Origin of the sequence: Brevibacillus humidisoli, assembly GCF_020923435.1 — a bacterium.
GTDB classification, from domain to species: Bacteria; Bacillota; Bacilli; order Brevibacillales; family Brevibacillaceae; genus Brevibacillus_E; species Brevibacillus_E humidisoli.
Genome location: NZ_CP087263.1, coordinates 1206711 through 1666839, shown reverse-complemented (window position 1 = coordinate 1666839; position 460129 = coordinate 1206711). Strand labels below are relative to the sequence as shown.

469 protein-coding genes, 1 tRNA gene, 4 pseudogenes and 2 riboswitches are annotated in these 460129 nt (G+C 52.7%); of the genes and pseudogenes, 64 read left to right on the top strand and 410 right to left on the bottom strand.

What is annotated here, in order from left to right; translation table 11 throughout:
• Nucleotides 1-80: 80 nt before the first annotated feature.
• The 9 genes from LOK74_RS08335 to LOK74_RS08295 all read right to left on the bottom strand — a co-directional run bounded on the left by LOK74_RS08335 (nt 81) and on the right by LOK74_RS08295 (nt 7900).
• Nucleotides 81-539 carry a GyrI-like domain-containing protein gene (locus tag LOK74_RS08335; RefSeq protein ID WP_230046176.1) on the bottom strand — a complete coding sequence of 153 codons (459 nt, stop codon included), beginning with the start codon at nt 537-539 and terminating at the stop codon, nt 81-83.
• Nucleotides 540-682: 143 nt separating this feature from the next.
• Entirely contained in the window at nt 683-1735 is a 1053-nt protein-coding gene (locus LOK74_RS08330; protein ID WP_230046175.1) for a hypothetical protein, read from the bottom strand.
• Nucleotides 1732-2928 carry an acyl-CoA dehydrogenase family protein gene (locus LOK74_RS08325; RefSeq protein WP_230046174.1) on the bottom strand — a complete coding sequence of 399 codons (1197 nt, stop codon included), beginning with the start codon at nt 2926-2928 and terminating at the stop codon, nt 1732-1734. Before LOK74_RS08325 ends, LOK74_RS08330 begins: the two co-directional genes overlap by 4 nt.
• The gene (locus LOK74_RS08320; protein ID WP_230046173.1) at nt 2925-3725 is read right to left on the bottom strand and encodes an acyl-CoA dehydrogenase family protein; all 801 of its coding nucleotides are present in this window, start codon (nt 3723-3725) and stop codon (nt 2925-2927) included. Before LOK74_RS08320 ends, LOK74_RS08325 begins: the two co-directional genes overlap by 4 nt.
• Nucleotides 3722-4318, bottom strand: a complete 597-nt coding sequence (locus tag LOK74_RS08315) for a hypothetical protein (protein WP_230046172.1) — start codon at nt 4316-4318, stop codon at nt 3722-3724. Before LOK74_RS08315 ends, LOK74_RS08320 begins: the two co-directional genes overlap by 4 nt.
• A 15-nt stretch (nt 4319-4333) precedes the next feature.
• Nucleotides 4334-5353 carry an ABC transporter ATP-binding protein gene (locus LOK74_RS08310; protein WP_230046171.1) on the bottom strand — a complete coding sequence of 340 codons (1020 nt, stop codon included), beginning with the start codon at nt 5351-5353 and terminating at the stop codon, nt 4334-4336.
• A gap of 13 nt (nt 5354-5366) precedes the next feature.
• On the bottom strand, nt 5367-6173 hold the full coding sequence (locus LOK74_RS08305) for an ABC transporter permease (protein ID WP_230046170.1): 807 nt from the start codon (nt 6171-6173) through the stop codon (nt 5367-5369).
• Nucleotide 6174: 1 nt separating this feature from the next.
• Nucleotides 6175-6969, bottom strand: coding sequence for an ABC transporter permease (locus LOK74_RS08300; RefSeq protein ID WP_230046169.1), 795 nt, complete (start codon nt 6967-6969; stop codon nt 6175-6177).
• A gap of 91 nt (nt 6970-7060) precedes the next feature.
• Nucleotides 7061-7900, bottom strand: a complete 840-nt coding sequence (locus LOK74_RS08295) for an amidohydrolase family protein (protein ID WP_230046168.1) — start codon at nt 7898-7900, stop codon at nt 7061-7063.
• Nucleotides 7901-8160: 260 nt separating this feature from the next.
• On the opposite strand from LOK74_RS08295, the gene LOK74_RS08290 reads away from it, so the two are divergent.
• On the top strand, nt 8161-8568 hold the full coding sequence (locus LOK74_RS08290; protein WP_230046167.1) for a RidA family protein: 408 nt from the start codon (nt 8161-8163) through the stop codon (nt 8566-8568).
• A 28-nt stretch (nt 8569-8596) separates the two neighbouring features.
• On the opposite strand, the gene LOK74_RS08285 is transcribed toward LOK74_RS08290, so the two are convergent.
• The 10 genes from LOK74_RS08285 to LOK74_RS08240 are packed head-to-tail and all read right to left on the bottom strand — an operon-like array spanning nt 8597 to nt 18038.
• Nucleotides 8597-9625 (bottom strand): TauD/TfdA family dioxygenase, encoded by a 1029-nt coding sequence (locus LOK74_RS08285; RefSeq protein ID WP_230046166.1) that lies wholly within the window; start codon nt 9623-9625, stop codon nt 8597-8599.
• 27 nt (nt 9626-9652) lie between these two features.
• Nucleotides 9653-10858 (bottom strand): argininosuccinate synthase, encoded by a 1206-nt coding sequence (argG, locus tag LOK74_RS08280; protein ID WP_230046165.1) that lies wholly within the window; start codon nt 10856-10858, stop codon nt 9653-9655.
• A 12-nt stretch (nt 10859-10870) separates the two neighbouring features.
• Nucleotides 10871-12127 (bottom strand): DUF6421 family protein, encoded by a 1257-nt coding sequence (locus LOK74_RS08275; protein WP_230046164.1) that lies wholly within the window; start codon nt 12125-12127, stop codon nt 10871-10873.
• 22 nt (nt 12128-12149) lie between these two features.
• Entirely contained in the window at nt 12150-12863 is a 714-nt protein-coding gene (locus tag LOK74_RS08270; protein WP_230046163.1) for an SDR family oxidoreductase, read from the bottom strand.
• Nucleotides 12860-14662, bottom strand: a complete 1803-nt coding sequence (locus LOK74_RS08265; protein ID WP_230046162.1) for a non-ribosomal peptide synthetase — start codon at nt 14660-14662, stop codon at nt 12860-12862. Before LOK74_RS08265 ends, LOK74_RS08270 begins: the two co-directional genes overlap by 4 nt.
• Nucleotides 14663-14704: 42 nt before the next feature.
• On the bottom strand, nt 14705-15106 hold the full coding sequence (locus tag LOK74_RS08260; protein WP_230046161.1) for a 6-pyruvoyl trahydropterin synthase family protein: 402 nt from the start codon (nt 15104-15106) through the stop codon (nt 14705-14707).
• Nucleotides 15107-16018, bottom strand: a complete 912-nt coding sequence (locus tag LOK74_RS08255) for a UTP--glucose-1-phosphate uridylyltransferase (RefSeq protein ID WP_230046160.1) — start codon at nt 16016-16018, stop codon at nt 15107-15109.
• Nucleotides 16019-16034: 16 nt separating this feature from the next.
• The gene (locus LOK74_RS08250) at nt 16035-16286 is read right to left on the bottom strand and encodes a phosphopantetheine-binding protein (RefSeq protein ID WP_230046159.1); all 252 of its coding nucleotides are present in this window, start codon (nt 16284-16286) and stop codon (nt 16035-16037) included.
• 13 nt (nt 16287-16299) lie between these two features.
• On the bottom strand, nt 16300-17331 hold the full coding sequence (locus tag LOK74_RS08245; protein WP_230046158.1) for a hypothetical protein: 1032 nt from the start codon (nt 17329-17331) through the stop codon (nt 16300-16302).
• Nucleotides 17328-18038 carry a helix-turn-helix transcriptional regulator gene (locus tag LOK74_RS08240; protein ID WP_230046157.1) on the bottom strand — a complete coding sequence of 237 codons (711 nt, stop codon included), beginning with the start codon at nt 18036-18038 and terminating at the stop codon, nt 17328-17330. Before LOK74_RS08240 ends, LOK74_RS08245 begins: the two co-directional genes overlap by 4 nt.
• A 245-nt stretch (nt 18039-18283) precedes the next feature.
• Here LOK74_RS08240 and LOK74_RS08235 point away from each other — a divergent pair, with 245 nt between their 5' ends.
• The 3 genes from LOK74_RS08235 to LOK74_RS08225 all read left to right on the top strand — a co-directional run bounded on the left by LOK74_RS08235 (nt 18284) and on the right by LOK74_RS08225 (nt 19700).
• Nucleotides 18284-18499, top strand: coding sequence for a hypothetical protein (locus LOK74_RS08235; protein WP_230046156.1), 216 nt, complete (start codon nt 18284-18286; stop codon nt 18497-18499).
• The gene (locus LOK74_RS08230) at nt 18480-18725 is read left to right on the top strand and encodes a hypothetical protein (protein ID WP_230046155.1); all 246 of its coding nucleotides are present in this window, start codon (nt 18480-18482) and stop codon (nt 18723-18725) included. The genes LOK74_RS08235 and LOK74_RS08230 overlap by 20 nt, the downstream gene beginning before the upstream one ends.
• 63 nt (nt 18726-18788) lie before the next feature.
• On the top strand, nt 18789-19700 hold the full coding sequence (locus LOK74_RS08225; RefSeq protein WP_230046154.1) for a hypothetical protein: 912 nt from the start codon (nt 18789-18791) through the stop codon (nt 19698-19700).
• A 47-nt stretch (nt 19701-19747) separates the two neighbouring features.
• Here the strand turns inward: LOK74_RS08225 and acpS are convergent, their stop codons facing one another.
• From acpS to LOK74_RS08040, 37 genes are all read right to left on the bottom strand, one after another.
• The gene (gene acpS, locus LOK74_RS08220; protein WP_230046153.1) at nt 19748-20146 is read right to left on the bottom strand and encodes a holo-ACP synthase; all 399 of its coding nucleotides are present in this window, start codon (nt 20144-20146) and stop codon (nt 19748-19750) included.
• Nucleotides 20143-21342: a glycosyltransferase gene (locus LOK74_RS08215; protein WP_230046152.1), complete on the bottom strand. Its 1200-nt coding sequence runs from the start codon at nt 21340-21342 to the stop codon at nt 20143-20145. Before LOK74_RS08215 ends, acpS begins: the two co-directional genes overlap by 4 nt.
• The gene (locus LOK74_RS08210) at nt 21339-22115 is read right to left on the bottom strand and encodes a glycosyltransferase family 2 protein (RefSeq protein ID WP_230046151.1); all 777 of its coding nucleotides are present in this window, start codon (nt 22113-22115) and stop codon (nt 21339-21341) included. The genes LOK74_RS08215 and LOK74_RS08210 overlap by 4 nt, the downstream gene beginning before the upstream one ends.
• Nucleotides 22112-22471, bottom strand: a complete 360-nt coding sequence (locus LOK74_RS08205; RefSeq protein WP_230046150.1) for a 5' nucleotidase, NT5C type — start codon at nt 22469-22471, stop codon at nt 22112-22114. Before LOK74_RS08205 ends, LOK74_RS08210 begins: the two co-directional genes overlap by 4 nt.
• A 16-nt stretch (nt 22472-22487) precedes the next feature.
• On the bottom strand, nt 22488-23438 hold the full coding sequence (locus tag LOK74_RS08200; RefSeq protein ID WP_230046149.1) for an aminoglycoside phosphotransferase family protein: 951 nt from the start codon (nt 23436-23438) through the stop codon (nt 22488-22490).
• Nucleotides 23435-25036 carry a M2 family metallopeptidase gene (locus tag LOK74_RS08195; protein WP_230046949.1) on the bottom strand — a complete coding sequence of 534 codons (1602 nt, stop codon included), beginning with the start codon at nt 25034-25036 and terminating at the stop codon, nt 23435-23437. Before LOK74_RS08195 ends, LOK74_RS08200 begins: the two co-directional genes overlap by 4 nt.
• Nucleotides 25037-25057: 21 nt before the next feature.
• The gene (locus tag LOK74_RS08190) at nt 25058-25876 is read right to left on the bottom strand and encodes a sugar phosphate isomerase/epimerase family protein (RefSeq protein ID WP_230046148.1); all 819 of its coding nucleotides are present in this window, start codon (nt 25874-25876) and stop codon (nt 25058-25060) included.
• The gene (locus tag LOK74_RS08185) at nt 25877-26701 is read right to left on the bottom strand and encodes a phytanoyl-CoA dioxygenase family protein (protein WP_230046147.1); all 825 of its coding nucleotides are present in this window, start codon (nt 26699-26701) and stop codon (nt 25877-25879) included.
• 138 nt (nt 26702-26839) lie between these two features.
• Nucleotides 26840-27556: a winged helix-turn-helix domain-containing protein gene (locus LOK74_RS08180; RefSeq protein WP_230046146.1), complete on the bottom strand. Its 717-nt coding sequence runs from the start codon at nt 27554-27556 to the stop codon at nt 26840-26842.
• A gap of 4 nt (nt 27557-27560) precedes the next feature.
• Complete coding sequence (locus LOK74_RS08175) at nt 27561-28613, bottom strand: beta-ketoacyl-[acyl-carrier-protein] synthase family protein (protein WP_230046145.1); 1053 nt, start codon at nt 28611-28613, stop codon at nt 27561-27563.
• Nucleotides 28592-29557: a 3-oxoacyl-[acyl-carrier-protein] synthase III C-terminal domain-containing protein gene (locus LOK74_RS08170; protein WP_230046144.1), complete on the bottom strand. Its 966-nt coding sequence runs from the start codon at nt 29555-29557 to the stop codon at nt 28592-28594. The genes LOK74_RS08175 and LOK74_RS08170 overlap by 22 nt, the downstream gene beginning before the upstream one ends.
• Entirely contained in the window at nt 29554-30363 is an 810-nt protein-coding gene (locus LOK74_RS08165) for an FAD binding domain-containing protein (protein WP_230046143.1), read from the bottom strand. Before LOK74_RS08165 ends, LOK74_RS08170 begins: the two co-directional genes overlap by 4 nt.
• On the bottom strand, nt 30360-32717 hold the full coding sequence (locus LOK74_RS08160; RefSeq protein WP_230046142.1) for a xanthine dehydrogenase family protein molybdopterin-binding subunit: 2358 nt from the start codon (nt 32715-32717) through the stop codon (nt 30360-30362). Before LOK74_RS08160 ends, LOK74_RS08165 begins: the two co-directional genes overlap by 4 nt.
• Nucleotides 32623-33753, bottom strand: coding sequence for an XdhC family protein (locus tag LOK74_RS08155; RefSeq protein ID WP_230046141.1), 1131 nt, complete (start codon nt 33751-33753; stop codon nt 32623-32625). The genes LOK74_RS08160 and LOK74_RS08155 overlap by 95 nt, the downstream gene beginning before the upstream one ends.
• Nucleotides 33750-34232 carry a (2Fe-2S)-binding protein gene (locus LOK74_RS08150; protein WP_230046140.1) on the bottom strand — a complete coding sequence of 161 codons (483 nt, stop codon included), beginning with the start codon at nt 34230-34232 and terminating at the stop codon, nt 33750-33752. Before LOK74_RS08150 ends, LOK74_RS08155 begins: the two co-directional genes overlap by 4 nt.
• Nucleotides 34210-34878 carry a nucleotidyltransferase family protein gene (locus LOK74_RS08145; RefSeq protein WP_230046139.1) on the bottom strand — a complete coding sequence of 223 codons (669 nt, stop codon included), beginning with the start codon at nt 34876-34878 and terminating at the stop codon, nt 34210-34212. Before LOK74_RS08145 ends, LOK74_RS08150 begins: the two co-directional genes overlap by 23 nt.
• Nucleotides 34853-35110 (bottom strand): acyl carrier protein, encoded by a 258-nt coding sequence (locus LOK74_RS08140; RefSeq protein ID WP_230046138.1) that lies wholly within the window; start codon nt 35108-35110, stop codon nt 34853-34855. The genes LOK74_RS08145 and LOK74_RS08140 overlap by 26 nt, the downstream gene beginning before the upstream one ends.
• Nucleotides 35111-35138: 28 nt before the next feature.
• On the bottom strand, nt 35139-36173 hold the full coding sequence (locus LOK74_RS08135) for an alcohol dehydrogenase catalytic domain-containing protein (RefSeq protein ID WP_230046137.1): 1035 nt from the start codon (nt 36171-36173) through the stop codon (nt 35139-35141).
• A gap of 130 nt (nt 36174-36303) precedes the next feature.
• A complete protein-coding gene (locus LOK74_RS08130; RefSeq protein ID WP_230046136.1) occupies nt 36304-38091 on the bottom strand; it encodes a beta-galactosidase trimerization domain-containing protein in 1788 nt (595 codons plus the stop codon).
• Between the two features lie 10 nt (nt 38092-38101).
• Entirely contained in the window at nt 38102-39241 is a 1140-nt protein-coding gene (locus LOK74_RS08125; RefSeq protein ID WP_230046135.1) for a DegT/DnrJ/EryC1/StrS family aminotransferase, read from the bottom strand.
• Nucleotides 39226-40020, bottom strand: a complete 795-nt coding sequence (locus LOK74_RS08120; RefSeq protein WP_230046134.1) for a nucleotidyltransferase family protein — start codon at nt 40018-40020, stop codon at nt 39226-39228. The genes LOK74_RS08125 and LOK74_RS08120 overlap by 16 nt, the downstream gene beginning before the upstream one ends.
• Nucleotides 40021-40033: 13 nt before the next feature.
• Complete coding sequence (locus tag LOK74_RS08115; protein WP_230046133.1) at nt 40034-41116, bottom strand: glycosyltransferase family 4 protein; 1083 nt, start codon at nt 41114-41116, stop codon at nt 40034-40036.
• Nucleotides 41113-42090, bottom strand: a complete 978-nt coding sequence (locus tag LOK74_RS08110) for an NAD-dependent epimerase/dehydratase family protein (protein ID WP_230046132.1) — start codon at nt 42088-42090, stop codon at nt 41113-41115. Before LOK74_RS08110 ends, LOK74_RS08115 begins: the two co-directional genes overlap by 4 nt.
• Nucleotides 42083-43417: a nucleotide sugar dehydrogenase gene (locus LOK74_RS08105; RefSeq protein WP_230046131.1), complete on the bottom strand. Its 1335-nt coding sequence runs from the start codon at nt 43415-43417 to the stop codon at nt 42083-42085. The genes LOK74_RS08110 and LOK74_RS08105 overlap by 8 nt, the downstream gene beginning before the upstream one ends.
• The gene (locus LOK74_RS08100) at nt 43404-44819 is read right to left on the bottom strand and encodes a class I adenylate-forming enzyme family protein (RefSeq protein WP_230046130.1); all 1416 of its coding nucleotides are present in this window, start codon (nt 44817-44819) and stop codon (nt 43404-43406) included. Before LOK74_RS08100 ends, LOK74_RS08105 begins: the two co-directional genes overlap by 14 nt.
• Before the next feature lie 32 nt (nt 44820-44851).
• Nucleotides 44852-46603, bottom strand: coding sequence for a CRTAC1 family protein (locus LOK74_RS08095; protein WP_420908744.1), 1752 nt, complete (start codon nt 46601-46603; stop codon nt 44852-44854).
• 23 nt (nt 46604-46626) lie between these two features.
• A complete protein-coding gene (locus LOK74_RS08090; RefSeq protein WP_230046128.1) occupies nt 46627-47604 on the bottom strand; it encodes a DUF1702 family protein in 978 nt (325 codons plus the stop codon).
• Nucleotides 47588-47833, bottom strand: a complete 246-nt coding sequence (locus tag LOK74_RS08085; RefSeq protein ID WP_230046127.1) for an acyl carrier protein — start codon at nt 47831-47833, stop codon at nt 47588-47590. Before LOK74_RS08085 ends, LOK74_RS08090 begins: the two co-directional genes overlap by 17 nt.
• Nucleotides 47834-47860: 27 nt before the next feature.
• Nucleotides 47861-48613, bottom strand: a complete 753-nt coding sequence (locus LOK74_RS08080) for a 3-oxoacyl-ACP reductase family protein (RefSeq protein ID WP_230046126.1) — start codon at nt 48611-48613, stop codon at nt 47861-47863.
• Nucleotides 48610-49890, bottom strand: a complete 1281-nt coding sequence (locus LOK74_RS08075) for a beta-ketoacyl synthase N-terminal-like domain-containing protein (RefSeq protein ID WP_230046125.1) — start codon at nt 49888-49890, stop codon at nt 48610-48612. The genes LOK74_RS08080 and LOK74_RS08075 overlap by 4 nt, the downstream gene beginning before the upstream one ends.
• Nucleotides 49877-50788 (bottom strand): beta-ketoacyl synthase N-terminal-like domain-containing protein, encoded by a 912-nt coding sequence (locus LOK74_RS08070; RefSeq protein ID WP_230046124.1) that lies wholly within the window; start codon nt 50786-50788, stop codon nt 49877-49879. Before LOK74_RS08070 ends, LOK74_RS08075 begins: the two co-directional genes overlap by 14 nt.
• Nucleotides 50789-50800: 12 nt before the next feature.
• Entirely contained in the window at nt 50801-51646 is an 846-nt protein-coding gene (locus LOK74_RS08065) for an RnfABCDGE type electron transport complex subunit D (protein ID WP_230046123.1), read from the bottom strand.
• Nucleotides 51647-51743: 97 nt separating this feature from the next.
• A complete protein-coding gene (locus tag LOK74_RS08060) occupies nt 51744-52589 on the bottom strand; it encodes an RnfABCDGE type electron transport complex subunit D (RefSeq protein ID WP_230046122.1) in 846 nt (281 codons plus the stop codon).
• 21 nt (nt 52590-52610) lie between these two features.
• Entirely contained in the window at nt 52611-53789 is a 1179-nt protein-coding gene (locus LOK74_RS08055) for a beta-ketoacyl-[acyl-carrier-protein] synthase family protein (RefSeq protein ID WP_230046121.1), read from the bottom strand.
• Between the two features lie 11 nt (nt 53790-53800).
• Nucleotides 53801-54751, bottom strand: coding sequence for a hypothetical protein (locus LOK74_RS08050; protein WP_230046120.1), 951 nt, complete (start codon nt 54749-54751; stop codon nt 53801-53803).
• Entirely contained in the window at nt 54748-55404 is a 657-nt protein-coding gene (locus LOK74_RS08045; protein ID WP_230046119.1) for a helix-turn-helix transcriptional regulator, read from the bottom strand. The genes LOK74_RS08050 and LOK74_RS08045 overlap by 4 nt, the downstream gene beginning before the upstream one ends.
• A gap of 262 nt (nt 55405-55666) precedes the next feature.
• The gene (locus LOK74_RS08040; protein ID WP_230046118.1) at nt 55667-55915 is read right to left on the bottom strand and encodes an acyl carrier protein; all 249 of its coding nucleotides are present in this window, start codon (nt 55913-55915) and stop codon (nt 55667-55669) included.
• Between the two features lie 256 nt (nt 55916-56171).
• On the opposite strand from LOK74_RS08040, the gene LOK74_RS08035 reads away from it, so the two are divergent.
• On the top strand, nt 56172-57104 hold the full coding sequence (locus LOK74_RS08035) for a 3-oxoacyl-[acyl-carrier-protein] synthase III C-terminal domain-containing protein (RefSeq protein ID WP_230046948.1): 933 nt from the start codon (nt 56172-56174) through the stop codon (nt 57102-57104).
• 14 nt (nt 57105-57118) lie between these two features.
• Complete coding sequence (locus LOK74_RS08030; protein ID WP_230046117.1) at nt 57119-58150, top strand: hypothetical protein; 1032 nt, start codon at nt 57119-57121, stop codon at nt 58148-58150.
• Nucleotides 58151-58207: 57 nt separating this feature from the next.
• Here LOK74_RS08030 and LOK74_RS08025 read toward each other — a convergent pair whose 3' ends face one another.
• The 21 genes from LOK74_RS08025 to LOK74_RS07925 form a co-directional block, all read right to left on the bottom strand.
• Complete coding sequence (locus LOK74_RS08025; RefSeq protein ID WP_230046116.1) at nt 58208-59215, bottom strand: cysteine peptidase family C39 domain-containing protein; 1008 nt, start codon at nt 59213-59215, stop codon at nt 58208-58210.
• Nucleotides 59216-59250: 35 nt separating this feature from the next.
• Nucleotides 59251-60498, bottom strand: a complete 1248-nt coding sequence (locus LOK74_RS08020; RefSeq protein WP_230046115.1) for an alanine racemase — start codon at nt 60496-60498, stop codon at nt 59251-59253.
• Nucleotides 60499-60575: 77 nt separating this feature from the next.
• Complete coding sequence (locus LOK74_RS08015; protein WP_230046114.1) at nt 60576-61943, bottom strand: preATP grasp domain-containing protein; 1368 nt, start codon at nt 61941-61943, stop codon at nt 60576-60578.
• Nucleotides 61930-62895, bottom strand: a complete 966-nt coding sequence (locus LOK74_RS08010; protein ID WP_230046113.1) for a hypothetical protein — start codon at nt 62893-62895, stop codon at nt 61930-61932. Before LOK74_RS08010 ends, LOK74_RS08015 begins: the two co-directional genes overlap by 14 nt.
• A complete protein-coding gene (locus LOK74_RS08005; protein ID WP_230046112.1) occupies nt 62834-63766 on the bottom strand; it encodes a 3-oxoacyl-[acyl-carrier-protein] synthase III C-terminal domain-containing protein in 933 nt (310 codons plus the stop codon). Before LOK74_RS08005 ends, LOK74_RS08010 begins: the two co-directional genes overlap by 62 nt.
• A 157-nt stretch (nt 63767-63923) precedes the next feature.
• Nucleotides 63924-64160, bottom strand: a complete 237-nt coding sequence (locus tag LOK74_RS08000; protein ID WP_230046111.1) for a phosphopantetheine-binding protein — start codon at nt 64158-64160, stop codon at nt 63924-63926.
• Between the two features lie 22 nt (nt 64161-64182).
• Entirely contained in the window at nt 64183-65334 is a 1152-nt protein-coding gene (locus LOK74_RS07995) for a glycosyltransferase (protein WP_230046110.1), read from the bottom strand.
• On the bottom strand, nt 65319-66452 hold the full coding sequence (locus LOK74_RS07990) for an aminopeptidase (protein ID WP_230046109.1): 1134 nt from the start codon (nt 66450-66452) through the stop codon (nt 65319-65321). Before LOK74_RS07990 ends, LOK74_RS07995 begins: the two co-directional genes overlap by 16 nt.
• A complete protein-coding gene (locus LOK74_RS07985; protein WP_230046108.1) occupies nt 66449-67432 on the bottom strand; it encodes a hypothetical protein in 984 nt (327 codons plus the stop codon). Before LOK74_RS07985 ends, LOK74_RS07990 begins: the two co-directional genes overlap by 4 nt.
• 15 nt (nt 67433-67447) lie before the next feature.
• Nucleotides 67448-68368, bottom strand: coding sequence for a BtrH N-terminal domain-containing protein (locus LOK74_RS07980; protein ID WP_230046107.1), 921 nt, complete (start codon nt 68366-68368; stop codon nt 67448-67450).
• Complete coding sequence (locus LOK74_RS07975; RefSeq protein ID WP_230046106.1) at nt 68362-69219, bottom strand: alpha/beta hydrolase; 858 nt, start codon at nt 69217-69219, stop codon at nt 68362-68364. The genes LOK74_RS07980 and LOK74_RS07975 overlap by 7 nt, the downstream gene beginning before the upstream one ends.
• Nucleotides 69220-69223: 4 nt before the next feature.
• A complete protein-coding gene (locus LOK74_RS07970; RefSeq protein WP_230046105.1) occupies nt 69224-70039 on the bottom strand; it encodes an alpha/beta hydrolase in 816 nt (271 codons plus the stop codon).
• Nucleotides 70021-70461 (bottom strand): 3-hydroxyacyl-ACP dehydratase FabZ family protein, encoded by a 441-nt coding sequence (locus LOK74_RS07965; RefSeq protein ID WP_230046104.1) that lies wholly within the window; start codon nt 70459-70461, stop codon nt 70021-70023. The genes LOK74_RS07970 and LOK74_RS07965 overlap by 19 nt, the downstream gene beginning before the upstream one ends.
• A gap of 1 nt (nt 70462) precedes the next feature.
• Nucleotides 70463-71539, bottom strand: coding sequence for a class I SAM-dependent methyltransferase (locus tag LOK74_RS07960; protein ID WP_230046103.1), 1077 nt, complete (start codon nt 71537-71539; stop codon nt 70463-70465).
• Nucleotides 71532-72017, bottom strand: a complete 486-nt coding sequence (locus tag LOK74_RS07955; protein WP_230046102.1) for a hotdog family protein — start codon at nt 72015-72017, stop codon at nt 71532-71534. The genes LOK74_RS07960 and LOK74_RS07955 overlap by 8 nt, the downstream gene beginning before the upstream one ends.
• Nucleotides 72014-72364 carry a cupin domain-containing protein gene (locus LOK74_RS07950; protein ID WP_230046101.1) on the bottom strand — a complete coding sequence of 117 codons (351 nt, stop codon included), beginning with the start codon at nt 72362-72364 and terminating at the stop codon, nt 72014-72016. Before LOK74_RS07950 ends, LOK74_RS07955 begins: the two co-directional genes overlap by 4 nt.
• On the bottom strand, nt 72361-73137 hold the full coding sequence (locus LOK74_RS07945) for a class I SAM-dependent methyltransferase (protein WP_230046100.1): 777 nt from the start codon (nt 73135-73137) through the stop codon (nt 72361-72363). Before LOK74_RS07945 ends, LOK74_RS07950 begins: the two co-directional genes overlap by 4 nt.
• Entirely contained in the window at nt 73134-74468 is a 1335-nt protein-coding gene (locus tag LOK74_RS07940; protein ID WP_230046099.1) for an aminotransferase family protein, read from the bottom strand. The genes LOK74_RS07945 and LOK74_RS07940 overlap by 4 nt, the downstream gene beginning before the upstream one ends.
• Before the next feature lie 39 nt (nt 74469-74507).
• The gene (locus LOK74_RS07935) at nt 74508-75917 is read right to left on the bottom strand and encodes a class I adenylate-forming enzyme family protein (protein ID WP_230046098.1); all 1410 of its coding nucleotides are present in this window, start codon (nt 75915-75917) and stop codon (nt 74508-74510) included.
• Nucleotides 75918-75932: 15 nt separating this feature from the next.
• A complete protein-coding gene (locus LOK74_RS07930) occupies nt 75933-76850 on the bottom strand; it encodes a glycosyltransferase family 2 protein (RefSeq protein WP_230046097.1) in 918 nt (305 codons plus the stop codon).
• Nucleotides 76843-77079 (bottom strand): acyl carrier protein, encoded by a 237-nt coding sequence (locus LOK74_RS07925; RefSeq protein WP_230046096.1) that lies wholly within the window; start codon nt 77077-77079, stop codon nt 76843-76845. Before LOK74_RS07925 ends, LOK74_RS07930 begins: the two co-directional genes overlap by 8 nt.
• A gap of 180 nt (nt 77080-77259) precedes the next feature.
• On the opposite strand from LOK74_RS07925, the gene LOK74_RS07920 reads away from it, so the two are divergent.
• The gene (locus tag LOK74_RS07920; RefSeq protein WP_230046095.1) at nt 77260-78135 is read left to right on the top strand and encodes a PDZ domain-containing protein; all 876 of its coding nucleotides are present in this window, start codon (nt 77260-77262) and stop codon (nt 78133-78135) included.
• Nucleotides 78136-78245: 110 nt separating this feature from the next.
• On the opposite strand, the gene LOK74_RS07915 is transcribed toward LOK74_RS07920, so the two are convergent.
• The 13 genes from LOK74_RS07915 to LOK74_RS07855 form a co-directional block, all read right to left on the bottom strand.
• A complete protein-coding gene (locus LOK74_RS07915) occupies nt 78246-79586 on the bottom strand; it encodes a purine-cytosine permease family protein (protein WP_230046094.1) in 1341 nt (446 codons plus the stop codon).
• 70 nt (nt 79587-79656) lie between these two features.
• Nucleotides 79657-79992 (bottom strand): cupin domain-containing protein, encoded by a 336-nt coding sequence (locus LOK74_RS07910; protein WP_230046093.1) that lies wholly within the window; start codon nt 79990-79992, stop codon nt 79657-79659.
• A 14-nt stretch (nt 79993-80006) separates the two neighbouring features.
• Nucleotides 80007-81749, bottom strand: coding sequence for a hydantoinase B/oxoprolinase family protein (locus tag LOK74_RS07905; protein WP_230046092.1), 1743 nt, complete (start codon nt 81747-81749; stop codon nt 80007-80009).
• A gap of 5 nt (nt 81750-81754) precedes the next feature.
• Nucleotides 81755-83797, bottom strand: a complete 2043-nt coding sequence (locus LOK74_RS07900; protein WP_230046091.1) for a hydantoinase/oxoprolinase family protein — start codon at nt 83795-83797, stop codon at nt 81755-81757.
• Between the two features lie 51 nt (nt 83798-83848).
• The gene (locus tag LOK74_RS07895) at nt 83849-84391 is read right to left on the bottom strand and encodes a helix-turn-helix domain-containing protein (RefSeq protein ID WP_230046090.1); all 543 of its coding nucleotides are present in this window, start codon (nt 84389-84391) and stop codon (nt 83849-83851) included.
• Nucleotides 84392-84612: 221 nt separating this feature from the next.
• Nucleotides 84613-85608 (bottom strand): Gfo/Idh/MocA family protein, encoded by a 996-nt coding sequence (locus LOK74_RS07890; RefSeq protein WP_230046089.1) that lies wholly within the window; start codon nt 85606-85608, stop codon nt 84613-84615.
• Complete coding sequence (locus tag LOK74_RS07885; protein ID WP_230046088.1) at nt 85595-86506, bottom strand: PDZ domain-containing protein; 912 nt, start codon at nt 86504-86506, stop codon at nt 85595-85597. Before LOK74_RS07885 ends, LOK74_RS07890 begins: the two co-directional genes overlap by 14 nt.
• Entirely contained in the window at nt 86503-87723 is a 1221-nt protein-coding gene (locus LOK74_RS07880) for an NAD(P)/FAD-dependent oxidoreductase (RefSeq protein ID WP_230046087.1), read from the bottom strand. The genes LOK74_RS07885 and LOK74_RS07880 overlap by 4 nt, the downstream gene beginning before the upstream one ends.
• Nucleotides 87724-87744: 21 nt before the next feature.
• A complete protein-coding gene (locus LOK74_RS07875; RefSeq protein ID WP_230046086.1) occupies nt 87745-88266 on the bottom strand; it encodes a hypothetical protein in 522 nt (173 codons plus the stop codon).
• Nucleotides 88267-88373: 107 nt separating this feature from the next.
• On the bottom strand, nt 88374-90854 hold the full coding sequence (locus LOK74_RS07870; RefSeq protein ID WP_230046085.1) for a non-ribosomal peptide synthetase: 2481 nt from the start codon (nt 90852-90854) through the stop codon (nt 88374-88376).
• Between the two features lie 307 nt (nt 90855-91161).
• A complete protein-coding gene (locus LOK74_RS07865) occupies nt 91162-92091 on the bottom strand; it encodes a C40 family peptidase (RefSeq protein WP_230046084.1) in 930 nt (309 codons plus the stop codon).
• Nucleotides 92092-92106: 15 nt separating this feature from the next.
• Nucleotides 92107-92934: a M55 family metallopeptidase gene (locus tag LOK74_RS07860; RefSeq protein WP_230046083.1), complete on the bottom strand. Its 828-nt coding sequence runs from the start codon at nt 92932-92934 to the stop codon at nt 92107-92109.
• Nucleotides 92935-93090: 156 nt separating this feature from the next.
• Complete coding sequence (locus tag LOK74_RS07855) at nt 93091-94737, bottom strand: peptide ABC transporter substrate-binding protein (RefSeq protein WP_230046082.1); 1647 nt, start codon at nt 94735-94737, stop codon at nt 93091-93093.
• A gap of 207 nt (nt 94738-94944) precedes the next feature.
• Between LOK74_RS07855 and LOK74_RS07850 the strand changes: the two genes are divergently transcribed.
• Nucleotides 94945-95751 (top strand): serine hydrolase, encoded by an 807-nt coding sequence (locus tag LOK74_RS07850; RefSeq protein ID WP_230046947.1) that lies wholly within the window; start codon nt 94945-94947, stop codon nt 95749-95751.
• Nucleotides 95752-95969: 218 nt separating this feature from the next.
• Here LOK74_RS07850 and LOK74_RS07845 read toward each other — a convergent pair whose 3' ends face one another.
• A complete protein-coding gene (locus tag LOK74_RS07845) occupies nt 95970-96734 on the bottom strand; it encodes an SDR family oxidoreductase (RefSeq protein ID WP_230046081.1) in 765 nt (254 codons plus the stop codon).
• Nucleotides 96735-97044: 310 nt separating this feature from the next.
• On the opposite strand from LOK74_RS07845, the gene LOK74_RS07840 reads away from it, so the two are divergent.
• Nucleotides 97045-97383, top strand: coding sequence for a hypothetical protein (locus LOK74_RS07840; RefSeq protein ID WP_230046080.1), 339 nt, complete (start codon nt 97045-97047; stop codon nt 97381-97383).
• A 159-nt stretch (nt 97384-97542) separates the two neighbouring features.
• Here the strand turns inward: LOK74_RS07840 and LOK74_RS07835 are convergent, their stop codons facing one another.
• Complete coding sequence (locus LOK74_RS07835) at nt 97543-97716, bottom strand: hypothetical protein (protein WP_230046079.1); 174 nt, start codon at nt 97714-97716, stop codon at nt 97543-97545.
• A 313-nt stretch (nt 97717-98029) separates the two neighbouring features.
• On the opposite strand from LOK74_RS07835, the gene LOK74_RS07830 reads away from it, so the two are divergent.
• On the top strand, nt 98030-98926 hold the full coding sequence (locus tag LOK74_RS07830; RefSeq protein ID WP_230046946.1) for an EamA family transporter: 897 nt from the start codon (nt 98030-98032) through the stop codon (nt 98924-98926).
• 57 nt (nt 98927-98983) lie between these two features.
• On the opposite strand, the gene LOK74_RS07825 is transcribed toward LOK74_RS07830, so the two are convergent.
• The 3 genes from LOK74_RS07825 to LOK74_RS07815 form a co-directional block, all read right to left on the bottom strand.
• Nucleotides 98984-100090, bottom strand: coding sequence for a PRK06851 family protein (locus LOK74_RS07825; protein ID WP_230046078.1), 1107 nt, complete (start codon nt 100088-100090; stop codon nt 98984-98986).
• A 236-nt stretch (nt 100091-100326) separates the two neighbouring features.
• Entirely contained in the window at nt 100327-101313 is a 987-nt protein-coding gene (gene trpS / locus LOK74_RS07820) for a tryptophan--tRNA ligase (RefSeq protein WP_230046077.1), read from the bottom strand.
• Between the two features lie 105 nt (nt 101314-101418).
• A complete protein-coding gene (locus LOK74_RS07815) occupies nt 101419-101655 on the bottom strand; it encodes a CDGSH iron-sulfur domain-containing protein (protein WP_230046076.1) in 237 nt (78 codons plus the stop codon).
• Between the two features lie 112 nt (nt 101656-101767).
• Here LOK74_RS07815 and LOK74_RS07810 point away from each other — a divergent pair, with 112 nt between their 5' ends.
• Nucleotides 101768-102178, top strand: coding sequence for a DUF2203 domain-containing protein (locus tag LOK74_RS07810; protein WP_230046075.1), 411 nt, complete (start codon nt 101768-101770; stop codon nt 102176-102178).
• A 122-nt stretch (nt 102179-102300) separates the two neighbouring features.
• On the top strand, nt 102301-103665 hold the full coding sequence (locus tag LOK74_RS07805) for a cytochrome P450 (RefSeq protein ID WP_230046074.1): 1365 nt from the start codon (nt 102301-102303) through the stop codon (nt 103663-103665).
• A 92-nt stretch (nt 103666-103757) separates the two neighbouring features.
• Here LOK74_RS07805 and LOK74_RS07800 read toward each other — a convergent pair whose 3' ends face one another.
• The 11 genes from LOK74_RS07800 to LOK74_RS07750 form a co-directional block, all read right to left on the bottom strand.
• Nucleotides 103758-104969 (bottom strand): M20 family metallopeptidase, encoded by a 1212-nt coding sequence (locus tag LOK74_RS07800; protein WP_420908740.1) that lies wholly within the window; start codon nt 104967-104969, stop codon nt 103758-103760.
• Nucleotides 104959-105954 (bottom strand): P1 family peptidase, encoded by a 996-nt coding sequence (locus LOK74_RS07795; RefSeq protein ID WP_230046073.1) that lies wholly within the window; start codon nt 105952-105954, stop codon nt 104959-104961. The genes LOK74_RS07800 and LOK74_RS07795 overlap by 11 nt, the downstream gene beginning before the upstream one ends.
• On the bottom strand, nt 105954-106508 hold the full coding sequence (locus LOK74_RS07790) for an ECF transporter S component (RefSeq protein ID WP_230046072.1): 555 nt from the start codon (nt 106506-106508) through the stop codon (nt 105954-105956). Before LOK74_RS07790 ends, LOK74_RS07795 begins: the two co-directional genes overlap by 1 nt.
• Nucleotides 106509-106568: 60 nt before the next feature.
• Complete coding sequence (locus tag LOK74_RS07785; protein WP_230046071.1) at nt 106569-107411, bottom strand: energy-coupling factor transporter transmembrane component T family protein; 843 nt, start codon at nt 107409-107411, stop codon at nt 106569-106571.
• A 5-nt stretch (nt 107412-107416) separates the two neighbouring features.
• A complete protein-coding gene (locus tag LOK74_RS07780) occupies nt 107417-108286 on the bottom strand; it encodes an energy-coupling factor transporter ATPase (protein ID WP_230046070.1) in 870 nt (289 codons plus the stop codon).
• The gene (locus LOK74_RS07775) at nt 108283-109152 is read right to left on the bottom strand and encodes an energy-coupling factor transporter ATPase (protein WP_230046069.1); all 870 of its coding nucleotides are present in this window, start codon (nt 109150-109152) and stop codon (nt 108283-108285) included. The genes LOK74_RS07780 and LOK74_RS07775 overlap by 4 nt, the downstream gene beginning before the upstream one ends.
• A gap of 97 nt (nt 109153-109249) precedes the next feature.
• The gene (locus LOK74_RS07770; protein ID WP_230046068.1) at nt 109250-110008 is read right to left on the bottom strand and encodes an SDR family NAD(P)-dependent oxidoreductase; all 759 of its coding nucleotides are present in this window, start codon (nt 110006-110008) and stop codon (nt 109250-109252) included.
• A gap of 13 nt (nt 110009-110021) precedes the next feature.
• Nucleotides 110022-111452 carry an aldehyde dehydrogenase family protein gene (locus LOK74_RS07765; protein ID WP_230046067.1) on the bottom strand — a complete coding sequence of 477 codons (1431 nt, stop codon included), beginning with the start codon at nt 111450-111452 and terminating at the stop codon, nt 110022-110024.
• Between the two features lie 16 nt (nt 111453-111468).
• Nucleotides 111469-112542, bottom strand: coding sequence for a tartrate dehydrogenase (locus LOK74_RS07760; protein WP_230046066.1), 1074 nt, complete (start codon nt 112540-112542; stop codon nt 111469-111471).
• A 160-nt stretch (nt 112543-112702) separates the two neighbouring features.
• On the bottom strand, nt 112703-114013 hold the full coding sequence (locus tag LOK74_RS07755) for a sigma-54 interaction domain-containing protein (protein ID WP_230046065.1): 1311 nt from the start codon (nt 114011-114013) through the stop codon (nt 112703-112705).
• Between the two features lie 36 nt (nt 114014-114049).
• The gene (locus tag LOK74_RS07750; RefSeq protein WP_230046064.1) at nt 114050-114385 is read right to left on the bottom strand and encodes a thioredoxin family protein; all 336 of its coding nucleotides are present in this window, start codon (nt 114383-114385) and stop codon (nt 114050-114052) included.
• Between the two features lie 58 nt (nt 114386-114443).
• Between LOK74_RS07750 and LOK74_RS07745 the strand changes: the two genes are divergently transcribed.
• Nucleotides 114444-115208, top strand: a complete 765-nt coding sequence (locus LOK74_RS07745) for a TatD family hydrolase (protein ID WP_230046063.1) — start codon at nt 114444-114446, stop codon at nt 115206-115208.
• 5 nt (nt 115209-115213) lie between these two features.
• On the opposite strand, the gene LOK74_RS07740 is transcribed toward LOK74_RS07745, so the two are convergent.
• The 4 genes from LOK74_RS07740 to LOK74_RS07725 form a co-directional block, all read right to left on the bottom strand.
• On the bottom strand, nt 115214-115561 hold the full coding sequence (locus LOK74_RS07740) for a hypothetical protein (protein ID WP_230046062.1): 348 nt from the start codon (nt 115559-115561) through the stop codon (nt 115214-115216).
• A gap of 38 nt (nt 115562-115599) precedes the next feature.
• Entirely contained in the window at nt 115600-115944 is a 345-nt protein-coding gene (locus LOK74_RS07735) for a hypothetical protein (protein ID WP_230046061.1), read from the bottom strand.
• Nucleotides 115945-116317: 373 nt separating this feature from the next.
• Nucleotides 116318-116713, bottom strand: a complete 396-nt coding sequence (locus LOK74_RS07730; protein ID WP_230046060.1) for a hypothetical protein — start codon at nt 116711-116713, stop codon at nt 116318-116320.
• 200 nt (nt 116714-116913) lie between these two features.
• Nucleotides 116914-117213, bottom strand: coding sequence for a hypothetical protein (locus LOK74_RS07725; RefSeq protein WP_230046059.1), 300 nt, complete (start codon nt 117211-117213; stop codon nt 116914-116916).
• A 217-nt stretch (nt 117214-117430) separates the two neighbouring features.
• Between LOK74_RS07725 and LOK74_RS07720 the strand changes: the two genes are divergently transcribed.
• Nucleotides 117431-118657, top strand: a complete 1227-nt coding sequence (locus LOK74_RS07720; protein ID WP_230046058.1) for an S-layer homology domain-containing protein — start codon at nt 117431-117433, stop codon at nt 118655-118657.
• Between the two features lie 82 nt (nt 118658-118739).
• Here the strand turns inward: LOK74_RS07720 and LOK74_RS07715 are convergent, their stop codons facing one another.
• From LOK74_RS07715 to LOK74_RS07645, 15 genes and pseudogenes are all read right to left on the bottom strand, one after another.
• Nucleotides 118740-119081 (bottom strand): hypothetical protein, encoded by a 342-nt coding sequence (locus LOK74_RS07715; RefSeq protein ID WP_230046057.1) that lies wholly within the window; start codon nt 119079-119081, stop codon nt 118740-118742.
• Nucleotides 119074-120042 (bottom strand): sugar-binding transcriptional regulator, encoded by a 969-nt coding sequence (locus LOK74_RS07710; protein WP_230046056.1) that lies wholly within the window; start codon nt 120040-120042, stop codon nt 119074-119076. Before LOK74_RS07710 ends, LOK74_RS07715 begins: the two co-directional genes overlap by 8 nt.
• 140 nt (nt 120043-120182) lie before the next feature.
• Nucleotides 120183-121472: an NAD(P)H-dependent oxidoreductase gene (locus LOK74_RS07705; protein ID WP_230046055.1), complete on the bottom strand. Its 1290-nt coding sequence runs from the start codon at nt 121470-121472 to the stop codon at nt 120183-120185.
• A gap of 54 nt (nt 121473-121526) precedes the next feature.
• Nucleotides 121527-121892, bottom strand: coding sequence for a PTS glucitol/sorbitol transporter subunit IIA (locus LOK74_RS07700; protein WP_230046054.1), 366 nt, complete (start codon nt 121890-121892; stop codon nt 121527-121529).
• Nucleotides 121893-121912: 20 nt separating this feature from the next.
• Entirely contained in the window at nt 121913-122938 is a 1026-nt protein-coding gene (gene srlE / locus LOK74_RS07695) for a PTS glucitol/sorbitol transporter subunit IIB (protein WP_230046053.1), read from the bottom strand.
• Between the two features lie 24 nt (nt 122939-122962).
• Nucleotides 122963-123493 (bottom strand): PTS glucitol/sorbitol transporter subunit IIC, encoded by a 531-nt coding sequence (gene srlA / locus LOK74_RS07690; RefSeq protein WP_230046052.1) that lies wholly within the window; start codon nt 123491-123493, stop codon nt 122963-122965.
• An 86-nt stretch (nt 123494-123579) separates the two neighbouring features.
• Entirely contained in the window at nt 123580-123963 is a 384-nt protein-coding gene (locus LOK74_RS07685; protein WP_230046051.1) for a transcriptional regulator GutM, read from the bottom strand.
• A 100-nt stretch (nt 123964-124063) separates the two neighbouring features.
• Entirely contained in the window at nt 124064-125296 is a 1233-nt protein-coding gene (locus LOK74_RS07680; RefSeq protein ID WP_230046050.1) for an MFS transporter, read from the bottom strand.
• Nucleotides 125297-125477: 181 nt separating this feature from the next.
• Complete coding sequence (lpdA, locus tag LOK74_RS07675) at nt 125478-126857, bottom strand: dihydrolipoyl dehydrogenase (RefSeq protein WP_230046049.1); 1380 nt, start codon at nt 126855-126857, stop codon at nt 125478-125480.
• A gap of 30 nt (nt 126858-126887) precedes the next feature.
• Nucleotides 126888-128261: a 2-oxo acid dehydrogenase subunit E2 gene (locus tag LOK74_RS07670; protein WP_230046048.1), complete on the bottom strand. Its 1374-nt coding sequence runs from the start codon at nt 128259-128261 to the stop codon at nt 126888-126890.
• A 27-nt stretch (nt 128262-128288) separates the two neighbouring features.
• Nucleotides 128289-129270 (bottom strand): annotated as a pseudogene (locus LOK74_RS07665) (alpha-ketoacid dehydrogenase subunit beta).
• A 29-nt stretch (nt 129271-129299) separates the two neighbouring features.
• Complete coding sequence (locus LOK74_RS07660) at nt 129300-130286, bottom strand: thiamine pyrophosphate-dependent dehydrogenase E1 component subunit alpha (protein WP_230046047.1); 987 nt, start codon at nt 130284-130286, stop codon at nt 129300-129302.
• 84 nt (nt 130287-130370) lie between these two features.
• Nucleotides 130371-130538, bottom strand: coding sequence for a hypothetical protein (locus LOK74_RS07655; protein WP_230046046.1), 168 nt, complete (start codon nt 130536-130538; stop codon nt 130371-130373).
• Nucleotides 130539-130653: 115 nt separating this feature from the next.
• Entirely contained in the window at nt 130654-130917 is a 264-nt protein-coding gene (locus LOK74_RS07650; RefSeq protein WP_230046045.1) for an HPr family phosphocarrier protein, read from the bottom strand.
• Nucleotides 130918-130942: 25 nt separating this feature from the next.
• A complete protein-coding gene (locus tag LOK74_RS07645; protein ID WP_230046044.1) occupies nt 130943-133846 on the bottom strand; it encodes a sigma 54-interacting transcriptional regulator in 2904 nt (967 codons plus the stop codon).
• A gap of 299 nt (nt 133847-134145) precedes the next feature.
• Between LOK74_RS07645 and ptsP the strand changes: the two genes are divergently transcribed.
• On the top strand, nt 134146-135807 hold the full coding sequence (ptsP, locus tag LOK74_RS07640; RefSeq protein WP_230046043.1) for a phosphoenolpyruvate--protein phosphotransferase: 1662 nt from the start codon (nt 134146-134148) through the stop codon (nt 135805-135807).
• 52 nt (nt 135808-135859) lie between these two features.
• On the opposite strand, the gene LOK74_RS07635 is transcribed toward ptsP, so the two are convergent.
• The 17 genes from LOK74_RS07635 to coxB all read right to left on the bottom strand — a co-directional run bounded on the left by LOK74_RS07635 (nt 135860) and on the right by coxB (nt 150281).
• The gene (locus LOK74_RS07635; RefSeq protein ID WP_230046042.1) at nt 135860-136513 is read right to left on the bottom strand and encodes an L-ribulose-5-phosphate 4-epimerase; all 654 of its coding nucleotides are present in this window, start codon (nt 136511-136513) and stop codon (nt 135860-135862) included.
• Between the two features lie 119 nt (nt 136514-136632).
• Nucleotides 136633-137940, bottom strand: coding sequence for a PTS galactitol transporter subunit IIC (locus LOK74_RS07630; protein WP_420908780.1), 1308 nt, complete (start codon nt 137938-137940; stop codon nt 136633-136635).
• A gap of 94 nt (nt 137941-138034) precedes the next feature.
• A complete protein-coding gene (locus LOK74_RS07625) occupies nt 138035-138316 on the bottom strand; it encodes a PTS sugar transporter subunit IIB (RefSeq protein WP_230046040.1) in 282 nt (93 codons plus the stop codon).
• A gap of 99 nt (nt 138317-138415) precedes the next feature.
• Complete coding sequence (locus LOK74_RS07620) at nt 138416-138892, bottom strand: PTS sugar transporter subunit IIA (protein ID WP_230046039.1); 477 nt, start codon at nt 138890-138892, stop codon at nt 138416-138418.
• A gap of 242 nt (nt 138893-139134) precedes the next feature.
• Nucleotides 139135-140172, bottom strand: coding sequence for a DNA polymerase IV (gene dinB, locus LOK74_RS07615; RefSeq protein WP_230046038.1), 1038 nt, complete (start codon nt 140170-140172; stop codon nt 139135-139137).
• A complete protein-coding gene (locus tag LOK74_RS07610) occupies nt 140169-140429 on the bottom strand; it encodes a hypothetical protein (RefSeq protein WP_230046037.1) in 261 nt (86 codons plus the stop codon). Before LOK74_RS07610 ends, dinB begins: the two co-directional genes overlap by 4 nt.
• A gap of 42 nt (nt 140430-140471) precedes the next feature.
• A complete protein-coding gene (locus LOK74_RS07605; RefSeq protein WP_230046036.1) occupies nt 140472-141647 on the bottom strand; it encodes a two-component system sensor histidine kinase NtrB in 1176 nt (391 codons plus the stop codon).
• Nucleotides 141648-141753: 106 nt separating this feature from the next.
• Nucleotides 141754-141924 carry a YycC family protein gene (locus LOK74_RS07600; protein WP_230046035.1) on the bottom strand — a complete coding sequence of 57 codons (171 nt, stop codon included), beginning with the start codon at nt 141922-141924 and terminating at the stop codon, nt 141754-141756.
• Nucleotides 141925-142387: 463 nt separating this feature from the next.
• A complete protein-coding gene (locus LOK74_RS07595) occupies nt 142388-143161 on the bottom strand; it encodes an ABC transporter substrate-binding protein (RefSeq protein WP_420908737.1) in 774 nt (257 codons plus the stop codon).
• Nucleotides 143162-143191: 30 nt separating this feature from the next.
• On the bottom strand, nt 143192-143914 hold the full coding sequence (locus LOK74_RS07590) for an amino acid ABC transporter ATP-binding protein (RefSeq protein ID WP_230046944.1): 723 nt from the start codon (nt 143912-143914) through the stop codon (nt 143192-143194).
• A gap of 5 nt (nt 143915-143919) precedes the next feature.
• Nucleotides 143920-144576, bottom strand: coding sequence for an amino acid ABC transporter permease (locus tag LOK74_RS07585; RefSeq protein ID WP_230046034.1), 657 nt, complete (start codon nt 144574-144576; stop codon nt 143920-143922).
• A gap of 327 nt (nt 144577-144903) precedes the next feature.
• Nucleotides 144904-145362 (bottom strand): DUF420 domain-containing protein, encoded by a 459-nt coding sequence (locus LOK74_RS07580; protein WP_230046033.1) that lies wholly within the window; start codon nt 145360-145362, stop codon nt 144904-144906.
• A 25-nt stretch (nt 145363-145387) separates the two neighbouring features.
• Nucleotides 145388-146305, bottom strand: coding sequence for a cytochrome c oxidase assembly protein (locus LOK74_RS07575; RefSeq protein ID WP_230046032.1), 918 nt, complete (start codon nt 146303-146305; stop codon nt 145388-145390).
• A gap of 101 nt (nt 146306-146406) precedes the next feature.
• A complete protein-coding gene (locus LOK74_RS07570) occupies nt 146407-146739 on the bottom strand; it encodes a cytochrome C oxidase subunit IV family protein (RefSeq protein WP_230046031.1) in 333 nt (110 codons plus the stop codon).
• Between the two features lie 2 nt (nt 146740-146741).
• Nucleotides 146742-147359 (bottom strand): cytochrome (ubi)quinol oxidase subunit III, encoded by a 618-nt coding sequence (locus LOK74_RS07565; protein WP_420908735.1) that lies wholly within the window; start codon nt 147357-147359, stop codon nt 146742-146744.
• Nucleotides 147359-149209, bottom strand: a complete 1851-nt coding sequence (gene ctaD / locus LOK74_RS07560; protein WP_230046030.1) for a cytochrome c oxidase subunit I — start codon at nt 149207-149209, stop codon at nt 147359-147361. Before ctaD ends, LOK74_RS07565 begins: the two co-directional genes overlap by 1 nt.
• A 52-nt stretch (nt 149210-149261) precedes the next feature.
• Nucleotides 149262-150281 carry a cytochrome c oxidase subunit II gene (coxB, locus tag LOK74_RS07555; protein ID WP_230046029.1) on the bottom strand — a complete coding sequence of 340 codons (1020 nt, stop codon included), beginning with the start codon at nt 150279-150281 and terminating at the stop codon, nt 149262-149264.
• Nucleotides 150282-150853: 572 nt separating this feature from the next.
• Between coxB and LOK74_RS07550 the strand changes: the two genes are divergently transcribed.
• Entirely contained in the window at nt 150854-152200 is a 1347-nt protein-coding gene (locus LOK74_RS07550) for an MFS transporter (RefSeq protein ID WP_230046028.1), read from the top strand.
• A gap of 31 nt (nt 152201-152231) precedes the next feature.
• Here LOK74_RS07550 and LOK74_RS07545 read toward each other — a convergent pair whose 3' ends face one another.
• On the bottom strand, nt 152232-152525 hold the full coding sequence (locus LOK74_RS07545) for a DUF962 domain-containing protein (RefSeq protein WP_230046027.1): 294 nt from the start codon (nt 152523-152525) through the stop codon (nt 152232-152234).
• Between the two features lie 181 nt (nt 152526-152706).
• On the opposite strand from LOK74_RS07545, the gene LOK74_RS24355 reads away from it, so the two are divergent.
• Entirely contained in the window at nt 152707-152790 is an 84-nt protein-coding gene (locus LOK74_RS24355; protein WP_420908779.1) for a putative holin-like toxin, read from the top strand.
• Between the two features lie 182 nt (nt 152791-152972).
• Here LOK74_RS24355 and LOK74_RS07540 read toward each other — a convergent pair whose 3' ends face one another.
• The 8 genes from LOK74_RS07540 to LOK74_RS07500 form a co-directional block, all read right to left on the bottom strand.
• Nucleotides 152973-153545 carry a TlpA family protein disulfide reductase gene (locus tag LOK74_RS07540; protein WP_230046026.1) on the bottom strand — a complete coding sequence of 191 codons (573 nt, stop codon included), beginning with the start codon at nt 153543-153545 and terminating at the stop codon, nt 152973-152975.
• Nucleotides 153546-153566: 21 nt separating this feature from the next.
• Entirely contained in the window at nt 153567-154277 is a 711-nt protein-coding gene (locus tag LOK74_RS07535; RefSeq protein WP_230046025.1) for a cytochrome c biogenesis CcdA family protein, read from the bottom strand.
• Nucleotides 154278-154820: 543 nt separating this feature from the next.
• Nucleotides 154821-156056, bottom strand: coding sequence for an MFS transporter (locus tag LOK74_RS07525; RefSeq protein ID WP_230046941.1), 1236 nt, complete (start codon nt 156054-156056; stop codon nt 154821-154823).
• Between the two features lie 54 nt (nt 156057-156110).
• A complete protein-coding gene (locus tag LOK74_RS07520; protein ID WP_230046024.1) occupies nt 156111-157877 on the bottom strand; it encodes an aromatic amino acid hydroxylase in 1767 nt (588 codons plus the stop codon).
• Between the two features lie 286 nt (nt 157878-158163).
• Entirely contained in the window at nt 158164-158550 is a 387-nt protein-coding gene (locus tag LOK74_RS07515; protein ID WP_230046023.1) for a hypothetical protein, read from the bottom strand.
• Nucleotides 158551-158727: 177 nt separating this feature from the next.
• Nucleotides 158728-160209, bottom strand: a complete 1482-nt coding sequence (locus tag LOK74_RS07510; RefSeq protein WP_230046022.1) for a sensor histidine kinase — start codon at nt 160207-160209, stop codon at nt 158728-158730.
• A complete protein-coding gene (locus LOK74_RS07505) occupies nt 160209-160904 on the bottom strand; it encodes a response regulator transcription factor (RefSeq protein WP_277613429.1) in 696 nt (231 codons plus the stop codon). The genes LOK74_RS07510 and LOK74_RS07505 overlap by 1 nt, the downstream gene beginning before the upstream one ends.
• Before the next feature lie 173 nt (nt 160905-161077).
• A complete protein-coding gene (locus LOK74_RS07500) occupies nt 161078-161974 on the bottom strand; it encodes an alpha/beta fold hydrolase (RefSeq protein WP_230046020.1) in 897 nt (298 codons plus the stop codon).
• Nucleotides 161975-162026: 52 nt separating this feature from the next.
• Between LOK74_RS07500 and LOK74_RS07495 the strand changes: the two genes are divergently transcribed.
• Nucleotides 162027-162527 (top strand): GNAT family N-acetyltransferase, encoded by a 501-nt coding sequence (locus tag LOK74_RS07495; RefSeq protein WP_230046019.1) that lies wholly within the window; start codon nt 162027-162029, stop codon nt 162525-162527.
• Between the two features lie 57 nt (nt 162528-162584).
• On the opposite strand, the gene LOK74_RS07490 is transcribed toward LOK74_RS07495, so the two are convergent.
• From LOK74_RS07490 to LOK74_RS07435, 12 genes are all read right to left on the bottom strand, one after another.
• Nucleotides 162585-163490, bottom strand: a complete 906-nt coding sequence (locus LOK74_RS07490; protein WP_230046018.1) for a hypothetical protein — start codon at nt 163488-163490, stop codon at nt 162585-162587.
• 214 nt (nt 163491-163704) lie between these two features.
• A complete protein-coding gene (locus tag LOK74_RS07485; RefSeq protein WP_230046017.1) occupies nt 163705-164748 on the bottom strand; it encodes an ABC transporter substrate-binding protein in 1044 nt (347 codons plus the stop codon).
• Between the two features lie 13 nt (nt 164749-164761).
• Nucleotides 164762-165541: an ABC transporter permease gene (locus LOK74_RS07480; RefSeq protein WP_230046016.1), complete on the bottom strand. Its 780-nt coding sequence runs from the start codon at nt 165539-165541 to the stop codon at nt 164762-164764.
• Nucleotides 165541-166329 (bottom strand): ABC transporter ATP-binding protein, encoded by a 789-nt coding sequence (locus LOK74_RS07475; protein ID WP_230046015.1) that lies wholly within the window; start codon nt 166327-166329, stop codon nt 165541-165543. The genes LOK74_RS07480 and LOK74_RS07475 overlap by 1 nt, the downstream gene beginning before the upstream one ends.
• On the bottom strand, nt 166317-166988 hold the full coding sequence (tenA, locus tag LOK74_RS07470) for a thiaminase II (protein WP_230046014.1): 672 nt from the start codon (nt 166986-166988) through the stop codon (nt 166317-166319). The genes LOK74_RS07475 and tenA overlap by 13 nt, the downstream gene beginning before the upstream one ends.
• On the bottom strand, nt 166985-168283 hold the full coding sequence (locus tag LOK74_RS07465) for an acetylornithine deacetylase (protein WP_230046013.1): 1299 nt from the start codon (nt 168281-168283) through the stop codon (nt 166985-166987). Before LOK74_RS07465 ends, tenA begins: the two co-directional genes overlap by 4 nt.
• Nucleotides 168273-168953 carry a thiamine phosphate synthase gene (gene thiE / locus LOK74_RS07460; RefSeq protein WP_230046012.1) on the bottom strand — a complete coding sequence of 227 codons (681 nt, stop codon included), beginning with the start codon at nt 168951-168953 and terminating at the stop codon, nt 168273-168275. The genes LOK74_RS07465 and thiE (LOK74_RS07460) overlap by 11 nt, the downstream gene beginning before the upstream one ends.
• A gap of 1 nt (nt 168954) precedes the next feature.
• Nucleotides 168955-169719, bottom strand: a complete 765-nt coding sequence (locus LOK74_RS07455; protein ID WP_230046011.1) for a thiazole synthase — start codon at nt 169717-169719, stop codon at nt 168955-168957.
• Between the two features lie 4 nt (nt 169720-169723).
• Nucleotides 169724-169924 carry a sulfur carrier protein ThiS gene (gene thiS / locus LOK74_RS07450; RefSeq protein ID WP_230046010.1) on the bottom strand — a complete coding sequence of 67 codons (201 nt, stop codon included), beginning with the start codon at nt 169922-169924 and terminating at the stop codon, nt 169724-169726.
• A gap of 46 nt (nt 169925-169970) precedes the next feature.
• Nucleotides 169971-170585, bottom strand: a complete 615-nt coding sequence (gene thiE / locus LOK74_RS07445; RefSeq protein ID WP_230046009.1) for a thiamine phosphate synthase — start codon at nt 170583-170585, stop codon at nt 169971-169973.
• 249 nt (nt 170586-170834) lie between these two features.
• A riboswitch (TPP riboswitch) is annotated at nt 170835-170945 on the bottom strand.
• Nucleotides 170946-171006: 61 nt separating this feature from the next.
• Nucleotides 171007-171354: a hypothetical protein gene (locus LOK74_RS07440; RefSeq protein WP_230046008.1), complete on the bottom strand. Its 348-nt coding sequence runs from the start codon at nt 171352-171354 to the stop codon at nt 171007-171009.
• A 336-nt stretch (nt 171355-171690) separates the two neighbouring features.
• Entirely contained in the window at nt 171691-172068 is a 378-nt protein-coding gene (locus tag LOK74_RS07435; protein ID WP_230046007.1) for a DUF3054 domain-containing protein, read from the bottom strand.
• A 242-nt stretch (nt 172069-172310) separates the two neighbouring features.
• Here LOK74_RS07435 and LOK74_RS07430 point away from each other — a divergent pair, with 242 nt between their 5' ends.
• Nucleotides 172311-172898, top strand: coding sequence for a GNAT family N-acetyltransferase (locus tag LOK74_RS07430; protein ID WP_230046006.1), 588 nt, complete (start codon nt 172311-172313; stop codon nt 172896-172898).
• Nucleotides 172899-173004: 106 nt separating this feature from the next.
• Here the strand turns inward: LOK74_RS07430 and LOK74_RS07425 are convergent, their stop codons facing one another.
• Nucleotides 173005-173445 carry a VanZ family protein gene (locus LOK74_RS07425; RefSeq protein WP_230046005.1) on the bottom strand — a complete coding sequence of 147 codons (441 nt, stop codon included), beginning with the start codon at nt 173443-173445 and terminating at the stop codon, nt 173005-173007.
• A gap of 278 nt (nt 173446-173723) precedes the next feature.
• Here LOK74_RS07425 and LOK74_RS07420 point away from each other — a divergent pair, with 278 nt between their 5' ends.
• The 3 genes from LOK74_RS07420 to LOK74_RS07410 all read left to right on the top strand — a co-directional run bounded on the left by LOK74_RS07420 (nt 173724) and on the right by LOK74_RS07410 (nt 177684).
• Complete coding sequence (locus LOK74_RS07420) at nt 173724-175484, top strand: UbiD family decarboxylase (RefSeq protein ID WP_230046004.1); 1761 nt, start codon at nt 173724-173726, stop codon at nt 175482-175484.
• A gap of 146 nt (nt 175485-175630) precedes the next feature.
• Nucleotides 175631-176032 (top strand): hypothetical protein, encoded by a 402-nt coding sequence (locus tag LOK74_RS07415; RefSeq protein WP_230046003.1) that lies wholly within the window; start codon nt 175631-175633, stop codon nt 176030-176032.
• Between the two features lie 161 nt (nt 176033-176193).
• On the top strand, nt 176194-177684 hold the full coding sequence (locus LOK74_RS07410) for an NCS1 family nucleobase:cation symporter-1 (protein ID WP_230046002.1): 1491 nt from the start codon (nt 176194-176196) through the stop codon (nt 177682-177684).
• A gap of 91 nt (nt 177685-177775) precedes the next feature.
• On the opposite strand, the gene LOK74_RS07405 is transcribed toward LOK74_RS07410, so the two are convergent.
• The 6 genes from LOK74_RS07405 to LOK74_RS07380 form a co-directional block, all read right to left on the bottom strand.
• Entirely contained in the window at nt 177776-178882 is a 1107-nt protein-coding gene (locus LOK74_RS07405; protein WP_230046001.1) for an HD-GYP domain-containing protein, read from the bottom strand.
• Nucleotides 178883-179011: 129 nt separating this feature from the next.
• Nucleotides 179012-179536, bottom strand: a complete 525-nt coding sequence (locus LOK74_RS07400; protein WP_230046000.1) for a hypothetical protein — start codon at nt 179534-179536, stop codon at nt 179012-179014.
• Nucleotides 179537-179630: 94 nt separating this feature from the next.
• On the bottom strand, nt 179631-180521 hold the full coding sequence (locus tag LOK74_RS07395; RefSeq protein ID WP_230045999.1) for a nitrilase-related carbon-nitrogen hydrolase: 891 nt from the start codon (nt 180519-180521) through the stop codon (nt 179631-179633).
• 23 nt (nt 180522-180544) lie between these two features.
• Complete coding sequence (gene hydA, locus LOK74_RS07390) at nt 180545-181930, bottom strand: dihydropyrimidinase (protein WP_230045998.1); 1386 nt, start codon at nt 181928-181930, stop codon at nt 180545-180547.
• 106 nt (nt 181931-182036) lie between these two features.
• A complete protein-coding gene (gene preA, locus LOK74_RS07385; RefSeq protein WP_230045997.1) occupies nt 182037-183317 on the bottom strand; it encodes an NAD-dependent dihydropyrimidine dehydrogenase subunit PreA in 1281 nt (426 codons plus the stop codon).
• Between the two features lie 68 nt (nt 183318-183385).
• Nucleotides 183386-184753, bottom strand: a complete 1368-nt coding sequence (locus tag LOK74_RS07380; protein ID WP_230045996.1) for an NAD(P)-dependent oxidoreductase — start codon at nt 184751-184753, stop codon at nt 183386-183388.
• Nucleotides 184754-184922: 169 nt separating this feature from the next.
• Here LOK74_RS07380 and LOK74_RS07375 point away from each other — a divergent pair, with 169 nt between their 5' ends.
• Nucleotides 184923-185486 carry a hypothetical protein gene (locus LOK74_RS07375; protein ID WP_230045995.1) on the top strand — a complete coding sequence of 188 codons (564 nt, stop codon included), beginning with the start codon at nt 184923-184925 and terminating at the stop codon, nt 185484-185486.
• Nucleotides 185483-185917 carry a hypothetical protein gene (locus LOK74_RS07370; RefSeq protein WP_230045994.1) on the top strand — a complete coding sequence of 145 codons (435 nt, stop codon included), beginning with the start codon at nt 185483-185485 and terminating at the stop codon, nt 185915-185917. The genes LOK74_RS07375 and LOK74_RS07370 overlap by 4 nt, the downstream gene beginning before the upstream one ends.
• 31 nt (nt 185918-185948) lie before the next feature.
• Here LOK74_RS07370 and LOK74_RS07365 read toward each other — a convergent pair whose 3' ends face one another.
• Both LOK74_RS07365 and LOK74_RS07360 read right to left on the bottom strand, forming a co-directional pair.
• Nucleotides 185949-187316 carry an aspartate aminotransferase family protein gene (locus tag LOK74_RS07365; protein ID WP_230045993.1) on the bottom strand — a complete coding sequence of 456 codons (1368 nt, stop codon included), beginning with the start codon at nt 187314-187316 and terminating at the stop codon, nt 185949-185951.
• 42 nt (nt 187317-187358) lie between these two features.
• Nucleotides 187359-188864 (bottom strand): CoA-acylating methylmalonate-semialdehyde dehydrogenase, encoded by a 1506-nt coding sequence (locus tag LOK74_RS07360; RefSeq protein WP_277613440.1) that lies wholly within the window; start codon nt 188862-188864, stop codon nt 187359-187361.
• A gap of 131 nt (nt 188865-188995) precedes the next feature.
• Between LOK74_RS07360 and LOK74_RS07355 the strand changes: the two genes are divergently transcribed.
• Nucleotides 188996-190627 (top strand): PucR family transcriptional regulator, encoded by a 1632-nt coding sequence (locus LOK74_RS07355; protein ID WP_230045992.1) that lies wholly within the window; start codon nt 188996-188998, stop codon nt 190625-190627.
• Nucleotides 190628-190648: 21 nt separating this feature from the next.
• On the opposite strand, the gene LOK74_RS07350 is transcribed toward LOK74_RS07355, so the two are convergent.
• The 7 genes from LOK74_RS07350 to LOK74_RS07320 all read right to left on the bottom strand — a co-directional run bounded on the left by LOK74_RS07350 (nt 190649) and on the right by LOK74_RS07320 (nt 199969).
• A complete protein-coding gene (locus LOK74_RS07350; protein WP_230045991.1) occupies nt 190649-193090 on the bottom strand; it encodes an AAA family ATPase in 2442 nt (813 codons plus the stop codon).
• A gap of 74 nt (nt 193091-193164) precedes the next feature.
• Nucleotides 193165-193695: a DUF6141 family protein gene (locus LOK74_RS07345; RefSeq protein WP_230045990.1), complete on the bottom strand. Its 531-nt coding sequence runs from the start codon at nt 193693-193695 to the stop codon at nt 193165-193167.
• 204 nt (nt 193696-193899) lie between these two features.
• Nucleotides 193900-194103 carry a hypothetical protein gene (locus LOK74_RS07340; RefSeq protein ID WP_230045989.1) on the bottom strand — a complete coding sequence of 68 codons (204 nt, stop codon included), beginning with the start codon at nt 194101-194103 and terminating at the stop codon, nt 193900-193902.
• Nucleotides 194104-194202: 99 nt separating this feature from the next.
• Nucleotides 194203-194532 (bottom strand): hypothetical protein, encoded by a 330-nt coding sequence (locus tag LOK74_RS07335; protein ID WP_230045988.1) that lies wholly within the window; start codon nt 194530-194532, stop codon nt 194203-194205.
• A gap of 6 nt (nt 194533-194538) precedes the next feature.
• The gene (gene parC, locus LOK74_RS07330; RefSeq protein WP_230045987.1) at nt 194539-197103 is read right to left on the bottom strand and encodes a DNA topoisomerase IV subunit A; all 2565 of its coding nucleotides are present in this window, start codon (nt 197101-197103) and stop codon (nt 194539-194541) included.
• A 2-nt stretch (nt 197104-197105) separates the two neighbouring features.
• Nucleotides 197106-199058, bottom strand: coding sequence for a DNA gyrase/topoisomerase IV subunit B (locus tag LOK74_RS07325; RefSeq protein WP_277613428.1), 1953 nt, complete (start codon nt 199056-199058; stop codon nt 197106-197108).
• Between the two features lie 164 nt (nt 199059-199222).
• A complete protein-coding gene (locus LOK74_RS07320) occupies nt 199223-199969 on the bottom strand; it encodes a YebC/PmpR family DNA-binding transcriptional regulator (protein WP_230045986.1) in 747 nt (248 codons plus the stop codon).
• A 196-nt stretch (nt 199970-200165) separates the two neighbouring features.
• Here LOK74_RS07320 and LOK74_RS07315 point away from each other — a divergent pair, with 196 nt between their 5' ends.
• Complete coding sequence (locus LOK74_RS07315; protein WP_230045985.1) at nt 200166-200543, top strand: YflT domain-containing protein; 378 nt, start codon at nt 200166-200168, stop codon at nt 200541-200543.
• A gap of 113 nt (nt 200544-200656) precedes the next feature.
• Here LOK74_RS07315 and LOK74_RS07310 read toward each other — a convergent pair whose 3' ends face one another.
• Together LOK74_RS07310 and pdxR are read right to left on the bottom strand one after the other, a co-directional pair.
• The gene (locus tag LOK74_RS07310; RefSeq protein ID WP_230045984.1) at nt 200657-200953 is read right to left on the bottom strand and encodes a DUF1292 domain-containing protein; all 297 of its coding nucleotides are present in this window, start codon (nt 200951-200953) and stop codon (nt 200657-200659) included.
• Between the two features lie 141 nt (nt 200954-201094).
• Nucleotides 201095-202516: a MocR-like pyridoxine biosynthesis transcription factor PdxR gene (gene pdxR / locus LOK74_RS07305; RefSeq protein ID WP_230045983.1), complete on the bottom strand. Its 1422-nt coding sequence runs from the start codon at nt 202514-202516 to the stop codon at nt 201095-201097.
• Nucleotides 202517-202623: 107 nt separating this feature from the next.
• On the opposite strand from pdxR, the gene LOK74_RS07300 reads away from it, so the two are divergent.
• Nucleotides 202624-203175, top strand: a complete 552-nt coding sequence (locus tag LOK74_RS07300) for a pyridoxamine 5'-phosphate oxidase family protein (RefSeq protein WP_230045982.1) — start codon at nt 202624-202626, stop codon at nt 203173-203175.
• A gap of 60 nt (nt 203176-203235) precedes the next feature.
• Here LOK74_RS07300 and LOK74_RS07295 read toward each other — a convergent pair whose 3' ends face one another.
• The 7 genes from LOK74_RS07295 to LOK74_RS07265 form a co-directional block, all read right to left on the bottom strand.
• Nucleotides 203236-203415 (bottom strand): hypothetical protein, encoded by a 180-nt coding sequence (locus LOK74_RS07295; protein ID WP_420908734.1) that lies wholly within the window; start codon nt 203413-203415, stop codon nt 203236-203238.
• A 47-nt stretch (nt 203416-203462) separates the two neighbouring features.
• On the bottom strand, nt 203463-204314 hold the full coding sequence (locus tag LOK74_RS07290; protein WP_230045981.1) for an ABC transporter permease: 852 nt from the start codon (nt 204312-204314) through the stop codon (nt 203463-203465).
• The gene (locus LOK74_RS07285; RefSeq protein WP_230045980.1) at nt 204314-205240 is read right to left on the bottom strand and encodes an ABC transporter ATP-binding protein; all 927 of its coding nucleotides are present in this window, start codon (nt 205238-205240) and stop codon (nt 204314-204316) included. The genes LOK74_RS07290 and LOK74_RS07285 overlap by 1 nt, the downstream gene beginning before the upstream one ends.
• A gap of 3 nt (nt 205241-205243) precedes the next feature.
• Entirely contained in the window at nt 205244-207496 is a 2253-nt protein-coding gene (locus LOK74_RS07280; RefSeq protein ID WP_230045979.1) for a hypothetical protein, read from the bottom strand.
• Between the two features lie 18 nt (nt 207497-207514).
• The gene (locus tag LOK74_RS07275) at nt 207515-208576 is read right to left on the bottom strand and encodes a TolB family protein (RefSeq protein ID WP_230045978.1); all 1062 of its coding nucleotides are present in this window, start codon (nt 208574-208576) and stop codon (nt 207515-207517) included.
• A complete protein-coding gene (locus tag LOK74_RS07270) occupies nt 208563-209135 on the bottom strand; it encodes an RNA polymerase sigma factor (protein WP_230046937.1) in 573 nt (190 codons plus the stop codon). Before LOK74_RS07270 ends, LOK74_RS07275 begins: the two co-directional genes overlap by 14 nt.
• Nucleotides 209136-209310: 175 nt before the next feature.
• Complete coding sequence (locus LOK74_RS07265; RefSeq protein WP_230045977.1) at nt 209311-210462, bottom strand: trans-sulfuration enzyme family protein; 1152 nt, start codon at nt 210460-210462, stop codon at nt 209311-209313.
• A gap of 255 nt (nt 210463-210717) precedes the next feature.
• Between LOK74_RS07265 and LOK74_RS07260 the strand changes: the two genes are divergently transcribed.
• From LOK74_RS07260 to LOK74_RS07225, 8 genes are all read left to right on the top strand, one after another.
• Nucleotides 210718-211443, top strand: a complete 726-nt coding sequence (locus LOK74_RS07260; RefSeq protein WP_230045976.1) for a peptidylprolyl isomerase — start codon at nt 210718-210720, stop codon at nt 211441-211443.
• A 128-nt stretch (nt 211444-211571) separates the two neighbouring features.
• Complete coding sequence (locus LOK74_RS07255) at nt 211572-212369, top strand: hypothetical protein (RefSeq protein ID WP_230045975.1); 798 nt, start codon at nt 211572-211574, stop codon at nt 212367-212369.
• A gap of 4 nt (nt 212370-212373) precedes the next feature.
• Nucleotides 212374-212934: a hypothetical protein gene (locus tag LOK74_RS07250; protein ID WP_230045974.1), complete on the top strand. Its 561-nt coding sequence runs from the start codon at nt 212374-212376 to the stop codon at nt 212932-212934.
• 130 nt (nt 212935-213064) lie between these two features.
• Nucleotides 213065-213724: a cell wall hydrolase gene (locus LOK74_RS07245; RefSeq protein WP_230046936.1), complete on the top strand. Its 660-nt coding sequence runs from the start codon at nt 213065-213067 to the stop codon at nt 213722-213724.
• 390 nt (nt 213725-214114) lie between these two features.
• Nucleotides 214115-214429 (top strand): DUF1811 family protein, encoded by a 315-nt coding sequence (locus LOK74_RS07240; protein WP_230045973.1) that lies wholly within the window; start codon nt 214115-214117, stop codon nt 214427-214429.
• A gap of 100 nt (nt 214430-214529) precedes the next feature.
• Complete coding sequence (locus LOK74_RS07235; protein WP_230045972.1) at nt 214530-214982, top strand: DUF441 domain-containing protein; 453 nt, start codon at nt 214530-214532, stop codon at nt 214980-214982.
• Nucleotides 214983-215163: 181 nt separating this feature from the next.
• The gene (locus LOK74_RS07230; RefSeq protein WP_230045971.1) at nt 215164-216210 is read left to right on the top strand and encodes a DUF2515 family protein; all 1047 of its coding nucleotides are present in this window, start codon (nt 215164-215166) and stop codon (nt 216208-216210) included.
• 177 nt (nt 216211-216387) lie between these two features.
• Complete coding sequence (locus LOK74_RS07225; protein WP_230045970.1) at nt 216388-217203, top strand: serine/threonine protein kinase; 816 nt, start codon at nt 216388-216390, stop codon at nt 217201-217203.
• Nucleotides 217204-217250: 47 nt separating this feature from the next.
• Here LOK74_RS07225 and LOK74_RS07220 read toward each other — a convergent pair whose 3' ends face one another.
• The 3 genes from LOK74_RS07220 to LOK74_RS07210 form a co-directional block, all read right to left on the bottom strand.
• Nucleotides 217251-217406, bottom strand: coding sequence for a hypothetical protein (locus LOK74_RS07220; RefSeq protein WP_230045969.1), 156 nt, complete (start codon nt 217404-217406; stop codon nt 217251-217253).
• 45 nt (nt 217407-217451) lie between these two features.
• Complete coding sequence (locus tag LOK74_RS07215; RefSeq protein WP_230045968.1) at nt 217452-217595, bottom strand: hypothetical protein; 144 nt, start codon at nt 217593-217595, stop codon at nt 217452-217454.
• 91 nt (nt 217596-217686) lie between these two features.
• Nucleotides 217687-218550: a HEPN domain-containing protein gene (locus LOK74_RS07210; RefSeq protein ID WP_230045967.1), complete on the bottom strand. Its 864-nt coding sequence runs from the start codon at nt 218548-218550 to the stop codon at nt 217687-217689.
• A 96-nt stretch (nt 218551-218646) separates the two neighbouring features.
• On the opposite strand from LOK74_RS07210, the gene LOK74_RS07205 reads away from it, so the two are divergent.
• A complete protein-coding gene (locus LOK74_RS07205; RefSeq protein ID WP_230045966.1) occupies nt 218647-218796 on the top strand; it encodes a small acid-soluble spore protein P in 150 nt (49 codons plus the stop codon).
• A 162-nt stretch (nt 218797-218958) separates the two neighbouring features.
• The gene (locus LOK74_RS07200; protein ID WP_230045965.1) at nt 218959-219711 is read left to right on the top strand and encodes a DUF5937 family protein; all 753 of its coding nucleotides are present in this window, start codon (nt 218959-218961) and stop codon (nt 219709-219711) included.
• A gap of 111 nt (nt 219712-219822) precedes the next feature.
• On the opposite strand, the gene LOK74_RS07195 is transcribed toward LOK74_RS07200, so the two are convergent.
• Nucleotides 219823-219975, bottom strand: coding sequence for an aspartyl-phosphate phosphatase Spo0E family protein (locus LOK74_RS07195; protein ID WP_230045964.1), 153 nt, complete (start codon nt 219973-219975; stop codon nt 219823-219825).
• 184 nt (nt 219976-220159) lie between these two features.
• On the opposite strand from LOK74_RS07195, the gene LOK74_RS07190 reads away from it, so the two are divergent.
• Complete coding sequence (locus LOK74_RS07190) at nt 220160-221068, top strand: acyl-ACP desaturase (RefSeq protein ID WP_230045963.1); 909 nt, start codon at nt 220160-220162, stop codon at nt 221066-221068.
• 94 nt (nt 221069-221162) lie between these two features.
• Here LOK74_RS07190 and lpdA (LOK74_RS07185) read toward each other — a convergent pair whose 3' ends face one another.
• From lpdA (LOK74_RS07185) to pdhA, 4 genes are all read right to left on the bottom strand, one after another.
• The gene (gene lpdA, locus LOK74_RS07185) at nt 221163-222575 is read right to left on the bottom strand and encodes a dihydrolipoyl dehydrogenase (protein WP_230045962.1); all 1413 of its coding nucleotides are present in this window, start codon (nt 222573-222575) and stop codon (nt 221163-221165) included.
• Nucleotide 222576: 1 nt separating this feature from the next.
• Nucleotides 222577-223965, bottom strand: coding sequence for a dihydrolipoamide acetyltransferase family protein (locus tag LOK74_RS07180; protein WP_230045961.1), 1389 nt, complete (start codon nt 223963-223965; stop codon nt 222577-222579).
• Between the two features lie 90 nt (nt 223966-224055).
• A complete protein-coding gene (locus tag LOK74_RS07175; protein ID WP_230045960.1) occupies nt 224056-225036 on the bottom strand; it encodes an alpha-ketoacid dehydrogenase subunit beta in 981 nt (326 codons plus the stop codon).
• Between the two features lie 3 nt (nt 225037-225039).
• Nucleotides 225040-226125 carry a pyruvate dehydrogenase (acetyl-transferring) E1 component subunit alpha gene (gene pdhA / locus LOK74_RS07170; protein WP_230045959.1) on the bottom strand — a complete coding sequence of 362 codons (1086 nt, stop codon included), beginning with the start codon at nt 226123-226125 and terminating at the stop codon, nt 225040-225042.
• Between the two features lie 271 nt (nt 226126-226396).
• Between pdhA and LOK74_RS07165 the strand changes: the two genes are divergently transcribed.
• Nucleotides 226397-227137, top strand: a complete 741-nt coding sequence (locus LOK74_RS07165) for an alpha/beta hydrolase (RefSeq protein ID WP_230045958.1) — start codon at nt 226397-226399, stop codon at nt 227135-227137.
• On the opposite strand, the gene LOK74_RS07160 is transcribed toward LOK74_RS07165, so the two are convergent.
• From LOK74_RS07160 to LOK74_RS07140, 5 genes are all read right to left on the bottom strand, one after another.
• Nucleotides 227134-227328: a hypothetical protein gene (locus LOK74_RS07160; protein WP_230045957.1), complete on the bottom strand. Its 195-nt coding sequence runs from the start codon at nt 227326-227328 to the stop codon at nt 227134-227136. The two genes, LOK74_RS07165 and LOK74_RS07160, sit on opposite strands and share 4 nt — an antisense overlap.
• A 142-nt stretch (nt 227329-227470) precedes the next feature.
• Nucleotides 227471-228433, bottom strand: coding sequence for a metal-dependent hydrolase (locus LOK74_RS07155; RefSeq protein WP_230045956.1), 963 nt, complete (start codon nt 228431-228433; stop codon nt 227471-227473).
• Nucleotides 228434-228691: 258 nt separating this feature from the next.
• Nucleotides 228692-229246, bottom strand: a complete 555-nt coding sequence (locus LOK74_RS07150; protein WP_230045955.1) for a DJ-1/PfpI family protein — start codon at nt 229244-229246, stop codon at nt 228692-228694.
• 135 nt (nt 229247-229381) lie between these two features.
• Nucleotides 229382-231151 (bottom strand): extracellular catalytic domain type 1 short-chain-length polyhydroxyalkanoate depolymerase, encoded by a 1770-nt coding sequence (locus LOK74_RS07145; RefSeq protein WP_230045954.1) that lies wholly within the window; start codon nt 231149-231151, stop codon nt 229382-229384.
• Between the two features lie 348 nt (nt 231152-231499).
• Nucleotides 231500-231592, bottom strand: a tRNA-Ser gene (locus LOK74_RS07140).
• 206 nt (nt 231593-231798) lie between these two features.
• On the opposite strand from LOK74_RS07140, the gene LOK74_RS07135 reads away from it, so the two are divergent.
• Entirely contained in the window at nt 231799-232101 is a 303-nt protein-coding gene (locus LOK74_RS07135) for an iron-sulfur cluster assembly accessory protein (protein WP_230045953.1), read from the top strand.
• A 68-nt stretch (nt 232102-232169) separates the two neighbouring features.
• Here LOK74_RS07135 and LOK74_RS07130 read toward each other — a convergent pair whose 3' ends face one another.
• The 4 genes from LOK74_RS07130 to yneA all read right to left on the bottom strand — a co-directional run bounded on the left by LOK74_RS07130 (nt 232170) and on the right by yneA (nt 235644).
• On the bottom strand, nt 232170-234419 hold the full coding sequence (locus tag LOK74_RS07130) for a HelD family protein (protein ID WP_230045952.1): 2250 nt from the start codon (nt 234417-234419) through the stop codon (nt 232170-232172).
• 49 nt (nt 234420-234468) lie between these two features.
• Nucleotides 234469-234834 (bottom strand): fluoride efflux transporter CrcB, encoded by a 366-nt coding sequence (crcB, locus tag LOK74_RS07125; protein WP_230045951.1) that lies wholly within the window; start codon nt 234832-234834, stop codon nt 234469-234471.
• Between the two features lie 160 nt (nt 234835-234994).
• Entirely contained in the window at nt 234995-235198 is a 204-nt protein-coding gene (locus LOK74_RS07120) for a DUF896 domain-containing protein (protein ID WP_230045950.1), read from the bottom strand.
• A gap of 101 nt (nt 235199-235299) precedes the next feature.
• Nucleotides 235300-235644 carry a cell division suppressor protein YneA gene (gene yneA / locus LOK74_RS07115; protein ID WP_230045949.1) on the bottom strand — a complete coding sequence of 115 codons (345 nt, stop codon included), beginning with the start codon at nt 235642-235644 and terminating at the stop codon, nt 235300-235302.
• Between the two features lie 179 nt (nt 235645-235823).
• Here yneA and lexA point away from each other — a divergent pair, with 179 nt between their 5' ends.
• Nucleotides 235824-236447: a transcriptional repressor LexA gene (gene lexA, locus LOK74_RS07110; protein WP_230045948.1), complete on the top strand. Its 624-nt coding sequence runs from the start codon at nt 235824-235826 to the stop codon at nt 236445-236447.
• 115 nt (nt 236448-236562) lie between these two features.
• Here the strand turns inward: lexA and LOK74_RS07105 are convergent, their stop codons facing one another.
• The 4 genes from LOK74_RS07105 to LOK74_RS07090 form a co-directional block, all read right to left on the bottom strand.
• Entirely contained in the window at nt 236563-237561 is a 999-nt protein-coding gene (locus tag LOK74_RS07105; protein ID WP_230045947.1) for an aromatic acid exporter family protein, read from the bottom strand.
• Between the two features lie 249 nt (nt 237562-237810).
• Nucleotides 237811-238296: a DUF456 domain-containing protein gene (locus LOK74_RS07100; RefSeq protein WP_230045946.1), complete on the bottom strand. Its 486-nt coding sequence runs from the start codon at nt 238294-238296 to the stop codon at nt 237811-237813.
• A 121-nt stretch (nt 238297-238417) separates the two neighbouring features.
• On the bottom strand, nt 238418-239647 hold the full coding sequence (locus LOK74_RS07095; RefSeq protein WP_230045945.1) for a multidrug effflux MFS transporter: 1230 nt from the start codon (nt 239645-239647) through the stop codon (nt 238418-238420).
• Between the two features lie 75 nt (nt 239648-239722).
• Nucleotides 239723-240172, bottom strand: a complete 450-nt coding sequence (locus LOK74_RS07090; RefSeq protein ID WP_230045944.1) for a MarR family winged helix-turn-helix transcriptional regulator — start codon at nt 240170-240172, stop codon at nt 239723-239725.
• 380 nt (nt 240173-240552) lie between these two features.
• On the opposite strand from LOK74_RS07090, the gene LOK74_RS07085 reads away from it, so the two are divergent.
• Nucleotides 240553-241074, top strand: coding sequence for a hypothetical protein (locus LOK74_RS07085; protein WP_230045943.1), 522 nt, complete (start codon nt 240553-240555; stop codon nt 241072-241074).
• A gap of 631 nt (nt 241075-241705) precedes the next feature.
• On the opposite strand, the gene glnA is transcribed toward LOK74_RS07085, so the two are convergent.
• From glnA to LOK74_RS07010, 15 genes are all read right to left on the bottom strand, one after another.
• Nucleotides 241706-243040: a type I glutamate--ammonia ligase gene (gene glnA, locus LOK74_RS07080; protein ID WP_230045942.1), complete on the bottom strand. Its 1335-nt coding sequence runs from the start codon at nt 243038-243040 to the stop codon at nt 241706-241708.
• Between the two features lie 30 nt (nt 243041-243070).
• Nucleotides 243071-243481, bottom strand: coding sequence for a MerR family transcriptional regulator (locus tag LOK74_RS07075; protein WP_230045941.1), 411 nt, complete (start codon nt 243479-243481; stop codon nt 243071-243073).
• A 340-nt stretch (nt 243482-243821) separates the two neighbouring features.
• Nucleotides 243822-244295, bottom strand: a complete 474-nt coding sequence (locus LOK74_RS07070; protein ID WP_230045940.1) for a dihydrofolate reductase — start codon at nt 244293-244295, stop codon at nt 243822-243824.
• Complete coding sequence (locus tag LOK74_RS07065) at nt 244292-245086, bottom strand: thymidylate synthase (RefSeq protein WP_230045939.1); 795 nt, start codon at nt 245084-245086, stop codon at nt 244292-244294. Before LOK74_RS07065 ends, LOK74_RS07070 begins: the two co-directional genes overlap by 4 nt.
• Before the next feature lie 39 nt (nt 245087-245125).
• Nucleotides 245126-246400, bottom strand: a complete 1275-nt coding sequence (locus LOK74_RS07060; protein WP_230045938.1) for a methionine gamma-lyase family protein — start codon at nt 246398-246400, stop codon at nt 245126-245128.
• A 160-nt stretch (nt 246401-246560) separates the two neighbouring features.
• Nucleotides 246561-247844 carry a GTPase HflX gene (hflX, locus tag LOK74_RS07055; protein ID WP_230046935.1) on the bottom strand — a complete coding sequence of 428 codons (1284 nt, stop codon included), beginning with the start codon at nt 247842-247844 and terminating at the stop codon, nt 246561-246563.
• Between the two features lie 152 nt (nt 247845-247996).
• Complete coding sequence (locus LOK74_RS07050; RefSeq protein ID WP_230046934.1) at nt 247997-248926, bottom strand: AAA family ATPase; 930 nt, start codon at nt 248924-248926, stop codon at nt 247997-247999.
• Between the two features lie 27 nt (nt 248927-248953).
• Entirely contained in the window at nt 248954-249115 is a 162-nt protein-coding gene (locus LOK74_RS07045; RefSeq protein WP_230045937.1) for a hypothetical protein, read from the bottom strand.
• Between the two features lie 11 nt (nt 249116-249126).
• Nucleotides 249127-250335 carry a M20 metallopeptidase family protein gene (locus LOK74_RS07040; protein WP_230045936.1) on the bottom strand — a complete coding sequence of 403 codons (1209 nt, stop codon included), beginning with the start codon at nt 250333-250335 and terminating at the stop codon, nt 249127-249129.
• An 84-nt stretch (nt 250336-250419) separates the two neighbouring features.
• Nucleotides 250420-251667 carry a cystathionine gamma-synthase family protein gene (locus tag LOK74_RS07035; RefSeq protein WP_420908731.1) on the bottom strand — a complete coding sequence of 416 codons (1248 nt, stop codon included), beginning with the start codon at nt 251665-251667 and terminating at the stop codon, nt 250420-250422.
• A 154-nt stretch (nt 251668-251821) separates the two neighbouring features.
• Nucleotides 251822-252802 (bottom strand): cyclodeaminase, encoded by a 981-nt coding sequence (locus LOK74_RS07030; RefSeq protein WP_230045935.1) that lies wholly within the window; start codon nt 252800-252802, stop codon nt 251822-251824.
• Between the two features lie 45 nt (nt 252803-252847).
• Nucleotides 252848-254017 (bottom strand): M24 family metallopeptidase, encoded by a 1170-nt coding sequence (locus tag LOK74_RS07025; protein WP_230045934.1) that lies wholly within the window; start codon nt 254015-254017, stop codon nt 252848-252850.
• Between the two features lie 53 nt (nt 254018-254070).
• Complete coding sequence (gene dctP / locus LOK74_RS07020) at nt 254071-254424, bottom strand: TRAP transporter substrate-binding protein DctP (protein ID WP_230046932.1); 354 nt, start codon at nt 254422-254424, stop codon at nt 254071-254073.
• Nucleotides 254425-254697: 273 nt separating this feature from the next.
• Nucleotides 254698-255153: a TRAP transporter large permease subunit gene (locus tag LOK74_RS07015; protein WP_230045933.1), complete on the bottom strand. Its 456-nt coding sequence runs from the start codon at nt 255151-255153 to the stop codon at nt 254698-254700.
• A gap of 168 nt (nt 255154-255321) precedes the next feature.
• Entirely contained in the window at nt 255322-255525 is a 204-nt protein-coding gene (locus LOK74_RS07010) for a TRAP transporter small permease subunit (RefSeq protein WP_230045932.1), read from the bottom strand.
• Between the two features lie 42 nt (nt 255526-255567).
• Here LOK74_RS07010 and eutB point away from each other — a divergent pair, with 42 nt between their 5' ends.
• Complete coding sequence (gene eutB / locus LOK74_RS07005; RefSeq protein WP_230045931.1) at nt 255568-256563, top strand: hydroxyectoine utilization dehydratase EutB; 996 nt, start codon at nt 255568-255570, stop codon at nt 256561-256563.
• Nucleotides 256564-256916: 353 nt separating this feature from the next.
• Here eutB and hfq read toward each other — a convergent pair whose 3' ends face one another.
• The 9 genes and pseudogenes from hfq to miaB all read right to left on the bottom strand — a co-directional run bounded on the left by hfq (nt 256917) and on the right by miaB (nt 267923).
• On the bottom strand, nt 256917-257159 hold the full coding sequence (hfq, locus tag LOK74_RS07000) for an RNA chaperone Hfq (protein WP_230045930.1): 243 nt from the start codon (nt 257157-257159) through the stop codon (nt 256917-256919).
• 29 nt (nt 257160-257188) lie between these two features.
• On the bottom strand, nt 257189-258142 hold the full coding sequence (miaA, locus tag LOK74_RS06995) for a tRNA (adenosine(37)-N6)-dimethylallyltransferase MiaA (RefSeq protein WP_230045929.1): 954 nt from the start codon (nt 258140-258142) through the stop codon (nt 257189-257191).
• A 1-nt stretch (nt 258143) separates the two neighbouring features.
• Nucleotides 258144-258929, bottom strand: a complete 786-nt coding sequence (locus LOK74_RS06990) for a class I SAM-dependent methyltransferase (RefSeq protein ID WP_230045928.1) — start codon at nt 258927-258929, stop codon at nt 258144-258146.
• A gap of 1 nt (nt 258930) precedes the next feature.
• Nucleotides 258931-260991 carry a DNA mismatch repair endonuclease MutL gene (gene mutL, locus LOK74_RS06985; RefSeq protein WP_230045927.1) on the bottom strand — a complete coding sequence of 687 codons (2061 nt, stop codon included), beginning with the start codon at nt 260989-260991 and terminating at the stop codon, nt 258931-258933.
• A gap of 34 nt (nt 260992-261025) precedes the next feature.
• A pseudogene (mutS, locus tag LOK74_RS06980) lies at nt 261026-263661 on the bottom strand (DNA mismatch repair protein MutS).
• Nucleotides 263662-263703: 42 nt separating this feature from the next.
• Nucleotides 263704-265071, bottom strand: a complete 1368-nt coding sequence (locus LOK74_RS06975) for a putative amidoligase domain-containing protein (protein WP_230045926.1) — start codon at nt 265069-265071, stop codon at nt 263704-263706.
• A gap of 163 nt (nt 265072-265234) precedes the next feature.
• The gene (gene cotE / locus LOK74_RS06970) at nt 265235-265792 is read right to left on the bottom strand and encodes an outer spore coat protein CotE (protein ID WP_230045925.1); all 558 of its coding nucleotides are present in this window, start codon (nt 265790-265792) and stop codon (nt 265235-265237) included.
• A 184-nt stretch (nt 265793-265976) separates the two neighbouring features.
• On the bottom strand, nt 265977-266411 hold the full coding sequence (locus tag LOK74_RS06965; RefSeq protein WP_230045924.1) for a YlbF/YmcA family competence regulator: 435 nt from the start codon (nt 266409-266411) through the stop codon (nt 265977-265979).
• 3 nt (nt 266412-266414) lie between these two features.
• Nucleotides 266415-267923, bottom strand: a complete 1509-nt coding sequence (gene miaB, locus LOK74_RS06960) for a tRNA (N6-isopentenyl adenosine(37)-C2)-methylthiotransferase MiaB (RefSeq protein ID WP_230045923.1) — start codon at nt 267921-267923, stop codon at nt 266415-266417.
• Nucleotides 267924-268271: 348 nt separating this feature from the next.
• Here miaB and LOK74_RS06955 point away from each other — a divergent pair, with 348 nt between their 5' ends.
• The 4 genes from LOK74_RS06955 to LOK74_RS06940 all read left to right on the top strand — a co-directional run bounded on the left by LOK74_RS06955 (nt 268272) and on the right by LOK74_RS06940 (nt 271152).
• A complete protein-coding gene (locus LOK74_RS06955; protein ID WP_230045922.1) occupies nt 268272-268634 on the top strand; it encodes a CidA/LrgA family protein in 363 nt (120 codons plus the stop codon).
• A complete protein-coding gene (locus LOK74_RS06950) occupies nt 268624-269310 on the top strand; it encodes an LrgB family protein (RefSeq protein ID WP_230045921.1) in 687 nt (228 codons plus the stop codon). The genes LOK74_RS06955 and LOK74_RS06950 overlap by 11 nt, the downstream gene beginning before the upstream one ends.
• Before the next feature lie 32 nt (nt 269311-269342).
• Entirely contained in the window at nt 269343-269612 is a 270-nt protein-coding gene (locus LOK74_RS06945) for an HPr family phosphocarrier protein (protein WP_230045920.1), read from the top strand.
• A 694-nt stretch (nt 269613-270306) separates the two neighbouring features.
• Entirely contained in the window at nt 270307-271152 is an 846-nt protein-coding gene (locus LOK74_RS06940; RefSeq protein ID WP_230045919.1) for a lipoate--protein ligase family protein, read from the top strand.
• A 90-nt stretch (nt 271153-271242) separates the two neighbouring features.
• Here LOK74_RS06940 and LOK74_RS06935 read toward each other — a convergent pair whose 3' ends face one another.
• Entirely contained in the window at nt 271243-271953 is a 711-nt protein-coding gene (locus LOK74_RS06935; protein WP_230045918.1) for a hypothetical protein, read from the bottom strand.
• A 300-nt stretch (nt 271954-272253) separates the two neighbouring features.
• Between LOK74_RS06935 and cbpB the strand changes: the two genes are divergently transcribed.
• The gene (gene cbpB / locus LOK74_RS06930) at nt 272254-272739 is read left to right on the top strand and encodes a cyclic-di-AMP-binding protein CbpB (RefSeq protein WP_230045917.1); all 486 of its coding nucleotides are present in this window, start codon (nt 272254-272256) and stop codon (nt 272737-272739) included.
• A gap of 85 nt (nt 272740-272824) precedes the next feature.
• Here the strand turns inward: cbpB and LOK74_RS06925 are convergent, their stop codons facing one another.
• Nucleotides 272825-273238: an Lrp/AsnC family transcriptional regulator gene (locus LOK74_RS06925; protein ID WP_230045916.1), complete on the bottom strand. Its 414-nt coding sequence runs from the start codon at nt 273236-273238 to the stop codon at nt 272825-272827.
• 118 nt (nt 273239-273356) lie between these two features.
• Between LOK74_RS06925 and LOK74_RS06920 the strand changes: the two genes are divergently transcribed.
• On the top strand, nt 273357-274106 hold the full coding sequence (locus LOK74_RS06920) for an MBL fold metallo-hydrolase (protein ID WP_230045915.1): 750 nt from the start codon (nt 273357-273359) through the stop codon (nt 274104-274106).
• 42 nt (nt 274107-274148) lie between these two features.
• Here LOK74_RS06920 and LOK74_RS06915 read toward each other — a convergent pair.
• The 4 genes and pseudogenes from LOK74_RS06915 to mnmM all read right to left on the bottom strand — a co-directional run bounded on the left by LOK74_RS06915 (nt 274149) and on the right by mnmM (nt 278615).
• Nucleotides 274149-275059: pseudogene (locus tag LOK74_RS06915) on the bottom strand (YheC/YheD family endospore coat-associated protein).
• A 556-nt stretch (nt 275060-275615) separates the two neighbouring features.
• The gene (locus tag LOK74_RS06910) at nt 275616-276791 is read right to left on the bottom strand and encodes a glycine C-acetyltransferase (protein WP_230045914.1); all 1176 of its coding nucleotides are present in this window, start codon (nt 276789-276791) and stop codon (nt 275616-275618) included.
• 50 nt (nt 276792-276841) lie between these two features.
• Nucleotides 276842-277927 carry an L-threonine 3-dehydrogenase gene (tdh, locus tag LOK74_RS06905; RefSeq protein ID WP_230045913.1) on the bottom strand — a complete coding sequence of 362 codons (1086 nt, stop codon included), beginning with the start codon at nt 277925-277927 and terminating at the stop codon, nt 276842-276844.
• Nucleotides 277928-278060: 133 nt separating this feature from the next.
• Complete coding sequence (gene mnmM, locus LOK74_RS06900; RefSeq protein WP_230045912.1) at nt 278061-278615, bottom strand: tRNA 5-(aminomethyl)-2-thiouridylate-methyltransferase MnmM; 555 nt, start codon at nt 278613-278615, stop codon at nt 278061-278063.
• Nucleotides 278616-278751: 136 nt separating this feature from the next.
• Between mnmM and LOK74_RS06895 the strand changes: the two genes are divergently transcribed.
• On the top strand, nt 278752-279804 hold the full coding sequence (locus LOK74_RS06895) for a YkvI family membrane protein (protein WP_230045911.1): 1053 nt from the start codon (nt 278752-278754) through the stop codon (nt 279802-279804).
• Nucleotides 279805-279850: 46 nt separating this feature from the next.
• Here the strand turns inward: LOK74_RS06895 and LOK74_RS06890 are convergent, their stop codons facing one another.
• The 119 genes and pseudogenes from LOK74_RS06890 to LOK74_RS06300 all read right to left on the bottom strand — a co-directional run bounded on the left by LOK74_RS06890 (nt 279851) and on the right by LOK74_RS06300 (nt 404092).
• Nucleotides 279851-280717, bottom strand: a complete 867-nt coding sequence (locus LOK74_RS06890) for a 2-oxoacid:ferredoxin oxidoreductase subunit beta (protein ID WP_230045910.1) — start codon at nt 280715-280717, stop codon at nt 279851-279853.
• Nucleotides 280689-282467, bottom strand: coding sequence for a 2-oxoacid:acceptor oxidoreductase subunit alpha (locus tag LOK74_RS06885; protein ID WP_230045909.1), 1779 nt, complete (start codon nt 282465-282467; stop codon nt 280689-280691). Before LOK74_RS06885 ends, LOK74_RS06890 begins: the two co-directional genes overlap by 29 nt.
• A 232-nt stretch (nt 282468-282699) precedes the next feature.
• On the bottom strand, nt 282700-283635 hold the full coding sequence (locus tag LOK74_RS06880; protein ID WP_230045908.1) for a dipeptidase: 936 nt from the start codon (nt 283633-283635) through the stop codon (nt 282700-282702).
• A 103-nt stretch (nt 283636-283738) separates the two neighbouring features.
• The gene (gene spoVS, locus LOK74_RS06875; protein ID WP_003385776.1) at nt 283739-283999 is read right to left on the bottom strand and encodes a stage V sporulation protein SpoVS; all 261 of its coding nucleotides are present in this window, start codon (nt 283997-283999) and stop codon (nt 283739-283741) included.
• A gap of 117 nt (nt 284000-284116) precedes the next feature.
• Complete coding sequence (locus LOK74_RS06870) at nt 284117-284911, bottom strand: TIGR00282 family metallophosphoesterase (protein ID WP_230046931.1); 795 nt, start codon at nt 284909-284911, stop codon at nt 284117-284119.
• Between the two features lie 151 nt (nt 284912-285062).
• On the bottom strand, nt 285063-286568 hold the full coding sequence (gene rny, locus LOK74_RS06865; protein WP_230046930.1) for a ribonuclease Y: 1506 nt from the start codon (nt 286566-286568) through the stop codon (nt 285063-285065).
• 401 nt (nt 286569-286969) lie between these two features.
• A complete protein-coding gene (locus tag LOK74_RS06860) occupies nt 286970-287629 on the bottom strand; it encodes a RecX family transcriptional regulator (protein ID WP_230045907.1) in 660 nt (219 codons plus the stop codon).
• 77 nt (nt 287630-287706) lie between these two features.
• Nucleotides 287707-288765: a recombinase RecA gene (recA, locus tag LOK74_RS06855; RefSeq protein ID WP_277613427.1), complete on the bottom strand. Its 1059-nt coding sequence runs from the start codon at nt 288763-288765 to the stop codon at nt 287707-287709.
• A gap of 147 nt (nt 288766-288912) precedes the next feature.
• On the bottom strand, nt 288913-290502 hold the full coding sequence (locus tag LOK74_RS06850; RefSeq protein WP_230045906.1) for a DEAD/DEAH box helicase: 1590 nt from the start codon (nt 290500-290502) through the stop codon (nt 288913-288915).
• 5 nt (nt 290503-290507) lie between these two features.
• On the bottom strand, nt 290508-291749 hold the full coding sequence (locus LOK74_RS06845; protein ID WP_230045905.1) for a competence/damage-inducible protein A: 1242 nt from the start codon (nt 291747-291749) through the stop codon (nt 290508-290510).
• Between the two features lie 86 nt (nt 291750-291835).
• Nucleotides 291836-292411 (bottom strand): CDP-diacylglycerol--glycerol-3-phosphate 3-phosphatidyltransferase, encoded by a 576-nt coding sequence (gene pgsA, locus LOK74_RS06840; RefSeq protein WP_230045904.1) that lies wholly within the window; start codon nt 292409-292411, stop codon nt 291836-291838.
• Complete coding sequence (gene rimO, locus LOK74_RS06835; RefSeq protein ID WP_230045903.1) at nt 292412-293755, bottom strand: 30S ribosomal protein S12 methylthiotransferase RimO; 1344 nt, start codon at nt 293753-293755, stop codon at nt 292412-292414.
• Nucleotides 293756-293861: 106 nt separating this feature from the next.
• Nucleotides 293862-294734: a helix-turn-helix domain-containing protein gene (locus LOK74_RS06830; protein WP_230045902.1), complete on the bottom strand. Its 873-nt coding sequence runs from the start codon at nt 294732-294734 to the stop codon at nt 293862-293864.
• Nucleotides 294735-294737: 3 nt separating this feature from the next.
• The gene (locus tag LOK74_RS06825) at nt 294738-295532 is read right to left on the bottom strand and encodes a DUF3388 domain-containing protein (RefSeq protein ID WP_230045901.1); all 795 of its coding nucleotides are present in this window, start codon (nt 295530-295532) and stop codon (nt 294738-294740) included.
• A 109-nt stretch (nt 295533-295641) separates the two neighbouring features.
• On the bottom strand, nt 295642-295905 hold the full coding sequence (locus LOK74_RS06820; RefSeq protein WP_230045900.1) for a DUF3243 domain-containing protein: 264 nt from the start codon (nt 295903-295905) through the stop codon (nt 295642-295644).
• A gap of 112 nt (nt 295906-296017) precedes the next feature.
• Complete coding sequence (ymfI, locus tag LOK74_RS06815) at nt 296018-296752, bottom strand: elongation factor P 5-aminopentanone reductase (protein WP_230045899.1); 735 nt, start codon at nt 296750-296752, stop codon at nt 296018-296020.
• A gap of 12 nt (nt 296753-296764) precedes the next feature.
• On the bottom strand, nt 296765-298054 hold the full coding sequence (gene yfmH, locus LOK74_RS06810) for an EF-P 5-aminopentanol modification-associated protein YfmH (RefSeq protein ID WP_230045898.1): 1290 nt from the start codon (nt 298052-298054) through the stop codon (nt 296765-296767).
• A gap of 2 nt (nt 298055-298056) precedes the next feature.
• Nucleotides 298057-299352 (bottom strand): EF-P 5-aminopentanol modification-associated protein YfmF, encoded by a 1296-nt coding sequence (yfmF, locus tag LOK74_RS06805; protein WP_230045897.1) that lies wholly within the window; start codon nt 299350-299352, stop codon nt 298057-298059.
• A 196-nt stretch (nt 299353-299548) separates the two neighbouring features.
• Nucleotides 299549-300259 (bottom strand): ABC transporter ATP-binding protein, encoded by a 711-nt coding sequence (locus tag LOK74_RS06800; RefSeq protein WP_230045896.1) that lies wholly within the window; start codon nt 300257-300259, stop codon nt 299549-299551.
• Entirely contained in the window at nt 300243-302027 is a 1785-nt protein-coding gene (locus LOK74_RS06795) for a branched-chain amino acid ABC transporter ATP-binding protein/permease (RefSeq protein WP_230045895.1), read from the bottom strand. The genes LOK74_RS06800 and LOK74_RS06795 overlap by 17 nt, the downstream gene beginning before the upstream one ends.
• A gap of 1 nt (nt 302028) precedes the next feature.
• Complete coding sequence (locus LOK74_RS06790; protein ID WP_230045894.1) at nt 302029-302913, bottom strand: branched-chain amino acid ABC transporter permease; 885 nt, start codon at nt 302911-302913, stop codon at nt 302029-302031.
• A gap of 93 nt (nt 302914-303006) precedes the next feature.
• Nucleotides 303007-304224 (bottom strand): ABC transporter substrate-binding protein, encoded by a 1218-nt coding sequence (locus LOK74_RS06785; protein WP_230045893.1) that lies wholly within the window; start codon nt 304222-304224, stop codon nt 303007-303009.
• A gap of 27 nt (nt 304225-304251) precedes the next feature.
• Nucleotides 304252-305043, bottom strand: coding sequence for a 3-hydroxybutyrate dehydrogenase (locus LOK74_RS06780; RefSeq protein ID WP_230045892.1), 792 nt, complete (start codon nt 305041-305043; stop codon nt 304252-304254).
• A 247-nt stretch (nt 305044-305290) separates the two neighbouring features.
• Nucleotides 305291-307024 (bottom strand): sigma 54-interacting transcriptional regulator, encoded by a 1734-nt coding sequence (locus LOK74_RS06775; RefSeq protein ID WP_230045891.1) that lies wholly within the window; start codon nt 307022-307024, stop codon nt 305291-305293.
• An 81-nt stretch (nt 307025-307105) separates the two neighbouring features.
• Complete coding sequence (locus LOK74_RS06770) at nt 307106-307264, bottom strand: hypothetical protein (RefSeq protein ID WP_230045890.1); 159 nt, start codon at nt 307262-307264, stop codon at nt 307106-307108.
• A 76-nt stretch (nt 307265-307340) separates the two neighbouring features.
• Nucleotides 307341-308660 carry a stalk domain-containing protein gene (locus tag LOK74_RS06765; protein ID WP_230045889.1) on the bottom strand — a complete coding sequence of 440 codons (1320 nt, stop codon included), beginning with the start codon at nt 308658-308660 and terminating at the stop codon, nt 307341-307343.
• Nucleotides 308661-308755: 95 nt separating this feature from the next.
• Entirely contained in the window at nt 308756-309712 is a 957-nt protein-coding gene (locus tag LOK74_RS06760; protein ID WP_230045888.1) for an ABC transporter permease, read from the bottom strand.
• A 3-nt stretch (nt 309713-309715) separates the two neighbouring features.
• The gene (locus LOK74_RS06755) at nt 309716-310786 is read right to left on the bottom strand and encodes an ABC transporter permease (protein ID WP_230045887.1); all 1071 of its coding nucleotides are present in this window, start codon (nt 310784-310786) and stop codon (nt 309716-309718) included.
• Nucleotides 310779-312320 (bottom strand): ABC transporter ATP-binding protein, encoded by a 1542-nt coding sequence (locus LOK74_RS06750; protein WP_277613426.1) that lies wholly within the window; start codon nt 312318-312320, stop codon nt 310779-310781. The genes LOK74_RS06755 and LOK74_RS06750 overlap by 8 nt, the downstream gene beginning before the upstream one ends.
• Before the next feature lie 90 nt (nt 312321-312410).
• The gene (locus LOK74_RS06745) at nt 312411-313487 is read right to left on the bottom strand and encodes a BMP family lipoprotein (protein WP_230045885.1); all 1077 of its coding nucleotides are present in this window, start codon (nt 313485-313487) and stop codon (nt 312411-312413) included.
• A 185-nt stretch (nt 313488-313672) separates the two neighbouring features.
• Nucleotides 313673-316075, bottom strand: coding sequence for an FtsK/SpoIIIE family DNA translocase (locus LOK74_RS06740; protein ID WP_230045884.1), 2403 nt, complete (start codon nt 316073-316075; stop codon nt 313673-313675).
• 107 nt (nt 316076-316182) lie between these two features.
• Entirely contained in the window at nt 316183-316413 is a 231-nt protein-coding gene (locus LOK74_RS06735; RefSeq protein ID WP_230045883.1) for a YlzJ-like family protein, read from the bottom strand.
• Nucleotides 316410-317255 (bottom strand): ClpP family protease, encoded by an 846-nt coding sequence (locus LOK74_RS06730; RefSeq protein ID WP_230045882.1) that lies wholly within the window; start codon nt 317253-317255, stop codon nt 316410-316412. The genes LOK74_RS06735 and LOK74_RS06730 overlap by 4 nt, the downstream gene beginning before the upstream one ends.
• A 104-nt stretch (nt 317256-317359) precedes the next feature.
• Entirely contained in the window at nt 317360-319036 is a 1677-nt protein-coding gene (locus tag LOK74_RS06725; RefSeq protein ID WP_230045881.1) for a ribonuclease J, read from the bottom strand.
• A gap of 265 nt (nt 319037-319301) precedes the next feature.
• Nucleotides 319302-320168, bottom strand: coding sequence for a 4-hydroxy-tetrahydrodipicolinate synthase (gene dapA, locus LOK74_RS06720; protein WP_230045880.1), 867 nt, complete (start codon nt 320166-320168; stop codon nt 319302-319304).
• Nucleotides 320169-320259: 91 nt separating this feature from the next.
• A complete protein-coding gene (gene dapG, locus LOK74_RS06715) occupies nt 320260-321486 on the bottom strand; it encodes an aspartate kinase (RefSeq protein ID WP_230045879.1) in 1227 nt (408 codons plus the stop codon).
• A 12-nt stretch (nt 321487-321498) separates the two neighbouring features.
• Nucleotides 321499-322539 carry an aspartate-semialdehyde dehydrogenase gene (locus LOK74_RS06710; RefSeq protein ID WP_230045878.1) on the bottom strand — a complete coding sequence of 347 codons (1041 nt, stop codon included), beginning with the start codon at nt 322537-322539 and terminating at the stop codon, nt 321499-321501.
• 36 nt (nt 322540-322575) lie between these two features.
• Nucleotides 322576-323172: a dipicolinate synthase subunit B gene (locus tag LOK74_RS06705; protein ID WP_230045877.1), complete on the bottom strand. Its 597-nt coding sequence runs from the start codon at nt 323170-323172 to the stop codon at nt 322576-322578.
• Between the two features lie 2 nt (nt 323173-323174).
• Nucleotides 323175-324068 (bottom strand): dipicolinate synthase subunit DpsA, encoded by an 894-nt coding sequence (gene dpsA / locus LOK74_RS06700; protein WP_230045876.1) that lies wholly within the window; start codon nt 324066-324068, stop codon nt 323175-323177.
• 136 nt (nt 324069-324204) lie between these two features.
• Complete coding sequence (locus LOK74_RS06695) at nt 324205-324462, bottom strand: YlmC/YmxH family sporulation protein (protein WP_230045875.1); 258 nt, start codon at nt 324460-324462, stop codon at nt 324205-324207.
• 157 nt (nt 324463-324619) lie between these two features.
• Nucleotides 324620-325081: a dUTP diphosphatase gene (dut, locus tag LOK74_RS06690; RefSeq protein ID WP_230045874.1), complete on the bottom strand. Its 462-nt coding sequence runs from the start codon at nt 325079-325081 to the stop codon at nt 324620-324622.
• 12 nt (nt 325082-325093) lie between these two features.
• On the bottom strand, nt 325094-326350 hold the full coding sequence (locus tag LOK74_RS06685) for a M16 family metallopeptidase (RefSeq protein WP_230045873.1): 1257 nt from the start codon (nt 326348-326350) through the stop codon (nt 325094-325096).
• 128 nt (nt 326351-326478) lie between these two features.
• Nucleotides 326479-327096 (bottom strand): polysaccharide deacetylase family protein, encoded by a 618-nt coding sequence (locus LOK74_RS06680; RefSeq protein WP_230045872.1) that lies wholly within the window; start codon nt 327094-327096, stop codon nt 326479-326481.
• A 1-nt stretch (nt 327097) separates the two neighbouring features.
• Nucleotides 327098-327457 carry a VanW family protein gene (locus tag LOK74_RS06675; protein ID WP_230045871.1) on the bottom strand — a complete coding sequence of 120 codons (360 nt, stop codon included), beginning with the start codon at nt 327455-327457 and terminating at the stop codon, nt 327098-327100.
• Between the two features lie 152 nt (nt 327458-327609).
• Nucleotides 327610-329736 (bottom strand): polyribonucleotide nucleotidyltransferase, encoded by a 2127-nt coding sequence (locus LOK74_RS06670; RefSeq protein ID WP_230045870.1) that lies wholly within the window; start codon nt 329734-329736, stop codon nt 327610-327612.
• 145 nt (nt 329737-329881) lie between these two features.
• Nucleotides 329882-330151, bottom strand: coding sequence for a 30S ribosomal protein S15 (gene rpsO / locus LOK74_RS06665; RefSeq protein WP_230045869.1), 270 nt, complete (start codon nt 330149-330151; stop codon nt 329882-329884).
• A 142-nt stretch (nt 330152-330293) separates the two neighbouring features.
• On the bottom strand, nt 330294-331235 hold the full coding sequence (locus LOK74_RS06660; RefSeq protein WP_230045868.1) for a bifunctional riboflavin kinase/FAD synthetase: 942 nt from the start codon (nt 331233-331235) through the stop codon (nt 330294-330296).
• A gap of 10 nt (nt 331236-331245) precedes the next feature.
• Nucleotides 331246-332163 carry a tRNA pseudouridine(55) synthase TruB gene (truB, locus tag LOK74_RS06655; RefSeq protein ID WP_230045867.1) on the bottom strand — a complete coding sequence of 306 codons (918 nt, stop codon included), beginning with the start codon at nt 332161-332163 and terminating at the stop codon, nt 331246-331248.
• Nucleotides 332156-333151, bottom strand: a complete 996-nt coding sequence (locus LOK74_RS06650; RefSeq protein ID WP_230045866.1) for a DHH family phosphoesterase — start codon at nt 333149-333151, stop codon at nt 332156-332158. The genes truB and LOK74_RS06650 overlap by 8 nt, the downstream gene beginning before the upstream one ends.
• A complete protein-coding gene (rbfA, locus tag LOK74_RS06645; protein WP_230045865.1) occupies nt 333144-333509 on the bottom strand; it encodes a 30S ribosome-binding factor RbfA in 366 nt (121 codons plus the stop codon). The genes LOK74_RS06650 and rbfA overlap by 8 nt, the downstream gene beginning before the upstream one ends.
• 27 nt (nt 333510-333536) lie before the next feature.
• The gene (locus LOK74_RS06640; protein WP_230045864.1) at nt 333537-333818 is read right to left on the bottom strand and encodes a DUF503 domain-containing protein; all 282 of its coding nucleotides are present in this window, start codon (nt 333816-333818) and stop codon (nt 333537-333539) included.
• Nucleotides 333818-336229 (bottom strand): translation initiation factor IF-2, encoded by a 2412-nt coding sequence (infB, locus tag LOK74_RS06635; protein ID WP_230045863.1) that lies wholly within the window; start codon nt 336227-336229, stop codon nt 333818-333820. Before infB ends, LOK74_RS06640 begins: the two co-directional genes overlap by 1 nt.
• An 11-nt stretch (nt 336230-336240) precedes the next feature.
• Nucleotides 336241-336528: a YlxQ family RNA-binding protein gene (locus LOK74_RS06630; protein WP_338148663.1), complete on the bottom strand. Its 288-nt coding sequence runs from the start codon at nt 336526-336528 to the stop codon at nt 336241-336243.
• 17 nt (nt 336529-336545) lie between these two features.
• Nucleotides 336546-336836, bottom strand: a complete 291-nt coding sequence (rnpM, locus tag LOK74_RS06625) for an RNase P modulator RnpM (protein WP_230045861.1) — start codon at nt 336834-336836, stop codon at nt 336546-336548.
• Nucleotides 336833-337930 (bottom strand): transcription termination factor NusA, encoded by a 1098-nt coding sequence (nusA, locus tag LOK74_RS06620; protein WP_230045860.1) that lies wholly within the window; start codon nt 337928-337930, stop codon nt 336833-336835. The genes rnpM and nusA overlap by 4 nt, the downstream gene beginning before the upstream one ends.
• Nucleotides 337931-337954: 24 nt before the next feature.
• The gene (gene rimP, locus LOK74_RS06615; protein ID WP_230045859.1) at nt 337955-338413 is read right to left on the bottom strand and encodes a ribosome maturation factor RimP; all 459 of its coding nucleotides are present in this window, start codon (nt 338411-338413) and stop codon (nt 337955-337957) included.
• A gap of 169 nt (nt 338414-338582) precedes the next feature.
• Entirely contained in the window at nt 338583-342896 is a 4314-nt protein-coding gene (locus LOK74_RS06610) for a PolC-type DNA polymerase III (RefSeq protein WP_230045858.1), read from the bottom strand.
• Nucleotides 342897-343155: 259 nt separating this feature from the next.
• Entirely contained in the window at nt 343156-344910 is a 1755-nt protein-coding gene (locus tag LOK74_RS06605; protein WP_230045857.1) for a proline--tRNA ligase, read from the bottom strand.
• Between the two features lie 66 nt (nt 344911-344976).
• Nucleotides 344977-346032 carry a flavodoxin-dependent (E)-4-hydroxy-3-methylbut-2-enyl-diphosphate synthase gene (gene ispG, locus LOK74_RS06600; RefSeq protein WP_230045856.1) on the bottom strand — a complete coding sequence of 352 codons (1056 nt, stop codon included), beginning with the start codon at nt 346030-346032 and terminating at the stop codon, nt 344977-344979.
• 36 nt (nt 346033-346068) lie between these two features.
• A complete protein-coding gene (gene rseP, locus LOK74_RS06595; protein WP_230045855.1) occupies nt 346069-347340 on the bottom strand; it encodes an RIP metalloprotease RseP in 1272 nt (423 codons plus the stop codon).
• Between the two features lie 42 nt (nt 347341-347382).
• On the bottom strand, nt 347383-348525 hold the full coding sequence (locus LOK74_RS06590; protein ID WP_230045854.1) for a 1-deoxy-D-xylulose-5-phosphate reductoisomerase: 1143 nt from the start codon (nt 348523-348525) through the stop codon (nt 347383-347385).
• Nucleotides 348526-348641: 116 nt separating this feature from the next.
• Nucleotides 348642-349427: a phosphatidate cytidylyltransferase gene (locus LOK74_RS06585; RefSeq protein WP_230045853.1), complete on the bottom strand. Its 786-nt coding sequence runs from the start codon at nt 349425-349427 to the stop codon at nt 348642-348644.
• Nucleotides 349428-349446: 19 nt separating this feature from the next.
• Nucleotides 349447-350220 (bottom strand): undecaprenyl pyrophosphate synthase, encoded by a 774-nt coding sequence (locus LOK74_RS06580; protein WP_420908730.1) that lies wholly within the window; start codon nt 350218-350220, stop codon nt 349447-349449.
• A gap of 81 nt (nt 350221-350301) precedes the next feature.
• Nucleotides 350302-350859: a ribosome recycling factor gene (gene frr / locus LOK74_RS06575; protein ID WP_230045852.1), complete on the bottom strand. Its 558-nt coding sequence runs from the start codon at nt 350857-350859 to the stop codon at nt 350302-350304.
• A complete protein-coding gene (gene pyrH / locus LOK74_RS06570; RefSeq protein WP_230045851.1) occupies nt 350860-351585 on the bottom strand; it encodes a UMP kinase in 726 nt (241 codons plus the stop codon).
• A gap of 161 nt (nt 351586-351746) precedes the next feature.
• Nucleotides 351747-352634, bottom strand: a complete 888-nt coding sequence (gene tsf / locus LOK74_RS06565; RefSeq protein WP_230045850.1) for a translation elongation factor Ts — start codon at nt 352632-352634, stop codon at nt 351747-351749.
• A gap of 203 nt (nt 352635-352837) precedes the next feature.
• On the bottom strand, nt 352838-353551 hold the full coding sequence (rpsB, locus tag LOK74_RS06560; protein WP_230045849.1) for a 30S ribosomal protein S2: 714 nt from the start codon (nt 353549-353551) through the stop codon (nt 352838-352840).
• 184 nt (nt 353552-353735) lie between these two features.
• Nucleotides 353736-354398: a hypothetical protein gene (locus LOK74_RS06555; RefSeq protein ID WP_230045848.1), complete on the bottom strand. Its 663-nt coding sequence runs from the start codon at nt 354396-354398 to the stop codon at nt 353736-353738.
• Nucleotides 354395-354907: a DUF6115 domain-containing protein gene (locus LOK74_RS06550; protein ID WP_230045847.1), complete on the bottom strand. Its 513-nt coding sequence runs from the start codon at nt 354905-354907 to the stop codon at nt 354395-354397. Before LOK74_RS06550 ends, LOK74_RS06555 begins: the two co-directional genes overlap by 4 nt.
• Nucleotides 354908-354929: 22 nt before the next feature.
• Nucleotides 354930-355259 carry a hypothetical protein gene (locus tag LOK74_RS06545; RefSeq protein WP_230045846.1) on the bottom strand — a complete coding sequence of 110 codons (330 nt, stop codon included), beginning with the start codon at nt 355257-355259 and terminating at the stop codon, nt 354930-354932.
• Between the two features lie 69 nt (nt 355260-355328).
• Nucleotides 355329-356683, bottom strand: a pseudogene (locus LOK74_RS06540) (DUF342 domain-containing protein).
• Nucleotides 356684-356771: 88 nt separating this feature from the next.
• Nucleotides 356772-357560 carry a FliA/WhiG family RNA polymerase sigma factor gene (locus tag LOK74_RS06535; RefSeq protein WP_230045845.1) on the bottom strand — a complete coding sequence of 263 codons (789 nt, stop codon included), beginning with the start codon at nt 357558-357560 and terminating at the stop codon, nt 356772-356774.
• A 16-nt stretch (nt 357561-357576) separates the two neighbouring features.
• A complete protein-coding gene (locus LOK74_RS06530; RefSeq protein ID WP_230045844.1) occupies nt 357577-357966 on the bottom strand; it encodes an MntP/YtaF family protein in 390 nt (129 codons plus the stop codon).
• 3 nt (nt 357967-357969) lie between these two features.
• Nucleotides 357970-358455, bottom strand: a complete 486-nt coding sequence (locus LOK74_RS06525) for a chemotaxis protein CheD (protein ID WP_230045843.1) — start codon at nt 358453-358455, stop codon at nt 357970-357972.
• Complete coding sequence (locus LOK74_RS06520) at nt 358442-359077, bottom strand: chemotaxis protein CheC (RefSeq protein WP_230045842.1); 636 nt, start codon at nt 359075-359077, stop codon at nt 358442-358444. Before LOK74_RS06520 ends, LOK74_RS06525 begins: the two co-directional genes overlap by 14 nt.
• Before the next feature lie 4 nt (nt 359078-359081).
• Complete coding sequence (locus LOK74_RS06515) at nt 359082-359558, bottom strand: chemotaxis protein CheW (protein ID WP_230045841.1); 477 nt, start codon at nt 359556-359558, stop codon at nt 359082-359084.
• A 13-nt stretch (nt 359559-359571) separates the two neighbouring features.
• The gene (locus LOK74_RS06510; protein WP_230045840.1) at nt 359572-361632 is read right to left on the bottom strand and encodes a chemotaxis protein CheA; all 2061 of its coding nucleotides are present in this window, start codon (nt 361630-361632) and stop codon (nt 359572-359574) included.
• Between the two features lie 17 nt (nt 361633-361649).
• Nucleotides 361650-362753 carry a protein-glutamate methylesterase/protein-glutamine glutaminase gene (locus LOK74_RS06505; protein ID WP_230045839.1) on the bottom strand — a complete coding sequence of 368 codons (1104 nt, stop codon included), beginning with the start codon at nt 362751-362753 and terminating at the stop codon, nt 361650-361652.
• Nucleotides 362754-362787: 34 nt separating this feature from the next.
• The gene (locus tag LOK74_RS06500; RefSeq protein WP_230045838.1) at nt 362788-363657 is read right to left on the bottom strand and encodes a MinD/ParA family protein; all 870 of its coding nucleotides are present in this window, start codon (nt 363655-363657) and stop codon (nt 362788-362790) included.
• Nucleotides 363650-365038: a flagellar biosynthesis GTPase FlhF gene (gene flhF / locus LOK74_RS06495; RefSeq protein WP_230045837.1), complete on the bottom strand. Its 1389-nt coding sequence runs from the start codon at nt 365036-365038 to the stop codon at nt 363650-363652. Before flhF ends, LOK74_RS06500 begins: the two co-directional genes overlap by 8 nt.
• Nucleotides 365035-367077: a flagellar biosynthesis protein FlhA gene (gene flhA, locus LOK74_RS06490; protein ID WP_230046927.1), complete on the bottom strand. Its 2043-nt coding sequence runs from the start codon at nt 367075-367077 to the stop codon at nt 365035-365037. The genes flhF and flhA overlap by 4 nt, the downstream gene beginning before the upstream one ends.
• A gap of 31 nt (nt 367078-367108) precedes the next feature.
• Nucleotides 367109-368245, bottom strand: coding sequence for a flagellar biosynthesis protein FlhB (flhB, locus tag LOK74_RS06485; RefSeq protein ID WP_230045836.1), 1137 nt, complete (start codon nt 368243-368245; stop codon nt 367109-367111).
• The gene (gene fliR / locus LOK74_RS06480; protein ID WP_230045835.1) at nt 368242-369027 is read right to left on the bottom strand and encodes a flagellar biosynthetic protein FliR; all 786 of its coding nucleotides are present in this window, start codon (nt 369025-369027) and stop codon (nt 368242-368244) included. Before fliR ends, flhB begins: the two co-directional genes overlap by 4 nt.
• A gap of 3 nt (nt 369028-369030) precedes the next feature.
• Nucleotides 369031-369300, bottom strand: a complete 270-nt coding sequence (fliQ, locus tag LOK74_RS06475; RefSeq protein WP_230045834.1) for a flagellar biosynthesis protein FliQ — start codon at nt 369298-369300, stop codon at nt 369031-369033.
• Nucleotides 369301-369311: 11 nt separating this feature from the next.
• A complete protein-coding gene (gene fliP, locus LOK74_RS06470; RefSeq protein WP_420908728.1) occupies nt 369312-370076 on the bottom strand; it encodes a flagellar type III secretion system pore protein FliP in 765 nt (254 codons plus the stop codon).
• Complete coding sequence (locus LOK74_RS06465; RefSeq protein ID WP_230045833.1) at nt 370073-370732, bottom strand: flagellar biosynthetic protein FliO; 660 nt, start codon at nt 370730-370732, stop codon at nt 370073-370075. Before LOK74_RS06465 ends, fliP begins: the two co-directional genes overlap by 4 nt.
• Before the next feature lie 34 nt (nt 370733-370766).
• Complete coding sequence (locus tag LOK74_RS06460; protein WP_230045832.1) at nt 370767-371129, bottom strand: chemotaxis protein CheY; 363 nt, start codon at nt 371127-371129, stop codon at nt 370767-370769.
• Between the two features lie 29 nt (nt 371130-371158).
• Nucleotides 371159-372457, bottom strand: coding sequence for a flagellar motor switch phosphatase FliY (gene fliY / locus LOK74_RS06455; RefSeq protein ID WP_230045831.1), 1299 nt, complete (start codon nt 372455-372457; stop codon nt 371159-371161).
• Nucleotides 372450-373445 (bottom strand): flagellar motor switch protein FliM, encoded by a 996-nt coding sequence (gene fliM / locus LOK74_RS06450; protein ID WP_230045830.1) that lies wholly within the window; start codon nt 373443-373445, stop codon nt 372450-372452. Before fliM ends, fliY begins: the two co-directional genes overlap by 8 nt.
• Before the next feature lie 43 nt (nt 373446-373488).
• Nucleotides 373489-373932 carry a flagellar basal body-associated FliL family protein gene (locus LOK74_RS06445; protein ID WP_230045829.1) on the bottom strand — a complete coding sequence of 148 codons (444 nt, stop codon included), beginning with the start codon at nt 373930-373932 and terminating at the stop codon, nt 373489-373491.
• A gap of 12 nt (nt 373933-373944) precedes the next feature.
• Nucleotides 373945-374166: a flagellar FlbD family protein gene (locus LOK74_RS06440; protein WP_230045828.1), complete on the bottom strand. Its 222-nt coding sequence runs from the start codon at nt 374164-374166 to the stop codon at nt 373945-373947.
• An 84-nt stretch (nt 374167-374250) separates the two neighbouring features.
• Nucleotides 374251-375063, bottom strand: a complete 813-nt coding sequence (gene flgF, locus LOK74_RS06435) for a flagellar basal-body rod protein FlgF (protein WP_230045827.1) — start codon at nt 375061-375063, stop codon at nt 374251-374253.
• Nucleotides 375064-375152: 89 nt separating this feature from the next.
• A complete protein-coding gene (locus LOK74_RS06430; RefSeq protein WP_230045826.1) occupies nt 375153-375554 on the bottom strand; it encodes a TIGR02530 family flagellar biosynthesis protein in 402 nt (133 codons plus the stop codon).
• 59 nt (nt 375555-375613) lie between these two features.
• The gene (locus tag LOK74_RS06425) at nt 375614-376954 is read right to left on the bottom strand and encodes a flagellar hook-length control protein FliK (RefSeq protein WP_230045825.1); all 1341 of its coding nucleotides are present in this window, start codon (nt 376952-376954) and stop codon (nt 375614-375616) included.
• 61 nt (nt 376955-377015) lie between these two features.
• Nucleotides 377016-377894: a MotE family protein gene (locus LOK74_RS06420; RefSeq protein WP_230045824.1), complete on the bottom strand. Its 879-nt coding sequence runs from the start codon at nt 377892-377894 to the stop codon at nt 377016-377018.
• Nucleotides 377895-377937: 43 nt separating this feature from the next.
• Nucleotides 377938-378432 carry a flagellar export protein FliJ gene (fliJ, locus tag LOK74_RS06415; protein ID WP_230045823.1) on the bottom strand — a complete coding sequence of 165 codons (495 nt, stop codon included), beginning with the start codon at nt 378430-378432 and terminating at the stop codon, nt 377938-377940.
• Nucleotides 378429-379754 carry a flagellar protein export ATPase FliI gene (gene fliI / locus LOK74_RS06410; RefSeq protein ID WP_230045822.1) on the bottom strand — a complete coding sequence of 442 codons (1326 nt, stop codon included), beginning with the start codon at nt 379752-379754 and terminating at the stop codon, nt 378429-378431. The genes fliJ and fliI overlap by 4 nt, the downstream gene beginning before the upstream one ends.
• On the bottom strand, nt 379741-380583 hold the full coding sequence (locus LOK74_RS06405; protein WP_230045821.1) for a FliH/SctL family protein: 843 nt from the start codon (nt 380581-380583) through the stop codon (nt 379741-379743). Before LOK74_RS06405 ends, fliI begins: the two co-directional genes overlap by 14 nt.
• Entirely contained in the window at nt 380567-381580 is a 1014-nt protein-coding gene (gene fliG, locus LOK74_RS06400; protein WP_230045820.1) for a flagellar motor switch protein FliG, read from the bottom strand. The genes LOK74_RS06405 and fliG overlap by 17 nt, the downstream gene beginning before the upstream one ends.
• A gap of 13 nt (nt 381581-381593) precedes the next feature.
• Nucleotides 381594-383177 (bottom strand): flagellar basal-body MS-ring/collar protein FliF, encoded by a 1584-nt coding sequence (gene fliF / locus LOK74_RS06395; RefSeq protein WP_230045819.1) that lies wholly within the window; start codon nt 383175-383177, stop codon nt 381594-381596.
• Nucleotides 383178-383211: 34 nt separating this feature from the next.
• Nucleotides 383212-383508: a flagellar hook-basal body complex protein FliE gene (gene fliE / locus LOK74_RS06390; RefSeq protein WP_230045818.1), complete on the bottom strand. Its 297-nt coding sequence runs from the start codon at nt 383506-383508 to the stop codon at nt 383212-383214.
• Between the two features lie 15 nt (nt 383509-383523).
• Nucleotides 383524-383988, bottom strand: a complete 465-nt coding sequence (gene flgC / locus LOK74_RS06385) for a flagellar basal body rod protein FlgC (RefSeq protein ID WP_230045817.1) — start codon at nt 383986-383988, stop codon at nt 383524-383526.
• Nucleotides 383989-383994: 6 nt separating this feature from the next.
• Nucleotides 383995-384402, bottom strand: a complete 408-nt coding sequence (gene flgB / locus LOK74_RS06380) for a flagellar basal body rod protein FlgB (protein WP_230045816.1) — start codon at nt 384400-384402, stop codon at nt 383995-383997.
• Nucleotides 384403-384833: 431 nt separating this feature from the next.
• Nucleotides 384834-385613: a GTP-sensing pleiotropic transcriptional regulator CodY gene (gene codY / locus LOK74_RS06375; RefSeq protein ID WP_230045815.1), complete on the bottom strand. Its 780-nt coding sequence runs from the start codon at nt 385611-385613 to the stop codon at nt 384834-384836.
• A gap of 33 nt (nt 385614-385646) precedes the next feature.
• Nucleotides 385647-387047 (bottom strand): ATP-dependent protease ATPase subunit HslU, encoded by a 1401-nt coding sequence (gene hslU, locus LOK74_RS06370; protein ID WP_230045814.1) that lies wholly within the window; start codon nt 387045-387047, stop codon nt 385647-385649.
• A gap of 12 nt (nt 387048-387059) precedes the next feature.
• Nucleotides 387060-387608: an ATP-dependent protease subunit HslV gene (gene hslV, locus LOK74_RS06365; RefSeq protein WP_230045813.1), complete on the bottom strand. Its 549-nt coding sequence runs from the start codon at nt 387606-387608 to the stop codon at nt 387060-387062.
• Nucleotides 387608-388534: a tyrosine recombinase XerC gene (xerC, locus tag LOK74_RS06360; RefSeq protein WP_230045812.1), complete on the bottom strand. Its 927-nt coding sequence runs from the start codon at nt 388532-388534 to the stop codon at nt 387608-387610. Before xerC ends, hslV begins: the two co-directional genes overlap by 1 nt.
• Nucleotides 388535-388589: 55 nt before the next feature.
• On the bottom strand, nt 388590-389909 hold the full coding sequence (gene trmFO, locus LOK74_RS06355) for an FADH(2)-oxidizing methylenetetrahydrofolate--tRNA-(uracil(54)-C(5))-methyltransferase TrmFO (protein WP_230045811.1): 1320 nt from the start codon (nt 389907-389909) through the stop codon (nt 388590-388592).
• A gap of 33 nt (nt 389910-389942) precedes the next feature.
• Entirely contained in the window at nt 389943-392021 is a 2079-nt protein-coding gene (gene topA / locus LOK74_RS06350; protein WP_230045810.1) for a type I DNA topoisomerase, read from the bottom strand.
• A gap of 78 nt (nt 392022-392099) precedes the next feature.
• On the bottom strand, nt 392100-393221 hold the full coding sequence (dprA, locus tag LOK74_RS06345; protein WP_230045809.1) for a DNA-processing protein DprA: 1122 nt from the start codon (nt 393219-393221) through the stop codon (nt 392100-392102).
• A gap of 143 nt (nt 393222-393364) precedes the next feature.
• Complete coding sequence (gene sucD / locus LOK74_RS06340; protein WP_230045808.1) at nt 393365-394264, bottom strand: succinate--CoA ligase subunit alpha; 900 nt, start codon at nt 394262-394264, stop codon at nt 393365-393367.
• 43 nt (nt 394265-394307) lie between these two features.
• Nucleotides 394308-395468, bottom strand: coding sequence for an ADP-forming succinate--CoA ligase subunit beta (gene sucC / locus LOK74_RS06335; protein ID WP_230045807.1), 1161 nt, complete (start codon nt 395466-395468; stop codon nt 394308-394310).
• 298 nt (nt 395469-395766) lie between these two features.
• Nucleotides 395767-396843, bottom strand: a complete 1077-nt coding sequence (locus tag LOK74_RS06330; protein ID WP_230045806.1) for a hypothetical protein — start codon at nt 396841-396843, stop codon at nt 395767-395769.
• Between the two features lie 490 nt (nt 396844-397333).
• On the bottom strand, nt 397334-397825 hold the full coding sequence (gene mobB, locus LOK74_RS06325; protein WP_230045805.1) for a molybdopterin-guanine dinucleotide biosynthesis protein B: 492 nt from the start codon (nt 397823-397825) through the stop codon (nt 397334-397336).
• A gap of 27 nt (nt 397826-397852) precedes the next feature.
• A complete protein-coding gene (locus LOK74_RS06320; protein WP_230045804.1) occupies nt 397853-399109 on the bottom strand; it encodes a molybdopterin molybdotransferase MoeA in 1257 nt (418 codons plus the stop codon).
• The gene (locus LOK74_RS06315) at nt 399093-399716 is read right to left on the bottom strand and encodes a molybdenum cofactor guanylyltransferase (RefSeq protein WP_230045803.1); all 624 of its coding nucleotides are present in this window, start codon (nt 399714-399716) and stop codon (nt 399093-399095) included. Before LOK74_RS06315 ends, LOK74_RS06320 begins: the two co-directional genes overlap by 17 nt.
• Before the next feature lie 34 nt (nt 399717-399750).
• A complete protein-coding gene (locus tag LOK74_RS06310) occupies nt 399751-402102 on the bottom strand; it encodes an FdhF/YdeP family oxidoreductase (protein ID WP_230045802.1) in 2352 nt (783 codons plus the stop codon).
• A 249-nt stretch (nt 402103-402351) separates the two neighbouring features.
• On the bottom strand, nt 402352-402723 hold the full coding sequence (locus LOK74_RS06305) for a Na-translocating system protein MpsC family protein (protein WP_230045801.1): 372 nt from the start codon (nt 402721-402723) through the stop codon (nt 402352-402354).
• Between the two features lie 103 nt (nt 402724-402826).
• A complete protein-coding gene (locus tag LOK74_RS06300; RefSeq protein ID WP_230045800.1) occupies nt 402827-404092 on the bottom strand; it encodes an L-lactate MFS transporter in 1266 nt (421 codons plus the stop codon).
• A 361-nt stretch (nt 404093-404453) separates the two neighbouring features.
• Between LOK74_RS06300 and fdhD the strand changes: the two genes are divergently transcribed.
• A complete protein-coding gene (gene fdhD / locus LOK74_RS06295) occupies nt 404454-405260 on the top strand; it encodes a formate dehydrogenase accessory sulfurtransferase FdhD (RefSeq protein ID WP_230045799.1) in 807 nt (268 codons plus the stop codon).
• A 20-nt stretch (nt 405261-405280) separates the two neighbouring features.
• Here the strand turns inward: fdhD and LOK74_RS06290 are convergent, their stop codons facing one another.
• The 3 genes from LOK74_RS06290 to LOK74_RS06280 all read right to left on the bottom strand — a co-directional run bounded on the left by LOK74_RS06290 (nt 405281) and on the right by LOK74_RS06280 (nt 407338).
• Entirely contained in the window at nt 405281-406591 is a 1311-nt protein-coding gene (locus LOK74_RS06290) for a polysaccharide deacetylase family protein (RefSeq protein WP_230045798.1), read from the bottom strand.
• Nucleotides 406592-406727: 136 nt separating this feature from the next.
• Entirely contained in the window at nt 406728-407150 is a 423-nt protein-coding gene (locus LOK74_RS06285) for a DUF1284 domain-containing protein (protein WP_230045782.1), read from the bottom strand.
• Nucleotides 407147-407338: a hypothetical protein gene (locus LOK74_RS06280; protein ID WP_230045780.1), complete on the bottom strand. Its 192-nt coding sequence runs from the start codon at nt 407336-407338 to the stop codon at nt 407147-407149. Before LOK74_RS06280 ends, LOK74_RS06285 begins: the two co-directional genes overlap by 4 nt.
• A 298-nt stretch (nt 407339-407636) precedes the next feature.
• Between LOK74_RS06280 and LOK74_RS06275 the strand changes: the two genes are divergently transcribed.
• Both LOK74_RS06275 and pdaA read left to right on the top strand, forming a co-directional pair.
• Complete coding sequence (locus tag LOK74_RS06275) at nt 407637-407792, top strand: hypothetical protein (protein ID WP_230045779.1); 156 nt, start codon at nt 407637-407639, stop codon at nt 407790-407792.
• A 105-nt stretch (nt 407793-407897) separates the two neighbouring features.
• The gene (gene pdaA, locus LOK74_RS06270) at nt 407898-408701 is read left to right on the top strand and encodes a delta-lactam-biosynthetic de-N-acetylase (protein WP_230045778.1); all 804 of its coding nucleotides are present in this window, start codon (nt 407898-407900) and stop codon (nt 408699-408701) included.
• Nucleotides 408702-408772: 71 nt separating this feature from the next.
• Here pdaA and LOK74_RS06265 read toward each other — a convergent pair whose 3' ends face one another.
• From LOK74_RS06265 to LOK74_RS06105, 33 genes are all read right to left on the bottom strand, one after another.
• Nucleotides 408773-409486: a stalk domain-containing protein gene (locus LOK74_RS06265; RefSeq protein ID WP_230045777.1), complete on the bottom strand. Its 714-nt coding sequence runs from the start codon at nt 409484-409486 to the stop codon at nt 408773-408775.
• A gap of 377 nt (nt 409487-409863) precedes the next feature.
• Complete coding sequence (locus LOK74_RS06260) at nt 409864-410691, bottom strand: prohibitin family protein (protein ID WP_230045776.1); 828 nt, start codon at nt 410689-410691, stop codon at nt 409864-409866.
• Nucleotides 410692-411116: 425 nt separating this feature from the next.
• Complete coding sequence (locus LOK74_RS06255) at nt 411117-412676, bottom strand: YifB family Mg chelatase-like AAA ATPase (protein ID WP_230045769.1); 1560 nt, start codon at nt 412674-412676, stop codon at nt 411117-411119.
• A gap of 226 nt (nt 412677-412902) precedes the next feature.
• Complete coding sequence (gene coaA / locus LOK74_RS06250; protein ID WP_230046925.1) at nt 412903-413865, bottom strand: type I pantothenate kinase; 963 nt, start codon at nt 413863-413865, stop codon at nt 412903-412905.
• A gap of 146 nt (nt 413866-414011) precedes the next feature.
• Nucleotides 414012-414713: a purine-nucleoside phosphorylase gene (deoD, locus tag LOK74_RS06245; protein ID WP_230045767.1), complete on the bottom strand. Its 702-nt coding sequence runs from the start codon at nt 414711-414713 to the stop codon at nt 414012-414014.
• Nucleotides 414714-414836: 123 nt separating this feature from the next.
• Nucleotides 414837-415478 carry a 4'-phosphopantetheinyl transferase family protein gene (locus LOK74_RS06240; RefSeq protein WP_230046924.1) on the bottom strand — a complete coding sequence of 214 codons (642 nt, stop codon included), beginning with the start codon at nt 415476-415478 and terminating at the stop codon, nt 414837-414839.
• 398 nt (nt 415479-415876) lie between these two features.
• Nucleotides 415877-416242, bottom strand: coding sequence for a YraN family protein (locus LOK74_RS06235; protein WP_230045765.1), 366 nt, complete (start codon nt 416240-416242; stop codon nt 415877-415879).
• Nucleotides 416235-416531 (bottom strand): EscU/YscU/HrcU family type III secretion system export apparatus switch protein, encoded by a 297-nt coding sequence (locus tag LOK74_RS06230; protein ID WP_230045760.1) that lies wholly within the window; start codon nt 416529-416531, stop codon nt 416235-416237. The genes LOK74_RS06235 and LOK74_RS06230 overlap by 8 nt, the downstream gene beginning before the upstream one ends.
• On the bottom strand, nt 416528-418609 hold the full coding sequence (locus LOK74_RS06225) for a hypothetical protein (RefSeq protein WP_230045746.1): 2082 nt from the start codon (nt 418607-418609) through the stop codon (nt 416528-416530). The genes LOK74_RS06230 and LOK74_RS06225 overlap by 4 nt, the downstream gene beginning before the upstream one ends.
• Before the next feature lie 52 nt (nt 418610-418661).
• Complete coding sequence (locus tag LOK74_RS06220; RefSeq protein WP_230045744.1) at nt 418662-419459, bottom strand: ribonuclease HII; 798 nt, start codon at nt 419457-419459, stop codon at nt 418662-418664.
• A gap of 95 nt (nt 419460-419554) precedes the next feature.
• Nucleotides 419555-420466, bottom strand: a complete 912-nt coding sequence (gene ylqF / locus LOK74_RS06215) for a ribosome biogenesis GTPase YlqF (RefSeq protein WP_230045742.1) — start codon at nt 420464-420466, stop codon at nt 419555-419557.
• A 10-nt stretch (nt 420467-420476) separates the two neighbouring features.
• Entirely contained in the window at nt 420477-421040 is a 564-nt protein-coding gene (gene lepB / locus LOK74_RS06210) for a signal peptidase I (RefSeq protein ID WP_230045736.1), read from the bottom strand.
• 228 nt (nt 421041-421268) lie between these two features.
• Complete coding sequence (rplS, locus tag LOK74_RS06205) at nt 421269-421616, bottom strand: 50S ribosomal protein L19 (RefSeq protein ID WP_230045734.1); 348 nt, start codon at nt 421614-421616, stop codon at nt 421269-421271.
• Between the two features lie 143 nt (nt 421617-421759).
• Nucleotides 421760-422512 (bottom strand): tRNA (guanosine(37)-N1)-methyltransferase TrmD, encoded by a 753-nt coding sequence (trmD, locus tag LOK74_RS06200; protein ID WP_230045730.1) that lies wholly within the window; start codon nt 422510-422512, stop codon nt 421760-421762.
• A gap of 20 nt (nt 422513-422532) precedes the next feature.
• Nucleotides 422533-423042 (bottom strand): ribosome maturation factor RimM, encoded by a 510-nt coding sequence (rimM, locus tag LOK74_RS06195; protein ID WP_230046923.1) that lies wholly within the window; start codon nt 423040-423042, stop codon nt 422533-422535.
• 1 nt (nt 423043) lies between these two features.
• Nucleotides 423044-423463, bottom strand: a complete 420-nt coding sequence (locus LOK74_RS06190; protein ID WP_230045728.1) for a YlqD family protein — start codon at nt 423461-423463, stop codon at nt 423044-423046.
• Nucleotides 423464-423512: 49 nt separating this feature from the next.
• Nucleotides 423513-423740 (bottom strand): KH domain-containing protein, encoded by a 228-nt coding sequence (locus tag LOK74_RS06185; RefSeq protein WP_230045726.1) that lies wholly within the window; start codon nt 423738-423740, stop codon nt 423513-423515.
• 24 nt (nt 423741-423764) lie between these two features.
• The gene (rpsP, locus tag LOK74_RS06180; protein ID WP_230045708.1) at nt 423765-424037 is read right to left on the bottom strand and encodes a 30S ribosomal protein S16; all 273 of its coding nucleotides are present in this window, start codon (nt 424035-424037) and stop codon (nt 423765-423767) included.
• 118 nt (nt 424038-424155) lie between these two features.
• Nucleotides 424156-425589, bottom strand: coding sequence for a signal recognition particle protein (gene ffh / locus LOK74_RS06175; RefSeq protein WP_230045706.1), 1434 nt, complete (start codon nt 425587-425589; stop codon nt 424156-424158).
• Between the two features lie 12 nt (nt 425590-425601).
• The gene (locus LOK74_RS06170; RefSeq protein ID WP_230045705.1) at nt 425602-425940 is read right to left on the bottom strand and encodes a putative DNA-binding protein; all 339 of its coding nucleotides are present in this window, start codon (nt 425938-425940) and stop codon (nt 425602-425604) included.
• Between the two features lie 127 nt (nt 425941-426067).
• Nucleotides 426068-426688 (bottom strand): YIP1 family protein, encoded by a 621-nt coding sequence (locus LOK74_RS06165; protein ID WP_230045704.1) that lies wholly within the window; start codon nt 426686-426688, stop codon nt 426068-426070.
• Between the two features lie 19 nt (nt 426689-426707).
• On the bottom strand, nt 426708-427715 hold the full coding sequence (gene ftsY, locus LOK74_RS06160; RefSeq protein ID WP_230045703.1) for a signal recognition particle-docking protein FtsY: 1008 nt from the start codon (nt 427713-427715) through the stop codon (nt 426708-426710).
• A gap of 30 nt (nt 427716-427745) precedes the next feature.
• Nucleotides 427746-431318 carry a chromosome segregation protein SMC gene (gene smc, locus LOK74_RS06155; RefSeq protein WP_230045702.1) on the bottom strand — a complete coding sequence of 1191 codons (3573 nt, stop codon included), beginning with the start codon at nt 431316-431318 and terminating at the stop codon, nt 427746-427748.
• A 173-nt stretch (nt 431319-431491) separates the two neighbouring features.
• The gene (gene rnc / locus LOK74_RS06150) at nt 431492-432178 is read right to left on the bottom strand and encodes a ribonuclease III (RefSeq protein ID WP_230045701.1); all 687 of its coding nucleotides are present in this window, start codon (nt 432176-432178) and stop codon (nt 431492-431494) included.
• 58 nt (nt 432179-432236) lie between these two features.
• Nucleotides 432237-433478, bottom strand: a complete 1242-nt coding sequence (gene fabF, locus LOK74_RS06145; RefSeq protein WP_230045700.1) for a beta-ketoacyl-ACP synthase II — start codon at nt 433476-433478, stop codon at nt 432237-432239.
• A 161-nt stretch (nt 433479-433639) separates the two neighbouring features.
• The gene (gene acpP, locus LOK74_RS06140; RefSeq protein WP_230045699.1) at nt 433640-433873 is read right to left on the bottom strand and encodes an acyl carrier protein; all 234 of its coding nucleotides are present in this window, start codon (nt 433871-433873) and stop codon (nt 433640-433642) included.
• A 66-nt stretch (nt 433874-433939) separates the two neighbouring features.
• Entirely contained in the window at nt 433940-434680 is a 741-nt protein-coding gene (gene fabG / locus LOK74_RS06135; RefSeq protein ID WP_230045698.1) for a 3-oxoacyl-[acyl-carrier-protein] reductase, read from the bottom strand.
• Nucleotides 434674-435624, bottom strand: coding sequence for an ACP S-malonyltransferase (fabD, locus tag LOK74_RS06130; protein ID WP_230045697.1), 951 nt, complete (start codon nt 435622-435624; stop codon nt 434674-434676). The genes fabG and fabD overlap by 7 nt, the downstream gene beginning before the upstream one ends.
• A gap of 15 nt (nt 435625-435639) precedes the next feature.
• Nucleotides 435640-436644 (bottom strand): beta-ketoacyl-ACP synthase III, encoded by a 1005-nt coding sequence (locus LOK74_RS06125; RefSeq protein WP_230045696.1) that lies wholly within the window; start codon nt 436642-436644, stop codon nt 435640-435642.
• A gap of 5 nt (nt 436645-436649) precedes the next feature.
• Nucleotides 436650-437660, bottom strand: coding sequence for a phosphate acyltransferase PlsX (gene plsX, locus LOK74_RS06120; RefSeq protein WP_230045695.1), 1011 nt, complete (start codon nt 437658-437660; stop codon nt 436650-436652).
• Nucleotides 437661-437712: 52 nt separating this feature from the next.
• Nucleotides 437713-438276 (bottom strand): transcription factor FapR, encoded by a 564-nt coding sequence (fapR, locus tag LOK74_RS06115; RefSeq protein ID WP_230045694.1) that lies wholly within the window; start codon nt 438274-438276, stop codon nt 437713-437715.
• Nucleotides 438277-438764: 488 nt separating this feature from the next.
• Nucleotides 438765-438935 carry a 50S ribosomal protein L32 gene (gene rpmF / locus LOK74_RS06110; RefSeq protein ID WP_230045693.1) on the bottom strand — a complete coding sequence of 57 codons (171 nt, stop codon included), beginning with the start codon at nt 438933-438935 and terminating at the stop codon, nt 438765-438767.
• Nucleotides 438936-439123: 188 nt separating this feature from the next.
• Nucleotides 439124-439639 carry a YceD family protein gene (locus LOK74_RS06105; protein ID WP_230045692.1) on the bottom strand — a complete coding sequence of 172 codons (516 nt, stop codon included), beginning with the start codon at nt 439637-439639 and terminating at the stop codon, nt 439124-439126.
• A 257-nt stretch (nt 439640-439896) separates the two neighbouring features.
• Between LOK74_RS06105 and LOK74_RS06100 the strand changes: the two genes are divergently transcribed.
• Nucleotides 439897-441153: a nucleotidyltransferase gene (locus tag LOK74_RS06100; RefSeq protein WP_230045691.1), complete on the top strand. Its 1257-nt coding sequence runs from the start codon at nt 439897-439899 to the stop codon at nt 441151-441153.
• Here LOK74_RS06100 and LOK74_RS06095 read toward each other — a convergent pair.
• Both LOK74_RS06095 and LOK74_RS06090 read right to left on the bottom strand, forming a co-directional pair.
• Nucleotides 441122-442195 carry a SepM family pheromone-processing serine protease gene (locus tag LOK74_RS06095; RefSeq protein ID WP_230045690.1) on the bottom strand — a complete coding sequence of 358 codons (1074 nt, stop codon included), beginning with the start codon at nt 442193-442195 and terminating at the stop codon, nt 441122-441124. The two genes, LOK74_RS06100 and LOK74_RS06095, sit on opposite strands and share 32 nt — an antisense overlap.
• Nucleotides 442164-442985, bottom strand: coding sequence for a patatin-like phospholipase family protein (locus tag LOK74_RS06090; protein ID WP_230045689.1), 822 nt, complete (start codon nt 442983-442985; stop codon nt 442164-442166). The genes LOK74_RS06095 and LOK74_RS06090 overlap by 32 nt, the downstream gene beginning before the upstream one ends.
• A 127-nt stretch (nt 442986-443112) precedes the next feature.
• On the opposite strand from LOK74_RS06090, the gene ylbJ reads away from it, so the two are divergent.
• On the top strand, nt 443113-444345 hold the full coding sequence (gene ylbJ, locus LOK74_RS06085) for a sporulation integral membrane protein YlbJ (RefSeq protein ID WP_230045688.1): 1233 nt from the start codon (nt 443113-443115) through the stop codon (nt 444343-444345).
• 45 nt (nt 444346-444390) lie between these two features.
• Here ylbJ and coaD read toward each other — a convergent pair whose 3' ends face one another.
• Together coaD and rsmD are read right to left on the bottom strand one after the other, a co-directional pair.
• Entirely contained in the window at nt 444391-444870 is a 480-nt protein-coding gene (coaD, locus tag LOK74_RS06080; RefSeq protein WP_230045687.1) for a pantetheine-phosphate adenylyltransferase, read from the bottom strand.
• Between the two features lie 73 nt (nt 444871-444943).
• On the bottom strand, nt 444944-445528 hold the full coding sequence (gene rsmD, locus LOK74_RS06075) for a 16S rRNA (guanine(966)-N(2))-methyltransferase RsmD (protein ID WP_230045686.1): 585 nt from the start codon (nt 445526-445528) through the stop codon (nt 444944-444946).
• 421 nt (nt 445529-445949) lie between these two features.
• Between rsmD and LOK74_RS06070 the strand changes: the two genes are divergently transcribed.
• The 5 genes from LOK74_RS06070 to lgt all read left to right on the top strand — a co-directional run bounded on the left by LOK74_RS06070 (nt 445950) and on the right by lgt (nt 449917).
• Complete coding sequence (locus tag LOK74_RS06070; protein ID WP_230045685.1) at nt 445950-446093, top strand: hypothetical protein; 144 nt, start codon at nt 445950-445952, stop codon at nt 446091-446093.
• A gap of 129 nt (nt 446094-446222) precedes the next feature.
• Nucleotides 446223-447152, top strand: coding sequence for a non-homologous end joining protein Ku (ku, locus tag LOK74_RS06065; RefSeq protein ID WP_230045684.1), 930 nt, complete (start codon nt 446223-446225; stop codon nt 447150-447152).
• A gap of 14 nt (nt 447153-447166) precedes the next feature.
• On the top strand, nt 447167-448120 hold the full coding sequence (ligD, locus tag LOK74_RS06060; RefSeq protein WP_230045683.1) for a non-homologous end-joining DNA ligase: 954 nt from the start codon (nt 447167-447169) through the stop codon (nt 448118-448120).
• A 16-nt stretch (nt 448121-448136) separates the two neighbouring features.
• Nucleotides 448137-449039, top strand: a complete 903-nt coding sequence (gene ligD / locus LOK74_RS06055) for a non-homologous end-joining DNA ligase (RefSeq protein ID WP_230045682.1) — start codon at nt 448137-448139, stop codon at nt 449037-449039.
• An 86-nt stretch (nt 449040-449125) separates the two neighbouring features.
• The gene (gene lgt / locus LOK74_RS06050) at nt 449126-449917 is read left to right on the top strand and encodes a prolipoprotein diacylglyceryl transferase (protein WP_230045681.1); all 792 of its coding nucleotides are present in this window, start codon (nt 449126-449128) and stop codon (nt 449915-449917) included.
• A 131-nt stretch (nt 449918-450048) separates the two neighbouring features.
• Here lgt and LOK74_RS06045 read toward each other — a convergent pair whose 3' ends face one another.
• Nucleotides 450049-451071 (bottom strand): inorganic phosphate transporter, encoded by a 1023-nt coding sequence (locus LOK74_RS06045; RefSeq protein ID WP_230045680.1) that lies wholly within the window; start codon nt 451069-451071, stop codon nt 450049-450051.
• Nucleotides 451064-451681: a DUF47 domain-containing protein gene (locus LOK74_RS06040; RefSeq protein ID WP_230045679.1), complete on the bottom strand. Its 618-nt coding sequence runs from the start codon at nt 451679-451681 to the stop codon at nt 451064-451066. Before LOK74_RS06040 ends, LOK74_RS06045 begins: the two co-directional genes overlap by 8 nt.
• 475 nt (nt 451682-452156) lie before the next feature.
• Nucleotides 452157-452245: riboswitch (cyclic di-GMP riboswitch) on the top strand.
• Between the two features lie 121 nt (nt 452246-452366).
• Here LOK74_RS06040 and LOK74_RS06035 point away from each other — a divergent pair.
• Nucleotides 452367-452699 carry a hypothetical protein gene (locus LOK74_RS06035; protein WP_230045678.1) on the top strand — a complete coding sequence of 111 codons (333 nt, stop codon included), beginning with the start codon at nt 452367-452369 and terminating at the stop codon, nt 452697-452699.
• Nucleotides 452700-452783: 84 nt separating this feature from the next.
• On the opposite strand, the gene LOK74_RS06030 is transcribed toward LOK74_RS06035, so the two are convergent.
• From LOK74_RS06030 to LOK74_RS06000, 7 genes are all read right to left on the bottom strand, one after another.
• Nucleotides 452784-453131, bottom strand: a complete 348-nt coding sequence (locus LOK74_RS06030; protein WP_230045677.1) for a spore coat protein — start codon at nt 453129-453131, stop codon at nt 452784-452786.
• A gap of 29 nt (nt 453132-453160) precedes the next feature.
• Entirely contained in the window at nt 453161-453448 is a 288-nt protein-coding gene (locus tag LOK74_RS06025) for a hypothetical protein (RefSeq protein WP_230045676.1), read from the bottom strand.
• 189 nt (nt 453449-453637) lie between these two features.
• On the bottom strand, nt 453638-454027 hold the full coding sequence (locus LOK74_RS06020) for a VOC family protein (protein ID WP_230045675.1): 390 nt from the start codon (nt 454025-454027) through the stop codon (nt 453638-453640).
• A 296-nt stretch (nt 454028-454323) separates the two neighbouring features.
• On the bottom strand, nt 454324-455136 hold the full coding sequence (locus tag LOK74_RS06015) for an undecaprenyl-diphosphate phosphatase (RefSeq protein WP_230045674.1): 813 nt from the start codon (nt 455134-455136) through the stop codon (nt 454324-454326).
• Nucleotides 455137-455168: 32 nt separating this feature from the next.
• Nucleotides 455169-455333 carry a YtzI protein gene (ytzI, locus tag LOK74_RS06010; protein ID WP_230046922.1) on the bottom strand — a complete coding sequence of 55 codons (165 nt, stop codon included), beginning with the start codon at nt 455331-455333 and terminating at the stop codon, nt 455169-455171.
• 82 nt (nt 455334-455415) lie between these two features.
• Complete coding sequence (locus LOK74_RS06005) at nt 455416-456738, bottom strand: alkaline phosphatase family protein (protein WP_230045673.1); 1323 nt, start codon at nt 456736-456738, stop codon at nt 455416-455418.
• Nucleotides 456739-456837: 99 nt separating this feature from the next.
• Nucleotides 456838-457014: a hypothetical protein gene (locus tag LOK74_RS06000; protein WP_230045672.1), complete on the bottom strand. Its 177-nt coding sequence runs from the start codon at nt 457012-457014 to the stop codon at nt 456838-456840.
• A gap of 114 nt (nt 457015-457128) precedes the next feature.
• Between LOK74_RS06000 and LOK74_RS05995 the strand changes: the two genes are divergently transcribed.
• Together LOK74_RS05995 and LOK74_RS05990 are read left to right on the top strand one after the other, a co-directional pair.
• Nucleotides 457129-457266 (top strand): DUF4023 domain-containing protein, encoded by a 138-nt coding sequence (locus LOK74_RS05995; RefSeq protein ID WP_230045671.1) that lies wholly within the window; start codon nt 457129-457131, stop codon nt 457264-457266.
• 28 nt (nt 457267-457294) lie between these two features.
• A complete protein-coding gene (locus LOK74_RS05990; protein WP_230047132.1) occupies nt 457295-457456 on the top strand; it encodes a hypothetical protein in 162 nt (53 codons plus the stop codon).
• A gap of 258 nt (nt 457457-457714) precedes the next feature.
• Here the strand turns inward: LOK74_RS05990 and LOK74_RS05985 are convergent, their stop codons facing one another.
• The 3 genes from LOK74_RS05985 to LOK74_RS05975 form a co-directional block, all read right to left on the bottom strand.
• Nucleotides 457715-458029: a hypothetical protein gene (locus LOK74_RS05985; protein ID WP_230045670.1), complete on the bottom strand. Its 315-nt coding sequence runs from the start codon at nt 458027-458029 to the stop codon at nt 457715-457717.
• A 43-nt stretch (nt 458030-458072) separates the two neighbouring features.
• A complete protein-coding gene (locus LOK74_RS05980; RefSeq protein WP_230045669.1) occupies nt 458073-458288 on the bottom strand; it encodes a WYL domain-containing protein in 216 nt (71 codons plus the stop codon).
• 102 nt (nt 458289-458390) lie between these two features.
• Nucleotides 458391-459458 carry an HD-GYP domain-containing protein gene (locus LOK74_RS05975; RefSeq protein WP_230045668.1) on the bottom strand — a complete coding sequence of 356 codons (1068 nt, stop codon included), beginning with the start codon at nt 459456-459458 and terminating at the stop codon, nt 458391-458393.
• A gap of 218 nt (nt 459459-459676) precedes the next feature.
• Here LOK74_RS05975 and LOK74_RS05970 point away from each other — a divergent pair, with 218 nt between their 5' ends.
• Nucleotides 459677-460057, top strand: coding sequence for a DUF3221 domain-containing protein (locus tag LOK74_RS05970; protein WP_230045667.1), 381 nt, complete (start codon nt 459677-459679; stop codon nt 460055-460057).
• Nucleotides 460058-460129 lie beyond the last annotated feature (72 nt).

Here is a 460129-nt window from a genome sequence, read left to right as displayed (position 1 = left end):
TAACAGGGTCCACCTTCTGTTGAAAGTGGACCCTTCGTACAGCAACGTAGGCGTAAAGCAAACCTGTAGGCTTCGCAGCATTATTTTATGGGTATGTAAAGATCTAGTTCCGATCCTTCACTATTGTCGGGGAGAAACCGTTCATCGTACAGTTCAAAGAAGGGAGCATCCCCATCGCGCTGGTACCCTGATTGGGGGAGCCATTCCTCATAAATTTTCTTGTACGTCTCGCCTAGCTGAGACAAATCTCCGCGGTGGGTAAACACCAGATACTTCTGCTCCGGAATGCGGCGGGAGGTCATTCCCTCTGGAATACGTGCAGTACTGGAGACTTCAGCACCCACGATATAGGTGAACTCATGCGGATCGTCAAAACAGACGCCCAGCTCCGCTTTTTCATTTACCCGATCAGACAGCTCACCCATCCTCTGAATGAAGTCATCCCATAACTTCGGCAGTTGATCCATCGTAGAGTACGGACCGCTGTGTTCCAATCCAACGATCACGAACTCGCCTTTTGTAACAGGTTTGAAATTCACAAGTGGATCCTCCTTACACATTTGTGCTCGTTCCGAATCAACCTCATATCTTATCATTAGTGTTGCATAGTTTAACTATTACCTCTATTACTATAAAATGTCAACAAGGAGACTCAAAATGTTCCAAAAAAAAGACCGGAGAATTAGGTCGTCCGATTGTTCCATCTGTTGCAGTAGAGAGACTGCTCGATCGCATAATGAACTTCAATCTCGGTGAACAATAAATCCTTGCATATTTTCATGATTTTGGCAATTATTTTTCCAGTCTCTTCCTGTCTCAGCTGCGCTTTTGTCAGAGCGTACGAGATTTGCTTCATCTTCCGGGCCGATTGCAAGAGCAAGGCTGCCAATTCGTCAGCCGCTCTGCGGGGGAGAAAATCAGCGTGGTGACGGAGGTAATGGGCCATCCCTTCGCGCTCGTTCGTCATGAAGATGTTGATCCGGCGGCTTAACAACCCGAGGGCTTCTTCTCTCGTCTGATGTTGGCGGAAAAAGGAAGAGAAGATCAACGGTAGTTCCTTGTGAAAGCGGATCAGCGACTGCAGCCCGTAATCGTGATGTACTCCATCGATGAGCACACTTCCTTTCAGGTACGCCTCCAGTTTTTGATAAAACAACCTGTTCAACCACTCCATGTCTGGTGTCTCGTCCCCCTCATCGCACAGCTCCAGGGTGAGCACCTCTCCGATCCCACTGATAGCGGGAGAAAAGACGGCCTGCTCCAACAGCTCGTAAGGAAGCATGCCTTTGAAACCAAAGTATTGATCGAGTACGCAGACCTCCTCCTCCACAACCCCACATACTACCAGGTAGTGATAATCGTGGTCGGGTGGAAACACCGGATGGCGGGAATGCAGGATATAGGGATCTACCCTGAGCAATCGCGGCCGATCGGGGCGGTCAATAGCGAGACGAAGCGAAGCGGGATCATACTGTTCGCGTCTCCAGGTAAAGAGGGGTTCGAGTCGAGTCGACTGTTCTTCTTTCAGTTTTTCCAGTCTGTTCAAAAAATCTGAGTCCAGGTTGGGACCTCCGTACAGTGGTCCGATATCCAGGTACGGCAGGGCATACCTTTCGCCGTTGCAGTAACGAAGCAGCAGCGAAGCGTTGGACCACAGGCAGTTGTGCCCCATCTTGCTGCGGAAGTGCGCATCCCTATAGAACCGTTGCAGCTTCGTATTGGTCTCTCCGTTCATGAGCGGTTCCCTCCTGTCCACACGGTTGTCGGAAGTTGTCCATTGGCCAGCAGACCGGAGTGTACATCCAATGTGAGGATATTGCTTGTCCCCTCCATGTATTCAATCATCCAGGAGTCGCGCTGCAGCTTCTCCAAAAACGGATGGTCCGAGCGAAGATCGGAACCGAACATGGCGCTGCAATTCCGAGTCGTTTCCGCGACGAGCCGATTCATAAAACACTTGGCCATGGAGGCGTAATATCGCGCCTTCCCTGCCCCTTGATCACATAGATTGGCCGCGTGCATGGCCAGCAGCCTGCCCCGCTTTACTTCCCACTTCAGCCGGGAGAGTACGATTTCCTCGTGCGGCGTTAGGCGTTTCGACGCTTCCGTGTACTCAATCGCTGCCCGCGCGATGCCGACCGCCATCGCCGCTGTCGCAGGCCGCATCAACTGAAATGTGGCGATAGCCCCCGTGAAGCCGCGATTGAGCGGCTTTTTATCGTATCCCAATACGTGCTCTGGAGTGAGACGCAGATTTTGAAAACCGATACGCCCCAAGCGTGCAGCCCGCAAGCCGACAGTGCGGTCATAGGAGCGGATCAAACCTGTGGTGCACTCGTCAGCGCGAAACAAAAAGGATTCAATCGTTAGAACAGAGGCTGACCGTTTGGAATGGCTGGGGCGCGTCTGGGCAAACACCACATACCAATCGGCAGACATTCCGTTCCCAATGTATCTTTTGGCCCCGTTTAGCAGATACGAACCATCCGGCTGCGGCATCGCCGTCGTAGCGATCGCAGCTGCATCCGAGCCGGCATCCGGTTCTGTTAAAGCAAATGCCGACCAGGCTGTCTTGTGCAAAAAGTGTTGGAAAAAAGCATCCTTTTGTTCGGGAGTCCCCAGCTTGTCTACGACGGTTCCTGCTAGATTAGGTCCCGGCAGTGCCAGGTAGAGACCGGGATCACCGTAGGCCAGCTCTTCTGCAATGCAGACGTTTTCCACAGATGATGTGCCGTACAGTGTCGTCCCATCACGCAATCTGATGCCTTCCCAGTACTTGGCTGGCGTCTTGAGGCGGTGCAGCGGCGCAAAAAACGGGTCGCGGAAAAGAACTTCCAGCTGTCCGCCACCCGTATCGCCGACAAGGGCTAGTTCACGCAACCCGTTTGCATAGGGGCGCAACCACTCCTGCAACAACTCGACGTTCAAGCATCGTCCCCCCTTTTCCACTCCCGGTTCGCTTCGCCCGGCAGCGCAACCTCAGACAGATTTACCATGCGGCGAACCAGTCCCGCCCACCTGTGCAGCTGCTCACGGTACCCGCTCAACGGCGACTCTTCGGTCACACCTAGCGCTCCATGTACTGGCGCCAATCGGTCGATTGTCTCCACTTGTGACCAAGCGATCTGCCTCACTTCTTCCATTGACTGGCAGGCATCGGCATGTCCCAGATCGACTCGTTCGGCAAGGTCATATAACAGCAAGCTGTTGGCCGTATACTCGCCAGCGGCTTCCACAAGCGTACGTTGGATCAGGTGGTGTCGGTTCAGCACAACACCGAATGCTTTACGACTGCGGCTGTAAGCCGCTACCACCTCTGCGGCGGAACGCAGGGCATCGATCATCACCCCAGCCAACAATAGATAACGCAGGTTGTGGTGATGCGTCATGGCCGCATCAGCGGAAAGACGAGTCACATGTACGGCCTCTCCCGCTTCCAGCCATACACAGCTGCCAAATGCTGTCTTTGTCACTTCTCGGATCGTCTTGATCGGCATCTGACAGCGAACACTGCCGCTGACGTACCACTGTTCATCCGATAGACTACCGTTGACCGGCAGCAACGAGACGAAATGTCCAGGTCGATCCGTCCCGTACAGATAGAGCGGAGGTTCCGCAACTGTGGCCATACGAGCCAGCTCCTGCTGCAGCTGCAAATGGAGAGCGGCAGGGGACTGATCAAGCTGCAGCAACTGCTCGGCCAAGGAGAGAGCCGGGATCGTCATCGGTCGATCCAGCGGCTGGCCAGGTAAGTCAACAGAGCCGCTTTCACATTTGCTTTCGCTCTAATCGTTTCGCTTGCTTCTTTTAATGCATACCAGATGTCGTTGGCCTGCCCGATGCGGACTTCCAACGCGGCCAGTTCCGCTTCTACGGCAGCAAGCTGCTCCCGCTCAGCGATACTCGCGCGGAACCTGTAGGCATCCCGAGCCTTGTCATTTGTCACGTACAACTTTTCTCCCTCTACGATGACATGCGCTTCCTTGCCTTCGCCGCGGATCGCCAGGATCGCCTCTGCTTCCTTCCGCTGGATCTGTACCTCTAGCTGGATCCTCCGCCTGATCAGATCGCGTTTTTCGGCGTGAGCCTCCTCTCTGCTGCGGCCCGCCTTGATCAAGTCTTGCGTCGCTTTATCCAGATCGCGAATCGTCTCTGACAGAAGAGTGGGTGTGATCATATCCAGATAGTCGTAAGACGGTTTTCTACCCATCAGTTTAGCCGTTGTTTGGACTACCGCCTCTCTTCCGAAATCATCGGCAAGTTCCTGAATGCGTTCCCGCAAAACGGCATTTTTGTCGCTGTATAGCTGGTAGGCCACCTTTATTCCTCCTCCTCACTGCTCGGATCGTACAGCCTGCTCGGTTTGCTGATGCTGCGCATTGTATTGTTTGGTCAGATACAATTGCTGCAGCACCTTTTCAATCTGTGCATCCTTGATTTCCACCTTTAGAATCGTGTAGGAATTGGACAAGGCGGAGAGCATCGGCAGCACTTCGGAATCATCGCGGAATTCAAAGAAGAGGCGATTCTCCTCCACCTTGGCCGGTTTGAATGGCGACGTTTGCCCCATCTGCTCGACAGGAACATCGACAACCAGCAGCTTGCTTTCCTGGATGAGACGTCTCAGGCTGTCCTGGGTGCCGTCAAACATGACCCGCCCATTGTCGATCAGGATCACCCGCTTGCACAGCTTTTCGGTGTCGTCCATGTTGTGGGATGTCAGGATGATGGTCGTCTTCTCTTCCCGATTGATCATGCGCAAGAACTCCTGTATGTAATTCTTGGAGACGATGTCAAGGCCGATCGTTGGCTCGTCTAGGAAGACAATCGGTGGCGCGTGCAGCAATGCGGCCACGATCTCCCCTTTCATCCGTTCACCCAGCGAGAGCTGGCGGACAGGCCGCTTTAAGGTATCCCCCATATGGAGTGCTTCGGCAAACCGGTTTAACCGTCGTTTGTAGTCGCGATCGGGGATTCTGTAGATGGCCTTTAGCAGTTCAAACGATTCGGTCAAGGGCAGGTCCCACCAGAGCTGGCTGCGCTGTCCGTAGAGCACGCCAATGTTTTGGGCGTGTTTCTTGCGATCTTTCACCGGGTCGAGTCCCAGCGCACGGATTTCTCCCGACGTGGGGGTCAGCACGCCCGACAGCATCTTGATCGTGGTAGACTTTCCCGCACCATTGGGTCCTAAATAGCCGACAAACTCGCCCTCTGCTATCTCCATTGTGAGATTGTCGACAACCCGCTTCCTCTCCCCTTTCATCCCGAACATCCGGGTGAAGTAGTTGCGAAAGGATGTTCCTCCGTAATAGATCACATAATCCCTGCACAAGTTCTTTGTCGTAATGATCATCCCTTTTCCCTCCTCATGATCCAGCGCCCGCATAGGATCGGATCGCCCGGCTCCAGGCGTAGTAGCTCAACAACGCAAAACAAACGGTTGCCACCAGGCAGGCGAGCAAAACGGAATTGCCAAACATACTCTGGTCGCTGCGCCCAATCAGATACACAGCAGGATAAAACCCCATAAAACCTTGTGGCAGAACAAAAGTGAGGAACGCCTGAAACCACTTCGGAAAGAAGGTGATCGGGAAATCGGAGACATTGTCGTAAATCGCCTCACGCAGTTCAAACAATCCCCCGCTCTGCAAAAATCGAAAGGCCACAGATGCGATTAACAGCAGGATGGACGTACAGACGACTGTGCCGCAAAACAGTAACAAAACAGTCAGCAGGATCGATAGCAAATCCCAATCTCGCAAGTGATAGCCGGAGTATATCAGCGTCCCCGTAGCAAAAGCGGTAGGACCGACGCTATTCACATTAATCCGTTTGCAGATAAACTGAAACAGCGGATTGAGCGGTCGTACGAGGATGCGGTCAAACTCTGCAAAGCGAATGTAATAATCTATCTCCTGCAGCTGAATAAAGAAGATAAAGCTGACCGAGTAGGAGATCATGCTCATCGAGGCGATAAAGACCACTTCATAAAACGACCAACCGGCCAGTACCGGTATCTTTCGGGTTAGGACGTACAAGAAAGCAATCGAAAACGCTCCACTGCCGGTGACGGCAAAAATGCCAAAAAAGAAGTTAAACGGGTACATCAGACGGGAACGCAGATTGGCGTGCTGCATCCTCACATAGAGCGAAAGGTATCCCAGAAATCCCATGTTACCCCCCCGAGATTAACAGTTTGTTTTCAAAGTAGCGACTAACGCCTTTGGTGAGCAGCAGCAGGGCGATCGCCCATCCTGCCTGCAGCGAGAGCAGCCCCAGATACTGATCAGGTGTTGCCGTCCCTGTATAGATTTGGATCGGAATGTCGTACAAACAACGAAACGGCAAGATGTAAATCAGATCGCGAAGCAGGTCCGGGAAGATCCAGACCGGCAGGACCCGTCCGGAGAAGATCGCAATCGCTGAACTAAGCATAATCTCGAACGACCAGACCTCTACAAACGGAAAAGCAAGCAAGCCGATAAAAAACTGCATCGTAAACTGAACGATGATCCCCAGCATGACACTGGTCAAAAAGAATACCCATACACTCCACGTCTCCGGAAGATTAACGGGAAATAAGATGGCCGTCACTGCGATGACCGGCAACATGACGGTTACCATCCCCGCCCCCATCATGCCCAGCAGCCGAGACAGCATCGCGATCTGGTACTCCCACGGCCGCTGGAAATCGATCGCAATCATCCCGTTCTGGATTCTCTGACTGATCTCAAACACGATCGTCGGTCCGTACAGCGCCTGCAGGATCATCGACACCGTGGCGTAGGTGAGCATAACATCCAGGGTGACACCGATCCTCTCGATATAACCCGTGTTTTGCAGCAGGGCGATCCAAACCCAGCGAATCGCAAAAACAGAAAACAAGGTAGCCACGATGCGGGTCAGAATCTCAAAGCGGTAAATGGTGCTGCTCCGCATTACTTTTCCTGACAGCAGCAAATACTTCAAGCAGACTCCTCCTTCGTTCATCAATCAAGCACACCACTTCGGCACAGGAACAACTGAGGTTATCCCCTCACTAGCGGGAGACTGTTCCCCATCAGGGCAGGTTGAGCAAGTGTTTGGCGTTGCCGTACAAGATCTTGTCCCACACGCCCTCAGATATCCCGCCTGTGGAGACCCGCACCCTCTGTCGAAGCTCCTTGATCCGTGCCAATCCCTCAGCAAACCCGCACATCGGATAATCCGTGCCAAACAACAGCTTGCCTTCTACACCGGCTGCTGCTGCTTTGCTGAAGATCTCTACGACCTGTTCAATCGGCTGGTATCGGGAAACGATGGAAAGGTCCGCATAGGTATTGGGGTAACGGGCCATCAGCTCGATTGTCTCACTGATCCAGGGCCACCCCATATGGGCGATTACCAGCTTCAGGGAGGGATACCTGCTCAACACCGGTTCGAGCAGTCCCGGATGGCAGTGGCGGAGCGACACCCGCTTAATCGGAGAAAACCCCATGTGAACCAATACCGGCAAGTCATGTTCTAGCGCATCTTCATACAGCGGCCACCAGTCGGGTTCATCCGGCGCCATTGCCAGATAACCGTAGGCCAGCTTGTAGCCGCTCAACCGATAACGCTTCCTGTCAAGGACTAATTCACGCTTTCGTAACGAGTCACGACCATCGTAGGAAGCCAGCCCGAGAAACCGCTGGGGCACTTGACTGCACCATTTCCCCACCAGCTCGTTGGTGACGTGTACCCCTAGCGTACGTCTAGCGTTAAAAGCCAAAAGTACAGCCCGCTCCACTCCTGCCCGATCCATCTCGGCGAGTAGGGACTCAGGTTCGACAGTTAACTCCTCTGCCTGTTTGCCGCATGCCCTCATCATCTCGTCAGCGAATTCTACCGTGTATTCCTGACGCAGCCGACCGACGTGCACATGAAAGTCTATAACGATGCTATCCTCCTCCTTTCCCGCTCTCCCTGCATCCCCCGGTGATCCATTCTTTGGGTTCCTGTGAGTTGTACACTAGTTCGAAGATACAATGTCCGGCACAGCATGTATATCAATGCTGGGTTAGACCTCTGTTAGCCTGTAGACTAACGATTGTTTTACGCGCAAAAGATAGAAACGGATGAACCAGGCGGGATACAGTGTGGATGAAGGCAGAACATGCCCGAATAGAAGGAGGAAGGATTATGTCTTCTCAAAACAGTAGATCGAGAACAACGGTCTCTTCCGGCTCACCGTTGGAAGAGCGACTTGGTTCCTCGCGAGGAGTACGAGTGGGCCGCTACCTGGCGATTGCCGGCACAGCCCCGCTTCTGCCTGATGGCTCCACCGCCTGCCCGGGTGATATGTACGGACAGACCAGGCGTTGCTTGGAAATCATGAAACAAGCGATTGAAGACGCAGGCGGACAACTGGGTGACACAGTGCGAACCCGAATCATGCTGACCGATATGACGCGATGGGAGGAGGCAGCGAAAGCGCACCACGAGTTTTTCTCCGGCACGCGTCCGGTTTGCACGTTCGTCGAAGTAAAAGGATTTATCCGCGGCGACTGGCTGGTGGAAACGGAAGCAGACTGTATCATGGAAGAGTAAAAAGAGCTAGGTCTTCGCCAAGCTCTTTTTACATGGAGTGATGTCGTTTAGTAAGGGTAAATAGTGGAGAGCAGACGTACCCGTCGCGCCAGCGGCCGTCTGCAGAGCGACGTATATCATTGGTGACAAACAACCGCTGAAGCCAGCGATCAAAACCGTCATAACGAGGCTCAAACGAGGTTCGCGCATGGGCGGCCTTGCGATTATCCACAATCAGCAAATCGCCGGGCCGCAAGGAAAACTCCTGTACACTGGACGTAAGCGCCTCTTTGAGCACATCTAGCGCCCATTGGGCTGCCGGGTGAGTACCTCGCATCAGAAAAAAGTCGATGCACATGTCCGGGTCTGTCAGACTGCCGCTTAGCACGGGGATGGTCCGACTGCATTCAGGCAGCTTATCTCCCGCGTAACCTCCATAGCCAAACGAGGAAGCAGGAGAAATGCGGAAGTGCGGCTCCCGCAAAAGGGAGACGGCTGTTGCAGGAATCTTTTGGATCGCCATCCTGATCGACGAGGTAATCGTTTTCGCCACCCCCTCGTGATCGGGGCGCAGGCAAAACAGGCCGATGAAGTCCGGTTTGTACGGATGAAAGCCATCTTCGGTATGAAACTCCAGATAGGTGCTCCCCGTATTCTCCTGCAGCTCTTCACATCCCTGTACCGGGCAGACGTTTTGAATCAGCAGTCCTTCCTTCTCGTCCTCGTACGCAATCGGGTCACCAAGAAACTGCAGCAACAGAAGCAAGTTGTACTCGCTGATCGTTGACTTTTTTGCTTCAGCCAGACGACCGTCGCTGGGCGTTGCAGGCAGGACATCATCTACCGGCAGATTTCGCAGTAAGAGCGTTCCTTCGCTATTGGAATGCTTGCGGAAGCGGATCAGGGCATCAGCAATTCTGACAGGAACGCGGCGTCCAAGCAGTTCTGTCTCGGTCAGCCTCTCATCGTTGACATTCCTGATATCAAGCGGCGGAAGCCCCCGCACGATGGACTCCATCGCCATACGTTCATGCTGTGTCAGTTCCAGTACATGCAAGTTGCGATCTTCTCGCTGCAAGTCAACTCATCTCCCGCGTCTAAAATCTCACAAATGAACCCGCTGCTTGCGTGCCAGCTGCTGGTAAAATGTCCCCAATGAATAGGGAAACAGTTCGCCTGGGAAGCTGTCGGAAGCGGCTGAATAGAGCGCATGTACCGATTCCCTGGCGATGGGCATGATCTGACCATTCGTGACCCGCCAGCGAATCTGACCGGTAATATCCTGATTGAGTGCCGCAATCGCGGCGTCAAGCGCCCGTTTTAACGGGCTGTACCAGCCTCCGGCCACAACCAATCGTGTCCATTCGCGGTCAAGCATTTTCTTGATTCGCAACTCCTCACTGGACAGAATCATCTCTTCCAACAGCAGATGGGATTTATGAATCATCTCTGCTGCAGGAGCTTCCCGCACCTCGGGATTCTTCAGACCAAACGCGCCATCCTCCAATCCGCTGTACCGGCCTACACCGTATCGTCCCAAAGAGGTATTCAAAGAAGCGATCATCTCTGCCAAGGACATGCTGCTGCCGTCCAGTTGGACCGGTAGGCCCTTTTCAAAAGAGAGGGTGACCGTGATTGGCTCTTCCCCGCAGTGTTCGGGATCAGTCGTCCAGGTAAACACGCCTTTTGCCGGCAGATCGATCCACGGCTGTTCCAGCGTTCCATTCTCGATCACCCTCGCCCACAGATTCTCATCGATGGAGTAGAGCCGCTTTTCAGCGTCCAAAGGAATTCCGGCACGACGCAGTTGGGCTATCTTCTCTTCGCGCGACACATACTGCCCGACAGCCGGACAGTAAACATGCATTTCCTTGGCCAAGGCCAGGATGGAGAGATTGAAACGGGACGTAGAGTTCTGATACGGTGTCGCACTGTGCACAATCAGTTCTGCTCCAATCGACTCTGCATAAGCAACGGCTTGGGCGGCGATCAAGGGACGAGTGTAACTGGAGGAGATCGGAAACACGTCGTTGTACAAAGCATTTGACTGTATCCCCTTGGAGAGGTATTCGTCGCAGAGTGTCGTTTTGCCGTCGACGATGATCAATTGAACACCTAGCGCTGCGCACGCTTCCTCCAGATTCTCCGGTCTCTCCTGGCCTACGTCCACGTAGAGGGCATGGACATCGTACCCTCTCTGCGCCATGCCAAGCGCCGTGTACATACTGTCAAGTCCCCCCGAGTACAGTTGGACGACCGCAGTACCGGTATATCCGGCCAACTCCTGTTCTTCAAACCAGATCCTTCCCATGGGGATTCCTCCTCACGCGTACTTGCGCAGACTATGTGCAGACCAACGGATCGTTCGCGGGATGCCTCGCTTCTCCCCTTGTCCAATCAACCAGTCGGCAAACACTGTTCGCTCCAACAGACCGGGGCCGGACATCACCACGTATTGGCTGAGCCAGCCGGCAATGATCTCGTCAAAGCAGTCGGCAGGGGAATGAAGCAGTTTGTTCTCCAGCTGTCCCAGCTCTCGCGCCAGACGGGACAAGCTCTGTCTGACCGCCTGATGATCGTAAGCCAATTGTTTGTTCTCAAAGCGAGCCCCGCCATGGGCTAGCAAGTAAGCGAGGAAAAAGTAGTTGGTCAAACAGTCAAAACTGTCTGTCGGCTCGTCGGTATAGCTGTAGCGATAGATGCGATCCAGCAGAAACAACTCCGCCGCCAGTCGACACGGCTCTTCCTCGCGAGCGGACAAAGTGAGATAGGTAAGCGTATCGACGCGGATCTCTTCAAAACAACTGCCTAACGTACTGCTCTTTTCCTGCCAAAACTCATCAAACGGCAGCGTACCGCTGTAATGATACAGATCGTGCAGATAGGAGTAGATCGTGCGCGCGTCATAGATCTGATCAGGTGAAGCTTGCCAGACCGCCAGCGGATCGCTGACCAGGAACGCTCCTAATGGTTTGGTGATCTCGTAGAAGATCTCCAGATACTTGTTGTGGAAGAACAGGGCAAACTGCTGCTGGTCCGCCATCATGTCCACAGAGATCGCCTCAGGAAACAGATTTAAGACGTTGTTGTCTGTTAAACCGTCGGTTGCCAGCAGCAGCTCAACTGCTTGATAACTTTGGTCGCGATATTGACGGCGCATCTGTTCAAGCAGCGGAAGCTCGTTCCGATAATAGACGAATGCTTCCAAGCGGATCGATTCTGTCTGCTGGGTCAAATCCTTGATCGGAAACAAGGCAAACCCAAAAGAGTGGTTCTCCGCCCGTTTAAACGCGCGCAGCGAATGATCGAACAGAGGACGCGTCGAGAGTCCCTGTCTCATCCAGGCATGCAGGTCATCCCTTACTGCGTCCAAATAGGGAGACGGAAAGGTCTCAGCTAGCTGCTGCAGTGCGTTGCTCACGTTTGTAAGCTCTTCTGACGCTGCGATCGTATCGTCAGGGGAAAAACCGCCATGTTCCAGCTGTTTCGCTCTGAGTTGGTTGCAGAGCTCTACGATTGTACGTACCGGTTCATACCAAGGCTGTGCCTCAAGCATATGACCCTTGCCGATCAATGGCATCTCCTCGTTGCACCTCCTGTCGTCACCATTTGTACACGGGTAGATTCACCCCGTTTAACGGCAGATGCTGATTGAGCACAAGCTCTTTGATCATGCGGGCGATCTCTTCCGGCTGCATCAGCCGCTCCTTGAGATGCGGCGCCATCCGCTGACGCAATCGAGTATCGACTGCTCCTGGCGAGAGGCAGAGGGAGCGAATCTGGTAACTCTTGCCTTCGTATGCGATCTGTTCACTCAATCCGGCTGCAGCGTACTTGGAGGCTGTATAGGCAGCAAAACCGGGGAACTTTTCCATCCCTGGAATAGAAGCCAACGATCCAATCTGCAGGATCAAACCTCCTGTTTGACGTCGCTTCATCGAGGCAAACGCCCACTGTGCCAGCCGAAACGACGACGTCAGATTGACCTGCAGCAAATCGTCCCATTCCGCGAGACTAACCTCCTCAAAAGCTGTCAACCGCCCCGTGCCGGCATTATTAATCAGCGCATCGACCGGGACACGATCCAAAGACTGAACAATCCAGCGTTCAATCTGCTCTCGCGAGGAGAGGTCACAGGCTGCAACGACCAACCGCTCTCGTTCGGTAACCGACAAATCCGCCAGCAGCGGGTCAATGTCTTTTTCCCGGCGTACGTTGCCGTACACGTGACAGCCAGCACGAACCAGTTCATATGCGGTCTGGCGTCCAATTCCTTGAGAGATTCCGGTGATGACCACGTGCTTCGCGGGTGTCATGCAGCGTACCAGCCCTTCCGTTTCAGAAAATAAATGATCCGCTCAATGCTGGCAAAGTGCTCAGGTGTGATCTCCTCTTCTCCAATCTCTACACCCAGCCGCTCTTCCAGATAGACGGCAATCCCGACGAGCCCAAGCGAATCAATCACCCCGTTTTCGATCAGATGATAGTCGTCCGGCAGTGATTCCACACTCTCGCCCGGGAGGAAACGGGTTACCATGTACTGCTTCAGTTCCGTTTTGCCGATGGAAAAGGCAGGGGCTGCGGACAACTCTTCTCGAATCGCTGCCCGATCAACTTTGCCGGTGCTCGTCTTCGGCAGCGGCTCGAAACGGATCAAATATCGCGAGGGAATCGACTGTTTGGGCAGATGTTCAGCACAGTAGGCGCGCAGGGCGATTCCGGACAAGGTGTCCCTGTCCTGCTGATCGGTGACCAGTACGGCGACGAGCAGTTGACGCTCCCCCTGTCTCCGTACCACAACCGCTGCCTCCCGCACAGCCGGGTGGCTTATCAAGACGCGCTCCACTTGACCGAGGTCGACGCGCAGTCCGTTTAGCTTTACCATATTGTCTTTGCGGCCGACGTAGTGATACAAGCCATTCTCCACCTTCACCAGATCACGCGTGGGATAATACCAGCCGTCGTACCCCTGAACGCTGATAAACGTCTCGCTCGGCTCAATCCCGACGTAGCTGCTCATCGATGTGGCTGAGCAGATGTACAGTTCCCCTGCCTCTCCCTCTGCACACGGCTGCTGCTGTTGATCGAGGACGAGTGCCGTCACATGCGGAAATGGCCTGCCAATCGGCACCGGCTGACTGCTGTCGTGATCTGGTGGCACTTCGTAGAGAAAAGCGTCGTTCGTCTCCGTACTGCCGTAGATGTTGACAATCCGTGCACCCGGCAGCAGACGGCGGATTCCCGGCAGCAGCTTGGACGGCAGCGGTTCACCGGAGAAGATCACGGCCCGTACGCTGTCTACCTGAATCTCAGTGTCGCAAGACTGCAGGATCAGATTCATCGCAGACGGAACCAGATGCAGGATGTTCACCTTGTTCTGCTTGATCATGCGCAGCAGGTAGGCCGGATTTGTGCGACTCTGAGGGGACGGCAGTACGCAGACTGATCCCCCGGCAACCGAGACAAAGAGAGCGAACAAGGACATATCGAAGTGCATGGAAGCGTGACAGAAAAACACATCGTGAGGGCCGGTACGAAACTCCTCCCTCCCCCACTGCATAAAGATGAGTACGCTTTGCTGGGGAATCATCACGCCTTTTGGCCGCCCAGTGGAACCAGATGTGTAAAAGATGATTGCAGGTTCAACTTCACTAAGCTGGCCAACATCGGGAAGCAAAGCTGCATCCGCCTCACTGCCGCTCTGGCCGTGTACCTGTTCCGCTTCTTCTTCCCAAGCAGGACATAAAATAGGCTTGTCTGCAGGCACCACCGAACGCAGTGCAGCCAGCTTATTTGCCGAGACAAAATAACCGGCAGCGTCACAATCCGCAGCCACCTCGATCACACGGGAAACAGGTGCTTGGGCGTCAATCGGCACACAGACGGCACCGATTTGAAAACAGGCGGCATACCCGACTACGATCATAAGCGGATCATCGCTGTAGAAAACCAACCTGCTGCCTGGCGTGATGCCGAGCTTTAGCAGCACCTCCGCCTGTCGGGCAGCCCGCTCCAACCATTCCCCATAGGACAACTGGCGCTGATCATCGCGGTAGGCGATATGGTCCCGATACTGATCTGCCAGACGGTGAAGCTGTGAAAAGAGCGGAGTCACGACTGTTCTGCCCCCTTTCCACTCCAGATGCTCACGTGCAACCTACCCGCTGTAGCTGGCATACGTATAGTCGGTCTCATACAAGATCACTTCCTTCAACAACCCTTGCCCAAACCGCTTCTCCAGTTCCTCCCAGATCCAGACCACAAGGTTTTCTACAGTGGGCACCACCCCTGCCAATTCGGGTACCTGGTTCAAGTGTTGATGATCCAGTTTGTCCACGATTACATGCTGAACCGTCTCTTTTACCTGGCTGAGATTAAGCAGCATGCCACTCTGCTTGTCTACCTCTCCTTCGAGACAAACGACCAGCCGGTAGTTGTGCCCATGATCCACCGTACACTTTCCGTAACAGCGATCGTTCTCTTGCGGACTCATCGTTGGCTGGTAGAGCCGATGGGCAGCGCTAAACTCCACCGTCTTGCAGATGCGTACCATCGGCATCTATTGGTCACCCCCTGCCCATCGCGGCGGCACTTGCCGTTCCACCATTCTCGTCAGATAAGCCAAAAGATCGTCGGCGCTATCTCCCGCTAATGCAAACGCGATGTTCGCTTTCACAAAACCTAGTTTGTCACCTGCATCGTACGGTTCCCCGGCGATCTGATAAGCCTGTACCTCTTGCTGTGCTGCCAGTTGGTTGATCGCATCCGTCAACTGGATCTCCTCATGAAGACCAGGTGCCTGCTGCTCCAAGAGCGGCAAGGTCTCCGGCGGGAGGATGTAACGGCCGACAATGGCCAAGTCGGATGGAGCTGCACCCGGTTCCGGTTTTTCTACGAACCGACGAACGGCATAGGTTTGTTCAGCAACCCGCTGTCCGGCCAAGATCCCGTACTTTTGTACATCTTCATAAGGGACACGGCTCACCCCGATCAACGGCAGCGGCACCTCTGCAAATCGCTCGAGCAGTTGACGCAAGCAAGGTGTTTCCGCCGCTACTACCATGTCCCCGAGCAGCACCGCAAACGGCTCACCATCGAGAAACGGTCCGGCACACCAGACGGCGTGTCCAAGCCCTTTCGGCTGCTCCTGCACGGCGTAATCAATCGTCACCCGACCTGCCAACTGATCCAAGTCCGCCAACTGCTTCTGCCCTCTGCTCGTCTGTGACAGGCCCGACCTCTGTCCTTTGCCGTCGAAATGTTGTTGTATGGACGGCTTGTCCGGTGCCGTGACGATGACGATATGCTCAATCCCGGAGGCCACCGCTTCCTCGACCACATACTGGATCACCGGCTTGTCCACGATGGGCAGCATCTCTTTGGGAAGCGTCTTGGTTGCCGGGAGGAAGCGCGTCCCGAGACCCGCTGCCGGTATCACTGCTTTGCGTACGTTTCGCGCTTTCTCAGCCATCGACCCCTCCACCTCCCTACTGTGCCTGCTTTGCATACCGGTTGAGCAGTTGGTCAATTCGTGCAGGCGTACTGAAGTGCGCCAGCAGCACATCGTCATCGGCGATGCGAATCGACAAGCGCTCCTCCAGCAAAACGATCAAGCGCACGAAGTTGATCGAATCAAGGCCAAGATCAAGCAGATCAGTGTCCACCTCAAGCGCTACTTCCCGGCCAAGCGTATCCAGAAGCGAGGCGGCAATCTCTCTGCCGTATTTCAACTCCTCCATGAACTGTATCACCTCACAATTGCTTTAACTGCCGATCCACCAAGTACTCCATTAAGAGCGGAGACGCCCGCTTTTCCAGTTCGTAGACCTCACGCATCTCCTCGCCGATTTCTTGCAGCAGGGACGTGCCCCCGCCCTGCTGATAACGCAGGGACTTGCCCATGATCGACACCAGATGTTTTCTCGCCTGCTCGTAAAATGAGCGGGTACGCTGCAGAAAGGGAGAGCTGCCTCCCGCCGCGAGGAAATCAAGCCGCTTCACCATCACCTTTTTGTGCTGAATCATCTTGTTCAACACAATGTTCCACAGCACATGTTCAGACGGATGCAGATAGCGCCCTTGGGCCAGCTGGTTGAAGAACTCCGCCAGATAGGCATAGATGTGAAAGCCCATCGCAAACACCTCTGTCTCATGAGGCGAGGCTTTTACCCTGGCGCGATCCAGTGCGAAGTAGAGCCGTTTCAGGTTTACCTCTGTTGGTCCTGTCTGTTTGACCGAGATGCGCTGGACTGGAAACCCGTAATACGCAAACCATTTCTGCGAGCGCATGTCTTCGGCGACCAGACGCTCCAATTCCTGGCGACAGTCGTCATAAGAGATGCGAGTCACTCCATACACGCTGCCTTCCACATCGTAAGCAAGCAGTTCAAATGTCTCTGTCTCGTCGTCAAATGCGTACAGCAGAGCTTCATGATGAATGTCTTTCTGCTGGTAGTAATCTGAGCTTTTGATGTGCTTCCAGTTAAAGTAGAGCAGGATGTATTCTCCGGCAGACACCGCTTGACGAATGACGTCAACCCAATCGTCAGCCTCAATGACGGCCCGTTCCTCCAGCACTTCGCTGTAGATGTCAAGATGATCCTCAAAGCGAACAAACGGAAACTGATCGTCGCGGCTGGCCTGCAGGATCAGATTGCAGAACTGGCCGTAGTACCACGGCATCAGGTTCGGATGGGCCAGCACGATACTAAGCCGAAAGTTGTGATAACATTCGGTAAAGAAACCGGTTCTTGCCGTGACGGGAAGCTTGTGCGCTTGTTTCACTTACTCACCCCCTTGGTAGAGTCAATCCGATGCTGGCGCTTGTAGTCACTCGGCGTCATCCCTACCTTTTTGCGAAAGATCCGGATGAAATGGGCCAGGTCTCCGTAGCCGACCGCATAGCAAACATCTGTAACAGATTGGTTGGAACGAAGCATCTGCTTGGCTCGTTCGAGTCGCGCACTGATCAGGTACTCGCGAAAGGTAATCCCGAACTGTTGTTTAAACAGTTTGGAAAAGTGCCACTTGCAAACGTAGTTCTGACTGGCTACTTCCTCCAATGACAAATCGTTGCGGGTCATGTTGCTGTGGATGTAGCGGATCGATTGTCGCCAGTCGATGCTTCCGCCTCCTCCGTCGGAGACAGGCGGCGGAAGCTCCCCCAGATGGTTGGCCGCATGACCGGCATCAGCGCGTGTACTGAGATAAAACAGCAAGTAATGGAGAATCAGCTTTTCTGCGACCCCTACATTGACAAACACGTAGATCGGCACCTGCCCGATCAGCCGGGTTAGATCGTATCGCTCGGGCAGTTTTTCTTGCTCACAAATGATAATCAGTGCCTCACACGGCGCAGCCTCCATTGCCTGTATCATGGCTTGGTACGAGTCCACACTGACAACTGGCACGGCGGGATCGACCGATTCGGCGAGAGGGGCTTGGTCAGATGCTCTTCCTGCAGTCTCTCTGTACTCCCACAAGACGATCAACCTTGGCTTCACTTCCTTTTGTGCGGCAGTCTGTTCGACGCTCGTTGATACGGTTATTCTAAGCGCTTGAGAGAGGCCGCTTCTCGGCTTTTTGTAGCAGATCCGGCTCCATTGTTGCCCCCTTGTCCAACCGTCTCAATATCGGGCATTATCCCCTGTGTGATCCGCAAAAAAGGATGAGTTTCCCGATCGTTTGCTCTGATAAGGTAGCAGCAGACCAACACGATGAAAGGAGGCAGCAGCCCTTGAGTCATCTGGGAAATCTGACTATTGAGCAATTGGAGCAGCAGTACCGGGTACTAGAGCAGCGATGGCGTTCCCTCGATGCGCAATTGCGGCCGCTGATGCGGGAACTAGCGCGTGTGGAGGCGCTGACAGAGGAGATCAAATGGGAATTGATCAGGCAAAAGGATCGTCAAGTGGGAGAAGGGGGCGATGCGCATGACCGGACAACTGCCTGATATGCCAGAGTACGCAAGGCGTACGGAACCCGGGCGGGCCAAACAAACGGCCGCTCTCTCGCTGCAGCAGGATCAGGATCAGATGCTGAATGACCGCCTGCGGCTGCTGTTAAAAGGAGTGATTGACGAGCTGCTGGTGATCCATCAAGAGATGAGAGCGTACGAATACAGCGAGAACCTGGAAGCGATCGAAGAGGCATTGCGGATCTTGCCAAGAAGAGGTTGACCCTGTGATGTCGCTGCGCTACAGTCTAATTGTTGCGAATATTCCAGTAAATGGAGGGGTGTTATGAGTTACAGCGTACAGGTGATCTGGTCACCTGCCATTGAGTTGGTACAAAGTCTGTCTGCCTATCTCAACAAGTCGACCCACTCCCTCTTGCACCTGGGGAATCGTTGGGTGGAAACGACAAGGCAAGAGCTCACTGATGGATTTGCCGACAAACTGGAGAGCAAGCCGCCAAAGCTGTGGGACCCGCTCTACCTGCTGATCTGGCAGCAACTGTTGAAAGAACAGGTCACAGCAGACGCCTATCTGGACTGGCTGGAATCACAGGATGCGGATCAAATCACAACACAGCTGTCGCCTTACGTGAAGAAGTTTCCCAAACAGTTGCGCCAGACCCTTGGCCAACAGATTGAACTGCTACGTCTATGGAATGATCAGTATTTCTCCAGAATGGACCGAACTGTGCTGACCCAGTTGGAAGAGCACAGGCAAAAGGCGGAGGCACTGCTGGCGACGATGCCGGGGCCTGAACTGATCGAACAGGTCACCAACGGACTTCGCTTCGAACCGGTAGATGGACTGACACAGGTCATCCTCTGCCCGCAGTACCACTACCAACCGATAAGTGTTTACTGCTGTTTCCAAGGGGTTACCTTCTGTATGTACGCAGCAGGACGTACGGGCCAGCCAGGAACCTTGGGCGATCAGACAACTGAAGCAGCATTGTCGGACAGTTTGCGTGACACGACCTGTCTCAAGATCCTGCGGGTCCTTGACGGGCAGACAAAGCCTTGCAGTTTTACCCAGCTTAGCAAGACGATGCAGTTGGACAAGGATACGACGTTTGATGCTGTTTTCAAACTGCGTCTAGCCGGCCTGATCCGAACTCACGTTCATACCGAACGACTTTTCCTGTACAGTGTGCGAAGAGAGGCACCTGCCTATCAGCAGTACCTGCAACTGTCATCGTAACCGAAAGCGGGGGCCCAACAGCCCCCGCTAAGCACAGATGCCAATCTTCACGAACTTCTTTCCGACTGCTCCCCGATGGTTACGAGCACTTGAGCCATGGCGTACTCTCCGGAGTGCGAGAGACTGACATGCGTCTGCAGTCCTAGCCGGTCACAGTGGGCAAGAGCGTTTCCATGAAGGACGATGTAGGGTTGGCCGCTTGCATGGTTTCTCGTCTCCACCTCGCGAAACAGAAAACCTTGTCCGATCCCCGCCCCCAGCGCCTTAAAGAAAGCCTCTTTGGCCGCCCACCTGGCCGCCAGGTGTTGATGGGTGCGAGGATACCGCTGACAGTATGCGACCTCTTCCTCTGTAAATATTTTTACCAGAAAAGCAGATCCGTGCTTCTCGATCGCTTCGCCGATCTGACCGATATGCTGCAGATCAACGCCGATACCGTAGATCATGTTCGTCTCCCCTTACTGTTTGCGGCTGCCGCCAAGGCACTGGTCAGCACATACGCTTCTCGCGCACCACCATACTGCTGTCCTGCGATTTCTTTCCGCAAAGCCTTTGCCTTGTCGCGATAGTGATCTTCAATGATGAAAGCGGCCAGCCTGGCCAGATGGTCTGCGGTAAACGAATGGGGCAGCATGTACTCCCCTGCCTCCAGTTGACTGATCTTGCGCGCGTTGTACTCCCGTTCTGTATTGGTCGGTATGATCAACGACGGAACTCCCTGCTCGATTGCCGACAGACAGCTCCCATGACCACCGTGATGGATAAATAACGCACAGTGAGAAAGCAGCTTCTCAGAGAAGTTCGGGATAAACGAGATATTGTCGGGAAGATCATCCATCCCTGTCGGTGGTCTCTCTCCCGCGGCGATCAGCACCTGGTACGCCGTATCGGCAAATCCACTGATCACGGACTGGACCAGCGACAATCCGAGTGAGCTGGTTAAATCATACAGCCTGCCGGGATAGACCAGTATGTATGGATCATCCGGCAGCGGTTGGTCCTCATCGTCTGCCAGCGTGTGATGCAGCGGACCGACGTAGCGCACCAGTTTGTCATCAATCGGGTCAAATGCGGGAAAGCTTGGCACGATATCGAGCTGTCCGGAGTGCAGTTCTTCCATTTTGTGTATCGGCGGCAGGTCAAACCGCTCCAGCACTTTATTGATAATCGGCGTCACCCTAGGCAGGTTGCGCGGCTGATCGGCCCAATGGCTCACCCGTTGCCCGTTCGGATGGTAGCAGGACTGGACGATGGCCGCATGCGGGATGTTGAGGAAACGAGCCGCGATGATCGTATGTGGGCTAAAATCGGCAATAATCAGATCAGGTCGGTATTCCTGAATCATCTCGATCCGGTGAGCAACCCAACTGTGCAAGAAGTGCTCGTCAAGCAGCCCGGCCATCGCATAGTAATGATCCATGTTGTAAAACACGGAATGCGGGGGAATCGTCTTCTTTGGATCGGGCATCGTCGGATCGTCATCGATCAACTGAGAGTATCCCCGTTGTTCCAAATACTGCTGGCTCTCCCTACCGTAAATACTGAAACAGACCTCGCCCCCCGCCTGCCGAAACTGCTCGGCAATCGACAGGCATCTCATCACTGGCCCCAGTCCGCCGCTCAGTCCAAAGAAAACTTTCATCTTTTCCGCCACCCCCTTCGCTCATCCTTGCCACTTCCTCTCTGTTGAGTTGAGAGCGCAGCGGCGTATGGCAGGAATGCCTCTAGCTGCTCTGGAGTACCAAGCGGATAGCAACAATCCGCTTGGTCGATCACAAAATGCTTGCCTTGGGCAATCAGATCGTTGTAAAGCGGTGCGACATAATACTCTTCAGCCGTTCTCTCACCTTGGGCAATCGCTGTTTCCGCCGCCTCCCAGAAGAACCGCGCCCGTGAAAAGTGATACAGCCCCGTCGAGGCGTAAGATGAGACCACTTCTTTCTCGGTGGTGCGGGTAACCGTCCCCGTATCGTCAACCTCCACGTAACTGAAACAGTCCTCCTGAGAAGGAAAGACGGAGATAACTCCGTCGACAAGCCCAGAGAGCCGAGCAAGCGTTTGGCCGATCCGCGATTCCAGATAGGTGTCACAATTGTAAATCATCAAAGGTTGATCGAGCGGTACATGGGGCGCGGCAGCCAAGACCGTCTCCGCTTGTCCTCGTGTCGGATGATCCAAGGCGATAATTCTGGCATCTCTACTGTAGCGGCGAATCGTCTGTTCCAGGGGAAACCGATCCAGATGCTGTTTCAGGCAGACAAAGATCACATGATCCACATCCACCTGCCCCTGTAAACTGTCAAGTGCCCAATGGAGCATCGGTCTGCCGGCGATCTGGCGCAGCATCTTAGGCGTAACATCCCCCTCCTGCTGCAGCCGGCGGCCCAGTCCAGCCATCGGAAGAACCACTCTCATCGCTCGTTCGTCCATTCTGCGAGCTGTGCCATCGTCTCCTGCCAGTCGCAAAAACGAATGGCCAGATCGTCAATGTACACATCGCCATATGGCTTGCCAAAAACCACTTCATCGTAGGGAACCCCATGGCGGTCCAGCCAATCCAGGGTAACCTGTCCCACGCTGGCAATCACGTCGGTCACCTTGCCACGCTGTGTCTTCATGTTGCGTGCCGTGTGGATCACGATCTCATGCCCTGCCTGTTTCAGTCTTTTTACCGCCTCAACCGCGCCGGGTACGGGAGCCAGTGTCTCGTACGTATCTCCGGCGCCTTTCAGTTGACAAATCGTCCCGTCCAAGTCGATTACAATCCGCATCCCCTTCTCCTTTCGATCAGTCATATAGACAGCTGCACAGAAGCAGTGTTCCCAAGGCGTACATCGCCATCTGCCTGTCCGGTCGGTCACTGTGCAGCGGCAGCATGGAGAGAAACAGCAGCGACTCGATCAGCCGCACCTCGGCCAGCCTTTTATCCAAACAGCGATCCCACATCTGTCGCAGGGCCCGCTGCGCCAGATTGTCGGCAAGCGACAGAGCGATGCTCTGCCCGGAAAGACTTACTGTAAATCGGTCGCGCACAATGTTGTCAAAACCACTCAGACTGTGCCGGATCTTGGCCAGATCGTAACGAACGTCGCCGAACAATCCTGGAGCGCCAAAACTGCCGCGCGGGTCGATCAGCTTGATCGAACGGCTGTCGTGATCGTATAAAATATTGGGAAAACAGTAATCGCCGTGAATGATCTGAAACCTCCCCTCGTACAGCAAGCGGTCGATGGCAGCTCTCTCCCGCTCCAGGACGAGGCTGGGACACGGCAGACGACGACCGTTTATCTCCTGAAATCCCCTCTCCAACATCGCCGAGGCCCACTCACTGGAACGGATGAACTGACCCAAACGTTGGTGTGTCTTGGTCATGTACATTGTTTCATAGGAAGTGATATCCGGTTCACGGGAATAGGCTGTAAACTGGCGCACGACCTCGCGCAGATCCTCAAACACCTTTTCCCATTCCAGCAGTTGGCTGCTCCCTTCCACCGTCAGGTAGCTGTCAGTCAACGTGGGCCACGGGATGTATTCCATCGTGACAAAAACATTACCCGGTTCTAGCGAGTAGTCGTAGATAGCTGGAATCAACGATTTGCAGCGGGAAGGAAGATCGAGATACCAGCAGATTTCATCGGTCAGCTTCCGTTCATCAGTGCTCCGCTTTGTCACGCTACGTTCTCCCTCGTCATAGACGAGTTGGTTGAAGTAGCGGGCGTGCATCTCGGGCATCGTCATGCCAATCTGTCCCTCGCGGAAAGATTGTGCCCATCTGCCACCTGCGCGATCAACGGGGCGACCGTGACCGGTTCGCCACAGAATAACGGGAGAAGCTGATCCCATCGCTTGGAGGCACCGGGAGAAAAAAGCGTTGCTTGCAGCCGATGGAACGCCTCCCTGCTGGGCCATCCCTCTCCGACTTGTTGAAAGGCAGAGAGGAGTTGAGCAGCAGCAATCTCCCCAAGCAGGTAGTTCTGATAGTAAACCGGCAGTGTGCTGAGATGCGCCTTGGCTGCCCAATGCGGGAGATCCCACTCGTCGGGCCGGCGGACTCCTTGTACCTCTTCGACCAAGTCCCACCAGCATTGATTCAACTGCTGTCCGGGATTTGTATACAACTCCCGCTCAAACAACACGACCGTCATCGTCCAGTACAGTTTGATCAACCGGTTTCGCCGACTCCATTTGTCGAGACGCTCCTGATCCGGCAGCCGTTTACAGCCAAGTCGCCTCAGCCACTCTCTATCGCAAGCTAACCGCTCAAACAACAGCGCCACTGCTTCACTTAGAAATGTATGGCCAGGTTGCCGCAGGGCATAGGGCAGATCTGAATCGATGCCGATTTCATAGGCGGCATGCCCCAGCTCATGCAACAGCAGCGGCAATCCATCTCCCCCCTGTTCCAGATGGCAGGAGAGACGGACATCCCCTGCCCGATCGAGGTGAAGGGAGAAGCTGGCCGGGCTTTTGTCGGGGCGACTGTATACATCGGAGCGCTTGAGCAGTGGTCCGATCGCGAGACCATAGCCTGCAAACAGGTCGGTTAGCCGTTCTTCAAACGAATCTCCAACTGACAGCTCTGGCAACACGACATCCATCGCCTGCTGCTGGAAAAACGGATGCTGATAATGCCAGGGCTTGATCTGGCTGACGGCGATCTGAAACTGCTGCGCTACCTCCGCATCCACTTCCGCCTTCACCTGTCGATACAGGGGATCCAACTCGTCTCGAAGTGTACGGATCATCTGGGACAGCTGCCGCCAGTCCAGCTCTTGGGTGGCCAGTTTTACGTCGTGATAGTTGTCGTAACCGGCATGTTGTGCCATCTCGTTACGCAGTTGGACTAAGGTGAGCAGCTCCGGCGCAACCTCTTCTCCCATGCGCATCCATGCTTTCCAGACCTCTTTCCGCTGTGCCTGGTCTCGCTCCCCTGCCAGCACAGACAATACCTGCTGTTCGGTCAGCGAGCGATCGCCGATTGTGGCCCGACAGGTGCTGATCGTGTAAACGAGCTGACTCCAACATGCGGCAATCTGGCGGCGAAGCTGAGATGGTCCCTGCTGCTCCATCATCTCAAGCCAGAGACATTGCAGGACGCGCTGCTCAAGCTCGGAGAGTCCGGACTGCCTGTGCTGTGCTGTGCCGCATACCCGCTGACGCAAAGCGTCTGATGCGAGATACTCCTGGTAGGCTAGTTCGTCCGCTTCGTACTGTTCCGCCCACTCTGCCTGCCCTGTGGTTAGCAGCTCCCACAGGGAGGTAATCATTCGTCGATAAAGCTTGCTTAACCGCAGTTGTTCTGACTGACAAACCATCCCTGCTCCTCTCACGCCCATCACCCCGTTTTTCCTGCTGGTTCAATCGGTCTGACCAAGCTGCCGAAGGTAGCGGAGATTGTGAGCCGCACTCTCATAAGGCGAAACACGAGGTTTCTCGGTCTCAACCGTCAACCATCCCGCATAACGATATGCCCTCAGTGCCTGAAACAATTCTCGCAGATCAAGTTCGCCATCGCCCAGATCACAAGGTTCCGTTTGCAAGCGGCGGCTGTCGCCACCACTTGCCGTCCTAGCGTCCCGCAGGTGGATGCAGGAGATCCGTGATGCGTAATCGGCCACCAGTGTTGTCACTTCTACACCAGCTTCGGCACAGTGCCAGAGATCGGGCACGAGGCTGATCTCTTCCGGACCGTACTGCATCACGTAATCAATCTCTTCACGGGTAAAGATGCTTGTCCCGATATGCGGATGAATACCCACCTGGATTCCCCGCTCCCCATAACGGCGGGTCACCTGCATCACCATCTCCGTCATCTGCCGCAGGTCATCCACGGTCGGTCCAGATCGCTTGCGGAGCGTTCCCGAGCTTAAGACCACCAGTTGGATACCTACTCGCTCCATCAACCGTGCAAGCTGATCGTGATGGATGAGCACCTCCCGACGGCGGGTCCGGTTTTCAAAATGGCCAAACTCAAACACCGCCGAAACCGTCAGAGCGTGCTGTGCCAAAAGCTCCTGCCACTTGTCTGGTTCCTCTTTATAGTGGAACAGCGTCCTGCTGCCAAGTTCACACGCCGTAAACCCAAGTGCCGAGATCTCGTCCATCCCTTTGACGAACTGCTCACCCCACGCAGCCAGGTGGCAGGATACAGAACGACTCTGTACCGTCCGCACCACCTAGTGGATCTTTCCTTTCTCCGGAAAGTAAATCTTGCGCCATGTTGTAATGTCTCCCTGCGTCGCCACTGCCTTGGGAGTGGGATTGAGCCGCCTGCGCACGCGCTCTCCTTTGCTGTTGACCAGCATATTGTGATTTAAGGTAATCCGCTCGACGCTGCTGGCCGCATAGTGCGTCACAAAAGACTGACGAAAGCTGTGGCGGGTCTGATTCTTATGGGAACCGTGATAGGTGTTGCCGGTGAAGTAAACGACATCGCCGGGCTCTGTTTCCAAACTGATCGTCTTGTACCCGTCCGGGATCGAGATGGTGTGGGGAAAGTGGTACTCATCACCCTCAATCGGCACCGGCACAGCCAGTTCAAAGCGATGGGAACCGGGCACCAGGAACAGCCCTCCGTTTTCCTTCGTGGAGTGCTCCAGACTGACCCATGCCGTGTACGTGGTGCCGGGAGTCACGCCGATATCGTAGTTGTCTTGGTGCAAAGGAAGCCCTCTGCCTCCAGGCGCCTTGAAGTAGTAGACGGTTTGAATCACCAGTGCCTCTTCTCCGATCAACTGCTCCACCACCCCGCGGGTCCGCTCGTCCAGCATGTAGCGAGCGGCAACGTCATTCACGCGGTGGTGGTTGCTGAGACGAGGATACAAGCTTTCCACCGGTCTCGCCTTGTCTTGGGCGATTTCACCCTCCGCCACCATCTCTAGCCACAGTTTTCGATACTCTTCCTTGATCTCATCAATCTCTTGTTGAGAAAATAGCCCTTTTACGATCAAGTATCCTTCCTGTTCAAAAAATGCCTTCTGTTCTGAACTGATCTGCGGCATGTGCTCACCTCTTCATTTGCATTTCGTCATGATACTTTGATTGTACGAAGGGAATCATCCGATTTTCTCGGCTTTCCTTGACACTCGGCCGTCCAGACTGTGCGCATCAACGATCTGCGGACGGCCCGGCGTTCGCCATCAGTAGTTGACCAGAAAGCGGGTATCCTCCTGCAAAAGCGTGTAGCCGATTCCTTTGCGATGGATGATCAGATTGCAGTCGGTCTGTTTCGAATACAGCTTGCGCCGCAGTTTAAAGATATACTGGCGGGCATTTTCCGGAGAGGTATACTCGTCCCAGACAGACAGCAAGATATCTTTGATCGTCACAAACCGCCCCCGGTTCTTCAAGAAGTACTGAAGCAGTTCAAACTCCTTGCCAGGCAGCGAGTAGATTTGACCATGGTTGTCCAGGTACTTGAGGTCGAGATTGAGGATAATTCCTGGCATGAGTACGATTTCATTGTCCGTCACGGGGTGACATGCTTTGACCGGCCTGTCCGCTGCCACCAGAAACCGGCGGATCGCATCCACCTGTGCGTCCTCCTGCCCAGAACGGTGCAGCACTTCTACTTTTTGGGCCAACCTGTCTGCCAGCGGATGTTCTCGTATATCCTCCGTGATTAGCATCAGGCGCAGGCCGGGATAATCGTTGATCAGTCGTTCACAGAATAAAATCTGATCATGGCCCAAGGCAGGAACAAACCAGACGATACTGTGAAAGGAGAAGCCTTCTTTCAACAGGCAGACCAATGAGGAAAGATCGCCCAGGTGGAGCACATCTGCCCCTGTTGCACGTAAAGATTCCCTTACCAGAAAGGGAAGGGTTAGATCAGCACTAACGGCAGCTACTCTCATCCTATCAACCTCCATTCTCCTCAAGCACCGCTGACGATGCTTGTTCCGTTTTCCGCAGCAGGACGGCACCCAATCCGTGATCGATGCTGGCCCAGAGCATAACAATCCATTGGCCATCCCACACCTCCCCAAGCTCTTCCATCTGCCGCAGGGTAACAATGGGATCACTTCCGAGCAAGTTTACCTGCTCCCATCCCTGACGCAGCTTAACCGTTATGTTGAAGGAGTCAGCCATCTGACACAAGGCAGCGGTAAACGCTGCAGAGACCGACTGAACCACCAGCCAATCAGGCCGCGGTGTACCGCCTGTCAGCTCGTCGATCAGCGCTGCTGCCAACTGAATCAGCTGCTGCTCCGCTTCTTCGTAATCGGACACATCCCACTGCTGGACTGGTTTCGGAAGGCAGTGTGGCATGATCCGATACCCAGCCACCTGATAATCGCCACAGCCGCTGGCAAGCAGGATGCCAGCGGCACTGTCCCCTTTGGGATAACCGCTATGTACGGAGCGGGGAAACGGTGGCACGATGCAATCAACCGTCACCAAAAGCAGTCTTCTGACTGACTCCACCCTGATAAAAGCATCCGCAATCTCCATGGCTGACAAACTGGCCAAACTGCCTTGAAATCCAAGCGAAAAGGGGAGACAACGCCTCATTCCCAGAATATTTCTAATCTTCAAAGCAGGAAGCACACTATCGCTCGCCTCCACTGACTCGTGAGCATACAGAAACAGATCAATCTCCGGCAGCGGCAGCTGATCCCGCTTGCTGTCAAGCAGCTCCAACGCTAAATCAGAATGACTGCCGCCGCTGTAAACCGGGATTCGCTCACCTAGATTTGTCCCCTGTATCGATTGGACTTCGCGGGATGTACGCCCGCTTTGCCGGTTATCTTCATACAGCCAGTGAAGCGGGTTGTTATGCCGATCATCACTAGGGTGTGTTCGCGGCGATGAACCCTCGTGTGTCGAGGGAACATGCATCCCTACGATGGACAGGAACAATCGCTCCGGTCGGTTCCACCCCTTGATGCCTAGCAGCGATGCAGCGCACAACCGTACATCCCCCCCAACCCAATCGAGATCGTCACGTAGAAATCGCTGCGACGGATCAGCCCGTCACGTCCGGCACTCATCAGATTGTACAGAAGATCAGAACCGTACAGGTGCCCAACTTCCGGGATCGTCTGCGTATAGAAACGCTCGATCGGCAGATTGAGCATTTCCGCCATTCGTTCCCAGGTTCGTTGGTTGACGTTGCCCCCGATCAGCAAACGGATGTCCTCCAGTTGCAGATCCGTCTCTTTTAACAGTCGCAGCAGCATTTGCCGAATCGCAAAGTAATAGGTTGTATTGAACCAGTCTACATCGTCCGGATCAGCCTTTGGATCAACCAGATTGAGCACGTGCAGCAATTGATGCTCCGAACATCCACGCTCCAGGTAACAGGCACTGGCACAATCTCCAAGCAGGGAATCAGGGATCCTTCTGAGCGAAGGATGAAACGCCTTGTCGGCGGCAACCAACAGAATCCCCTGCAAATCCGGTTGACTGGAAAACAAGTTTTGACAGACACGCAGCGCGAGGTGAAAAGAAGCGCAGTTGTGCTGTGACACGGAAAGCACATGAGTCTGCTGCAGGCCGTAGTCGTGAATCAGCTTGCGAAACAGGTTGCGATCATGCCAATAGAGTTGGGACGTGCGCAAAAAAACCAGTTTGTCAACCCGCTTCTGTTTCTGCTGGAGGCGCGAGAGAAGCGGTGCACATGCTTCCACAATCATCTCTTCCAAACATCGCTCCCGTTCGATCGGCACGCTGTGGAATCGATAAGCATCTCTGAACCGGTTGAGATCTTCTTCCGAGAACGAATAGCCGCTTTCTCGGATCATCTCGGCTACCCGGTCCAGTGTCACCCTCTCTTCGGGTATATAAATGGAGAAATCGGCGATCCCGCATACTCCCTGAAAACCCGATTCACTTTGATGGGCCGTCGTTCTCATCTCGCTTCCTCCGCCAGATGCTCATCCAGTAAGCGCTGAGCGAGCCGCTGGGCGATATGTTTTTTATAAGGCGTCGCCGACGGTTCCCGAACCGATGCGATCACCTGCTCGACACGTTTGCTCTCCTGTCTGCGCAAAACGGTTCCGGCTCTAGGCGAGAACGTCACCACCAGAGGCAGCGCGGTGATGCCGCTGACTGCCAGCCGAAGCTCGCCGTTTTCCAATTGGGCCAAGGCGGCGCAAACGGTTTCGCCCATCCTGATCGGTTGCTTGTAAAACCGACTGCGGCGGCTTTTGTTTACCACTACCCACTTTATGATCTCGCCGCTTCGCAAGTTGGTACGGTACCGCCCGGAAAGCCAGTCTCGAACAGGCACGTCCCTCTCCCCCTCTCGGGAAACGAGTTGGATGAAACCGTCTGCCGCGTACAGGACGGGCCAGTAGTCACCCCAGGAATCTCCGTAAGCAGCCGTCCCTCCGACTGTCGCCCGGTTTCGCACCTGCAGATCAGCGATGATGGTGGCCGCTTCTGTCAACGCAGGCAAGCAATGTCTGACAGCTGTGCTGGCCGACAGTTGGGCATGGGTGACACACGCTCCAATCCACAGCTGATCGGCGCTTTCTTTGAGCCGAGCGAGTTCCGCAATCCGCCCTAAGTCAATCAAACTTGTCGGCACAATCTCCATTCTGCTCAGCTGATTGATCACCACCTGACCGCCAGAGAGCAAAACCGCATCTGGATGAAAGGACAGAAGCTCTGTTGCTTCCGCCAGCGAACAGGGAGCCGCGTACTTCATCTGATTCATCTCTGTTCCCTCCCTGTCTGGCATAGCTGCCACAACTTTTCCGGCGAAGCCGGTATATCGACATGCTCGACACCATAGTTGGAGAGCGCGTCAACAATCGCGTTGATCACGGCGGGATGGGCGGCTATCGTTCCCGACTCTCCGACACCCTTTACTCCGAGCGGATTGACGGGCGTCGGCGTAGACACGTGTTCTGTGCTGATCGGCGGAACATCCGCCGCTTTTGGCAGGTGATAGGAGCGAAAGGAATCGGTGATGAGCTGACCCGTCTGCTCGTCCTGTACGATTTGTTCATACAGGGCGGCTCCGATTCCCTGCACGATGCCTCCGACGATCTGTCCGGCGGCGATCTGCTCATGCAGCACCCGCCCGCAGTCATCTACAGCCGTATACTGCAGGATCGTTGGCTGGCCGGTGTCTGTATCCACTTCAACGATGCAGATGTGAGTACCGGACGGATACGTGTAAGAGGTTGGCTCGTAAAAGACCGTCGCTTCCAGGCCAGGTTCCATGCCGGCGGGCAGATCGTGAGCGAGATAGAGACGCTGTGCCACTTCCATCAGACTAATCTTGTGAATTCCGCAGTGATAACTGCCTCCGCTAAAGGAAATCTGACTGCCGTCCTGCTGCCAGAGGTGCGCCAAGTATCGTCGCCCCTTGGCGATCAACCGTTCACAGGCTTGGTAGATCGCACTTCCAGCAACCGCCGCGCTCCGGCTGCCAAACGTGCCCCCGCCCCAGGGAGCATGCACAGTGGTCCCGGTCACCACCATCACGTGCTCGCGGGAAACACCCAGCGTACGTTCTACCAGCATCGACCAGACCGTATGGTGTCCCTGCCCGGACGGACAGGAACCGGAGATGACGGTGACCGCTCCTGTCGGATGAACCCGGATGACAGCCGTATCAAATCCACCCGTCATCAAACCGAGTGCAGCATGATGCGGGGACGGGCTGTTCCCGCAAAACTCCACATAGCTGGAGATGCCGATCCCGATCTGATGCCTGTCGCCTCGCCCGCGCCTGGCCCGCTGTACGTCACGCCAGTGCTTCAGACGGCTCTTTTGGACCGCTGTTTTCAGCGCCTGACGGTAATCGCCGGAGTCGTATCGCAGGCCGGTGACGACCTGATAGGGGAACTCCTTTTTGCTGATAAAGTTGCGCAACCGGACCGCGAGAGGGTCTTTTCCGCACTTTCGCGCAACCATATCGACGATCCGCTCAACCAGATAAACGGCTTCCGGACGACCTGCCCCCCGGTAGGCGTCGGTGTAGGCCTGATTCGTGTAATACCCTTGTACCCGTACCTTTATATAGGGAATCCGGTAGCAGCCCGACAACATCTGAGCCGTAAACAGCGGCATGCCGGGTGTGGCTGCCTGCAGATAGGCGCCCATATTGGCATGCAATGTCACGTCCAGCCCAAGCAGCCTGCCGCGGCGGGTATGGTAGACGCGAACGTCCTGGATCTGGTCGCGACCGTGCGTCATGGCCATGAAGTTTTCGGTACGGGTTTCCTGATAGCGAAGCGTGATGCCAAGCCGTTTGGCGAAGTAGGCGACCAGCAGTTCTTCACGGTAGACGTTCATTTTTCCGCCGAAAGCGCCGCCCACATCGGGACTGGTCACAGCGATCCGCGACTCCGGGTGGGGCAGGACAGCAGCCAACGAAAGGCGCAGGACGTGCGGAAACTGAGTGGACGACCAGACGTGCAGGAAATCGTCTTCCCGGTCATAACGGGCCACTACTCCTCTAGGTTCGAGCGGCAGTGGCGCCACCCGGGGAACGATCAACCGCTGCGAAAACGAAGCGTCGGCACTCTCAATCGCCTGTCGGTCTCCGTATTCCCGCTCCCAGCGAAAGGCGATATTGTCATCTATCCCCGGATGGACCTGCACTTCCTTTCCCTGATCGCTGATCGCCTGCAGCAGACTTGCCACTGCCGGCAACGGGCGGTAGCTGACTTGTACCCGCTTTGCGGCTAGACGGGCTGTTTTCTCTGAATCAGCGATCACCATCGCGATCGGCTCGCCGGGAAAGCGGACTTTCTCTGTTGCCAGCAGAGGATGTCCGGGATTTTGCAATCCTTCAATCGGCCAGACCATCGGCACCTGCCCCAGTGACGGCTCAAGGTCGGTCCCGCTGTAGACTCCGATCACCCCAGGCAGTCGAGCGGCTTCTGTGGAGATCTCAACAATCTGGGCATGGGCCTCGCTGCTTCGCACAAAGGCGACGTGGTAGGCATCAGGGAACGACAGGTCAGCCAAGTATCGTCCCTTTCCGCTGAGAAACCGGCTGTCCTCGCTCCGCAGGATTGGTTTGTCTTTGTATGGTTTGCTCTGCTTCGCTTCCATCGCCCTGCCTCCTTCCCGGCCTGTTTTGAAAAGAAAGCACCTGACTCACAATACTTAAGGCAATCTCCTCCGGCGTCTCGGCTCCAATCGGCAGTCCGACCGGACAGTGGATCCTCTCCGCTTGTTCGGGTAGGATGTCGGCTGCGAACAAACGCAAGCGGGATTTGTTCCCTAGCACGCCAATGTAGCGAAGCCCCCGCTGCAGGGCCGCTTCTACGCTCAGCCGGTCGTACTCTAGATGGTGGCTCATCGCCACGAATGGTGTATGAGGAGAAAAGCGGGCCAGCAATCCGTCCCAATCATTCCGATTGCGTCCGATCTGATGCAGCACTACATCTGCAGCAGCAAACCGATTCGGCTCCAGATAGGCCGAGCGGAAGTCACACAGATGGACTTGATATCCGATCGCCGTGGCAAAGCGAACGACTGGGATCGTATCATTTCCCGCTCCTGCCAGCAGCAGTTTGCGGATTGGCGGCACTTGCTGCCGGTAGTAGACAGCACCTGTTTTTTCATCGGTTGACAACCCTGATAGACCAGATGCAGGCAATGACTGTATGAACCACTCGCTTCCCCGGTCGGTATGGATCGGACATCCATCGATGAAGAAGGCCCGGACGCCAACGAGTTCGGCAGGACCGTCAAGTACAATCAGATGGGAGATCGCCAACTCCTGCTCCAGTGCCCGCTCCAGCTCACTCCGGTACGGCTGCAGCCAGTCTGTGCGCGTCAGCAAAATGCGCATGTCACCGTTGCAGCCGGACTGATCATCGGCAAACGGATCGAGAGTGGAGTATCGAAGGTACTCAACGAGTTGAAACGGCTTCTCCGTATGTAATAGCTGCAAACAACGCTCGACGATGTCCTGCTCCAAACAGCCGCCGCTAAGCTGTCCCCAACAGTTGCCGGAACGATCGACGATCATCTCCGCCCCCACTTTGCGATACGTCGATCCACATGTCTGCACAACGGAGGCCAGGATCACCTCGTTACCTGCCTCCCACGCCGCCAGCAGTTGTCGATACACGTGCATCATCGCTGCTCACCATCGAGACGATGGAGTACCTGCTCAATCGCATTCAGAATTGGCTGATAGCCGGTACAGCGGCAGTAGTTTCCCGTCAATTGTTCAGCGATTTGCTTCCTGTCCATCGGCTTGCCTGCTCTGATCAACTCGGCTGACGTGAGCAGAAAACCGGGCGTACAAAACCCGCATTGGATCGCAAAGCATTCCTGGAAGGCTTGCCGCAGCATGGGGAAATCGTCATCACGCAATCCCTCGACTGTCAGCACCTCACGTTGGTCGCACTGAACGGCCAGTACGCTGCATGATTTCACCGCTCTACCGTCCAGCAGCACAGTGCATGCCCCGCAGGAAACCGTATCGCAGCCAATGTGGGTCCCGGTTAATCCCCTCTGCTGTCGGAGAAAGTCGACCAATGTCTGATCAGCTTCTACCGTACACGGCACTCGGCTGCCATTTAGCACCATCTCAATCGGCACGTAGCTTTGCATGCTTTCTCCTCCCGTATACACTCCTCAACAAGGCATAGTCACGCTGTGTATCTACGTCAAACACGGCCCACCTGTCAGCAACGGACAGTGTAACCACTTCAGGACTCTTCTCAAGCAGTTCGCCCAACCCTCGATCTCCGCTGATGGCAAACGCCTGTGCACGTACCTTTGGCGAGAGCAGCACCGGGTGTGCCGGCTGCCCGCGATACTGCAGCCGTACGGTTTTCCCCCCCGTAAGGCAGTACGTGGTGAGCAGGGCTTTCAACAGTTCATCCGTAACCAGCGGCTGGTCAGCCAGCATGATGTAGCAGGGATGACGAATCGGAACAGAGGAAAGACCTACTTTGAGTGAGGTAGACAGACCGAGGTGGAACAGCGGATTGTACACCGTCCGTACCCTCAACATCAGATCGGGGGGCAGGGAAGACCGCAGTTCCTCCGCCGCATGACCCAGAACCAGCACGACGGGTCGGCATCCATGTGCGACAGCGATTTCCACCACATGCTGCAGCATCGTCTTTTCCCCCAGTGGCAGCAATGATTTCGGCAGTCCCATCCGGCTGGCCATGCCAGCCGCAAGAATCACTGCCGCTGGCCGCTCCCCCCGCCGATCGACCCGGTTATCCTCTCTGCTTGGTTTGTTCATACAGGTAATCGATCAAGCTGCCCAAAGTACGCTTGTCATCGGACACAGCGCTTGTGTAGTCAATCTCCAGTTGAAACGTATTCTCCAGATCGACAAACACTTTCATAAACTGGACGGAATTGAGCTGCAGTTCCGGCGAACCAAAAACGGATCGGGTCGTTGCGCGAGAAACATCGACGCCATTTGCCGCTAGGATCGCTCGTACGTTTTGCTCTACCTGTTCCCGGTTCATCGCGTTCTCCTCCTGATTTGATCGTGCGCTACGGTGTCAGTACCACTTTTACCGCCTGCTGCGATGCAAACAGCCGATAGGCGTGCTCCACTTCTTCAAGCGACAGACGGTGGCTAATGATCTTCGCCGGAGTGAGTTGCCCCTGCTCGATCAGTTGCAGTAACCGTTCGGCGTAGGCGATCGGGTTTCCGACAACAAAGTGAAGCGACAATTCTCTGGCAAAGGCGTCCTCCGTGTCAAACGGCATCTGTCTGGAATGGTGAGCTCCGGCGCACACAACCGTTCCCGCAGGACGAACCAGCCTGAGAGCAAGTGTCAGTGCCTCATCTGAGCCCACTGCTTCCATCACCACATCGGCGCCGCGCTGCTCCGTTGCCTCCTTGATCTGCTGGAGCTGATCGGGATGAAGCGGTTGAGCGCCGATTTCACGGGCTATGGCATGACGACGGAGGTTGGGCTCAACTACGTAAACGGCCGACGGTTGATACAGCTGCGCGCACATCGCAGCCATCAGACCGACCGGTCCACCTCCCACGACGACCACTGTGTCGCCTGCTTTGATGGACGCTTTTTCCGTGCTGGCATATCCTGTGCTCAAAATGTCACCGACAAACAGCGCCTCTTCATCTGCTATCGCTTCCGGTATCTTGAACAAGGTGGTATCAGCGTACGGTACACGCACCAGTTCGCTCTGGCCTCCAGGTGTATAGCTCCCCACCACCTCCCCGTAGCCAAACAGGGAAGCAGAGGGACAATGGTAAGACAGGTTCCGTTGGCAGTACCAGCAGGAGCCGCAGGCGATCAAATCGGAGGCCACCACACGATCCCCCACCTTGACACGGCTGACTGCCTCACCGATGGCAACGACCTCCCCGGTAAACTCATGTCCCATCACGGTTCCAGTCGGAAAGCCGGGGAGATGACCACGATACGGGTGCAGATCAGTGCCGCAAATCGCTGTTAGCGTCACTTTGACCAAAGCGTCTGATGCTGACTCGATTTGCGGTGCAGCCACTTCCTTGAGCAGGACCTTCTCTGGTCCCATCCAGACTGCCGCTTTCATCTCCATCCCCCTATTCACGCATTTCTGCTCGGTTGTCTGATGATTCCACACTGTCGACTTATATTCCAGACCTGCCCTTGATTGCCAATTCAATTCTTCCATACCAGTACCATACAACGCTTGACACCTGTCACACTCTTCTTTTGTTGACACATATCAGGCCCTTTTTTGCAATCGTTACCACTTGGTCTTCCTTCCCAGCAGTAACAAGCGTACCGGTTACGTCCCGATCCGTATGGTTGATCAGGAAATACCGCTCCCCATCTCCTGTGCGAAATCGATGGAGTTCCACATCGGGAGAGGTAAAGAAGACCGATGGCAGCGCCTTGGCATCCTTTAACAGTTCCAGATACAGATACCGGTACGGCTCATCTCCCCCGCTTTCCGCGTCGTCGAGCATCATCTCAATCGGCGCATTCACGTAGTACGCATTTCCTTTGCCCAAATGGTATTTCGTCAGCGCGGGGTGCAGAGAGTGCCGATAGCGCGACAACATCTCGGCTGAGCCCGTCTGGATAATCGGAATCTGATCAAAACCTGCTTGCCGCCAATCGATCGGGTAGCTGCGACCGCGCCAGCTAAACTGTTCCTGCTGTGATATGTCGCGGGTAAAGTCTCGCAGTCTTATCCCAAACAGTTCCTCTCCGCCAAACCCGTACAAATAGCTGCCAGGGGTGTAAATCAGCGTGCCGCCGTTCTCAACAAAAGCAGACAGACGATCAATATCGGACTGGGTAATCTGCTGCAAACAGGGGACAATCACCGCCTTGTATCGATCAAGCTGGTCTGTGACAAACGACATGGGCACGTGCAGTCTGGTCAGCAGCAGGAAGGCATGGAACAACGGTTCCAGGTACGATTTGCCCGCCCCTGACGCCGACAAGCGCCCTGTCCGAAACCATTGGGGCAGATAGATGGCGGCAGCAGGTGGAACGGGTATGCCTTCTGCGGCCAACCGGGCAGTCTTGCGGCACTCCTGCAGCGCAGCGGCGCTTGGCTTTGCTGTCCCGTCAGCGGCATAAAAGCCAACATCTTTTTCTCCTGGCCGCCAGACGTACGGTTTGTCCCGTGTGACGAAATCCTGCCAACACCAGGCGACAAGCCCTTCTGCACCGTGGAGCAGCGCACTGGTGCCGCTCGTGCGAACATAATCAGCGCGAATCGCTTCGCTGGCCCCGTACAAGCCGTATTCATCGATCAGTGGCCTGCTGTAAGCCGCAGCCAGCTTGGTCAAAAACGGCACATAGAGCGAAGCCCTATATGAACTGTTGGCGGAAAGGGCAAATGGCGCCCAAAGCGGAAAACCGTGAATCGCCAACAGATCGCACTGCCCAGCGATCAGTTCAGCAGTGAAGACATGTTCGCCATTTAGCGCGGAATGATCGTTGGCCATGATCACCCTAGCTGCAGGATCGCCACGTTTGATCGCTGCGACCATCCTCTCCAACCAGCGGGCTGCCGCCGACCGTTCCAGTTTCACAGCTGAAGGCAGGTCAACATAAGGCAGCTCATCACCAATGTCGTAGGCGAACACGTTGTTGCAAGCGGCCAGAGTGGCGGCTACCTTCTGCAGATATCGCTCCGCCCGCTCCGTCATCTCTGGGTCACTCCACAGACAGCGGCCGTTGCGCCAGTCCAGGTCAAATAGTTGTCCATTCATCCAGATCGTCATTAGCGAGGGGATACAGTGCAGTTGGTACGAGGCAGCCGTCTGGACAAACCGATGCAGCAGCTCAAATGCCTGCTGGTTATACTGCCCTGGCTCCGGCTCGAAATCGCGCCAAAATAAAAAGAAGCGGACCAAATCGCAACCTTCCTTCGCCATCTGGGCCAGATCGCGCTCGATTTCGGAGAAGTCCCTGATCGTCCAGTACGCGCAGCCCTGTCGAGAAGGATGATAATTGTAACCGATCAGCATGACCAAACACCTACTTTACCAGGTTTTGCAGCAGATGATCACAGACGTAGTCAACCTGTGCCGCGGTCAAGTCAGGATGCAGGGGAAGTGACAACTGCCGTTCTGCGATTTCCTCCGCCACCGGACAATCCCCCGGTTTTGTTTCCAAACACTCCTGATAGAAGCGAAACAGATGACAGGGCAGATAATGAACACTGGTTTGAATGCCTGCTTCTTTTAACTGCTGCATCAAGCGGACGCGGTCTGCCGTTTGCGGCAGAAGGATCGGCATGATATGATGACTGCCCGTTTCCGGGTCAGCCTGGCGATACGGCAGATGTACAGGTTCCGACAACCGTTCCCGATAGCGGTGGGCTAGTGAAACCCGTACCGCTTGTCCAGCAGCATGCTTATTTAGCTGCACGCGGCCAATCGCTGCTGCCAGATCGCTGATCCGATAGTTGAGGCCAAGCCCTTCGATGTCATAAAAGCTGGATCGGCCGGCATGTTTGGACCATGAACTGGCAGCCATGTAGTGCGAACGAAACAATCGCGCTTTTTGCACAAGCCGGGGATTGTCGCTGTACACCATTCCCCCTTCGCCAGTCGTCACATTCTTGGTGGAAAAGAAACTGTAGCAGCCGATGTCGCCTATGGTGCCGATCCCGCCCCAAGGCGTATGGACGAAGGGACCGTGCGCGGCATCTTCGATCACCCGCAGTTGGTGGCGACGGGCGATCCGCATGATCTCCCCCATGTCCGCGCTGTAACCGCCGTAATGCACGGCGATCACCGCTTTCGTGCGGGGGGTAATCTTCCGTTCCACATCCTGTGGGTCCAGACTGAAATCATCAAGACTTTTACTATCGACAAAGACTGGCTTGGCCCCGTTCAGCAAGACAACGGCTGCACAGGCGACAAAGGTGAGCGAGGGAACCAAAACTTCGTCCCCGGGACCAATCTCCAGTGCGTGCAGAGCAGTATGCAGCGCAGCGGTGCCGCTGCTCACGGCAACAGCTTCGCCTGCTCCTCCGAGCATCTGTACGAATTCCGCTTCAAACGCTTCCGTCTGCTCTCCCATGCTGAGCCATCTTCTGCGCAGCACATCTGTGACGGCTGTTATTTCTTCCTCGCCGATTGACAGACCATACAAGGTTACTTTCCAGTCCATTCGCTGTCCTCTCCACTTCTTGGCAGATCAGCCGCTTCCGCAGCCGTGTTGCTTTGTTCGCTTGCATCAATCCTCTCATCCGGCAGCAGCAGTCGGCGGTTTTGTTCAAAGAACCGGGCGGCCTGCTGAAACTGGCTGATCGTCCCGATATCCATCCAGATGCCGCGGTGGACCTGACTTGAGACCGTCTGTCGGTTTTTTAGCAGGACCTGTATCAAGTCCGGTACATCCATCCTGTCCTCTGTCAGGTAAGCGACCGCCTTCCGACTCAACATGTAGATGCCAGAGGAGATCAGCTGGCGCTCAGTTGGCTTCTCCCGGTAAGCGAGCAGCCGCCCCTGACTGTCCGTCTCAACCACGCCAAACGATGAGGAGTGGTCTCGTTCGTACAGCAGTGCGGTCAGAATCGCCCCAGAGTCGAGATGAGTTTGCTGTAGCCGGTAAAAGTTGAGATCTGTCAGCACATCAGCGTTCATCAGCAAAAAATGTTCGTCCAGATCGTCGATCAGCCGCAGTGCACCCGCAGTACCAAGCGGCCGCTCCTCTTGGATATAATCGATCGCTAGGCCCCATTCGCTACCATTGCCAAAGTAATTACGAATCAGCCTCGCCGCATAGTGAAGCGTCACCGTCACCCGCGTATAGCCAGACGAGGCTAATTGCCGCAATATGATTTCCAATATCGGAGTGCCGTCTAGCGGCAGTAGTGGCTTGGGCAACACATTGGTATAAGGCAGCAGGCGTACGCCCCTGCCTCCGGCCATGATGACAGCCCGCATCCGATCCCCTCCTTTACCGCTGACCGCCGACTACCTGTTTGTAGATAGCAGCCACTTGCTGACTGACGTTTTCCCACGAGTGACAGCGTGCCACCCGTTCTTTTCCGTTCTCTCCCATGCGGCGCCGCAGCGACTTGTCGCGCAGCAGCGTCACCACTCCCTCTGCCACCGCAGCTTGATTGGCATCGACGATCAACCCGTCAATCCCTTGCCGAACCACATCCTCCGCCCCGGCCATGCGGGAAGCGATCACCGGTTTTCCATAAGCCCACGCCTCCAAAAAAACGAGCGGAAAGACATCGGCAAGCGACGGCAGACAGAGCAGATCGCAGGCGGCCAAAGCTGCGCCCTTCTCCGCTTCCGATACCTGCGGCAGCGCTAGAACGCGCCGCTCATCCCGGTACTGGGCAAGAAACGCTTGCGACTCCGCCGTATCTGATCCGATCAGCGCAAAGCGGACCCGAGGATCGTGCCTCCAGATGCTGGCCGACGCCTGCAGGATCAGTTGGTAGCCTTTGCTGGGCAGCTTTCGCCCCAGAAAGAGCACCAGTGGCGCATCATCAGGTACCCCATGCCGTTGGCGAAAGTCATCTGTTGTCTTCTCAGGCAGAAACGGAGCATTAGGCAGCAACGTGAGGCGAACAGGTGGTACTGCTGCAAGCTGAAGAATCTGCTCTCGCTCCGCCTCGGTCAGCACAAAGAGGTGATCAGCCATCCGGCAAGCGCTGATCGCAGAAAGCTCGCACTCCCAAAACGACCGATCTGTAGCCGGTGTCAGCACCAGCGGCAGTCCGCTTTCCTGCTTCAACTGGATCGCCCAGCGCAAAAAGGAACGATCGGAAAAGTCGAACAAATGGATGATCTGAAAGCGATTCTCCACCAGAGGCAGCCGCCAATCCGTCTCATTATCCGGGAGAGTGATCGTATGCAACCCTCCGTCCCTCGCTTCCTTTATCTCCGATACGCTTTGGCTCACGTAGACAAGTGTGATCGATACACCATGGTTGCGCATCAGCCAACGGGCCGTTTGCCAGGCCATGTTGTCCGCTCCTGCTACAGAAGGGTGCTGGCTGTGAATCAGCATAAGCACGTTCATTGCTCTCTATCACCCAAGTACTGTTCATACCAGGCATATGTACGCGCCAATCCGTCTGTCAAAGGCACGAACGTTAGAGGGCCAAGCAGGCTCGACAGGAGGGTGATATCCGGGCAGCGCCGATCAGGCGATCCTAAGGGGGCTTTCCGGTAGTCAAATGGAGCCTGATAGCCTGCGACCGCAAACAAACGTCTGCACAGTTGTTCCATGTTGATCTCTTCCTCTGGATTGCCTACGTTGACGATGTGATGTCCACCTCCGGGGAGTGTGCCGATCCGATAGGTGGCCGAGACGGCATCGGATACGTAACAGAAAGCACGCGTCTGGTTTGGGCCGTAGACGCGGAACGGATTCTCTCTGCCCAGAATCCGGCTGATCCACTGGGGAATGACATGATCAAACCCCATCCGGGGTCCGTACACATTGTGGTAACGGACGATCCGCGCTGCAAAGTTGTACTGTTTGGCATAGTTGAGCGTAATCAGTTCGCCGACAATCTTGGACCCGGCGTAAGAATAGCGCGGAATGTCAGGATCGGCGATCACCAGCGGCACCTCTTCTCGCGTCGGAATCGGCAGATGGCCCCATTGCGCGGCACCGTGATACGTTTCGCTGGACGATGCGAACAGCACCGTTTCCGGCTGTCGCTCGGCACACCAGTCCAACACCTGCACCGTACTTAACAGATTGGTCCTCAATACCTTGTGCGGCATGTTGTTGGCATACGCAACACCGTTGATCGCAGCCAGATGGTAGACGTACCGGTATTCCTGATCCAGCGGCAACTGGGTCAAAGGCTGGGTGAGATCCGCCTGTACGAAGCGAATCTCTTTTTCCAGCTTGGCAAACTCTAGGTCCCGTTTGCTGCGAAACAGATTGTCTACGACCGTTACCTCATAGCCTTGCTCCAGGAGATGGGCTGCGAGGTGAAAACCTATAAAACCAACTCCGCCTGTGACGAGCACTCTATCCACCAAATCCCACCCCCATGTAGTGAATGCCATTATGCTGCGATCCCTTCAGATGTTCTATCCGCTGCTTGTAGACACCCCACAGATCGTACAGCAGCAGTTGATGTTCTCCGCTCAACGCTTCTTCCAATGCGAACATGCCGTAATCACGATGATCGTTGAGAATCAGAACCAAGTCAGACGTTTCGATCGCTTGCGCTAATGTAACCGGCGTGAGCCCGTGCGCTCCGATTACGGCATCATCGAGGACGAAATCGTGCCCTTGCAGATGCTGTACACCGCGGGCTTTCAGTGGGGGGAGGAGTTCCCACAGTATGCTGCCGCGCAGATCATCCGTTTCCGGCTTCCCTTTATAAGCAAGTCCGGACAACGTCACTTTCAGCTCAGACCAGCTGCGCTGTTGCTGCAGCAGCACGTGCTCTACCTGCTGCAGGATCATCTCCGGAATCGACTCGTTCACGGCCCGCGCTGCCGCGATCAATCGAGGCTGATAACCAGACAGCTCAGCTGTATACAGCAAATGGTAGGGGTCCTTGGTCAAACAAGATCCCCCGACAAAGCCGGGGCGCGCAATCGGTGGACGTGGGTAATGATGGTTGGCCGCTTCGATGATTTCGTGAGCATCCAGTCCTACGGCGGCGGCAACCCCGGCCACTTCGTTGGCGAAACTGTAGCGAACATCGGTATGTGCATTGCATGCCAGCTTAACCAGTTCGGCAGCTTCGTAGGAGGAGACACGAATCACTTCGGTACCCAACCGGGAGAAGAGCGCCTCCGCCCGCGCGAAACTGGCCGCATCGTCTGCGCCGATCACTTGCGGAAGAGAGAGCAGTTCTTCCAATGCTTTGCCTTGTATCGTACGCTCCGGTGCGACGACCAACTGCGGGCTGCGGTTGTGTCGTCGCAAGATCGGCAAAACAACGGAGCGCGTCGTACCGACCGGTACTGTGCTTCTGATCACGACCAGACTCTCGTCGGTTATTCGTTGTGCAACCTGCTCCACTGCCAGCTTGAGTGCCACGAGGTTGGGCCGGCTCTGCACGCGATCATACGGGGTGCCTACGCAGATCACGGCTGTCTTGATCTGAGTCGGCCATTCATCGGAAACCTGAAAGCGGCTGTCTTCGGAATCACTTACGCACTGATGGATAATCTCGTCCACCCCTGGTTCCAGCAGATGAATCTGCCCTCTCTGCAGTTGACGCCGAACGCTTTCCTGGGCTTCTATTCCGTAAACCCAAGCTCCTTTTGCCAGAAAAGCGGCTGCCAGGGTTAATCCAACATACCCCATTCCAACGATACAGACTGCATCCGGGCTACGAGTCGACATGTGCTTCCCTCCCCTCCTCGTCGTCGGTGGCTACAGACGTCTTCCATCCGCGATGAAGTCCCTCTGCGTAGTGGAACTCTTGCGGAATCTTGTAAGAGGCCAGATGCTGCGATAAATAGTGACGCAGCTCCGTCAGATCAAGCTGCCGACGCGTCTCAAGATAAGCGATAAGCTTTTCTCCCGCGAGTGGATCGGCCGCGCCAATAACTTGTGCTTCCCGTACGTCGCTGTGTCTGAGCAGAACCTCACGAACTTCCTCCAGATTCACCTTGCGCCCGGCCAGGTTCACGAACTGACTGACTCTACCGACTAGATAGACGCGCCGTTCCTGGACCGCTCCGATGTCACCTGTTACAAAGTAACGGGTTCGCCTATGGCAATCCTTCTCACCTACATAACCGGCGAACAGTGTATCACTTGCCACAGCCAGCCTACCCTCATCGGTCACCGCCACATCCACCCCCGGCAAGAGAAAACCAGTTGCACCAGTCCCGTCCATCACTAGTGGATGCTGTGCGGCGATTGCCCCCGTCTCCGTACTGCCGTACAACGGCAGGATACGCCTTCCATATTTCGCCTGAAAAGCTTTCGCTGTCTCTTCCTTTAGTGGACCTCCGGAACAGATGGGAAGCGACAGGGAGTCCAACTGTTCCGCCTTGATCATCTGGGACTGCGATAACCACTCGTACTGCTGCGGCACAGCGAACAAGACGGTACAGCGATTGCGCATGACTTCCTCCGCGATCTGGCGTGGGGAGGGATGTCGGCAGACGTACAGGGTTCCACCTGCGGCAAGCGAGCCCAGCAAAGCGCCGATCAAACCGAAGCTGTGGAAAAAAGGGACGGCTGAGAGGATACGATCGTGACGAGTCAGGTGAAACCACCGTTGGTACTTCCCCGCTCCTCGCCAAAGAGAGGAATAGGGAATTCTCGCCGCCTTCATCGGACCGCTTGAACCGGAGGTCAACAGCAGCAGATGGTTGCTGAACCGAGCCTGTCTGAGCGTACCGGGAAGTGTATCAAAAATCTGACTGTAACAGAGTGAACGCTGTTTTGAGGCCTCGGCAGACTGCTGTTCGTCAGCTGACGCGTCTGGGGTGATCCAGAGATCAACTCCCGCGAGCCGACCCACCCGCAGCCGTTCACTTGGTGTCAGCGAGGGATCGAGAGGAAGCAGCGGTGCGCGCAGTTCCAGCAGGCTCAACAGAAGGATGATCGATGATACCGATTGATCGACGACCAGGCCGATCGTACGAGCATCCTCCATTCCTGCACCGATCAAACTTTTCCTGCAGCTGGCTACCCTCTTTGCCAGCTGATCGTATGGTAACGCGTCGATCCCATCGTTCAGCGCTGCTTGGTGTGGATCTGCTTCTGCGAGCCGTTTGGCGATCCAACTCACGTGCTCCCCTCCCGTCTGTGCTCCTTTGTCAGTTATGATTGATTCGACTCGATTGGCCCTGCTTTCTCCTTGATCGTCAGAACCTGATTGGCTGGTACGTCATGGAACTCCTCGACACGGCCGCTTGGCCATCTCACGGTCAGCTTGTCCACTTTTTGTGCGGAACCCAGTCCGAAGTGCAGGCGCGGATCGCTCTGAGCTCCGTGACTGTTCCCTCCGTCCCGCTCCATAATGGTCTGCACACCATTTACTTCAAAGATTACACGGGTGCCGACAGCGTCCCGGTTGCTCGGTGCGGTCCCCTCCAGATCCAGCTTGATCCAGTTGTTCTGTACCTTCGGTTGATTCTTATAGATACGGGCTGGTCCGCCCTGGTTGGCGAAGACCAGATCGAGTACCCCTCGGTTAAACAGGTCGACAGCTGCCACGCCGCGACTGTCTTCCACAAAGGTAATGCCTACATCCGCAGCAATGTCTTGGAACGATTCTCCATCGTTGTAATACAAGTGTTTCTGTTCGTAACCGGACAAGCTTTTATCACCAAACGTCGGCCAGTTCCGGGCATCTTCAATGATGTTGCCGGGCGTCGTCGCCAATGTTCCCAGGTCAAACCAGTAATCCCGCTCCTTGCTGGCCGAGATGAAACCGTTGGTCACCATCAGACTGAAGTTCCCGCTGTTGTCAGCGTCAAAGAATCGAGCACCCCAGCTAAAGCCAGCCACATTGATGCCCAACTCCTCTGCACGGTCGACGTACTCTCCCTTGTCGTTTCGATGCCAGAGCTGGTTGCCTTCCAGGATGTAGCGACGTTTGCTCACGTTGCTGATGTAGAACGCTAGGTTGCCATCGTGGAACAGGTCGGCAAAGTCAACATTCATCCCCTTGAACGTGTCATCGCCGATCCCGGCGTGCTGCACCACTTTGCGGAACCCTTTGCCCTCCTGATTCAGGTAAAGCACATCAGGACCGAAATCGTTGGCATTGTAGATGTCCGGCCAGCCGTCGTTGTCAATATCGGCGGAGCCGGTCGCCAACGTCCAGCCAGTGTCGCCCACCTGCATCTCCTCAGACACATCGGTAAAGGTGCCGTCTCCGTTATTGCGGTACAAGACGTTGGGACTGCCGTTGCGGGCGCGTTCAAAGTCGTTGTGCATGATCTTGGTGGTAGTCAGATTCCACAGGTCGTTTCGTTCGTGAAAGTAGTTCCCCAGGTAGAGGTCCAGATGGCCGTCGCGATTGTAGTCCAGAGTGATTGCCTTGGCGACGTAGCCTTTGTAACCGACTCCGGCCTGGTCCGTAATATCGGTAAAGGTGCCGTCTCCGTTGTTTTGAAACAGCTTGCTCTTGCCCCACGCGCCGACAAACAAGTCGGGATCGCCGGAATTGTTGAAATCGAACCAGACAGCCGTTTCCGATATACCGTCGTGATTGATGTCCGCTACTCCGGCCTGCTCGGCAACATCCGTAAAAGTGCCGTCCCCGTTGTTTTTGTACAGCGCGTTTTTGCTGCCTTTTCGCGAATTGACGTAATACAGATCCATCCAGCCGTCGCCGTTGTAGTCCCCTACTCCTACAGCTGCACCGGTAGAGACCAGCCAGGGCATGATGTTGTCCACTTTGCTGTCAAACGTGGCCTTTTCGTGAACAAAGGTAACCCCCGCCTCCTCGGCAATCTCCTCAAAAGTAAAAGCGTACTCTCGTTTCTCCTCTGCTTTCTGTCCAAGACAGCCAGTCGTACTTGCGACAAGCAGTAGTGTCAACAGCACGTACCCGAACGTTCTCACTCGCATATCTCCCCTCGCTCCTCCTATATCGTTAACAGCCTTCTCGTTTCATCGATCCAGCGGCTGTAGAACAGTTCGCTGGATGTGATCTCGCTTACCCGTTGGCGAGCCGTGTGCACCGCAGCGACCATTTGCTCGATCTGCTCCGGCAAACCGGCAGGATAGCCAGCAAGCATCTGCTGGTAATATGGGCGGTTTTGCAGCCGCCTCGTCTCCCAGCCAAAGGCGAGCCCTTGGTCAAAAGCAGGATGATAAACAGGTTCTACAAGCGAACGGGCATGTGCCGGCCAGTCCGGATAGTCAAAGGCGCTGTAGGCAATGGCAAGGCCGACTCCACTGTACACATCTGCACGCACAGAGGAGGGTAGTCTTCCGACCGCCTGTACGGTTTGTTCGCTATCAAACTGGTTGAGAAACCACAAGCTTCGTCCAAATCCCTGCCAACAGACTCGCTGCTCGTCTGGAGCAAAACGGGAAAAGCGATCGATCGCCATTGTGATATCCGCCTTGTGAAACAAACCGGTCTTAAACCCGACCCCGTCATAAATGATCAGCGCAAAGTGAGGATGCAGGACAGCCAGGCGCCGTCTGTACTTCTCCGATCGATATCGGTAGCGCGTGTGCAGCCACCAGCCGAGTCCTACGTAGTACTGATAGATGTAACCGGGATCAATCTGTCGGATGTCGTATTCAAAGGTGAGCCGCCCCTTGCGGATCACATCGCTTCTAGCGGCAAGTCCCATCCCCAGCCCCTCATAGGCAAAGCCCCGATAGAAGGGATCAAAGCGCTGATCGAGCTCGGTGCGAATCTCCCTCACTGAGAGCTCGGTGCGCAAACCACTGTTGTACCCGGTAAAAAACGCCTGCAGAACGATTGCAAATCGCTCATTGTAAAAGGAACGTCCATCAGGGCGGAGGAACTGTCGTTCGTAGCGGGAAGGGTCTTGATGCAGCAGGCGGAAAAACAGGCTGGCCACCATGCGTTTAGCTCGCTCGCTCATCGATAACCTGCAGGATGTCGCGCAGATTTTTCATTTGCGCCAGCTCCTCTTCGCTCAGACGCACACCGTACTCGCGCTCCAGATGGACAGCCAACTGCAGTGCCATCAGCGAGTCGACGCCGAGTGCGGCAAATGGCTCATCAAGAGCGGCCTCATCCAGCTCCGTCTCCGTCAGCTCGCCAACTACCTCGAGAAGACTTTCTTTTACCTGTTCGATGTCTACATTCATCGGTTGACACTCCTTTGTTCGTCAGATTTACAGCAGCCCGCCATCTGCGACCAACACCTGACCTGTGATGTAAGATGCTTCGTCTGACAGCAGAAACAGCACTGCGCAGGCAATCTCATCCGGCTGCCCGATTCGCCTCAACGAGATCCCGTTCTTTAGCGAACGGCGTCTCTGTTCCGGTATCGACGCCATCATATCTGTATCCACGTATCCGGGTGCCACGGCATTAACCCGGACACCGAGCGGCCCCACTTCCCTTGCCAATGCACGAGTAAGCCCGATCACACCTGCTTTGGAAGCAACGTAGTTCACCTGACCTGGCGTACCGGCGATACCCGCCACAGAGGCAATGTTGACAATCGTTCCGTTCACCAGAGAGAGGGGACGGATCAACCGGCGCGTGACAGCAAACAGGGCATGAAGATTAACCTGCATCACTTCGTCCCACTCCTCTAGGTCCATCCGGTACGCTGGCGCATCCCGCAGCAGACCGGCATTGTTGACCAAAGCGTCAAAAGCATGCCGCCTAAGCAGTTGCTCCACCTGTGATCCCACCTCCTCCGGGAGGCGGAAATCAACCCTGACTGCTTCTGCGCTTCCAGGCAGTGAGGCGCTCTCCCGGACCAACGAATCGGCTGCCTCCCGATTGTTGGCATATGTGAATACTACGTCGGCACCAGCTTCCACCAGCTGTCGGACACAAGCGCGTCCGATCCCCCGCGAACCCCCGGTGACCAGCACTTTCTTTCCAGTGAAGTCTCTCTGTGCGATAGTCGTCACTCTCCTTGCACAAGCTGTTCAAATACGGCTGCGGCGTGAAAGCCACCATATGCGGAAACAGTTTTCATCACCGAACGCAGTTTACGCTCCACCCCTTTCGTGACCACCGGCAAACGGATCTTGGGATCCTCCTCCGCGTAATCTTGAAGCGGCGGAATCACGTTGTTCACCAAACAGTGAACGGCCAGCGCTGATTCCAGCAAGCTGCAAGCTCCCAGGGTATGCCCGACAGCTGATTTGAAGCCAGTGACAGGCGGTACTTCGCAGGACAACCCGGCAAATGCGCGATGAATCTCCACCGCTTCGTAATGATCCCATAACGGACTGCCCGTACCGTGGGGAATCAGCAGATCGGGCGGCTGATAATCCGCCACCTGTGTAATCGCATCGACCATCGCCCGCGAATAGGAATGGGCAGCAACGTCCGGAAGGGTGATGTGCCAGTTGTCCTGGCGAAGACGACTCCCCTTGTAGGCGCAGATGGGTCGCACCTGCCGCTTGGCGGCATGACTGGGTGACTCTAGGACGAAAGCGGCAGCAGCATCCCCCAGTACGGAACCATTTCTTCTGCGATCAAATGGCCGCAGTTCTTGCGTCGGCGAGATCAGTCCCTTTTGTCCGAGCCAAAGGTGTTCTGTCGCATGTGCATAATCGGAACAGACCACAACGGCGGCATCGGCTTGGCCCGACAAAACCAACTGCCTGCCATGCTCCAGTGCGTAAATGCCCGTAGCGCAAGCATTGTTGATGATGTAGGAGGGACCCGTTATCTGCAGTGCTTTTGCCAGGTAAAAGGGATAAGTGAACGTCTGGATTCGAAAGAACGCCTCCTGGTGCCGTCGAAAGGAGGCAAGCGCATCACCCCGCCCGTCCGCACCGCCATCTACATCGGGATCGGCCAGCAGTCGATCCATCAGCGGCACAACACCCGCGTTTTCATGGCCAATGACGAGGGCCACCGTCTGTTCCCCTGCAGCCGGTAGTCCCGCTTCCTGCATCGCCAGACGGGCCGCAACCACTAAAGAAACAAAGTCTGCATCCTGATCCAGTTGTTCCTCTTGCAGCCAGCGACAAGCAGAGGCCTGCAGCCAATCTCTCAGATCGAGCCTCTCCATTGGGTAGACCGGATAACACAGTGTCCGTCCGTCCCGCATCTCATAGGTTCGCTCTCCTCGCGTTTGCTTCTGCGACGAGACACCTTCCCAAACCGCTTCGTTGCCAACTCCCAGCGAGCAGAGCATGCTCGTGCCTGTGACCAGAGCGTCAGCGCTTCTCATCCAACTCAACTCCATTTCTCAAAGTGCCGACATCCGGCACAGGCCAGTTCGTGTGAAGATTCTCCCTTGCGGCTTCAAGGGTGATCAAGTAATCCCCCTCGGTACAGCAAGAGGAAAGCAGCCGGATGGTTGATTGGCTGCCCGACGTCAGTTCCCGCAGCGCGATCGCCGACGCCAGTACTGCGTGTTCGGCCGAAACCAGTTGTCCCCCGACAGAGCTGCCCGTCTCTGCTGCACGCTGGACATCCAGTTTTGCTAGACGTCTGCGGCGGCTTGACTCTTCCCCGCTTTCCAGCACAAGCACGACAACCGATTCAAAGGACGGCAGCGACGCCCGTACGGCTGTCTCAAACACATCGGGAGGCAGCAAGTTGACAATCGCCACCACTACGCGTGCCAGCTGCTCTTCTCTCAGCAGGGAACACGCGTAAGCGAGGCTTTTGATCCCCGTATCACGACCATTGGAAATCGTTACGTTTACCCCGGACAACCCGAAGTAGATGGCGGCATGGCCACCGATCACATTCAAGACAGTCTCAGGAAAGATCCCTGGATTCACCTTCCGAGGACCATAGGTTTGCGATTCATGGTACAGCTCAGCGATTGCGTCCAGATTGGAGTGATTGGACCCGACTAGGAAACCGGTTCGCGAATCAGCGCTTTTTCTGCCCCGCGACAGGTCTAACCCAACCTCCTGCAATGCCTGTCCAATCGCCAGGCAACTCAGACGAGAAGCCCGGGACAATCGTTTTAACCCCTTGTAGCCATATGCAGCTGGAGACAAGTCGGGGACCGTCGTCCCAGCCAGACTGGACAGGTTCTCAATGTCTGGCAGCTGGCTCGTGCCCAAGCCATGAGCGGTCAGTACCTCCACACCGGTCACGTACAGATCTTGCATGTGTATGCCTCCTCATCTCGCGTTCTGTCCAGTCGCCTGCTCACTTTTGCGCGCCACCCACCATCGATACGGAATCACCACGAGGATCGACACCAGGAAAACGGCGTAGAACTGCGGATTGGCGAATTGGTTGATCCGAAAGGCCGCATCGAACAGCGCGATGATCAGCGCATAGATGACTTGTCCTCCCCTGCTGCTGGGCGTTGTTTTGGGATCGGTAATCATGAAGAAGGTAAACAGCTGCAGCGAAGCACCCAGCAGTGGCCCCAAGGCTGCCAGCAGCGGCGCACCAAACACGTAGTGCCGGATCAGCGCCAACAGGGTAAAACCGGATAAAAAGGTCAGCGCAGCGTAATGCCGGTTTGCGAGATAACTGACAAACAAACCCAGACAGAGGATGAACAGCATCACCTCGTACGCGTTAGTCCACTGTTTGGGCGTACTGACCGCGTATTCCGGCAGAAAATAAAGAATCAGCACCAGCGCCACATTGTTGGGATTAAAGACGTGTCCACCCTTATAGCGAATCAGGTATTTGAACAGGATGGACAGAACCGCTGTCAGCGCATAAGGCCAGAGCAGATAGGAACTGACCAGCAGACTAACTCCGATCCCTGTGATAATCGCACTTAACGGGAACTGCCACTTTTTATGGAAGATCCGTCCCAGCAGAAGTTCCGTTGAGACCGTGCAGAGCAAGGAAACGATGATCGCATCCCACCGCTGGAAGAAGCCCAGATAGATTTGGCCGGCAATCGCAAAACTGGCCAGAAAAAGCAGCAAGAAATACCGCGGATCAACCTTGTAATCGCTCCATACCGTAATCGGCCGCTTGGCAGCGGACTTCAGATTGAACATGGAAACACCTCTTTGGCGTGATTCGTTTGCACCTACAATACGTACGCGCTGAAGCGGGCCAACCAGACGATTTGTTGGACAGTCGCTCCATCACCCATCATCCCGTCTGTTGTTCTGCCATCTGCGCGAACTTCCGCGACATCCACCAGCGATACGGGATGCCTACAAAAACAGCCAGCAAAAAGACCGCGTAAAACTGCTGGTTGTTGACATCAAACAGACGCAGGATGGCGTCAAACAGCGCGATCAGAATGGCAAACACGACGCGTGCGGGACGGCTGTTGGGTGTCGTCTTGGGATCGGTGATCATAAAGAAGGTAAACAGCTGCAAAGATGCCCCTAACAGCGGTCCCAGGGCAAACCACAGCGGTGTGTCGAAAAAGTAGTGTCGCCCCAGAGCGAACAAGGTAAATCCAGACAGAAAGGCAATCACCGTATCATGGCGATTTGCCAGATAGCTGACGATCATCCCCAGACAGAGAATAAAGATCATCACTTCGTACCCATTGGTCCACTGTTTCGGTGTACTGACAGCGAAGTCGGGCAGAAAGAAGAGGACCAGCACGAGCGACACGTTGTTGGGATTGAAGATGTGCGACCCTTTGTAACGAATCAGAAACTTCAAGACGATAGATAGCACGGACGCCAAGGCATAGGGCCACAGCAGGTAGGAGCTGAGCAGAAGGCTGACGCCAATCCCTGTAATCACGGCACTGAGTGGAAAGACCCACTTTTTGTGAAGCAGACGCACCAGCACCAGTTCCGTCCCCACTGTGCAGACGAGAGAGGTAAAGATTGCATCCCATCGCTGGAAGAAGCCCAGATAGACCTGACCGGCCACAGCAAAAGTAATCAGGAACAGCAGAAGCGGATATCGCGGGTCCAGCTTGTAATCCGACCATTTGGTGATTGGACCGCGATTGGTCGACTTAAGATTGAGCATCTACACACCTCTTCAGCATTGTTAGTCCGCCCGGCCAAGTACCAGCGAAGAGTTGATCCCGCCAAAAGCGTATGCGTTGGACAGCATGTATCTCACTTGTCTTGCCAGCGGCTTGTTGGCAATCACTTGAACGTTGCAGGCCGGGTCCTGCTGCTGCAGGTTGATCGTCGGCGGCAGCACTCCACTCTCCAGTGCTTTTACGCAGGCAACTGCCTCGATCGCACTGGCAGCTCCCAGCGTATGACCGATGTGTCCCTTGATCGAACTTACTGGCAACGCCTCGGCCGCCTCGCCAAAGACGGTACGCAGCGCCTCTGCTTCCATCCGGTCGTTGGCAGGGGTTCCGGTACCATGAGCACTGACATACCCGATTGCTTCCTTGCCAATTCCTGCCCGTTTTAGGGCCTCCTCCATCGCTCGCGCAGCTCCTTGGGCCGCTGGGTCTGGCTGCGTGATGTGGTGAGCGTCGCAGTTCATCGCATATCCTAGCAAACGGGCGCGGATTCGAGCTGACCGCTTCTCTGCGTGATCCGCCCGCTCCAGAATCATCAGCCCTGCCCCTTCACCCAGGATCAAACCTTGTCTGTTGATATCGAACGGCCGGCACAGCTCAGGGGTCATCGCGCGCAAACTGCTGAAACCGGTGAAGGCGGCCCAAGAGAAGGCGTCTACACCGCCGGCGATCATGATATCGGCCCGTCCACTGATCAGTTCGTCCATCGCTCTAGCTGTCGCCAGATTGCCCGCTGCACAAGCATTGGTAATCGTCCAAAGGGGACCGTTAATTCCGAATATTCGTACAATGTTCTCAACAATAACGTGCGGCCCACCTTCTCGCGCTGTTCCCTTTTGCATCATCGCTTCTTCCAGGGGTTCTATCTCACCCATCGTTGTACCGATCGACACCCCTGTTCGACAAGCAGCCAGATCCTCTGGGGACAATCCAGCATCTCCCAATGCTTCTTCCAGGGCCGGTAGCACGATTCTGGTAGCACGTCCCAATCCATCCAAATCGACCGGCAAGACAGTTGGTGGGATTCGCTCCATTTCACATCCATACTTGTTCTGGTGTTCATCTACGGAAAAACTGGTGATTTGTTTGGCACCGGACCGGCCGGTCAGCAAACCCTGCCAAACCTCTTCCGTGTTTTCGCCAATCGACGTGACTGTACCGACTCCGGTTACGACGATTTCACTCAAAGCTCATCTCCTCAACTCTCGTCAGCTTTCTGGTTCCAGATGATACTCAGATCCGTAATCTCTGGCGCCGGTGGTTGAAAACTGTCAATACCCCGGATTTGCTTTACCAGTTCCATCGCTTGTTCCTCGCCAGCATCAACTCGCTGTTTCAAGCCTTCCGCATCAGGATAATGACGGAGCCCGTCTTTCCATACAGCATAACCGGCTGACGTATCCCCACTCTTTACCAGTGCATCACCGTACGCTTCGTACAGCTGCGGCCAGAACGGGAACGATTGATCTCCAAGCTGCTTTAACGCTGCCAGACAGAACGACAAATCCTGTACAGCTTTGTCGATCCGCTGCAATCCGGACGGCCAATACAGATTGTTTAGACCACGTGCGTAGTGAGCAAGCCAATCATTTGGATTTTGCTCCAATATCTGGTTTAGTTCCCGGATCGACAGCGTGGAACGCTGCCCAAGCCATGCGGTCCCTACCCCTTTTTCCTGGAGCATGTCCACGTATACCAGGGCCGTCTGCAGCTTCACTTCCGGAACGTTTTGATCAAGTGCAGCAAAAAAATCGAGCGCCTCCTGATAACCGTTCTCCCGAGTCAACGCGATCCGGTAATCCGTACTGTAGACCAGATTGGTTGGGACAGCTTGTACAGCTGCTCCCAAGTACGCGAGTGCCTGCTCCCGATCTTCCTCCAGCAATGACAAGCCGTAGTAATAGGCGTATGGTGCCTGATCCGGCTCAAGGCGGTCCATCGATTGCGGCAGGCCGCGTTCCGCCTCCTGCTTGTCCATCTTGCGAGATGCCACCTCCTGTTCTTCTGCAAAGACCAGGTTTAGTTGTTCCTGCGTGATGGTCTCGGAAATCTCGGGCAGCGCATACGGAGTCTGCCAGTACCAATAGCCGCCGATTCCACCTGCGATGATAATTGCTGCGGTCAAACTGCCGATCCATCTTTTGTTCATTGTTTCCCTCCACTGTATGATACTTTCCGATTGGACAGACGGTAGGTAGACGGATTGACACCCACGAGTTTACGGAATACTCTGGAGAAATGTGTCAAATCGTTGTATCCTACGGAGTAGCATACTTCTGTCACAGGCTGTCCTTTTTTCAAGAGCAGTTTCGCTCGTTGAATTCGCTTGGTCATGATGTATTCCTTAAAGCCGGTACCCAGATACTTGTTGAACATGCGAGAATAATGACAACGACTGACATAGATAAACGACGCTACCTTGGTCAGCGACAAATCGTTCTCATGCAGGTTCTCCTCGATGTATTTAAGCGATTTGCGGAACAAGGGGTTGTCGATATCGGGGGTGTCGTTCTCTTCAAACGATTCGATGAATGACTGGATGGAAAACAGGTTGATGTTCTTGGCGTTGGTCAGGATAACGGTCGGACAGTCGACCTGCAGTTCCGTCATCTTCCAGGATTCCGGAAACGAGTCGCCATACGTCATTAAGATAACTACTCTGTACTTTTGTTTGGAGACGGCATCCTTTACCCCCCGGAAGTCCTCCAAGACCAAGACTTCTGCTTTTTCTGACAAGGAATGGATGAACTCGCACTGCAAATCTTCCGATTGCTTTTTTGATACAACAACCAGTGCATTCATGAATGATCATTCCTTTCTTCGATATTTGCACTTGTCGAAAAAATCACCTTGTATGCTTACTCCATATTTTACATAGATTACATATTTAGAAATCTGTTTATTTTGATTTAAATTCTAGTTTTTTTGACAATTGCGGGTAGTGGAAGAATTATGTCATTTTATATGCAGTTGTTTTACATTTATATCCATTTTATGTTCACCGACATTCCCATTATAGCAGAAAACACAAACATATGTTCGTGTTTTTTCTCCATTACTATGCTTACGTTGCTCTCTTGTGTGCATCGATACATGCGGACAGGCTTTTCACTGTCTCTAAATCTTCTGGTTCCAGCTCCTCCATGTCGAACTCGATCCCGCATGTGATCTCCAATTGCAGCAGCAAATCGATAATCTTCGTCGAGTCCAATCCCAAGCCGTCGTATAGTTGATCTTCTTCTGAAATCGAGTCGGGATTGATGTCAAGCAGAGCCGCCAATACTCCCACTACTTCTTGTACTGTTTCGTTCAATTCTTTCCTCTCCTCTGCATCAAACTGGTCTCCCCATGCAGACGCTTCGCGTGCGCCGCATGTCCTAACACCATGATACAAAACAGGGAAACTTTATACATATTTTGACTGTTAATCGGCTGTGGTTTTGTCGTATCATCCGACTAACCCACTCCTAACAGTGGCGCTATGTACGGATCCTGTCGATTGGCCGAGAATGAAGATACGTATGCGTTGTTGTACAGGGAAGAAGCGAAGGAAAGTAGAGGTGAATGGGATGACAGGGATTGAAGCGATTGGCAGCTATGTGCCCGAACAGCGCTGTCACCTGCGAGAACTGCAGAGTGAGGTAAGGATCAGCGCCACCCAAGTGGATCGTCTGCTGTACGATCACAAGCTGGCATTCATCGCGATTGAACCAAGGCAAACAGCAGCTTCCATGATGACCGCGGCTGCCGATTCGCTTCTAGCAAATCATGACGTGCAGCCAACCAACATCGGCCAGATTTTGTTTACGCATACGTTAAACCCCTTCGCGCCTTATCTATACGATCCACTTAGTGAATGGCGGCTGTCTCGACAACTGCATGAGGCGCAAACGATGTCAGCAGCCCAGATGAATTGTGCATCCATCAACCTGCTGTTCTTTCTCGCCAACCAATGGCTGCAACAAACCCCCTCATCGCCAGGTGTACTGCTGATGACAGCAGACAAAATGTTCATTCCGCAAGAGCGGTATCTGCTGGACAGCTCGATGGCAGGGGATGCAGCGGTCGCCGTTTACCTCACCCGCGATGCAAAGCGTAGTCGCTTGATCCGCACCTTCTTACATAGTGAAGCGACCATCTATGACGGTCCGGCATCTTCCCCAGCTGATTACGCCTTGTTTCAGCAGACCTTCACGTTCGGACTAATCAAGCTCCTGCGTACCGCACTGCGTGGATGCCGGCTTGATCCGGAACAGATCCGCTGTATCTTTCCCAGCAATCTGAATCAAACCACCTGGCTTCGGGTTGCCCGTGCACTTAACATGCCGCACGAGCTGTTCTATTACCCAACGCTGTCGGAGGTGGGTCACTGTCACAATGCCGATCCGATCCTCAATCTGGAACGGGGCCTAGCAGAGAATCTGCTTCGGCCAGGCGACTACTACCTGATCCTTACAGCTGGGATGGGCGGTACGTTTGGCTGCAGCGTGTTTCAGTATTGAGGGAGGTGTCCAGCATGGGTTCCAAACAGAGCTTGTATCTGTCTCGGATCAGTACGACGGTACCACAGCAGCAGCCATTGGAGGGACTGATCCGGGCGGACATGATCACGCAGCAAGACGGAAAAGATGAAGCTGATCATCTACATTCCGCACTTCATGCGCTCTACCATGAGTACGGGCTTCTTCTCGCCAATCGCTTGATGGAGAGTGACGCGAACCTGTACAGATCAGAACAGATACCGGTAGTCGTCGGCGAAACAACAGCAGTCGATCTCGCTGTTCAATGCGTGGAAGCCACGCTTGCCGGGCAGCAGCAGATGAGGACCGCCTACCTGCTCTATGCGCATGAGACGACTGTTCCCAGTTTAACGCTGACACCTGTGTTGAAGGTAAAAAAGCTGACCAGAAGAAAAGAGTCGATTTCCTTCTCAGTCAGTCATCAAGGATCCGCCTCATTTGCTACCGCAATCAACCTGCTCAGCCAGTTCTACGCCCAAAGCGATCAGGCGGAAGCAGCCCCTTCCATCATCGTTGCAGCTGACCAGATCTCTCCCCCTCAGCCCCGCCTTTTTTTCACCTCCTATCCAAAGGGGGATGCAGCCGTCTCTTGCCTGGTGCAGCCGGAGGCAGGCGACTGGAGAGTGATCGCCATCCAATCACATACCTGGGCATCCCCCCATGGAAACCCGTACGATTGGGGGCGACGAGAGTTTCTTGCTACGGAGCAAGTACTGCTGCACGCGCTTGAATCGATGCTGGACCGCTTCCTGGGAGCAAACGGAACCAGTCTCGACCAGATTGACTTGATCGTTCCGCAGCATCTCAGCGACTCGTTTTTCTCCGGCGTACAGCGTCTTGTCAGCGGCTGCTCTGCCGTCTACCGTCGCACCAATGCCAGCCGCTGCAATCTGCTGACAAGTGACTGCCTGATTTCACTTGCGGAAGCAGTGGTCGAAGACCGGATCAAGCGCGGCGAGTATGTCCTGCTCATCCAGGCCGGCCCGATCTCCTCCCTTGGCTTGGTACTGCTGCAGCGAGAAACATAAAACGACGGCCATCCACCGGTATGGCCGTCGTTTTCACTTCCCTCTTCTTCCCTGTTCCTAGAGTAACTCAAGTGCTTTCTCCAGATTGACGATGGCTTCTTCTTCCGCTTGCTTGGCCTTGGTCAGATTCTCCATCGACTCACGCAGATTCTCCTCCGTCAGCGTCCCCCCATGCGGGAACGGATAGCGTTGGCACAACTGCTCTAACTCCATGTGGACTCGTTCATAAGCCGCCGCTGCATTGTCCGTATATGGTTTCACAGCTTCCGACACGCTTGCTTCACGCAAGAACGTAACGGCATTTGCTCTCGCGTCAGCAAAAACGGCGATAACGTAGGCATTGACGTTTTTGTCGATCGTACCAGGTCCTTTCTCCAGGTGTTTGATCCACAAATCGTAAGCGGCCAATCCTGTGGTGTAGCAATCTGACGCATAGATATCACGCCCACGTGCATGATCGACGGCAAACTGCAGGGCTTGGCGCAGGGCTTCTGCCTGGTCAATCTTTACCGGTTCGTCCAGGGCTCCGACACACAAGATCAAGGAGTAGGTTTGGCCCAGTTTTTCATATGGAAACTCCCCGCCCTCTTCCTTGGCAGCATCCATTGCGTACAGCACCCGTTTTTCGTCATCATATCCGTAAATCACCCCGAATTCCGGCAGGAACAGGTCAAAAGCGATCACGGGTTTACCCGCGTCAATGTACGAACGAATCGCCTCGATTGCCTGACGGTTATCATCAACCAATGGAAAATGATCCGACACATGCGGCAGATAAGCATTCTCAAAGCGTCCGTAGTAGAAACTGGACTTGTAACCTAGTCGAAGCGCACTCTCAGTAAAGACACGCTGCCAATCGAAAACGACTGTGCTGCTGCTGCAGATCATCTCGTTTTGCATCTGCATCCGAAAGGCAAAACCGGTAATGCCCATCAGTTCGTGTGTAGGCCTGTTGTCACCCGCAACGTACAGTGGGGTGTATAAACTGTCTACCCAGGATGTCCATGTTCGCAGCGTTTCCTCCTGCTCCACATACTTTGGAATGTCTAGGATTTTCCTTGTCATGTGATTCGCCTCCTCGCAATCAATGGTTTCATGGATTAACTGACGATGCGTACACGGGGTACCATGTACTCGTCACGTTCTCGAATCATCCATTCACGCTCTCCGTCAAACAATACTTCCCGAGGCAGCCCGTGACTGAGAAACAAGACAGGACTGGCTGTCAGACCGTATGCCCCTGACCGCTGGATGCCGATCACGTCACCTGGCCGCAGTTTGGGCAGTTCAACATGCTTGCCGATCAGATCATTAGGCGTACAGAGTGGTCCGGACAGGTGATACTTCTCCATTTCCCGCTGCTCGCTGACAAACGCTCGGATCGGGAAGTTTTTTAAGAAGGCATTGCCCATACCGCCGGCAGCCATGTGGTGGTGGGTGCCTCCGTTGGTAATCGCAAAACGAATGTCTTGGGAGGTTTTGGTGTACAGCACGCTGACTAGGTAGGTTCCGGCTTCTGCAACGATGTAGCGTCCGGATTCCATCAGGATGCTTGTCCCTTTGTGGCTGGCCACAAATCTTTCGATAGGCTCGCGGGTCTGGCTGCCCAGGGCAGCGACATCCAATTGGCTTTCACCAGCGAAGTAGTGTACGCCGAGACCGCCACCTACACCTACATAATCAAGTGACAGCTGATACTGTTGGATCACTTGTGCAGCAAACGAGAGGATGTATTGTATGTTCTCGGCAATCACCTGAGCGGACAGAATCCGCGTACCGTGGTAGGTGTGGATACCGGAAAGCCGTAGATGATGCAGACGTTTGATCAGCGCCACCACATCGCCAAACTGTTTCTCATCGATTCCAAACTGCCGCGCGGTTCCGCCCATTTGCAGGCGTGCTCCTTTTACTGCCACTTCCGGATTGACGCGCACGCCGACCTTCACGACTTTGCCTGCCGCTTTTGCTATTTGATTAATCAATTCCAGTTCTTGCAATGACTCGGCTACGATGTAGCGAACACCGTAGTCGACAATCTGGCGAATCTCCTGATGCGTCTTGCCGGGACCAAGGTATAGGATGTGATCAGGGGAAGCCCCGGCGACTTGTGCCACCTTCAATTCGTACAGGGAACAGATTTCCAGGTTGGTTCCGGTTTCGTAGATTTTTCTGACCAGTGTAGTGTTGGGATTCGCCTTCAACGAGTAAAACAACTGAACAGCGGGGTGCATATGATCGACAATGGTCGCGATTTGCTCTCTTACCTTGTTCAGATCGTAGACGTAGAGCGGGGTCCCGTAACGCTCCGCCAACTCCATCATCTGGTTTGACACCGATGTGTCGCTCATCACTCAGCCCTCCTTGTAGCTGTTTGGGGATCCGGTTGCAGCCGGTGTGATTCCTTCTCCAATCACCTTTGCACGTATCACCCCTGCACGACCGTTCCCAGATCCCTAAGACATTTGACTAACTGGGCCTGCAGCCGCAGGCAATCGTCGCGGTTGCTGCCGATCACCATCGCGTACAACCTGCCCGTATAGACATGTCCTGGTTGGTGAAGGGCATTTACTGGCGCAAACGCATTGATGAGGATGCCTGATCCCCTTTTACGGGTGAAGACCAGCTGATCCAGCTTCTCCCGCAGGGTTCGGAAGGTGAGCGGAGATTGCCTCTTGATCGAATACGAACGGGCAATCACCGCGCTTTGCGGCGGAATCCATTCCTCAAATGCCTTGACATGGTAGGTAGACATGTTTAACCGTGCGTTAATCTCGATACAGGGATAGAGGGTCCCATCTTGGCCGAGCAGCGCATCGACGCCAACCATGCCGTAATATCCGTCGCCTGCCAACTCCTCTGCGGCGAGCGGCATGCTTTCCTCGATTTGTCGCACAACATACGCCGGAAGCTGATGGGGATGCAGGTGGCCGACGTGTTTCCCCTGGTCAACCAACGCTACCAATGTGTAGAGAGGAGTGTACGTACCATCACGTCCCAGCAGGAACTGATAGTTGATGTCTGTGCTTTTGGCTATCTTCTCCTCGATCACCATCTCCAGTTGTTCTGTTCCTTGTTTTTCGGCAGCTCGCCGCAACAGACGCAGGATCTGTTCAAAACGACTTTCATTATCGATCTGAACAATTCCCTTGCCCGAAACCCCAGTACCCTCTTTGAGCAGAAGCGGGGATGTGCGCAGCAAGCGTTTTACTTCTGCAAAGCCCTGCTGCAGCTCCGTCAAACTGCGGGCCGCTACCCCATGCGGCTGTCGGATTCCTGTTTGTTCGCACAACCTGCGGCTGTACAGCTTATTGTTGACCGATGCGCTTACCTGCTCCCCGGCTGCTGCCAACGGGATGTTGGTCGATCGGGTCAGCTTTTCCACCTGTCGGGAAACACCGTGCGGCAGCAGATAGGCGTCTCCTGCTTTGGCCCATGCGCGCAGCGCCTGTTTCGAACTCCGCTGCCGCAGATGCGCCTCTGCAAGCGGCAGTTCTGACGCTTCCGCCGTCACGATGATCGGCGCCTGCCACCCTACCTCCTCCAGATATTGCAGGTAATCCTCATCGGGCGGATGCTTTAGCAATACGAGGTCTTCTGGTTCGGCCAGCATCAGTGTGAGCTCGGATAGACTATCGTTGATGCGGTGTGACGGACTGCTGGTCACACTGGGCAAGGAGAGCAGCCCCTCCCTCTGCCAATCGTTTTCCACTTCAAAGTTTCCCAGCCACGCCACTCGCAGCTGCCCAACGCTTTCGGTCAGCGCACTCCGCAGTTGTTCTCTAAAGAAGCCCATCCTCTCCCCCTTTCTGCGGCGGCAGCATGCTCCGCAGCAGGAGCATTCCGACCGAGCCGCGCGGATCTGCTAGACTAAGCAGGACATATGGATTTGCTGCTGACGCTGTGCCACTGATCGCTTCCAAAGAGTAAAAACCATCCGCCGTTGCCAGATTGCGCCTGTCGCTGCGTCGATAGACATGGGGATAGCGCCTGGAAAAAGCCTGCTCGTATCTTTCACTGTAACCAGGTACCACGACCGTGACGTCCCTGATCGGGAGCTGCAGACGAACAAGCTCGGTATCGATCAATTGACAGGCGGCACGTGCAAGTGTTTTGTCATCGATTGACCCATCCTCTCCCCTGCCTGCTGGATCGACCAGCTGCTGTTCATAGCAAATCACCTGATACGCTCCCTGGCGAGTAGAAACGGATAGCATCGCCAAGGCATCGGCGCGTGGATATCGCCTTCCTTCCCAACTCTCAATCCGGTCGTACACCTGCTCCATGCAGACCATCAAAGCTTCGGAACGAGTTGCTCTCACCCACTCCAATGCCAACAGCGGAGCAAATACCCCCATGTCGGCAACCGAAAACGATTCGCTCCGATAAAATCCCAGCGCGTGCTGAATGTACAATGCGGGACTGATATAGTTGGTCAATTGATAGGAATCGTAGCAGCAGATCAAGTAGTCAGGTTCCCTGTCGGGTTTGCTGCGGATCAATGTGGCAGCAAGCCGACAAGGCTCGTCAGGGAAAAACAGCCGCTCTGTGTCCAACTCGGACGGAACCTGCTGTTCCCCAGCGGTGTAACGCTGCCGTAGCTGTTTGTAACATTCGTAGGCGATGCCGTCCAACTGGCGGTGGTCCGTGTACTCGCGACAAACGGCGGGATGGGAAAGAAACAGCTTATCCTTTTCTACATACGGCACATCCAATCGCTCCTCCGCTGCCAATACTGACAAATGCATACCGTTCTCCCGGCTGAAGACCGCCCCGATTGACAACCCAATCATAGTTGAGCAATAGATCACAATTGTTGGTATGGCCGTACGTGTACAACGATTTCGTAAAAAACCTCTCTGGAGAGAGCTTCATCACTTTAGCCAGATTTTCCCATGTCTCCGTGATCGTATTGGTGGGGATAAACAGCTTCACCTCTGTAAGCGATGTGTCTGCCTGCTGCAGGCAGCGACGTATCATCCTGCTCATGCTGATGAAGTAGGAATAGTCCTGCACGATTACCTGTCCCGCATGCGGGTCTCTGAGCGCAAAAGTGCGGATGTCCGTTACGTTATGAACGGATAGAATCTCATCACCAGGTCCCGTCCTGCCGATCACTGCTGCTGCTGCCGCATCTCCGACGACAAAATAGACGCCACCGTAACGCAGATCAGGCAGATAAGCCTTTTCACACGTGAGCAAAATGATCACATCATCTTCATCGTCCGAACGCTCCAACAGGGTGCCGCCCACTTTCAGCCCCATCAGCCAGTTGGAGCAGAGCAAGTCTCTCACCGAAAAAAAAGTGGCCCGGCTCAATCCATAGCGTTTGCGCAGTTCTCCCGACATGTCGTACTTGTATGGAAATGCATTGTACAGGTATGGCATGATGACGTACCTGACCTGCCTTGGGTGGATCTCAGACTGCGACAGCAGTTGATCCAGCACGGCGCCTATCAGATCAAGACTGGTATCCGCTTCATCTACGGGCACACTGGTATACCCACGCCGCTTCAACGCTTCTACATCTGTGGTTTCAATCCCGTCCAAATCGCGGATCTGCTCCAACGTCATCCTGCTTTGCGGCACGTTGACAGAGACATGCTTGAGATACAGCATCACCCGTTTCTCCCTTCCCCACCCAGCTGGTTCAAGACTAGTGTATCGGTCTTTCCCCTCGCTTCACTCTGCTTCTTTTGACGATCCGTTCGGCTCAATCGCCCATGAAGGGACTTGCAAACAAAAACCCCGTCACCAGACAGGGCCTTCACTTTTTCTATTGCTGTTCCAACAACCGGTTCATATACTCGTAGACGTCACAGACGCGGTTTAATTCATCCAGGTTTAATTGTTCATCCAACACATCAACATCAAATGTCATCTCCAGCTCGATCAACATCTCGATCAGCTTGACGGAATTCATGTCCAAATCAAGCAAATCGCTCTCAAAGTGAACATCATCCCGCCCACTGATATTCTTGACGATCTCGATTACGGTCTCTTGTAACGACATCCGCTATCCCTCCTCGATTGATCTACAAAACACCTAGTGAAGCAAGCTGCTGCTCTACCAGATCGGCGCTCTTGGAGTTGGGCGACTCACGGTTGATATCCAACGCGAGCTGCTTGGCCCGCATCCGGTACCCTTCATCCTGCAGCAACTGTCCGACCGCCTGGCGGAGTCGCTCCGCACTCATCTCACCTGGTTCCATCACAATGGCAATTCCCAATTCTTCACAGCGTGAAGCTAGGATGGGATGATCGGCCCCGAGCGGAACGATCACCATTGGCACACCGTATTTCATCGCCTTTTGCAAGGTACTGCAGCCACCGTGGGTAATGACCACATCCGCTCGCGGCATGAGCTCGTTATGCACCGGAAAACGGGTAATCCATTCCACGTTGCTTGGAAACGGTGTCGCACCACTGTATGGACGGCTGTCCGTCACCTGTAAGCGGTACGCCTTGCCGCCAAACGCTTGGACACTTGCTTCGAGATACCGATCCATCATGATGCGGAAATCGTCCCGTGGTAGAGAAGAAGTGCAGACCAGTATGACCGGGTCAGACCCTGGTGCAGGCTGCCCGCCTTCCTGCGAGTGTGGTTCTTCGTATGAACAGGGACCCACGTAGCGGATCGAATCGGGAAGCCCGGTCTCATCTCTCACCATGACCGGATAGACCATGGCCAAGTGAAGGCGTGGCGATAGTCCGGCGAAGTCACCCCGCGTGCGTACTTCATCAACAAGCGGCGCCATCCCGAAGACCGCTCTCACCTTGTTCAGTTTTTTCTTGTAAAAGTAGCGCATCCGCCGATGGGACGCATGGTCACCCGGGACGAGTTCATCGGGGAGCGGTACCGTGGTGTGAAAGCTGATCCAAGGTATGTGGCACAGTTCAGCCACATAGGACGGGGCACTTTGGGCGGAATCACAGATGATCAGATCAAAAGCGTTCTGCCTGACCAGATGCAGAATATCTTCCATCGTCTCTTGGATGAGATTGGTTGGTGCCTTATCCAACCGGATTGTCTGGAAGCGAAGCCCGGCGCCTTCCACCAGTGAGCGATACTTTTCCGTGCACAGAAACCACACCTCGTGGCCGCGCTTGGCCAGTTCAACGCCAGTCCCCAGTATAGGGACAACATGTCCGGAAAAGCCTTGACTGACGATCATGATTCGAGCCATATTCCATCCTCCATATGCCATTCGTCCAGTTCGCGCAGCTCGCGAAGCACAAAGCGGCCGTCTTTGCGAATCAACTGACCGTCGAACCATAGCTCGCCGCCACCGTACGCTGCCGACTGGCATAAAACCAAGTCCCAGTGTACCGCGGAACGATTTCCATTGTCGGCCATCTCATATGCATGTCCCAAAGCCAGATGAATGCTTCCGGCCATCTTTTCATCGAATAACAGGTTGTTCATTGGCCTGTCGATCACCGGGTTCAAGCCGATGCCAAACTCCCCCACTCTGGAAGATCCAGCATCGGTTTCCAGGATGCGCTGCAATCCTTCTCTGTCGTTGCCCTCTGCCTCTATCACCTTTCCCTTGGAAAAACGGAGCCGGACCTGCTCAAAAGGCATCCCGAGGTAAGATGTCGGGATGTTAAACGAAATCTGCCCTTCTACCGAATCAAGCAGCGGTGCCGTAAACAGCTCGCCATCCGGCAGATTATAGCGGCCATCACACAGAAAAGATGACATTCCTGCAATCGAGAATTGAAGATCGGTTTGCGGGCCGACAATACGCACCTTCTCCGTACGCTGCAGCAGATCGATCAGCGGTTTGGCCCGCTCCCGTAGTCTGCCGTAGGGCAGCGTGCACGACTGGAAGTATCGGGAGGTCAGCTCCGTGAAACTCAGTTTGGCCAACTGAGCCATGCCATAGGTTGGATAGCGGATGAGCAGCCACTTTTTCATACCGGCCATGGAGATGGTGAGCGGCTGCAGGTAATGTTGCCTATAGAGGTCATACTTCTCTTTTGGCACGTCGGCCAGCTCATAGATGTTCTCCTCTGCCTTGATGCTGAGATAGGCATCACATGCCTCCTGGCGCTCACACTCCCACTTGGCCCACTGGGCGAACAAGTTTTTGTCAGCCTGCGTGATCAGTGCGCGATTGAGACGCTGTGATTGGATTCTCACCTGGGCAACACCGCCTACCGCGGCAATCCGCTCCATCACGGCTTCAGCCAAGTCATCTGCGTCCCCTGTTAAATCGATCATCACCCGCTCGCCTCCGGTGATCTGCAGGGAATCGCAAACAATCTGATCCGCCAGTCTATCAAGCTGCTCTTGTTTCATCTGCTTCCCTCCTTTTGCAGCAGTTCAGCCATCGCCAGGAAGCAGGCACGTTCCGCCTCGTATGCTTGCCAGAGATAATCAGTCAGTTTGGCGCGGTAATCACGCGATGGCTGTCGCCGCCATTTCATCGCGACCCCCATCACCAGCGACCAGTTTTGGCAGGCGTCGGAGAGATGCTCCACCCATGTGCCTTGGGTTAGCTCAGCCGGAAAATGACCGCTGGCGACAGCCAGTTTCCACAGCTCACGCGCTTTGCGATAGTAGTTCAGGTCAAACTCCAATCGTTCCAAATCCTCAATCAATTCCGTCAGAGGCGCCGCTTCCACCGCCTGGATAAACCCGGCGAGATTGTTCAATCCTCCTCTGTCCACCATTTCTGACACCGTATCGACAAGCAGCTGCCGACAGTGTCCAGGCCATGTGGACTCCATCGGGACCGTTTCACGAACGAGGTAGGCGACGCCACCTTCAGCGTTTTGTCGCCAGCCATCGGCCAGCACCTCCCAAGGGACTTTGCCGACGTATCCTTGAAAGTAGACGGGACTGCCGGAATCATCGACGAGTGTCACCTGCTCATCGTCGCAATCGATCACAAGTGACCAATGCAGTACTTCGTAACGCCCGTAATAGGCAGAAAAGGGCATATGGTAAGCTTGTGTGTAAAGCAAGCAGTACCCGATACGCGAAAAGACGGAGCGAATCATCGAGCGCACCCCTTCGGGTGACAGCGAGGAATGGGTGGTCAGTCCCCATCCCAACATCAGTTTTGGTTCACTGCGGCGCAGCAGAAGACCAGAGTAAAAACAGTCAAACCGATTGAGAAAGACGCGGATCAACTTGTCATACCCTTTCCAGCGCAGCACCTCTTTGATGCTGGATTGGCGGCAGTCCAACACACGTTCACTCAATCCTTCCTGATCCGGGTAACGCCAGTCGACGCCTTCCGCGAGCAGTCGATCAGCCAGTGTCTGCCTGTCCACGCCAACACCCCCTTTTTAATGAAAGAAATCGTAATTGGCCTGCACCAACCGTCTTTCCTGTTCATGGATCCGGCGCAGCTTATCGGTGATCTCGGGGATGCAGCTGTGATCCATATAAATCTGGCGGATAAAGGTGTTGAACAGCACCTGCCAATCGTTTGCCAGAGCAACCGCCTCTTGTGTAAACCTGCCTTGGCCGTGGACCATCTCCGCATAGCGGGAAAAACCCCTGCGCAGATAAGGAATGGAGACCAGCTCACGGAGCAGAAGTTCCACCCGTTGGTTCCTCTTCTCGCAGTCGAGCCGATCCCAATCGACTATCTCGTCACGGCAGGAGAGCAAGCTGCTGCCTCCGACGCTTTCCGTTGACTCTGACAAATAGTCCCGGTAGAGGCGTTCCGACTGCTGCCGTAAAAAGTCCTGCCAGCCGGCCTCATCCGGTTTGGCAGTCTGCTGCAAATCAAATACAAATGCGTCCAGATCCCCCCATTGTGCCGCTTCTTCCCATATTTTGCCGTCCAGTCGATCGTAGAAGGAGAGCAGGTCATCGAACACGCGTGTTTTGCCCGTCGCCTCATCATGATCGTCGGCGATGATATAGTGATAGACATGGTGCTTCTGATAGTAGACCGTCATGTACGGCATATAGAAACTATTCACCCGGATGACGGGATATCGCTGCTCGCGGATGGCCTGATAGATCTCATCTACACTGCGTAGATGGACCAGTCGAATTCCGTACACCTGCTGCATCGCTTCATACAGACCGGTTTCAAACGAAACATCGTAGCTGCAGACAGCATTCCCTCTGCGGGTGAAGCGGAAATCCAGATAGCGCCCCAGCAGTTTGTACAGATCGTCAAATCCGAAGTGCTTCAGCAGACAAAGAGCCACAATCTCCCTACAGTTGCTTATCCCTCCTAAAAACGTCAACACGACTTCAAATCCTCCCTCACGATTGACTGGACGATCGCGATCAACTGGTCCATTGCTGCCGGATGCTGATGATAGTAGGTGACCCCTGACAGCAAGTGGAGATGAAAGACGCCCAACTGTTCCGCCAACTGAATGGTCAGCTCATCGTTCTCTCCGCATATTAACGGACAGATCCGTCCACTTTTACGGAACAGCTCGGCAGGATCAAGTTGATCCAATTGTTCGATCATCTTTTTGCCGACGCATTGACCGTGTAGATAGAGCAAGTGTGCGCCCAGCCTGGTAACGTACTCATACTGATCAGGTCGAAAGTCAGACAAGGTGTAATAGTCGTAACCGGGCACCAATTGCTGTGAGTCGATCTTGCCTTCCGCTGCAATTCTGGCCAAATCGTCAGCGGCAAATATCTCGGTTGAGTGCGGCAGCATCTGCAGCGGCGGAGAGATCAGGATCGGCAGACAGGGAATGTTCTTCTTCTCTTCCCACCATAGGGCAAGCTCCTGTGCAATGATCGCTCCCAGCGCGTTGCCGACCAGGTAGATCTTGCTGGGCTGCTCTACGGACGTCACCTGTTCCAGCACGTCGCGCGCGTCTTCCAGCATCGAAGTCAGCGAAGCATCGCCCAATTCACCATAGCTGTCTCCATATCCACGGTAGTCAAACTGGACAAACCACTGTCCGTATTCCGCCATCCGTTTGCGCATGTTGGAGAAGAGATAGTTTTTTTCGCTCATCGCTTGCCCCAAACCGGCAAAACTGATCACGAGCGGCTGCGGCCCGCTGCTCTGTTCCGCCTTTTCCACTACGCCATAGATCCCCTGATCGCCGCCAAACCTCACTTGTGTCCACATCGTTTCACTTCCCCTCCAGCGGCGCCAGACGGTTAAACGACTTCCTGAGCCAATGGGTCGATTCAGCCATTAACCGTTGTTCAAACGGCAGTGAGGTGAACAGATGACCCGCTCCAGGCACCACCACCAACTGGTTTTTTGCGGAATGGCGGTACAGACGATAATCACCAACCTGCATATGCGAAAACTCTTCTTCGATCAGTGGATCGTCATCCCCGTAGACGATCAGCGATTCACCACGGTATGTGCGCAGTTCGCGATCGATATCGATTCCCTTCAGATCCTGATAGAAGCCCATCCCCACCCACAGTCCGGCCCACGGCATGACCAGGAATTCCGGATAGAGCGGATGGCGGTTGAAGCGAGGCAGCTTGCGGTTGGGCATGTTACCGGCGTATTCATTGAACAAGGGGCTCCACAATACGACCCGGGAGACATCACTGCGATTGGCCGCCATCAGCGCGATCCGCGCTCCATCACTAAAGCCGAGGAAAGCAACCTGATCATGAAGGATCTGCGGCAATGTTTGCACATACCGATAGGCGGCAAGCACGTTGGACAGCTTGGTCGTCGTCGTCATGTGGTGATACTCGCCATCACTTAAACCCAGACCGTAGTAATCGAAGCGCAGAAACGCGATGCCGCGCGCCGTCAGTCGCCGGGCGTACTTGACGGCCAGGCGATGCACCTCGTAGCGCTCCCCGTTCTTGCCCGGACAGTAGATCACGATTGGACAAGGCTGCATCTCTGCTGGCGGCAAGTGTAGGACACCTGCCAGTTTCCCCTGGTCATACAGCTCGATCAGCTCTTCACGCGACAACTGCACCCCTCCTTTTCCATGGTGATGCGGGCCCGCACTACTTCGTCCTCCCCTACCGTCGCCTTGCAGGAAAATGATAGACACTCCTTCTCCTTTCCTGTTTGGTGGGTGACGGTATAGGTAACCGTATCCCCCGGTTCCAGCGGTTTGGCGAAGCGGGCGGTGAGCTGCAGCATCCGACGCGGTTTTTTGCCGCAGCAAGCGGAGCCCGACAGCTTGAACAACAGTTCGGTCGATTGCTTCAATCCTTCAATCACCAGCATGCCGGGGTAGATGCTGTATTGGGGAAAGTGGCCCTGCAGAAAGTAATCGCTGCTTGTGATTAGTTTTTGGGTTACAATCCGCTTCCCTGCGGAAATCTCTACAATGTTGTCAACCAGAATCCACGGTTTCCGGTACCTCAGTATTTGTTCTGCCTTCATCTCAGTGCAGCCCCTTTACAATTGCTGCTTTGCTCTTTTCACCTGGATTGACGTACACCTCAACCTGCCGAAATCCGGCATTGAGAAAGGCGGACCGCCAATCTTCAGTGGTGAAGAAGGCAAAACAGACAGATAGATCGGTTTCCGACTGGAACGGCCGTACGCCAGGAAGCAGTGAAAAGATAAACTCCTCATGCCGTTTGCCGCAATCATTTGGTCGAACCCATTGCGATAACAAGACCGCCCCTCCTGGCTTCACCAGCGAATGCAGTCGCTGGGCGGTTACAGTGAGATCACGTGTGCAGACCATCCCGTTGACGGCAAAAACGTGATCAAACCGCTCCGGCGCAACCCAATGCAATTGATTCAGATCCGCTAGTCGGGACTGAAACGAGATCGCTCCAAACCGATTCTGCAGCCTCTTCTGGGTCTGCTCGAGCAGGATCGGGTCGTTGTCCTCCAGCGTATAGCCGGTGATATCTACCCCACGCAGGGCGCACTCCGCCAGCAGCGCAAAGCTGGCCGATCCATAACCAACACCCACCTCGATCAAATGGGTACCTTCCAGGTCAACCCGTTCGGCAAACACTTCTGCCGCCCACTGGTTGTAGACTGCGTACAGATCGTGCCGATTGCTGTAGTACGCTTGCCATAACCGTTTCTGTTTGATCGTGGCCGCCAGCCACTGCGGGTCGATCCGACCAGCTACGAGATCAAGCCAATGACGCCCTGCGAATTGGATCAACTGAAGCGATGGTTGAACGATGACAGAGCCCGTCAGCTCGTGATCTTCCCTAAACTGGTAGGCAGCCGGGCCGCGGTACAGTTTGTCCCCGCTGAGCAACAGCATATTCTGCTGCAGCAGATAACCAATCGCCCAGCAAACCACCGGTTTCATCTGTTGAACACAGCCCAACCGGTTCAAGATCTGCAGGATCGTCACACCTTCAGGGTGGAAACGGACGCCGCCCCTTTCCAGACAGTGAAAGATGACGTGTGCCGTATAGTCGGACACATACTCATCGGCTCGTTGATACAGACTGTTGAATAGCGATGCCGCTCGTTCCACCTCATTCACATGGGTCCCCCGCTTCCCCTGAACGTACCTCCTGTTGAAGCATCTCACTGCTGGAGATCACTACGCCGATGATCGCCTTTGCCGCAAGATCGCCCGGTTCGCTTTGTCCCACCCGTCCATAGACCGCCCCTTCCAGAATCGCCCGCCGCTGCATCATGCGAATCGGCCGAATCTGGTAGGTTAACTGCTCATCCCACGCTACGGGCCTTACCAGTTCTGTTTCGATGCTGCCCAAAAGCGGCAGCTCCCCGGGACGGAGCGGTTCTGTTTCCAACTGAGTGAAGATCACCGTCGCCTGCGCCAGTCCCTCCATCAGGCAGGTGTCGGGGAAGAACGACTGACTGCCCAGACTGTCGTGCAATCGCTCAGGCAGAAAGACCGCCTCCAACCATTCCCCCGGCTGGTAGCAAATGATCTGATCCACAAAGCGAAACGGTACCTGCTGGGGCAAAAGCGACATCAGCTGCTGCAGGTTCAAGTGTCACCACCTGCAGCAGCGGTCACGTCCTCGTCGATGAACAGAAAGAACAGGCAGCCTGTCTCGGTGTAAACATCGTGCAGTTCACCCAGTCCGGCAGTCAGAAAGTCACCTGCTCTCATCCGATCTTCACCCAGACGCACCTCCCCTTCCAACAGCCAGGCGATCTCCCGCTGCGGGTGATCATGCATCGGAATCATGCTGCCGGGATGCATCTTTAGCAAAAACGCCCGCTTTCCCGTTTCTTCCTCATGCCATAAGTAGCACATTTCCGTGTTTTCATAGATTCCCGGCTCCCACGTCATCTCAGCTGCGGGTACGATTAAATGTTTCTGTTCCGATTTCAAGATGACACACCCCTCTCTTCTTGCTTTTGTGACCAGACAACCATTCTCGGACTGTTTACCGTAAGCGGTGAACGATCCAGACCTCCGTATACCGCCCGGACAGTCAGGCCAGCCGCTTCCGTCAATCTGACCAGTTCTGTTGCCGTATACAAGCGCAGATCAAGTACCGTCTCTCGCAGTTCCCCGCCGCCCATCCAAGTGATTCGCTCCCGCCACCTGCCGGTCACACTGTTAAACTGTCGATGCGACCAGACCGGCTGGCCGTTCATCTCCTCCCAGGTTCGCGGCTGCAGCCTGAGCAGTCGAAACTCTCTGTTCTCCGTATCCTGCAGAAACTGTCCGCCGGAGCGGAGAGCCCGCCAGATGCGCCGCAGGATCGCGGCATCTTCCCGCTCGTCATCCAGGTAGCCGAAAGCCGTCCCCAGATTGATCACGGCATCAAATGATCCCTCAAAGTCAAGCTGCCGCATATCCCCCTCGACGAACGTCACCTCTGTCCCTGCTGCGGCAGCATACTCTCTCGCTGCCTTTAGCAGTACCCCAGACCCGTCATATCCGGTCACCGTGTAACCCGCTTGGGCAAGCGGAACGGCAATACGCCCCTGGCCGCAGCCTAGATCCAGTATCCGGGCCCCTTGCGGAAGCTGCAGCCAATCGATCAACTGCTGGACTTCCAGCTTGGTTCGCTCCGGTGTCAGAATCGCCTGTGAGAATTGAAGGTACTCCTCTGTAAAAAACGTCTGCCACGCTTCTTTTGCTGCCAATGGATTCACTCCCCTGTTCGGCGCACTGCTTGCACTACGCCATTTACGACGAACTCTGCTTCTTTCTGGGACAGGGTCAGCGGCGGATACATCGCCAACGTGCTGTTGAAAAAGTTGCCCAAGATCCCTTCGGAACGCAGATGCTGAGTCAATGCCTGTCCCCATTGCGGATTGACCGGCTGGCGTGTCGCTTGATCATCGACAAACTCTATCGCCAGCATCATGCCCATCCCACGAACTTCGCCTACCTGTGGATGGTCGTCCAGCGCGTCACGCAGCTGTTCCAGCATCCGGTTGCCTACCCTCGCGGCATGTTCCACCAACTGCTGCTCTTCGATCACGTCGAGCACCGCTAAGGCAGCCGCGCACCCCACCGGGTGTCCGCACATCGTAGATCCATGCAAAAAGATTCCTCCGCCCGCGTAAAGCGTCTCCATCATGTGGTGTGAGATCAAGGTGGCGCCCATGGGGAAGTAGCCGCCGGTCAGTCCTTTGGAGACGATCAACAGATCAGGCTCCAACTGATAGCGATGACTGGCGAACCAGTGTCCAGTACGACCGATGCCCGTCCCGACCTCGTCGGCGATCATCAGAATATCGTACTGGCGAACCAGCTGTTGAAAACCGTGCCAGTACCTATCGGGGAACAGGACCACACCATTGACACCCTGGATCGGTTCAATCAACACGGCCGCAATGGTCTCTGCCCCTTCCTGCTCAATCAATGCTTCCAACTGCTCTAAGCAGTAATCAACGACTGCTTCCTCTCCCCCCTCGATCGGAGGATGGTACAGGTGAGGAGCCGGTGCGCTCAGACATCCCTCCAGAGCTGGACCGAACTGTTCCTGTATGCCCATATGAGTTACGGAGCCAGAGCCAAATGTCGTTCCGTGGTAGTTGCCGGAGAGGGAAACAAACTTGGTTCGATTCATCTGCCCTTTTTTCATCCAATACTGTCGTGCCAGCTTCATCGCGCTCTCCACCGCACCCGAACCGTCGTTAGCAAAAAAGACGGATGAATACGGACCATCAGCCAAGGACAGCAACCGTTCAGCCAGCGGCTGCACCAGTTCATGGCTCTGTGCGCAGGTAGAGGCAAAGCTGAGGGTTTTATACTGCTCTGAGATCTGTTCCACCACCCGCTCGTGGCCGAGACCCAGAGTAGGAACGGCAGTCGTCAGATACAGGTAGGAGTTGCCCTGATTGTCGAACACCCAGGACCCTTTTCCACCTTTCAGACAGACGTACTGTTCCTGTACCGCCTCCACGGTTAATTCCTGCATGTCTCCCATAAAGGTAAAGGGGTGAAGCACTCGATAGGCATTGCTTGTCGCTCTCACTTTGTCACCTACTTTCACAGCATTATGGGTATAAGGTCGTCAGGGGCGAATCAGTTTTCCTGACGCTGTTTTGGCCAGTTGGCTCTTGATCTGAATCACGTCAGGCCATAATCGCGGTTCGTCTGCAGCCGCCGCCAGGTGGGCAAACAGCTCCTTTTCACTGATTAGTTGATCTGCCACCACCCAGGCGTGAATCTTGTGTCCGTGGTTTCCCTCTGCCGTACCGAACACGAGTGCTTCCTTTACTCCCGGGTGGGAAAGCAGCAGTCCCTCGATCTCCTGTGGATAGATGTTCATCCCGGCGCGAACCAGCAGATGATCTGTTCGACCATGTATGTAAAGCAGCCCGTCCACCATACTGGCTCGGTCTGCGGTATGCAGCCAGCCGTCGATCAGCTTTTCCTCAGTCGCCCGGGGATCGTTATAATACCCCTTCATCAGGTTGGGACCGGCGACCAGCAGTTCGCCCTCTGTTCCATCGGGAAGCGGATGGCCGCAGCGGTCGACAATGCGTATGGAAACCTGCCTGAGTGGTCTTCCGACACAGCGATAGTTCTGCTCACTCAATGATTGAGTGAGGCAACTGACACGCGGCGAGGCTTCCGTCAGTCCGTAAGCATGCCATAACTCAGCTTGCGGAAAGGACTTTCGTATCCTACTGATCTGTACAGGCAGCGGAGATTCTCCGCTTGCGATCAGCCGACGCAGCGTGCTCATATCGTAACGGTCGGAAAAGTGTGCCAATCGGGCTGTTAGTGTAGGAGTCGCACCCAGCACGGAGATGCCCAGGCGGCTGATCAGCCGTAGCGATGAGAGCGGCGATGAGCCAGGTTCTTTCACGCAGATGCTGCTGCCTGCCAGCAGACCGGTTAGCAGTTCGCCCGTGATCGCGGAAGAGTGCGTGAGCGGTCGGACAATCAGCAGCCGGTCCGTCTCACGGAACTGGGAATACGCCTGGATATCGGCAACGTTGCTCCAGATGTTGTCGTACGACAGCATCACTCCTTTTGGACGGCCGCTGGTGCCTGAGGTGTAGAGGATCAACGCGATCTCCTCAAGGTCACTGCGGAAGCGGATGCTGAGGACAGGGATGCGGGAGAGCAGAATGCGACCTTCGCTGTCCACATTGGATCGGTCAAAGATGAGGGCCGGTTTTATCGCTTCAGCGATCTGCTTCGCTCGGACGCTGCTGCTCTGGTCTATCGGTACGATCGTCACCTGCTGGAGCAGCGCGGCGAGCAGTACCGGCACAAACCGCCAACCCAGGCCGATGTCTATTGCTACTGCCTGCTGCCCACTGTTCCCGGCCAATCCCAGCCGCCTAAGCGATGCGGCATTCTCTTCCGCCAGCCGGATGATCTGCTGGTAGGTACGCTCTCCGCTCATCGGGTCGATCAGGCAGAGACCATCGTACCGCTGTAGTGTCGAAAAAAAACGAGCCGTATCCACCCGCATGCTCCTCCATTAAAAGTTTGTAATCCGCACGTAGAGCGGTTCTCGTTCCACCACAAGCGGATCGTACGTCCCCTGCGCCGCCGACAGGTGGTCCTGCTCCTGCACGCATTGCACCAACTCTTGCAAACTGACCTGCCCCAACATGAAGTCGAGGAACTTCTCTACCACGAGATCGGGATGTTTCTGCAGAAAGTATTGATGACTGCGGCGAATCAACTCCTCGTATGGCGGACCGGATCGGCGATGGGCCAGATGGATGTTGGCGGCCTGTGGATGATAACGATACGGAACCCCTTGTTGATACGCACGATAGCCAAACTCGAAGTGTTCGAATCCCCACTCCCGAAAACCCTCATCAAATCCTCCCAAGGCAGCAAACCGTTCTTTGCGGATCGACATGTTTCCACTGAAAGCACTGATCCATGGAACAGTCGGACTGGCCCGTCCCCACTCGTCATACAGCCGGTATACTAGTCTGCAGTATTGGGGAATGCGCTGTTTCCGATGGTCTGCCCAGTAGGCTAGTACCCTCTCCCGCTCGGCGACGATGTCCGATACGTAGATTTCACGTACCTGCCCGATGACCAGGGCATCGTCGGACTGCAGATGTGTCTGGTGATGGGCTTGCAGGAATTGGGGGGCGGGGATCCGATCCGCATCACAAAAGACCACAATGCCTCCATCCGCTTCAGCTGCACCCTGATTGCGGGCAGCAGCTCTGCCGCATCGCTCCAGGCGTTTGTAGGTAAGATTCAGCTTGTCGGAAAAGGAGTGCACCACCGATCCGATCGGTTCGCTTGAACCATCATCCACCACAATAATGGGCGTACGTCGATACGGTTCCGGCTGCACCGTAAAACCGTGCAGTGTAAGCGCCAATGCGTCCGACTGATTGTACACCGGTATGACTACGGTGAGATCAGTCATGGCCGGACAAAACCGCCTTTACAATGTCTCGCACTGTCGTCTCTGCCGTAATCTCCAACATTTCATCTGGAATGCTGATCTCCAAGGTCTCCTCCAACAACACGACCAACTCCATGTAGCGCAGCGAGTCAAACCCCAGTTCATACATCCTGCTCTCTTCACGAATCTGTTCGCGTGGAAGCAGGCCGCAGCCCTCGTTGCTCATCAATTGCAGAATTCGTTCCTTCACCGCTTCATCTCCCTCCCGTTCGAAAGTAACGATGTATGGCTCGCGGCAAATCGTTGCCATCATTATAAAAGGCCGCACTTTCCCAATACTCGGCCTTTATTGCCGACGCCGAATACGGAAAGCCGAGTGATCGTGAAACGTTTGTCTGATAATGAAAGAAAAATGGGAGGAGACACGCAAATGCCCGATCACATGCAGAGGAATGTGGAACATTCGTCGCATCAGGCAAAAACAGTGATGTATATCGAAGCACCACTGGAAACCATCTGGTATTATCTGGCTACTCCAGCCGGTATGAACGCCTACTTGACCGATGTGGCAACCATAGAGAGTCGAGGCGAGGAATTGACCGTGGGAGATACCATCCGTATCGTGATTGGCGATCTGGTCAACGAAGCGCTGTGTGTGGCTTGCGAAAAACCGCGTCTGCTGACGCTGGAAGACCACTTTCAACCCGTGCTTCCGGATGGTACGGTTTGTGATTATCGCATCCGTACCAGCTTTTTGTTGGAAGCGTGTGAAAACATGACCAAAGTCTCCGTGATCGCTGAGGGGTATGACGGGGATGACTTTATGCAGTGGATCAGGGAATCGGGCGAAATGGGGTGGCGTCAGTCCCTGTTTAACATGAAAAACGTGATCGAGCTGGGACTGGACTTGCGCAACGAGATCTTCGGCTATCCGCGGTTGGGCGTGAGCAACTGTACCGCTACCGAGGAAAAAATCAGGCAGCTTGGACTGGACCCGTCTATCGTGAGAGGAAACTATCTGCTGGAGGTATACCCAAACAGTCCGGCAGCCAAGGCTGGGCTGCAAGCGGGCGATTTGGTTATGCAGATCGGCAAAACCAAGACAGCTACCTACCGTCAGTTTGTGCAGGCGCTCGGCGCTGCGTACGGTTCGCCTCAGGAGGTTAAGATCGTCTATTATCGTCAGGGAGAATGCTGTCAGACGACCGCCCGGCTCAGTTACGCCGCAGAGTATACCGGGCTGTTCGATCCGACGGAGATACCGCTGGAACAGGTAGCAAAGCAGCGGCAGAAGCAGGTGGAATAAGCTGTGTAGATAGGGGAGATGCTGGCCATCGGCAGAAAAAAAGGGGCTGTCGCCGCTCAGCGGGACAACCCCATCGCCTCTTTTGATCGGTGCAAGGAAGTCTTACAAGCTTATGATATGGGCTCCTGCTCCTGCCCCGCTCTCCATTTTGCTGGCGTAAAAACATCTGGCGCGATTTTTGCCTTGAGATACATCAGGATGTAGTAAGAGACGGCAGTCGCCAACAAGGACTGCACCGCAGGCAGACCAAACGGTTGTACATATTGGGTGTAATAACCCAACAGCGTTCCGATCACAACCGCGATGGTAGCCATCCAGTTCCAACCCGAACGGTCCTCCCACTGCTGGTCCCTGATCACAAAGAAATCCATGAACATGATCCCGGCGATTGCTGGATAGATCAGAGCCGTCAAGTAGAGAAAATCCATAAAATAATCCAATATTCCGGCAATTGCGATCATAATCCCGATCAAGGTACCGATAAAGGTGACAATCGCCCGCCCTCTTCCCGAATTGACATTTAACAGATTGGACAGAGCCAGACCCATACTGTAGTTATTGACCAACTGGCTCGTCCACGTGGCGAACCACAAGATCAAAAAACCCCACACCGGAAACCCAAGGTTGACCATCACCTGTACGATATCCGCATCGCCAACCCCTACCGACATGATCGCCCCTACGTAAAAGAGAGGAAATCCTACCAGGATAATGCCCAAGGGAATCAGGATGTTGTCTTTTACAATTGGCTTGGCGTACCGCGTGTAGTCGGATGCAATCACCCATTGTGATACGTTGACGCCAACGATTAAGCTGACCGCTCCCCAAAAGGTCATCGTCGGTTCAGGCGACCAGGCCGCAATCGTATCCCAGCCCGTATTCTTTAACGCGTAAAAAATACCGAAAATAATCAGAATCAATCCTGCCGGAACGGCTAAGTAATCGGTCCATTTCATCGACGAGTATCCAATGATCGAAGGAATCGCGAACAACAGCCCGCAGACCAGTGTGACGACGGAGCTGGCAAACCATTCTGTCTGGTAGTCAATCCCGATCATCACGGAAATGGCGTTGCTGGCTACGGCCGTTTGCAAAGCCCACCATCCTGTCGAGACGACGAAGATGGTTAGCGCCACGATCACTTTTGCCTGGGTGGAACCAAAGCTGGATCTGGTGATCACCGATGACGAACGGCCCGTTTTCGCTCCGATATAGCCCTGAACCGCATTCCCTGCCCATTGAAATCCGACTAACGCAACCAACAAGATCCAAAAAATGGAGGACATTCCGAAACTGGCCGTCAGCGTAGCGCCAATCATCAATACGGGGATCGTAAATTCGAGGCCGCCGAAAATCATCGCGGGGGTCATCCAGTGCTGCCTTCCCGACAATGGAATCGCAGCCAGCGCTTCGTCCTTGTCCCATGTACCGCTTGTTTTGACATCTTCCAAGTTGATCACCTCTTACGTTGTTTTGTTTCAAACAGACCCCTGCCCTATCGACAGGACAAGGGTCTCTTGATTACCGTCGGACGAGCACCCAGACGATCTCGCAGTTCTCCTCGCCGTCGTTGTAGGCCCAGTGTGCTTCCCCTGCGGGAATGAGCGACGCGTCACCTGCCGACAGGCGATATTCCATGTCGCCCACGCCAGCTATCATCGCCCCTTTGACGACGATCGAGTATTCATCTTCCTCATGTGCGCCTGTTCCGCTCAGCGGAATTCGCGTTTTAGGAGGGATCGTGACCACTCCAAAACGGGCATTGGCCCCTTCCAGATCCCTCTCCGAGAAAAGCGTTTTGAGGGAGACGTGCTGTTTTGCGTCAGGCATTACCTCGTCAATGTTAACTACGATCATGCTGTATCTCCTCTCTAGATAGCTTGGCGTTCCGGGGTAACACCTTCTACTTCCCATGTCTCTGGATTGACCACAACGCCATAGACCTGCTTGGCCTGCTCTAGCGTGACATAGCCATTTTTGACATCGCCGGCCACTTGCTCAGCCGGTCGCCGCAGCGGATCTCCATAGCCACCGCCGGTTGCCGTTATCAGGCGGACGACATCCCCTTTGTTCAGCGGATAACGGGCATACTTGCCAAAGGGTCCGGCTACACCGCCGTTGGCCTTGACGATTTCGAATTCATTGCGGGAACCGTCTCTTCCCCCGTTAAATCCCCAGGGAAGGTACTTGTGCCGGCCAAACGTCGCAGTTACGGTCTGGCCATCCGTCATGGCCCGATACGAACGGATGCATCCGGAACCTCCGCGGTATTCTCCCGCTCCTGCCCCGTCCGCCCGCAAGCTGTATTCATCCACCATGATTCCGTAGCGTGTCTCTGCCACTTCCACCGGGACATTGTACGTCTCCCCATCGCCGATGCAGAATTGTCCGGCCGCCCCGTCCAATCCTTCCCCGGCGCCCCATCCGCCGACAGACGGTTCGACAATCAGGAACGGCTCGTCCGTATCCTGATGAACACCGGAGAGCACCACACCGCAAACAGACAGCAAGTGGCCCGCGTTCAAACGGTGGGGGACAAATGGAGCCAGCGCTTTCCAGACGAGGTCTGCTCCGTAGAGCATCGTCTCCCAATAGGTAGACACCGCAGCCGGCCGTTCCGCCGAGAAGATCGAGCGCTGATCAGCGATCACTTCCAAGGGCCGGAACACGCCGTCATTGACGTCCTGAGACGGATTGGTCACAGCGAGAAAAATCGTCCGCACCGCCGATACAAGCGCTGTATACGAGCAGTTGACAGGCCCCAGCACCTGCGGGTGACTGCCCCGGAAATCGCAAATAAACTCCTCATCGGTAATGGTCACTTTTACCTGCACAGGAAACGGTCCATTGCCGATGCCGTCGTCATCGATAAAATCCTTCGCTTCAAAGGTGCCCTTGGGCAGTTTGGCTATTTCGTTCAGCGCCATCTGCTGGCCGTGCTGCAGCAAGTGATCGATCGATTCCAGCACAATATCCCTGTCGTATTTGTCACACAACTCACGGAACCGTTTCTCACCCGTCCGCAGTGCGGCGACCTGTGCCCACATATCTCCCAGTGACAGATCAGGGAAGCGGACGTTGGCGCCAATCAGATCGACGAGCGCTTGGTTTACCTTGCCCTCCTCAAACAACTTGACGCAAGGGAACTGCAGACCTTCCTGGAAGATTTCCGTAGAGTCCGTGGTCCAGGAACCTGGGTCCTTTCCGCCTACTTCGGTCCAGTGCGCCTTGTTGGCAGAGAAGGCAACCAATTCACCCTGGTAAAAAATCGGCATGACCAAACCGACATCGGACAGGTGGGAGCCGCCGCCACCGTATGGATCGTTGATAATGACGATGTCCCCCGGTTTCAGATCCCCCTCCTGGCCAAACTTCTCCAACGTTTGTTTCACCATAAAGGTGAGCATGCCGATAAAACCGGTGACGCCATTTCCCTGCGTCAACAACTGTCCTTTGGCGTCCGTCAATCCGCTGGCAAAGTCCAGCACTTCGTAGATGATCGGGCTCATCGATGTACGGGCCAGGGTGTGGAACATCTCATCACCGATGGCGATCAAGGAGTCTTTTACAATCTCAAGGGTAAACTGATCGCGGTTTCCTTTTCTCTCTGTCATGGCTTTTACACCCCCGTATCAATCACTAAGTTTCCGTACTCATCAACAACCAGACGCTGTCCCGGATAGATCACGGTAGAAGAGGATGGTTCCTCTACAATCGCCGGTCCCTCAATCGTGCTGCCGGCATGCAGCTGCTCCCGTGCATATACCCTCGTATCCAGCCAACCGGCCTCTTCGAACAAAACGGGGCGAATCTCTTTCAACGCTGCATCCGCATTGTCCCCAACATGTTCCAGACGGGCCAACTCCGGTTTTTGGATCACACCAAATGCGGTCAGGTGGAGGTTGACGATCTCCGTCGGGGACCCTTCCAACTTAAAGGTGTAATGCTGCTCGTGCAGGTCGTGGAAGCGGTCGTTCACCTCCTGGATCGTCTCATCAGAGATCGGGCCTCTCGGCACAGGCACTTTGACTGCGTGCTCTTGTCCCACATAGCGCATGTCGACATAACGGGCAAATACCACTTTTTCTTCGCCAATGCCCTCTAGTGCAAACTGTTGCTTGGCCGCCGCTTCCAACTTGTCCACTTCCCGATTCCATTCCGCCAGCTCTACCTGATTCATCCGCCGAATGTAGGTTTGGATGTAGTCATGGCGCAGGTCCGTCATCAGCATGCCCCAAGCGGAAAAGACGGAGGAGGCGATCGGGATGATCACTTTTTTGACACCCAACTCCTTGGCCAGGGCCAGTGCGTGCATTGGTCCGCCGCCGCCAAACGCGACCAGCGAGAAGTCTCGTGGATCGTATCCTTTGCGCACCGATATTAACTTGAGCGCATGCAGCATGTTGGAATTGGCGATCCGGATGATCCCAAGGGCCGCCTCATCGACCGAAATCTGGAAGTTCTCTCCCACTTTTTCTTGAATCGCTAGCTTGACGCGGTCCATGTTCACTTTATTTTGGAAATTGTCAGGCGATAAACGGCCGGTTACGAGATTGGCGTCTGTTGTTGTCGGATTTTCTCCCCCACGTCCATAGGCGACCGGTCCTGGCATCGCCCCTGCTGACTGCGGTCCCACTTTAAGCGAGCCAGCTCCGTCAATCCAAGCGATCGAACCTCCACCATTGCCGATCTCCACGATATCAACCACGGGAACTTTAATCGGATAACCGGCGTTGCGATCATCACACTCGATTTTGTAATCCGTCGTCACCTTTACTTCGCCACGGTCGATGAGCGAACATTTTGCCGTCGTCCCGCCGATGTCAAAGGCGATGATATTTTCTTCACCGAGGATCTTCCCCAGGATAGCGGCACCGAAAATCCCGGCTACCGGACCTGATTCGACCATGTGAATGGGCGTTTCCTTGGACTGCTCAAATGTGGTCGTCCCGGAATTGGACTGCATGATGTACTTGTTTCCGCGAACATCAATCTCCTGCAGATGCTTGTCCAGCTTATCGATATAAGAAGCGGCGATCGGCTTTACATAAGCGTTTAAGACAGCCGTGCTGGTCCGCTCGTACTCTCTCCACTCTTTTGTCACGGTATGAGAAGCCGTTACGGCAACCTCTGGCCACACTTGTTTGATCGCATCGACGGCCATTTGCTCGTGAATCGGATTGGCATACGCGTGCAAGAAAGAGATCGCAATCGCTGCTACTCCTTCTGCCTTTAACCGCAGCGCCGCCGCTTTCACCTCGTCTACAGCCAGTTCCTCAACCACTTCACCCTTGTAGTTCATTCGCTCCGCAACCTCCAGTCGCAGGTAGCGAGGAACGAACGGGGTAGGCTTTTGATAGCGGACATTGAACAAATCCGGCCGATTCCCCCTGGCGATTTCCAGCACATCGCGGAATCCCTTGGTCGTAATCAGCCCCGTCTTCACTCCCTTCCGCTCTGTTAAAGCATTGATGATCACCGTGGTCCCGTGGATAAAGGTCACAATCTCCCCACCGGAGATCCCGCTTTTCTTGATCACATCGATCACGCCCTGCTCAAAGTGAGGCGGGGTTGTGTCGCTCTTTGCAGTGCCGATGCGACCGCTTTCATCCAAATAGACGAGATCTGTAAAGGTTCCTCCGATGTCAGTAGCAACTCGCATGCTAAACCACCTTTCCTATGCGTTGGACTGAAATGTTTATGAAAGCCCCGGTTAAAAAATAACTGGGGTTACTACACACAACACTTTCGACGGTTGGTTGAGCGGATTGGACCAGTAGTGCGGCAGATTGGAAGGGTAGTGGATGGAATCCCCCGCTTTGACCAGATATTCCTGGCCATCTACGTTGAAGATGACCGCTCCCTCCAGGACGTAATAAAACTCTTCTCCCGGGTGGCTGAACACATTGTCCTGCACCATATTGGGCTCCAGCGTGACCAACAGCGGCTCCAGAGAGCGTCCATTAAAGGCTCCGCCAAGGCGGGTGTACTCTGCAGTCGATCCCTCGATGCGGAACGGCTTCTGGTGTTCAACCTTGACCACAAAGTTTTGATTGCTCTCGTTTTCAAAAAAACACGTGATCGGCACTTCAAATGCGTCAGCAATTTTTTTCAAGGAGGTAATCGTTAACGATGTGGTTCCCCGTTCCACCTGCGACAGGAAACTGACAGACAATCCAGTCTTCTCGCTTACATCTTTCAGAGTTAGGTTGTTTTGTTTACGCAAATCTTTTACTTTTTTGAAAATTTCCTCCATGTCTATCTCCTATCATTGTTCTCTAAGATTGTGTTTATTTTATATTGGAATAGTTATGATGGCAATATAAAAAATACGATTTATCGTAAAAATATCTATTATTTTTCTATAATACTGTAATATCTACAGATCCTCTTCCAACAAAAATCAAGCTCCCTAGCCCTTTCGGTCAGGAAGCTTATTCGCTGCTATCTTCTATAAAAAATGCCAGTTAAAAGCGATCAGAGTCCAGCGCCATTGACCGCAGCAAAGCATACGCGCATCGCGTGCAGTACCTGCTCCCCACTGCTCTCTGGCTGCTGTCCTGTCAAGATGCTGTCCATAAAATGAGCAATCACTCCGGATTGGATCATGCCGTCTGCGCGCAGCGGTAGAGGCACCTCTTCCTCATACCGCTCACCATCAAAGGTTTCCACGGTGATGCCGCAGATTGTTTCCCCGACCGTGAGCACACCCCGTTCCCCGTAGAGGACCGTCCGATGATCCTGCAGCGGGTTGTTCCAGCTCAGATGGGCCGTTCCTAGTGTGCCCTCCGTCATCCGCACAGCCAATACCGCTGCATCCTCTACATCCCGGTGCTGTGCAAACGTAGCGGGGTACGCAACGATCTCCTCTACTCGCTGATTCAGCAGCCACTGGATCAGATCGATTTTATGTACGCCAAGATCGGCGATTACCCCATGTCCGGCCTCGCTCCGTCTGGTAAACCAGCTTTTCGCCCCATCGATACTCCAGTCCTCCGGGCCGCCGTGGTGAAAGTTGGTTGAAAACTGACGAATCCGTCCCAGTCGCCCTGATTCAACAATCGCTTTCACCCTTCGATAGAGCGGGAGAAAACGCTGGTTCATCCCCACCATCAGCACCTTGTTCTGCTCTTGGGCAAGCCGCACCATCTCTTCGCACTGCTCAAGCGTCACGGCCATCGGTTTTTCTACCAGCACATGTTTTCCTGCCCGCAAAGCTTCCATGCTGATCTCGGCATGATACACATTGGGCGTGCAGACGGAGACAGCCTCAATGTCATCCGCCTCGATCACCTGCCGGTAATCGGCATACGCCCGAGGGATCCCGTGCTCCGCCGCAACGGCTCTGGCACGGTGTATATCAACGTCGCTGACAGCTGTGATCGCCACTTCTGCTTTTTCCTTGTATTCGGGGATGTGTCGTACCTGAGCGATTTTGCCGCATCCGATCACGCCGACCCTAAGCTTCGTCATCGGCTGCACGTCCTTCCTGCCTCTCCCACAGCGCCCCCGATGCGGAACGTTGGGCTGCCATCCGTCGGCGAATCGCTTGCAGTTCTTCAAATCCTAGGATGTCTGGATCGACTAGTCCGGTAAAACGGTCTTCAATCGACAGATTGGCTTCCGTCTCCCGGTACGCTCCCTCACGAACATAACCGATGCGTACCGGCGCACGCTTTCCGTAATAACGGGATATCGCCCTGACAAAGGACGCGTAGTCACCGATCGGCGTGTCATCGATGCGAACAATCACGTCTCCTCGCTCAAGGCCTGCTTCTGCCGCCGGGCTGTTCGGAAATACTTCCATCAGGTAGTTGCCCTTGCCTGCTTCCACGCCGGCCTGCAGCGCCTGCTCCTGTGTAACAGTACAGTTGGCAATTCCCATCCGCGGGTAGCTGAACATCTCCGCTCGCAGATCAAGCCCCAGCTCGAGCACGGATTTCAGGTTCATCAGTGATCGTCTCCAGCCCATCTCCAGACATTCACGCAGCCACTGTCCCATCAGATCATGGGAAAACCCGGCAACTTCAATTGTCAGCTTTACAAATGATCCTACTGGTTCCATTGAATAAGAGGTCTTCACCAAAAACGTTTGAATCGTCCCGTCCGGGGCCATCGATTGATAGGTGTCAGACAGAACAAACAGTCGATGCGGCTCACAAGCGACAACCGTCGCATAGTTGACGATATCGCCGTAATACAGGGTATACCTGTCGCCCACCTGCGGCTGATCGTACGCGCCGCTCGTCTCCACTTTATCGGTCAGATAGCTGTTGGAACCGGATGGAGTGGCGATGGACCACCATACCTGTTCCAACGGTGCTTCCAGATACGTGATGTTGATTGTTCGATCGGATGTGGTTTTGATCACTCGTCTCTCACCTCTTGTAAATGGGATAACACTTCATCTGAATGGATGGCCAATGCTTTTACCAGGCTGGGAAACGTGCAGAGCATCTGCAGTGACTGAAGGGACTCGCAGGAGAGATGCTGCCTGGTCCGGGCCAGTGTTCGCAAAGTGGCCTCATACTGCGGCACGATCCGCTCGTCGCGACGATGCTGGTACGCTTCCATCGCCTGCTGCCATGTCTTCTTGCCGGTCATGTAGTGGTCCAGTTCTTCCGCCAGGTACTGGGCGGAACAAACGGCGTTGTCAATCCCCACCCCGGCGATCGGATGCAGGTGCGCCCCTGCGTCACCGACCAATGCCCATCCACTGCCGTATGGTTTTCTAACGTAGCTGACAAGTTTTCGGACACCGCGAATCCGCCCTGCGATCTCTGCCCGTCTCAGTCGCGGGCGCAAGGTTTGTAGCCGGGAAATCCGTTCCAAGTAACGCTGTATCAGCGAATCCTTCCATCCGGAGAGAACCTCACTAGGCATCATTAATGCGATGCAGTGCAGCCCCTGATCAATCGGATTGCAGATCGTTACATCCTGGCCATGCCAGTACCATTCGACTGTCGGGAGCGGCAGAGGATCGACATTGGCCAGATACGCATAGACCACGTCGAGATGGTTTTCGTCTGTCGTCTGCATCATCTCTGCTCTAACTGCCCTGGCAACAAGCGAATCACGCCCGTCTGCACCAATCACTGCGCGGGCGTAAAACGTCAGGGAGCTGCCGTCGGTCTGCTGACAAGCAACACCGCATACCTGGTTGTGCTGAACCAGTAGATCGGTTGCGCGAGTCGTCAACAAGACTGTGACCGAGGAAAAATCGTACACCTTTTCCAACAGGATGGCATCGAACAGTTCCCGCCGCAGACTGATCGCGCGTGGCGTGGTGATCATATCCGACTCCATGACACTTCCTTCCAGGTCTACTCGCATCCGCTTCATCTGGGGAGCGCCAGCCGTCTCCATCTTCTCCCGTATACCAAGGAGATCGTAGACATCGATCTCTCCGATGATGTGGGTGGAGAGCGTCGGACCGGGAGATTCATACTTGTCGATCAACAGCACCTTGTAACCGGAGTGCCCGAGGAAGCAGGCCAGAGCTGCGCCCGCACACCTCGCTCCTACGATGATAAAGTCGTACATCGGATCGCCTACCCGCTCTGATATGGAATAGAAGGGAGAGACCAAGAGCGGCCTCTCCCGAGCAGCTTAGTTCGACTGCAGGCATCCATAGAGGGTGCCGACTTGAACATCTTCCTCGTTGTACAGCGCGATGGTACCTTGAGAAGTGAAGGTAGCATCTTTCGGAGGCAGAGAAGTCAGCGTACCCGTCATGTGGATCGGCTGCTTGTTGTGGAGCGTGCCTTCCGGCGTTTCCACTACCCAGTACAGCCAAGATTCCCCTTTTACACCGTCAGCGATTTGCTTGCCGAACGGGATTGTGGCAGAAGCCTTGATCGGCTCGCCTTGGCCATGTACGCCACCGCGAACACGGATGGTTTGACCCGGCCAGAGAACAGTGGAAGTAGCTTCCAGCTCAACGTTCATGATCTCCAGGTCAACCGAGATGCCCGATTTCAAGCTGAACTCGGAGTCGCTGACGGTGAATTGGGTAGGAGCTACTTGCTTGAAGTGCAGTTCCTCCGCACGTCCATCCAACAGTTCGAAGTAGGTTTTGCTGTTGGAGCTTTCCAGCGTCATGGTCACTTTCTTCTTCAACAAACTTTTCATTCCGATTCCTCCTGTCAATCTGTTTTGTCCCCGGGAACACCTTTATCATCTCATCTCTTGAAGCATGCCGCTCTGCTTTTGCTTGTCTCGCATTCGCCTTTTCTTGGTCATCCCCCGTTGGCGGAGACCTGTGCGATCAGCGCTTTGCGATCCAGCTTGCCATTGGGATTGAGCGGAAAGTCCTCGAGCAGGCGGATCGTGGATGGGATCATATAAGAAGGCAGACGCTGCTGCAAATAGCTCTGGATGGTTTTCGCCTCCAATGTAGGTGATGTTGCAACAAGAAAGGCAGCAAGCTGTGTCCGCTGATCCCGATCCTCGACAGGAACCACGACCGCTTGACGAACCTGGGGATGACGCGTCAAGACCGCTTCAATCTCTCCCGGTTCCACGCGATGGCCGCGTATCTTCAGTTGGAAGTCGATCCGACCGAGAAACTGAATGTTTCCGTCCGGGAGGTACCTGGCTCGATCCCCGGTCCGGTACATCAACGCATCAGGCTGTGGATCAAACGGGTCAGGCAAAAACCTTTCCGCCGTTAACGTCGGATTGTTCCAGTAGCCTGCCCCCAGTCCGTCCCCCGCGATGTACAGTTCACCTGGGATGCCAACCGGCACCGGATTGCGGTGGGCATCCAGCAGGTAAATGCGTGTGTTGGCGATGGGCCGCCCGATAGGAAAGTGGCGTTCTCCGCTCTTCGCACGATCAAACAGGTAGGTTGTACAATAGATCGTCGCTTCCGAAGGGCCGTAGATGTTGTAGATGGCTACACCAGGTATGTGGTCGGCAATTGCGGCCAGCGTGGGCTCCCAGATCGGTTCTACTCCTACCGCCAACCGCGTCAGAGAGAGAATTGAATCCGGTTTCGCAAGCCATTCGCTCATCTCCGTTAGCATAAAGGGAGGCACATAAGCGCTCTTGATCTGACGTTCACTCATCCATTGAAACAAACGGCTGCTGTCATAGCGGACCCGGTTGTCAGGAACGATGTGCAAGGTCCCGCCGGCACTAAGGGCGGACAATGTCTCAAAGATAGAGACGTCGAAGCTGAAACTGGTCCACAAGCTGCAGCCGTCACCGGCATTTAGCGGCATCCGTCTGTTTAGGTCAGCAAGCAGATTCACCACACCCACGTGTTTGCAGCAGGCGCCTTTCGGCCGTCCAGTAGAGCCGGAGGTGTACATCATATAAGCGAGGTCTTCCGCCGTCCCTTCTCCGCTCGGATTTTCTGCCGTACCCTGCTCGATACCGGGCCAGTCCCGATCAAGCAAGATGGCATGTGCCGTCGCATGCGGCATCCGTGCCAACAGGTTGCTCTCACTGATCAGCACCTGAATTCCAGCATGCTCTAACATGTAACCAAGCCTGTCCGTCGGATAGGAGGGATCAAGCGGAACATATACCCCGTTTGCCTTCCATACGCCCAGCATCGCCACGATCGCTCCAGTCGAACGGCTGACACATACCCCGACCGGCTGTCCGCGGCCCACCCCGCTCTTGCGCAAATGATGAGCAAGCTGATTGGCTTTCCGATTTAACTCACGGTAGCTAAGCCGCTCTCCCTCACTAACCACGGCTGTCAGGTCAGGGGTTTGCTCCACTTGATCCTCGATTAGCCGATGCAGCTGTTTCTCCCGCGGGTAATCTGCTGCCGTGTCATTCCAGTCGACGAGCAGCCGCTTCCGCTCCGCCGCCGTTATCAGCGGCAGCGCACTGATTACCTGATCGGGCCGCTGTACCACCGCTTCCAGCAGTGTCCGGTAATGGAGCAGCATCCGCACAATCGCATCCCGTTCGAATAACGCAGGATCATAGGAAATCTTGGCGGCTAAGCCTCCCTTCAATCTGGCAATATCCAGGCAGAGTTTTACTGAAGGGATGGCCGTATCCTCCTGATGGAAGGCCTCCTCTTCCAGCAGGCGAAACATGATCGGGCGTTGATGCTCATCCCCGCCTGCTGCTTGCTGTTCTATGGTGCACAACTGTTGTACAGTGATGTCCGCTCGTTCCCTGGCCGCTCCCGCCTGCTCCGCCACGGTAGACAAGTAATCGATAAAGGATGATCGCTCAGCATAATCAGAGCAGAGGTAGAAGTGCGGGGTGATGACCACCAGCCGATTCTGTTCTGTGTAACGGTGCAGCAACAGCGAGTAAACCGCCAACAAGACAGAAAAAAGCTGCTCCCGACTGCCTCCCGTCCAGTCGTCCACCTGTCGCTGCAGCTCCTCTGGAAGTGAAAGAACCTCTCGTCTATGAGCGTCTGAGTCAGCCGACAGGCCGGGCTGTTCGATCGGAAGCGGCGGAAAGGCAGGTACATCGGCGAGACGACTGCGCCAATAAGCAAGTCGCTTGCTTTCTACCAACCGGGCAAGCTGTGGAATCGTGCCCAGTCCCGCCCACTCCTCAGGCGTGATCGTTATTCCAAACTGCTCAGCGATGCGCTGACACAGGTCATCGGGAAACGGTCCCTCACCTGCTGTGTTCACCGTATGGGCTGATTGTGAATCGTTTCTCCCTGCCCTCTGATTGGTTTGACGATAAAGAGTAGCTACCCGGTTTTCAATCGTAGATATGCAGACCTCACTCATCCAAATCCTCCTTTACTTATGCAAAAACGACTCATGGAAAACTACCTTTACGATAGTAAAATCTGATGGTAGCCGGACATAGATTAAGAGTTATTCCTGTGTAAACGCCCTGGCAGGAGGAGACAAAAAAGCGCAACTGGGTTCGATGATCATGGTTTGCTATTCTCGTTAAACGACCGTTCAATCAATATAGTGGGGGTCAGCCCGTCACAACAAAAAACAGCCCGTGCGATCGGTTTGATCTGCACGGGCTGTCCGCTGCTGCATGACAACAAGTATGGGCTCACATATCAGCTTGCCAGTTGTATTATCGTGCTTGCCAATATCTCCTGGAGATGCAATGCTCCTTTTCATACTCATATCCGACAAGCGGAGTGATCTCGATCGATTTGCCCGTTTTCGGAGAGTGCAGCATCTTGCCATCTCCGGCATACATACCGACATGATGGACTCTCCCCTTGCCTTCCTCATAGGCAAAGAAAAGCAAATCACCTGGCTGCAACTGATCCGGCGGGACCAACTGACCGTCCATCGCCTGATTGGAAGCGTCGCGTGGGATGGTGATCCCGTAAAAACGATGGATCGAGTAGACAAAACCGGAACAGTCGTAACCGTAGGCGGACATGCCGCTCCACAAATACGGCAAATCGAGAAACATCTTGCCGGTTTCAACCAACTGCGCTCCCCCAACGGCGGGCAACTCACCGTCGACGATCAGTTTGATCTGATCACGCTTCAAAAACTGCTCACCGTGGGGAGTGGCCACTCTCACCCAATCTTCCTTCTCCTCAAGCACCGGCAGTTGGGTGCGAAAACTGATCTCTATTCCCTCATGGTGATCCTGATCGTACAGGCGGGCCGTTGGAACAGTTACGACAGCCGTCTTACCAGTGGACACCACTGTGCCAGCAGTTGGAGCTGGCGACAACTGTCTCTTGGGCAGCCAGCCGGGATACCCTCGTTCGTCCTTGATGGATGGCTGAGTGGGGATGGCCACTTTCACCCATTCCCCCTCTTCGTCAATCACCAGCACCCGCTCGCCGTACAAGAGCTGGGTTTGCACCAGATCGTCGTCGTGCAGCCCAAGCCGCTGTTCCAAGCTCATCGACTGCAGCCATTCCTTTATCTTGACAGGGTTATCCAAAAGCGGCGCATCGGTATCACGCGGGGACGCAGCGGAGGTCCAAACCTGGGCTACCGATACATGGACGATCATTTCTGTTGACGATTGCGTCATCTTTTTTCCCTCTCCTTAAAAGAATTCAGCCGTACCAGCCAGATTGAGCATTGCGCGCATGCCTCTGTAGAGATCGTGGGGATTGTCTGCGGTGAGCGATACGGCCGTCCGTTCCGCCTGATAGCGAGTAAAGGGAACGATAGCAGCCATCTCTGCCTGTCCGGCATGACTGAACTCTATCGTCAACTCCAATGGTGTCGCTGTGGTTAGCGGCGCTACCTGGTCCTTGTTTTGCAGCGCCAGCTTTACCTGCTGCTTCAGTACTTCCCTGCTCTCTGCCAGCGGCAGACAGAGTGCGGAGGTGCGAGTGACCGCCTTTTTAACCACGGCGGTCGTAATACCCGGTATCAGTTCACTCGCCTCTTCCGCGATCAGATCATCCCCAGACACCATACAGACAGGTACTCCCATCAAGCCGGCGTAAATCGCATTGAAGCCAAACTCACCGACAACGACATCATTGATGTACATGTTCTTGATGACCCCGGACATTGTATGGCTCAGTACGCCGGGCACGCCTTGTCGCGTGTGGTAGCCGATGAAGAAAGCTGCATCAAAACTGCCGTCGAGCCCCTGCATCATGGAGAAGTCACGCGGCGAACCGGCAATCAATTTTGCTTTGGGGTGAAGTTTTTCCAGCAAGATATTGGTCATGTGGTAGTGGCTGTCGGAGACCACAATCTCTTCTGCGCCGCATTGAAGGGCAGCCTCCACTACCGCATTGACGTCATCGGTCATCCATTGACGGCCGCGTTCGTAGTTTTTGCCGTTGTCTGGATTGATGTAGCTGGGGTCGACAATCCCGGAGATTCCTTCCATATCCGCTGAGATAAACAGCTTCACGGCAGAGCACATCCTTTCCTCACGTTCGAATTATGGCAATCGTATGCAAACGGCTGAGCCCAACAAAAAGAGCGCTGCACGCGCTCTTTTGTGGGATTGTTGATCATAGGCCCGCTTCTCTCTATCACGTTTATCACTCTGTCAGCCGATCTCTACTTACTTTGCATTGGAAGCGTACTTGAAGTCGATGAAGCCAAGTGCGTCGATGACGACATCCTTGACGCTGTCTTTCTTCACCCAGGCGTAGGTGTAGTAATAGATCGGCACGACCGGCAGTTCTTCCATCAGGATTTCATCTGCTTCGGCAAGCAGCTTGTCGCGCGCTGCCTTGTCAGACTCCTGTGCGGAATCCAGCAGCAGTTGCTTGAACCGTTCATTGTGCCATCTGGTATCATTGGTGCCGCCCACGTCACGGAAGACCTCCAGGAAGTTGACCGGATCGTTGAAGTCGCCAATCCAGCTGGCACGACCAATCATGTAGTTCCCGGCCTCCAATTCAGCGTTGCGCACTTTGTTCTCTACGTTTTTCAACTTTACTTCAATGCCAAATGCTTTTCTCCATTGGTCCTGAATCACAGTGGCGATCCGCTGATGCTCTTCACTCGTGTTGTAGAGAATTTCCAGCTCGGGCAGTTCAGAGATGCCCAGTTCCTGCATTCCTTCAGCCAGCAGTTTTTTCGCCGTTTCGACATCACCGTCTTTAAAGTGTCCGTCCGGCTTAAACCACATCGATGGCGGCAGAATGCCAAGAGCAACCTCGCCATTGTTCATCAGCACATTTTCTACGATCTCCTGGCGGTTGATTGCGTAGGCAAAGGCCTGGCGGATCTTCTTGTTGTTGAACGGAACTTTCTCCGTGTTAAAAACGTACCAATAGGTTCCGGCAGTCGCCTGCGTCTGCATCTTGCCCGATTCCTGCAGCGTAGGCAGTGCATCCAACGGCAGATCGCCAAGCGGTGAACCGGCCCAATCAAGCTGACCGCTCTCAAACATGCTCAACTCGGTATTGGCATCTTCAATCATGTGAAAGGTCATGGAGGAAAGATGCACGTTGTCCTTGTCCCAATAGTTCTCGTTCTTTTCAAAAACGATCTTCGATTTGTGCTCCCATTCCTTTACAACAAAAGGACCATTGACCACGTAAGTGTCCGCTTCATTTGCCCACTTCTCGTTTGCTTCCACTACTTTCTTGTTGACCGGGAAGTAGGTGACGGAAGCGACCAGCTGCGGGAAGAAAGGAGACGGGTTTTCCAGTGTCACGACCAAGGTCTTGTCGTCCACTGCTTTCACGCCCACCTCGTCCATCGGAACTTCTCCACTGTTTGCTTTGGCGCCGTTTTTCAAGTAGTACATCTGGTAAGCGTAACCGGAGCCGGTTGCCGGGTCCAGCACGCGCTTCCAAGCGTACTCGAAATCGTGTGCCGTGACCGGGTCGCCATTGCTCCACTTGGTGTCACGCAGATGGAATGTCCAGGTAAGTTGGTCCTCAGATACCTCATAGCTTTCTGCTACTGCTTCATGTAATTCACCATCGGTGCCAAGACGCAGCAAACCATCAAAAGCGGCTCTAGCCACGGCCATTGACGGGATGTCCTGCGCGATCCCCGGATCGATTGAGGTAGGCTCGGAACCCATGTTGATGTTCAAGGTTTGTTCAGCAGATGCCTCCTGCGAATCGGACGGCGTCTCTGACTGGGGTTTTTCCTCCGAAGCAGGCGGAGCCGCCTCCTGGGTCGAACACCCTGCAAAGACTACACTACAGATAAGAGCGATACACAAAGACTTCCAGCGAAACGTTTTCATATTGACCCCCTTGTTGTTTAGAATCGGGACAGGTTTTTTCATTGTATCGTGATCTGTCTCTCTTTTGCAAATGTTATGTATGTGACCACAGCTATGGAACCGTCCCGTTCCCCCCAACTCCTTGCCAAACAAGGTATAAGACCTATATTATTATATTAAGAATTTTTTGTATAGATTTCAATTGATGACAGGGTGTGTTTTTCTGTGATGACAGACGTGAGCCAAACAATCGTATCTTGCGTTGAACAGGCGGGAGGTACGTGGGGAATTGTTGTGGAAAAACTGGGAACCGGTGAGTGCTGGAAGTGGAACGCGGACCAACCGTTCTATGCCGCCAGTCTGATCAAAGTGCCGATCATGATCGCTGTCTTTGCCGATGTGTACGAGAAAAAGTATGCCTTTTCCGATCTGCTGTCCGTCCGCGCTGAAGATCTGGTGGGCGGAGCCGGTGTCCTGCAGCACATGACTCCAGGTCAGAAGTATACGATCTACGATCTGGTCGTGCTGATGATTATCCAAAGCGACAATACAGCCACCAACATCTTGATAGACCATGTCGGCCGGGAGCGCATTCGTGAGATAATGGAAAAGACAGGTATGCAAAACAGCTGTTTTTACAACAAATTGATGGTGATACCTGCCGAGTTGGAAGGGGTAAACCAGGTCACGGCGGCAGACATGGCGGAATTGTACCGTCGAATGGCCAGCGGTCGGATCATCTCTTACAACAGTTGCCTGCAAATGATTTCCATTTTGAAGCGGCAGCAGATCCGAGACAGTCTGCCTCTTCACCTGCCAGACCCGGATCCGGAGAACATCGGAGCACAACCGCTCTGGGAGTTGGCGCACAAGACGGGCAGCGTAACCAACATGAGACACGACACGGGCATTCTGTATGTGGGACAATCTGCCTGTATTCTCTCCGTACTTTCCAAAGACGTACCGGCCAAGGTCGCCCACGACACCATTGGCCGCATCGGTCAGGCGGTATACCAGTCTCTCGCAGGCAACTAGCGAATAACGAAGCGCAAGGCTCTGCTGCTCATTTGCCCCCCTAACCAACTGTGTGACGATCCAGCCACTTGTTGCCTTCTGTTTTGTTTTGTAAACAACAGACAGGCAATGCCTATCTTAATATGAGGGCGGCAACGAGGAAGATTTGCGTTTCCTTGTTGCCGCCACTTCTGTATACTATCCGAGCCTATATACGCTCCGATCTAGTAGAAAAGCGTCTACAGATGCGAGCCCCCACTAGCATCAATGAGCTGCCCAGTTATCCAGCGGCTGTCAGGAGAGGCAAGAAAAGCGGCAATGTCCGCGACGTCTTGCGGCTGTCCCCATCTGCCAAAAGCAGAAAAATCTGCGCCGAACTTCCTCATCTCCGGATCTTCCATCATAGCGGCATTCATGTCTGTCGCTATGAATCCCGGCAGGATCGCATTGATCGTAATTCCGCGAGATCCGATCTGCTTCGCTACAGTGAGCGTAAGAGTATTGACTGCTCCTTTGGTCATGCTGTATGCCGTCACGTCGGGGATGGCAATTCTCGTCGTACCGGAAGAGATATTGATAATCCGTCCCTCCTCTCTCAGACGCGGGAGAGCGTGTTGAATCAAAAAAAACGGCGCTTTTACATTGATTGCCATCACTTCGTCGAAAGCTGTTTCCGTCAACGTCTCCACGCTTCCATACAAACCGATTCCTGCATTGTTGACAAGAATGTCATAGCGCGTGTCACCGGTACGCTCTTGGAGCATCGTATCCAATGCTTGGCAAAGGGCCTCCACACCAGATAAGGAGCCAAGATCCGCTCCAATACTGAATGCTGCCCCTCCGCTCCTCTCAATCTGTCGAACCACCTCTTCCGCAGCGTCTCGGTTCTTGGCGTAATGAACGGCAACAAGTGCACTCTCTTGACCCAGGCGTTGCGCGATAGCACGACCAATCCCTCTGCTTGCCCCCGTTACCAAAGCAATCTTGCCTTCTAACTTCCCCACATCAACAACTCCTTTAATCGTTTTCCGATTTCGATTAAGAAAGCACTCGCTTGTTACCGTGCTTCCCAGTTCCGTTTTATCACAATCGGGATTTCCAATTGTTGCCTACTAATTCCTAATACCCTAACATCAAGGAAGAGTCCTGTCCTCTTGAATCTTCCTATTTGCCTTCCCGGACCTTTCTGTTTACCGAACCTTCCGCTCTTGTCAGGATTTCGACTGCCTGAAGCATGTTCTCGGCAGTGATTGGAAATACTGTGAAACGGTGAAACCTGCTCACCTGACACTACAACTATCAGGAGGCGATCTGATGAACCGTTATGCAGAATCCATTCCCGTCCACCACGATGATCATCACCACAGGGCGTTAGCACATCAACAGCAAGCAGACGTCCATCGACAGCACGCCGATTTTTATCACCGGCAGGCTCACTTTCATCATCAAAATGCAAACTACCATGATCAACAAGCTCATTATTTTCGCCAGCAGAGCATGATGCCGGGCTATGCCATTCTGCCGCCGTACGACACGCATCACACTGCTTCCCAGGGGTACGTGACGCCAGCTGCACTAGCAATCGACGGAGAGATTTCGCCGCAGGCTCTCGCCTCGCTCTCCCAATACTATCAATCCGTCGGCCCACGCTGAGGTTCGTCCACCCAGGCGGTAATGTCCACTCACTCTGCATATACTATAGAAAAAAGGCACCCTGTCACGCATAGGTGGACAGGGTGCCTTATCTATCAAAAAACAGGTTCAGGTCGGACTTCTTCCTTGCCCAAGCAGCCACAACATCATTGCCGCCAACTACACTGCCTCCGCAACCGCCACCACATCCGGAACCACAACTGCTTCCCTAAACAGTTCCTCTTCCAGCGCGGACATCTCGGCCGCTTGAAACCGTCTGAGCAACTCCGGACCAAGCGGTTGGCTGAAAAAGCCTCGATACACCCGTTTGCTGTAAGGTGTCATCTCGAACAACTGACAATACACCTAGTCAAACCAGGCTCTGTCGTTGGGAGCGGAAGCTTCCGTGAGGTAGGGTATACGGTGAATCATCCTGCCCACTCCTCTCCAAAAGCCGACTCCAGCCGGGCTGCCAATTCACGTAGAGGTACATCAGAACGAACCCCCAGCGCTGGAGGCTGTACGTTTTAGATAGAAAATGGTTTCCATCATGTCTCTCCTTTTTGCAGGGGATGGCGCTGTCTCACCGCACTATGTATAATGACAAAGGGTGTCACCCCGTGACGATGATGGCTTGCCACTACATAAAAAAGGCGTGAAGTAGATGATCCGTTACGTGCTGTTGGTCTTTCTGGGGGCGTGCAGCTATGGCGTGCTGTCCACGTTCGTCAAGTTGGCTTACCATTCTGGTTTTGTCGTCAACGAGGTAAGCGGCAGCCAGATGTTGCTGGGAGCGGTGATGTCATGGATCCCCGCACTTCTCTTGTCCAGAAAAAAAGCAACCCGCAAGCAATGGCTGCTTCTGCTTGGAGTTGGCCTAACGGTAGGTGCTACCGGCATCTTTTACTATGCCGCCCTGCAGTATGTGCCTGCCTCGATCGGCATCGTGCTTCTGTTTCAGTTTACCTGGATCGGGGTGCTGATCGAGGCTGTGACGGAGCGGAAACCGCCCGAAGCAGACAAAATCCTGGCATTGGTCTTGCTGATGGCAGGCACGATTCTGGCAGGCGGTATCCTTGGCAGTGAATGGCAGCATGTTACGCTGCTGGGAATCGTCCTCGGGTTTCTGGCCGCCATCTCCTACGCCCTGTTTATTTTGTTCAGCGGGAAGACTGCTGTTACTGTCGATCCCTGGAAGCGAAGCGCAATCATGGCTACCGGATCCGTGATGCTAACGTTTGTCGTTTTTCCACCAGAGTTTCTCATCAACGGGGCGCTGTTTGAGGGCCTGCTGATGTACGGGTTCCCTCTGGCCTTGTTCGGCGTGCTGATCCCGACCATCTTGTTCAATGTCGGAGTTCCCAAGGTGGGCGGCGGGTTGGCTACCATTCTCAGTGCCGCAGAGCTGCCAACCGCTGTCTTCATGTCCGCCTTCGTTCTGCAAGAACAGGTGAGCGGCCTGCAGTGGGTGGGAGTGGGGATTATCCTGTTGGGCATCTCCGTTCCTGAAATCTATCGCACGCGAACGTCTAGGCGAGTAGTCAAAATCGAACCAAGAACGTAACCGTCAAAGCGCTCACTCATCCCGACCGATCCTACCGGGAGTGGGCGTTCTCCCCCCCTATCCGGAGGCAGCTACCTGTGAGAGTCTTTCCATCTCTGCCTCAATCTGTTTTTTGTATTGATCTACGATGGAAAAATCAACGGTTGGCACATAGATCCGCTCCAACGTATCATGAAATGCCTTTGCCTCCGCAAGACAAGAGGTGGCTTCGTTCATCTTGGCGGTATAGCGCCTCTTGATCTCCGCTAGTTCGGACGCGAACGCCTCGTCTGTTCCTGGCGCCACCGCCCGTTCGTACATATCGATGATCTCGTCTCCCTCTCTCTGAGGAAAGTATTCGTGCGGTGCTGTACTGTCAAAGAGAGCCACCTGCAATTCCGGCAGAATAATCATGTCCAGACTATGGGGATCAAACCCACAGTGAAACACCAGGACATCATGCCCCCTCTCCTCCGCCTCCCTGGCAAGCTTTTTCAGCATCGTCGATTTGCCGGTGCCGGGGCGCCCCTTGATCAGATAACGTTTGGTGATCTGTTCAGTCAGATTGGGGATATAGTCAACGGGACCGCGCGAGGTAGCTGCCCCCAGGTACATGTGTTGGACCGTGGGCTTCTTGTTCAACCTCTCACCCGAGAAAAGACGCTTGAGCAGTTCCTCCGCCACGCTGTCTGCTTTTTGGTAATCCATCTGTTGGATATAAACCGCCTCCCACTCATCGTGAACGGCGAGAGCTGCGGCAAATGAATGGTATGCCTTTTGATAGGCAGCCATCACCTGTTCACGCAGACTCAGGATCTCCTCCCGATGCGGCACCAATGCGGCAGTGTCCAATGCTTCTCCCAGATTGACGTAGGTTTCAAGCGCCCCGACTGCCTTCGGCTCCACGACGTGGGGTTCCGACCCGTCGACGATACCTACCTTCAACTGCCTGACGATCACCCCGTCCAGAGAACCGACCTCGGAAGCGCTGTGCACGTATTCGATCTCGTACCCACGTTCGGCCCATTCTTCCCCGATCCGCTTCATCAGAGTTGATTTGCCGTTGCCCGGTCCCCCTTTCAGGATAAACACCCGATCCAGTCCTTGCAGGATAGAGTCATAAAAACCGTGAAATCCTCTTGCCGTATGCCCGCCGGCAAAGAAGTGCTTGATCGTTCCTGGCATCGCAAACACCCTTTCCTCTCAGTATTGGGTATGGGGTCTTGTGTCATCTCCCTCGACGACAATATATGTCGAGAGGAGCGGATGGGTGTTTGCCTACTCCTTTCCATATCGATTCTGCGATCCTTGCAAGAGCCATCCCTGTATGCAAAAAAAGAACATTCGCCATTTCGAACCAAGGGATCAGACCATAAATAAAGTCAGTCGGCATCGGAACCGACTGACTTTTCCTGTCTATCCTACGAGAAGCGAACCAGACCCATCGCATCTTTGACCCTGTTTATCGTTTGTTCTGCCAAGACTCGTGCTTTTTCCGCGCCGCTGGCGAGAATGCGATCCAACTCCGCCTGGTCATTCAACTCTTCATATCGGCGCTGAATCGCCCCCAGTTTCTCGCTCATGATCTCGACCAATTCTTTTTTCAGCGTCCCGTAGCCTTGTCCGGCATAACGTTCAACCAGCGATTGTATCGGTAGATCGGCAAAGATACTGTAAATCGTCAATAGATTAGAGATACCCGGTTTTTGCTCGAGGTCGAACCGGATCTCGTTGTCCGTATCAGTCACCGCACGCATAATCTTCTTTTTAAAGACATCAACCGGCTCCAGTATCGCGATCCGGCTCGCTTCGCTCTCAGCTGACTTGGACATCTTTTTGCTTGGATCGTCCAGCGCCATAATCCGTGCGCCAAACTCCTGTATCTGTGGTTCTGGAATTACAAATACCTCTCCATAGCGGCTGTTGAACCGCTCCGCGATGTCCCTGGTCAGTTCTATATGCTGTTTCTGATCCTCTCCCACCGGTACATGGGTTGTATCGTACAGCAGAATATCAGCTGCCATCAATACCGGATAGGTGTAGAGGCCAACATGAACGGCAGACTTTCCTTCAGATTTGTCTTTGTATTGGGTCATCCGGTTCAGTTCGCCCATGTAGGACGCGCACTGCAGCAGCCAGCCCAATTCAGCGTGTTCTTTTACATGCGACTGCAGGTAAATCGTCGCCTTCTGTGGATCTACGCCACAAGCCAGATAGAGCCGGGCTATCTCCCGTGAACGTTTGCGAAGATCGTCAGGATCCTGCGGAACGGTTAAGGCATGCAGATCGACCACGCAGTACAGAGCCTCTGCTTCATGCTGCAACTCGACAAACTGTTTGATCGCTCCCAGATAGTTGCCAATGGTCAGATTGCCTGATGGTTGTACACCTGAAAAAATACGCTTCACTTCTACGACTCTCCTTCTTCATCCACAAGCCCAAATCGGTGGCCGTTGTTTTGCCTTAACTGTACCATAACCCACGAGCCGTTGAAAACGGTGTTCGCTTACGCATCAGCGCGACTTGTGGGTGCCGTCGCAATACGGCAGCTTAGCCGACCTGCCGCAGCCGCAAATCGATACGATTCTCTCCGCTTCCACCTTGACCAGATAGGGACGTTTCCCTGTATGTTTGCCATTGTGCGAGCCGTCGCAATACGGGGCTTCTTCCGTCAATCCGCATGAACAATACGTCTGTAAGCCCGGTTCCTCATGCATCACATAAGGCTTGCCTTTGTCGTACATCGCCATCTGCTTCTCCTCCTTCTCCGCCAATCTGCTCCTGCTGTCGGCGCTTCCGTCGATGCTCTGTATGTTCACCTGTTTCGTAATCGAGTATAATGCAAAAGAGGAGGTGCAACATATGGAAAAGCGATATTTTACTGTGGAGGAAGCAAATAACCTTCTGCCTCTCCTGGAACAAGAATTGCTGCGCCTGCAAAAAATGAAAGAAGAATACCACACTCTCTATCAGGAACTCCTCTTGTTTAAGAAGCTGCACGACCATCTGAAAGAGACGAAGTACTATCAGGACACTGTGTTTACCCTGGAGTGCAGATTGGAGTTTCAAGAGATGGAAGCGCAGATGCTGATCAAGTCACTCTCTCAACAGGGCATTCAGATAAAAGATATCGACATCGGCCTAGTCGACTTTCCGGCCATTCTCGAAGGGGAAGAAGTGCTGCTCTGCTGGAAGCTGGGCGAGGAACGCGTCACCCACTATCATGGCATCCACGAAGGATTTGCCGGAAGGAAGCAGATTGACACGGAGTAGTTTGATCATGAGCATGGGAAGGGCAACCAGATTCCTCCCTCCCTATCCATCAACGTACATAATCAAGTCCACCCCTTGGGAAGCTATGTGAGGAAAATGCAGACAAGGTGGTGGCTTAAAAAATGGGTACTGTCCAGATTGGCCCGCGTGGTTTGCCAATTACGGGAAATCTATACTGGTTTCGCAAGGATCCGCTTTCGTTCTTGCAAAGGATGGCGGATGAATACGGAGAGATGGTTCACTTCCGGTTTGGGCCTCGCCATTTTTATCTACTGAACAACCCGGAACATATCAAGGAAGTGCTTGTCACCAAACAGGCGCATTTTAAAAAAGCGAAAGGGCTGCAGACAGCGAAAGCCGTCATCGGAGAAGGCATTTTAACCAGTGAAGGCGAGACGCATATGCGGCAGCGCCGTTTGATGCAGCCATCATTTCAACCGCGCCAGATCCGCACGTACGCCGACACGATGGTAGCGAAGGCGAAAAAACTGATCCAAGACTGGCAGGATGGAGATGTACGTCCGATCAGCGACGACATGATGAGTTTGACGCTGGCGATTATCGTGGAAACGATGTTTAGTCTGGACATGGAGCAAGACGTCAAGGCTGGCGTCCATAAGATCGGCCACGCCATTGACATTGGCATGAAACACGTGACCCGAAAAGCAAGCTCGTTCCTCGACCTGCCGGACAAGCTGCCGACCAAAGGAAATAAAGAGCTGCAGCAGGCCCGCAGCGTACTGGACGAAGTGATCTACACGATCATCAACGAACGACGAGAGCGGGCGGATGCGGGTGAAAGAAACGATCTGTTGGGCTTGCTGCTGGCAGCCAGAGATGAACAGGACGGTACGGGCATGACCGATCAGCAAGTGCGCGACGAGGTCATGACGATCTTCCTGGCAGGGCACGAAACCACCGCCAACACCCTCTCCTGGACCTGGTACCTGCTGTCCCAGCATCCGGAGGCGGAACGAGCCATGCAGGAAGAGCTGGACACCGTCTTGTCAGGCAGAGATCCCTCTTTTGAAGATCTGCAGCAGCTCCCCTATCTGCACAATGTGATCTGGGAATCGATGCGGCTCTACCCGGCTGTCTGGGCGATCAACCGAGAAGTAGTCTCCGAAGTGGAGATCGGCGGACACACATTTACCCCTGGCGATACCCTGATGATGAGCCAGTACGTGATGCATCGCAATCCCCGCTACTACGCCAATCCGGACCAGTTTCGCCCGGAACGGTTTTCGGGTGACCTGCTGAAACGCAATCCCCCATACGCCTTTTTTCCGTTCGGCGGAGGGCCGCGTATCTGTATCGGCAATCACTTTGCCTTGATGGAAGCGGCACTGATACTTGCCACCATCGGACAAACCTACCAACTGCGACTGGTTGACAACCACCCTCCTGTTCAACCGGAACCACTGATTACGCTCCGACCAAATCCTGGCTTGCGAATGGTAGTCAGCAAACGGACACAGACATCATGAGCTCGTTCGTCACCGCTCGCACCACTCGCTCAGTCCTTTTTTGCGTAGTTTGAATAGAAAAAGATCCCTGCTGTCAGTCAGGAGGGGCCTTATCAGGCCCCCAAAAAAGCAACGGCGGAACGTGCATACAATCGCGTGGTCTCAACCAACTGATCCAGATCGACATACTCGTCGGCATGGTGCGGGATGTGACGGTCGCCGGCTCCCGTTGTGATGATAGGGATGCCCGCTTGATGGAGAAACGTTCCGTCGGTAGCACCGGGTACACCGTTGTAGACCGGGTTGCGCCCGGTAATCGCTTGGTATGAATCGGCCACCGCCTGTACAATCGGATCGTCCTTGGCCGTTAGTGTCCAAGGGCGATCTTCTATTACGTCCAGAGTAGCCCGAAAATCACGATCTTCCTGTGCCAACTGGTCCAAGATGGCTTCCATCTTCTGTCGCAACTCCTGGTGATCCTGTCCGGGTACGGTGCGGATATCAAGCATCGTCATACACTGATCCGGCATCACGTTGAGCTGCGCCTCTCCTTTTACCGGCGCCTGTACGACTGTTGGTGTAATACTGGGCCAGCCCAGCATCGGATGCTGGCCAATACGCTCTTTTTCTGCCTGCTCCAGTTGTTCGAGCGCTACGATCAGCCGCGCCATCCGCGTATTGGGATTGATCCCGGTCAACGGCATCGCTCCGTGCGCCATCTTGCCGTAGGTTTTCACAATCGCCCGCATCGCTCCTTTCTGGGTGATGCAAAGCTGATTTTCTTCTGGTTCGCAAATAATCGCACCATCTACTCCATCGGCCCAGCCACGCCCAATAAAGTGTTTGATCCCGATCATCATCCCTTCCTCATCGCAGGGGATGCATAATAAGATTCGGCCGCAAAAAGGGCTTTGTGCCCGTTGAATGGCCTTCACCGCGCAAATCGCTGCGGCGAGATTCCCCTTGGTGTCACAGGCGCCTCGACCATACAGGCGGCCGTTGGCGATTGCCGCGCCAAACGGATCGTAACTCCACTGGTCTGTGTCACCCTCTGTGACTACGTCGGTATGACCTTCAAACAGCAGTGTTTTGCCCGGTCTGCCGGAATCGTAAAAGGCGATCACATTGGGACGGCCAGGCACAACCTCCTCATAGTAAACAGTCAGGCCCATGTCGCGCAGAAGCGCTTCCACGTAGCGGGCGACACGTTCTTCATTGCCGCCGGCAACACCGGGACGATATACGCTGGGGATGCGGATCAACTGCTGCGTCAGTCTGACCACTTCCTCTTCCTCCACAAATGATCCGACACGGTCAAGTGACATCTCCATCCCATCCTTTCGGCTCGTCAAGTAGATCACGGCACGCCGGCAGGCCTCCGGCAGCCACTGCCGCCCAGATCGCACGCACCACCGCTTCTGCAAGCACATCTGCCGAGAACGATCCGACCAGATCGACGCTGGCGTCAACCCCACCGGTGGCGAGAGCGAAGATCGTGTCTCCGTCGTACATCGTGTGTACAGGATGAATGGTTCGGGCCAGGCCGTCATGCGCCATCTGCGCCACTTTGTTGGCCTGTGCCTTGTTCAGATTGGCATTGCTGGCCACGACAGCTATCGTCGTGTTGGTTCCAGGTGGAATCGGCATGGAAATCTGTTCCAGCATCCACGCTCGGCTTTCCTTGATCTTACCATCGTCATCCCGTGCTCCAGCCAGCAGTTGATTGGTCATTGGGTCCCGTATTTCCCCGACCGCATTGACAGCGACGATTGCCCCTACGATTAGTCCATTGGGCAGGGCGATCGAACTGGAACCGATGCCGCTTTTCATCGCCCGTTCAAAACCGGCCAGCTTGCCGACAGAAGCCCCGGTTCCAGCCCCTACATTCCCTTCTGCAACCGGATCGCAGTTAGCCGCTGCTGCAGCCTGATAGCCCATCTGCCGATCAGGCCGCACAGACGCATCACCGACCGGCAGGTCAAACAGGACTGCCCCCGAGACGATTGGCACACGGGCCACGCCCACATCGAGACCAATCGCTTGCTCCTCGAGATACTGCATCACACCGCTACAGGCATCCAGGCCAAATGCGCTTCCCCCGCAGAGACAAATGGCATGTACCTGCTCAACCAGGTTCTCTGGTCTCAGCAAGTCGGTCTCACGCGTTCCCGGAGCGGAGCCACGCACATCGACTCCTGCTGTCGCGCCCTCCCCCGCCAGGACCACCGTACAGCCAGTCAGCACCTGTTCGTTTTGGGCATGCCCTACTTTGATTCCTGGCACGTCGACAATCGTTCGCTTCTGCTTCATTACAACTCACCCGATATTTTCGATTTCTGTCTACCTGCTCCAATCTTCATCCAGGCTGCCACCACGGCTGACGTTACAATCACAGAGACGATTGCTTCTGGCAGACCGCTGGTGACTGCCACCGTCACGGCGACGCTTGGGGCCATATAGCCGCGAATGACCGCCATCAACAAGACAAGCACAGTGTTGGTGATAGAGCCGACAAATCCGGCGACGCCGATCGCCAGATACTGGTTGACCTGTTTCAAACCGACATAGGTGAAATAGGCGGCAACCCCGATGAACAAGCGGGGCAAAATAGCTACCAGCGGATCTTTAAACAGGGGAATGGTCGCGTTGAGAAACGATGAGACACCAAAGATAAGACCAATGATCAGACCGACGCCCCATCCCTCCATAATCCCTCCGATGACAGCCGGGATGTGCAGAATCGTGGCATTACCAGCCGCAGTGGGCACCGGGATAAACCCAAGCCGGGTCACGCCAAGCAGAATCGCCACTGCGCCCAGTACGCCCGCAATCACAATTTTTCGAACGGTGAGCCCTCTTTCCATCTGTATTCCTCCTTTATTTATGCTAGACAGAAATAGCAGCAGATTACTTTCGGTTGCTGGCTAAGCCGGGTAGGGCACGGCCAGCAGGATCAGCGCGATGATCACACCGGACACGAGCACCAGGTAATCGATCCGCTGTGCCTTGTAGTGGGTGTAGATGCTGCGCTCCCCTCCCGGAGTGTAACAGCGAGCTTCCATGGCCAGGATCAAATCCTCCGCTCGAGACAGGGCCACATTAAACAGTGGGATGATCAGCGGGAACATGTCTTTGGTCCGTTTGACGATCCGCCACCACTCCCCCGTCCCAAACTCCGCTCCGCGCGAGGCCTGCGCTTTCATCATTTTTTCCATCTCCATCGCAAAGGTTGGCACAAAGCGAATGGCGATCGTAATCACCAGCGAAAAGGAGTGTACCGGGAACCGTACTTTTTCCAACGGGCGCAGCAAACTCTCCATTCCGTGGGTCAGCTGAGTAGTAGAGGTGCTCAGCGTCAGGACACTGGAGATAAAGATGACTTCCACAAACCGCATCGCGGAGACGACCACCAGTCTGATGCTGTCGCTGGTGATTTTGACAATCCCGTATTCAAAATAGACGGTTCCACCTGATGCAATCTCCCCGTAAAACAGCAGCTGCAGCACAGCCAGGATGATGATAAATGGGATAGCAGGCTTAATCCCGGAAATACCGTACGACAGCGGAATCTTGGCCAGATGGAACAACCAGATGCAAAAGCAAAGCGCTACCAGGTTTCCCAGATAGGTGCTGCAGATCGCGATTGCAATCACCAAGATCGTAAATACGGCCAGTTTGAATCGCGGGTCCAGACGATGAATGAGAGAACCGGTCGGCAGGTACTGGCCAATCGTTATGTTGCGGGTCAATTCAAACTCGGACGACATGGTGCTCACCTCCTGCCGGTTGGTAGGAGCTGCAGGATTTCATAGGCCGCCTCCTCCACCTCAAACGCTCCGGTATTGACTGGATACCCGCGGCTATGCAGGGCGTGCAGAATCTCCACTGTCTCCGGGGTTCCGATCTGGTGTCCGGTCAAAAGTGCCTGGTTGCTGAAAACTTCCTGCGGTGTGCCGTGATATACATCTCTGCCCCCTGCCATCACATAGACCCGGTCGGCCAGCAGCGCCACCTCCTCCATGTTGTGCGTGACGAAGATCACAGTCAGTTGTTCCTCTCTGTTCAAGCGTTGGATTCGCACCAGCAGATCTTTACGCGACCTCGGGTCCAGTCCAGCTGTCGGTTCATCCAATACCAGAATAGTGGGCTTCAGTGCCAACACGCCAGCCAAGGCTACTTTCCGCTTTTGCCCGCCGCTTAAAGCAAAGGTTGCCCGATCTTTCATCTCGTCAAACGAGAGACCGACCAGTTCCATGGCCCAGCGGACTCGCTGTGCCGCCTCTTTTAGCGAAAGTCCCATCTTCAACGGTCCATAGGCGACGTCGTCTCCGACCAGTTTCTCAAAGATCTGATCTTCAGGGTTTTGAAACACAAGCCCTACCTTCTGCCGCAGTTCTTTTACCCGCAGGTTGGGTTGGGACAGGTCGACACCATCCACGATCACCTGTCCGGACTGAGGGAGTGAGAGCCCGTTAAAATGTTGGATCAGCGTCGATTTGCCCGAACCGGTATGCCCAATGATGGCGACGCATTCCCCTCGATTCACTGCCATGTTTACCCCTGTGAGCGCCTGATGTTCGAGCGGGGTTCCTTTCATGTAGGTGTGATGCAGATCTGTCACTTGCAGGATCGATTGACTCATCTTCCGCTCACCTCCACCTGCCGCAGTTTGTGCCGTTCAACCTCCTCGATGATTTCCTGATTCTGTATCAGATCACGTTGGAACGCCGGGTACAGTTCGTGTATGCGCAGGGCAAGCTGGCTTGCCTGCGGCACATCAAGATGCAACTCCTGCAGTTTCTGATGCTGGCGGAATACCTCGCGTGGAGTTCCCTCCAGGACGATCTCTCCTTCTTCCAACACGATCACTCGATCCGCCTCAGCCACTTCCGACATATGGTGAGTGACCGTCACAATGGTCATCCCTTCCCGACGCATCTTGCCGACTACGGCGAGAATCTCCTTTCGTCCATAGGAATCCAACATGCTCGTTGCTTCGTCAAGGACGATACAGCTAGGCTTCATGGCTAGTATTCCAGCTATCGCAACACGTTGTTTCTGTCCACCTGACAGATGGTGCGGCGGACGGTCACGGAAGCTGCTCATCCCCACCGCCTGCAGGGCCTCGTCTACCCTCAGCTTCATCTCGTCCGGCGGGACACCGATATTCTCCAATCCGAAAGCGATATCGTCTTCGACAATCGTGGCTACGATCTGGTTGTCCGGATGTTGAAACACCATGCCTACACACTGTCGAATCTGTCGATGAAGTGCTTTCTCCCTGGTGTTCATTCCACTCACCCAGACATCACCCGTCTCCGGCACTAGAATACCGTTTAACATTTTGGAGAGGGTTGATTTACCAGAGCCATTGTGGCCGATAATCGCCACATACTCGCCCGACATCACCGAAAACGAAACGTTGCGCAGCACGGGAATGCTGGTGGACTGGTTGATTCGGTAGGCAAAGGAGACGTTGTCTACGCGAATTAGCGGTTCTTGTGTCATCCACTCCCTCCTTTCTCTCGTATTGCAATTGGATGGATGTGACCGCTCGCTGCATGTACACACGCACACGGGTTTTATTTGTTTCGATCCTGTGAGCCTAGATTCCTCTCCCTCCGTCCACATTCAGCACTTCGCCTGTCACCATCGATGCGAGATCGCTCGCCAGGTACAGGCATGCTTCCGCGATGTTTTCCGGTTCCACCAGGCGACCGAGCGGAACGCTGTTAAGGAAGATTTCTTTGGTTTGCCGTTCTACTTGCTCTGCATCGCCGCTGAGAAACTTGCCAAGCATCGGTGTGTCGGCTGGACCAGGATTTACCGCATTTACCCTGATCTGGTGAGGTGCCAGCTCCAATGCCAGCGCCCTGGTCAACATGATCGCAGCCCCTTTGGAGGCACAGTAGGCGTTTAGTCCGGGTCTGGCGCGAATACCGGCGATGGAAGCGATGTTGATGATGGCGCCGCTTCCTCGCTGCTTCATCCAGGGCACCACATGTTTGCAGGTGAGGTAGATCGATTTTACGTTGACATTCATGATCCGAACCCATTGTGAATCAGTCACGTCCTCGATGGGTGTAAACGCCATTGGTACACCAGCGCTATTGACGAGGATGTCGATCTGTCCATACCTGGAAGCGGCTTGTTCCACCATTTGCTGCACCTGTTGATAATCCGCCACATCTACCGCGACCGGGGATGCCTCCCCGTTCAGCTCGGACGCTGTTTGTTCCGCTGCTGCCGCATCGATATCGGCAATCACCAGATGTGCCCCCTGTTCACGAAATCGCCTGGCGATCGCTTTGCCCATCCCTGACCCACTCCCGGTCACAATCGCCACCTTACCGCTCAACAGCATTGTTCTTTCCTCCTCATCCGTTCAGGTTTAGCACCACCATGCGCAGATCCGTCATCTCTTCGATCGCATAGCGCGGTCCTTCCTTGCCAAGTCCGCTGTTTTTCACACCCCCATAGGGCATCACATCGTTGCGATAGGTGGAGACGTCATTGACGATCACCCCACCGTATTCCAGTTTCCTCGCCGCACGCATTGCCAGATCCAGGTCACGGGTAAAAATCCCTGCCTGCAAGCCGTATGCGGAATCGTTGGCGATCGCAAACGCCTGCTCGATCGTCTGGTAGGACTGAATCGTCACCACCGGCGCAAATACTTCCAAACCGTTTACTTTCATCTCCGGACGAGTGTCTGCCAGCACGGTCGGGTACAGCAGCGCCCCTTCCCGCTTGCCGCCGTACAGCAGACGCGCTCCCTCTGCCAGTGCTTCTCTGACCCACGCTTCCGCACGAACAGCTTCCTTTTCGCTGATCATCGGCCCAATATCGGTCGCGGGATCTTCCGGATCACCGACCCGCAGTTGCCTGACGCAACCTAGGTATGCTTCGGTAAAGTCCTCGCTCACTTCTTCCTGGACGAGGATGCGCTGCACGGCGATGCAGGCTTGCCCGGCATTGTGAAAGCTGCGCTGTGCAATGATCGCCGCCGCCTGCTGCAGATCGGCATCGCGATGAACGATATTGGGCGAATTGTTGCCCAACTCCAGCGTCACCGGACGGAGACCGCTCCGCTGTTTGATCTGTTTGCCTACTTCGCCTGATCCCGTAAAGGTGTACATCGCGATCCGCTCATCAGCCAGCAGCCAATCACCCACCTCGCTGCCTGCTCCCGTCACAATGTTTACGTGCCCTTTGGGCAACCCTGCCTGTTCGAGGATTTCTACCAATTGGTAAGAGGCAAGCGGCGTAGTGGAAGCCGGTTTGAGTACTACCGTGTTGCCGGCGGCAATCGCAGGAGCTACTTTGTGCGTAGAGAGCAGCAGTGGATAGTTGAACGGCGTGATCGCGGCAATCACTCCACGCGGCACGCGAATGGCGAATCCGATCCGATTTTCCGCACCCGGTGTGGCGTGCAGCGGGACCATCTCGCCTGCGATCCGCGTTGCTTCCTCTGCTGACAGCCGGAGTGTATTGATGACGCGATCCAATTCACCGGCAGCGTCTTTTCGCGTCTTCCCCACTTCTCTCGCTAGTGAAAGCTCCAGTTCATCTCTGCGTTCCGTCGCAATCTCTGCAGCTTTTTGCAGGATTTGTGACCGCTGAAACGGCGTCAGTTCACTTTGCTCAAAGTTCCGCCTGGCTGCCGTTACAGCCTGGCGGACATGCTCTTGCTCAGCTCTGGCAACTCGAGCGAGCAGTTGACCATTGTACTTGTGATAGACCGGGAACGTTTCCTGTGTGGCCATCCACTCCCCGTTGATGTACAGAGCATAAATCGGTTCTCCCATTTTCTTTTCCCCTCCATTACGCATCGGTCAGCAGCTGCCGAACAACGGCTTCGCCCATCTCTTGGGTTGTGGCTGTGCCCCCGATATCGGGCGTTCTCACCTGGCCCTGCAGCAGGACGGCCTCGATACTGTCCAGCAGGTATCGACCCAGTTCGCGATGCCCGAGGTGATCCAGCATCATGCTGATGCTCCAGATCTGCCCGATGGGATTGGCGATCCCTATACCTGCGATATCGGGCGCCGAGCCGTGAATCGGCTCAAACATCGAGGGATACCGCTTCTCTGGATTGATGTTGCCAGATGGAGCCAACCCCAACCCGCCGACGACAGCAGCACCGAGATCGGTCAAAATGTCGCCAAACAAGTTGCTTGCCACAACCACATCAAACTGTTCCGGACGATTGACAAAATAGGCGGCCATAGCGTCGATGTGAAACAGACTGGTCTCGATCTGCGGATAATCTCGGCTCAGTTCGTGTACCACCTCATCCCAGAAGGGCATCGAGTGGTTGATGCCGTTCGATTTGGTTGCGGCTGCCAGCCGCCGTTTGCCGGTTGTTGCTGCCAGCGAGTAAGCGTAGCGAACGACGCGTTCAATGCCATAGCGGGTAAATACACTGTTCTGAATGGCCAGTTCATACGGCGTTCCGCTGTGCAGCCTTCCTCCCATATCGGCGTATTCTCCTTCGGTATTTTCCCGTACCACAACAAAATCCAACTGATCATGTCCCTTTTCGCGAAGCGGGCTGACAAGGCCACGCAGCAGCTTGATCGGGCGAAGATTGACGTACTGCTGAAACGTCCGGCGGATCGGCAGGATCAACTCCCAGACCGAGATGTGATCAGGAACATCAGGCGACCCGATTGCTCCGAGCAGAATCGCGTCAAAGCCCTGCAGGATTTCTAATCCGTCTTTTGGCATCATCACGCCATGGCGCTGGTAGTGAAGACAATTCCAGTCAAATGCAGATGTCTCAAACCGAATTCCACCGTGCAGCTGTTCGATCGTACGAAGCACACGCAGTCCTTCCCTCATCACCTCCGGACCGATTCCATCTCCGGCAATCACGGCAATGGCATAATGATTCATGTCTCACGGCTCCCCTTTGTGAAAGAGTCACCCCCTCACAAAAGCAAGCTTTATGCCAAATCAGAATATTACGACAACAACAGGGGTATGGCTCCATCAATCCGACTGACGTGAAGCATTTTTGTTGCAAACTGCAACATTCCGCTTGCAACACGCAACGCTACGGTTGATATTTTTTCAGTTTGCGCCAAAGGGTTGTTCGATCCATGCCCAGCCGTTTGGCCGCTTCTCCCTTGTTGCCATTGGTCTGGCGCAAAGTAGAGAGGATCAGCGAGCGCTCTGTCTCTTCCCACGATTCCATCACAGCGGCAGTTACCCTATGCTGGTTAAGCTTTTTGCGAAAAAAAGCAACATCCCCGCTTCCCAGATACCGATCCTGCGCAAGCAGCACCATTCGCTCTACGACATTGCGCAATTCCCGTACATTGCCCGGCCATTCGTATTGCTGAAACACCTGATAGATGGTCGGATCCACACCGCAGATCTGCTTGTCAATCCGTTGACTTACCTCCTCTATGATCGAGCAGGTTAACGCCGGTATATCTTCCAAGCGATCACGGAGTGGAGGCAGCTCCAGTGTCAGCACGTTGATCCGGTAGTAGAGATCGGAGCGAAACTGATGTTGTCGGATTAACTGTTCCAAATCCAGATTGGTTGCCGCGACAATCCGGACATCGACCGGGATCAGCTTTTCACCGCCGATTCTGCGCACCTTCTTTTCCTGCAGAACGCGCAGCAGCATGGTTTGAATCGGCAAGGACATCTCGCCGATCTCGTCGAGAAACAGGGTCCCTCCATGTGCCAATTCAAATAATCCAGACTTGCCTCCTTTTTTCGCCCCCGTAAACGCCCCTTCCTCGTAGCCGAATAATTCACTCTCCAGCAAGTTTCCCGGCAAAGCCGCGCAGTTGACCGCCACAAATGGGCCGGAGGAACGACCGCTGATCAGGTGAATCCCTTGGGCAAACAGCTCTTTTCCGGTACCGGACTCTCCCAGGATCAGTACCGTTGCATCTGTTTTGCCGAACTGTTCGGCAAGCTGCCTGATCTCTGTGATTGCCTTGGATCGTCCGACGATTTGTTCCAACCGGTACTTCGCTTCCAGGCCACTCTCCGTAAACTTCTTGCGAATCCGCAATTCCATCTTCTGAATATCGGTGATCTCTTTAAAAGTGGAGACCGCCCCGACGATCTGGTCGTGGAGAATAATAGGCAGTCGATTAATGATAATCTGCCGGTTCAGGATCGTTGCGATGTCGCCAAGCTCCTTCTTGCCGCTAGCCAGGATCCGCAGCATGTCAGAATTGGGAATATAGGTCGTAATCTTCTCCCCAACAATCCCCTCGGGCAGCCCAAGGATCTCGATCGCGTTTCTGTTCACCAATGTGATCACAGCATCTTTGTCTATGGCAATAATCCCGTCGTGGGAGGCATCAAGAATCGCCTGCATATAGGTCTGGATTCCATTCATCTCGCCATTCACCGCCCCGTTCATCCGTACGGTTTTCTATTTGTCCATGAGCAGGCCAAGCTGCCGACATAGATGATCAACTGAACGCATCGCATACTCTTTGCTCACGATTTCTCCCTGCCGGACGATCATCAGGCACGGTACACTTTCAATTCTCAACGCTTGAGCGAGCGCAGGCATCAGGTTAAGATTGGCAGTATAGGGGGAGACAGGGGAGCAGATCTTGGCGGCAACGGCCACCATTCGCTTGGCCAATTGACAGGTACCGCACAGCGGCGTATATAAAAACAGGGCAAAGGATTCCCCATGCTCCAGCGCCCGTTCAATCTGACCTTGATCCCATTCGGGTATGCCTGCTTCAAGCTCTTCCAAGAAAGGTACCCCCTTTTCCTGTCGAAGATGACGATGATGAAAGTGAGAGGATGAGACTGTGATTGATGCCCATATCCATCTGGAACAGTATCCAGACGAACATATCGAATCGCTGATCGAACAGTGGCGAGCAGCCGGGGTGGAGTATGTAATCGCTGTCTCCACCAATCTTCCTTCCTCTTACCGAACACTGGAGCTGCAAACGAGGTTTCCCGATTTCGTCCGTGCAGCGATCGGTTTCCATCCGGAGCAACTTCCTCCAGACGAGACGGAACTGGATGAACTGCTCAGCCTCATACGCCAGGAGCGGCATCGGCTAGCCGCGATTGGAGAGGTAGGACTGCCGCACTACGAACTGTCCCACCTCCCGTCTTCGGCGCTTTTGCATCAGCAGGAACTGCTTGATCGCTATGCGGCGCTTGGCCGTGAACTGTGCCTTCCCTTGCTGCTGCATGCCGTCCATGACAAAGCTGCCCTTGCTCTTGACTGCCTCCAGCGACACCCCGGCATAAAGGCCCACTTTCACTGGTTAAAGGCACCGAAAGCGGTGGTCGCTGAGATTGTGGCTGCAGGCTTTTACCTCTCCCTGACACCAGAGGTTTGCTACCGCGAACGCGATCAGAGGCTGGCCCGACAAATCCCGCTTGAGCAGCTGATGCTGGAGACGGACGGGCCATGGCCCTTTTCCGGACCATTCACCGGGCAAGCGACCAGTCCGATGATGCTATTTGCGGCAGCGAAGACGACCGCATTTCTTAAAGGGGTACCGCCAGAGCAATTGATCAGGCAGTGCACAGAAAATACGCGTCGATTGCTGTCCTGAAGGTGCTACTCTCGCTGTCCATCCTCAAATCGCCATGCTTCTTCGTACTTGATAATCGAGCTTTGGTTGTCCGCTCGATACCAGGCGGTTTTCGTCCCATCAACCGTGCGATAGACAACCTTGTAGATCGTGTTCCCTTTGCCGCTCTCACGAAACGGGCTTTGAGCCGGACTAACCACGTCCACCTGTACCAACTGTCCGCCAAGCGCAGCTATGTTACGCTCGATCTCCTGCTGGTGTACGGCTCTTATGTCTCGTCCTCCAAAAAAGGCGGATACACCGATGACGATGGCAAAAACAAGAAAGGCTAGCACGACGATTTTTGACTTTTTAGCTGGGTCCACTTTTCTCATCCTCTACTTCCTGGTCGTCCATCCCATGGAGAGCGGCATTATGAAGCCGTCGACCTGATCCATTCGCTCATCTCTTTTAGTGCTTCCGCCTGCCAACGATACTCGTCACCGGTTGATTCCGTCTTCCAAGCATAGTATTTTTCCGCTTCTTTTTGAAACTGAACCGCGCGGCGATCCAATTCCGCAATAACCGTCTCCGCTGTGAGGTGAGCATCGCGTTTGTGCGACAGATCTAACCACATCTCCATCTCCGAATAAGCGGATCGCCGACAGTAACACTCCGTCTCTTTTTTCTCCTCCAGCTTGATGATCCACTCATGGGCCTTGGCCAATTCTGCATCCTGTCTGCGCTGCAGTTCCACCTCAATCACTTGAATATCCACGTCTCTGTCCTTCCTTTCGTTGAAAAAGTACAGCCAGCTCTGCGGCTGCCCCAGTCTATGCACGAGCGCCCCTACTGTCTTTTGAGCAGAGGGACAGTCGGATTGTTCTCATTTTACCAATATTTTGGCATGCCTTCATGTCTGGTACATAGCTTCTCTCTCCCACGTGCACGAATATTGGCAGGAAATCGTCATTTTCCTTGTACTTTCATTCGATCCGAGAAGGTTGAAATCCTTATGAAACCAAGGGAAGTTTAAAGTTCAGCTAACAAAATATATTTCAGAATTATTTGCAAATTGTGGTGTAGATATTTTATGCAACGCTAGTGACTCTGTACTAAGCCTAAATTGTACTTGCACGCAAATGAACTTCTTATGAAACGGGATGTAGGATGATGAACTCTTCCTTTTCGTTCCATTTTATTTTGAGTCCAATCGTTTGATTTCCGTCTGTCATCATGCAACCAGAGCACCTTGATTCTTTGATAATCTGCTTTGTTTTCTTATCTAACTCTTCGGTTCCGGACATCTGACCACTTAAATCCGAAGCTTGATACTCCACTTCGCTTATGGACTCTGAACCAATATATTTTAGGGTAAGTTTTTTGTTTTCACTTTTTTGATTTTGTTGACTTATAATGATGGTTGCTTCCCAATTCTTGCTTTTACCTGCAAATGACATGTAATTGACTTTAACGATATTATCCATGATGAAAAATATACCTATGACAAGCGCTATTCCTAACAGCAGCCAAACCAATCTTTTCATATGCTCATCTCCCGCTCGCTGGTCAATAAAGTAGATGAACCATAAGTGTGGTCACCACCTATGGTTCAGTATACACCAAAAATTCCGCTAAATTATTTGCCAATTTTGTATTATGTTGACTATTATCAATCCCCACGAATCTGTTCCGCGTTGAACTGTGACAGTTGACGTAACACCATTTTGAGACGGCGGAACATCAGCTATAGGTTCCCAACTGGCAAATCGGAACCTTCTTCATCCAATTCACTGAAGGGAACGCTAGCAAATACGGTTGTCGCATATCCTTCCGTCTTGTTCCCCTTTGTTTCAGTAACTCTTAATAATTGGGTCGTAGAAATCGTTCCTGCTTCACTTACTTTATCTTTTGATGCTCTGAGTGTTGCGGAAATAGTTCCATCATTTTGTAAATCGGTTATCCCTTTTTTTGCACGTTCAAATAATTGGTTTTTGGGATTTACCAGCTTGGATTCTGACGTCGTTTCTTGTACCGATTCGGCCACCAATTACGAGCTGTACGCCAGGAAACATCATCTTCACGTCAATGTACGTCAAACCGTTGTCGTCCAGACAAACATCTTGTCAATTCCTGCGCTTTCCCGGGAAAGCGGCCCCATGCCTGAAGTAGGATTTTTGCTCAATCCTCCATTGAACGTGCAACCTTCCTCTAATATGCAGCGTCATATAGAGCGAAATCACATCAGAAACAAGGAGGCCGATATGAAAAGAGTACTTTCCGTTTTGCTCTGCACGCTACTGATACTCACCATGATTCCCGTCGCTTCCGCCAAGACCACCTTCCGCGATGTGCCTCGAAATCATTGGGCGTACGAAGCGATTATGGAAATGGCGGACAAAGGGATTATCACTGGCTACAATGACAGAACGTTTAGGCCCAACAATCACATTACTCGCGCTGAGTTTGCGAAAATCATGATCGCTGCAGCCGGGATTGACATCACGTCCGTTAACAAAGTGAAGCAAACCTTTGAGGACGTGGATCGTCGTCACTGGGCGTTCTATTACGTCGAGTTGGCCAAACCGTACCTGACCGGTTACAAGGTCGGCTCTACCTATCTGTACAAACCAAACGAGAAAGCCTTACGGGAGGATATCGCCGTAGCGTTGGTCCGTTTGAAGGGCTACGACCGGACAACCGACCCGGATCTGTCCAAGATCAACCGCTTCCGCGATGATCAGAGAATTTCGGAAAACTTGCGCCCGTTCATTGCCATCGCAGTAGAGACAGGATTGATCAAAGGCTTTGAAGACAACACATTCCGTCCGCTCCACCCGATCACTCGGGCTGAGGCAGCTTCGCTGATCTACCGTGCAAAGCTGGACGAAACCAAAGTGGTCTTCCCGGACGAACCGAAACCTCAGGAGCCGGAACTGCCGAAGAGTGTCAGTGATTCGTTCTCCAAAGACGATCTGGACCACTGGGACGAGCGGGAAGCAACTGCCACTTGGAAAGTGATTAACAATCGTGTCACTGCTTATTCCAGCGACTCCGATCTGGACCACTACTTTCTACCGCTGATCTGGGATGAAAAGAGCAAGCCGAAAAAGTACGAGATCAAGGTTGACGTGATCGCAGACAGGTCAGATGGGCACGGCGGGCTATTCTTCAACGGTAAGGACGGCAAAGCGATTGCGGTCTCCGTCGAGGAAGATAAGCTGCTGGTGGAGAAGGTGGAAGATCCCGAGGAAGACGATACAACCACCATCGCTAGTGTCGATTACGATCTAAAGACGACCAATCAACTGCGAATTGTCGTCGACGGCAATGCCTACGGAATCTATCTGAACGACAAGTTTATGTTTGGTCTGCAGAACCAATCGATTGACAACACCTCGCTGGGACTGTATCTGAAAAAAGAAGCAACGGAAGATCTGCCCCGCGAAATCACCTATTTCGACAACTTCTCGTTCAGAGTATTGAACTAATGACAAAAGACCGTTTTCCGCTACAGATCGGGAAACGGTCTTTTCATGTACCTTCTGATCAGGATGCTGCGATGTCCCCTCGTCACTTTTCTTTTCGGGCCGACTGCTTATGCACGTAGCGAAAGATCCCGCGCAGTTCGTTGTAGGTGCGATACGGTTTGCTCAACAGTCGAAACGGCAGGGAAGAGAGAAAGTGGCTCAGATCCTCGCGAAACTCCTTGGTGATTCGCTTCGGCTTGGAGAGAATCCGGTCCACGTAGCGAACGTAGATTTCTTTCGGCAGGTCTGGTTTGATCACGTGTTCCTTGCCGCAGCTCTCGCACGTTACTTTGTACAGCACGTCGTTGACATAGACGACGGTATGAAGCGACTGTCCCAAACAATCGATGCAGTACAGTTCTGTCTCAAACTTGTTCTCAATCATGGCAGGCACCTCCGTGATCAGCATGGATCAGTTCTTTAGCCGTCTGTTCATCAACCACCAGCTTATGAAAATACCCACCATTTAGAACGCCGCGGATCGCTTCCGCCTTGTTGATCCCGGAGACGACCCCGATCACGGTAGGGATTCGCCGCAAGTCGGCCAAATCAATCCCAATGACCCGTTTGTTAAGCGGAAAATCGATCTCCTCACCACGGTAATCGATAAATCGGGAGCTGATATCACCGATTGCCCCGAATCGCTTCAAATCTTCAATCTCCGCTTTCTTTAGATACCCCATCTCTACCATCGTAGACTCGTACGGAACGCCCACCCCGACTACGGCCAAATCTACTCTGCTTGCTTCATCCAGCAAAGCGTGTATCTCACTCGATTCCAGCAGCTGCTGCTTTAGTTCGACCGTCTCGGCGATGGCCGGTGCATACAGGAATTCACAGGTTCCGCCCAGCTTCTTTGACAGCTCATAAGCCAACTGATTAGCATGGATCTCAATCCGGTTCCGGCCAATACCACCAACCAGTGGCAGCACTTTCACATCAGTGTCCCGATGGTAGGGAAACTCTTGTACGAGGTGATACAGCGTTGTTCCCCATGAGATGCCAACCCTTTTTACATCGCGGATCAGTTTGGATAGATGTAGAGCAGCAGTCTTGGCCACCACCTGTTTTACCAGCTCCGGGCCATCCCCTTCCGCGACTGGCACGACTATGGCTTCATCCAGCGAGTACCGGCTCTCCAACTGTTGTTCCAATTCAACCATACTTACCGTCTCATCCTTGATGATGATCTCCACGATTCCCATTTCTTTTGCCCGCTGCAGCAGCTTGGAGATAATCGGACGGGACACCCCGATCTTCTTAGCGATATCGGCCTGTGTCAATCCCTTCATGTAATACAGTTTGGCTACTCGCACCAGTTCCCTTTTTTCTGTCCAGCTATCCATTCCGATCCCTCTTCACCATGTATTTCTCCATCTATTATAGCAAATAAATGGCAGGCCAGGGCAGATATAACCGCTTGGGCGGCGTCAATCCATACAAGAAGCAAAAGGAAGACAGCAGCTGTCTTCCTCCATTAAGCGTGTTACATCCCACGGTCGAGCAGTTCGCGAAGAGTCACGATAAACGGCTGATCGGTAAACTCGATGTCATCGTAGGTAATGATCGCTCCCTGTTCTACTGACCGTTTGAGTCGCACATGCGGGCCAATCAGGCCGATCGGCAAAGCATTTTGCTTCTGTTTCTCCTCGGCGCTGACGATCCGTCCGTAGGCGGTAAAGCCGCCAATGCCGTCTAATGCTTCCCCAGCAGCGAGAGATTGCTTGGCTACCGCCACTGTTTCAGCAGTCAAGCCATGGTACGGAGCAATGGTTGGCTGTCGGTCAAAAAATGCTCGGGCGATGGTCAGCGGCGTTTCCAAGCTGGTCAGATGGTAAGGGCGATACAGCACATAGTGTGGACCGTTCCCCATCTTCAGATACTTCATCTCGGCGTGTACTTCCGGTTTGTCGGTGGTAATGATCGCAAATACACCGGGAGCTACACCATCCACATAATCGACAATCTGCTTCTGCTTTAGTAGCCCGCCATGCTCCTGCAAGGAAAACAGTGTTGGGAGTTCAGCCAGCTTGGCTTTTGGACCGTGCATCCCGGGAACATCAGGGAGGAAACCGGTCGCATTAGCCACAGCAGTCATCTCAACCATCGTTTTCGTTCCATCCTGGAATGAAGCCAGCATTTTCGGGCTTGCTCCCTTTAGCTGCGCTTCCTCTCGAGCAGAGTCGGGATTGGCCGCCAGATTGAGCGGATTGTTTTTCCCCTTGCCGAGGGCAACAACCTCAAATCCCAGCGCATCTGCAAAGTCGTACAATTCCATCACCGCACCTGGTTCATCTCCCGCAGAGCCGGTATAGACCACTCCAGCAGATGATGCCAGTTTGTGCAGGAGGGGGCCCACCGTCACATCGGCCTCTACATTTAGCATAACAATATGTTTTTTGCTCATAATCGCCTGCCAAGCGATTTGCGCCCCCACATCGGGAATCCCGGTCGCATCGACGATCACATCCACCTGGTCCAGATGGGCGATCATCTCCGCTTGATCGGTAACGATTACCTGCCCCGCAGCAATGGCCTTGTCAGCCTGCTCGCGATCCCCTGTCTCTTTGACCAGCGAAGGGGAAACTCCCGCCTTGGCGTACGCCTGCTTCGCATTTTCCGGAAAAATATCTGCCGTAGCCACTACTTTCATACCGGACATACCTTCAATCTGGGATATCAGCCCTCGGCCCATCTGTCCCGCCCCGATCAATCCGACGCGAATCAAACCTCCTTCTGCAGCAAGGGCCTTTAATCGTCTATTTAATCCCAACATGCTCTCCACTCCCTCTTTTTCTCACAGTATGGTGTTGACACAAACGACCTGTACTTACTTCCTCACAAACGCCAACTCAGTATCGATCGCCAATGGCGGAATCTCTTTCTCCTCCACATGGAGCGTTCCCGGCAGATCCGGAGTGGTCGCTCCATCGAACTTGATCGTACAATGACCGATACTGATCAGCGTTTCATTAGCTTTTTCCCCGACGCTCGTTACCCGATAAGAGTCACCCTCGACAATCAGATAATCGCCGGCAGACACTTCCTTCGTGGTAGGTGATTTCGTATGCAGGACCGCCATGTCGTGCAGTTCGTCCGGTACGTCATCGTTAAAAATGATCAATGTCTTCTCGCGCAAAAAATCTGCCACGAGATCCCCGATTTTTGTCACTTTTGTCTGCAGTAAAACCTCCATCGCTTACCCTCCTGAAGTGTTTATTCTCCACTGTACAAGCCGAAACTCATCAGATAGGCGATCACAACGGCCACCGGTCCGGTGATCAAACGGGACATCAGCACGGCGGGGACACCTACCTCGATCGTTTCCGGCTTTGCTTCTCCCAGCGTCAATCCAACCGGCACAAAGTCACAGCCAACCTGCGGGTTGATCGCAAACAGCGCCGGCAGCGCCAACTGTGGCGGGATATTGCCGCGACCGATCTCCACACCGACGAGAACTCCGACAACTTGTGCGATCACCGCACCCGGTCCCAATAACGGCGACAGGAACGGCAGGGCTGCTACAACAGATATGATCAGCAAACCGATCAGGTTGCCCGCAAGCGGTGAGATCACGTGGGCAAGAAAATCCCCGACACCCGTATAAAGAATGATCCCGATCAGTGTGCTCACAAAAGCCATAAACGGCAGGATATTGCGGATGACCTGATCGACCGTATCGCGGCCAGCCTGGTAGAAGATATTGACCACATTCCCCATGCCGCGGCCGATTCTCTCGATGAAGTTTGGCTTTTTCTGCGGCTTGTTCGCCTGCAGTTCAGCCACCTTCGCCCGTGCTTCATCCTTTAGTTCTTTGGCCGTTTTCGGTTGTGCAGCCGATTCGTCTGTCGGCAAGGCGGCAGCTGTCTCATCGGAAGCATGGATCTGGTCCGCTTTTACTCCTGAGACGAAGTTGTCCTCTTTGATAAAACTGGCCAGCGGCCCTGATGGCGATGCAGCCGTCACGTCTACAGTCAGCACACCCAGTTTGGGATAGACGCCGCAGCGTGCCGTTCCGCCGCAGTCGATCACAACGCAGGCCATTTCTTCCGGCTCCACTTTGCTGCTAAACCCGTCAACCGCAACCCCTCCGGTCAAATCAGCAATTTTTTGCGCAACGGGATGAATCCCTCCACCGGTTACGGATGCGATATACTTTTTTTGATCGGTAGGTCGAATCACCAGTGGCCCGCCCCAACCGCCAGGTCCTTTTGTCACTTGTACGCTACGATAGTTACCCATGTTGTTTTCCTCCTCCCGTGTCGCTTAGGCTGCCTGCGCTTCCCGTTTTTTCATCATCGCCTTGGTAATGTACTCCGTGACGATGCCGCGAATCAGAATCACGATCAGACCGACGAGGAAGAAGCGAATCGCCAACGGCCCCAACGACAGACCAAGCTGTGTAATTCCGGTCGCAATCCCCATATAGACGAATAATTCTGCCGGATTGGCATGCGGGAAAAGACCGGTGATGGGGTGGCAGAAAGAGACGGCCGAATCGTAGAACGCGGGTTTTTGGTGCTCCGGCAGGAACTTGCCAAACGTGTAGGCCATCGGATTGGTCAAGAAAAACATTGACAACACCGGGAACACGGTGTATCGAAGGATGATATTCCCGGTACATTTCTGGGCAAAGCGGCTGATCCGCTCTTCGCCAACGAACTTGATGAAAGCGTTTACGGCAGTGATCAAACAAATAAGCGTGGGAATGATGCCTGTAACCAAACCAACGAATGTTTCACCGCCTTTTTGGAACATCCCGATAAAGCCTTCTGCAATGTGAACAAACATATCCATGCGCTGACCCTCCCTAGATAAAGTAAAAACCAGATGGTCTGCTCCATCTGGCCCGCGGCCCTTATAATCTGATTTGTACGTTGTTTTTACTCCAGATGCTTGCGCCGTTGCTCTTCCACTTTCTCAATCGCCATGTTGAGCGCAATCTCATCTGCTGCCCGTGGGTGCTCAATCCTGCATACCTCAATCGGCTTGCCCACCAGCTCACGCCGTTCGCGAAAGCGGGCAAAAACGGTCAGGCCAGACATCTGCTTGCATCTGGTGACGATGCCGTCCTGGTCGGTCGTGATCATGACAACGGCTCCACGCCCGAAGCGTCGCTTGCTGACGCCAACGCCCATGTAACCGTTTGCCTGTTGCTGCATCTCATAGAAGTGCTGCTGATAGTGTTTCGACTGACGCAAGGTAAAGTAGACCTGCAGCAGCCACATGCCGACGAAGACAAGGATGAAGATGCCCCACGAAGCCAACCCGTCCCCTCCTTCTTTTCAAATGTTCCTTACAGTTACAATTGTAAAACAAGTCTGCTTGCAAGTCAAGAGAGTCGTTCCTTTTTTCAGAATCGTCTGGTCATGGCATCTTCCATAAAGGCAAACGAGTAAACAAGACGAACAGCAGGAAGTTGAGCAGTGCTGATCCCAGAAACACATACGTCGCACCAAACCACTCCGTCACGTAACCGGCGCTGTAGATCGCAAACGGCAGCGCCAGCTTGAACATAGAGCCGGTCAGTCCGGCCACTCTGCCGATCAGGTGAGCAGGGGTCGACTCTTGACGGAAGGCGAGGATGCAAATCACGTACACCGTACTGAACAGCCCTTCCAGAAATAAAGAAAGCGCCATGATCCAGACGTTGGTGGCGAAGCACATCAGCAAGAAAGATAGGCTGACCAATAACATCATCGTTCCCATCAGATGGCCTGTCCGATACATTTTCCGCCACTTGTCCACGACCAAACTGGCAACCAACCCGCCCAAACCGGACGAACAGAGGACCAGGCCAAGCGTGGAGCTCTCCAGCTCCATCGTTTCTTTGCCAAAATAGACAATCATGGAGCTGTACATTCCTTCGGCAGCACTGGTGCAGGCGACAATCAGGGTCAACGACCACAGCAAGCGGTTGTTCCGCAGCTGCTGCCAGCCCTCTTTAAAATCCTGCCAGAACGTTGTTTTCCCTGTCACCGCATCTGGCTCTAACCCCTCCAGCTGGCTAGATGCGATCCACCCCATCAACAAGGCAATCGACGTGATCAGCAGGCCGCTTTTCAAGTCTGAGAGCATCAGGATGAAACCGGAAAAAGCAGGCCCCATCACGCTGACCAGCGTAGTGATCAGGGCGAACTTAGCATTGGCCGAAGTGAGCAGCGTGTTCGGAACGACGTGTTTGACAATCGTAGTCTTAGCATTTTCATAACTGTAGTTGCAGGTCATCAGCACAAACCCGACCAGATAAAAGATCCAGATGTAGATCGTTCCCGTATACAACATCGCATACAAACCTGCCAGCAATACAACCTGAATCAAGATCGCAGAAAGCATCAACCGTTTTTTGTTTACCCGATCGGCAATCACTCCGATAAACAACGCCAGCAGCAGGTTGGGCAAATATTCGATTGCCCGCATTGTTCCCATCACAACGGACGACTGGGTCAAATCGTACAGAATCAAGGGCAGTGCCAGCGCGTAGATTTTGTTTCCCACTCCGATGATCATCGCTGTTATGAAAACAACCAAAAAATTGCGGTATCGCCAGACGGAGAGCGCCTGTTCCGATTGCGGAACGCCAGTTTCTGTGCTCGCCAAGCGTGGACACCTCCAGATTGGTGGGGAAACGATGAAACCAACATATTCTTTATTTTGCTCGAATTAGATTTTTTTGTCAATTATGGTTATGTTGAGCTTCGGGGACCTGTCAATGGAAGAGCGGCTCGACTGGGAGTGTATTCCCAGTCAAACCGCTGTCACACAGGAAAAAGGCATACCGTTACGAGTGAATCCCGCGCCCCAGCCACTTGGCCGCTGCTTCCATCAGGGTCTCTGAAACAGTTGGATGGGGGTAGATCATGGCGGCCATTTCCTCGACAGTTCCCTCCAAATGAATAAAGGCGGACGGGGTGGCAATCATCTCTGTGACATGCGGACCAACCATCACGGCACCGAGGATTTCGCCGTACGTTTCTTCCGCGATCAGCTTGACGAAACCCTCTGTCTGGCCCAATGACAGAGCCTTTCCGTTGCCGGCATGCTGATAGACGGAGGTTTTAACCTGATACCCACGCTTTCTGGCCTCTTGCTCTGTGAGGCCAACGCTGGCAATCTCAGGATGGGTGTAAATGCAACGAGGCACGATGCGATCATCCATCTCCACCTGCTCCCCTGCCGCGTTCCGGGCGGCAACACTTCCTTCCGCACTGGCGGCATGGGCCAACTGCCATCCCCCGATCAGATCCCCTACCGCATAGACACCATCCATACTTGTCTCCAACTGCCGGTTCACTTGTACAAACGGTCCATCCATCTCCAAACCTAGTTGGCCGACACCGGATAGGTTCGGCTTGCGGCCGACTGCCACCAAAAGTTCTTCTGAATGAAGCTCTTCTCGCTCCCCTGAGGAATGGGTCAGCGACAGGATTTGCTGACCATCTCTGACTGCCGCTGCCTCCACTCTCGTGTTGGTCATGATCGTGATCTGTTTTTTCTGTAAAGCTTTCGTCAGTGCTGCTGCCACATCGGCATCCTCTGACGGTACGATCCGCTCTGCCATCTCCACGATTGTCACCTTGGCGCCCAGTGATTGGAAGATGCAGGCGAACTCGACGCCGATGACACCGCCGCCGATGATGGTCAAGGAAGTCGGAATGCTGGTCACTCCGAAGATCGTATCACTTGTATGGTACCGGACCTGATCCAGCCCGCTGATCGGGGGAACAAACGGAACGGAGCCAGTAGCGAGAATCACCTTGTCAGCCCGGATTGATTCGTCCGTTTCACCGGCGATCGCGATGGTCCGATCAGGCTGCACCGTGCCGAGCCCGCGGTAGACATCAATCTTGCCTGCTTTGAGCAGCGCGGCGATTCCCGTCCGCAGCCGTTGGATCACCTGGTCTTTGCGAGCCATCATCTTGTCCAGTGAAAGGACCAGTTCGCCGGTCTCGATGCCCCATGCTTTTGCCTGCTTGATCTCATCAATCAGTTCTGCGTGGCGCAGCAGTGTTTTGGACGGGATGCAGCCGCGATTGAGACAGGTGCCGCCCAATTCACCCGCTTCGATCAATGCAGTACGCTTTCCTCGTTTCGCCGCGACGATCGCCGCCACATAGCCGCCGGGACCGCCTCCCACTACGGCGATATCGTAGCTTTTCATCTTTGGTTCCTCCTCTCACTTCCCCTTCGTTTAGACGATTAGTTGATAGGGTTTCTCCAGCAACTCCTTGACGTCCTGTAAAAAGTGAGCGGCTGGCGCACCGTCAATGACGCGATGGTCAAAAGAGAGACTCAACGTCATCATCGGACGCAGCACGATGTTCCCGTCCGTTCCGACTGGTTTTTCCTGAATCCGTCCCACTCCGAGAATCGCTGATTCTGGCTGGTTGATGATCGGCGTAAATGCGTCGATGGCGTACATGCCGAGATTGCTGATCGTAAACGTGCCGCCGCTCATGTCATCGGGCAGGAGTTTGTTCTCTCTGGCTCGCATGGCCAGGTCCTTACACTCCGCTGTCAGTTGGGCAAGTCCTTTTTGATCGGCGTTTTTGACCACTGGCACGACCAAGCCGTCCGGGATAGAGACGGCCAACCCGATGTTGACGTATTCATGGAACAGAATCGTGTCGCCCTGCAGAGAAGCGTTAACCGATGGATGAGATGCGAGTGCAGCAGCTACCGCCTTCATCAGGATTTCCGTATACGACAGGCGCTGCCTCACTTTTTGCTCGACCACTGGCAGCAGTTCCTGACGCATCGCCACGGATGCGCTCATATCCACCTCCGTCGTCAACGTGACATGTGGAGCGGAGAATGCACTCTCTGCCATTCGCTGGGCGACGATCTTGCGGATTCCTGCCAGTTTGATTCTCTTTTTGACTGCTCCATTTTCTGTCGCTGATTGCGTCGATTGGTTCAGTCGCGCAGCTTGCACATCCTGTTTGCGAATCTTGCCGCTCACGCCGCTGCCTGTAACAGTCGACAAGTCAACCCCTTCCGCTTGAGCTACCTTTTGAGCCAACGGAGTCGCTTTTACAACTTCTGGTGGACGACCTGCGCCGGCTTTAGCGGCATACGCTTCAACGTCAGCTCTGTGTATGCGTCCGTTTGCTCCTGAGCCGTTTACCTGATGGAGGTCCACCCCATGCTGCCTCGCCGCCTTGCGTGCCGCAGGCGTTGCCCGCACTTTTTCGGAAGCACCCGAATCTTCCTCCTGATCAGCAGCTTTCGTCACTTGATCATCGATGGAGGGAGAGTCCCCCTGCTGCTCCGCTTCCCTGTTTTCGGCATGATCGACAGGCGGCGGCGTATCAGGAACCTGTTCATCAGGTGATCCGATGTAGCCGATAATCTGATTGACTGGAACCACCTCGTCCGCACCGTAATATACCTTGATCAAGGTACCGGAAGCGTACGACTCCACTTCGATGTTGATCTTGTCCGTCATCACTTCCAACAAGAGGTCGCCTTCCTTGACTTCCTCCCCCTCCTGCTTGAACCACTGCAGAATCGTCCCTTCTTCCATCGTCATGCTCAGCTTCGGCATGAAAACTCCCGTTGCCATCCTCTCACTCCTTTCCCTATCGAGTCATCAGGCGCGGTTTATCGTCTCTCGCACGGCCTGTATAATATCTTCCTCCTGGGGGATGGCCGCCTTTTCCAGGATCGGATTATACGGTATCGGGATGGCCCCCCCCCAGTCGTTTGATCGGCGCATCCAAGTAGTCAAATGCTTCACTCTCGGCGATCATGCTGGCGATCTCGCCGCCAAATCCACCCCGCTTCACTGCTTCGTGCACGACCACCAACCGGCCTGTTTTCTTTACGGACGCGATGATGGTCTCCTCATCCAGCGGCACCAGGGTTCGCGGATCAACAACCTCCACACTGATCCCTTCTTTTTCCAACTCACTGGCGGCTGCCAGCGCTTTGTGTACCATGATTGCTGTCGCCACAATGGTGACATCGCTGCCTTCTCGCTTGATATCCGCCTTGCCGATCGGGATGGTGTAAGACTCTTCCGGTACGTGTCCCTTGGTGCGGTAGCAAAGTTTATGCTCGTAAAAGATCACCGGGTTGTCATCCGCAATGGCCGCCTTCAGCAGTCCTTTGGCGTCGTATGCGGTGGACGGCTGGATCACTTTCAGACCAGGCACGTGTGCCATCCAGGCTTCCAGACTTTGCGAGTGTTGCGCGGCTGCCCCCGTGCCAGATCCGGCCGGAGTGCGAACCACCATCGGCACTTTTCCCTTCCCGCCAAACATGTAGCGGTTCTTAGCTGCCTGATTGACCAGCTGATCCATCGCAATCGTCATAAAATCAGAGAATTGCAGTTCAATAATCGGGCGCATGCCAGTCATCGCGGAGCCGACGGCCGCACCAGCGATCGCTGCTTCGGAGATGGGAGTATTCCGTATCCTCTCAGGTCCAAACTCCTCGATCATGCCCCGCGTCACGCCAAAGGCGCCTCCGTAGACGCCAATGTCCTCTCCCATCAGGTACACATCTGGATTAGCTCTCATCTCCTGGCTCATCGCTTCCCGCACTGCTTCCAGATAAGTGATCTCTCTCATTGCGTTTTTCTCCCCTCTCTCTAGCGAACTCACGCGTACACGTCTTCTTCCAGCGTATCCAGCGACGGCATCGGGCTCTCTTCGGCAAACTTGACCGCTTGTTCGATCGCTTCTTTCGCCTGCCGCTCGATTTCGTTCGCCTGCTCTTCGGTGAGGATGTTTTCTTTGAACAATACTTGTTTCATCCGTTCTATTGGGTCGCGATTGGTTCTCCAGTCCATCTCTTCTTCGCGCGTGCGGTACTTCTTGGCGTCGCTCTTGGAGTGTCCTTTCCAGCGGTAGGTTTTTGCCTCGATCAGAGTCGGACCGTCGCCACGACGGGCACGCTCCACTGCCTCTGCAACCGCATTCATGACTGCGAAAATGTCATTTCCGTCCACGATCACACCCGGTATCCCATACGAACCGGCGCGGTCAGCGATGTTTTCGATGTTGACCATCTCTTTCACCGGACCAGACATCCCGTACTGGTTGTTTTCACAGATGAAGACGGCGGGCAGTTTCCAGATGGACGCCATGTTGAGCGATTCGTGGAAGCTGCCCTCGTTGCTGGCTCCATCGCCGAAAAAAGAAAGTGTCACATAGCCGAGCTGTTTCATTTTTGACGTCAGGGCCGATCCAACTGCTATCGGGATACCTCCGCCAACGATACCGTTTGCCCCCAGATTCCCTTTATCCACATCGGCGATATGCATCGAGCCGCCTTTTCCTTTGCAATATCCCGTCACCCGGCCAAACAGTTCCGCCATCATCCGGTTCACGTCCGCTCCTTTGGCGATGCAGTGGCCGTGGCCGCGGTGGGTACTGGTGATTTTGTCCTCCTCCCGCAGGACAGCACAGGCCCCGGCAGCAGATGCCTCTTGTCCGACACAGAGGTGGGTCGTCCCGTGGATCAAGCCTTTGGCAAAAAATTGGTCCACTTTTTCATCAAAGAAGCGGATCAGCCACATCTGATGAAGCAGGTCGGAAAGCTTTTCCCGACTAACCATTGCTGGCAGGCTAAGTGTAGTAGTCATGGCGATTCCTCCTTTATGGTCATGGTCACAAAAAAAGTCAGATGGGGAACACCCCACCTGACCCGCGGTCCAAGTGTCGGAGAACTACAGCCGGGAAGCGAACTCTTCCTTCTGCTTCCGCTGGTATTCTTCCTTTGATACCTTCTCGATCGAGATGATAAACACGTCTTCTTTTCCTTCACAAACCCATCTGTCAGAGTCAAACAGCTTATACACTTTCGTTCCGGGAGTTACTTTTTCCAGCGGCTTCACCCTGCGTCACCTCCGGACCTTTACATTTGTTCTCGCTTGTTACACTTGTAACCACATTATAAAAATGATCCGACTATTATGTCAAGTGCTGTACGCGACTCTGTCAGATGAGCGCTTACTCTTCGCCAAACTTGCTCTCGATTAACTGTACCAACGTATCGATGGCTTCACGCTCATCGGTGCCTTCGGCTCGGATGGTCAGTACTGTGCCTTTTGCCGCTGCCAGGGACATCACGCCGATCACACTCTTGGCATTAATCTCTTTACCGTCTTTTATCAGAGTAATCTCTGCCTGAAACTTGGATGCTGTTTTGACAAACTCTGCAGCCGGACGGGCATGAAGTCCTGTCTTGTTCTGAATCGTCACTTGTTTTTCCATGTTGATTCCTCCACTTTCCTAATGATTAGTATTGATGCTGCAAAATACGGGCGAGCACATCCGCAGGCGAAAGGGGATCTTGAGCATCCGTGACCGACAGAGCAGTGATGCGCTCGAACAATTCTTCAATTGCCGGCTGACAGCGTTCATTGACCGCCAGCATGAACACGCAGCGGATCATCACCCCAGGCTCCCACTCAATCGGGGCTGGCAGCGTGGCAATCGCTACTGCCGGCCTGATTGTCTGTGTCGATTCGGCATGGGGGATCGCTGCATATCCCGCAATATGCGTATGGCCCAACGCCTCTCGCTCCCATACTTTTGCTGCAAACTGCTCTTTTACGTAACCGTTTGCAAGCAGAGCATGGGTTAGCTGCTCGATCACTTCCTGCTTACTCGTTGCTGCCAGCGATTCAAACAGCAATTCCGGCTTCACCAGATCGTGCAGGTAAACCGGCTTGGTAGAATCGACCCGCCACTCTGCTCCGTCGCGCACCGTCAACAGTCGTTTTAAAAAGCCCAATCCTCGTTCATCGAGAATCTCCTCCATCGAGACAAATGGGACCCCTTCCAGCATGGGATTGACCGTACCCACAACAGCTAGAATCTCATACTGCTGCTGCCATGTCATCACTTTTTTACGGATGGACAGCGAACTTCCATTGAGAAAGTGAATCTGCCCGGCTCTTGGCCCGAGACGCTCTTGTAAAAGTGAACTGAGGCGTCGTGCCGCGCCATCCCCGGTCAGGCAGACAGAGACGATCGCTTTTTCCTTTTTTGTCTCAGGTTCGGAAAGCGCGGGCTGCGGTACTCCGATCCCAGGAGAAAGGTCATCGGCCAGTTGCCGCAGGGTTAGCTCGCTGTACATGCACTTGCGAAGCACTTCCACAACCAGTGAAGTGGTGACGGGAGCGATCACTCGGGTCGGCACGCCGAATGTATCCTGCCATTCTGCTTCTTTCAGAAATAGTGTGCCCATATCGGCCAACAGGATGACTCCCGACCCCTGATCTGCCTGCCGGATGGCCTGGCCGATCCGCTCCACGGCCTGTTGGATATCGTCGTCCCAGTACAGCTCGACTGCGATCGCATACCGCTTCTCGAACAGCCGATGAGCCACTTCTACCATACTTTTGGCCACCTGCCCATAAGAGGCTACCACGACACCGATCATCGGCTTGGCCGAGACTCGCCTGTCGCTTTGGCTGAGATACATGGCGAGAAAGGAAAGCTCGCGATCAGGCAGCTCGATTCCCCACATCGTATGCACAACTTTACTCATTTCTCTGGCGACGTGAAAAGCGAGCGAATCGGTCTCCACCGCCTCATCGTCGTCGGCAGCCGGAAGCGCACTTGCCCGAAAACGATCCAATACACCTTTGAGGTGGATGGCAAGTACGTAGAGCAGACGGTGGTAATCGAATACAAGATGTTTTTCCGCAATCCACAGCATCTGCTCCACGGTCTGTACAACCCGTTCGCCGACCAGCTTGGAGAGCTGAAGCAGCCGCTCTTCCACTCTCTCCTTGCCATCCCCTGCAGACTCATCCAGTCTCGACTTCAATTCCCGGCTGACGATCAGGTTGATCAGATCCTTGTTCTGTCCTTGCGCCCGGAGATTCTCGTAGCGCTCCCGGATCCATTCGTACAGCTTGGTGATTCCTTCATCCGGCTCTTCCGTCTCAACTGGCAGCGACTGCTGCCCCGGGACAAACAAGTAGCGCTCTTTCTTCAACATGGGAAGATCAGCTCTGCTGCCTGCCATACTGGCTGCAACCTGTGGTGGCAGATCAAGCTGCCGGACCTGCACGATCTCCTCCTCCCCGCTGATGCTGTTCAGAAAGGCACGGGCCATCAAGACGCGGATATCGCTGTGGAGCTGACCTGCATTTCCGGGACAGTCATACGAAAGCAGCGCTTCCATCACCTCTTTCTCCACGGCTGCCTTTTTGCCGATGCGATCCACTTCTTCGTTGAAAAAGTGGAAGATTAAGGCCAATCGCTCCTTAACAGACCACTCTGCCAAAGATGGAAGCTCTACCGTCATCGGAATACGCCGCCTCAGCGTCAACAGCAGACTAGATTCCGGACTCTCCGTAGTGGCACCGAGAATCAACAGGGCCGCCCTGCGCTGAAAATCCACCTCGCCCAATCGCCTGTATACCCCCTTATCGATCAGGTAAAACAGGTTTTCCTGTCCCTCTGGAGGCAGACGATGGATCTCATCAAGAAACAGGATGCCGCCGTTTGCTTTGTCAACCAGTCCCTCTTTCTCCTGATCGGCACCGGTGAACGCCCCTTTTACGTATCCAAACAACTGGGACATCAGAAGCTGTGGGTTTTTCGCGTAATCAGCGCAGTTAAACAAAACAAACGGGGCATTTTTCTTGAGCACACCTTGTTCGATCGCATACTGGTACATCGCTTCTGCCAACCTGCTTTTCCCTACACCGGTAGCGCCGAACAACAACGTGTGCAAGCCGTTCGGCGGATACAGAACGGCTGCCTGGACCTGCTGAATCGCCGCCTTGAGACTCCCTTTCGCTCCGATGATGGCAGAGAAAGTGGCAGCAGCACCGGCTGCCTGCTGTTTTCGGCGGAAACGTCCCTTCTCCGGGTGTACGCCCGTTGAGAGCGCTCCCCATTCTTTCCTCATGTTAAGGACCGTAAACCGGGAGACCTCGAATCCTTTTTGCTTTAGCTGATTGGTAAGTTCGCGGTTGGAAATATCGGGATAGCGTGACAGCAGAGCCTCCATTTCCTTCTGCAGTACAGGCATTCGCCGCTTGCGCGAATCGTCTATGCCCAATTCATGCCTGAGAACCGTTACCTCGTCTCGCCTGATGTTCAGCTTTCGGGCGATCTGCTCGTCTGTCAGTGGATTCCGTTTATCTTCTTCCGCGATAATCTGTTTGAGGCGCTCCCTCACCGCGACCCCTCCTGTTCAAAAACTAGCAATTTTTGTGCCAATCTTCTGTAAAGCCTTCTCTTTCGCTGTCTCTGTTTTGGCCGCTGAGATGATCACTCCTTTCCACAAAAACTACCATTTCTATCATTGTGGCATAACTTGTGAGAAAACAAAACACAAAATATGCAATTGAATTGACTGCTGCTGATGGAGAATAGTAAGATAAAAAAGATATCTGCCCGAGATCACGGGTCAGGGACGCTCCCTGACTCTCTTTTCATAGTAGTCAGCCAGTCCATATCCATAAGGGGGAATTACATATGACAAAAGGAATCGCAGCCTCACCCGGTTACGCAGCTGGTCCTGTTTTTCTCTTGCAGGAAGCAGACCTTACGATTTCAACCGAATCGATTGCCAATGATGCCGCCGACCAGGAATGGTCCTCCTTGGTCCATGCTCTGGAGCAGACCAAAGAGGATTTGAGAGAGACGAAACAAAAAGTGGCCGAAAAAATCGGCGAGGAAGAAAGTGCCATCTTTGAATCCCATTTGATGATTTTGGACGACCCTGCCCTGACCGGCGACATCCAGAGCGAGATTGAGAACGAGCGGAAGAACGCCGCTTGGGCCGTACATGATGTTTTCTCCAAACATGCGGAGATGTTCGCCTCGCTGGATGATCCCTACATGAAGGAGCGGGCCAGTGATTTTCGCGATCTGGAGAAGCGTGTACTGAAGCATCTGTTGGGGGTTGTCGACGCCTCGCTGGAGTCGATTCAAGAACCGGTGATCCTCGTCGCCTACGATCTGACACCATCTGATACGGCACGCCTTGATCCCCAGACGATCAAAGGGATCATCACCGAGATCGGCGGTTCGACCAGCCACTCCGCCATCCTGGCTCGTAATCTGCAAATCCCGGCTGTAGTCGGTTGCCCAAATATCACAAAGCAGCTCGCCGCTGGCGATATGGCTGCTCTAGACGGCAGCAGCGGTGAAGTGATTCTCCATCCAACCGCTGACCTCATCAAGCAGTACCAGGAGAAGCAAGAAGAATTCCGGACCAACCAACAGCGCTGGAAAGCATCCGCTCAAGAACTGGCTGTTACCGCAGATGGGCGGCGTGTCGAGGTGGCAGCCAACATCGGGAACCCGTCTGACGTGAAAGCAGTCCTTGACAACGGCGGCGAAGCGATCGGACTGTTCCGCTCCGAGTTTCTCTTCCTGGACCGGGACACCCTGCCCGATGAAGAAGAACAGTTTCAAGCCTACCGGCAGGTGGCTGAAGAGATGGCTGGCCGCCCCGTCATTATCCGTACGCTCGACATCGGCGGCGACAAACAGGTACCCGCTCTCCCGATGGACGAAGAGCTCAATCCGTTCCTCGGATTCCGGGCGATTCGCCTCTGTCTGGACCGCAAAGAGCTGTTCATGACCCAACTGCGGGCGATCCTGAGAGCCAGTCACTACGGGAAGCTGCGGATCATGTTCCCGATGATTGCGATCGAAGCGGAATTGAAGCAGGCGCTGGAAGTGCTGGAAGAGGCAAAAGCAGCACTGAAGCGAGAAACAGTGCCGTTTGACGAGCAGATCGAGACCGGGATCATGATTGAAGTCCCGTCTGCGGCGATCATCGCCGACCAGTTGGCCAAGCATGTGGACTTTTTCAGCATCGGCTCCAACGACCTGATCCAATACACATTTGCTGCCGACCGCATGAATCAAAAAGTTGGCTATTTGTACGATCCGGGCCACACGGCGATCCTGCGCCTGATCAAACAGGTGGTCGAACACGCAGATGCGAACGGCATCTGGGTCGGAGTCTGCGGCGAGATGGCCGGGGTGCCAGAGTTCGCCAAAGCGCTGATTGGCATCGGCGTAAAAGAGTTAAGCATGACCGCCAGCCTGATCCCGCAGATCAAGTACGAAATCTCGCAGAGTTCCTACGCTGAACTGGAAAAGCAGGTTCGCGAAAAATTGTGATTCCAGCCGCTGCTCTTGTGAGACCCGTGTAAAAAGCTGCCGAGCGATTCGCTCAGCAGCTTTGTTTTTGTCCGTACATCGTTTGATAGTACCGATGAGCCCGCTCCACCTCTTGTTCAGGAATCTCGATCGGCATTCCTCTCAGCATAGCCAAGTGAATCGTTTTTGCCACGTCTTCCAGTACCACTGCCGCTTTCAGTGCAAGCTGCGGTGTCGGTCCAACCGTAAAAACACCGTGATTTTGCATCAGGATGGCTGGAGAATGACCGATATGTTCCACCACCGCGCGGCCGATCTGCTCCCCGCCAACTGCCGCATACGGTGCGACTGGCACCGGTCCTCCAAAGATGTCAGCAACAGACGTCAAAACAGGCGGTATGCCCTGCCCCAGCACGGCAAAGCTGGTGGCGTAAGGCGAATGGGTGTGGACCACTCCATTGATGTCATCGCGCTCCCGGTAAATGTACAGGTGGGTCTCGGCATCAACAGACGGCCGCTGATTCCCCTCTATTACCTGTCCATCCAGGTTAACCACCACCATGTCTGCGGGCGAGAGTTGCTCATACGGTACCCCGCTCGGTTTCACCACCACGTAGCCGGACTCTCGGTCCCGCGCACTTACATTGCCGCTGGTCATCGTAACCAACTGGTTTTTTGGCAGTTCCAGATGCAACTCGCAGACCAATGATTTCAAACTTTCTAGCATGCTCTTCCTCCCCCGATCTCCTTTGACATGTCGCTTGGGCAGGATGTTGTCCTGTACGGAGCACACCCGCTTGCCCAACAGCGGACAAACAGGCGGCTCCCTGTGTTGGACGGTTTTTGCTACGACGTCAGCTGCGTCCCTTCCTGAGCCTGCTGCTTATCTTTTTTCCGCTGATAAAAGGCAACTCCCAGTGTGATCAAGCCAATCGCAATCAACCCGGCATAGCCTAGTTTGGCAGCAAACATAAAGATGGCCGTGGTCGGTACGGCGCCGTCCACCAAGGAGGAGATGGCGGTTGCTCCTTCCGGAAAGGGAAAGCCTACATTTTTGGCTGCTTCCGTGAAATACGGTGAAGCGTACGTGGCAATCAACAGTCCAAACCCGATGGATATGGTACCGGCGATCACCGTGCGTACGACGTTGCCGCGGAAGATCGGCACCATCAGGCAGATCATAAATGGGATGGTGGCCAAATCACCAAAAGGCAGCACCTTGTTTCCCGGTATCAGAACAGCTAAGCCCAACGCCACGGGAATCAGGATCAGCGATGAGGCGATGACGGCTGGATGGCCGACAGCCAGTGCCGAGTCCATCCCGATATACAGCTCTCTGTCTGGGAAGCGTTTCTTGACGAACTCGCCCGCTGCCTCCGAAATCGGCATCAAACCTTCCATCAGGATCGCAACGACACGCGGCAGGAGCAGCATCACCGCTGCTGTTTTCACACCAAGCTGCAGGATCGCCTGTAAATCCCACCCGGCGAGAATCCCGATCATAATCCCCAGGATCAGACCAAGGACAATCGATTCGCCGAATACACCGAGCCGTCTCTGGATCGCATCAGGATCTGCTTTCCAGTCCTTGAGACCAGGTATCACATTAAACAGCTTTTCCAGCGGCAGGGCAAACAGGTAGTACGGGGTTGACGTGCCATGTGGAAAAGCTACATTGGGATAGCCGTAGTACTTCTCCACATGTTTGGCGGTCAGATCCGACAATACCAGGATCACCAGCGTATGCACGATAGAAGTGAGTACGCCTAATGCGAAGCTGTCCGTCATGATGCTGACCAGAGCTCCGGTAAATGCGACATGCCACAGATTCCACAGATCGACGTTTAAAGTCTTGGTTAATCCGAATACCAGCAAGGCGAGATTGACAGCCAAACCGATCGGTATCGCCAGTGCCCCAACGGTAGAACCAAAGGAGACGGCAGCTGTCGCCGGCCAGCCGACATCGATTACGCTGAGTTGAATCCCGAGCCGATTGACCATATCTTTTGCCGCCGGCCCCAAGCTGTCCATCAACAGACCAATGACGAGATTGATCCCGATAAAGCCAATCCCTGCCGTTAGACCAGCCCGGAAAGCAGCACTCGGTTTGGACTTAAGAATAAGACCAAAGATAAAGATAATAATCGGCAACATCACGGAAGGCCCGAGATCAATCAGATATTGAATCACTTGCACGACACATTCCTCCTCCTCGTTGTGATAGCCTGCTGCCAAAATAACACTGCCGCTACTCTTTTAATGCCGCCTCCAATTCCTCAAAGAATTTCTCCTTGCCAACACCAGTCAGCACGGGGACTGCATTTAGTACTTTTGCAGAGATCGAAGACGGGACCGCTGTGGTGGAAATGATCAAATCGTAGTCGGCAGCCCGATTCATCACATCAGACACCTTCGACTGGGTTAGATTTACGTTCAGTCCCTTCTCTTGTAAAAACGCTTTCAACTTCCCCATCACCACAGTTGACGTGCAAACGCCCGTTCCACAAATGACGACCACTTTTTTGCTCATATGCTCTGCCACCTTTCTGTTCGCGTTGCGTAAAACGCTTACATTTTGTTGTACGTCAGGATTTTTCCGATCGGCTCATCTCCAAAAGAAAGCATACTCTTACTGTTCTTCCAGCACCAAGTATTCCACAAATCTGGTGTACAGTTCCCCTTCATCTGCCGCCTCCAGCAAACTCTTCAGCCGTTTGGGATCCTGCACGAAATCCATCGTCTTTTCCAAAGCCTGCAGCTGCATCTCACTTCTTTGCGTAGCTAACAGGATCACCAGATGGACCGCAATCTCTTTTTCCGGCTCCGCCATACTGCGAAAAGGGACGCCCCGTTTGGCGACTCCCAAGGCGATTGCCGGTGATTTGACCGCTGCAGAATCAGCATGGGGGATGGCCACGTGAATCTCTCCGAGCTCCAGTCCAGTCGGAAACTCCGCCTCCCGTGCCAATACGGCATCAATGTAGGCCTGCTCAACCACTCCGCAGTTGGTCAAAAGCATTCCCAACCGATTGATGATCTCTTCTCTCTCGCACGGCTCATGAAATATGCAGAGGTAATCCGGCTTGACAATATCCAACAAGTTCATCCGCGTTTGCTCTCCCTCCCTTCGATTATCACTCACATGTTTTGAATAGCAATTTGTATGCCAACGAGGGCGATATCGGCCGAACCTACAGGACGAATCCCGGTAGTATCAGCTTCAAGAACATGATGCCGAACACAAATTATTCAGAAATTTCATGTTTTGATTCGTGGCAGAAAATGTTGCTCGGACGGGTGAAAAAAAGCGAGCCTGATCGACTCAGGCTCCGAAGACTGACTACGCTTCTAGAAAAAACGCAATTGTTCGTAGCGTGGTGAAGCTTCGTCCGGGCGCACAAAGTTGGACACAGATACACCCACCAGACGTACCCCCGGAGTATAGTCAAACGCTTCGGCCAGTTGCTCCAGGACAGCTGCCCACTCCTCATGCTCTACCTTTTTCTGTTTGCTTCGCTGCTTGAAATCGGTGTACTTGACCTTCAGGGCAAGCGTTTGCGGCTGCACACCTTCTGCCTCTACCTCTTGCCACAGCTCGGCAAACAATTCACGTGCAATCCTGATTACATCATCTCGCTCAAAGAGATCCACCGCCAGTGTTGTTTCTCTGCTGATCGACTTGATCGGCCTGTTCATCTGAATCTGTCGGTGATCGATTCCTCTGGCTCGCAGGTAATAGCCGCGGCCAGCTTTTCCAAACAGTTCAACCAGTTCTGCCTCGCTCAACGTCCAAAACTCTTCGATTGTATGAATTCCGCACTTCGCTAGCAGTTCCTGTGATTTGCGGCCAATCCCATGCAGTGCCCCAACCGGCAAACTTCGCAATACCTCAAGGGCTTGTTCCTCTCGTATCACGACAAACGCGTCGGGTTTGCGCAGATCGCTGGCAATCTTGGCCAGAGACATGTTGTACGAGAGGCCGATACTGCAGGTGAGTCCGGTCTCCTTGTGAATTCGTTCTTTGATTTCACGCGCCGGTGGAATCGCGTTGTCATAGTGGGACATATCAAGATACGCTTCGTCCAAACCGACAGACTGGTACAGATCGGTGTATTGCGTATAGATCGCCCTCACTTCCGCCGACTTCTCTTGGTAACGACTATAGCGGACAGGAAGGAAAATCCCCTCGGGACATTTTTTTCTGGCCAGGGCGGCTGGCATGGCGGAGCGGACGCCATAGGCTCGCGCCTCATAGCTGCAGGTGGCCACAACGCCACGATTCCTCGTCCCACCGACGATAACCGGCTTTCCGCGCAGCGATGGGTTATCAAGCTGCTCGACACTGGCAAAGAAGGCGTCGAGGTCGAGATGAAGGAACTTCTTCATCGCTGGGAGCCGGACATTTGGCGTCGCAACGCGTCCAAATGGCGGATCGATTTCAGGTAGCGAATCTCATCCATTCTTTCTCGCTCGTACAGCCACTGGATGTAGTTGCGCAGGGACAACAAATCGACCCACGCTTGTTTGGATTGGGGATTACCGTCCGGGACTTCTCCGGTCACCTCTCCGTCGTAGATGGCGCGGGAGAGTTCCTTCGGATGCATCCCGACACGATTGGCGATCTGATAGATGGCTACTTTCATGCTGTTTCCCTCCTCTCAATCCGACAAGGATCTTCTTGTTCCCTAGTCTGAGATAGGCAGTTCGACGATGACCCGCGTTCCATGACCGGGCTGCGAATCGACTTGAATCGTACCAGCCATTTCCAAGACCAGCTGCCGACAAATGGCCAATCCCAGCCCGGTTCCTCGCTCTTTGGTCGTATAAAACGGCTCAAAGATACGCTCTAATTGCTCACGCCTCATCCCTGGACCATCATCAGCAAAGCAGATCTGTACCATCCGCTTCTGTGGATCGATCTCCGTTTCAACAACCACTTGTCCGCCCACAGCGACTGCGTCCACCGCATTTTTGACGATGTTCAGCCCGATTTGCTCGATGTACGAGGAGACGCCGCGGATCTGTACAGAGCTGTCTATCCGATCAAACAGAAGCGTTACATCCTTCTCCAAGGCAAAATGGCGTGCCACATCATGAACACGCTGTAGGATCGGTTTGAGTGGCAGCACCTCCACATCCTTTTTGGAACCCTGCCGCTTGCGGGCCATAACCAAAAAGCTGGATAGCAAATCCTGCAGCGCTTTCAATTCCTCCCGACATATTCGAATGTAGGCCAAAAAAGTCGTCGATTCCATACGGCCCTGTTTAATGCTTTCTTCCATCAATTGCAAAAAGCCCTGAAACGAGGTAAGCGGGTTGCGAAGTTCATGTGCCATACCCGCTGCCATATGGCCAATAACAGAAATCTTCTGTTCGTGCAGGTGATCGATCTGTTCTTCTTTAAGGGACAGGTATCTGGTGAAATAATGCTGGAATAACAGCTCCATGATTTCGTTTAATCGTCGGAATATCTCGTAAGCATATGGAGTAGATATGAATGAACCTGCCTCTTGTAAAATATCTGTCATCTCATTAAAGAAATGAACGCGCATCTTGGTACTTAACTCCAGGACCACATCGTAGGGGATTTCGCTCCATGCCGATTGAAAAGCACGTTCGACGATTTGTTCGAAGTACTCCCGTTTCTTGCAGTCATACTCCTCTTCCGTGGCAAACAGCAGATCAATCGCTGACTCCAACGCGTGACTGGTCAGCTCTCTGATCGCTTCCCCATACTCCTGGACATATCTGGCATAATCTCCGCCCAACGCTACTAGATCCCGGCAGCTCTTTTCAAACATGCCTAGGATTCGTTCTATCAACGTTAGCAGCAGGATTTTTTTGGCGTATTCTCGCTCCACGTTCATACAACTCCTAGAGACAGATGAGTAAACCGAACGATCCAGGATACCTTCCGTTTCTCATCGGTCAAGTCCACTCTCGCCCTTGTCAACGAAGATGAGTCTGCTACTCTGTGCAGTCTCGTTGTTCATTGCTCTCTTTTTGTTCTTTCGCATGCAACTCGGCAAGTTTTTGCAGCAATATATGCTGGGGCATATGCATCAATTGCTCAATCGGAATGTCCAAGGCCTTTGCCAGTTTCTGTGCGGTCTCACCAGAAATCTGCATCGGTCTCATTGGCTTCCCTCCTCTTTGACGATACTTGAAAAGAGCAGTACAAGTTTACCATCACTATACTATATCATAGGATGCCCCGTTTCCATATGGTCGTGTTTTTTCTACCGTTTACACTGGCTCCATAAGTCCAGGTGAGCAATAATCGTTCCTCTGAATAGAAGACACACAGGAGCGGCTTCAGCACACCCCTATTATTTACGTAATAATTATTATGTAAATTAAAAACAAACGAGCAAAGCAGTTGAGATGTAGATAGTTGGATAGCGAATACAACTCTAAAAGATCGTGGTTGATCGCTTTACACCTGTTGATCCTACTCATTGTCCGCTGTGTAAGTATTTCCCATACATCTAGTATAACAAATGACCGTATATTTTCTATCGTGATCTGTCTTGATATAAAAAAAGAAATCCACCTCATCCTGCTTTTTCTCCAATGGGTGGATTCTTCATCTGCTTTGCCGTTATTTCGTTATATTTTCTCCAAAGTATTTCTGACTGATCTTCTCATACGTGCCATCCGCTTTGATCTCCTCCAGAGCCTTGTTCAGCTTCTCCAACAGTTCTGTATTCCCCTTCTTTACTGGAATCGCCATCTGATCGAGGAACAGCGGTTCGCCTACCGGCTTGATCGCCAAATCGTTTTGCGTGATGGCGTACTTGCCGACCAGTTCATCGGTTATGACAGCATCGAGCCTTCCTTCTACCAACAGTTCCTGCAGAGCCGTTACGTCGCTATCATAGGTCTCTACCTGATCGGTGTATTCCTTGGCAATCTTTTCAAATGTACTGGAAACGACCACTCCGATTCGCTTTCCTTTCAAATCATCCGCTGAGGCGATCTGCTGATTTTCTTTGTTGACAAAGATCTGTGCCCCCGACTCGTAGTAAGGAATAGAAAAGTCAACCTCTTTTTTGCGCTCATCCGTGATCGCCATGCTGCCGATAATCGCATCAAACTTGTCCGCTTTTAGCGCTGCAAGGATCGTCTGCCACGGATTCGTCACCGGTTTTGGGGTCATTCCCATTTTCTCGGCCAACGCATAGCCGATTTCCACGTCGAAACCAACCAGTTCCCCATTCTCCTGGTAATTAAACGGTGGGTACAAGCCGCTCATGGCAAAGACAAACTCCTGCGTTTCTGAGCCGCTGCTCTCCGTATTCGTACCACATCCATACAAACCGATCAACAACAATGCCATACAAATCAGTAAGCTGCCCAGTCTGTTCCATTTCATCTCTCTGTTCCCCCTTATTTGTTGTCTGCTCTACAAAATACTCTGCAGAAATTGTTTTGCCTTGGGATGCTGCGGATTGGTGAAAAGAGCATCCGGGCTGCCTTGTTCTACTATCATTCCATCAGCCATAAAGACGATCCGGTCGGCCACTTCTCGGGCGAAACCCATCTCATGCGTCACCACGATCATGGTCATGCCCTCCCGAGCCAGTTCTTTCATCACCTGCAGCACCTCCCCGACCAACTCTGGATCAAGAGCTGACGTCGGTTCATCGAACAGCATGATTTTCGGCTTCATGGCCAGTGCCCTGGCAATAGCTACCCGCTGCTTCTGCCCTCCAGACAGTTTGTCTGGGTACACGTCTGCCTTCTCCCTCAGCCCCACCTTTTGCAGTAAAGCGAGCGCATGTTCAGTTGCATCCTGCTTTTCTCTGCGCTGTACATGAACTGGAGCCTCGATGACGTTTTCCAGCACCGTCATGTGGGGAAACAGGTTAAAATGCTGGAATACCATGCCGACCTGTTCCCTGATTTTGTTCAGCTTGACCCGATCCGGTTCGATGGTCTGCTCCATCAACCTGATTTCTCCGCTATCTTTCATCTCCAAAAAATTAAGACATCTCAATAGCGTACTTTTCCCCGACCCGCTTGCTCCGATGAGGACGACCACCTCTTGTTCCTGGATCTCGAGATCAATCCCTTTTAAAACGTGCAGTTCCCCAAAGTATTTGTGCAAATTTTTAATCGAGATCAACTTCTTCACCTACTTCCTGTGTCCAAGTGTCTTTCGATACGCCGCAGCAAGAGTGTAAACAAGACGACAAGCAGGAGGTAATACAGGCCGGCAATCGTATAGTACTCCAATTGTTTGAATGTTGCGGCAGCTCCACTCATCGATAATTGAAAGATCTCACTAACACCGATAAAGGCCACCAATGATGAGTCTTTCAAACCGATGATAAACTGGTTGCCCAACGGCGGGATAGCCCGTTTAAAGGCCTGTGGCAGGATGATTCGACGCATGGCCAACGGATAGCTCATCCCCAGAGATTGAGCTGCTTCCATCTGTCCTCTGTCAATCGATTGAATGGCACCTCGGAAAATCTCGGCGATATAGGCACCACTATGGATGGCGAGCGCCAATACCCCTGCCCAAAACTTGGAGAGAACCAAAAAGTGGGTAATACCGAAGTAGAGCCACATAATCTGGACAATCAAGGGTGTTCCCCGAATCAATCCGATATAGCCGTCAGCCAACAGACGAACCGTACGACGGGGTGACAGCTTCATAAAAGCAAACATCAGGCCGATCAGCGAGGCCAGCAATAAGGAAGCGACGGTGATCCTCAGGGTCATCCAAGTGGCCTCAGCAAAACCTGCGATACTGGTTACAAAGATCTCGACAAATGCGTTCATCTTGGTTTGCTCCTTCTCCCTTCTTGTCGGACGGCTGGGGAATCTATAGCATGGAACTGATTTTAGCAGAATATTTCAACCATTACCCTATACAGAAACGATAAAAATATCTCTATACTGTTATACATGTTGTATACCTTGCCCCATCAAAAACCTAGACTTGTGGCCGTCGCGCCAGTGTAAAGCAGCGTTGCTTGCGGCATCACCGTTTATCACGAGAAAGAGCGTTAGCAATCGATACATATAAAAAAACCTTGTCCACAGGAGAGCAAGCTCCTGTGGACAAGGTTTTCGTTCTTGTGTTTTCGTTTCCGTTTTCATTGCATCCTATTGTGAAAGCAAATCGGTCACGCTCTTTGTCTCACCACTCGGGTAAATGACGTACAACAGCAAATAGACCATCACCCCGGTCGCCGCGGAACAAAACCAGATGACAGAAGCCCACGGACCGATCCGCTTGTGTTTTTGGAACTGCTTTTTGTACGCGTATACCAGCGTGATAATCCCCATCGCTCCGGCAGCCGTTGCCAGTATGATGTGAAAGACGAGGAAAATCAAGTAGGCAATTTTAACGTCAGCCGGACCGCCAAATTGGGTCGAGCCGACGATAAATGTTTTGGACACATAGAGAATAAAGAATACCGTAGCAAAAAGAGAGGCAGCAACCATCAGTTTTTGATGCTGCTCTATCTTCCTCCGCCGGATGAAGTACCAGCCAACCGCTGTCAAAACGGCACTGGTAACGATGAAGCTGGTCAGCAGCAGCGCGATGAGTTGAGGCGACATACCGTCTACTCCTTCCACTCCTAATCTACTTGCTCAGTCCAGCCTGCCCCGCTGAGAGAGAAGAGGCAGGGACGCTCAGCGCCAAATCGCGCGGTGGCAAGGCCAGGTCAAGTTTATCTTTCTCTTTTTCCTTCCGGTACCACTCAGAGAATGCGAACCAGAGAGCGATTCCATACGATATTTCCTGTATCAGTTTCATCAGTACTCCACCCAGTTGCTGATCATCCAACAGCGTCAAAAACGGGATGATCTGTGGAGCGTCGCGATACACCTCATACAACGGCGTACCGGCAAAGATGATCAGCGCACAGGCTGGCAGGAGCGCAGCCCCGTCGATGAAGATGTAGGCGATCTTTTTGAGTGGCGAAAGACGCTTCAATTCCGGCACCGGACAAGCGACGGGCCACCACATCATCAGCGCCGTCACCTGCAGCAGCAGATGGTATGTCGTATGCATCGTATGGCTGGCCGAGACTGTATCAAAGACCTTGGGGATATGGTACATCGAGAACAAAAAGTTAAACAGAATAATCGCGACCAACGGTTGGGTCAGAAGACCAACCAGCTTTCTTAGCCAACCCCGCTGAAAGGCGTTGCGAACCAGCCATGGAGGGATCGCCCCCAGTAAAAACGGCGGCATGACAAAGAAAAGCAGCGACATTTGCAGCATGTGCGCACTAAACAAATAGTGCATCCCATAGAAATGAAGCGGGCTGGCCTTAGCCACAAAGAAGATCGACAGCGCAGTGAAAAACATGCCCATCTGTCGACGCGTCAGCGGCTCCGAATTCGCGAAACGGTTTCTCAGAGGTCCGAACAGCGTCAAGTAAGCAGCCGCCACTGCAACTGTCAACAGGATATAGTTCACATCCCACGCACTCCAAAAGCCGGGAATATCAGCAAGCTGGTGACTTTCATGACCGTGATGACCGTGTTGCCCCATCTGACGTTCACCTCCGCTACAGAATCATCGATTCGCAAAAACAAAGAGCAGTCATCTGAAAAAAGGAGGGGTGATCCAAGACCCCCCTCCTCACCATCGTCCTACCACCATACCCAAAGGACGAAAGCAATAATCGTAACCAACGCTACACCTGCACCGCTGTACATGCCCAATGCGGCGAATCCATGCCCTTTTTGATCCATGTGCATCCAGACATAAAGCTGAAACAGCGCTTGAACAAAGGCCAGGATCAAGAGTAGCGGAACCAGTGTGTTCCGATCAACACTCTCGCTTGCCACTGCAATAAAGGCAATCGCAGTGAGGATGATCGAGACTGCAAAGGTAATGAGGTGATTCTTCACTCCTGTATGACGATGAACCCTCTTTGGTTGAGATGTGGACGCATTCGCTTCACCATGCATATGATTTTCCATCCTTATTCCACCATCCCCATCAAGTAAACTACCGTAAAGATGAACACCCATACAAGGTCGACAAAGTGCCAGTACAAACTGGCCACATAAAACTTAGGTGCCGTGACCACCGTCAACCGTTTTTTGTACGATTGGGCGATCAGCAGGCTAATCCAGAGAACGCCGAACAATACGTGACCGCCGTGGAAACCAACCAATGTGTAGAACGCAGAGCCAAACGCGCTGCTGGTCAGCATGTGACCATGGTGGTAGTATTCCACAAACTCGTAAATCTCTAGACCGAGGAAGCCAGCACCCAGCAGTACCGTCACGATGAACCAAGCCTGCATCTGGGCAAGTTTGTTCCGGTGCATCGCGAGGATACCGAGAACACTGGTTAAGCTACTGGTCAACAGGATAAAGGTGGCAAGCGCAACGATCGGCATCTGGAACAGCTCAGACGCGGTCGGGCCACCATTCGTCTGGTCTCTTAGCGCTACAAAGGTGGCAAACAAACTACCGAACAAGACACACTCTCCACCGAGGAAGAGCCAAAAGCCCAGTACCTTGTTGCGACCTTCCAGGGTGGCTCTTTCCGGCTCAGGTGGCAGGGTTCCGTTTACTGCGTGTTGTGCACTCACTATGCCTTAACCCCCTCTTCTTCATCTTGCAGTTCCTTCGGTTTCACATGATAGCCATGGTCATCGATAAGCGAACGGATAATCATGCAGATGAAGGTAATCACCATACCGCCGATGATGACCGGGATATTGTGATACATGAAACCAAAACCGGCGATGAACAGACCGATCGACATGATGATCGGCAGAACGGAAGGCGACGGCATGTGAATCTCACCCAATGGTTCGGCAGGAAGCATTTTGCCGTTTCCAGAAACCTTCTCTGTCCAGAGTGCATCCAGTCCGCGAACCAGCGGAGTCTGGGCAAAGTTGTATTCAGGTGCCGGCGAAGGAATGGCCCACTCCAGTGTACGTGCATCCCATGGGTCGGCGGATGCCGGCTTTCCACTCTTTAGGGAAACGATGATATTGATCAAAAGGGCAATCGTACCCAAGCCCATTCCGAACGCACCGATCGTACTGATAAAGTTGCCCAGGTCAAGTCCCACACCTTCTTGATAGGTGTAGACGCGGCGCGGCATCCCCATCAATCCCAGGAAGTGCTGCGGGAAGAAGGTCAGGTGGAAGCCGATAAAGAACAGCCAGAAGTTCCATTTGCCAAGTGGTTCGTTCAGCATTTTCCCGAACATTTTCGGCCACCAGTAGTAAAGACCGGCAAACAGACCGAAGACCAATCCACCCACGATGACGTAATGGAAGTGGGCAACGACAAAGTAACTGTCATGGTACTGGTAGTCAGCAGGCGGCACACTCAACATAACCCCGGTGGTACCACCCATGACGAAGGTCGGGATAAACCCAACTGCAAACAGGTTGGCCGTAGTAAAGCGGATCTGCCCGCCCCACATGGTGAACAGCCAGTTGAAAATCTTGATCCCCGTCGGTACGGCAATCAACATCGTTGCCACCCCAAACAGCGCGTTGGCAACCGGCCCCATCCCTACAGTGAACATGTGGTGCGCCCATACCATGAAGCCGAGGAACCCGATCAACACGGTTGCAAACACCATCGCGCTGTAACCGAACAGACGCTTTTTGGAGAAGGTGGCGATAACCTCGGAAATAATCCCGAACGCCGGCAAAATCAAGATGTACACTTCCGGGTGTCCAAATATCCAGAACAAGTGCTGCCAGATCACGACGTTACCACCTGCGTTGATGTCGAAGAAGTTAGCACCAAACAGGCGATCAAACATCAACAGCACCAAGCTGACCGTAATCGCCGGAAAAGCGAACAAAATCAATAACGAAGTAACGAACGTAGCCCAGGTAAACAGCGGCATCCGCATAAAGGTCATCCCGGGTGCACGCATATTGATAATCGTGGCCAGGAAGTTGATCCCCCCGATCCAGGTACCAATACCGGCGATCTGCAGACCGAGGACGTAAAAGTCAACACCTTGGTCGCTAAAATCGTGACCGGATGAGAGCGGCGGATACGCGGTCCAACCAGCATCAGGCGCTCCCCCGAGGAACCAGCTCAGGTTGAGCAGCAGTCCACCGAAGAAGAACAGCCAAAAACCGAGCGCGTTGATGAACGGATAGGCGACGTCGCGCGCCCCGATCTGCAGCGGTACGACCGCGTTCATCAAGGCAAAGATGACCGGCATCGCTGCCAGGAAGATCATCGTTGTACCGTGCATCGTAATTAATTCGTTAAACGTGGAACCACTAACAAACTCAAAATTTGGATACATCAATTGGATACGCATCAAGATGGCTTCGAGACCACCGAGCAGGAAGAAAAAGCCGCCGGCTATCAGATAGAGAATGCCGATCTTCTTGTGGTCCACCGTGGTAAGCCAATCCCATAAGCCTTTTCGTCCTGCGTATGTGACTTGACCAGACACGTTCTTACCCCCTTAGGCAACTATTTCGCTAGAACTTTTGTAACTGCAACTGTTACCTGATCTTCAGACCGGACAGATATTCAGCCAATGCGTCAATCTGTTCCTCATTCAATTGTTCGCCAAACGCAGGCATCCTGTTGCCTTCCTTGAATTGGTTCGGATTGGCAATCCATTGTTTCAACAGTTCCGGATTGTTTTCCAGAATCCCGGCAAGCTTTTCACGATCCCCAAACGCTGTCAAGTTGGGGCCTAGTTTGCCGCCCTGATTGCCAACCGCGTGGCAGCCGATACAGCTTTGCTGGAACACTTGCTGTCCCTCTTTAGCCGTTGCGGTGGCAGGTTCTGCCGGACCCGCTTTCATCTTTTCAACCCAACTGTCAAACTCTTGGGGAGAGACAGCTACCACCTTGAAATCCATCAGTGCGTGAGAGGCGCCACACAACTCCGCGCACTTGCCCTGATAAACTCCCTCTTTGTCGGCTTGCAGCCACATTTTGTTAACCAATCCCGGTACGTTATCCGTTTTACCGCCTAGCGAGGGCACCCAGAAGGAGTGCACCACGTCTTTGGAAGTCAGTTGGAACATTACCCTTTTGCCAGTCGGAATGTAGAGGTCTTGTGCTGTAGCAACACCCAGATCAGGATATTCAAACTCCCACCAGAACTGGTGAGCCGTCACCTTGACATTGACGACACCCTCCTCATCGGAGTAATCCTTGGCCAATGTGAAGGTAGTCATGACCGTCGGCACTGCTAGAATGAACAAGAGAATGATCGGAATTACGGTCCAGATGATTTCTAGTTTCGTGTTTCCTTCTACTTGTTCCGGGATGCCGGTTTGACCAGGTTTTTTGCGGTAGCGAATGATGACGTATGCAAAAATCAGCATAACGACAACAATTACGCCAACCATGATGAACAAACTCAGTTTAATCAGCGTTAATTGTTCCTCTGCCACCGGTCCTGATGGAATGAGGGCAGACAGTGTTGGGTCACCGCACCCTGTGAGCATGAGTGCCGTCACAATGGACAGGGCCAGCAGACGCCATACATGTTGCCAACGATTTAACATTACATCCAACCCCACTTTCTCTGACGTGTTAATAGTACATTCGCTGGAACTAAGAAACTTGGTTCGCCCTTTTTCTGACTGGCACAGGCATTGGTCTCCGTTCTTAGTTAACAAAAAAAAGAAAAGACCTACAAACCATTTTTTTATTTACTCGCATAGTTTATACAAAACCATGCAAATAAAAACATATGGGGATTTGGCTGTGAAGCCGAATACATAAGGATTACAAGTTCGTTTCAGCGCGACGGACCCATCTATCACTTTACCATTATGAGAACGTGCCCACGGATTGTCAATAACGTTGTCTTGACAGTCCGTAGATTTTCTCACGCAGCCGCACGCAATATGTCGTGGTGCCCATATCATTCAATGACATTTTACCATTTTTCAAGCGGAAAAATCGTGAAACTTTCGTGTCAAAATTGACACAAACAAATAGATGGAGCTTGTCCACACCCCTACTAGTCGCTTTCTGCTCTCCTTACTGCCGTTCGGAGTTGAGAGGATTTTTAGGCAGAATGTCAAAAAAGTAAGGATGATTCTGTCCTTTTTGCCAGAAAGGAGTGTGTTCGATGCTGCCAACCGAGACGTCCCCTTCTGTACCGGGACCACGCAAAGGAACGGCGCTGTACCTCTCCCTGCCGGTATTTTCCTGGGCGCTTTACGATTTCGCCAACACCATTTTTTCGTCCAATGTGATCACCATTTTCTTTCCGTTTTACATGCAGCAAGTAATTGGCGGCAGCGCTGTACTGGATCAAATCGCCAGTACCTTTGTGAGCTATACCAATGCCGCAGCCAGCTTGTTCCTCGTTTTATTCTCCCCTCTGTTCGGCGTATTGATCGACCGCACGGGCAAAGCAAAATTTTATCTCACCCCGCTTGCCCTGGGAGCAATCGCCTGCACCATCGGGATGGGCTTGTTCGCTCTCTGGGAGACGAACCAGACCGTAGCCGGTCTACCCCTCTCAGTCGTCTGTGTGCTGCTGTTGTTCATGATCGCCAAGTTTTGCTACCAATCGAGTCTGATCTTCTACGATACCCTACTCTCCCGCTTAGGCAATCGCCAGGAACTCCCCTTGATCTCCGGATTTGGTGTAGCAGTTGGATATGCCGGGACATTGGTCGGCTTATCCGTCTACCCATTGGCTGGTGATGGCAACTACGGACTGGTGTTTCTGGCAAGTGGAGTCCTCTTTCTGGTATTCTCTCTTCCGATGTTTTTTCTTTTTAAAGAAAACAATGCAGGGACGTCCGTAGAGGGGCAGGAACAGACGAAGAAGTCGTTTTTCAGTGGATATAAGGAAGTGATTGCAACGGTCCGGGACATGCGCCGCTTCCGACCGATCTTTCTGTTTATGCTGGCCTACTTTTTCTTTAATGACGCCATTGCGACTGCGATCGCGATGATGGCTGTCTATGCAAAGGCAGTAGTCGGCTTTTCGAGCGGACAGTTTATCATCCTCTATCTGGTCGCTACTGTTTTTAGCATCGTTGGCTCTCTGTTGTTCGGCCACATCACCCGCATCCTTGGCTCCAAGCAAGCCGTAACCTGCGTGGCGCTGCTGCTGCTGGTGGCGATTGCGCTCGGTGCACTGGCGATTGACGAAACGATGTTCTGGGTTGCCGGCAGCTTGTACGGGATCGCTATGGGCTCCACCTGGGTTACTTCACGCACGTTGATCGTAGAGCTTACTCCACCAGAAAAGCGAGGACAGTTTTTCGGTCTGTTTGCCTTTTCCGGAAAAGTCTCTTCGTTGGTCGGTCCGCTGCTGTATGGGACGATCGTCCTCTTGTTAAGTCAGCACGGCGTGTTGGCCAGTCGAGCTGCCATGGGCTCTCTGGCCGTATTGGTATTGATCGGGCTTGCTATCCACCTCCGTATCCCGGTCGGTGAAGATAGCAGCCATACCCGGTAGGCGACAGCATGTATGCTCACAAAGAACAGACTCAAGAAAACCGTTTTCCCGTCAGAAACGCCCAAAATCGCTTCACAATCCACCACGGACCAATCAACAAGAAGATCGGGTTCTTTAAAAAAGATGGCGGATTGCCTTCCACAAAGTGACCGACGAACTGAAAAATCCAGCCGACGACAAACAAGGTTATGGCCCACCGCCAATCCCAAAACACCAGCGGCAATGAGATCACAATGAGCGGAATGCCGATCGCATGGGTCAGCTTGTTGACAGGATGTTGGTGATCTTGTTTGTACCGTTCCATAAAGGACAGATTATCCTCCATACCCGCAACCTCCTTCTCCGTTTCCCTTATTATACGATCTCGTCAGCAAGAAGGAAACGCTTACCATGCACAATGTCCCTAGGCGAGCGTACGTTCTTTATGGTATAATATGGTACGTACAATAGTATGCGGCTCCTCAAGGGTGATCAGCTCATCCCCTTCAGAAAGGGGCTGATGCTTGATGACAGTATACGAAGCCATCTCCCTGATGCTAACGTTTGGGTTACTGGTGATTGCGTTGCTGTCCTTCCATAAAAAGAAGTAGATCACCCTTGAGTCTGACAACCCAGTGATCTACTTCCATCCGTTGAGCCGATCCCCTTGGGGAACGAGCTATTGTACCTGCCGCCGGTGCTGCAACACCAGCGGCTTTTTTTATGCCGTGTTTTTGCTACGAGTCTATTGTATCACATCTTCGTGAAGAAGCAACCGTGATCAATTCATCAACTATCTGCTGATCAGCGCCTGCACTTCTCGCTCAAAATGCTCCTCCCCCGGCATGCCCATCATCACATTGCGAATCATGCCTGATTCGTCTATGAAAAACGTAGTGGGGATCCCCTGAATCAGGTAGTCTTTGCCTGCTGCCCCCTTGGTGTCCAGAAGGATCGGGAAAGGCAGCTTGAACCCTTCCACAAAAGCCTTCGCATTTTCCAACTTGTCATCCGTTGTCAGATTGATGGCGTACAGATCCAGTTTGTCCTGGTACTTTTCATAAATCCGCTTCAGCACGGGGGCCTCCTCCTGGCAAGGACCGCACCAGGAAGCCCAAAAGTTGAGGAGCAGCGGCTTGTTCCGAGGAGCGCCCAGCTTGTAGGTTTTTCCGTCCAGAGCTGAGAGTGAAAAAGCAGGGGCTAGATACCCGATGGCCGGTCTCCGCTCCCTCTGTTCGATTTGACTGGAATCAGTGGTTGCATCCGTTTTTCCGTTCGTTTGGGCCGTATTTGTCTCCTGGATGTTGCTAAAGATCGCGAGGGAAACCAAACCAATCACAAATGCGATCAAAGAGAATCGTTTCATATCTTCCCTCTTGCCACCTCCTCAAAAACCGGTAAACCCTCCGTACAGCTCAATCAGGTAGGTGGTGATGTCAGTCATTTTGTCGGTGTAGAGCAAAATACCGAACAAGATCATGAGCGATCCTCCCACCTTCATCAGCTTCTCCGAATACCTCATTAACCAGCTTACCTTGCTGATAAAGAAGGTCATCACAAAGAATGGAATCGCAAACCCGAGCGTATAGGCCAGTGTATAGGACAGGGCACGCGACGGGTCCGTCACTCCCATGATGACGATACCGGATAGGATGGGACCGACGCACGGAGTCCAACCGGCGGCGTACGTGACACCGACCAGTATGGAACCAGTATACCCAATCGGACGGCTTTTTAAATCAACCTTCCAGCTCTTCATCATCCATTCCATACGCAGCAGGCCGATCATCACCAGTCCGATCACAACCAACAAGATGCCGCCCAATTGACGTATCAGATCTTTTTGCGAAGCAAAGAAGTGTCCCAGCCAGGACGTGGACAGCCCCAGTGCGAGAAAAACGATAGAAAAACCGATGATAAAAAACAAGGTATGCAGAAATGCCTGGCGTCGAAAAACGGTCTTCCCCTTTTTTACCTCATCGACAGTGACTCCCGTTATATAGGATAAGAACGATGGATACAGAGGCAGGCAACACGGCGAGATAAACGACAAAAAACCGGCCCCGAAGGCGAGCAATAGGGTCACATTCGGTTCCAAAGTCTCTCCCCCCTCTCATCGACACACGGTAAAGGTCCGAGCTCAGTCTCGTCTTGATTATACAACGAGAAGAGCGGAGAGCAAACGGCGGGAATTGTCGAACTGGTGTCAAGTTACATATACATGCTTTGAAACCGATCTTGCATCCATATGGAGAAAGGGATGTGATGGTGAGACGATGAGCAAGCGAAAACTGACAAAAGCAGGTAGGATGAAGTTCTCTTTTTGCTTCCACGGCAATTGGTGTGGTCCTGGCTGCAGTGGTCCGGAGGCGCCGATTGACGACGTGGATGCCTGCTGCCGGGCACATGATCTGTGCTACAGACGCCATGGGTACTTCTCTTGCAGATGCAACAAACAGTTTCTGAAATGCCTCCGGCGCAAACGAGACATGTGGATCAAAAAAGGAAGAAAAGCGGCCATGATGTACTCCTACATCAAAAGGAGCTGGTGTTGGTAGGGGATATGCTCCCTCATATGTCCCGCTTGTCCTGTCTGACAAGGCTTAACGATAGTGGGATGTATGGAGGGACGTATGCTTCGTCAAACCGACATGTCAGAACTTGGTTTTCTTGCAACTCTTGATAACCAGAAGAGACCGCAGAGCAGAGAGACGCCTCCTATCAACAGACCCGTATAGGCGATGCCGATGTGCTCAAATGCTGTACCGGTCAAAATAAAAGAGAGCTGCATAAAACCGCCATAGGTTGCTCCGTGCAGCGAAAAGATTCTCCCGCGTTTCTCTGGATCGACAGCCACCTGCAGCAGATAGCTGTCAAGCGGTATGATCACTCCAGAGCTGATTCGCATCAACAAGAGCATGAACATGCCGAAGAAAAACACCGCAGACTGAGTCAGCAAGCCAAAGAAAAGGGCCTGTGTCACATAGGCTCCACCGTACCAGATCATCGCCCGGCGGTGGTCGCTTCCCACTAGTCGGTGAACCAGAACAGAACCGATCAAGACCCCCAGCCCGTCAACCGCGTACAGCAGCCCGATGCCCAGTGCTCCCATCGCATATATATCCTGCCCGAGGATGGGAAGCAAGATGTAATATCCTCCACCTGCCAATCCCCAACTGATCCCGATCAGCATGATCGCACGGGCAACCTGATTGTGAAACGCTTCCTGAAACCCTGCTTTCAACGAACGGATGTACGAGATTGGTTGCGAATTCTTCTTAGGCACCTCCAGCCAATGGCAGCGTTGAATGCATACTGCCGACCATAAATAAGAGAATGCATTGATCACAAAGCAGGTAATTGGACTGACAATCAGAGCGACAAATCCCCCACACCCCGCACCGATGATTTGCAACATACCGCCCATGCCAGATTCCAGGGCATTGGCTTTGGTCAGGTCGTTCCGATCCACCACAAGCGGTATTACGGCGCTGCGGGCTGGTGCAAACAGGACGCCTGCTATGCCCAGAAACAAGGAACAGACGTATAATATCCAGTGAGCCTCAAAGATGATCGCACCTGAATAACCGAGCGAAAATACTGCACGCAGCAAATCAGAATAAAACAGCAGTGGTTTTTTGGAGAATCGGTCCACATAGGGCCCAAGCAGTGGCCCCAACACCACTCCTGGCAACGAACCACATAGCAAGACAAGGCCCATAGCCACAGCGGAGTCAGTCAGCAGGAGAGTAATCTGAGCCAAGGCTACTTGGTTAAACCAGTCACCAAACTGACTGCCCACTTTTGCATACCACAGGTTTCGATAATTCCTGTTCCTTTTGAGCAGATCGACTCCGTCTATCTCCGGCACCTCCATCACTTCAAAAGGACTCCTCTGGGCGGGAGTCCTCTTCATTCCGTCTATCTGCTGTTATGATACCACAAGCAGGGCGAGCCCGTTATCGATCAACGGCTTGGCTTCCTCGTCTCCCTCCGCGATTTGCTGAAGCTGATGACGGATCTTGGCTTGAACAGCTGACAGCAATCGGTGTTCCGTCAGGATCTCCAGGATCTCCAGCCGCAGCAGCCAGTCGGATGGGTAGTCCTGTTCCAGAACCGAAAGCACCTGCAGCAGGCCTTCCACGCTTTTTTGCTCTTCAAACGGGGCTTCCCGGATATCGCGTACCGTCTGATAGAGCTGATGCTGCCGCTTCTGTTCTTCTGTATAGACGGGCGGCTTGATCTGAACTGCAGATGGCTGATGCGTACCCGTCTCAAACGCTTCCCGATCGGCAGCGCCGGCAAAGACGGAGATAATTTTTTCCCCAACAGCCATGTCAAAAGTGCCCCACTCCGCCTGAAACAGCGTCTTCTCGCCATAACGAACGGTACATTCGTCAAAGCCGATCAGCACGATTTTCCCCTGTTCCCGTTGAATGTAGCTCACCTTTCCACGAACCTCAACCCCAGAAGCAAACGGAAGTGTCACCGTATGGTCGAGGATGATTCCCTTTTCCGCCAATTGTTCATCACTAAACAGTTCCAACGGAGTTGCTTCGTTAGCCAAGCGGCCAATCGGTGATCCGAACCCTTCCTGATGATACTCTTTTCCGTGGCCGGGAAGTTGTTTGCCCTCTACTGCAAGCGCCGTAGGACCCGACATCTTCAGATAAACCGCCTCACCCTGCATATCGAACTCCAATTCGCTCAGCACACCGCTTACCTGCAGGCCTGAACTGTACACGCTCGTAGAAGTCTGTCCCATCTGCTGTGCCTTGATCAAGCTTTCCGTACCTCCTACAGAGACGGCCATCGTCTTGGAGAATTCCCGGATCGCTTCGATCAACTCGTCAAAATCTTTACAGACAAACAACTGCGGCTGCGGCTTGGTAATGTCAAAGTCTGTCTCAATGCAAGCTTTGAGAGAAAACGGCAGTTTCTTGACGTCGTCCTTCATGCAGCTGATACTCTCCCCTACAGAGGAAAGCAGTCCAGCTCCATAGATCTGAGGGTGATCCAGATCGCCGATCAGGCCGTACTCCACCGTCCACCAGTAAAGGCGAGAAACCTGTGCCGCTTCCGAGACGCCTGTCACCGCAGCCACCTTCTGTTCCAGATCCGCTTCTGCTTGGGCCACTTCCTCCGGCGTAGCGCTGGGATCTTCTTTGACCACTGATAAGCGTCGGATTGCCTCATATACCTCATAATCCTCCCGTGAGGACAACGCTTTGGAGCCGATCTCGCCAAAAATTTTCAGGAATGTTCGATATTTTTCGTCTTTGATAATGGGTGCATGACCCGCCGCTTCGTGAATGATGTCTGGAGCCGGTGTATAGGCAATATGGTCGTACGTTCGGATATCACAAGCGATCGGCAGGATGCCGTGTGCCTGGAAATCAAAAAAAGCGACAGCCGGAATAAATCCGTTAATGGTGACCGCTCCCCAACCAATCTGCGCCAATGACTCGTTCATCTCTGCAATGTTAGGAATGCGCTCAATGCCAATACCGGATGTGCGCAAGCCTTCCAGGTAGGCGCTGTGAGCCCGTTGGCCGAGATAGTTGCGATTCTGCCGCATCACGTAGCGCCAGACCGCATGATCAATCGGCGTATAACGGTCATAGTTCTGCTCCACAACGAACTGCTTTAAATGGACAGGTACGCGAACGAGCGTACGCTCAGGTTCAGCGTGTTTCATCCTTCCCAGCCTCCTTGTTTGGTTTGATCCCTAATGCAAGCGCTTTCTGCTGTCATTTTACCACAATTGAATGGTGAAAAGTGCAAAAAATGTTTATCATTCAACTGTTTAACGCGAGGCCGATGCAACGCTTTTCAGCACTATACCAACTTTTTTGATAATCCGTGTCTCCCCACAGAAGACATTTGCTCCAAAAAGAAAAAAGGGCGCTGCTGCGCGCCCTTGTGATTACCAGAGGGGAAGTATCATACTGTTCAGGGACTTTTACAAGCCAGCTGCGAAGAGATTACTTCTCGCTGCTGTCGTCAGCTGTTGTACCACTGCTGCTGTCACTTGCTGCATCCGTACTGCCATCAGCACTGTCGCTACTGTCTGTACCCGTCTCTCCGCTCAGCGAAGAATCAGTTTCCGCATCTGACGAGTCATCCGTAGATGAGCTGTCGGTATCGGATGTATCCGTAGTTGACTCACTATCTGTGCCTGCTTCATCCGTCACCGAGGAATCAGTGGACGTATCGGAGTCGCTTTCCAGACCCGAGCTCGTTGCCGGTTCTGTTACGTTACCTCCGCTCTCGGTTGCAGGTTCCGGTGTATCGCCGCTATTGGAGCAGGCAACCAGACTGCCTGCCAGCATTAAAGCGACAGCGCTGAGAAGAAACCATTTTTTATTCAAGGTTATCTCTCCTTTCCGCGTTCTCAGCATTGCTTGTGAGCGTCTTTGCTGCACACTTATACTGTAACCCGCAGAAATAACCATTCTATGAGGAGAAAGGGAGAAATCCTTGAAAAAAATATGAAAAAACTATGACCCTCTCAAGCTGTGGTGTTTTCATCGTCACCGCCCGGAACCCTACGACCCGTTGCTTCCTCGCTGTTTGTATCGCTCCACGGTGGGCAATCTCAGGGTAAAGTCAGTACCTTTCTCCGGTTCACTCTCTACCGTGATGGTACCTTCGTGCAGTTCAACCAATTCTCTGACGATGGCCAGCCCAAGGCCGGTACCCGCGTTTTTCTTGGAACGTCCCCGATCCACTTTAAAAAAACGCTCCCAGATACGGTTCAGATCGTCCTGCGAGATGCCAATCCCGGTGTCTGCAACAGTGATCACGACCCATTCTCCATCTGGCTCAGCTGCAAGCCGGATTGTTCCCTGTTCGGTAAACTTCACCGCGTTTTTCACCAGGTTGTTGAGAATCTGCTCCAGCCTATCTTTATCAGCATAGATTTTGGGCAAGTTCTCTGCCGCTTCAACTTCGATCGATGTTCCTTTGTCTGCTGCTTCCGGTTGGAACGTAAAGGCGATTTTGTTCATCAGTTCCGCCGGATCGACCGGGAATCTGGAAAGTGTAATCTCATTGTTCTCCAGCTTCATCAAGTCCAACAGATCATCTACCAATCGGTTGAGGTGCATCGTTTCGTTATAGAGTACCTTATAGTATTTTTGGCGAGCTGCTTCCTCCTCAACCAATCCGTCCTGCAGGGCTTCGAGAAATCCCTGCATGCCGGTAAGCGGCGTGCGCAGTTCATGCGATACGTTGGCCAAAAAGTCGTTTCGCACCTGTTCAAGGTTGCGCCGCTCCTGCTCCACTCTCTCCAGCTTTTCAGCGAGGGTATTGATCGTGTTGGCCAAATCAGCAATCTCGTCGGTGGTGCTGACGTGGACCCGCTCGTTGTAATTTCCTCTGCCGATCTCAGACGCCGTCCGCTCAATCCTTTTCAGCGGACGGGATATCGACCAGGAGAGGTAGGAAACCATCGCCGTCGACAGAACCAGTCCAAACAACGTTGCCCAGAGAATCGTCTCCCTCATCTGGTCTATCGTCCGTTCGATTCCCTCGATCGGGGCATGCAGGACAATCCCTCCATACACTTCATCTTTTTTTCCCCATGGTACGGCTACAGAAAGCATTGGATCGTCCAATCCTTCAAACTGCAGTTCGGTAATCACATCCTGCCCCTGGATCACCTTCTTCACGATGGAGTTGGCAACCGATTTCCCAATGAACACCTCTTCTTGCATCGAAGTGGCGATAATCTCGCCACTCCGTTTAAAGACCCAGATACGGGTATCAAACGTCTCATCAAAAAAAACCAGGTCATCCAGCGTATCCTCGTCAATACCCTCGACGAGCCCGTTATCCATGTCAGCATCATCCTGAATCGCGACGTTTACCTTTTTGGCCTTGCGCAGCAGTTCGTCCTGCTTCGCCTCGTAAAAGTATTCCTTGGCAAAAAAAGACATAAGGACACCGGCTACGCCGATGCCCACCAGTACCGTTATCAGGTAGCTAAACAGCAGACGGCGGAAAATGCTTTTTGACATTCCCAGCATCATGCATCTACTCCAAACTTGTAGCCGACGCCCCAAACTGTGTGGATGCACTCGTAGGGCAAATGACTCAACCGCTGCCTGATTTTTTTAATATGGACATCTACGGTACGGATGTCTCCAAAGTAATCGTAACCCCAAATCTGCTCAAGCAGTTGTTCACGCGTAAAGACGCTCCCAGGCGACCTGGCCATGTGCACCAGCAGGTCGAATTCCTTGGGTCGGAACGGCAGCTTTTCACCGCAGACAACCACTTCCCGCTTGGCGATGTCTATCGTGAGTTGATCAAACTGCAGGGTTTGCGCTGCGCCCTCCTCTTTCTGCTCACGCGGCTGGAGCCGTCGTTGAATGGCTTTGATGCGTGCGACCAGCTCACGTGGGCTGAACGGTTTGGTAACGTAGTCGTCCGCTCCCAGTTCAAGTCCCAGGACACGGTCTATCTCTTCATCTTTTGCCGTCAACATAATAATCGGTGTATCCCATTTTTTCCGAATCTCCCGACATGCTTCCAGCCCATCCATCTGTGGCATCATCACATCGAGAATAATCACATCCGGCTCCTCTTTTTCGATCAGCTCCAGTGCCGTGCTGCCGTCACCTGCAACCACCAATTCCATCTGCTGTTTGCTGAAGTAGAGGCGGATAATCTCGCATACGTTTGGATCGTCATCAGCGACCAATACCTTTGTTTGGTTCAAGCCAATAACCTCCTTTCCCATGAAGCGGAAATCCTGGCGCAAATCTACTGTTGTACGAGGAGCAGCCAAGGATTCACGACTCTCCTATCGTATCATATAAACGGAAAGCGGACTAGCAGACTTACAGAATTTGGTTCTCGCTTCCTGTGATAAGGGAACTAGAACATGTCCCCTCAATCCCCGCAACTAAACGAATAGTGTTCGGAAAGGAATTGTTTGATATCGTCGTTCATTTTCTGCAAGTAGGCATCAGAAGGGAAATGACCCATTGGATAAGTGGTTGCCGCCACCAAGTTGGGGATGATGGCTTCTGCCCTCGCCACCACCTGATCGCCCGGAAAGAAAATATCCTCTGTCCCTGCCAAGACCATGGTGGGCGAGGTGTATTGCGCCAGTTCCTTCTTTTCGGTCCGTTTCGGCATTTCATGAGACAAGTCAACATGTGTAAAGATATCTTCAATAATCTGTCGATCTATCTCTTTCATGCTGTTCAGCGACATCGCATCAGCAATCTTTTGCAGTCCCCTTTTATCTGAAAACAGTTGAAACCGTATCAGCGGGAGCAAGATTTTCTGGACCATTTTCAACTTGGAGCCCATCTGCAATCCAGATGGCGCCATCAATACGGAGCAGGCGATTTTCTCCGGCATGTATGCTGCCGTTCGCAGAATGATGCCTGCTCCATAAGACGGGCCAATGCAAGCACTTTTTTCAATACCAAAATGGTTCATAAGGTCAGCAACCCATAATGCATAGCTATCATCTTTTGCCGAGACCCTGGTTTCTGCACTGTAACCGGGATTTCCAATCGTGTCTGGAGCATAAATGCGATACTCCTCAAACAAGGAAGAAAACCAGGAGAGTGTCATGGGATTGATGCAATTGCCCCCCTGAAAGATAAAGAGAGGCTTCCCCTCAACAGGACCCGCCACCAATGTATGAGTTATACCAAACCGCGTATCGACATACACTCTTTCAAATTCTACTTTAATCAATGGCAGGTATGCTTCATAATAGTTGAGGATTCTTCTCTTTCCTTCCTCACTTGTATAAATTGTCTGTACGCTCATGCAACCACCTCGATGTGAACAGGCGATCCCACTCAGAAAAGGAGGATTCTCGATGCTTCAGATCCGACATGCGATGCCGAGCGATCTACCTGCCATGCTGGAAATCTACAATGAAGCTGTTCGCAGCCTAACGGCTACGTTTGATTTGGAAGAGCAGACTCTGGAGGAACGTAAGCATTGGTTTGAAAAGTACGGTGGAAAATACCCACTCATCGTCGCTGAACTCAATGGTGAAGTGGTAGGGTACAGCTGTTTAAGCAAGTTTAGGGACAAACCTGCTTACGCCCACACAACAGAGTTGTCAGTGTATATCTCATCCAGATGCCGAGGTCGGGGCGTTGGGAGCGCCCTGATGCGAGAGATTCTGCAACTGGCGGCCACTCACGGCTATCACACGGTTATCGCAGGTGTTACGGGTGGCAATCAAGCAAGTGTGAAACTGCATGAGAAGTTTGGTTTTGCGTATATCGGGTGTTTCAAAGAGGTTGGCTTCAAGTTCGGCGAGTGGCAGGACGTCCACTTTTATCAGCTGATGGTAACACAGCAATCATGAAAGAAAGAAGAACTGTTCGGGCAGACGTGACCTCTGTGGACTGCCTCCTCACGCCGCTCACTCTCTCCGTCGCTTTTGCTGTTGTTCCAGTGTTATGTCCAGCAGCAGCAAGTCCTGCAGTTTTTCGCGGGGATCTGTTGTCAACAAGGCAGAGACGGCGGCAATCGCGGCACGGACGGTATGATAGGAGTAAAACGCGTCCCGCTCCTCCGCTGTAGAGGAAGAAAGATCTGAGACCTCCTGCACTGGATAGGGAAAGTCGCTCTCCAATCCGGCACGATCCAGCACAATCAACGCCTGCTTGATAGCCAACAGCGCGGCACTGACGCTGATGTCAAACTCCTGGCGCAGTTCATCCCACACCTGAAAGGCGGAACGTTCGACACGCTCCCCGTTTGGTTTGGTGATAAAGCCTTTTTTCCGCCCCTCGTGCAGCAGCCAGTCCACCAGAATATCGGAGCGAGGCGGGAAGGCGTACACTTGCAGCCTCAGTTCCAGATCAGTCGGAAAATCTTTGGCAAAGCGAGCGTGAGCCAGCGACATCTCATAGCGGCGGGACGGGTGACCAGGTACTTTGACAAACACCGTTTCCTGACGGATCGCCGTGATCTCCAGCTTGGTCCGTGCTGGGATGCGCGCCTGCGGCGCCTTTTCACGGCGGATGTTGCCCGGGATCAGCTCCGTCCCGAACTGATGGTATTCAAGCGGCGAATCGATCCAGGGAATCACTTCCCGGGAGAGGACCTCATACAGGCCGGAAAAGGTAATCCACTCGCTGGGACGGCGTTGAAAGCGAACGAGGATCGCATGACGTTCCTCTTCTGGCGGTATGTCAACCGATTCGGAGCCCTGTGGTTCCAGCCACTTGTGCTCCACCAACAGACAATCGGTCAATTGCAGACGCTGCAGGAGTTCCCGTTTGCTCACACGATCATAGCCGATTTTGTACAGATGGTGTTTCATCCGTCTCCCTCCTTTCCAACAGGATCTATAGGGTGTATCATTCTCTCGTTGCCCCGGCAAGGAAACGACGCCCGCGGTTGGGCGTCGTTCTCATCTTATACGATTATGCGGCAGATGGCTGCAGATTTCAATGGAGGATTGCAGTTGTTTCGGGAGCATCATTTCCCATCATGCTTCGCTTGTTGTGACTCCCCTTGCTCTTTGCAGATCCCCTCTACTCTGAGAGGTTCACCATCACATCATTGACCTGAACCTCTTTTTTGATCAACTGCTGCGTATGCATCCATTCGATCAGCTGCTGCCAGCTCTCGGCTTGTTGACTGCCGAACGGCTCGCTGCCAGCATCCATCAACGGCAGCAGGATCTCCAGGCTTTTCGTCTCAATATCCTCTTCCAAGGGGAATTCGCTGGCCTGTTTGGAGAGCAGCAGCTCAAGCGCCTCCTCTTTGTGGGCAGACACGTACGCCTGCCCTTTGGCAGCAGCGCGCAGGAATGCGGCCAGCGTCTCTTTTTTCTCGGACAAGGTATCATCACTGGTGGCCAGCACCAATTCGTAGTAATCGGGTACACCGTATTCGCTAGTCACAAACGTGCGTACCGGGATACCGTTTTTCTCCAGAATCAGCTTTTCGTGATTGATGTATCCTCCGACGACGGCATCCACTTTTTTACCGGTCAGTGCCGGGACGATGTCAAAGCCGATATCGGTGAAGCTGAGCCCGCTGTCATCTCCGCCGTCCGCCTTTACTACCGTACGGACGATCGACTCATCCAGCGGAATCGATGGATAGCCGATGTTTTTCCCGGCGAGATCACGCGGCTGGATGATGTCGCTGTCTTCTCGCACCATGATCACATTAAGCGGATGGCGAACCAGTGCAGCGATCGAGACGACAGGAAGCTCTTCGGAGCGGGCCTGTACGATTTGCGGCTGATAGCTGATCGCCGCATCGACCTGACCTGCTGCAACCAGTTTCAGCGGATCGTTGGCGTCCGAAGGCATCTGTAGATTCACCCGCAGGTTCTCTTCTGCGAAATACCCCTGCTCCTCCGCTGCATACAAGAAGCTGTGAACAGCATTGGGGTACCAGTCGAGAGCGATGGTCAGTTCAGCAGGCTGGGCCGTACCGGAAGACTCCTGCTGAATCGTGCCGCCGTCTGATTGTGGTGGTGTGGAGCAGGCCGCCACAACGACTAGCGACAATAGCGTCAGTGAGACCATGCTCCAACGTCTAAAAAATGACTTTGTTCGAATCATATGTTGATAACTCCTATCCCTGTTTAGTTTGTTTAATCTTTCTGCTCTTTTGCAAGACACGCCGTTCGACGGAAGCGGTCAATCGGAAGAGCAAAATCCCGATGGCGGAAAGCAGCAAAACGGAGGCAAACAGTGCTGGTGCCTGAAAGTTGCCGGAAGCCCGTCTGCCAAAGTAACCCAATCCTTCGCTTGCCCCCAGCCACTCCCCAATCGTCGCTCCCGCCACACTGTATGTCGCTGCCACTTTCAACCCGCTAAAGAAAGAGGGAAGGGCTGAGGGAATCTGCAGTTTGTAAAAGATCTGCCAGCGGTTGGCCCCCATCGTCCTCAACAGGTCGATCATCTCCCGGTCAGCCGTACGCAACCCGTCGTATGCACCCACCACGATCGGAAAAAAGGTAAAAAGTACAGTGATCGCGATTTTTCCAGACAAGCTGTAGCCAAACCACAAGATGAAGATGGGCGAGAGCGCAATGATCGGTATCGTCTGGGAGATGACAATGTACGGGTAGACGATCCGCTCCACCGGGCGCCAGAAATTCATCGCCAGAGCGAGTGTCATACCGAATAGGATCGAGGCGGTCAAGCCGAGCATCACTTCACGCAGTGTCGTCCACAAATGATGACCGAACAGCAAATCTCTCAGTTCCCACAAGGTCAAAGCCACAGCACTCGGCGGCGGCAGAATAAACGGCGGAATCGCCAACAGCCGACAAATCGCTTCCCAGCCGAGAACCAGGATGCTTACCGAAATGGCAAACCAGACTGCCGTCATCCGTCCCGATTCTCCCATCAGGCGAACCTCCCTTGTACCCTCGCCAGCTGTTTTTGGCTTTGCAGCAATTCCCATATCTCCTGCCTGACAGCGCCAATCTGCGGATCATGTCGCCGCGCCAGCCGCTCTCGCTCTCGCGGCAGTGGCGGATTCACTTCCACGATCTCCCGGATTGGTTTTTCCCGCAGCAGGATAACCCTATCCGACAGCACCAAGGCCTCTTCAATATCGTGCGTAATCATCACGATCGTCAGCGACAGCTCCTGCCACATCGTCAAAAGCCACTCCTGCATTTCCATCCGCGTGATTCCGTCCAATGCGCTAAATGGTTCGTCCAGCAACAACAGGTCTGCTCCCGTAAGCGTGGCACGCAACAAGGAGACGCGCTGTCTCATGCCGCCGGAGAGTTGATCGGGATAAGCATCGGCGTAGCCGGACAAACCGAACAACGGCAGCTGTTCCTCCACCTTCGCCCGAGCCACTCCCTTTGGCACGGAGCGGAGTTCCAGTGGCAGCATCGCGTTCTCGGTGATCGTCCGCCAGGGCATCAACAAGTCTTTTTGCGGCATATACCCCACCTGGCCGAGCCGTGTGAGTCGCTGCTCGCCATCCAGCAGAATCGTCCCAGCTGTCGGCTCAACCAACCCGCTAGCCAGCCGAAACAGTGTACTTTTGCCTACGCCGCTCGGACCAATCAGGCTGACAAACTCTCCCTGCTCCACCGAAAAACTGAGCCGTTCCACGATCGGCTCAGCCCCGTAGGTGAAGCTGACCTCGTGAAATGACAACTTGTTCAGCAAGGCCATAGTTCCTTTCGGTAGGCCATCTCCCAGAACTGATACTCCATCCGCGAAGTGGTCAGAAAATGCTGTTCCAGACGGGACAGCACCTGTTCGCTGCTTCCTTCAGTCAGTTCATCCAACAGCTCGATCAACCATTCGGACAATTCGCCAAACTCCGGAGAGCTGTACATCTTGATCCACTCTCCGTATAGCGGATGGTCGGCGGCACCAGGCTTGGCTGCCAACCGCTTGCCGATCTCCGCGTAGCTCCACATGCATGGCAGCAGCGCGCTGATCAGTTCAGCAAGCGATCCTTGATAGGCCACTTTCAACATGTAACTGGTGTAGGCCAGCATGACGAACGAGGGTTCTGTCGATTCCAATGCCTCCCGGCTGATCCCCAGCCTTTCGGCATACCCCCGGTGCAACGCCATCTCTTCGTTTAGCGTCGCCTCCTGCAGCGCGGCAAAGCGGGCACCGGTGGTCAGATCATACGCCTTGGCGCTGGCGATCCCAAACAGCTTGGCGTAGTCAATCAGAAAGACGTAATCCTGTTTCATGTAAAAGATGAACGAATCTTTTGGCAGAGTGCCATCGCCAAGACCTGTGACGAACGGGTGCTGATGCGTCCGCTCCCAGATCGGCTGCACCTTTTGGTACAATCGTTCGGAAAATCTGTTCATTCTGTTCGCTCCTTCTTTGGGGTGTTGCACCAGTCAGCGAGAAAGCGGGCCATAATCTGGGCGAAAGCGATCAGTTCCTGCGGATCGACCGATTCGTCGACAGCATGGGCATGGGCCAATTCTCCCGGCCCGAAGATAACGGCGGGAATGCCCATATGCCCAAACCAACCGGCATCTGTCACCGAAGGCGACATCTCCACTACTGGCTGCATGCCGCACTGCCGCTCATAGGCACTGGTTAACCGCTGCATTGCCGGATGATCGGGATCAATCGCGAGAGCGGGAAAAATCTCACCTCTCTCCTCAATCATCGAACGTCCGCCCCAGCGAAAGGACGGCGGATGATCCTTCAGCCACGGATCAGCCTTGGCGACCGCCAGAACATGCTGCTCAATCTCCCTTGTCACCTGTTCATAGTTCTCATCGGGATAAAAATGGACGGTGATCCAGAGAGCGCACTTGTCAGCGATAAAAGCGGCATGACGCCCGCCTTCGATGACAGCGGGATTGATCGTGTTGATGCCGGGTGGAAACCCGGGGTACTGCTTCATCACTGCCCAATGGCGTTCCAGTTCCTGCAGCGACGTGATGATTTTTGCCATCTTCTCAATGGCGCTGGCACCGTGTACGCGGCCTCCGGCGTGAATGATCCGTGAGCGCATCCCATCGTGCAGGGTGGTAGGGCTTTCCACCGTGATCCAGCCAGTGATCACGCCTCCCTGTCCCTGCAGACGCAGCTGACTGGTGTCGGCGACGACGGCAAAATCAGCGGTATAGCCTCGCTCCAGTGCTGAGAGGGTACCCGCTTCACCCGCTTCTTCTCCAATCACGGATTGGAAGATCAGATCTCCTTTTAGTTCCAGCCCGACTTCCCGCAGCAGGCGAATCGCAAACAAGCTGGCAACCAGGCCGCCCTTCATATCGGCGGTCCCTCGCCCATACCAGCGACCGTCCCCAGCCTCGGTCAGCGAGAACGGGGAGTACCGCCAACCGGAATCATCGCCTACCTCAGCAACGTCCATATGACCATTCACGATTACACTGTTGTACTTGTCGGGATCAGCCCCTCGAAGCAAGCCGACTACGTTGTCATCACCGGGGTAAACGGACCAGCGATCAATGGAAAAGCCACATTCCTGCAGACGGCTGGCAAGCCAGGATTGGGCAGGATCCGTATTGCGTGCCGGAGGGCTGACAGTGGGAAAAGAGATTGCTTCTGCCAGCAGAGCAAACAGTTCTTCGCTCCGTTCTGCGATCGATTGGACCACCCGCTCCACTTTGTTATCATGGGTCATGATGGTACAACCTCCTTAGGCTGGTCGCTGCATCGCGGGGGGAGTCTGCACCTGTGATCGCAGAGATCAGGGCCAATCCGTCCGCTCCTGCTTCGAGCACAGCCGCTGCATTGGCCAGCTGAATGCCACCGATCCCGACAATCATGCAGTCATCGCCGACAGCCGCGCGAATCTCAGCAAGTCCCTCGGGCCCGATCGGTTCTCCGGCATCCACTTTAGAACCGGTATGATACATCGCTCCCACCCCGATGTAGTCCGCCCCTCCTTGTTTGGCTGCCAGTGCCTCCTCAGGGGTACCGGCTGAAACGCCTACGATCATCCCGACTGGGACCAGTTGGCGCACTTCGGCAAGCGTCATGTCATCCTGTCCGACATGGACACCGTCCGATCGAAGCTGAATGGCCAGGGAAACATCGTCATTGATGAAAAACAGGGCACCATGCTCGCGGCAAAGCATCTGGAGCCGGCCAGCCAGAGCCAACTGTTCGGCACGTGTCAGACGGCTGTTCTTGTCCCGAAACTGGACCGCACGCACGCCCCCAGCAAGCGCATCCCCGACGATCTGGACCACCCGCTCTGCCGAGTATCCGCAATCCTGACTGCCGATCACCAGGTAGACCCGCAGACAATCCTTCAGCTTTTCGCTTGCTGTGCGACTGGCTGCTGCCATCTCACTCAATCATCCCTTCTGCCGGACTGGATGCAGAAGCATAACGCTTTTTGGGAATTCGGCCAGCAAGAAATCCTTTACGCCCTGCTTCCACAGCCAGTTTCATCGCTTCCGCCATCAGCACCGGATCGTCTGCCAACGCTACTGCCGTATTTAGCAGCACGCCATCGGCACCTAACTCCATCGCTTTAGCTGCATCGGCAGGCGAACCAATACCAGCGTCGATGATCACGGGAACTTTCGCTTCCTCAATGATGAAGCGTAGGTTGTTTTCATTGATGATGCCTTGCCCAGAGCCAATCGGGGAGGCGCCAGGCATTACAGCGTGCACTCCTACTTCCTGCAGACGTTTGGCCAGAATGGGATCATCATTTGTGTAGGTTAAAACGACAAAACCTTCTTCCACCAAAATACGCGACGCTTCCAGTGTGCCGAACGGGTCCGGCAGCAGAGTACGGGAATCGCCCAAGACCTCTACCTTGATCATGTCGCAAAGACCGGATGCTTTGGACAGACGGGCAATCCGCACCGCTTCTTCCACCGTGTAGGCCCCGGCTGTATTGGGCAGCAGCGCATATTTCTTCAAGTCCAATTGTTCCAAAAAGTTAGGCTGATCTGCGTTGTTCAGATTCAGCCGACGTACGGCGAAGGTAAGAATCTCCGCTTCTGACGCATCAACTGCCTTGCTCTGAGTCTCCAAATCGGAAAACTTCCCCGTCCCCAACAGCAGCCGGGAACGAAATGAATACGGTCCGATTTTTAACATACTGTCATCCCCCTCCGACGAAATGTACGATTTCGATATTATCGCCGTCCTTAATCGGCGTCTGTTCATAGGCGGAGCGATCCACGATTTGACCGTTCCGTTCCACAACCAGGATCTTCTGCTCTAGGCTGTAATGAGCAAGCAGACCACTGACGGTGGTGATCTTCTCCAGTTGGACGATTTCACCATTTAGCCTGATGTGCATCGACTCTCCTCCTCCCTCTAGCGTCTCCGGCTTCCTCCGCTCGTGCTCATGTGAGCGGACTGTCCAACGCCTGGCGGTATGTACGGGCCGCCGCTTCCGGATCGTCAGCCGTGGTGATTCCGGATAGTACGGCTATCCCGCCACACCCAGCCGCCAGCAACTCAGGTACATGTTTTGGTGTAATCCCGCCAATCGCAATCAGCGGAATCTGCAGTCTCGCGGCGATCTGCCGAAGCTCCTCCGTACCACGAGGTGCCAGGCCAGGCTTTGATCCACTTTCATACACGTGTCCATACAGGACGTACGATACACCCCCCCGCTCCGCCTGTTCTGCCTCAGACAGCGAATGAACCGATTGGCCGAGCAGACAATCGGCGGGAAGAAGCGGTCGGGCCAACTGAGGCGGCAGACTATGATAGGCGAGATGCGCCCCCCCGCAGGATGACGCCATGGCAACGTCTATCCGGTCGTTGACGATCAACTGCTCCCGTCGAAATACCCGACTGAGCTGCTCTACCCATTCCAGAAGTTCACGCGCCGTACGGTGTTTTTCCCGTATGTGCAAGTAGTCAACTCCTCCTCTGGCGGCTGCCTCTGCCACCCGCAGTGTTTCCTCCAGTGTTTGCTGCCCGCTGGTTATCAAATGAAGTGATCGTTCCATCGCTCCCCCCTCACCGAGAAATCAAAAAAGCCTCGTTTGCGAACCTGGCACACAGGCCGATTCGTCAAAAGAGGCTTTCTCCCTAAAACAGCAACTAGCACTCCGCCCATCCGGCATTGCCATCCATTGCGGATGGTGCTTGCAACAGCAAAAAACCATCCGCCAATCGGATGGTTGCACGTTGACAGCGCAAGTTGACACGAGATCAGAATAGGCAAACAGTCTGATCTGCCGCTTCAACTCCTAAGCAGTCGCAATCGTACCTCTTCCTCCGCTGGCATGACCCAGGTCAGGTTCCACGGTTAGTAACGCCGGTGTTACACTCTCAGCCGACCTTGCTCGGCTCCCGTTTGGTAGATCTATGAAATTTTCTTTTCGCTTACTACATTACCATGCAGCCGCCGGGATGTAAATACTTGCGCTATACCTCCACGGGAGTCAAGACGCGTAGACATTCTTCCAGCAACTCTCTGGAACCCGCGGGTTGATCTGTATTCTGCTGCATCTGTCGGTAGATGGCGTCCACGTGTTTCTGCAGGAAGTACATCTGCGGCATCGTCAACTGGATGGAGACTCGTGCCGGAGGTGCCTTTAGTTCCTGCAGGCCGCTGACAACGGGCAGAAGCGATCCGGCAATCGATTCAACCAGCCACTCCAAATCCTCGTTTTCCTTCCACTGGTCGTAGCACGAATCGAACAGTCGACAAAGGATCAGAAAGGCTTGTGTTGACATCACAATCTGCTTTGGCTGCTGTGGGTGTTGTGACAACGGCAGCTCCTCCATTTCCGGATGTGTCCCCGCCAGTATAGCACGATTGCGCAAAAAGCGGAATGCCTCATGTCGTCGGAACGGTTGTCAACGCGGTTCTATTTGTTTCTTATTTGCCAAAATGCTCCCCGTTGCCATTGCGGATGTTCCGGTTTTGATCGTTCTTGTCGAGGGTTTTCCCGCGATGTTTCCCCAAATCCTTGCTGTTGTTTTTTTGCTGGACACTCCGTTCACCTCCTGTTTTTTTGTAGCGTTGCCGGGGCTTGCAAGGAGTATGCAGCAGATCGAGGTCACAGCATGTGACAAGGAAAAAGGTAACCCGCCGCAAGGGATCGATTACCGTGAACGATGCACCGCCCAGGCAAAGACTGTGCGCCAAACCAACAGGAAGATGGCAATGGTAACCATGGTGATCACCATAAACGGCCAATCGGGGATATGCAGCAGCAGAATCGAACGCAGAGCCAATCCGGCAATACCGGCAAACAGCCAGACCATCAGCGTTTTTTTAGCTGCGATCGCTACCGATTGGTAGGCTGCCGGCTGAAACACCTTCAACAGCCAGCCGACAAACAGCCAGGATAGAAAGAAGGGTGCGGCTGTCTCCACGATGCCGAGCAGGGTGATCTGATGAGCGTGTGAAGCTTTGCCGATGTAGGCAAATAGCAGAAAGGCTAGCAAATCGCCCAGAATGACAACGATTGTTTTTCCCATCCATGTCCCTCCACATTAGAGCGTATTCGCAGCCGCATTTACAGGCGGATGCTTTCTCATTTGGTGTGTTGACGTTTCGTTATCTACTTCTGAGTGCTCCGCCCCAAATCCTCCCCGAGGGATGCTTGTTCACGAATCCTCTACATTTACCCTTGACTTGATACTCCGTTCATTATTAGATAGAGTCAACTTCGTTGATCCGACCCTGATAATAACCTTGGTAAAGAAATGAGGAGATCATCATGTTAACCATCCAACCCGTCACGCTGATAGGGAGTCATGTCCGATTGGAACCACTTGGTCTGCATCATGCTGATGATTTGTTGGAGGCCGCTTTGGATGAGCGGATCTGGACTTACATGTCAACCCGCATAGAGTCACGGAGCGATCTGGACCGATACCTATCCGCCGCACTTGCGGCAGTGGAAAAAGGAACGGAATTGCCGTTTGCGATAATCGATTTGCAATCGGGTAAAGCCATCGGCAGCACACGCTTTGGCAATATCGCTCACAAGGATAGAGGCCTTGAGATCGGCTGGACCTGGCTTACTCCCGCTTATTGGAAAACCTCGATCAATACCGAATGCAAGTGGCTGCTGCTGCGGCATTGTTTTGAAGAATTAGGCTGTGTCCGGGTGTCGCTGAAGACTGATGCCCGCAATCTGAACTCGCAGCGGGCCATCGCTCGGATCGGTGGTGTCCGGGAAGGTGTTCTGCGCAAGCACATCATTCTGCCCGACGGATACGTGAGAGATACGGTATACTTTAGTGTCATTGACACGGAGTGGCCTGAGGTTGACCGCAAACTGCGTGACATGTTGGCCAGATAAGCAGAGCCGCATACTGCTGCCTTAGCGCAAGCAACGGATCTTGCATGCTATCATAACCACCGTTCCAAAACCGGTTTGGCAACGCCGGTTTTTTTTCTTACTCCGCTTACCCAGCCACCCGCGCCAGCAGCTTCCGAACAGACCTGCGCTTCCTTCCCCACGTTGCCAACAACCGATAAAAGACGTATCCCATGGCGGTTCCTATGGTGTTGAAGATCACATCATCTACATCTGCACTCCTGCTAAACGTAAACAGGTACTGAGACAGTTCGATCCCTAGTGAACAGAGAAAGCCATCTGCCGTTACACGCAGGAAAGTCCGTCTGTCCGGCAAAAGCAGCGGTATCAAAAAACCGAATGGCACAAACAGCAGCACATTGCCCCCAAGATAAAACAGTGCCAGATGAAAGTTGCGTCTGATCTGTGCCGTTATCTCGTCAAACGGCAGCAAACTGACCGAACTGGCATGAGATCCAGGCAGCACAAAATGAAATGGCTCGAACACCAGATAAATGACAGCCAGCAAATAAAAAAGGAATAGACTCATCCCGATTTCTCTTATTAAGCGAAACGATCTGCCGGTTTTTCGCTGTCTTCGCCTTCTGTCCAACACGAACAAAACAAGGACAACGGAACAAATGAGAGCAAAGGGTATCGTAACCACTCAATCATCCTTTCAACAATTTTTATAACAGCTCCTATGTAAAAGGACGAAGTTACAACGGATCAGGTTACCTTTCTCTTATTCTGTCCTGCAAAGACTGGTACGAGAGACTGGCTTAGTGTAGAGTAAGGAAGAACAGATCGTGATGAGGTGACACGTTGATGCATATGAACTTACGCTCTTTCCTGGACCAACTGAGACGCGAAGGAGAACTGGTGGAAGTATCCGCCCCGGTTGATCCCTATCTAGAGTTAGCCGAGATCCACCGCCGTGTGATTGACGAACAGGGACCCGCCCTGCTTTTTACCAATGTGAAAGGCAAATCGTATCCCGTTGTGACCAATATGTTCGGCACCCCTCGCCGGGTAGACATGGCCTTTGGGCCAAAGCCGGAACTGATTATTGAGCAGCTGGTTCACAGTTTGGACAAGCTGCTGCCGCCACGCATCGGTGCCCTATGGCAGCTTCGGGACCCGCTGCTCGGTGTGCTGAAAACAGGAACACGAAAAGTAAGCGCCAACCGAGCACCAGTCCTGCAAATCGCTACTACGGATGTAGATCTCGAGCAGCTCCCTGCCCTGACCAGTTGGCATCTGGACGGGGGGCCATTTGTCACTCTCCCGCTCGTCTACACGGAGCATCCGGAAACAAAAGAACACAACCTGGGCATGTACCGGATCCAGATCTATGACAAGCGCACAACGGGTATGCACTGGCAGATTCACAAAGGCGGCGGATTTCATCACTACGAGGCGGAGCAGCGGAATCAGCCGCTGCCGGTTACCCTGACGATTGGTGGACCGCCCGCATTGATTGTCTCGGCGATTGCCCCGCTGCCGGAAATGGTGCCGGAACTGATTTTTGCTTCCCTGTTGATGGGGGAAAAGCTGCCGATGGTCGATGTACCCAACCATCCCCACTCGCTAGTCGCAGAGGCAGAGTTCATCTTTGGCGGGATCGTGCCGCCTCATGTACGGCGCCCAGAAGGGCCATTCGGCGACCACTTCGGTTACTACTCCCTGGAGCATGACTTTCCGGTGTTTGAAGTAAAGCAGATGTGGCACCGCAAAGATGCCATCTACCCGGCGACAGTCGTCGGCAAACCGCGCCAGGAGGACTACTTTATCGGTGAGTATCTGCAGCGTCTGCTCTCCCCGCTTTTTCCCGTGGTAATGCCAGGGGTCAAGGCGCTCTGGACGTACGGCGAAACTGGTTTTCATGCGCTTGCCGGGGCGATCGTGCGGGAGAGTTATTACAAAGAAGCGATGGCTCACGCCTTCCGGATCATGGGCGAAGGGCAATTGACATTGACAAAATTTTTGATCGTGACAGATGTTTCATGCGATCTTGCTGATTTTCGATCATTTCTGGAGATCGTACTGGCCCGCTTTCAGCCGGAACGCGACCTGTTGATTGTCAACGACACGTCCAATGATACGCTGGATTACACCGGGAGAAAGTTCAACCACGGCAGCAAGGGTATCATGCTTGGCATCGGTGAACCGGTCCGGGAGCTTCCCTCTCTCTACCATGGCGGGGAGATCCCTCAGATACGACAAATCGAGCCGTTCTGTGCCGGCTGCTTGGTTGTTTCAGGACCCACGTTTGAAGAGGAGCCGGAGTTGGCCGATCGCCTGCTAGCGTATGCCAATGAGTACCTGCAGGAATGGCCGTTGATCTGTCTCGTGGACGACGCATCCATCGCAGCTTCTCCAAGCAGCTTTCTGTGGACCGTCTTTACCCGCTTCGATCCGGCACATGATTTGTACGCAAAGGGAAGTGTCGTCCGCAACAAGATTCGCTACGAAGGCCCGTTGATCATCGATGCCCGGATGAAACCGTTTTATCCGGCTGAAGTGGAAACGCGTGACGATATTGCCGCTTTGGTGAGCAACAGATGGAAAGAATACTTTCCGGGCTAGACATTCTTCCAAAAGACGCGGATACGAAAGCTCTCGTGCATATGCATGAGAGCTTATTTGCATGTTATCTTTGGATAACCGCCGTTTCCCTTTGCCACTCAGAACATACGTTGTGATTGACCGCAAATGCGAAAGGAGGTAGACACATGCCGGAAACGCTCACCACTGGTCCTTTTGTCGTCCCTGCCGTCACGCCAGGAACAAACGAGCCTCCAATCACGCTGCTGGTGGTTCTGTCCAACCCAACCAGCCAGTGGAAATCGGTCACTGTCTACGCAAATACCTGCCCCAGTTCAAGAGGCGTACCCGCATGCGAAGCTCCTCTGCCCAACTCCCCGCTCGCGATCACCATTCCGCCGGGTACGTGCAATCTGCTCAACTTCAGCGGATATGAAGCAGGGGATACCCTCCGTGTGACGATCGAGGGCGACATTGCCAAAGAAGCAGGCGAAGTGGAAGTGAGCATTGTTGGCCGGACATCATCTGGCGTCCATGAGCCGACGATGCATTTCTCCCATCAGCACTTCCTGTCGATCCCCGCTCATTAAGTGCTTGAAACCACTGCTCGCGCCGACTGACCCCGAGGCTCTGTTCAGCCCGGGGTTTTTTTGCGTCCAAAAATGAAGGTATGAATGTCCGAAAATTCAATATAATGTACCAATTTGGTTCCGAGACAAACGCCCGTGTCTCGGAAAGAGGAGGGGTAGATATGAAGTCACAGACAGAAGAGGGCGGTATTGTCACCTTGACCCGCGCAGGCGAACAGCAGATTCAAAACAGTCCTTTATACAATGAGGGACTGCGTCCAACTACCAGGGAGGAGCACAATTGGACCGCGTACAACTTCGCCAGCCTGTGGGTAGGGATGTCGATTTGTCTGCCGACATTCTCACTTGCCGCAGGATTGATCACACTGGGCATGAATTGGTGGCAGGCGATCTTTACGATTGTTTTAGGGAATTGTATCGTTCTCATCCCCATTCTCCTCAATTCTCACGCCGGTACCAAGTTCGGCATCCCTTATCCTGTATTCGCCCGACTCTGGTTCGGTTCCAAAGGAGCCCATATCCCCTCGATTGCCAGGGGGATCATCGGTGCAGGCTGGTTCGGGATCAACTGTTGGTTTGGCGGTGCTGCCATCGACACGTTGTTGGTAGCGATGAGCGGTTGGGAACATATTCCCGGACACCTAGCCATCGCCTTTTTGCTGTTCTGGGCGTTGAACGTCTGGGTCGCGTACCGCGGACCGGAGGCGATTCGTCGGTTGGAGTTCTGGGCGGCCCCGACACTAGTTGTAATGGGGCTGGCGCTGCTCGCCTGGTCCCTCTCAGCTGCGGGCGGCTGGGGGCCGATGTTGTCGGCACCATCGAAGTTTACCTCGACTAGTGAGTTTTTGCAGGTGTTCTTTCCTGCTCTGACCGGGGCGATCGCTTTCTGGTCCACCCTGGCACTAAACATCCCCGATTTTTGCCGCTATGCACGCAGTCACAAAGCGCAGATCGTCGGACAATCGATTGCGCTGCCGGCAGCGATGGGCTTCTTTTCTTTCGTTGGGGTCGCTACCGCCTCTGCTACTCTGGTCATCTATGGCGAAGCGATTTGGGATCCCGCTGTACTGTTAGCCAAGTTTTCCCCTTTTGTGATCTTCCTCGGTACGCTCGGCATCATTCTCGCTACCCTCACCACCAACGTCGCAGCCAACGTCGTAGCTCCTGCACGTACGGTAGAAAATATCATGCCTCGCCGAATCACCTACGGCATGGGTGCGATTATCACCGGTCTGGTCGCCCTGGTGATGCAGCCATGGTACCTGTTGGAAAACTTCGGAAACTACATCTTCGGCTGGTTGGGTACGTACGGAGCGTTGCTGGGGCCGATTGAAGGGATCGCCATCGCCGACTACTGGCTGGTGCGCAAACGGCGAATTCATTTGACAGAACTGTATAAACCGGATGGCCGGTACAGCTACTCCGGCGGATTTAATCAAAAAGCAATTGCAGCCTTGCTGATCGGGATCGTTGTACCCACTGCATGCAAGTTTATCCCGGGACTCTCGTTTGTCTGGGACAACGCCTGGACGTTTGGCCTGTTTCTTTCACTAGCCCTCTACACCTGGTTGATGCGGGTTGATTCCAGTACGCTCAGCGAGTCAGAGTATAGGGCCGTAACTAATTCCGGGCAGAAGAAGAAAGCTTCGTAAGGTCACATACGTCAACCCCCTCCGCATTACCTGTGATCGGTTTCGATCATACAGGCAAATACGGAGGGGGTTTTCATTCAGTCCATATGGTCTAGGGCGAATCGTTTTGCTCAGACCCAACGGCTCCAGGGTGAGGTGCAGGCGTTTCTGCTTGGGCTGCGGCCATCTGTTCCCGACAATAGGCTAGAAATTCGGGATAACATTGGGTAAACACGTTGACAATCAGTGGGTCAAACTGTTTTCCAGAGCAATTGACAATCTCCTCATACGCCCATTGAGGAGGTTTGGGCTTTTTATAAGTCCGGGCAGTCGTAATCGCATCAAATGTGTCGGCAACTGCGATGATCCGGGCAATCAGCGGAATTTCTTCTCCTATTAGCCGGTGTGGATACCCCTTCCCATCCCAACGTTCGTGGTGATAGCGTACTCCAGACAGCAGCAGCGGAGAGAGTCCAAAGGTTTCCAAAAAATGATATCCGTCATCACAATGCTTTTTGATTATTTCGAACTCCTCTGCTGTCAGTTTCCCTTCCTTGGTCAAGATGTGATCAGGGGTTCTGATCTTGCCGATATCGTGCACGTATCCGCAGAGCTTCGCCTCTTCCTCCGTTACCTCCTGATCCCGCAGGTATCTGGCCAAAATCGCCGCATACTTGGCGACACGAATCGAATGTCCGTTGGTGTAGGGATCCTTGGCTTCCACGGCAAGCGAGAACGCTTTGATCCCTTCCCACGTTTTGGTTTTTTTCGAGGAGGTGTCAAAGATGTGTTCTGCTAGTACGCTCAGCATCAACGCTTCAATAAAGAGCAAAGTGACTTGCATCACATATTCTGCCCCGTCCCCATCATGGGATAGCAGATGACCGGCAAATGAAGCAGCCAATCCAAAGAAAAAATGCTTTCTTTCACTGGTCATCAAAGAAATCACTGCCGGAAAAATGAACAAGCTGTACAAGTCATACGGAAGCAGATAATGGTAGGTAATGGTGACGACCAGCATGGCATTGCCGATTACCACATACGGTACGTACTTCCGCGAAAGAAACTGAAAAGCAAACAGACTAGGCAGGTATCCTCCCAACATAGTCCAGAACAGTGGCCAGAAAGAAGGAAATGTTTGAAACTGATTGAGAATGATCCAAATCACCAATCCCAAATGAGAACTCAGTTGGAAAACAAAGATGTGTTTTCTCTCCACCCGGGATTTCCTCCAACCTTTTTCCTATTTTGAACTTGCGTTTCCTACATATCTACCCACTTGCAGCAGAGTTGAAACCTGAAACCAGGAAAAAAGACTGACTTTTTGATTTCTTCAGCACAAAATCCGTCATCGTGAACACGGTACATCGAACAGGGCCAGCAGGGAAATATCGTAAATCTGTTGATCTTGGTGATAGCAGACGTAGTAGGTGAACGAGTCATGGACACGGTAGGCGATCCCGTCAAAACCTCGCTCCAGCAAATATTCACGTATTTGTTCCCCCGTCCACTTCAACCAATCATCGGGTTCCATAATGGCACGCACCGTCTCCATCTCTTGGCAGGTGTATTTCCAGTACAACGCTTCCTTACGCAGTTCGTTTTCATCATACTGCTCATGCAGGTACATGGGATGGTTGAGGTGTATCCACTGTTTCAAGACAGCCGCCTTGTCCCAAGCAGCCTCTGCATGACAAAACGCATACTCTGCCGCAACCTGAGGATCGCTGACCAGATACACGCCGGAGCCAAACACCGCCTTTGCCTGTACACCTGACGGGAAAGATCGCCGCTCCTCTCGCGTGTATCGCTGTCGGTCGATCACAGCAAGTGCTTCCTGATACTCGACTCCACGATAGGCTACAACTTGCATGCTGCATAATGCTCCTTTCTGAAAAAAATGAAAAAATAGGCAGCTGCCAAGCGCTGCCTTTTTCTCTACTATGGACTACACGCTTCCTGCCCCTCTACGGCAGCAGACGAACCATGTTTTCATACGTCTCCGGACGCCTGTCGCGGAAAAACTGCCATTGGTCGCGAACTTCTCTGATCCGTTTTTTATCCATCTCGGCCACCAACACCTCATCTTGATCACGGCTGGCGATGGCGACGATCTGCCCCCGTGGATCGACCAGATAGGACTGTCCGTAAAACTCGCCCATGTTCCATGGGGCCTCCATCCCAACCCGGTTGATTGCGGCTACGTAGTAGCCGTTTGCCACCGCATGGGCGGGCTGCTCCAGTTTCCACAGGTATTCCGACAATCCAGCGACCGTCGCCGAGGGGTTGAAGACGATCTCTGCTCCGTTCAGTGCCAACAGGCGGGCTCCTTCTGGAAAATGCCGGTCGTAGCAGATGTAGACCCCCACCTTGGCAAACGCCGTATCAAACACGGGGTAGCCGAGATTGCCTGGTTTAAAATAGTACTTTTCCCAGAAGCCGCATCCTGGTCCGCCTGCCGCCACATGGGGAATGTGATGTTTTCGGTATTTCCCCAGATACGTGCCGTCGGCATCGATAACGGCAGCCGTATTGTAGTAGATGCCGACCCCGGCCTGTTCATACACTGGCAGCACAATCACTGTCCCCAGTTCTTTGGCCAGATCCTGAAACATCCGCGTGGTAGCACCATTGGGCACTTCTTCTGCCGATTCGTACCATTTGGTAGTCTGCTCGGTGCAGAAATAGGGGCCATAGAAGATTTCCTGCAGACAGATGATTTGCGCCCCCTTTTCCGCTGCTTCCCTCACCATCCGCACATGCTTCTCAATCGCTTTCTCCTTGTGGACGTGAACCGGCTCATTCCCGTGCACATCGTGCGTTGCCTGGATCAGGCCGATCTTTACCTTGTCTGCCATCAGACATTCCTCCCCCTGTCTCCCTATGGACGTTGAAACGGTTCGCGCTTCAGATACTTCCCGGCACCAGGATGGCCGACGAACTGCTTGTCACGGACCACATATTCCCCCCGCGACAGGACGCTGACTACTTCTCCTTGTACTTCCATTCCCTCAAACGGATTGTAGTCCACATTCATGTGATGTGTCTCAGCGGAAATCGTCCGTCGTATGCCGGGATCAAAGATGACAATGTCGGCATCGGAACCGACGGCAATCGTGCCTTTCCGCGGGAACAGTCCGAATAGCTTGGCTGCTTTGGTTGAGACGACGTCGACGAATTGATTCAGACTGATGCGCCCGGCATGGACACCTTCGGAGTAGAGAAGGCCAAAGCGGTCCTCAATCACAGGGCCGCCGTTCGGTATCTTGGTGAAATCGCCCCGGCCCAAATCTTTTTGACCCCGGAAGTTAAAAGAGCATTGGTCAGAACCGACCGTTTGCAGGATACCGCTCTTCAAAGCGTTCCAGAGCACCTCCTGATGGAACTTATCCCGCAACGGAGGCGACCAGACGTACTTGGCTCCTTCGAAGTCGGGCTTCTCCAAACATGAGATGTCCAAAGTAAGATACTGCGGACAGGTTTCTCCGTATACCTTCCAGCCTCTCTCCCGTGCCTGGGCGATCTGCTGGACCGCTTCCGCACACGTGACATGAACGACGTAGAGCTGGGAGTCAGCCAGAGCTGCCAGTGCGGCCGCCCGTCCTGTCGCCTCCCCCTCGGCCTCTGGCGGACGGGTCCGCGCATGGTAGATCGGATCGGTGTTGCCTGCAGCCAACGCTTGTCTGGTGAGATAGTCGATCACGTCTCCATTTTCGGCATGCACCTGTACGAGAGCACCCAATTCCCTGGCTCGAACCAATGTCTTAAACAATGTCTCATCATCCGCTTGAAACACATTTTTGTAGGCCATAAATACCTTCAGCGAAGTGATCCCTTCCGTCTGCACCACGTCTTGAAGCTCCTCCAATACCTGGTCATTCGCTTCGGCGACCATCAGGTGAAATCCGTAGTCGATGACCGCCTTGTTGGCCGCTTTTTGATGCCAGGCAGCGATCGCCTGACGCAGTGGCTCTCCTTTCGTACTGAGACAAAAATCGATGATCGTCGTTGTGCCGCCAAACGCCGCAGCCCGTGTACCTGTCTCAAAATCGTCCGCAGTCACCGTGCCGCCAAACGGCATATCGAGATGCGTATGGGGGTCCACACCTCCCGGAAAAACGTAACAACCAGCAGCATCAATCACCTCTGCTCCAGAGACGTCGAGCCCCTCACCGATTGCGGCGATTTTCTCCCCTTCCAGCAGCACATCGGCTTGGTACGTATCGGCAGCGGTGACCATTGTTCCTCCTCTGATGATCTTTGCCATTTTCTCATCTCCCGCTCGATTTGTATCAGCAGTATCTGTACAGACACTCCGTTTGTACAAGGCTATGCCTCACTATCTCGGTGTATGAAGAAAAACGCAGTACCCTTTAGCCCGTTTCTCTGTCCTCATTGGCGGCAAGTGCGGCCTGCCGCTGATTCCAACTGAGCGGAGGCAAACTGGTCGGGACTTCCACCATCTCTATCGTTCCCTCAACCGGACAAACGATGGCGCAGAGATTGCAGCCCACACAATCTTCTTCACGAACAACCAGCGTTTCCCGACCGGTCTGTTCGTTATGGACGATATCAATACACTGGTGAGAAGCGTCCTCACAGGCAATGTGACATTTGTTGCAATGGATGCAGGTCTCCTCGTGAATCCGGGCCACCACTTTGTAATTGAGATTCAAGTTGTTCCAATCGGAATAGGTGTGAACGGCCTTGCCGACGATCTCCATCACCGAAGCAATGCCGCGCTGATCCAGATAGTTGTTTAACCCGTCGATCATGTCTTCAACGATTCGAAAACCATGATGCATCGCAGCGGTACAGATCTGCACCCCAGACGCTCCCATCAGCAGGAATTCGACCGCATCCCGCCAGGTGCCGATCCCGCCGATGCCGGAGATCGGAATGCCCACCTGTGGATCACGGGCACACTCCGCTACCATGTTAAGCGCGATCGGTTTCACTGCCGGGCCACAGTACCCGCCGTGCGCTCCTTTGCCATCTACATGGGGGATCGGCAGCCAGCGATCCAGGTCAACACCCATCAAACTGTTGATCGTGTTGATCATGCTGACGGCGTCTGCTCCACCTTGGCTTGCAGCGCGAGCGGTGTAGCGGATATCGGTGATGTTCGGTGTCAGTTTGACGATCACGGGTGTCTCGGCTACTTCCTTTACCCACTCCGTCTGCTGTCTGACCAGATCCGGCTGCTGACCCACTGCCGAGCCCATGCCCCGCTCAGCCATCCCGTGCGGACAGCCGAAGTTTAACTCCAATCCATCGACGCCAACCGCTTCCACCGCTTTGACGATCTCGTGCCACTTTTCTCGTCTCGGCTCCACCATCAGAGAAGCAATGATCGCATGTTTGGGAAAGCGCTTCTTCGTTTCCGAGATTTCTTTCAGATTTTCCTCCAGCGGTCGATCCGTGATGAGTTCGATGTTGTTAAACCCGACCACACGTCGGCTGCCTAGGTGGAGGGCCGCAAAGCGGGAAGTGGTGTTGATGATCGGATCCCCCAACGTCTTCCACACCGCTCCGCCCCAACCCGCTTCAAACGCCCGCTGCACCTGATAACCGGAGTTGGTGGGTGGAGCAGATGCCAGCCAAAACGGGTTGGGCGATTCAATTCCACCCAGATTGATCCGCAAATCAGCCATCGTTTCGCCTCCTATTGTTCGTTCCTGATCTGTCCGCCTTACCTGTCTGCCGCCGGTCGGCGAGTCAGCTAAACCGCTTGTCGCGCCTCTTCCAGCACGGCATGAATGGATTGTGCCGCCCGCTTCCCCTGCTGAGCAGCATCGACGACCATGGCATCCGTGTGACCGCCTCCGAAGATGCAGTCGCCTGCCGCAAAAACCTTCGGGTTGGAGGTTTGGTACGCCTCCGCATCAACCGAAACTACGCCATGGTGATGCTTCAGTCCAAAGGACTCGATCACGGACAGTTGCTTTTCCTGACCGATCGCGCGAATCACATAGTCCACATCGATCGTAAACTGGCTGCCCTCCACAGGCAGCGGACGACAGCGCCCCTTTTCGTCCGGGTCGCCCAATTGCATGCGAATCAGCTCCAGTCCTGACACCTTGCCTGCCTCACCAAGAATCCGTCTGGGAGCGACCAACCAGCGGAACTCCACGCCGTCCTGCTTGGCGAACTCATACTCAAATGCATAGGCGGTCATCTCCTTCTCTGTCCGCCGGTAGAGAATCTGCACGGTCTCGGCTCCCAAACGCTTGGAACAGGTAGCGGCATCAATCGCCGTATTGCCAGCGCCGATAACGACCACTCGTTTTCCTTTAAAGCGGGTGGGCAACGGTTTGGTTTTCGTCTCTTCCACCAGTTCAATTGCGTCCAGTACCCCCACCAGGTCTTCTCCCTCGATCTGCAGCATCGGTACGCAGCCCAGTCCGATTGCCAGCAGCACAGCATCGTAGCTCTTGACCAATTCCTCCGTCTCCACATCAACACCAACCCGCACACCGTAAACAATCTGAACACCGAGTGACTCAATCTGCTCTACTTCCCAGAGCGGAATCTCCTGCGGCAGCCGGAAGGAAACAATGCCATAGGTGTTGAGCCCGCCTCCTTTCTCACGTGCTTCGTAAACGGTCACCTCATAGCCCCAGCGGGCCAACTCACGTGCAGCCGACAGCCCGGCCGGTCCCGCTCCGACGATCGCCACCTTATGTCCGTTCTTCCTGGCTGCTGAGAATAGGGGCTTTTTCTGTTTGATTGCCCAATCCGTGGCATGTCGCTGCAGCAAGCCGATCAGGATCGGCTTGGAGGAACCGTTCAGCACACAGGCTCCCTCACATAGTTCGGAGGTAGGGCAGACACGGGCACAACTGGCTCCCACCGGGTTGGCTTCCATGATTGTGCGTGCCGAACCCAGCAGGTTGCCGCTTGCAATCTTTTTGATAAACGCGGGAATGTCGATGCCTGTGGGACACGCCTTGATACAGGGGGCGTCGTAGCAGTACAAACATCGGTTGGCTTCCTCGATCGCCTCCATCGGTTGCAATGCGGGCACCACTTCCGTAAAATTCTGCTGAAGCTCCGCTTCCAGAATGTGCCCCGCTTGATGAGATGTCATCGCAGCCCCTCCCTTATCTTCAGAAAATTCAGCTTATACTATATAAAAATGTCTTTCTCGCTTGTTTTATGATTTTTGATTGCGGCAGAGGGGTATTTTTTGCGGAATCAATTCGCCGCTTACACTCATGTTTGATTCCGCCAGCTCATATGGTTGGAGTGAGATGGAGATGGAAAGAGGGTTGTGGGAGATGGAGGATTTGCAGACGAGGATCGTCGAGCTGCAAAAACGGATCCGGCGTGACACCGTTCACTTAGCCAGACTGAAGCAGTCACAGAAGGAATACGAGCAGCAGTTGGCTGCACGAGCCCAATACCTCTCGTCAAAAGAGATACTTGCCCTCATACGAGAGCATTGCGGTCAATCATGCAGCATGACAACGATTAAACGGTGGGCGGACGAAGGATTTCTGGGAGAAGTTTTGGAGGAACGAAAGTTGTTTCCCGGCTTGGGCGGCAAAAGAGGCAACAAACGATTTCTCTATCACAAACCAGCAGTCTATCGTTTTCTTTATCAAAAAGGACTGCTTCAGCCTCGCTATGAAGTGCTGGATCGGGTACGGATTGACTCTTCTGCCTATGTTCCGGACGCAGAAGGACAAACGGCTGTCGTCATCGCCGCTGATCTGTCCGCTGAGCTCTTTTTTGTCTACACCGTACAGGTGGAGATGAGCAGCAAGATCGTGCGGGAGATTCCCGAGCATCATCTGTCAGCCGCCAGGGAAAAGCGATGACCCCTATCGTTACACTGACGCTCCCCAACACACTGGAGCATCAGCATCTCTGCCGGGAAATCCGTGACTACCACAAACGACACGAGCGCCCCCTCAGCATTAGCTTTGACGAAGCGATGAGCCAGATTCGGTTGCAAGCCGACTGTATCTACCTGCCGGACAAAAGGGTGTTGAAGCGGGAAGCGGTAATCGACGGTATCGTAAAAAAGAGAACAGCTCACTATGAAATCCTTCCTCGCAGCAAGGGAAAGACGATCAATCTGCACCTTGACTCCGAATTGGCTGCCGAACTGGAGCAGATCCGAAACCACGTATCCAGCAAGACTCAGCACGAGGTGATTCTCGATTTGTTTGTACGCGGCCTCCGATCTTTTCAAGAGGAAAAGCTGACGCAGCAGGCTGCTGACAAAGCCGATGAAAAGCAGGGGTGATCCCATCCGTAACGGGAATCACCCCGCTTTGTTACTTGATTGTCTCGAACGCCTCCTGCAGGACCCGAACGATAAAGTCCAAATCTTCGTCGGCCGTCGCAAATGGCGGTGAGAGGGTGAGAATATTGTTGAAACCCGGTACGGTATCTCCGTTGCGGCCAACGATCAGGCCTCTTTTTTTACATTCGGCGATGATCCGGGTTACCTTGTCTGGAACAGCCGGTTCCTTGGTTGTGCGGTTCTCCACCATCTCGATCCCGCAGAGGAACCCAAAGCTGCGGATGTCTCCTACATGGGGGTGATCTTCCAGCACCGCCAGCTTCTGACGAAGTTCCGTGCCAAGCTGCTCAGCCCGTTGGATCAACTGCTCCTCTTCCAGCAGTTCCAGATTGCGAAGCGCCAGCGCACAAGCAGCGGGATTGCCTCCAAAGGTATTGACATGGCGGAAGTGTTGGTCCAGGCCTTGATCGAGAAACTTGTCGGCAACCTCCTTGCGTACTGCTGTTGCGGAGAGCGGCAGATAAGCACTGGTGATCCCTTTAGCCATCGTCACAATGTCCGGTTTGATCCCGAAGTTCTGATGGCCGAACTTTTGGCCAGAGCGGCCAAACCCACAGATCACCTCATCGATGATCAGCAACACGCCGTACTTGTCACAGATCTGTCTCACTTTGCTCAGATACTCCTGCGGCGGTACGATCACCCCACCGCCGGTAATTGTCGGTTCCATGATGACGGCGGCAACGGTCTGCGCCCCCTCCCAGTTGATCACCTCGTCAAACACCTCGGCGCATTCCAGGCTGCAACTGCCGTAGGTCTTGCCGAACGGACAGCGGTAGCAATAAGGAGGAGAGACATGGAGGAAGCCTGGCGCCAGTGGTTCATACTTGTACTTGCGCACGGCCTGACCGGTGGCGGCCAGCGCGCCCATCGTATTGCCATGGTAAGCACGGTGACGGGAGATAAACTTGAAGCGGCCCGATTCACCGTTTTGGTGATGATACTGGCGGGCCATCTTGAAAGCCACCTCGTTCGCCTCTGAACCACTGTTGGAGAAGAAAACGCGGTACTCGCCCCCGAGCCACTCACTCACCTTCTCCGCCAGTCGGATCGCCGGCACATGGCTCTGTGTCAGCGGAAAATACGCCAACTGCTTCAACTGCTCGTAGGCCGCCTCGGCCAACTCCTGACGGCCATATCCGATATTGACGCACCATAATCCGCTCATCCCGTCAAGAAAACGGTTGCCATCGATATCAGTCACCCAAGCCCCGCTTGCTTCCGTCACGATCATCGGATTGGGATTGTAGGGTGACATATGGTGCCACATGTGGACACGATCTTTCGCCAATAGCGCATCCTTGCTGAGCGATTCGGACACGACTTGATCCTTGCTCATTCCCGTTCCCCCTTCCACCACGTATCCCAAACATGGTACAGTTTATTTGACAAACGTCTGCTGCGAACCGATGGAGACCTCACCGTCATCGAACCAGCGGGTCGTGACTGTTTTTTTCTTGGTATAAAAAGCGATCCCGTCCTTGCCATTGGCATGCAGATCACCGTAGAACGATTGTTTCCAGCCGGAAAACGGAAAGAATCCCATCGGTGCCGGCACACCTACATTAACGCCAACCATACCCGCTTCGACCCGCTGTACAAACTCTCGCCCCAGCCTGCCGCTGTTGGTGTAGATGCAGGCACCGTTGCCATAGCGGGATTTGCTGATCACTTTCAGCCCCTCTTCAAAGTCTTTAACACGTACGACACTGAGCACAGGGGCAAATATCTCGTCGCGAACGATCACCATTTCCGGGTTTGCCTGATCGACAACCGTGGGTCCGAGATAGTACCCATTCTCATACGCGAGCGCATCCTGTCGGCCATCACGGACGAGAGACGCTCCTTCCTCTATACCGCGCTCAATGTAACGGTGGACCCGCTCCAGATGGGACTGCCGAATCAACGGACCCAGGTCGACGCCTTCATCCAGCCCATTGCCCATCTTAAGCCCATCCGACTCTTCGATCAGGTATTGAACCAGTTGATCGGCGACAGAGTCTACAACGACGGCCACACTTGCCGCCATGCATCGCTCACCGGCGCAGCCAAACGCAGAGCTGACAATCGTCTTCGCCGCCCTACTGAGGTCGGTGTCGGGCATGACCAGATGATGGTTTTTGGCACCGCCCAGGGCCTGCACCCGCTTGCCGTAGGCTGCCGCCGTCTTGTAGACGTACTCGGCAACCGGCTGAGAACCGACGAACGAGATCGCTTTTACTTCTGGATGCTCCAAAAGTCCGTTGACCACGTCTCGGCCGCCATTGACGACATTGAAGACTCCAGCAGGCAGACCCGCTTCCTCCAACAGTTCGCTGATGCGGATACAAGAGAGCGGGGTGCGCTCCGAGGGCTTCAGGACAAATGTGTTGCCGGCGGTAATCGCCAGCGGGTACATCCACATCGGTACCATTACCGGGAAGTTGAATGGCGTAATCCCAGCCACTACGCCAAGCGGCATGCGGATGGTCTCGGAGTCAATCCCTTTTGCGATCGACGGGAGCGTCTCTCCCATCATCAGCGTGGGCATGCCACAGGCAAACTCCACCATCTCAATGGCGCGCAGCAACTCCGCCTGGGCTTCCGGCAGATTTTTACCGTTTTCCAACGTAATCATTCGCGCCAGTTCGTCCTGATGCTGTACGAGCAGGTGCTGAAAGCGGAACATCACCCGTGCTCGCTCCACAACCGGTGTTTCACTCCAGATCGGAAAGGCGGCACGTGCCGCTTGTACCGCGTCGTCTACCTCCTGCTTCGTCGAGAGCGGCACACGTGACAGCAGTTCACCAGTGGCCGGATTGGGGATCTCTTCATAGTGCTCCGTGTGCGAATCGATCCACTTTCCGTTGATATAGTTCTGTAAGACCTGTCCGGTAGTCATCTTCATCATCGTCACTCCTTTATGAAGAGGTGTACGACTGTATTTTATCAGAATATTCCCACTCGAACATCTGACGACCTGTCAGCTTCCCGCCGGGAATGTTTTGACAAACTGTCAAACGAAAAGGAAGAATGCTCATGAATTCAGATTGGAGACTTACCGTGGCCGAGGCTTTGAAGCGTCCGCTATTCCGCCACGCTGTAGTGATCGCCGGCAGGGGCGGACTGCACCGTTCGGTTCGTTGGGTGCACATCCTGGAAACGCCCGAGAATCACGTGTTTCTAAACGGCGGCGAACTGATCCTCTCAACCGGAGTCGGCTTCGGCAGCGATTCGGAGAAGCGGCTTGCCTATCTGCAGGGCGTGATGGAGCGTGGCGCAGTCGGCGTGTGCATCGAGCTGGGACAGTACATCCGGCAGATCCCTACTGACATGTGCGAGTTTGCCGATTATCACCAGTTCCCGTTGATAGCGTTTCAGCAGCCGGTGCGGTTTGTCGACATCACGCTTGACCTGCATGAACGGATCGTCAATCGCCATACCGAGGTGCTGCGTAGGCTGGAAGCCTATACACGGGATCTGCAGCAGCTAAGCCTGCAGCCAAATGGACTAACCCGTATCCTGCAGCGCCTGCAGGCAACCGTTCAGATGCAAACCGTGTACTATCCGCTTGAGGGCGCCCCCCTGTTTGTCCCCGCCATGCCGCAGTCCGTGCAAACGGAGTTGGTGGAACTGCTGCAGCAGTCAGCATCAGCAGGCCGTCTGTCGCAAAGAAACGACGGTCTCCTTGCCATATCTGATAAAAAAACGATTATCTACCAACCGATTACGGCGATGGGGCATGTCTTGGCGTACGTGGGGATCATCCTGTATGAACGGACTGCCGACGAGTTCCTGTTGCTAACACTCGATTACACAGCATCTGCCATTGCCCAGATCCTGCTGCGGAAGATGGTCGCGGAGGAACGAACGCGCGACAAGCAAGACGCGCTGCTCGATCAACTGCTGCAAGGAGGTTCGCTGTCAGAAGAGCAGCTGCGCCTGCTGCTCGGCATCGACTCATGGGAAAACCCGCCCCTCTATCTGGCAGCGATAATGGAGATTGGGCAGGAACGACCAGCCGTATTGGCGGACGGCAGCCCATTGTTTACGGATCTGCTCAGTCTCTTTCGAGTGCTGCTCAAAAGATGTGGCTTTCGCCCCCTGCTGCGCAGTCGGGGGCAGCGGCTCTATTTGCTGCTGCTGGTGGAGAGGGCCGACAACCTGAGGGAGAAGATGGAGAAGGCGATCGGTGAAGTAAACGAGATCATACGGAAGGGACTGGGAGGGGATCAAACGATCTTTTGGGGAATTAGTCGCGTCTCCAACCGCTATGAAACAGCGTCTCGTCATTTTCATGAGGCGGAACAAGCTATCTTCAGCCATAATTGGGCAAGCAGTCCATTTTACAGTGATCTGGGGGTGTTCCGGCTGCTGCTGTCTCCACAGGACCGCTACACGCAGCGGTCGTTTGTCGACGATTACCTCGGGCCATTAATTCGCTACGACAAGCAGCATAACAGTCAATTGGTGACCACACTTCGCCTATTCCTCGACCACCATGCAAATAAACAGGAAGCGGCGGAAAAGCTGTTTATCCGCCGCCAGACGCTCTATCATCGATTGGAGAAGATTAAGGAGCTGCTCGGCGATTCCTATCTGCTACCGGAGCACCGGCTTTGTCTGGAAATGGCGCTCCGCATTCACGAACAACTGGGGGGAGATGGGTAACAAAAAGCTCCGGCAGCAGCGTTAGCCAGAGCTTTCTTCATCTACTCCATCCACTGCTGGAAAGAGCGGAGCAAAATCCTCCCAGCGCAGTTCCTGCAAGATCTCGGCAGACTGTTCACTCAAGGGGCGGTTGACCAATCTCACCGCCTGATGCTGTATCGCTTCCTGCAGCAGATTGTGAACAAAGCGGGCATTGCCGTGAAGCTGCTGTTCCTGCTCCAGTTTTTGCAGGTGGGCCAAGATGGCGCTGCCTGTATCCTCCGTCAACAGATACCCTTTTGCGGCTGCTGCCCGAAGCAGGATTTGATGCAGTTCACCAGCCGTATAGTCGGCAAACAGATAGTACTTCTTAAACCGGGAAGAGAGACCGGGATTGCTCGCCAGCAGCCGTTCCATCTGCGCCGGATAGCCTGCCAGCACAACAACCAGATTCTCTTCATGCTTGGTCATCTCGTCGACGAGCGTATCGACCGCCTCGCTGCCAAAGTCGTTCTCACTCGACGCGAACAGGCTGTACGCCTCATCGATAAACAGCACTCCTCCCAGTGCATCGCGAACCTTCTGTTTCGTCCTGATCGCCGTCTGTCCCACATAGCCCGCCACCAGGTCAGCACGGCTCGCGGCTACCAAATGGCCTCGTTTCAGGTAGCCCACCTGACGCAAGATGCGGGCGTACAGACGAGCAGCCGTGGTTTTGCCGGTTCCCGGGTTTCCACTAAATACAGCGTGCAGCTCTACCGGCAGCACGGGAAGCCCACGCTGCTGCCGCTCCTGCTGGACCGTTAAAAAAGCGGCCAGCTTGCACATCTCCGCCTTCCATTCGACCAATCCTACCATGCCTTCCAGTTGTTCATCGATGGTGCGGGCAATTGAGTCTTCTCGATCAGTCGAGAGGTCACAGGGATCAGCGGCGACATCTTCGGGATACAACACGGTGAAATCGTCAATGCCTAAGTGTCCTTCCGTTTCCGCCAACTGTCTTCCTTTGGCAAAAATCGCGTCGAGCACCAGGTTTCGCGCGGTGCGTGCGTTGCCGAACGATGCGTCCACCCGTTCTCGTTCAATTCGCCGGAGAAACACCCGCTTGGCCTCCTCCGTCAGGCTATAGTCGTTTCGCTGTGCCATATCTTCGGCAATCGCCAGCAGTTCTTCATCGCTGTAATCCGGTAACAGAAAATGGCCTGTCTCCGGAAAACGACTGCGCAATCCCGGATTGGCCGACAAGAATTGGCGCATTTCCTCCGGATAGCCTGCCAGAATGACCACAAACTTGCCAGCCAGTTCCCCACTGGTCATGGCAGCGACCAGCGTATCGATCGCCACCTGCCCGTAGTCGCTGCCATGACTGTCGGCACGTTTTAAACTGTACGCTTCATCGATGAAAAGTACACCGCCAACAGCCCGCTTGATCGCCTCCATCGTCCGCTGCTCCGTCTGCCCGACATAAGCGCCGATGAGATGGGAGCGATCCACTTCGATTACCTCATCCCGCTCCAGCAGCCCCAGTTCGTGATACAGCCGGGCCAGCAGGCGGGCCAATGTGGTTTTGCCGGTTCCAGGATTTCCCATCAAGACCAGGTGCAGATCGGGCGAATCACGCAGAGTCCACCCCTTTTTGCTCCGCAGCTGCCGATACTGTAGAAACTGGGCCAACTGTCTGACCCGGTGTTTGATCACTTCCATACCGATCAATTGATCAATCTGTTCCAATGCGGATGGTGCGTGTTCGATACTCCCCACGTCCGATTCTTCTCGCTCAGCCAACAGCTGGTCCCATGTGGCCCGCTTTTCGCCTAGTTCCCGGACAGCCTTTTGCAATTGCTGCAGCGATTCGGATGAATAAAACATGCCCTCCAGCGATTTGGCGTAGGTTCGGGCTTGCTCAGCGACTGAGAGCAGTCCGGACTCCAGTTCAGTCAGCAGCACGGCCAATTGGGTATACAGGTCGCTTGCTGCCTCCTCTCCCGCCGTCAACGCTGCTGCTTTTCCCCGCTCCAGATGTGTCCGCCACAATCTTGCCTGCCGGATCTGTTCGTCCACTGCCACCCGCAGCGCTTCCGTCTGCCGTTTCCGTGCCGCCGGATTGTCCGTCTCGCGAATGACAGGCAGATCTTGAAACGGACTCTGCTCGCGAAGCATCTGCAGGAACAGGCAACACTGCAGCACCGCTGCCGGAGCGTACGCCGGATCGAGCTGACGGGCTCTGTCCAGCCACTCTTCTGCCAATGCCAGTCCGTCCGGTCGCGACATTCTCGCTTCTGCCAAACGTGTCAAAACGACCGCTTCCGCCCTGTCCAATTCTTCCAGAGGTGTCCCGTTTCCCCCCCCTCCTGCCTCTGCCCTGGCCTCTTCCAGGCGACGCAGTAGTTGATACGCCTCCCCTTCAGAAAAATGGGTACGGTCGTTGCTGTTTTCTCTCCAGGCCTCTATCTTCATCAACCAGTCTTTCTGTTGGTTCAGCATCTCTTAAACCCCTCTATCTGATTTCTCACCAGTTGTACCACGTTTTCGACAAAAAGAAAAGGCAGGCATCGGCATCAAACGTTCCGATTATCTGCCCGATCTATTGCTTTTTTAATCGATTCAGCCAATGTTTGTGGATGCTGGGAGCCTATCAGCAATTTCTTGCCATCTGACAAGGTCAGCTGTACTCCTTTTTTTCCACGCATCGTATAGGCCCAACCGTTTCGCGGCGACCAGCGAAGTCCGTATCCCCCATGTTTCAGCAAGGGACGGGTGGTGCATACGTCCATCTGTTCGATCTTATTCAACGGAATAGACCGAGAGGAAAACGGCGAAAGCGACACAAAGATCTCGGTCTCCCTCACCTCGGTACGAAGGCGGATCGAAAAAAAGAACAAGGGAAATGCGATGCCAAAAATGAGAACAAGGATGATCAGACCTGTATCGGATGCCGGTTTGTCCCCAAACGGTATGCCCCGCACGATTTGTTGCACAAATCCATACCACATGATCCCGGCGACTGCTAGAATCGATATCCATGTGATAATAGAAGAAAAACGCTGCACTTCTTGGTACACAACACGTTTCCCGCGATTGTTTCGCACCGGCTGTTTCTCCCTTCTATTCGGTATTACCTTTCTCTACGTTTCAACCGGTGAGTCCGTTTCATTCAAAATTCGATCTCAGGGGTGATGAATATTCCGACAACAGTGATACAACCTACCGATAAAGAAATAACGGACTTCCCCGTCCTGTCCGGTCGGCGAAGTCCGTCTTTTTATCACTCTCAAAGGGGCAGCTTTTGCTGGTCACATCTTCAGATTCCCCAATTCAATATCGGCCTCAACAAGCGCTTGCGCTTCCGTAAATACGTCGCTTTCTTGTGTTGCTGCTACTTTGTACTCCGTTATCAGCTTGTCGCCATCTTTTATCTGCACATGGTATTGAGAATCTCCGTCGTACGTAGTGGCAACCAGTAATGGACGACCATTTATGGCTATCGTTCTTTCCATCTTCTCCCTCCTCCATCGCTAGCAACTAGTTTATCACTGTTCTTTCTTTTTTATGCGGAGGGATTATGCCGACTTGCTTTCCCTTGGTTCACAAGTGGGTTATACAGGGGAAAAGTCGGTCAGCTTGGTAGGCTGACGGACCGTTTTAGCCGATGGCAGTGTGATAACCAATTCACCTGTCTGTTCCGTTTCGTTCGTCCAGTTGAACGAAAACCCAAAACGTCTGGCGGCAAACGGTTGTGACTCGTCAAGCTCGCCAAGCAGCATGCGCAAGCTGTCTGCCAACAAGGGAACAGCGATCCTTTCCTGCTCCAGGTCAGGAATCAAGAGCAGCTTTGGTGCCTCTTCAAAATAGAGGACCGTATCGAGCAGCAACGAAACCTGCTGCCAGTTCAAATCGGAGTGAAAGGGTTCAAACGGCTTCGTCATCGCTGCTCACTCCTTTTCACCTGATGAGTCGGATTGAAACAGACTGAACTGCTCCACACCAGGTTCGTCGTTTGGTGAAACAGCCGCAGATGGATCGGTCGAGCCGGGTGAGTTTTCCTCTTTTCCTTCCGACGTTTCAATGGCTGCTTCATACATCCAGTCAATCAGCGGGCCATCCACGACAATCCTGCCAATCCCGCCCTGCTCGTTGGTCGGCAGGTGGTCTGACTCAACCAGTTGCCATTGTCCTGAGTCGCTCTGTGCATACAGTTTGTCTGCAGCAGGATCTTCCACCTGGCAGGTGAGCAAGACATGGGGGGATGTTTTTCGTTTGCGAATCAGCACCAGTCCCTTGCCGGCCCGTCCCTGCACCGGTAAGTCGGCTAGTCGCGTCCGCTTGACCAGCCCTTCCTGAGTCAGCGCCCGCAGGATACGGTTGTCTTCCGTGGGCACAGTAAGTGCGGTGATCACTTCGTCCGTTTTGGCCAGGTTGATTGCCTTCACCCCGCTAGACGCTCTGCCGGTCGCCGATACTTCTGTTTCCGGAAAGCGGATCACCATTCCGTCCCGGGTAACGATCAGATGCGTACCACTCTCATCGGTTAGTTGGACATCGATGTACTCATCCGTCTCGCTCTTCAGTTTGGCTGCCACCAATGCTCCTGAGCGGTTGGTAGCGTACTCGGACAGCGCTGTCTTCTTGATCAGGCCGGAGCGGGTAACGTGACAAACGTACAGCGGCTGGTCGAAGTTTTCTACGATATGACAAGCGATCACTCGCTGCTGCTTTTCCAGCGGAATCACGTTGACTAGCGCTGTTCCGACGTCTTTCCACTTGGCGTCGGGAATGCTGTTCACCAGCAGGGAGAAATACTTGCCATCCTGCGTAAAGAACAGGGCGGTATGGGAGGTGTTGGTCTCCACAAAGGTACGGACACGATCTCCCTCCTTTACCCCGCAGGTTTCGATCGTCCCGCCCATCGACTTGAACGAGCGCGGACTGGTCCGCTTGATATACCCGTCATTGCTCAAGGTAACGATACAGTCCTCGGCATTGATCTGCATCGCGATATCCAGTTTGATCTCCTCAATCTCGCCCTGGATCTCGCTCAGCCGCGGTTCTGCGTATTTTTTGCGGATCTCAAGCAGCTCCCCCTGGATCACCTGGATCAGTTTTTTCTCGCTGCCCAATATCGCCTCCAGTTCCTTGATCTCCTTGGCCAGCGTACTTAGTTCTTTTTCCAGCTTGACAATGTCAATTCTGGTCAAGGAAGCCAGCTGGATGCTGAGAATCGCATCGGCCTGCACGTCTGTAAAACCGTACTTGTCGATAATGTTCTGCTTGGCATCTGCCCGATTCTCGGAGGCCATGATCGTGTCGACGATCTCGCGCAAGATTGATTTCGCCCGGATCAAGCCTTGTACGACGTGCTCCCGATGCTGTTTGCGATTCAGGTCGTAGCGGGAACGATTGGTCACTACTTCCTTTTGATGAGAGATGTAGGCATCCAACAGCTCTTTGAGCCCCATCTGGCGGATGGTTCCCTCGTGAATCGCGTTCATGTTGTAGTTGTAGTAGGTTTGCAAATCGGTATTTTTATACAAATAGTTGAGAATCGCCTCAGCATCCGCTTCCTTGCGTATGTCGATCACGACCCGCACTTTCTTCTGTTCCGCTTCCTTGCGGCCAGTCTCATCGCGGACGGCTAACGCCCCTTCGATCTTGCGTTCCAGCACCAACTCGTCAATCTGCGTGACCAGTTTGGACTTGACCACTTCATACGGCAGCTCGCTGATCACGATCTTTTTCCCTTTGCTGCCCTTCGGTTCCTCGATATGGGTCCGGGCGCGAATCACAAACTGGCCGCGACCTGTCTCAAATGCTTTGCGGATGCCGGAGACACCCTGCACGATACCGCCAGTCGGAAAATCGGGCCCTTTCACATACTGCATCAACTCGTCCAGACTGATGTCTGGCTGCTTCATCTGGGCTATCGTCGCATCGATCACTTCCCCCAGGTTGTGTGTGGGGATATCGGTGGCAAAGCCGACGGCAATCCCTGATGCGCCGTTGACCAGCAAGTTGGGAAAGCGGGACGGCAGGACGGCTGGCTGCTTGGTCGAGTTATCGTAGTTCGGGATAAAAGGAACGGTCTCTTTATCGATATCGCGCAGCATCTCATTGGCCAACGCGGACAGACGCGACTCCGTATAACGCATGGCGGCCGGCGGGTCTGCATCGAGACTCCCAAAGTTGCCATGACCCTGGATCAGCACGTGTCGCATCTTCCACCATTGGGCCATCCGCACCATCGTCTCGTAAATCGCGCTGTCACCATGCGGATGGAATGTCCCCATCACGTACCCCACCGTCTTAGCCGATTTGCGGTACGATTTGTCGTGCGTGTTGCCTTCCTGGTACATCGCGTAGAGGATTCTCCGCTGTACCGGCTTTAGTCCATCCCGGGCATCCGGAATGGCCCGTGACAAAATCACCAGGTTGGCGTAGTCGGAAAAACGCTTGCCCATAATCTCGGCAAAGCTTTGCTCGATCACTTTGTTGGACAGCATGGCTATTCATCCTCCCCCACTTCAAAGGTGACGTGATTCTCGATCCATTCGCGGCGAGGGGGTACCTTGTCGCCCATCAAGACCGTAACCAACTTCTCACAGTGAGCCAGATCTTCCAGCGATACCTGAATCAGCTTGCGGTTGGCCGGGTCCATCGTCGTCTCCCAGAGCTGATCGGCATTCATTTCCCCAAGACCTTTGTATCGCTGGATCTCGGCGTTGCGACCGAGCCGTTTCAAGGCCTGCTCCAAATCAGCATCGTCCCAGCAGTAGACTGACTCTGGTTTTTTCCCCTCCTTCGTCACCTTGTACAGCGGCGGCTGGGCAATGTACAGCTTGCCTGCGGCGATCAGCGGCTGCATGTAGCGGAAGAAGAACGTAAGCAAAAGCGCCTGGATATGGGAGCCGTCCACATCGGCGTCAGACATGATGATGATCTTGTCAAACGCACAGTTTTCGATGGAAAATTCCTGACCAATATCTGTTTCCAGCACTTCCAGAATCGTGCGGAACTCCTCATTGGACAGTACATCGGATAGCTTTGCCTTCTCTGTGTTAAGCGGCTTCCCCTTCAATCCGAAAATGGCTTGAAACTCGGAGTTGCGAGCCTGTTTCGCCGAGCCGCCAGCAGAGTCTCCCTCTACCAGAAACAACTCATTGCGCTTTGGATCGCGATACTGAGGGGGGGCGAACTTCTCGGAGATCGACTTCCGCTTCTTGGCCCCTTTGCCTTTTTTGTCGCCGCGCAGAGCTTCCCGCTGCTTGCGAAGCTCTTCCCGAATCTCTGCCGAACGGATCGCCTTTTCGATCAGGAGCTTGGCAATCTCAGGATTCTCCTCCAGGAAAAAGCCCAACTTTTCCGAGATGATCTGCTCGACGATGGTGCGGGCTTCTTCGTTGCCCAGCTTGTCCTTTGTTTGCGATTCAAACTGAACGTCAGACATCTGCAGAGAGAGTACGCCCAGGAATCCCTCGCGCAAATCGCTGCCGCTCAGGTTGGCATCTTTTTCTTTCAAAAAACCTTTGCGTCGGGCGAACTCGTTAAACACACGGGTTGTCCCGTTGCGAAATCCTGTAACGTGCGTTCCGCCATCATGGGTCGGGACGGAGTTGACGTAGGAGACCAGTGTTTCCGCGTATCCGTCGTTATACTGAAAAGCCAACTCGACGTAGATATCTTCTTTCTCGCCTTCGAAGTAGATGATTGGATGAAGGGTCTGTTTCCCGTCGTTCAGGTACTCTACATAAGCCTGCAATCCGTTTTCATAGTAGAATTCCTCCCGCTTCTCTTCCGGTCCGCGCTTGTCAATCAACACCATGCGCAGCCCTTTTAACAAAAAGGCGGTCTCGCGGAAACGATCGCGAATCAGCTCATAGTCGAAGCGCGTAGTCGAAAAGACGGTATCATCCGGCATGAAGGTAACCGTCGTGCCCGTCCGCTTGGTGTTCCCTACCACCATCAGATCGGTTACCGGTTTGCCTACATGTTCCACGCCGTTCTCAACAACGTATTCGAACCGTTGTTTATGTATTTTGCCGTCACGGTAGATCTCCACTTCCAGCCACTTCGACAGCGCCACCACGACGCTGGAACCAACGCCGTGCAGACCTCCGCTCTTTTTGTATCCGCCGCCTCCGAACTTGCCGCCGGCGTGCAACGTCGTAAAAATCACTTCCGGTACGGGGCGTCCTGACTTATGCATCCCCGTCGGAATCCCTCTTCCGTGATCCTCTATGCTGACACTCCCATCGCGGTGCAGGGTGACGATGATCGTATCGTTAACCCCAGCAAGGGTTTCATCCTTTGCATTGTCGACAATCTCCCACAACAGGTGATGCAGTCCGCGACTGCCGGTCGAGCCGATATACATCCCGGGCCTGCGCCTGACCGCTATCAAGCCCTCCAGTACTTGAATATCTTCCTCGGTATAGCTTTGCTTTTGGGCGTCAATCATTCACTTCTCTCCTCTGTGAAAAACCTTCTTTCTGCTGCTTCATGAGAAATAGGCGAACACTTAATCGCTATTTTATACCATTTCCGCCGAAGAAAAAACAGCTTGATCGAAAAATACAGCCATCCTATGTCTGCAATAGGATGGCTTCCGGCATCAAAAATCCCTCATTTGTTCAGCATTTCCATTTCCTCGTCGTCAATCTCAAAGTTGGCATAGACGTTTTGGACGTCGTCGTTTTCTTCAAACGCATCCATCATTTTTAACACGTTAGCCGCATCCTCGCCCGTAATCTTGACGGTATTCTGGGGGATCCACTGCAGGGAAGCATTGGCGAAATGATACCCCTCGGCCTCCAGGCCGCTTTTGACGGAGTCCAGTTCGTAAGGATGGGTGAGCACCTGGTAAGAATCTTCCTCCACTACGATGTCCTCTGCACCTGCCTCCAATGCCTGCATCATGATCGTGTCTTCGTCTACGTCAAACTCTTCGCGGTCGATGACGATGACCCCTTTATGATCAAACATGAAGCTGACCGATCCCGTCTCGCCGAGATTTCCGCCGCGTTTGTTGAAAATGGCGCGCACATCAGCTGCTGTGCGATTGCGGTTGTCAGACAGACACTCGACGATGATCGCAACACCGCCAGGGCCGTAACCCTCGTAGCGTATCTCTTCATAGTTATCCGCATTACCGGCATCAGTGGCCTTTTTGATCGCTCGCTCAATGTTGTCCATCGGCATGTTGATCGCCCGCGCATTGGCGATGATCGCCTTTAGTTTTAAGTTGGCATTGGGATCGGGACCGCCTTTTTTGGCCTCCACGTAGATTTGCCGGGCAAACTTGACGAACTGGTTGTTTTTCTTCTGATCGGCAATTCCTTTTTTGTTTGCAAATAGTTTAAACTTTGGCATATCCCAAACTCTCCTCGTTTTCCTGTAATCCCATCCTCTAGTGTAGCATCAGGCAAAAACCCTGGTCAAAAAGAAAATCGCTGCTGCCGTGCATGACGGCTCCCTTGTGCATCAACTCTTATTCCACCTTCGGTTAAACGATGGACCAATCGGGCAGTCTAAGCGTATTGACATTCCCTAGGGAGGAGGCTGTGAGATGTCGATCGGTACCATAAAACCATTTGTAAAATTGCACAAGTACGATCAGAATCTTGTCGCCGATATCCAGGCGCTCAATTCTTCCGGGTACAAACGCGAAGATATTTACGTGCTGAAATGGAACCCGGATAAAAACCATTCCAATCAGCGCGACAACTACTACAAATACAGCAAGCACTTTGAAGATGCCATAGGCGATATCGACAGCAAAGCCCAGTTTTTTGACAACGGGGGAAAAGAACTGCGCAGCAAACTGGAGCACCTCGGATTGAACAAAGATGAGGCAGCCGCTCTGCTGCGGGAACTGGAAGAAACGGACAACACCTGCATCCTTTATGTACGTGAATTAAGGGACCATATCATTGAGATGAAGTAGACGATCGGAAAAAGATCGCCGCCGGTTTGACGCTGGCGGCGATTTTTTAGCCCCACGGTATGCACAAAAAAGACAAGCGCTACGCTTGTCTTTGGCAGAACTATTCGTGACGGCTACTCGCTAACGTGCGCATCTTCGAGCAGCTCGTCCAGTTTGGCAAATGCTTCTTCTTCTTCTTCTTCGTCCAGTGCGGTCAGTTCATTATTCTCCAAACCGAGGATAAAGACATCCAGCTCCTCTTCATCATTTGCTGGTTCTTCCTCGAGAGCAGGAGTTAGCGCAACGTACTGCCGACCGTTCAACTCAAACAGCGCGATTACTTCGAAATCCCCTACCACCTCGCCGTTTTCGTCATCCAGGCTGATGACATCTCCGACTTCCAGCGCTTTGTTTTCGACTTCACTGCTCAACAGCTTCACGTCCTTTTCCAGGGTTTATCAGCTTTCTTCCCAATCTTACTGTTTTTTAAAGCCCGTTGCAAAAAATTTTGGGATTCACATTTGGCACCTCTACTCTTAGCATCAATGCGCCAAGCGGAGAAGTGGTCACGTCTAGTGCATCCTGCCAAACCAGGCTTTCGCCAACGTGGCGATCCCTTCTCCAATCTCTTTCTCTGATAAACCGCCAAAACCCAGGATAAGCAACCCATCGGGACATTGTGCCGGGTCGATCCAGTAGCGCTCCGGGGAATCAACGTTAACCCCCCACGCTCTCGCCTTCCTGATCAGTTCCTGTCTAGTCATTCCCTGTACCTTGAGCAGAATATGCAGCCCGGCCCGCGAACCAATTACTTCCACTTTCTCTCCCATATGCGTATCAATGGCTGACAACAGCGTTTGATGTTTTCGCTGGTAGATTGTTCGCATCTTGCGAACGTGCCGTTCAAAATCTCCATATTTCATAAACCTGGCAAGTGCTGACTGGATGATGGGTGAGCACGGCTGGCTGTATACGGGAAAGCTTTGGTAAAAACGCTCGATTAACCATGAAGGCAGCACCAGGTAGCTAATCCGTACAGCTGGCAGAAACGACTTGGAGAAGGTACCCATGTAAATCACCCGCTCACGAGTGTCCAATCCTTTCAGTGACGGGATAGGATGTCCCTGGTAACGATATTCGCTGTCGTAATCATCTTCAATGACCAGACTTTCGTGTCGTTCCGCCCAGGCAAGCAGGCGTAATCGCTTCTGGATGGGCAGCACCATGCCAAGCGGCAGCTGATGAGACGGGGTGATGTAGGCCAGCTTTGCCCCGCTTCGCTCCAGTTTATCCAGATCGATCCCATCCTCCTCCAAAGGTATGGGGAGGATATCGCATCCACTCCTGGCGAAGACAGCCCGCACTCCATCATATCCCGGATTCTCTACTGCAACCCCTAGTCGATCGGCCCCGAGAAGCTGACAGATCAAACTGATTGCCTGCTGGGCACCGGCACACATGATAATTTGTTCCGGACAACAAGTTACATCACGTGCCTGGAATAGGTACGAAGCAATCTGTTCACGCAAATCACGCTCCCCCTGGGGATCACCGTACAGAAAGATGTCCTGCGATTGATAATCGAGCACTTCGTTGATCCGTTTTCGCCAAGCCTTTAAGGGAAATCGATCCAGTTCAATATGTCCATAGTGAAAGTCATACCGCCATGTATCTATTTGCTTCTTGACCGAAATGTTCAAGCTCAGCAATGGTTTTTGCTGTGGCCGGGACAGCTGACCCCATTCTGTTTCCAGAGGTGCCACCAGAAGGCCGCTTTTCGGCTTGCTGGTCACATAGCCCTCCGCGATCAACTGCTGATAGGCCGCCTCCACCGTATTACGGCTTATTGCCAGTTGCTGAGCCAGCAGACGAATGGAAGGGAGACCGTCCCCCGCTGTAATCATGCCCGTTTCCATCTGCTCTTTTATGTACCGGTAGAGCTGAACATAGAGTGGCTGTTCACCTGTTCGCTGCAAGTAAGGATGCAGTTCCATTCAATCCCCCCAACTGTCCCTATCAAACTCTCTATTCCTGTCCCTTTTAAAGGGGACAATCGGTACCTATAATTCAGTATAGCAAATCGCGAAAGGAGTTGGTCATTGTGTACGAGATCAGGTACAAGAAGCGAGCCTGTGATGATCAGGACAGGATCGTGCAATTTCTGAACAGGGCAAAAACCGGCTATCTGGGGTTGGCTGACGGCTCCCTCCCCTACGTGATCCCCTTAAACTTCGTCTGGCTTCAGAACAGCATTTACTTTCACGGAGCCGCGTCAGGAAGAAAGACCGAAATCATGGCTGCCAATCCCAACGCCTGCTTCACCGTCAGTGAAGAAGACGGCACGATTGCCAATCCTGTACCAGCCAAAACCGACACGGGGTACTTCAGCGTGATCATATTCGGTAAAGTGGAGCCTGTCTCCGATCTTGCGAAAGCCACGTCCGTCATGCAAGCCCTGCTGGATAAATACGTGCCAGGGTATTTCGACAAGCGGCTGTCCCAAAACCACGTGGAAAAATATCGTTCTTCGTTGGGAAGCCGGACAGCGGTTTACGAACTAAAGGCCATATCCCTAACCGCAAAAGAAAACCCATTGGATGAGAATAGGAGGTTTTATCCAGGGCGGACGAAACAGCAAGATTTGCAGGGCTGATCGTGCAGCCATAACGAAACGGCATGCCGTTGACAGCATGCCGTTTCCCGTTTCGGATCATCACTCGGAGACGACTTCGATTAACCCTTTTTCCATCAGGAAAGCCTCTTCCGCCTGTAAAATTGTAATAATCTCGTCGCGTCCTACCTTCATACCCGCGTTTGCCAGACGCCGCTCGATATACGTGAGCAGCTCTTCAAAGTCAACGACCTGCACCTCTTGCCGGTCCTGTTTCTCCACAATGTCTACCCCCTCTGTTTGATCGATTCTCTTATTGTACACAATTGTTACGATTTTCTCCAACCAAACCAGGAACGACGAATCGGGCGAAGCAGGTATCCGCTCCACGCTACCAGCAGGGCGCTAAGCAGACAGCAAACAATGACGAAAAACTGCCATGGTTCCATAAACAAGCGCAGTTTTGGTCCAAAATCTTCTCCCAGAATATTGGACATGATAATCACAGGATTCAGAGAGCTAAGAACCTGCATACCGACGTAATCCATCGGATCTACGGGTTGTACCGAATCAGACATTTCTGCGATCAGTGGACCGAGAAACATGACGAGCAGCCCCGTGCCCACAACGAAAAAGAAAGCCAATCCATAAGCGAGTATCGTACTCACACCGGTACGCTTCACCCAGGTAGAACAAAACAGGCCAAGAGAGCCAAAAAGAATGATATTGACCGCAAAAAAGACGACCAGTGTAAGCAGCTGGCTAGGCGAAATCCCACCGTATAGAAACATCAAGCTATAGAGGGGGATGGAGGCCACCACCAGTAAAAAGATAAAGGCAAGCGAGGTTAAGAGCTTGCTCAGCACGATCTTCAGCGGAGAGAGTTGAGTCGTCAACAGTATGTTCAGCGTCTGCCTCTCCCGTTCTCCGCTTACCGTGCCGGCCGACAGAGCCGGAGCGATAAAGCAGATCATGCCATACTGGATAACGGCCATGACGATAAACGCCTCTCGATTTTCACCTGGCGCTGAGAGCGAGTTCATCTGTTCCAGGTAGACAAAACCGAGCAGGATCGCACCCAGTATGAGCAGGTAGAGAGCGAGAATCCAGATGCTTTTTTTGACTCGAAATCGCTCCCGCAGCTCTTTGACGATCAATGGATTGGTAAAAAAGCCGCCCATCAGTTGCCCACCCCTTCCGTAATCGCGAGGAAAACATCTTCCAGGTTTTCTTTTGAATCGCCAAAGTGAACGACAGGAATCCCCGCTGCAGTCAGCCGCTGAAGCAGCTCAGCCTTATCCGCCTCTGTACCGGTGAAGTGAAAGCGGAAATGACTGCTCTTGTTGTCCAACCGCCTGACAAAGGGCGACTCTGTCAATATCGTCTCCGCCTGTTTATGCCTGTCAAGCACTTTTAGCTGCATCACGGAGATACCGCGTGTTCCTACGCTTACTTCATCTACATCACCGCAGGCAATCAGCCGCCCTTTCTCGATGACACCGATCTGATCGCACAATTCGGCCAACTCCGGCAGAATGTGTGAGCTGATCAGGATCGTTTTGCCCATCGAACGGAGCTGCTTCAAAATCTCCCGCATTTCAATCCTTGCCCGCGGATCAAGTCCCGAAGCAGGTTCATCGAGGATCAGTACCTCCGGACTGTGAACGAGACACCGGGCCAAGCCAAGCCGCTGCTTCATGCCGCGCGACAGTGAATCAACGTAGGCGTCTGCCTTGTTGGACAGATTGACCAGTTCCAGCAAATCTGCGATCAACGACGTACGTTTGGCGGTCGGAATGCCGTAGGCTCCCGCATAAAAATCAAGGTATTCGGTCGCCTTCAGGTTGTCATAGACGCCAAAGAAGTCCGGCATGTACCCCAGCGATTGGCGCACCGCCTTTGGCTCCTTTGCCACATCGTAGCCAGCCACGTAGGCTTTCCCCGAAGTCGGCGCAAGCAGCGTGGAGAGGATCATCATCGTCGTCGATTTTCCGGCTCCGTTTGGACCAATAAAACCAAACACGTGACCTTTTTCGATTTGCAGATTGAGGTCAATCAATGCCTCTAGTTTTCCGTAACGTTTGCCTAAGTGTTCCGTTTGAATCATCGTTTATCTCTCCTCCCCTTCCACCTGGAACAAGGGCTCCGGCAGCGTTAGGGGCTGCGATGTCGGATTGCGGAAGCGGATCAGCAGATTCCCGTCTCGATTGAGGTATTCCGGCAGCTGTTCCTCCAGAACAACTCGTTCTTCCCGTCCAAGCGGCTTCCAGGTATTGCTCTTCGCATGATAGATCTCTTTGACAAAGGGGCGGTACGGATTGAGGTCAAGCGGCACTTCCAACCGCTTTACGTCGATGTCCGCTTCCCCTGCCGCCAGCGCAAAGGTTGCGCTGCCATCCGCCAATTCGTAGGCGTATGAGGACCGGGAGAAGAACTTACCTTCTTCATTCTCTAAACGAACAGGCAGTGTGCCGTAGGGGTAGACAATCCGACCGTCCTGATTGGGAGTGAGTTGGACTTCCTGGCTGACCATACTATAATGATGTGCCTCATGTTCTCCCTGCATCGTAAAGAGCTGCAGCGGTTGGGATGAGCTTCCGACCAGGCGAATCTTGTCGCGTCTATTCGTATCGAGAAAATCTTGGCGGATCATCTCCATCCTCTCTTCTCTGCTCGGCGGTTCGGGATAGTAGGCCTTATCATCGATCTCACCGATCACGTACTCTTCTATCTGTTTATCTACCCGCATCTCTTCCCCTTTTTCCAAAGGGCCAAGCGGAATCCGCTGCATGCCCAGATCGACGTACAATTGCTCTATGTCAAATGAAGTGTTGTTTTTCACCGTACCAAGGAGGCGTTTCCCTTCTACTGTCAAGGCCGTGGAGAATGCACCAACATCCTCCTTTAGACCAGCTGCAGCAATCTGCCTAATCGTCAGATAAGGGACCTGCTCCAACGTAATCCGGGTATTCTGCCCTTGTTGGCGGTAGATCGATGCTTTCACATCCGTTCTCTCATCTACGTATCTACCGTAGGGGTTGACGACAAAGTTTGGTTTCGCCTCGACCGTGTAAGTACCACCGGATATTTGCAGGAATGTACCAGTGGAGCTAACCTCAGCCGCCGTTTCATCGATAATCTCGATCCGTGAGACAGTGTAACTGGTGTTTTCGTCCACGACCAGGGTACGGCCAATGGTAAAGATGCCGATCGACAGCAGGATCGCCAAACCGGGTATGATTCCCCATGCCCACTCCCGTCTGTCGATCCGCTTCAACCAGATATACACGAGCGGTGCAACGACCAGTATATAAAGAAACCAAATGAAGAACAGCCAGCCGGCATCCGGTGTGCGAACACCAGGGATGATTCGGCTCAACTGGCTCCCGGTATGATCAAACAATCCTTTATGTTGGTTTATCCTCTCGATAGCGCCATGTTTGGTCAGAACATGCTGCCACCACTCGCGATTATGCTGCCACGATGCCAACGGTTCTGCCGTCACATCGTAATTGGCAAACAACAGCAAGCCCGCACCCAACTGCTTGGGCACAATGAGCGGAGAACCCTGGTGGTAGACGGGTAATGATGTAATAGGCAGCGGATCGTCCCCGGCCACTTCCTGCAACTCCCCCAGATCCTGCAGTTCTCCCGGCGAACCAGCCGGGACCGAGAGCAGGTCGGAGAATGGCTGTACGGTTTCATCCTGTCCCGGTCCTGCAGAGAGAAGCAAGACTCCCCCGCGATGGACCCACTCCTTGATCGCCGCAATCTGCTCCTCAGCAATCGTACTGGTGGAACCACCGATTGCCAGCATATCGACATTCTTCAGAACCCAGGACTGATCCGGAATCGCTGTTGGATCTACATTCTGCACCAAAAAGGATGTCTGATTGGTTGCCATTGACTTGTCTTTATTCATCAACAAAAAGTGAAAGGCATTGGGGTCATCGGAGACGACAGCAACAACCCGCTCATCCTTGGGGGAAGCGGAAGCTACCGGATAGCTGGCAACCTCCATCTCCCCATCCAACACTTTCACAACCAGCGATTGATTAAACATCTCTCCGGAGAGGTCGAAATCATATTGTTTGGTTTCCCCTGGAGTTAGTGAAACCTCCTGACGGATTCCCAGATCACGGTCTTCTTCCCTGTATCGTGAGCGATCCTGATAGATCGACACACTCCCCGAAAACGGCGCTCCATTATTCGTTAAGGTAACGTTGAGACGTGTCCATTGATCGTATTTGACGAGTCCATTCAGCGGTACGTGAACCGAAATGTCTATGCTGTCTGCCGCAGCGGCAGGTGGAGCTGCAATCCCTGACAGAGCAAGAACCAACGCCAGAATCCACTTCCACATCGTATTTCTCTCCTTTATCTAGTCTCGCTTGGCAATGGAAAAGACCATGCCCTGACTGGTTTCTACAGCTGTCAGCAGGTGATCGCCATCTCTTGACCAACTGGCCCGCTTCAACTGACCTTCTCTCTCGGGAGAAAATGGGATCATTTCGACGGTAAAGGGCTGTTCCGTAGTTTGGACAGAAGCCAACTGGCCGTCAGGAGTCGTATATGTCAACCAGTCTGTATCGGCCCAAGAGGGATAGGCTCCCTCGCCGAGTTGATAGGTGCGTTCATCTACAAGGCTCATCACCCATACCTTCTGCTGATTGACATAAGCCAGCAGAGTGCCGTCAGGCGACCAGACCGGATTGTGCCCTTCGGTCCATTTCGTTGTCTTTAAGGTATGGAGATCTGTTATCCAGATTTCGCTCTGTGTGCCGCGGGTGCGTGTAAACGCGATTCGACGGTCATCCGGCGACCAGTCGGGGCTGCTCAAAACGCCATTGGGCTCCTCCCAGACCAATTGACTTTTGGCCTGCGCCCCGCTGTCGCTCGCATCGATCACCCATAGTCGGGAACGCTCTCCTCCCTCTTCGGTAACGGCAAGCCGGGATGACCTTGCCCAAGACAGCGATCCATAGCGGCCGTCAGTCTTTGGAAGCTGGTAAGATCGCTCATGGGGTACCTCGTTGACAAACTGATGAATGTATAGCTTCTCGTCATCGGCGAGATAGGCAACCTGCTCATCAAATGGGGCGAGTGCTGTCCGTTCTGCCTCCTGTTGTACCGGGACAGCCAGCGTTTGCTCGCTGCCGAGACGAATCTCGTCATCCGGCCAAATCAACAGGACCATGGCCGCCACCACGATCAGGAAGGCACCTCCCCACCACCAGCCTCTTCGCGCCTGCTGCAGCTGCATTCCGGATGGCTCAGACTCGCTTTGCGCCAACTTTTTGATCTGTTCCTGCAGTTTCTGCTTCAGCTCTGCCTTCAACTGGTAGTTGATCGGGACCGCCTGACGCATCTCCTTTAAATGGGCCAAGAGCAGCTCTATCGTCGATTCCTCCTCTTGTGCTGCAAAGCGCTCATCTTTTTTCACGACGGTCTCCCTCCCTATACAGTTTTTGCAGCTGCTGCAAGCCGCGGTGCGAGAGCATTTTCACGCTGGACTCTGTCTTGCCGAGCACTTCCGCCACCTGACTGATTTTCAAATCGGCAAAGTAGCGAAGTGTCAGCACGTCACGCTGATCCGGAGACAGCAGCTCCAATCTTTCCTGCAGCAGATGGATCTCTTCGTTGCTGAGAGCCTGCCGCTCAGGCTGCCACGTCTCGTCCACTTCTTCAACCAGCAGCTGACTGTTGTCCACAGGGAGCTCCTTGTTTTTCCGCAGGTAATCGACAAACGTATTGTGCGCAATACGGAAAATCCAGGAGGCGAACGGACTGGTCCGACTGTACTGTTCAAACTTCTCCAACGCCTTTAAAAAGACCGTCGTGGTTAGATCGTCTGCATCCCAAGGGTTGTAGACCCGACAGCGCAGATATCGGTTGACCCGATCAAAATATTCATCATATAACTCCGTGAAATCTCTCGTTTCCAATTCTTTTGATTGTTCCGGCGGTGTAGAAGCTATCTCTCCCACCTTTTCCAGCGGCATCGCCATCACACTTCCTCCAACCTCTTGTTCTCTACCCCGTCTGACGGGAGGCAGACGAAAAAGGTCACGCGAGGCCAGATATTTTTTGTTTCCAAGCGAAAGCACTCGTCCCTCTTCTGAGCCGACAGTAGGCTTAATGGGGAACGAGTGCCAAAAGATCTGTGCTGTGCTGCTCTCACTCGCTCAACAGCGCAGACGTTAATTCAGCAATAATGTCTTGATAAGCTTCAATCCCAACTGATAAACGGACCAAACCGCTTGTGATGCCGGTCGTCTGCCGCTGCTCTTCGCTGAGAGCGCGATGGGAAGTCGTGACCGGATGGGAAACAGAGGTCTCGACACCAGCGAGCGAAGGAGCCAGCTTGATCCACTTGAGCGATCGATAAAACGCATACACGCGACTCTCATCTCGCAGCCTAAACGATATCATCGCTCCCTGCTTACGGCAGTGAAAAAAGGAGACATCCTCTTCTCCAGGATAATAGGTCTGCTCGACATCCGGATGACGTCTCAGAAAATCGGCTACTTGTTTTGCGTTGTCACACTGTCGCTCCATACGCAGTGCCAGCGTCTTGACACCGCGTGCCGCCAACCATGCTTCAAAAGGACTGAGGGAAGCGCCATAGTTGACGATCACCTCACGTGCCCGCTGGACCAGCCCAGCTCTGCCAACCAGAACGCCTGCTGTGACATCACTATGCCCGCCGATATACTTAGTGGCGCTGTGGACAACCAGATCAGCTCCAAAACGAATCGGCCGCACCAAATAAGGTGTAGCGAAGGTATTGTCAATCATCGTCACCAGACCGTGCTGCTTCGCCTCTGTTATCCAATGAGGCATGTCTACTACCGTGAGCAGCGGATTGGTGATCGTCTCAAACAACAGCATTTTTGTCTGGGGACGGATATGCCCGCTCAAGGAGCCTGCCCGCTTCAAATCGATCAAATCCATTTCGATCTGGAACCGCGACAGCTCTTTGGCCAGCAGTGCATAAGTACCGCCGTACAACTCGTCCGAGACCAGGATATGATCGCCTGGAGACAGCACTGCAAGCAGTCCTGCCATGATCGCAGCCATACCCGATGCTGCGCTGACTCCGTCTTCTGCTTCTTCGAGAGCGGCAATCGCCGCTGCTAGTTCGACCTGGTTGGGGTTGCCGTTGCGCGTATAGAGGTACCCCTGGTTCCCCTCGTAGTATTGCTCCACTTCCTCCAATCCGGAAAAGGCAAAGACGGAGGTCTGGTAAATCGGTGTCGTCTTGCTTACCCCTGGGCCGAGCGGGGAGTGGCTAATATGTACGGTTTTGGTCTCAAAACGTTCACTCATGTCGATTGCTCCTATCCGATTTTCTTTCTATCATAACACAAGTTCGCTATTGGCGGTCTGGCGCAAACTACCAGAGAAAAAAGCGCTCAAAACATACTTTAGAAATACTTTGCTTATAGTTTGGAAATACTTTTGTAGTATCTTTTTTACGTATCCAGTGAGGATGCAACTCGCGATCCGGGCAGCCCCGGTCGTGTCCACGAAAATGGTCTGCTTCTAAACCTATTATTAAATGCCGTAACAGGAGGGTATAAAATGAAGAAAAAGCACTTTTGGTGGTTGATGTGCTGCATCATAACCGCAAGTTTGTTGTTTGCTGGATGTACCGGCAACAACGGAAACGAAACAGCCACTTCTCCCGATACACCTGCCGAACAGGACAAGGCAAATCAGGGCGGTGAACAGAACAAGCAGCCAGCTGAGCCGCCGAAAAAAGTGGCCGAGAGAAAGTACGACAAGGCACCGGGCATGATGATCGATACAAACAAGCAATATCAGGCGGTCGTCTCCACCACTGCCGGTGATTTTACCATCACGCTGTTTGCCAAAGACGCGCCGAAAACAGTTAACAACTTTGTGTTTCTATCCAAGGAAAAATTTTATGATAACCTGACGTTTCATCGGCTGATCAAAGACTTCATGATCCAGACCGGAGACCCGCTCGGCAATGGAACCGGAGGTCCTGGCTATACGTTTGAAGACGAACTGGAGAATGGCCACAAATACGAAATTGGTGTGGTCGCCATGGCCAACAACGGTCCTGATACCAATGGAAGCCAGTTCTTTATCGGGACTGGCCCAGAGGTGACCGGTCTGAACAACATCCCCAACTATACGATTTTTGGCAAGGTGACAAAAGGGATGGATGTGGTGCAAAAAATCGCCAAAGGCCAGACAAAACCCAATCCGAAAGCTGGCGGTGAAAACAGTCTTCCGGTCGACCCGGTGACTATCAAGTCGATTACGATAGAGGAAAGTTGAGAAGCCATCAGGCACTCGTCCGACCCGGACGAGTGCCTTGCTGTTTTCACCGATCCCTGCGCTCCCCTTCTCTCTAGCTGGCATCTTTCCGGGAGGTCCCCTATACTGGGAAAGAAGGAGGAATCGGGATGAGAGTCAACAAATGGCTTGCCGCAGCAATATTCGGTTGGGTGTTGCTCTGGGTCGGCAGCCTTCTGCTGTACGATGCAAAGCAAGTGGCGAAACCGATCTTTTTTTCCCACTATTACGACGTTTACCCTGACGATAACCTATATACTTTTTCTCTCTATTACCTTACCAATGTGACTGACCAACGGCAGGTGACAGATATCGACCTCCCTGATCGAACTTATCCGGTCTTCGTAGATGATCGGCAGATCACTCACAGAACCAACTACCACCAGATCCGACAGCTGGATATCCGGATGGATCGTGAACCGGTCCGGCAAGATTCATGGGATGTGATCGAGGTCCGGTACTCGGATGGTACGTGGGATGAAGTAGACATCGGCGAGATCACGCTGCACAAGCAATATCCCCATCATGAATGGCTGGACTGGATTAGCGGTTCGAGCAGCTCCAACCATACCGGATCGGATACGTACCGTGCCAGGGAACATCTCCAAGTGACAGGGATACGATTTGATTCTCCTTGGCCTGCTGATTTTTTCCACATGCAAATAAACGGTCAATCGTTGAGTGACACCCAATTCCCGCTGACGCTTGGCAAAAACGAGACATTAACTGTTCAATACGCCTTTGACACCTCGGCAGATGTTGTCAGCGCCCTTCATTTCTACGATCTTGACGCGGACATACTGGTAGAGGATGGAGCTGGCAAAAGCGAAATCATTCCTTTACACATCGACTATCGTCCCAACCTGACCGATGAGCGGATCGGTCAGTTCGTAGAAGAAAGGAGATAGGAAGATGTACCAGTACGCATACAGACAACTGTTCTGGGGCAGCCTGATCGTGCTGCTCGATGTCCGTCTGCAGCATTTTGACATCCTGCCCGACTTTGTCGGTTATCTGATCGTGATTGCTTCCTTAAGAAAACTGTCCAGTCAAAGCAGCCGCTTTCGCAACGCAGTACCGTTCGCCGTCGTCAATCTGCCGTTCTTCCTCTTTGCCGTTGTCGAACTGCAGGCGGGGCTGGAAGAGTTTCCGCAATCGACATCTGATCTGCTGTGGATGTGGGGAGGACAGGCGTTTGTCATGCTTGATTTGTTTATGGTCTACTTCATCTGCAGCGGCATTGCCCTTGCAGCCAGAAACCAAGGCCATAGACGATTGGCGCGAACAGTTGATTCGCGGTGGAAGTTTTATCTGATCTGCCAACTGTTGATCCTGATCGGTTCGCCGCTGTATCCACACATTCCGTTCCAGTGGCGGATCATCTATGTAGCGCTGTTTGCGGCCAGCCTTGCAGCGGGGATCTCACTGCTGTTCCTATACAGAGAGTCGGCAAGAACATTTGGCAGATACTAAAAAATGGCATATCCGACAACAAAAGACTATTGAACCCAAACAATTGCTAAGATAGACTGGCACCTGATCGGTTCGCTGTTGCTTCGGTTTTTGCGATCAAAGCGAAAAGGAGTGCTTTTTTCCGGTGTTCATGAAACCATTGGCGCATTCGCGCTTTTTCTTTTGTATACAAACGCTGCTGGTCGTCCTGCTCTGTCTGTTCGTCCATTCGACAGAAGCAGCCGCTCCCAGTGAGATGTATCCTGGAAGTCGTGGGGAAGATGTATGGGATCTGCAGTATCGACTCTACCTGCTGGGACTGTACAACGGCAGGATCAACGGAATCGTCAGCGAAAAAACGGTTGCTGCCGTCCGGGCGTTTCAACGCCAGCAGAGTCTGCCGACGACAGGGGTCGTCGACCGTACGACAGAGAAGCGTCTGCAGCAAGTCAGCCTTTCTGGAAAAGAACTGAATCTGCTGGCCCGGCTGGTGTACGCGGAAGGACGAGGAGAGCCATATCAGGGCCAAGTGGCGATAGCTGCCGTCGTTCTGAACCGCATCCACGCAGAACGATTTCCCGACACAATGCGTGGGGTCGTGTTTGCTCCTGGTGCTTTTTCCTCTGTGAGAGACGGCCGATTGCCAAAGCAAACAAATCAGACCGCCCGTCGTGCCGTTTTGGATGCTCTGCGTGGCTCAGACCCTTCACAGGGATCGTTTTACTTCTTTAACCCTGAAACGGCTACCTCCACTTGGATCTGGAGCCGTCCACAGGCTGTGCATATTGGAAATCACATTTTTGCCCATTAACATTTTTTCCATTAAATCGATACAGTCATTTACCATTTTTTATTTTTGCTTTATCAGCGCTTTACTTTTATTTGTTATCCTGATTCCTGTAAGCGAACCACTCAACGTATAAAAACAACCGTGACGGTTACGATTTCTACCGATACCATGCTCAGGTCACTTGGTACACGACTTGGTCATGTTTATTGCGTGAGAACCTGCTGCGTCAGACAGTCGGGTGAGAGCGGCTGCCTGTCCATGGCAAACGACTGTTTTCGAAAAACCCCAATCCTTTGCATTCCCCATGTGGTGGAATGCTGTTTTTTTTTGCAAGCAAAGTGTACCCGGATTCTTTCCCTGCTACAATAAGAGCGTAATCCTAGTGATCGATCCTAAGGGAGGTTGTTTTCGATGAAACGATACAGCGAGATGACATTGGCTGAACTGCAAATGGAGATGGAGCACCTACGCAGAGAAGCAGAAGCACAGAAAGCGCGAGGTGATCAGGTCAGCCATGGGATCTTGGAGCAGAAGTTCTATCTGGCCAAATCGTACTATCTCGGAACCACACCGTTTACAGTCGGTAGAAGCTATCGTGTTTACGGACATGACCAACCATTCACGGTCGATTACTTCAACGGGGTTTTTGCCTGGGGGCGTTTTAGCGGCTCAGATGAGCAGGTTGGATTTCCCGTAGGGATGCTGGAAGAAGGGCCGGTCGCATAGAGACACGCCCTCTTCTTCTCGACAGCAGCAATGGCAATGTCAGAAATCGGGCATCGCTTTTTTGTTATAATAGGAAAAAACAGAGAAAGCAGGATTAGCTATGGACATCATCAACGTTATTCTTCTGGCACTACTCGCACTTGGGATTGTCGGCGGAAATCCAACCATTTCCATCGCCGTCTGCGTCCTGCTGCTGCTTCGTTTGGTAAACGCAGAGCGGGTCTTCCCCTATCTGGAGCAGTACGGGCTGCAGTTGGGGATTATCGTACTCACGATCAGTGTTTTATCCCCGATCGCCAGTGGCAAAATCAGTCCGGAGACGATGTATAAAACCTTGAACAACTGGCAATCCATCCTGGCCATTCTGATCGGTGCTGTCGTCGCTTACCTGGGCGGTCGCGGTGTAACGCTGATGTCAGAGAGCCCGCTAGTGGTCACCGGCTTGTTAGTAGGCACAATCATCGGTGTATCCTTGTTTCGCGGCGTTCCGGTTGGCCCGTTGATCGCAGCCGGGCTAATGGCCTTCATCCTGCAGTTTTTGCCAAAGACATAGGTAAACCAACAGAACCGTCATGCTCGTTCCCTTTCTCACTGGGCACGCTTCTATTCCACTCATTCACATGGGAGCCTGTTCCCGAACCATCCTGTTTGGCAGATCCATTCCCTTGCATATGGCAGCACGAAAGCGGAGAGGCTAGGAATCAATGCAACCGAATGGTGAGGAGAGTGCCGTTATGAGACGGGGAACAGTGATCCACGGCGTCGATCTGGTAGCAGAGATCCGCCATCAGACGGCTGTACACAACCGGAACAACCTGACACGAACAGAAGCATATCTCCGCTTCTATCTGCAATATCCCGAGGTGAACTGGGCCTTGCTCGCCCATCTGGTCTCACGCAATGGCGGCTGGAACATGACCGACCTACGCGGTGAATGGCTGCCCCGGCTGATGTCCGAAGAGGACATTCAGTCGTTTTTCGCCTTTCTGGAACGTTGCAACTGGTTGATCTTTCACGATGCATACCCCCAACTGCTGCTCTATGCGACCATGAAACGGGAAAGCGAGGATCTGACATCGCTTTTGCCTGATTTGGGCGTCTCCCGCTTCATGGTGCCGATCTGGCGGGACTTTTTACAGAGTGGCAACGGAGCACGTCTGTCACGTGCACTGATAATCAATGAACAACAATACATTGAGCAGCGGGTCGTTAAACACCCGTTTTATCGGGATCAGGTACTGGAAAGCTTCCCTTTCCTGGCCCAATCCATCCTGTCATTAAATCAGATCTTGTTTCCATATCGAGATCAGTCGGCTGCTAAACGTCCGCGATTGACAGGGGTCAGTGTAAAAAACTTCCCTTCCGTGGAGAGACGGATCAATGTCGGCAAAACATTGTACAAGCTGTTGTTTGACGATCCCAGACGGCATCAGGCGATCATCGATTGGGCCACTAGGGTGACGCATACTGGTTCACGTGCCGACTACTGGCCTGAGATCTTCTCGCCCATTCCCACCTCAAGGCTTGAGGTGCCGTATCAGGAGCGGTTAAAGGGGGCAGAACTGCTTCCAGGGCGGCCAAAGCTGTACAGCCCGCCCCTCCCAAGGGTATGGCCGGACACTGTACAGCCTGCAGCCGACGGCACCGACTGGTACCGAGATGAGAAATGGCTCCGCTTTCTGGAGGAAGACGACCTGATCCCAACCATTGACGAGAACGACTATGCAAGTGGTCTCAATATGGTCGAAGCCGGCTTGCAGATGGTTGCCCTGATCTCCTAAACGTATCGCCCGCAGCTGTATTCAGCCCCATTCGTGCGACCACCTTTTCCACAACAAGCCGCCTGCGAGGGCAAGTCGGGCGGCCCCCAACTCTTCAAAGCTTTCAAAAAACAGTGAAATCACGCATAATAGGCGGTAGGACAAAGAGAAGTGCAGAGATAAAAGGACGTGTTCATCTTGTGGGAGAAACTGCTTACGCTATATCGCACTCATTGGCTGGATAGACCGTATCGCCCTGGACAAACACTTGGCGGTTACACCATTCGTTCTGTACTCGGTGTGGGCAGTTATGGAATCGCATATCTCGCCTCCCCCCTTCACGCAGACACCCAGGTGGTTGTCAAGCAGACAAAACCAAGCCGCAGAGGACACCCGAAAGGCTTAGGGATGCAACTATACGAAAAGAAAATCCTGGAATCGCTGGATCACCCGCAAATCCCACAAGTAGTTGAACATTTTGTCCAAAACGATGTGGGCTTCTTGGTCATGTCCTATATCCCCGGCATAACCGTCGAAGAGTTGCTGTTTGACAAGGGCCAACAGTTTGGAGAGGCGGAAGCGGTACGCTTGATCTGCAAACTGGCCAGAATCGTCGATCACCTGCATCAGCATGATATCATCCACCGCGATGTACGTATACCCAACGTGGTGATGCAAAACGGCGAACCCTACCTGATCGACTTTGGTCTAGCCCGCTTCATCGGCGACTCTCCCACTTATACGGACGATCCGTTCGATCATTACCCCGCTGAAAAACAGTTGAAGCGGGCCGTTCATCCCTCCAGCGATTTGCTGGCGCTAGGCCACTTCCTGCTGTTCCTGCTTTATTCGACGTATGAGGCAGATGAATCAGAAGCGGAGCGCAGTTGGCAAGAGGAACTTTCCCTTTCACCGCCTCTTCGAACCATCCTGCAAAAACTGTTTCAAATAGACGGCAGCTATTCTACCGTGGCAGAGTTAATCGACGATCTGGATCACTTTCTACACATATAAATAATACAAATAGCAGTACCGCGAGCTACGCGATACTGCTTGCCGTCTCATTCTGCAATCTCCTGCTCTTTGGCCTGCTCCATTCTCTGGGTCAACTCGCCAACCTCTTCACGCAATGTCTGCCGTTCTTGTTTGGTCAGCACTTCACCGCCTACTGGTCCATTGACCAGCAGGCTTTCCTCCTCCATGCGATCTTTACGCATCCTAACGCCTCCTATTATGATCGGACTGAATCCAGAGTGGATTCATTACCGGTTGTTGCTGTCCAGACGAGTCTCTTTTCCCTCCATCTTGTCGTGTCGATCCTTCTCCGTCCGTTCGTTGAGGCTCCCGGGCGGATTGGTGCGATACGCTTCCACCTGATCCTGAAATTCTTCATCATGTCCCCGCACTGTGCATCACCCCCACAGTTTATTCTGCCCGATCCCCCCCAATCCATCCGCCTACATCATCAACCAGCGTTTGTGTCAGATCATTGCCGTATCATATGGAGAGCTGTCGGAAGTAGGCGGGGTGGTAAACCTCGCGATAACTCTCTCCCGACAAGATCAGCTCATCCAGCCGTGTTTTCAACTCCTGGGGCTTAATGTCCTCTCCATACATGTTAATCAGGGTGATGCGGACCAACTCGGCCAGTGTCTGCACTTCTTCGCTAACCCCTGTCTCTGGTGATTTACCACTGTGTACAATCTCAGAGCGATGATTGTAAGAGTGCTTGATAAAATCGGAGAGACGCTTGCGCTGTTCCCTTGTATCCGCAAAATAGTAAGCAGTCCGCATGCGAACCTTATACGTGATCTCTCCCTTTTTCCCGTCTGGTACAAACAGAGATTCCAAGGCAATCCACAGATCCAGCAATCGATCTTCCCAGTTCTCTCTTTCCAGAGAGAGCAGGTAACGGCGGAAGGGAACGGGAGGAAAGTGACCCTCTTGCCGCAAAAGCTGCTCGAATACCTGCCGTTTCTCCTCGTCAAACAGGTACGCAGGGCCATCTAAAGAACGTTTTAAATAGCTGATCCCATATTGATTCTGTTCAATCGTAAGCACGTATGGAATTGAGCAGACGCCATTCCCGCTGGCCATATTCAGCAGATTTTCGATCAGTTCGATGTAGCTGCGGTCCTCGGTCACTTTCATCTGTGGATAATCGGCGATCAGGAACATACTGTCGGCCGACACTTTTTCCTTAAAATAGAGCCGGTTTTCGTTCATCAGGTTGCGCAGATAACGATGACTCAGCTTGTACAACTTGTCGTTGCCAGACTCGAGCCGAAACCCGTTTTTCAGATTGATTTGGACTGGACCTGACGCAACAGAATTGAACACGGGAGCAAGCAATAGCGGCATCGTTTCACTCCTTCCACACCTTATCGGGATGCCAGGGTTTACAGTTCATGTTTTCTCCATTATCTCACATACTAGAGAGTGAAGGGAGTTGATCACATGTTGAAAGAAGAGAATCAACCGGCCAATCCGCATCAGATGTACAACAACGAGTACGATCCACGGGAGCAGGCTGGAGAGCCGCTGCCAGGATCAAAACAGGTGAAACAGGAGAACCACTCCCGCAACATCAAGACACGTGAAGGCTAGAGGAACACTCTCTGGCCTTTTTCTTTCTAACCGGGGAAAACTGGCGACTCTTCTTTTCTGTCATCCACGTCGGGTACCCCTCTCCGGATGAACTGGTTGGTGATTGAATTGTCCTAAAAACCTGCGTATGATGAAAGAAGCAAGGGTTAGGAGGCCGTAACGATGATAAAAATAGATTTGTCCAAGCTTTACAATCCCAACCCGCCTATCCGTTTTAGCGTCTCCCCACTATTTGAGATGGCGGCCAGTTTGCACACGCTTACCCAGGTGCTGCCTACGCTGCAGCACCACCAGTGGGTAAAAAAAAGCGTGGAGATCCTAAAAGGTGAGGGGCTTTATTCCGAATGGGTCTACTTTTCCCCCCTGTTTGCCTACTCTGTCCCTTCGTTATTCGCTGTGCATCGGACCGAATTACTTACGACAGAGGAGGAGCAATTCACCTACTTGGCCGAACTGCCCCTGGATCAGTTCATCCATTCGCTCAATGAAACACTCTGCAGCAGTATGGGCCGGAGTCAGCCGCATCTGTCTTCCCTACCAAACGATCTACAAGGTGAACCTGAACTGATTAGAGGCCGCTTCAACTTGTTTTTTGCCGCATACACCCATTACATTTTTCGAGAAAAGTGGGACGAGTTGCAACCGACTGTTGTGCGTGAGCGAACCCGGTTTGAAAACCTGCGTAGCACAAAAGCGATTTGTGATTACTTGCAGGAGATCGTCCCACTTCCGATTCAGCATGACTCGTCTGAGAGATTGATTTGCTTGCCGCTGACGACAAACCACCAGGACACGCAAGAGGTTGTGCGGATTGCCCTGCACCCAAGCTGGTTTTTGTCGCATCCGCCACGATACACGCAGTTTGGGGATACGCTGCATATCGCCTATAGTCTGATCAGCCAGCCGATTTCCTAAGAGGAAGAGGTCCAAGCAGTTCAGCGTTCTCTGCAAACAAAAAACGACCCCCGTGAATCTTGTGGTCGTTCCAGTTTCCATGAATGTCTGTTTGTCTAATCGCAGGTGCTTTTATCGATTGCCATGCACCATCTGCGCAACAATCAGCTGATCCAACTCCTGACTAATCTTGAGAATCTCAGGATTCAGCAAATCGTAATCAAGTCGTTGAACAGCTTTTTCCAGATATGCCCGCAATTCTTCAATGGCCTTTCTCGTATCCATCCAGATCCTCCCGCAAGCTGAAAAGGGATATTTTACATAAAAATGGAACAAATGAAAAGGTTTCTCTAACATTTTTCACATTTTTTTAAGAGATGCCAGCTTTTTTTTTAGCGTTCTGCCGTTGAGAATATGGTATGATGGGTACAATTACGAAAAGAAAACAGATCAAGAATGGAGCGAATGAATGGCAGAGCATTATGCGGTCAAGTTGCTTGACCATCGTTTGGAACCAACGCTAAAAGAGCTGTACGAAACCCACCGAAAACGAGCCGCACAGATTGATTGGAGCTACCACGAATTCCTTCCCTGGGACAAAGGCAGATGCTTTAAGCGCGAACCTTGGGACATCAGTCAACGCACCTTGTCAGATGAGGTGTACACGGCAATCGAGACGGCTTTGCTAACAGAGGTTAATTTACCATGGTTCACCACCTATCTCGCCGTTACCTTTAAGGGGTCGCTGGAGGTGCTGACGCAGTTCGTTCACACCTGGACCGCTGAGGAAGATCAGCACTCTTCTTTATTGGAGACCTACCTGCTGCTCACGCGCAACGCCGACCCTGACACCCTGCACCGCTTGCGAAAGCTGGTCGTCGAGCAGGGGTTCGAGCCCGACTTTGACTCGGCCTTGGAAACGATGGTTTACACCACGGTCCAGGAATTGGCGACCATGGTCTTTTACAATAATGTAGCGAAGGCCGCTACCCCGTACGATCCGGATCTTTCCCGCCTGTTGAGACGATTGGCCAAAGACGAGACGCTGCATTTTGCCTTTTACCGCGATGCCGTAAAAGCGTATCTGGCGATTGATCACAATTACGTCTACTACATCGAAAGGGTCATGACGGATTTCAAGATGCCGGGCAGCAGTATGCCTGATTTTGATCAACGGATGAATACCATCGCTACCCATGCCAATTATGGTCCGATCGCCTACTTTAACCAAGTATACGAATACCTGATTCACTATTGGGGAATCGACAGCCTGCAGCCGAGCAGGACGGAAGCGGTTGAGTCAAAGGTTCGCCTACTGAAGCATTACGAAAAGATGAAGCGAGTCACCGAGCGCCTTGCTGCACGTGGATTAAGCTGATACTCGTCCAATCCGCGATGACGATAGGACGAGCACACGAAACAAAGAAGCCTTGCTCTATTGCGGTAGAGCAAGGCTTCTCGTATCATCATGGTTATTTGTTCAGCACATGAATCGGGTGACCCAGCGCCAACTCGGCTGCTTCCATCATCATTTCTCCCAAGGTAGGATGCGCATGGATGGTCAACTCGATATCTTCCAGTGTAGCACCCATCTCAATGGCCAGGCCGATCTCAGCAATCAGGTTGGATGCTTCCGGACCGACGATTTGCGCTCCCAGTACAACACCCGTCTCCTTGTCAGCCACCAGTTTGACGAATCCTTCCCCGGCGTTGACGGAAAGCGCCCGGCCATTGGCCGCAAACGGGAACCGTCCGACAACGTAATCCAGTCCTTGCTCTTTTGCTTCCCGCTCACTGATGCCGACACTGGAGATTTCCGGATCGGAGAAAACAACGGCCGGAATCACTTTATAGTCGACGGCTGAGGGTTGACCGGCAATCGCTTCCGCAGCCACTTTTCCTTCGTAGGAGGCCTTATGGGCCAGCGCAGGTCCCTCTACGATGTCACCGATTGCATACACGTTGGGAATGCTGGTCTGTCCCTGCTTATCGACAATCACATACCCTTTTTCCGTCAGCTTCATGCCGATGTCGCTCAGGCCCAGTTCGTCGGTGTTGGGACGCCGCCCTACCGTAACCAGGACATAATCCGCCTCAAACTTCTTCTCTTCACCCTTCACTTCTGCCGTTACCACGACGCCGTTTTCGGTCTCTTCCATACCTTTGGCCATCGCTTTGGTGAAGACGTCCACCTTATTTTTCTTCAACTTACGCTCTACCAGGCGGGTCATCTCCGCTTCAAATCCGGGCAGAATCTGGTCGGATCCTTCCAGGATGGTTACCTTGCTGCCGAAGCGGGCATATACACTGCCCAGTTCGATGCCGATATAACCACCGCCGATCACGACCAAGTTTTTGGGAATTTCCGTCAGGTTGAGGGCCTCTGTAGAGGATAGCACCCGCTCGCCATACGGAAATGCCGGCAGTTCAATCGGTCGTGATCCGGTCGCAATAATGCAGTGGTTAAATTTGTATCGATTCACTTCGTATCCGTTGAACACGCGGACTTCGTTCTCGCTGACAAACAGCGCTTCGCCAGGCACGGTCTGGATCTTGTTCCCTTTGAACAGCGAACCGACACCACCCGTCAACTGCTTGACGACTTTGCTTTTCCATTCCTGCACTTTGCCGAAATCGACGGATACGTTCTCAACGGAAATCCCCATCTGATCGGCAGCTTTCATATGATCGTAGGTATGGGAGGCATGGATCAATGCCTTGGATGGAATGCAGCCTACATTCAGGCAGACTCCGCCTAGCTCACCTCGCTCGACGACCGTGACGCTTTTGCCCAGTTGGGCCGCTCGGATCGCCGCCACGTACCCGCCGGGACCTGCACCGATGACCAAAACATCTACTTCCGTGGTGAATTCTCCGACTACCATATTATCCCTCCATGACCAACAGTGTCGGGTTTTCCAACAGCTGTTTCACGTAGTTCACAAAGCGCTGCGCCGGTTCCCCGTCTACCAGGCGGTGGTCAAAGCTGAGTGAAAGCGCCAGTACGGAACCAACTACGATCTCTCCATTTTTGACAACCGGTTTTTCCGTGATCCGACCGACCCCGAGAATCGCTACTTCCGGATGGTTGATGATCGGGGTGAAGAACATGCCGCCAGCCGAACCAATATTGGTAATGCTAAAGGTAGATCCCCTCAGTTCGTCAGGTGCAGCTTTTCGTTCACGAGCCTTACCGGCCAGTTCGCTGATCTCGGCCGCAATCTCGAAAATCGACTTGCGGTCAGCCGCTTTTACGACCGGCACCAGCAGGCCTTCTTCGGTAGATGTGGCGATACCGATGTTGTAATACTTTTTATAGATAATCTCTTGTTTCTCATCATCGAGGGATGCGTTCAGTTCAGGGAACTTCTTCAAGGCTGCCACGACCGCCTTTACGATAAACGGCAAGTAGGTGAGCTTGATTCCCTTTTCCTCGGCGAGCGGTTTTCCCTCTTTGCGCAGGGCAATCAACTCGGTAACGTCTACTTCATCGAGAATGGTTACGTGCGGTGCCGTATAGGCAGACTTCACCATCGCCTTGCTGATTGCTTTGCGGATGCCTTTCAACGGTACCCGCTCTTCTACTTCGCCGGCTTGAGCAGCGTAGTGAGTCGTCGGCGCTGCTTGTGCTGCCTGCACCCCGGTCGGCTCTGCCGCCGCCTCCTGTACTGGCTGACCAGCTGCCGGTTGTGGAGCAGCCGCTCCGCCTGCGAGATAACCATCCACGTCTTGGCGAGTGATCCGTCCTTGTTTGCCTGTACCCGGTACGTATGAGAGGTCGACTCCTTTTTCCCGGGCGTATTTGCGGACAGATGGCGTAGCCAGGATGTACTTTCGCTCAACTGGCGCCCCCTGTGCCTGCCCGTTCGGTGCTGCCGCCGCTGGTGTATCGAGCGGCTGACTGGCGTTAGCATTTACCTGTGCCCCAATATCACAGCCTGGCTCCACCCCATCGGTCTGCTGCGCTTGCGCAGGTTCCGACTGAGGTTTGTCCGCCTCCGGAGCATGATGCTCAGGCTGGTCGGGAACCTCTCCCTCTACTTCAAAGACAACCAGCGTGTCGCCAACAACGGAAACGGTTCCTTCGTCTACCTTCAGTTCCGCCACTTTCCCTTTGACAGGAGACGGTATCTCTACGACAGCCTTGTCGTTTTGCACCTCAAGGATAACTTGATCTTCCTCTACCGTATCGCCTGGCTTTACGTGCCATTTGACGATTTCGCCTTCGTGAATACCCTCCCCGATGTCAGGGAGTTTGAATTCAAAACGACTCACGCATAATTCCCTCCTCTATCATTCCATAATCGCTTCGTGTGCCGGAAAAGACGGCGGAAAGCTGTCCTTTCCGCCGTTCACCTACAGATCTCAGAAATCGAGCACCTGAACAAGAGCGTCAACGACGCGTTTTACATCCGGCAGCCAGATATCTTCCGCCTGGGCAAACGGATAGACGGTATCAGGTGACGTTACCCGCAGCACTGGCGCCTCCAGATGGAGAATCGCTCTCTCGTTGATCTGAGCGATGATTTCCGCCGCTGCCCCGGCTGATTTTTGTGCTTCCTGGACGACAATCGCTCGATTGGTCTTTTTCACAGACTGGATCACGGTATCCATGTCAAGCGGATTGATCGTGCGCATATCGATCACTTCTACTTTGGTTCCCCGCATCTTTTCGATCTCTTCCGCTGCCTTCAGGCTGGTATGAACCATCGCGCCATACGTGATGATTGTCACATCGCTGCCTTCCCGTACCACATTGGCTTTGCCCAGCGGAATGGTATATTCACCCTCCGGCACCTCTGCACGGAACGAACGGTACAGTTTCATGTGCTCCAGGAAAATAACCGGATCGTTGTCGCGGATCGCAGAGATCAAAAGTCCTTTCGCGTCATACGGAGTGGACGGGATGACCACTTTGACTCCGGGGGTTTGCAAGAACAGACCTTCCAGCGAGTCAGCGTGCAGTTCCGGCGTTTTTACCCCGCCGCCAAAAGGCGAACGGAATGTGATCGGGCTGTGGAAGCGGCCGCCGGAACGATAGCGCATCCGAGCCGCCTGAGAGGCGATCGCGTCAAACGTCTCAAACACAAAGCCGAAGAACTGGATTTCCGCAACCGGTCGAAAACCGTTTACACCAAGACCGACGGCCAGTCCGCCGATCCCTGATTCGGCAAGCGGCGTGTCAAATACGCGGTGTTCGCCGAATTCCTTCTGCAATCCATCTGTGGCCCGGAATACACCACCGTTTACGCCTACGTCTTCCCCAAACACGAGTACCTTTTCGTCGCGTGCCAATTCCACACGCATCGCATCGGTAATGGCTTGAACCATCGTCATTTGCGCCATGGTTTACTTCGACTCCTTCTCCACATACTCTGCCTTTTGCTCTTCCAGTCCGCTCGGCAGGGTCTCATACATTACGTCAATCAGATCGCTTACCTTCATCTTCGGATATTCGTCAGCCTTCTTGATCGCATCAGCCACTGCTTGCTTCGCTTCCTCGATCACTGCTTCTTCATCCTTCTCGCTCCACAAATCCTTGCTTTCCAGGAACTTGCGGAAGCGAATGAGCGGATCTCGCTGCTCCCATTCACCCTGCTCTTCGTTGGTCCGGTAGCGCGTCGGGTCGTCACCAGCCATCGTGTGCGGGCCGTAACGGTAGGTGAGTGCTTCGATCAAGGTCGGACCCTCTCCGTCAATGCCACGCTGCTTCGCTTCCTGGGTCGCCTTGTATACAGCCAGTACATCCATGCCGTCTACCTGTATTCCGGTGATGCCTGCGGCAACCGCTTTGACCGCAATGCTTTGGGCCGCCGTTTGTTTTTCGAACGGAACGGAAATCGCGTATTGGTTGTTTTGGGAAATAAAGACTGCCGGAAGTTTGTAAACGCCAGCAAAGTTCAATCCTTCGTAGAAATCGCCCTGGGACGTGGCGCCGTCGCCAAAGTAGGTTATCGCAATCCGTTTCTCATTGCGCAGTTTGAAGCCCATGGCCACGCCGGTTGCTTGTGTACACTGGGCCGCAATGATAATCTGCGGCATTAAAACGTTTACATCCTTGGGGATTTGACCGCCGTGAATGTGTCCCCGCGAATAAAGGAACGCTTGATAGAGAGGCAGACCGTGCCAGACGATCTGGGGAATGTCACGGTAACTGGGCAGAATGAAATCCTCTTTGTTCAGCACGGATTGCGAGCCGATCATCGAGGCTTCCTGACCTGCGACTGGAGCGTAGAAACCGAGTCGTCCCTGACGATTCAAGCTGATCGCACGCTGATCCCAGACACGGGTAAAAACCATCTTGTGCATCAGCTCACGCAGTTGTTCATCAGATAGCTCCGGCATCAAATCAGGGTTGACGACAGTACCGTCTGGTGCCAGAATTTGCAGCGGTGTATTGTTACCGGTTTGCTCTACAGCAGTAGAAACGCTCATCAACACTTCACCTCTTTGTTTAAAATAGGGTCATGCCAGGCAGAAAGGGAATGCTTTTACGCAAACGCTTTCTTCTGCTGGACAGACACCTGTTATAGCTCAGTTCAATAAACTGTTTTAGTTGTTATAACCTCGCTATTACAGGGTTTATTTGCATGCTGTTATCATTTATCATAAAATCTGTATTAGTATTTTTCAAGGATAACTTTTAGCAAAAACTGCTTCTCAACCTGCAAAGGGTCCCAAAAATCCCGGAAAAGAGGTGTTCGCCATGTCTGAATATCTGAAACGCACGATCGTCAAAGAAGAGGTGCCCAGCCGCTTGCTCAACGCATTTCGTCCGGTGAAGGTGTACCTTCCCCCCGGGTACAACGAATTGTTGTCCTACCCTGTGGTCTACTGCCAGGACGGAAATGATTTTTTCACGATGGGGCGGATCGCCACCCTGACCAACCAACTGATCCTAAACGAAGGGATGGAGCCGATCATCATCGTCGGCGTCTCTGTCGAACGAAGCAAGCGAACCAGCGAATATTCCGCGATCGGAGAACGGAATGAAGCCTACAAGTGCTTTTTTGTCGAGGAGCTGCTGCCCTATATTGAGCAGCGCTATCCGGTTCGACAAGACCCCGCAGCGAGATTGTTGGCCGGCGACTCCTTAGGGGGTACCGTATCGCTGCACTTGGCTCTCGACTATCCTACCGTGTTTAGCCGTGTCCTTTCCTTGTCTGGTGCGTTCTTCCAACCTACTCTGGAACGGATTCAGCAAGAAACAGACCTCTCTTGGCTGCAATTGTGGATGGTTGTGGGACTGGATGAAACAGCAGTAGAGACCCATATCGGTACCTTTGATTTCGTTGACTGGAACCGCCGCATCAAACAGGTGCTTGTCGAGAAGCGTGCCGATCTGGCATATGTAGAGGATGCAGGCGATCATCTGTGGGGCTTTTGGCAACGAATGCTGCCGGACGGACTCCGCCACTTTTTTGCTGTCAACGATTACGGTTCCTAATATAGTCCATTGATCTCACGGATTTGGTCATAGCTGTACCGACGACCGTCGACAAGTTGAATACCGTCGCTGGTCGCCTGTTCAATCTCACCTGCCACCTGTTCTTCATCGATTAAAACGATGTTGACCAGTTTGCTCTCGTCGCTGCGCAGCTGTTTTAGCAGCATCTCTCTTTGCTTGGCCGAGATCATCAGACCCCTCCTGTCACTTTGGAATGGACTGGCTATGGTCTAGTATTTCTTTTCCACTACAGATTTAGTCCCGCCCGTTTTACCCTTTCTCCTGCATGAGTCAAAGAAAAAGCACCTGCCGTTGCAGGTGCTCATCAGTCGCTCATACGAACGGGGGGTCCCAGGCTTTTTTCCGCCAGCCTAGTCTGTCACGAACCACATTGAGATTCCGGTCGAGGACAATGTCTGCGCCAAACGGCAGTTTGCGGTCGTAACAAAAACGTACGTCGCTCCAGTACACTTCGTAGCCGTCCTGAATCTCTTTGCAGGTGACGTGAATGCGCTGCGCGAACCCGAGGAATGCCCGGACACCGTCGGTACCCATGGTAGCTTTGATCACCTCTGTTCGCTCTTCTTTTGGATAAATTTCTTCTCTCTTGATTTGGCCGTACACGATTTTGCCGGTGATAAAACAGGTTTCCGTCTCCACGACAAAGCTCCAGTGGAACCAATGAAAACTGGGCAAGACATGACATGCCTTCAGTTGGGAGAAGGAACGTTTTAGCTGCTGCACCAGCCGACTGTGCTGCCAGGCGCGTACGGCTACATAGAGAGCTGTCGCTCCATACACGCCAACGAAGATGAGACTGGGCTCCCATGTCGTGCCCAACCAGAGCAGGAGTCCTGTGATATGAAGCAGAAATAAGAACGGTTCAAAGATGGCAAGAATATCGAGATGGACCCATTTTTTGGATAAGGGAAGAAGAGACTGTACGCCGTAGCTGTTTAGCATGTCGAGCAGTACGTGCAGCACGACAGCCGCCAATGTCCAGAGGAAGAGTACATGCCCGTACTGGTACAGCTCACTGCCGAAGATCAGCGGCAGCGTAATCAGCACAGGCCAAATCACCAGTGCGGGAAGGGAATGGGTCATGCCGCGGTGGTAGCGCAGATAAGCCGGATACCCTCTCAGGCGAACAACCGCATCGAAATCGGGAGCGTTCGATCCGATCAACGTGCCGATCAGCACCGCCTCGGCTACGGCCGGATGCTCCGCAACCAACGGATCTACATGAGCCAATCCCGCCAAGGTTAATCCAAACAACACGTGGCTTCCAGTATCCAATGATATCCCTCCTGCTGGCAGCAAGTTTAGCGTGCAAGCTCAAGTACGCTTCTGTTTTATCGTAAACCAGCAAGGTGAGGCTATCGTTAACGCACCGTAAAGCGCGTTTTAAGAAAGGCGACGGGTTGTAAACACAGAGGTGCCCAGGAGTTAGCAAATACAGGGCAAACATAAGCTTGTCGGAGGACAAAAAGAAGCATGCCGTTTTGTCGGCATGCTTCCGTCAACTACAATCCTGAAACCATGTCAAACGTTGCTCTACTGGTTGAGCAGGCGGATGAACTCCCGCATAAAGCCGGGAAGATCGGGCCAGGCATGGCCGGATACCAGCTTGCCGTGGACGTGCAAGGTGTCTTCCTTGTAGATTCCACCACAAGTCTCCACATCCGGTCTGCAGGCTTGATAAGCCGTCATTTCTTTGTCCTGCAGATGTTCCTTGATCACTGTGAGCGCCTGCACTCCGTGGCAAATCACTGCCACCGGCTTATCCGCTTCAAAGAAGTGAGCAAGGATAGGCTTCAGCAGCGGGTTGAGCCTGATGTACTCGGGAGCCCGGCCGCCCGGAATGATCAGACCGTCAAACTCTTCCGGTTTCACTTCTGCAAACGACACGTGGGAATCCAACCGATACGCAGGTTTTTCGGTGTAGGTTTCGCTGTGCGGTTCAAAGTCGTGACACACGGTATTCAGCGTTTTTTTGGTTGGGGATGCGATCACTGCCTCTAGCCCTTCTTCCAGACAGCGATAGTAGGGATAAAAGATCTCCAGCGCTTCAACTGCATCACCTGTTACGATGAGCACCTTCTTTGGCATAAGATCCTGTTCACCTTCCTTCTGAATTTTTTGGTGGTTGCTTGCACCTATTCTCTTCGATAGCCCCGCCCGCTTCCCCTGCTCCAGGAAGAAAAACCGGGCTTACGATCCTGCAGCAAATCAGCAAAGGTCGGATTACTCCATCATTATGATCAGAACCGGTTTGTATGCATGGGACTCGCCGCCGTATATTTCCAACACATCGGAGGCAAAGTCGCTGTTTGTAGTGGCTGTTAGGCGAAGTTGAGTTTTTCCGCTCCTATTGAGATAGGCGAAGGAGCTAGGCGGCAGATCCACTTCCGCGTAGTCGTTATTAGCCGTGGGAACCGACAGGGTAGCGATATGCGCTGCGGAAGACGCTGCGGCGTAATCGGCCTGCTCTAAACTGCCATTCGCGCCAAACGTCCCGCTTTTGATCGCGACGGCAACACCGCCGACAGTTCCGGTCAAGGATTTTCGGTAGACCCTGAGCTTCGCCCCTGTTATGTTGGCTGTATCGGGCAGGGAACTGGTGTCGAAAGATAAAATCGTACGATAGGTATCCGTGTTGTACATCCCCTTATCGCCGACTTTATGGACAGTCGCGCTTGCTCCATCGGCTGGATATTGGCCGACATAGCCGTCTTCCGCAGCAATGGATGCAAATGTAAAAGGAGTGCCGTCCCCTTGTATGGTATACGTCTCCGTTTTTACAGACTCACTGTTCCCGCTCTCATCTTGGCTAAAGAACTTCAGCGTGGACGTTGTCTGGATGAGGATCGGATCGGTATACCTGGCAGAGTTCGTGGTAGGCGTGCTTCCGTCAAGCGTGTAGTAGGTAGCCGCTGGTTCATTCGTCTGCAATGTGACAGACACAGGATGGGCGAATGTACCGCTGGACGGATTTGCCGTTGTGATCGGCGGCGTCGTATCGATTTCGTCCGCTCCGTCCATCGGGTGATCTAGGAAAAAGTCCCAACTGAGCTGCGTAGCATTCGGCCCTTGCGGATCTGTATAGGAACCTGTGCTGCTCCCTCCGGACCAGGCATGCCCCATTCCGTCCACCAGGTATTTTTCCATGACAATGAAGCCGTTTTGATCCTCGTAAACATACTTGGTATAAGATCGGCCTCCAGGCACGGCACTGTGTATCGTTTGGTCCGCTGTGTCATCGATCTGGTTGTTGTCGACGCCATCAGCCGCCAGGTCGTTTGTTTGGGCCCACTGCGAGATCACTTGATCGGCATTGACGGGATATACTGTGTAATCAGATGTTCCGTGAAACACGATAACCGGGACGACTCTGCCTCTATTGCCCATCGCGGTATACGCTTTGTTGCCTTGCTGAACGGGATCAGGCCCGCCACTACGCATCGCTGTATAGGCAGATGTTACGCTCGTTGCCGCTTTGTATTCCAGACCTGCCCCGACCGAAATGGCCGCAAACACGTCAGGATACGCCGCTCCCATGATCACACTCATCGCTGCTCCTGCCGATAGTCCGCCTATGTAGACCCGGTTGTCGTCGATAGTGTATTGCGACTTGGTCTGGTTCACCATCCCGGCAATCAGCGCTGGCTCCCCACTGCCTCTGGATTGATGCGCAGGCTCAAACCAATTCCAACACTTGTTGATATTGGCCGATAAAGGCTGTTCAGGGTAGAGAACGAGAAAATTATGCGATTCAGCCAACACATTCATTTGCGTCCCTGCGGCAAACTGATCAGGGTCTTGCGTACAGCCATGCAGCATCACAACCAAGGGAACAGGGGTGTCGGCAGAATAACCACCCGGTACATACAGCTTGTAGTTTCGTCCGTTATACGTCTTGGTGACAAAACTGCCTGCAGCAGAAGCATCGGGCATCATCATAGCGAGGAAAGCGAAGAGCGAGAAGAGCGCGATCCCCTTTTTCCAGATTTTCATCCATTACCATCTCCCTTCCTGCAAATGGATCAAGAACCTACATTCCGTGTCTCTTGCAATTTCTGGACCAAACCTTTTGCACCGTTTTATAGGCCTGCAAACGGTCCGTATGTCGCAGATCGGCAAACGCTTGCTGCAATCAGCTGCGACATGTTGATTCTCTGAGACAGGAAGAGCAGTTTTCTCTGGTAGGGAATCATCAGGATGGAGAGGTGAGATAAAAAAAACAGTCTGCTTTGGCGGATTGATGGTAGGAGCTGCGAATCGCACATGGATCGTCAACAATCTGAACGGCAAAACCAAACGATGCAAAAAACACCTCTGTACAGAGGTGTTTTGTCTGAATGATGGCGGATGGGGTGGGATTTGAACCCACGAGACGAGTTATCCCCGTCTACACGATTTCCAATCGTGCTCCTTCGGCCTCTCGGACACCCATCCATCTATCTAATAGATTGCCAAAACAACAGAAGATAGTGTACTACGAACCGGCCTAAAAAGTCAACGTTCTATTATTGGTATCCCTTAGCCAGAAGCACATGTTGTTTTGCGAGATGCAAGAAGTGATTTGCGTCCCAAAATCTTTCTCTGGTATGATGGGAGCAAAGCGTTTTCACATCGTTAGCAAATAGTTAGGAGAATGCCAGATGAAATGCAAGATTACCCGCAACGCCGCCAAGAAGTTGGCTGAAGTGCTGGCAAAAGAAGAAGACAAGGAAATGAAGCTGCGCGTCTACGTGACGCATCGACACGGCAACCACGCCCACTATGGTTTGACGCTGGACAAGCCAACAGATGGTGATGTGGTCATCTCGACAGACAAAGAGATTGACGTGGTTCTGGAAGAAGGGGAGCCGCTTCTCGATGGAGTGGTGATTGATTATCTTTATCTTCCCCAGGAAGGATACGTGATTACCAATCCCAGCAAAGGAAACACGGGCGATCACTAAGAAATGCAGCGTGCGACAGATCGTTTGTCTCACGCTGCATTTTTACTGTCCTAGGTCCTAGCATTCTCTCAACCTGTCATCTCTTTCTTCTCTGCCCTATCTGTTGCCAGCAAAGAGGAGAGCTTCCCCTGCATATGGTAGATCACCAAATGGTGAACCGGACGTGTCATCGCCACGTACAGCAGTTTTGCCGCTTCCCGGTCCAACGGATACTGGTCCTCATCGACATCGAGCAGCAAGACCACATCGAACTGCAGTCCTTTGGTTAGATACGCCGGGAGAATCGTCACACCGCCTGGGTATGCGGTATCTTTGGCCGTGAGCAGCACCACCTGAGGCAGCAGGGGACGAACCGCTTTCGCGGCACGGCGGCTTGCATCCACCGTTTGGCCCACGATGGCTATCGAGGAGTAGCCTGCTTCGAGATACTCTCGGACCCGATTGGCCAAGTCCTGATACATCTCGGATGGTTTGCCGACGGGTACGATCAATGGTTCTTTCCCGTGCCGCAGGACCGGCTGTACCGGAGTAATCCCCGGCAGTTCAACAGCGCTCAATACCCGACTGGCCAGACGCATGATCTCCACCGTTGAACGATAACTTTGTTGGAGCGTGTAGAAGGCCGCACGGTCATCGGTGAACACGCCTTCAAGCAGTTCCCGCCAGTCTTCCAATCCTCTATACGAATGAATGGCCTGAGCCAGGTCGCCGACGACCGTAACCGATTGTCGTTTGGTCATCTGAGCGATCAGCAGGATTTCAAGCGCACTCAAGTCCTGTGCCTCATCAATCACCGCATGATCAAACGTAAGCTGCTTTTTTGAGCCATGCAGCAAATGCTTGAGGTAAAGCAGCGGAGCCACATCTTCCGCCTCGAGCCGTTCCTGTTCAAACAACAGACGGCAAGATTGACTCACATCACCGATCACCTCATCTTGAATATAATCTGGCACCAGTTTTCGAAGCTTCCGCGGGTCCGTAAGCAGTTCGCGGTAGGCTGCGAACACCTCAAAAGACGGCCAATCCTTAAAATAGGCATCGATCATCTGTTCCAACTTTGCTTCAAACCGGAGCAACGCCTGCTTGTCCAGATCCATTTTCAGTTCACGGATATGGGCGTAAAACTGTTTGGTCAACTGCTGCTTCAAATGTTTCCGGAGCATCACAACCCGCTCGGCCAGCGGCAGTGAACCGTATTGCTCTGTGAACAATTCACGAATATCCGCGCCGGAGACGGAAAACACCCGTTCTGTTTTTTTATACAAAAATCGTACGGGGCGAAAAGGAATTACTTCGTCAATCAAGTACCCCACATAACAATCAAGCGTGTCACGCATCGCCAAGGAGCCTTTGAAACGGAGACGGTTGCGGGTGATGTCCCTCTCTCGTTCCTGCTCTGCGCTGTGCTCAAAAAATAGCCGCAGTGTCCGCCCAGGATCGATCATGCGCCACCCTTTCGGCACTTCTGTCTTGATCTCCCGACTGGCCCACTCCAGAAATGTGGACTGCTGGACATCCTCTACTCCCAGTTCCGGCAACACTTCGGAAATGTAATTGAGGAACAAGCGGTTGGGAGCGAACACCATAAACTTTTTGGAAGAGAGCGTGTCCTGATAGTTGTAAATCAGATAGGATAAGCGGTGCAGCGCGATTGTCGTCTTCCCGCTGCCGGCCACACCCTGAACGATAACCGGACGATCTTTTTCTGCACGGATGATCTCGTTTTGCTCTGACTGAATCGTTGCAACGATGTCCTTCAGACGGCTATCGTTGGTCTGATTCAGACTGGATGCGAGAAACTCATCAATAAACCCCTCTCCCAGGAAGTCGTCAGGGCTGCCGATCTCTTTTTGGATCGTCTCCTTCAGCGCACCATCGTATATGCCGGTAATCACACCCTGTTCGATCGCAAAATTACGCTTTAAGGTCACCTCTCCACGAACAAGCTCCTTCGGTGTACGGTAACAAGCATCTGTACTCTCACCGCTATAGAACAAGCTGGCAATCGGAGCCCGCCAATCGATCACAACGGCATCCAGGCTGGTGCTATCTACAATTCCCCGTTTACCGATGTAAACCGTGTCGTGCTCTCCTGTCTCCGCCCGACTGAAGTCGACCCGCCCAAAGTACGGCTTTTCCCGAGCGGTCTCCAAATAGACCAGTTCTTTTGCTTTCTTTTGGTTGATGATCTGCTTGACATCGTCGTCTGTGGCTTCCCGGACATCTTCCCGCAGGAGCTTGATCTCCTGATCAACCACCTGAACCGTCCGCTCCAATCGCTTCTGTTCCTCCGGGTACGCGGGATGACGAATGGTCATATGGCCCTGACTCCTTTCCCGAACGATCTTGCTGGCGTACTTCCTACTTTTATAACAATTGACGTCCCAGCCACCAACCACACGAGACTGCCAATAAACCAGAACCTACGCTAGTCAGTATGTAGAGGCCCGCTCGCCAGGGCATCCCCTGCAAAAAGTACGATACCGTCTCCAGTGAAAAGGTAGAAAAGGTCGTGAACCCGCCCATCACACCGGTCGCAAGCAGCAGATACAGTTCTGGCGAGAGCCATCCTTTTTCCTTTCCCCATACGTAAACCAACCCAATCAGAAACGAACCGATCAGATTGGCCAGCCATGTTCCCAGCGGCCAACCTGGCTGATTGGCCCACAGTCCGATCAGGTAGCGCAGCACAGAACCAATCGCTCCCCCTACTGCCACCGCCAACAGAGCCATTTTCTCCACCCCTCTCGTATCATCGGTGCACCCGGCCGGTTAGCTCCTGCCGCGCTTACTGTCTTTTCCAGTCTACCGCAGCCAGGTCTCCGTTGCCAAGCACAGCGAAAAAACCCGCAAATCACTGCGGGCTTGATGATTGCTATTCTCTTTCTGCTGCTTAGTGTTTGCGCCGCTGGTCGCCCTCTTCCACATCTTCGACAAACCGGATGGAGTCCAGACTGGCCTTTAACGATGTGCGAACAGAATCGATGTACTTCCGGCGCAATGTTTGCTGTTCCTGCTTCTCCTCATCCGTCAATCCCTGCTGCTTTGATTTTTTAGCCAGTTCGTTAATTCGCCGGATTTCTGCGTCTGTAACCATTGTCTCCCCTCCCATCCCCAAGCATTGTCCCGTCATTATATCACAGAAACAGAATCGCATCGACCTGTAGATGGGAGAAGGCTAGCAGGCTAGCAACACCGTTACCTATCAAGCGGAATGATCAGATTCTGACCGGGATAGATAACAAACCCAGGCAAATCGTTGCTCGTCTTGATTGCGTCAATCAACTCATACAGATCGATACCCGCCTCTTCCTGATATTTTACGGCCAACTCCCACACGCTGTCACCCGGCTGAACGGTTACCAGCTTGTGCGAAGAATAGCCTTGTTCTTCCTCAGCGGCTGCAAAGACGAACCCTGTGAGCAAAGAAAAGAAAAGAGAACATGCTAGCAAAATCAACAGAGCCTGACCGCGCGTAATGCCGATTCTCCCCTTATGTCGGCCGCTTCTATATCTGGAGTGAACGTGATTCATACGTATCATACACCTCAACTTCTCCTAAAATGGACGAACATTCGTTTTCCAAACGTTTGTTCCTGTTGGTGTTATTGTACATGCGAACATATGTTCATGTCAACAAAAAAATCGAACTTATGTTTGTCGAACGCAAGATCCCATGGTATAATGTAGAAAAATATTGGATCGAGAGTAGAGGTGTAAGCATGACCAAGCTTTCCAGCCGGCAACAGGCAATCATGGATTTTATTCGGAAAGAGGTAAAGGACAAGGGCTACCCTCCGTCTGTACGAGAGATCGGTGAAGCCGTCGGATTAGCATCCAGCTCCACGGTTCACGGCCATCTGGCCAGATTGGAGAAAAAGGGCTTGATTCGTCGAGATCCCACCAAGCCGCGGGCAATCGAACTACTTTCCGAGGATAACCGCTATCAGCCCGATTTTGAAATGTCGGTCGTTCGCATTCCGGTAGTAGGAAAAGTTACCGCAGGACAGCCGATTACGGCCGTCGAACATGTGGAAGATTATTTTCCACTTCCAGAGAATCTCGTCTCGACAGATAATGTCTTTATGTTGCGGGTATCAGGGGACAGTATGATCGAAGCCGGCATCCTGGACGGCGATTATGTGATCGTTCGCCAGCAAAATGTGGCTAACAACGGGGACATTGTCGTAGCGATGACAGAGGAAGATGAAGCGACCGTGAAGCGGTTTTTCAAAGAAAAAACGCACGTTCGCCTTCAGCCGGAGAATGCTGCTTTGGAACCGATTATCCTGCAATCTGTCACCATCTTGGGAAAAGTGATTGGCGTCTATCGTCTGGTTCACTAGAGAAGCCCATCGGACAAGCTTCCCTTCCGCATTGAAAAAGTTGGACGCGTGACATATGTTCTACCTTTAATTGTATGAATGAAAAAACAAGCTGACACATCTGCATCCTGCAGTGTCAGCTTGTTTCTTTTTCCAGATTCCCTCCAGCACGATGGTGGTTGCCCGCTCTCTCTTCCCTGCCAAGTTCATGCTTGATGTGCAGATACTGTTCGATCTCCCGCAGCAGATAAAACAGAGAAGCTCGAGTTTCAAACTCTTCTCTCGTCTTGGGAAGCGGGGATTGCTGCAGTTCCTTGCGCATCTCGTTCAGCTTGTCCAAAAAGAGATAAGCGGTGTTTCCAGGGTGGATCGACTGGCTCAAGTGATCCAGAAAGTCAGCAATCTGCCCTCCCTGAGGCACCTGCTGATCGAGTGAAGAGACGATGGGCAGCATCCGCTCCAGCAACTCAAACTGTTTTGCCCGCATCGTGAAATACTGGTAGTATTCATCCTCCGGCTTGATCAGACGATTCTCCACGTCCTGTACCGACAAACGGATCGCCTGTTCCAGCAGCTGTACCGTTTCCAGCATCTCTCGACCATCCCAGTCGCTGCTGCCGTTGCGCAGATAATAGCAGAATTCCCGCAGCACGGTGGCAAAATTGCGCTCCACCTGTTGCTGCAGTCGCTGCAATTCCTTTTCTGCACTAGGCATGTGCAGGTTCATCAGCAGCGCTACGCCGATCCCGATTGAAAGCAGTGCCAATTCGTTGGCGATAATCGCTAGGTCGACCCGTTCCAACGAATAGATGTGCAGCAGCACGACGGCACTGGTGACAAAACCTTCGTTCACTTTCAGACGAACGATCAGCGGGATGAAGACAAGCAGCAAAAGTCCGAACGTATAAGGGTGATAGCCCAGCCCCTCAAAAAAGAGAACCCCGATCACCAATCCCAACAAACAGGCAAACAGACGGTGAATCGCCGTGACGATCGACTTTTTCCTTGTCACCTGCACACACAATATGGTGATAATTCCTGCGGCTGCGTAAAACGTCAATCCTGCTTGCTGAGCAATAAAAATGGACAATGCCGTCCCGACTGCCGTCTTGATCGTTCTGTATCCTATCTTCAACGAGCTTCCTTCCTTTTTGCGATGATCAGTTTACACCATGACGGTGTCGAGACACGCCGCTTGGCTCCACCTATTGTCATTTTCTCCGACTATCCACCAGGTTTCAAGCCTGAACTGATCCAGTCACATCGTCCCTCTTCTGCGATGTGAAGAAGCGGGTGACAACGGGCACCCTGCTATCTCAACTTGTTCGTCTGTGGCGTCAGAGACAGAATTGATCTTGATCGTCGGTCATCATCGGCCAAAACACTACAATGCCAGGAAAAACCAAGCGATCATCGCAAGCTGAATCGCGATTTTGACTACGGTACTGCCGAGAAAAGCAATCAGTGTCCCCACCGCCACTTTCAGCGCGCTGTCCAGTTTCTTTTTCTCCAGTCCGATCTCGACTGCCAGAACGAGCAAAAACGGCAGAATCAGCATCCCGAACGGCGGAAAAACGAGCAGACCAAGCAGCAGACCCACAACGGCGGCGAATGAAGACCACTTCGAACCACCGTACTTCTTTACAAAATACAGGTTGGTCAGCAGATCTGCGCCAAACAGCATGATACTTAGCACGACCATCCCCCACCAAAAGGAAGCAGGCAGGCCCATGCCTGGGTCGGCGACGAAAAAGTGATAAAGCAAAAACCCGGCCCACAAAAACACGGTGTCCGGCAGAACTGGCAGAAAGATACCGGCAATGCTAAGAACGAAGAGAGCGACGATTACGATCCACAAAAAAATCTCCATCTGGCTTCCTCCTCGGAAAAACATTCGATCCGTTACGTGTAAGTGTGGTACTCTCTTATCTTACGTAAACCAAGTGGGGAAAGTTTCATCCTACGAAGATTCTTCCCCCTGTCGCACGGGATCATCTTGTCGTTTTTCTGCGGCGAACCATCGTGATAAAGCACAAGACGGCACCAAGATCTGCGACAGCAATCACGACCCCCATCGGGATGGCCGTATCGCTTCCCCCTAGGCCCACTAGTGGAGCCGCGAGTCCACCAGCAATGAACGACATCAGCCCCAGCAGCGCCGATGCACTGCCTGCCGACTGCCCCTGATTCTGCATCGCCAGCGAAAACGTAGTGGTGCTGACAATCCCTACACTGGATACGACCAAAAACAGCGGCGGCAGAATCGTATACAGCCCACCTCCCGACAAAATCATGATCAGCAGCCCGGTAGCACCCAGCGCCGCAATGACAAGACCGCTGATGAGCAGTTTGGTCTCATCCACTCGACCCGCCAACCTACCCGTCAACTGGCTGGCGATAATGATGCCAAGTCCATTGATCGCAAAGAACAAACTATACAGTTGGGGCGATGCTCCGAAGAGATTTTGAATGACGAATGGCGAACCGGATATATAGGCAAACATCGCCGCGATGACCAGTCCCTGTGAGCACGCATACCCCATGAACACCCGGTCTCGCAGCAGGCTGCGGAAGGTGTTCAGCGTGTTCTTGATTCCCCCTTTTGAGCGTCGTTCGACTGGCAGAGTCTCCGGCAGACCGAACAGTACAGCCAGCAGCATCACCATCCCCCAGACGCTGAGAATCACGAACACGCCCGGCCAAGACGTTATCTGCATCAATTGCCCGCCTGCAATAGGAGCAAGAATGGGTGCAGCTCCATTGACCAGCATCAGTAATGAAAAAAACTTCGTCAACTCGGATCCGGAATACAAATCTCGCACGATGGCCCTAGAAATCACAATTCCTGCCGCCCCGGCAAGCCCCTGAACAAACCGTAGCGCAATCAATCCCCAGATAGAAGGACTAAATGCGCAAAGCAGCGAGACGGCAGCGTAAACCGCTAGTCCAATCAGCAGCGGGGTACGTCGTCCCCGCACATCGCTGATCGGTCCGACAAGCAGTTGACCCAGCGAGAGGCCCAGTAGGAAAAACGTCAGGCTGAGCTGTGTCAGCGATGTGCTTGTATGCAAATCTTTCGCAATAGTTGGTAAAGACGGCAAATACATATCGATCGACAAAGGGCCAAATGCCGCTAATGACCCCAAGATCACCGCCATCCACAAGCGACGCGAACGCGTCGACGACTGGACAGCCGTATCGATCCCCGCGAGGTTGCTCATGTCTCTTCATACCCTTCCTTTACAAGATGGTTTCTCCTAGTCCTTGCAGTTCGTGCGCTTCTGTCTGTATTCACGTTAACGCTGCTGCTCTCGCTTGAATTCTTCCAGGTTTCGGTACATCTGCTGCAGCAACCGCCGCAACAGTCGCTTCTCCTCCTCATCTACATGTTGAAGACAAGCAGATTCAATCACGGACAAGGCTTGGGTGACTGCTTCTGCGGCACGGCGGCCTTTGTCAGTGAGAAAAACACGAGATACCCTTTGATCGACAGGGTCCGGTTTTCGTAAGACCAGCCCGTTTTTTTCCATTCGGTTCACCATCACCGTCAGTGTAGCTGGCTTGATGCTCAATCGACTGGCCAGCTCTTTCTGAACCTGACCGTCCTTCTCTACTAGCCGCATCAGCAGCGGTGGCTGGCCAGGATATACATCATACGCTTGAATCAGAAAATCCACATTCTCCCGATGGAGCTTTAACACGTGCCCCATCAAGTGCGTCAAGGCATCCGAATAGTGAAATTCCAACTGTCTGCCTCCCGTTAGTTAGTCGACTAATCAAAAGCAACATTACCCGATTCTTCTTTATCTGTCAATCCCTTGGATCGATAAAAGTCCCTGCTCCGCTGCGGAAACGGGAGCAGAATAATTGGAAGTAAAGAGGAAAAGATGGTTCATTGTTGCTTAAATGGATGACATTTGCGCTATTTCAAAAATTACCGAGCCAACTAGGTACAACTCCATTCCAACTCAAGAGCCCTTCCATAATGTAACTATATCACAGGAGGTGATTATTCTGAGATGTCCTAAACGAAGAAGAGGCAAGGATAAAATTTTCAGAATAAGTTGTGGCGCACCAAAAACGAAGTCGTTTGTTTTTAAAGTTCGGAAGGGTGGAAGACACCGATATGGAAAGCCAGGGCCACGGGGGCCTCGAGGGCCTCGAGGAATACGGGGACCTAGGGGACCTCGAGGGCCTTGGGGAGAACAAGGCCCCCCAGGACCTCAGGGAATGCAAGGACCTGCTGGACCTCCAGGGATGCAAGGGCCTCCAGGGCCTGCTGGACCTCCGGGAATGCCGGGACCTCCAGGGCCGCCTGGACCTCCAGGATATGAGGGTGAGCCAGGACCTGCTGGACCTCCGGGACCTCAAGGTGAGCCAGGACCCGCTGGACCTCCGGGACCTCAGGGTGAGCCAGGACCCGCTGGACCTCCGGGACCTCAGGGTGAGCCAGGACCTGCCGGACCTCCGGGACCTCAGGGTGAGCCAGGACCTGCCGGACCTCCGGGACCTCAGGGTGAGCCAGGACCTGCAGGACCCCCCGGACCTCAAGGTGAACCAGGGCCCGCTGGACCTCCGGGACCTCAGGGCGACCCAGGGCCCCTTTTGGGCTTCGGATCGCTTTATTCTGGTTCAGGTACTGCTCTAGCTGACGATCTTATTGATTTTGTTACGAGCGGTCCTGCACTGAACACGATTCCCGATGTCGCAACCAATACCATAACCGTGCTCGATACTGGAGTATACCAAATCTCTGCAAACCTAAACCATGTTTCCGTTGCTGCAGATTTTCAGATATTTGTTGGGGACACTGGAATCGGTCCGATTTTCTCAACAATTCCCCCACAGACCGTTTCCATTACGATTCAACAAACCCTTGCTGCTGGCGATATCATCAGTCTTCGCGTTGTACAAACGGAGTTGAATCAACCTACGGAATATCAATCTCCATCTCTAGCTGTTCTGCAAATACAGTAACCTTCCTGAGATGCTGCATACCAGATGAGGCAACGTGTAGGATTCGGTGGTAAACGTGAGTTGACAATGCCCATGTTCAGAGGATTTGCGACGTGCGTATGGGGCGGCCGGTCTTGTGATTCTTCAGTCTGTTTGAGCGCGCAAATACACCGTCGCCCTGACTCCACCCAGCTAACTGTTGCTGAAGTCAGACGGTGAACTCTCTCTTTTCAGGCTTTCCGCCTCTCTTTTCTTGGAAAATGGAGAGCGAAAAGCAAAACACCCCCGCGCCAGCAGGCGCAAGGGGTGCGGCAATTATGCGATTAATAGGTACTCATGTACTGTTCGCGCTCCCAATCGTGGACGCGTGTGCGGAACATGTCCCATTCGATTTCTTTTGCTTCTACGAAATGAACCAGCGCGTGTTCACCAAGAGCTTCACAAATCACCGGATCAGCTTTCAGGCTTTCAATTGCTTCCTTCAGCGTAGAAGGCAGGCTCTCGATACCGCTAGCTTCCCGCTCATCTTCGGTCATCACGTAGATGTTGCGGTCAATCGCCGCAGGCAGTGCCAGCTTGTTCTTGATTCCGTCCAGTCCCGCTTTCAGCATGACAGCAAGTGCCAGGTACGGGTTGGAAGCCGGGTCAGGGTTGCGCACCTCAATCCGCGTACTCAGACCGCGGGACGCCGGAATCCGCACCAGAGGCGAACGGTTTTTCGCCGACCAAGCGACATAGCATGGCGCTTCATAGCCAGGCACCAGGCGCTTATAGGAGTTAACCAGCGGATTGGTGATGGCAGCAAACCCGCGAGCGTGTGCCAGAATACCTGCCAGATAGTGCTTGGCTGTCTCACTCAGGCCGAGCGGATCGGATTCATCGTAAAAAGCATTTTCGTTGCCACGGAACAGCGATTGGTGGCAGTGCATGCCGGATCCGTTTACCCCGAACAACGGCTTCGGCATAAAGGTGGCGTGCAGCCCATGCTGACGAGCAATCGTTTTAACTACCAGTTTAAAGGTTGCAATCTCGTCGGCCGATTGCACGGCATTGGCGTATTTAAAGTCGATTTCGTGCTGACCGGGAGCCACTTCGTGGTGAGAAGCTTCCACTTCAAAGCCCATTTTTTCCAGCGTAAGCACGATGTCACGACGGCAGTTCTCACCCAGATCTAGCGGCGCAAAGTCGAAGTAACCGCCTTGGTCGTTCAGCGTAAGCGTCGGATCCCCTTTTTCGTCCAGTCTGAACAGGAAGAACTCAGGTTCCGGTCCAACGTTGAAAGCAGTGAAGCCCAACTCTTCCGCTTCTTTCAGGGTGCGCTTCAGGATGTAGCGTGGATCCCCTTCAAACGGAGTGCCGTCCGGCATGTAGATATCACAGATGAGGCGGGCTACTTTGCCTTCTTCGGTTCCCCACGGAAAGACTACCCAAGTGTCCAGATCCGGATACAGGTACATATCCGACTCCTCGATGCGAACAAACCCTTCGATAGAAGAACCGTCAAACATCATCTTGTTGTCCAGTGCTTTGGGCAGCTGAGAAAGCGGGATCTCCACGTTCTTGATTACGCCCATCAGGTCAGTGAACTGCAAGCGGATGTACTTGACGTTTTCTTCCTTGGCCAAGCGCAGAATGTCTTCTCTGGTGTACTTGCTCATCGTTTTCTCCTCCTACCGTTTGCTGATGAATTAGTGAAAAAAGCGGGACAATTCCCCACGGATCAGGGCTGTGTCACCCATCCGCGAAGAACCGGGATGGAGCAGTTGCTGCTTCAGCAGTTGATGCAGCTGCTTGTCGGTCAGTTCTTTTCTCGCCTGCTCCGACTTATTGGTGATTTCTGTCCTCTCGGCAGGCTCACCCTTCATGCTGATCACCTGCTTGATCCCCGCTATGTTCAACCCTTGCTCGATGAGTGCCTTGATTTCCAGCAGCCGGTCCACATCGTTAAAAGAAAATAGACGCTGCTTTCCTTCCGTTCGGGCCGGATGAATCAATTCATGCTGCTCGTAATAGCGAATCTGGCGTGCTGTCAGATCCGTCAGTTTCATCACAATGCCCATGGGAAAGAGGGCCATGTTTCGGCGAATATTATCGCTCATCCCTGTAATCCTCCCTCCTGTCACACTCAGCTCTCCTTGAAACTGTCTTCATTATAACCACAGGAAGAAAAGCTGTCAATACACGTAATAAAAACTTACACAGAAATCTTAACATATTCCCGTCACTCGATACCTAACCCTACCAGAGAGAACCGAAGCAGACTCCTTTCTCATCCGCTTTTCTCTGACTTTACCCTTTTTTGATCCATCTTACCCACAAAAAAAGCCTTAAACGACATTCCTCTGGCAGGCATGCCATTTAAGGCAATCAAGCAGCTGTAACCGCGACAATGATTTGATATCAGATCCAGAAACCACACTGGGGACAAACGTGTTTGAGCTAGCGTCTACGCTCGTAGAGATAAAACGTATGCGGATAACGGTTCTTCTCATCCACTATGCCTTCCCGCTTCTCCACAAGCTCAAACGCATTGCGGTCCCACTCCGGAAAAAACGTATCGCCCTCCGTATCCAGATCAATCTCAGTGATATACAGCCTGTCGACAACATCCAAAAACTGCGCGTACAACTCAGCACCGCCAAAGATAAAGACATGGCCCAAGGCGAGCACCTCTTCTTTGCTATGTACCACATCCACTCCCGGGGCAGAGAAGTCACGGCTGCGGGTAAGGACGACGTTGCGCCGATTGGGCAGGGGACGACCGATCGACTCAAATGTTCTGCGTCCCATCACGATCGTCTGTCCAGTGGTTAGCTCTTTTACATGTCGGAGATCGGCTGGCAGATGCCAAGGCATTTGCCCATCCTTGGCGATCACCTGTCCATTGGCGTAAGCCACAATCATGCTGATCATACGGAAACGCTCCCTTTGATGTGCGGATGGGCCTGGTAGTTGACAAACTGGATGTCGTCATACGTAAAGTCCGTAATCGAGCGAACCTCGGGATTGAGCTTTAACGTCGGCAGCGGCAGCGGTTCCCGGGCGAGCTGTTCTTTTACCTGCTCCAGATGGTTGAGATAGAGATGAGCATCCCCGATCGTATGGACAAACTCGCCCGGTTTGAGCTCGGTCACATGAGCAACCATGCAGGTCAGCAAAGCATAGCTGGCGATGTTAAAGGGAATGCCCAAAAACGTATCGCCGCTTCGCTGATAGAGCTGACACGACAACCGCCCTTCCGCGACGTAGAATTGAAACAGGCAGTGACAGGGAGGCAAAGCCATCTGATCCAGTTCAGTCGGATTCCACGCACTCACCACGAGACGGCGGGAGTCGGGATTTCGTTTGATTTCCTCCACCACCCACTGAATCTGGTCCACTGTCTGGCCATTAGGCCCGCTAAACGAACGCCACTGTTTGCCATAGACTGGTCCTAAATCACCGTTTTCGTCTGCCCACTCATTCCAGATGCGGACATTATGCTCCTGCAGGTAGCGGATATTGGTGCTGCCCATCAAAAACCAGAGCAGTTCATGGACAATTGACTTGGTGTGCAGTTTTTTGGTCGTCAACAGCGGAAACCCCTCACTTAAGTCAAACCGCATCTGATGGCCGAAGACACTGATCGTTCCCGTACCTGTCCGGTCCTCTTTTTTCGTTCCTTCCTCCAGAATTCTACGGCAAAGGTCCAGGTATTGCTTCATCCGAATCGCTCCTTCCCATATCTTCATCTCAATCTCGTTTTACTGCTGTAGGTTGAGCAGATTTTTTTTCAACATCTCGTCCAGCGCGGTCAGAATCCCCACTTTAACGTGCGAGTAAGTCAATCCTCCCTGCACAAACCCGAGATAGGGCGGTCGGATTGGTCCGTCAGCGGAAAACTCGATGCTGGACCCCTGGATAAAGGTTCCCGCCGCCATGATCACCGGATCGGCATAGCCCGGCATCTCGCTCGGATAGGGAGTGACGTGGGCATCGACCGGGGCTGCTTTCTGAATCCCTTGGCAAAAAGCGATCAGGCGATCGGCCGAACCGAACTCAACTGACTGAATCAAATCGGTTCGTGGTTCGTGCCAGAGCGGGTTGGTGCGAAAACCGAGCCGCTCCAGTAGAGCGGAAGAAAAGACAGCTCCCTTCAACGCTTCACCGACGACATGGGGAGCGAGAAAAAAGCCTTGGTACATCTCATGCAGCGAATAGAGCGAGGCTCCACCCTCGGCTCCGATCCCGGGAGCAGCCATGCGATACGATGCCAACCGCACAAGATCGGCTCGGCCCACCACGTAGCCGCCTGTCTTGACAATCCCCCCGCCGGGATTTTTGATCAGTGACCCGGCCATGATGTCAGCTCCCACCTGCAGCGGTTCTTGCTGCTCCGTAAACTCGCCGTAGCAGTTGTCGACAAACACGACCAGTTCAGGGTTGATCTCCTTGACGAACCGGATCATCTCAGCCAGCTTGGCGATGGAAAAGGACGGGCGGTCAGCGTATCCTCTGGAGCGCTGAATGCCGATCACCTTGGTCGCCGGAGTGATCGCCTCCGCAACACCCCGCAGGTCCACCTCACCGTCTTCCCTCAATGCTACCGCCTGGTAGGAAATCCCGTACTCTTTGAGCGAGCCTTGCCCTTCGCCGCGTACACCGATCACTTCCTCCAACGTATCATACGGTTTGCCGGTGATGTACAACAGCTCATCCCCCGGCCGCAAAATACCAAACAGGCAGATTGCGATCGCGTGCGTTCCCGACACGATCTGCGGGCGGACCAACGCTGCCTCACCGCCAAATACATCAGCGTAGATCGATTCCAGTGTGGCCCGACCGACATCGTCGTATCCATATCCAGTAGAAGGAGCGAAGTGAAACTCGTTCACTTCATGCTTCTGGAACGAGCGCAGCACTTTCAATTGATTGTAATCGACCACTGCCGCAATCTCGCGATGACGGTCGGCGATTTGTTCCTCTACTTCTTTTACTATTGGTTCCAATTGCTGTCCATACGTAAACAAGTCAAACATGAACCAGACTCACCTTTCTGCCAAAACCTCATCAGTACCTTCTATAAGGATGCTTCCTGCAACTGATGGTGAGGGAGGCTGCCCCTTCGGCAACAGTCGAACAGTCACTGTCCCACTGTTGCCGGGGACTGCATGCTTCACACTCTTCCATTGTCATGTATCATGTAAGCTGTTGTTGATCCGTTTCCAAAAACGGGCACAGCCGCCCGTACACTGGACTCTGCTGGTTCAAGCGAACCTGTACCTGGTAGACGTCGTCCTCTTCCACGAACTGCTGTCGAACCTCGATCCCTTCCCGGTACAACAGCGACAGCAGGTCCCCCCTCTCGGCAGGGATGTGCAGAATCAGTTCCCTGTACGAGCCGCAGACCATCTCTTCGATAGTACAAAGCAGTCGATGCAGATCTTCGTCACGCAGTGCAGAGATCAAAATGGCGTGTTCTGCCTGCGGCAGGTACGTTCCTTCCTGGATCAGATCTGCCTTGTTGTAGACGACCAATCGGGAGATCCCGTCAGCCTGCAAATCGCGCAGCACCTTTTCCACTACTTCCATATGGATCTCGCAGTCGGGGTGATGACCATCTACCACATGCAAGATCAGATCTGCCTCCCGTACCCCTTCCAGCGTGGAGCGAAAAGCGGCCACTAGTGCCGTCGGCAGATCCTGTATGAATCCTACCGTATCGGTCAGCAGTACATCCGTGCCGTTCGGCAGCTTCAGCTGCCGCGTCGTCGGATCCAAGGTGGCAAACAGCTTGTCTTCTTCCAGCGTTCCGGCGGCTGTCAAGCGATTTAACAGTGTGGACTTGCCGGCATTGGTGTAACCGACCAGTGCGATCTGGTAGACGCTGTTCTTCTTCCGCCGCTCTCGGTGCAGCTGTCTCGTCCTGACGACATCCTCAAGCTGCTGCTTCAATTCACGAATCCGACGCCTGATATGACGTCGATCGCTTTCCAGCTTGGTTTCCCCCGGACCTCGCGTGCCAATCCCACCGCCCAGCCGGGAGAGCTGTTTCCCCTGCCCGGCCAGACGGGGAAGCAGGTAATTGTACTGGGCCAGCTCCACCTGCAGCTTTCCTTCCCGGGAATGGGCGCGGCCAGCAAAAATGTCGAGAATCAACTGTGTCCGATCGATTACTTTGCAGTCAAAGACCGTATCCAGATTGCGGTTCTGGGTCGGTGACAGTTCATCGTTAAAAATGACCAGGTCCGCATCTACATCATGGGCGTAATGGGCAATCTCCGTGATTTTGCCGCTACCGAGGTACCAGGCTGGGTCAATTCTGTCGCGGTTTTGGGTGAAGACGCCTGCTACCTCTACGCCAGCCGTCTTGGCCAATTCAGCCAGTTCCTCCAGAGACAGCCGCATCTGCTGCTCGTCACGCCCATCCAGCAGGCAGCCAACGAGCAAGGCCCGCTCTTGTCTCTGATTCAAGGGTTCCATCATATAGGCAATACGTCCTTTCCGCTTCACAAAGATCGGGAACTCCTCCCGCTCTGATGTAATCATACCGTACTCCCTGTTTGTGGACAACAAGCAGGGGATGCGATTCCAGCTCTCAGCCAGTCCCTGCAACGCTGAAAACACTTGCTCGTTCAACTTTGGATAAAAGTAAAATCCTCCGCCCGCAAGAGCAGCAGTTCTTCGCGAGACGGTTCTGTCAAATTGAGCAAGCGGACAGCCTGAGCACGAATCGCCTGTTCAATCTGATTGCGTACATACCGGGCATTGCTGAAGTTCACCTGATACGGGTCGTTGCGAAGCTTGATCAACTGATGCCTCATCTTCTCCTTAGCCTGTGACGATAGCACATACTCTTTGTCGGCAGCAAGCAAGTCGGCGATTTGCAACAGCTCCTCCACGCTGTAATCCTGGAAGTGAATCTGGATCGGAAAGCGGGAAGGCATACCGGGATTAAGCGACAAGAAGTCGTTCATCTCTTCTGTGTAGCCTGCGAGGATGCAGACAAACTCATCCCTTTGATCCTCCATTGCTTTTGTCAGGCAGTCGATCGCTTCTTTGCCAAAATCTTTTTCCCCGCCTCTGGCCAGCGAGTACGCCTCGTCAATAAAAAGAATGCCACCCAGCGCTTTCTTGATCAAATCTCTCGTCTTTTGCGCTGTGTGACCGATAAACTCTCCCACCAGGTCGGCCCGCTCCACTTCAATCATATGCCCTTTCGGCAGAATTCCCATTTCCTTGAAAATCTTGCCGACGATACGGGCTACGGTCGTTTTTCCCGTACCCGGATTGCCGGTAAACACCATGTGATATACCTGTTTTTCCTGCTTCAGCTTCTGCTTTTCCCGTTCCAGGTTGACTCGCAGCAGGGCATAGATCTCGTACATGACTCGTTTTGCTTCGGAAAGACCGATCATCCGCTCTAACTCGTCAAATACCTGTACGAGCTCGGCCCCCGCTGTGGTCCGCACCTTTTCGGCCAGCGTCTGGGGCTGCTTGGGGGCTGCAGGATGGTTGATGATGACCTGTATGCGGTGGGAAGGCTCCGCCTCTTTGCTCCTCATCGATGAGTTCGCCGGTTGCGTCACGTTTTACTCACCCGCTTTCAGCATCATATCACCAGTATACGCGGTGGGCGGGGAAACTTTTCCGTTTGGTTGGTGAATCGAACACTCTTCATGTCTGCTGCGACATCCATGTATTGACTTCGTGACGACCACACCAAACCCGATCAACGCCAATTTATGCGACATGTGAATCACCTTTACATTTGATAGACGCCTTCCAAGAACTTGCTCGCTGTATGTGCGAATATAGCTGCGCCCATTGACAAAACGCGTTCATCAATATCAAAAATCGGAGTATGCAAGTCGCGGACGACTCCATCGGGAGTGGCCGCACCGAGGAAAATCATCGCTCCCGGGACGGCTTGCGTCATCCAACCAAAATCTTCTCCGCCAAGTCCGAACGGCTTGGCGATCATCCTGCTTTCCGGATACAGCTCTGTGATCGTTTGCCGAATCCATCTGTTGACGCGAGGGTCATTTTTTAGGGCCGGTTCGCCGCGTACGACGTGGAGCGTATAGTTGCCGCCCAGGTTTTTGACGATACTGAACGCTTTTTCCAGTTCCGCAATCAGCAGCTCGCGAATCGCCGGATCATAGCTGCGGAGGGTCCCTTTTACTGTTGCCTCAGTGGGGATCACGTTAAAGGTAGAGCCAGCTTCTACGCATCCGATGCTGATCACAGCCGGCTCCAGCGGCGTGACACGCCGAGTCACGATGCCGTGCAGCGCTTGAAACACCGGGCCAAGCACCCAGATCGGATCTGTTCCGAGATGTGGATAAGCACAGTGACCGCCCGTCCCCATCACCGTTGCCTGAAACGTATCAACATTGGCCATGCTGTAACCGTCATGCACGAGCATCTCTCCGTACGGATTTCCCGGATTCATGTGCAAGGCGATGACGGCATCGACACCGTCCAGCGCACCTTCGCGGATCATGTAAGGAGCACCGGTCAATCCCAAGTCGTCGGCGTTTTCTTCCGCCGGTTGGAACAGGAACTTTACTGTCCCTTGCAGCGAGCCTTCTGCCATTCGTTCACTTAATAGTTTTGCCGCACCGAGCAGAATCGTCGTATGCGCATCGTGGCCGCAAGCGTGCATCACGCCATCATGTTTGGAGCAATAGGGCTGGTTCGCTTTTTCCACAATGGGCAACGCGTCCATATCGGCGCGAATCGCGATTGTCGGACCACTGCCACAAGAGAGTCTGCCGATGACACCCGTTTTGGCGATACCTGTTTGGATATGCACGCCTGGCATTTTGCTTAATTGATCCACTACAAATCGGGAAGTCTCCACTTCCTGAAAACTTAACTCAGGATATTGATGAAGATGTCTGCGCCATTGCTGCAGCAGAGGAAACATCGCTTCCGCTTCAGCAACCATGGAGTCATTCTTGACCTTCATCTGCCCCACCTCTGATTCTTGCTATATTCGTTTTTCATGTGATCCAGTCCGTAAAGATCTCTGGCAGCATCTCTCGGGCACGTATTACCTCGTTTGAAGCAGCTCCGGCATCTGGGCGGCAAGATAATCGAAGGCTTGCTGCAAGTCGTTGATCAAATCATCAGTGTCCTCAATCCCGACAGAGTAACGGATTAAGCTTTCCGGAATCCCCATCGCGGCGCGCTCTTCAGGTGTACATTCAACGTGGCTTGTTGTGCGTGCAGGACCGACGACGGTTTCCACTGCACCCAGGTTGGCGGCGAGGTGAGCATACTTTAGCTTCGGCAAAAAGTGACGAACGGCGTCGATATCCCCTCTGAGGCTGAAGCTTAGCATCCCGCCAAACATGTTCATTTGTTTCTTGGCGATATCGTGGTGTTCATGCGTCTCCAAACCTGGGTAAAACACCTTGTCAACGAGTGGTTGCGTTTGCAGGAAACGGGCGATCTTCATGGCGCTTTCACTTTGCTGCTTGATGCGCAGATGCAGGGTCTTCATCCCGCGCAGGAGCAGGTAGGCTGCCATCGGGTCAAGCGTCGCACCGTTGATTTCGCGGTAGTGATAGATTTTCTTGATCAGATCTGCGCGGCCAACTGCTACGCCGCCTAGCGCATCGGCATGACCACCCAGGAACTTGGTTGCACTATGGATCACGATGTCCGCACCCAGTGAGATCGGATTCTGGTTGATAGGGGTGGCGAACGTATTGTCTACGACACAGACAGCGCCAACCGCGTGACCTGCTCGGATCAAGCGCTCCAGATCCGTAACTTTTACGGTCGGGTTTGTAGGGCTCTCCAGGTAGACCACTTTCGCCCCTTTGGCAATCTCTGCTTCGATTTGTTCATGGTCTGTCGTATCGCAAAGTTGAACCTCTATGTTGAAGCGCGGCAAAAACTCGGTAAAGATCTTGTTTGTTCCGCCATAGGTGTCTTTGATGGTGACGACCCGATCTCCTGGGGACAAGAGCGTAAACAATGTTCCGCTGATGGCGGCCATACCGGTAGAGAAACTGGTTGCGGCTTCCCCTCCCTCGAGAATGCGAACTTTTTCCTCAAATGCACGGACAGTCGGGTTGGTGTTGCGGCTGTAGATGTGGCCCGGTTTCTTTTCCAGCGCCACTTCCAACCAGTAATCGATGTCGTCATAACCGAACGATACGCTGTGCACCACAGGGACTTGTGTCGCACCTTCGACCAAATATTCACCCTCACCTGCCCATACCGCACGCGTACCGATCGTTTCGTTGCGGTCAAAAATCTTGTTTACATTGTTCTGTGGGTTTACCCTCACGTCCAACACTCCTTCACTACATCATGTTTTTTATCTTTCTCCCGTACGCTCTCGCTGCGGAAATCTTACCGCACGGCACAGATGGATTTGTTTTCATAATTTGTTACTATATGGTTATTGGCTGGTAAGAAGAACAGAGGTGGGGCACCTCGTTCTATGAGATTTCCAATCCCAAACCGTTCTTGGTCAGCGTTTTGTAGGCATGAAGGGCGATTACGGTATCTTGTACCCCCGTACCAGTCAGATCGCAAACCGTGATCTGCTGCTCGTTTTCCCGACCGGTTCGTTTTCCGGACGTTATGTCACCCAGCTCAATCTTGGCATCTGTCAACTGCATAACACCTGCATCAATCGCGTGATGCAGTTCACCAAGACGAGCGACCTGCGGGACAGAATCACATACATACTGGTCCGCCTGTGCAAGCACGGCTGGCTCAAGCTCTTGTTTGTGTTCCGCATCAGAACCCATTGCGGTAATATGCAATCTCCGATGCAGCCATTCTGCTCGAATCACGGGTGAACTAGCCGGGGTTGTAGTCACGACTACATTGCTTTCTCTAACTACTTCTTCGGCGCTCTTGGCGACGATTACGTTGACACCGAGCTCTCGCTTCATCGATTGGACGAAGTCCGCGATCCGCTGCTCGCTGCGGGCATAGACGATAATATTGTGAAACCTTCGAACATTGCTAAGAGCCCTCATTTGCCACTTCGCTTGCGAACCGGCGCCAATCACCCCTGCTGTTTCGATCTTTTGCGGTGCCATATATTTTGCAGCAATCGCTCCGGCGGCTGCCGTGCGGACATCTGTTAAATACCCGTTGTCCAAGAGAACCGCTTTCGGTATACCCGTCTGACTATCGACTAGCAGCATCATGCCATTTCCGCTCGGCAATCCCCGTTTGTGATTATCAAAAAACCCTGACGAGATTTTGATGCAAAACATCTCAAGTCCCTTGATATACGCTGTTTTCACATCGACTTCACCATTGTGTTCGTATACGTCTACGCGCATAATCGGCGGCATGGTCGCCTCCTTGTTCGACAAGCTCGTGAAGCCCTGCTCAACAACTGCGATTGCTTGCGGATCGACATCGATGTGTTGGCGGATCTCTTGTTCACGGAAAATAAGCATCCAACACCCTCCTTTTCGCAACAGTTGCTACCAAACTATGCAACGCTATTCTTTTATGAAAAGCTGGCGCGGAAAGTTATACAGTGCCTCACATCCGTTTTCGGTGACGCGGAACGCTTCACTGATCTCGACGCCGTAGTTGTCTTTCCAGATCCCCGGGATCAGGTGAATCGTCATGTTCGGTTGCAGCACTGTTTTGTCTCCCTCACGCAAGCTAACGGTGTGCTCACCCCAATCGGGAGGGTAGTTTAAGCCCGTAGAGTACCCGATCCTTGAATCCTTCACAAAGCCGCGCTTGCTGATCGATTTTTTCCACGCTGCTTCCACTTCCTCCGCTGTCGTACCTGGTTTTACCACTGCTAGTGCTTCGGCAATCCCTTCCGTCACCGCCTCCGCCAGATCGAGCACCTCTTGCGAAGGTGTGCCGAGGGAGAGCGTGCGCGCCATCGGAGCATGATAGCGCTTGTGGCATCCTGCCAGCTCCAAAATAACGAGGTCGCCGTCCTTGTAACGACTGTCCGACCAGGTGATGTGTGGCGTACTTGTTTTTTCACCGGCTGGCAAAAGTGGCACAATAGCGGGATAATCTCCGCCGAATTCATCCGTACCGCTGATTTGCGCCTCATAGATCCTGGAGACAACCTCGCATTCACGAATACCTGGCTTGATCGACTCCAGACCCACTTTCATCGCTTTTTCAATAATCTTGCCGGCTCGCTTCATATACTCGATTTCCCGGTCAGATTTGATGATCCGCACCCAGTTCACCAGGGATGTGGCATCAACGAATGAGCTGTTTGGCAAACCTTTTTGCAAGCTTGCCGTACACTTTGCCGTAAAATAGTAGTTATCCATTTCTACGCCAATCGACTTGCCTGCTTTCCCTTTGCTCTTGATCACGTCACTCACAAAATCCATCGGATGTTTTACGGTAGATTGGACATAGTCATCGGCATAAGAGAGGATGTTTTCTTTGCTCAGCCATGTAGTATATTCGGCAGCTTTTGCATCTTGACCACGACCGATCCAAAGCGGCTGCTCCTCATCGTCAAACACGATGAGACATTGGTGCACGTAGAAAGACCACCCATCATAACCGGATAGATAGTTCATGTTGGCCGGGTCGCTCACGATCAGCACTTCAACTCCAGCTTGTTCCATACGCTGTTTCGTCTTTTGCAACCTTTCTTTATACTCTGAAATATCAAAATTCAACAGAGCATCTCCCACTAGATTTCCTCCTCTAGCAACAACTACAATCAAATGGTTCAACTGCCTATTGGAATCATAAAAAAATGCATATGTGCCTCTTGGTCTGATTTGATCACACGTACCGAGTTGACGAGTAATGTGGCATCGACCAATCTGCTGTTGGGCAAACCTTTTCGCGCATCGATCATGTACTTCTGTACTTCGAACAACTTGGAACTCTCAATAAAAAAGTTGGGATTTTCCTGACCGTCAATGGTGCCCAACTGCAATCCAGTGTAAACTTCAGAGAAGTCGAGAGGAGTCGGGTTTGCACCGAATACTTTATAGGACTTCACCATCAGCGGGGACGTTTGTGTCCTCATCTTGAATCCTTGTAGGTCATCGGGTGTCTTAATCGGCTTGTTGGCCATGATTCTGTCAAAATCTTCAGACCAGGAGTGCATCACTTTCATGTTGTGCTGTGTACTTCGTATTCGCAAGCGATGATTTCCGTGAATGCTTTGCCGTCCGTTTTTGCTTCGAGCAGCTCTTTAAACTTGTTTGCATAAACACCCTGCAAGTCTGTTTCTGCTTCTTCGTGAGCGAACTTGATTTCGATTTTTCCTCACTGCCACCAGCGTTTGCACTGGCTGTCGTGCTGCCTGCGGTCTCAGATCCTGAGGAACCTACCGCTCCAACGATAGCTAAGTGTTTAGGACCAGAATGATGACAAAAAGTTTCCTCAATTTTGACATATTCGTTTCCCCCCTACTTGTGTTCATGATTGCAGATGATTTGTTTCCCCGATTTCTTGCCCCTTTTCGATCCGCCTCCTTCCTCGCGATGGCTACGTCGAATGACTTCCTTGCAGAGCGAGATTTTGCGACCTGTGGATACTCATTCCTCGGGATCGCTGCCTCTGCTTCCTTGCAGAGCCAGTCTTTATGGCCGATGGGTGATGCTGATTCATCTGCCACTTTGATCGAGCGAAAGATGGAGAGTTCTAGAATCAAGGCGTACAAGACAGTGGCTGCGGAAGCCTCCACCGGACTTAAAACGCCTGAATAGATGCCGCCGAGAATCAGAACCGGAAATCCGAAGGGAAGAAGCACCTCTTTCGTCGCTTTCCCGCGTTCCGCCCATGTTGCTTTTTCTGTCACCGGAACGTTTTTCCGCTTCGCTTCGAAATAGCAGCAAATAGAGAAGAACAATACAATGGATTAGGATTGCCGTATCCGCCCCGTTGACAATGAGCGCCATAATGTCGTTGTCACGGTAGCCTGCCCTCAGCATTCGGCCGCGCATCGGTTTGCCAATTGCGGCAACCGTTAAGCCCCATCCTTCCTTGTCAGGTTGACGAGGGCGGTAGCGAAGAATTGTACACTCATCAACAGCAGCCCGATCGGTGCGCACAACATGAGCAAATACATCGGCACCCGCAGCGAGTTGCTGACACGACCGTTTTCAAACAAAAACAGCACGTATTGATAGCAATAGTAGGTGACGACAAGCAAAGCCAATGCCGTAATCAAACTGATGAAGGCACTGAGAATAATGTTAGGAGGATGGATTGGATGCCGGAACGCGCATTGCCCAAAACACTCTCAATCCGGGACATTTACGAGGCACGAGCCATGATCAGCGGTGTTGTAAGGAGAACTCCTCTGGTCCTTTCTCATGCGCTGTCAGAGGCTACAGGTGCGTCCATACACCTGAAGCTTGAACAACTTCAAGATATCGGCGCATTTAAAGTTCGTGGCGCAGCAAACAAATTGTTGCGACTACCTGCTTTGCAACAGCAGCAAGGAGTAACGACGTTTTCTACAGGAAATCACGGACTTGCCGTAGCATTCGTGGCCAACAAAATGGGGATTCCCGCCGTGATCTGCATTTCCAACAGGGTGCCAAAAGCAAAAGTGGACCGGATTCGTCGTTACCACGCCCAAGTGGTGATGATTGGACAAAGCCAGGATGAAGCTGGTGAACATTGTGAAAAGCTGCAGCAGGAACAAGGATTGACGATTATCGCCCCGTTTGATGATCCTTATGTGATTGCCGGACAAGGTACGATTGGATTGGAGCTGGTCGAAGATCTGCCACGACTGGATAAGGTGATCGTCCCGCTATCCGGCGGTGGACTGCTGAGCGGCATTGCACTCGCTGTGAAATCGATTGACCCGAGGATTCAGGTGATTGGTGTCTCGATGGAAAAATCAGCCGTTATGTATGAAAGCCTGAAAACGGGAAAACCACTTGTACTGCCAGAAGAACAGACATTGGCCGACAGCCTGCTTGGTGGGATTGGCCTGGAAAATCAGTACACGTTTCAAATGACAAAAGATTGGATGGATGATGTCTATCTCGTTTCGGAGGAGGAAATTGCCAGAGGAGTGGCCTATGTGTTGGAGCATCACCGCATGATCGTGGAGGGAGCAGCAGCAACCTGCATAGCCGCGATTCGCCAGCACCATATAGTACGCCCTGGCGAAAATGTGGTGTGCATCATGAGCGGTTGCAATGTTGATTTGTCAGTGGTTACAGCCATCGCCCAAAAATACGCAACAGGATAATGGGATCGAATTCGCCGCCGCCAGGCCTTGTCATATCGTGGGGTATCGGAGAAGCACATAGCGCGGACAAGACTCCTATCACGCCAGTTACCATGATCCCCGTATCGCACGGCAGCGTCAGTCAATCGGCGCGGGTCCGGAATCGCCGATGAACTACAGTACAGTAAGGGCGGGTCATTCAATAGTAGGCAGAAGCACAGCAAAAAGTGCCCTTCACAGAGTGGAGGGCACTTGTCGTTTGATTCGCCTCGCGTTGAAAGTCCTCAAAGGGGCGGATCATCAGTATTGCGGCTCACGGCCAGATCAGTCAAGTAGCAGAAAAGCCGGGAAATAGGTCCGGCTTTTATCGCTTCCTACTGCTGGTTGTTGTTCTCAGGTGGTACCAGCGAAACGGGGCGTTGCGGCGTAAAGGTAGAGATGGCATGCTTGTATACCAACTGCTGTTTTCCTTCGCTGTCAATCACAATCGTAAAGTTGTCAAATGCTTTAATATATCCCCGCAACTGAAATCCATTTACCAGGTAGATGGTGACGGCTACATTTTCTTTGCGCAGATGGTTTAAGAACGTATCTTGGATGTTGATCGACTGCTTCATGTTCATTACCCCCTAACAGGACTTGTAAGTTATATATTCGGTGTATGGTGAAACTTTCCTGCCAATGTACGATGAATTGTATTGACAATCGTCGGATAATTGGCAGGACTGCTCAAATCAAACCAATTGATCTCCGGCATCCTGCGAAACCACGAGAGCTGCCGCTTGGCGAAACGACGTGTTCGCTTTTTTATCTCGGCAATCGCCTGCTCCAGTGAACACTCCCCATAGAGATAAGGAACCAGTTCCTTGTAGCCAAGGCCCTGTAGGGAAACAAGCTTGGGATCATATCCCCGATCCAAGAGCTGCCGCACCTCTTCCACCAGCCCGGCAGCGATCATGTGATCTACCCGCTCATTAATCCGCTCATACAGCAATTCCCGATCCATGGTCAGACCAATCATGTACAAATCATATGGCGAATGCTCGGTACGGTGCTGATAGTCGGCCATTCTCTTCCCTGTCAACTGGTAAATCTCGATTGCCCTAATCACACGCTTCACATCATTGGGATGAAGCCGCTCCGCGGTAATCGGGTCTATGTCCGCCAGTCTGCGGTGGAGAGACTGAAGCCCTTCAACCTCTGCCATTCGTCTCAGTCTCTCCCGCAGTTCCGGGTCTTGCTCCGCTTCGGAAAATTGAAAGCGATGCGTCACCGATTCGATGTACAGGCCGGTACCTCCTACGATAAACGGCAGACGGTTGCGCAGATTAATCTCTCTGATCAGACGTGTCGCCATTTGCTGAAAGTGGGCAACAGAGTACTCTTCATCAGGGTCCACAATGTCAATCAAGTGGTGCGGCACGACAGCCATCTCAGCGGGAGATGCTTTGGCCGTACCGATGTCCATATATCGATATACCTGCATGGAGTCACCCGAGATGATTTCACCGTCCAGACGTTCTGCCAGCGATAGGCTGAGAGCAGTCTTGCCTACGGCAGTCGGACCTACAATTACCACCAGTCTTTCTTTCGGCTGCACGTCACTCCCCTCCGTCTGTCTCTTTATAACTATATGTAACCTGATCGCGACGATTGCGAAAAGGTGTAAATCCAAATCGCTCAAACAGCCTGCCTGCTTTTCCCTCTTTAAGCACCACCCGCCGTCTGGCCACACGCAGCGCTTCACAGATCGTCACTTCGTCAGGCAATCCCGCCTCTGCATACAATCGCAACGGTTGGATCCCGGAAGATGCGGAAACCTCCTGCTGAAACATCGGGTCAAAGTAGACGACATCAAACGAGCGATCCGGTTGTTTTTGCAAAAAGGGAAGGTGATGGGAGCACACAACCTCTACTCTATCCATTGCCTGCCGTAGTGCTTCTTCCTCCGCACGGTAGTGGCGGAGCCCATCCTTGACGATGAGAGCCACTTCCATTCGGGCTTCAACGCCAACTACCCGGCCGGATGCTGTCACCCCATGCGCAAAGACAAGCGCATCGGCCCCGAGCCCCATCGTAGCGTCCAGTACGTGATCGCCTGGCTGAATTTGGCAGACTGCAAGCATGGTATCAGTATCGCCTCGCTCCAGGCGCTTTATACGAAAAGAGGCAGTATTTGGATGAAAAAAGAACGGTTTTTCCCCTGCTGATTCAATCCGAGCCCCTTTGGCTGTGACCACCAGGATGCGGTCTGTCTGGTGGAGAGAGCGCAGTTCGTCAAGCGAACGTTCGCCGCGCTCAACCAACGGCAGACCAAAGGACGCGGCCAGCTGCTCAGCGTGTATTCGTGTGGACGAACTAGGCCCAAGTCCGGTGGTTACGATCAACTCACATCACTCGCTTAAACATTTTCTCCAGATCATAACTGGTAAAGTGGACCACAATGGGTCTCCCATGCGGACAGGTAAAAGGGCTGGTCGTCTCCCGCAGCCGTTGCAACAGTGCCTCCATCTCCGCCTGGGTCAGATAGCGATTTGCCTTGATCGCAGCCTTGCACGACATCATGATCGCCGCTTTTTCCCTAATATCACGAATGTCAATCGCTTCCTTATCCCCCGCCTCTAGGACAAGTTGGATCAATTCATCAATCACGTCCAGTTCACTTCCCGCGGGAAACCATTGCGGATGTGCCCTGACGAGAAAGGTGCGGCTGCCAAACCATTCGATCTCAAGGCCGCATGAGTGGAGCAGCGGCAATCGCTGCTTAAGCAGTGCCTCCTCGCCGGCCGTGCATTCTACCGTGTGAGGAAACAGCAGCAATTGGCTGGCCTTACTCTCGTGTAGCAGTTTTTCCATGAAAAGTTCGTAATAGATGCGCTCCTGAGCAGCGTGCTGATCGATCAGGTACATGCCCGTTTCATTTTGTGCCACAATGTACGTACCGTGAACCTGGCCGACCGGATATAACTCCGGCACTACTGACCGTTCCCTGTCTATTGGCTGTTCGTCAGCGAAAGTTTCCCTGAACGATCTCTTCTCTTCTGCAGCAGGGTATTTTTTCCCATTGCTCGTCTCTCTATCTGTGATGATCGTTTCAGACATTTGTTCCGCCTGTTCAACCACCATCTGACGACTGGCGACTAGCCCCTGCACATCCGCTTCCGCACCGGAATCAGTCGATTGACCAACTTCACCTGTTGTTCTCATGGGTGACGAGGACTGCTCCGCGGAAGATACCGTATGATGGATGTCCTCCTTCGAGATTGGCAGCATCGGTTCGGTGGATGATGGGCCCCAGTTCACTGCCGGCGGTTGGTAGCTTGTTTCACGAATCCTTGCCGCGGAAGTGGGCGCAGAGCGATCAAGCGAATAAGCAGGGGCAAACGAAAACTGGGATTGCACCACCCGTTCCCTCGGACGATTCCATTTGTTTTCTGCCTGCAGCGGCTGGACGATCGAGAGATTTTCTCGCAACGTGGTGCGGATCGACTGTTCGATTTGCTCACACAGTTCCTGTTCCTTGCTGAAGCGCACCTCCAGCTTGGCGGGATGCACGTTGACGTCGACCAAAGCCGGATCCATCTCTATCTGCAGGATGACGATCGGGTAGCGACCGGTCGGAAGCAGGGTGTGATAGCCGCGCATGACGGCATTGTTGAGATAGTGGCTTCGGATGTAGCGTCCATTGATCAACAGGGAAAGATAGGAGCGGCTAGCCCGCGTCACCTCTGTTCCGGACACAAAGCCGTTCCAACGGAAATCAAGTGACTCGCCGCTTACAGGTAACATCCGCTTGGCTACCTGCACACCGTAAATGGAAGCAATTGAGTGCAGCAGTTTACCGTCACCGTTTGTCTGCAGGATCGTCTTTCCATTGTGGACAAGCGAAAAGGCGATATCTGCCTTTGTCAGGGCCAGGCGATTCATAAAATCAGTGATGTGCCCAACTTCAGTAGAGATGGATTTCAAGTATTTTAACCGTGCAGGTGTATTGTAAAACAAGTCCCGCACCAGTATTTCCGTCCCTTTTACGCCAGCAACATCGGAAACGTCGGTTACTTGGCCGCCTTCCACGACCACTTTTGTCCCGATCTGACCACTGGATTCGCTGCTGCGCAGCTCTACCTTGGCTACTGAGGCGATGCTGGGCAGTGCCTCTCCGCGAAAGCCAAGTGTGCGTATGTGAAATAAGTCGCGGGTAGAGCTGATTTTGCTAGTCGCATGCCGTTCAAAAGCACAGACACAGTCGTCCCGATCCATCCCGCAGCCATCATCACTGATCCGGATCGATTGAATGCCGCCTTCCTCGATTTCTACGTCAACCCTGCGGGCTCCGGCATCAATCGCGTTTTCCACCAGTTCTTTCACAACCGAAGCCGGCCGCTCCACTACTTCACCGGCGGCAATCATGTTGCTTAACTGACTGTCCATCACGCGGATGCGTCCCATCGAACCCGCTCCTTTGTCTCCGGCCGGTGACCGGTTATTTCTTTAAACGTTGCTTCCAGTCGGAAAGTTTCACCAGAGCCTCAATCGGCGGGAGTCGGTCAAGGTCCGTCTCCAGCAGTTCCCGCAGGACCTCCTGATCAGCGTCGGCAATCGGAGGCACTACCGAATCAGGAACCTCAGACGGGAGGTGATGACTGGTAGATGCTTTCCGCTTCGACCCGGTCGTCATCGTCCCTGTCTCGGCAGCCGCCGTCTCGCCAAATAAATCCAAACTGATCTGCTCCACTTGGGTCTGATCACGTTTTGTCTCCAACTGATGTAGGATCTGACGAGCACGTGAAATCACCTCTGCGGGCAGCTCCGCTAGTTGCGCAACGTGAATCCCATAACTTTTGTCGGCACGTCCCGGTTCAATCTTGTGTAGAAACAGCAGCTGCCCATCCCGCTCTTCGCAGCGGGCGTTCACATTGACAAGCCGCGGCAGGCTCTCTTCCAATGAAGTCAATTCGTGATAATGGGTGGAAAACAGTGTCTTGGCGCCAATTCTCTCATGGATGTACTCGATCACCGCCTGGGCAAGCGCCATCCCGTCGTAGGTAGACGTACCGCGGCCGATCTCGTCCAAGAGGATTAAACTGCGGGAAGTTGCTTTCGAGAGTGCGTTTTTCGTCTCCAGCATCTCCACCATGAAGGTACTATGGCCGCCAACCAAGTCATCGGCAGCACCGATTCGTGTAAAGATCTGGTCCACAAGGGACAGACGGGCATAGCTGGCTGGCACAAAACACCAATCTGAGCCATCACAGCCATGAGCGCGATTTGCCGCATGTACGTGCTTTTCCCGGCCATATTCGGACCGGTGATCAAGAGAATCTGTCGGTCCTGATGATTTAATTCCACATCGTTGGAGACGTAGGTCTCCTTGTCCAGCACCGCCTCGACCACAGCATGACGGCCATCGCGGATCACGAATTCGCCATCGGCGGCCAGCTCGGGGCGCACAAATCGCCGTTCATCACTTACCGTTGCAAACGATTGCAGCACATCCACAGCAGCCACCTGCTCGGCTAGGGTCTGGATGCGCGGAATATGGGCAGCAACCTCGCTGCGAATCTGCACGAACAACTGGTATTCCAGTTCTACCATTTTCTCTTCCGCTTCCAGAATCAGCGCTTCTTTTTCTTTCAACTCTGGAGTGATAAATCGTTCAGCGTTAGCCAACGTCTGTTTTCGCTCGTAGCGTCCCTCCGGTATAGCGGACAGGTTGGCACGGGATACTTCCAGATAATAGCCAAATACTTTGTTGAAGCCTACTTTCAACGAGCGAATCCCGGTTGCCTCCCGTTCCGCTTGTTCCAACTGGGCGATCCAGTTCTTCCCTTCCCGGCTTGCCTCACGAAGTTTGTCCAGGTAGGCGTCATAGCCGCTGCGGATGAGCCCCCCTTCGCGTACGGAGACCGGGGGATCATCGACCAGTGACCGTCCCAGCAATTCAACCAGATCGCTGCATTCGTCCATCCCTTCCGTTAACCGGGAAAGCTCCGGCATCCCACTAGCCAGCAGCCGTTCTTTCAGCGCGGGGATCGCTTCCAGCGAATGGCGAAGCTGCACCAAATCCCGCCCGTTAGCGCTGCCGTATGCGATGCGCCCCGCCAATCGCTCCAGATCATACACCTGATGCAGCGCTTCCCGGATGTCGGTTCTAAGCAGCAGATCTTGCTTGATCTGCTCCACCACTTGCAACCGCTCATTAATCTGCGCTTCATCCAAGAGCGGACGTTCGATCCAGCGGCGCAGCATCCGTCCGCCCATCGCTGTCTCTGTCTTGTCTAACAGCCAGAGCAGCGAACCTTTTTTCTGCTTGTCCCGTATGGTCTCTGTTAACTCCAGATTGCGACGGGAAAAGGGATCCATCTGCAAAAACTGTCTGGCTTCGTATGGGAGCAGGCGGCGAAGATGACTGAGGCTGCGCTTCTGCGTCCTGATTATGTATAAAAGCAGGGCATTGACGGCAAGCAGCATCGCCTCATCGAGGCTCCCTGCCTCGGTAGAAAACTGCTGTTTGGCAGACGTGGGGTCCACCTCATCCCTTGTGATCAGCGTAACGGTTCGCCCGTTTGCATATGAGGCAGGAAGATCCCCACAGAGGATCAACTCGCTCGGTCGGTATTGGAGTGCCTCCTCTAGACCACCTTCACCCGAAGCCGACACGGAGGTGACGAGAATCTCACCCGTACTTACATCTGCGGCTGCTACTCCTTCCCTGCCGCCAACTGCGGCAATCGCCACCAGATAATTGTTTTCCTTGGCCGACAAGTACTTGTCTTCCATCATCGTGCCGGGAGTGATCACACGGGTGACTTCCCGGCGGACAACGCCTTTAGCCGTTTTCGGATCTTCCACCTGTTCGCAGATCGCCACTTTGTAGCCTTTTCTTACCAACTCGGCGATGTAGTTCTCGGCCGAATGATGAGGGACGCCGCACATCGGTATCCGTTCGGTTCCACCCCCGTCACGTCCGGTCAAGGTAATCTCCAGCTCACGGGAAGCTGTGATCGCATCGTCAAAGAACATCTCGTAAAAATCACCGAGGCGAAAAAACAAGAAGCTGTCCGGGTACTCTTTTTTAATCGCCAGATACTGTTGAATCATCGGCGTGTATTGTTCCATGATTATTGGCTCCTACTGGATCAAATCTCGTCCTTTATTATATCATGCCTTGCGACGCTTGTTGAGAGCTGAAGGCAAATCCCACGCAGAACGAAAATCTTTGTCCGCTGGCCAGACTGTCTCGGACCATAAGTAGTCAAACAGCGGATCGAGTGCCTGACGAAAGCGATCGTATTGCGGCAGCCAGACGAGTTCTCCCCATAGCTGTTCAACGATCGGCCGCAAACGTGCTGCATCTCCCGTGTAGTATGCTCGCTGTACTCGCGGATCGCCTAGCGGCTGCTGTCGCAACTGTCGGTAGTTGGCAGCGATCAGCTTTGCCAGCGAGAGCACTCCCCGTGTGACAATCGGCGTAACCAGCCAACTAGGCGGGGTGCGGTATTCAAACCCACCATACGGCTGCAGACGAAAGTCACCGAGAAACCCGTATCGGGGCCGCCGCTCGCGGCAGCCAGGATCCTCGACCAACGCAAGCGGCAGCGTTAAATAGGTATCTAACGCACGAACCAGCTGAAAACTGAAAGAAACGCCACTGAAATGGATGTGACCGCCAATCGGGTACTCCGGAAACGGCATACCTCCTGCGATCCACTCCAATGAACGGTCGGTAATCATGTTGGCCGCCTTGTGAAGCGCATGACGGATATGAGCAAACAGCACGTCAGGATCATCGGATGGGTCAGGTCGCAACTCCACCAGCGGGTGTTCGCGGGACAACGGGGCATCTCGCAGCCTGGCGGCGTCGCAACCGACCATGCCGCGCTTTGGCAAAAAGCGCGACGCAATCCCGATCTGTCCTGAAGGATCGCGCAACGCGTATTCGGGATCAGCCCCTAATACCACTTCGGGCCGGGTATGCTCTTCCTCTATTTGCTGCTGTCGATACCGTTCACATGCCTCACGGTAAAGTGGAAGAAGCAGATTCCTGTCTCCCAGTGGCGTTGGATGAACATCCAGCACACGTATGCGATTGGGGCTGTACGCGCCGAGGTAAACGGCGCCATAGTCAAGTCCCGCCGCATACAAACTGCGGACAGCCAACTGCTGCACCTGCTTTTGCTCAGGATCGTCCGGGAGGTGGATTGTCTGGGAAAAACGCAGGCTCTCCCGACTCTCTGCCTGACGATGCAGCCAGACACTTGGTGTCTCAGCCCTTAATAGGCAAAGCAGATGCTGCTGAAACAGGTGTACATAATATCGTCTTGCTGGTCCGGGTTTCCTCGATTCTCCTGGTCGCTGTCGAGAAATCGGAAGAACAGGGATACCATTCATACGTAAAACAGAAAGCAACGGCATATACTGTTTACAAAGATCGACTGCATGACGTCGATTCAGAGTCGTGTCATCCAAGACAATGCCGGACGCATCAGACACATTGTCGGAATTCGGACGCACCGTGGTTTCGACCATACCGTCCGCCCCTCTCCGCCAGTGATCACAGGCTATGCGTTAGCCTATGCCAGGGAAATAAGAGACGTGATGCGGTACACGACAGTATGACGGAAGTATGCTGCCGCTGTTGTTGCCGGACGACGTCAAGAAAAAAAGAGAGGAGTCTTTCGTCCCCTCTCTATCAGTCCAATTCATCAAACAAATCGGTTGATTCGAATTCGTCAAACTCGTCGCTTGTTTCATCAAAGCCGCCGTCATAATCCTTGTCATCGCAACCACCCGCGCATACGACGACACATACTTTGGTTTCACCAATCACTTCAACCGCAAACTCCTTCTCTACGCGAACGGTTACCGTACCGCCTCCGGAAATCTCTGCTTTGACGCACTTGGGCTGCTCGACGGCGTGTGCGATGATTTCCAAGTCACCCCGGCAGTGGCTGTCAAAGAAGGACAGGGGTACCAGTTCGGAATAGGAGACCGTTTCCTTCTTTACTTCTGTTTGCGTGTTGTCTTTGAATGAATACCACAGGTTGACGTCATACGTACCAGTAATTTCGATCGCATCTCCGACTTTTTCCGCCTGAAAACTGTTATTGGCAACCCAGCATCCAAGGATGGTCGAAGGTGTATGTGATGGCAAAATGGTATGTGTCGTTTGGGAAAATTTATGTCCTTTGCCACATACGGCTTTTGCGATGAGTTCCCGGCACTGCAGGTCTTTGTCTGTACCCGACATTTCGTTCCCTCCTCCATACAACGTTTCTGTACATTTGTATGCAGGTCATTCGTCTAGGGTGCAAGAAAAGCAGGTACCGTTTTGGGAAAAACTTGACGACCCTGAGCAGCTTCCAAAGTTATATATACGAAGAAACACCCCGGTGCTGTGCCTGTGCCGAGAGAGGGTAAGAAGAAGGGGCTGCCTAGCAGCAGCCACCCGTTTTCTTCTCTGGTCCGCCCCCTGTTTCACCGGTCAGCGGATTGCCGCCTGTGTCGAGAATGATCCTTTCCGAAACCGTGTTGGTGATCACATTGGTCACCATCTGCAGCAGGTCGTTGACATCTACTTGTGACTGTTTAAACTCGGCAACGATCGGAATGCTGTCCAGCTCGTCATGCAGTTGATTGTATTCCTGCTCTATTTTTTGGGCCAGATCCATTTTGTTCATCGATTCAAACATGACCATCTGCTTTTGCTTTTGTTTTAATTCGTCAATCATCTCTTGAACCCGTTCATTGTGCTTGATCTGCTGTTCGGCCCGTTTGTAAAAATCGACTTCCTTGGTCCTTGCGATCATGCCGGCCAATTCTCGTGCCTTCTCCAAGATTTCCTTGTGCGTAATCATTGTTTGGCTCATCCTCTACACCTCTACCTTGGTGACGATTTCCCCGCGCAGGGTCCACGTTTTCGCTTCTGTGACGCGAACATTGACGAATTGACCGATCAGCGATTTGTCGCCGGCAAAATGGACCAGTTTATTCGCCCGTGTCCGTCCAGAGAGCACATCAGGATTGTTCTTGCTTTCCCCTTCGACCAGCACCTCCAGCACCTGTCCTTCAAGAGCGAGATTTTTCTCCAAACTGATGCGGTTTTGCAGATCCATCAGGCGCTGCAGCCGTTCCTTTTTCACTTCCATCGGAACGTTGTCTTCCATACCGGCAGCAGGCGTCCCTTCACGCGGCGAATAGATGAAAGTATAAGCGGAATCGTACCCTACTTCCTCTACCAGGGACAGCGTCTCTTGGAACTGTTCCTCCGTTTCGCCGGGGAAGCCGACGATAATATCGGTAGAGAGCACTACGTTGGGAATCGCCTCTTTGATCTTGCGAACGAGTTCAAGGTAATGCTCGCGCGTGTACTTGCGAGCCATCTTTTTCAGTACCTCTGAACTACCCGACTGTACCGGCAGGTGGATGTGTTCAACCAGATTGCCCCCCTTCGCCAGTACTTCAATCAACCGATCGTCAAAGTCGCGCGGATGGCTGGTCGTAAAGCGCACCCGTGGAATATCGATCTTGTGAATATCATCCATCAAGTCGCCTAATCCGTAGGAGAGGCCCTCAATGTCTTTCCCGTAGGCGTTTACGTTTTGACCCAGCAGCGTAATCTCCTTGTAGCCTTGACGGGCCAATTCACGCACTTCGGCAATGACATCTTCCGGGCGTCGGCTGCGCTCTTTTCCACGGGTGTACGGTACGATGCAGTACGTGCAGAACTTGTCGCACCCGTACATAATGTTTACCCAGGCTTTGATGTTGCCTTCCCGCAGCTTGGGCATGTTCTCGATGATGTCGCCTTCCTTGGACCAAACCTCTACCACCATCTCCTTGCCAAACATGGCATCCCGCAGCAGCACCGGCAGGCGGTGAATGTTGTGCGTTCCGAAGATGAGATCGACGTGCTGGTACTTGGAAAGGATTTTGTTGACAACCGCTTCTTCTTGGGACATGCAGCCGCAAACCCCAAGAATCAGGTTGGGATTGTTTCGTTTGATCGACTTCATGTGTCCCAGTTCGCCAAACACTTTATCCTCGGCATTTTCGCGAATAGCACAGGTATTAAACAAGATGATGTCGGCTTCCAACTCATCGTTCGTTTGCGTAAAGCCCATTTGACGCAAAATGCCGGCCATCGTCTCACTATCGTGTTCATTCATCTGGCAGCCATAGGTATTGATCAGGAAATGTTTTCCATGACCAATCCCGGCCATCTCTTCCGGAATGGAAAAATTATAATGAACCTTCACTTCTTCCTTGCCCCGTTTTTTGGCATCCTTCAGGGAAGGCGGCTGGAAATACTGGCTGTAGTCTTTCGTCGTCTTTTTCGGGCTGACGGATTTTAAGTCCGCTCCCTCCGTTTTCACTGTCATTTCTATCACCTCAACATTTGTTGTATTTTCTTTTGCTACATCAAGTCATTATAACACAAGAAAGCCATCGATGATAAAAAATAAGCAGCGTTTTCCCAAAAGTTTGTGGATAGAGTGGAACTCGCAGGCCTCATGTGTCACTAATATGTAATATAAAATTACATAATGCGTGCATTTTTTCCTAATCATGCGATTCAGCGTGCTATTTATTGATGTAACCGTTTTATTTATGTTATTTTATCTTACATTTAACTTGCCGTTTTTTCTTTCCTCTTTTATAGTTACAAGTAAGATGAAGATCGAGGTGAAAAACGATTGGACTGCTGCCGCAACCAGGGGGAATGAGAAATGAAACTGCTCGTAGAAATCCTCTTGCTCAGTGTGCTTTATGGGGCCGCCGTCCTGCTCCACAAGGTGATCACGCTCCCTTTTCCACCCGTGCTGACCGGTATGGTTCTCATGCTGTTTCTGCTGTGGACTGGAGCTGTAAAACCGGAGCGCTGGGAGCTCTCCAGCCGGTTTTTCACCCGTCATATGATGCTGTTTCTTGTTCCACTAGTCGTCGGGATGATGAACTACTGGCCGGAACTTTCACAGGGCGGTTGGCGTCTCTTGGTCATTATCGTATTGAGCACAGCCATCGTTCTGATCTGCACGGCGTGGGCGGCCATGATGTTGAAAAGAGGGGAGAGACGAAACGATGAACAATGACCTCATGACTTGGTTAGTGATTTTGACATTGGGCGCTTATGTCGTTGGGTGTGTCCTGTTTCAGAAGATCGGCGGGATTTGGACCAGTCCGGTATTGATCAGTCCACTATTGATCATTGCCGTCCTGTGGATCACGCATATTGATTATGCCACCTACCAATCGGCCACCCGCTCCATCACCTTCTTTCTCGGGCCAGCTCAGATGGCTTTGGTCATTCCGCTGTACAAATACAGACATCTCCTGCAGCGATATTTCCGTTCTATTGTCGCAGGGGTGACGCTTGGATCAGGAGCTGGAATCGCTTGTGCGATATGGCTTGCTTATCTTCTTGGATTTGCTCACACCACGATTGCTTCTCTGGTACCCAAATCCGTCACCACCCCAATGGCGGTCTCCGTCTCTCAATTGCTAGGTGGACTCCCGGAATTGACCGCGTTGTTCGCCGTTCTGACCGGTCTCACCGGGATCTTGATCGGCCCCGCTCTTCTGCAGTTGGCCGGGGTAAACAGCAACATGGTCAAAGGATTGGCACTTGGCACGGCAGCCTCTCTTGTCGGCGTCTCTCGTGCCGCCCAATGGGGGGAAAAGGAAGGAGTAATGGGCAGTTTAGGGATGACGATCGCTGCTGCACTGGTTGCCGTGGTCTCACCAGAACTGTACACCTTCTGGTTTTGATGCACCTGCTAACCGCGTAGGAGGGTAAAATCATGAAAAAAGAGATCAGTATTACGATGACCCGCAGACTGCTGCCTGCACAAATCACGCAGTTGGTACGGGATGCAAACCGATTTGACAGTTATATCTTGATTGAGGCCAATAACCGGCAGATCAATGTGAAAAATCCGCTTAGCGCCATGAGCTTTTTTCCCTCCATCAAGGGGCTGACCATTGTGGTTCGGGCGACAGGCTCCGATGCGGATCAGGCGCTTGGATGCTTGTGCCCCTATTTCCGTGAAGAGCAGCAGGATGGTGTTTGAGGAAAGTTGCTGGACGAAAGCGAAATCCAGACTGTGATCGTCTGGACTTTTTTCGTTTCGGACTCTGCCGTCTATTTTTCCTCAAGGTGGGCAAGCGTCTTTCCCTGTCGTTCACCCCATACATAGACTATGATCAAAATGGCATACGAGGGGTGATAACAGCATGTATCCTTATTATGCCCGACCGGGTGAGAGCCTGTTCACCATTTCACGCAGGCTGCGTGTGCCACTGTCGTTATTGATCGCAAGCAATCCTCAAGTTCGCAGACCCTACCGCAGATTTCGCAGGCCACGCGTCGTCTTTATACCCATTTTCATACCTCCCTACGGGCCGATTCCACCTTACAGACCGTATTAGTAAGGATATGTTCACCTGGCAGCTTGCCCGCCATGCTGTCTCAGCCTACATTCCAACTCTTACGCAGTTTTGCTCCGAACTCCCTCTCCGCAATAAACAGAGGGAGTTTTCTCATGTCGAAACAGCGGTCTTCCCAACAACTGCCTCTTTCAACACTAAGGATTCCTGACTTGGTCAACGTTAGGAGCCCAGCATCATCTGATACATTTGGTTAAGATCACGCCCGCGGATCAAAAAGAAGGCAAGAGCTAGGCGACAGGACTCCTGATAGAAAAACGGAAGACTGGGGTGTATAATGGGAAACGGACTTTCGCAGCACAGGAAGGAGCTGTCACCATGCCAGAACCCCGTCTCTTTCATTGGATTGATTCTGGTACACACACGTCGCAGCCGATTGAACCGCTTGCCTTTGACGAGGCTATCGCCAACGGAATGGATCGGCCAGAGGCCGTCCCGATCATTCACTGCTGGATATATGACCGCGGGTTGTTTCTAGGGCGCCGCGATGCCAAACTGCCTCGGCTGCCGGAGGCCTTGCGCCATATCGCGCAGAGTGGATATGGTGTCGTGCTTCGCTCCTCGGGAGGTGCATGTGTCCCGCTGGACAGTGGTGTGTTAAATATAGCGTTTCACTTACCGAATACAGGTGTTCCGCTTGATACGTTTTTCCAGTTTGCAGCTGAGGCGATGCAGCTCGGGCTACAGCACTACGGACGGATTGTTGTGGGGCCAGTGATTGGCTCCTACTGCGTAGGTGATTACGATTTCTCCATCGATGGCAAAAAGATTGGTGGGATGGCCCAGCGCCGTACCAGGCAAGGAGCTATATTGCAATTATGCATCAATGTAGAGGGAAGCGGACGGGAACGGGGAGAGAGAATGGAATTCTTCTATCAGGAGGCCGGTTTGGCCGAGATGGAGCAAAAGAGTCGGCCGGTACCGTCGATCTACGCCTCCACGATTGGCAGCCTCAGCGAAGCAGCAGGGCGCCTCGTATCTGTAGATGAGGTAAAGCAAGTGATCTACGATGCATTTTCCGCCCATTGGCAGTGCGAGCGGATCCCGTTCTCCTTGCCGCTGGCAGCTGTGGTAAAAGCACGCGATCACCTGCAAAACAGGCTTGGCTTATTTTCGTACACGGCTGATGAGTTATTGCGGACTGACTGGCAGTTGCCGAAATAGACGATGGATGAGAACGATACAGGATGACGTGTCGTAAGAAAAATCAGTCACATCCCTATATGTGACTGATTTGCGGTTCTCCTTGCTGATTTACGGTATGTACTGATGCGTTTGTTCATCGTATGTAAGTGTCTCGCTCGAGCTGGTTTCCGTCTGCACTTCACCGGTTGGCGACCTTTTTTGTTGCAGCCGCAGGTACACCAGATCACCGGACATGCTCATCTGCACGTTGCCGTAAGTGACCTGAATCTCCTCAGGATAAGCGGTGTGAGCATATCCAATATCGCTCCACACTTCCCTGTATCCCTCCGGCGTGTATCGAAGGGCATGCAACTTGTTTTCCTGGATGCCGGTACCACCAAACCCGCTGGTAAACACCAAGGTCTCTCCGCCTCCGACAGAGAAGAGTTGAACGCCGTATACGGGCTCTTCCTTTACATAAACAGGCTGATAGCGTCCGTCCTGTTGGGCGTACAAAACAAACAAACCGTTGAGATGATCCAAGGTAACAAAGACAGCCAATTCCGGCTCCTGCCGCTGTCCAGTCTTTTCGTCATAGCGAAGATGAGTACGAACGACAGTAAGTGAAGAAGGCTGCAGCAATGCTTGAGCGTTCCCCGTCAAACGCGCCTTCACGTCTTCATATAACCAGTCTGGTACCGGATCAAGTTGGGCAGCCTCTGGCTCTATGTCGTCCTCTGCCTGAACCGGGTACAACTGAGGCTGTCCAGCATACCAGAGCGTGACGGCTGCCGCGATGATGAGAAAACAGAATAACAACAATGATTTTCTTCGAATCACATTCGTTCCTCCTGAGCCTCTATTCACATGCCTACTGCCTAGACGAACCATACAGACCAAACGTTGCGCCCGTATTTTCCTTCAACTTCCTAGTGTCAGGCCGAGCGGTTTGCTGCATAATACTGAAAAGGGAACGATGATTCCACACCTCGATTCATTTTTACCCGGTCTGTCAGGCCGGGTTTTCTTATGCCCCAACCGATATCGTTTTGATAACGATGGGATGGCACTGCACATGACCATGAATGGGTCGCCGGCTTCAGCGTCTATCGCTTTACAAACGTAAAGGAAAACCGTATCATGAACGATGTACGAGACGCTGGCAAAGGAGTGAAAGGCGTGAACGATCCTCAAACCCGACAACTTCTTGAAAATGAAATCAAAGAACTGATTATCCCCGCTTCACAGGTTGCACATGTACAATTGAACAATTCGCTGGAACACGCTTTACTGGTGTTGATTAAATCGGGGTATTCAGCGATCCCCGTCTTGGATAAAGAATACAAAATCTGCGGACAAATCAGCAAAACACTGATTCTAGAATCCATACTCGGCATGGAGCGGATCGAATACGAAACACTGCACGAACATCAGGTGGTAGAGGTCATGAACAGCAAAATCCCTCGCATGAAGGACAGCGATACTTTCTTGCGGGCACTTGAACTGTCGATCAATCATCCATTTGTCTGCATCGAAGATGATGCTGGCCGGTTTGTCGGCATCCTTACCCGGAAATCGATTCTCGCCATCGTTTATCGATACTTTCGAAATAAAAAGACAACATAACGTTCGGCCATCGCCTGGTTGGTTTCGTTGGCCTCGCTTCTGGTGCCTGACGCAGCAGAAGCGTTTTATTATACAGCTTCGCGGTTCAGCGAATTTTCTCAATGGACAGATTGAGCCGGTAGTTGCCGTACCGCAGCACATCGTCTAAAAAGTGGTTCAGTTCCTTTTGAGAGGAAGCGGACACTTTTAACCAGAAGCATCCCTCACCGCTGATGCGATAGGCCTCCTCCACCATCGGATGATCGGCAAGAAACTGCCATAAAGCGCGATGATTGGAAGACTTCATAAACACGGTGACCAAAGCGGTGATCGGGTGACCCAACTTGGCCTGATCCAGTTTCACTGTAAAACCTTCGATCACCCCCATCTCTTCCAATCTGCGGATACGTGCAGCCACTGCTTGTCCGGTCAGATGTACTTTCTCCCCAATCTCTTTCCACTGCATACGTGCATCCTGCTTCAGCCAGTGCAGGATTTCACGGTCGGTTCGATCAATCATCTCTGTTCTTTCCTTTCATCACGTAAGTAAACAAAGACAAACGGTTTCACCACGAGATCGCCTTTTTTTGCTGCTCTTGATACGATAGTCAACATAACCGAGTAGAGAGGTGATTTCCATGAAGCTTCAACTGGTTCGTCATGCCACACTCTTAGTCAGTATACGAGACAAAACGTTGCTGGTCGATCCCATGTTAAGCCCAAAAGGAGCTCTGCCGCCTATTGCCAACAGTCCCAATCCTGCAGCTAATCCACTTGTACCGCTGCCAGAGGCGGTATCTGTAGCAGGAGTAGATGCGATTCTGGTTACCCACACCCATCCAGACCACTTTGACGAGGCAGCAATGGAAATCCTGTCCAAACAGCTACCTGTATTTTGCCAACCAGAAGACGAGGCAAAGTTGCTGGAGTCAGGATTTCAGCAAGTCTCTCCGATCCACCACCGCTTGGAGTGGAAAGGGCTGACTTTCGATCGAACCGGCGGACAGCATGGTACCGGGGTCATCGGCGAGAAGATGGGACCAGTCTCCGGCTTTGTACTGCAGTCAGCAGAAGAACCCATTCTATACATCGCCGGAGATACGATTTGGTGCCCAGAAGTAAAAGAAGCACTAGATCGATACAGACCGCAAGTAGCAGTGGTGAATGCAGGAGGAGCCCGATTCCTGGAAGGCGATCCAATCACAATGACAGCCGAGGACGTTGAAGCGGTGTGTCGCCACGCACCTGAAACACGGGTCATTGCCGTTCACATGGAAGCGATCAACCACTGCCTGCTTACAAGAGAGGAATTGTCACGCAGTCTCAATCAGGCTGGTCTGCGGAAGCAAGTAGTCATCCCGGGAGACGGGGAAGTGCTCACTCTGTAGCAAGACAAAGCAGCAGCGTACAGAGACTTTCAGAGAAGGAAATCAATTAATGGAAGTGCTGGAAATCTGAGATCGATCTGGTCTGTTTCCAGTATCCGCTGCACCCTGCACAGGAGAGACGGACATGCTGGACTGGGCTGTCGAAGTGGTCGTGGAAGCCCTTGTTACCATCCCCTCCATTAGGCCCTTGGCGTACTCTAGGGGCAGGCGATAGGTGTTTTGAAACACGTCCCCTTCGCCTGCCGCCAGAAACGAATAGCGCTGATCGCGAACGTTGATCTCGATTAGATATGGATTGCCGCTGCGATCAATCCCGATATCCAGCCCAACATCAGCCAGGGACGGGAATTGATGTTCGTAATAGCTCGTTATCGCAATGCTTGCCTTGTGAATCTTATCTTTTACTTGTGTGACTTTGTCCGGTTCAAAAATTTCGGAGAGAACCTGATCGATCGGTACAGCTCGCCCTCCTTGGGCCAAATTACTCAGTTTGTTTTTCGGATTGGCGATCTTGGCTACCATGCCTGTCACGTTCCAAACACCCTGCCCGTTTTTTGCACGGATGCCCGTATATCAAAAGGGGCTCCTTGGTAGGTTTTTAGCGGAATCCCCCTTTGAATCAGGTATGGGCGACGCCCAATCCATTTGCCAACATTTCGCAGCAGCGTTTCTCGGGTCACCAAACGCCGCTGTTTGGAGGAGATCCACAGAAAACGACTTCCCTGACGCTCGATGCGAATAACACCAAACCCGACATAACCGATGACTCGCTTGATGTAGATCACTCGATATTTTTGCAAGAAGGTTATCAGTGCCTCACGGGTATATGGCTTTGTCTCCGGCAGGTAGACACGGAGCGACGGGTTCTTCCACAGGATCTGATGGACGTTCAGCTTATTTCGTTCAATAATGCCATTGTATACCTTGCTGTACCTGCCCAATAGGTGGATCATCTGGTTAATCTCTTTTCTTCGGGTTAACATCCTGTTGTGGACCACGGGGGGAATCTTCGTCCTGTAGGGGACGAGCTTGCCCCCCCCTTAATAAATATCCCTTGACGCTTCCTCTACGGAAGTTTACGTGCAGAGGGTGAAAAAAAACGGGCTGCAATCCCAGTTCTCGGCCGATTTTTTCGTAGTAGTTCAACCGTTCGTAGGTTCTCAATCCCTCGCATCCAAGTCGGATGATGTTCATGTCCAGGAGAATACCGATTTCTTTCACCTGTGATCCCCTCTTATGAAAGGTTTACTCATACAACCTATGAGGAGGACGGTTAAGCTGACTGCCTATTTTCTGCCCGTTTCACGTGCGCTGTCCCTTTTTGTCGCTTGTTGCGCTTTCCCAGGAAAGTAAAACACGCCAGGGGAAATAACACGCTGTCGGTTCTTTTGGCAACTCTTGCAACGTCGATTGTACTTCCCATGTGCTTTGAGTTCCTTCCCCAGATTACTTTGCATCCGTAAACAAAACCCGTCTGTCGCCTTTTACGGCACACAGACGGGTTTCCTATTAGATGATCTGCAGTTCTTTCCCTACCTTTTCAAAAGCAGCGAGGGCCGTCTCCAAGTCTTCGCGCGTATGTTGAGCGGTCACAATCGTCCGTACGCGGGCAGCATTCTCCGGTACGGTCGGAAAAGCAATGCCCTGTCCCATCACGCCCTCTTCCAACAGGCGATCGGACAGCTTCATCGCCAGTGATCCTTCTCCTACAATGACTGGCGTCACCGGGGATTCACTTCTCCCCGTATTGAAACCGAGCTGATGCAGACCTTCTTTAAAGAAGCGCGTATTCTCCCACAGCTTGTCGATCAGCTCCGGTTCTTCCAGCAAAACATCAATTGCTGCGATGCAAGCAGCAGTGACGGCAGGCGGGTGCGAAGTACTGAACAGGAACGGACGTCCGCGGTGGATCAGATAATCGCGTACGGTCTGTGTACTGGCGACATAGCCCCCCAATACACCGATTGCTTTGGACAAGGTGCCGACCTGTATATGGACGCGACCGTTCAAGTCGAAGTGGTCTACCGTTCCCCGTCCGTTGCGGCCGAACACCCCACTGGCATGTGCATCGTCTACCATCACAAGCGCGTTGTATCGTTCGGCAAGAGCAACCACATCAGGCAGCGGCGCTACATCTCCGTCCATCGAAAAAACACCATCCGTCACAACCAGGCGGGTACGATACGTTTGCGTCTCTTGCAACGCTTTTTCTAAATCGTCCATATCACAATGCTTGTAGATGCGTCTGGCTGCCTTGGTCAGTCGAATCCCATCAATGATCGAAGCATGGTTTAATTCATCGGAAATGACCACATCCTGATCGCCGAGAATCGAGCTTAATACCCCTACATTGGCAGTAAAGCCTGACTGAAACACAAGGGCTGCTTCCGTATGTTTAAAATCGGCCAGGCGACGTTCCAGCTCCTCATGCATGGTAAAGGTACCAACGATCGTACGGACCGATCCTGTACCTACCCCGAACCGTTTGACCGCTTGTTCGGCCGCTTCTTTCAAGCGAGGATGGGTCGTCAGGCCGAGATAATTGTTGGAAGATAGCTGGATCACTTCTCTTCCGTTGATCTTGACCCGCGCCCCTTGTTCACTCTCCACTTCTAAAAGCTGACGAAACGTCCCCTTTTCCCGCAGCTGATTTAGTTCCGCCTCCAAATGGGCAAACCCGCTCATGAGCCATCCCCCTCTGATCGTTCGTTCTGTAACATAATCTACTGCTTCCTTTAAGGAAGCAGTACAACCTTGCCACACTGTCCACTCGTCATCAGCTCAAATCCTTCCGCGAACCGCTCCAACGGCAGGGTATGGGTGATCAACGGTTGGACATCTACCTGACCCGAGTGGAGGAAGCCAGATGTTTGTCTCCAGGTCTCAAAGATGCGTCGCCCGGTAATCCCCTGCACCGTCACACCTTTGAACACCACCTGATTGGTCAGATCCACTTCCACTGGTCGTGAGGGAAGACTGAGGATCGACATTCTCCCGCCGTTGGTCAACATCTCCAATGCCTGCCGAATGGCTACCGGATGGCCCGACATCTCGCAAACTACTTCCACTCCCATGCCCCCCGTCACCTGCATCACCTTTTTTACAGGGTCCTCGTCAAGGGAATTGATCGTTACCGTCGCTCCAACTTTACGAGCCAAATCTAGTCGATAGGCATTGACGTCAAGGGCAACCACCTCCGTCGCTCCTGATGCTTTGGCAACGGCCACGGCCAATAGACCGATCGGACCGCAGCCGACGATGGCGACCGTTTTCCCCGCTATTGGGCCGGCCAGCACCGTATGAACAGCATTGCCCATCGGTTCCTGAACCGAAGCTACTTCATACGGCATATCCGCAGGGTTCTTCCATACGTTTTCTGCCGGAATCTTGACGTACTCGGCAAAGCAGCCCTGAAAATCAACACCCAGAATCCTGGTGTTTTGGCAGACGTGATATTGTCCGGTCAGACATTGCAGACACTGGTGACAGACGACATGTGTCTCCGCTGAGACGTAGTCTCCTACCTGCACGCCTGTCACCATGCTGCCTACTTCCACGACAACTCCTGCGAATTCATGTCCGAAAACCATCGGGGTTTTGATCCGGCTCTCTGCCCATGGATCCCAGGTATAGATATGGACGTCAGTACCGCAGATGGAAGCAGCCTTCACTTCAATCAGCACCTCATGCGGCGCGATCTGCGGTACAGGCACCTCCCGCAGTTCGGCTCCCGGTTCAGCCCTGTGTTTCATGATCGCCTTCATGGTGGCCTTCCCTGTATCCACTTGCAGCTTGTTCATTTCGTTGGCTATCGTTCCCATCGCGATCTACCCTTTCAGCCTTAAGATTGGCAGCGTTTACTTGTTACGGTAAGCATATCACAAGAAGGGTTTGACCGTCCATACCACAAAGACATTTTCAGTAAAATATAAACAAATGTACATATCAGGAGGATCATCTCTTTTCAATTGCAATCAAAAAGGGGGCTTGATTCCGCTGGTTCACGTATTGGTACTTCAGCACAAGATAGTTGCTTTGCGGCAGTTCTTCACAAAACGCTTCGACGGTCTCTTTTTCCATGATGCCCGCTGAGTGCCCCCAATAAACGACGATTGTCATGATTCCACCCGGTCTCAATGTGCCAAGTCCGGCTGTAATCGCCTTTTGGGTACTATTGGCCTGTGTAGTGATTTCCTTGTTGCCACCGGGGAGATACCCGAGGTTAAACATAACCGCAGATACAGGATCGGTGATCTTGCCCATCTCTTCGTGGCTAGCTAACTGCAGTTCTACTCGATCCAGCACGTTTTCTCTCTGCAGGCGCGATCGGGTATTTTCGAGGGCCTGTAACTGAATGTCAAAGGCGATAACCTTGCCGCGCTCCCCGACCAACTGGGCGAGAAACAGGGTGTCATTCCCATTTCCCATGGTGGCATCGACGACAACATCCCCTTCCTCTACTCGTTCACGGATCAAATTTCTCGCTACTTCCAACACATTAGGCAGCATGTTTCTTCCTCTCCTTTTTTCCGTTGTATCACCATCTACAATTGGTGAAGGGGCTGTACAAGTGAAAGGGGGACAAAGCGCATGATTCCAACCTTCCGCTCATAGGATGGGAGTAAGATGGGACAGGAGGTCGATGATGGTAAAGTCATGGAAACAAAGCCTGCAGATTGCCTTCACTTACATCGGCACGGTAGTCGGCGCCGGCTTCGCCTCCGGTCGGGAAATTATTGAATTCTTTGTGCAGTACGGCACGCAGGGATTGATCGGTATTTTCCTTGCCTCGCTATTGTTTATATGGGCCGGTGTGCGAGTGATGATTCTCGCCTATCGCCTGCAGGCCAGTTCGTATCAAGAGATTAACAACTACTTGTTTGGAAAAACGGCCGGTTCTTTGTTTAATCTGATATTGCTGGCTGTCCTGTTGGGTACGACCTCGGTGATGCTGGCCGCTACTGGTGCGTTGTTTGCGGGCAGTTTTCACCTGCCGGCTCAGGTCGGAATCTGGTTTAGTATGATCTGGATTTTTCTGGTGACGGCAAAAGGTCTGCAGGCCATTCACTCGGTAAACAGTCTGTTCGTTCCCGTGCTGATTGGCTTTACCGTACTCGTCTTTCTCTACAGCGAGCCATGGAATGCCGCGTCGACGAGCACAGCCGTTGTTGAGACCAACAAGCCTTGGATCTGGTTCACTTCTCCCTTTTACTACGTCGCATTAAACGTTTCATTAACGCAAGCAGTGCTGGTACCGATCGGCCGTGCAAGCAAAAGTGAACACCCCCTGATCCTGGGGGGTCTCTTAGGGGGGCTAGGTATTGGGCTCTTGCTGTTGCTTGCTTACAGTTCGATGTCGGCCCATATGCCGCAGATCGTAAGTATGGAGATGCCGATGATCTACATGCTGGCCGGTCTTGGTCAAGGCGCCGCACTCTTGTTTGCCCTGCTTGTTTATGCAGAGATCTTCTCAACATTGGTAGCCAATGTCTTTGGGATCGTTCAACAACTAAAACAGGTCGTTTCGCTGCCGCCGCCCCTCATCATACTCGTCATCCTATTGGCTTGTTATCTAGTCAGTTTTATCGGATTCATCCCGCTGCTCTCTCTATTGTATCCACTATTTGGACAGATTGTGGTATTGTTTTTGTTTATGCTTTGCTATCGCCAGATCGAGACGTTTGTTTGGAAAAAATAAAAACCCTCTCCGCAGCATGGAGAGGGTTGATTTACTAGATGCATCTTTACGCGAACTCTGCCACCAGTTTCTCAAAGTCTTCCGCAGAGAGGCTGATATCCTGATTGGCCAGTCCTTGTTCCTTAAACCCGGGCACCAGTTCCTCATAGGATTTTTGCTCGGTGTTTTGGTAAATCAAACCAACCAACAATCCGTCGTTGGCCATGGAATGGGACATTGCCTTGATCCGGTCATGCGGATCATAGCCCTCAATGGAGTCAACAGGCACCACATGTTCTTTGAACCAGTCGTAGGTGTTTACCTTGTTGTAGGTGACACACGGGCTAAATACGTTGATCAGCGAGAAGCCTTTGTGATTAATGCCTCGTTCAATCAGATCGGTAAGACCTTTCAAGTCACTGGAGAACGATTGAGCGACAAAGGTAGCTCCTGCCGATAGAGCCAACTCAACTGGAGAGATGGCTGATTCGATTGAGCCTTGCGGTGTCGATTTGGTGACGAAACCGGTCGCGGAGCGCGGCGATGTCTGTCCTTTGGTCAAGCCGTAAATCTGGTTATCCATCACGATATAGGTGATATCCAGATTGCGTCGGATTGCGTGTACGGTATGCCCCATACCAATCGCAAATCCATCACCGTCTCCACCGGAGGCGATTACCGTCAGTTCACGGTTTGCCATTTTCAAACCTTGTGCGATCGGCAGGGCACGACCGTGAATGCCGTGGAAACCGTAACAGTTGATGTAACCGGAAATACGGCCAGAACAGCCAATTCCGGAAACAACGGCCAGACTCTCCGGTTCAAGGCCCACGTTGGCAGCTGCCCGTTGAATCGCAGCCTGCACGGAGAAGTCGCCACACCCTGGACACCAGTTCGGCTTAACGTTATTGCGGAACTCTTTGAACGTCGCCATGCTTAATCAACCCCTTGACTTCGGTATAAATATCAGATGGTAGGAACGGGTTTCCGTCGTATTTCAATACGGATTGAATCTTCTCGGCTGATCCAACATTCAGCTTCAACAGGCCAGCAATCTGTGCAGTTGCGTTGTTTTCCACAACGATCACGTGCTTGGCTTTCTCCACGTAAGGCTTGATGGCCTCAGCCGGGAATGGATGCAGCAGGCGGATCTGTGCATGGTTGACTTTCAGTCCATCCTGCTCCAGTCTGCCTTTGGCTTCCGCGATCGTGCCATGCGTAGAGTTGATTCCGACAATCAGTACGTCAGGCTCGCTATGCGGGGCATCAAACAGTACAGGATTCGGAAACTTTTGAACCAGACCTTGCAGCTTCTTCAGGCGTTTTTCCATCTGGCTCTTGCGGTTTTCCGGGCTTTCCGACGGGCGTCCTGTTTCCGCGTGCTCTACCCCGGTCACGTGATGAATTCCGTACTTTTGACCCGGAACCGGACGAGGTGAGATACCGTCTTCCGTAACCTCGTAACGCTTAAACAGTTCGTTTTGCTCCACTTCAGGCAGATCTTGGCCAGCCAGCAGTTTGCCGCGGCGGATCTGTACACGGCTGAAATCAAATGGTTCAACGGTCTGTTTGCCCAGAGACAGAGCCATGTCCGTCAACAAGATGACCGGAATCTGGTACTCCTCGGCAATGTTGAACGCTTCAACCGCATCGTAGAAGCAATCTTCTACAGTGGACGGCGCCATCACAACCTTTGGAATTTCTCCGTGCGTGCCGTAAATCATCGCCATCACGTCGGATTGCTCCTGTTTGGTCGGCAAACCGGTAGACGGACCGCCGCGCTGTGTATCTACGATCACAACGGGTGTTTCCGTCATGCCGGCAAGACCGATCGCTTCCATCATCAGGGAGAGACCCGGACCAGCTGAAGCGGTCAGCGCGCGCACACCGCCGTAGTTGGCGCCGATGGCCATCGTGACGGCAGCGATTTCGTCTTCTGTCTGAATTACCGTGCCGCCAAACTTGGGCAGACGCTTAATCAGATATTCCATGATCTCCGAAGCAGGAGTAATCGGATATGCCGGCATGAAACGAACCCCGGCTGCAACACAGCCAAGTCCGATCGCGTCATTACCAATCATGAACAGACGCTTTTGACCGTCTGCTTTTTCCAATTGAAAATCAGGCAGTTGTCCGCCGGTCAACTCGTTGACGAACTCCGCACCACGCTTGATCGCTTCCATGTTCTTTTCGACTACTTTTTCTCCCTTGCGAAGGAACATGTCTTCCACGATGTTACGGTAGGATTCTGCCGGGATGCCGAGAATCGCGCTGGTCGCGCCGATCGACACCATGTTTTTCATCAGAGACGTGCCCAGTTCATCGGCAATCTGCGTAAGTGGAACGGCAAACAGGCGAACCGGTTTCAGTCCCTCAGGGAGTGTCGGATTAAACTTGGCGTCTGCGATAATAATGCCGCCTTCGCGCAATTCATGCGCATTGAGATCGATCGTCTCCTGGTCAAAAGCAACCAAGATATCCAGCACGTCGGAGATAGCGCGTGTTGGCTTCGTGCTTACACGAATCTTGTTGTTGGTGTGTCCCCCTTTGATACGGGACGAAAAATGACGATAACCATACAGATGGTAACCCATGCGGTTCATCGCCATAGAGAAGATTTCCCCGGTACTCTCGATACCTTCCCCTTGCTGTCCTCCAACTTTCCAAGAAAGTTGACTAATCATCTGTTTACACCCCTTCAATAACTGTGAAAAAAGATGTTCACCTGCATCCACCACTCATCTCTGCCGCTTCTTCCTACTGCAATACGGGACCGTGCTGAAATGAGTTGTGAACAAAATGTGTATGAGCTTTTCCAATTGTAGTCCGAGCCATACAAAAATGCAAGTGCTTTTACTAAAATTACTTTTGGAACCATTTGAATGATGTACCTAGTTCATTAATATCTTCTTGCTACTATTGTAACACGTTGCGGAAAACACGCAACCAGTTTTTCGACACAAATTTTTTCACTTCTTCTTCCTTATATCGTTTGAGTAGTTCTTCTACCAGCAACTGGTACTGACCGGCGTCCGTCAAATCGCCAAACGTTACACTGATCCCATCAAAGTCGGAGCCAAACGCTACGTGATCCACTCCCCCCAGCGAACAGACATGCTCCAAATGACGCAGCAGATCGTCAATGCATACGGTTCGCTTCTCACTGGTGAGAAAATAAGGGACAAAGGTAAGTCCAAGCACGCCTCCTTTTTCAATCAAACCTTTGATTTGCTTGTCCGACAAGTTGCGCGGGTGATCGTACCAGTGCCTGGTATTGGCGTGGGAAGCAATCACGGGCTGCTGACTATGCTCCAGTACATCCCAGTAACCAGGCTCCGCCAGATGGGATACGTCGATGATCATCCCTAAGCGATTCATTTCGGTAATCAGCTCTCTGCCAAACGAAGACAATCCCCCCGGTCGTGGTTCCAGGCAGCCATCCGCCACCTGGTTGCGGTAGTTCCAGGTGAGCCCGATCCCCCTGACTCCCAATCGATAGAGTACGCGAAGGTTGGCGAGGTTGTTCTCGATCGGCTGAGCACCTTCTATAAACAGAATTGCCCCCTTTTGTCCGGATAAAACCTTTTCATCCAAATCTGTACGGGAGAGAATCAAGGGCATATGCCGCGCCACCTGCTGTTGATACACATCAATCATTTCAAAAACCACTTCCAGTCGACGACCGTAAGGAAGCTCGGATGGCACCCAGATGGCAAGACCCTGAATCTGCACCTCCCCTCTCTGTAACCGAGGCAGGTTGGCTTCAAGCTGCTGGTGTTCCTCTCCAAATGAAAGCGAAGGATCTTGCCAAAGTTTTAACAGGACATCACAATGTGCATCGATCAGTTTCACAGATAACTCCTCCTACTTGGTTTTTCCTCTTTTCGAAATGAAAAAAACCTGTTTATTCTGTATAGAACAAACAGGTGTCAATCTATTCAGGTTATTCTCTCGATCATCTCGGTTCAACAATCAGCTTGATCGCCGTACGTTCTTCTCCATCAATCACGATGTCGGTAAAGGCTGGGATACAGATGAGGTCAACTCCACTGGGCGCTACGAACCCTCGTGCAATCGCTACGGCTTTAACAGCTTGATTAAGCGCCCCGGCGCCGATGGCTTGGATCTCGGCTGCTCCACGTTCACGGAGGACACCTGCAAGGGCACCAGCGACAGAATTGGGGTTGGATTTTGCTGAAACTTTTAATACTTCCATCCTTTTGAACCTCCCGTCTGATAGAAATCCTGTCATCATTAGAATGATATTCGCATAACCCCTAAAAATTCCTGCAACTTGCCTTGAAAAAATTCAAAAAATTCAAATCTAAGTGTATTATTCCATAAACGGACGGTCGGCGTCAATTCTGATTCTCTCTACCCGGCGGCACTGTCCGGTTGTGCTGTCTAGCGTAAACAAAACAGCGTTTATCTGGGTCACACCGCCAGCTACTTCAAAGCGTACGGGAAGCTGTGTGAGAAACTTTTTGATCACGGCTTCCCGTTCCATTCCAAGGATGCCGTTCATCGGGCCGCACATCCCGACATCGGTTATGTAGCCGGTACCACCTGGCAATATCCGTTCATCGCCTGTCTGTACATGGGTATGTGTCCCTACGACGGCGCTGACTCTACCGTCCAAATACCAAGCCATCGCCTGCTTTTCGGAGGTTGCTTCGGCGTGAAAGTCGACAAAGATGAGCCGCGTCCGCTTCTTCGCTTCATCAATCAAGAGATCTGCTGTCCGAAATGGACAATCCAACGGAGGCAGAAACGAGCGGCCCTGCAGATTGATGACGGCCAATTCACCTTGGGAACTTTTTATGTATGTCAGTCCGGTTCCCGGCGTCTCTTGCGGAAAGTTGGCTGGTCGAATCAACCGCTGCTCCCGGTCGATAAACTCGAAAATATCTCTGTTGTCCCACGTGTGATTCCCCAGCGTGATCGCTTGAACGCCTGCTTCGAACAGTTCACGGGCAATCTTTTCTGTGATCCCCCGTCCGTGCGCGGCATTTTCTCCATTGGCAATCACGAACGTCGGCTGGTATTTCCGTTTTAACAGGGGCAGATATTGGATCACCATCTCCCGGCCCGGTGCCCCGACGATATCACCCAAAAACAGAATTTGCATCATGCACACCTCCACTATCTAGTATATACAAAAAATGCTTCAGAATCTGCCAAATGAGCATTCGTGCAAACGAAAAGAGATAATGGGCAGGCGGGTCTTGGTATCCATAAAGGGAGATCGGTAAAAAAATAAAGCGGCGATAAACGCCACTTTATTTTGCGTATTCAACCGCCCGCGTTTCGCGGATCACGGTCACCTTAATGTGACCGGGGTAATCCAGTTCACTCTCAATCCGTTTGGTGATCTCACGGGCGAGCCGAACAGCTTCCGCATCATCGATCCGCTCTGGTTGTACGATGACACGAACTTCACGGCCTGCCTGAATCGCATACGACTTTTCCACTCCATCAAACGACTCGGAGATCGATTCCAGCTTCTCCAGTCGCTTGATGTAAGTCTCCAGCGTTTCCCGGCGGGCACCCGGTCGAGCAGCCGACAGAGCGTCAGCCGCACCGACAAGCATTGCTATGACAGATGTCGGTTCTGTATCGCCGTGGTGAGATGCAATACTGTTGATAACTACAGGGTGCTCATTGTATTTTTTCGCTAGTTCGACACCGATTTCGACGTGCGAGCCTTCCACTTCGTGATCGATTGCTTTCCCGATATCGTGTAACAGGCCAGCGCGCTTTGCCAACTTCACATCCTCGTTCATCTCGGCAGCCATCAGTCCGGCGAGATGAGCCACTTCCATGGAGTGCTTCAACACGTTTTGGCCATAGCTGGTTCTGTAACGCAGCCGTCCAAGGATCTTGATCAGATCCGGATGTAGACCATGCACATCGGTCTCGAAGGTGGCCTGCTCCCCGTATTCACGGACGCGTTCATCAACTTCGCGGCGCGCTTTCTCCACCATCTCTTCGATACGAGCCGGATGGATGCGCCCATCCGCCACCAGCTTATCGAGAGCAGCCTTGGCAATCTCTCTGCGAATGGGATCAAATCCCGAGAGGATAACGGCTTCCGGTGTATCATCAATAATCAAATCGATACCAGTCAGCGTCTCGAGTGCACGAATATTGCGGCCTTCACGACCGATAATCCGCCCCTTCATCTCGTCGTTGGGCAGCGTGACTACGGAAACGGTCGTTTCCGCCACATGATCTGCCGCACAACGCTGGATGGCGGTAGAGATGATCTCGCGCGCTTTCTTGTCGGCTTCTTCCTTCGCCTGAACTTCTATCTCTTTTATCATGATTGCCATGTCGTGACGGACTTCGTTCTCCACATTGGTCAGGATCAGCGTCTTCGCTTCCTCCTGCGTCAGACCGGAAATCCGTTCCAACTCTGCAATCTGATCTTTATAAAATTGCTCCGCTTTGGCCTGCAGTTCGGCTATCGACTTCTCGCGGTCAACCAGATCGCCCTCTTTGCGTTCCAGTTGCTCCAGCTTGCGGTCGAGCGACTCTTCCTTTTGCAGGATTCGTCTCTCTTGGCGCTGAATCTCGTTGCGGCGTTCCCGCAGTTCATGCTCAGCATCGGCACGCAGTTTGAATGCCTCGTCCTTCGCTTCCAGCACCTTCTCTTTCCTGAGCGCTTCAGCCTCTCGCTTTGCCTTTTCGACGATTTGTTTGGCCGCTTCCTCCGCGCTGGAAATCTTCGCTTCCGCAATTGCTCTGCGAACGAGAAAACCGATACCAAAGCCTACAGCCAGCATGAAGAGCAATAGGATTATCACGATAGGATCAGATAGAATAGCTTCTATGTTATTTCACCTCCTTGTGGTACGACATCTCCCCGCTTTCTTCAGATCATTTTTCTTTGTTGGGTCCCTACGGGCACATCGGGTACTGCTCTACCTTTAGTTGATTCCAGTCAACCGTATGCCGTTTTGTTTCCTGTTGCCGGTGCGGTAAAAAACAAGACCGAAGCTTGCTCGGTCCGCTGAATCCGCGCCGGCTGGGCACGGTTGTTCAGTTTTACCTTACGAATGAGCGAAAGAATTAGCGAAAAAAGCATGAAACACCACGTAAATACAAACCTATTGTATTATTTGCGCTCTAGGCTTGTCAAGAAGCAGGCAAACGATGTACCGGGGCGACGCTTGGAAGGATTCGGCTATTCATCCCCTTCCGGTATACATCCGCCTCGGGAGGACAACTCCTGTCTGATCGCATGCACTACAGCATGCGAAAACCCTTTTCTCATAAGAGCGAGCAGCAGCTTTTGCTCTTCCTGAGGCGTAAGGGGGGAAGGATTTCTGCGCAACCGTTTTTCCAGCCAACGCCGTGCTGCCATCAGTTCTTCTCGCTGGTCTAGGTCCGACAAAACGGATTCGACGATGTCATTGCCAATGCCCTTCTGCAGCAATTCCATCTTTAGCGCGTACTTGCCTCGCGGTCGGTTGCGCATTCGTTCGGCAACCCAACGGCGAGCATATTCCCAGTCGTCGATATATCCTTGTCGTTCACACGCTGTCCGCACCTCACGGGCAATCTCAGACGTATGCCCCTTCCTCGTCAGATGCTGCTCCAACTGCTGGGCCGTACGCGGTCGGATTCCCAGCAACCGCAGGGCAGACAGATAGGCTTTATGCCGTTCTTCCGCCTGCAGCACTTCGTCGTACAAGCCAGCATCAATCACTGTCCCTTTAAATAAGTTATACTTGATCAGAATGTCTTGATGCACGGAAAATGCCCAAGTGTCGTCAATATAGATGTGATAGCGATTTTTCTGTTTCTCGTCCCGCTGGACGGCGGAAATCAGACCGCTGTTCATCCCTTTCCCTCCGCCGTTGGTCTAGTTTAGTGAGAAAGCCTGTCATGAGCGACAGGCTTTCTCCACATACAACTGCATTATTCAAAGTCAAAGACCGGCTCCTCATCCTGTTCGGGATCATTCACCGCTTCCCCCGCGGGAACCGAATTCGAATTCAGGCTGTAATACTCACGGATCTTCTCTTCAATTTGTTTGGAGATTTCCGGATTTTCCTTCAGGAACATTTTGGCGTTCTCCCGTCCCTGACCGAGTCGTTCGTCGCTAAACGAATACCATGCGCCGCTTTTGACCACCACGTCAATCTCGGTCCCAATATCGAGAATGCTTCCTTCCTTGGAGATCCCTTCCCCGTACATAATATCCACTTCCGCTGTCTTGAACGGAGGAGCCACCTTGTTTTTCACTACTTTTACCTTGGTTTTGGTACCGACCACATCATTTCCCACCTTGATGCTCTCTGCCTTGCGAACATCAAGACGAACACTGGCGTAGAACTTCAGTGCACGCCCACCTGGGGTAGTCTCTGGATTTCCAAACATGACACCAACTTTTTCACGCAGTTGGTTGATGAAGATGGCAATCGTCTTCGACTTGTTGATAGCCCCTGACAGCTTGCGCAGCGCCTGCGACATCAAGCGAGCCTGCAGACCGACGTGAGAATCGCCCATCTCACCCTCAATCTCCGCCTTCGGCACCAACGCGGCCACCGAGTCGATGACGATAATGTCGACCGCTCCGGAGCGCACCAGCGCCTCCGCAATCTCCAGTGCCTGCTCTCCCGTATCAGGCTGGGACAGCAGCAACTCCTCAATATTGACGCCAAGCTTTGCAGCATATACTGGATCCAGTGCGTGCTCAGCGTCGATAAAGGCTGCTTGTCCTCCCTGCTTCTGGGCTTCGGCAATCGCATGCAAGGCAACTGTGGTCTTACCGGAAGACTCAGGTCCGTAGATCTCTATGATACGTCCACGAGGGAAACCGCCGACGCCAAGCGCGATATCAAGCGCCAGCGCACCGCTCGACACAGTTGAAACCTGCGTTGCAGCCATATCTCCAAGCTTCATGATGGAGCCTTTCCCGAATTGTTTTTCGATTTGTCGTAATGCGTTTTCTAAAGCAGCGCGACGATCGGACAAAACCGACACTCCCTTTCTCAACTAGTAACCTCTGAAACCATCATACATCGAGAAAGAAAGGTTTGCCAAGTATTTTTTGCGAACAAATATTCGCATACAAAAAGGCCATCGCCGTCCAGGGGGACGGAGACGACCTTTGTGCAAACCTTATCTTCTTGTTCGGGTGCGTGGTTTCGCCGGTTCGAGGTTGATCCGCTTGCCGTTGATCCTCGTCTGGCGCAGCCCTTCGTAGACAAAAGGCGCGACATCTTCCGGCACCTCGACAAAGGTGAAGTTTTCAAAGATGTCGATTCTGCCAACAGCTTTACCCGGAATGCCAACCGACTCGGAGATTTCCTTTACAAGGTCCTGCGGCTTTAGATTAGCATTGCGTCCAACATTGAGGAAGAAGCGCACCATGCCCTTGGAGGCCCCGGTTTCACCGAAGTTGTACAGTTCTCCTTCCTCATTGTCCCCCAGCTCGCTGTGGAAGGCCAGGTGCAGGGCAGCTGCCGCGATCTTCTCAGCCGGATAATCAGCCAACAGCGATTGTGCCACTTTGTCGTACATCTCTGCCACCGCATCGCCTTCCAACAGGTTGATCAGCTGCTCGCGAAGCTGTTCCTGTTTCCGCTCTGCCACTTCCTCCAGCGTCGGCACGTTGCGGGTAATGATTGCTGCTTTGGTCTGTTTTTGGATCACGACCATCTGCTTCATCTCACGTGGTGTAACCAGCGTCATCGCAATTCCATGACGTCCAGCCCGGCCAGTCCGGCCAATCCGGTGAACGTAGCTCTCCGGATCTTGTGGAATGTCGTAATTGATCACGTGTGACACGTTGCCCACGTCAATACCGCGCGCCGCCACATCGGTCGCGATCAGCAGTTCGATCGTCCCCTCCCGGAATGCTTTCATCACTTTGTCCCGCTGTGCCTGGGAGAGGTCTCCATGCAGTCCGTCGGCCAAATAGCCTCGTGTCTGCAGGGTTTCCGTCAGCTCATCCACGCCGCGCTTGGTGCGGCAGAAAATGATACCCAACTCCACATCTTCACTGTCCAGGATGCGGCACAAGCTCTCCAGTTTGTTGCGCTCAAACACCTTGTAGTAGACCTGCTCTATGCTCGGAGCCGTCACTTCCTCACGACTCACCGCAACGGTTTGCGGCTGCTTCATGTAGCGGGATGCCAGACGCTTGATCTCAGCCGGCATGGTTGCGGAGAAGAGCAAGGTTTGCCGGTCTTCGTTGATGTGGTTGATGATCGTCTCGATGTCATCGATAAAGCCCATGTCCAGCATTTCATCCGCCTCATCAAGCACCAGCATGCTGACATTATCCAGGCGCAGCGTCTTGCGACGGAGGTGGTCAAGTACACGTCCAGGCGTTCCGATCACTACCTGTACCCCTTGCCTCAGCGCACGGATTTGATGCATGATCGACTGACCGCCATAGATCGGCAGGGTACGGATTTTTTTGTACTTGGCAATCCGGCGCAGTTCACCTGCCACTTGTATGGCCAACTCCCGTGTCGGAGTCAGCACGACCGCCTGAATCCGATTGGCAGGCGTCATTTTCTCGATTAAAGGTATACCAAAGGCTGCCGTCTTCCCGGTACCGGTTTGTGCCTGACCGATCAGGTCGCCTCCTTCAAGGATTTTGGGAATACACGCGGCCTGAATCGGTGATGGCTCTTCAAACCCCATGTCGTGTACTGCTTGTAACACACTCTTATGTAGAGTGAAATCTGCAAAAATGGTCATCTCTGTCACCTTTCTTTTAAACGTTGCAACGCATAAAACATCGCGAATTTCGCTGTGCGTCCAATAATGGCTTGGCGGTGCCCCGCCAGCTTGAGCTCCTTCACAAGCACCGGCAATCCCTGCACGGAAACCCCAATATATACCAGCCCGACAGGTTTGTCTTCCAGCGGATCCGGTCCGGCCACACCTGTAATCGATATGCCAACGGTCGTATCGCAGGTACGCCGTACCTGTTCCGCCAATGCGGCGGCAACCGATTTACTGACTGCACCATCGCTTGCCAACAAGTCACCTGGAATGCCAAGAAGCTTCTGTTTCGTTTCGTTGCTGTAGCAAACGATTCCGCCGCGATAGGCAGCAGAACTGCCTGGTACGGAGGTGATCAACGCCGACAGCGCACCTCCCGTACAGCTCTCTGCACTGGAGATGGTCACCTGCTGTCGGATCAGTGCATCGACAAACACCTCATGCAGCGGTGTCTCACCCTCACCATAGATGTATTCACCCACACGGCTGCGGATCTGGGACTCAACCGGGGCGATCAACTGCTCCGCTGCCTCCACCGTATCGGCGCGGGCAGTGATTCGCAACGTGACTTCAAATTCTTTGGCATAGGGGGCAATCGTGGGGTTGGACTGCCGTTCGATCAAATCGAGCAAACGCTCCTCAAGGGCAGATTCGCCAATCCCAAAAAAACGGAGTACACGTGAGTGAAATACCTGTTTGGCAGGCAGTAAATGGTTCAGGTACGGGAGGACATACTTGTCAACCATCGGGTACAGCTCACTCGGCGGTCCGGGCAGAAGCACATATGTCGTATCAGCGTGTGTAACCGCCATTCCCGGTGCCATCCCGCGATCGTTGGGAAAGATGGTGCCTCCTTCGATGACAAGTGCTTGTTTCCGATTGTTTTCGGTCATCGTGATCCCGCGCTGTTCGTAAAAAGAGGCAATTCTGCCCATCGCCGTATCGTCGATGACGAGTGAAAGGCCCAAGTGGGCCGCCACTGTCTCCTTGGTCATGTCATCCTGGGTCGGACCCAGGCCACCGGTAAAAATGACCAGATCAGAACGGGCGGCCGCCTGACGGGTAACAAACAACAGACGTTCGTAATTATCTCCAACAACGGTATGAAAATAAACGTTAATCCCTAATTCCGCCAGTTTTTGGGACAAAAACTGTGCGTTCGTGTTTGCAATCTGTCCGAGCAGCAATTCTGTGCCAACCGCTACGATCTCCGCTCTCATCCCTATCCTTCCTATCCTCTCTATGTGTCAACGATTCCCTAATGGAAAAAGAGTCATACACAAAATAACAAAGAAGCCCACTCTACTCAGGAAAACTGAATCACATTGCGGTTTTTAACAAAATAGTCGTACCCAGAGTAGATGGTGATGACAACCATGGCCCAAGAGGCAATCGTCGCAAACGGAAACCCGAAGTTTTCGAATGGAAAGTTGCGAAGCATCAAGGCAACTATCGCTACGATCTGCACCCATGTTTTCAACTTGCCAAGCGCGCTGGCTGCAATCACATGCCCTTCAGCAGCGGCCACAAGGCGCAATCCGGTCACCACAAACTCCCTGCTGATGATGACGATCGCAATCCATGCCTCCAGACGCTGCATTTCAACCAGTGAAATAAGGGCCGCGGAGATAAGAAGTTTATCGGCCAACGGATCGAGAAATTTCCCCAGATTGGTAACGATTTTCCTCTTCCGTGCGATATAACCGTCCAATCCATCTGTGCTGGCCGCTAGGATGAACACGAGCGCTGCAATCAATTCATTGTAAGACATACTGATGCTGCCGATGGTAAAGTAGCCAAACTTGTAGTGAACCAACAAAAAAAACATGACGACAGGCACCAGGAAGATCCTAGCAAGCGTGATGCGGTTGGCGAGATTCACCTATACTACCTCCCCAGCCAAATCGTATTCGTACGAGTGGGTAATCCTCACTTTCACCATTTTTCCCAATTCGCCTTTATAGCCGGAGACAAACACTTCTCCGTCGATTTCCGGTGCATCGTACTGCGATCTGCCGACGTATACGTTGCCATGGCCTTCATACCGCTCGATCAGAACCGGAATCACCTTGTCCAAAAAGGCTTCATTCTTTTTCTTCGAAATCTCCCGTTGAATCTCCATGAGAATATTGGCCCGTCGCTCTTTGGTCTCCTCATCGACGTGATCAGGCAGACGGGTGGCAGGTGTGTCCTCTTCACTAGAGTAGGTAAAAACTCCCATGCGATCAAACTGAACGTCCCGTACAAACTGGCACAAATGCTGAAAATCTTCTTCCGTCTCGCCTGGGAAACCGACAATCAGTGAGGTGCGAAGGGCGACATCCGGAATATTCCCCCGGATTTTGGCAATCAATTCACGTGTGTCACGCTGTCGGCCGGGGCGGCGCATCCGCTTGAGGATCGCATCCTGTGAATGCTGCAGTGGCATGTCGATGTACTTGCACACTTTCGGATTGGTCGCAAACACCTCAATCAACTCATCCGTAAAGAACCCGGGATAGGCGTAGTGCAGACGGATCCACTCAATGCCCTGCACGTCGCTTACCTTGTTTAAGAGGGTTGGCAGCATATGCTTGCCGTACAAGTCGGTCCCGTAGTTGGTAGAATCCTGTGCGATCAGGCAGATTTCCACGATCCCCTGTGAAGCGAGGTGCTCCACTTCTTCCACAATCGACTCTATCGAACGACTGCGGAACCCGCCGCGCATCAGCGGGATGCTACAAAAGGTACAGGCGTTGTCACAACCTTCGGCGATCTTGACGTACGCCGTATAGGTACCTGCTTTTACCTTTCGCTTTACGACCTCTTCATACCGAAAAACAGGGTTGCCTACGCGAATCGGTCTTTGGCCGCGCAAAGACTCGTCGATGATTTCCGTAATCGACATAAAGTCACCTGTACCTACGATACCATCTACTTCCGGTATCTCGGCCAGGATATCTTCCTTATAGCGCTGCGTCAGGCAGCCTGCGACGACGAGAGACTTTACCTTTCCGTCTTCCTTCAGTTCGGCCATGTCCAAAATCTTGTTGACTGACTCTTCCTTAGCCGCATCGATAAAGCCGCATGTATTGACGATGACGACCGTCGCTTGCTTTGGATCGTCAACCAATTCATATCCCTTTTCGTCAACCAGGTGAGCCATCATATCGGAATCCACCATATTCTTCTCGCAACCCAATGTTACGATTGCAACTTTTTCACGCGTTGTTGCTTTTTGCGTCATTTACGTTCCTCCAATTAGCTGAACCTGCCCAGGTTACACCTATTCAGTATAATATATGGCCTATGGAGTGTCAAAAACAGAAAAGAGCAAGCTGACACTTGCTCTTCTACTGCTTCTTGAGGTTGATGCTCATAAAAGAAGGGGAAGCTACCAATTGGGACACATCCATTGGCACGCCATTCACTGTAATTTCAACGGCTGGTGGATGACCTACCTGCACATAGGCGGTATCGGAAAACGTGAATGTCTTTTCCTCCCCCTGTTTAAATGTCTTTCCGGGTTCCAGGGGCTTGCCGCCTTTCTTATCGTAGGCTACCAACCAGCATCTGCCCTTGCTCATCTTAAACGTGACCGTAATGCTGTCGGCTTTGGTCAGCGTATAATGGGTCGTCGTTCCTTCCTGCTTATCCATGGCCAGAGAAGGTTTGGCCGGCTCCTCCTCTACCGCACCACCTCCACCAGCATTATCGCCTGAATCATCCGTATCAGTTGGATCTACCGGCACGCCCGGAGCTTCTTCTTCGGGTGTTGTCACAAATTCTCCACCGGTGCCCTGCGTATCGCCGGGGATGGTCGGTATCTCCAGTCCGTTGCGATTCACCACTGCCGTGTAAATCACCCCGATCACCAGTACGACAAACAACACGAGCAATGTCTGGGTAACCCACTTTCCGGCCTGTAGGGGCTGCCTTGCAACGGCCGTTCGGCGTCTGCGAAGCCGTTCCATGTTTTCCTGGGGGGGCTGGGCGGGAAGATCAGCCTGGTAGTGGGACAAAATGTGATTGGGGTCAAGTCCGACCGCTTCGGCGTAACTTTTGATAAAGGCCCGCGCGTAAAAATGGCCGGGAAGAACGTGATAATGTCCCCGTTCAATTGCTTCCAAGTACCGCTTTTGAATCTTCGTGACTTTTTGGATGTCATCCAGCGTAATACCTTTTTCTTCACGAGCTTGTCGCAAGACTTGGCCGAGCTCGGACACAGCTTACCCTCCTAACGTCACATCAAAGTCATGAAATCCTTGTCTGTTCAGCATTTCATATGTAATCTCCTCATCGGGATGATGTCGCAGCTCAATGATATAGTGAAAATCGGAGAGCTCGTATTCCGATTCCCGAACAAAAATATCAGGGTGCTCAATCACCTTGGCTGCCGGGAAACTCATGATTTCCCGGAGAAGCGAATGGTGCCGCTCCGTAGATCGCATGGTCGACACAATTCCATCTATTAAATATACATGATCGGGGGTCATCTCATCAATGGCGAGCGAGCTTCTGACCGTCTGCCTGAGCAAGGTGGATGAGATAAAGGTCCAGCGCTTGTTTGCCGATACGCTGGCAGCGATCATCGACTCCGTTTTTCCAACTCGCGGCATGCCGCGTATGCCGATTAACTGGTGCCCTTCCTTTTTGAAGATCTCTGCCATAAAGTCAACTAACATGCCAAGCTCGTCGCGAATAAAGCGAAACGTCTTCTTATCTTCAATGTCCCGTTCGATGTAACGACCGTGGCGCACAGCCAAGCGGTCCAACAGCGTGGGAGGACGTAATCTCGTTATCGTTATGTTGTCCACTTTTTGTAAAATACTGCGAAGCACTTCTATCTTTTCGTCTTCCTCAACCATCAGCAGCAATCCGCGCCTGCCGTTTTGCACACCGTTGATTGTCACGATATTGATATTCAGCATCCCGAGCATCGACGCGACATCACCAAGGAGGCCAGGACGATTTTTCGATATCTCGTATTCCATGTACCACTCTTTTTTGTCTTTGACGTCCATTTCTGTCCTCCCTTACCGGGTATCTTCTTTTTTTACAAGTATAACATGATGCCTGGGATGGACAAAGAGGAGAAAAGAAAAATCCCCGTGTAGAGGGGATTTTTTGTAATTAGCGCTGTGCACCTGGCTCGTTCTGTACCATTTTTACCATCAACGAGGCGAGGGTACGCTGCTGTTCTTCGTCGCCGCTGTCCCACAGTTCCTTCAAGAGGCGTTCCTGCTCATTCTTCGGATCGACCTGGGAAGCGAGGTAGCCCCCAATCTGATAGGCAACGTTGTTTACGAGATCGCTCTCCATTCCAGCCTGTTCTGCCGCTTGGACACGATCTCCCAGAAAGTGCTTCCAATCTCGAAAGTTGTCAAGGACTGACATAGACGTTTTCCTCCCTACTCTTAGTTACGATCGGACAGTTTGCCCGTACAAGGTTAGAATTCCATCTGTTATCCCAAAATATGCATCGTCTCTTGACAACTGGAAACCTGTTTTACGTGTACCATCCACCGTTTGCACTGACCACCTGCCCGGTAATGTAACCTGCCTCCTCAGACAACAGGTAGGCAACTATCGAAGCGACCTCCTCCGGGCGCCCCAGCCTGCCTGCCGGTATCTCTTCGGCGATCGCCAGCTGTTCCTCTCTGCTGAAACGCGCCATCATGCCGCCTTCTATCGCTCCAGGAGCAACCGCATTGACGGTTACCCCACTCGGGGCCACTTCCTTGGCCAGTGCTTTGGAAAAAGAGACGATCGCTCCCTTAGTCAGCGAGTAGAGCACTTCACAAGCACCGCCGGTCAACCCCCAGATCGAAGACAGATTAATAATTCGTCCATACTGCTCCCGTATCATCTGCGGGAGAGCAGACTGGCACACAAAGAAAGCGGAGCGGATGTTGACGGCTACCAAATCGTCAAACTGGTCGGTCGTCACTTGATCGATGGTACCCACGTGGTCAATGGAGGCATTGTTTACCAGCAACAGCGGTTTTACCGGCATCTGGGAAAACAAACGGCTAACCTGCTCAGGGTCGCGCAGATCCGCCTGCAGTGCGTAGGCGGGTACCTCTCGCTCCTGGCAATAGGTTAAAAGCGGATCAAGCCGATCCTGTGAGCGAAAGTAGTGCAGATACAGCGGAATCCCCTGAGATGCAAGCCGCATCCCAATCGCTCTCCCGATTTCTCCCGACGCTCCCGTTATCAACGCCCATCGTTTCTCTCTCGTCATCGTTTCCGATTCCTACTCCTCAGAGGACGCAGAGCGAACGACAGAGACAGCAAGCTGCTGTGGTTGGCAGTGCTCTCTCAGCCGCTGATTGGCCTCGTCAAGTGTGATTGCCTCAAGTACAGGAAGAACCTGAAACAGATCGGTGCCGTTAAACTTGTAGCTGGTGAACTGGTTGGCGATGTATTCCACAGAGTTTAAGGCACGCAGATACTGACCCATTTTTTTACGCTTGCTCCGCTCAAAATCATCTGCAGGGATCCCTTTTTGTTGCAAGATGTTGATCTCCTTCGTGATCGTCTCTACCAATCGGTCTGGATCGGGTGTATCGCCGCCAAACAAGGAATAGGCGTAATCCGTCTCAGCAGAGTAGTCAAAATCAAAGGTCTCCGTAATCAGACCACTGTCGTACAGCTGCTGGTACAAGCGGGAACTGTCGCCAAGCAAAATCTCAAGCACCAGTTTTGTGGTCAATTCCAGCTTGAGCAGTTCATCACCCGTAAGTCCCAAACGAATCTCTTTGTACCCGATCAGACACTTTGGCAGACCAACGGACAGGTGGTGTTCGACCCGCTTCTGCCCCACCTCTTGTGGTTCATCCGGGAAGAATCGCTCAATGCGGGGTGTCGGCGGAAACTGCTTTCGCCCCTGGTTGTCTCGAATCAATTGCATGATCGGGTCTGGATCGATTGCCCCTACTACGAACAACAGCATGTTGCTCGGATGATAAAACGTCTCGTAACACTGGTACAGCGTCTCTTTGGTGATCCTCGAAATCGATTGGATCGTCCCGGCGATTTCGATCCGCAGCGGATGTTTCTGGTACATCGCTTTCAACAGATTCATATACACTTTCCAATCGGGATTGTCATCGTACATCTGGATCTCCTGCCCGATGATCCCCTTTTCTTTTTCCACACTTTGGTCAGAGAAGTACGGATCCTGCACAAAATCGAGCAAGATCTGCAGGTTTTCCGCTACATTTGTCGTGCTGGAAAAGAGATAGGCGGTCCGGTTAAAGCTGGTAAAGGCGTTGCTGGACGCGCCGTTCCGGGAAAAGTCCTGAAAGACGTCCCGATCTTTCTTTTCGAACATCTTGTGCTCCAGAAAGTGGGCAATTCCATCAGGCACATGAAGTTCTTCCGTACCAGCGCGAAAATGGCTGTCAATGGAACCGTAACGGGTGGTAAAAACCGCATAGGTTTTGCTGAAACCGAGCTTTGGCAGCAGATAAACGCTGAGTCCATTCGGCAGTTTTTCACTGTAGATCTGTTCCTGTACTTGTTCGTATCTGGTCGTCTGCACGGTTACGCTCCCCCTTTCCTGTCACGCAGCAGGTAGATCGTATCAATCTGCACTTTGTCGGCCACGCGCCGAATCTCTTCAATGCCGATCTGCCCGATCTCCTCCAGCAGTTCTGTCAAACCTCTCCGGCGACCGCTCAAAAGTCCGTTGTAGGTGAAGTCAATCATCAAGCGAGCGCTATCCATCAGTTCCCGGTACTGATTGGTCACGGTGGCCCTGGTCTGGTTCATCTCCATATCACTAATCTTGCCGTCCCTGACCATCTGCAGCTGCTCTTTCATGATTGATACGGCTTTTTCGTAGTTGGCTACATCGATACCGGACATCATCATCAGCACACCTTTGTGGCTTTCCAATCTTGATACAGCGTAATAGGCGAGACTTGCCTTCTCGCGGACGTTGATGAACAGCTTGGAGTGCGGGAATCCGCCTAATACGCCATTGGTCATCACCAGTGCCGGATAATCATCGTCACGATACGTGATTTGTGTCCGGCAGCCGATATTGAGTTTCCCCTGTGTCACGTCGAGGCGATCCACTACTTCGCGCACTTCACTCACTGTTTTCTGGACGGCAAGCGGCCCTAGCTGAGCCGGTTCCCCTCGCTCTATCTGCAGGTGACGCGCGAGATACTGTTCTATCTGGCCGCGGTCCACGTCGCCGACCACGAAGAGATGAATCGGATTGTGACTAAGCAGTTCACGATAATACGCATAGAGCCTATCAGCGGTGATCGTCGGCAGATCGGCTCTTTGTCCGTGCACCAGCAGGGAAAACGGTTCTCCCTTAAACATTTCCTCCGTGATCCGCTGATTGGCGTACTTCATCTTGTCATCGATGATACTTTCAATCCGTTTTCTGAGCGATTCTTTCTCCGCTTGTATGTACTTCTCTGCAAATACGCCGTCTTCCAGATAAGGCCGTGTGAGCACATCACCGAGGAACTGAACAGCTTGTTCAAGCAGCGTGGTCTCGTTGGACAGATACTGTTCGTTTGGCACTTCCAAATAGAGTTGAAGGATTTGCCGTTCCCCTTTTTTCGCTACGTCTACGTCGAAAATCGCGCCATACAGGAAATCCAGATGCTCACGCAGCTGTTTGCTGTCCGGCAAACGGGCCGTTGCCCGTTTCAGTACATGCGCGAGCAGCGCCGTCTTTGTCACATTTTCCGACGACAAGGCCTGCTCAATAAACACAACCATAGTAGTAGTCTTAAACTTGTCGGTCGTCAGGACATGCAGCCCAATCCCGTTAACCTGCGAGCTTTCAAAGGCAATATCTGTCACCGGGATGCTCATTGGCTCAAACTCCTTCCTCACTGTTTCTGTTTTCTCTATTGTAACCAAATCCAGCTCCGTTCAGCAAAACATAGAACAAGTGAAGTGTTGCAGCGGCGATCTTAGCCTTTTGTTCCCCTCGCCGTTTGTCATAGAAAACGCGAGGGGACAAAAAAGGAAAAAGGCAGGCGTATTCGCTTTGCCTTTTCCCTCATCCTTATGCACCGAGGTATGTTCGAATGACTTTTTCATCGTTTAGCAAGTCATGGGAGTTTCCGGTCAGCTCTACCATACCGGAAGAGAGTACGTAAGCACGATCGGAGATGGAGAGCGCAGCCGTTGCCAACTGTTCTACCAGCAGGATGGTTTTGCCCTCTCGTCTCAGTTGGACGATCGTATCCAGGATCAGCTTTACGTAGAGCGGCGAAAGGCCCATGGATGGTTCGTCCAAGACTAAACATTGCGGGTCCGACATCAACGCTCTAGCAAGCGCCAGCATCTGCTGTTCACCGCCAGAGAGTGTGCCCGCCTGCTGATGACGTCGTTCACGCAGCCGGGGAAAACGCTCATACTCCCGCTCCATCCACTCTTTCACCTGCTTGGGCTGCTTTTTGATCTTGGTATAGGCTCCGAGGATCAGGTTTTCTTCCACGGTTTGATCGCCAAACACTTGTCTTCCCTGGGGCACGTGACCAATTCCCTTTTTCATAATCGCATGAGCAGGGAGATGATCAATCCGTTCGTCGTAATACCGGATTTCCCCGTCACTGATCTCAACCAGTCCGGTAATCGCCTTGAGCAGTGTCGTTTTCCCCGCACCGTTGCGACCGATCAGCGCGACGATTTCTCCCTGCTTCACTTCTAGGTCTATCTCGCGCAGTGCCTCGGCGCGACCGTAATGGACAAACACGTTACTTACCGACAACAAGCTTGCTCACCTCCTCTCCTCCGAGATACGCTTCAATCACTTGGGGATGGTTCTGGATCTGTTCGGGGTCCCCTTCCGCAATCTTTTTGCCGAAGTCGAGCACTGTGATTTGATCACAGACATTCATCACGATCTCCATGTGATGTTCCACCAGAATGATCGAAATGCCAACTTGCTTCAGATTGCGAATCACCTTCATGATTTTCTCTACTTCGTAATGACTGGCACCGGCAGCCGGTTCATCCAGGATCAGCAGCTGCGGCTTGACAGCCATCGCCCTTGCGATCTCGATCAGGCGCTGCTCACCGTATGAGAGATTGGCTGCTGTCTCATCGGCTTTATCGGCCATGCCGACAAACGAGAGCAGACGAAGCGCTTCCTGTTCAAACTGCTTCTCTTCCCGTTTAAAGCCGGCTGTGTGCAGCAAGTTGGACCAAAAACCCGTCCGATAATGGATGTGAAACCCGACCAGCACATTCTGCAGTACCGTCATCTCGCCAAACAGCTGCAGGTTCTGAAACGTGCGCGTGATGCCTACTGCCGCCATTTGGTGCGGAGCATAAGACGTTACATCTGCTCCATTCCAGAGGATCTGTCCTGCTGTGGGGACGTAAACACCGGTCAATACATTAACCGTAGTACTTTTCCCGGAACCATTGGGACCAATCAAACCGCGCACTTCTGGTCCTTTCAACTCCAGGCTTACCTCATCGACAGCCCGGTAGCCGTCAAACTCCATGACTGCTTGCTCCATGGCAAGGACTGTTTCCCGCCGTTCTGAGGCCCAGTGTACGTGATCGGACGTTTCCTGCGCCGTGGTATGTTGAACAGCAGCACGTGGAACCTGTTGGATGCGACGTGACAACAAACGATTCAATCCACCGACGATCCCATCTGGCAGGACAATCAGACTGAACAACAGAATCCCGCCAAAGATCAACAGATGGTAATCGTACAAACTTTGCACCCATTGCGGCAAAAGGAAGATGATGACCGTACCCACTACCGGCCCGAGACGGGTCCCCGCACCACCGACGATCACGCCGACCAGAAACAGAATCGATTTGTCAAACGTAAACGAATCGCTGTTGAAGTAAGCATTCTGAAAAGCGAACAGAGCACCGCCGACACCGGCGATCAGGGCACTGATCGCAAAAGCAAGTACCTTCCAATTGCGCACGTTTACGCCCACTGTTGCCGCTGCTACCTCACTGTTGCCCATCGCCCGAAAAGTTCTGCCGAAGCGGGAGGTAAACAAGTTGTCAACGAGAACTGCGATAACCAGCGTCAGCAGCCCCATAAACCAGTAATACTCAACGACGCCCAGCGTGAGACCGAACAAGTTGGGCTCTTCCAGGTAGAGACCGGCTGGCCCTCCCGTAACGTCCACCCAACGATTGGCTACGATTTCGATCAGCAGGCCGAAAGCGATGGTCACCATCGCCAGATAAGGGCCCTTTGCCCGCAAGGAAAGCATCGCTACAACAGCGCCCGTCAGCGCACAAGCGGCCATTCCGACCAGCAGACTGATCACAAACGGTATCCCTGCCTGTGTGCACAATGCTGTCACATACGCCCCGATTGCGAAAAAACCGGCATGACCCAGTGACAACTGTCCTGATAGGCCAACCAGCAGGTTAAGTCCGACCACAACGATGTACGTGTAAAGAAATCCCTGCGCCAGATGGACGAGATACGAATTAGGAAAGATCCAAGGGAAGGCGTATAGGATAAGACCGATCAGTACATAGAGCAGCCATTTCTTCATGTCAGAACTTCTCCTTTACTTTTTTCCCCAACAGCCCCTGTGGCATGAAAATCAGCACGATCAGGATCAGCACAAATGCGCTGGCATCCTTGTAAGCGGAATTAAACAGGGAAAAAACCTGTTCAATCACACCCAGCAACAATCCACCGATCAGGATTCCGACCGGATTTTCCAGACCTCCGATGATCGCTGCCGCAAACGCCTTGAGGCCAAGCGTTGCCCCCATAAAGAAAGCTGTGTTCGTGATCGGACCGACCAGGATGCCGCCGATCCCAGCTAATGCCGAGGATAATGCGAAGGCGAGCACGGCCATCAGGCGCGGATTGATCCCCATCAGCGAAGCTGCTTCCGAATTGAAGGCGACAGCGGCCAACGCTTTGCCAAGCAGCGACTTGTTTAGGAAGAAGAACAGACAGACCATGATCAGGATGGCGCAAACAGCGACAAACAGCTCGTGCTGTGTGATCCCCACTCCGCCAATCCGATACACATCACTGCCAAAAGGAGAGGGGAACGGAATCACGTTTCTCCCCCAGATCAACATCGCAATATTGCGAAGCATAATCGAAACAGCAACCGTACTCAAAATCCAGCCGATGGATAAAAAGTGCTGAAGCGGGCGGATCGCCGTCCGCTCCAGCCCCCATCCCAATACACCCATCGCCGCTGCAACAACGATGATTGTAAGCAGGATGGCCAGATAAACATTCATTCCCGACGTCGTCATCGCTCCCAGTGAAGTAAGACCAAGCAACGCTCCGACCATGAGAAAATCTCCCTGCCCGAAGTTTAGCGTGCGGGTCGTGATGTACGTAATGTAGTACCCTTGGGCGATGATCGCATAGATGCTGCCCAAGATCAGTCCACTTACCACCGCCTGCAACAAATGATTTCCCTCCTTCTCACATACCCGATCAACTTGACGAAATCTTCCCACACTTTTTATCCTAATTTTTTCACTTGTGTAGACACCCGTCAGCTACGGTTTGACGATCACGCCATCTTTGTACGTCGCGAGAAACATATTTTCACTGGTCAACGCTTCATGATTCTCTTTGGTGAAGGGCTTCTCCTTGATCGCCGTCACTCCCTGAAACCCTTCCATATTCTCAATCGCATCGCGAATCGCCTTGGGATCGGTTCCGGCCTTTTTGACTGCTTCCAGGATCAGTTTGGCACAGTCATATCCTTGCGCTGAGGCGATCGGGAAAATGTCTTCCCCATACTTGGCAACTACCTTGTCATGGAACTTGCCGGCTGCTTCACTCTGATCAATGGTAAAGGACTGGACCATGTACACCTCATTGTTGACCAGATCGCCGACCAATTCCTTCACGGTAGGATCGCCCATCGCCCAGGATGCGACGGTCACCGGATAGTAGTTGAGCTTTTCACGCGATTTGAGATACTGCGCGGCCTCTGGAGCAAGTCCGTAGAAGATCACCGCTTCCACATTGGCCTCGCGCATCTTGATCAACTGCGCTTCCATGTTGGTATCATTCACCTGGAACGATTCGCTGGCGGCTAGTTCCAGATTGTATTTGTTTTTCAGTACATCCTCTACATCCTGCTTACCGCCCTGACCGTAGCCTGTCGTGTCGTGGAGCAAGCCGATCTTGCTGTATTTCTTTTCTTCTACCAGCCACTTCAGCATCGTCTCGACCTGACCGCGGTCATAGGGCGCAACCCGGAAGATATAGTTTTTCTCTTCATTTGCGTATGTCTCGATAATCGTCGTGCCGGTCGCTACCGGAATCACTTCCGGTATGCCTGACTCCTGGGCGTACTTGATATGTGCCTTGGCGTTGCCGCTGTTGGCCGGGCCGACAAAGGCAACGACTTTGTCCTGTTGGATCAACCGCTGCACGATCTCTACCGACTTCTCTGGTTTTGCCTCGTCATCGTAGACAACCAATTTTGCCTGCTGTCCATTGTATCCGCCTGCTTCGTTAAACTCTTCAATGGCCAGTTCCACTCCGCGCTTGGCCGCTTCTCCGTATTTGGCTGTGCCGCCGCTTAACGAGATGGCGAGACCGATGTTAAAAGATCCGCCACCACCGTCACCGCCTGACGATTCCCCGCTCGCCGTCTCTCCTGCTGAGCCGGAACTGGTCTGTTGATCCAACTGCGGGCCACAGCCAGCTAGACCGAGTGACAGCACCATCGCAACCAGAATCATCCATTTCCTTTTCTTCATCTCAAAACCCCCCGTATGTTTTCTCGCTTAATGCATCACATAGCCGCCCGATACATTGATCGCCTGTCCTGTGATGGCCGCTGCTTCATCGCTAGAGAGGAAGACTGCTGTGTCACCTATCTCGTCAGCCCCAATCAATCGGTTCTGAGGGACGTGTGGCAGAATCACTTCTTCAATGACACTGTCGGGAGAAACGTTGTAGCCCATACTGAGATCGGTCAACTGTTTGCGTACGAGCGGAGTATCCACAAATCCGGGACAGATCGCGTTGCACGTAACCCCCGAATCTCCGGCCTCTACTGCCGTCACACGGGTAAGTCCGATGATTCCGTGTTTGGCGGAACAGTAGCCAGCCTTGAACGGGGCGCCAATCTTTCCGTTTATCGAGGAAATGTTGATAATTCTTCCCCAACCGCGCTGCTTCATCCCGGCAAATACGGCCTGTGTCGCCACAAACGGCCCCACCAGCATCACATCGATCAGCTTTTGAAATACTTCCTTTGGGAAATTCTCAATCGGCGCTACGTGTTGAAAACCGGCATTGTTGACCAGAATGTCAATCCTGCCGAGCTTCTCCTCGCACCGTTCAGCCATGGCATAGACCGATTGATAGTCTGCCATGTCGACGCAGAGTGCCAGTTTTTGCTGGCCGTCTAGTTGTGGGATGGCCGTCAACGCTTCTTCCGCCTTGCCGAGATCAAGATCAGCAATGGCGATATGGCTTCCGGCTTGGTATAGCTTTTGTGCGATCGCAAGTCCGATGCCGCTCGCTCCCCCAGTAACGAGGGCAACTCGATTGATTAGCTGTTGTGTGCCCATAAGTCCTCCCTTCTCCTTTTGAAACCGTTTTCATCTCTCTTTAATTAGCAAGAGGCGTGCCAAACGGTCATCCAACCGTTACAACCCAGGTTTTGAGAAGGGAAGGACCCTGGAACACCAAACTATCAAGTACAGTATGTTGCTTTTTTGCGACACTTAACCGTCTCATCTATGCTACATGTCGCATCATATATCCATCTAGGGTGCTGATCTACAAGCCTAGCCTACAAACTTGATCTACCTTGATCTACAAACCATATTTTTCAATTTTCCGATATAAACTGGCACGATGGATCCCCAACAGCTGCGCGGCCCGTACCTTGTTCCCGCCGCAGTGCTGCAGCGCTAGTTCCAATACTTTCTGCTCGGTCTTAGCCAGTTCCGCTTCCAAATCGAGCGTCAACACATCTCCTTCACGAACTACTTGTTTATCCTGCAGGTAGGGTGGCAGATGCTCCAGCTGCAATTCGCCCTGTTCCGCCAGCTGTACCGCTCTCTCCAGCACATTTTGCAACTCGCGCACGTTGCCCGGCCAGCGATGTGAGAGAAACACCTCTTGCACGCGCCGGCTTACTCCTTCAACCGCGGTATACAGCTCCTTGTTCAGTTTGCTGATCAGGTGTTCCACCAGACGGAGGATCGACTCTCCCTGTACCCGAAGCGGCGGGATATTAACCGTAAACACATGAAGACGATAATACAAATCTTCGCGAAACTTGTTCTCCTTGATCAGCTGCTCCAGCGGTCGGTGCGTGGCTGCGATCACACGGATGTCTACCGGTATCGGCCGGGTCCCTCCAACCCGTTCCACCTCTTTTTCTTGCAAGACACGCAGCAGCTTCACCTGCATGTCCAACGACATATCGCCAATCTCGTCCAAAAACAGGGTGCCGCCGTGTGCCAATTCGATCTTGCCCGGTTTTCCACCTTTCTTGGCCCCGGTAAATGCACCTTCTTCGTAACCGAACAGCTCTGCTTCCATCAAATCTTTGGGGATAGCCGCACAGTTGACTCGGACAAACGCATTCTCCGAACGGGAACTGTACTCATGGATAGCATGGGCAAACAGTTCTTTGCCAGTGCCGCTTTCCCCCAAGATCAGTACGGAAGAACGGGTCCTTGACACCCGTTTGGCCAGCAGGATCGCGTCCTTCATCAGAGGATGGTCAGCATAGATATGTTCAAATGAATACTTCGCACCTTTCATCCGCTTTAATTCCTGACGATACAAGTCCAGCTTCCGCTCCATGATATTGTATCGTTCGACGATGCTTCGCAGTTCCCGCAGGTCGTTGAAAATCACTTTTCCCAAGCCGCCGACGATCTCGTCTCCTTCCCGCAGCGGCATCCGACTGACCAGCAGCTCCCGGTCCCCGATACGCATCAGTTCACCTAGTTCCGGTTTACCCGTCTCCAAGACGACATGCATTCGCGTATTCTCAATCACCTCGGTTACATGTTTACCCACTGCCTCTTCGATGGTTGTTCCGAGGAAGTCGCAGTAGGTCTGGTTGATCATGGTAATCGTTCCGCCGCGGTCTATCATGACAATCCCATCGTATAATTGATCAACCAATTCTTTAAACTGCCGCAGTTCCCTCTCCTGTTCCGATCGTTTTTGGGAAGCTTCTTCAAAATCGGTAATCTCCTGAAAAAGCGAGATACCACCTACGATTTGTCCGTTGACCACAAAAGGAGTTCGGTCAACGAGAAATGAGTAATCCCCAAAGCGGATTTGCCGCCGCAGACTAGGTTTTCCTTCACGAATCACCTGCAAGATATCGGTACCTGGAGCAATACTGGTGATCGAACGGGAGACGACCTCGGACCCTTTTAATCCGAGCATGTGACAGCCGCTTTTGTTTACGTATTGGATGATTCCCTCCCGATCGACAAGAATCACGCCATTGCAAATCGATTCTAAAAATTCAATCAATGATTCTGTCAGCATCTCCTCAAGCTGAAGTCTCTGTTTGGCCACCGTGCCACCTCCTTCTGTCTACCATGTTACAAAATTTTAACAGAAGAAAAAAGGAGCTTCTCAGAAGCTCCTTGTTCGTATTTAAAAATCGCTGTCATCCCATACGTCGATTTGTTCCTGCTCATCATCTACACGGGCATCAAACCGTCCACAATCAGGTGCAAGACAGAGTACACCGCTCAAATGTGCGTCATGAAACGGTTGTCCCTGGTTCCCGCCACAGTATGGGCACACCCACATCGGCACCCCTCCTGGCCATTTGTATGATACCGCTTAGCATGTCCGAGAGGGGTGAACCGTATGCGTCTTACTCTTTTTACCATACCTTCCGGCTCTCCCAGTACTTTAAGTAGTAAAAGGGATTGAACGTCTGATTGGTTGCTGCCTGGTACAATCCAAAGTGGAGATGAGTAGGAAACTTCCCTGACGTGCCTATCGTTCCATATCCGGTATTTCCGACAAAGCCGATCAGTTGGCCTGCCTCAACCCTGGTACCCACTGCGAGACCAGGAGCATAACCGGACATGTGAGCATAGTACAGGCGATATCGTCCGCTGGCGTCAGTGATGTTGATCCGCCAACCACCATATGGATTCCACCCGATCCGATTGATCACACCTGACGAAGCCGAATAGATTGGTGTGCCTTTCTCGGCCATGATGTCAATACCTTGATGGGTTCGTTCATCAGTGGTGTCGTCTACGTTCCACTGCCTTCCATCCCCATATGTATCGTAGAACGGCTCATAGCGGCTTAACGCGCCAAGGGGAAAGACATTTTCCTCTGCCAGCAGCTGCTTCTCTGACAGTTGTCTAGAGAGAGGATGACTGGAGCGGCTGGCTCCTGGCGGCAAATAGAGCACCTGCCCCACATAAAGGTTCGTATCGGTAAGGCGATTATGTGAAACAATCGCTTGGACCGTTGTACCGTGCCGCTTGGCCACCACCGCCAGCGTATCACCCTCCTGAACCAGGTAGCTGTTGCCGGTGCCGGAGGCAGGAATATACGGCTGACTGCCGCTTCTTGGTATCAGCAGCATCTGTCCGGTTCTGATCACGTCCCCATCCAGTAGGTTAAGCTGTTGAATCGCCTGGATCGGCACGTTGTGCAGGCGGCTGATCTGCCATAGCGATTCACCGTCACGGATGACGTATTTTTGCACGAACTCATCAGTCGAGACGCGGGCAATCTTGGATCGGCTGTCCCAGCTAACGTGATAACCGAGCACCTCGCTGACAAAGCGAATAGGTACGAGTGTACGGCCGCTTACGATGGTTGGCGCAGCATCCAGTTGAACTTTATTTCCATTCGCCCAAGCTTGGCGGCTGTTTACCGTAACCTGTATCTGCTGCTCTCCCTTTAAATGAACCGTTTTGCTGCTGGCATCAAACGATACAGCCAGATCTCCTTTTTCCGCGATCACTCGAATCGGCACCAACATTCGACCATTGCGAATGATCGGCTGCACGTCGGAAGCAACACCTTTTCCATCTATCATCAGCGGGATGACTGGTCCAGGTGAAGCACTTGCCGCCTCGACCGCATGCGGTACTGTGAACAGGAAGGCACAGCAGGCTAGCGCGCCTAACCACCTGCCCATCAGGCGAGGTCTTTTCCGCTTATAAACTTGTTCCATCTGTAGTCCCCCTTCGTCTCATGCAGGAACAGAGCAGGGTACGTAAAAATTATGGCATGAATCCGTAAGCAGGGACTAGGAACAATTTTTGTCAATTAACGTGAGCCAGTTTCATAGGGTTTCCCCAACGCCGCTGGAGATTTAGATCTGCCAACCACACCTGCCAGAACGAGAATCGTCAAGATGTACGGCAGCATGTATATAAACTCAATCGGAATGTAGGCAGTCAGTTCGTACACTTGGACCAGCCCTTTCAATGCCTGGGCGATCCCGAAAAACAGGGCTGCTGCCAGCGCACCTAGTGGATGCCACTTGCCGAAGATTAACGCTGCCAGCGCGATAAAGCCTTGTCCAGAGACCGTATTGTGCGAGAAATTGCTTGTCGTCGTCAGCGCGATCGTCGCACCACCCATCGCTGCCAGTGCACCGCTGATCAGTACTGCCGTATAGCGCACCCGCTTTACATTAATGCCGGCCGTATCGGCGGCCCGTGGGTGCTCCCCGACGGAACGCAGACGAAGTCCAAACGGCGTCTTGTACAGCACATACCAGGTGATGGCCACCAGCAAAAAGGCGATATAACTGGTTGGATACGCCTCAAACAAGGCATGCCCGAGATACGGGATATCTCCCAGCCCCAACAAGTTCCATTTGGAGAATACCGTTGACAGCGTAGTCGTTTGGCCTGCGCCGTCAAAGATGATTTTTGTCAAGTAGACCGTTAGTCCGGCAGCAAGAAAGTTGAGTGCTACACCACTCACCACCTGATCTGCCTTAAACGTAATGGATGCGGTCGCATGCGGCAGGGAAAACAGCGCACCAGCCAGTATTGCTGCCGCGAAACCGATCCACGGAGCAAGTACACCCATATCCTGGGCAAAAAAGGTAACAACCGCGCCTGTAAAGGCACCGGCAATCATCATGCCTTCCAAGGCAATATTGACCACACCGGAACGCTCGGAGTAAAGTCCCCCAAGAGCTGCAAAAATCAGTGCTGTAGAAAAGACGATGGTATCGTGAATCAGATTGCTAATGATTTGCAAGAAATCCATCCGCTACAGCACCTCTTTCTTCTTGGAAATCACAGGTTTCAGGATGTACTTCACGATCCCGTGAGCCGCGACGAAAAAGATGACAGAAGCAATCACGACCCGGATCAATTCTACGGGTACACCGGCACCAAAGTTCATACCAGACGCACCATAGGTAAGCACACCGAACAGAATCGCTCCCAGTACGACACCAACTGCGGTGTTGCCACCAATCAAGGCGACAGCGATTCCATCAAAGCCGTAACCCGGCATCGCGGAAAGGATCGCCTGATAATGGAAAACACCAAGTACTTCGCAAGCACCGCCCAATCCGGCAAACACACCGCCAATCAACATGGCGTTAATCACGTTTTTGTTCACATTCATCCCGGCGTATTCAGAGGCGTGCGGGTTAAACCCAACTGCACGCAGCTCAAAACCGGTTTTCGTCTTCCACAGCAGGATGTAAAAGACGACAGCGGCCACTAAAGCCAGCAAGGTGCCCCAGTGCAGACGTGCATTGTCAAACATCTCCGAGAGCCATTGAACGGAAATGTAGGCAGATTCCTTGATGTCCTCTGAGCGTTGCTCTCCTTTTGGCACCAGAAAAGCGTTTAAGATGTAATTGGAGAAGTACAGCGCCGTCCAGTTCAACATAATCGTCGTAATCACTTCGTGAACGCCGCGAAACGCTTTCAAATAACCTGCGATCGCTCCCCATAATCCTCCTGCCAGAGCACCAGCAAGCAGACAGAGCGGAGCGTGCAGATAAAAGGGCAAATCCACGGTAATCCCCACAAAGACGGACGCGATCATTCCCATGATAAATTGGCCTTCCGCGCCAATGTTGAACAACCCAGTCCGAAAGGCAAATGCGACAGAGAGGCCGGTAAAAATCAACGGGGTAATCTGTCGGATCGTCTCCCCGAAGTTGTAAAGGTTGCCAAATACTTTGTTCAACAGGGATTGATACGCAAGCAGTGGGTCAAATCCCCCGGCCAGCATGGCGATCGCGCCTGTCAACAATCCCAGGATTATCGCAACGACAGGAACCAGAAACGATTCCTTGATAAAAATCTGTCCCAGTTTATTCATCGCTGCGTCCTCCTTGCAATTGTTTTCCGCCGGCCATCATCAGTCCAAGCTCCTGTTCATTCGTCTCTTTCGGATCGACAAATCCAACGATTTTGCCCTCATAAATGACCGCAATCCGATCGGCCACGTTCATGATTTCGTCTAGTTCCAGCGACAGCAGCAGCACCGCTCTCCCTTTATCCCGCTGTTCTACGAGACGCCTGTGAATAAACTCAATCGCTCCTACGTCAAGACCGCGGGTCGGCTGTGCGGCAATCAGCAAGTCCGGGTCTTTATCCACCTCGCGGGCGATGATCGCTTTTTGCTGATTTCCGCCTGACAATGCCCTGGCTTGGGTATGTATACTGGGTGTGCGCACGTCGAACTCGGCGATCAGACGCTCTGCCTGTCTGTCAATCGCCTGGTAATCGAGGAACCCGTTTTTGTTGTATTGCGAATGATAGTATGTAGCCAGCACCATATTTTCACTCATCGTGAAGTCTAGCACCAGTCCCCGCTTGTGGCGATCCTCGGGTATATGGGAAATACCTGCTTCCGAAATCTCGCGAGGTGTCCGGTTGGTGATGTCGATTCCCTTCAGTTTGATCGTTCCCTGCTGCACCTTGCGCAGCCCGGTGAGCACTTCGATCAGTTCGCTTTGGCCGTTGCCGTCAACTCCGGCAATACCCAAGATTTCGCCTGCCCGTATGTCAAAAGAAATAGCGTTTAACGCATTTACACCGCGATTGCCGACGGCCATCACGTTGTCGACGGCCAAAATTACTTCTTTTGGAGCGGCCGGCTGCTTGTCCGCGCTAAAGCTTACCTCACGGCCGACCATCTTGGCAGCCAATTCGTCAGGATTGGTCTCAGCGACCGCAAGCGAGTCAACCACCTTTCCACGACGAATGATGGTGACCGTATCGCAAACAGCCATAATCTCTTTCAGCTTGTGGGTGATGAGAATAATCGTCTTCCCTTCAGCAACAAGATTTTTCATAATATCAATGAGTTCATGAATCTCCTGCGGTGTCAGCACCGCTGTCGGCTCGTCGAAGATCAGAATGTCGGCACCGCGATACAGAGTTTTTAAAATTTCTACGCGCTGCTGCATGCCGACGGAGATTTCCTCAATCTTGGCATACGGGTCCACTCTTAACCCGTAGCGCTCCGATATGGCTGCAACTTCTCTGGCCGCAGACTTCACGTCGATTTCCAACCCTTTGCGCGGCTCTTTGCCAAGGACGATGTTCTCTGTTACCGTAAAAGGCTCGACCAACATGAAATGCTGGTGCACCATCCCGATGCCCAAATCGTTTGCAACACTGGGATTGGTTATTTTGACAGGCTTTTCATTGATCAGGATTTCTCCCTCATCCGGTTGATACAGTCCGAACAAGATGTTCATCAGGGTTGACTTGCCTGCTCCGTTTTCGCCAAGCAGGGCATGAATCTCCCCTTTTTTTACCCGCAGATTCACCTGATCATTGGCGACAATCCCCGGGAAACGCTTGGTGATCCCTCTCATTTCCACTACTGTTTCTGCTCGACTCAATCGCATTCACCCCGTTTTTGGGATTTCAGTGGGAAGTAAGGAACAAGGCTAGTTGCTCCAACTAGCCTTGTGATGTGCAGCATTCTTCTATTATTCTGCGGGTTCTTCCGGTACGGTAATCTCACCGTCGATAATTTTTTGCTTGAATTCTTCCACTTTCTTCAGAACATCTTCCGGTACCGTGTCTTTGGAAGTCTCCGGCAGGCCTACGCCGTTTTCTTTCAGACCAAGTGCAACCGGCTTGCCGCCTTCAAACTTGCCTTCTGACAGATCCTTCGATACGCGGTATACGGCTTCGTCAACGCGCTTTACCATCGAGGTGAGCGTGATTTCTTTTCCGAAGGTGAGCGATTGATCCTTGTCAACCCCGATTACCCAAACATCTTCACCTTTCGATTTACGATCCTTCGCTTCGTTAAATACACCGTCGCCCGTTGCGCCGGCAGCGTGGAAGATGATATCTGCACCCCCACCGTAAATCGTCGATGCAGCCGATTTGCCTTCGTCCGGTTTGTCAAACGCACCGGTATAAATCGTGACGACTTCCATATCCGGTTTTACAGCCTTGACACCAGCTTTAAAGCCTGCCTCAAAGCGTTTGATAACCGGGATGTCCATGCCGCCGACAAATCCTACTTTGCCGGACTTGCTCATCGAAGCCGCTACCACACCTACGAGGAACGAACCTTCATGTTCTTTAAAAGTAATCGATTCCACGTTCGGTGCTTCCACTACAGCATCGATGATGGCCAGCTTGGCATCAGGGTTTTGCTCAGCTACCTGCTTGACGTGATCACCCATCAGGAAGCCGATCCCCCAGGTCAGGTCCCATCCGTTTTTCACAAACTCATTCAGGTTAGGGATGTATTGGTCATCTTTATTGCTCTGCAGATACTTCACTTCAATACCGGTATCCTGCTGCAGCTTTTGCAGCCCTTCCCATGCACTTTGGTTGAAGGAGTTGTCGTTAACGCCACCTACGTCCGTCACCATGCCTACTTTCAGATCGGATTTCGGCTGTTCGGCTTGGTCTCCTTCAGCCGGAGCGGGTTGTTCCGCATTGCCGCCGTTTTCTGCCGGCTGATTGTTGTTTGCCGTGCCGCATCCTGCGAGCAGCAGCGCCAAACTCAGGGTGGCAGCGGACAAAACTGAGAAAAACTTTTTCATACCTGTTGACCCCCATACATTTGTATTATGTCACCTAGGCGGAAACAAAAGGGAAAGCCACCAAAATCTACTATCCATGCGGCTTCCCAGTATTTCCTTTAGTACCTAAAAAATTTTACCCTATGCTGTGAGTTTGATGCAAGTCCAAAATTTTTTATAGAGCGAGGATTCTCCAGTCATCGTACTTAGGAGATGTTGCTTTCCTGTGACGGGCGAGGCACTTTCACCTCTCGAGGTTTGCTGCCTTCGTACGGCCCAACAACTCCTTGCGATTCCATCATATCGATCAACCTGGCTGCCCGGGTATAGCCGATGCGCAGTCGACGCTGCAGCAGGGAGGCAGATGCCGTCTGTGCTTCGACGACGATCTGGACCGCTTGATCGTACAGCTCGTCATCGATCACCGTCTGTGGTTCGTCACTTGCCTCTTCGGGAATCATCTCTTCCTGGTAACGCGCCTCCTGCTGCTCTTTGACGAAGCGGACCACCTCTTCCACTTCCTTGTCCGAGACGAAAGCCCCTTGTACGCGGATCGGTTTGGAGGCACCCATCGGCAAAAAGAGCATATCTCCTCTGCCCAGCAGCTTTTCTGCACCACCCATATCCAAAATTGTCCGTGAATCAGCCATCGAGGAGACGCCAAAAGCAATTCGCGATGGAATGTTGGCTTTGATCACACCGGTGATCACGTCTACGGAGGGGCGCTGCGTTGCAATGATCAGATGAATGCCGGCTGCTCTGGCCATCTGTGCCAACCGGCAGATCGCATCCTCCACTTCGCCTGGCGCCACCATCATCAGGTCGGCCAGCTCGTCCACAATGACGACGATGTAGGGGAGCGGGGCCTGTTTGTCATCTCCTCCTGCCTGGTCGCGGACTATCTGATTGTACATTTCAATATTGCGGCTGCCGTTTTGGGCGAATAGATTGTAGCGTCGTTCCATCTCCGCCACTACTTTCTTCAGCGCCACAGATGCCCGGCGCGGATCGGTTACAACCGGTGCCAAGAGATGGGGGATGCCGTTGTACACATTTAACTCCACCATCTTGGGATCGATCATCATCAGTTTTACTTCATGCGGTTTTGCCTTAAACAAGATACTCATGATCAGCCCGTTGATGCAGACGGACTTGCCGCTCCCGGTCGCCCCTGCAACCAAAAGGTGCGGCATTTTGGCCAAATCGGCGACGATGGGTTCACCAGAGATGTCCCGTCCCAGCGCCACTGTCAGTTTTGCTGACGCATCCTGGTAACGGCTCGATTCCAATACCTCGCGGAGTGTCACGACGGCCACTTCCGTATTGGGCACCTCAATCCCGATCGCCGATTTGCCCGGTATGGGCGCTTCGATTCGAATGTCTTTGGCTGCCAAAGCCAAGGCAAGGTCGTCGGTTAGACTGACGATCCGGCTCACCTTGACGCCTGTCGCCGGTTGTACCTCGTAGCGGGTTACCGCTGGACCGCGATGTACTTCAGAGACAATGGCATTTACACCGAAGCTTTTCAGCGTGTTTACCAGCTTGGCAGCATTGGTGGTATGGTCAACATCCTTGCCCAGCGGATGAGCTTTTGGTCTGGAGAGCATCTTCAAGCCGGGGATCTCGTACGGCAGGATCTGTTCGTCCATCTGCTGTGAGAGGGAGAAGCCGGCATCCTGATGCTCACTTTGTGCGGAAATCCGTGTCGCCTTACCGGATGCACCGCTCCTGGCTTGCTGTTCTTTTGACAGAATGGCCGCGGCCGGCATCTCTTCCCCTTCTTCGATCAGTCGTTCGGCAAAATCGCGAATCACTGGGTTGATCGACGGTTCCTCTTCAGGCTGCACGGGGGGCGAAATCTCTCCCTCAGCAGATCCGCTCTCATCCGAATACGGCCCGATTGCCGCGACGGGCGGCTGTTCGAGAGCAGCCGCCTCCTCCGCAGCTGGAGTCTCTTCCCCTTCTTTTTCTTTTTGGCTTTCATCATGCAGCAGTTGTACCGATTCCTTGACGGACTGCTTCAGTTTGTCGTATCCGCCGCGCACTTTGTTTTTTACGAAGACCAACACATCTACGTAAGACAGGTTAAAGACAAGCATGATACCGATCAGTCCAAACAAGCCGATCAGGAGCCCGGTGCCGACTCCTCCGACCAGTTGATAGCTGATGGCAAAGAGCAGCGCACCCAGCATCCCGCCAGCTACACTAGTCGTCGACACCTCCTGGCCCTGCTCTGCCCACAACCTGTCCCACGTAACCCGTACAATGCTTTGTTCAAACCGTCCTTCGGCAGTGATCATCTGATACAACAGCATGTGATCCCATATTAAAATAGACAATAGCAACAACAGGAAGCCTGCGATCCGCGGCGTCAGTTTTGGCGGACGGCGCGTGAACATCATATGTAGCGCCACACCGATCATCAACAACGGAATGGCAAAGTCCCACGAGCCCGCGATAAAGCGAAACAGAAAGGCCAACACCTGTTTGCCCAACCAACCGCTTTCCAGCAGTCCGATCAGAGCCAATGCAATAACCAGTAATCCCATGAGTTCTGTTTTCACAACCGAGGCCCATGATCGTTTGGACGACTTCTTTCTTCTGCTCATGGCATGCCTCCCGATTTAGAATGAAAAGGCAGCCGATTTTCTTTTCGGCTGCATGTCCTGTGCAAATCTAGTATACCACAGGAAAATATCAGAAATACAGGAGATGCTTACGAAATATCGGGACGAAAGGTGATTTTTTGACCTGGTGCAAACCGTGGATTGAGGTAATCCTGTGGGTTGGGACTGATCAGGCGGACAACGGTTCCCTCGTACTCGCCGTTCTCTTCGACCAGCATCTTCACTCCCTCACCCAGGGCAATCTCCCTCAGCTTCTGCTTCCCGTTTTGTTCGTAATTTTCAAATATCAACTCTAGCGGAACAACGGAATGAATGATCATTGTATCACCTGCTGTTGGCTGCGGACCTGCTCTATCAAGTCATTTAGTTTCTTGAGGGCGCTGCCCAGTCCGCCTACTTCGTCGATCAGACCGTATTTGACAGCATCGGCTCCGATCACATTGGTCCCGATATCGCGTGTCAACTGGCCTGTAGTCAACATCAAATCCCGAAACTGCTCTTCGGATATTTTGGAATTGCGGGAAACGAAACTCACCACACGATCCTGCATCTTGTCCAGATACTCAAAGGTTTGCGGGACTCCGATCACCAGACCGGTCAGCCGAATCGGATGAATCGTCATCGTCGCTGTTTCGGTGATGAACGAATAATCGCCGGCAACTGCGATCGGCACGCCGATACTGTGTCCGCCGCCCAGAACAAGGGTGACGATCGGCTTGGAGAGGGAAGCGATCATTTCCGCTATGGCTAGACCTGCCTCTACGTCCCCGCCTACTGTGTTGAGGATGCAGAGAATCCCTTCCACTTTGGGGTTTTGTTCTGCTGCGACCAACTGTGGAATGATATGTTCGTATTTGGTCGTCTTGTTTTGCGGCGGGAGCTGAATATGCCCTTCCACCTGGCCGATGATTGACAGGCAGTAGATGTTGCTCTCCAATTGGGGTACGTTGGTCTGACCCAACTGGCTGATCGTATCAAGAACGTTTTTCTTGGCATCCTCCCCGGTTGGCGGTTGTCCTGGTGTGATACCTGGCGGTTGGGTAGGCGACACACCTGGTGAAGGGGGGGGTGACACCTGTGGCGGAGTTGATGGTGTTTGCGGAGGTTGGTCGTTTCGTAGTGCTGTTCTCCGCAACAAATCGTTAACTGACGTGTTGGGCATGTCAATACCTCCTTAACTAACCATAGTATGGTTAGGTTGGGGAGAATTAATGCGTGAGAGCAAAGTAAAAAGGGCAGCGACCAGCGCTGCCCTTTTTCGCTTCCTTATACTTCCATGATGATCGGTAGGATCATCGGCCGTCTGCGAGTCTGATCGTACAGATAACGGCCCAGCGATTCTTTCACATTATTTTTCAAGGATGACCATTCATTGACGTTTTCTTCGACACATTTTTGAAGTGTTTGGGTCACGATGCGATTTGCCTCCTCCAGCAATTCTTCTGATTCCCGTACATAGACGAAGCCTCTGGAGATAATGTCTGGTCCGGACAAAATCGTACCGTTTTGCTTGCTAAGTGTAACGACAACTACCAGAATTCCATCTTGTGAAAGTAATTTTCGATCGCGGAGCACGATATTGCCAACATCACCGACACCAAGGCCGTCGATCAGGACATTGCCCACATGCACTTTCGGGCCATATCGAGCCTTCCCATCGGAAATCTCCACGCTGTCTCCGTTGTCCAGCAGGAAGATGTTCTCCGGCGGGACACCTACCTGTTCGGCCAGGATGCCGTGCATCCTGAGCATCCGGAACTCACCGTGAATCGGGATAAAAAACTTCGGCTTCATCAGGTTCAGCATCAAGCGAAGATCTTCCTGACTGCCGTGCCCTGACACGTGTACCGTGCCAGTTGGACCATGTCCACCGTAGATGACCTCTGCCCCTATCCGGTACAGTTGGTCGATTGTACGGGCTACGTATTTCTCGTTGCCTGGAATAGGTGTCGCCGCTATCACTACAGTATCTCCCGGCAGGATGTCCAGTTTCCGATGGGCGGATCGGGCCATACGGGTAAGCGCGGACATCGGCTCCCCTTGACTTCCTGTCGACAGGATGACTACTTTTTCTGCAGGGAGCTTGTTCACTTCATCCGGCTCCACGATGATGCCCTCGGGAGCGTTAAGATAGCCAAGTTCCATGCTGATCGTAATTACGTTCACCATGCTGCGTCCGACAATCGCTACTTTGCGATCGTATTCGTATGCGGCGTCAAATACTTGTTGGACGCGGTGAACATTGGACGCAAACGTCGAAACGATGATACGTCCGGTTGCTTTGCTAAATACGTCTTTGATTGCTTCCCCCACGGAACGTTCCGATCCGGTGAAGCCGGGTCGTTCGGAGTTGGTGCTGTCTGACAGCAGACAAAGCACGCCTTTGGCACCGATCTCTGCCATTTTGGCAATATCGGCTGTCTGATTGTTCACAGGTGTCTGATCGAACTTGAAATCACCTGTATGAACAATCGCCCCTTCCGGTGTATCTAAACAGACACCGACTGAATCGGGTATGCTGTGGTTCGTCCGAAAGAAACTCGCTTTCAGCTTGCCGAGCCGGATTTCCGAATCCCCGGTGATCAAATGCCGTTTCGTTTCCCCGAGCAGGCCACTTTCCTTTAGCTTGGCCTCGATTAAACCAAGCGTCAGTTTCGTTGCGTAGATCGGCACGTTAACGTGGCGCAGCACGTATGGGAGTCCGCCGATATGGTCTTCGTGACCATGCGTGATGATGATTCCGCGCACTTTATCACGGTTTTCCTCCAGGTACGTGATGTCGGGAATAACCATATCAATACCCAGCATTTCCTCTTCTGGGAATTTTAATCCAGCATCAATAACGACGATGTCGTCGTCGCATTGAATGACGTACATGTTCTTCCCAATTTCGCCTACTCCGCCCAGAGCGAAAATGAGAATCGAATGATTGGACTTGCCCAATATGTGTACCTCCTATATTTAGTTGTCTGCTACATACTTAGAAACAACCGCCCCAAAACACTTATCCACATTATACCCGATATGAAAAGAAGAAAACAACTGAGAAAAAGGTTATCCTGTGTCAGGTTGGTGTCGAAGGATTGCACAGTGGCAAGAGAACACTTGAACCGTAAGCGTTTCTCGAGAACGGAGGAAAAGAAGACTGAAAATAAGAAAAAGAGGGAAACGGAACCCGTTCCCCTCATAACGATGTTCTGATTGTTTGTCAGTCAAGCAGTGAGTAGATAAAGTCGCGCTCCTGCTCGTTCAGCTCAATCAGCGGCAGGCGGACGCCACCGACCGGCACGCCCTGCTTTTCCAGTCCTGCCTTGACCGGTGTCGGACTTGGAAAAGCGAACAGGCCTTCAAATACCGGCAGCAGTTTCCGATGCAATGAGGCTGCCTGAGAATGGTCCCCTTTTGTAAAAGCTTCAATCATATCCTTCATCTCGCTGCCAACTACATGGCTAGCAACACTCACCACGCCAACACCACCGATAGACAAAACGGGCAGCGTAATCGCGTCATCTCCACTATACAGTTCGAATCCTTCAGGAGCATGTTCTATAATTTTCGCCATTTGCGACAGGTTTCCTGAGGCTTCCTTGACACAAACGACATTGGGAATTTCCGCCAGGCGCAGTGTGGTCTCTGCCGTCATATTGACACTCGTCCGGCCGGGAACGTTGTAGAGCATAACCGGCAGCGATGTTGACTCCGCTACAGCCTTAAAGTGCTGATACAAACCTTCCTGAGAAGGACGATTGTAGTACGGTGTCACGAGCATAATCGCATCCGCGCCAACTTTCTCTGCTTCTTGCGTCAATTCAATGCTGCCCTTGGTCTGGTTGCTCCCCGTCCCGACGATCACCGGACAGCGGCCATTTGTATAGCGAACGACATGCTGCAACAGGGTTAGTTTTTCCTCTTGTGACAGCGTCGGTGACTCACCTGTCGTCCCGCTGACAACGAGCGCTGTTGTTCCCGTATGGAGGAGATGGTCAATCAGCCGCTCGGTCTTTTCCAAATCAATCTGCAAGGCATCGTCAAATGGGGTTACCATTGCCGTTACCAGTCGTCCAAAACGTGCCACTTTTCCTCTCAATCCTTTCCCCAGAACCCATCATGTGAGAGAAGGTTGTTGTCACACCCCACAAGAGAGGGTGAACAGGTTCTCGACATGATCAATGTTCACTCTTATGAAGTTGGAATTGCCGATGTAAGGCGCGAACAGCTTTCACCATGTCTGACTGATGAACTAGTACCCAGATGGTCGTATGGGAATCAGCAGACTGCAGAATGGGCACGTCATCGCAAGTCAAGGCCTCGACAATCTGCGCCATTACGCCCGGTACGCCTGCGATACCGGCACCGATTACAGAAACCTTGGCGCACTCTCTCAGTAATTGCGGTTCATATCCCATCTCTTTTAGAATGCCCGACGCACGCTCAGCCATCCGATCATGAACCGTGTAGGCGACACCGCGTGGATTCACATTGATAAAATCAACGCTGATTCCGTGATTGGCCATCGCCTTGAATACCTGCAGCTGTGTATCGTATTGTCCTTCCTTAGCCAAAACCTTTATCTGTGTGAGGTTCTCCACGTTGGCAATCCCGATCACAAGACGATCGTTAATCTGACCATGAATCCGTCCCGCCTGTTGGATCGATGTCACCAGGGTGCCGGGCTCATCCGAAAACGTGGAGCGAACCCGGATGGGAACGTTGGTCTGCATGGCAATCTCAACTGCCCGCGGATGAATCACTTTGGCTCCGAGATGAGCCATGTTGCAAATCTCTGTATAGGTAACAGAAGTAAGCGGCTGTGCTTCTTCCACGATGCGAGGGTCTGCGGTCATAATGCCGTTCACGTCGGTAAAGATGTCAACCATTTCAGCGCCAAGCGCAACGCCGAGAGCGGTTGCGGTCGTATCGCTTCCCCCTCTGCCAAGAGTTGTAATCTCCCAGTCTACTGTTCTTCCCTGAAAACCAGGGACGATCACCACGGATCCCCGCTCCAACTCCTGCTTGATGCGGTTGGGATCAATCGTGTAAATATGCGCGTTGGTATGGTCGTCAGAAGTGATGATATTCGCCTGACCACCTGTCAGAATGGTGGCTTTGATTCCACGAGCCTGCAGCATGCTGCACATCATGGCTGCCGAAATGATCTCGCCTGTATGGAGAAGCAAGTCGGCTTCACGTGGGGGGAGTTGATTTCCGTTTTCGCGGACCATCTGCAGCAGGGTGTCGGTTGCATAGGGATCGCCTTTTCTCCCCATCGCTGATACGACAACAACCAGCGCATATCCTTCGGCATGCGCCTTTTCAATATGGTGGATCGCTCGCTGGCGGCACTCTCCCGTGGTCAGGGAGGAGCCGCCGAACTTCTGGACGAGAATTCTCATTGAACCTCTCTCCTACTGTCTATCCTTGATCAGTTCCTCCGCGATTTGCACCGTATTCCATGCAGCTCCCTTTAGCAAGTTGTCCGAAACGACCCACATATGCAGTCCGCGTGGGTGAGTCAAATCACGACGGATGCGTCCGACAAACACTTCAAGCTTGCCTGCGCAGTCGAGAGCCAACGGGTAACGCTGTTCGGACGGGGAATCGACAAGCACCACTCCTGGTGCGCTGCCGAGCAGTGAGAATACTTCATCCAGATCGTACTCATCTTTTAATTCGATATAGACTGATTCACTGTGGCCTTTGACGATCGGAAGGCGGACGCAGGTAGCGGCCACTTTGACCTCTTCGTCGCCCAGGATTTTCTTCGTTTCGTTCACCATCTTCATTTCTTCAAAAGTGAAGCCGTTCTCTGTGAATACGTCAATCTGCGGAATCGCATTAAAAGCAATCGGGTAATGAACAGGAAGCTTTCCTACAGGCATGATGTTTGCCTTTGGTTCTTTGCCATCCAGAACGTCTCTCGTCTGGGTAATCAATTCGTCGATGGCGGACGCACCGGCACCGGATACCGCTTGGTACGTGGAAACGATAATGCGGTCAATGCCATAGCGGTCATACAACGGCTTTAGCGCACAAACCATCTGAATGGTGGAACAGTTGGGATTGGCAATAATCCCTTTATGCTGGCGGGCAGCATCCATGTTCACTTCCGGCACGACCAGCGGCACCTGCGGGTCCATCCGGTATGCGCTAGTGTTATCGATAACGACCGCGCCATGCTCAACCGCGTGGGGAGCCAGCTCTTTACTAACTGATCCTCCAGCACTGAACAAAGCGTAGTCCACACCGGCAAAGCTCTCCGGCTTTGCCTCTTCAATGGTCACGTCCTCTCCTCTGAAGCGAACGGTTTTCCCTGCCGAACGCCCAGAAGCCAGCAGTTTCAACTTGCCTACCGGAAAGTTGCGCTCCTCCAAAAGGGAAATCATTTGTTGTCCTACAGCACCTGTCGCTCCAACAACAGCTACAGTATAGTTTGTCTGGTTCTCCATCCGTTTCTCTCCTCCAATTGTGTAGTGTAATCTATTTTAATATTGAAATCGTTCAATCAGCAGGGGCTGCAGCTGTCGACCTTCCAGCGCTGCTTCGCACGTCTCCTTGATCAGATCCATCCGAGCTACCAGTGAATTCGGTTTTTTGTCTGGCGCGTCCTGTCCAAATGGAACAAAATAGATGTTCTTGGTCGCCAACAGCTTGGCAATATTCATACTGTTTAGACCCAGTCCATCATTGGTCGAGATGGCGATGACGACAGGCCGCAGATTGCGCAGCGTTGCTTTGGCTGCCATCAAGACAGGACTATCCGTTATCGCATTGGCCAGGCGGCTCGTCGAATTGCCAGTGCAGGGAGCAATGACCATCACATCAAGCAGTTTGGATGGTCCCAGCGGCTCCGCTTCCGGGATCGTGGAGATAATTTTCTCACCCGTGATCTCTGCCAACTGCTTCTGCCATCCCTCTGAGGTACCGAACCTGGTGTCGGTCGATAGGATCGTGTGCGTAATCACCGGTATGACTCTGGCGCCTGCATCAACCAACCGCTTGATTTGCGGCATCGTCTCCTCAAACGTACAGTGTGAACCGGTCAAACCAAAACCGATCGTTTTTCCACTCAAGTGGCTCATGCTTATTCCTCCCGGTCTCCGGATTGTTCCGCAATTAGCCGGGCCAATGTATTGGCAATAATCTGACCGGCCGTTTTCGGCGCAACGATTCCGGGCAACCCAGGTGCCAGGAGAGCTTTGATGCCGCGTCGTTCCGCATAGCGAAAATCGGTTCCCCCCGGTTTGGAGGCGAGATCGATAATCAGTGCGGTCTGCAGCATCTGAGCAATCACTTCTGCTGTTATGACTAGGTGAGGAATGGTATTGAAGAGAATGTCTACATTGGTAACTTGATGCTTCAGTTCACTAATGTGAAACGGGGTAAGTCCCATCTCATATATGCGTGCCATGTGTTCCGGACGTTTTGCCCCTACCCGTACCCGCGCTCCGAGTGCATGCAGACTGCGGGCCAGCGACATCCCTACCCGGCCAAGTCCGAGCACCATCACCTGAGAACCATGGATGGTGATGTCCGTATTCTGGATCGCCATCATGAGAGCGCCTTCTACGGTGGGAATGGAATTGTAGATCGCAATGTCATCCCTGTCCAAAAGCTCCACCAGCGTAATTTGCTGCCGGATGAGTAGGGTCCGCAAGTAAGGTTTGGCCATACCCGTATATACGACGCAATCCTTTTTTAGCGAAACAGCGTGCTCCTCTACCAATTGGAGTGGTTTTGAACAAAATACGCTCTCCACAAAACCTTGATCGTCAGTACCCACAATAGGCAGGATCAGGGCATCCACATCTTTCAACACATCGCATGTTAATGGTTTTTTTGTTGCCCCGCTGAAGGTGCTCTCCAGGTTGTCAAAACCGATCAGCGTGACGCTGGCATCAAGCTGGATGCATTTCTTGATCACTTCCAGCTGTCGGGCGTCACCCCCGATAAAGGCAACGTGAATTCCCGTTAGCATGCTGCGTTCCCCTTTCCGTACATTTTACTGCAAGAAAACCCAGAAACGCAAAGGTTTTTCCGTTGGTAAAAAGGTACCCGGAAATCGTTGCGGTCTACCCCATCTTATTCGTTCGCAAATCGTCCCGTTACAACACTTACCGTCGAGAGACCTGTCTGGTACTGCCGATATCGACAATAATCATCTCAGGCCCGATTTTCAAGATCGACTTCCAGGGTATCACCACATCTTCTCGACGCTTCCCAAAGCCAAAAAACGAACCGCCCGGCAAAATAATCGAAGTGATTTCGCCGGTACGGTCGTCTATTTCCAAATCGGAATGGCCGATTATCCCCATCCGTTCTCCATTGTCAAAGTCAATAATCTCTTTCCCGGAAAACTCGCTTAGCCGCATCACGGTATCCCCCTCTATTGATCTCGCTTCTCTGCAGTGTGTCCGCCTGCTTTTAGTGCAGCGGCTGGCGGTCGCCGAATTGCAAACAAGATCTCGTCTTCACTGAGCTTATACTTTCTTATACGACGAAAAAATCCGAGCTATGCCCGGATTTTTGCTAGATCGTGCCGGTGGAACCAAAGCCGCCGGCGCCCCGTTTCGTTTCGGTCAACTCATCAACAACCGTCAACTGAGCTTGAAAGACGGGGACAAATACAAGCTGTGCGATCCGATCGCCCCGCTTTACGACAAATGGCTGTTCACTGTCCAAGTTCTGCAGAATCACCTGTATTTCCCCTGTATAGTCACTGTCGATGACGCCGACGCAGTTCGTCAGGGATACGCCGTATTTCCAGGCGTTTCCGCTACGTGGGAAGACGAGTCCCACCACGCCAGCATCTGGCATTTGAAAGGCAAGCCCGGTCGGCACCTTTGCCCGCTGTCCCGGCTCGATGACGATTTCCTGATCGATGCAGGCGGCCAAGTCAAGTCCTGCCGACCCCGGGGTGGCGTAACGGGGAAGCGGCAGTTCGCTTCCAATCAGCGGGGAAAGCGGCTTGATTTTTACGTGTAGAGTCATGATACGTCCTCCTTACGATACCAGTACATCGCTGCGTACATTGTTGGGGAAGTGTTCAAGTGGGCTAACCATCGCCAGTGCCAATGGCGAGCGGAACAACCGATTGGCGATTGCCGAGATCGAGTCGGTGCTGACACGGTCAATCTTGGCGATAATCTCATCCAGACTAAGGTGCCGCTCCAGCAACAACTCGTTTTTGCCCAGACGACTCATTCTGCTGCTTGTGCTCTCCAAGCTGAGCATCAAACTGCCTTTCAACTGCTCTTTCCCCTTGTTTAGTTCTTTGTCGCTAATGCCATTTTGACGGACGTCATCCAAGATACTGGTCGTTATCTCAAACACTTGTCCAACTTGTTCCGGTGCAGTGCCGGTGTAGATCGTAAACATCCCGGTATCGCTGTAGGCAGAGTGATATGAGTAGACCGAATAGGCTAAGCCACGCTCTTCCCGAATCTCTTGAAACAGTCGTGAACTCATGCTGCCACCCAACAGATTGTTCAGCAGAATGAGCGAATAGATATCATCATGTCCGACGGGCAACCCAGGAAAGGCGATACATAAGTGTGCCTGCTCCGTTGCCTTCGATTGAATGATAGACTTGGATGTAAACCGGGGAGACTCCACATGGCGAGAAACACCTGGCCGCCGGTAGAGAGAAAAGCGCTTTTTGATCTCCTCGATTAACTGGTCATCAAAGTTGCCCGCGACCGTAACCACCGTGTTGGCCGGGGTGTAATGCCCATCGGTATACGAGAGCAGATCTTGCTTGGCTAGGCCGCGCAGTACCTCTTCGGTACCGAGGATGGAATAACCGAGCGGATGATCACTGTAGCTCGCTTTGGCGATCAAGTCGTGGACGAGATCATCTGGCGTATCCTCGTACATGCCAATCTCTTCAATGACCACATTTTTTTCCTTTTCCAACTCTTCCTCATCAAAGACGGAATGAAAGTACATGTCAGACAGAATATCAAGTGCCATCACCGCATGCTGGTCCAAGATGCGGGCGTAATAGCAGGTGTACTCTTTAGAAGTGAAGGCGTTCACGTTGCCGCCGATTTCGTCGAAGCTCTCAGCGATTTCTTTTGCCGATCGGGTTTTGGTTCCCTTAAAAAACATGTGTTCCAAAAAATGCGAGATTCCATTGTTCCCTTCACTCTCAAACTTGGAGCCCGTCCGAACCCAGACTCCCAGTGCAACGGAGCGAACAGAGGGAATCTTCTCTGTTACGATCCGAAGACCGTTCTCACAAATATGTCGTTGAATCACGTGGATCCTCCTCTAATGTAACATGCAGAATACACCCCTGATGGAGAGGTTCTGTTCGTTCATTCTATGTATGGAACACGTCTAACTATAGCAAAATTATTACGGTCTCACAACAAAATCCGACAATGTTACCGCGGATCGATGCGCTTGCTGGACAACACTTCTGATACAGTTGTCGGCACGAAACCTTTGGCAATCGCCGCTTTGAGCAGCTGCTCCAGTCCCTTTTGCGATGCTTCGGTGGGGTGCATCAAGACCAGTACCCCATGCCCCAATTGTTTGTTCACCCGCTGCACCATTTCACTGACAGCCGGTTTGCGCCAATCGACCGTATCCGCTGTCCACAGAATGGTTTTCATCCCGAATTCACGGTGGGCGATCTCCACTACCTGCTGTGTGTAAGCGCCCGAGGGAGGCGCAAACAACATCGGTTTGATACCCAGCGTCTTCTCGATGACGGCTTGGGTTTTGCCTATTTCTTGCCGAATCCGATCCTGCCCGATGCGGCTCATGTCAGGGTGGGAATAAGCATGGTTTCCAATCTCATGGCCGTTATCGTAGATTTTTTTCGCCAAATCAGGGTACTTGGACACCCAGGAACCATCGAGAAAAAAAGTTGTTTTCACCTTGTATTTGGCAAATGTATCCAGCATTGCTGTCAGGTATTCATTGCCCCAAGCGACGTTCACCATGAATGAGACGGCCGGTTTTTGCGGGTTGCCCCGATAGATCGGCTGTGCTCCCAAATCATCGAGGGAAACGGCTGGGGGGGGTTTCTTTGTACACCAACTGCTCAGGCGCTACGAGGCCCGATTCTTTGATTCTGCGTATGGACGCTTCGACGTCTACATGGCGGCCGTTATATCCAGGAACCGCTTTCCAGATGCGATCCACTTTTGCATCCACAGGAGGCAGGTCATATTGCTTTTTCCATTCTTCTATCTGCCCTCGCAGATCATCTTCGCCTGCCGCCGGATAAGCGATCGGGATCTCTTCTTCTTTGACTACACTTACGTACTGGTCAACCGGACGAGTATTGACCAGCATCAACAGCAAGATGCCCCACACCACAGCAAACACTGCCATTCTGCTCGTGTGCAGCTTCATGATTCCATCCTCTCCCCTGCCCTTGAGGTACGTACTTTGTCCTCTCTGTCCAATGTATGAGCGGGTTGAGGGGGGTAGAAGTAAAAAAAGCTTGCCTACAGAAGAAGATCTTCTTGCAGCAAAGCTTTTCGGCTTAGTACTTTTCTACTTTTTTAGTCGGCTTTGACAGGGGCTTGCTGAGCGGCAGCTTGTTCCTTGAGTACCGCCTTGCGGGAAAGATTGACGCGTCCTTGCTCGTCGATCTCAACCACTTTGACCGGTATCTTGTCACCAACGGATACGACGTCTTCCGTCTTGGCCACGCGCTGTTCCGCCAATTGCGATATGTGACACAGACCCTCTTTGCCAGCGAAGAGTTCAATAAACGCCCCGTATTTCTCGACTCGTTTTACCGTCCCCAGGTATGTCTGTCCGACCTGCACTTCACGCACCAGATCCTCAATCATCTGCTTGGCACGTTGGTTGGCTTGATCGTCAGGGGAAGCAATAAAGATACGGCCGTCTTGTTCGATATCAATCTTCACATTGGTCTCTTCGATGATCTTGTTGATGATGCGTCCCTGCGGTCCAATCACATCGCGGATTTTTTCAGGATGAATCGCCATCGTGAGGATCTTCGGTGCATACGGTGAAAGCTCCTTGCTCGGTTCAGGAATCACTTCCAGCATCTTCTGCAGGATGAACATGCGCCCTTCTTTCGCCTGAGCCAACGCCTGTTCCAGGATCTCTCGGTTAATACCCTCGATTTTGATATCCATCTGCAAAGCAGTTACACCATTTGCCGTCCCGGCTACTTTGAAGTCCATGTCTCCCAGATGGTCTTCCATCCCCTGGATGTCCGTCAGGATGGAGAACTGTTTGCCGTCCTTGTCCATAATCAAACCCATCGCAATGCCGGCAACTGGTGCCTTGATCGGTACCCCTGCCTGCATCAGAGCCAGAACACTGGCACAGATCGATGCTTGCGAAGTCGAACCGTTCGACTCGAGGACTTCTGAAACCAGGCGAATCGTGTATGGGAACTCGGTTTCGGACGGGATAATCGGTTCGATCGCCCGTTCACCCAATGCTCCGTGCCCAATCTCACGACGTCCGGGAGCACGCAGAGGACGTGCTTCTCCCACACTGTACGGCGGGAAGTTGTAGTGGTGCATGAACCGCTTCGATTCCTCTAATCCCAGGCCATCGAGAATCTGCACATCGCCGAGGGCACCTAGTGTACATACGCTGAGTGCTTGTGTCTGCCCACGGGCAAATAGTCCGGAACCGTGTGTCCGCGGCAAGATCCCTACTTCACAGGAAATCGGGCGAATCTCGTCCAAGGCCCGTCCATCCGGCCGAACTTTTTCCTGGGTGATCAGCCGCCTTACTTCTTCTTTCACGATGTCATGCAGTACTTCGCTGATGACCGCTTCCTGTTCCGGATACGTTTCGGCAAAATGCTCTTTCGTCTCCAGATTGATCGCATCGATCGCATCAGCACGTGCCTGCTTTTCTTCGATGCGGATCGCTTCCTTCAAGCGAGCTTCCGCATAGCTGCGGACGTCTGCATCGATTTGGCTGTCCACTGCGTGCAGCACGACCTCCATGCGTGGTTTGCCGATCTCTTGGACGATCTTGTTCTGGAACTCGACCAGCTTCTGAATCTCGGCGTGGCCGTGCATGATCGCCTCCAACATCACTTCTTCCGGAACCTCGTCAGCGCCTGCCTCTACCATGTTGATCGCATCACCGGTGCCGGCAACCGTCAGGTGAACGTCACTCTTCTCCATCTGGTCCACAGTCGGGTTGATCACCAGTTCGCCGTCAATACGTCCCACGATGACGCCTGCGATCGGACCGTTAAACGGAATGCCCGACGTGCACAAGGCAGCCGAGGTTCCGATCATCGCGGCAATCTCGGGTGAACAGTCCTGATCGACGGACAGCACGGTATTGACAACCTGCACCTCATTGCGGAAGCCATCTGGGAAAAGCGGACGGATCGGCCGGTCGATCAGACGGCTGGCCAGCACCGCTTTTTCACTGGGACGCCCTTCCCGCTTGATAAAGCCCCCCGGGATTTTACCCACGGCGTACAAACGCTCTTCATAGTTGACGGTAAGCGGAAAAAAATCGAGCTGCTTCGGTTCCTTGGAAACCGTGACAGCAGACAGTACTGCTGTTTCTCCATAACGAACCAGGACCGAACCAGTCGCTTGTTTGGCCAGCTTGCCAAACTCGAGCGTCAGCTTTCGGCCTGCGAGATCGTATTCGTATATACGATATTGTTGCTCCATGCGGTTAGCAATCCTCCTTTGAGACGGATAAATATCTGACATGATACATTTCTAGCTGTATGTATTATTTCCTGCTCCTCAGCAAATAAAAGGGGAATAGAAAAAGCGGGATTCCCCGCTTTTTCTGTCGTGACCAAACGATCCGTTACCGGCGCAGACCAAGCTTGTCAATCAGCACACGATAACGAGCCACATCTTTGTTTTTCAGGTAGTTCAGCAGATTACGGCGCTGACCAACCATCTTCAACAGACCACGACGGCTGTGGTGGTCTTTTTTGTGAGTGCGCAAATGATCGTTGAGATTGTTGATGTTCTCAGTCAGGATCGCGATTTGTACCTCCGGCGAACCGGTATCGCTCTCATGGGTACGGAATTCGCTGATCAGTTGGTTCTTGCGTTCTTGTGAGATAGCCATGGTGTCTCACCTCCCTGTCTTTTTCCCCGTCAGCCGAGTCTGCCGTCGGTGAGCAATCGGCCAGCCAAGCTGCGGTATATCAAAACAACAATCGAATTATAGCATAGATTGACTGGCAAAGTAAAGAATACGGCGGACGGGCTCAGAATTGTTTTGCGGCAAAGGACGCTTTTGCCTTCTGGACATCTTTTTCAATCTGGGCGATTAACGCCTCTACCCCGGCAAACTTCTGCTCATCGCGCAGGAAAAAGAGAAACTCTACCTGCATTTCTTTGCCGTAGATCTCTCCATCGAAGTCAAATAAGTGCACCTCTAACGATTTCTCTTTTTTCTCCAAAGCAAATGTTGGCTTGATGCCGATATTCATCACACCGTAATAGATCTGCCCGTCCAGAGTGACTCGCACTCCGTATACTCCGTTTTTCCCAATCAAATAGGGTCCGCTTAGTTCCAGATTGGCTGTCGGGAATCCGATAGTCCGACCTCGTTTGTCGCCGTGAACGACAGTTCCGACAATTTTGTACGGGCGCCCCAGGAGATGACGCGCCTGCTCGACGACACCATGGTGGATATACTCACGGATTACCGTGCTGCTCACTTTTTCTCCCAGCCGATTAACTGGTTCTACAATATCAAGGGTATACCGCCCCTCGCTCTTCTCTGAAAGCGTAAATGCCGTTCCCTTTCCGCGATAGCCAAAGGTGTAGTCAAATCCGACAACGATATGTTTGGCTTGCAGCGGCACCAATACTTCGCTGATAAACTCCTCTGGGTAGACGGAAGAAAACGGAATGTCAAACGTCATCAAATATACGATGTCAACACCCATTTTTTCCATCTGTTCCAGTTTGTCTTCAAGAGGCGTCAAATAGCGCGTATATCCGGACTGCCCCAGTACTTCGCGGGGGTGCGGATCAAACGTCATGACGGCGCTGGTCAGCCCTCTCGCTTTGGCCACATCGATTCCTTTCTGAATGACGCGTCGATGACCCAGATGAACACCGTCAAAATAACCGATGGCAAGCGAGCATGGTATGGCCTCTGTCTGTTGCGACAATGGGTATGACAATCGGATCGTCTTCAACCTTCCCACCTCAAAAGTGAAAAACTTTTTCCGGTTTGGCAAACGGCCCCTTTGGACCATAGCACACACGATGAACCCCCAACAGTTGATCCTCTGAAAAGAGTCGAATCAAGCTTCCCTCTTTCACCTGTATCCCTGGAAGCGCCGTCGAGAGTCCGTTTAGCACTGCTGTTTTGCGTTCCGGGGAAACCTCTACACGCGGCAAAAAGACAAGTGCGTCTTCAATCGGAACGAGATATCTGGAGAGGTCCTGTCCTAGATGATGCCGTTCTTCCAACTGCTCGAGCGAAATTGTCTGTTCCAATCGGAAGGAGCCGCTTTCCACCCGGGTCAGTTGGGTCATATGGGCAGGATACCCTAATGCTGCCCCCAGGTCAACACATAAGGTTCGGATGTAGGTCCCTTTTGAGCAGCGACAGTAGAAACGGACCTCCACATGCGGGGAGTATGAAATGGTATGTAGGCGTAATTCATGGATGAAAACGGACCGTGCTTGCCGTTCGATCACCTCACCTTTGCGTGCCAGTTCGTACAATCGTTTTCCGTTTACCTTGATGGCTGAGTACATGGGAGGGATCTGACTGATTTCACCCAGCAAATCACGGAATGCGGCATGGACACGCTCCTCTGTGATAGCCGCAGCATCGACGCTCTTTGCTTCAACTACCTCACCGGTAGCGTCTTCCGTCGTGGTTGACGTACCGAGACGCATCACCACTTCATATGCTTTGGGCAAATCCTGCAGGTATTCGATGATCCGAGTGGCATGTCCTAGACAAATCGGCAGGACACCCGTTACTTCCGGATCAAGTGTTCCGGCATGTCCCACTTTACGGGTTTGAAGCAGCCGGCGGACTCGGGCAACACAGTCATGGGATGTGAGTCCGGCCGGCTTGTTCAAAACCAGTACGCCATGCACCTTACTCATCGCGGTTCACTCCAAGTACCTCGCTGAGACTGGAAAACAGTTCCTGCTCTGCATCCGCTATGCTGCCGACATAGCTGTATCCGGCTGCCCGTGCATGTCCTCCTCCGCCAAAGTGCTTGGCGATTTGCGACACGTCCACCTCTCGGCGAGAGCGCAAGTTCACCTTGATGAACCCTGGCTGCATCTCCGTGAACAGCACGCCAACCTCAACACCCTCGATGTTTCTCCCGTAATTGACCAAACCGCTCAAATCGTCAGAAGAAGCCTCTGTTTCCACGAGATCGCGATGGGTTACCCGCAGGGAGGCCACCAATCGGCGATGAGTCAGTTGGAGTGTCTGCAAAGCCCGCTGCAGCAAGCGTACATGACCCAGTGTGATCGCTTCCAAGCAGCGCTCGGCGACCTCGCCAGGCTTGACGCCGTACGGAAGCAATTTGGCGGCAATCTCCATCACGTTGGCACTGGTGTTGGAGTAGCGGAATCCACCTGTGTCCGTAACCAGACCGGTATAGATGCAAGTAGCAATCTCCGGATCTGTGCGAAACGCTCCCGCCTCCAGCAGGTCAAACATGATCTCTACGGTGGCGGCAGCATCCGTTCGAATCACGTTGACGGTCCCGAAGTAATCGTTGGTCGGATGATGGTCAATGTTGAGCAGCTCTACATCCTCCAAAAACAGATGGGAAACCTCTCCCATCCGTTTGGAGTCTGCCGCATCCACCGCGATCACGTGCGAAAACCTCTCCTCTATCGGCTGCTCAGAAAGGTTTACAATCTGTGCAAATCCCGGTAAATAATCAAACTTTGCCGGTGTCGCCCCTTCATTCACAATCACATAGCTTTTGCCGAGCTGATCAAGCATTTGTGCCGTCACGAGCGCGGCACTGGTCGTGTCACCGTCCGGGCTCACATGGGAGATAATCAAAAACCGGTCGTGTTCCCGCATGAACCGCACCGCTTCCTGGAGTGCAGCGGCGTAATCACTCATGGTTTCTCTTCCCTTCATCCGTGGAAATCTCACGCAGAATCGAGTCGATTTTGTTCCCGTAATCAATGGACTGATCCAGCTTAAAGACGAGGTCAGGGGTATGCCGCAGCTTGATCCGCCTGCCGATCTCCGTGCGCAGATAGCCTTTGGCCTTGTGCAGGCCTTCCAAGCTCACTTTCCTCTGCTCTGCACTGCCAAAAATGCTGACGTATACTCTAGCCATCTGCAAGTCACTGGTTACCTCCACATCGGTAACGGTGACAAAACCGATTCGCGGATCTTTCAATTCCCGCTGCAAGAGAATGCTTAGCTTTTTTTTGATCTCTTCTCCCACACGGTTCAACCGCATCTTGTTCATCGGGTTGTTTCACCTCCGGTAGACGCCTTACTCGTAGTATTCCGTAACGTGATCGATCAACTCTGCATTGGGAACCATTTCTACCATTTGGATAACTTGTGTCAGTTCCCGCTGCAAAAAGGAGATCTCATTGGCAACGGCAGCGATAACCAGTTCGGTACGCTGCCATTGCTCTAAATAGGCGACTTCCGCCACGGATACATTAAACTTGTTGCGCAAGCGGGCAATGACGCTTTTCACGATCGACCGCTTTTCTTTCAGCGATTGGCAGGCGGGCAGATGCAGTTCCACTCGCGCTACCCCAACCATCAGGCCTTCACTTCCTCCATGACAAAGGCTTCGATGATATCTCCTTCTTTGATGTCATTGTAGCGTTCCAAAGTGATCCCGCATTCATATCCGGACGCTACCTCTTTGACATCATCCTTATACCGCTTCAGGGTATCCAGTTTGCCCTCGTAGATAACCACTCCATCGCGGATGACGCGGGCACCGGCATCCCGGGTGATTTTTCCTTCCGTTACATAGCAGCCGGCGATGTTGCCCACTTTGGAAACTTTGAACACCTGGCGAACTTCCGCCTGACCGATAATCGCTTCTTTAAACACAGGATCAAGCATCCCTTTGAGAGCCGACTCGATCTCTTCGATCACGTTGTAAATCACGCGATGCAGACGGATATCGATTTTTTCCTGTTCCGCCATGCTGCGGGCGTTTGGCTCTGGGCGTACGTTAAAGCCAATCACAATCGCATTAGATGCATTAGCCAAGGTAATGTCAGATTCTGTGATCGCTCCAACGCCAGTGTGGATGATCTTGATACGTGTCCCGTTTACTTCAATTTTTTCCAGAGACCCACGGAGAGCTTCAACCGATCCTTGTACGTCCGCTTTGACGATCAGGTTCAGTTCTTTGATATCGCCTTCCTGGATCTGCTGGAACAGGTCGTCGAGCGAGACGCGCGAATTAGCCCGTCGCTCCGATTCCCGCAGTTTGGCACCGCGTGCTTCGCCAATGGCACGTGCCTTTTTCTCATCTTCGAAGACCATGAACTGGTCTCCTGCTTGCGGCACATCATGCAGCCCGGTGATCTCCACAGGGGTAGACGGACCAGCTTCCTTCAGACGGCGTCCCTTGTCGTTTACCATCGCGCGTACACGACCGTAGGTATGACCGACCACGATCGGATCACCCACTTTGAGCGTGCCATGCTGGACGAGGATGGTAGCCACCGGACCACGTCCTTTGTCTAACTCTGCTTCCACCACAGTGCCGCGTGCGCGTTTGTTCGGATTTGCCTTGTACTCCTGAACCTCCGCTACCAGCAAGATGTATTCCAGCAGTTCTTCCAGGCCGCTCCGTTCCTTGGCGGAAATCGGGCAAAAGATCGTGTCTCCGCCCCACTCTTCCGCGACCAGCTCATATTCGGTCAGTTCCTGTTTCACCCGATCCGGGTTGGCTTCCGGCTTATCGACTTTATTGACGGCCACGATAATCGGCACATTCGCCGCTTTGGCGTGACTGATCGCCTCCACTGTCTGTGGCTTCACTCCATCGTCTGCCGCGACTACCAAGATCGTAATATCGGTGATTTGCGCTCCGCGCGCCCGCATGGTGGTAAAAGCGGCGTGTCCCGGAGTATCGAGGAAGGTAATCTTCTTCCCTTTTACTTCGACCTGATAGGCGCCGATATGCTGGGTGATTCCGCCAGCTTCGCCAGCGACTACATTAGCAGAGCGAATAGCATCAAGCAGAGTCGTTTTCCCATGGTCGACGTGACCCATGATCGTGACCACGGGGGGACGTTCCACCAGTTCTTCCGGTGCATCCACTTCTTCGATGGTCTCGAAGTTGGTCTCATCAATCACGATTTTTTCTTCTACTTCTACGTTGTATTCCGCGCAAACCAACTCGATCGTGTCTCTGTCCAGATCTTGATTGATCGTGGCCATCACACCAAGTATAAACAGCTTTTTAATGATCTCCGCCGGTTCTTTGCGCAGTTTTTTGGCCAGCTCGGCTACTGTCAGCGATTCGGTAAAAGTGATTTTGGCTGGTGGTTCCATTACAGGCCTGTGTTCACGGTGCCCACCGCGGCGGTTGTCGTTACGGCGGCTGTTTTTGTTAAAGGGGGGATTCTTCCGCGACTCTTCGTAGGTCTTCTTGCCGGTTGGTCCTTTTTTGATCTTCTCCCGCTTTTCCATCCCAACTTTTGGAGGGATTTTTACCTTGTCTTCAAATTCCTCGGCAGGCTTGGCATTCTGAGCGGCTGCCTGCTTCGGCTGATTGGCCTGTTTGCTGCGGTCTGTCTGTTTTCCCGTTTGGTTTCTCATATCGTTGGCTCTTCGCTCCTGATTCTTCCCCTGGTTTTGCCTGTGACGTTCCGGACGATTTCCTTTTGGTCTGTCACCGCTGCGATTTTGCTCTCTTTTCTCACCCGATTGAACGTGCTTGCCAGTGTCATGCGCCGGTTTTGTCTCTCCTGTTTGCTGCCCCTGTTTTGGTCTCTGCCCGTTAGCCGTTCCCCCTGTCCTATTGTCGGTCGGGCGGGGCGCCGATGCGCGCAGCTTGGCCAGATGCTGCTCCACCTTGTTAATCATCTCTTGATCCATCACACTCATATGATTGGCCACTTCTATATTCAAGCGTTTTAACAGTGTAATGATTTCCTTGCTACTCATATTGTGTTTTTTTGCGTATTCGTACACGCGTGTCTTCATACAATCACCCCTTATGGATTCGGTGTGAGAAGGCGCCGGATGCGATCCGCCAGATTGTCGTCCGTAACAGCCAAGACGACCCGCGCCTCCTTGCCGATCGCCCGTCCCAGTTGGTACCGGTCGGAGGCGGTATGACAGGGCACCTCATAGTAACGGCACTTGTCCGTTACTTTCTTCGCCGTATTGGCCGAGGCATCCGAGGCGAGCAACACCAGCCTCGCCTTGCCGCTGCGGACGGCATCTATGACGGAATCTTCCCCACTGATCAGTTTGCGTGCCCGCATCGTAAGCCCCAGCATCTGCAGCAGCTTCTCGCTCACTTGCCGATCATCTCCTGCCAGTTCTGGCGAAACTGATCGTACTGCTCTTGCGTAATACTCATGTTAAGGGCTCGCTCCAGCACTTTCTTCCATTTGCCGGATGCAAAGGTATCCGGCGTCCGACAGGTTTCGCTGCGGCACACGTACGTCCCTCTGCCCGCCGCCTTGCCAGTTAGATCGATCACAATCTCCTCCTGCGGTGTACGCACGATGCGCAGCAGTTCCTTTTTGGGAAACATCTCCTGACAGACGATGCATTTTCTCAGCGGGACTTTCTTCACTCTCATTGGACTTCCACATCCTCCGATAGCTCGGTATCAGGATCTTTTGGATAGAGAATGCCTTCCTCTTCCGCCTGGCTCTCACTCTTGATATCAATTTTCCAACCGGTTAGCTTTGCAGCCAGCCGGGCGTTTTGCCCTCGCTTGCCAATCGCCAGGGATAGCTGGTAGTCTGGCACAATCACGCGGGTCATTTTATCTGCGGCGTTTACTTCTACGTGGAGTACTTTGGAGGGACTAAGCGCGTTGGCTACATACTCCGCCGGGTCTTCCGACCAGCGAACAATATCGATCTTCTCCCCTTTCAACTCGCTGACGATCGCTTGCACCCGCATTCCTTTGGGACCGACACAGGCGCCAACCGGATCGACATCGGGGTTGACCGAATGAACCGCGATCTTGGAACGGTCGCCCGCCTCTCGCGCCACCGATTTGATCTCGACCACACCGTCGTAAATTTCCGGGACTTCCAGCTCGAATAACCGCTTTAACAAACCGGGATGAGTGCGGGAGACCACGATTTGTGGTCCTTTTGTCGTTTTTTCCACTTTAATGATATAGGCCTTGATGCGATCTTGCGGCTTGAAGTCATCGGTGGGCATTTTTTCCGTCAGCGGCATCACCGCTTCCGTCTTGCCAAGGTCGATGTAATAGTTGCGGGCATCTTGTCGCTGGACCACTCCGGTGATGATATCTTCTTCTCTCTCGACAAACTCGCTGTAGATAAGTCCTCGCTCTGCTTCGCGGATGCGCTGGGTCACCACTTGTTTCGCTGTCTGGGCGGCGATCCGGCCAAAATCGCGTGGCGTTACTTCCAATTCTACGATGTCATCCAGGTGGTAGTTGGGGTCAATCTCCTGGGCTGCTTCCAAAGAGATTTCCAGCCGCGAGTCAAGAACGTCTTCCACCACGGTTTTACGGGCAAACACGCGCACTTGTCCGGTGTGCCGATTAACGTCGACGCGCACGTTTTGTGCGGAGTTGAAGTTTCGTTTGTATCCTGAGATCAAGGCAGCCTCGATCGCTTCAATCAAGACATCTTTAGAGATTCCTTTCTCTCGTTCAATTTCGTGCAGTGCATCCATAAAATCGGCATTCATGTTTTTCTTGGCTCCTCCTTTCAACTAAAAGACGATCGCCGTTCGCGCCTCGCTGATCTGATCCAAGGGAATCACGAACGACTGCTTCGCCTCTTTCACCGTAAGCTGATCGCCGTCATACGAGACGAGTTCACCTTCGAAGACAGTATGGCCTTCGAGCGGTTGCTTTGTGGTGATATGTACGTGTTTGCCAACCGCCTTGCGAAAGTCTTTCTCCTGCCGCAGCGGACGCTCGGCTCCGGGGGACGATACCTCCAGGAAGTAGGCGTTGGGAATCGGATCTATCTCGTCCAGGCGTTGGCTCAACCGTTCGCTGACAACACCGCACTCGTCGATGTCAATGCTGCCGGTCTCATTATCGATGTAGACCCGGAGAAACCAGTTGCCCCCCTCCTTGACGTACTCGATCTCTACCAGTTCCAGCTTCAATTCGTCGAGAATCGGTTGAACCAGATCTGCCACGATTTCCGTTACCTTACTCAAAAAAGTACCTCCCTTGTTGTACGTTTTTGTTAAGCCAGAAAGAAAGAGTGGGTTTCCCCACTCTCCATCAGCGATATCACCAGTATTTCCAAAAAAATTATAGCATAACATTGTGCAACTGACAACCTAGGCAAAAGGAGGGGTTTCTCTCGTCCCGTCGGCGCATTCCTCAGAACAGAGATAACTGATTGGACTCAGGCAGATCGGCAAGTGCTCCCTGTTCGTCGAGGTACTCCAGAATCGTTTTGGAGATACGAGAGCGCGTCAGCAAGTCCTCTTTTGACAAAAACTCCCCTTCTCCCCTTGCCTTGACAATGCTGATCGCCGCATTGGTACCGAGACCGGGCAGCGCGTTGAACGGGGCGAGCAAACTGTCGCCCTCAATCAAGAACTTGCTCGCATCGGAGCGATAGAGATTTACATTTTGGAAGCGGAAGCCGCGTTCTACCATCTCCAGTGCCATCTCCAGTACGGTCAGCAGTGATTTTTCCTTCGGTTGGGCATCGTGTCCTTTTGCCTCAATCTCCTCAATCTTTTGCCGGATGGCTGATGCCCCCTTGGTCATCAGCGGAATGTCAAAGTCATCGGCGCGAACCGTAAAGTATGTGGCGTAGAACTCTAGCGGATAATGCACCTTGAAATAAGCAATTCGCACCGCCATCATCACGTATGCCGTTGCGTGCGCTTTTGGAAACATATACTTGATCTTTTGACACGAATCGATGTACCAGTCTGGGACGTCATTGCGGCGCATCTCTTCCTGATCCTCTTCGCTAACCCCTTTCCCTTTACGGACGGACTCCATGATCTTGAACGCACGGGAGGGCTCTAAACCTTTATAGATGAGATACACCATGATGTCGTCCCGACAGCCGATCACGTCGGACAATTTACAGACGTTGTTGCGGATCAGTTCCTGTGCGTTGTTCAGCCAAACATCGGTGCCGTGGGACAGGCCGGAGATCTGCACCAGTTCGGCAAAGGTTGTCGGTTTCGTATCTTCCAGCATCTGACGGACAAACTTGGTACCAAACTCAGGAATGCCAAGTGTGCCAAGGTTAGTCCGGATTTGCTCAGGAGTAACACCCAGGGCTTCCGTCGAGCTGAAGATCGACATCGTCTTGGGATCGTCGAGCGGAATCGTCTTGGGATCGATCCCTGTCAAGTCCTGCAGCATCCGAATCACCGTGGGATCGTCGTGTCCCAGAATGTCCAGCTTTAGCAGATTGTCGTGGATGGAGTGGAAGTCGAAATGCGTTGTCCGCCACTCTGATCCGCTGTCATCTGCCGGGAATTGAATCGGGCAGAAATCTTCAATCTCCATGTAGTCTGGTACGACGATGATTCCTCCCGGGTGCTGACCGGTCGTCCGTTTAACGCCGGTACAACCGTTAACCATTCGCGCGATTTCGGCGTTGCGCAGCACAAGTCCGCGCTCTTCGGCAAATTTGCGAACGTACCCGTAGGCCGTCTTCTCTGCAACAGTGCCGATTGTGCCTGCGCGGTACACATTGTCTACCCCGAACAACTCCTGTGTATACTTGTGGGCCCTCGGTTGGTAATCACCGGAAAAGTTGAGATCGATATCAGGCACCTTGTCCCCCTTGAAGCCGAGAAACGTCTCAAACGGAATGTCCTGTCCATCTTTGTGATAGCGTGATCCGCACTGCGGACAATCTTTCTCCGGCAGGTCGAATCCAGAACCAATCGATCCGTCCGTGATAAACTCGCTGTGTTTGCAATCGGGGCAGCGATAATGCGGCGGAAGCGGGTTTACCTCTGTAATCTCCGACATGGTAGCTACAAAGGAGGAGCCGACCGAACCTCGCGAACCGACCAGATACCCGTCCTGCAGCGACTTGGTCACCAGACGCTGTGAGATCAGATAGATCACGCTAAACCCGTGTTTAATAATGCTGGACAGCTCTTTTTCCAACCGCTGCTCCACTATCTCAGGCAGTGGCTCGCCATACAGCTGCCGGGCCTTGTCGTAACACATCTGGCGAAGTTCATCATCAGCGCCATCGATAACAGGCGTGTACAGTTTGTCCGGGATCGGGCAAACATCCTCGATCATCTCGGCAATCTGGTTGGTTGCGGTCACAACGATCTGCTCGGCCATCTCTTCACCCAGGTAGCTAAACGCTTCCAGCATCTCATCGGTGGTCATCAGAAAGAGCGGTGGTTGATTCTGAGCATCCGGGTCGCCTTGTGACAGCAAAAACACCTCGCGGAATACCGCATCCTGCGGGTTGAGATAATGAACATCGCCGGTAGCTGCGACCGGTTTGTTCAGCTTCTGGGCCACTTCAATCAGCTTTTGATGATAATCCTTGATCGCATCCAACGATGGGATCGTCTCGTTGCGCAGCAGCGGCTGGTAGTGCCTCGGCGGCTGCAGCTCGATAAAGTCGTAAAATGCAGCAATTTCCGCCAGCTCATCAACGTTTTTACCGCGCAGCAGTGCCTGAAACAGTTCTCCTTCTTTGCAAGCTGTGCCGATCAACAATCCTTCGCGGAACTTATGCAATTGACTGCGTTGAATCCGCGGCACCCGGTAGAACGTCTCTACATGGGAGCGGCTGACCAGCTTGTACAAGTTTTTCAGGCCGGCCTGGTTTTGCACCAGGATCGTAGCGTGAAAAGGGCGGGAACTTTTATAATCCGCCGTCGCGTTGCTCCGTTCGTTCAGGGCTGCCAGACTGGTGATGCCTGCTTCCCGGAGGTCTTTCAGCATTTGCTGAAAGACACGTGCCAACGCAACCGTGTCATCCAATGCGCGGTGGGCGTTAATCAGCTCCACATTAAACTTTTTGGCTAGTGTACCTAGACGGTAGTTGCGCATACCGCTGTAAAGCATTCGAGCCAACGGCAAAGTGTCCAAGAAGGGATTGTTCCATGGTTCCATGCCGATACGCTGGGCGCAGGCGTTGATAAAGCCCTGGTCAAACTTGGCATTATGCGCCACCAGTACTGCATCCCCCGTGTACTCCTTAAACTTGCGCAAAACGACATCGATCGTCTCTTTTCCGGCCAGCATTTCATTGGTGATCCCGGTAATCTCCGTGGTCTTTGCCCCAATCGGTATCTGCGGATCGATCAGTTCCGACCACTCGTCGATGATCTCACCCCCCCGCATTTTCACGGCGGCGATTTCAATGATCGTATGTTCGGTAGGATTGAGACCGGTTGTCTCCGTATCAAATACCACATAGGTCGTCTCATCGTTGATTGGCCGGTCATTGCTGCCCGACGGATCCAGATTGTACACCACGTCAATCCCATCTTCTACCACATAGGCTTCCATCCCGAGGATGCACTTGATGTTATTCTTTTTGGCCAGACTGTACGCTTCCGGATAAGCTTGCACAACGCCATGGTCCGTAACGGCAATAGCCGAATGGCCCCACTTGGCTGCTGTTCCAATCAAGGCTTTGAGCGAAGCCACTCCGTCCAAGGCGCTCATCGGGGTATGACAATGCAGTTCCACCCGTTTTCGCTCTGCGGTATCGCGACGGCCGAGCTGCTCAATCTGGTTGATGTCATTGGCGGTCATCACCAATTCGCGCATGTATGTATCGTGCTGGACATTGCCGCGAACTTTCAGCCACATGCCGTCTTTTAGCGCTGCCAGCAGCTTGACATCTTCTTTGTCGCGGGAAAAGATCTTTACCGCAATGGAATCGGTATAATCGGTCACGTTAAACGTCAGCAAGTGGCGTCCACTTTTCAATTCTCTCAGCTCTGATTGAAACACCGTCCCTTGGATAACGATCCGCCGTTCTTCCTCTTGGATCTGCTTGATCGGAACCGGATCGTCCTTGATCTCGTAGCCAATCATCAGTGTTGTGATCGCTTCCGGCTGTGCGTCGTTTTGCGCTTCTTTTTCTGCCTGGGCGCTGATCACCTCTTGGACCAGGGCCCGCTCTTCCTCCATTCGCTGTTCCAGGAAGGCGCGATAGGTGTCGTCACTTTCATCAGTGGCGAAGAGAAACTGCGGTGCCAGTTGGGAAACCCGCAGAAAGGCTGCCTGCAGGACCTGATCCGCCTGCTTTCGCTTAGCCAGTTCCACAGCCATCTCGGTTGGCAACATGATTTTTACAGCTTGCCCCTGTATCTGCCAGCGGCTCGCTTTCAGCGGCCCAGCGAGGGAGTTCAAATCCTGCTCAGCATGACCGATGATGAGATCCCAATATTCCTGCATCAATACGTCAAGAACCGGTGTTTCCTGGTAGCGTATCAACGCCTCCGCATTGGCGATATGGGAAAAAGTTTGCTTCAAACGCATCTGAAACGCCTGGTAGACGTCTGCAGGGAGCAGGCGCTCCAATGTAAGCGTGAATAACCATCTTTTGTTTTGTTTGTACAGTTCCAGCTTATCGATCCGACCTTGCCGAAAATAGGCATCGATCCAATTCTCCGGTATTTCCAATTGTTTCAGCAGGAGAGCAAACCGCTGCAGTTGTTCCTCTGTTGCTGCCATCAAAACCACCTCACTTACCTCGAAAAATCCCTTGTTTTGATATGCTGGCCCTCGCGAATTCTCGTGGTTGGCCATACATACATATCTCCGCTCGTTCACAGGACGAATGAACAGCTGACGATTGAAGGGCTGTTGATGCACGATTACGCGCACGGTTACAGACAGCCCGAAAAATCTCAGTGTGATCAGTCAGCGCGATCAAGAAAAAGAGGCACTCCTGTATAAGGAGCACCTCCTACCCTTTCGACAGAATCCTGCACTATTCCTGCCTGGAACGTGCGAATGTTGTCGCCGACTCGCCCAGTTTGGCCAGATGTTCCTGGACAAATGCCGCTAGTTTTTCGATTTCTACTTCATGTGTCTCGCCGGTGCAGCGAACCCGTACTTCGACCAAACCTTCCTGGGCTTTGTCCGAGACCGTTATCCTGAGCGGCAGTCCGATCAAGTCAGCGTCCTTGAACTTCACCCCAGCCCTTTCCGGACGATCGTCGTAAAGCACTTCCACTCCTGCAGCCGTCAGTGCATCGGTAATCCGTTCACTGGTGAGGCGTTGCTCGTCCACCTTGGCATTGATCGGAATCACATGTACATGGAACGGCGCAATCGAAACCGGCCAGATGATGCCGTTTTCGTCGTGATATTGTTCGATCACGGCTGCTGCGATCCGGGAAATCCCGATCCCATAGCAGCCCATCACCATCTCCTGGGATCGTCCGTTTTCATCGAGGAAGGTAACACCCAGCGGCTTCGAATACTTGGTTCCCAGTTTGAATACATGGCCTACCTCGATCCCGCGGGCAAAAGCGATCTTGCCGCCGCCGCGCGGACAGTCATCTCCCTCCTTGATGTTGCGCAGATCAGCGTAACGGGCAACGGTAAAATCGCGGCCCGGCACCACATGTTGATAGTGGTAATCTGCTTCATTCGCTCCGGCTACCCCGTCTGTCACATCTTGCACATAGTTGTCGGCTACAATCTCCACTTTCTGGGGATCCAGACCAAATGGACCGACGAAACCAGCGGGAGCGCCTGTCAAGCTGCGAATCTCTTCGTCACTGGCCAGTCGGATATCAACCGCATCGAACAAGTTTTTCAACTTCACTTCGTTCAGTTCGTGATCGCCTCGTACTAATGCCATCACCAGTTTGTCATCGACACGATAGAGCAGGCTTTTGACGATCTGAGCGGAATCTGTGCCAAGCGAGGCTTGCAACTGCTCAATAGTGCGGACACTGGGTGTGTGAATCTTTTCCATCGCGGGCACATCTTGTTTTGGCTTGTCCGATGGCTTGTAAACCACCTCTGCCTTTTCCAAGTTGGCCGCATATGTTCCCTCGGTGGAATAGGCAATCGTATCTTCACCGATATCGCACAAAGCCATGAACTCATAGGTGCCGGTCCCACCGATGGAGCCTGCATCCGCCTCTACAGCACGGAAATTGAGGCCAATACGGGTAAAAATCCGCGTATAGGCGTCAAACATCGCCTCGAAGCTCTTGTTCAGCCCTTCCCAGCTGGTATCGAAGGAGTATGCGTCTTTCATGATGAATTCGCGGCAGCGAATCAAACCGAAGCGCGGCCTCACCTCATCGCGGAACTTGGTCTGAATCTGGTACAGGTTGATCGGCAGTTTTTTATATGAGTTGACATCATCCCGAACCAGGCTGCTGATCACCTCTTCATGGGTAGGACCAAGGGCGAAACGCCGCTCATGGCGATCTTTCAACCGCACCAATTCCGGTCCATACGCCTCCCATCTGCCGCTTTCCTCCCATAGCTCTGCGGGCTGCATCGCCGGCATCAAAATCTCCTGTGCCCCGGCTCTGTTCATCTCCTCACGAACAATCGCCTGGATTTTTTGAATCACCCGCAGACCGAGCGGCAGGTACGAGTAGATCCCGGAAGCCAACTGGCGTGCCAAACCGGCGCGCAGCAGCAGCTTATGGCTGGCGATCTCAGCGTCCGACGGTACCTCCCGTAGGGTAGGAATAAGATATTGACTCTGCTTTAACACGTAATCGTTCCTCCTTCTCAAACCACAACCGACTTTCTGTCCTGTGGGCTGTATGACAAAGGTGTGCTACACCATCGTGTTAATCTCTTTCATCAACTCTTCAAACAATTCGTCTTCTTTTACTTTCCGAACAATCTCACCGTTGCGGAAAATCAATCCTTCACCGTTTCCACCGGCAACGCCGACGTCGGCCTCACGCGCTTCTCCCGGGCCGTTGACCGCGCAGCCCATTACCGCAATCTTCAGCGGTTTTTTGATGTTGGCTACGGCATCCTCCACTTTGGTTGCAAGCCCGATCAGGTCGATGGCGCAGCGACCGCAGGAAGGGCAGGCAATCACAATCGGATCGTTGTTGACGATGTCCAGACTGCGCAGAATCTGCTTCCCTACCTTGATCTCCTCGACCGGATCAGCTGTGAGTGAAACACGGATCGTATCACCAATGCCCATCGAGAGCACGGTACCGATGCCAACCGCCGACTTGATTCCCCCGGAAAACGGCGTGCCTGCCTCGGTTACTCCGACGTGCAGCGGATAAGGTCGCTTCTCGGCCATGAGCGAGTATGTTTCAATCATGGTCGGCACATCGGACGACTTGAGTGAGATCACAATCTTGTCGTAATTTAGTTCTTCCAAAATCTCCACGTGGTTCATCGCACTTTCCACGATCGCCTCCGGGCTGGGATAGCCGTACTTTTCCAACAGCCGTTTCTCGACAGAACCGGAGTTGACGCCGATGCGGATCGGCACGTTTCGATCGCGGCACGCTTCCACGACTGCTTTCGTTTTCTCCTTGGACCCGATATTACCAGGATTGATCCGGATTTTGTCAATCCCGCTCTCCAAAGCAAGCAGCGCCAATCGATGGTCGAAGTGAATGTCTGCAACCAGCGGAAGAGGGGAACGCTCCTTGATTGGTTTGATCGCACGTGCCGCGTCTTCGTTGACCACCGCCAGGCGCACCACCTGGCAGCCCGCCTGGTGCAGACGATTGATCTGCTCCAGCGTTCCTTCCACATCACGGGTATCCGTAGTCGTCATCGATTGAATCACGACACTTTTTTGACCACCGATCTGTACATCTCCCACAAATACCGGTTTCGTCTCCTCACGTTTGTACACGCCAGGCACCTTCCTTTTCGTAGTCTTTTCTGCTCTCTATCCTGTAAAGATAAACCGCTGCAAGTCGTTCCACGTGACAACGAGAATCAGCAACATTAAAAACGCGAAACCGAGGAAGTGCACCATCCCTTCCTTTTGTGGATCAACCGGACGACCTCGGAGCGCTTCTACACCCAGAAAAGCGAGTCGCCCGCCATCCAGTGCCGGAAGCGGCAGCAAGTTAAACAAACCGAGATTGATGCTTAACACAGCGGCCCACCTGATGAGAATCTCCAGGCCCTGTTGAGCAAACTCTCCCGTCATCTTGAAGATGCCGACTGGTCCGCTGAGATCCTCCAAGCCCACCGCACCGGTAAACAGCATCGCCAGATTGGTCAGAATCAGCGCGGTGTATTCATATGTGGCATACGCCCCGTACTTGACAGCAGCCCAAGGCGAATAGGTGATCGTACTGTAAACCATGATCTGCCCAATGTTGTCTTTACTGCCTACGGTAACCTCAAAACTCTTCTTCGTACCGTTCCGTTCCACCTCAAAGGTGAGAGTTTCGTTCGGAGACTGGCTGACGATCTCAACGATCTGCCGCCAACTCTTGACAGGGGTCCCTTCTATGGACAAAACCCGGTCTCCTTCCAACAATCCCGCCTGTGCCGCCGGGCCGCCGGGCTTCACCTCACCCAGTAGGGGTTTGCTGTTGGGCACACCGAAAATCAACCCCAAAGACGCCAAAAGAACAAAGGCAAGCAAAAAGTTGGCTGCCGGTCCGGCGAAGATCGCCCAGAATCTCTGCCCCACTGTTTTCCCGCGAAACTGGCGGTTATAGGGGGCGATCTGTACCTCCTGATCTGCAAACACCAAGTGAGCTTGGGGATGAACCGGGTAACTTGTCTGTCCTTCATCCGTCTCCAGCGTCAGGGTCAGCTTATGTTCAAGGTCGTAATGGACGATTGTACCACGGACATGGCGCTTTTCATTCCACTGCTTGGGATCGAGGAGCAGACGCGAGACACGCCCTTCTTGATCCAATTCTACGGCAATCTCCATCCTAGGTTTCAACACGTCTAGTTCGGGGTCTTCGCCAGCCATTCGGACAAGTCCGCCAATCGGCAGCGCTCGGACGGTGTACTCCGTCTCCCCCCGCTTGAACCGAAATATCTTTGGGCCCATCCCGAGAGCAAACTCCCGACAGAGGATGCCCGCACGTTTGGCCAGCAGGAAGTGGCCCAGCTCATGGACCAGCACCAGCAAGCTGAAGACCACGATGATTGCAAGAATCGATTCAAACGAATCCAAGCTAGGTAAAGGCAAAGGGGTAGCCACCTTTCGTTTTCGTAATGGTTCGAAGCCTGCTCAAGACTTGCGTGCTTCGCGGCGTGCCCAGGCATCTGCTGCAAAAATTTCTTCCAGAGCGGGATCGTATTGTACATGGTGGTCAGAACATACGCGCTCCACGATCTGTTCAATCGCCAAAAAAGAGATTTCCCCCTGCAAAAAGCGCTCGACAGCCACTTCATTCGCCGCATTCAGCACTGTAGGCAGCGTCCCGCCAGTACGTCCGCAGTCGTATGCAAGCCGCAGAAGCGGAAACCGCTCATAGTCCATCTCTGCGAAGTTCAGCTTTCCAAACTTGATGAGATCAAGCGGCTCTGTTACGAGTGGCATCCGCTCCGGATAGGAGAGCGCGTACTGGATGGGAACCTTCATATCCGGTGTTCCCAACTGGGCGATGACAGCCCTGTCTTTGTATTCTACCATAGAGTGAATCACACTTTCATAATGGAGCACACAGTCAATCTGTTCATAAGCAAGCCCAAACAGCCAATGGGCTTCTATCACTTCAAACCCTTTGTTCATCATTGTTGCCGAATCGACCGTGATTTTTGCACCCATGCTCCAATTGGGGTGTTTCAGTGTATCTTCAACCGTCACATGTGATAGCTCGCTGCGAGACAGGTGGCGAAATGATCCGCCGGATGCCGTCAGGATAATCTTGGCTACGTCCTCGGAACGCTCTCCCTGCAAGCATTGGAAAATCGCCGAGTGTTCACTGTCAACTGGTATGATGAGGGTATTGTTGCGTCTAGCGCTCTCCATCACGATGTGTCCGGCACTAATCAACGTTTCTTTGTTAGCCAACCCAATCGTTTTACCCGCTTCAATCGCGGCAAGTGTCGGCACCACACCAATGCTGCCGATAATCGCGGTCATGACGATATCGGCCGCGGGGTGGGTTGCCACCTGCACCATGCCTTCTTCCCCGCAGAGAATATCGCCGCGCCATGATCCGACCAACTGTCGAAGCTCATCTATCCGTTCCGGTTTGCCAACAGAGACGATCTCCGGTTGGAATTGGATAATCTGACGAGCCAGCAGTTCTATATTCGCGCCGGCAGCCAGCGCCACAACCTGAAAGGTGTCAGGATGCTGTGCCACCACTTCCAATGTATTTCTTCCAACTGAGCCGGTCGAACCAAGCAGTGCAATTTTTTTCACCGGTTTCACCTCTACCCACCATTACATTCTATTGCTTTCTGTTTGGCGAATCCCTTCTGCAAGATTGAACTCCCTCTGGAACTGATGCGAGGTCAACGCTAACCTTGCTCGGAAATCTAGAACAAACCGAGCAGATACAGTATGGGAAACACGATCAGCAAGCTGTCAAATCGATCGAGAACTCCCCCATGCCCGGGAATGATTTTGCCAGAGTCTTTCACGCCAAAGTGTCGCTTCATCGCCGATTCAACCAAATCACCTATCTGTGCGGCAATGCCGGTTACCAATGCAATCCCGAACGCTTGCCAAAACGGGAGCTTGTCAACCAAACCATTCAGGCCTATCACGACCACCAGTGACGTCAGCAATCCACCCAGCGAGCCTTCCACCGTTTTGTTGGGACTGATAGCAGGCAGCAACTTGCGTCTGCCATACGCTCTGCCGACAAAGTAAGCACCTGAGTCCGTTGACCAGATGCCGAGCAAAACCAGCAGTGTCAGCCAGAGCCCGTCATCCATTCCGCGGACGGCAGCCATATAGTGAAACCCGTATCCTATGTATAACGCCCCCAGTATCGTAAGGGCGACATGTTCAATGTGAAAACGGTTTTTTCGAAAAACCGAGTAAAACAGCAGCAACAACAGGACAGGCATGAGCGTGTCCGAAAAATCGATATGAAACCGCTGTGAATAAAACAGGTACGGCCACAAGGTACTGATCATCAGCACGTAGCCCAAAAGTCCGGCAAAGCCATACGGTTTCAGTCTGGCCATGCGCAAAAACTCGTACAAGCCGATGATGGCTAATAAAAAGACGAGCAGGGAATACCAGATCCCTCCTAAGAAAACGGGGACGAGGAAGATGATGCCACCTACCACCCCGGTTATGATCCGCTGCTTCAAAGTGTTCCACCTCTTGGGTTCAAACCGCGCCGTAGCGACGAGCTCGACCTTGGTATTCTGCGATTGCCTCAAAGAAATGCTCCTTGGTAAAATCGGGCCAAAGCACGTCCGTAAACCACAACTCCGTATACGCCATCTGCCACAGCATAAAATTGCTCAACCTGATTTCGCCGCTCGTCCGAATCAGCAAATCAGGGTCGGGAAGATCACGGGTGTACAAGTGCTGTGCAAGTAATGCTTCGTCTATCTCTTCCGGCTTCAGCTCTCCCGCTTGGACCTGTCTGGCCAATTCCGTGACCGCTTTGACGATTTCCGTTCGCCCACCGTAGTTGAGGGCAAAATTAAGCTGCAGTCCCGTATTTTGCCTTGTCCGTTCTTCTGCAATGTTCATCGCCTCAATCGTATGGGATGGAAGCCTATCGGAATTACCCAGCATGCGTACCCGAACATTCCGTTCGTTCAATTCTTCCAATTCTGTCGACAAAAACTCCTGCGGCAGCTTCATCAGGTAGTCAACCTCATCACGAGGCCGCTTCCAGTTTTCTGTAGAAAAGGCATACATCGTCATCGTCTTGACGCCGATGCCGTCGGCAGCCTTGACAATCTCCTTTACCGTTTGCATTCCGGAACGGTGGCCGACAATCCGCGCCAAATTGCGCTTCTTTGCCCAACGGCCATTCCCATCCATGATCACGGCAATATGCTGGGGGATGTCCCCCGCCTCGTCAAAGACCGGACGGTGCTCTTCTTGGTTGGCCTTGCGAACCAACATATGTCCGATTCGTTCCAGCATAAGTTTTCCCCCAGAAAGAGAGATATAGACATAACTCCCCCTCGTGAAGAGGGGGATGGATACGTCTTTAGAGGTAGCTGCTTACACTTCCATAATTTCTTTTTCTTTCTCTTTGACCAGTTTGTCAACTTCGCCAATGAACTTGTCGGTGGTTTTTTGGATGGTCTCTTGGTGCCTCCGGGACTCATCTTCGGAGATGTCACCTGCTTTTTCCAACTTCTTGATCTCCTCGTTGGCATCACGCCGGATGTTGCGAATCGCGACCTTCGCCTCTTCCCCATCCTTGCCCGCTACTTTTACCAGTTCGCGTCTGCGCTCCTCTGTAAGCGGGGGGATCGCGATGCGAATAATCGTCCCATCATTAGAGGGTGTAAGCCCCAAATCAGATTGCTGAATAGCCCGCTCAATCTCCTTGAGAGATGTTTTGTCCCAGGGTTGGATCTGCAACAGCCTAGGCTCAGGAGCACTGATGTTGGCCAGTTGGTTCACCGGTGTAAGCGTTCCATAGTAGTCGACGACCACTTTGTCCAACAGTGCCGGGTTGGCCCGTCCGGCACGCAGGGTAGCCAAATCTTTTTTTAATGTAGTAATCGCTTTTGACATCCGCTCTTCCATATCTTTAAGGACGGATTGTGGCATTTATGCTTCCCCCTTCACAATGGTTCCGATTTTTTCGCCCATAATGGCACGTCGAATATTTCCTTCTTCCGTAATCGAGAACACGATTAGCGGGATGTGGTTATCCATGCACAGACTGGATGCAGTGGAATCCATCACCCCTAAGCCTTTGTTCAAAACGTCAAGGAACGTAAGCTGTTCGTATTTGATCGCATCGGGATTGACCGACGGATCTGCAGAATAGACGCCATCCACCTTGTTCTTGGCCATCAGGATGACTTCCGCTTCGATTTCGGCAGCTCGCAGTGCTGCTGTGGTATCAGTGGAGAAGTACGGATTCCCCGTACCGGCAGCAAAAATGACCACTCTATTTTTTTCCAAGTGACGAATCGCGCGTCTGCGTATGTATGGCTCTGCCACTTGGCGCATCTCGATCGAAGTCTGCACTCGTGTCGGTACGTTGATTCTCTCCAGACCATCCTGCAGAGCAAGAGCATTCATGATCGTCGCCAGCATGCCCATGTAATCGGCTGTTGCGCGGTCCATGCCTTTGGAACTGCCGGAAAGCCCACGCCAAATATTCCCCCCGCCAACGACAATGGCCACCTGAACACCAAGTTCGACGATCTCCTTGATTTGGTTGGAAATGGAAAAGATCACTTTCGGATCGATACCGTATCCGACTTCACCCGCCAGTGCTTCCCCACTTAACTTTAACACAACACGCTTATATGCAGGAAGTGGCATATGGAAAGGCCCCCATTCATCTTAACATTCTCTGCCAGTGCGTCGTTTCCTCCCAGCGTGCGCAAGCGAGTAGAGGAGCTTGGAACCACTGAAATAACCGCTTCAACCGGTCTCCTCTTAAAAATAGGGAACACACTGGTGTTCCCTACTTTAGTCTTTCTTTACTGCTTATTCACTTGCGCCATCACTTCAGCGGCGAAGTCTTCTTGCTTCTTCTCGATTCCCTCGCCAACTTGGTAACGAACGAAAGATTTCAGGGTAGCACCTGCTTCTTTCAGCAGTGTAGATACTTTTTTATCTGGATCTTTTACAAACGGTTGCTCGACCAGACAGTACTCTTCAAAGTACTTGGAGAGACGGCCTTCCACCATTTTTTCTACGATATTGGCAGGTTTCCCTTCGGAGAGGGCCTGATTTTTCAGCACTTCACGTTCGCGTTCAATCTCGTCGGCAGAGACTTCGTCACGAGTAGCAAAACGCGGGTTTGCTGCAGCTGCGTGCATGGCGAGATCTTTTGCCAGGGTCTCGTCCGTTGTGCCATCCAGCACGGTGAGGACACCGATTTTTCCGCCCATGTGCAGATACGCCCCAAAGACGCCGTTGTCAGCTTTTTCAAGTACAGCGAAGCGGCGCAGAGTGATGTTTTCACCGATCGTTGCCACTTTTTCGCTGATCACTTGGGATAATTTCTCGCCGCTTCCTTTAAACGGTTGTTCCATAGCTTCCTCAACGGAGGCTGGTCGCTGTGTGACCACATGCTCGGCAACCTCTTGTACGAGTGACTGAAACTCCGGATTTTTGGCCACAAAGTCCGTCTCGCAGTTCACTTCGACGATTGCTGCCGCATTGCCGGAAACAGCCGTTGCAGTCAGACCTTCAGCAGCGACGCGTCCTGCTTTTTTTGCTGCTTTGGCAATCCCGCGCTCCCGCAGCAGGTCAATCGCCTTTTCCATATCTCCATTTGTTTCTTCCAATGCTTTTTTGCAATCCATCATCCCTGCGCCCGTTCTCTCGCGCAGTTCTTTTACCTGTTGTGCACTTACCGCCATGTAAAGTCCTCCTTATTAATAGTTTATGGTAGGTGGATGATACATATGTAACCACGTGATACGGACTGAACAAACCACCGTCATCATCGTACCGGCGGCGCAGCGCCTGCAATGCGCTGTGCTGATGCTGGCACGTGACGGGTTCGATCAGTCGTTAAAAAAGGGTGGACGGGGTTCTGAAACCCTCAGTCCACCCTCGTTCGTTACGCCGTGGTTTGTTCTCCCTCTCCGCCATGGCCTTGGCTGCCTTCCAGCAGCGCATCTGCCATTTTGGAGGTCAGCAGTTTTACGGCACGAATCGCATCATCGTTGCCGGGGATCACGTAGTCGATCTCATCTGGATCGCAGTTCGTGTCAACGATCGCCACGATCGGGATGCCCAGTTTGCGAGCTTCCGCAACAGCGATGCGTTCCTTTCGCGGATCAATGACAAACAATGCGTCGGGCAGTTTATCCATATTGGCGATCCCGCCAAGGAACTTCTCCAGACGTTCTTTCTCCTTGCGAAGGAGGATTACTTCTTTTTTCGGCAGTACGTCAAATGTACCATCTTCTTCCATCCGTTTCAGTTGAGCCAGACGGCCCGTACGCTTTTGGATGGTGCTGAAGTTGGTCAGCGTACCACCTAACCAACGTTGGTTAATGTAGTGATGTCCAGTGCGCTCCGCTTCATCTCTGACGGAGTCCTGTGCCTGCTTTTTGGTACCAACAAACAGCAGTTTGCCGCCGTTCGCAGCCAACTCACGCACAAAGTTGTAAGCCTCTTCTACTTTTTTGACCGTCTTTTGCAGGTCAATGATGTAAATACCGTTACGTTCGGTGAAGATATAGCGTTCCATTTTCGGGTTCCAGCGGCGAGTTTGGTGGCCGAAGTGAACACCAGCCTCAAGCAGCTGTTTCATGGAGATAACCGCCATATATTCACACCTCCTCTTAAAAAATGGTTTTTTTGTGTCTTCCCTCCGCCGCCCGCATCTCCCGTCAAAACTACCGAAGTAGCACCCTTGCCGGGATTGGACGACGTGCGTTTTCAACACCGTAGAACACTATATCACATGCCAACCGCAATTGCAAGAAACGGAACAGAAAACAAAAACCACCCTACCGTTCCGGCAAAGTGGTAATCAATCGGATGACCTCCTCTACACTGGTTCCATTTCGAAACGTGTATGTGCCCGCTCGAACCTCCCTGTGCTTGTTGGCACTCCACAGGCGTTCCAGAAAAGCGAGCTTATCGGATATAGCCCCGCTTTTTACCAGAAGGTCGGCAATCTGTGCACTGGTAAGACCCCCAGAGATGGTAACGACTACTCCTTCTTTTGTCTTTCGAAACGGCTTCTGCATGGGAGGGGGCGTCGCTGACTTCTTCTCTTCGTCAGCAGCCTGCTGCACGACAGTTGGCTGGTGCGCCGCTGCTGTTTGTGCATTCACAGCAGTGGATGCTTTCGTTGTTTCACTCAGGGACTGTTGCTTCTGTTGACCAGGCTGATCAGTGCTGATGGGAGGAGCTGGTGGAGAAGCGGTCTGATCATCAGGAGCAGATGCATCTTGTCGAGGGGAACCTTGTATTTGCTCCGCTTGTTCCAGTAGCTGTAGGTACTCTTCTTGGGTCAAGACGACCTTGTCCTGCTTACCTGCTGCCGCTTCTAACACCTCTGCGGTCAGGTCACTAGATTTTGCCTCATCCGTCGGATACACGTACAAGAAGGCTGCTGAAAAAAGCAGGCCAATCCCAAAGCCGATCACTGTCTGCCTGCTAATCATCGGCTCTTCCCCTGTCCTGAAGAGGCAAGCGACAAGATCAACTCAACTTCTCCACGACCGGCCCCCAAACGTTTGGCGATTTCTTCCGCTTTCAGTCCCTCGCCCTGCAGTTCAAAAACACGTTTGTAACGGTTGCGCAGGAGAAGCGAATCTTCTTCAGCCAATGGTCGTTCTTCCGCCTCCAGTTGCATTGCTGGCATCGCTTTCATCTGACCTGACACCACGGCTACCTGTTTTTCCAACTGATCGATGCGATCACGTAGCTGGTCCACTTCTTCCATGAGCTGCTCATTTTTTTGCCGAAAGCTGCTGATGATTCGTTGATTTTCCTGTTTGATTTCTGCTACAAACCGCTGTACCGTCTCTTCGACCTGAGGCTGTTCCAGCAGTCTTCCTGCATGCAATCTCTCTTCTGTCAGTGCGGAAGGGCGTGGCTTTCGTAACCAAATCATCGCCGCTATCACGATCAAGATCCCTGCGGCTGACAGGAGTAGTAATGGTTGCTCCATAGCATTCACCTGTTGTTTTCAATTATAACGAAATATCAATATGTCGACCACGCACCGGATCGCTCAACAGCAGTTGCTCCCGCTTTGCTTCGGATTGCTCCTCATCGCTCCGCTTTCGCTGCTTTTGACCCGCATCCCGCCGTTTTTCTCTCTCCTGTTTTTCCCTCACTTGTCCTTGTACCGTCTCGCTAACATCTGTTGGACGTTTTCTGGTCAATTCATCCAGTTCCTTGCGTGCCGCGATCTGCTCTTGCTGATCGTGCATCGATCGCTGCTGCTGCTGATCCTGGATCCGGGTTACCTCCTGGGTGCGAGGCAATGCGACTTGCAGTTCGACCGCTTTCAGACTCATGGGCGATCCACTCCCTTAAGCATGCCTGAGACAGACCAGCTTGCCGGTCTTTTATCAAGCAGGCTTTATTTAATACAGGGGTGAGCTGGTAATCTCCCCCTCAAGGACAAGAAAACGCGTTCGGGAAAACTCCTGCTTAATGTAACGAACCAGTTTGCCGAAGACAAGTTTGATTCCAGGGTACATCACAACCTGGGCAGTAACGACCGCAGGTGACTCTCCTTCCAGTTCTGCCTCTACTTCTTTTTTACGATTCTCTAACTGTTTTAGTTCTTTTTCCAGCATGATTCGTGTGTTGGTAAGTTTAATCTGCATCGCCTTTTTCTCTGGTGGCAGTTGGCCGTGTACCTGGACGATCTGATCCAGGACGGAAAGGGCTTGTTGCGTTTTCCGCAGATTTTCAAAGTGCGACTGCAGTTCTTGGCTGATCTGCTGCCACTCGTTGCGCAGTTCTGGTTTTGCCCCTACTTCCAGCACCGTAGGGGTAGAGCTTTGGTTGCCAATGATGCGAGCAGTTATCTTCTCACCCGCTTGAATCGTTCCTCCGATGATGATGCCCTTGGTCCGTGTACAGGTAACATTTTTTCCGGCACGCACATGAGAGAACATAATACTTTGGGAGATAACCACTTCGTTTCCAGCGATTACATTCGCGTTCTGAATGTAAGAGGCGATCACGTCGACACCGGCCTTAACGTATCCTTTGTCTTGAGCGGCGATGCCGTTCTTGATCTCGATTGAACCCCCGCATCCAGTTCTGCTCCCTCTACGCTGCCGTATACGCGAATATCGCCCGATGCCTTGACGCGGAAACCAGTCGGCACGTTGCCTCGGATCACAACCGTTCCGACAAAATCAATATTGCCGACGTTAAAGTCGACGTCGCCGTTCACCTCAAATACCGGGAATACATTGATTTTCTGGTTATCGGTGATCGAAACCTGTCCGTCAATCGTTGCATACAGCAATGTTTTGTCTTCATTCAACACGACGTTCTTACCCGGCTTGATCGCGACATCTTTGGCCGGGGGAGGAGTCACCCGCTCTCCCGTGACGGTGACACCTTCTTCACCAGGTGTGGCCGGGTGTTTGCGAGCCAGCAGTTGGCCGCGCCTCACGTTGGCTATTGAGGATACGTTGTAAAAGTCTACACGACCGTCTTCCAGTTCTTTTGGCTTTGCTTCCTCTGTTTTGGCTGTGTGGCATGTCTGTTCGATCCAGGCGTTTTTGCCTGGAGTCGGCTCTTTGCCGCGGGCGATGGTTAGTGGAACGTTGACGTACTTTCGTGGTGTCTGACACACTAGCTGCAGTAATGCACTGTCAACGCCAAAAACAACACCATGTTTAGCAAGTGCGTCTTTCAGCTCTTCCTGCTTCAGGACGAGCTCCGCTTCCTCCGTATGCAGAGTGAGCTCCGCGGACATTTTGTCCACCGCGACAGTCACTTCAATCGTATACGGTGGTTGCATCTGTCTCACCTCCTCCATTCACCCCGCGAACGTCGCTTCTGGTTTAAAATAGTTGAGATTTCCAGCGAGTCAATGCGGAGCGTAACCGAAAAATAGCTTTTGAGTGAAGCTGTGAGATACGCGAAGGCGAGAGCTTCATCACTTCTGCGATCTCTGACAAAGTCAGTTCCTCAAAGTAGAACAAGGAGACCACAATTCGCTCTTTTTCCGGCAGTTTGTCGATTGCGCGGGTCAGGACTTCTTTTAACCCTTTCGCCTCCGCCACGCTGTCCGGACGTTGCGCAATTTCATCGATAATATAGCTGTGGCGTGCCGTTTTTTGCTCATCTTCCTCACCGACCGTCTCGTCAATCGAAACCATGGAAGCGAGGGATGTATCATAAACGACCTGTCGCAGATCTTGCTCGCTGATTCCCAAATAATCGCACACCTCTTGGTCACTTGGAAAACGCAAGTACTTCTGCTCCAAAACCGTGTAAGCCTCTTCGATCTTTTTTGCCTTGTCCCGTATCGTTCGGGGAATCCAGTCGTTTTCCCGCAGGCCATCGATCATAGCTCCACGGATTCGCCACATGGCATACGTCTCAAACTTGAGGCCGCGCGTGTGGTCGAACTTGTTTATCGCGTCCAACAAGCCAAAACGGCCATAGCTGATTAGGTCGTCTTTATCTACATTGTTGGGTAGGCCGATTGCTACACGGTTGGCTACTTTATACACAAGTGGAATGAACTGCTCTATTAATTCGGTCTCAGCCTGTCGATTTCCTTCTTCTTTCCATGCAACCCATTTGTCAAATTCTTTTGTTTTTGCGCGATTGATTGCTTGAGCCATGGTTTACCACCAACCTTTATTGATCCGTTAACCGTCTTACGATGTTCGCTATATCTGCAGGTTCAACATCTTCCTTCTTATCTTTTTCCAGGCGTGGCGCCGAGAGTGGCGCGAACTCTTCAGACGGCTCGCTCTCCGGGGAAGCAGGCTGAGGCAGTTCATCATTGTCCGCAGCCACCAGGTCCACATGCTGACCTGCTCCTCCCTCCTGCTCCTCCGCCTCTGCTTGTCCAAACAGCTGTTGGTATGCCCAATGCACAGGAAAGCCGATCAAAAAAAACAAGATAAACGCGATGACAGCACGTATCAGTGAGACGAGCCACACGTTTGCCAACAACGCTGTGACAAACGTAATGAAAAAAGCGATACCACCTATCAACAAGTTAAACTTCAGTGTGTTAGCCATGGCTTAAACTTCCTTACTACCTTGATTTACTGTGCGGATGTGCAAGATCCCGGTTGCCGCATCCATCTCAATGGTCCGCCCGCAATTGCCTCCCGTTTCTTCCGCGATGATCGGGATCATAAACTGCGCTAAGGATGCCCGACAAGCCTCTACATTGCGGGGGCCAATACGCATCGAATCATTTCCAGACATAAACGAGAACATCTGGGCACCGCCAGCCAACTTAGCCGTCAAGCGATTTGCTTTGGCGCCTGCCTGCTCCATCTGCTTGATCAACTCCGGGATAGCCGTGTCGGCATACTTCCCGATCATCGTCTGGTTGCTTTTTCCCAATGATGAGTCTGGCAGCATTACATGCGCCATCCCAGCTATTTTGACAACTGCGTCATAGAGTACGACACCTACACATGAACCGAGCCCGGTCGTGCGGAGACGGTCGGGTGATTTGACCCATCCCAAGCCAGCCATCCCGATTTTAAGAATTTCCATCAAGTGGAACTCCTAACGAGGAAAATAACTTATGAAACGATTCCGGATCAGGGATGAGAAAGAAGTGGCCTTTTACTTCTTTACTGCCCTCAAAGAAGGCGGTATCGATTGTTAAGGCGAAATCACCCGCACGGCCAAGTTCAATCAGTCCGTAGCTGAGAATCGCACCTGCCATGTCGATCGCCAATGACGGAACGGACGGCTGCAGATTAAGTCCTGTAAAGTCAGCGAGTGACGAGAGATAAGAACCAACCAGTATGTTGCCGATCTCCAGCAGTGCCGACAGCTCCATCTCCGTAAGTTGTCCATGTTCCTCACTGTGCTTCATGCCAAGGAGTTGGGAGAGCAGATTATGGGCTGACGATTCGTCGATGATAAAAAACATATTGCCGGGGCAGTCTCCCTCTACCCGTAGAAAAACCGTAACGACCACCGTTTCTGCCCCACCGACAAAGTCGGCAATCTGATCAAAAGAGAGGACGTTTACCAGCGGTACCTTCATATCCACTTCTTTTTGCAGCATCTTGGCCAAGGCACTAGCGGCATGTCCGGCACCGATGTTGCCCACCTCACGCAGCACATCCAGTTGGAAATCACCAAACTTTTGATAAAAATCGGCCATGATGTTACCCTTCTATGGCATCAAGCTGTTTGAGCTCTTCTGGGGTGAGTACCTTGTCCAGATTAAGCAGGATCAGCAGACGCTTTTCCAGTTTAGCCACACCACGCAGGTAGGCTGCTTCCACTCCTCCAACCACTTCCGGAGGCGGTTCAATCGCATCGACAGGGATGTCGATCACGTCATTGGCCGCATCGACGATCAGCCCGACCTCCAACTCGCCGACGGCCACAATGATGACGCGCGTCGATTCTGTATTGTCGACTTCTTCCAAACCAAAGCGACTGCGCAAGTCGATAATGGGCGTAACGACACCGCGCAGGTTGATCACACCCTTGACAAAGCTGGGCGTGCGGGGTACACGGGTAATATGAGCCAAGCGTTCAATCGATTTCACCTGGCCGACCTCGACACCGTACTCCTCATCCTTGAGACGAAAAACGATCACTTTCACTTCGCCGACAACTTCTGTCTGTTCCAGCATCAAATACCCCTCCTTATTTAATCAGTGCATTGCAATCGATAATCAAGGCTACCTGCCCATCGCCAAGGATTGTCGCTCCAGAGATGGCGAAGACGTTCACCAGATACTTGCCAAGCGATTTCAATACGACCTCCTGCTGCCCGATGAAGGAGTCGACGACCAGACCAGCCATCTTGTCTCCCTTGCGAACGATCACAACCGCTACTTCATCGTCCTTTTCCTGCCCGTTGTCCGGGATTTGGAAAATTTCTTTGAGAGAGACGAGCGGTACGACGCGCCCCCTGAAGTCGATTACTTTCTGGCGATGCGCCATCATGATCTCGTCTTGGCGGAAAACAGCCGTTTCAATGATGGAGCTGAGCGGCACCGCATACTTCTCGTTTTCAACCTGCACCAGCATGGCCGATATAATCGACAGCGTCAGCGGCAGTTGGATGAGGAACGTCGTCCCTTCTCCCCACTTGGAGTCGACAGAGACAGAACCGCCGAGCGATTCGATCTTGGTTTTCACCACATCCAGACCAACACCGCGGCCGGAGATGTCTGAGATTACCTCTGCCGTACTAAACCCGGAAGAGAACAGCAGTTCAAATACTTGTTTCTCACTCAAGGTTTCTCCAGTAGAGGCATTGACGACGCCGCGTTCAATCGCTTTTTTCAGCACTTTCTCTCTGTTGATCCCCTGTCCGTCGTCACTCACTTCGATAAACACGTGGTTGCCGCTATGGTACGCTTTGAGCTGAATGGTACCTTCCTCGCTCTTGCCTCGCTGCTTTCGGTCTGCCGGGGATTCGACGCCGTGGTCAATCGAGTTGCGCAGCAGATGGACAAGGGGATCGCCAATCTCATCGATAACGGTACGGTCAAGCTCGGTTTCTGCACCAAAAATTTTCAGATTTACCTTCTTGTTTAATTCTTTGGCCAGATCCCGCACCATGCGAGGAAAGCGATTAAAGACCTGTTCTACCGGGACCATTCGCATTGTGAGGATGATACTTTGCAAATCACCACTGATCCGACTCATGTGCTCTACCGTCTCTTGGAGTTCGCTCTGTCCCGACTCCCGGGCCAACTGCTCCAGTCGTCCTCGGTCGATCACCAGTTCACTGAACAGGTTCATCAGCACATCCAGCCGCTCAATGTCCACGCGAATTGTCTTGCTGCCTGAGGCCTTTTTCCTGCTGCTGCCTCCTGCCTGCTCCGCCAGCGGCTTCCGCTCAACAGCTTGTTCGACAGCCGCGCTCGCTTCTTGCCGAGCGCCGAGGACCTCTTCATGGGACTGAGCGTCCAGATCGATCGTATCGATCGTTACTTCCTGGATCTCAGAGATGGACTCTATCGCTTGTTTAATCTCTGCTGCGCTGGCTGGACTGATGTAGACCACTTCAAAGCTTTTCTCAAAACGCTCGTTTTCAATGTCCTCAACGGATGGTGTTGCTTTGATTACTTCACCGTTCGCTTCCAGTTGATCAAATACCATGTATGCACGAGCGGCCTTTAAAACACAGTCATCGCGCAGCGCCACTTGCAGCCAGTACAGGTTGTTTCCGGATTCGGTTGATTGCTTCATCACGGTGAGCGCGTAATCATCCAGCTTATAATCACGTACGTTGGAGTTGGTCTCTTTTGCTGAAGAAGCAGCCACCTTCTCCTCAACAGCGGTACCGCTGTCAGCAGACTTGAGTGCGTTCAGATCTCCGGCAACGATGGCACGCAATTTTTTGACAGGTGCGGATACATCAGCGGAGCCATTTCCACCTTCGCTGATGTTGTACACCATCCCTTCAATCAAATCGACACTCTGAAAGATGACATCCATGATGTCACTGTTGATCCGCAGTTTGTCATTGCGGATCAGGTCAAGTACGTTTTCCGCTTCATGAGTGAGGCTTGCCATATCTTCAAACCCCATCGTCGCAGCCATTCCTTTTAAGGTGTGGGCGGAGCGAAAGATTTCATTGACGATCTGAATGTTGTCCGGGTCATTTTCCAACTGCAGGAGATTCTGATTGATGGCCTGCAGATGTTCTTTCGATTCCTCGATAAACATGTCCAAATATTGATTCATGTCCACGTTGATCCACCTCCCAATCAATTGACTAGCTGGACGAGGGTTTCCGCAATCTTCTGAAGAGGAACAACCTTATCCGCTAGACCTGCCTGGATTGCCGAGCGCGGCATTCCATACACCACACAACTTGACTCGTGCTCGATAATACTGGTTATCTGACCCATTTCCTTGATTTGTCTCAGCCCCCGCGTGCCGTCACTTCCCATCCCAGTCATGATCACAGCCCACTTGTCAACCTGCTCCAAACGACTGATCGACTCATACATCACATCTACAGAAGGGCGGTGGCCGCCGCGTGGTTCTGTTTGATTAAGGGAGATGCTAAGCTTTCCGCCACTGCGCTGAACTATCTCCATGTGATAGCCGCCCGGTGCAATGTAAGCTGTCCCTGCCTCTAGCGGCTGTCCGTCCTCAGCTTCCACCACACGGATCTGACAAAGCGTGTCCAATCGACGGGCTAGCGACTGTGTAAAGCCAGGCGGCATATGTTGTACGATTACCATTGCGGCGGGAAAATGGCTCGGCAGCGACGTCAGCACGGTTTGCAGTGCTTTTGGTCCACCTGTGGACGTCCCGATCGCAACCAACTTGGTTGCAGCCGTACCATGCTTTTGTTTGCTGCCATGCGCGATAGCGCCGCTTGGCGGCTGTTCAGGCTGAACGACGGTGTTTGTATGTAAAGGAGAAGTTGGAGCTGGCGTCGGTCGTTTAAAGAAGCGATGCTTTGCCGAACCGGCTGCTTTTACCTTCTCCACGATATCCGCGGCAATTTTTTGGATGTCCAGGGAAATCGGACCGGAGGTTTTTGCGATGAAGTCAATCGCCCCCAGCTCCAAAGCACGAATGGTGGCATCAGCCCCCTCACGCGTCAAGCTGCTCAACATGAGCACCGGCAAAGGATGCTCCTTCATCAGCAGTTCCAGTGCTTCCAACCCGCTCATCACCGGCATCTCGATGTCCATCGTAACAACGTCCGGGTCAAGTTCTTTTACTTTTGCGACGCACTCTTGTCCGTTTCTGGCGCGATCGATCACCTCGATCTGTGGATCACCTGTCAGGATGTCGGTTATCACTTTGCGCATGAAGGCGGAGTCGTCAACAACCAAAACACGAAGTTTCCGCATAAAAGTGTCGCTCCTTCCTTACTGCTGAGATCAGTTAACGGATCATGTCTCGTATCTTGGTTAAAAAGCTGCGCAATCCCCCAACTTCTGTCTGGCCGGGGTTCGTGTTGCCTAGGTGAGCACGAACCAAGGAGCGGATACTTTTGGCTGCCGGTGAATGGGGATAAGCAATCAGAAACGGTTGCTGTTGTTTTACCGCTTGTGAGACAGAAGGATCGTCGTCAACAAAACCCAATGTCTGTACATCCATCCCCAAAAACTGTTTGGTCACCATGGTCAACTTGTCCGCAGTATGCTTGCCTTCACGGTAAGAACCAGAACGGTTGATGATCAACTTGATCTGTGTATGTGGGTTTCGCGAATGAATCATCTTAATCACGGCATATGCATCGGTGATCGCCGTCGGCTCCGGCGTCGTGACAAGAAACACTTCATCAGAGCAGAGGATGAACTGCATCGATTCTTTGGAAATGCCTGCCCCGGTATCAAGCAGGACCGTATCGGCATATCCCTGCAAGAGGCTCAGTTGGTCAAGCAGTTTGCTTACCTTTCGATCGTCCAGCTGCAGAAACTGGGTAAAGCCTGATCCGCCAGCGATGAACTGCAGTCCCTTCGGACCTGTTTCCATGATGTCCCACAGTGAGATGTCCTGTTGGAGAATATCCAGCAAATGATGCCGTGTTGATATTCCCATGAGCACATCCAGATTGGCCAACCCGAGATCGACGTCAAAGATCACTACTTTTTGTCCTGTCTCAACCAGCCCAAGAGCAAAATTGAGGGTTACATTGGACTTGCCGACTCCGCCCTTGCCACTGGTCACCGTGATCAGCCGCGTCTGTCTGCGATTGTTGGAGGTTGATCGCCCGATTCTTTCTCTTAGCTGCTCTGCTTGATCACGCATCGGAATCCTCTCCCAAAATGAGATCGACAATCCATTCCGGAGTTGCCACCGTTAAGTCGTCAGGTACATTTTGTCCTGTGGTGACGAAAGACAGGGAGAGGTCGTAGTTATGTACGACGTTTACCATCGTTCCATATGCTTCTGTTTCGTCTGACTTGGTGAAAATGACCTTGGCGTACGGCAGGTCATGGAAACGCTCCACGATTGCCTGCATGTCCGCATAGCGGGACGTAAGACTGAGAACAAGGTAGTGCTCACTTGCCTCTCCTGTTCGCAAAAGTTCCTTCATCGCCTGCACATACTCGTCATTGCGGTAATTGCGGCCTGCTGTGTCAATCAAGATCAACTCGCAGTCACACAGCCTCTCCATCGCTTGTTCAATCTCCTTCGCTGAAAAGACCACTTCTAAAGGAGCATTCAGGATGTTGGCGTATGTTTTTAACTGCTCAACAGCAGCGATACGATAGGTATCAGAGGTAATGAAACCGACTTTGCGCTTTTCTTTGAGAATGCATTCTGCCGCAAGCTTAGCGATTGTGGTCGTCTTCCCCACTCCGGTGGGCCCGAAAAAGTAAGCGTACTTGACAGAACGCGGCACTGTTGGAGTGAGTGGCGCCTTCCGTTTGACGAGCTCAATCAGCAGTTGTCTGGCTGCAGCACGCACATCCTGCTCGTTCGCTTGCTCCGGCTGGTCCCAGCGCCTCAGCAAATCCTTGATCAGGGAACTGACAATCGCCGGATCTACCTCCTGTGCCAGCAGACGATCCCTAATAGGGACAAATGATTGTGGCAAGTTCTCTCGTCCATCGTCTTTGAGCAAGAGCTTGCTGAACATGTCACGAATGTCGCGCAGTTCCCCCGCCAGATACTCATCCTGATTCGAGGAAGGGGCATCAGTCCCCTCACGCCCACTTTTTTCTACGGTGGCCAACTCTCGTATCCGTGCAGAACGAGCGGGCAGTTCAGACGGTTGTTTCTGCCTGTGGTCTTGATCCGCAGGTGCTGACGATTCAGACAGCTTCACCGCCGTTGACGCCTTCTCTGGCTCCGCTGTGGTAACCATCGGTCCCGCTGCAGGAACTGAAATCTGATCGTTCGCATCGAGGCTTCCACCATTCTGCTTATACGCCTGCCTCGCAGCAAACGACGCGAGCGGAGACGGAGAACGGCGATCGGCAGGACGGTCTGCCTGCTCTCTACTGCTCCCCTGTTTCGCATCCACTGCAGCAATCACTTCAATCTGCTGCTTGCGAAACATCCCCAAAAAACCTCCTGTCCTCACCTGCTTGGTGTTTAGAATGATGGCATCCTTCCCGAGATCAAGCCTGATTTTTTCCAGCGCATCCGGCATGGAATCGACGAGATATCGCTTTACTCTCACGACAGGTTCACCATCCCTATACTTTGGACTTCAATGTGTGGTTCAAGTTCGTTGTAGGAAATGACAGGGATATCCGGCATCATTCGTTCCATCAACTGCCTCAGGTACATCCGGATCGCCGGGGATGCAAGCAAGATCGGCTGCTGACCAGCGTTGATCATGCGGCTCACCTGCTCCGACAGACTTTGGTAGATCCGCTGTGAGGTTTCCGGATCAATAGCCAGATAGCTGCCCTGCTCAGACTGTTCAATCCGCTCGGAGATCACCTTCTCCAGACTAGGCCCAGCCGTGATTACGCAGAGCGGCTGGCCCGGCTCCGTGTATTGGAGTGTGATCTGTCTGGCCAGTGCCTGCCGCACGTACTCGGTGAGAACGTCGGGATCTTTAGTGTATACAGCGTGATCAGCCAGCGCTTCCAGAATGATCGTCAGATTGCGGATCGATACTTTCTCACGAAGCAGCTTTTGCAGTACCTTCTGGACATCTCCGATGGAGAGAGCCCCTGGTACCAGCTCGTCGACCAGTACAGGAGTGGTCTCCCGCACGTTGTCCAGCAAGGCCCGAGTCTCCTGCCGACCCAACAGTTCATGGGCGTGGCGCTTGATTACTTCCGTCAGGTGAGTGGCAACCACGGATGGCGGATCGACGACCGTGTAGCCGGATAACTCAGCAGTCTCCTTATTCTCTTCTGTTACCCATAAAGCGGGAAGTCCAAACGCCGGTTCTGTCGTTGGAATACCGACAACGGCATCATCATCAAATCCCGGGCTCATCACCAAATAGTGGTCAAGCAAGATTTCCCCTTTTGCCACCTGGTTGCCCTTGATTTTGATGATGTATTCATTCGGCTTCAGTTGAATGTTATCCCGGATGCGAATGACTGGTACCACGATCCCCAACTCCAGTGCGCACTGGCGCCGAATCATGATCACGCGGTCCAGCAGATCGCCGCCTTGCTTGGCATCAGCCAACGGAATCAATCCATAACCAAATTCGAATTCGATCGGATCCACCTGCAGCAGATTGACGACACTTTCCGGACTTCTCACTTCTTCGATCTGCTGTTCTTCCTCTTGGACGGCATCCTCCTGCAGCATGGTTTGCTCCCGTTTGCCAAGCCGCCAGGCGCAATAGGCGAGGATAATCGCAATGGGAAATGTGGCAACAACCCCGATTGGCGTGAGCAATCCCAGAAAGGCGATCAAAGCGGCCACAATATAGAGCAGACGCGAATTGTTGAAAATCTGCGCCGTGATATCCTGTCCGAGACCTCCTTCTGACGCTGCCCGGGTGACGATAATCCCGGTCGCGGTCGAGATCAGCAGGGCCGGGATCTGGCTCACCAGTGCATCACCGACCGAGAGCTTGGTAAAATGAGAGGCTGAGTCTGTCAGGGTCATCCCCATCATCGCCATCCCGATGATTAGACCGCCGATGACGTTGATGATAAAAATGATGATACCGGCGATGGCGTCCCCTTTGACGAACTTGCTGGCACCGTCCATCGCCCCGTAAAAGTCGGCTTCCCGCTCAATCTTGAGACGACGGCTGCGTGCTTCCTGCTCATTGATCATCCCTGCATTTAGATCGGCGTCGATACTCATCTGCTTCCCTGGCATCGCATCCAGTGTAAAGCGTGCTGCTACTTCGGCAACGCGCTCCGAACCTTTGGTGATGACAATAAACTGGATGATGATCAAGATCAGGAAGACGACAAATCCAACGACTTCATTGCCGCCGACGACAAACTCCCCGAATGTTTCAATCACCTTTCCGCCGTTGCCTGTGGAAAGAATATTCCGAGTAGTGGATACATTCAAGGCAAGTCGGAACAACGTCGTGATCAACAGCAAGGTAGGGAAAATGGAAAATTGCAAAGGTTCTTTTGTGTTCATGGAGACGAGCAGGATCGTCAGTGCAAAAGCGAGGTTCATCACCAGCAGCAGGTCCAGCAATCCTGGTGGGAGCGGGATGACCATCGTGACGATAATACCGATAACGAATAAAATGATGCCAAACTCTTTCATTTTCAATCCCAGTTGGAGTCCCACAACGTCCCCTCCTTTCCTCCTATTTCACTTTCCCCTGCAGTTTGTATACGTATGCCAGTATCTCTGCCACCGCTTTAAACAGCTCTTCCGGAATCTGCTGCCCAACATCAACCTGACTATAGAGAGCCCTGGCAAGAGGCTTGTTTTCCATTGTAATGATGCGGTGCTTCTTGGCGATCTCCTTGATCTTTAAAGCAAGATAATCCTGTCCTTTGGCGATGACCGTAGGAGCAGACATGGTGTCGGCATCGTAGCGTATGGCGACCGCAAAGTGGATGGGGTTGGTGATAATCACGTCTGCATTTGGTATTTCCTGCATCATCCGCCGCATCGCCATCTGGCGCTGCCGCTCCTTGATTTTGCTTTTGATCAGGGGGTCACCTTCCATACGTTTAAACTCGTCCTTAATGTCCTGCTTGGACATGCGCAGGTTCTTCTCGTATTCGTAGCGCTGATAGATGTAGTCCAACACGGCGAGAATCACCAACAGGAGTCCGATGAACACACCCAGCTTCAACACTTCCCAAGCAGTAAACCCAAGGACCGCATCGATTGATTTAAGTGATAGCTGTATCAATTCATCCTTAGCGCTCCATAGGATCAGATAAGCGATATACAGACCGATGGAGATCTTAAAAATGGCCTTGCACAATTCAACGAGCGAGCGGAGCGATAAGATGCGTTTGGCCCCTTGGATCGGGTCTATCTTCTCCAACTTCATCTTCAATGGCTCTAGTGTAAAGAGAGGGCCTACCTGCAGATAATTTGCTCCCAGGCCTACAACCAGACTCACCAGCATGATCGGGCCAACCACTTTTACTGCTTCATACGTGACCTGATAGGTTAGGACACTCAAATTCTCTTCATTTATCTGCCATCTGCTGTAGGTGACGAGTGACTCCCTGATGATCTGAAGCAGTGAATCAAGCATCCAGGGACCACCTAACAGCAAGAACAAGAAGACCAAACTGATGTTTAAGGCAGGGGCAAACTCCGAACTTTTCGCCACCTGACCCTTTTTGCGGGCGTCCTTCTTTTTTTGCGGAGTTGCTTTCTCCGTCTTCTCTCCCGCGAAGAACTGCAAGTCAACTACAAACAGAAACGCTGGCTGAACATGTGTCTCTTTTTGCCCGGGTTCTTCCTTCAGCCGTATCATCTCTGCCCTCCCAGTATTGTCATCATCTCCGACATAGCCATGAACATTCGCTCGAACAGCTCACTTAGGACAACAAAGAATCCAGGCATGACAATTACGAGTATCAGGAAACTAGCGAAAATTTTTATCGGCAAACCGACGACAAAAATATTAAACTGTGGCACCGATTTGGCGATAATACCAAGAGAAAGGTCTACCAGGAAAAGTGCGACCGCAATAGGAGCTGCGATGAGAAACGCGCTCATAAACATGTAGGAAAAGCACTTCACGACCAGCATAAAAAGCGCCTCACTGCCTAAAGAGACCCAGCCCATGTCGATTGGAACCGCCTGATAACTGGTAATAATCCCGCGAATCAGAATGTGATGACCATCTATGCTCAAAAAATAAAGCGTGGCGAAGATGTTTTTAAAGTTGCCCGTAATCGGAACATACGCTCCCGTACGAGGGTCGATCACGTTGGCCAGTGCAAATCCATTCTGCATGTCAATCAGCCCGCCTGCCACTTGTACCGCATAAAAAATCATTTGCAGGATCAGACCGAGTACAATCCCGACCAGCGCCTCCTTGATGGCGTACAGCGCAAATGAGAGGTCGAGCGGTATCGGTGCTGTCTGCGGTACGTAAGCAAAACTCATAAAGGCAACCAGAAAGGACAAGCCTACCTTCGCCTGATTGGGGACGCCGCGCGCCGAGAGCACAGGCACCGTGACAAAAAACGCGGTCATTCGCACAAACACCAGGAGGAAGACAGGGAAGTACTGTAAAATCAGTTGCTGCATGGCCTACCTCGCGAAGCGGTGCAGGTTGTCGAAAATACTCATGGTGAACTCGACCATCAACTGCAGCATCCAGGGTCCAAAAATCATCAGTGCGACCAGAATGGCAACAATTTTTGGGATGAACGCGAGCGTCTGCTCCTGAATCTGTGTCGTCGCCTGAAAGATGCTGACAGCCAGCCCTACGAGCAGACCAATTCCCAATGTGGGTGCCAGGACGACCAAAATCGTGTATATGGCTCTTTGAGCGATTTGCAAAATGAGTTCGGGCGTCATGGAGGTCCTCCTCAAAAGCTTGCCAATAGTGATTTAACCACCAGGTACCATCCGTCAACCATGATGAACAGTAATATTTTAAATGGCAGCGAAATCATCACCGGCGGCAGCATCATCATCCCCATCCCCATCAAGACGCTGGAGACGATCATATCAATGACAAGAAAGGGAACAAAGATCATAAAACCAATCTGGAACGCCGTTTTTAATTCACTAATCGCGAAAGCCGGCACCAGTGCGGTTAACGGTATATCCTGAACCGTTGCTGGCCGCTCTGCCTGCATGTACTCCAGAAAGAGACGGAGGTCTTTTTCACGGGTATGCTTGGCCATAAATTCCTTGAGTGGGATCACGGCAGCATCTAACGCCTGCTGTTGATTGATCTCTCCCGCCAGGAAGGGCTGCAGTGCCGTTTCGTTTATAGACGCAAACGTCGGAGCCATCACGAAGAAAGTCATAAACATCGCTAGTGCGATCAGGACCTGATTCGGCGGCATCTGCTGCGTGGCAAGCGCATTGCGGACAAAAGAAAGTACCACTACGATCCGAGTAAAGCACGTCATCAGCAGCAAGATTGCCGGAGCCACTGATAGGACGGTGAGAAGCAACAGGATTTGGAGCGTCGTAGCTGTACCGTCGGGACTCTCCTCGCCCCCGCCGACCTGAATGTCAATCGTCGGTATCAACTCTTCGGCTGCCCAAACTGTATCTACGGGGATCAAAAGCACCCCCATTCCAACAAGCAGAAGCAAGATCGGCCACATCTTGTTGTTCATGATTTCTCCCCTCTGCTTTGCTCAACATCCTCCAGCCACTGCTCCCCTTGTCGTGTGGGGTGGTTCACTTCTGCCCACTGTTTCCGCAGCAGTTCCTCAAATGATCCTTCTGCGTCCTGTTGAAACCTCGCGTCCTCCTCGCGCCGTTGGCCTCGAAGCTGCGAGAGCCATTCACCAAACTTGTTTCCGACCGTCGTTTTCATTTCCGCTTCGGACAGAATCACATCCAGTTCGTCGCCTGGCGCGATGTGTCGCAATAAGTGGACATCTTGTCCGACGCCCAAAACATAGAGCGATTCGCCAATCATGACCAGATTGACTGTTTTGCCATTCCCCACTGAAAGCGTCCCCACCATCTTTAGCGGACCGCTCTGGTTTAGCCCTCCCAGCTGACGGTTGGCAAGGAATCGCACCAGGAGAAAAATCAACAGGATAACCAGGCCAAGCGAAAAGATTACCTGTAACAGCAGCATCCACATGCTTGGCGGCTCTTCACCGGGCAATGGGATTGGATCACCGACAGAATCCTGATTATCCCCGATCTCGGTTGCAGGATCATTTGACTGCAGCGCATCGGTAACGTTTTGCTCCTCGCCCGCTGCGTGACCTGCATAGGGCGCCGCGCTCACGAACAGCAGCAATGCGCACAGAACCAAACCAAGCTGTATTCCTCTGAGGTGGAACATCTGCTTATGCCAATGTCTTTTTGATCGCTTCGATCACGCGATCCGCCTGGAACGGCTTGACAATAAAATCTTTCGCTCCTGCCTGGATTGCGTCAATAACCATCGCTTGCTGCCCCATCGCAGAGCACATGATGATGCGTGCGTTTCCGTCGATTTTTTTAATCTCTTTCAAAGCGGTGATCCCATCCATCTCAGGCATGGTGATATCCATCGTGACCAGATCTGGTTCCAATTCCTTGTACTTCTCCACAGCTTGAGCCCCATCACTTGCCTCCCCGACCACCGTGAAGCCGTTTTTGGTCAGGATTTCCTTAATCATCATTCTCATGAAAGCTGCGTCATCTACGATCAATACTTTGTGAGACATGTTCGTATCCTCCCTTACTTATTGCGTAATTACTGCAACTTCTGAACGCGATCCCATTGGCTGATAATATCGGTGACACGCACGCCAAAGTTCTCGTCGATCACCACTACTTCACCCTTGGCAATCAATTTGTTGTTGACGAGAATATCGACCGGCTCGCCAGCCAGCTTGTCCAGCTGGATTATGGATCCGGCAGACAAATCGAGGATCTCTTTGATCAGTTTTCTGGTTCGCCCCAGTTCCACTGTTACCTGGAGAGGAATATCCAGCAGCAGGTTCAGGTTATGCTCATCGGGCAGCGAGACCGGACCTGAGCCAAACGGTGCGAATTCGGCCGGCTTTACGTTTGCCGAGGTACCACCTGCTGTACCGTATCCGCCGAAATGTTGCGGTGCTGGCGGCTGCTGATACTGCGGTGGGTAAGGATACGGCGGATATCCGGGAGGGGGACCCTGCATCTGCGCTTGCTGACTGTATGGGTCTGCTCCTGCCGACTGCGGCTGCAGCGGCTGTTGCGGTGCTGCAGCAGGTTGTGGCTGCGGAGGCGGAGTAGGTGCGGGAGCTGTATGGGCTGCAGGTGCTTCTTCCTCCGGTGAAGCCACCGCTGCTGCCACTGCATCTTGCCCACTCTCTTCCTCACTGCCGACCAGCATGCTGATCATCTGCTTGGCAAAGCTGACCGGCAAAAGCTGCATGATCGAAGAATCGATCAATTCACCGTGTTCGCCGATCTTTACGCGGAATGCCACTTTGACCAAGGTCTCCTCTTCCCAATTGTCATCTCCGGCTAGGTCTTTAGACAGGTCCATCACATCGATGCCTGGAGGTGAAATGTTAACCAGTTTGTTAAAAACAGTGGACATCGATGTAGCAGCAGAACCCATCATCTGGTTCATAGCTTCCTGGACGGCACTGATGTGCAAATCGGATAGTTCCGTCGATTCCGGCCTGCCCGACCCTCCCATCATCAAGTCCGCAATAATCGCTGCGTCTTCCACGCGAATCACCAGCAGGTTGATTCCTTTAAAACCGTCTGTATACTCCACATGGACAGCCACATGCGGTTGCGGAAACTCGCTGTCCAGATCATCGCGGTTGATCACGGTGACCGTAGGCGTGGTAATATCCACTTTTTGATTTAACAGGGTGGACAATGCTGTTGCCGCACTGCCGAAGGAAATGTTCCCTATTTCCCCAAGAGCGTCCTGTTCAAACGCCGTCAGATATTTCCCTACATCATTCTCGCTCGTGGCGTCGCCCTCGCTGTCCACATTGTTTGCCTTAAGCAAAGCGTCAATCTCTTCTTGCGACAGCATATCCCTACTCAAGCTCATCCTCCCCTTCCTCGACGACTTCGTCAATCAGGACCGCCAACCGGCCTTTTGCCGTTCCCGGCTGACCCCGGTACTTTACGTGTTCGCCCACCTTGATCTTTAGCTTGCTTTCAATTGATTGATCAAGCTGGATGACGTCTCCCTTTGCCAGGTTGAGGAACTCTCCAACCGTTATCGTTGCGTTGCCCAGTTCGGCAATCACCGGAACTTTGGCCGCCTTCAAGTTCTCTTCTAGCCGCAGACGCTCACTTTCATCCCGCACTTTTTTGTGGTTGGCAAACCAGTACTGCCCGGATAGTTTGGGCATAATCGGTTCGATGACCACATGGGGCAAACACAAGTTGATCATTCCCGTCGTATCGCCGATCTTGGTGCTAAATGAGATAACGGCGACGATCTCGTTGGGGGAGACAATTTGCATGAACTGCGGATTCATCTCCATTACTTCGAGAACGGGATCTAAGTCAATCACCTGTTTCCAGGCCTCGTGGAAACTTTCCAATGCTTTTGCGAATACCCGTTCCATCACAATCGATTCAATCTCTGTAAGGGCACCCATCTTAGAGGGGGTACTGCCCTGTCCGCCCAGCAGGCGATCCAACATGGCATAGGCGATATTGGGGTTAATCTCCAATACCATTCGTCCTTCCAAAGGAGGAGCCTCAAAAATGTTGAGAATGGTCATTTTCGGTATGGATCGGATAAATTCGTCATATGGCAACTGGTCGACAGAGGCGACATTGATTTGCACAAAGGTCCGAAGTTGAGCTGAAAAGTAGGTTGTTAGAAGTCGCGCATAGATTTCATGAATGCGGGTCAAACTGCGAATCTGATCTTTGGAAAAGCGTAAAGCACGTTTAAAATCGTACAGTTTTACTTTTCGTTCAGTTTCTTCTTTCTTCAGCTCATTTGCATCCATCTCTCCTGATGAGAGTGCAGCCAATAGTGCATCAATCTCATTCTGTGAGAGAACCTCGGCCATGATAGTCACCTCCTTTTGCTATGTACCGGCCCCTCGGACCCAATCAGGATAACACGTGCTTGGTGAGAATCACCTGAACGATCTTACCTTCCTGCATAACCTCACTAAGCTGGTTCATCAGTTTGGCTTCCAGCTTGTTTAAACCATCCGTTCCCTTGATATCGTCCGGTGTTAGGCCGGCCAAGGTCTTGATGATGATCTGGTTCACCTGAGGTTTGCGCTTTTCCAACTCTTCTTTCGCTTCCTTGCTGTCTGCTGTAATGCTAAAGCGAACGATAATAAAGTTGTTGCTGAGCAGGTTGGTTGTGATTTCTCCGGTATCGATTGTGTATTCTACCAATTCATCTGCTGTCAGCGCCCTCGCTTCCGCTACTGCCTCCTTGTCCGGTGACAGGTATGTCTGCCAGAGAACAAAGGCGACGACGCCCAGCAGCGTGATTGCGATGATGATAATCAGCGCCATGTTAAACAGCCTGTTTTGTAGCATAAGCGCCTCCCGTTATTCGATAGTTTCGTCCTTGGGACGCGGAATCGCAGCAGTCATCGAGATGTCTCGATAAAACAAGCGAACCTGTCTGGCTATTTCGTCAGCAGACTCTCTGACGATGTACTTCTTGCCGTTTGCCAACGTGATAACCGTGTCAGGAGTCGCTTCCACCAGTTCAATATGCGTCACATTGAGGTAGAATTGACTGCCGTTGAAACGTGTTAGCTGAATCATCGGTAGCTCCTTTCCAGCTGATGGGGGAAGGGAGCAGGCCGCCCCTTCCCGATTCATCTGCCGCCTAAGCGATCAATTACCCGATTATCGCTTGAGGTTGATTAACTCTTCCAGAATCGTGTCAGATGTCGTGATGATTCGGGAGTTTGCCTGGAAGCCGCGCTGTGCGACGATCATTTCTGTAAACTCTTCGCTCAAGTCAACATTGGACATCTCCAGAACACCGGATACGATCGCGGAGTTTGCCTCTGTCGGGGTGACGATTTCGTATTCACCATCCTCTATCGCGTTTACCGTCACTTCGTAGAGTGAGTTGCCAATTTTCTTCAGTCCACCTGGATTGCTCACTGTCACAACACCAATTGTCGCAATCTCTTCTGTTACGCCGTCAGCAGTGGTTCCAGTGATCACGCCGTTTTTGCCAATCGAATAGGAGACGTAATCCTCACGGGGAATGGTGATCGGCTCCCCTCCTGCATCCAGCACGAACATCCCCTGTGAGGTAACCAATTGTCCGAGGGCATCACGGGTAAAAGAACCGTTGCGAGTCAGGTAGTTGGTCTCCACGTCACCGCCCGGATTGACGACGAAAAATCCATCTCCTTCGATGGCCAAGTCAGAGGTTAGATAAGTCGTCATTGGGCTGCCCGCCGAGTGAACGACGTCAATCGAAGCAATGCTGCTGCCAAGGCCAATCTGCTTGGGATTAAGACCACCGACCTCTTCTTCGATCGGTCCAGTTGCCCCAGCCATGTTTTGGCTTAAAATGTCCTGGAACATAACGCGGCTTTTCTTAAAGCCTACCGTGTTCACGTTGGCGATATTGTTTCCGATCACATCCAGCTTGGTTTGAAAGCCGCGCATTCCAGAAACCCCTGAGTATAAAGAACGAAGCATGTAGATGTACCTCCCTGTCAAACGTTATGGTTTCCGATTGCCTCAGTCGTTCGGCAATCGCTGGGCCCCCTGTTCGGTCCAGCCCGCTATTACAGCAAAATCGCACTATCGATATTGGTAAAAACATTCTCTTTCATGCTCATGTCATCAACAGCTGTGATCACTTTTTGATTGACGACACTAACAACATAGGCAACGTTATCCATCAGAATCAATGACTCTTTTGCCCCTTTGGCAGCCGCCTTGTCGACCGCTCCTTCCAGTCTCTGCAAATCGGCTTTTGCAAGCGTAATTCCCCGTTCTTCCAAGCGGTTCAGTGCATGCTGACTAAAGGAGAGCTTGCTGGTCGCCGTCTGCTGCTCCGGTCGTTGCAGATTCTCCGTCAGCCATTGTTGAAACGGCTTTGAGGCAGTTGGCGAAGGCTGCTTGTTGTTGGCAGTTGCCGGTTTTGCAGGAAAGTAACTGTGTCCTACGCGAAATGAATGGTCCATCCAGTACTCCCCCTTCTTCACGCGTAAGCGGAATACTGTCGATTTCCAGCCAAGCGCGCCTAATCACGCAATGCGGCAAGCGAAGCCGATTCATCTGTTAGTGCTTCTATGGAGAACTCAACTTGCTCGTCCGTTGTTGTGGTGGATTCACCTGAGGGCTGCTGGTTTTGCTGCTGGCGTCCCTGTTCTTTCTGTTGTTGGAAATCAAATGCCTGCTGCTGAGATGACTGATGCGTCACTTCCAAACGATCTACCTGCAATCCCTGCTGAATCAATGCGCTGCGCAACTGTGACATCTGCGTGTCCAACATCTCTTTGCCGCTTGCTGTATCGGCTGTGAAATAAGCGGTAATCACTCCGTTGTGCGACGTGATCTTCACGTCCACCTGACCGAGTGAACGAGGGTGGAGCACCAGTTTTGCCTCCGTCACTCCATCCGCTTCCGTCAGCTTCATCTGTGTCAAAAACAAATGGCCAACCTGTTGTGTAAACTGTTGGGAGTTGACGTGATAGCTGCCGGTCTGTGGAGCTGCTTGCGTCTGCGCGAACCATTGGGGCTGGGTTATCTGCACGTTCTGCATCGCTTGCGCATTGGTCATGCTCCCTTTCTCCTCAACCATTGGTTGCGCGTGACCGAGGATCGGCACCGACTGCGCCTGGTTGCGTTGCTGGCGGTTGTAGACACCACTCTCTGCCTGATAACTCGCAATCGCCCGGTGGAGACGGAGCGGTTCCATGGTGACGTTGGCAGTGGAGACGTTCTCCCTGTTTACCCCTGTCTCGGCAAATCGCTTTGGTGCCTCAGCCCGAAACACCACTTCCTGACTAGTTCCGTTGGGCTGCACCACCTTCTGTGGTTGATCCGCTGAAGAAGCGTTCAACAGCTTGCTCAACCAATTGGCGGTTTGTTCGGCGCTTTGCCGAAGCGCAGTTTGTTGCGGCGATTTGTCTGAATGGGACCCATCGACAAGCAAGTTGGCCAGTGCTACTGCTTGTTCTTCCGCAAGCCCCTGCTGCATGAACGTAGCAACGAGTTGGCGGTGCCCCTGACCGGTTCCGATGGCAGGCAGCGTTATGCTGTCGTCTGTGCCGCCGTTAGCTGTTTGTGAAGCCTGTAGGGAAGATGTGAGTTGCTCGTGCTGTTCTGGTGTCAGCAAACCGTTGGCCAGCAACTGTTCCAGCATAGCGAGTAGTGAGTCGGATCTTTCTTCGGCCTCACCACTCTGCAGTTCCTCCACTCCTGTTGACAGCTGCGGTGTCTCCATCGTCTGCAACATGTTTCCCAACTGAAGAGCAAACAAGTTGTTCAAGGAAGGTGCCGCTGACTCGGCCAACTGCCTTGTACCAGATAGGATCGGCTCAGTGGTACCGCCAGTCGTCATGACATTGGCTACATTCATGTCTTCACCTCCATTCAAATAGATTTGTTGCTTTTATAGTAACGATAAGCGCTTGTTGCACTTACCGAAGCAACGCACTGGAAATCTTCGCCGCCATTGCCTGGTTTTGTGCAGAAATGGCCGCCAATACCTGGGCCCGTTTGTCGTTCGCCATCTCCGCTAAAATAGAGAGGGCATTCGATTGGTTGGTACCCATCATCGTTATCAGAATCGCAGCAGCATCATTGGGTGCCATTTGTGAGAATGAAGTAACCAGCGAGTCGAGTCGTACGGCGCTTTGCGGACGGGTCTCACTCAATGCTTTGGTCAGCGCATTAATGCGCTGTTGAAGCAGTGCGATATCGTCATCCTTGCTAATGACGGAATCCTTAAACAAAACGGAAATATCCGCCGCTTTTTTGGGATCCATCTTGGACAAAATATCGGCCCGGTCATCCGGTTTCATCTTGGACATGACAGCAACCGCCTCTTCCAGCGAAAGGTTGCCGATAATCGAAGCGGCATTCCTCGACGACATCGATGTGTACAGTTTGGCGAGATCCTGATACTGCTGCTGACGTTCTGCTTCGTCAGCCTGCTTGTCTTCCAGCATCTTCTCTAGCTCTGCTTCACGTTCCTCAATCGCTTTGATCGTTGCCTCTTTTTCTGCCAGATCTTTTTCCAACTGCACAATCTGCTCATCTTTTTGCTGCAGTTTGGCCTGAAGCTCCTCGACCGGATTGGTTTGAGGCTGCGCTTCCTCTGCTTCATTGCTACCTGGTATAATTTTTTCAATCACCGGTATGGAGTTGCCCTGCTCTTGGATCATGCCGACAACATCGTAGCCAGAGAAATTAAGCAATACTCCCCCCAGGATGCTGGCAAACAAGGCAGGGATCAGGAAGATGTAAAAGAATCGCTCCCACCAGCTATAAGGCCTCTCTTCTTGTACCTCTTCCATCGCAGTTACCTCCTTACCCCTCGGCTTAACTGGGCTTTATGTATTAGGAAAGCGGCGGTGCAGATACCTTTTCCGCTGCTTTACTCGTCCGGCTGGTCTGTTGCATGGTATATCGGCTGATGCCGATTTCGTCCAATTCTTTCTGCTCCATTTGTCTCTGGGCATGATCGAACCGTTCCTTCGCCTGCTCGCGCATCTTCTCCCACAGTTTGCTCTCCTGCATGCGAGAGGTAAGCTTTTGTTTTCGGTCTTCAACCTCCAGTTCACAGCCGTACAAGGTTTGCCGCTGCGTCTGAATAGCTCGCTCAACCGCCTGTTGATAGCGGTTCCCTTCTATCAACTGAGAGACGCTGCAAGGCTGATTCTGCATTTCATAAAGCGTATGGCTTACCTCTTCCCGGTGACGTGTTAAATTGATGAGCTTCGCTTCCTCTTCTGCCTTCTTTTGAAGAGATTTGCCAAAAGCCCATTCTGCCTGTTCCCGCTCCTTTTCCTTGAGATCAAGGATCTTTTGAAGATGAAAGGTGAACGTCTTCACGGGCTTGTCCCTCCAAAATGTGCAATCAGTGCATTAATGGTAGTGGAAAGCTCTGCGGGTTCATGAGTACCCTGCGATGTGAAATCACGGATCACATCTCGATAGCGGATCGCCGCATCGATCTCGCGATTGCTGCCGAGCTTGTACGCACCGATGTTGATCAGGTCCTCCGCTTCACGGTACGTCGATAAGTGTGTCTTTAGCTGACGAGCCGCTTCCAAGTGGTCTCCTGAACAAATCTCATTCATGACACGACTGACACTAGCCAGTACATCAATCGACGGGAAATGTCCTTTTTGCGCGATTTTCCGGTCAAGCACGATATGTCCGTCCAGGATGCCGCGCACAGCATCGGCGATCGGATCATTCATGTCGTCTGAATCGACCAGTACGGTATAAAAGGCAGTTATGCTCCCTTTGGCAGACGTCCCTGCCCTCTCCAGCAGCTTGGGCAAAAGGGCGAAAACAGATGGGGTGTACCCTCGTGTCGCTGGCGGCTCACCAATGGCCAAACCGATCTCCCGCTGCGCCATTGCAAAGCGTGTAACCGAGTCCATCATCAGCATCACGTTAAGCCCGCGATCACGGAAATACTCAGCAATCGAAGTGGCAATCATCGCACCTTTGATCCGGATCATCGCCGGCTGATCAGAGGTAGCTACAACCACTACGGATCTCTTCAGTCCTTCTTCCCCCAAATCGCGATGAATAAACTCCATCACCTCTCGACCGCGCTCTCCGATTAAGGCAATGACGTTGATATCGGCAGACGTGTTGCGGGCGATCATGCCCAGCAGTGTACTTTTGCCTACACCAGAACCCGCAAAGATACCCACCCGCTGTCCTTTCCCAATCGTCAGCAGCCCGTCTATCGCTCGTACACCCACACTCAATGGATCGACTATCCGGGGACGAGAGATCGGGTTGGGCGGCTGGTTGTTGGTCGGATATGAACTCAAGCCAAACGGCAGTGGACTGCCATCAAGCGGTCGTCCCAATCCATCCAGCACCCGCCCCAGGATTTCAGAACCCACTTTCACCAAAAGGGGCTGTCCGGTCGCAACCACATCACATCCTGGTCCGATGGCTGACAGTTCTCCTAACGGCATCAGCAGTACCTTGTTATCGCGAAACCCGACAACCTCTGCTGCGATCGGGTGTTGATCGTGCTGAGAAAAGATGTGACATAGTTCTCCCAACTTTGCCTCCGGCCCCTGTGATTCTACTGTGAGTCCTACCACCTGGGTCACCTTGCCGTTGACCCGCACCGGATCAAGCTGCTGCAGGGTCTGCCGGTATTTGCTCAGGTCAAGCGTCGTCATCCGTCTCACTTCCCTTGGCAATTGACAGCAAAGCTTCTTTGATCTCCTCGAGCTGTGTATCAATTCGTGCGTCGACACTTCCAAACGGCGTTCGGATCACACAACCATCATCCCGCACAGAGTAATCTGGAAGGACGATCAATTCGGCTTGTCCATCCAACAGAGAGAGAAACTGACTGCGATGTTCCTCCAGCCATTGATAATGTTTGTGATTGACACAGAGCGTGATCTGTCCGTGTACCCGTGAGCGACGCAGTACATCTTTTACCATCTCAGCAATTTTTTCCGGTGCTTGCTGTAGTTCTTCACCGATGATCTTTCTGGCAATCTCCACGCTTAACGCGACGAGAAAAGGCTCTGCCTCTGCAATGATCTGTTCCTTGTTTACATGTGCCCGTTCCAGCACTTCTTTTGCCTCAAGAACTCGCTGTTCTTCCTCCGCCCACACGGCAGCCATGCCGACTTCTCTTCCTTGAGCGAGTCCTTCCATATGAGCCTGCTCACGCACCTGATCGGCCAACTCCTGCAACTCCTGCTGTTTCTCCTGCCACCACTGCTTGATCTCCTCCTCGGCCTGCTGGCGCAGTTCCTCGGCATGCTGGGCGGCCTCTTCCAGCAGCTTTTGAGCCGTCTCTTCAGCATCTCGCAGGACGGCCTGTGCCTCTTCCTCGGCTTTTTCCAATTCCGGATGTATTTTTTCTTTTTTTTCCTGCAACCTTTCACTGATCTGTTCCGTCTGAGAAGGTGGAGGCAGTTTCACAGAGAGGACAACCTTCTCATCCGAAGCGGAGTAGCGGGAAGCTTTGAAGATTCTAGACAATGATGTCATCACCTCCGCCGCGGGCGATAATGATCTCACCAGCCTCCTCTAAGCGGCGAATGGTTGCGACAATACGCGATTGGGCTTCTTCCACATCACGCAGCCGAACCGGTCCCATAAACTCCATCTCTTCCTTGAATGTCTCGGCCATCCGTTTTGACATGTTGCGGAAGACCGTCTCGCGAACTTCTTCGCTGGCCACCTTGAGCGCCAATTGAAGATCGGCGTTTTCCACGTCCCGGATGACGCGCTGGATAGAACGATTGTCCAATGTCGCGATGTCTTCGAAAACGAACATGCGCTTCTTGATTTCTTCTGCCAACTCGGGGTCCTGAATCTCCAAGGAGTCAAGGATGGTACGTTCTGTGCTGCGGTCGACCCCATTGAGAATATTGACAATCGCTTCAATGCCGCCAGCTTGCGAATAATCCTGTGTAACCGTGGCAGACAGCTTCTGTTCCAGCACCTGCTCCACCTGTGCAATGACTTCGGGAGAGGTGCTGTCCATCAGGGCGACCCGCTTGGCTACATCGGCCTGGCGTTCCTGCGGCAATTCAGACAAAATCATCGCAGCCTGGTTGGCATCGAGATAGGAGAGGACGAGTGCAATGGTTTGCGAATGCTCATTTTGAATAAAGTTCAGGATTTGCCCTGGATCAGCTTTGCGGGCAAAATCGAACGGACGCACTTGCAGATTGGCAGTTAACCGATTGATAATGTCAATTGCTTTCGACTCTCCGAGTGCCTTTTCAAGGATTTCTTTGGCGTAGGTTATCCCGCCTTGTGAAATCACTTCCTGTGCGACGGCGATCTGGTGAAACTCTTGCAGTACTTTCTCTTTTTCGTCTCCTGCCACTTTTCTGACATTGGCAATCTCAAGCGTTAGCTGTTCGATTTCGTCTTCCCGTAAGTGCTTAAATACTTGCGCTGATACTTCCGGGCCAAGCGAAATCAGAAGAATCGCAGCCTTTTGTCTGCCTGACAATTCCTTGGCGGCGCGAACCATCTGTATTCACTCCCTACTCTTCAGCTAGCCAAGTGCGAAGCAGTGTAACGAATTCTTCCGGTTTGCTTCTGGCCAACTTCTCTAATTGCTTGCGAACCACTACGCCGTCACTGTCCTCGCTGTATTCAAGATCGGGTATTTCCGAGGGCTCAGGCGCAGGCAAATCCGGAAGCTCTTCTTCTTGGTTCGCTTGACGGCGTCGGCGGATGACGAGATAAGCAACAGCCGCAATGGCCAACAGCGCAAGCGCACCTACACCATACAGGATATACGGATTCAACGCGGACTGCTGCTCGATTGCAACTTTTCCGTCAAACTGGCGTTCGAATACGGAGATGCGTTGATCCAGTTCGGCCTGGGTTAGTTCCCGATTCCGGTCGCTAAGTGTAACAAAGACGACATTGCGCAGGATCTGCCTGATGTTCTCCACCGTTTGCGGGTCAAGTTGACCGCCTGCTGGCGGTTCAACACCGATGTTGATCGAGATATCTTCTACCTGATAAGGACTTTCGGTGATATTGCGGGTGATTCGGTTTACTTCCCGGTTTACCCGTTCGCTTAATTCTTCGTACTCGCTGGTGCTGCCCTGTTGATCTCCTCCTGGGTAACCGGGGACGCCGTTTTCGCCGGTACCGGCCACACCTCCGGGAGGTGCACCTTGTCCGCTAAAGGTCTTGGATAGTTGTTCAGCACTGATGATGATGCCTTCGTTGTTTTCCTGATCAACCGGTTCCACCAGGTTCTCCACCCGGTTCTCCTTGGCGAAATTCATCTTGACGGCAGCGTGGACAATCACCTTGTCACGCCCCATGATGGTGCCAAGCAGGTTGTACAAGTCTTGCTGTATTTTTCTCTCGTAATCTGACCTGATTTTTTCCTGCTGCTCATAGAGGGGCATCGAGCCGGAGCTTCCGTCGGTTTCATTTATCTCCAGCAGATTGGAGTACTGATCGGTAATGGTGATGTTTTCAATCGGGAGGTTCTCCACCGAGCGGGATACCAGATAGTGAAGAGCCTTGATCTGCCCTTGATTGAGCCGCGTACCCGGCTCCACATCGACGATCACAGAAGCGGTCGCCTCTTCCGGTGTCTCTGTAACAAACAGGTTTTCCTCCGGTAATGTAATCATGACCTGGGCCGTGCGAACACCATTGACGCGCTCCAGCATTTTCCTAAGCTCCTGCTGCAATGCATCTTTCTTGAGCACATCAAACTGTCGGTCCGTAATCCCAAAGCTGCCGGTGCTGGAGAATATTTCTGCGCTGATTCCCGCTTCACTGGGGATGCCCTGTGCGGCAAGATCAACAATGATATCCTGAGCCATTACCTGCGGAACCTCGATCCGTGTCCCGCCACCGGTAACCCGATACGGGATCTGGTTGCTGTCCAGTTCTTGCTTGATGATTCCGATTTCCTGTTCACTTAAGCGCTGATCGTAAAGCGACACGTATACTGGCTGAGATGCGAAAAATATGTATAAGGCCAGCGATATCAGAAGAAACAGGGCCGTAAAACCAATTAACCATTTTTGTCGGCTTCCTAGTTCGCTCCACTTTGCTTTTATTCGTTCTCTGTATAATGCTAGACGTTCGTTCATGTTTCACCCCACCGAGCGGTTACAGCAATGATCATTAGAGTGGCATCCGCATAATTTCCTGATAGGATTCGATCACCTTGTTGCGCACTTGCATGGTTAGCTGAAGCATAACGGATGCTTTCTGTCCGGCAATCATTACTTGGTGTATGTCATCCACTTGGCCGGCAGCGTATTGTTTCGTCAGTTCCTGAGCCCCCAGCTGAGCTTGATTCACTTGTCCCATTGCATTGGACAAATAATCGGAAAACGACTGAGCCACTTCCGCTGGTGTAGCCTTGCCTGCAACAGATGGCGGCTGTGTTGCTATTTTGCTGAGAGGATTGATTTGCATCAGCTATTTCGCTCCTTATCTCCCGTTAATTTCCAATGCCTTCATCATCATACTCTTCGAAGCATTTAATGCAGTTACATTCGCTTCATAGGAACGGGACGCCGAAATCATGTCCACCATTTCTTTCATGATGTCTACATTTGGCATCAGCACGTATCCTGCCTGATCAGCATCTGGATGCTCCGGATGGTACACCCGTTTAAACGGCGTGTTGTCCTCACGAATCGCCTGCACACGAACACCTTGCTCCGGCTTGGCACCCGAAACCATCCCGATTGCAGCCCCGAGCAAATGATCAAAGGTCTGGTTCGTCTTGGGAGCAATCTCAACGATCTTTCGCCGATACGGCTGCCATACTCCATCAACCAACTGGGCGCGAGTCGAATTGGCGTTGGCAATGTTGGCTGCGATCGTGTCCAGCCGCAAACGGTTAGCGGTAAGTGCCGATGCACTTGTATCCATCCCTCTAAACAAGCTCATCTACAATCACTTCCCTCCTCCGTTAATCACACTGCTCAACTTGGTGAAATAACCGCCTGTCAGTTGGACCAATCCGTTGTACCAGATTTGATTTTCGGCCATTCGGTTCATTTCATACTCCAGGTCAACATCGTTTTCATTATGCTGCACCATCGCATTCGGATTAGACGTAATGCGCGGCTCGGGAATGGAACCAATTGGGCCGAACGATAGATGACGTTGATCCGTCCGATACGCACGGAGTTGACTGGTTGTCTGCCCCATTTCTTGTCGAAGCATCTCTTCGAACGCGACTCGCTTGCTTTTGAAGTGCGGAGTGTCCACGTTGGCGATATTATTCGCGATAACGCGCTGCCTCAACGTGCTGACATCCAAAGAACGCTCCAGCAACCGCAGGTGGTCTGTTTGAATCAATCCGGCTCCCTCCCCTGTTTTTTACATAATTGGTTTACATTCTGTTTGAATACCCCATCCTTTTTTCTTTTAAACCTGTTTTACTTGCTAAATTTTGCAACATTCGACATTTTTTCTAGAATGTAGGCTATTTTCGTTATGGCACCTAACAACTTCTTCAAAACTCGCAATTATTCCTGCTAAATCGACATCAGAACACGTATAATCATAGCAAAATAATTTTTACGAAAAAAGACCTATCTTACAAACGGGACTTACGCTCTATCAAACGCCCTTATGCGTGCGCATCTACCGCAAGAGACTGTGCCTATGTTCCTATTGCAATAGAGGCGCCATAATACTCTCCCAAACGCATTTCGACATATATCCACAAAATAAAAAAGGCCGCCAATTGAACGGCAGCCTTTTCTCCTTTTTGGAGCCCTAGACGCTTAGGAGGTTTTCAACTTCTCCAATTCGGGCAGCAGTTTTTCATTCAGTACCTTGATAAATGTCCCTTTCATCCCCAAGGAACGGGATTCAATGACACCGGCGCTCTCCAGTTTGCGCAGTGCGTTGACGATCACAGAACGGGTGATGCCCACTCTGTCGGCAATCTTGGAGGCGACCAGCAACCCTTCTTTCCCGTCCAACTCTTCAAAAATGTGTTCGACCGCTTCCAATTCGCTATAAGAGAGGGAGCCAATCGCCATCTGTACAACCGCTTTGCTGCGTGCTTCTTCTTCAATCGCTTCAGAGCGTTCCCGCAGAATCTCCATTCCTACAACAGTGGCCCCTACCTCTGCAAGAATCAGGTCGTCATCGACAAAGTGATTGTTGACACGGGCAAGAATCAGCGTGCCCAGGCGGTCACCGCCTCCCATAATCGGAACAATCGTAGTCAACCCGGATGAAAACACTTCTTTCATTTCGACTGGAAAAGCCGTATACGGACTGTCGATGTCGAGGTTGGCCGAGGTCTCTTCCACTTTCAGCAGGTTTTGGCTATACTCCTCCGGAAAACGACGTTCTTCCAACATCTGTCGAATGCGTTCATTGTCAATCTCTTGTGCGATCGCATACCCCAGCATCTTACCCTTTCGACTGACGACAAAGATATTGGCGTCAATCACGTCACTCAATACCTCTGCCATTTCATTAAAGTTAACCGCATGCCCTGCCGATTTTTGCAGCATACGGTTAATTCTCCTGGTTTTCGATAACAAATCCATCTTCAATTCCTCCTGACGTTTTCTATCGTTCATCTACAAAATATACTGACTGAGATCGCGGTTCGAAACGATGCCGACCAGTTTCTCTCGTACATATTCTGGCGTGATGTTCACTGTTTCCAAATGAATGTCCGGAGCTTCAAAAGACAGGTCTTCCAACAGCTTCTCCAGCAATGTATGCAGTCGTCTCGCCCCGATATTGTCAGTCGACTGGTTCACTTCTGTTGCCAGCTTCGCAATTTCTCTAATAGCATCATCTGAAAATTCTATTCTAATACCTTCCGTCTCCAACAAAGCAACATACTGCTTGATTAATGCATTTTTTGGCTCAGTCAGAATACGGATAAAATCTTCTTCCTCCAAACTGGTCAGTTCCACGCGAATCGGGAAACGTCCCTGCAGTTCCGGAATCAGATCGGACGGCTTAGCGATGTGAAATGCGCCGGCAGCAATAAACAGGATATAATCTGTCTTGACTGGCCCGTATTTCGTCATCACCGTCGATCCTTCCACAATCGGCAGGATGTCGCGCTGTACACCTTCGCGCGACACATCGGGTCCACGACCATCCTTTCCAGCAATTTTATCAATCTCGTCGATAAAGATAATACCCTGTTGTTCCGCACGATAAACCGATTCCTGAATCACTTCATCCATATCGACCAATTTTTGTGCTTCCTGCTGTATCAAAACCTTGCGCGCATCGCTAATTTTCAGCTTCCGTTTTTTGGTTCGCTTAGGCAGCAGATTGCCCAACATGTCCTGCATCTGCATACCCATTTGCTCCGCGCCTGGGACCTGGAAAAGATCAAACATGGACGGAGCTTGATCTTCCACTTCGATTTCTATCACTTGATCTTCCAACTGACCGCTAGCCAACTGGAAGGCAACCTGTCTGCGCTGCTGCTGAATCGCTGCCTCCTCTGTATCCTGCTGAGGAGGCTGGCTTTGCTGCTGGTTGGAAAACAACATTTCGAACGGATTTTTAAATCCGTGCTGCTGCTGTTTGCGTGAAGGGACAAGGATATTGACGATCGCTTCGTCAGCCAGCTTTTCTGCCCTTTCTTTGACCGACTCCATTTTCTCACTCTTCACCATGCGAATCGCTGTTTCTACCAGGTCTCGCACCATCGATTCAACATCGCGGCCCACGTAGCCTACTTCCGTAAACTTAGTTGCCTCCACCTTGATAAAAGGAGCCCCTGTCAGCTTGGCGATCCTTCTCGCAATTTCTGTCTTTCCTACACCAGTAGGGCCGATCATCAAAATATTTTTCGGAACCACTTCCTCGATGATGCCCTCTGACAGCAGGCTGCGCCGATAGCGGTTGCGCAGCGCAATAGCGATCGCGCGCTTCGCCTGAGACTGCCCGACAATGTACTTGTCTAGATGGTCAACGATCTTCCTGGGAGTCAATTCCTCCAGTTTTAACAACGCGATTCCTCCCTATTCACGTTTCATCTCTTCAACGACAAGATTGGAGTTGGTAAACACACAGATTTCCGCTGCCGTTAGCAGCGCTGCTTCAGCGATCTCCCTCGCAGACAGATGAGAGGCGTGTTTCTTCAACGCTCTGCCCGCAGCCAACGCAAAGCTGCCCCCTGATCCGATGGCCAGAATGCCGTCATCTGGCTCGATCACCTCTCCGTTGCCGGAGAGAAGCAGCAGATGAATCCGATTCATCACAATCATCATCGCTTCAAGGCGGCGCAGTACTTTATCCGATCGCCATTCTTGGGTCAATTCTACCGCAGCTCGCTGCAGATTTCCGTGAAACTCTTCCAACTTTCCTTCAAACTTTTCAAACAGCGTAATCGCATCAGCTACCGAACCGGCGAATCCCGCAATCACTTCTCCACGGTAGAGGCGTCTCACTTTTTTGGCACCGTGCTTCATCACCATGCTGTTCCCAAACGTGACCTGACCGTCGCCCGCCATCGCAGCCTCCCCTTGATGGTGAACGGCAAAAATAGTGGTGGCATGGAACTGTTCCATCAGGATTTCCCTCCTCTTTCCGCTCGCGGATGGGCAGCATCGTATACGTGCCGCAGCCGTTCTTTCGTTACATGCGTGTAGATTTGCGTTGTCGAGATGTTGACATGACCGAGCAGTTCCTGTACTGTCCGCAAATCTGCCCCCGCATTTAACATATGGGTTGCGAACGTATGGCGGAACGTATGCGGAGAAACGTCAAGACGCACGGCGGCACCTTGTACGTATTTGTCCACAACGCGGCGGACACTTCGTGCTGACAGCGGCTCGCCTCGATAATTAAGCAGCAGCGTACCACTATCCGGCCTGCCAGCCAACAAGTGTGCTCTTCCCTGTTTTATGTATTGCCGAATTGCCTCCATTGCATAACTGCCAATGGGCACATAGCGTTCTTTTGCTCCCTTTCCCAATACGAGCACAATCCCGTTTGACAGATCAATCGCGTCAGTACGGATCGTCACCAATTCCGAGACGCGAACACCGCTTCCGTACAACAACTCAAAAATGACGCGATCTCGTTGTCCTAGGGGAGTCGTCGCGTCAAGCAGTTCAAAGAGCATCTGGATTTCCTGCGGATAGAGAAAGGTCGGCAATTTTTTTTCCAGCTTCGGTGTTGTCACCATCTGAAACGGGTTTTGTGCGATTCGCTCTTCCCGCATCAAATAGCGGTAAAAACTGCGAAGGCTGGAGAGTTTTCGGGCAATACTACGCCGAGACAGGCCCTTTTTGACGAGGTGGGCAAGAAAAGAGCGCCCTTGGAAATAAGAAACAGCATCCAACCCAGTGATTTGGTGCTGTTCCATAAAGGCGGCAAATTCCGTGATATCGGCAACATACTCTTTTACAGTGTGAGGAGACGCGTTCTTTTCCACCTTCAAATAGGTTGTAAAAGCGGTCAGTTCTGCAGAAACATCAGCTATTTTGTCCATCTCACAGCACTCTCCCCAAAGGCATCTATATCGTACCACAGGAAAAAAGTGAGGATCAACTGAAATTGTGTCTATTTTGTGTAAAATTCTGAATAGTGTCCAATGCCCGTTGAGCCAATTGTTCATTACGCTCTTTTTTGTTGCGAATCCTTTTGGGCAGAGGAGGCACCAGGCCAAAGTTGGCGTTCATCGGCTGGAAGTGAGCCGGATCCGTCGTCGTGATGTAATGTGCCATGCTCCCCAACATCGTCTCTGGCGGAAGCACCAATAGCTCTTCTCCTTTTGTGAGACGCGCCGCGTTTCGACCGGCTAGCAGTCCGGAAGCGGCTGACTCCACGTAGCCCTCTACTCCTGTCATCTGTCCAGCAAAAAAGAGGGTGTCTCGCTGCTTGTACTGATAGGTGGGATGCAGCAGTTTAGGGGAATTGATAAAGGTATTCCGGTGCATTACACCATAGCGGACGATCTCGCAGTTCTCCAGACCGGGGATCAGCGAGAAGACCCGTTTTTGTTCCGGCCACTTGAGATGAGTCTGAAACCCAACCATATTGTACAGCGTGGCAGCGCTGTTGTCCTGACGCAGTTGAACCACGGCAAATGGCTGCCTTCCTGTGCGCGGATCAACCAGTCCGACCGGTTTGAGCGGTCCGAACAGCATCGTTTGACGTCCCCGCTTGGCCATCACTTCGATCGGCATGCACCCCTCAAAGTATATCTCTTGCTCAAACTCCTTTAGCGGGGCTGCCTCTGCCGTGATCAGCGCTTCGTAAAAACGATAAAATTCTTCCTCGTTCATCGGACAGTTGAGATACGCCGCTTCCCCCTTGTCGTAGCGAGACGCGACAAACACTTTCTCCATATCGATGGAATCTTTCTCGATGATAGGAGCTGCAGCATCATAAAAGTAGAGATACTCTTCCCCGGTCAAGCGCTTCAACTGCTCTGAGAGGGCTGGAGAAGTAAGCGGACCGGTAGCGATCACCACAACCCCCTCCGGAATCTCGGTTATTTCCCCGGTCTGCACTTCAATCAGCGGGTGCTGGCGAACCGCTTGCGTAACGTGATCGGCAAACTCATGTCGATCGACAGCCAGCGCTCCTCCGGCAGGTACCGCACAATTGTCGGCAGCACGGATAATCACCGAATCCATTCGCCGCATCTCTTCTTTCAGCACGCCGACAGCATTGGTCAATGAATTGGCTCGCAGCGAGTTGCTGCAGACCAATTCGGCGAACTTGTCCGTATGGTGTGCCGGCGTTTGCTTGAGCGGCCGCATCTCGAACAGCTTCACTTGGATGCCGGCCTGAGCGATTTGCCAAGCCGCTTCACTGCCCGCAAGCCCGGCACCGACGACTGTCACGTATGGTTGAGACATGATGCAACCCTCCACTTTCCATTCCATCCACGTTTAGGCATCTGTTTCTTCTCGGTAGTCACACTGCGTACAAACAACTTGTACTCCCTGCTTTTTCCGCTTTTTTTCCACGAGCATGGCTGTGCACTTGGGGCAGTTGCGCGCAATCGGTTTATCCCAAGAGACAAACTCGCATTCAGGATAATTGCTGCATCCGTAAAAGAGTCGGCTCTTTTTGCTCTTTCGCTCAATAATCTCACCCGTCTTGCAGGTTGGGCAGGTGACCCCTGTCGATTTGATGATCGGTTTGGTATTGCGACATTCCGGAAATCCCGAGCACGCGAGGAACTTTCCAAACCTCCCGATCTTGTATACCATCTGACGTCCGCACAGATCGCAGACTTCATCAGATACTTCGTCTTTGATTTCCACTTCTTCCATCTGTTCTTCGGCAGCCTTCAGGCGAGGTTCGAAGTCTTCATAAAACTCGTCAATCACCTTGACCCAATCCGCCATGCCCTCCTCGATCTTGTCGAGGTCAGACTCCATCTGTGAGGTAAACTCGACATCGAGGATCTCAGGAAAGAATTCCTGCATCAGGGAGTGCACGATCTCCCCCAGCTCGGTCGGCACAAACCGCTTATCCTCCAACGCCACGTAGCCCCGTTTTTGTATCGTGTCCAGGGTAGGCGCATAGGTTGAAGGTCGGCCAATCCCGTTTTCCTCCAGGGTCTTTACCAGCCGCGCTTCTGTATATCGCGGAGGCGGCTGCGTAAAGTGTTGATTGGGTTCGATGTTTTGTTGTTGCAGCGTTTGTCCCTCTTCGAGAGGCGGCAGGAACGTGTTCTCCTCTTTTCCTCCGTCATCGGTCCCCTCCACATACACCTTCATGAAGCCCTGAAACTTCACTTTGGAGCCGCTAGCACGGAAAATCACGTCGTTGACCTCAATGTCTACCGACATCGTGTCCAGGACGGCCGCTGCCATCTGACTGGCCAGGAAACGCTCCCAAATGAGCCGATACAGCCGCAGCTGATCACGGGAAAGATGCGCTTTCATCTCATCAGGAGTCCGCAGAACCGAGGTGGGGCGAATGGCCTCATGGGCGTCCTGGGCCGTCTCACTCTTGCCATGCGTCCGCGCTTCCTTCAGCGCGTATTCAGAGCCAAACTTCTCCTCGATGTACGCTTTTGCTTCCGTCTGGGCTGTGGCCGAAACACGCGTCGAGTCGGTACGCATATAGGTGATTAAACCTACTGTGCCTTCCTTGCCAAGATCGATCCCTTCATAAAGCTGTTGGGCGATCATCATTGTTTTCGCTGTTCGGAAGTTTAGCTTACGGGCTGCTTCCTGCTGCAAGGAACTGGTGATGAAAGGCGGTGCCGGGTTTCTCCTCCGCTCCCGCTTGGTCACTTTCTTGACGACGAAGGGATGTCCCTCAATTCGCTTCAGGATCTCATCCACCTCATCCTTAGAGCGAATCTCCACCTTCTCTTCGCCAAAACCGTGAAAACGAGCCTCCACTGTCTGTCCTTCTGCGATGAGTTGTCCGGTAATCGTCCAGTACTCTTCCGGGACAAATTGCTTGATTTCGTTCTCCCGGTCGATAATCATCTTTACCGTAACCGATTGAACCCGTCCTGCGCTAAGTCCCTTGCGTACTTTTTTCCACAGCAGCGGGCTGATGTTGTAACCGACCAGTCGATCGAGAATCCTCCTCGCTTGCTGCGCGTTGACCAGATCCATGTTAATCCTGCGAGGGTGCTTAAACGCATCGCGGACCGCATCCTTGGTAATCTCGTTAAACACCACACGGATCGGCTGAGATGTATCTAATCCGAGGTACTGCGCAAGGTGCCAGGCAATAGCCTCCCCTTCGCGATCAGGGTCGGCGGCAAGGTATATCTTTTTCACTTTTTTCGCCGTGTCCTTCAGTGATTTCAGGACGTCACCCTTTCCGCGAATCGTTATGTATTTTGGCTCATAATTGTTCGTTACATCAACGGCCATCTGGCTCTTTGGGAGGTCTCTCACATGGCCCATAGACGCTTTTACAGTGTATTTGCTTCCCAAATATTTTCCGATTGTTTTTGCTTTCGCTGGAGACTCAACGATAACAAGCGTGTCAGCCAAACTATTTCCTCCCCCTTCGGGAACTGAATCTCCCCTATTATTCAATATGCCATTTCATTTGTCAAACGATTGCAGCGCTTATGCTTCCTTCTGTTTAACGTAATATCCACCAGGGAGCGCTGCGATGATTCCCTTACTCTCCAGGTGAAGCAGGGTGCAGTCCAGGGTGCTGCGAGCGGTGTGATCAAGCTGTTCGAACAGCTCTTCCCAGTGTATGGGGTCATATCCAACAAGCGACAACAATTGTCGTTCGCCGGCATCGAGAGCAGGTGTCGACGACGGAAGCACAGGCTCTGTACTGACATATGGGGAAAGCTCCTCAATGATGTCGTCGAGGTTTGTTATTAGCTTTGCTCCTTGTTTGATCAGGTTATGCGGACCCGTACTCACACTGGAAAAAATCGGACCTGGCACAGCAAACACTTCTTTCCCCTGTTCAAGTGCACAGTCGGCGGTAATCAGCGAGCCGCTGCGTTCCGCCGCCTCCACGATCAGCACCCCCATGCTGAAAGCGCTAATCAGCCTGTTTCGCTCCGGAAACAGACCAGGCTTCGGCAGCTCCATAGGGGCGTACTCCGACACCAATAAACCGGACTGGGCAATGTTCCTGTAGAGAGAACGGTTCTGCCGGGGGTATACCTGTTCAATCCCGCAGCCAAGCACCGCAACCGTGCCACCATTCGATTCTAGTGCAGCACGGTGGGCCTCTGTGTCAATTCCCTGGGCCAAGCCGGAGACGATGACAAATCCCGCTTGGACCAAGTCCGTTGTCAAATATCGACAAGCCGCTCTGCCGTACGGCGTCGGACGGCGAGTGCCAACAACCCCGATCATCGGACGGGACAACAAATCAAAGTTTCCCCGATAAAACAAAACCGCCGGCGGATCGGGAATCTCTTTCAACAGAGGAGGAAACTGCTCATCCAGAAAGCAGACAAAGGAGAAGTCACTGCCTGCCCGCTGTTGCTTATCGGCTAATACACGCTGGCGATTGATCGTCTGCACGATCGCTTTTTGTACCGCGTTCGACAAACGCATCGAGGAGAGCCGTTCCCCTGCACTCGATTCAAACAAGAAAAAATAGGAACCGAATCGTTGGTACAATTGATACAGCGTCTTTCGTCCCACTCCCTGGATCAGAGCTAGTGAGTACAAAATATCTCTGTCCTCCAAACGGGCTGTCCCTATATCTCTCATCATCACAACCCCTCCTCAACATAATCGGCTGTCCGTCATCGGTTGGCTGCCGATTCCTCCTTATTATAGGAAGAGACAGTGATCACGACAAAAAAAGAGAAGACAGTGATCTGCCTTCTCTTTCCGTTCTTTGCAAAGATTGATATTTAGCTCATAACCTTTTCCAGCATTCCTTTTTCTTTCAGCAATTCCACAAGAGTCTCGCCAATCACAGCAGGCGTCTTGGCCACACGGACACCGCACGCTTCCAGTTTGGCGATTTTTTCCGCTGCTGTCCCTTTACCGCCGGAGATAATCGCTCCAGCATGACCCATCCGTTTTCCAGGAGGTGCAGTCTGTCCGCCGATAAAGCCGACAACCGGCTTCTTCATGTTGGCAGCGATCCACTCGGCTGCCTCTTCTTCTGCGGTACCGCCGATCTCCCCGATCATGATGACAGCTTCCGTATCCGGGTCTTCATTAAACAGTTCCAGTACATCGATAAAGTTGGTGCCATTGACCGGGTCTCCACCGATACCAACTGCCGTCGACTGGCCGATGCCGCGGGTGGAAGTTTGGTGCACGGCTTCATAGGTCAAGGTGCCGGAGCGGGACACAATACCGACTTTACCTGGCTTGTGGATGTAGCCAGGCATGATGCCGATCTTGCACTCTCCCGGTGTGATCACGCCTGGGCAGTTCGGCCCAACCAAGCGGGTCTTTTTGCCTTCCATGTATCGCTTCACTTTTACCATGTCCAATACGGGAATACCCTCGGTAATGCAGATAACCAGATCCAACTCCGCATCCACTGCTTCCATGATCGAGTCTGCAGCAAAAGCCGGCGGTACATAAATAACAGAAGCATTTGCACCTGTTTTCTCGACTGCATCGATTACCGTGTTGAACACAGGAATTCCGTCGACCTCCGTTCCACCTTTTCCTGGTGTTACGCCGCCCACCATCTTGGTACCGTACTCCACCGCTTGACGGGTATGGAACAGACCGGTTGCCCCGGTAATTCCCTGGGTGATAACTTTTGTATCTTTATTGATCAAAATACTCATTGTGTATCATTCCCACCTTTATCTTCGTAGTTCTCAAGCGTACTTATTTCACCAGCGATACGATCTTTTGCGCACCGTCCGCCATCGACTCGGCAGCCACAATGTTTAGACCGGATTCATTGAGAATCTTCTTGCCCAGTTCTACGTTGGTTCCTTCGAGGCGCACCACCAGCGGACGATCCAGCTGCACTTGTTTGGCCGCCGCAACAACCCCGTTGGCGATGATGTCGCACTTCATAATTCCGCCGAAGATGTTGACAAAGATTCCCTTTACTTTATCATCGGACAAAATGATTTTAAAGGCTTCTGTTACCTTTTCCTCGGTCGCACCGCCGCCTACGTCCAGGAAGTTGGCTGGCTCGCCGCCGTAGTATTTCACGATGTCCATCGTAGCCATCGCCAATCCCGCACCGTTTACCATGCAGCCAATGTTGCCATCAAGAGCGATGTAGGAGAGGTCGTACTTGGAGGCTTCGATCTCTTTTTCATCTTCTTCGGAGAGGTCGCGCAACTCCTGGATTTCCGGATGACGGAACAATGCATTTGAGTCGAAGTTCAACTTGGCATCCAGCGCCATCACTTCACCGTCGCCAGTGACGACAAGCGGATTGATTTCGGCGATCGAGCAATCTTTGTCTACAAATGCTTTGTACAGTCCCAACATAAATTTAGCCGCTTTGTTGACCAGTTCGCTAGGTATGTTGATCGCAAACGCCAGCCTGCGAGCTTGGAACGGGGTAAGTCCTGTAACCGGATCGATCACTTCTTTAAAGATTTTTTCCGGAGTGTGGGCAGCTACTTCTTCAATCTCCGTTCCACCCTCTTCAGAAGCCATCATGGTTACGCACCCGGTAGCCCGGTCTACTACAATACCCACGTAATATTCTTTTTTAATATCGCAGCCTTGCTCAATCAACAGGCGCTTTACTTCTTTCCCTTCGGGTCCGGTTTGGTGAGTGACCAGCACTTTGCCCAGGATCTCATCGGCGTATGTACGCACTTCGTCCAGGTTTTTGGCGACTTTGACGCCGCCAGCCTTACCGCGTCCGCCAGCATGGATTTGCGCTTTGACGACGACCACTTGCGTACCCAGCTCTTTCGCCGCCTCCACCGCTTCATCCACAGTAAAGGCGACACGCCCTTCCGGCACTTTTACACCGTACTGCTTCAGTATCTCTTTGCCTTGATACTCGTGAATGTTCATTCTCCATCCTCCTATGAAAATGTAAGGTTGAAACATCGGCAGTCTCTTAGCCACTCATGAGTATTCTCTTCAATGGAGCGATTTCCTGCCTTAGCTTTGCAAACAAGACTATTTTACGACAAAATTTGCAACTGTGTCATACTATTTTTCTACTTGTTAGCCTCACCAACTTCTCTGTTTCTCATGAATGATCGAGTAAACTGGAGTTTATACCGAAAACGGAGATAACCCCCCGGGGACAGGCCATCATCGCATAAAAAAGTTTATCCCGTCTAGGCCGAGATAAACAAAGAATGGACTATTTTTGTGTTTTTTCCGTTTTAGTCGTTGCGATCGCCAAAATATGTCGAACATTGTCGATAATCATCCTGTGAGCATAGATGCTCCCCTTGTAAGTGAACCATTTGTCGTTCAAGTCGATACGCTCCTTGCTGTCTTGCAGTTGAAATTCCAGCGTGTACACCGGTTGTTTGGGCAGTTGAACCGGTTGGTTTGTCAGGGTGCCTTGTTTGAACAGTCTGACCAATTGATGAGCGCGTCCCTGTCCTTCGATTGATTCTGCAATCACCCAGGAAGCCTCTCCGTTCTTGTCGGACGCTGATATTTGAACCTTCGTCGCTTTAAACAAGGCATCAAACGTATCTGTCTCGATCGGATGAGGCGGAATCCACTCGGTAAGCTGCGAGAATAAGGCCCCTGGTACCCGGTAGTACAGCACCTCGTTGCCAAATCGAACAGACAGAAGACTTGGCGTCAATACAGTGGCATCTAGTACCCGATCCCCTACATCAAGTTTTAAACGATAGTAGGGATAGAGGGGGTACACCACCTGTTCCAGCTTTTCCTGGTACTTGGCTTCTTGGAGCGATTTCCAGACGAATGCCGATTCTTCCTGGCTTAACGGATGAGTACTTCCCTGATCATCAGCCGTCAACAGCATGGTGTAGGCTCCCTCATGTGTAAAGAGAGACTGGCCGATCATCCTGCGCGTCCATTGATAAAAGGCTTCCGCCCCCTCGCCACTGTACGCAAAATCTCCAAGTTGACTGGACTTGGTCCCCACCTCGATCACCAACGGTGCCAGGTCTGTCCGATAGACGATCAAAGTAAACTTGACGTCAGATGCAGCGAGGGGAGTTTCTGCCCGCTGAAGCGGTTTCCCTTGTTCTACAATCTTTGTTGAGAACTCCTGCAAATCGAGTGGGATCTCCGTACCGTCGGTGGACAGGACAGATACCTTCTCCACTGTTCCAAGCTGCTTGGAAATCTCATCTTTCTCCTTCGATCCTGCTCCATTCGGCTGATTGCTGCACGCAACCAGCAAGAAACAGACCAGCAGGGTGGGGAACCATTGTACAGGCCAACGCTTCGTCATTGAGCAACCTCCTTCTGTCCGTGTAGGCGTTTTATCTGCTTCCGATGACTGCGGAAGTCCCAAACGAAGGCGACTCTTCTTCTCAGGTCTGTAGTACAATGTATCATCAACGCGAGTCGGGTACTTGACCTGTCGCCGTCCTAAGAACTTGAACGAGCGGAGCAAGTGCTGAACCGTACTGTCAGGCGCATGCCCAGACTCAGCCGGCACATCCTTCCAGCCGAGTTTCCCCATCATTTTACCATTCTTTTCTCGATCCGGGTACAAAAACGACAAGAGTTTGTTGAGAGGTAAAAAAATCCATACAAAACCGACCTCCATTTACCGACATATATAGATAGACGTTCGTTTTCTTTCATCAGGGTCCGGTACATCTCCTAACCGGACCCCTTTTTTGTAAAACGCCCTCCTGATCCGAAAAAAAAACACGGGCAGAATAAGATTCCACCCATGCACGCCTATCTCCTTAGTTAGGAGAATCATATTGTCTTCAAAACAACGATTCAGCAAACGCCGCCACCTGCTGGGGCTGTTCAATCGAATAAACAGGAAGCCCCTGATCTTCTAAAGGAAACCAACTCACGATTCCCCGACAGTTGGTCAGACTGTCAAGCAGAGCCAGATGGGAGAGCTCCCGTATCAGCAGCAATTTTGGATATGACGCCGTTTTAAACCCTTCGACGATAATCAGTTGGGCCCCTGCCTGGTGCATTCGCTCAATCAACACAGGAAGCGAGAGCGGAGGCTGTTCAAACCATGCCATCTTTGTCGGCGATTGAATAGCCACCAATGGTGCCCCAGCATCTCGAAACTTTCTGGTATCCTTTCCTTCCTGGTCCCATTCGTGATCGTGCCCATCTCGCTTAATCACCCCGACCCGACGGCCGCTCTGCTGAAAGTGTTTGATCAGATAGGTGATCAAGGTCGTTTTGCCGGTATTGGAATAGCCGACGATTTGAATGATCGGCGGTACTGAGAACATCGGCGTCGCCTCTTTCGCATCCTTTTCCTAAAAGCAAAACTGTCCGTTTTTTGTGAGCGGAAATACACGAACCCGCTCCCCAGCTCGTCTCCCCCTGCCACCCGGCGGTATGATGATCAAGCAGTTGTTTTGATGAAGCGTAACCAATCTGCCCGCTTTGTCGTTCATGTCAGGATAGGCGTACAAGACAGCCTGTTCCACCTCGATGCTGCCACGTAGGTAGCGCGGATACGGACAGGGTTTCAGGTAGTCTTTGGCCAGGATCGCTTCTACTGTTGTTGGGATTGAGTTTGGTTTCCCCAACAGTTTGGCCAGCAGCGGCTTGACAAGCAATTCGCAGCCGATAAAACAGGCAGAGGGGTTGCCCGATAAAGCACAGATCAGCGTTCCTTGATAAACGACGGCCGTGGTAGGGCTGCCAGGCCTCATCGCCACCCGGTGAAACAGCAAGTTGAACTGCGGATCTTCAACGAGGGTGGTGATCAGGTCAAAATCACCGACGGACACACCTCCAGTGGTGACCAGAAAATCTACCTGTTTGCTCCAATCAGCTAGTTTCCGCTTGGCTGTTTCCGGCTCATCTGGCAAACACCCGAGCACAACAGGGGCTCCGCCAGCATCACAGATCATCCCGGCTATCATTGGTGCATTACTATTGCGGATTTTGCCCGGGGACAGCGGTTGATCCGGCTCAACCAACTCGCTGCCGGTGGAGACGATACCAATGCGCGGCCTGCGCCTCACCTGTACACAAGCAGCCCCAAATGTGGCCAGCAGCGCGAGAGCTCCTGCCCCAATCTGCTCCCCTGCCTGCAGCACGCAGTTGTCTTTGGCTACTTCTTCCCCTTGTCTGGCGATGTTTTCTCCCGGTTTCATCGCACGTTTTACGTTGACCTGGTTCAGCTTCTGCCCCGGATTCTCCGTCTGTTCAAACATCACAACCGCATCGGCGCCATCAGGCATCATCGCTCCTGTCATAATCCGGCAGGCCTGACCACTTGCCACCGGATGGCGAGGCACTTCCCCTGCCGCTACCGTCTCGATCACCTCAAGGGTGACGGGGGTGTCAGGAGTAGCCGAAGCAGTGTCTGCCGACCGTACAGCGTACCCATCCAGCGGTGAACGGTCAAACGGCGGCAAGTCGTAAGCTGCATACACCGGTTCAGCCAACACCCTGCCGTATGCTTCCGCTAGCGGAACCTCTTCGATGGCAAGCGGTGCGACCTGCTCCAGCAGCTTGGCAACCGCCTCCTCGACGCTAACCGTTTCACGATGAAAGCGCATCTCTTCTCTTCCTTTCCTGCAGCGCATGTCGATACTCTTCCGGAGTATTCATGTTAAACGTCGTCCAATAATCGAGGTATCCCTCAGGCAGCATGTTGACACGCAGTTTCTCCACTACTCGTGTGATACGTAGAGCACCGGAATGATGGGCTTCCTCCCACATGTCTTGTGTTCTTCTATGATAAAGCGCAAAAAGGGGCTGCATGCGCCCCTCTGTTTCTGGAACCACTGCGTCCCAGCAATTAAGCTGCTCCGTTTTCGCCAGCAGCAAATCGATTTGAGCCTGATCGACAAAGGGAAGATCACAAGAGAGAAAGAGCAGCACTTCCTCACGGCGAAGCCTGAACGCCGTGCAGAAACCGCTGATCGGACCACTGGAAAAAACGATATCTGCTGACAACTGAACACCCATCTCTTTGAAGGTGTCAACCGGCAGCCGTGCTTGCTGGTTGGCAATCACCAGACAGGGGATCTCCGCCGCCAGTACGCTCTTGACGAGATGGAGGATCAGCGGTTGTCCGCCCCAGTCCAGCATTTCTTTCGGAGTCCCCATGCGACGGCTGGCACCGCCGGCGAGAATGACACCGCACACTGATCGTTTGCTCATCCTCTGGTTCTCCCCTTTTTCTGCAGCTGACTAATCAACTGATCTCCATTTCCAGTTCCTCAATACGCTTCTCTACGTATTTTGTGTCTTTATGAGCGTGATAGGTTTCTGCCTTTTCGACAATCACCGTCGTGTTGTACTCCGGGATACCCGCATACTCCTCATACACACCTTTGGGAATCAATACATTCCCTTCCGGCCAATATACTTGCAGGTTGCCCTGTTTTGTATCGGCATACTTGGCACGTCCCTTAAACGTTCCATATTTATTGTACACCACGATCGGTTCGTTGTCGCGGATCTCCAGACTAGCCGCATCGGACGGATGGATCAGCACATCATAACGATCAGCCGCATTGAACGGATCTGTTTCGCTGTAAATCATCGAATTAAACTGTTTGCCCCGCCGAGTGGTCACATAGAACTGCCCTTCTGATTTGCGCAACTCCGGCAGTTCGATCGAGAGCAGGTTGCCGCGTCCGTCCGGCGTCGGACAAATCCCTCCTTCACACAGCCAAGCCCCCCCCCACTGAAACACGTCGCCACGCTTCTTCAAGTGCTGAATGCCGTCGTAGTTGGGGTTGGCAATGGCGATTTCTTCGCGGATCGCCTGCGCGTCGGCAAACGAAATCAGATGCTTCCGCTCGGGATCGACCCGGGAAGCCAAATCAATGTATATCTCCCATTCCGAACGAGCCTCTGCAATGCGTGGTCCTTCGATCTCTGGGCTGAAATACACCATCCGCTCGGTGCTCGTAGAGGTACCTCCACCTGGCTGCTCATAGCGCGTCATCGCTGGCAGGACGATCACTTCCTCCTTGGCATCTGCCAGCGTAGAGGTATTTAGAATGATATCCTGATGGACACGCAATTCCACGTTTTCCAGACACGATTTGACGAATACTGGGTCAGGCATGGTTTCCAGAAAGTTGCCGCCACTCGTATAAAACAGCCGGGTTTTTCGCTCATGATCATCTGGAAGCAAAGCATTTTCCAGGGAGACACCGACGATATCTCCCTGCCAACGCGGAATCGTAAACTGCCATACTTTTTCCATTCGTGCGATGTTCTCTTCGTCCAACGGCACACCTCCCGGCAGCGACATCGGTTCTGCTCCCATTTCACCTGTTCCCTGCACCCCGCTGTGACCGCGAATCGGCATCACACCGCAATGCTCCCGACCGATAAAGCCGCGCAGCATGGCGAGGTTGGCAACCTGTGATACGTTGTCCGTTCCGAAGCGATGCTGTGTCAAACCCATGCTCCAGACGAACACACCCGCCTTTGCTTCGGCCAACAGTTCAGCAAACTGGGCCATCCGCTGCCGAGAAAGACCAGACGAGTCCTCCAAAGTCTGCCAATCATACTTCAGCACATGAGCCCTCAGCTCCTCCAATCCGTTGGTATGCGCCTCGACGAAGCTCCGATCGATGGCTGACCCCGGCTGGCGCTCCTCCATCTCGAACCAGTGCTTCATCACCCCGTTCATAAAGGCGATGTCACCGCCGATGTTCACCTGGTAGACGTCATCGACAATCTTCGTCCCGAATAAGGCACTTTCCGCGATCGAAGGAATCCAATAGTTCTCCATCGCCGGTTCGCGATACGGATTAATCATGATAATCTTGGTGCCTGCTTTCTTGGCCGCATACATGTACTTGGTGGAAACTGGTTGATTGTTGGCCGCGACGGACCCCCAGAACACCAATACATCAGTGCCGATCCAGTCTTTGTAGTTGCAACTGGACGCTCCAATCCCCAGTGATCGCTTCAGTGCTGTCTTGCTGGGTGAATGGCAGATGCGGGAAGCGTTGTCGACATTGTTGGTCCCGAGAAAACGAGCCACTTTGGCGGCAACGTAATAAACTTCATTGGTTATGCCGCGGGAGGTGAGATAAAAGGCGAGCTGCTTGGGATCTATTGACTTGATCTTGCTTGCGATCCGATCGAGCGCTTCGTCCCAGGTAATCCGCCGAAATCCCTTCTCGCCCGGCTTGCGTGACAGTGGGTAGGGGATGCGCCCCAGTTTACGCAGTTGGGTACTGTCCAGTTTGCGCAACTCATCTACGTCTTCTAGCCATTTGGGATCGATCGCAGGCATTGTATTTAAGCGCAATACGTTCAACCGAGTGGTACAGAGATGAGGCCCTGTCAACGTCTGATCTCTCAACCCTGATACACCCAAGGCGCACCCGTCACACACTCCCTGCGTGAGAATTCGCCACGCGTACGACAGATTGTCCCGATTCTCGTATACCACTTTCATCGAATCGCGGATGTGATGCGGTTTCACTTTGCCCAGCCCCATCGGCATCAGACCGGCCCACAACGACGGTTTCCAAGAGGTATCCAGTTTGATTGGCCCTGTATGCTTTGTCTTTCCCATACAAACACTCCTCGTTTTGGTTGTTTTCTCTCTACGGCATTACGGAGGGATACGTTGTCGAGATGGAAGCAAACTGCACCCAACAATGAAAAAACCACCGCGAAATCGTCTTTTCTCCTGGCGGAAAAGAAGAGATCACGGTGGTTAATCTTTAGCAGGGTCGCTACCAAGTATCAACTTCGCGGCATTGTTGGTTTCTTCATGGCTGCCCTCAAGCAGGTGCGCTGCCGGGGAAGGGTCACGGGAAACCTATTTTCCTTTTTCTTGGCAAAACTTCTCTTCTATATTTTCATCGAAGACAAAGATCGACATGCCAAAATCGCGTTCGATATCAATGTCAACAAACAAGTCGATCAAGTTTGCCCCCAGAAACGCCTCCATTTCGACAGGACGATTCTTTTTATACATTTCTTTGACCATTTCCGTTCTCGCCGCTCGCAGCATCTGTTTGCCTTCATCTGCGCTGGCGATAAATTTTTCCACTGGCGAGAGATTTCCTTCCATCTCGCAGATGGCCCAGTGCTTGCAAAAGGTAGTGTTGATTTTGCTGGGTCCTTTGCCCATGTGGCGCTTGCGGAAGGCGCGGACGAGGTTGCTAAACTCCGCTTCGTATTTGTTCATTTCCGATACAATCCTTTAACCGCGAAATTCTCACATTGGTCGAAGTCGTACAAATATTGTATCACTGGCTGCAGCGTTTAGCAATGAGCCCGCTTCAGATCGATCAGCCAGCCAGATCCATCTGTCTCTGCTCGTTAATCGCCTGCAGCTTTCGGATATCCAATCGAATCAGCAGCGAGACGATCAAAGCGATCACGAACATCCCGGCAAAGATGTAGAGTGTTGCCGTATAGCTGTTCGTGGTCTCACGCACCCAACTAGCCAGGATCGGTCCGGCCAGTCCGGCAGCCGCCCAAGCCGTCAGGATATAACCGTGAATCGCCCCTAGCTGCTTGGTGCCAAACAGGTCGCCGATGTAGGCGGGAATGGAGGCAAAGCCGCCACCGTAGCAGGTCAGAATCAAGAAGACAATCAGTTGGAACAGCAGTGCTTGAGTGACAGTCGGCAGCAGGAAGAAAGCAATCACCTGAATAATGAAAAAGGCGGTATACGTATTTGGTCTGCCGATATAGTCGGACAGCGAGGCCCAACCGATTCGACCCAAACCGTTGAACAGCCCCATCAATCCAACCATGGTAGCGGCCGCCAGCGGTGTCATACCCGCAATCTCTTGGGCCATCGGGGAGGCAACGGAGATGACAGCAATCCCGCAAGTGACATTGATGAAGAGCATTAACCAGAGCCAGTAGAAACGCAGTGTCTTCACCGCTTCATTGGCAGTCAGCTGGGACAAGTCGGTTACCGGTTTTTTCTGGCCGGCATCCAGCTTGGCCTTGTAACCGGCAGGCAGCCATCCCTCGGCCGGTGGTGCGAGATACTGGGAAGAACCAAACATCAGCAGGAAATAGACCGCGCCCAGGATGTAAAAGGTGCCGGCGATCCCGACGCTATCGATCAATCGGGCCATGATCGGACTGCTGATCAACGAGGCGAAACCAAAGCCCATAATCGCAAGCCCGGTAGCCAGTCCGCGCCTGTCAGGAAACCATTTGACCAGTGTAGAAACAGGTGTGATGTACCCGACCCCAAGTCCGATGCCGCCCAGTACGCCGTAGAACAGATACAACAGATAAATAGATTCCAAACTGACGGCTAGACCTGAGCCCGCGATGCCCAACCCGAAAAAGATCGAAGCCAATGTTCCCGCTTTGCGAGGACCATGCCGCTCCACGTAGTGGCCCAAAAAGGCGGCAGAAAGGCCGAGAAACAAGATAGCGATGCTGAAGGTCAGGGATACTTCCTGCAACCCCCAGTTAAACTGATTCATCAGTGGCTTGGTAAATACGCTCCATGCGTACACCGAACCAATCGAGATGTGGATTCCCACTGCTGCTGCTGCGATGAGCCAGCGGTTTTTGTGTGTCTGCATCTCTGATTCATCCCCTTCTGTCGATTTTGTGTAAAAAAGAAAACTGCCGCAAATCTCCCAAGAAGGACATACATTTGTCCCATCATTGAGATATGCGGCAGTTAATCTTTAGCAGGATCGCTACCAAGCATCAACTACACAAGTCGGTATGCCGTGCAATGCCGTGACCGGGAACAGGAGCGCTATTCCGTGTCAAGGCCATTCGGCTAAATATGTAACAATATTGTGACACAAACCGTTCATGCAGTATACTATCATGAAAACGCATTCATCGCAACAAGTTTGCACAATTTTTGTGATGATTTGACAAGGTATGCTAAGATGGTGAGCAGTTAGCTGTGAACGTGAGGAGGATCGGGAGATGGCTGTACGATCAGCGACGACAACCCATTCCACTGCCAGATACCATGACGGTGTCTGGGTTTTGGAGGAAGATGAGATTGCGGTAGAGTATCCGTTGACGATTTTTGTCAACGACGAAGAATTTGCTACTGTCGTTTGTACCCCTGATGATCTGGAAGAGATGGTGATCGGTTTCTTGGCGTCGGAAGGAGTGATTAGCTCCTATCAGGACGTAAAGCAATTATTGATTGACACCAACAAGGGATTTGCCTATGCCGACCTCCAGTACGAGCTGAAGCTGGAGCAAAGTTTTTATGCAAAGCGAAGGATTACCTCCTGCTGTGGGAAAAGCCGGCAATCCTTTTATTTTTTCAGTGACGCCCGTACGGCAAAGCCAGTTGAGAGCAAGGCGCTCGTAACCGTTGACGCCTGCCAGCGGCTAATGGATGAACTGCAGCAGGGATCGCTGATTCACCAGAGTACAGGCGGTGTACACAATGCCGCTCTGTGCACCACTCAGGGCATCGTTGTCCGCTATTCCGACATTGGCCGCCACAACGCGCTGGATAAAATCTATGGCTACTGCCTGCAAAATCAAGTCGAAATGACCGATAAACTGCTGGTTTTCAGCGGCCGCATCTCATCAGAAGTCCTGCTGAAAGCAGCAAAAATCGGTGCCGGGATCTTGATCTCCAAGTCGGCACCGACTGATCTGGCCTTAACACTAGCCGAAGAATTGGGGATTACGGCAATTGGGTTTGTCCGCAATGGCAAAATGAATGTGTACACGGGAACGGAACGGGTTGTAACGGCGACAGACAAATGATCAGAACAGCAGCGGATCGTTCACTCGGGTCTTATCGGATCGAGGATCTGCTCACTATCGAACAGCGGCAGCAGGCGATCGCGCTGTGTTTTGAAGGCAAGACCATCGATATGACGCCGATCCATCATCAGCACTTCCGGCGTTTGCTTGCGATACGGAGCAGGGCCGACTGAACAAAGCACATCGAAACCAGCGTCGATCAGATAGCGATGCTTTTTGCTGCCGGTTTCCACCCGACTCCCGTAGGGATAGATGTAAACCGAAGTAGGACCAAGCAGCGGCTCTACTTCCCGCTTCCATCGTGCGGTATCGGCAACCAGCCGCTGATAGCTCACTTTATTGGCATCCAGGTGTCCATACCCATGGGAGGCAAAAGTCCAACCCGTTTCTTTTAGCCGCTGAATTACGCTCATCACTTCCTGCTTCACCTGCTGGTAATCGGGAGCATCAATCAGATTGGTACGATAGCCCAAGACCCCTTCATAGCCTGTCAGAGCGATAATCCCTTTTGCCCCTTGATGGGAAAAGTCAGGGTGTTCCTCTACAAATCGATCGAGGATCGGAATAATCTCGTTGTCATAAGCAATCTCCTCATGCCCCTCGGGAGTTCGGGAATAGGTCGCAATCTTGTTCTGGGCATCGAGGACCAGCTTGTATGCATTTCCGTTCTGCCGCATGTATTCGTAATAGTTGAGGTCATCGATGGAGAGAATCAGCGGTTTTTTCCCCTCTGGCAACATGAGTTGAGCCGCCTGGAGCACCTGCTTCCCTTCTACGGTCTGTCGTTCGTACAGAGAATGGATATCAATCAGGATGTAGTTCTTTTCATAGAGGGAGGCGATGACTTTCTCAAATTCACTTACTGTGACGAACCAATCGTCATACCCCTTGGACATGGCGTCTTGGTCAAAAGCAAGCTCAGGATAGGCAATCAACGGATGAAAGAAAATATGCTCTACCGGTCCCTCGTATGGGACCAACTCAACCGCTGGCGGCTCGGCTGTCTGCTCTGTGGTGACAGTTGCATGGTTAGCGCTGTGGCTCTCCTCGCCGGCAGATGGTTCCGTCTGCTGTTGTGCGCTCTGCCTCGCCGCTTCTGAACGTTCAGTGGCTCCAGACCATTCTGACGATGCTGCTGACGCAGTGGACGCAACTGACTCGGAGTCTCCCGCTATGGGCGAACTTCTCTGCTCGACATCCTTCTCCCCTGTTCCGCCTATCATCTCCTGGCCTTGTTCCATCTGTACGACAGGCAAGGAGCACCCGGCATTGATTACCATGACAAATAACACGATTACTTGAGCAAATCGAACCAGACTTTTGCGCATCATCCATCCTCCTCTACTCCACACCGTTTGACGACGGGTAAGCGGCTAACGTTTCCCCCTGTCTCAAACTTTGCAAAGGTGGTTGGAGGATGATTTGCAACTCCTCTCGTTTGCTCCGCTAAGTACAGTTCCTATCGCGTCAAGCCTCTTCTTTCAATCTGGCGATGCCGGTCTTGCAAACGCCGTAGGAGAGCCATGAACATCCGTCGCACAACCGTTCCAGATCATCAGGCTGGACACGCTCCCGGGTAAGCGCCACAAGCTGCGACTTTACGTAGGTACTGCCTTCGACCAAGCCTAGATGTTCGATCACGTTGCGGTCGAGCCTTTGTACATGTTCCTCCGACTCAGGTCCTGCCACACACTTTTCTTCGCCCTTATTAGGGCAAGCCATGCAGGTATCATCAAAGCCACGTACGACCCGAATCGGAAAATCCCGTTCCGGGTCGCGGATCTCTTGTACAATCGCCGCCATTTTTTCTATAAAGGCCGGGCTGTAGCCCATCCCCTGGAATCCATGCACACATAACAGATGGTGACCTCTTAGAACGACAGCTTTCATCTGTTCCCCTCCATTTGCTCCTCTCGATCGGCCTGCGGCACGGTTTCCCGTTTTTGCTGACAAGGGCGGCATTGGGCAAGCGGGTATATCATACGATAAAACCCGGTTTTAAACACGATTGGTGCTGTCTCTGCGGGAACCAACTGTTCGCAGTACATGCAGTAAGCATAACTGCTCGACGCCTGCATCTCCTTCAACCTCATTTCCCTTTTGGAATAGATCATCTGTTGGTTATTGTATGTGGTTGTCCATCGAATGAGAACGATTATTTTACAAAAACCGACAAATCCTGTCAGATTCCCCTGCGCCTTGATACGGCGAGGAGCAAGGCCCTCCCTCCTTATTGTAGCGGACAACCCTCTGCAAGGCAAAAATTGCAGCAGGCCGTAGTTTTTTCAGGTTGAAGCACTGCTCTTAAAGACATACTAACATGAACGGTATAAGTGTCTGTTCATTGACAAACAAGAGATGCAAGGGGTGAAGCTTATGCATGAGCAGCAACCAGAGGCAGTTGAAGGAGCGGCTGAATCGGAGAAGCTGATTGGCCTGATGGAGATGGTCAATGCAAAAGGAGATGTTGGGGAAATCAGGGACGTGTTCCACCGCACGGAGGAAACCGTAGAAGAGAAACAGGGCACATAACTTTTCCATCCCGTTGACACAATAACGCCTGAGGCTCGTGATTCGTACATCATGAGTCATCGCAAAATCTATCGCTTTCTTGGCTCAAGGAGTTGTCGTGTAACCATGTTGAAAAGATGTATCGCCATCCTCTCAACCATTGTGCTGCTAGTCTCCCTGTTGCCGCTGTATACCGCCGCTGCCGATCAGAACCAACCGTTCCACTTTGGATTCAAGAAAAGCAAAAACGGGCAGCTTCCCTCTATTGATCAGGAGGGATTCAAATCGATCCTGGAGAAACACGGCTCGATTTTTCTGGGGGACACAACCAAACGGGAGGTGTACCTCACGTTTGACAACGGGTATGAGAATGGCTACACCGCCGACATCCTGGATATCTTGCGGGTGAAAAAGGTGCCAGCCACGTTTTTTGTCACCGGACATTATGTGAAAGATCAACCTGAACTGCTGAAACGAATGGCAGCAGAAGGCCACGTGATCGGAAACCATTCCTGGAGTCATCCGGACATGACCCGGATTTCCAACGATGAGATCAAACAGGAGTTGGACAGAGTGAAGCAGGCTGTTGCTGAACTGACAGGACAAAAAGAGATGCACTACTTGCGTCCACCAAGAGGCATCTTTAGTGAACGGACTTTGGCTGTCAGCAAACAACTGGGCTATACCAACGTATTTTGGTCGCTGGCCTACAAAGATTGGGATACCAAAGTACAGAAGGGACGGGAGTACGCTTATCGGAACGTGATGGGCCAGCTGCATCCCGGAGCGGTGATCCTGCTCCATTCGGTATCCAGAGACAATGCGGAAGCTTTGGGAAACATCATCGATGACGCACGGAAACAGGGATATGAATTCAAAAGCCTGGACCACCTCTTGACAGGAGGGATGTCCGACGGATTCCTCCCCTGATCCATGGAAAAGAAAACTCCCTTGTTTGGAGCAAGGGAGTTTTCTGCATTGCATGGTTGTAACAGTCTTTCTTAATCAAGCTCGACGTCTTCATCGTCCGGGTCACCGCTGAATTCGTGCAACTCATCGTCGTCATCGGTGTCGTAGATCGTGCCCTCAATTTCTGCATCCTCGAACTCGTTCCAGATATCGTCACAAATATCTTCGACGAGCTCCTCTTTGTCTCCCTTGGAGAGATTTTCCCAATCATCCTGGTATTCACCCAGATCAATCTCAATCTCTACCTCAATGTTGTCTTCATCGCCGTCCAGTTTGATGTCCCACTCTAAACCTTCGTAATCGCCGTAATCATCGTTGAGATCATCTTCCAACTCGTCGATCTGATCCTGGACGTCGTCTTCATCGTCCCGCTGGTTCAGGCGGTCTTTCGCATCTTTCAGCTGCTTCTCCAGACTTTCGATTGTCGAATTTTTTCTGGCAATTTCCGCTTCCAAGGCAGCGATGCGGGTATCCGGAATATCGGTCACGTCGATCGTGTATGTAGTGCCGTTCCAGGCAATATTCTTGTTGAACAAGGTCGTCATCATCCGCAGCGGAACATAGGTGGTTCCATTGATGATAAACGGTTCAATCTGCGTCGGAACTACTACACCGTTATGTCTGATTTTGATGTCGTGGTAGATCGCTTGCACGTTTTTCGTCTCAACGGCAGCATTTGTGCTAGCCGGCAGCACTCCCGCCAACAGTAGCGAAGACATGGCTACGATTGTACTTTTTTTCCACATCTGAAAAAACCTCCTCAAGATCTAGTCGTTTCATACCGTGTTTGCAATAGAAGCTCGATTTCTTACCTCATCTCGGGGCTGCACGTATCTGTTTTCCGATATTTCCTCTAATCCAGGCTCCTAGCCGCTACAACTGCTGGAGGTACTGCCGCACAGGAAGCCAAGAGTGAAGAGCACGTACACCTCCTCAGAATTGGCGCTGGACATCCCTTTCTATTATCTTCCTTTCTGTGTTTTTTGTGAATAGTTAATTAGATATAATTCAGAAATAATCTTGTAAATGTGTCCAAAAACAAACAAAAATAACAGGCCGCCGACAATTTCGTTGCCAGCGGCTTTGTTGCATCATTTGCTCCATGTACCGGATGCATGCCGGTTTATTGATCCACATTAATAAACGGAGTAGCTCCTCCTGTTACGTTGGGCAGCTTGCCGTCCCATTTGCGGATCGCCTCCAACTGCGCCTCAATCTTGCGAAGTTGAATCAGTTCCGGTGTCACTTCCTGCTTCTGCAGCCTTAACGCTTCGGCTTGGGCTTGCGCCTTGGTGATTTCCTGTTCTTTTTCGATCTTGATTCGCTCCAGGTCCAGCTTCGATTTCAGCGCTTGCTGCTCGGCAACCTGCTTCGCTTCGATCGCACGGTTGTACTCTTCACTGAACATAAACTCGCGAATATTGATCTCATCCAAAATGATGTTGTATTCAGACAGCTTTTCTTTTAGTACATCTTTTACCTTGGCACTTACTTCCGATCGCTTGGAGATCAATTCTTCCGCCGTATATTGAGCAGTGACTGCTTTTAACGATTCGGCAATCGCCGGATCAACAATTCGGCTGCTGTACTCCATGCCTACCTGTTGATACAGTTTGTTTACGTTATTGGCGTCAAGGTGATGGTTTACCGCGATCGTGGTCGATACCGTTTGCAGATCGCGAGAAGCAGAGGTTTGGCTCGTTTCGGTTTTCTGTACCCTTACTTCCATTGGAATGACGGTCTGCATAAACGGAATTTTAAAATGAAGCCCCTCATCCAATACTTCTGGCTGAACCGCCCCTAGCTGCAGGACTACCCCGCGGTGACCGGCCTCTACGATCGTGACCGACTGGAAGACGAGTACAGCTGCCAATATGACGATGAGGATAGCAGTGACCGCTTTCCCGGCACCAAATTTGGGATTCATGTTTACCACGTTTTGTTTCTCCATGTTGACCTAATCTTCCCCTTTCGTTGCAAATGAAATGAAGAACAATATGTAATACGAATCAATCAAACCGTAGTTTCAGGCAAAATGTTCCCTATTTCCTGTCTTCGCCGTGAACGACCTCTACAAGAAGGCTGTCTGCTTTCATAAAAAGCGGCCAACCGGATTCCGTACCGGGCTGGCCTGTTGAAACGAATAATAAGCGCAGATGTTGTCTCCCTTATCTTTTTCGAAATGCCCTTCGCTCGGCATACGGTACACAGGCGGCGCATACTTTGACCGATCTTCCCTGATCGTCGCGGTAATCCCGGGAATCTTTTGTTCTCCTTCCGCAAACCGTACACTTCACCCCAAAAAGCCATGACAACATGGTTGTCCCTCCCTCATCTGAATATTGACAAAGCGTACATGTTCCTTTCAACCAGCGGCTAGGAAATGGTATGCGTCCGATCAAACGCACGGTAACGGATCGCCTCCGCGACATGTCCCGCCTCCACCTGTTCAGCGCACTCCAGGTCAGCGATGGTTCGGGCAACACGAAGGATGCGGTCATAGGCGCGGGCGCTTAAACCCATCGTCTCAAAAGCGAGTCGCAACAGTTCCTGTCCCTCCTGGTCCAATCGGGCATGAAGCCGGAGTTCTTCTCCGTTCATACCGCTGTTAAAGGGAAAGTGACTGCGCTGGGAATAGCGGACGTGCTGAACAGCTCGCGCCTGTTCTACCCGACTGCGGATCGCCTCGGAAGGTTCTTCGATCCGCCTCTCTCCCAACAATTCAACCGGCACCCGCGGCACCTCTAGGTGGATGTCGATCCGATCCAACAGAGGACCGGACAGACGCGACCGATACCGCTGGATTTGCTGCAGGGTACAGGTGCAGTCCTGCTGATTGCGCGTTCCGTAAAACCCGCACGGACAGGGGTTCATACTCCCGACGAGCAAAAACCGGGCCGGGTAGGTAAACACCTGCTTTGCTCTCGCAATCGTGACGCATCCTGACTCTAGCGGCTGACGCAGCACTTCCAGCACATGACGGGAAAACTCCGGCATTTCATCGAGAAACAAAATACCACAATGGGCCAGGCTGCATTCTCCTGGACGTGCCGTGTGCGCCCCTCCGCCAACCAGAGCGACTTGGGTGATGGTATGGTGCGGTGCCCGGAACGGCCGATCGGTGAGCAATCCGCCAGATTCGGGAAGCTGTCCGGCAATGCTGTATACTTTCGTCACGTCGAATGATTCGTCGATACTCATCTTGGGCATGATCGATGGCAGACAGTTGGCTAGCAGAGTCTTGCCGGAACCTGGCGGCCCGATCAAAAGCACGTTGTGAAAACCTGCTGCCGCCACTTCCAGACCTCGCTTGACGGCTGCCTGTCCGATCACATCGCGAAAGTCGTGCCCACTCTCCTGGTGCAGCGAATCGCGGGGTATGATTTGCCCCTTCCGTTCATTAATCTTCTCCATATGTGCCTCGATGGGACGGGAAGTTGTCCACTGCCCCACCGCTTCTCCCAGATCGGCGGCAGGGAGTACGGTTAGGTCTACCAACTCCGCTTCCGCCCGATTGCCCTCCGGCAAGATGACGTGGGTAAACCCCTCGCGCTTCGCGGTCAACAGTATCGGCAGCACTCCTGGCACCGCTCGCAACGAACCGTCCAAGGTGAGCTCTCCGAGAATTAACGCCGGTTGTTCCCGCTGTGGTATCTGACCGGAAGCGAGCAAAATCCCGAGCGCCATCGCCAAATCAAAAGCCGACCCTTCCTTGCGCAGATCTGCCGGAGCCAAATTGACGGTAATCCGCTGCAGCGGAAACTGAAATCCTCCGTTGCGCAGTGCTGCCCGCACCCGATTGCGCGCTTCCTTTATGGCAGACCCGCCCAGACCAACGACGTCAAACTGCGGCAATCCATTGGCCAGATCTACCTCCACTGCCACCATCATTCCCTCTATTCCGTGTACGGTTCCCGAGTAGATACGAGCGTACATACCCCTCCTCCTTTATATTCTAGACTAGTTAAAGACAGAGGGTTGTACAATTAATATTGTCAGGAGAGGAAAGAGAGGACCTGATACGTGCTGCCACGTACAGAAAAAGTCATCATCTCCCTTCCAACTAGTGCAAAATAACCAGGCAAGCTCAAATGCAGATAAGTCCAATAGGATGTATCCTGCCCTGCATCCCGTTGCCCCCCGGCGTTGTTCAGCTATGCGGCTACAACTTACGCATCATCACCCGCTGGACAGAGTGATCGGCCGCCTTTTCCAGGATCAGTTGGGCTCTGTCCTTGGTTGGCACTATGTTTTCTCTCAGATTGAGCAGATTGATTTCCCGCCAGATGCGTGTAGCGGTGGAAACCGCTTCTTCATCGGTCAGATTGGCATAGCGGTGAAAATACGATTCGGCCTTCTGAAACGCTGTATGACGCAGCATCTTGAACCGCTCGACATACCAGTTGGCGATATCCTGTTCGCGTGCATCCACATAGATGGAGAAGTCGAAGAAATCAGACACGAACACCTGCGGAGTATGCTTTTTCCGTGTTCCCTTCGCAATCTGCAAGACATTTAATCCTTCGACTATGACGATGTCTGGCTGTCTGACGATCTGGTACTCACCTGGCACAATGTCATACGCCAAGTGGGAGTAGACAGGCGCTTTCACCTCCGGATCCCCTGACTTCACGCGGGCCATGAATTCGATCAGCTTGCGGACGTCATAACTCTCCGGAAATCCTTTTCGCTTCATGATCCCTCGCTGCTCCAATATCCGGTTCGGATAAAGAAAACCGTCGGTGGTAACCAGCTCCACCTTCGGATGATTCGGCCAACGAGCCAACAATGCCTGCAGAATTCGCGCCGTGGTCGACTTCCCTACCGCCACACTCCCACCAATCCCGATGATGTAAGGCACCTTTTGTGTACGGTTATTAAGGAACGTGTACGTCGCGTTGTACAGTTCCTGTCTAGCCCCTACATGGAGATTGAGCAGACGTGAGAGTGGCAGGTAGATTTCGGCAACTTCCTCCAGTGAGATCTGTTCGTTCAAGCCCCGCAGTTTCATCAGATCGGCTTCGCGCAAAGAAAGCGGCGTCGCATCCCGTAAGCGCTTCCACTCTTCCCGGTTAAACGTGATATAGGGGGAATAGCTTTTTGTATCGAGTGAGTGTTGAGACATCTGGTTTACCCCTTTTCCTATTCTCTCTGACACTCCTGGTACGTGAATCATCAATGGAGCCTCCGTTAACTATATCAACCGATGGTTACAGGATCAATTGCAAAAGAGGACTGGATGCGCCGGACAGCCTCTTCTGCCGACTTGACTCAAACGGTCTCCAGCGCAATCTCGATCATCTCGTGGAAAGTGGTCTGCCGCTCCTCCGCTGTCGTTTCCTCACCTGTCAAAATGTGATCGCTAACAGTGAGTACGGACAGCGCATGCACGCCAAACTTGGCCGCGAGAGTATAAAGTGCCGCCGTCTCCATCTCTAGCGCAAGAATCTGATGATCAGCCCACTGCTTGACACTCTCCTGATCTTCGTTATAAAACGTGTCACTCGTCAGCACGCTGCCCACTTTTACCGACAGGTTGCGCTGATCTGCCCGTTGATAAGCCGCGTGCAGCAACCCGAAATCAGCTGTCGGAGCAAAGTCAATTTTCCCGTTGAAACGAAGCCGGTTGACCGCCGAATCGGTTGATGCACTCATCGCTAAGATCACATCGCGAACTTTTACATCCTGCTGAATGGCGCCACATGTTCCGACACGAATCAAATTCTTCACACCATAACTATTAATTAGTTCGTGGACATAAATCGAGATCGAGGGAATCCCCATCCCGGTTCCCTGGACGGATACACGTTTTCCCTTATAAGTTCCGGTATACCCCAGCATGCCGCGAACCGTATTGTAACAGACTGCACCTTCGAGAAATGTTTCTGCTATGTATTTGGCCCGCAACGGATCACCCGGCAGCAGGATCGATTCAGCAATCTCATGTTCTTTTGCTCCAATGTGAACACTCATCTTACACAGTCTCCTTCATCCATATTTTCCCTTTTGCTATAGTTCCTTAGCTCCTCCAAGTATAAACCAAAAAAGAGAACGATAAAACGAAAAAAAGCCTTCCCCATTGCGAGGAAGCTGCTGTTACGACAGTACGCACAATTGGGCGAAATCAAGGCGGCGCAGCTGACAGCGGGGAGGAGTGGAAAAATGGCTGCTGTCCACTGCAACGGAACAGAGAAAATCCGGCGGCAGTTTGTAAGTGTAAAACTGATAGCGATCGTCTCCCTCCTGTTCATCGCCACATGGCACGTAAAATGACTTCGGTGGTAGAGAGAACCCCAGGCCAGCCGCTTTCATCACGGCTTCCTTACGAGTCCAAATCAAATAAAAGGCTTCTCGTCTCGCCTCTAGGCTGGGTCGTTTCTGTACGTAGTCGATCTCCTCATCGACAAATACGGTTGACATCACTTCAAAGTGATCCTTCACCATTCGTTCCACGTCGATACCCGTCTGCTCCCATGGCGAAAGAACACAAACAATCATCCCCTTGGTGTGAGACAGGTTGAAGTACAGGCCTTCTGCCCGCATGGACGGATCGAGAAACAGCTTGCCGTACCCATTCTTGACAAACTGCACCTCCCTGGGCTTCACATTAAGCCGCTCCGCCAACCGTGTCTTAAGCAGAATACGTCCTGTAATGAATTCAACTTTTTTCCATTCAACACGATAGCGCTGGTAGGTCTCACGCTCCTCCCTGCTCAGCAGATCAAACTGCTGTTCCACTACGTCCAACGATACCTGATCGGGTACTGGTACCCAATAGATCTCCAGTCTCTCGATAGCAAGTGCCTCCTTTTTCCGTCAGTCTACTTTGTCCCTGCTCCAGATGAATTCCATCAAATGGTATCACACTTTTCGCAAAGGAGTCATGCCATAGATAAAAAAAGGCCTCTCCTAGGCGGAGAGGCAATGAAACGTTGAAGCTTGGAGGAGTTCATCGCGTCGAGTACACTATATCTTACGTTTGCCCTATTCAACCTGCTGTAGACATCTCCCCAGAAGGCATGCCCATTTCACTCATCATCCAGCCCAAATCCATCTTTTTCCCAGCTGTATGCAAGCGCTGAGTTGTGCGCAGATCGCAGCCGTTTTTGGTTATTTCAAGGTGGATGGAACATCTGCTAAAAAGCGTTGACGATATGTTCAACCACCGGCGTCCTGCTCCCATCGGGTGCGATCGTTACGCAGATCACGTCAAACCGAATCTGTCGCCCGCTTCCCTCTCGCTGCTGTAGATAACAGAGAGCTGCTTCCCGCAGTTTTTGCCGTTTCCGCCACGAAATCGATTCGGCCCCGGTACCCTGCCTGATTCCACTCCGTGTACGTACCTCCACAAAAACCAGCATGCCCCTGTCCACAGCGACAATATCTAGCTCAGCAGTACGAAAACGGATGTTGCGTCCCAGGATGCTGTAGCCCTGCTCCACCAGCCGCTGTGCCGCTACCTGTTCTCCGTAGCGGCCTAGCTGAATTCTCGCCTTACTCATGAAATGGCCCTTTCTTGTCCAACTGATAGACAAATGCCAAAATCTCAGCGACGACCTGGTACAACTCAGGTGGTATCTGTTGATCGAGATCCAGCTTGCCCAATACTTCCACCAGGGAAGGGTCTTCCTGAACAGGAATCCGGTGTTCTTTTGCCTGTTTTAAAATGTTTTCTGCAACAAATCCTTTCCCTTTGGCGACGACAGTCGGTGCCTCGTCCGCGCCAGCCTGGTACCGAAGCGCGACAGCCTGTTTCCGCTTCGTCTGCTCCGATGCAGTCGATCGGTTCATACGCGAATGTCAACTCCCCTGTACGAAGTGGGTAGGCGGGCTCCAGTAGAGGTTTTGACCTGCTGTCTCTCTTCCGGCAACGGCTGCACACGCAATCCGGACAATTGATAGCCAGCATCCCGCATCTGTTCGATGAACGGGCCTCTCAACTGATGAACCAGATCATCCAGCCACGGCTGGTCATTATAAATATTGACATTGATGATGCGATTGACAATGTTGACGTCAAGCATCGTAATTCCCAACCGATTCAGATCAAGATTAAAGAACAAGCGGCAATTCTCCGGGTCCAACTCTCCACTCTCTTTTTTCTTGGACTCAATCTGGATAAACGCAGTCTCTTCTCCGTGATCTGTGCGCAGGGGAAGCTGCAGCACCAGTTGGCTCAACGCCTGATGTTGGGGAGAGAGCAGCATCAGTTGCTGTCCTGTGACCTGTTGCAGTAGTGTCTCCGCAGCATCAACCATCCCTTTTGGCAAAGAGCTAGAATGGGATTGCGTCAGCTGGAGCAGCATCGACTTCACAGACTCGATGCGCTGTTCGGCGGCCGGGTGTCCTGCCTCATGAAAACGAAGGGAGGCAATCTGACGTTCATGCATCAGACCGACTTTTTGCAGAAAATCGCGAATGGGAAATGTTTTGTCATCCGATGCGGTAACGGACGATCTTGCTGCAGCCTCGGATAGGCTATTACCGGATTGGCTGGCACTTGTATTCCCTCGAGACAAAGCAAGTTCACCAGCCGCATCGTTCGCCGTGTTCCATCCCGCTAGGGGACTCCCTGCCGCTGCTGATGTCCGACCTGCGGATTGTGCATCTGCTCTCCCGTGTTGGTTGGCAGGCTGCTCAGCCCCATCATCAGGCAAACGGCCAGCAAATATCGATGCCGTCAGTTGGGCTTCCGAACGAGCAACCACAGAAGTGGCAGGAGCGCTCATTCCGTTGTTGTTGGGAGATTTCCCCCCTTCCGCTGAGACGGCCGACACTGTTCCCGTCGCCGCTGCTTGACTGCTCCCTCCGGCTGAGCGCTGTTGATCAGCAGGGGGAAGAGTGGGATCGAAACCAGCCGTACTCATATCTCCCTGAGGGTGGAACGCTGTGGGAGAGTGACTGACCTGCCCCAAGGGTTGTTGGACAGATGCTGATCCCGAAGGCAAAATGACAGCAATACTTCCCTGTGGGCTTCGTACCGCTCCCCCCCACTGTATGCCGCCATCACGGCCTCCAGCGGCTTGGTTAGGCACAATGGACTGTACCGACTGCTGCCCGGGAAGCGGGGGTTGGGTATGAAGCTGAGTGTTCCCTCCAATAGCCGTTTGAGCTGTTGTCCCTGTTCCGCTTGTTTGTCCTGAAGGAGCAGTTGACAAGGTGGGTGGCAGTGATCCTGTATCTGAGCTCAATTGCACCGGACTGGGAAGCGAGAGCGGCAGCGTAAGCAGTTGCTGCCGCAATGAGGTGACAAGTTGAACGAGTGGACCGTTCTGTCCCTGACGCTGAGAGGCAAAAGCATCCGCTTGATTGAGAAAGGCTTGGATGCTGTCAGATAGGGAAGCAGAGGAAAAGAAAGCCTTCAACGCCAGTACGACGTCCTTGCTGAGCGGGAGGCTGCGCTTCTGAGCGAATAAAAAGGCTTGCAGCAGTTGGTCGCTTCCTCCATGCGTCTTGGCCAGCTTGACATACGCATCGACCACCTCCCTGGTTACTGGCTGCCCCTCCCTGATCAGCGCTTGGACTACCTCTCTCGTCTCATTGCTGTCAGCCAGTCCGAGAGAGCGGATCAGCCCCTCTAGAGAGGCATCTTGGGTCTGATGTGAACCTTCGTGAGAAGCCAGTACTTTAAACGAGATCGGGTGGGATGTTGGCTGTACCTGCAGCCATGCTTTTTGCCCCGCTTCCAGATTGGTTTCCAGTCGCACATGTACCTGGGCCCCGCCAATCTGCACAAGGGCCATCTGGTCGGGATAAAGCTTTAACACGGTACCTTTCAGTACTTGTCCTGGGGAGAATTCTAGCTGTTTGGACCCACTTGGGGTGACCCGATTCATAAGCGTCGTCAGTAATTGTGCAGGTTGAAACAAAACAATCTCCCCTCCCAATGTTTACGGCTAAATCCCAAGCACGCTCATCCAGTCATGTCGATGATTGTGATTGGCCCACCTTTTCTTTTACTCCACCGAACGTACGCCGGTGGATGGGACACGGCCCGTGTATCTCCAATGCCCGCAGATGCTCCTCTGTAGCATACCCGGCGTGTTTGTCAAACCCATATTCGGGGTGAATCTTGGCATATTCAGCCATCAGTTGATCCCGTGTCACTTTTGCCACAATCGAAGCAGCAGCAATCGAGACGCTTTTCCCGTCTCCACCGACGATGGGTACTTGTTCACAGGGGAGATCGGGAATATGTAAAGCGTCAATCAGACAGACGTCAGGCTCTGCACCAGCATTTGCTACAGCCAGCCTCATCGCTTCACGTGTCGCTTCCAGGATGTTGATCTCATCAATACGCTCTGCCGGTACAGCACCAATCCCCACTCCCAGCGCATCCCGCAGGATCACCTCGTAATAGGCCTGACGCAATACGGGCGGCACTTTCTTGGAATCGTCCAATCCAGGCAGGTAAAAATCCTCTGGCAAAGCAACTGCACAAGCAACAACTGGACCCGCAAGCGGTCCTCTGCCTACCTCATCAATGCCGAACAGCAATCTTTTTCCCTGTTCCCGAAGTTGCCGCTCGTACGTGGTCATCTCGAGCCACCGCGCTTGTTCTCTCTCGCGGCGGGCAGCCTGGGCTGACAACTGCCGTCCGATAGCAGCAACCCCTTTTCGAGGGTCAGCGAGCAGCCTGTCGATCAGCTCTGACGGGATCTCGTCCAATTGACTTACGTGTTCTCTTATTTCCACTATCGACATATTTTCCAGGTTCATTAAACTGTTTCTCCTCAGTATGTAAAAATGAAAAAATACCGCCTACCGTTAATGGTAGACGGAGTTTATGGGTAGTGCAATTCTTTTTCCAAACCCTATCTTTCCAAATCGGCCTGCGAGAGCGAAAGCGGCCTGCCGATCGGTTCCGCCATCTGCCAGTCAATCGGCCGCTCCAACGAGATGGCGCCTAGTTTGGCGGAACGCAGTTCTCGCAAGAAGATTTCGGCTGCTTTGTCGTAGTCCACTTCCCCTCCGGCGACCAGGCAGCCCCGCTTTGCGGCTACCTGCTCCAGCATCGCTACTCGTTCCGCGGGCAGTTCGTCCAGCTTGAACCGCTCGGTCAGCCGCTCCGGATAGTAGTGCATCATGTATGCGATGGCGAACAAAGCTACTTCTGTAAAGTCGATTAGTTCATCTTTGATTGCGCCACTTGCGGCAAGACGCAGCCCGACCATCTGATCCTCAAACTTGGGCCACAATATCCCTGGGGTATCCAGCAGTTCCAACTGATCTCCCATCTTGACCCACTGCTGTGCTTTGGTGACGGCCGGGCGGTCTCCCGTCTTGGCGACTGCCCGTTTGGCCAGTCGATTGATCAGAGAAGACTTGCCTACATTGGGGATGCCGAGGATCATGATTCGAATCGCACGCGCCTGCATTCCTCGCTCCGCCCGTCTGCTCAGCATCTCCGCAGCCAGTTCCTGACAAATACCCGGCAGTCGGTTGACGCCTTTGCCGCTCAGCGCATCTATTGGCAGGGTACGCAGCCCGTGTGACGAGCGGAAATACTCTACCCACTGCTCCGTCACTTCTCGGTCTGCCAGATCCGCTTTGTTGAGCAGGATCAGACGAGGCTTGTCGGCAACGATCTCGTCGATCATCGGATTGCGGCTGGAAAGCGGAAGTCGGGCATCCAACAACTCGATCACCACATCGATCTGCTTCAACTTTTCTGTTACCTGGCGACGAGCTTTGGCCATGTGGCCAGGAAACCATTGGATCGTCACACCGGTTCACCTACCTCGTCCAGCGGATTTGATCGAGCGGCCAAAAAACAAACTCGGCCCGTCCAACGACTGTCCCGGTTCCGACAGAGCCAATCGCTCGGCTGTCGCGGCTGTTTTGCCGGTTGTCGCCCAAGACGAAAATCTGTCCCTCCGGAACGGTGACAGGGCCGAAGTCCTCCGTAAGCGGCTCGTCGTCTCCCCTTACTTTTTCCCTGTTTTCCGCCAGGTATGGCTCCGGGACGGCCTTTCCATTAACGTACAAGGTATCGTCACGCATCTCCACTGTGTCGCCGGCTACGCCGATCACACGCTTGATGTAATCGCGCTCCGCCTCAGCGTGGAACACGACAATATCGCCCCGCTGGGGCTCTTGCAGATAGTAGATCGCCTTGTTTACCACTAGTTTTTCATTGTTGTGCAGAGTCGTCTCCATCGATTCGCCTTCCACGATGAACGGCGCAAACAAGAAGGTTCGGATCAGGAAGGCGAGCGCGACCGCAACAGCCAGGGCCTTGATCCATTCCCACGCTTCTTTTTTGCCCTTGCCTTGGCTGGAGGTTTTCTCTTCGGTCATAGTGTGTCCTCCTGCTTCATATCGCTGACAGTCCGCAGCGCTTTTCGGGGTCAGAAAAACAAAGGGGGACTGGAACCCCAGACCCCCCTGTTCGAGAAAAACGACGAGCGCTTTTCGTCTTGATGCTTATGTTGATCCCCCCAAGTTTCAAATCCCGCATGTGCCATCCCCGGCAAACAGGGAAGGTGAGGGGCTGTGAGAAAGTGATAGGGGGAATATCCGCTCCGATTAACGGCGAATCTCCTTGATACGTGCTGCTTTCCCAACACGATCGCGCAGATAATACAGTTTTGCCCGGCGAACACGGCCATGACGCACAACCTCGATTTTGTCGATCTTCGGTGTGTGCAGCGGGAACGTACGCTCAACGCCTACGCCATACGAGATCTTGCGCACCGTAAAAGTCTCGCTGATGCCGGTACCGCGACGACGAATCACAACGCCTTCAAAAATCTGAATACGCTCGCGCTGACCCTCGACAACCTTTACGTGCACACGTACGGTGTCACCTGGCCGGAACGCAGGAAGATCCTGTTTCAATTGCTCTTTTTCCAGTTCACGGATCACTTGTTTCATTTGACTCCCTCCTTCCGATCAGACGTTCATACTCGCCTTCAGCAAGTCGGCCAACTGCCGACGTACGAGTAGCGGACCGCCTTAGTCAGCGGGCAAAATTGCCACAAGAAATATTTTAACACACCCAGGATGTGCCGACAAGTCTAATCCTTCGCTCGGCCACTGTTTTTTCGTTCCTCTTCCAGTTCGGCTAGCAGTGCTTTCATCTCAGGTGTGAGTTCAATCTGATCCAGCAGTTCCGGCCGCCGCTCCATCGTCCGTCTAAGCGACTCTTTCAGCCGCCAGTGCTCGATGTTGGCGTGATGGCCCGACAGGAGGATGTCTGGTACTTTCCAGCCGCGGAATTCAGGCGGACGGGTATAGTGGGGATGTTCCAGCAACCCGGTGGAGAACGAATCGGCCACGGCAGAACGCTCATTGCCCAACGCGCCTGGAAGCAAACGGACGACACTGTCTACAACCACCATTGCCGCTAATTCACCACCAGTCAGCACGTAATCGCCGATTGATACTTCGTCTGTGACGAGATGCTCGCGGATTCGCTCATCGTATCCCTCGTAATGACCACAGACCAGCACGAGATGTTGTTCCTGTGACAGTTCTTCAGCCAACTGCTGTCTGTACGGTTTGCCCTGTGGACACATCAGGATTACCCGCGGCTTCGCCTGCTCGCTGACCGCTTCGACGGCGTTGAACAGCGGTTCCGGTTTTAGCACCATGCCCCCTCCGCCGCCGTACGGCATATCGTCGACGGTACCGTGCTTGCTCTCGGAATAATCTCGAAAGTTGACGACACGATACTGTACGATTCCTTTTTCTGCTGCCTTGCCCAGAATGCTTGCCCCCAGTACGCCCTCAAACATTTCCGGAAACAAGGTAAGGATGTCGATCCGCATGAACGGCCTCCTTTTGCACGCTACACCAAGCCTTCCATCAGGTGACAGACGACGCGTTTGTTTTCCACGTCCACCTGCTTGATGCACTCATCGATATATGGGAGATAGATCTCGCCCCGCTCCCCGCGAACGACCCAGACGTCGTTTGCTCCGGGCTGCAGCACGTCGACTATCTTGCCGAGCACCTCTCCCTCGTCTGTCACTACTTCACAGCCAACCAACTGGTGGATGTAATACTCGTCTTCCTCCAGTTCCATCAGGTCGTCTTCTGATATCTTCAGTTCTCCACCCTTAAATTTTTCCACATCGTTGATCGAGTCATATCCGGCAAACTTGAGCAGTTCAAATCCTTTATGCTGACGCCATGATGCCACTGTCAACAGAAGCGGTTCTCGCAGCGTCGGATGAAACAGATAAAGTTGACTTCCCGTTTTAAAGCGTTCCTGCGGAAAGTCGGTTGTTGAGATCACTCTTACTTCGCCGCGCAGCCCCTGTGTATTGACCAGCTTTCCTACACCAAAGTAACGCATTTCACTCACTCTGCCCTCCTTGGCGAATCTCTGCAATAACCCCGTCTTTTAAAATGATTTCCGTCGCACCCATAATTTCATCCCATACATCGCCAACGTCAACCTGTACACTGCTTTCGACGGTGGTATAGTGGATCTCGCATCCTTCCGGAAGGTTCTCAACCTGCTTGATCTGAAACTGCAGCATCTCTACCTTTTCCTTGCGAGTCCGCTCTTCTCGGTCCACCCGATCCAGTGCCAGTTTGTACGCTTCACCAGACTTCTTCTGTGCTTCTGACAGCAGTTTTCTGCTCTGAAATCGCCATTGATCCCACTCGTGGAGCAGTTGTTTTTCTTTCTGTCTGTACTCGGACAAGAGGAGTTTGCGGGATGCTTCTGTGATAATCACCTTTACCTGTACTGGGCGGTGGATCGTAATCATTGCCATTCCTCCTACGCAAAAAAAGCCGGGATCACGCTCCCAGCCTTTTTTATACGATTTCTACCGTAACCCGCTTGTCCGTCTGCACAGCAGCAGCGGCAACTACGGTACGCAGGGCTTTGGCAATGCGGCCTTGCTTGCCGATGATCTTGCCCATGTCGTCAGGGTGGACGGACACTTCAAACATCAGCAGCCGCTCCTTTTCCACTGCGTGTACACGCACTTCTTCCGGATGATCAACCAGAGCTTTTGCGATCGTCTCGATCAACTCTTTCATCGCATGACCCCCCGCGAGAAGCGATTACTTGCCGTATTTTGCTTCGTGTACTTTTGCCAAAACGCCTGCTTTGGACAGCAGGTTGCGCACTGTGTCTGTCGGTGCAGCACCATTCAAAATCCACTTCACAGCCTTATCCTCATCGATGTTGACAACAGCCGGCTGAGCTACTGGATTGTAGTAACCGATTTCCTCGATAAAGCGGCCGTCACGAGGGGAGCGAGAGTCAGCCACCACTACGCGGTAGAATGGATTCTTTTTGGAACCCATGCGCTTCAGACGAATTTTAACTGCCATCGTGTTTCACCTCCTGTTATGATCAACGCCCAATCGCGTCGCCAGTCATTGCTATATCTGAACCATCACGGTCTCGGCTGATCGGCTGAGCCGTGAAGAGAGTTCACGCATTTCATCCTTACTTGAACGGTGGCTTGAAGTTGAATGGGAAGTTGAGTCCATCCTTCCCCTTGCCTCCGGTCGGAAACTGGGTTGCTCCACCGCTTCCAAACGGCAGTTTCAAGCCCTTTTTCTTGCCTTTCTTTTTCATCTTGTCAGCCGCGCCGCTGAACTGCTTCATCATCTTTTTCATGTCTTCAAACTGTTTGATGAACCGGTTCACTTCCTGCACGCTGGTACCACTGCCGGCAGCGATTCGCTTGCGGCGGCTGGCGTTTAGCAGATCCGGATCGGAGCGTTCGGCGAGCGTCATCGACTTGACAATCGCTTCCGTGCGGGCGAGCTGCTTCTCGTCTACTTTGAGGTCTTTCATCGCCTTGCGGTTCATCCCCGGCAACATGCCGAGCAAATCCTCCAGCGGCCCCATCTTGCGCATCTGCTCCATCGACTCAAGGAACATGTCAAAGGTAAACTCTCCTTGACGCATCTGCTGTTCCATCTGTTTAGCCTTGTCCGTGTCCACCGCGTCCTGCGCCTTCTCAATCAGGCTGAGTACATCACCCATACCCAATATTCGCGATGCCATCCGTTCCGGATAAAACGGCTCCAGGCTGTCCAGCTTTTCACCCATCCCGGCGAACTTGATCGGCTTGCCGGTCACCGCTTTGACCGACAGGGCGGCCCCACCGCGAGTATCGCCGTCCAGCTTGGTCAGAATCACGCCGCTCAACTCCAACTGACTGTTGAAGCTCTCCGCCACGTTTACCGCATCTTGACCGGTCATGGCATCGACGACGAGCAGGATTTCATCCGGGTTGACGGCTTCACGGATCTGCTGCAGCTCATCCATCAACGCTTCGTCAATGTGCAGGCGGCCAGCCGTATCGATCAACACGTAATCGAGATGCTGTTCCTTGGCCTGCTCAATCGCCTGGCGGGCGATCTCCACAGGACTTACCTGATCCCCCAGTGAAAAGACCGGTGCGCCAACTTGCTCACCCAGCACCTGCAGCTGCTTGATCGCAGCCGGACGATAGATGTCTCCCGCTACCAAGAACGGCTTGCGGTTCTGCTTCTGCAGATACTTGGCCAGCTTACCGGTAGTCGTGGTTTTCCCGGCACCTTGCAGTCCAACCATCATCACCACGGTTGGCGGTTTGGGCGCCGTCGCAATCTTGGCTACGTCACCGCCCATCAGTTGGGTCAGTTCGTCGTTGACGACCTTGATCACCATCTGCCCGGGAGTCAGGCTCTTCAGCACTTCCTGACCGACGGCCCGTTCTTTCACGCGAGCGACGAACTCTTTTACTACCTTGAAGTTAACATCGGCTTCCAGCAAGGCGAGGCGGACTTCGCGCATCGCTTCGTTAACCGCTGCCTCGTCAATCTTGCCTCTGCCGCGCAGTTTGTCAAATGCACTTTGCAACCGACTTGCCAAGCTTTCAAATGCCATGTGCGCTCCCTCCTAATCCATCTCTGAGAGTTGGTGGAGCAAAGAAAGCAGCTCATCTCTTGCATCGCCTGCCGGGAGTGATTCTACCAACTGGGTCATTCGGGAGCACATCGTCTTGCGCAGTTCGTGCCGCGACGCAAGCTGCAGCTTTTGTTCGTACTCGAACAACTGTTTCTCGGCCCGCTTGATGTGATCGTAAACGGCTTGACGGCTCACTTCGTACATCTCCGCGATCTCACTCAATGAGAGATCGTCCAGATAGTAGAGTTCCAGGTATTCACGCTGCTTCCCTTTTAACAGGGCGGCGTAAAAGTCGAACAAGAGATTCACTTGATTGGTCTTTTCCAACATGAAAACCAATCCTTTGCCAGAGATCCTCGGTTGCGAGGCTGTAAAGGAATTGCCTTTACAAAACCATTACTTATACTACCTAATTCCGCTCATGCTGTCAAGGATTTTTATTGACATGGATTTCACCCTAGAGAATCATCCAGGACAAGCCAATCATGGAGGCGAGCAGCAAAAGTGGAATCAGGCCAATCAACACTGCAACCACCGTGTTCCCTAGTGCTTTCCAGGCGGAAAACCGCTGTACCTCTCCCAGGCAATGGATAAAACAGATAAAAGCCCAGACCGTGCCAACCAACTCCATAAATAAGAAGGCGAGCAATGTCCACAACAGGAACGGATTGCTGTCAATCACTGGTGTTCTTGACGTAAACAATTCCTTTCCAAACAATAGGTATTCCGGGATCCACAACAGCAGCAGCCAAGCCAGCGGGATGTTGCCGCACGCAACGGCAGTACGAACCTCAGCCAGTGTCGCTGCCCCCTTCATCCATTTACCTGTCAGATGCAGCAGCCAACTGCCTAAGAAGAGGGTCAAAAGGCCGGACAGCGGCCCCACCAAAATGGCAAAACCAAAGATTTGCAGTGTGCTATGGGTGTCGCCCATGCTCTTCGTTGCTGCTCTGTTCAATACTTCTCCGATGCCTGACAGGATCATTACGGGGGCGATAAGCCACGATAGGCGGTAAAGCAGAACATCGCGCACGGTTTCCCGCGGTCTGGTCCAGATGGTCAGCCATGGTTGGAACACGGATATTCCCCTTCCCAGGTTACTGGTCTGTCTGTTCTGCTTCTGTCTCCTGCTCGATCAATCCGGCGAACAAGGCATGAACGAACTGCTCCGGATCAAATGGCTGCAGATCGTCCATCCCCTCTCCGAGTCCAACGTATTTTACCGGCAGGTTCAATTCGTTGCGAATGGCGATCACAATACCGCCCTTGGCTGTTCCGTCCAGTTTGGTCAGAACAATACCAGTCACACCGGCTGACTTGCCAAACGTCTTAGCCTGCGAGAGGGCATTCTGCCCGGTGGTCGCATCCAGCACCAGCAGCACTTCGTGCGGCCCATCAGGCACTTCCCGCTGCACCACGCGGTAGATTTTGTTCAGCTCTTCCATCAGGTTTACTTTGTTTTGCAGACGTCCTGCCGTATCACACAGCAGTACGTCTGCTCCCCGTGATTTGGCTGCCTGTACCGCGTCGAAAATAACGGCCGCCGGATCGGCCCCTTGGCTGTGCCTGATCACCTCGACCCCGACACGCTCTCCCCATACTTCCAACTGTTCAATGGCCGCCGCACGGAACGTATCGCCCGCCGCAAGCAGTACTTTCTTCCCCTGTTGTTTAAACATGTGGGCCATCTTGCCGATCGTTGTCGTTTTCCCTACCCCATTCACACCGACGAACAGAATCACATTGAGGCGACCTTCTTGAACCTCCAATGCGGTCTCCTGCTCATTCTCATTCTTCAGCAGCGCCACCAGACGCTCGGAGAGAATCGGCTGCAGCTCAATCGCACTTTCAATCTTTCGCTTTCGTACTTCCTCGCGCAATCCGTCAATCAATTCCATCACTGTGCCCACTCCGACATCTGCACCGATCAGGATCTCTTCCAGTTCTTCAAAAAAATCTTCGTCTATTTTCTTGTACCGGCGGACCAGGTCTTCCACTCGGCCGACAAGCACATCCCTCGTTTTGGTCAAGCCTTCTGTAAACTTTTGCGTGACCGCCTCCGATTTTTGCACGATTGCTTCACGCAGTTTCTTAAAAAAGCTCATGTCCCTCATCCTCCCTTCCAGTATCGCGCTCTAGGACGCGGTCTCAATCAGCTTCTTGGTATCTTCCAACCGTACCGAGACCAGTTTGGAAACACCGCCTTCCTGCATCGTAATGCCGTACAGCACGTCAGCGTTCTCCATCGTTCCTTTCCGGTGGGTGACACAGATAAACTGCGTCTGCTTGCTGAAACGGTGCATATACTCGGCAAAACGGCTGACATTGGCTTCATCGAGCGCCGCCTCTACTTCGTCCAGCACACAGAATGGGACCGGCTTCACCTTCAGAATCGAAAACAGCAGCGCCATTGCCGTAAAGGCCCGTTCTCCACCAGACAAGAGAGCCAGGTTCTGCAGCTTCTTGCCAGGAGGCTGCGCGACGATGTCAACTCCTGTCTCTAGGAGGTTATCCGGCTGGGACAGCACCAGATCAGCTCGACCTCCGCCAAACAGCTCGACGAATACCTCCTGAAACTTTTCCCGTATCTCCTCAAATGTCTCACGGAAACGACGGGACATCTCTTCGTCCATTTCAGCGATCACCTGGTACAACATAGCTTTTGCTTCATTCAGGTCAGCCTCCTGTGTGCGCAGAAAAACAAGCCGTTCTGACAGCCGTTCGTACTCTTCAATCGCCCCTAGGTTGACCGTCCCCAGACCGGCGATCTCTTTTTTCAGTCGGGCGACGATCTGCTGTTGTTCCTGGATGCTGACCTGAGACTGGTAGCGCTGGCTGGCCAATTCGTAACTTAGCTCGTATTCCTCCGACAACTTGGTCAGCAGGTGATCCAGTTCGACATCGTAGCGGTTGGTCTTTACTTCTTCCTGATGCAGCCGATCTTCTACTGCTTTTACCTGTTTTTGCCCCTCTTTTGCCTCCAGTTCCAACTGCTCCTGTTTGGCGAACTGAGCGGCCCGCTCGCCACGTCGTTCCTGAATCAAAACTGCTACACGATCTTTATCCTGACGCAGCACGCCAATCTTGCTGTCCAGTTCACGAAATGCCCCTTGGCTGTCCGCTTCCTGCTCATCCAGCAGCGTCATGCTCTCGCTCGCTTCTGCCCACTCTCGCTTCAGGGCGTCGAGCTGCTGTTCAAGCCGCTCTACCTGCTCGGTACGGGACTGATGTTCTTGCTTTACCTGAGCAACGGTCACTTTGAGACCGGTGATTCGTTCGTTCATCTCTTCCTTGTTGGAGAGATGTTCCTGCCGCTTCGTTTCAGCTGCGGCGATTTGTTCGGTCAACCGCTGTTCTTCTACGGCAAGCTCGTCCAAGCGCTGCTTCTGCTCAGTCAACTTGCGGTTGGTTTCTTCCATCTCCCGCTGGTAGCCTTCCAAGTCCTGATCGAGAACAAACAGCCGTTCCGCAATCGTTTTGCCTGCTGCTTCTGTCTGCTGGACAAGACCTTTCTGCTCCTGTTCCCTGACTCGCAGGGTTTCCCCTTGACTGCGCAGCTGCTCCTGCTGCTGTTCCATCTGTTTGATCTCGGCAGCCAATGCTACGAGGGCCGCTTGTTGTCCCTCAATCGCCTTGTCCAGTTCTTGGAGGGTTGCTTCCAGTTCTTCTGCCTGTCTGCCTCTACCCAGCAGGTTGGCCGTGTTTTTCTTTAGCGTACCACCTGTCATCGAACCGCCGGCATTGACGATATCGCCCTCCAATGTGACCACACGATAGCGATAGCCACAGGCTCGCGCCACCTGATTTGCCTGCTCAAGCGTCTCGGTGACGATCACATTTCCCAATAGTGATTCAACGATCGAACGGTACCGCTGTTCTGAGCTGACCAACTGACTGGCGATGCCGACCACGCCTGTCTGACGCTCAACTGTCCTCCGGTCACTATCCTGGATGGAACGAGGCCGAATCACATCGAGCGGCAAGAACGTCGCTCTCCCCAGGTTATGCTGTTTCAGATAGGCAATGGCTTTTCGCCCAGACGCCTCATCTTCGACCACGACGTTTTGCAATGCCCCACCGAGGGCCACTTCAATTGCCGTTTCTACTTTCTCCGGCACTTTGACCAGCTCCGCGACAGCGCCGTGGATTCCCTGAAACCCTTTTTCCCGCGCTTTGAGGATTTCCTTGACGCCGTGCTGGAATCCGGCAAACTCGCTTTGCATCTCTTTGAGCAGATCGAGCCGCGATTTGGCTGCTTCTTTTCTTTGTTCATACTGATGCAGTTCTTTGCGGGATTTCTCTGCTTGTGATTGCCGTTCGCGGATGCCTTCCATCAGATTCCGGTATAGCGTCAGTGTCTCCTCGATCGATCGCTCCAACTCGGTCAATTCCTGCTGATACGATTCCAGTTTGGTGAGGCGCTCCTGCTCTTCTGCTGCAAGCCGCTCCTTTTCCTGCAGCAGTCGTTCCACCCTTGCTTGATGGGTTTGCAGCAGTTGTTCCCCGTGACGAATGTCGTTTCGCAGATTAGCCATCTCGTTCAGTGTCTCAAAGTAGTCGCTCTTCAACGTTTCCACATCGTCATTGAGCGCTTGCACCATCTCTGCGTAAGATAGCTCCGCCTCAGCCAGCGACTGCTCTGATTCACGGAAGCGGGCTTCTGCTTCAGCCTGCCGCTGTCGCTCCTCTGCCAGCTGTTCTTCCGTCAATCGCTGCTTTTCGGTCAATCTATGCATTCTCTCCAGCGTCTGCTGACGATTCCCCGCCAGATTGCGCTGCCGCTCCTTTAACACTTCGCGCTGCCCTTCTGCCTTCTCTACTTCTTCACTAACCGCCAGCAATACCTGCTGCAGTTCTTCGATCGACTGATCGATCTGACCGACATGAAAGCGGGCTTGTTCCAGGTTGGCTTCGTGTGATGCTGCTTGGGCAGACAAACCAGCCAATTGTTCACGAAGTTGATTTACCCGTTCTGTCGACTCCTGCCATTTGGCATGGGCGACATCAATCTGCTGAACGTAGAGAGCGACTTCATGCTCCGTCAGCTGCTGCTGCAGGGACTTGTACGCTTTTGCTTTTTCCGCCTGTTCTTCCAGCGGCCCCACCTGCTCGTCAATCTCACTGACGATATCATGGATACGGACCAGGTTTTGTTCGGTCTCGTCCAGCTTTTTCTCTGCTTCCCGCTTCCTCGTCTTGTATTTGACGATGCCGGCGGCCTCTTCAAAGATTCCGCGTCTGTCTTCCGACTTGGTGCTGAGGATTTCCTCAATCCGTCCCTGCCCGATAATCGAATAGGCCTCTTTGCCCACACCTGTGTCCATAAACAGCTCCATGATGTCTTTTAACCGGCAAGAACGGTTGTTGATCGAGTATTCGCTCTCTCCCGAACGATAGACCCGCCTTGTCACGGTTACCTCCGAGTATTCAATACCGAGGGATTGATCCGTATTGTCCAAGGTGAGTGAGACTTCCGCAAAATTGACCGGTTTGCGCGTATCGCTGCCGGCAAAAATGATGTCCTCCATCTTGGCGCCGCGCAGTGATTTGGCGCTTTGCTCGCCCAATACCCAACGAATCGCATCTGAGACATTGCTCTTGCCGCTGCCGTTCGGTCCGACCACAGCCGTGACGCCTGGAACAAACTCCAGTTCTGTCCGGTCGGCAAACGATTTGAATCCGATCAACTCCAACCGCTTTAGATACATCTTCCATCCCCCTATAGAGCCCTGCAAAAACGGTTTGGTGCCTCTTGTCCGATAACTGTTTTATTTTATCACAGCCGCCCCATTTGTCGAAGCAGGAAAGTAAGCAACCCCCGTCCACAGAAAAAAACATCCCCATTCTTCAACCGGCGGAATGAAGAATCGGGATGTCGCTGTCAGTTGCTTCCCAACACCATCAATGCGCGGGCAGCAGCCCGCTGTTCTGCTTCTTTCTTGGACCGTCCTGTCCCGGTGCCCAGCGGTTTGTCGTTCAACAGTACCTCTGATACGAACTCCCGATTGTGGGCGGGTCCTTTCTCTTGTATGATCCGGTACTGGAGGTCGCCCATGTTTTCCTGCTGGACATATTCCTGTAGTTGACTTTTAAAGTCCGTTACCTGTGTAAACTCTCCCTTGTCGATTCGCGGGTAGACGTACTTTTCCATAAAGCGAAAGACGACTTCCAGCCCCTGATCCAGGTAAAGTGCGCCGATAAACGCTTCAAACACATCCGCCAACAGAGCCGGACGCTGTCTTCCGCCGGTCAACTCTTCTCCTTTTCCTAGCAAAACCAACTCACCAAACTGGAGAAGCTCCGCGAACTTGACAAGAGACGGTTCACACACGATGGCTGCCCGCAGTTTTGTCATCTCGCCTTCGCTCATGTTGGGAAACGACTTGTATAAAAACTGGGAAACGGTCAGCTCCAACACGGCATCGCCCAGGAATTCAAGGCGTTCGTTGTCACAGATCCGCCTCCCTTTCTGTTCATTTACATAGGAAGAATGGGTGAACGCCTGCCTCAAAACGCGTTCATCACGAAAGCGAACCCCAATCTTTTCCTGGAGCTGCGCAAAGTTCATCCGCCTCACCACCTTCCACACCTGTCCGGTTCATCTCCATCGATTGCGGTGAGATCCCCTACGGCGTGTACTTCTTCAGGACAATGGTGGCATTGTGTCCGCCAAATCCAAAGGTGTTGGACATCGCCACCTGCACATTCGCCCGTCGTGCCTCGTTCGGTACATAGTCGAGGTCACACTGGGGATCAGGGTGCTCCAGATTGATGGTAGGCGGCAGGATCTGATCTCGCAGAGCAAAGGTCGTCGCAATCGCTTCGATCGCTCCTGTCGCTCCCAACAAGTGTCCCGTCATCGATTTGGTGGAGCTGACAGCCAACCGGTACGCGTGTTCGCCAAACACGGCCTTGATCGCCATCGTTTCCGCGATGTCGCCCGGTTCGGTCGAGGTGCCGTGAGCATTAATATACCCGACCTCGCTAGGCTCGATTCCTGCATCGTCCAGGGCATCCTGCATGCAGCGAGCGGCCCCTTCTCCTCCCGGCGCCGGAGCCGTGATATGGTACGCATCCCCACTCATACCGTAACCGATCACTTCTGCGAGAATCTCTGCTCCCCGCTTCTGGGCGTGTTCCAGTTCTTCCAGCACGATCACGCCTGCTCCTTCTCCCATGACGAATCCATCGCGATCGCGGTCAAACGGTCTGCTCGCCTTTTCCGGTTCATCATTTCGCGTCGACATCGCTTTTGCAGAGCAGAAACCGGCCAGCGCCATCGGACGAATCGTCGCCTCAGCACCGCCTGTTACCATCGCATCGGCCTTGCCGTACTGGATCAGTTTGAATGCGTCGCCAATGGCGTTCGTCCCGGTAGCACAAGCAGTAATCGCGCTGGATGTCGGTCCTTTGGCCCCGAGCTCGATCGATACCTGACCGGTGGCCATGTTGGCGATCATCATCGGGATGAAGAAGGGGCTTACCCGACGCGGTCCTTTTTCCATCAATACCGTGTGCTGCTCTTCCCAAGTGGTCAATCCGCCAATGCCTGATCCAATATACACACCGACACGACGGGCATTCTGTTCCCCGATCTGCAAACCGGCATTTTGTACGGCCATCTTCGCTGCCGCAGTCGCAAACTGGACGAAACGGTCGGTCCGTCGGATCTCCTTCTTCTCCATGTACATCTCGGGATCGAAATCTTTTACTTCGCCTGCAATCTGCGTCGGATAATCCGAAACGTCAAACGACGAGATTCTGCTGATTCCAGACTTGCCCGCAAGCAGGCTGTTCCAAAACGTGGTTACGTCATTCCCCACTGGTGAAATCACACCGGCGCCGGTAATCACCACTCTTCGTTTCATTCCGTTCACCTCTGTATCTTGTATGACTGTCTGTTTGCTCTATGGATCAACGGATCGAATGCCGATCCGGTTTCATCATCTCAGAAATCCCTGTTTCAGCCAAATGGGGCCGCAAAGTGAAGGGAGGAGTCCCACATGACAGCGGGACTCCTGTCTACTCTTTACTTGTGGGAGTCTATGTACGCTACGACTTCACCCACAGTCGAGATTTTTTCAGCGTCTTCGTCGGAGATCTCCAAGTCAAACTCGTCCTCCAGTTCCATGACGAGTTCAACCACATCCAGGGAGTCAGCACCCAGATCTTCTTTAAAAGATGCCTCCAGCGTTACCTTGGACTCGTCTACATCCAGACGGTCGACGATGATCTTCTTTACACGTTCAAGTGTGTCTGCCATCTTGCTTCACCCCCTCTCCAGCATTATACAAGAAGAGATAATCAAAAACCATCTAGTCCCAATCCACTACATATACATGCCGCCATCGACATGGAGAGTCTGTCCGGTCATGTAGCCGGCGGCGTCAGATGCGAGGAAGCGAACCACCTGAGCGATGTCGTCCACCTGCCCGAACCGGGCCAGCGGGATTTGCCGGAGCATATCTGTTTTGAGCTCATCTCCCAGCTTGTCGGTCATATCCGTCTCGATGAAGCCCGGTGCCACAGCATTTACGGTGATGTTGCGAGAGGCAAGCTCACGGGCGGTCGTCTTGGTCAGGCCAATCACACCTGCTTTGGCCGCAACGTAGTTGGCCTGGCCCGGATTGCCCAGTACCCCTACCACAGACGTGATATTGATGATCCGCCCGGCACGCTGCTTCATCATCGGACGGGTCGCCGCCTTGATGCAGTTGAATACCCCTTTCAGGTTGGTCGCGATCACTTCATCCCATTCTTCTTCCTTCATCCGCATCAGCAGATTGTCCCGCGTAATACCGGCGTTGTTGACCAAGATATCGATCCGACCAAACTGATCAAGGGCTGTGCGAAACATCTCGTTTACTTCCTCTGCACTGGCCACGTTGGCTCTCACTTTGATGGATGAACGGCCTAACGACTTGATTTGATCCACCGTTTCTTGGGCGGCTGCTTCGCTGCCCGCGTAGTTTACCACCACGTCAGCTCCAGCCTCGGCCAGGCTGAGGGCAATCGCTCTACCAATTCCACGGGAAGCCCCAGTCACCAGGGCTACTTTCCCATTTAGCATATTACCCCTCCATTCACCAGTTGTTCAAGCGAGGACACGTCCTGGACGGAATGGACGACCGTCCCTTTCGGTGCAATTTTTTTGATGAGTCCGGCCAACACCTTGCCCGGGCCGATCTCGACAAAGGTGGTTACACCCTGATCGACCATGTACTGCACGGAGTCTTCCCACAACACCGGTGATGAAACCTGCTGGACGAGACTCTGCTTAATCTCTGCCGCTTGCTGAACAGAACGTGCCGATACATTGGCCACAACCGGCATCTCTGCATCTTCAATCGGCACTCCTTCCAGCACCGAAGCCAGTTTTTCAGCCGCCGGTGCCATCAAGGAAGAGTGAAATGGCCCGCTCACATTAAGCGGCATAACACGCTTCGCACCCGCTTCCCTCGCTTTCTCGGAAGCCTGGTTCACACCTTCGGCACTGCCGGAGATGACAATCTGTCCGGGACAATTGAGATTAGCCAGTTGAACTGGATTCCCGCCAGCACTCACTTCCTCACACACGGACTGCAGCTCGGCTCGTTCCAAGCCAAGTACGGCAGCCATCGCGCCTTGTCCGGCAGGAACCGCTTCCTCCATAAATTGCCCGCGTGAGCGCACCGTTCTGACCGCATCGGCAAACCGGATCGAGCCGGCCGCCACCAATGCGGAGTACTCACCCAGACTATGACCAGCTACAAAATGCGGCTGCACACCCGGCAGTTGCTCCTGCAGAACGGCCCAGACCGCCACGCTGGCCGTCAAGATGGCAGGCTGCGTGTTGGCCGTCAATCGCAGTTGCTCCTCCGGTCCTTCGAAACAGAGTGTGGAAAGCGAGAAGCCAAGCGCATTATCCGCTTCAGCAAATACCCGTTTGGCCGCATCTGACTTCTCGGCCAGTTCCGCCCCCATGCCAACATATTGCGAACCCTGCCCAGGAAAGACAAACGCGATTTTGCTCATCTTCAATCCTCTCCTTTACACACGTTGAAACGTCCATTTCAACAGGCTGGCTCCCCAAGTCAAACCACCGCCAAAACCGACTAGGACGACCGTGTCCCCCTCGCTGATCCGCCCCGCTTCCAGGGCTTCGTCCAGCGCGACCGGAATCGATGCCGATGACATGTTGCCGTACCGGTCGAGGTTGACGACCACCTTTTCTTCCGACAATCCAAATCGCTTGATCGCTGCGTCGATGATCCGCAGGTTGGCCTGATGCGGTACCAACAGGTCTACCTCTTCTTTGCTGACCCCCGCCTTTTCCAGGACAGCATCCGTCGCAGCGTTCATCACCCGAACGGCAAACTTGAACACTTCTCCACCGTTCATCGATATGTAGTGCAGCCGTTTTTCCACCGATTCGCTCGAAGCAGGTATCCGCGAACCACCCGCCGGCTGCTGCAGCAACGGACCGCCAGATCCGTCCGCTCCCAATTCGAAGGATTGAAAGCCGTATCCATCCGGAACCGGACCGAGTAGAGCCGCACCCGCCCCGTCGCCAAATAGGACACAGGTGTTGCGGTTCGTGTAGTCTGTAATCTTGGAAAGAGCCTCAACCCCGACGACCAGTACATAGCGGTAGAGTCCACTGGCGATAAACTGACTGGCGGTAGCGATTCCGTACAAAAAACCGGTACACGCTGCCGAAACGTCAAATGCAGCTGCTTTTTTGGCCCCCAGCCTATCCTGCAGCAGGCAGGCCGTCGAGGGAAACAGCATGTCAGGTGTGACCGTCGCAACGATAATCATATCGAGATCTTCAGCGGCTACATTTGCCCGCTGCAACGCTTTCACCGCTGCCTCATAGGCCAGATCGGACGAAGCCTGCTCGGGAGAACAGATCCGCCGCTCGCGAATTCCCGTCCGCGTCACAATCCATTCGTCAGAAGTATCTACCATTTGTTCCAAATCAGCGTTTGTCAGCACCCTCTCCGGCACGTAGGAGCCGGTAGACAAGATTCCAACCGGTTGCATTCCCCTCATCAGCTTCACTCGCTTTCTATCTGCGGATCTGTATCCAATTCCTTTTGAATCCAGCCATTTACATCCTGCGCGGCAAATCTGGCAGCTACCTGAACGGCGTTTTTGATCGCCCGCTCATCAGACGATCCATGTGCCTTGATCACTGGTCTGCGCAGGCCCAACAGTGGAGCGCCCCCGTACTCGGCGTAATCCATCCGGTCTTTGAACTGGCTAAGGCTGGGTTTCAAAATCGCCGCCGCTGCCTTGTTCAGGAGACTGGACGTCATCTCCTGCTTGAGCAGTGACAGGATCGTTGAAGCCGCCCCCTCCAGTGACTTCAGCGCAACGTTGCCGACAAACCCGTCACAAACCAGCACGTCGCAGGGGCCTCGCATCAGATCGCGAGCTTCTACGTTGCCGACAAACCGGATGTTGCTGGCCTGCCTGAGCATTCCATACGCTGCTTTGCTCAGTTCGTTACCTTTGGCCTCTTCCGTTCCGACATTGAGCAGCCCCACAGTGGGTCGCTCGTAGCCAAGCACTTTTTCTACATACAAGCTGCCCATAATGGCATACTGCAGCAGGTGCAATGGTTTGGCATCCATGTTGGCGCCCACATCCAGCAGCAGGGTCACTTTGCCTTGCGTGTTGGGAATGACTGCGGCCAGGGCCGGACGCTCAATCCCGCTCATGCGGCCGGTTATCAGCAATCCCGCCGCCATCAGGGCACCGGTATTGCCAGCAGAAATGGCTGCATCTACTTCCAGCTTGCGGGCCATCTCAACCGTGACGACAAGGGATGAATCCTTCTTCCGCCTTACGGCCCGAACCGGTTCGTCATCAGCCTCAATCACTTCTGTCGCATGGTGAATCTCAATACCTGACGGGATGCTGCCAGGCAACTGCTCCCGTATGGCCGTCTCATCTCCAATCAGTACAACCTGAAGCGTCGGGTTCTCCCGCACCGCTTCTACCGCTCCCCGGACGGTACTCAGCGGAGCGAGATCTCCCCCCATCGCATCCAAAGCAATTCTCAAGCTTATGTCCTCCTTGTGTGTAACCCGTGACTGTGTCGCGATGATCTGTCCCTCAGGAGATACAAACAACACGAAATGTAGCCGTAAACACTGTCTCTCCCTGTACTTTAGTCTCCACGCGGACCTTGCTCTCGCTTTCGCTGCGGCTGCGGACAACCGCTTTCGCCACCAGCTTCTCGCCCAGCTTCACCGGACGCACGAAGCGAATCCGTGCTGTCGCAGTCAGGGCCACCTCGGCATCGATCACCGCCACAGCCAGCGAATTGGCTTGGGCGAATATGTAGTGCCCTCTTGCAATTTGTGTTCGGGCAAAAATATGCTCCGGTTTGATCTCCAGTACAGAAAAAGCATGCGAGTCAAGCTGTATCTCGATCACTTCACCAATCACTTCTTCAATGTCGAGTGAGCGTACGGCGTCCAGGTTCTGTTCGGCTACTGATTTGATTCGTTCCCTTAACTCTGGAATGCCTAATTCCAGTCGATCCAGCCGAATGGTCTGGATGCTCACATCAAACATGTTGGCCAAATCTTCATCAGTTGCAAACGGATTTTCTTTTAATGTCTGAACCAGACGGGTCTGACGGTCTTTTTTTAACAGACGTGCGATGTCGAACACCCCCACCGAACAACCTGATACACTTGGCACTTGCATAGCCATCTACGGTGGCGATGCCGTTGCTGTGGCGTATCTTGGATGATAGGCACACTCTTACTAGTAGTTTATAATACCTGGTCCCAAATTAGTATAGGATAACCGCACTTGTTTGACAACCCTGCTTGGAAGCAGCTGTTATCACATGTCACTCTGTTGTGCCGATGGGCTCCTATTCTCCTCGGTCTTCTGCTCTAAAAGCAAGGCGATTATCCGCTCTTGTTGATCGATCTGTTGTTCCAGACGGGATTTAATGATGCGCAGCATATCGTAGATGAAGTAAAGTCCGCATGATACACCCTCCCTTTTCATGGGTGACTAGTCAAGGGCGATACAAGAGATTTCGGGATGCAGCTATTGGATTCCTTCCAGCTTTCTATGGAATCGGGACGAAAGGAAATCATACAGCCGGAACGAAAAAAAGCAAGGTGGCTTCACCCTGCTTTTTACCATTACTTCATAACTTTTTCCCCTTTATAGGTTCCGCAGCTCGGGCAAACGCGATGGGCCAGTTTGTACTCACCGCAGTTATCGCACTTGACCATGCCGGGGATTTCCAGTTTGAAGTGCGTACGACGCAGTCTTTTACGGGTTTTGGAAGTTCTCCGCTGAGGTACTGCCATTTTCCCTAACACCTCCTTCAGATGGCGTTGACATCATCAATCTGAGTGGAACACCTCCGTGCCGGACATTCCGCAAAAGAACGCCAGCGAACAGAGATCACCTATTATCAGGATGGTGACCCATCCGTTCAAAAATAAAGCCGCCGATCAAGGAGATCTTGGCTTCATCTTGAAAACGTGCCTACTAATTAATCGGCATCCTTGAAAAAATCAGCCAGTCCGGCCAAACGCGGGTCAATCCGCTCGTTTTTGCAGCTGCAGGCCTGTTCATTGCGATTCACACCGCAAGTGGGACAGAGCCCCTGGCATTCTTCCGTACAGATCGGAAATGCCGGCATCGCAAGCAAAAAATCTTCCTGCAGCACTGGGTCCAGTTCGATCTCTTCCTCTTCCAGCAGGTGGATCTCACTGTCCTCATCCAACTCAACCTCAGCATCGGCAGGAGCAAACGTCTCCGAGAACGGTACGGTCACCTGACTGCGGAACCGCTTGAGACAACGGGCACAGGCAAAATCGACCTCCGCCTTCATCTCGCCTTTGACGTAGTACATCTCGCCCAGCTTGGCCGCTTCACCAACGACCTCTACTGGTCCAAGAGCACGGATCTCCTGATGACGTTGGCTGAGCTCGGTCGGGTCGAGGGTGGTACGAAAAGGCAATGGCTCGCCTTTGCGATGCTCCAAATCAGTCAATTTTAGGTTCATATGTCTCACCTCGAACACAACAAAGATGATTATAGCTTCTCTCCGCAAGGTTTGTCAACCATTTTTCCTTGACAGGCTGTCCTGCCTTCCTCTGCGCCCACTGTCTTCATCATTTGTTAGATGAGCCGATGTCGGAGTATCCCGTTTGCCAAATCGAGATCGGTTCACTACACTAAAAAGTAGCCAACCATGCATGACAATGTGCATGGAAACTGGATACATATCGGTACTTTTTCCTGGAAAGCGAGGTTATTCCCATGCGGACGGTCGGCCTTGTGGTTGAATACAATCCACTGCACAACGGTCACCACTACCATCTGGAAGCAGCCAGGCAGGCCGCAGGTGCTGATGCCTGTGTCGCCGTGATGAGCGGCAACTTTTTACAGCGTGGTGAACCGGCACTGGTCTCCAAGTGGGCCAGGGCTGAGATGGCGTTGCGTGTCGGGATTGACTTGGTCATCGAGCTGCCTGTTCCCTACGCCACGGCCAACGCAGAAGTTTTTGCACACGGGGCGATTTCCCTGCTCGATCGAATCGGTGTGGTAGACGCCATCTGTTTCGGTAGTGAAAGCGGCGATATTGAATGGATGCGCATCTTGGCAAAAACGTTGGCAGTTGAACCGCCTGAGTTTTCACAGGCACTCAGGGAGGAATTGTCTCAGGGACTTTCCTACCCCCATGCTTACGCCCGTGCGGTTTCCCGCTATATGAGCAATCTCGGCTACGAGAATGTACCGATCGATCAGCCTAACAACATTCTCGGGCTTAACTACCTGCTCGCCCTGGAGAGAATCGGCAGTCCCATGAAGGCTTTGACGATCAGACGTCAAAAAGCTGGCTATCATCAGGAGACGATTACAGATCAGCAGATTGCCAGCGCTACCGCGCTGCGTAAGCTGCTATTCTCAGAAGGGGCTGTGTTGGATGAAGTAAGCCCCTTTGTTCCAGACACGACGTTCTCCATTCTGCAGAGAGAGTTTGCGACAGGAGCGGGGCCGATGAACTGGGAGCGATTTCGCCATCCGTTGTTTCATCGTCTGCTGCAGCTCTCACCTGATCAATTGGCTGCCTATCATGAAGTGGAAGAAGGTATCCAATATCGTTTAAAGCAGGCCGTCCAATCAAGCAGCACTGTCCAGGAACTGGTCAGCAAGGCAAAAACACGTCGTTTTACGTGGAACCGCCTGCAGCGTATCCTGCTCTCCATCCTGCTGGACCTAAAGAAAGGGCAGGTGGAACAGCTCCGATTGAAAGAAGGAGCCCCGTATGCCCGTATCCTCGGATTCAGCGAAAAAGGGCAGATGCTGCTCCATGAAGCCAAGCGAAAAGGGAGACTGCCGCTGATTAGCAATGCACGTGACGGTATCCATCCAATGCTCGACCTGGACATCGTCGCGAGCAGTCTGTATCGGCTGACCCTCCCATCTGACGAAGCAGGAACGTCCTCCTACACAGACGAGTATCGCGCCAGTCCGCTGCGAATCACTTCGGCTCAAGCGATTTCAAGTAGTTGATCGCATCTTCGACAGTCTTGACCGGGACGATTTGCATCGATGTTCCGATCCGTTTTGCTGTCGCCAAAGCTTCGTCATAGTTGGACAAACCACTTCCTTCATCATCAGGGGCGAAAAAGATCTCCGCTTCGGCGGTGTCAGCAGCAATTACTTTATGGTTGATGCCGCCGATTCGCCCTACCGCCCCGTCGGAAAAGATCTCCCCTGTTCCTGCGATCCGGTACCCACGTGTCGCGTTCCAACTGGTATCCAATTGATCGTAAATCTCCAGAGTCATCATAAGTCCTGCTGACGGCCCGCCGATGTTCCGGGAAGAGACGGTCACTTTTTTGGGTATTTCGATTGCTTGCTTGTTGCTGCCTCGCACACCGAGTCCCGCACGGCTCGTTTCTCCCTGCTCTTGCGCCAGTTCCGTCAGGGCAACGGTGGCTGCCTGCTGTTTTTCGCCCCGCTGATAGGTCACTTTCACCCTGTCGCCTGGCTGTTTGGTCGACAAATAGGCCAGCAACTCTTGCATCGTTCGAATCGGTGTGTCGTCTATTTGGGTGACGACATCGCCCGGCTTGAATAAACCATCAGATGGCGAACCCTCCACTGCCTGCACGATCGTTACCCCTTCATTTTCCACTTTCACCTCGTACCCAGCCAGCCTAAACGCCACTGCACTAGCCAAAAGTTGCGAGTTTTCCATCACGTACCGTTCCCGCTGGATAAACTCTTCGTTGGACTCACCGGGCAGCAGCACCCTGTTTATTTCAATCAATTCCGCATCAGGGGAGAATTTCGTGTACAGATACCAAAACGGTGTCGCCTGCCCCATCCGAACGGTTGTCAGCATAAAAGCGCCCTGCTCGTCTCGCTCTCCTCCCTCCACCTTGATGATCGGCCCTAGTTCAACAGCAGAACCCGGCCTTGTCACATAGTAAGGAAGGGGGTAGTTGACAGCGAAAAAGAAGAAAACAGCCACCATGAGTGCAAGCAGCCAGCGGATGCCGTAGCGGCGGTACCAGTTAGTTCTCATCGCTGCCGCTCTCTCCTTCATGGGACTCCCTCCATCTGTCCATCAGCTGCTTGATTTGTTCTACATGTTCGAGAGCCATACGTTCTCCCTCTGCGATGATTTCAGCAACACCGGAATAGGCGATACTGCTATAGTGTCCCACATTTGGCCGTATTACCATATCAGCGGACAGCATTCTGTGCCGCAGGATTTCCCGTTCCATCACATCGATTGTCTGGGCAATCACATCAAAAATCGAATTGACCTCTATCTTGACGTCAAACTGGGCAACGTCAACAGCGATCACAATATCCGCTCCCATCTCCCTCGCCACGGTTATCGGCACACGATCAATGACACCGCCATCTACCAGCAACCGATCCCCCACCCGCTCCGGAACGAAAATGCCGGGAATGGATATGCTGGCTCGCACAGCCTGGTCGATCGGCCCCTCACGAAATACCACCCGCTCCCCGGTCTCGATATCTGTGGCAACGACTGCCAGGGGAATCTTCAGTTCTTCGATTTTTTTGCCATGGGTCAACAGTTGGATCAATTGCTTCACTTTTTCCCCAGCCACAAAACCAAGATTGGGGACGGTAATATCCAACCAGTGCTTCCGTTTCAAATGAAGAGCAAGTTTTTCCATCATATGCGGCTGAATGCCATTGGCATACAAGGCTCCGATAAAACTGCCCATACTGCTGCCCGCCACAAAGTCAACGGGTACGTGACGATCCTCAAATGCTTTCAACACACCAATATGGGCCAGACCCCGCGCCCCACCGGCACCGAGGGCGAGACCTACTTTTGGTCTTTGCTTGGCTTCCACAGTTCATCCCCCCTACTAAACATATGTGGAATCACCCATTCCCACAGCGGGGAAAGCGAAGGGGAGTGCATAGTTTTTCAAGTACAAACGTAGACATGTACTATCTCTTACGTCCAGGAGGAATACGATGGCACACCGCTCTCCTATCCTTACCTTCCTACTCGCATTGTTCTCGGTCAGCCTGGTCGTGATACTGGCGACAAATCCGGAAACCTCCTTCCAAGCTGCCCTTCGCGGCATCCAGATCTGGTGGGAGGTCGTATTCCCAGCCACACTACCATTCATCGTCCTGTCCGAAATCTTGATGGGCTTTGGTGTGGTTCACTTTGTCGGCGTTCTATTGGAGCCTTTGATGCGCCCATTATTCAACGTACCCGGTACTGGTGGGTTCGTCTTTACGATGGGTTTTTCATCCGGCTACCCGGTCGCTGCCAAAATCACCACCCGTTTGCGTGAGCAAAACAACGTATCACGGGTCGAAGGGGAGCGGCTTGTTTCGCTTGCCACAACCAGTGACCCACTTTTTGTGATCGGCGCTGTGGCGATCGGTTTTTTCCATAGCGAACAGTTAGGGCTCACCTTAGCGATCACCCATTATGTATCCGCCTTGCTCTTGGGACTGCTGTTCCGTTTTCATGCCTGGACAGAACCACCCAGCAAGTCCCTGTACAAAAAAGAGGTTCCCTTGCTGCTGCGAGCACTGCAGGAAATGCATCGCGCTCGTCTGCGTGACGGCCGACCGCTGGGACGCCTGATGGGTGACGCGGTGGAGACGGCCCTGCATACCTTGTTTATGATTGGTGGGTTCATCATCGTCTTCTCCGTTGTCATGGAGCTGTTGATGAAGGTAAACCTGACCCAGACGCTAAGTACAGTCTTAACCGTCATCTTGGGACCGCTGGGCTTTCCGGAGGACTTTTCCAAATCTGTGGTGGTTGGACTGTTTGAGGTCACCTTGGGTGCCCAGGCGGCGAGCCAGGTCTCCGCATCGATCTCCCTGATGTGGAAAGCAGCGATTGCCAGTGCGATTCTCTCGTGGGGCGGATTGAGCGTGCATGCACAAGTGGCCAGCATCCTCAGCAAAACAGACATTCGGGTAGCTCCTTATTTGCTGGCACGGATCGTCCACGCCATCCTCGCAGCCCTGCTCACGATCATCGCTTGGCGACCGCTGCAGCTGTTGGTTCACGGCGAAAAGGCTGCAGTCCCTGTCTTTGTCGCTCCCCAGCCGACGACCGCCGTACCCCATCATTGGTGGCACCACTTGAGTCAATCATCGCTGATGGCACTCTCTCTGTTTGCTGTTCTGGCAGCCGGCAGCATACTGGTGCGGAAGACCGTTCTCAAGGGTAATCGCTGAACGCTTCCAACACGCTGATATTCTGCCTTGCAAAACAGAGGCCGTCTATTGTGAAAACTTGGCTCTGAGCGCTTTCTCTACAGGTGGTGGAACCAGATCGGAGACAGGCGCGTCGTAACGGGCTACTTCCTTGACAATACTGGAACTGAGATACGAATACTGATGGTTGGTCATCATAAAAAACGTCTCCACGTCGTCAGCCAGTTTCCGATTAATAGAGGCCATCTGCATCTCATACTCAAAATCGGAGACGGCACGCAATCCTTTGATCAACACTTTGGCTTGTTTTTGGCGCATGTAATCGATGAGCAGCCCCTCAAAAGAATCAACTTCTACGTTTTCCATCTCCGCTGTTACCTCATGCAGCAGCGCCAGCCGCTCTTCCACGGCAAACAGGGGCTGTTTTTTTGAATTGATCAGGACAGCGACGATCACTTTGTCAAAAATCTTGGCCCCTCGACTCACAATATCCAGATGTCCATAGGTTACGGGATCAAAACTTCCCGGACAAACGGCAATCCGCATCATACGACCTCCTTCTCAGATCCTGCTGATTTTCCAACAGCACCAAGGTTCATCAACAGCCATCTTTTCCATCTCAACGAGGATCTAACGGTACTGCAGGTATCTTTCCAGTAAAACGATATACGGAAACGCAAGTGTCTCCATATGACGCTCTGCGATCAACGACACAATCCACGATCTGCTCTGGCAAGCTCACCTCGGTATCATGCTCGGCAACGATCCAGGCATCGGAAGCAAGCAATCCGAACTGTTGAATGAGTGTCAGGTCACTCGCTATTTTTTGCTGTGCGTATGGCGGGTCCAAAAACACAAGGTCAAACCGAATCGCCCGTTTGGCTAGCGCTCGTACGGAACGCTCCGCATCGTTTCGATATACCTCCGCCCTCTCAGCGAGTCCTAGCGAGGCGAGATTGTTCTTGATCACGGCCACCGCCTTTGGATCGATGTCGATACAAATCGCCCCCTCCATCCCGCGGCTTAACGATTCTATCGCCAATCCCCCGGTTCCAGCATACAGGTCAAGTACCCATCCCCCGTCAAAGTACGGACCGATCATGTTAAAGATCGACTCTTTTACCTTGTCGGTAGTCGGTCGCGTTCCCTTTCCTGGAACGGCCGTCAACGAACGTCCTCGGTACTCTCCGGCAATTACCCGCATTAGGCTCCCCCTCACCGTGCAATGAATGTGAAAGAACTCCAAATCAAGAAGGGTTCGTGAAGGATGCACAGAACAAAAGAAATCCTTTCCATGCAACAAGATCATCCTATCACAACGGCGGTTGCTGGTAAAACAAGAGAAAAAAATGTACCCACAGATGTATAAAGGAAAACAGATCTGGCAAAGAATAGGACTAGCGACGCAACGGTGTCGCTGACAACCGCGGAGAAGACTTACGTTTCCCCATAAGCTCTTCCTCCGGTTTCTCCTCTCCCATAATTGAAATAGTGTTCTCTCCAAGATCTTGAACGTCTGATAGGAGCGTTCGATCGCGTTCCTGCGGGAACTGGATGAGACGCTGCCTCGCTGCTTGGCAGTGAGGTTTTTTTTTACCTATCTCCATCAAAAAGGAGGGCAACCCATGGCTGAAAAAAGGCCATCCGAGCAAAAACAGACGGCTGCAGCAGCTCAATCACTAGCCGACCGCACCGGCGTCGGAAAAGAACGTGCTCGCGAGCTGCAGTCGAAAGCGGATCAGTCAGATATCATCAAGCACGGTCAGTAACCAGCCGATCATTGAGGCTGGTTTTTTTCGCCCGCTGTCCTGCATGCCTGCACCAAATCTTGCTTGCCGGAATTCAACGCGTCCGGTGGATACTAAGCTCAAGAAACATCCACAGGAGGCGCTTTATACATGCATACCGTATGGAAAGGCTCGATCAGCTTCGGGTTGGTCAACATTCCGATCCGCATGTTTACCGCAACTGAACACCGGGATGTCCGGTTTCGCCAACTGCATAAAGAATGCAATACACCCATCCGTTACACCAAAACATGTCCCACCTGCGACCGGGAAGTAGACGCCAGTGAAATCGTACGCGGTTTTGAATACGAAAAAGATAACTTCGTCATTATACAGGACGAAGACTTGGACAGTATTACGCCGGAAACACGAAAAGTGATCGAAATCCTGGACTTCGTACAGTTGACAGAGATCGATCCGATTTACTTTGAAAAAAGCTACTTCCTCTCTCCCCAGGATACCGGAGAAAAAGCCTACACACTGCTGCGAGAAGCCATGCGGCGTACCGGCAGGATTGCGATCGCCCAGATTACGCTCAGAAACCGGCAAAGTCTGGCTGCGATTCGCATCTACGGACCTTCCATATTGCTGGAGACGATCTATTACCCGGATGAAGTGCGGGCGGTTTCCCAAGTACCTGCGTTACCGGAGGACGACGTACCATTGGCAGAGAATGAACTGTCAATGGCGGAACAATTGATCGAAAACATGAGCACCGCTTTTGATCCAGGCAAATACAGCGACCACTATCGTCAGGATCTGCATGAGCTGATCGAGAAGAAACTGGAAGGTCAGGAAGTTGCGGCTGCACCGGCTGCACCGAAAGCAAACGTAATCGATCTGATGCAAGCACTGAAAGAAAGTATCGCCGCTGCCGAGAACGAAGGTGTTGGCCGACCTGCCAAGCTGGAGACAGAGGCCAGTCCAGGCACCGCTGCGGCAGCGAAACCGGCGAAAAAAACGAAAGCGGAGCAGCAGCCTGCTGAGCCGAAGAAAACAACTACCAAAAAACTGAAGCGGAAAAAGACTGCTGAGACGTAGGGGCTGCACGAGAGATGGAACCGATACTGCCGATGGAACCGCTGCGAAGCGATACGATACCGGAAGGGCCGGAATGGATCGCGCAGGTAAAATGGGATGGAGTGCGTATTCTCACGTACTACGACGGCCGGAACGTCCGCCTCTACAACCGCAAGTTGTACGAACGAACCTCCCATTATCCGGAAGTGACCAACATCCACTCCTACTGCAAGGCTGAATCGATCATCCTAGATGGGGAAGTGATCGCACTTGGCGAGGACGGCAAACCTTCTTTTCACCAGGTGATGCGCAGAGATGGCATTCGCAGGCTGGAAAAAGTGGCGTACATGCAACAACAGGTACCAGTGACGTACATGATCTTCGACATTCTCTTCCACAACGGTGTATGGCTGCATCAACAACCTTTCCGGGAAAGAATGAATCGATTGGCCGAATCCATTCAACCATGCGAGCAACTGCAGCTGGTAACCTCTCACGCAAATGGTCATTCCTTGTATGAGGCAGTCAAACGGCAAGGCTTGGAAGGGATTGTAGCAAAACGGGTAGACTCACCGTACGTGATCGGCGAAAAAAAAGGGGTATGGTTGAAGATCAAAAACTACCGTGATTTGATCGCCGTGATCGGTGGATTTACGATTCGCAACGGTGTCATTAACGCTGTGCTGCTAGGCCTCTACGATCATCTTGGAAAGCTCTGGTACATCGGTCATACCGGGCCAGGAAAGATGACACAGACGGAATGGAAGGAAGTCAGCGAGGTGCTGCGGCTAAGTGCAGTTGATCAATCTCCTTTTTCTAATCGTCCGGGACGAAGGACAGCTGCCCATTGGGTGAAGCCAATGATTGCAGTAAAAGTCAAGTACATCGACTGGACAGAAGACCACTCGCTGCGTCAACCGTCGATCCAAGCTCTCGTCGACATACCGCCTGACGAGTGTAGATTTGAAGAAGAGTGGAGCAAAATGTAAGAAAGGAGGAACAGAGGTGGCGACCAAAACCCAGTCACACGTAATCGAGATCGAAGGCAAAGAGATTCCCATCAGCAATCCGGACAAACTACTGTGGCCGGAAGCCGGTGTCACCAAACTTGCCTACCTGCGGTACCTGATTGAGGTGGCTCCCCACCTGCTGCGCTACACCCGGAATCGCCTGCTGACCGTGATCCGCTATCCGCACGGGATTGACGACAAGCACTTTTTTCAAAAGAATTTGCCCGATTACGCCCCGGACTGGATTGCCACCGCCGTCTGGGAAAAGACCCGCTATCCGGTGCTGAATGATCTGCCCACACTCGTCTGGATGGCGAATCAAGCAGCATTGGAGTGGCATGTCTCGTTTCACGAGATCGACGATGAAATCCCGACCGAATTGGTGTTTGATCTGGACCCGTCTACGCCTGACTTTGACGACGCGATTGATGCTGCACTGAAACTAAAAGAGGTACTGGACGAATTAAACCTGCCGTCCTGGATCAAAACATCTGGCGCCAGCGGTCTGCAAGTGTATGTACCAATCGAGCGAAAGTATCGTTTCGAGCAGACGCGACAGGTGGGCGAGTTTATCGCTACTTATCTGGTCAAAAAAAATCCTCGCACACTAACGATCGAACGCTTGGTCAAAAACCGCGGGACCAAACTGTACATTGACTATCTGCAACACTGGCGGGGAAAAACGCTGGCTGCCGCGTACTCAACGCGCGCCAGGCCGCAAGCCACTGTCTCCGCTCCACTCCGTTGGGAGGAAGTACCGACGATTCATCCTACACAGTTTACCGTGCATACGATGCCGAAGCGGTTGCAAGAAACCGGAGATTTGTTTACCCCCCTGCTTTCTCCCGCTCGGAGGGTCTCACTGGAACCAATCCTCTCCTTTCTCACCACCCGCTAAGGACTTGTTCACTCTTTTGTAGGACGATCTTGGTGGATATTTATGCTATACTGTCCCAAGACTGTTTTTTTGAGGAGGAGATCTGCTTGATTGATCCCATCGCCTTTACCATCGGTCCATTGAAAGTGCATTGGTACGGCATTATTATGGGAACAGCATTCTTTATCGGCACCTATCTGGCTCGCTACCACGTCAAGCGCGCCGGTTACGACCCGGACCATATGCTGAACATGGTAGTCTGGATCATTCCCGCCGCGATTATTTGCGCGCGTGCCTACTACGTCATCTTTGAATGGGATTACTACAAGGAACATCTCGCCAGCGTGGTCGCGGTCTGGGAGGGCGGCCTGGCTATTCATGGGGGATTGATCGGTGGTTTGCTGGCCGGCACACTATACATCCGCAAACATAACCTGCCGTTCCTGCGAATCGGCGATGCCTTGATGCCCAGCGTGATTCTCGGTCAGGCCATCGGACGCTGGGGCAACTTTATCAACCAGGAAGCCCACGGTAGAGAGGTGTCTGCAGAATTTATGGAGTATTTTCCGGCATTTATCCGCGATCAAATGTACATAGATGGGCACTACTACCATCCCACTTTCCTATACGAATCGCTGTGGAACCTGCTCGTCTTCTTGATCTTGATGGCCATTCTATATCGCTTTAGGCGATTCGACGGCCAAGTGTTGTTCAGCTACCTGATCCTCTATTCTTTCGGGCGCTTCTTCATTGAGGGGATGCGGACCGACAGTCTGATGATTGGCGATACCATTCGTGTGGCTCAGTTGGTCAGCCTGCTGCTTATCGCTCTGGGTATCTTGCTGTATATACTGGTCTGGAGAAGAAGCAAACGAGGGAATGGAATCAACCTCCCTTAATAAGGGGCGACGATCGCGACACGATCTGTACTGTCATTAAAAAACAGCCTCCCGCTCACTTGCCTTGACGGCCAAGTGAGCGGGAGGCTGTTTTTTTGTTGAGCATGGAAACGTATGTAACGGCTCGTCCCCTAGAGGAACACATCGTAGACAATGTAGCTTGCAGCTGACAACAGTGCCGTAGCCGGGAGGGTGACGACCCACGTAAACACAATTCGCCCGGCCACTCCCCACTTCACCGCAGAAAACTTCTGCGAAGCCCCAACACCCATGATCGCAGATGAGATCACATGAGTCGTACTGACCGGCAGAGCAAGCGTGGTAAAGGTCATAATCACCACGGAGGAGGTCAGATCGGCAGAGAAACCGCTGATCGGTCTGATCTTCATGATCTTGCCGCCCATTGTCTTGATGATTCGCCATCCACCTACCGAAGTGCCCAAGGCCATCGCCACGGCAGCAGAAATTTTTACCCAAAGCGGAATCGTAATCTCGCCGTTTTCCGCTGCCAGCAACCCCCCGCTGATCATAGCCAAGGTGATGATCCCCATCGTCTTCTGGGCGTCGTTGGCACCGTGACTAAACGCCTGCCAGGAGGCGGAAAGAATTTGCAAGTAGCGGAAGCGCTGGTTGGTCTTGTGGTAGGGAGCGTTCGCCACCACGTACGAAATCACTTTAATGATGATAAATCCGATCAGAAAAGCAGCGATAGGAGAGATAATCAACGCCTGTATGATTTTCAGAAAGCCGCTCCACTCGATCTGGCCAAACCCGGCAGCGCCAATCACCGCACCGCTAATCCCTCCGATTAGGGCATGGGAAGAGGAACTGGGAATCCCGTACCACCAGGTGATCAGGTTCCACAAGATCGCACCGGTCAAGGCAGCAAGAACGACGACAAGTCCGTTTTCCAACTGAAAAGGGTCGGTAATTCCCTTACTGATGGTTTTTGCTACGCCTGTGTACGTCAAAGCACCTACCAGGTTTAAGACAGAGGCAATGATAATCGCCATTCTGGGACTCAGAGCGCGCGTGGACACTGATGTCGCGATTGCATTCGCCGTATCATGGAATCCGTTGATGAAGTCAAAGCTGAGCGCCATTACGACAACTAATGCAAACAGGATCAGGTCTGGCGTCATCCAGTCAAGCATTCTTCAGCACGATCCCTTCCACCAGGTTGGAAACATCCTCGGCGAAATCCGCACAGTCTTCCAGCTTATCATAGATCTCCTTCAACTTGATCGCTTCCAGTGGATCCGTATCTCGGGAATTGAGCAGCTCAGAGACCATTTTTCGATAGTTAGCGTCTGATTCTCGCTCTAACTCCTGGATTTCGCCAGCAATTTTCGTCACCTGCTGGTGATCCAACTTGCGCAACGTGCGAATCAGATCGATCAGCTTGGTCGAACATTTGACCAGCAGATTGGCCTGTGCCAATACACGCGGATCCGGCTGTTTCACCTGATAGAGGTAGAGCCGATCAGCCACTCCGTCGATATAATCGATCACATCGTCAAGCGTAAGCGCCAGTGCATGGATATCTTCTCTCTCTAGTGGCGTGATGAAAGTGGAGTTCAGTTCATTCATGATTTTACGGACGATCTCGTCTCCTTCTTTTTCGACCGCCTTGATTGCCTTTACTTTCTCTTCCACTTTCTGGTAGTTGCCTACCATTTCACAGAACAAATGGGTCCCCTTGTGGACGTTGCCAACCTGCTGCTCAAACAGGTCGAAAAAAATCTGGTTGCGTGATCTCAGCATAAAGTAACTTGTCACCCCTTCTATATGATGAACACCCCTACGATTATAGCTGACAAGCCACAAAAGGTAAATTTTTTTTGTTTTCTTATCGTTATGAAACCGAATGATACTAATTCAGGTAATTTCTTCCCCAATCCCGGCGACCGCCTAACATCTGCCACCTCGACCGCACGGAACAAACAACAGATGGTTCTTTTGAATCGTACTACTGTAGGTCTATGTTACTACTCTGATGCCAGCAGAGAAAGAAGATCGCAGGAAAAAGTGCAAAAGTCTGCTACTGGTATTGAGGTGTTTGCCAGCCTCGTTTTCAGCTTCGGTCAACGTCTGCTTCCACCTGTCTCACAAACCGCGCCATTCGACGTCCCTTGTTAGGTGCATGTTTCTGATTTTCCTTTTTAGGGTTGATCGTCCTAGTACTCATGAATTATAATGGACTGTACTCGTACAGCTTTTACTTTTTACTATCAAACCCACACGAAAAAGGCAAACCCATTGAAAGATGGTGGCGCAAAACTGCGGGTCTACGGTTCTTTTTAGAACTATGACAGCCGGGTTACCGTATGATGGCTAGGAGGTAATTCGGCTGCTCCCTCGAGGGAGCAGCTTCTTGTGTTGTTGAATCCCTCGCTGGTAGAACTCCATCCAGGCATGTACCGACAAAGCTAACCGTGAGGTGATCAGGATGAAGGAAACACGTGGAAATCCGGATGAAGGAAAGAAACAAATGGTCAAAGACCTGCAGACCTTTTTGAAGCAGGCAGCAGACGATGACAATCCCGCCAACATACGCCAATTTGTCGCTCTGTTGCACAACTTTCTGCGGATTAAGACCTTTACTCCTCCGATCATGGAGATTATGGCCCTGATCAAGCATGAAAAACCAAAACTGTACCATGCAACTCGGCTATCACTGACCACGACCAGCAATCTGAAGTTTTTGTTTCAGGTTGATATGGATCCAACCAAAGCCGCTAGTCGTTTAGAGGCATTTTTATCTTCTGGAAAAAAGAAGTGAAAACCTTGCCCTTATCTATCATCATCTCTTCGTCACGGAAAAGCCACCCTCGCTTCAAGCGGGGGTGGTTCTGCTTTCCAACAACTACTGAGAAACGTTGTTTTGATAAGGGAACTGGGTAGAGTACTGATTGAACTGTTGGAACGCCTGACTCAGTTTTTGCTGATCTTCCGCTTCCAGCGCGTACCAACCTTTTTGAAACATCATGTTAAAAATACTACGTTGACTTCTATGCGTCTCATTGAGAATGGTGATCATGTCGTGATGCAGTTGATCATGACTTGCTTCACGTGCAGCGACATTGAGACTATCCGTCAGGTACTTCTCGGTAGCCAGCACGTCATTGAGCCGGTCCCTGTCATTCATTTCCGGTCCTTTTACTTTTGGCTCGCCGGCTGGTTTTGGATTTTTGATCTGATTCATCTGCTGCATGGGCGGTCCTCCTTGTAGCGGATATAGGCCTATTGAGACATGGGCTGTGAGATACTGGCCATCCCTTGCACATTATTATTCTTGCAGTGTGAAAGCAGCATATTGTAGTGGCGCTGGTGCATCTGTCCCACCTGGTCGATTGCCTGCCTCACCTGAGAGTCTGTGCACTCCTGCGCGAAGTGAGCACATTTTTTCATCGCAACCAACATCCACGACATCGCATCTCTCAAATAGAGTAAATCTTTGGTAGTGACGACCGCCGGCGGCGTCATCATCACCTGCTGTTGCTGCGATTGACTGGTCATTTGCTGCAGCATGACTGCACTCCTTTCTGATGGTTTCCAACAAGCATCTTTAGGTTCACCAGACCGAACGTGTTTCATGTAAAGCGATCGGGAACTACGCCATATACTGTATGAGATGGAAACCACTCCAAATATAAAAAGGCCGCAATCGGCGGCCTGTGTATCCACAATAAATATGCGATGGCTTATCGATGCTGAGATCTAACGCGTCGTCTCAAAAAACTCGATCCATTCCCCATCCGGACCGTAGAAAAAGATGTAGCGTGAACCGTTGGGCAGCGTAGTGATCCCGTCATCGATAAACGTTACCTGCTTGGTTTTCAACCGTTCCACTTCCGCCTCGAGATTGTCAACGGTAAACGCAATATGATGTACTTTTCCTTCCTGCGGCAGTTGATCATTGTATCCTTCGATCAGTTCCACTTCCGTCTCCTTCGCCCCGGCAAACTGCAAGAAAGCAAGCTTGATCACGCCGTTGGAGTGAACCAGTTTGTCACGTAGTTGAAGCCCGATCACATCGCTGTAAAAAGAGATGGAACGCTCCAGATCACGAACCATTATTCCGACGTGCTCTATTCTTTTGACTGCCATTTTTTGCCCCCCTGAGAAAAGCAGTGCTTTTCCGTATTTGTCCATTTTATCGTAACTGAGCCTGTCCAACGACGACAAGCCAGTCCCCGATCATATTTTTCGACAAAGAAAAAACAACCTCTGGCACCAGTAGAGGTTGTCAAAAAATAGAAATGTCACGTCCCCCCACCCCTCCCTAGAGGAAAAAAGAGGTGGTTATTACTAGTTTCGTTAAAAACACACTGTAACTTTATAGGGACATGTTGGTAATTTTCGCAGTTCGATCTCTGCATGGGATCGCTTTCGCCTGCTGACTCTTACAAAAACAGCAAAACAGAGAGCCCAACCAACAGACAGTAAAGGGTGAAGATTTTTAAATTACCGCGAGCCATCAAGCCCATAAACCACTTCAGTGAAAAGTAAGAAGCCACCAGCGACATCAGGAAAGCCGCTGCGTATGGGAGCGCCAGTTCCGCCAGAGCGGGGTCCTGGATCATATCGGGGCCCTCCAGGATCATTCCACCCAGACTGACCGGAATATAGAGGAAAAACGAGAAGCGCAGCGCCGTTTCCTGCCGCATTCCCCGTCCCATGGCAGCAACAATCGTAGCCCCTGATCGACTGATCCCTGGAACCAGTGCGAAAGCTTGGGCAAATCCGACTATAAGGGCATCTTTCATGCCGAGATCAGCATCGTTTTTACGTCCGCGCAAATTGCGGATCAACCAAAGTGCCAAACCGGTAATCAACAAGGTGAAGCCGATTACCTGGACACCCTTCAGGTAATCGGCAATTACATCTTTAAATAGCAAGCCCAATATGGCTGCCGGAATGGTGGCGATCACAAGATAAACGACAAAGCGGAAATCATCGCGAAAACGCGCCTCTCTGGTACGCAGAAAAGCCAAACTGTTGACAGTGAGGCGAACCAGATCCGCTCGATAGATCAACAGTACAGCAAGCAGAGATGCGAAGTTCACCAGCACCTCAAATCCAAGTCCTTCCACCCTCAACCCAAGAAGATGTTCGGCGATGACCAGATGACCGCTCGAAGAGATGGGGATCGGTTCCGTAAAACCCTGGAGTAATCCCAGAAATACGTACTTCCACACAACCGCAAAAGAATCCAAAATCTCTCCCACCCGTTCAAAGAAATGTTTTGTCAGACTTCGCTGTTTTGGGCTGCTTTAGTAGGCTCGTCCTGTTTTTCTTCGTTTGGCAGCTCGTCTACCGTGTGTTTGTAGGCGTAGGCTTTGGTGATATACCATACGACGATTCCAATCATCGCGATCGTCATGATACCCGTCAACACCAACACAGTGGTCATATCCACGGTTTCTCTCTCCTTACTTCTTGTTTATACCTTATCCATACTATCATGAATGTGGACAAATGGGAAAAAATCGTTTTCAGTCCGTAGTCAACAGGGAGAGAAGATATGCCCTCAGTTCCACCACCCGATCGGGAAGCTGAGGAACCTGCTGCCCTCCGGAAACGATGATCGGAACGAATGCATCCGTCCGGTGAAGAGAGCCGTGATTTCCTCCTCCTAGATGGTTAGGTGTCCCCTTTCCCGCAAACTCTGCCCCTGGTACGGCCGTCGCGACGAGAAAGCTTCCGGAGTGAGAATGAAACACGCTGGCCAGTCGGCGAAGCCCGTCTGGATACTGATACGATTCCACCTTGCCGGAGAGCGGATTCTGATGCAAATCCATTACTCGCCAATCACCGCGAATATCCCAGTGGTGGTTTCCATATCTGTCCACATGTCCCCCGCCTGTCCGGTAGGCTAGTCGTGCCCTGCTTCCGCCGCGCATCACCTCAATCCAATCACCCTCTTGCCAGGCGATCAGATCTATCCGGGGATCGTGCATCAGCTTGTCTGCCAGGCTGGAGAGAGGAGCATATGGTGAGAGAGAGTAGACATAGCTCATCCGACCGTTGATCGCGATCGCAACATCATCATTCGGGCCTGCTTTTTCTCCGACTGGCGCCAGCCGAAACGGCTTGAGGGCGCTTTCCAAATCAATCATCGCAGTTTGACGGTCTCGCTCAACAGCCGTTACACCGCTGTCTCCCATCACTACCACGATGTGCTCTCGCAGCGCTCTCCTCCAGTCTCCAAACGTATCAAGAAAGCGCTGCAGTTGTCGATCCGCTTTAACGACACCTGTCAGTTCGCTGGGACCGTGCCGGTGTTTTTCTCCATCCATATCGGGCAGGTATACCAGTGTCAGGTCGGGGAGGGCTCCTTTTTTCACCAGATGGATCAGACTATCAACGGCGTATTCATCGTTAAAGCCTAGCGACTGGACAGCACTCTTCGGCAGCCGTTGCGAGGTGACAGTTGAAAGCGCCCCCAATCCGAGTACGTCAGGCCCCTTGACCTGCTTTGTCTGCCAACCTGTTGCCGCCTTGGGCAGATACGCAGGCAGTCTGAGTTGATGCCTGCTGCTCCCGCGATAGACAAGTCCGTTGATCGAGCCACTGGTAAAACCACGTGAATGAAGATCCTCGTGAATCGTTTTCACCCGTTTCGACAGGTGTACCTGATTTAAGTTGTACAGCGCGTCCGTCGACCACTGTCTCAAACCAGGGCTCCAAACAGCTCGAAGTCCGTCTCCATAATTGACCACTCTGCGTTCTCCGGTATGATACCAGAGAAGACCGGGGATACGGTGGCCATCTGCATATGTACCCGTCAACAGCGAGTTCTCAATTGTCACAGACATAGTGGGAAACGAACTGACCAAATCGGGTCGATACCGGCCATTTTCGATCAGAAAGGAAAAGCGGGCACCTGATTGGTTGCACGCAATCGCTCAAGTGAGTCAGCCAACAGGGAGTCGATCAAAAAGAACGATAACTTTCTTGCCATTGTGCTGACTCTTTACCGTGACGGTCGGATCAGTCCCTTCCTGCTCCCCATGCTGATAGGAGCAGCCAGATAGCGAACCCAGCCACAGCAGGCATGACATACTCCACACTAGAATGCGGTTACGAATCATCTGTATCCTCCCGATCGTGCTGTTTTTCTAAAGTTACCCTGCTTCACAGCGGATTATAATCGGAGGAGGATGGGAAAATAAACGGGTATCAAAACTGGTGAGGAGGACGCCAAAATGGATTTGAACAAGATGAGCACGAAAGAGTTTGTCCACAAAATCGATGAGGCACAACAAAAAGACAGAGAAAACAAAGAACACCAAGGTTACGGTCACCCGGAAAAACGCTTGCCAAGCAAGCAAGGAATTCGATAACCATCTGGTACGGGAGGGAGGCCTCTTCATGATGGAAAAACGGAACCGACGCACCGCCCCTAAACAAAAGGAGCCCACAATAGCACCCGGGATGGAAATGGATGAATTGGATCTTGATGCATCCTCAGAGGAGATCCGCAAAGGAGATTACACACCGGTAACCAAGCTGTACCGTGATTTTGTAGAGTGATCTGGGCAGCACACAGGCTGTCTGCTGTCTGGCGAGGAGAATCCCCCGCAAAGCGGGGGAGAAAACCTTAATCGTCTAGTACCTCCAGAACGATCACAAGCAGGACAAACAATACCAGAGCCAAAGTAAAGTTGTTAGATCTTCCAGACACTGTCATCCCTCCCTCTGCTATTCTCATGACTAGCATATGAAAGAGAGAAAAAGTCGCATAGACAGGTATCCATCGAACGAAAAAATGTGTAAATGAACCTCTGTCACTCAAACGGAACTGCCCGCTGTCAATTCGTTTATTTTTTGCTGTACAGCTAGATGCAGCTTCTGCTGGGAAAGACGAAGCAATCGCGTCTCTCCTCGGTATTTCCAGAGCACAAAATGCTCGCCCTGGTCCAACTGATCACCTAGGAGGCGAATGTCAACACGACGCAGATCAGCATGCGTAGCATGTGCCATCACTTGTGCCGCATCAATCCAAAATTTCCAAACAAGCTGGTAAGCCCTGGGAAACCGCAGATCCAAACCTTCAATCAAGAGAGCATCGTGACGGAGACAAGAAACGACATGCCTCCAAGTCAACCATGCAGATACTCGTACCTCCGGGCTGATACGTTCCTCTCCTCTATACCGCATGATCAACAGCAACTGGCACCGCCGCCAAAATGTTGGAGATGATAAAAACGCGATTCGCTTGTCGTGTAAAACAGTAAGCCTTCATTTTTTCTCCGTCGATGGAATGGAGACGTAGAACCCGTTTGCTGGTCCGTCCATTGCGGTCCAGGTAGATGATTTCGACTAATTGGTTGTGAGCCAGGTAGCGCCTCAAGTCTCTTAACACCGAAATCCCCCCTGATCAAAAATAAGAACATCTGTTTGTATTATATGCGAACACAGGGGAACACGCAAATAAAAAACCCCGTCTCTTGACGGGGAAACGTGTTTAAACAATTAATCTCTCGATAAACAGGGAACGACGGGAGCGAAGATCAATGTACCGCTCCCCTTTTCGCACCAGTGGACGAATCGGCTCATCTTTGTGGATCAGTACGATTTCCACTTCTTCCCCGCTGTTTAAAACCGCACGACTGCCTATGTAATAAGAGTAGATATAGTGCAGGAACTTGGTCACAATCTCTGCATTCAACTGCCCCTCAAACACCGCTTGCCAGAGCTGTTGGGCCGCTTCAAACGGAGAAGTACGTCCCTTGTAGATCCGGTCGGAACAGATGGCATCAAACACATCTGCCACAGAAATAATCTGGCACTCGATTGGAATCTCGCCACCTTTCCTTCCCTCTGGATAGCCCGAACCATCCAGTCGTTCGTGATGCAGCAGAGCACATTGCGATAGGAGTTCCGAACCACCTGCCATTTTTGCAATCAACTGGGCACCGTATATGGTGTGCCGTTTCATCTCGGCAAACTCTTCATCGGTCAGTTTGCCCGGTTTAAGTAATATGTCTGACGCTACCAACATTTTCCCAATATCGTGCAAAAGGCCTGCTTGTCCGATCGTTACAATTTCTTGATGTGATTTATTCATCAGCTTGGCTATCAGGGAAGAGAGAATACCTACGTTTACGGAGTGACGATAGGTGTAACTGTCCGAGCCCTCTAGGGCATACAGAAAGCGGAAAATTCCCGCCTGCATATGTACCTCATTCATCAGTGGCAAGAACGGAGCGGAAAAGGAGTCAAGCGAGGGAATCTGCTCCTCGGTCACCTGTCCGAACAATCCTCTGATACCGTCCATTGCTTGGATATAACTCTTGATCTGCCCATGTTCTTCGCTTAAGCTGCTCAATTGTCCTACAAAATCAACGTCTGCCCGGTCGGTCGCAACAAGGTTGACCACACTGACAAACCAGATTCGCTGTCGCAGCAAGTTGTATATATCCGTATGTGTCAGTACTGCCCCCTTGGTTAAAAGAAGGAGACCGGTACGACTGTAAACATCTTCCTCCAACACTCGACCGACCAGGGAGAGATCCGTCTCTACTTGCGGCATAAGCAAGTAACCCCTTTTCTTTTATTGGCTTTTACACAATTGCGGTACAATTCAGCAATCTGATCTTATTTCATTATCGACATTTTTTCGGAAATTTTGATACATTTTTTAACATTTGATGCTGATCGAAAAGAGGATTCTGGTCAGATTGTTGTAACATTCCGCACTCTTTACCGTCGGATAGAGGAAGACTGTGAAAATGCTGGAGGAGATGTTCGATGAGTAGAAAAGCGTTGTGGGCGGCAGTCATCCTCGCCGCTGTCGTGGGCATATTGGCTTTCTTTCTTTTTAGAAATCAACCAACTAGTCAAACCATTGATATCAGAGGTACAATCACTGAGATTACCCAAGCTGACAATGGTTCTGCCCATAAGGTGCTTGGCGCTGTTCTGATTGAAGGAAGGTTAGAAGCAGATACTTCGTACGATAAGGCGCAAACAACCATTGTCGACAGCACGCGGATTATGGATCAGAACGGAAACCAGCTCACCTTATCAGACCTGCGCGTCGGCCAAAAAGTAGAAGCAACCTTCACCGGTCCCGTGGCTGAGTCATATCCGGTGCAAGCTACTGCAGAACAGATAACTGTCCTTCCATAATCTATCCGCGCGACAAAATCTGATCCTCATCGGCTGATTTTTCCAATGATTGGAGTGGTTGCTACTCTCCCC

What these genes read in the sequence shown, in the direction of transcription:
- LOK74_RS07085 (WP_230045943.1), top strand. Translation starts at nt 240,553, where the DNA reads ATGGAAAGCCAGGGCCACGGGGGCCTCGAGGGCCTCGAGGAATACGGG.
- LOK74_RS06285 (WP_230045782.1), bottom strand. Translation starts at nt 407,150, where the DNA reads ATGAAAGCTGTCGTTCTAAGAGGTCACCATCTGTTATGTGTGCATGGA.
- thiE (WP_230046012.1), bottom strand. Translation starts at nt 168,953, where the DNA reads ATGGCAGCAGCCAGTCGCACAGCAAGCGAAAAGCTGAAGGATTGTCTG.
- LOK74_RS06785 (WP_230045893.1), bottom strand. Translation starts at nt 304,224, where the DNA reads ATGAAGAAAAGGAAATGGATGATTCTGGTTGCGATGGTGCTGTCACTC.
- LOK74_RS06675 (WP_230045871.1), bottom strand. Translation starts at nt 327,457, where the DNA reads ATGAAGCTGCACACGAGCAGAATGGCAGTGTTTGCTGTGGTGTGGGGC.
- LOK74_RS07635 (WP_230046042.1), bottom strand. Translation starts at nt 136,513, where the DNA reads ATGCTAGAAAGTTTGAAATCATTGGTCTGCGAGTTGCATCTGGAACTG.
- LOK74_RS07065 (WP_230045939.1), bottom strand. Translation starts at nt 245,086, where the DNA reads ATGAAGCAATACCTGGACCTTTGCCGTAGAATTCTGGAGGAAGGAACG.
- LOK74_RS06780 (WP_230045892.1), bottom strand. Translation starts at nt 305,043, where the DNA reads ATGGGCACACAACAGCTAATCAATCGAGTTGCCCTCGTTACTGGGGGA.
- LOK74_RS08250 (WP_230046159.1), bottom strand. Translation starts at nt 16,286, where the DNA reads ATGGAGGAGTTGAAATACGGCAGAGAGATTGCCGCCTCGCTTCTGGAT.
- LOK74_RS07380 (WP_230045996.1), bottom strand. Translation starts at nt 184,753, where the DNA reads ATGACATCTCATCAAGCGGGGCACATTCTGGAAGCGGAGCTTCAGCAG.
- pdhA (WP_230045959.1), bottom strand. Translation starts at nt 226,125, where the DNA reads ATGAGCGTTTCTACTGCTGTAGAGCAAACCGGTAACAATACACCGCTG.
- LOK74_RS07250 (WP_230045974.1), top strand. Translation starts at nt 212,374, where the DNA reads ATGTACCAGTACGCATACAGACAACTGTTCTGGGGCAGCCTGATCGTG.
- LOK74_RS08290 (WP_230046167.1), top strand. Translation starts at nt 8,161, where the DNA reads ATGTCTTCTCAAAACAGTAGATCGAGAACAACGGTCTCTTCCGGCTCA.
- LOK74_RS07585 (WP_230046034.1), bottom strand. Translation starts at nt 144,576, where the DNA reads ATGAACGCATTTGTCGAGATCTTTGTAACCAGTATCGCAGGTTTTGCT.
- LOK74_RS07760 (WP_230046066.1), bottom strand. Translation starts at nt 112,542, where the DNA reads ATGAATCATTATGCCATTGCCGTGATTGCCGGAGATGGAATCGGTCCG.
- LOK74_RS07415 (WP_230046003.1), top strand. Translation starts at nt 175,631, where the DNA reads ATGCCGGAAACGCTCACCACTGGTCCTTTTGTCGTCCCTGCCGTCACG.
- LOK74_RS06405 (WP_230045821.1), bottom strand. Translation starts at nt 380,583, where the DNA reads ATGACATCATTGTCTAGAATCTTCAAAGCTTCCCGCTACTCCGCTTCG.
- LOK74_RS07630 (WP_420908780.1), bottom strand. Translation starts at nt 137,940, where the DNA reads ATGTTGCCGATTATTATCTTTATCTTTGGTCTTATTCTTAAGTCCAAA.
- mnmM (WP_230045912.1), bottom strand. Translation starts at nt 278,615, where the DNA reads ATGCTGCCTAATGTGTTGGAAGTAGCGAGAAATTTGATCCGTGAACGA.
- LOK74_RS06795 (WP_230045895.1), bottom strand. Translation starts at nt 302,027, where the DNA reads ATGAAGAAATGGCTGCTCTATGTACTGATCGGTCTTATCCTATACGCC.
- LOK74_RS06820 (WP_230045900.1), bottom strand. Translation starts at nt 295,905, where the DNA reads ATGTCAGTCCTTGACAACTTTCGAGATTGGAAGCACTTTCTGGGAGAT.
- LOK74_RS06630 (WP_338148663.1), bottom strand. Translation starts at nt 336,528, where the DNA reads ATGCTGGGGCTTACGATGCGGGCACGCAAACTGATCAGTGGGGAAGAT.
- tsf (WP_230045850.1), bottom strand. Translation starts at nt 352,634, where the DNA reads ATGGCGGTAAGTGCACAACAGGTAAAAGAACTGCGCGAGAGAACGGGC.
- eutB (WP_230045931.1), top strand. Translation starts at nt 255,568, where the DNA reads ATGCCGGAACGCGCATTGCCCAAAACACTCTCAATCCGGGACATTTAC.
- nusA (WP_230045860.1), bottom strand. Translation starts at nt 337,930, where the DNA reads ATGAATGCCGATTTTATGGATGCACTGCACGAAATTGAACGAGAGAAA.
- LOK74_RS07620 (WP_230046039.1), bottom strand. Translation starts at nt 138,892, where the DNA reads ATGAACTTGTTGGATATTGTCAAGCCGGATTACCTCTGCATATTTCAT.
- LOK74_RS07525 (WP_230046941.1), bottom strand. Translation starts at nt 156,056, where the DNA reads ATGGAGGTGCCGGAGATAGACGGAGTCGATCTGCTCAAAAGGAACAGG.
- LOK74_RS07990 (WP_230046109.1), bottom strand. Translation starts at nt 66,452, where the DNA reads ATGAAACAAGAGCAGCTTGATAGACTGGCGGATCAGATTGTTTGCGAT.
- LOK74_RS07730 (WP_230046060.1), bottom strand. Translation starts at nt 116,713, where the DNA reads ATGAAAAGATTGGTTTGGCTGCTGTTAGGAATAGCGCTTGTCATAGGT.
- LOK74_RS06190 (WP_230045728.1), bottom strand. Translation starts at nt 423,463, where the DNA reads ATGATTACGATCCACCGCCCAGTACAGGTAAAGGTGATTATCACAGAA.
- LOK74_RS06920 (WP_230045915.1), top strand. Translation starts at nt 273,357, where the DNA reads ATGAAGCTTCAACTGGTTCGTCATGCCACACTCTTAGTCAGTATACGA.
- LOK74_RS07195 (WP_230045964.1), bottom strand. Translation starts at nt 219,975, where the DNA reads ATGGATACGAGAAAGGCCATTGAAGAATTGCGGGCATATCTGGAAAAA.
- LOK74_RS06300 (WP_230045800.1), bottom strand. Translation starts at nt 404,092, where the DNA reads ATGCAGACACACAAAAACCGCTGGCTCATCGCAGCAGCAGCAGTGGGA.
- LOK74_RS07510 (WP_230046022.1), bottom strand. Translation starts at nt 160,209, where the DNA reads ATGCTGGGAATGTCAAAAAGCATTTTCCGCCGTCTGCTGTTTAGCTAC.
- LOK74_RS07995 (WP_230046110.1), bottom strand. Translation starts at nt 65,334, where the DNA reads ATGGCTCGAATCATGATCGTCAGTCAAGGCTTTTCCGGACATGTTGTC.
- LOK74_RS07040 (WP_230045936.1), bottom strand. Translation starts at nt 250,335, where the DNA reads ATGAAGGTCAAGAATGACTCCATGGTTGCTGAAGCGGAAGCGATGTTT.
- pyrH (WP_230045851.1), bottom strand. Translation starts at nt 351,585, where the DNA reads ATGCCACTTCCTGCATATAAGCGTGTTGTGTTAAAGTTAAGTGGGGAA.
- LOK74_RS06260 (WP_230045776.1), bottom strand. Translation starts at nt 410,691, where the DNA reads ATGGAGAAACAAAACGTGGTAAACATGAATCCCAAATTTGGTGCCGGG.
- lexA (WP_230045948.1), top strand. Translation starts at nt 235,824, where the DNA reads ATGACCAAGCTTTCCAGCCGGCAACAGGCAATCATGGATTTTATTCGG.
- LOK74_RS08160 (WP_230046142.1), bottom strand. Translation starts at nt 32,717, where the DNA reads ATGGAAGCGAAGCAGAGCAAACCATACAAAGACAAACCAATCCTGCGG.
- LOK74_RS06945 (WP_230045920.1), top strand. Translation starts at nt 269,343, where the DNA reads ATGAAAAAAGAGATCAGTATTACGATGACCCGCAGACTGCTGCCTGCA.
- LOK74_RS07240 (WP_230045973.1), top strand. Translation starts at nt 214,115, where the DNA reads ATGAAACGATACAGCGAGATGACATTGGCTGAACTGCAAATGGAGATG.
- LOK74_RS06000 (WP_230045672.1), bottom strand. Translation starts at nt 457,014, where the DNA reads ATGATTCGTAACCGCATTCTAGTGTGGAGTATGTCATGCCTGCTGTGG.
- LOK74_RS07360 (WP_277613440.1), bottom strand. Translation starts at nt 188,864, where the DNA reads ATGAAGATGACTACCGGACAGGTCTTACAGAACTATATCAACGGAAAG.
- LOK74_RS07715 (WP_230046057.1), bottom strand. Translation starts at nt 119,081, where the DNA reads ATGATTGAGAACAAGTTTGAGACAGAACTGTACTGCATCGATTGTTTG.
- LOK74_RS06640 (WP_230045864.1), bottom strand. Translation starts at nt 333,818, where the DNA reads ATGGTTGGGGTAGCGCGAGTGGAACTGCATCTGCCCGCCTGCCAATCG.
- rnc (WP_230045701.1), bottom strand. Translation starts at nt 432,178, where the DNA reads ATGAACTTTGCGCAGCTCCAGGAAAAGATTGGGGTTCGCTTTCGTGAT.
- LOK74_RS07500 (WP_230046020.1), bottom strand. Translation starts at nt 161,974, where the DNA reads ATGAGCGTACAGACAATTTATACAAGTGAGGAAGGAAAGAGAAGAATC.
- LOK74_RS08305 (WP_230046170.1), bottom strand. Translation starts at nt 6,173, where the DNA reads ATGGGATTTCTGGGATACCTTTCGCTCTATGTGAGGATGCAGCACGCC.
- infB (WP_230045863.1), bottom strand. Translation starts at nt 336,229, where the DNA reads ATGAAGACACGCGTGTACGAATACGCAAAAAAACACAATATGAGTAGC.
- LOK74_RS06290 (WP_230045798.1), bottom strand. Translation starts at nt 406,591, where the DNA reads ATGATGCGCAAAAGTCTGGTTCGATTTGCTCAAGTAATCGTGTTATTT.
- LOK74_RS07625 (WP_230046040.1), bottom strand. Translation starts at nt 138,316, where the DNA reads ATGAGCAAAAAAGTGGTCGTCATTTGTGGAACGGGCGTTTGCACGTCA.
- LOK74_RS08005 (WP_230046112.1), bottom strand. Translation starts at nt 63,766, where the DNA reads ATGCTGTATCTCAAGCATGTCTCTGTCAACGTGCCGCAAAGCAGGATG.
- LOK74_RS07465 (WP_230046013.1), bottom strand. Translation starts at nt 168,283, where the DNA reads ATGACCCATGATAACAAAGTGGAGCGGGTGGTCCAATCGATCGCAGAA.
- LOK74_RS05970 (WP_230045667.1), top strand. Translation starts at nt 459,677, where the DNA reads ATGAGTAGAAAAGCGTTGTGGGCGGCAGTCATCCTCGCCGCTGTCGTG.
- yfmF (WP_230045897.1), bottom strand. Translation starts at nt 299,352, where the DNA reads ATGAGCATCCCGGTGACAGATATTGCCTTTGAAAGCTCGCAGGTTAAC.
- coaA (WP_230046925.1), bottom strand. Translation starts at nt 413,865, where the DNA reads ATGTCTCAACACTCACTCGATACAAAAAGCTATTCCCCCTATATCACG.
- LOK74_RS07550 (WP_230046028.1), top strand. Translation starts at nt 150,854, where the DNA reads ATGCTGCCAACCGAGACGTCCCCTTCTGTACCGGGACCACGCAAAGGA.
- sucC (WP_230045807.1), bottom strand. Translation starts at nt 395,468, where the DNA reads ATGAACATTCACGAGTATCAAGGCAAAGAGATACTGAAGCAGTACGGT.
- LOK74_RS06765 (WP_230045889.1), bottom strand. Translation starts at nt 308,660, where the DNA reads ATGGAACAAGTTTATAAGCGGAAAAGACCTCGCCTGATGGGCAGGTGG.
- fliF (WP_230045819.1), bottom strand. Translation starts at nt 383,177, where the DNA reads ATGAACGAACGTCTAGCATTATACAGAGAACGAATAAAAGCAAAGTGG.
- LOK74_RS06710 (WP_230045878.1), bottom strand. Translation starts at nt 322,539, where the DNA reads ATGGAGAACCAGACAAACTATACTGTAGCTGTTGTTGGAGCGACAGGT.
- rny (WP_230046930.1), bottom strand. Translation starts at nt 286,568, where the DNA reads ATGCTGGCTGTAGGCTTTGGTATCGGTTTTCTCGTTCGCAGAGCAATT.
- LOK74_RS06220 (WP_230045744.1), bottom strand. Translation starts at nt 419,459, where the DNA reads ATGAACCTGGAAAATATGTCGATAGTGGAAATAAGAGAACACGTAAGT.
- LOK74_RS07340 (WP_230045989.1), bottom strand. Translation starts at nt 194,103, where the DNA reads ATGGAAAGAACGATAGCCATAAATGGTCGTCCATTACTGGTTGCCACT.
- fliP (WP_420908728.1), bottom strand. Translation starts at nt 370,076, where the DNA reads ATGAACAACAAGATGTGGCCGATCTTGCTTCTGCTTGTTGGAATGGGG.
- LOK74_RS07355 (WP_230045992.1), top strand. Translation starts at nt 188,996, where the DNA reads ATGAATTCAGATTGGAGACTTACCGTGGCCGAGGCTTTGAAGCGTCCG.
- hfq (WP_230045930.1), bottom strand. Translation starts at nt 257,159, where the DNA reads ATGAAGCAGTCGATCAACATCCAAGATACGTTCTTAAACCATCTGCGC.
- LOK74_RS06315 (WP_230045803.1), bottom strand. Translation starts at nt 399,716, where the DNA reads ATGAGCAAACGATCAGTGTGCGGTGTCATTCTCGCCGGCGGTGCCAGC.
- LOK74_RS07165 (WP_230045958.1), top strand. Translation starts at nt 226,397, where the DNA reads ATGTCTGAATATCTGAAACGCACGATCGTCAAAGAAGAGGTGCCCAGC.
- miaB (WP_230045923.1), bottom strand. Translation starts at nt 267,923, where the DNA reads ATGACAGTGAAAACGGAGGGAGCGGACTTAAAATCCGTCAGCCCGAAA.
- LOK74_RS07095 (WP_230045945.1), bottom strand. Translation starts at nt 239,647, where the DNA reads ATGAGCAACCTCGCGGGGATCGATACGGCTGTCCAGTCGTCGACGCGT.
- mutL (WP_230045927.1), bottom strand. Translation starts at nt 260,991, where the DNA reads ATGGGACGCATCCGCGTGATGGACAGTCAGTTAAGCAACATGATTGCC.
- LOK74_RS07875 (WP_230046086.1), bottom strand. Translation starts at nt 88,266, where the DNA reads ATGAAAAGTTTGTTGAAGAAGAAAGTGACCATGACGCTGGAAAGCTCC.
- ffh (WP_230045706.1), bottom strand. Translation starts at nt 425,589, where the DNA reads ATGGCATTTGAAAGCTTGGCAAGTCGGTTGCAAAGTGCATTTGACAAA.
- fliM (WP_230045830.1), bottom strand. Translation starts at nt 373,445, where the DNA reads ATGGCCGAGGTTCTCTCACAGAATGAGATTGATGCACTATTGGCTGCA.
- LOK74_RS07235 (WP_230045972.1), top strand. Translation starts at nt 214,530, where the DNA reads ATGGACATCATCAACGTTATTCTTCTGGCACTACTCGCACTTGGGATT.
- LOK74_RS08030 (WP_230046117.1), top strand. Translation starts at nt 57,119, where the DNA reads ATGGGTTCCAAACAGAGCTTGTATCTGTCTCGGATCAGTACGACGGTA.
- LOK74_RS06025 (WP_230045676.1), bottom strand. Translation starts at nt 453,448, where the DNA reads ATGCTGCAGCAAATGACCAGTCAATCGCAGCAACAGCAGGTGATGATG.
- LOK74_RS07825 (WP_230046078.1), bottom strand. Translation starts at nt 100,090, where the DNA reads ATGCCAGGAACGATCAAGCACTTCTTTGCCGGCGGGCATACGGCAAGA.
- LOK74_RS07325 (WP_277613428.1), bottom strand. Translation starts at nt 199,058, where the DNA reads ATGATTGACGCCCAAAAGCAAAGCTATACCGAGGAAGATATTCAAGTA.
- LOK74_RS08230 (WP_230046155.1), top strand. Translation starts at nt 18,480, where the DNA reads ATGACCGGACAACTGCCTGATATGCCAGAGTACGCAAGGCGTACGGAA.
- pdxR (WP_230045983.1), bottom strand. Translation starts at nt 202,516, where the DNA reads ATGGAACTGCATCCTTACTTGCAGCGAACAGGTGAACAGCCACTCTAT.
- LOK74_RS06580 (WP_420908730.1), bottom strand. Translation starts at nt 350,220, where the DNA reads ATGCTGGAACGAATCGGACATATGTTGGTTCGCAAGGCCAACCAAGAA.
- LOK74_RS07420 (WP_230046004.1), top strand. Translation starts at nt 173,724, where the DNA reads ATGCATATGAACTTACGCTCTTTCCTGGACCAACTGAGACGCGAAGGA.
- LOK74_RS07190 (WP_230045963.1), top strand. Translation starts at nt 220,160, where the DNA reads ATGGCAGAGCATTATGCGGTCAAGTTGCTTGACCATCGTTTGGAACCA.
- LOK74_RS06460 (WP_230045832.1), bottom strand. Translation starts at nt 371,129, where the DNA reads ATGTCTCACAAAGTATTGATCGTAGATGACGCAGCTTTCATGAGAATG.
- argG (WP_230046165.1), bottom strand. Translation starts at nt 10,858, where the DNA reads ATGGGAAGGATCTGGTTTGAAGAACAGGAGTTGGCCGGATATACCGGT.
- LOK74_RS06950 (WP_230045921.1), top strand. Translation starts at nt 268,624, where the DNA reads ATGAACAATGACCTCATGACTTGGTTAGTGATTTTGACATTGGGCGCT.
- ftsY (WP_230045703.1), bottom strand. Translation starts at nt 427,715, where the DNA reads ATGAGCTTTTTTAAGAAACTGCGTGAAGCAATCGTGCAAAAATCGGAG.
- LOK74_RS06445 (WP_230045829.1), bottom strand. Translation starts at nt 373,932, where the DNA reads ATGCTACAAAACAGGCTGTTTAACATGGCGCTGATTATCATCATCGCA.
- LOK74_RS07855 (WP_230046082.1), bottom strand. Translation starts at nt 94,737, where the DNA reads ATGAAAACGTTTCGCTGGAAGTCTTTGTGTATCGCTCTTATCTGTAGT.
- LOK74_RS08090 (WP_230046128.1), bottom strand. Translation starts at nt 47,604, where the DNA reads ATGAGCGAGCGAGCTAAACGCATGGTGGCCAGCCTGTTTTTCCGCCTG.
- LOK74_RS07220 (WP_230045969.1), bottom strand. Translation starts at nt 217,406, where the DNA reads ATGCGTAAAGATCGCATGGAGGAGGAAAGCCTGCTGGTCAATGGACCA.
- dctP (WP_230046932.1), bottom strand. Translation starts at nt 254,424, where the DNA reads ATGGCCAACAAGCCGATTAAGACACCCGATGACCTACAAGGATTCAAG.
- LOK74_RS08045 (WP_230046119.1), bottom strand. Translation starts at nt 55,404, where the DNA reads ATGAATGCACTGGTTGTTGTATCAAAAAAGCAATCGGAAGATTTGCAG.
- LOK74_RS07790 (WP_230046072.1), bottom strand. Translation starts at nt 106,508, where the DNA reads ATGGAAAGAGGGCTCACCGTTCGAAAAATTGTGATTGCGGGCGTACTG.
- LOK74_RS07135 (WP_230045953.1), top strand. Translation starts at nt 231,799, where the DNA reads ATGAAATGCAAGATTACCCGCAACGCCGCCAAGAAGTTGGCTGAAGTG.
- LOK74_RS06555 (WP_230045848.1), bottom strand. Translation starts at nt 354,398, where the DNA reads ATGATTAGCAGGCAGACAGTGATCGGCTTTGGGATTGGCCTGCTTTTT.
- LOK74_RS06975 (WP_230045926.1), bottom strand. Translation starts at nt 265,071, where the DNA reads ATGGTCGAAACCACGGTGCGTCCGAATTCCGACAATGTGTCTGATGCG.
- LOK74_RS07920 (WP_230046095.1), top strand. Translation starts at nt 77,260, where the DNA reads ATGCCCGATCACATGCAGAGGAATGTGGAACATTCGTCGCATCAGGCA.
- LOK74_RS07425 (WP_230046005.1), bottom strand. Translation starts at nt 173,445, where the DNA reads ATGAGTCTATTCCTTTTTTATTTGCTGGCTGTCATTTATCTGGTGTTC.
- LOK74_RS07780 (WP_230046070.1), bottom strand. Translation starts at nt 108,286, where the DNA reads ATGAGTCAATCGATCCTGCAAGTGACAGATCTGCATCACACCTACATG.
- LOK74_RS06955 (WP_230045922.1), top strand. Translation starts at nt 268,272, where the DNA reads ATGAAACTGCTCGTAGAAATCCTCTTGCTCAGTGTGCTTTATGGGGCC.
- LOK74_RS06850 (WP_230045906.1), bottom strand. Translation starts at nt 290,502, where the DNA reads ATGACCATTTTTGCAGATTTCACTCTACATAAGAGTGTGTTACAAGCA.
- LOK74_RS07890 (WP_230046089.1), bottom strand. Translation starts at nt 85,608, where the DNA reads ATGACGAAGCTTAGGGTCGGCGTGATCGGATGCGGCAAAATCGCTCAG.
- LOK74_RS07595 (WP_420908737.1), bottom strand. Translation starts at nt 143,161, where the DNA reads ATGAAATGGAACAGACTGGGCAGCTTACTGATTTGTATGGCATTGTTG.
- LOK74_RS07435 (WP_230046007.1), bottom strand. Translation starts at nt 172,068, where the DNA reads ATGGGAAAAACAATCGTTGTCATTCTGGGCGATTTGCTAGCCTTTCTG.
- fliI (WP_230045822.1), bottom strand. Translation starts at nt 379,754, where the DNA reads ATGACGACGCTTGACCTGAGCAAATACCGGCAGACCCTGCAGCAGCTT.
- LOK74_RS08120 (WP_230046134.1), bottom strand. Translation starts at nt 40,020, where the DNA reads ATGCGGGCTGTCATCATGGCCGGAGGCAGGGGCGTACGCCTGCTGCCT.
- LOK74_RS06500 (WP_230045838.1), bottom strand. Translation starts at nt 363,657, where the DNA reads ATGCGTGATCAAGCAGAGCAGCTAAGAGAAAGAATCGGGCGATCAACC.
- LOK74_RS07370 (WP_230045994.1), top strand. Translation starts at nt 185,483, where the DNA reads ATGACCCCTATCGTTACACTGACGCTCCCCAACACACTGGAGCATCAG.
- acpP (WP_230045699.1), bottom strand. Translation starts at nt 433,873, where the DNA reads ATGGCAGACACACTTGAACGTGTAAAGAAGATCATCGTCGACCGTCTG.
- rimO (WP_230045903.1), bottom strand. Translation starts at nt 293,755, where the DNA reads ATGACGCAAAAAGCAACAACGCGTGAAAAAGTTGCAATCGTAACATTG.
- LOK74_RS07965 (WP_230046104.1), bottom strand. Translation starts at nt 70,461, where the DNA reads ATGAAGGCAGAACAAATACTGAGGTACCGGAAACCGTGGATTCTGGTT.
- LOK74_RS07045 (WP_230045937.1), bottom strand. Translation starts at nt 249,115, where the DNA reads ATGTCGCATAAATTGGCGTTGATCGGGTTTGGTGTGGTCGTCACGAAG.
- LOK74_RS07200 (WP_230045965.1), top strand. Translation starts at nt 218,959, where the DNA reads ATGATAAAAATAGATTTGTCCAAGCTTTACAATCCCAACCCGCCTATC.
- LOK74_RS05975 (WP_230045668.1), bottom strand. Translation starts at nt 459,458, where the DNA reads ATGCCGCAAGTAGAGACGGATCTCTCCCTGGTCGGTCGAGTGTTGGAG.
- thiE (WP_230046009.1), bottom strand. Translation starts at nt 170,585, where the DNA reads ATGGAACGATCACTTCATTTGATAACCAGCGGGCAGCAAACACTGGAG.
- LOK74_RS07670 (WP_230046048.1), bottom strand. Translation starts at nt 128,261, where the DNA reads ATGGCAACGGGAGTTTTCATGCCGAAGCTGAGCATGACGATGGAAGAA.
- pdaA (WP_230045778.1), top strand. Translation starts at nt 407,898, where the DNA reads ATGTTGAAAAGATGTATCGCCATCCTCTCAACCATTGTGCTGCTAGTC.
- LOK74_RS06520 (WP_230045842.1), bottom strand. Translation starts at nt 359,077, where the DNA reads ATGGCCGATTTTTATCAAAAGTTTGGTGATTTCCAACTGGATGTGCTG.
- LOK74_RS07520 (WP_230046024.1), bottom strand. Translation starts at nt 157,877, where the DNA reads ATGAAACACGCTGAACCTGAGCGTACGCTCGTTCGCGTACCTGTCCAT.
- LOK74_RS24355 (WP_420908779.1), top strand. Translation starts at nt 152,707, where the DNA reads ATGACAGTATACGAAGCCATCTCCCTGATGCTAACGTTTGGGTTACTG.
- LOK74_RS07260 (WP_230045976.1), top strand. Translation starts at nt 210,718, where the DNA reads ATGAAGAAAAAGCACTTTTGGTGGTTGATGTGCTGCATCATAACCGCA.
- LOK74_RS07060 (WP_230045938.1), bottom strand. Translation starts at nt 246,400, where the DNA reads ATGTTTGACTTGTTTACGTATGGACAGCAATTGGAACCAATAGTAAAA.
- LOK74_RS07710 (WP_230046056.1), bottom strand. Translation starts at nt 120,042, where the DNA reads ATGGATAGCTGGACAGAAAAAAGGGAACTGGTGCGAGTAGCCAAACTG.
- LOK74_RS07290 (WP_230045981.1), bottom strand. Translation starts at nt 204,314, where the DNA reads ATGGGCGGCTTTTTTACCAATCCATTGATCGTCAAAGAGCTGCGGGAG.
- LOK74_RS05995 (WP_230045671.1), top strand. Translation starts at nt 457,129, where the DNA reads ATGGATTTGAACAAGATGAGCACGAAAGAGTTTGTCCACAAAATCGAT.
- LOK74_RS06885 (WP_230045909.1), bottom strand. Translation starts at nt 282,467, where the DNA reads ATGATTAGTCAACTTTCTTGGAAAGTTGGAGGACAGCAAGGGGAAGGT.
- LOK74_RS08310 (WP_230046171.1), bottom strand. Translation starts at nt 5,353, where the DNA reads ATGATCATTACGACAAAGAACTTGTGCAGGGATTATGTGATCTATTAC.
- LOK74_RS07575 (WP_230046032.1), bottom strand. Translation starts at nt 146,305, where the DNA reads ATGGGGCAACACGGTCATCACGGTCATGAAAGTCACCAGCTTGCTGAT.
- LOK74_RS06265 (WP_230045777.1), bottom strand. Translation starts at nt 409,486, where the DNA reads ATGTGGAAAAAAAGTACAATCGTAGCCATGTCTTCGCTACTGTTGGCG.
- LOK74_RS07740 (WP_230046062.1), bottom strand. Translation starts at nt 115,561, where the DNA reads ATGAGAAAAGTGGACCCAGCTAAAAAGTCAAAAATCGTCGTGCTAGCC.
- LOK74_RS08260 (WP_230046161.1), bottom strand. Translation starts at nt 15,106, where the DNA reads ATGCCGATGGTACGCATCTGCAAGACGGTGGAGTTTAGCGCTGCCCAT.
- LOK74_RS06310 (WP_230045802.1), bottom strand. Translation starts at nt 402,102, where the DNA reads ATGGGAAAGACAAAGCATACAGGGCCAATCAAACTGGATACCTCTTGG.
- LOK74_RS06740 (WP_230045884.1), bottom strand. Translation starts at nt 316,075, where the DNA reads ATGAGCAGAAGAAAGAAGTCGTCCAAACGATCATGGGCCTCGGTTGTG.
- LOK74_RS07840 (WP_230046080.1), top strand. Translation starts at nt 97,045, where the DNA reads ATGAACCGTTATGCAGAATCCATTCCCGTCCACCACGATGATCATCAC.
- LOK74_RS06910 (WP_230045914.1), bottom strand. Translation starts at nt 276,791, where the DNA reads ATGAGCGGGTTTGCCCATTTGGAGGCGGAACTAAATCAGCTGCGGGAA.
- LOK74_RS07395 (WP_230045999.1), bottom strand. Translation starts at nt 180,521, where the DNA reads ATGGCAGACAAGGTAAAGATCGGCCTGATCCAGGCAACGCACGATGTG.
- fabG (WP_230045698.1), bottom strand. Translation starts at nt 434,680, where the DNA reads ATGCTAAATGGGAAAGTAGCCCTGGTGACTGGGGCTTCCCGTGGAATT.
- LOK74_RS08195 (WP_230046949.1), bottom strand. Translation starts at nt 25,036, where the DNA reads ATGGGCGTGAGAGGAGCAGGGATGGTTTGTCAGTCAGAACAACTGCGG.
- rplS (WP_230045734.1), bottom strand. Translation starts at nt 421,616, where the DNA reads ATGAAACAAGTGATCCGTGAACTGGAAAAAGAGCAATTGAAACAGGAT.
- LOK74_RS05990 (WP_230047132.1), top strand. Translation starts at nt 457,295, where the DNA reads ATGATGGAAAAACGGAACCGACGCACCGCCCCTAAACAAAAGGAGCCC.
- LOK74_RS07265 (WP_230045977.1), bottom strand. Translation starts at nt 210,462, where the DNA reads ATGAGTGAACGTTTTGAGACCAAAACCGTACATATTAGCCACTCCCCG.
- LOK74_RS08270 (WP_230046163.1), bottom strand. Translation starts at nt 12,863, where the DNA reads ATGACACCCGCGAAGCACGTGGTCATCACCGGAATCTCTCAAGGAATT.
- LOK74_RS06005 (WP_230045673.1), bottom strand. Translation starts at nt 456,738, where the DNA reads ATGTCTGTGACAATTGAGAACTCGCTGTTGACGGGTACATATGCAGAT.
- LOK74_RS07410 (WP_230046002.1), top strand. Translation starts at nt 176,194, where the DNA reads ATGAAGTCACAGACAGAAGAGGGCGGTATTGTCACCTTGACCCGCGCA.
- LOK74_RS06550 (WP_230045847.1), bottom strand. Translation starts at nt 354,907, where the DNA reads ATGGAGCAACCATTACTACTCCTGTCAGCCGCAGGGATCTTGATCGTG.
- LOK74_RS07910 (WP_230046093.1), bottom strand. Translation starts at nt 79,992, where the DNA reads ATGATCGTAGTTAACATTGACGAGGTAATGCCTGACGCAAAACAGCAC.
- trmD (WP_230045730.1), bottom strand. Translation starts at nt 422,512, where the DNA reads ATGCGGATCGACATCCTTACCTTGTTTCCGGAAATGTTTGAGGGCGTA.
- LOK74_RS06735 (WP_230045883.1), bottom strand. Translation starts at nt 316,413, where the DNA reads ATGATCATTCATTCCGTTGTTCCGCTAGAGTTGATATTTGAAAATTAC.
- LOK74_RS06650 (WP_230045866.1), bottom strand. Translation starts at nt 333,151, where the DNA reads ATGAGTGATTACGCCGCTGCACTCCAGGAAGCGGTGCGGTTCATGCGG.
- yneA (WP_230045949.1), bottom strand. Translation starts at nt 235,644, where the DNA reads ATGATACGTATGAATCACGTTCACTCCAGATATAGAAGCGGCCGACAT.
- LOK74_RS08015 (WP_230046114.1), bottom strand. Translation starts at nt 61,943, where the DNA reads ATGGGCTTCTTTAGAGAACAACTGCGGAGTGCGCTGACCGAAAGCGTT.
- LOK74_RS06420 (WP_230045824.1), bottom strand. Translation starts at nt 377,894, where the DNA reads ATGGAAGAGGTACAAGAAGAGAGGCCTTATAGCTGGTGGGAGCGATTC.
- LOK74_RS06965 (WP_230045924.1), bottom strand. Translation starts at nt 266,411, where the DNA reads ATGAGCCAAACAATGATTACGCACAAGGAAATCTTGGAGAAGGCACGA.
- cbpB (WP_230045917.1), top strand. Translation starts at nt 272,254, where the DNA reads ATGAACGATGTACGAGACGCTGGCAAAGGAGTGAAAGGCGTGAACGAT.
- ytzI (WP_230046922.1), bottom strand. Translation starts at nt 455,333, where the DNA reads ATGACCACTGTGTTGGTGTTGACGGGTATCATGACGATCGCGATGATT.
- LOK74_RS07285 (WP_230045980.1), bottom strand. Translation starts at nt 205,240, where the DNA reads ATGATTCAAACGGAACACTTAGGCAAACGTTACGGAAAACTAGAGGCA.
- LOK74_RS07600 (WP_230046035.1), bottom strand. Translation starts at nt 141,924, where the DNA reads ATGAGACCGATGCAGATTTCTGGTGAGACCGCACAGAAACTGGCAAAG.
- truB (WP_230045867.1), bottom strand. Translation starts at nt 332,163, where the DNA reads ATGAGTAAGGTGCATGGCGTACTGGTTTTGAACAAGCCGGCCGGACTC.
- LOK74_RS07495 (WP_230046019.1), top strand. Translation starts at nt 162,027, where the DNA reads ATGCTTCAGATCCGACATGCGATGCCGAGCGATCTACCTGCCATGCTG.
- LOK74_RS06320 (WP_230045804.1), bottom strand. Translation starts at nt 399,109, where the DNA reads ATGCGCTTTCATCGTGAAACGGTTAGCGTCGAGGAGGCGGTTGCCAAG.
- LOK74_RS08000 (WP_230046111.1), bottom strand. Translation starts at nt 64,160, where the DNA reads ATGTCGTTACAAGAGACCGTAATCGAGATCGTCAAGAATATCAGTGGG.
- LOK74_RS07120 (WP_230045950.1), bottom strand. Translation starts at nt 235,198, where the DNA reads ATGGTTACAGACGCAGAAATCCGGCGAATTAACGAACTGGCTAAAAAA.
- srlE (WP_230046053.1), bottom strand. Translation starts at nt 122,938, where the DNA reads ATGGGTAACTATCGTAGCGTACAAGTGACAAAAGGACCTGGCGGTTGG.
- LOK74_RS06530 (WP_230045844.1), bottom strand. Translation starts at nt 357,966, where the DNA reads ATGGCTAACACACTGAAGTTTAACTTGTTGATAGGTGGTATCGCTTTT.
- LOK74_RS08130 (WP_230046136.1), bottom strand. Translation starts at nt 38,091, where the DNA reads ATGCTGATCGGTTACAATTATCATCCTTCTCGACAGGGCTGCGCGTAC.
- LOK74_RS07430 (WP_230046006.1), top strand. Translation starts at nt 172,311, where the DNA reads ATGTTAACCATCCAACCCGTCACGCTGATAGGGAGTCATGTCCGATTG.
- LOK74_RS07700 (WP_230046054.1), bottom strand. Translation starts at nt 121,892, where the DNA reads ATGGAGGTTTTACTGCAGACAAAAGTGACAAAAATCGGGGATCTCGTG.
- hslV (WP_230045813.1), bottom strand. Translation starts at nt 387,608, where the DNA reads ATGGAACAGTTCCATGCCACCACTATTTTTGCCGTTCACCATCAAGGG.
- LOK74_RS06670 (WP_230045870.1), bottom strand. Translation starts at nt 329,736, where the DNA reads ATGGAGCAACAATATCGTATATACGAATACGATCTCGCAGGCCGAAAG.
- LOK74_RS06305 (WP_230045801.1), bottom strand. Translation starts at nt 402,723, where the DNA reads ATGAACAAATACGAAGCGGAGTTTAGCAACCTCGTCCGCGCCTTCCGC.
- LOK74_RS06170 (WP_230045705.1), bottom strand. Translation starts at nt 425,940, where the DNA reads ATGTTGGAAAAGACCAATCAAGTGAATCTCTTGTTCGACTTTTACGCC.
- LOK74_RS07800 (WP_420908740.1), bottom strand. Translation starts at nt 104,969, where the DNA reads ATGTCACTTGACCGTGTCGGATCATTTGTGGAGGAAGAGGAAGTGGTC.
- LOK74_RS06030 (WP_230045677.1), bottom strand. Translation starts at nt 453,131, where the DNA reads ATGCAGCAGATGAATCAGATCAAAAATCCAAAACCAGCCGGCGAGCCA.
- rpsB (WP_230045849.1), bottom strand. Translation starts at nt 353,551, where the DNA reads ATGGCGGTTATCTCCATGAAACAGCTGCTTGAGGCTGGTGTTCACTTC.
- LOK74_RS07480 (WP_230046016.1), bottom strand. Translation starts at nt 165,541, where the DNA reads ATGGGAGAATCGGGACGGATGACGGCAGTCTGGTTTGCCATTTCGGTA.
- LOK74_RS07900 (WP_230046091.1), bottom strand. Translation starts at nt 83,797, where the DNA reads ATGCGAGTTGCTACTGACATCGGAGGAACCTTTACAGATCTCGTCTAT.
- LOK74_RS07865 (WP_230046084.1), bottom strand. Translation starts at nt 92,091, where the DNA reads ATGACGCAATCGTCAACAGAAATGATCGTCCATGTATCGGTAGCCCAG.
- xerC (WP_230045812.1), bottom strand. Translation starts at nt 388,534, where the DNA reads ATGGACAAAATAGCTGATGTTTCTGCAGAACTGACCGCTTTTACAACC.
- rbfA (WP_230045865.1), bottom strand. Translation starts at nt 333,509, where the DNA reads ATGAACAAGATGCGGTTGAACCGTGTGGGAGAAGAGATCAAAAAAAAG.
- LOK74_RS07930 (WP_230046097.1), bottom strand. Translation starts at nt 76,850, where the DNA reads ATGACTGATCTCACCGTAGTCATACCGGTGTACAATCAGTCGGACGCA.
- LOK74_RS06280 (WP_230045780.1), bottom strand. Translation starts at nt 407,338, where the DNA reads ATGCAGGCGTCGAGCAGTTATGCTTACTGCATGTACTGCGAACAGTTG.
- fliR (WP_230045835.1), bottom strand. Translation starts at nt 369,027, where the DNA reads ATGCAGCAACTGATTTTACAGTACTTCCCTGTCTTCCTCCTGGTGTTT.
- LOK74_RS08075 (WP_230046125.1), bottom strand. Translation starts at nt 49,890, where the DNA reads ATGAGAAGCGCTGACGCTCTGGTCACAGGCACGAGCATGCTCTGCTCG.
- LOK74_RS06940 (WP_230045919.1), top strand. Translation starts at nt 270,307, where the DNA reads ATGCCAGAACCCCGTCTCTTTCATTGGATTGATTCTGGTACACACACG.
- smc (WP_230045702.1), bottom strand. Translation starts at nt 431,318, where the DNA reads ATGTATCTAAAGCGGTTGGAGTTGATCGGATTCAAATCGTTTGCCGAC.
- LOK74_RS06020 (WP_230045675.1), bottom strand. Translation starts at nt 454,027, where the DNA reads ATGGCAGTCAAAAGAATAGAGCACGTCGGAATAATGGTTCGTGATCTG.
- LOK74_RS08155 (WP_230046141.1), bottom strand. Translation starts at nt 33,753, where the DNA reads ATGATGCACGTGTATCGACAACTGCTGGCGGCGTGGGAGGCAGGTAAC.
- LOK74_RS06545 (WP_230045846.1), bottom strand. Translation starts at nt 355,259, where the DNA reads ATGAGTCTGAAAGCGGTCGAACTGCAAGTCGCATTGCCTCGCACCCAG.
- LOK74_RS08085 (WP_230046127.1), bottom strand. Translation starts at nt 47,833, where the DNA reads ATGAATGTAGACATCGAACAGGTAAAAGAAAGTCTTCTCGAGGTAGTT.
- LOK74_RS08205 (WP_230046150.1), bottom strand. Translation starts at nt 22,471, where the DNA reads ATGCGGATTGTAATCGACTTGGACGGGACGATTTGTCAACTGAAAGGC.
- tdh (WP_230045913.1), bottom strand. Translation starts at nt 277,927, where the DNA reads ATGGGAACGATAGCCAACGAAATGAACAAGCTGCAAGTGGATACAGGG.
- LOK74_RS06425 (WP_230045825.1), bottom strand. Translation starts at nt 376,954, where the DNA reads ATGAATGTAGCCAATGTCATGACGACTGGCGGTACCACTGAGCCGATC.
- lepB (WP_230045736.1), bottom strand. Translation starts at nt 421,040, where the DNA reads ATGACCGAAGAGAAAACCTCCAGCCAAGGCAAGGGCAAAAAAGAAGCG.
- ylbJ (WP_230045688.1), top strand. Translation starts at nt 443,113, where the DNA reads ATGGCACACCGCTCTCCTATCCTTACCTTCCTACTCGCATTGTTCTCG.
- LOK74_RS06440 (WP_230045828.1), bottom strand. Translation starts at nt 374,166, where the DNA reads ATGATTCAGCTAACACGTTTCAACGGCAGTCAATTCTACCTCAATGTG.
- LOK74_RS07075 (WP_230045941.1), bottom strand. Translation starts at nt 243,481, where the DNA reads ATGAGCGATAATATTCGCCGAAACATGGCCCTCTTTCCCATGGGCATT.
- LOK74_RS07315 (WP_230045985.1), top strand. Translation starts at nt 200,166, where the DNA reads ATGTCGATCGGTACCATAAAACCATTTGTAAAATTGCACAAGTACGAT.
- LOK74_RS06235 (WP_230045765.1), bottom strand. Translation starts at nt 416,242, where the DNA reads ATGAGTAAGGCGAGAATTCAGCTAGGCCGCTACGGAGAACAGGTAGCG.
- LOK74_RS06925 (WP_230045916.1), bottom strand. Translation starts at nt 273,238, where the DNA reads ATGATTGATCGAACCGACCGTGAAATCCTGCACTGGCTGAAGCAGGAT.
- LOK74_RS06860 (WP_230045907.1), bottom strand. Translation starts at nt 287,629, where the DNA reads ATGAACAGCGGTCTGATTTCCGCCGTCCAGCGGGACGAGAAACAGAAA.
- LOK74_RS06230 (WP_230045760.1), bottom strand. Translation starts at nt 416,531, where the DNA reads ATGAACCGATCGACTGCATCGGAGCAGACGAAGCGGAAACAGGCTGTC.
- rimM (WP_230046923.1), bottom strand. Translation starts at nt 423,042, where the DNA reads ATGCGTTACTTTGGTGTAGGAAAGCTGGTCAATACACAGGGGCTGCGC.
- LOK74_RS07400 (WP_230046000.1), bottom strand. Translation starts at nt 179,536, where the DNA reads ATGCAAGTTGTAGCCTATCGTGGAGTCGAGTATCAGGAAGCACTTGCT.
- ptsP (WP_230046043.1), top strand. Translation starts at nt 134,146, where the DNA reads ATGACAAAAGGAATCGCAGCCTCACCCGGTTACGCAGCTGGTCCTGTT.
- LOK74_RS07795 (WP_230046073.1), bottom strand. Translation starts at nt 105,954, where the DNA reads ATGAAGCAGAAGCGAACGATTGTCGACGTGCCAGGAATCAAAGTAGGG.
- frr (WP_230045852.1), bottom strand. Translation starts at nt 350,859, where the DNA reads ATGCCACAATCCGTCCTTAAAGATATGGAAGAGCGGATGTCAAAAGCG.
- LOK74_RS06100 (WP_230045691.1), top strand. Translation starts at nt 439,897, where the DNA reads ATGCGGACGGTCGGCCTTGTGGTTGAATACAATCCACTGCACAACGGT.
- LOK74_RS06515 (WP_230045841.1), bottom strand. Translation starts at nt 359,558, where the DNA reads ATGCTGGAACAGACAGAAGTTGTCGGCGAAGTGAAAGTGATCGTTTTT.
- LOK74_RS06535 (WP_230045845.1), bottom strand. Translation starts at nt 357,560, where the DNA reads ATGGCTCAAGCAATCAATCGCGCAAAAACAAAAGAATTTGACAAATGG.
- LOK74_RS08150 (WP_230046140.1), bottom strand. Translation starts at nt 34,232, where the DNA reads ATGCAAAGCTACGTGCCGATTGAGATGGTGCTAAATGGCAGCCGAGTG.
- rpsO (WP_230045869.1), bottom strand. Translation starts at nt 330,151, where the DNA reads ATGGCTATCTCACAAGAACGCAAGAACCAACTGATCAGCGAATTCCGT.
- mobB (WP_230045805.1), bottom strand. Translation starts at nt 397,825, where the DNA reads ATGTTCTCAGTACCGCCGATCATTCAAATCGTCGGCTATTCCAATACC.
- LOK74_RS08145 (WP_230046139.1), bottom strand. Translation starts at nt 34,878, where the DNA reads ATGAACAAACCAAGCAGAGAGGATAACCGGGTCGATCGGCGGGGGGAG.
- ku (WP_230045684.1), top strand. Translation starts at nt 446,223, where the DNA reads ATGCATACCGTATGGAAAGGCTCGATCAGCTTCGGGTTGGTCAACATT.
- LOK74_RS08105 (WP_230046131.1), bottom strand. Translation starts at nt 43,417, where the DNA reads ATGTCGACTCGTAGCCCGGATGCAGTCTGTATCGTTGGAATGGGGTAT.
- LOK74_RS07810 (WP_230046075.1), top strand. Translation starts at nt 101,768, where the DNA reads ATGGAAAAGCGATATTTTACTGTGGAGGAAGCAAATAACCTTCTGCCT.
- lpdA (WP_230046049.1), bottom strand. Translation starts at nt 126,857, where the DNA reads ATGAAAAGCTACGATATCGCCGTAGTGGGAGGCGGTCCCGGCGGCTAT.
- LOK74_RS07255 (WP_230045975.1), top strand. Translation starts at nt 211,572, where the DNA reads ATGAGAGTCAACAAATGGCTTGCCGCAGCAATATTCGGTTGGGTGTTG.
- LOK74_RS06275 (WP_230045779.1), top strand. Translation starts at nt 407,637, where the DNA reads ATGCATGAGCAGCAACCAGAGGCAGTTGAAGGAGCGGCTGAATCGGAG.
- LOK74_RS07485 (WP_230046017.1), bottom strand. Translation starts at nt 164,748, where the DNA reads ATGATTCGAACAAAGTCATTTTTTAGACGTTGGAGCATGGTCTCACTG.
- LOK74_RS06845 (WP_230045905.1), bottom strand. Translation starts at nt 291,749, where the DNA reads ATGAGAGCGGAGATCGTAGCGGTTGGCACAGAATTGCTGCTCGGACAG.
- hflX (WP_230046935.1), bottom strand. Translation starts at nt 247,844, where the DNA reads ATGGAACCCTTGAATCAGAGACAAGAGCGGGCCTTGCTCGTTGGCTGC.
- LOK74_RS06040 (WP_230045679.1), bottom strand. Translation starts at nt 451,681, where the DNA reads ATGCTGAGATCACGCAACCAGATTTTTTTCGACCTGTTTGAGCAGCAG.
- flgC (WP_230045817.1), bottom strand. Translation starts at nt 383,988, where the DNA reads ATGAGCTTGTTTAGAGGGATGGATACAAGTGCATCGGCACTTACCGCT.
- preA (WP_230045997.1), bottom strand. Translation starts at nt 183,317, where the DNA reads ATGGCTGATTTGCGGATCAATCTGGGTGGAATTGAATCGCCCAACCCG.
- LOK74_RS08330 (WP_230046175.1), bottom strand. Translation starts at nt 1,735, where the DNA reads ATGAACGGAGAGACCAATACGAAGCTGCAACGGTTCTATAGGGATGCG.
- LOK74_RS08065 (WP_230046123.1), bottom strand. Translation starts at nt 51,646, where the DNA reads ATGTTCAATCTGAAGTCCGCTGCCAAGCGGCCGATTACGGTATGGAGC.
- LOK74_RS07365 (WP_230045993.1), bottom strand. Translation starts at nt 187,316, where the DNA reads ATGAGCAAGGATCAAGTCGTGTCCGAATCGCTCAGCAAGGATGCGCTA.
- LOK74_RS07350 (WP_230045991.1), bottom strand. Translation starts at nt 193,090, where the DNA reads ATGCTGAACCAACAGAAAGACTGGTTGATGAAGATAGAGGCCTGGAGA.
- LOK74_RS08140 (WP_230046138.1), bottom strand. Translation starts at nt 35,110, where the DNA reads ATGAACCGGGAACAGGTAGAGCAAAACGTACGAGCGATCCTAGCGGCA.
- LOK74_RS07850 (WP_230046947.1), top strand. Translation starts at nt 94,945, where the DNA reads ATGACAGACGTGAGCCAAACAATCGTATCTTGCGTTGAACAGGCGGGA.
- LOK74_RS06755 (WP_230045887.1), bottom strand. Translation starts at nt 310,786, where the DNA reads ATGAATAAACTGGGACAGATTTTTATCAAGGAATCGTTTCTGGTTCCT.
- rpmF (WP_230045693.1), bottom strand. Translation starts at nt 438,935, where the DNA reads ATGGCAGTACCTCAGCGGAGAACTTCCAAAACCCGTAAAAGACTGCGT.
- LOK74_RS07775 (WP_230046069.1), bottom strand. Translation starts at nt 109,152, where the DNA reads ATGACACAAGAACCGCTAATTCGCGTAGACAACGTCTCCTTTGCCTAC.
- LOK74_RS06695 (WP_230045875.1), bottom strand. Translation starts at nt 324,462, where the DNA reads ATGCGGCTAAGCGAGTTTTCCGGGAAAGAGATTATTGACTTTGACAAT.
- codY (WP_230045815.1), bottom strand. Translation starts at nt 385,613, where the DNA reads ATGGATTTGTTATCGAAAACCAGGAGAATTAACCGTATGCTGCAAAAA.
- glnA (WP_230045942.1), bottom strand. Translation starts at nt 243,040, where the DNA reads ATGAGCAAGTACACCAGAGAAGACATTCTGCGCTTGGCCAAGGAAGAA.
- fliG (WP_230045820.1), bottom strand. Translation starts at nt 381,580, where the DNA reads ATGGTTCGCGCCGCCAAGGAATTGTCAGGCAGACAAAAGGCTGCGATT.
- LOK74_RS06430 (WP_230045826.1), bottom strand. Translation starts at nt 375,554, where the DNA reads ATGGACCATTCATTTCGCGTAGGACACAGTTACTTTCCTGCAAAACCG.
- LOK74_RS07245 (WP_230046936.1), top strand. Translation starts at nt 213,065, where the DNA reads ATGAAACCATTGGCGCATTCGCGCTTTTTCTTTTGTATACAAACGCTG.
- spoVS (WP_003385776.1), bottom strand. Translation starts at nt 283,999, where the DNA reads ATGGAAGTATTAAAAGTTTCAGCAAAATCCAACCCCAATTCTGTCGCT.
- LOK74_RS06705 (WP_230045877.1), bottom strand. Translation starts at nt 323,172, where the DNA reads ATGAGCCACTTGAGTGGAAAAACGATCGGTTTTGGTTTGACCGGTTCA.
- LOK74_RS06185 (WP_230045726.1), bottom strand. Translation starts at nt 423,740, where the DNA reads ATGAAAGAGTTGATCGAGACGATCGCAAAAGCTCTGGTTGATCATCCG.
- LOK74_RS06745 (WP_230045885.1), bottom strand. Translation starts at nt 313,487, where the DNA reads ATGAAAAAGTTTTTCTCAGTTTTGTCCGCTGCCACCCTGAGTTTGGCG.
- LOK74_RS06760 (WP_230045888.1), bottom strand. Translation starts at nt 309,712, where the DNA reads ATGGATTTCTTGCAAATCATTAGCAATCTGATTCACGATACCATCGTC.
- LOK74_RS06505 (WP_230045839.1), bottom strand. Translation starts at nt 362,753, where the DNA reads ATGCGGAAACTTCGTGTTTTGGTTGTTGACGACTCCGCCTTCATGCGC.
- LOK74_RS08135 (WP_230046137.1), bottom strand. Translation starts at nt 36,173, where the DNA reads ATGAAAGCGGCAGTCTGGATGGGACCAGAGAAGGTCCTGCTCAAGGAA.
- LOK74_RS08210 (WP_230046151.1), bottom strand. Translation starts at nt 22,115, where the DNA reads ATGAGAGTGGTTCTTCCGATGGCTGGACTGGGCCGCCGGCTGCAGCAG.
- LOK74_RS06105 (WP_230045692.1), bottom strand. Translation starts at nt 439,639, where the DNA reads ATGAACCTAAAATTGACTGATTTGGAGCATCGCAAAGGCGAGCCATTG.
- LOK74_RS07205 (WP_230045966.1), top strand. Translation starts at nt 218,647, where the DNA reads ATGTTGAAAGAAGAGAATCAACCGGCCAATCCGCATCAGATGTACAAC.
- rsmD (WP_230045686.1), bottom strand. Translation starts at nt 445,528, where the DNA reads ATGCGGGTAATTGCCGGAGAGTACCGAGGACGTTCGTTGACGGCCGTT.
- LOK74_RS07610 (WP_230046037.1), bottom strand. Translation starts at nt 140,429, where the DNA reads ATGAAAGTAGCCATCTATCAGATCGCCAATCGTGTCGGGATGCATCCG.
- coxB (WP_230046029.1), bottom strand. Translation starts at nt 150,281, where the DNA reads ATGTTAAATCGTTGGCAACATGTATGGCGTCTGCTGGCCCTGTCCATT.
- LOK74_RS07540 (WP_230046026.1), bottom strand. Translation starts at nt 153,545, where the DNA reads ATGAAACGATTCTCTTTGATCGCATTTGTGATTGGTTTGGTTTCCCTC.
- LOK74_RS07455 (WP_230046011.1), bottom strand. Translation starts at nt 169,719, where the DNA reads ATGTTAAAAATCGGACCGTATTCATTTCGTTCCCGGCTGCTGTTGGGG.
- LOK74_RS07070 (WP_230045940.1), bottom strand. Translation starts at nt 244,295, where the DNA reads ATGATCAGCATGATTGTGGCTTACGCCAATGGACAGGTGATCGCCAAG.
- coaD (WP_230045687.1), bottom strand. Translation starts at nt 444,870, where the DNA reads ATGCGGATTGCCGTTTGTCCGGGAAGTTTTGATCCCGTAACCTATGGA.
- LOK74_RS07210 (WP_230045967.1), bottom strand. Translation starts at nt 218,550, where the DNA reads ATGCCGCTATTGCTTGCTCCCGTGTTCAATTCTGTTGCGTCAGGTCCA.
- LOK74_RS07870 (WP_230046085.1), bottom strand. Translation starts at nt 90,854, where the DNA reads ATGAGTGAGGTCTGCATATCTACGATTGAAAACCGGGTAGCTACTCTT.
- LOK74_RS06730 (WP_230045882.1), bottom strand. Translation starts at nt 317,255, where the DNA reads ATGCCCAACACGTCAGTTAACGATTTGTTGCGGAGAACAGCACTACGA.
- LOK74_RS07650 (WP_230046045.1), bottom strand. Translation starts at nt 130,917, where the DNA reads ATGGAAAAACAAGTGACGATTCAGAACAAGACAGGACTTCATGCCCGT.
- LOK74_RS07570 (WP_230046031.1), bottom strand. Translation starts at nt 146,739, where the DNA reads ATGGAAAATCATATGCATGGTGAAGCGAATGCGTCCACATCTCAACCA.
- LOK74_RS07335 (WP_230045988.1), bottom strand. Translation starts at nt 194,532, where the DNA reads ATGACGAAGCCGTTTGAACCCTTTCACTCCGATTTGAACTGGCAGCAG.
- LOK74_RS08020 (WP_230046115.1), bottom strand. Translation starts at nt 60,498, where the DNA reads ATGAGCGACACATCGGTGTCAAACCAGATGATGGAGTTGGCGGAGCGT.
- LOK74_RS08180 (WP_230046146.1), bottom strand. Translation starts at nt 27,556, where the DNA reads ATGAGAGTAGCTGCCGTTAGTGCTGATCTAACCCTTCCCTTTCTGGTA.
- LOK74_RS07580 (WP_230046033.1), bottom strand. Translation starts at nt 145,362, where the DNA reads ATGTCGCCTCAACTCATCGCGCTGCTGCTGACCAGCTTCATCGTTACC.
- crcB (WP_230045951.1), bottom strand. Translation starts at nt 234,834, where the DNA reads ATGGCTCTGTTGGCGGTGGCAGTAGGGGGAGCGATTGGTTCTGTGCTG.
- dapG (WP_230045879.1), bottom strand. Translation starts at nt 321,486, where the DNA reads ATGAGAATTCTCGTCCAGAAGTTCGGCGGCTCCTCCCTGACCACGGGA.
- LOK74_RS06045 (WP_230045680.1), bottom strand. Translation starts at nt 451,071, where the DNA reads ATGCTTGACTGGATGACGCCAGACCTGATCCTGTTTGCATTAGTTGTC.
- LOK74_RS07050 (WP_230046934.1), bottom strand. Translation starts at nt 248,926, where the DNA reads ATGAGGAGCAAAGAGGCGGAGCCTTCCCACCGCATACAGGTCATCATC.
- LOK74_RS07785 (WP_230046071.1), bottom strand. Translation starts at nt 107,411, where the DNA reads ATGTCGTCCGAGTTTGAATTGACCCGCAACATAACGATTGGCCAGTAC.
- ymfI (WP_230045899.1), bottom strand. Translation starts at nt 296,752, where the DNA reads ATGACGAGAGAGAAACGATGGGCGTTGATAACGGGAGCGTCGGGAGAA.
- LOK74_RS06070 (WP_230045685.1), top strand. Translation starts at nt 445,950, where the DNA reads ATGGCTGAAAAAAGGCCATCCGAGCAAAAACAGACGGCTGCAGCAGCT.
- ligD (WP_230045683.1), top strand. Translation starts at nt 447,167, where the DNA reads ATGGAACCGATACTGCCGATGGAACCGCTGCGAAGCGATACGATACCG.
- LOK74_RS07705 (WP_230046055.1), bottom strand. Translation starts at nt 121,472, where the DNA reads ATGTTGGGATTAAATAGACGATTAAAGGCCCTTGCTGCAGAAGGAGGT.
- fabD (WP_230045697.1), bottom strand. Translation starts at nt 435,624, where the DNA reads ATGAGCAAAATCGCGTTTGTCTTTCCTGGGCAGGGTTCGCAATATGTT.
- LOK74_RS06825 (WP_230045901.1), bottom strand. Translation starts at nt 295,532, where the DNA reads ATGGACGTCAAAGACAAAAAAGAGTGGTACATGGAATACGAGATATCG.
- LOK74_RS08170 (WP_230046144.1), bottom strand. Translation starts at nt 29,557, where the DNA reads ATGAGAACGACGGCCCATCAAAGTGAATCGGGTTTTCAGGGAGTATGC.
- LOK74_RS06870 (WP_230046931.1), bottom strand. Translation starts at nt 284,911, where the DNA reads ATGCAAATTCTGTTTTTGGGTGATATCGTCGGGGCACCGGGCCGGGAG.
- dinB (WP_230046038.1), bottom strand. Translation starts at nt 140,172, where the DNA reads ATGAAGAAGTTCCTTCATCTCGACCTCGACGCCTTCTTTGCCAGTGTC.
- fliQ (WP_230045834.1), bottom strand. Translation starts at nt 369,300, where the DNA reads ATGACGCCCGAACTCATTTTGCAAATCGCTCAAAGAGCCATATACACG.
- LOK74_RS07230 (WP_230045971.1), top strand. Translation starts at nt 215,164, where the DNA reads ATGAGACGGGGAACAGTGATCCACGGCGTCGATCTGGTAGCAGAGATC.
- LOK74_RS07720 (WP_230046058.1), top strand. Translation starts at nt 117,431, where the DNA reads ATGAAAAGAGTACTTTCCGTTTTGCTCTGCACGCTACTGATACTCACC.
- LOK74_RS07660 (WP_230046047.1), bottom strand. Translation starts at nt 130,286, where the DNA reads ATGACTACTACACTTAGCCTGCCAGCAATGGTTAGTCGGGAAAAGCTT.
- LOK74_RS07545 (WP_230046027.1), bottom strand. Translation starts at nt 152,525, where the DNA reads ATGGAGGATAATCTGTCCTTTATGGAACGGTACAAACAAGATCACCAA.
- LOK74_RS07975 (WP_230046106.1), bottom strand. Translation starts at nt 69,219, where the DNA reads ATGTGGACACAAGTGAGGTTTGGCGGCGATCAGGGGATCTATGGCGTA.
- LOK74_RS07770 (WP_230046068.1), bottom strand. Translation starts at nt 110,008, where the DNA reads ATGCTGTTGAGCGGTAAGGTGGCGATTGTGACCGGGAGTGGGTCAGGG.
- LOK74_RS07815 (WP_230046076.1), bottom strand. Translation starts at nt 101,655, where the DNA reads ATGGCGATGTACGACAAAGGCAAGCCTTATGTGATGCATGAGGAACCG.
- LOK74_RS07130 (WP_230045952.1), bottom strand. Translation starts at nt 234,419, where the DNA reads ATGACCATTCGTCATCCCGCGTACCCGGAGGAACAGAAGCGATTGGAG.
- rnpM (WP_230045861.1), bottom strand. Translation starts at nt 336,836, where the DNA reads ATGAGAGTGAAGAAAGTCCCGCTGAGAAAATGCATCGTCTGTCAGGAG.
- LOK74_RS06890 (WP_230045910.1), bottom strand. Translation starts at nt 280,717, where the DNA reads ATGGCGACGTTCAAAGAGTTCCGCAATAACGTTAAGCCGAACTGGTGT.
- LOK74_RS07375 (WP_230045995.1), top strand. Translation starts at nt 184,923, where the DNA reads ATGGAAAGAGGGTTGTGGGAGATGGAGGATTTGCAGACGAGGATCGTC.
- LOK74_RS06330 (WP_230045806.1), bottom strand. Translation starts at nt 396,843, where the DNA reads ATGACGAAGCGTTGGCCTGTACAATGGTTCCCCACCCTGCTGGTCTGT.
- LOK74_RS06610 (WP_230045858.1), bottom strand. Translation starts at nt 342,896, where the DNA reads ATGGCAGCAACAGAGGAACAACTGCAGCGGTTTGCTCTCCTGCTGAAA.
- LOK74_RS08125 (WP_230046135.1), bottom strand. Translation starts at nt 39,241, where the DNA reads ATGGACTGGAAAGTAACCTTGTATGGTCTGTCAATCGGCGAGGAAGAA.
- LOK74_RS07895 (WP_230046090.1), bottom strand. Translation starts at nt 84,391, where the DNA reads ATGGAGGAAATTTTCAAAAAAGTAAAAGATTTGCGTAAACAAAACAAC.
- dprA (WP_230045809.1), bottom strand. Translation starts at nt 393,221, where the DNA reads ATGATGAGAGATATAGGGACAGCCCGTTTGGAGGACAGAGATATTTTG.
- LOK74_RS08050 (WP_230046120.1), bottom strand. Translation starts at nt 54,751, where the DNA reads ATGAACAAAAGATGGATCGGCAGTTTGACCGCAGCAATTATCATCGCA.
- lpdA (WP_230045962.1), bottom strand. Translation starts at nt 222,575, where the DNA reads ATGGTAGTCGGAGAATTCACCACGGAAGTAGATGTTTTGGTCATCGGT.
- LOK74_RS07765 (WP_230046067.1), bottom strand. Translation starts at nt 111,452, where the DNA reads ATGGGAGAACCGATTTATGCTCTGTACATCAACGGGGAGTGGATGGCC.
- LOK74_RS08275 (WP_230046164.1), bottom strand. Translation starts at nt 12,127, where the DNA reads ATGCCATTGATCGGCAAGGGTCATATGCTTGAGGCACAGCCTTGGTAT.
- LOK74_RS08165 (WP_230046143.1), bottom strand. Translation starts at nt 30,363, where the DNA reads ATGAATCAGATGAAGTACGCGGCTCCCTGTTCGCTGGCGGAAGCAACA.
- LOK74_RS06525 (WP_230045843.1), bottom strand. Translation starts at nt 358,455, where the DNA reads ATGGAAATTCTTAAAATCGGGATGGCTGGCTTGGGATGGGTCAAATCA.
- flgF (WP_230045827.1), bottom strand. Translation starts at nt 375,063, where the DNA reads ATGCTTCGTTCTTTATACTCAGGGGTTTCTGGAATGCGCGGCTTTCAA.
- LOK74_RS08320 (WP_230046173.1), bottom strand. Translation starts at nt 3,725, where the DNA reads ATGACGATCCCGGCTCTCTCCTTGGCCGAGCAGTTGCTGCAGCTTGAT.
- LOK74_RS08060 (WP_230046122.1), bottom strand. Translation starts at nt 52,589, where the DNA reads ATGCTCAATCTTAAGTCGACCAATCGCGGTCCAATCACCAAATGGTCG.
- deoD (WP_230045767.1), bottom strand. Translation starts at nt 414,713, where the DNA reads ATGAGTGTTCACATTGGAGCAAAAGAACATGAGATTGCTGAATCGATC.
- dpsA (WP_230045876.1), bottom strand. Translation starts at nt 324,068, where the DNA reads ATGCTAACGGGAATTCACGTTGCCTTTATCGGGGGTGACGCCCGACAG.
- LOK74_RS07175 (WP_230045960.1), bottom strand. Translation starts at nt 225,036, where the DNA reads ATGGCGCAAATGACGATGGTTCAAGCCATTACCGATGCGATGCGTGTG.
- rpsP (WP_230045708.1), bottom strand. Translation starts at nt 424,037, where the DNA reads ATGGCAGTTAAAATTCGTCTGAAGCGCATGGGTTCCAAAAAGAATCCA.
- sucD (WP_230045808.1), bottom strand. Translation starts at nt 394,264, where the DNA reads ATGAGTATTTTGATCAATAAAGATACAAAAGTTATCACCCAGGGAATT.
- LOK74_RS07160 (WP_230045957.1), bottom strand. Translation starts at nt 227,328, where the DNA reads ATGATCTCGGCCAAGCAAAGAGAGATGCTGCTAAAACAGCTGCGCAGC.
- LOK74_RS07475 (WP_230046015.1), bottom strand. Translation starts at nt 166,329, where the DNA reads ATGGCCTTGCTGAACAAGTTGTCATTTCACGAGGTCAGCTTCACCTAC.
- LOK74_RS07145 (WP_230045954.1), bottom strand. Translation starts at nt 231,151, where the DNA reads ATGAAAATCTGGAAAAAGGGGATCGCGCTCTTCTCGCTCTTCGCTTTC.
- LOK74_RS07320 (WP_230045986.1), bottom strand. Translation starts at nt 199,969, where the DNA reads ATGCCAAAGTTTAAACTATTTGCAAACAAAAAAGGAATTGCCGATCAG.
- LOK74_RS08225 (WP_230046154.1), top strand. Translation starts at nt 18,789, where the DNA reads ATGAGTTACAGCGTACAGGTGATCTGGTCACCTGCCATTGAGTTGGTA.
- tenA (WP_230046014.1), bottom strand. Translation starts at nt 166,988, where the DNA reads ATGAACAGATTTTCCGAACGATTGTACCAAAAGGTGCAGCCGATCTGG.
- LOK74_RS08215 (WP_230046152.1), bottom strand. Translation starts at nt 21,342, where the DNA reads ATGAAAGTTTTCTTTGGACTGAGCGGCGGACTGGGGCCAGTGATGAGA.
- LOK74_RS06035 (WP_230045678.1), top strand. Translation starts at nt 452,367, where the DNA reads ATGAAGGAAACACGTGGAAATCCGGATGAAGGAAAGAAACAAATGGTC.
- LOK74_RS06895 (WP_230045911.1), top strand. Translation starts at nt 278,752, where the DNA reads ATGGTAAAGTCATGGAAACAAAGCCTGCAGATTGCCTTCACTTACATC.
- parC (WP_230045987.1), bottom strand. Translation starts at nt 197,103, where the DNA reads ATGCTGTCCAACAAAGTGATCGAGCAAAGCTTTGCCGAGATTATGGGC.
- LOK74_RS06255 (WP_230045769.1), bottom strand. Translation starts at nt 412,676, where the DNA reads ATGTACGCTCGTATCTACTCGGGAACCGTACACGGAATAGAGGGAATG.
- thiS (WP_230046010.1), bottom strand. Translation starts at nt 169,924, where the DNA reads ATGCACATCAGGCTAAATGGTGAAATCGTCCAACTGGAGAAGATCACC.
- LOK74_RS07270 (WP_230046937.1), bottom strand. Translation starts at nt 209,135, where the DNA reads ATGCCGCTGGAAAAGGTGGGAGAGATAGCTTCTACACCGCCGGAACAA.
- LOK74_RS07755 (WP_230046065.1), bottom strand. Translation starts at nt 114,013, where the DNA reads ATGAATGGAATCCAGACCTATATGCAGGCGATTCTTGATGCCTCCCAC.
- LOK74_RS07030 (WP_230045935.1), bottom strand. Translation starts at nt 252,802, where the DNA reads ATGCTTATTTTCCGTGAACAAGAGATCCGCCAACACATCGATGTCGAT.
- LOK74_RS08255 (WP_230046160.1), bottom strand. Translation starts at nt 16,018, where the DNA reads ATGGCTGAGAAAGCGCGAAACGTACGCAAAGCAGTGATACCGGCAGCG.
- trmFO (WP_230045811.1), bottom strand. Translation starts at nt 389,909, where the DNA reads ATGTCTCAACCATACGTGACAGTCGTCGGTGCCGGGCTTGCGGGCAGT.
- srlA (WP_230046052.1), bottom strand. Translation starts at nt 123,493, where the DNA reads ATGGATATGTTTGTTCACATTGCAGAAGGCTTTATCGGGATGTTCCAA.
- LOK74_RS08035 (WP_230046948.1), top strand. Translation starts at nt 56,172, where the DNA reads ATGACAGGGATTGAAGCGATTGGCAGCTATGTGCCCGAACAGCGCTGT.
- fabF (WP_230045700.1), bottom strand. Translation starts at nt 433,478, where the DNA reads ATGAAACGAAGAGTGGTGATTACCGGCGCCGGTGTGATTTCACCAGTG.
- LOK74_RS06125 (WP_230045696.1), bottom strand. Translation starts at nt 436,644, where the DNA reads ATGAGGGGAATGCAACCGGTTGGAATCTTGTCTACCGGCTCCTACGTG.
- fliE (WP_230045818.1), bottom strand. Translation starts at nt 383,508, where the DNA reads ATGCAAATCAATCCTCTCAGCAAAATAGCAACACAGCCGCCATCTGTT.
- LOK74_RS07280 (WP_230045979.1), bottom strand. Translation starts at nt 207,496, where the DNA reads ATGTGGAAGTGGATTCTGGCGTTGGTTCTTGCTCTGTCAGGGATTGCA.
- LOK74_RS07490 (WP_230046018.1), bottom strand. Translation starts at nt 163,490, where the DNA reads ATGAAACACCATCTGTACAAAATCGGCTATGATCGTGTGAGCAAACGG.
- LOK74_RS07905 (WP_230046092.1), bottom strand. Translation starts at nt 81,749, where the DNA reads ATGACAGAGAGAAAAGGAAACCGCGATCAGTTTACCCTTGAGATTGTA.
- LOK74_RS06095 (WP_230045690.1), bottom strand. Translation starts at nt 442,195, where the DNA reads ATGAAGGAGAGAGCGGCAGCGATGAGAACTAACTGGTACCGCCGCTAC.
- LOK74_RS07805 (WP_230046074.1), top strand. Translation starts at nt 102,301, where the DNA reads ATGGGTACTGTCCAGATTGGCCCGCGTGGTTTGCCAATTACGGGAAAT.
- fdhD (WP_230045799.1), top strand. Translation starts at nt 404,454, where the DNA reads ATGGCTGTACGATCAGCGACGACAACCCATTCCACTGCCAGATACCAT.
- LOK74_RS08115 (WP_230046133.1), bottom strand. Translation starts at nt 41,116, where the DNA reads ATGAACGTGCTTATGCTGATTCACAGCCAGCACCCTTCTGTAGCAGGA.
- cotE (WP_230045925.1), bottom strand. Translation starts at nt 265,792, where the DNA reads ATGTCGGGTACAGACAAAGACCTGCAGTGCCGGGAACTCATCGCAAAA.
- LOK74_RS08010 (WP_230046113.1), bottom strand. Translation starts at nt 62,895, where the DNA reads ATGCATTTGTCAGTATTGGCAGCGGAGGAGCGATTGGATGTGCCGTAT.
- LOK74_RS08185 (WP_230046147.1), bottom strand. Translation starts at nt 26,701, where the DNA reads ATGCCGCAGATCAGTTCAGAACAGAAGGCATTTTTTGAACAGGAAGGA.
- flhB (WP_230045836.1), bottom strand. Translation starts at nt 368,245, where the DNA reads ATGATACGGCTGAAGGAAGAACCCGGGCAAAAAGAGACACATGTTCAG.
- LOK74_RS07150 (WP_230045955.1), bottom strand. Translation starts at nt 229,246, where the DNA reads ATGCCAAAGAAGGTGCTCATCGTAACAGGTGATGCAGTTGAAGCGCTG.
- LOK74_RS08070 (WP_230046124.1), bottom strand. Translation starts at nt 50,788, where the DNA reads ATGCAAGATCTGTACGTGACCGGTGTGGAGGTACTGACCGCTCATGGC.
- acpS (WP_230046153.1), bottom strand. Translation starts at nt 20,146, where the DNA reads ATGATCTACGGTATCGGCGTTGATCTGCAGCATATCGGTCAGATCGGC.
- LOK74_RS08200 (WP_230046149.1), bottom strand. Translation starts at nt 23,438, where the DNA reads ATGACGATGCCCGAGATGCACGCCCGCTACTTCAACCAACTCGTCTAT.
- hydA (WP_230045998.1), bottom strand. Translation starts at nt 181,930, where the DNA reads ATGGCAAAGATCATCAGAGGAGGAACAATGGTCACCGCTGCCGATACG.
- LOK74_RS06770 (WP_230045890.1), bottom strand. Translation starts at nt 307,264, where the DNA reads ATGTGGGTGTGCCCATACTGTGGCGGGAACCAGGGACAACCGTTTCAT.
- dut (WP_230045874.1), bottom strand. Translation starts at nt 325,081, where the DNA reads ATGACTCTACACGTAAAAATCAAGCCGCTTTCCCCGCTGATTGGAAGC.
- LOK74_RS07100 (WP_230045946.1), bottom strand. Translation starts at nt 238,296, where the DNA reads ATGGAGATTTTTTTGTGGATCGTAATCGTCGCTCTCTTCGTTCTTAGC.
- LOK74_RS08025 (WP_230046116.1), bottom strand. Translation starts at nt 59,215, where the DNA reads ATGACAAGGAAAATCCTAGACATTCCAAAGTATGTGGAGCAGGAGGAA.